482 protein-coding genes, 1 tRNA gene, 9 pseudogenes, 8 riboswitches and 3 other annotated features (2 of these 503 only partly in view) are annotated in these 454,720 nt (G+C 43.7%); of the genes and pseudogenes, 155 read left to right on the forward strand and 337 right to left on the reverse strand.

Annotated features, from left to right (window positions below):
* The 18 genes from QYF49_RS11040 to QYF49_RS11125 all read right to left on the reverse strand — a co-directional run.
* Positions 1-743 carry the 5' portion of a cell division protein FtsQ/DivIB gene (locus QYF49_RS11040; protein ID WP_290399645.1) on the reverse strand. 37 nt of this gene lie to the left of the window's left edge, so 743 of the gene's 780 nt are visible here — the first part of the coding sequence; its start codon is at positions 741-743; its stop codon lies beyond the left edge, outside the window.
* A gap of 163 nt (positions 744-906) precedes the next feature.
* Entirely contained in the window at positions 907-1,815 is a 909-nt protein-coding gene (gene murB / locus QYF49_RS11045; protein ID WP_290399646.1) for a UDP-N-acetylmuramate dehydrogenase, read from the reverse strand.
* Positions 1,816-1,848: 33 nt separating this feature from the next.
* Complete coding sequence (murG, locus tag QYF49_RS11050; RefSeq protein ID WP_290399647.1) at positions 1,849-2,940, reverse strand: undecaprenyldiphospho-muramoylpentapeptide beta-N-acetylglucosaminyltransferase; 1,092 nt, start codon at positions 2,938-2,940, stop codon at positions 1,849-1,851.
* 153 nt (positions 2,941-3,093) lie between these two features.
* Complete coding sequence (gene spoVE / locus QYF49_RS11055) at positions 3,094-4,194, reverse strand: stage V sporulation protein E (RefSeq protein WP_290399648.1); 1,101 nt, start codon at positions 4,192-4,194, stop codon at positions 3,094-3,096.
* Between the two features lie 55 nt (positions 4,195-4,249).
* Complete coding sequence (murD, locus tag QYF49_RS11060; RefSeq protein WP_290399649.1) at positions 4,250-5,602, reverse strand: UDP-N-acetylmuramoyl-L-alanine--D-glutamate ligase; 1,353 nt, start codon at positions 5,600-5,602, stop codon at positions 4,250-4,252.
* Position 5,603: 1 nt separating this feature from the next.
* On the reverse strand, positions 5,604-6,578 hold the full coding sequence (mraY, locus tag QYF49_RS11065; protein ID WP_290399650.1) for a phospho-N-acetylmuramoyl-pentapeptide-transferase: 975 nt from the start codon (positions 6,576-6,578) through the stop codon (positions 5,604-5,606).
* Entirely contained in the window at positions 6,575-7,957 is a 1,383-nt protein-coding gene (locus QYF49_RS11070) for a UDP-N-acetylmuramoyl-tripeptide--D-alanyl-D-alanine ligase (protein ID WP_290399651.1), read from the reverse strand. The genes mraY and QYF49_RS11070 overlap by 4 nt, the downstream gene beginning before the upstream one ends.
* Positions 7,958-7,959: 2 nt before the next feature.
* The gene (locus QYF49_RS11075; protein ID WP_290399652.1) at positions 7,960-9,426 is read right to left on the reverse strand and encodes a UDP-N-acetylmuramoyl-L-alanyl-D-glutamate--2,6-diaminopimelate ligase; all 1,467 of its coding nucleotides are present in this window, start codon (positions 9,424-9,426) and stop codon (positions 7,960-7,962) included.
* A gap of 87 nt (positions 9,427-9,513) precedes the next feature.
* Entirely contained in the window at positions 9,514-11,442 is a 1,929-nt protein-coding gene (locus QYF49_RS11080; RefSeq protein ID WP_290399653.1) for a stage V sporulation protein D, read from the reverse strand.
* Between the two features lie 86 nt (positions 11,443-11,528).
* Complete coding sequence (locus QYF49_RS11085) at positions 11,529-13,694, reverse strand: penicillin-binding protein (RefSeq protein WP_290399654.1); 2,166 nt, start codon at positions 13,692-13,694, stop codon at positions 11,529-11,531.
* A 16-nt stretch (positions 13,695-13,710) separates the two neighbouring features.
* The gene (ftsL, locus tag QYF49_RS11090) at positions 13,711-14,082 is read right to left on the reverse strand and encodes a cell division protein FtsL (RefSeq protein ID WP_290399655.1); all 372 of its coding nucleotides are present in this window, start codon (positions 14,080-14,082) and stop codon (positions 13,711-13,713) included.
* A gap of 14 nt (positions 14,083-14,096) precedes the next feature.
* Positions 14,097-15,029: a 16S rRNA (cytosine(1402)-N(4))-methyltransferase RsmH gene (gene rsmH / locus QYF49_RS11095; RefSeq protein WP_290399656.1), complete on the reverse strand. Its 933-nt coding sequence runs from the start codon at positions 15,027-15,029 to the stop codon at positions 14,097-14,099.
* Positions 15,030-15,070: 41 nt separating this feature from the next.
* Positions 15,071-15,502 carry a division/cell wall cluster transcriptional repressor MraZ gene (gene mraZ / locus QYF49_RS11100; RefSeq protein ID WP_290399657.1) on the reverse strand — a complete coding sequence of 144 codons (432 nt, stop codon included), beginning with the start codon at positions 15,500-15,502 and terminating at the stop codon, positions 15,071-15,073.
* 126 nt (positions 15,503-15,628) lie between these two features.
* Positions 15,629-17,257 carry a bacillithiol biosynthesis cysteine-adding enzyme BshC gene (gene bshC, locus QYF49_RS11105; protein WP_290399658.1) on the reverse strand — a complete coding sequence of 543 codons (1,629 nt, stop codon included), beginning with the start codon at positions 17,255-17,257 and terminating at the stop codon, positions 15,629-15,631.
* Between the two features lie 173 nt (positions 17,258-17,430).
* Positions 17,431-18,327 (reverse strand): 2-dehydropantoate 2-reductase, encoded by an 897-nt coding sequence (locus QYF49_RS11110; protein WP_290399659.1) that lies wholly within the window; start codon positions 18,325-18,327, stop codon positions 17,431-17,433.
* Between the two features lie 91 nt (positions 18,328-18,418).
* Positions 18,419-19,960 carry an acyl-CoA carboxylase subunit beta gene (locus tag QYF49_RS11115; RefSeq protein WP_290399660.1) on the reverse strand — a complete coding sequence of 514 codons (1,542 nt, stop codon included), beginning with the start codon at positions 19,958-19,960 and terminating at the stop codon, positions 18,419-18,421.
* A 58-nt stretch (positions 19,961-20,018) separates the two neighbouring features.
* Complete coding sequence (locus QYF49_RS11120) at positions 20,019-20,231, reverse strand: acetyl-CoA carboxylase biotin carboxyl carrier protein subunit (RefSeq protein ID WP_290399661.1); 213 nt, start codon at positions 20,229-20,231, stop codon at positions 20,019-20,021.
* A gap of 31 nt (positions 20,232-20,262) precedes the next feature.
* Positions 20,263-21,603 carry an acetyl-CoA carboxylase biotin carboxylase subunit gene (locus tag QYF49_RS11125; RefSeq protein ID WP_290399662.1) on the reverse strand — a complete coding sequence of 447 codons (1,341 nt, stop codon included), beginning with the start codon at positions 21,601-21,603 and terminating at the stop codon, positions 20,263-20,265.
* Positions 21,604-21,765: 162 nt separating this feature from the next.
* Here QYF49_RS11125 and QYF49_RS11130 point away from each other — a divergent pair, with 162 nt between their 5' ends.
* On the forward strand, positions 21,766-22,251 hold the full coding sequence (locus tag QYF49_RS11130; RefSeq protein WP_290399663.1) for an N-acetyltransferase: 486 nt from the start codon (positions 21,766-21,768) through the stop codon (positions 22,249-22,251).
* A gap of 37 nt (positions 22,252-22,288) precedes the next feature.
* On the opposite strand, the gene QYF49_RS11135 is transcribed toward QYF49_RS11130, so the two are convergent.
* The 4 genes from QYF49_RS11135 to QYF49_RS11150 all read right to left on the reverse strand — a co-directional run bounded on the left by QYF49_RS11135 (position 22,289) and on the right by QYF49_RS11150 (position 24,667).
* On the reverse strand, positions 22,289-22,900 hold the full coding sequence (locus QYF49_RS11135) for an RsfA family transcriptional regulator (protein ID WP_290399664.1): 612 nt from the start codon (positions 22,898-22,900) through the stop codon (positions 22,289-22,291).
* A gap of 145 nt (positions 22,901-23,045) precedes the next feature.
* Entirely contained in the window at positions 23,046-23,810 is a 765-nt protein-coding gene (locus QYF49_RS11140) for an enoyl-CoA hydratase/isomerase family protein (protein ID WP_290399665.1), read from the reverse strand.
* A gap of 101 nt (positions 23,811-23,911) precedes the next feature.
* Positions 23,912-24,085, reverse strand: a complete 174-nt coding sequence (gene rpmF / locus QYF49_RS11145; protein ID WP_007202619.1) for a 50S ribosomal protein L32 — start codon at positions 24,083-24,085, stop codon at positions 23,912-23,914.
* Between the two features lie 60 nt (positions 24,086-24,145).
* Entirely contained in the window at positions 24,146-24,667 is a 522-nt protein-coding gene (locus QYF49_RS11150) for a YceD family protein (RefSeq protein ID WP_290399666.1), read from the reverse strand.
* Positions 24,668-24,815: 148 nt separating this feature from the next.
* On the opposite strand from QYF49_RS11150, the gene QYF49_RS11155 reads away from it, so the two are divergent.
* Positions 24,816-26,057, forward strand: coding sequence for a nucleotidyltransferase (locus tag QYF49_RS11155; protein WP_290399667.1), 1,242 nt, complete (start codon positions 24,816-24,818; stop codon positions 26,055-26,057).
* A gap of 11 nt (positions 26,058-26,068) precedes the next feature.
* Here QYF49_RS11155 and QYF49_RS11160 read toward each other — a convergent pair whose 3' ends face one another.
* The gene (locus QYF49_RS11160; RefSeq protein ID WP_290399668.1) at positions 26,069-27,112 is read right to left on the reverse strand and encodes a SepM family pheromone-processing serine protease; all 1,044 of its coding nucleotides are present in this window, start codon (positions 27,110-27,112) and stop codon (positions 26,069-26,071) included.
* Entirely contained in the window at positions 27,069-27,896 is an 828-nt protein-coding gene (locus tag QYF49_RS11165; protein ID WP_290399669.1) for a patatin-like phospholipase family protein, read from the reverse strand. Before QYF49_RS11165 ends, QYF49_RS11160 begins: the two co-directional genes overlap by 44 nt.
* Positions 27,897-28,014: 118 nt before the next feature.
* On the opposite strand from QYF49_RS11165, the gene ylbJ reads away from it, so the two are divergent.
* Entirely contained in the window at positions 28,015-29,250 is a 1,236-nt protein-coding gene (gene ylbJ, locus QYF49_RS11170) for a sporulation integral membrane protein YlbJ (protein ID WP_290399670.1), read from the forward strand.
* Here the strand turns inward: ylbJ and coaD are convergent.
* Together coaD and rsmD are read right to left on the reverse strand one after the other, a co-directional pair.
* Entirely contained in the window at positions 29,247-29,735 is a 489-nt protein-coding gene (gene coaD / locus QYF49_RS11175) for a pantetheine-phosphate adenylyltransferase (protein WP_290399671.1), read from the reverse strand. The two genes, ylbJ and coaD, sit on opposite strands and share 4 nt — an antisense overlap.
* Positions 29,736-29,759: 24 nt before the next feature.
* Positions 29,760-30,317 carry a 16S rRNA (guanine(966)-N(2))-methyltransferase RsmD gene (rsmD, locus tag QYF49_RS11180; RefSeq protein ID WP_290399672.1) on the reverse strand — a complete coding sequence of 186 codons (558 nt, stop codon included), beginning with the start codon at positions 30,315-30,317 and terminating at the stop codon, positions 29,760-29,762.
* Between the two features lie 392 nt (positions 30,318-30,709).
* On the opposite strand from rsmD, the gene QYF49_RS11185 reads away from it, so the two are divergent.
* The gene (locus QYF49_RS11185; protein WP_290399673.1) at positions 30,710-31,087 is read left to right on the forward strand and encodes a DUF7147 family protein; all 378 of its coding nucleotides are present in this window, start codon (positions 30,710-30,712) and stop codon (positions 31,085-31,087) included.
* 67 nt (positions 31,088-31,154) lie between these two features.
* Here QYF49_RS11185 and QYF49_RS11190 read toward each other — a convergent pair whose 3' ends face one another.
* Positions 31,155-31,430, reverse strand: coding sequence for a YlbG family protein (locus QYF49_RS11190; protein ID WP_290399674.1), 276 nt, complete (start codon positions 31,428-31,430; stop codon positions 31,155-31,157).
* Between the two features lie 94 nt (positions 31,431-31,524).
* Here QYF49_RS11190 and QYF49_RS11195 point away from each other — a divergent pair, with 94 nt between their 5' ends.
* Positions 31,525-31,842, forward strand: coding sequence for a hypothetical protein (locus tag QYF49_RS11195; RefSeq protein WP_290399675.1), 318 nt, complete (start codon positions 31,525-31,527; stop codon positions 31,840-31,842).
* Positions 31,843-31,873: 31 nt separating this feature from the next.
* Here the strand turns inward: QYF49_RS11195 and QYF49_RS11200 are convergent, their stop codons facing one another.
* A complete protein-coding gene (locus QYF49_RS11200; RefSeq protein WP_290399676.1) occupies positions 31,874-32,314 on the reverse strand; it encodes a YlbF/YmcA family competence regulator in 441 nt (146 codons plus the stop codon).
* A gap of 162 nt (positions 32,315-32,476) precedes the next feature.
* Between QYF49_RS11200 and QYF49_RS11205 the strand changes: the two genes are divergently transcribed.
* Positions 32,477-33,247 (forward strand): ATP-grasp domain-containing protein, encoded by a 771-nt coding sequence (locus QYF49_RS11205; RefSeq protein ID WP_290399677.1) that lies wholly within the window; start codon positions 32,477-32,479, stop codon positions 33,245-33,247.
* Between the two features lie 47 nt (positions 33,248-33,294).
* On the opposite strand, the gene QYF49_RS11210 is transcribed toward QYF49_RS11205, so the two are convergent.
* The gene (locus QYF49_RS11210) at positions 33,295-33,540 is read right to left on the reverse strand and encodes a YlbE-like family protein (protein WP_290399678.1); all 246 of its coding nucleotides are present in this window, start codon (positions 33,538-33,540) and stop codon (positions 33,295-33,297) included.
* Between the two features lie 12 nt (positions 33,541-33,552).
* Complete coding sequence (ylbD, locus tag QYF49_RS11215) at positions 33,553-33,990, reverse strand: spore coat protein YlbD (protein ID WP_290399679.1); 438 nt, start codon at positions 33,988-33,990, stop codon at positions 33,553-33,555.
* 185 nt (positions 33,991-34,175) lie between these two features.
* Between ylbD and QYF49_RS11220 the strand changes: the two genes are divergently transcribed.
* Entirely contained in the window at positions 34,176-34,655 is a 480-nt protein-coding gene (locus QYF49_RS11220; protein WP_290399680.1) for a PaaI family thioesterase, read from the forward strand.
* 26 nt (positions 34,656-34,681) lie between these two features.
* Here the strand turns inward: QYF49_RS11220 and QYF49_RS11225 are convergent, their stop codons facing one another.
* Both QYF49_RS11225 and QYF49_RS11230 read right to left on the reverse strand, forming a co-directional pair.
* The gene (locus QYF49_RS11225) at positions 34,682-35,707 is read right to left on the reverse strand and encodes a CAP domain-containing protein (RefSeq protein WP_290399681.1); all 1,026 of its coding nucleotides are present in this window, start codon (positions 35,705-35,707) and stop codon (positions 34,682-34,684) included.
* Between the two features lie 118 nt (positions 35,708-35,825).
* Complete coding sequence (locus QYF49_RS11230) at positions 35,826-36,245, reverse strand: CBS domain-containing protein (protein ID WP_354005836.1); 420 nt, start codon at positions 36,243-36,245, stop codon at positions 35,826-35,828.
* A 176-nt stretch (positions 36,246-36,421) separates the two neighbouring features.
* Between QYF49_RS11230 and QYF49_RS11235 the strand changes: the two genes are divergently transcribed.
* Positions 36,422-36,769 carry a YugN family protein gene (locus tag QYF49_RS11235; protein WP_290399683.1) on the forward strand — a complete coding sequence of 116 codons (348 nt, stop codon included), beginning with the start codon at positions 36,422-36,424 and terminating at the stop codon, positions 36,767-36,769.
* A gap of 45 nt (positions 36,770-36,814) precedes the next feature.
* On the opposite strand, the gene QYF49_RS11240 is transcribed toward QYF49_RS11235, so the two are convergent.
* The 11 genes from QYF49_RS11240 to QYF49_RS11290 form a co-directional block, all read right to left on the reverse strand.
* Positions 36,815-37,531 (reverse strand): nucleotidyltransferase domain-containing protein, encoded by a 717-nt coding sequence (locus tag QYF49_RS11240; RefSeq protein WP_290399684.1) that lies wholly within the window; start codon positions 37,529-37,531, stop codon positions 36,815-36,817.
* 13 nt (positions 37,532-37,544) lie between these two features.
* Positions 37,545-38,732 carry a GNAT family N-acetyltransferase gene (locus tag QYF49_RS11245; RefSeq protein WP_290399685.1) on the reverse strand — a complete coding sequence of 396 codons (1,188 nt, stop codon included), beginning with the start codon at positions 38,730-38,732 and terminating at the stop codon, positions 37,545-37,547.
* Positions 38,733-38,836: 104 nt separating this feature from the next.
* Positions 38,837-39,688: a cytochrome c oxidase assembly protein gene (locus QYF49_RS11250; protein ID WP_290399686.1), complete on the reverse strand. Its 852-nt coding sequence runs from the start codon at positions 39,686-39,688 to the stop codon at positions 38,837-38,839.
* 79 nt (positions 39,689-39,767) lie between these two features.
* Complete coding sequence (locus QYF49_RS11255) at positions 39,768-40,109, reverse strand: cytochrome C oxidase subunit IV family protein (protein ID WP_290399687.1); 342 nt, start codon at positions 40,107-40,109, stop codon at positions 39,768-39,770.
* A 3-nt stretch (positions 40,110-40,112) separates the two neighbouring features.
* Positions 40,113-40,733, reverse strand: coding sequence for a cytochrome c oxidase subunit 3 (locus QYF49_RS11260; protein WP_290399688.1), 621 nt, complete (start codon positions 40,731-40,733; stop codon positions 40,113-40,115).
* On the reverse strand, positions 40,733-42,577 hold the full coding sequence (gene ctaD, locus QYF49_RS11265) for a cytochrome c oxidase subunit I (RefSeq protein ID WP_290399689.1): 1,845 nt from the start codon (positions 42,575-42,577) through the stop codon (positions 40,733-40,735). The genes QYF49_RS11260 and ctaD overlap by 1 nt, the downstream gene beginning before the upstream one ends.
* A gap of 35 nt (positions 42,578-42,612) precedes the next feature.
* A complete protein-coding gene (coxB, locus tag QYF49_RS11270) occupies positions 42,613-43,629 on the reverse strand; it encodes a cytochrome c oxidase subunit II (protein ID WP_290400424.1) in 1,017 nt (338 codons plus the stop codon).
* Between the two features lie 187 nt (positions 43,630-43,816).
* On the reverse strand, positions 43,817-44,752 hold the full coding sequence (gene cyoE / locus QYF49_RS11275; protein ID WP_425589563.1) for a heme o synthase: 936 nt from the start codon (positions 44,750-44,752) through the stop codon (positions 43,817-43,819).
* Positions 44,753-45,216: 464 nt separating this feature from the next.
* The gene (pyc, locus tag QYF49_RS11280; protein WP_290399690.1) at positions 45,217-48,663 is read right to left on the reverse strand and encodes a pyruvate carboxylase; all 3,447 of its coding nucleotides are present in this window, start codon (positions 48,661-48,663) and stop codon (positions 45,217-45,219) included.
* A 30-nt stretch (positions 48,664-48,693) separates the two neighbouring features.
* Positions 48,694-49,851 carry a putative lipid II flippase FtsW gene (gene ftsW, locus QYF49_RS11285; protein WP_290399691.1) on the reverse strand — a complete coding sequence of 386 codons (1,158 nt, stop codon included), beginning with the start codon at positions 49,849-49,851 and terminating at the stop codon, positions 48,694-48,696.
* A gap of 174 nt (positions 49,852-50,025) precedes the next feature.
* Positions 50,026-50,295 carry an Fpa/YlaN family protein gene (locus QYF49_RS11290; RefSeq protein ID WP_425589587.1) on the reverse strand — a complete coding sequence of 90 codons (270 nt, stop codon included), beginning with the start codon at positions 50,293-50,295 and terminating at the stop codon, positions 50,026-50,028.
* 157 nt (positions 50,296-50,452) lie between these two features.
* Here QYF49_RS11290 and QYF49_RS11295 point away from each other — a divergent pair, with 157 nt between their 5' ends.
* Complete coding sequence (locus QYF49_RS11295; protein WP_290399693.1) at positions 50,453-50,950, forward strand: molybdopterin-binding protein; 498 nt, start codon at positions 50,453-50,455, stop codon at positions 50,948-50,950.
* A gap of 39 nt (positions 50,951-50,989) precedes the next feature.
* Here the strand turns inward: QYF49_RS11295 and QYF49_RS11300 are convergent, their stop codons facing one another.
* On the reverse strand, positions 50,990-52,321 hold the full coding sequence (locus QYF49_RS11300; protein ID WP_290399694.1) for a PhoH family protein: 1,332 nt from the start codon (positions 52,319-52,321) through the stop codon (positions 50,990-50,992).
* A 218-nt stretch (positions 52,322-52,539) separates the two neighbouring features.
* Here QYF49_RS11300 and QYF49_RS11305 point away from each other — a divergent pair, with 218 nt between their 5' ends.
* Positions 52,540-53,133 (forward strand): YhcN/YlaJ family sporulation lipoprotein, encoded by a 594-nt coding sequence (locus QYF49_RS11305; protein ID WP_290399695.1) that lies wholly within the window; start codon positions 52,540-52,542, stop codon positions 53,131-53,133.
* A gap of 118 nt (positions 53,134-53,251) precedes the next feature.
* Positions 53,252-53,452: a YlaI family protein gene (locus QYF49_RS11310; RefSeq protein WP_290399696.1), complete on the forward strand. Its 201-nt coding sequence runs from the start codon at positions 53,252-53,254 to the stop codon at positions 53,450-53,452.
* Between the two features lie 209 nt (positions 53,453-53,661).
* Here the strand turns inward: QYF49_RS11310 and QYF49_RS11315 are convergent, their stop codons facing one another.
* From QYF49_RS11315 to typA, 3 genes are read right to left on the reverse strand one after another with little or no spacing between them, the layout of a single operon-like run.
* Positions 53,662-53,931, reverse strand: coding sequence for a hypothetical protein (locus QYF49_RS11315; RefSeq protein WP_290399697.1), 270 nt, complete (start codon positions 53,929-53,931; stop codon positions 53,662-53,664).
* A gap of 9 nt (positions 53,932-53,940) precedes the next feature.
* Positions 53,941-54,258 carry a YlaH-like family protein gene (locus QYF49_RS11320; protein WP_290400426.1) on the reverse strand — a complete coding sequence of 106 codons (318 nt, stop codon included), beginning with the start codon at positions 54,256-54,258 and terminating at the stop codon, positions 53,941-53,943.
* Positions 54,259-54,299: 41 nt separating this feature from the next.
* Complete coding sequence (gene typA, locus QYF49_RS11325; protein WP_425589564.1) at positions 54,300-56,138, reverse strand: translational GTPase TypA; 1,839 nt, start codon at positions 56,136-56,138, stop codon at positions 54,300-54,302.
* Positions 56,139-56,316: 178 nt separating this feature from the next.
* Here typA and QYF49_RS11330 point away from each other — a divergent pair, with 178 nt between their 5' ends.
* Positions 56,317-56,502 carry a DUF5325 family protein gene (locus QYF49_RS11330; protein WP_290399698.1) on the forward strand — a complete coding sequence of 62 codons (186 nt, stop codon included), beginning with the start codon at positions 56,317-56,319 and terminating at the stop codon, positions 56,500-56,502.
* Here the strand turns inward: QYF49_RS11330 and QYF49_RS11335 are convergent.
* From QYF49_RS11335 to QYF49_RS11345, 3 genes are all read right to left on the reverse strand, one after another.
* Complete coding sequence (locus tag QYF49_RS11335; protein WP_290399699.1) at positions 56,499-56,969, reverse strand: GNAT family N-acetyltransferase; 471 nt, start codon at positions 56,967-56,969, stop codon at positions 56,499-56,501. The genes QYF49_RS11330 and QYF49_RS11335 overlap by 4 nt on opposite strands.
* Complete coding sequence (locus tag QYF49_RS11340) at positions 56,959-57,774, reverse strand: inositol monophosphatase family protein (RefSeq protein ID WP_290399700.1); 816 nt, start codon at positions 57,772-57,774, stop codon at positions 56,959-56,961. The genes QYF49_RS11335 and QYF49_RS11340 overlap by 11 nt, the downstream gene beginning before the upstream one ends.
* 163 nt (positions 57,775-57,937) lie before the next feature.
* Positions 57,938-58,126: a hypothetical protein gene (locus tag QYF49_RS11345; protein WP_053354634.1), complete on the reverse strand. Its 189-nt coding sequence runs from the start codon at positions 58,124-58,126 to the stop codon at positions 57,938-57,940.
* 218 nt (positions 58,127-58,344) lie between these two features.
* On the opposite strand from QYF49_RS11345, the gene QYF49_RS11350 reads away from it, so the two are divergent.
* Positions 58,345-58,983 (forward strand): YktB family protein, encoded by a 639-nt coding sequence (locus QYF49_RS11350; RefSeq protein ID WP_290399701.1) that lies wholly within the window; start codon positions 58,345-58,347, stop codon positions 58,981-58,983.
* A gap of 98 nt (positions 58,984-59,081) precedes the next feature.
* Here QYF49_RS11350 and QYF49_RS11355 read toward each other — a convergent pair whose 3' ends face one another.
* On the reverse strand, positions 59,082-60,050 hold the full coding sequence (locus QYF49_RS11355; protein ID WP_290399702.1) for an NAD(P)H-dependent flavin oxidoreductase: 969 nt from the start codon (positions 60,048-60,050) through the stop codon (positions 59,082-59,084).
* Between the two features lie 130 nt (positions 60,051-60,180).
* Between QYF49_RS11355 and QYF49_RS11360 the strand changes: the two genes are divergently transcribed.
* Complete coding sequence (locus tag QYF49_RS11360) at positions 60,181-61,656, forward strand: aminotransferase class I/II-fold pyridoxal phosphate-dependent enzyme (protein WP_290399703.1); 1,476 nt, start codon at positions 60,181-60,183, stop codon at positions 61,654-61,656.
* A 136-nt stretch (positions 61,657-61,792) separates the two neighbouring features.
* Here the strand turns inward: QYF49_RS11360 and QYF49_RS11365 are convergent, their stop codons facing one another.
* Entirely contained in the window at positions 61,793-61,936 is a 144-nt protein-coding gene (locus tag QYF49_RS11365) for a GapA-binding peptide SR1P (RefSeq protein ID WP_425589565.1), read from the reverse strand.
* Positions 61,937-62,026: 90 nt separating this feature from the next.
* Positions 62,027-62,326 (reverse strand): DUF3055 domain-containing protein, encoded by a 300-nt coding sequence (locus QYF49_RS11370; protein ID WP_290399705.1) that lies wholly within the window; start codon positions 62,324-62,326, stop codon positions 62,027-62,029.
* 233 nt (positions 62,327-62,559) lie between these two features.
* Between QYF49_RS11370 and QYF49_RS11375 the strand changes: the two genes are divergently transcribed.
* Positions 62,560-62,982: a DUF1885 family protein gene (locus QYF49_RS11375; protein WP_290399706.1), complete on the forward strand. Its 423-nt coding sequence runs from the start codon at positions 62,560-62,562 to the stop codon at positions 62,980-62,982.
* A 29-nt stretch (positions 62,983-63,011) separates the two neighbouring features.
* Here the strand turns inward: QYF49_RS11375 and QYF49_RS11380 are convergent, their stop codons facing one another.
* From QYF49_RS11380 to pdhA, 5 genes are all read right to left on the reverse strand, one after another.
* On the reverse strand, positions 63,012-63,269 hold the full coding sequence (locus tag QYF49_RS11380; RefSeq protein ID WP_290399707.1) for a hypothetical protein: 258 nt from the start codon (positions 63,267-63,269) through the stop codon (positions 63,012-63,014).
* A gap of 94 nt (positions 63,270-63,363) precedes the next feature.
* Complete coding sequence (gene lpdA / locus QYF49_RS11385; protein ID WP_290399708.1) at positions 63,364-64,776, reverse strand: dihydrolipoyl dehydrogenase; 1,413 nt, start codon at positions 64,774-64,776, stop codon at positions 63,364-63,366.
* 5 nt (positions 64,777-64,781) lie between these two features.
* A complete protein-coding gene (locus QYF49_RS11390) occupies positions 64,782-66,083 on the reverse strand; it encodes a dihydrolipoamide acetyltransferase family protein (protein WP_290399709.1) in 1,302 nt (433 codons plus the stop codon).
* 98 nt (positions 66,084-66,181) lie between these two features.
* Positions 66,182-67,159 (reverse strand): alpha-ketoacid dehydrogenase subunit beta, encoded by a 978-nt coding sequence (locus tag QYF49_RS11395; protein ID WP_290399710.1) that lies wholly within the window; start codon positions 67,157-67,159, stop codon positions 66,182-66,184.
* A 1-nt stretch (position 67,160) separates the two neighbouring features.
* Entirely contained in the window at positions 67,161-68,240 is a 1,080-nt protein-coding gene (gene pdhA, locus QYF49_RS11400) for a pyruvate dehydrogenase (acetyl-transferring) E1 component subunit alpha (RefSeq protein ID WP_290399711.1), read from the reverse strand.
* 524 nt (positions 68,241-68,764) lie between these two features.
* On the opposite strand from pdhA, the gene def reads away from it, so the two are divergent.
* The 3 genes from def (at position 68,765) to rnjA (ending at position 71,559) form a co-directional block, all read left to right on the forward strand.
* A complete protein-coding gene (def, locus tag QYF49_RS11405; protein ID WP_290399712.1) occupies positions 68,765-69,316 on the forward strand; it encodes a peptide deformylase in 552 nt (183 codons plus the stop codon).
* Positions 69,317-69,675: 359 nt separating this feature from the next.
* Positions 69,676-69,885 carry a DNA-dependent RNA polymerase subunit epsilon gene (locus QYF49_RS11410; protein WP_290399713.1) on the forward strand — a complete coding sequence of 70 codons (210 nt, stop codon included), beginning with the start codon at positions 69,676-69,678 and terminating at the stop codon, positions 69,883-69,885.
* 3 nt (positions 69,886-69,888) lie between these two features.
* Positions 69,889-71,559 carry a ribonuclease J1 gene (gene rnjA, locus QYF49_RS11415; RefSeq protein WP_290399714.1) on the forward strand — a complete coding sequence of 557 codons (1,671 nt, stop codon included), beginning with the start codon at positions 69,889-69,891 and terminating at the stop codon, positions 71,557-71,559.
* Between the two features lie 57 nt (positions 71,560-71,616).
* Here rnjA and QYF49_RS11420 read toward each other — a convergent pair whose 3' ends face one another.
* Both QYF49_RS11420 and QYF49_RS11425 read right to left on the reverse strand, forming a co-directional pair.
* Entirely contained in the window at positions 71,617-72,279 is a 663-nt protein-coding gene (locus tag QYF49_RS11420) for a potassium channel family protein (protein ID WP_290399715.1), read from the reverse strand.
* Between the two features lie 150 nt (positions 72,280-72,429).
* Entirely contained in the window at positions 72,430-72,978 is a 549-nt protein-coding gene (locus QYF49_RS11425; protein ID WP_290399716.1) for a peroxiredoxin, read from the reverse strand.
* Between the two features lie 245 nt (positions 72,979-73,223).
* Here QYF49_RS11425 and QYF49_RS11430 point away from each other — a divergent pair, with 245 nt between their 5' ends.
* Positions 73,224-74,078 (forward strand): mechanosensitive ion channel family protein, encoded by an 855-nt coding sequence (locus QYF49_RS11430; protein WP_290399717.1) that lies wholly within the window; start codon positions 73,224-73,226, stop codon positions 74,076-74,078.
* 63 nt (positions 74,079-74,141) lie between these two features.
* Entirely contained in the window at positions 74,142-74,351 is a 210-nt protein-coding gene (locus tag QYF49_RS11435) for a ChaB family protein (RefSeq protein WP_290399718.1), read from the forward strand.
* Between the two features lie 80 nt (positions 74,352-74,431).
* Here QYF49_RS11435 and QYF49_RS11440 read toward each other — a convergent pair whose 3' ends face one another.
* The 5 genes from QYF49_RS11440 to ccpC all read right to left on the reverse strand — a co-directional run bounded on the left by QYF49_RS11440 (position 74,432) and on the right by ccpC (position 79,055).
* Positions 74,432-75,742: a hemolysin family protein gene (locus QYF49_RS11440; RefSeq protein WP_290399719.1), complete on the reverse strand. Its 1,311-nt coding sequence runs from the start codon at positions 75,740-75,742 to the stop codon at positions 74,432-74,434.
* 148 nt (positions 75,743-75,890) lie between these two features.
* On the reverse strand, positions 75,891-76,136 hold the full coding sequence (locus tag QYF49_RS11445; RefSeq protein WP_290399720.1) for a YkuS family protein: 246 nt from the start codon (positions 76,134-76,136) through the stop codon (positions 75,891-75,893).
* Positions 76,137-76,242: 106 nt separating this feature from the next.
* On the reverse strand, positions 76,243-77,373 hold the full coding sequence (locus QYF49_RS11450) for an N-acetyldiaminopimelate deacetylase (protein WP_290399721.1): 1,131 nt from the start codon (positions 77,371-77,373) through the stop codon (positions 76,243-76,245).
* Positions 77,374-77,398: 25 nt separating this feature from the next.
* The gene (gene dapD / locus QYF49_RS11455) at positions 77,399-78,115 is read right to left on the reverse strand and encodes a 2,3,4,5-tetrahydropyridine-2,6-dicarboxylate N-acetyltransferase (protein ID WP_290399722.1); all 717 of its coding nucleotides are present in this window, start codon (positions 78,113-78,115) and stop codon (positions 77,399-77,401) included.
* A 79-nt stretch (positions 78,116-78,194) separates the two neighbouring features.
* Positions 78,195-79,055: a transcriptional regulator CcpC gene (gene ccpC, locus QYF49_RS11460; RefSeq protein ID WP_290399723.1), complete on the reverse strand. Its 861-nt coding sequence runs from the start codon at positions 79,053-79,055 to the stop codon at positions 78,195-78,197.
* Between the two features lie 146 nt (positions 79,056-79,201).
* Between ccpC and QYF49_RS11465 the strand changes: the two genes are divergently transcribed.
* Positions 79,202-79,582: a VOC family protein gene (locus QYF49_RS11465; protein ID WP_290399724.1), complete on the forward strand. Its 381-nt coding sequence runs from the start codon at positions 79,202-79,204 to the stop codon at positions 79,580-79,582.
* Positions 79,583-79,594: 12 nt separating this feature from the next.
* On the opposite strand, the gene QYF49_RS11470 is transcribed toward QYF49_RS11465, so the two are convergent.
* From QYF49_RS11470 to QYF49_RS11560, 19 genes are all read right to left on the reverse strand, one after another.
* Entirely contained in the window at positions 79,595-81,118 is a 1,524-nt protein-coding gene (locus tag QYF49_RS11470) for an MDR family MFS transporter (protein WP_290399725.1), read from the reverse strand.
* Positions 81,111-82,004 (reverse strand): cation diffusion facilitator family transporter, encoded by an 894-nt coding sequence (locus tag QYF49_RS11475; RefSeq protein ID WP_290399726.1) that lies wholly within the window; start codon positions 82,002-82,004, stop codon positions 81,111-81,113. Before QYF49_RS11475 ends, QYF49_RS11470 begins: the two co-directional genes overlap by 8 nt.
* A 71-nt stretch (positions 82,005-82,075) precedes the next feature.
* The gene (locus tag QYF49_RS11480; protein ID WP_290399727.1) at positions 82,076-82,819 is read right to left on the reverse strand and encodes an SDR family NAD(P)-dependent oxidoreductase; all 744 of its coding nucleotides are present in this window, start codon (positions 82,817-82,819) and stop codon (positions 82,076-82,078) included.
* 1,048 nt (positions 82,820-83,867) lie between these two features.
* Positions 83,868-83,943: transfer RNA gene (locus QYF49_RS11485), tRNA-Val, on the reverse strand.
* Between the two features lie 176 nt (positions 83,944-84,119).
* Positions 84,120-84,458, reverse strand: a complete 339-nt coding sequence (locus tag QYF49_RS11490; protein WP_290399728.1) for a YolD-like family protein — start codon at positions 84,456-84,458, stop codon at positions 84,120-84,122.
* Between the two features lie 168 nt (positions 84,459-84,626).
* The gene (locus tag QYF49_RS11495) at positions 84,627-86,201 is read right to left on the reverse strand and encodes a hypothetical protein (RefSeq protein ID WP_290399729.1); all 1,575 of its coding nucleotides are present in this window, start codon (positions 86,199-86,201) and stop codon (positions 84,627-84,629) included.
* Positions 86,201-86,518: a hypothetical protein gene (locus QYF49_RS11500; protein WP_290399730.1), complete on the reverse strand. Its 318-nt coding sequence runs from the start codon at positions 86,516-86,518 to the stop codon at positions 86,201-86,203. The genes QYF49_RS11495 and QYF49_RS11500 overlap by 1 nt, the downstream gene beginning before the upstream one ends.
* A 114-nt stretch (positions 86,519-86,632) precedes the next feature.
* The gene (locus tag QYF49_RS11505; protein WP_290399731.1) at positions 86,633-86,845 is read right to left on the reverse strand and encodes a BhlA/UviB family holin-like peptide; all 213 of its coding nucleotides are present in this window, start codon (positions 86,843-86,845) and stop codon (positions 86,633-86,635) included.
* 16 nt (positions 86,846-86,861) lie between these two features.
* Entirely contained in the window at positions 86,862-87,209 is a 348-nt protein-coding gene (locus tag QYF49_RS11510; protein ID WP_290399732.1) for a hypothetical protein, read from the reverse strand.
* Positions 87,210-87,263: 54 nt separating this feature from the next.
* Positions 87,264-88,112: a hypothetical protein gene (locus QYF49_RS11515; RefSeq protein WP_290399733.1), complete on the reverse strand. Its 849-nt coding sequence runs from the start codon at positions 88,110-88,112 to the stop codon at positions 87,264-87,266.
* A gap of 25 nt (positions 88,113-88,137) precedes the next feature.
* Positions 88,138-88,389, reverse strand: coding sequence for a hypothetical protein (locus QYF49_RS11520; RefSeq protein ID WP_290399734.1), 252 nt, complete (start codon positions 88,387-88,389; stop codon positions 88,138-88,140).
* Between the two features lie 268 nt (positions 88,390-88,657).
* A complete protein-coding gene (locus tag QYF49_RS11525) occupies positions 88,658-89,236 on the reverse strand; it encodes an HNH endonuclease signature motif containing protein (protein WP_290399735.1) in 579 nt (192 codons plus the stop codon).
* Positions 89,237-89,258: 22 nt separating this feature from the next.
* On the reverse strand, positions 89,259-89,600 hold the full coding sequence (locus QYF49_RS11530) for a hypothetical protein (RefSeq protein WP_290399736.1): 342 nt from the start codon (positions 89,598-89,600) through the stop codon (positions 89,259-89,261).
* 55 nt (positions 89,601-89,655) lie between these two features.
* Positions 89,656-89,868: a helix-turn-helix domain-containing protein gene (locus QYF49_RS11535; RefSeq protein ID WP_290399737.1), complete on the reverse strand. Its 213-nt coding sequence runs from the start codon at positions 89,866-89,868 to the stop codon at positions 89,656-89,658.
* Positions 89,869-89,957: 89 nt separating this feature from the next.
* Entirely contained in the window at positions 89,958-90,479 is a 522-nt protein-coding gene (locus QYF49_RS11540) for a hypothetical protein (RefSeq protein ID WP_290399738.1), read from the reverse strand.
* Positions 90,480-90,584: 105 nt separating this feature from the next.
* Complete coding sequence (locus QYF49_RS11545) at positions 90,585-92,015, reverse strand: TOTE conflict system archaeo-eukaryotic primase domain-containing protein (protein ID WP_290399739.1); 1,431 nt, start codon at positions 92,013-92,015, stop codon at positions 90,585-90,587.
* Positions 92,016-92,020: 5 nt separating this feature from the next.
* Positions 92,021-92,197 (reverse strand): hypothetical protein, encoded by a 177-nt coding sequence (locus QYF49_RS11550; RefSeq protein WP_290399740.1) that lies wholly within the window; start codon positions 92,195-92,197, stop codon positions 92,021-92,023.
* Between the two features lie 942 nt (positions 92,198-93,139).
* Entirely contained in the window at positions 93,140-94,276 is a 1,137-nt protein-coding gene (locus QYF49_RS11555; RefSeq protein ID WP_290399741.1) for an AimR family lysis-lysogeny pheromone receptor, read from the reverse strand.
* Positions 94,277-94,455: 179 nt separating this feature from the next.
* The gene (locus tag QYF49_RS11560; protein WP_290399742.1) at positions 94,456-94,797 is read right to left on the reverse strand and encodes a hypothetical protein; all 342 of its coding nucleotides are present in this window, start codon (positions 94,795-94,797) and stop codon (positions 94,456-94,458) included.
* A 146-nt stretch (positions 94,798-94,943) separates the two neighbouring features.
* Between QYF49_RS11560 and QYF49_RS11565 the strand changes: the two genes are divergently transcribed.
* Positions 94,944-95,156: a helix-turn-helix transcriptional regulator gene (locus tag QYF49_RS11565; protein WP_290399743.1), complete on the forward strand. Its 213-nt coding sequence runs from the start codon at positions 94,944-94,946 to the stop codon at positions 95,154-95,156.
* Between the two features lie 27 nt (positions 95,157-95,183).
* On the opposite strand, the gene QYF49_RS11570 is transcribed toward QYF49_RS11565, so the two are convergent.
* From QYF49_RS11570 to QYF49_RS11580, 3 genes are all read right to left on the reverse strand, one after another.
* Complete coding sequence (locus tag QYF49_RS11570; RefSeq protein ID WP_290399744.1) at positions 95,184-95,582, reverse strand: hypothetical protein; 399 nt, start codon at positions 95,580-95,582, stop codon at positions 95,184-95,186.
* An 84-nt stretch (positions 95,583-95,666) separates the two neighbouring features.
* Positions 95,667-96,251, reverse strand: a complete 585-nt coding sequence (locus QYF49_RS11575; protein WP_290399745.1) for a replication-relaxation family protein — start codon at positions 96,249-96,251, stop codon at positions 95,667-95,669.
* On the reverse strand, positions 96,187-97,455 hold the full coding sequence (locus QYF49_RS11580; RefSeq protein WP_290399746.1) for an FtsK/SpoIIIE domain-containing protein: 1,269 nt from the start codon (positions 97,453-97,455) through the stop codon (positions 96,187-96,189). The genes QYF49_RS11575 and QYF49_RS11580 overlap by 65 nt, the downstream gene beginning before the upstream one ends.
* A 230-nt stretch (positions 97,456-97,685) precedes the next feature.
* Here QYF49_RS11580 and QYF49_RS11585 point away from each other — a divergent pair, with 230 nt between their 5' ends.
* On the forward strand, positions 97,686-97,883 hold the full coding sequence (locus tag QYF49_RS11585) for a helix-turn-helix transcriptional regulator (protein WP_290399747.1): 198 nt from the start codon (positions 97,686-97,688) through the stop codon (positions 97,881-97,883).
* Positions 97,884-97,903: 20 nt separating this feature from the next.
* On the opposite strand, the gene QYF49_RS11590 is transcribed toward QYF49_RS11585, so the two are convergent.
* From QYF49_RS11590 to QYF49_RS11615, 6 genes are all read right to left on the reverse strand, one after another.
* On the reverse strand, positions 97,904-98,431 hold the full coding sequence (locus tag QYF49_RS11590) for a hypothetical protein (RefSeq protein WP_290399748.1): 528 nt from the start codon (positions 98,429-98,431) through the stop codon (positions 97,904-97,906).
* 123 nt (positions 98,432-98,554) lie between these two features.
* Positions 98,555-99,112 (reverse strand): site-specific integrase, encoded by a 558-nt coding sequence (locus QYF49_RS11595; protein ID WP_290399749.1) that lies wholly within the window; start codon positions 99,110-99,112, stop codon positions 98,555-98,557.
* Between the two features lie 643 nt (positions 99,113-99,755).
* Positions 99,756-99,899, reverse strand: a complete 144-nt coding sequence (locus QYF49_RS11600) for a hypothetical protein (protein WP_290399750.1) — start codon at positions 99,897-99,899, stop codon at positions 99,756-99,758.
* An 87-nt stretch (positions 99,900-99,986) separates the two neighbouring features.
* Positions 99,987-101,042, reverse strand: coding sequence for a tyrosine-type recombinase/integrase (locus QYF49_RS11605; protein WP_290399751.1), 1,056 nt, complete (start codon positions 101,040-101,042; stop codon positions 99,987-99,989).
* Positions 101,043-101,376: 334 nt separating this feature from the next.
* Complete coding sequence (locus QYF49_RS11610; protein WP_290399752.1) at positions 101,377-102,096, reverse strand: DUF6143 family protein; 720 nt, start codon at positions 102,094-102,096, stop codon at positions 101,377-101,379.
* Positions 102,097-102,220: 124 nt separating this feature from the next.
* Positions 102,221-102,775 carry a phosphatidylglycerophosphatase A family protein gene (locus tag QYF49_RS11615; RefSeq protein WP_290399753.1) on the reverse strand — a complete coding sequence of 185 codons (555 nt, stop codon included), beginning with the start codon at positions 102,773-102,775 and terminating at the stop codon, positions 102,221-102,223.
* A 128-nt stretch (positions 102,776-102,903) separates the two neighbouring features.
* On the opposite strand from QYF49_RS11615, the gene QYF49_RS11620 reads away from it, so the two are divergent.
* The 4 genes from QYF49_RS11620 to QYF49_RS11635 all read left to right on the forward strand — a co-directional run bounded on the left by QYF49_RS11620 (position 102,904) and on the right by QYF49_RS11635 (position 105,419).
* Complete coding sequence (locus QYF49_RS11620) at positions 102,904-103,632, forward strand: alpha/beta hydrolase (protein WP_290399754.1); 729 nt, start codon at positions 102,904-102,906, stop codon at positions 103,630-103,632.
* 63 nt (positions 103,633-103,695) lie between these two features.
* A complete protein-coding gene (locus QYF49_RS11625) occupies positions 103,696-104,214 on the forward strand; it encodes a 2'-5' RNA ligase family protein (RefSeq protein ID WP_290399755.1) in 519 nt (172 codons plus the stop codon).
* A gap of 2 nt (positions 104,215-104,216) precedes the next feature.
* On the forward strand, positions 104,217-104,648 hold the full coding sequence (locus tag QYF49_RS11630) for a GNAT family N-acetyltransferase (protein WP_290399756.1): 432 nt from the start codon (positions 104,217-104,219) through the stop codon (positions 104,646-104,648).
* A 93-nt stretch (positions 104,649-104,741) separates the two neighbouring features.
* Positions 104,742-105,419, forward strand: a complete 678-nt coding sequence (locus QYF49_RS11635; protein WP_290399757.1) for a YetF domain-containing protein — start codon at positions 104,742-104,744, stop codon at positions 105,417-105,419.
* Between the two features lie 54 nt (positions 105,420-105,473).
* Here the strand turns inward: QYF49_RS11635 and QYF49_RS11640 are convergent, their stop codons facing one another.
* The 3 genes from QYF49_RS11640 to QYF49_RS11650 form a co-directional block, all read right to left on the reverse strand.
* On the reverse strand, positions 105,474-105,917 hold the full coding sequence (locus QYF49_RS11640) for a hypothetical protein (protein WP_290399758.1): 444 nt from the start codon (positions 105,915-105,917) through the stop codon (positions 105,474-105,476).
* A 64-nt stretch (positions 105,918-105,981) separates the two neighbouring features.
* Positions 105,982-106,875, reverse strand: a complete 894-nt coding sequence (locus tag QYF49_RS11645; protein ID WP_290399759.1) for a hypothetical protein — start codon at positions 106,873-106,875, stop codon at positions 105,982-105,984.
* 115 nt (positions 106,876-106,990) lie between these two features.
* Complete coding sequence (locus QYF49_RS11650; RefSeq protein WP_290399760.1) at positions 106,991-108,178, reverse strand: BMQ_0737 family morphogenetic spore coat protein; 1,188 nt, start codon at positions 108,176-108,178, stop codon at positions 106,991-106,993.
* Between the two features lie 119 nt (positions 108,179-108,297).
* Here QYF49_RS11650 and QYF49_RS11655 point away from each other — a divergent pair, with 119 nt between their 5' ends.
* The 10 genes from QYF49_RS11655 to QYF49_RS11700 all read left to right on the forward strand — a co-directional run bounded on the left by QYF49_RS11655 (position 108,298) and on the right by QYF49_RS11700 (position 114,375).
* Positions 108,298-109,173 (forward strand): hypothetical protein, encoded by an 876-nt coding sequence (locus tag QYF49_RS11655; RefSeq protein ID WP_290399761.1) that lies wholly within the window; start codon positions 108,298-108,300, stop codon positions 109,171-109,173.
* A gap of 33 nt (positions 109,174-109,206) precedes the next feature.
* Entirely contained in the window at positions 109,207-109,356 is a 150-nt protein-coding gene (locus QYF49_RS11660) for a hypothetical protein (protein ID WP_290399762.1), read from the forward strand.
* Positions 109,357-109,470: 114 nt separating this feature from the next.
* Positions 109,471-109,755 carry a hypothetical protein gene (locus QYF49_RS11665; protein ID WP_290399763.1) on the forward strand — a complete coding sequence of 95 codons (285 nt, stop codon included), beginning with the start codon at positions 109,471-109,473 and terminating at the stop codon, positions 109,753-109,755.
* Between the two features lie 115 nt (positions 109,756-109,870).
* On the forward strand, positions 109,871-110,101 hold the full coding sequence (locus QYF49_RS11670) for a hypothetical protein (protein WP_290399764.1): 231 nt from the start codon (positions 109,871-109,873) through the stop codon (positions 110,099-110,101).
* 115 nt (positions 110,102-110,216) lie between these two features.
* Positions 110,217-110,714, forward strand: coding sequence for a spore coat protein (locus QYF49_RS11675; RefSeq protein WP_290399765.1), 498 nt, complete (start codon positions 110,217-110,219; stop codon positions 110,712-110,714).
* A gap of 96 nt (positions 110,715-110,810) precedes the next feature.
* Positions 110,811-111,047: a hypothetical protein gene (locus QYF49_RS11680; RefSeq protein ID WP_290399766.1), complete on the forward strand. Its 237-nt coding sequence runs from the start codon at positions 110,811-110,813 to the stop codon at positions 111,045-111,047.
* Between the two features lie 29 nt (positions 111,048-111,076).
* Complete coding sequence (locus tag QYF49_RS11685) at positions 111,077-111,493, forward strand: hypothetical protein (RefSeq protein ID WP_290399767.1); 417 nt, start codon at positions 111,077-111,079, stop codon at positions 111,491-111,493.
* A 116-nt stretch (positions 111,494-111,609) separates the two neighbouring features.
* Entirely contained in the window at positions 111,610-112,524 is a 915-nt protein-coding gene (locus QYF49_RS11690) for an NAD-dependent epimerase/dehydratase family protein (protein WP_290399768.1), read from the forward strand.
* Positions 112,525-112,705: 181 nt separating this feature from the next.
* Positions 112,706-113,332, forward strand: a complete 627-nt coding sequence (locus tag QYF49_RS11695; protein ID WP_290399769.1) for a DUF1796 family putative cysteine peptidase — start codon at positions 112,706-112,708, stop codon at positions 113,330-113,332.
* Between the two features lie 89 nt (positions 113,333-113,421).
* On the forward strand, positions 113,422-114,375 hold the full coding sequence (locus QYF49_RS11700) for an NAD-dependent epimerase/dehydratase family protein (protein ID WP_290399770.1): 954 nt from the start codon (positions 113,422-113,424) through the stop codon (positions 114,373-114,375).
* Positions 114,376-114,390: 15 nt separating this feature from the next.
* Here QYF49_RS11700 and QYF49_RS11705 read toward each other — a convergent pair whose 3' ends face one another.
* Positions 114,391-115,101: a glycosyltransferase gene (locus tag QYF49_RS11705; protein ID WP_290399771.1), complete on the reverse strand. Its 711-nt coding sequence runs from the start codon at positions 115,099-115,101 to the stop codon at positions 114,391-114,393.
* A gap of 218 nt (positions 115,102-115,319) precedes the next feature.
* Here QYF49_RS11705 and QYF49_RS11710 point away from each other — a divergent pair, with 218 nt between their 5' ends.
* Positions 115,320-116,381, forward strand: coding sequence for a glycosyltransferase family 4 protein (locus QYF49_RS11710; RefSeq protein ID WP_290399772.1), 1,062 nt, complete (start codon positions 115,320-115,322; stop codon positions 116,379-116,381).
* A 68-nt stretch (positions 116,382-116,449) separates the two neighbouring features.
* Here the strand turns inward: QYF49_RS11710 and QYF49_RS11715 are convergent, their stop codons facing one another.
* From QYF49_RS11715 to QYF49_RS11730, 4 genes are all read right to left on the reverse strand, one after another.
* Positions 116,450-117,298 (reverse strand): dTDP-4-dehydrorhamnose reductase family protein, encoded by an 849-nt coding sequence (locus tag QYF49_RS11715; protein ID WP_290399773.1) that lies wholly within the window; start codon positions 117,296-117,298, stop codon positions 116,450-116,452.
* Complete coding sequence (locus tag QYF49_RS11720; RefSeq protein ID WP_290399774.1) at positions 117,299-118,285, reverse strand: polysaccharide biosynthesis protein; 987 nt, start codon at positions 118,283-118,285, stop codon at positions 117,299-117,301.
* Positions 118,278-119,369: a non-hydrolyzing UDP-N-acetylglucosamine 2-epimerase gene (gene wecB / locus QYF49_RS11725; protein ID WP_290399775.1), complete on the reverse strand. Its 1,092-nt coding sequence runs from the start codon at positions 119,367-119,369 to the stop codon at positions 118,278-118,280. Before wecB ends, QYF49_RS11720 begins: the two co-directional genes overlap by 8 nt.
* Before the next feature lie 202 nt (positions 119,370-119,571).
* The gene (locus QYF49_RS11730) at positions 119,572-120,258 is read right to left on the reverse strand and encodes a DUF1796 family putative cysteine peptidase (protein ID WP_290399776.1); all 687 of its coding nucleotides are present in this window, start codon (positions 120,256-120,258) and stop codon (positions 119,572-119,574) included.
* 175 nt (positions 120,259-120,433) lie between these two features.
* Here QYF49_RS11730 and QYF49_RS11735 point away from each other — a divergent pair, with 175 nt between their 5' ends.
* A complete protein-coding gene (locus tag QYF49_RS11735) occupies positions 120,434-121,663 on the forward strand; it encodes a glycosyltransferase family 4 protein (RefSeq protein WP_290399777.1) in 1,230 nt (409 codons plus the stop codon).
* Between the two features lie 121 nt (positions 121,664-121,784).
* The gene (locus tag QYF49_RS11740) at positions 121,785-122,039 is read left to right on the forward strand and encodes a hypothetical protein (protein WP_290399778.1); all 255 of its coding nucleotides are present in this window, start codon (positions 121,785-121,787) and stop codon (positions 122,037-122,039) included.
* Between the two features lie 16 nt (positions 122,040-122,055).
* Here the strand turns inward: QYF49_RS11740 and fabI are convergent, their stop codons facing one another.
* The 3 genes from fabI to QYF49_RS11755 all read right to left on the reverse strand — a co-directional run bounded on the left by fabI (position 122,056) and on the right by QYF49_RS11755 (position 125,057).
* Entirely contained in the window at positions 122,056-122,832 is a 777-nt protein-coding gene (fabI, locus tag QYF49_RS11745; RefSeq protein ID WP_290399779.1) for an enoyl-ACP reductase FabI, read from the reverse strand.
* A gap of 138 nt (positions 122,833-122,970) precedes the next feature.
* Positions 122,971-123,117 (reverse strand): hypothetical protein, encoded by a 147-nt coding sequence (locus QYF49_RS11750; RefSeq protein WP_290400467.1) that lies wholly within the window; start codon positions 123,115-123,117, stop codon positions 122,971-122,973.
* A 98-nt stretch (positions 123,118-123,215) separates the two neighbouring features.
* On the reverse strand, positions 123,216-125,057 hold the full coding sequence (locus tag QYF49_RS11755) for a monovalent cation:proton antiporter family protein (RefSeq protein WP_290399780.1): 1,842 nt from the start codon (positions 125,055-125,057) through the stop codon (positions 123,216-123,218).
* Between the two features lie 207 nt (positions 125,058-125,264).
* Here QYF49_RS11755 and rodA point away from each other — a divergent pair, with 207 nt between their 5' ends.
* Both rodA and prpE read left to right on the forward strand, forming a co-directional pair.
* Positions 125,265-126,422: a rod shape-determining protein RodA gene (rodA, locus tag QYF49_RS11760; protein WP_290399781.1), complete on the forward strand. Its 1,158-nt coding sequence runs from the start codon at positions 125,265-125,267 to the stop codon at positions 126,420-126,422.
* Between the two features lie 71 nt (positions 126,423-126,493).
* Entirely contained in the window at positions 126,494-127,231 is a 738-nt protein-coding gene (prpE, locus tag QYF49_RS11765) for a bis(5'-nucleosyl)-tetraphosphatase PrpE (RefSeq protein WP_290399782.1), read from the forward strand.
* Positions 127,232-127,262: 31 nt separating this feature from the next.
* Here the strand turns inward: prpE and QYF49_RS11770 are convergent, their stop codons facing one another.
* From QYF49_RS11770 to QYF49_RS11785, 4 genes are read right to left on the reverse strand one after another with little or no spacing between them, the layout of a single operon-like run.
* Positions 127,263-128,165, reverse strand: a complete 903-nt coding sequence (locus QYF49_RS11770) for an RluA family pseudouridine synthase (protein ID WP_290399783.1) — start codon at positions 128,163-128,165, stop codon at positions 127,263-127,265.
* A gap of 11 nt (positions 128,166-128,176) precedes the next feature.
* The gene (locus QYF49_RS11775; protein WP_290399784.1) at positions 128,177-128,971 is read right to left on the reverse strand and encodes an NAD kinase; all 795 of its coding nucleotides are present in this window, start codon (positions 128,969-128,971) and stop codon (positions 128,177-128,179) included.
* A gap of 26 nt (positions 128,972-128,997) precedes the next feature.
* Positions 128,998-129,639, reverse strand: a complete 642-nt coding sequence (gene yjbM, locus QYF49_RS11780) for a GTP diphosphokinase (protein WP_290399785.1) — start codon at positions 129,637-129,639, stop codon at positions 128,998-129,000.
* Positions 129,640-129,666: 27 nt separating this feature from the next.
* Positions 129,667-130,050, reverse strand: a complete 384-nt coding sequence (locus tag QYF49_RS11785) for a UPF0738 family protein (RefSeq protein ID WP_290399786.1) — start codon at positions 130,048-130,050, stop codon at positions 129,667-129,669.
* Between the two features lie 132 nt (positions 130,051-130,182).
* On the opposite strand from QYF49_RS11785, the gene QYF49_RS11790 reads away from it, so the two are divergent.
* From QYF49_RS11790 to QYF49_RS11805, 4 genes are all read left to right on the forward strand, one after another.
* A complete protein-coding gene (locus tag QYF49_RS11790; protein ID WP_290399787.1) occupies positions 130,183-130,764 on the forward strand; it encodes a CYTH domain-containing protein in 582 nt (193 codons plus the stop codon).
* 57 nt (positions 130,765-130,821) lie between these two features.
* Entirely contained in the window at positions 130,822-131,448 is a 627-nt protein-coding gene (locus QYF49_RS11795) for a lytic transglycosylase domain-containing protein (RefSeq protein ID WP_290399788.1), read from the forward strand.
* A 197-nt stretch (positions 131,449-131,645) separates the two neighbouring features.
* Complete coding sequence (locus tag QYF49_RS11800; RefSeq protein ID WP_425589566.1) at positions 131,646-132,056, forward strand: globin domain-containing protein; 411 nt, start codon at positions 131,646-131,648, stop codon at positions 132,054-132,056.
* The gene (locus QYF49_RS11805; protein ID WP_425589567.1) at positions 132,053-132,958 is read left to right on the forward strand and encodes a ClpXP adapter SpxH family protein; all 906 of its coding nucleotides are present in this window, start codon (positions 132,053-132,055) and stop codon (positions 132,956-132,958) included. The genes QYF49_RS11800 and QYF49_RS11805 overlap by 4 nt, the downstream gene beginning before the upstream one ends.
* A 305-nt stretch (positions 132,959-133,263) precedes the next feature.
* Here the strand turns inward: QYF49_RS11805 and pepF are convergent, their stop codons facing one another.
* From pepF to mecA, 3 genes are all read right to left on the reverse strand, one after another.
* Positions 133,264-135,081, reverse strand: coding sequence for an oligoendopeptidase F (gene pepF, locus QYF49_RS11810; RefSeq protein WP_290399789.1), 1,818 nt, complete (start codon positions 135,079-135,081; stop codon positions 133,264-133,266).
* A gap of 34 nt (positions 135,082-135,115) precedes the next feature.
* Complete coding sequence (locus QYF49_RS11815) at positions 135,116-136,339, reverse strand: competence protein CoiA (RefSeq protein WP_290399790.1); 1,224 nt, start codon at positions 136,337-136,339, stop codon at positions 135,116-135,118.
* Between the two features lie 99 nt (positions 136,340-136,438).
* Entirely contained in the window at positions 136,439-137,113 is a 675-nt protein-coding gene (gene mecA, locus QYF49_RS11820) for an adaptor protein MecA (protein WP_290399791.1), read from the reverse strand.
* 272 nt (positions 137,114-137,385) lie between these two features.
* Here mecA and QYF49_RS11825 point away from each other — a divergent pair, with 272 nt between their 5' ends.
* The gene (locus QYF49_RS11825; protein ID WP_290399792.1) at positions 137,386-138,057 is read left to right on the forward strand and encodes a TerC family protein; all 672 of its coding nucleotides are present in this window, start codon (positions 137,386-137,388) and stop codon (positions 138,055-138,057) included.
* Between the two features lie 42 nt (positions 138,058-138,099).
* On the opposite strand, the gene spxA is transcribed toward QYF49_RS11825, so the two are convergent.
* The 3 genes from spxA to QYF49_RS11840 form a co-directional block, all read right to left on the reverse strand.
* On the reverse strand, positions 138,100-138,495 hold the full coding sequence (spxA, locus tag QYF49_RS11830) for a transcriptional regulator SpxA (protein ID WP_290399793.1): 396 nt from the start codon (positions 138,493-138,495) through the stop codon (positions 138,100-138,102).
* Positions 138,496-138,737: 242 nt separating this feature from the next.
* Positions 138,738-138,866, reverse strand: a complete 129-nt coding sequence (locus tag QYF49_RS11835) for a hypothetical protein (RefSeq protein WP_290399794.1) — start codon at positions 138,864-138,866, stop codon at positions 138,738-138,740.
* Positions 138,867-138,890: 24 nt separating this feature from the next.
* Positions 138,891-139,454 carry a GNAT family N-acetyltransferase gene (locus tag QYF49_RS11840; protein ID WP_290399795.1) on the reverse strand — a complete coding sequence of 188 codons (564 nt, stop codon included), beginning with the start codon at positions 139,452-139,454 and terminating at the stop codon, positions 138,891-138,893.
* Positions 139,455-139,595: 141 nt separating this feature from the next.
* Here QYF49_RS11840 and QYF49_RS11845 point away from each other — a divergent pair, with 141 nt between their 5' ends.
* The 3 genes from QYF49_RS11845 to QYF49_RS11855 all read left to right on the forward strand — a co-directional run bounded on the left by QYF49_RS11845 (position 139,596) and on the right by QYF49_RS11855 (position 142,303).
* The gene (locus tag QYF49_RS11845) at positions 139,596-139,781 is read left to right on the forward strand and encodes a hypothetical protein (protein ID WP_290399796.1); all 186 of its coding nucleotides are present in this window, start codon (positions 139,596-139,598) and stop codon (positions 139,779-139,781) included.
* A 75-nt stretch (positions 139,782-139,856) separates the two neighbouring features.
* Entirely contained in the window at positions 139,857-141,611 is a 1,755-nt protein-coding gene (locus QYF49_RS11850; protein ID WP_290399797.1) for a UbiD family decarboxylase, read from the forward strand.
* Positions 141,612-141,766: 155 nt separating this feature from the next.
* Positions 141,767-142,303 (forward strand): HD domain-containing protein, encoded by a 537-nt coding sequence (locus QYF49_RS11855; protein WP_290399798.1) that lies wholly within the window; start codon positions 141,767-141,769, stop codon positions 142,301-142,303.
* Between the two features lie 34 nt (positions 142,304-142,337).
* Here QYF49_RS11855 and QYF49_RS11860 read toward each other — a convergent pair whose 3' ends face one another.
* From QYF49_RS11860 to QYF49_RS11885, 6 genes are all read right to left on the reverse strand, one after another.
* The gene (locus QYF49_RS11860; protein ID WP_290399799.1) at positions 142,338-143,189 is read right to left on the reverse strand and encodes a DegV family protein; all 852 of its coding nucleotides are present in this window, start codon (positions 143,187-143,189) and stop codon (positions 142,338-142,340) included.
* An 88-nt stretch (positions 143,190-143,277) separates the two neighbouring features.
* Entirely contained in the window at positions 143,278-144,279 is a 1,002-nt protein-coding gene (locus QYF49_RS11865; protein ID WP_290399800.1) for an ABC transporter ATP-binding protein, read from the reverse strand.
* Positions 144,279-145,298 (reverse strand): ABC transporter ATP-binding protein, encoded by a 1,020-nt coding sequence (locus QYF49_RS11870; RefSeq protein WP_290399801.1) that lies wholly within the window; start codon positions 145,296-145,298, stop codon positions 144,279-144,281. Before QYF49_RS11870 ends, QYF49_RS11865 begins: the two co-directional genes overlap by 1 nt.
* An 11-nt stretch (positions 145,299-145,309) precedes the next feature.
* The gene (opp3C, locus tag QYF49_RS11875; protein ID WP_290400430.1) at positions 145,310-146,323 is read right to left on the reverse strand and encodes an oligopeptide ABC transporter permease; all 1,014 of its coding nucleotides are present in this window, start codon (positions 146,321-146,323) and stop codon (positions 145,310-145,312) included.
* Positions 146,324-146,328: 5 nt separating this feature from the next.
* Positions 146,329-147,258: an oligopeptide ABC transporter permease gene (gene opp3b, locus QYF49_RS11880; RefSeq protein ID WP_290399802.1), complete on the reverse strand. Its 930-nt coding sequence runs from the start codon at positions 147,256-147,258 to the stop codon at positions 146,329-146,331.
* A 187-nt stretch (positions 147,259-147,445) separates the two neighbouring features.
* Positions 147,446-149,131 carry a peptide ABC transporter substrate-binding protein gene (locus QYF49_RS11885; RefSeq protein ID WP_290399803.1) on the reverse strand — a complete coding sequence of 562 codons (1,686 nt, stop codon included), beginning with the start codon at positions 149,129-149,131 and terminating at the stop codon, positions 147,446-147,448.
* A gap of 416 nt (positions 149,132-149,547) precedes the next feature.
* Between QYF49_RS11885 and QYF49_RS11890 the strand changes: the two genes are divergently transcribed.
* Positions 149,548-149,916: a DUF3899 domain-containing protein gene (locus QYF49_RS11890; protein WP_290399804.1), complete on the forward strand. Its 369-nt coding sequence runs from the start codon at positions 149,548-149,550 to the stop codon at positions 149,914-149,916.
* A 28-nt stretch (positions 149,917-149,944) separates the two neighbouring features.
* Positions 149,945-150,176 (forward strand) — a binding site (T-box leader).
* Between the two features lie 64 nt (positions 150,177-150,240).
* Positions 150,241-151,230, forward strand: coding sequence for a tryptophan--tRNA ligase (gene trpS / locus QYF49_RS11895; protein WP_290399805.1), 990 nt, complete (start codon positions 150,241-150,243; stop codon positions 151,228-151,230).
* Between the two features lie 254 nt (positions 151,231-151,484).
* Here trpS and QYF49_RS11900 read toward each other — a convergent pair whose 3' ends face one another.
* From QYF49_RS11900 to QYF49_RS11910, 3 genes are all read right to left on the reverse strand, one after another.
* A complete protein-coding gene (locus QYF49_RS11900) occupies positions 151,485-152,231 on the reverse strand; it encodes a YjbA family protein (RefSeq protein ID WP_290399806.1) in 747 nt (248 codons plus the stop codon).
* Positions 152,232-152,457: 226 nt separating this feature from the next.
* Positions 152,458-153,699: a beta-ketoacyl-ACP synthase II gene (gene fabF, locus QYF49_RS11905; protein WP_290400431.1), complete on the reverse strand. Its 1,242-nt coding sequence runs from the start codon at positions 153,697-153,699 to the stop codon at positions 152,458-152,460.
* Between the two features lie 32 nt (positions 153,700-153,731).
* A complete protein-coding gene (locus QYF49_RS11910; RefSeq protein ID WP_290399807.1) occupies positions 153,732-154,664 on the reverse strand; it encodes a beta-ketoacyl-ACP synthase III in 933 nt (310 codons plus the stop codon).
* A gap of 184 nt (positions 154,665-154,848) precedes the next feature.
* On the opposite strand from QYF49_RS11910, the gene QYF49_RS11915 reads away from it, so the two are divergent.
* A complete protein-coding gene (locus QYF49_RS11915) occupies positions 154,849-155,142 on the forward strand; it encodes a YppG family protein (RefSeq protein ID WP_290399808.1) in 294 nt (97 codons plus the stop codon).
* Positions 155,143-155,172: 30 nt separating this feature from the next.
* Here the strand turns inward: QYF49_RS11915 and QYF49_RS11920 are convergent, their stop codons facing one another.
* The 4 genes from QYF49_RS11920 to QYF49_RS11935 all read right to left on the reverse strand — a co-directional run bounded on the left by QYF49_RS11920 (position 155,173) and on the right by QYF49_RS11935 (position 158,183).
* A complete protein-coding gene (locus QYF49_RS11920) occupies positions 155,173-155,349 on the reverse strand; it encodes a ComZ family protein (protein WP_290399809.1) in 177 nt (58 codons plus the stop codon).
* Positions 155,346-156,332, reverse strand: coding sequence for a BMP family ABC transporter substrate-binding protein (locus tag QYF49_RS11925; RefSeq protein ID WP_290399810.1), 987 nt, complete (start codon positions 156,330-156,332; stop codon positions 155,346-155,348). Before QYF49_RS11925 ends, QYF49_RS11920 begins: the two co-directional genes overlap by 4 nt.
* A gap of 92 nt (positions 156,333-156,424) precedes the next feature.
* Entirely contained in the window at positions 156,425-157,327 is a 903-nt protein-coding gene (locus QYF49_RS11930; protein WP_290399811.1) for an NAD-dependent epimerase/dehydratase family protein, read from the reverse strand.
* Positions 157,328-157,442: 115 nt separating this feature from the next.
* Positions 157,443-158,183, reverse strand: a complete 741-nt coding sequence (locus QYF49_RS11935) for an alpha/beta hydrolase (RefSeq protein WP_290399812.1) — start codon at positions 158,181-158,183, stop codon at positions 157,443-157,445.
* Between the two features lie 171 nt (positions 158,184-158,354).
* Between QYF49_RS11935 and QYF49_RS11940 the strand changes: the two genes are divergently transcribed.
* Both QYF49_RS11940 and QYF49_RS11945 read left to right on the forward strand, forming a co-directional pair.
* Entirely contained in the window at positions 158,355-158,537 is a 183-nt protein-coding gene (locus QYF49_RS11940) for a YjzD family protein (RefSeq protein WP_290399813.1), read from the forward strand.
* A 78-nt stretch (positions 158,538-158,615) separates the two neighbouring features.
* Positions 158,616-159,788: a M20 family metallopeptidase gene (locus QYF49_RS11945; protein WP_290399814.1), complete on the forward strand. Its 1,173-nt coding sequence runs from the start codon at positions 158,616-158,618 to the stop codon at positions 159,786-159,788.
* Positions 159,789-159,859: 71 nt separating this feature from the next.
* On the opposite strand, the gene QYF49_RS11950 is transcribed toward QYF49_RS11945, so the two are convergent.
* From QYF49_RS11950 to QYF49_RS12020, 15 genes are all read right to left on the reverse strand, one after another.
* Positions 159,860-160,039: a YjzC family protein gene (locus QYF49_RS11950; protein WP_290399815.1), complete on the reverse strand. Its 180-nt coding sequence runs from the start codon at positions 160,037-160,039 to the stop codon at positions 159,860-159,862.
* Positions 160,040-160,125: 86 nt separating this feature from the next.
* On the reverse strand, positions 160,126-160,533 hold the full coding sequence (locus QYF49_RS11955) for a hypothetical protein (protein ID WP_290399816.1): 408 nt from the start codon (positions 160,531-160,533) through the stop codon (positions 160,126-160,128).
* A gap of 56 nt (positions 160,534-160,589) precedes the next feature.
* Positions 160,590-161,525, reverse strand: a complete 936-nt coding sequence (argF, locus tag QYF49_RS11960) for an ornithine carbamoyltransferase (RefSeq protein WP_425589588.1) — start codon at positions 161,523-161,525, stop codon at positions 160,590-160,592.
* Between the two features lie 5 nt (positions 161,526-161,530).
* Entirely contained in the window at positions 161,531-164,677 is a 3,147-nt protein-coding gene (gene carB, locus QYF49_RS11965) for a carbamoyl-phosphate synthase (glutamine-hydrolyzing) large subunit (protein ID WP_290399818.1), read from the reverse strand.
* Complete coding sequence (locus tag QYF49_RS11970; RefSeq protein ID WP_290399819.1) at positions 164,670-165,746, reverse strand: carbamoyl phosphate synthase small subunit; 1,077 nt, start codon at positions 165,744-165,746, stop codon at positions 164,670-164,672. The genes carB and QYF49_RS11970 overlap by 8 nt, the downstream gene beginning before the upstream one ends.
* Before the next feature lie 67 nt (positions 165,747-165,813).
* The gene (gene argD / locus QYF49_RS11975; protein ID WP_290399820.1) at positions 165,814-166,968 is read right to left on the reverse strand and encodes an acetylornithine transaminase; all 1,155 of its coding nucleotides are present in this window, start codon (positions 166,966-166,968) and stop codon (positions 165,814-165,816) included.
* Positions 166,965-167,714, reverse strand: a complete 750-nt coding sequence (gene argB / locus QYF49_RS11980) for an acetylglutamate kinase (RefSeq protein WP_290399821.1) — start codon at positions 167,712-167,714, stop codon at positions 166,965-166,967. Before argB ends, argD begins: the two co-directional genes overlap by 4 nt.
* A 12-nt stretch (positions 167,715-167,726) precedes the next feature.
* Entirely contained in the window at positions 167,727-168,956 is a 1,230-nt protein-coding gene (gene argJ, locus QYF49_RS11985) for a bifunctional glutamate N-acetyltransferase/amino-acid acetyltransferase ArgJ (protein ID WP_290399822.1), read from the reverse strand.
* Between the two features lie 16 nt (positions 168,957-168,972).
* Positions 168,973-170,010, reverse strand: coding sequence for an N-acetyl-gamma-glutamyl-phosphate reductase (argC, locus tag QYF49_RS11990; RefSeq protein ID WP_290399823.1), 1,038 nt, complete (start codon positions 170,008-170,010; stop codon positions 168,973-168,975).
* A gap of 268 nt (positions 170,011-170,278) precedes the next feature.
* Positions 170,279-170,515, reverse strand: coding sequence for a molybdopterin converting factor subunit 1 (moaD, locus tag QYF49_RS11995; protein ID WP_290399824.1), 237 nt, complete (start codon positions 170,513-170,515; stop codon positions 170,279-170,281).
* Positions 170,508-170,978 (reverse strand): molybdenum cofactor biosynthesis protein MoaE, encoded by a 471-nt coding sequence (locus tag QYF49_RS12000; protein WP_290399825.1) that lies wholly within the window; start codon positions 170,976-170,978, stop codon positions 170,508-170,510. The genes moaD and QYF49_RS12000 overlap by 8 nt, the downstream gene beginning before the upstream one ends.
* Complete coding sequence (gene mobB, locus QYF49_RS12005; protein ID WP_290399826.1) at positions 170,975-171,502, reverse strand: molybdopterin-guanine dinucleotide biosynthesis protein B; 528 nt, start codon at positions 171,500-171,502, stop codon at positions 170,975-170,977. The genes QYF49_RS12000 and mobB overlap by 4 nt, the downstream gene beginning before the upstream one ends.
* Positions 171,466-172,746 (reverse strand): molybdopterin molybdotransferase MoeA, encoded by a 1,281-nt coding sequence (locus QYF49_RS12010; RefSeq protein ID WP_354005822.1) that lies wholly within the window; start codon positions 172,744-172,746, stop codon positions 171,466-171,468. Before QYF49_RS12010 ends, mobB begins: the two co-directional genes overlap by 37 nt.
* A 33-nt stretch (positions 172,747-172,779) precedes the next feature.
* A complete protein-coding gene (locus QYF49_RS12015; RefSeq protein WP_290399828.1) occupies positions 172,780-173,544 on the reverse strand; it encodes an alpha/beta fold hydrolase in 765 nt (254 codons plus the stop codon).
* Between the two features lie 88 nt (positions 173,545-173,632).
* Positions 173,633-173,908: a hypothetical protein gene (locus tag QYF49_RS12020; RefSeq protein WP_290399829.1), complete on the reverse strand. Its 276-nt coding sequence runs from the start codon at positions 173,906-173,908 to the stop codon at positions 173,633-173,635.
* Between the two features lie 136 nt (positions 173,909-174,044).
* Here QYF49_RS12020 and QYF49_RS12025 point away from each other — a divergent pair, with 136 nt between their 5' ends.
* The 3 genes from QYF49_RS12025 (at position 174,045) to QYF49_RS12035 (ending at position 175,404) form a co-directional block, all read left to right on the forward strand.
* Positions 174,045-174,863: a Cof-type HAD-IIB family hydrolase gene (locus QYF49_RS12025; protein ID WP_290399830.1), complete on the forward strand. Its 819-nt coding sequence runs from the start codon at positions 174,045-174,047 to the stop codon at positions 174,861-174,863.
* 129 nt (positions 174,864-174,992) lie between these two features.
* On the forward strand, positions 174,993-175,136 hold the full coding sequence (locus tag QYF49_RS12030) for a hypothetical protein (protein WP_290399831.1): 144 nt from the start codon (positions 174,993-174,995) through the stop codon (positions 175,134-175,136).
* Between the two features lie 4 nt (positions 175,137-175,140).
* Positions 175,141-175,404: a DUF3813 domain-containing protein gene (locus QYF49_RS12035; protein WP_290399832.1), complete on the forward strand. Its 264-nt coding sequence runs from the start codon at positions 175,141-175,143 to the stop codon at positions 175,402-175,404.
* 39 nt (positions 175,405-175,443) lie between these two features.
* Here QYF49_RS12035 and QYF49_RS12040 read toward each other — a convergent pair whose 3' ends face one another.
* Positions 175,444-176,031 carry a GDSL-type esterase/lipase family protein gene (locus QYF49_RS12040; protein ID WP_290399833.1) on the reverse strand — a complete coding sequence of 196 codons (588 nt, stop codon included), beginning with the start codon at positions 176,029-176,031 and terminating at the stop codon, positions 175,444-175,446.
* A gap of 131 nt (positions 176,032-176,162) precedes the next feature.
* Between QYF49_RS12040 and QYF49_RS12045 the strand changes: the two genes are divergently transcribed.
* A complete protein-coding gene (locus tag QYF49_RS12045) occupies positions 176,163-176,615 on the forward strand; it encodes a GNAT family N-acetyltransferase (protein ID WP_290399834.1) in 453 nt (150 codons plus the stop codon).
* An 18-nt stretch (positions 176,616-176,633) separates the two neighbouring features.
* The gene (locus QYF49_RS12050) at positions 176,634-176,891 is read left to right on the forward strand and encodes a NifU N-terminal domain-containing protein (RefSeq protein ID WP_290399835.1); all 258 of its coding nucleotides are present in this window, start codon (positions 176,634-176,636) and stop codon (positions 176,889-176,891) included.
* A 43-nt stretch (positions 176,892-176,934) separates the two neighbouring features.
* On the opposite strand, the gene QYF49_RS12055 is transcribed toward QYF49_RS12050, so the two are convergent.
* Entirely contained in the window at positions 176,935-177,786 is an 852-nt protein-coding gene (locus QYF49_RS12055) for a YitT family protein (protein WP_290399836.1), read from the reverse strand.
* 161 nt (positions 177,787-177,947) lie between these two features.
* On the opposite strand from QYF49_RS12055, the gene QYF49_RS12060 reads away from it, so the two are divergent.
* On the forward strand, positions 177,948-178,814 hold the full coding sequence (locus QYF49_RS12060) for a DegV family protein (protein ID WP_290399837.1): 867 nt from the start codon (positions 177,948-177,950) through the stop codon (positions 178,812-178,814).
* A gap of 45 nt (positions 178,815-178,859) precedes the next feature.
* Positions 178,860-178,997, forward strand: a complete 138-nt coding sequence (locus tag QYF49_RS12065) for a DUF3941 domain-containing protein (protein ID WP_290399838.1) — start codon at positions 178,860-178,862, stop codon at positions 178,995-178,997.
* 36 nt (positions 178,998-179,033) lie between these two features.
* Here QYF49_RS12065 and hmpA read toward each other — a convergent pair whose 3' ends face one another.
* On the reverse strand, positions 179,034-180,263 hold the full coding sequence (gene hmpA / locus QYF49_RS12070) for an NO-inducible flavohemoprotein (protein WP_290399839.1): 1,230 nt from the start codon (positions 180,261-180,263) through the stop codon (positions 179,034-179,036).
* Positions 180,264-180,420: 157 nt separating this feature from the next.
* Positions 180,421-181,575 (reverse strand): histidine kinase N-terminal domain-containing protein, encoded by a 1,155-nt coding sequence (locus QYF49_RS12075; RefSeq protein ID WP_290399840.1) that lies wholly within the window; start codon positions 181,573-181,575, stop codon positions 180,421-180,423.
* Between the two features lie 160 nt (positions 181,576-181,735).
* Here QYF49_RS12075 and QYF49_RS12080 point away from each other — a divergent pair, with 160 nt between their 5' ends.
* From QYF49_RS12080 to ligD (QYF49_RS12095), 4 genes are all read left to right on the forward strand, one after another.
* Positions 181,736-182,605, forward strand: a complete 870-nt coding sequence (locus QYF49_RS12080; RefSeq protein ID WP_290399841.1) for an SDR family oxidoreductase — start codon at positions 181,736-181,738, stop codon at positions 182,603-182,605.
* 98 nt (positions 182,606-182,703) lie between these two features.
* On the forward strand, positions 182,704-183,531 hold the full coding sequence (gene ku, locus QYF49_RS12085) for a non-homologous end joining protein Ku (protein ID WP_290400432.1): 828 nt from the start codon (positions 182,704-182,706) through the stop codon (positions 183,529-183,531).
* Between the two features lie 6 nt (positions 183,532-183,537).
* Complete coding sequence (gene ligD / locus QYF49_RS12090) at positions 183,538-184,494, forward strand: non-homologous end-joining DNA ligase (protein WP_290399842.1); 957 nt, start codon at positions 183,538-183,540, stop codon at positions 184,492-184,494.
* Positions 184,464-185,381, forward strand: coding sequence for a non-homologous end-joining DNA ligase (ligD, locus tag QYF49_RS12095; RefSeq protein ID WP_290399843.1), 918 nt, complete (start codon positions 184,464-184,466; stop codon positions 185,379-185,381). The genes ligD (QYF49_RS12090) and ligD (QYF49_RS12095) overlap by 31 nt, the downstream gene beginning before the upstream one ends.
* Before the next feature lie 253 nt (positions 185,382-185,634).
* On the opposite strand, the gene QYF49_RS12100 is transcribed toward ligD (QYF49_RS12095), so the two are convergent.
* The 4 genes from QYF49_RS12100 to QYF49_RS12115 all read right to left on the reverse strand — a co-directional run bounded on the left by QYF49_RS12100 (position 185,635) and on the right by QYF49_RS12115 (position 190,486).
* Positions 185,635-186,678: a LacI family DNA-binding transcriptional regulator gene (locus tag QYF49_RS12100; RefSeq protein ID WP_290400433.1), complete on the reverse strand. Its 1,044-nt coding sequence runs from the start codon at positions 186,676-186,678 to the stop codon at positions 185,635-185,637.
* Between the two features lie 289 nt (positions 186,679-186,967).
* On the reverse strand, positions 186,968-187,804 hold the full coding sequence (locus QYF49_RS12105) for a sugar ABC transporter permease (RefSeq protein ID WP_290400434.1): 837 nt from the start codon (positions 187,802-187,804) through the stop codon (positions 186,968-186,970).
* Between the two features lie 5 nt (positions 187,805-187,809).
* Positions 187,810-189,090: a carbohydrate ABC transporter permease gene (locus QYF49_RS12110; RefSeq protein WP_290399844.1), complete on the reverse strand. Its 1,281-nt coding sequence runs from the start codon at positions 189,088-189,090 to the stop codon at positions 187,810-187,812.
* Between the two features lie 130 nt (positions 189,091-189,220).
* Positions 189,221-190,486: an extracellular solute-binding protein gene (locus QYF49_RS12115; RefSeq protein WP_290399845.1), complete on the reverse strand. Its 1,266-nt coding sequence runs from the start codon at positions 190,484-190,486 to the stop codon at positions 189,221-189,223.
* 339 nt (positions 190,487-190,825) lie between these two features.
* Here QYF49_RS12115 and QYF49_RS12120 point away from each other — a divergent pair, with 339 nt between their 5' ends.
* Entirely contained in the window at positions 190,826-192,577 is a 1,752-nt protein-coding gene (locus tag QYF49_RS12120) for a glycoside hydrolase family 13 protein (protein WP_290399846.1), read from the forward strand.
* 240 nt (positions 192,578-192,817) lie between these two features.
* On the opposite strand, the gene asnB is transcribed toward QYF49_RS12120, so the two are convergent.
* Positions 192,818-194,674 carry an asparagine synthase (glutamine-hydrolyzing) gene (gene asnB / locus QYF49_RS12125; protein WP_290399847.1) on the reverse strand — a complete coding sequence of 619 codons (1,857 nt, stop codon included), beginning with the start codon at positions 194,672-194,674 and terminating at the stop codon, positions 192,818-192,820.
* A 148-nt stretch (positions 194,675-194,822) separates the two neighbouring features.
* Between asnB and QYF49_RS12130 the strand changes: the two genes are divergently transcribed.
* Positions 194,823-195,962, forward strand: a complete 1,140-nt coding sequence (locus QYF49_RS12130; RefSeq protein WP_290399848.1) for an AI-2E family transporter — start codon at positions 194,823-194,825, stop codon at positions 195,960-195,962.
* Positions 195,963-196,066: 104 nt separating this feature from the next.
* Here QYF49_RS12130 and QYF49_RS12135 read toward each other — a convergent pair whose 3' ends face one another.
* From QYF49_RS12135 to QYF49_RS12155, 5 genes are all read right to left on the reverse strand, one after another.
* A complete protein-coding gene (locus QYF49_RS12135) occupies positions 196,067-196,603 on the reverse strand; it encodes a 1,2-dihydroxy-3-keto-5-methylthiopentene dioxygenase (protein WP_290399849.1) in 537 nt (178 codons plus the stop codon).
* A 28-nt stretch (positions 196,604-196,631) separates the two neighbouring features.
* On the reverse strand, positions 196,632-197,273 hold the full coding sequence (locus QYF49_RS12140; protein WP_290399850.1) for a methylthioribulose 1-phosphate dehydratase: 642 nt from the start codon (positions 197,271-197,273) through the stop codon (positions 196,632-196,634).
* Positions 197,270-197,932, reverse strand: a complete 663-nt coding sequence (locus tag QYF49_RS12145; RefSeq protein WP_290399851.1) for a 2-hydroxy-3-keto-5-methylthiopentenyl-1-phosphate phosphatase — start codon at positions 197,930-197,932, stop codon at positions 197,270-197,272. Before QYF49_RS12145 ends, QYF49_RS12140 begins: the two co-directional genes overlap by 4 nt.
* Complete coding sequence (gene mtnW, locus QYF49_RS12150; RefSeq protein WP_290399852.1) at positions 197,929-199,170, reverse strand: 2,3-diketo-5-methylthiopentyl-1-phosphate enolase; 1,242 nt, start codon at positions 199,168-199,170, stop codon at positions 197,929-197,931. The genes QYF49_RS12145 and mtnW overlap by 4 nt, the downstream gene beginning before the upstream one ends.
* 88 nt (positions 199,171-199,258) lie before the next feature.
* A riboswitch (SAM riboswitch) is annotated at positions 199,259-199,367 on the reverse strand.
* A gap of 84 nt (positions 199,368-199,451) precedes the next feature.
* Positions 199,452-200,624 carry a pyridoxal phosphate-dependent aminotransferase gene (locus QYF49_RS12155; protein WP_290399853.1) on the reverse strand — a complete coding sequence of 391 codons (1,173 nt, stop codon included), beginning with the start codon at positions 200,622-200,624 and terminating at the stop codon, positions 199,452-199,454.
* Positions 200,625-200,721: 97 nt separating this feature from the next.
* Here QYF49_RS12155 and QYF49_RS12160 point away from each other — a divergent pair, with 97 nt between their 5' ends.
* The 3 genes from QYF49_RS12160 to mtnA all read left to right on the forward strand — a co-directional run bounded on the left by QYF49_RS12160 (position 200,722) and on the right by mtnA (position 204,192).
* The gene (locus tag QYF49_RS12160; protein WP_290399854.1) at positions 200,722-201,507 is read left to right on the forward strand and encodes a carbon-nitrogen family hydrolase; all 786 of its coding nucleotides are present in this window, start codon (positions 200,722-200,724) and stop codon (positions 201,505-201,507) included.
* Positions 201,508-201,683: 176 nt separating this feature from the next.
* A riboswitch (SAM riboswitch) is annotated at positions 201,684-201,837 on the forward strand.
* An 82-nt stretch (positions 201,838-201,919) separates the two neighbouring features.
* Positions 201,920-203,131 carry an S-methyl-5-thioribose kinase gene (gene mtnK / locus QYF49_RS12165; RefSeq protein WP_290399855.1) on the forward strand — a complete coding sequence of 404 codons (1,212 nt, stop codon included), beginning with the start codon at positions 201,920-201,922 and terminating at the stop codon, positions 203,129-203,131.
* A gap of 5 nt (positions 203,132-203,136) precedes the next feature.
* Positions 203,137-204,192, forward strand: a complete 1,056-nt coding sequence (gene mtnA, locus QYF49_RS12170) for an S-methyl-5-thioribose-1-phosphate isomerase (RefSeq protein ID WP_290399856.1) — start codon at positions 203,137-203,139, stop codon at positions 204,190-204,192.
* A gap of 18 nt (positions 204,193-204,210) precedes the next feature.
* Here the strand turns inward: mtnA and QYF49_RS12175 are convergent, their stop codons facing one another.
* Positions 204,211-205,986 carry a GGDEF domain-containing phosphodiesterase gene (locus QYF49_RS12175; protein WP_290399857.1) on the reverse strand — a complete coding sequence of 592 codons (1,776 nt, stop codon included), beginning with the start codon at positions 205,984-205,986 and terminating at the stop codon, positions 204,211-204,213.
* 87 nt (positions 205,987-206,073) lie between these two features.
* The gene (locus QYF49_RS12180) at positions 206,074-206,436 is read right to left on the reverse strand and encodes a DUF1516 family protein (protein WP_290399858.1); all 363 of its coding nucleotides are present in this window, start codon (positions 206,434-206,436) and stop codon (positions 206,074-206,076) included.
* A 149-nt stretch (positions 206,437-206,585) separates the two neighbouring features.
* On the opposite strand from QYF49_RS12180, the gene QYF49_RS12185 reads away from it, so the two are divergent.
* Positions 206,586-207,779 carry an ornithine--oxo-acid transaminase gene (locus QYF49_RS12185; protein WP_425589568.1) on the forward strand — a complete coding sequence of 398 codons (1,194 nt, stop codon included), beginning with the start codon at positions 206,586-206,588 and terminating at the stop codon, positions 207,777-207,779.
* 256 nt (positions 207,780-208,035) lie between these two features.
* Here the strand turns inward: QYF49_RS12185 and QYF49_RS12190 are convergent, their stop codons facing one another.
* The 4 genes from QYF49_RS12190 to QYF49_RS12205 all read right to left on the reverse strand — a co-directional run bounded on the left by QYF49_RS12190 (position 208,036) and on the right by QYF49_RS12205 (position 211,565).
* A complete protein-coding gene (locus QYF49_RS12190; protein WP_290399860.1) occupies positions 208,036-208,824 on the reverse strand; it encodes an SDR family oxidoreductase in 789 nt (262 codons plus the stop codon).
* 35 nt (positions 208,825-208,859) lie between these two features.
* The gene (locus tag QYF49_RS12195) at positions 208,860-210,284 is read right to left on the reverse strand and encodes an NAD-dependent succinate-semialdehyde dehydrogenase (RefSeq protein WP_290399861.1); all 1,425 of its coding nucleotides are present in this window, start codon (positions 210,282-210,284) and stop codon (positions 208,860-208,862) included.
* 66 nt (positions 210,285-210,350) lie between these two features.
* Complete coding sequence (locus tag QYF49_RS12200; protein ID WP_290399862.1) at positions 210,351-211,247, reverse strand: fumarylacetoacetate hydrolase family protein; 897 nt, start codon at positions 211,245-211,247, stop codon at positions 210,351-210,353.
* A 24-nt stretch (positions 211,248-211,271) separates the two neighbouring features.
* Positions 211,272-211,565, reverse strand: a complete 294-nt coding sequence (locus QYF49_RS12205; protein WP_290399863.1) for a 4a-hydroxytetrahydrobiopterin dehydratase — start codon at positions 211,563-211,565, stop codon at positions 211,272-211,274.
* A gap of 149 nt (positions 211,566-211,714) precedes the next feature.
* Between QYF49_RS12205 and QYF49_RS12210 the strand changes: the two genes are divergently transcribed.
* Positions 211,715-213,490, forward strand: coding sequence for a B12-binding domain-containing radical SAM protein (locus QYF49_RS12210; protein WP_290399864.1), 1,776 nt, complete (start codon positions 211,715-211,717; stop codon positions 213,488-213,490).
* Positions 213,491-213,506: 16 nt separating this feature from the next.
* Here QYF49_RS12210 and QYF49_RS12215 read toward each other — a convergent pair whose 3' ends face one another.
* The 14 genes from QYF49_RS12215 to QYF49_RS12280 form a co-directional block, all read right to left on the reverse strand.
* Entirely contained in the window at positions 213,507-214,664 is a 1,158-nt protein-coding gene (locus tag QYF49_RS12215) for an efflux RND transporter periplasmic adaptor subunit (protein ID WP_290399865.1), read from the reverse strand.
* Positions 214,665-214,678: 14 nt separating this feature from the next.
* Entirely contained in the window at positions 214,679-215,353 is a 675-nt protein-coding gene (locus QYF49_RS12220; RefSeq protein WP_290399866.1) for a YIP1 family protein, read from the reverse strand.
* A gap of 170 nt (positions 215,354-215,523) precedes the next feature.
* Entirely contained in the window at positions 215,524-218,928 is a 3,405-nt protein-coding gene (locus QYF49_RS12225; protein WP_290399867.1) for an AAA family ATPase, read from the reverse strand.
* Positions 218,925-220,100 carry a metallophosphoesterase family protein gene (locus QYF49_RS12230; protein ID WP_290399868.1) on the reverse strand — a complete coding sequence of 392 codons (1,176 nt, stop codon included), beginning with the start codon at positions 220,098-220,100 and terminating at the stop codon, positions 218,925-218,927. The genes QYF49_RS12225 and QYF49_RS12230 overlap by 4 nt, the downstream gene beginning before the upstream one ends.
* 28 nt (positions 220,101-220,128) lie before the next feature.
* On the reverse strand, positions 220,129-223,884 hold the full coding sequence (gene addA, locus QYF49_RS12235) for a helicase-exonuclease AddAB subunit AddA (RefSeq protein ID WP_290399869.1): 3,756 nt from the start codon (positions 223,882-223,884) through the stop codon (positions 220,129-220,131).
* Complete coding sequence (gene addB / locus QYF49_RS12240; protein WP_290399870.1) at positions 223,877-227,377, reverse strand: helicase-exonuclease AddAB subunit AddB; 3,501 nt, start codon at positions 227,375-227,377, stop codon at positions 223,877-223,879. The genes addA and addB overlap by 8 nt, the downstream gene beginning before the upstream one ends.
* 127 nt (positions 227,378-227,504) lie before the next feature.
* A complete protein-coding gene (locus tag QYF49_RS12245; RefSeq protein ID WP_290399871.1) occupies positions 227,505-227,966 on the reverse strand; it encodes a GGDEF domain-containing protein in 462 nt (153 codons plus the stop codon).
* Positions 227,963-228,433 (reverse strand): hypothetical protein, encoded by a 471-nt coding sequence (locus QYF49_RS12250; RefSeq protein WP_290399872.1) that lies wholly within the window; start codon positions 228,431-228,433, stop codon positions 227,963-227,965. The genes QYF49_RS12245 and QYF49_RS12250 overlap by 4 nt, the downstream gene beginning before the upstream one ends.
* A 118-nt stretch (positions 228,434-228,551) precedes the next feature.
* A riboswitch (cyclic di-GMP riboswitch) is annotated at positions 228,552-228,639 on the reverse strand.
* A 75-nt stretch (positions 228,640-228,714) separates the two neighbouring features.
* The gene (locus QYF49_RS12255) at positions 228,715-229,353 is read right to left on the reverse strand and encodes a serine/threonine-protein kinase (RefSeq protein ID WP_290399873.1); all 639 of its coding nucleotides are present in this window, start codon (positions 229,351-229,353) and stop codon (positions 228,715-228,717) included.
* A 54-nt stretch (positions 229,354-229,407) separates the two neighbouring features.
* Positions 229,408-229,776 (reverse strand): YhjD family protein, encoded by a 369-nt coding sequence (locus QYF49_RS12260; protein ID WP_290399874.1) that lies wholly within the window; start codon positions 229,774-229,776, stop codon positions 229,408-229,410.
* A gap of 22 nt (positions 229,777-229,798) precedes the next feature.
* Positions 229,799-230,002: a WYL domain-containing protein gene (locus tag QYF49_RS12265; RefSeq protein WP_290399875.1), complete on the reverse strand. Its 204-nt coding sequence runs from the start codon at positions 230,000-230,002 to the stop codon at positions 229,799-229,801.
* Between the two features lie 112 nt (positions 230,003-230,114).
* Positions 230,115-230,948 (reverse strand): STAS domain-containing protein, encoded by an 834-nt coding sequence (locus tag QYF49_RS12270; protein WP_290399876.1) that lies wholly within the window; start codon positions 230,946-230,948, stop codon positions 230,115-230,117.
* A 79-nt stretch (positions 230,949-231,027) separates the two neighbouring features.
* Positions 231,028-232,638 (reverse strand): ribosomal protection-like ABC-F family protein, encoded by a 1,611-nt coding sequence (gene abc-f, locus QYF49_RS12275; protein ID WP_290399877.1) that lies wholly within the window; start codon positions 232,636-232,638, stop codon positions 231,028-231,030.
* A gap of 528 nt (positions 232,639-233,166) precedes the next feature.
* The gene (locus tag QYF49_RS12280) at positions 233,167-233,835 is read right to left on the reverse strand and encodes an N-acetylmuramoyl-L-alanine amidase (protein WP_290399878.1); all 669 of its coding nucleotides are present in this window, start codon (positions 233,833-233,835) and stop codon (positions 233,167-233,169) included.
* Positions 233,836-234,191: 356 nt separating this feature from the next.
* Here QYF49_RS12280 and QYF49_RS12285 point away from each other — a divergent pair, with 356 nt between their 5' ends.
* Complete coding sequence (locus QYF49_RS12285) at positions 234,192-234,611, forward strand: MarR family winged helix-turn-helix transcriptional regulator (protein WP_290399879.1); 420 nt, start codon at positions 234,192-234,194, stop codon at positions 234,609-234,611.
* Between the two features lie 83 nt (positions 234,612-234,694).
* Here the strand turns inward: QYF49_RS12285 and QYF49_RS12290 are convergent.
* Positions 234,695-234,789 (reverse strand): annotated as a pseudogene (locus QYF49_RS12290) (GNAT family N-acetyltransferase); the annotation flags it as partial.
* 196 nt (positions 234,790-234,985) lie between these two features.
* Positions 234,986-236,344, reverse strand: coding sequence for a magnesium transporter (gene mgtE / locus QYF49_RS12295; protein ID WP_290399880.1), 1,359 nt, complete (start codon positions 236,342-236,344; stop codon positions 234,986-234,988).
* A gap of 140 nt (positions 236,345-236,484) precedes the next feature.
* Positions 236,485-236,574: riboswitch (ZMP/ZTP riboswitch) on the forward strand.
* A gap of 52 nt (positions 236,575-236,626) precedes the next feature.
* Here mgtE and QYF49_RS12300 point away from each other — a divergent pair.
* Positions 236,627-237,475 (forward strand): bifunctional 5,10-methylenetetrahydrofolate dehydrogenase/5,10-methenyltetrahydrofolate cyclohydrolase, encoded by an 849-nt coding sequence (locus QYF49_RS12300; protein ID WP_290399881.1) that lies wholly within the window; start codon positions 236,627-236,629, stop codon positions 237,473-237,475.
* A 63-nt stretch (positions 237,476-237,538) separates the two neighbouring features.
* Here QYF49_RS12300 and map read toward each other — a convergent pair whose 3' ends face one another.
* The 9 genes from map to QYF49_RS12345 form a co-directional block, all read right to left on the reverse strand.
* On the reverse strand, positions 237,539-238,285 hold the full coding sequence (gene map, locus QYF49_RS12305; RefSeq protein WP_290399882.1) for a type I methionyl aminopeptidase: 747 nt from the start codon (positions 238,283-238,285) through the stop codon (positions 237,539-237,541).
* Positions 238,286-238,399: 114 nt separating this feature from the next.
* On the reverse strand, positions 238,400-239,002 hold the full coding sequence (locus QYF49_RS12310; RefSeq protein WP_290399883.1) for a TVP38/TMEM64 family protein: 603 nt from the start codon (positions 239,000-239,002) through the stop codon (positions 238,400-238,402).
* A gap of 237 nt (positions 239,003-239,239) precedes the next feature.
* Positions 239,240-239,695: a pyridoxamine 5'-phosphate oxidase family protein gene (locus QYF49_RS12315; RefSeq protein WP_290399884.1), complete on the reverse strand. Its 456-nt coding sequence runs from the start codon at positions 239,693-239,695 to the stop codon at positions 239,240-239,242.
* Positions 239,696-239,832: 137 nt separating this feature from the next.
* Positions 239,833-240,816 (reverse strand): 3,4-dihydroxyphenylacetate 2,3-dioxygenase, encoded by a 984-nt coding sequence (hpaD, locus tag QYF49_RS12320; RefSeq protein ID WP_290399885.1) that lies wholly within the window; start codon positions 240,814-240,816, stop codon positions 239,833-239,835.
* An 11-nt stretch (positions 240,817-240,827) separates the two neighbouring features.
* Entirely contained in the window at positions 240,828-242,303 is a 1,476-nt protein-coding gene (hpaB, locus tag QYF49_RS12325; protein ID WP_290399886.1) for a 4-hydroxyphenylacetate 3-monooxygenase, oxygenase component, read from the reverse strand.
* A gap of 44 nt (positions 242,304-242,347) precedes the next feature.
* Positions 242,348-243,862 carry a 5-carboxymethyl-2-hydroxymuconate semialdehyde dehydrogenase gene (gene hpaE / locus QYF49_RS12330; protein WP_290399887.1) on the reverse strand — a complete coding sequence of 505 codons (1,515 nt, stop codon included), beginning with the start codon at positions 243,860-243,862 and terminating at the stop codon, positions 242,348-242,350.
* A complete protein-coding gene (locus QYF49_RS12335; RefSeq protein ID WP_290399888.1) occupies positions 243,846-244,637 on the reverse strand; it encodes a fumarylacetoacetate hydrolase family protein in 792 nt (263 codons plus the stop codon). The genes hpaE and QYF49_RS12335 overlap by 17 nt, the downstream gene beginning before the upstream one ends.
* Complete coding sequence (hpaI, locus tag QYF49_RS12340; RefSeq protein ID WP_290399889.1) at positions 244,634-245,569, reverse strand: 2,4-dihydroxyhept-2-ene-1,7-dioic acid aldolase; 936 nt, start codon at positions 245,567-245,569, stop codon at positions 244,634-244,636. The genes QYF49_RS12335 and hpaI overlap by 4 nt, the downstream gene beginning before the upstream one ends.
* Positions 245,570-245,647: 78 nt before the next feature.
* A complete protein-coding gene (locus tag QYF49_RS12345) occupies positions 245,648-246,328 on the reverse strand; it encodes a GntR family transcriptional regulator (RefSeq protein ID WP_290400435.1) in 681 nt (226 codons plus the stop codon).
* Positions 246,329-246,494: 166 nt separating this feature from the next.
* Between QYF49_RS12345 and QYF49_RS12350 the strand changes: the two genes are divergently transcribed.
* On the forward strand, positions 246,495-246,800 hold the full coding sequence (locus QYF49_RS12350; RefSeq protein WP_290399890.1) for a late competence development ComFB family protein: 306 nt from the start codon (positions 246,495-246,497) through the stop codon (positions 246,798-246,800).
* 162 nt (positions 246,801-246,962) lie between these two features.
* Complete coding sequence (gene cspD / locus QYF49_RS12355) at positions 246,963-247,163, forward strand: cold-shock protein CspD (protein WP_290399891.1); 201 nt, start codon at positions 246,963-246,965, stop codon at positions 247,161-247,163.
* Positions 247,164-247,204: 41 nt separating this feature from the next.
* Here the strand turns inward: cspD and QYF49_RS12360 are convergent, their stop codons facing one another.
* The 8 genes from QYF49_RS12360 to QYF49_RS12395 all read right to left on the reverse strand — a co-directional run bounded on the left by QYF49_RS12360 (position 247,205) and on the right by QYF49_RS12395 (position 254,046).
* Positions 247,205-248,458, reverse strand: coding sequence for an ATP-binding protein (locus QYF49_RS12360; protein ID WP_290399892.1), 1,254 nt, complete (start codon positions 248,456-248,458; stop codon positions 247,205-247,207).
* An 83-nt stretch (positions 248,459-248,541) separates the two neighbouring features.
* Positions 248,542-248,709, reverse strand: a complete 168-nt coding sequence (locus QYF49_RS12365) for a hypothetical protein (protein ID WP_290399893.1) — start codon at positions 248,707-248,709, stop codon at positions 248,542-248,544.
* Positions 248,710-248,784: 75 nt separating this feature from the next.
* Positions 248,785-248,925, reverse strand: coding sequence for a hypothetical protein (locus QYF49_RS12370; RefSeq protein ID WP_290399894.1), 141 nt, complete (start codon positions 248,923-248,925; stop codon positions 248,785-248,787).
* A 137-nt stretch (positions 248,926-249,062) separates the two neighbouring features.
* On the reverse strand, positions 249,063-249,959 hold the full coding sequence (locus QYF49_RS12375; protein ID WP_290399895.1) for a hypothetical protein: 897 nt from the start codon (positions 249,957-249,959) through the stop codon (positions 249,063-249,065).
* Positions 249,960-250,120: 161 nt separating this feature from the next.
* The gene (locus tag QYF49_RS12380; protein WP_290399896.1) at positions 250,121-250,519 is read right to left on the reverse strand and encodes a transporter; all 399 of its coding nucleotides are present in this window, start codon (positions 250,517-250,519) and stop codon (positions 250,121-250,123) included.
* A gap of 134 nt (positions 250,520-250,653) precedes the next feature.
* Positions 250,654-251,772 carry a DUF2268 domain-containing putative Zn-dependent protease gene (locus tag QYF49_RS12385; protein ID WP_290399897.1) on the reverse strand — a complete coding sequence of 373 codons (1,119 nt, stop codon included), beginning with the start codon at positions 251,770-251,772 and terminating at the stop codon, positions 250,654-250,656.
* Positions 251,773-251,787: 15 nt separating this feature from the next.
* Entirely contained in the window at positions 251,788-253,050 is a 1,263-nt protein-coding gene (locus QYF49_RS12390; protein ID WP_290399898.1) for an MDR family MFS transporter, read from the reverse strand.
* A 372-nt stretch (positions 253,051-253,422) separates the two neighbouring features.
* Positions 253,423-254,046 (reverse strand): DsbA family oxidoreductase, encoded by a 624-nt coding sequence (locus QYF49_RS12395; protein ID WP_290399899.1) that lies wholly within the window; start codon positions 254,044-254,046, stop codon positions 253,423-253,425.
* Between the two features lie 204 nt (positions 254,047-254,250).
* Between QYF49_RS12395 and QYF49_RS12400 the strand changes: the two genes are divergently transcribed.
* Entirely contained in the window at positions 254,251-254,883 is a 633-nt protein-coding gene (locus tag QYF49_RS12400; RefSeq protein WP_290400436.1) for a deoxynucleoside kinase, read from the forward strand.
* Positions 254,884-254,951: 68 nt separating this feature from the next.
* Positions 254,952-255,179 (forward strand): hypothetical protein, encoded by a 228-nt coding sequence (locus QYF49_RS12405; RefSeq protein WP_290399900.1) that lies wholly within the window; start codon positions 254,952-254,954, stop codon positions 255,177-255,179.
* A gap of 44 nt (positions 255,180-255,223) precedes the next feature.
* Here QYF49_RS12405 and QYF49_RS12410 read toward each other — a convergent pair whose 3' ends face one another.
* From QYF49_RS12410 to QYF49_RS12430, 5 genes are all read right to left on the reverse strand, one after another.
* Positions 255,224-255,541 (reverse strand): hypothetical protein, encoded by a 318-nt coding sequence (locus tag QYF49_RS12410; protein ID WP_290399901.1) that lies wholly within the window; start codon positions 255,539-255,541, stop codon positions 255,224-255,226.
* Positions 255,542-255,671: 130 nt separating this feature from the next.
* On the reverse strand, positions 255,672-256,514 hold the full coding sequence (locus tag QYF49_RS12415) for a TIGR03943 family putative permease subunit (protein ID WP_290399902.1): 843 nt from the start codon (positions 256,512-256,514) through the stop codon (positions 255,672-255,674).
* Positions 256,515-256,526: 12 nt separating this feature from the next.
* Positions 256,527-257,411, reverse strand: a complete 885-nt coding sequence (locus QYF49_RS12420; protein ID WP_290399903.1) for a permease — start codon at positions 257,409-257,411, stop codon at positions 256,527-256,529.
* A 140-nt stretch (positions 257,412-257,551) separates the two neighbouring features.
* Positions 257,552-257,968 (reverse strand): DnaJ family domain-containing protein, encoded by a 417-nt coding sequence (locus QYF49_RS12425; protein ID WP_290399904.1) that lies wholly within the window; start codon positions 257,966-257,968, stop codon positions 257,552-257,554.
* Between the two features lie 306 nt (positions 257,969-258,274).
* On the reverse strand, positions 258,275-259,231 hold the full coding sequence (locus QYF49_RS12430; RefSeq protein ID WP_290399905.1) for an ABC transporter substrate-binding protein: 957 nt from the start codon (positions 259,229-259,231) through the stop codon (positions 258,275-258,277).
* Positions 259,232-259,391: 160 nt separating this feature from the next.
* Here QYF49_RS12430 and QYF49_RS12435 point away from each other — a divergent pair, with 160 nt between their 5' ends.
* From QYF49_RS12435 to QYF49_RS12455, 5 genes are all read left to right on the forward strand, one after another.
* Positions 259,392-260,399, forward strand: coding sequence for a FecCD family ABC transporter permease (locus QYF49_RS12435; RefSeq protein WP_290399906.1), 1,008 nt, complete (start codon positions 259,392-259,394; stop codon positions 260,397-260,399).
* Positions 260,396-261,442, forward strand: coding sequence for a FecCD family ABC transporter permease (locus QYF49_RS12440; RefSeq protein WP_290399907.1), 1,047 nt, complete (start codon positions 260,396-260,398; stop codon positions 261,440-261,442). The genes QYF49_RS12435 and QYF49_RS12440 overlap by 4 nt, the downstream gene beginning before the upstream one ends.
* Positions 261,443-261,449: 7 nt before the next feature.
* Positions 261,450-262,271 (forward strand): ABC transporter ATP-binding protein, encoded by an 822-nt coding sequence (locus QYF49_RS12445; protein ID WP_290400437.1) that lies wholly within the window; start codon positions 261,450-261,452, stop codon positions 262,269-262,271.
* Positions 262,219-263,013, forward strand: coding sequence for an IucA/IucC family C-terminal-domain containing protein (locus QYF49_RS12450; RefSeq protein ID WP_290399908.1), 795 nt, complete (start codon positions 262,219-262,221; stop codon positions 263,011-263,013). The genes QYF49_RS12445 and QYF49_RS12450 overlap by 53 nt, the downstream gene beginning before the upstream one ends.
* 82 nt (positions 263,014-263,095) lie before the next feature.
* Positions 263,096-263,392: a DUF948 domain-containing protein gene (locus QYF49_RS12455; RefSeq protein WP_290399909.1), complete on the forward strand. Its 297-nt coding sequence runs from the start codon at positions 263,096-263,098 to the stop codon at positions 263,390-263,392.
* Between the two features lie 42 nt (positions 263,393-263,434).
* On the opposite strand, the gene QYF49_RS12460 is transcribed toward QYF49_RS12455, so the two are convergent.
* The 10 genes from QYF49_RS12460 to QYF49_RS12505 all read right to left on the reverse strand — a co-directional run bounded on the left by QYF49_RS12460 (position 263,435) and on the right by QYF49_RS12505 (position 271,529).
* Positions 263,435-264,505 (reverse strand): NAD(P)H-dependent flavin oxidoreductase, encoded by a 1,071-nt coding sequence (locus QYF49_RS12460; RefSeq protein WP_290399910.1) that lies wholly within the window; start codon positions 264,503-264,505, stop codon positions 263,435-263,437.
* A gap of 77 nt (positions 264,506-264,582) precedes the next feature.
* Complete coding sequence (locus tag QYF49_RS12465; protein ID WP_290399911.1) at positions 264,583-264,765, reverse strand: hypothetical protein; 183 nt, start codon at positions 264,763-264,765, stop codon at positions 264,583-264,585.
* Positions 264,766-264,855: 90 nt separating this feature from the next.
* Positions 264,856-265,446: an undecaprenyl phosphate transporter UptA gene (gene uptA / locus QYF49_RS12470; RefSeq protein ID WP_290399912.1), complete on the reverse strand. Its 591-nt coding sequence runs from the start codon at positions 265,444-265,446 to the stop codon at positions 264,856-264,858.
* An 89-nt stretch (positions 265,447-265,535) separates the two neighbouring features.
* On the reverse strand, positions 265,536-265,892 hold the full coding sequence (crcB, locus tag QYF49_RS12475) for a fluoride efflux transporter CrcB (protein WP_290399913.1): 357 nt from the start codon (positions 265,890-265,892) through the stop codon (positions 265,536-265,538).
* Complete coding sequence (gene crcB, locus QYF49_RS12480; protein ID WP_290399914.1) at positions 265,889-266,278, reverse strand: fluoride efflux transporter CrcB; 390 nt, start codon at positions 266,276-266,278, stop codon at positions 265,889-265,891. Before crcB (QYF49_RS12480) ends, crcB (QYF49_RS12475) begins: the two co-directional genes overlap by 4 nt.
* A gap of 129 nt (positions 266,279-266,407) precedes the next feature.
* Positions 266,408-267,445: a ribonucleotide-diphosphate reductase subunit beta gene (locus tag QYF49_RS12485; protein WP_290399915.1), complete on the reverse strand. Its 1,038-nt coding sequence runs from the start codon at positions 267,443-267,445 to the stop codon at positions 266,408-266,410.
* A 20-nt stretch (positions 267,446-267,465) separates the two neighbouring features.
* Complete coding sequence (locus tag QYF49_RS12490) at positions 267,466-269,697, reverse strand: ribonucleoside-diphosphate reductase subunit alpha (RefSeq protein WP_290400438.1); 2,232 nt, start codon at positions 269,695-269,697, stop codon at positions 267,466-267,468.
* A 168-nt stretch (positions 269,698-269,865) separates the two neighbouring features.
* A riboswitch (cobalamin riboswitch) is annotated at positions 269,866-270,065 on the reverse strand.
* Between the two features lie 62 nt (positions 270,066-270,127).
* On the reverse strand, positions 270,128-270,538 hold the full coding sequence (locus QYF49_RS12495; protein WP_290399916.1) for a CBS domain-containing protein: 411 nt from the start codon (positions 270,536-270,538) through the stop codon (positions 270,128-270,130).
* A 156-nt stretch (positions 270,539-270,694) separates the two neighbouring features.
* Positions 270,695-270,871, reverse strand: coding sequence for a Fur-regulated basic protein FbpA (locus QYF49_RS12500; protein WP_290399917.1), 177 nt, complete (start codon positions 270,869-270,871; stop codon positions 270,695-270,697).
* Positions 270,872-271,016: 145 nt separating this feature from the next.
* Positions 271,017-271,529: a MogA/MoaB family molybdenum cofactor biosynthesis protein gene (locus tag QYF49_RS12505; RefSeq protein WP_290399918.1), complete on the reverse strand. Its 513-nt coding sequence runs from the start codon at positions 271,527-271,529 to the stop codon at positions 271,017-271,019.
* A gap of 149 nt (positions 271,530-271,678) precedes the next feature.
* On the opposite strand from QYF49_RS12505, the gene QYF49_RS12510 reads away from it, so the two are divergent.
* Positions 271,679-272,611, forward strand: a complete 933-nt coding sequence (locus tag QYF49_RS12510) for a metal ABC transporter solute-binding protein, Zn/Mn family (protein WP_290399919.1) — start codon at positions 271,679-271,681, stop codon at positions 272,609-272,611.
* Between the two features lie 55 nt (positions 272,612-272,666).
* Here the strand turns inward: QYF49_RS12510 and QYF49_RS12515 are convergent, their stop codons facing one another.
* Together QYF49_RS12515 and QYF49_RS12520 are read right to left on the reverse strand one after the other, a co-directional pair.
* Positions 272,667-273,197: a copper resistance CopC family protein gene (locus tag QYF49_RS12515; RefSeq protein WP_290399920.1), complete on the reverse strand. Its 531-nt coding sequence runs from the start codon at positions 273,195-273,197 to the stop codon at positions 272,667-272,669.
* Between the two features lie 131 nt (positions 273,198-273,328).
* Positions 273,329-273,421 (reverse strand): YjcZ family sporulation protein, encoded by a 93-nt coding sequence (locus QYF49_RS12520; protein WP_290399921.1) that lies wholly within the window; start codon positions 273,419-273,421, stop codon positions 273,329-273,331.
* A 220-nt stretch (positions 273,422-273,641) separates the two neighbouring features.
* Here QYF49_RS12520 and QYF49_RS12525 point away from each other — a divergent pair, with 220 nt between their 5' ends.
* Complete coding sequence (locus QYF49_RS12525) at positions 273,642-273,755, forward strand: YjcZ family sporulation protein (RefSeq protein ID WP_234293139.1); 114 nt, start codon at positions 273,642-273,644, stop codon at positions 273,753-273,755.
* Between the two features lie 122 nt (positions 273,756-273,877).
* Here the strand turns inward: QYF49_RS12525 and QYF49_RS12530 are convergent, their stop codons facing one another.
* The gene (locus tag QYF49_RS12530; protein ID WP_290399922.1) at positions 273,878-275,941 is read right to left on the reverse strand and encodes a peptidoglycan D,D-transpeptidase FtsI family protein; all 2,064 of its coding nucleotides are present in this window, start codon (positions 275,939-275,941) and stop codon (positions 273,878-273,880) included.
* Between the two features lie 270 nt (positions 275,942-276,211).
* On the opposite strand from QYF49_RS12530, the gene QYF49_RS12535 reads away from it, so the two are divergent.
* Genes QYF49_RS12535 through QYF49_RS12545 form a run of 3 tightly spaced genes read left to right on the forward strand, consistent with a single transcriptional unit; the run spans position 276,212 to position 278,753 of the window.
* Positions 276,212-276,991 carry an ABC transporter permease gene (locus QYF49_RS12535; protein ID WP_290399923.1) on the forward strand — a complete coding sequence of 260 codons (780 nt, stop codon included), beginning with the start codon at positions 276,212-276,214 and terminating at the stop codon, positions 276,989-276,991.
* Between the two features lie 2 nt (positions 276,992-276,993).
* The gene (locus QYF49_RS12540; RefSeq protein WP_290399924.1) at positions 276,994-277,776 is read left to right on the forward strand and encodes an ABC transporter permease; all 783 of its coding nucleotides are present in this window, start codon (positions 276,994-276,996) and stop codon (positions 277,774-277,776) included.
* A 14-nt stretch (positions 277,777-277,790) separates the two neighbouring features.
* Positions 277,791-278,753: an ABC transporter ATP-binding protein gene (locus QYF49_RS12545; RefSeq protein WP_290399925.1), complete on the forward strand. Its 963-nt coding sequence runs from the start codon at positions 277,791-277,793 to the stop codon at positions 278,751-278,753.
* A gap of 51 nt (positions 278,754-278,804) precedes the next feature.
* Here QYF49_RS12545 and QYF49_RS12550 read toward each other — a convergent pair whose 3' ends face one another.
* From QYF49_RS12550 to QYF49_RS12570, 5 genes are all read right to left on the reverse strand, one after another.
* Positions 278,805-279,671 (reverse strand): patatin-like phospholipase family protein, encoded by an 867-nt coding sequence (locus tag QYF49_RS12550; RefSeq protein ID WP_290399926.1) that lies wholly within the window; start codon positions 279,669-279,671, stop codon positions 278,805-278,807.
* An 81-nt stretch (positions 279,672-279,752) separates the two neighbouring features.
* Positions 279,753-280,844 (reverse strand): N-acetylmuramoyl-L-alanine amidase family protein, encoded by a 1,092-nt coding sequence (locus QYF49_RS12555; RefSeq protein WP_290399927.1) that lies wholly within the window; start codon positions 280,842-280,844, stop codon positions 279,753-279,755.
* A 175-nt stretch (positions 280,845-281,019) separates the two neighbouring features.
* Positions 281,020-281,799 carry a Cof-type HAD-IIB family hydrolase gene (locus QYF49_RS12560; RefSeq protein ID WP_290399928.1) on the reverse strand — a complete coding sequence of 260 codons (780 nt, stop codon included), beginning with the start codon at positions 281,797-281,799 and terminating at the stop codon, positions 281,020-281,022.
* Between the two features lie 140 nt (positions 281,800-281,939).
* On the reverse strand, positions 281,940-282,674 hold the full coding sequence (gene yidC / locus QYF49_RS12565; protein ID WP_290400439.1) for a membrane protein insertase YidC: 735 nt from the start codon (positions 282,672-282,674) through the stop codon (positions 281,940-281,942).
* The gene (locus QYF49_RS12570; RefSeq protein WP_290399929.1) at positions 282,625-283,053 is read right to left on the reverse strand and encodes a hypothetical protein; all 429 of its coding nucleotides are present in this window, start codon (positions 283,051-283,053) and stop codon (positions 282,625-282,627) included. Before QYF49_RS12570 ends, yidC begins: the two co-directional genes overlap by 50 nt.
* A 245-nt stretch (positions 283,054-283,298) precedes the next feature.
* Here QYF49_RS12570 and QYF49_RS12575 point away from each other — a divergent pair, with 245 nt between their 5' ends.
* On the forward strand, positions 283,299-283,505 hold the full coding sequence (locus QYF49_RS12575; RefSeq protein ID WP_290399930.1) for an alpha/beta-type small acid-soluble spore protein: 207 nt from the start codon (positions 283,299-283,301) through the stop codon (positions 283,503-283,505).
* Positions 283,506-283,661: 156 nt separating this feature from the next.
* Here the strand turns inward: QYF49_RS12575 and QYF49_RS12580 are convergent, their stop codons facing one another.
* Together QYF49_RS12580 and gnd are read right to left on the reverse strand one after the other, a co-directional pair.
* Complete coding sequence (locus QYF49_RS12580) at positions 283,662-284,183, reverse strand: acyl-CoA thioesterase (RefSeq protein WP_290399931.1); 522 nt, start codon at positions 284,181-284,183, stop codon at positions 283,662-283,664.
* A 78-nt stretch (positions 284,184-284,261) separates the two neighbouring features.
* Positions 284,262-285,158, reverse strand: coding sequence for a phosphogluconate dehydrogenase (NAD(+)-dependent, decarboxylating) (gene gnd, locus QYF49_RS12585; protein WP_290399932.1), 897 nt, complete (start codon positions 285,156-285,158; stop codon positions 284,262-284,264).
* A 132-nt stretch (positions 285,159-285,290) separates the two neighbouring features.
* Between gnd and sspL the strand changes: the two genes are divergently transcribed.
* From sspL to QYF49_RS12610, 5 genes are all read left to right on the forward strand, one after another.
* Positions 285,291-285,422, forward strand: coding sequence for a small, acid-soluble spore protein L (gene sspL, locus QYF49_RS12590; protein ID WP_290399933.1), 132 nt, complete (start codon positions 285,291-285,293; stop codon positions 285,420-285,422).
* 165 nt (positions 285,423-285,587) lie between these two features.
* A complete protein-coding gene (locus QYF49_RS12595; RefSeq protein WP_290399934.1) occupies positions 285,588-286,547 on the forward strand; it encodes a helix-turn-helix transcriptional regulator in 960 nt (319 codons plus the stop codon).
* A gap of 76 nt (positions 286,548-286,623) precedes the next feature.
* A complete protein-coding gene (locus QYF49_RS12600; protein ID WP_090232719.1) occupies positions 286,624-286,809 on the forward strand; it encodes a cold-shock protein in 186 nt (61 codons plus the stop codon).
* 120 nt (positions 286,810-286,929) lie between these two features.
* Positions 286,930-287,343 carry a YtxH domain-containing protein gene (locus tag QYF49_RS12605; protein WP_290399935.1) on the forward strand — a complete coding sequence of 138 codons (414 nt, stop codon included), beginning with the start codon at positions 286,930-286,932 and terminating at the stop codon, positions 287,341-287,343.
* Between the two features lie 144 nt (positions 287,344-287,487).
* Positions 287,488-288,891, forward strand: a complete 1,404-nt coding sequence (locus QYF49_RS12610) for a LysM peptidoglycan-binding domain-containing protein (protein WP_290399936.1) — start codon at positions 287,488-287,490, stop codon at positions 288,889-288,891.
* A gap of 83 nt (positions 288,892-288,974) precedes the next feature.
* On the opposite strand, the gene QYF49_RS12615 is transcribed toward QYF49_RS12610, so the two are convergent.
* The 4 genes from QYF49_RS12615 to QYF49_RS12630 are packed head-to-tail and all read right to left on the reverse strand — an operon-like array spanning position 288,975 to position 292,781.
* The gene (locus QYF49_RS12615; protein WP_290399937.1) at positions 288,975-289,943 is read right to left on the reverse strand and encodes a sugar phosphate isomerase/epimerase family protein; all 969 of its coding nucleotides are present in this window, start codon (positions 289,941-289,943) and stop codon (positions 288,975-288,977) included.
* The gene (locus QYF49_RS12620; protein WP_290399938.1) at positions 289,940-291,004 is read right to left on the reverse strand and encodes a Gfo/Idh/MocA family protein; all 1,065 of its coding nucleotides are present in this window, start codon (positions 291,002-291,004) and stop codon (positions 289,940-289,942) included. The genes QYF49_RS12615 and QYF49_RS12620 overlap by 4 nt, the downstream gene beginning before the upstream one ends.
* Entirely contained in the window at positions 291,001-292,038 is a 1,038-nt protein-coding gene (locus tag QYF49_RS12625) for a Gfo/Idh/MocA family protein (RefSeq protein ID WP_290399939.1), read from the reverse strand. Before QYF49_RS12625 ends, QYF49_RS12620 begins: the two co-directional genes overlap by 4 nt.
* A 17-nt stretch (positions 292,039-292,055) precedes the next feature.
* Positions 292,056-292,781 (reverse strand): ThuA domain-containing protein, encoded by a 726-nt coding sequence (locus tag QYF49_RS12630; protein ID WP_290399940.1) that lies wholly within the window; start codon positions 292,779-292,781, stop codon positions 292,056-292,058.
* 276 nt (positions 292,782-293,057) lie between these two features.
* Between QYF49_RS12630 and QYF49_RS12635 the strand changes: the two genes are divergently transcribed.
* The gene (locus tag QYF49_RS12635) at positions 293,058-293,285 is read left to right on the forward strand and encodes a hypothetical protein (protein ID WP_290399941.1); all 228 of its coding nucleotides are present in this window, start codon (positions 293,058-293,060) and stop codon (positions 293,283-293,285) included.
* A 76-nt stretch (positions 293,286-293,361) separates the two neighbouring features.
* Here QYF49_RS12635 and QYF49_RS12640 read toward each other — a convergent pair whose 3' ends face one another.
* The 8 genes from QYF49_RS12640 to thiD all read right to left on the reverse strand — a co-directional run bounded on the left by QYF49_RS12640 (position 293,362) and on the right by thiD (position 298,877).
* Positions 293,362-294,594, reverse strand: a complete 1,233-nt coding sequence (locus QYF49_RS12640; RefSeq protein ID WP_290399942.1) for an MFS transporter — start codon at positions 294,592-294,594, stop codon at positions 293,362-293,364.
* Positions 294,595-294,711: 117 nt separating this feature from the next.
* Positions 294,712-295,293, reverse strand: coding sequence for an ATP-dependent Clp endopeptidase proteolytic subunit ClpP (gene clpP / locus QYF49_RS12645; RefSeq protein WP_290399943.1), 582 nt, complete (start codon positions 295,291-295,293; stop codon positions 294,712-294,714).
* Positions 295,294-295,317: 24 nt separating this feature from the next.
* On the reverse strand, positions 295,318-295,569 hold the full coding sequence (locus QYF49_RS12650) for a hypothetical protein (RefSeq protein WP_290399944.1): 252 nt from the start codon (positions 295,567-295,569) through the stop codon (positions 295,318-295,320).
* Positions 295,566-296,168, reverse strand: coding sequence for an ArsR/SmtB family transcription factor (locus QYF49_RS12655; protein WP_290399945.1), 603 nt, complete (start codon positions 296,166-296,168; stop codon positions 295,566-295,568). Before QYF49_RS12655 ends, QYF49_RS12650 begins: the two co-directional genes overlap by 4 nt.
* Positions 296,169-296,283: 115 nt before the next feature.
* Positions 296,284-296,526, reverse strand: a complete 243-nt coding sequence (locus QYF49_RS12660; protein ID WP_290399946.1) for a hypothetical protein — start codon at positions 296,524-296,526, stop codon at positions 296,284-296,286.
* A 71-nt stretch (positions 296,527-296,597) separates the two neighbouring features.
* Positions 296,598-297,236: a thiamine phosphate synthase gene (thiE, locus tag QYF49_RS12665; RefSeq protein WP_290400440.1), complete on the reverse strand. Its 639-nt coding sequence runs from the start codon at positions 297,234-297,236 to the stop codon at positions 296,598-296,600.
* Between the two features lie 16 nt (positions 297,237-297,252).
* Positions 297,253-298,074, reverse strand: coding sequence for a hydroxyethylthiazole kinase (gene thiM / locus QYF49_RS12670; protein WP_290399947.1), 822 nt, complete (start codon positions 298,072-298,074; stop codon positions 297,253-297,255).
* Complete coding sequence (thiD, locus tag QYF49_RS12675) at positions 298,071-298,877, reverse strand: bifunctional hydroxymethylpyrimidine kinase/phosphomethylpyrimidine kinase (protein ID WP_290399948.1); 807 nt, start codon at positions 298,875-298,877, stop codon at positions 298,071-298,073. The genes thiM and thiD overlap by 4 nt, the downstream gene beginning before the upstream one ends.
* 137 nt (positions 298,878-299,014) lie before the next feature.
* A riboswitch (TPP riboswitch) is annotated at positions 299,015-299,118 on the reverse strand.
* 156 nt (positions 299,119-299,274) lie between these two features.
* Here thiD and QYF49_RS12680 point away from each other — a divergent pair.
* Together QYF49_RS12680 and QYF49_RS12685 are read left to right on the forward strand one after the other, a co-directional pair.
* A complete protein-coding gene (locus tag QYF49_RS12680; RefSeq protein ID WP_290399949.1) occupies positions 299,275-299,508 on the forward strand; it encodes a hypothetical protein in 234 nt (77 codons plus the stop codon).
* A gap of 132 nt (positions 299,509-299,640) precedes the next feature.
* Positions 299,641-299,871 carry an IDEAL domain-containing protein gene (locus tag QYF49_RS12685; RefSeq protein WP_290399950.1) on the forward strand — a complete coding sequence of 77 codons (231 nt, stop codon included), beginning with the start codon at positions 299,641-299,643 and terminating at the stop codon, positions 299,869-299,871.
* Between the two features lie 13 nt (positions 299,872-299,884).
* Here QYF49_RS12685 and QYF49_RS12690 read toward each other — a convergent pair whose 3' ends face one another.
* Complete coding sequence (locus tag QYF49_RS12690) at positions 299,885-300,748, reverse strand: DUF4349 domain-containing protein (protein WP_290399951.1); 864 nt, start codon at positions 300,746-300,748, stop codon at positions 299,885-299,887.
* 148 nt (positions 300,749-300,896) lie between these two features.
* On the opposite strand from QYF49_RS12690, the gene QYF49_RS12695 reads away from it, so the two are divergent.
* Positions 300,897-301,850, forward strand: a complete 954-nt coding sequence (locus QYF49_RS12695; protein ID WP_290399952.1) for a YecA family protein — start codon at positions 300,897-300,899, stop codon at positions 301,848-301,850.
* 253 nt (positions 301,851-302,103) lie between these two features.
* Here the strand turns inward: QYF49_RS12695 and QYF49_RS12700 are convergent, their stop codons facing one another.
* Positions 302,104-303,456, reverse strand: a complete 1,353-nt coding sequence (locus tag QYF49_RS12700) for an APC family permease (protein ID WP_290399953.1) — start codon at positions 303,454-303,456, stop codon at positions 302,104-302,106.
* A 152-nt stretch (positions 303,457-303,608) separates the two neighbouring features.
* Positions 303,609-304,643 (reverse strand): YkvI family membrane protein, encoded by a 1,035-nt coding sequence (locus QYF49_RS12705; RefSeq protein ID WP_290399954.1) that lies wholly within the window; start codon positions 304,641-304,643, stop codon positions 303,609-303,611.
* Between the two features lie 565 nt (positions 304,644-305,208).
* Here QYF49_RS12705 and QYF49_RS26010 point away from each other — a divergent pair.
* Both QYF49_RS26010 and QYF49_RS12710 read left to right on the forward strand, forming a co-directional pair.
* A pseudogene (locus QYF49_RS26010) lies at positions 305,209-305,361 on the forward strand (phospholipase D-like domain-containing protein); the annotation flags it as partial.
* Positions 305,362-305,451: 90 nt separating this feature from the next.
* A pseudogene (locus QYF49_RS12710) lies at positions 305,452-306,054 on the forward strand (phospholipase D-like domain-containing protein); the annotation flags it as partial.
* Positions 306,055-306,208: 154 nt separating this feature from the next.
* Here QYF49_RS12710 and QYF49_RS12715 read toward each other — a convergent pair.
* Complete coding sequence (locus tag QYF49_RS12715; RefSeq protein ID WP_290399956.1) at positions 306,209-306,508, reverse strand: hypothetical protein; 300 nt, start codon at positions 306,506-306,508, stop codon at positions 306,209-306,211.
* Positions 306,509-307,197: 689 nt separating this feature from the next.
* Positions 307,198-307,281 carry a putative holin-like toxin gene (locus QYF49_RS25755; protein ID WP_354005837.1) on the reverse strand — a complete coding sequence of 28 codons (84 nt, stop codon included), beginning with the start codon at positions 307,279-307,281 and terminating at the stop codon, positions 307,198-307,200.
* A gap of 234 nt (positions 307,282-307,515) precedes the next feature.
* Here QYF49_RS25755 and QYF49_RS12720 point away from each other — a divergent pair, with 234 nt between their 5' ends.
* Positions 307,516-307,773: a hypothetical protein gene (locus QYF49_RS12720; RefSeq protein ID WP_290399957.1), complete on the forward strand. Its 258-nt coding sequence runs from the start codon at positions 307,516-307,518 to the stop codon at positions 307,771-307,773.
* 179 nt (positions 307,774-307,952) lie between these two features.
* On the opposite strand, the gene QYF49_RS12725 is transcribed toward QYF49_RS12720, so the two are convergent.
* The 15 genes and pseudogenes from QYF49_RS12725 to QYF49_RS12790 form a co-directional block, all read right to left on the reverse strand.
* On the reverse strand, positions 307,953-309,677 hold the full coding sequence (locus QYF49_RS12725; protein WP_290399958.1) for a CocE/NonD family hydrolase: 1,725 nt from the start codon (positions 309,675-309,677) through the stop codon (positions 307,953-307,955).
* A gap of 542 nt (positions 309,678-310,219) precedes the next feature.
* A complete protein-coding gene (locus tag QYF49_RS12730) occupies positions 310,220-310,489 on the reverse strand; it encodes a hypothetical protein (RefSeq protein WP_354005824.1) in 270 nt (89 codons plus the stop codon).
* Positions 310,490-310,668: 179 nt separating this feature from the next.
* Positions 310,669-310,968: a HEPN domain-containing protein gene (locus QYF49_RS12735; protein WP_290399959.1), complete on the reverse strand. Its 300-nt coding sequence runs from the start codon at positions 310,966-310,968 to the stop codon at positions 310,669-310,671.
* 6 nt (positions 310,969-310,974) lie between these two features.
* Positions 310,975-311,646 (reverse strand): hypothetical protein, encoded by a 672-nt coding sequence (locus QYF49_RS12740; protein ID WP_290399960.1) that lies wholly within the window; start codon positions 311,644-311,646, stop codon positions 310,975-310,977.
* Positions 311,630-311,914: a DUF262 domain-containing protein gene (locus tag QYF49_RS25760; RefSeq protein WP_354005825.1), complete on the reverse strand. Its 285-nt coding sequence runs from the start codon at positions 311,912-311,914 to the stop codon at positions 311,630-311,632. Before QYF49_RS25760 ends, QYF49_RS12740 begins: the two co-directional genes overlap by 17 nt.
* 35 nt (positions 311,915-311,949) lie before the next feature.
* Positions 311,950-312,294 (reverse strand) — a sequence feature (23S ribosomal RNA rRNA prediction is too short).
* Positions 312,295-312,366: 72 nt separating this feature from the next.
* Positions 312,367-313,587 (reverse strand): annotated as a pseudogene (locus tag QYF49_RS12745) (6-phospho-beta-glucosidase); the annotation flags it as partial.
* Complete coding sequence (locus QYF49_RS12750) at positions 313,571-314,563, reverse strand: N-acetylglucosamine kinase (protein ID WP_290399961.1); 993 nt, start codon at positions 314,561-314,563, stop codon at positions 313,571-313,573. The pseudogene QYF49_RS12745 and the gene QYF49_RS12750, both read right to left, overlap by 17 nt.
* Positions 314,563-315,528: a carbohydrate ABC transporter permease gene (locus QYF49_RS12755; protein ID WP_290399962.1), complete on the reverse strand. Its 966-nt coding sequence runs from the start codon at positions 315,526-315,528 to the stop codon at positions 314,563-314,565. Before QYF49_RS12755 ends, QYF49_RS12750 begins: the two co-directional genes overlap by 1 nt.
* A 14-nt stretch (positions 315,529-315,542) precedes the next feature.
* Positions 315,543-316,466 (reverse strand): carbohydrate ABC transporter permease, encoded by a 924-nt coding sequence (locus QYF49_RS12760; RefSeq protein WP_290399963.1) that lies wholly within the window; start codon positions 316,464-316,466, stop codon positions 315,543-315,545.
* 53 nt (positions 316,467-316,519) lie between these two features.
* Complete coding sequence (locus tag QYF49_RS12765) at positions 316,520-317,845, reverse strand: extracellular solute-binding protein (RefSeq protein ID WP_290399964.1); 1,326 nt, start codon at positions 317,843-317,845, stop codon at positions 316,520-316,522.
* A 27-nt stretch (positions 317,846-317,872) separates the two neighbouring features.
* Positions 317,873-318,859 carry an SIS domain-containing protein gene (locus QYF49_RS12770; protein ID WP_290400442.1) on the reverse strand — a complete coding sequence of 329 codons (987 nt, stop codon included), beginning with the start codon at positions 318,857-318,859 and terminating at the stop codon, positions 317,873-317,875.
* Positions 318,860-318,882: 23 nt separating this feature from the next.
* Complete coding sequence (locus QYF49_RS12775) at positions 318,883-320,277, reverse strand: 6-phospho-beta-glucosidase (protein ID WP_290399965.1); 1,395 nt, start codon at positions 320,275-320,277, stop codon at positions 318,883-318,885.
* 17 nt (positions 320,278-320,294) lie between these two features.
* The gene (locus tag QYF49_RS12780; RefSeq protein WP_290399966.1) at positions 320,295-320,708 is read right to left on the reverse strand and encodes a carbohydrate kinase family protein; all 414 of its coding nucleotides are present in this window, start codon (positions 320,706-320,708) and stop codon (positions 320,295-320,297) included.
* Complete coding sequence (locus QYF49_RS12785) at positions 320,687-321,205, reverse strand: carbohydrate kinase family protein (RefSeq protein WP_290399967.1); 519 nt, start codon at positions 321,203-321,205, stop codon at positions 320,687-320,689. Before QYF49_RS12785 ends, QYF49_RS12780 begins: the two co-directional genes overlap by 22 nt.
* 132 nt (positions 321,206-321,337) lie before the next feature.
* Entirely contained in the window at positions 321,338-324,034 is a 2,697-nt protein-coding gene (locus QYF49_RS12790) for a sugar-binding protein (protein WP_290399968.1), read from the reverse strand.
* Positions 324,035-324,360: 326 nt separating this feature from the next.
* Here QYF49_RS12790 and QYF49_RS12795 point away from each other — a divergent pair, with 326 nt between their 5' ends.
* Complete coding sequence (locus QYF49_RS12795; protein ID WP_290399969.1) at positions 324,361-325,095, forward strand: GntR family transcriptional regulator; 735 nt, start codon at positions 324,361-324,363, stop codon at positions 325,093-325,095.
* A gap of 267 nt (positions 325,096-325,362) precedes the next feature.
* On the opposite strand, the gene QYF49_RS12800 is transcribed toward QYF49_RS12795, so the two are convergent.
* From QYF49_RS12800 to QYF49_RS12885, 19 genes and pseudogenes are all read right to left on the reverse strand, one after another.
* Positions 325,363-326,154, reverse strand: coding sequence for a 5-deoxy-glucuronate isomerase (locus QYF49_RS12800; protein ID WP_290399970.1), 792 nt, complete (start codon positions 326,152-326,154; stop codon positions 325,363-325,365).
* A gap of 12 nt (positions 326,155-326,166) precedes the next feature.
* On the reverse strand, positions 326,167-327,003 hold the full coding sequence (locus QYF49_RS12805; protein WP_290399971.1) for a class II fructose-bisphosphate aldolase: 837 nt from the start codon (positions 327,001-327,003) through the stop codon (positions 326,167-326,169).
* Between the two features lie 50 nt (positions 327,004-327,053).
* On the reverse strand, positions 327,054-327,950 hold the full coding sequence (gene iolE, locus QYF49_RS12810) for a myo-inosose-2 dehydratase (protein WP_290399972.1): 897 nt from the start codon (positions 327,948-327,950) through the stop codon (positions 327,054-327,056).
* Positions 327,951-327,981: 31 nt separating this feature from the next.
* Positions 327,982-329,901 (reverse strand): 3D-(3,5/4)-trihydroxycyclohexane-1,2-dione acylhydrolase (decyclizing), encoded by a 1,920-nt coding sequence (iolD, locus tag QYF49_RS12815; protein WP_290399973.1) that lies wholly within the window; start codon positions 329,899-329,901, stop codon positions 327,982-327,984.
* Between the two features lie 96 nt (positions 329,902-329,997).
* Positions 329,998-331,461: a CoA-acylating methylmalonate-semialdehyde dehydrogenase gene (locus tag QYF49_RS12820; protein ID WP_290399974.1), complete on the reverse strand. Its 1,464-nt coding sequence runs from the start codon at positions 331,459-331,461 to the stop codon at positions 329,998-330,000.
* A gap of 37 nt (positions 331,462-331,498) precedes the next feature.
* The gene (iolC, locus tag QYF49_RS12825) at positions 331,499-332,503 is read right to left on the reverse strand and encodes a 5-dehydro-2-deoxygluconokinase (RefSeq protein ID WP_290399975.1); all 1,005 of its coding nucleotides are present in this window, start codon (positions 332,501-332,503) and stop codon (positions 331,499-331,501) included.
* Between the two features lie 26 nt (positions 332,504-332,529).
* Entirely contained in the window at positions 332,530-333,552 is a 1,023-nt protein-coding gene (iolG, locus tag QYF49_RS12830; protein ID WP_290399976.1) for an inositol 2-dehydrogenase, read from the reverse strand.
* A gap of 158 nt (positions 333,553-333,710) precedes the next feature.
* Positions 333,711-334,718: a LacI family DNA-binding transcriptional regulator gene (locus tag QYF49_RS12835; RefSeq protein WP_290399977.1), complete on the reverse strand. Its 1,008-nt coding sequence runs from the start codon at positions 334,716-334,718 to the stop codon at positions 333,711-333,713.
* A 74-nt stretch (positions 334,719-334,792) separates the two neighbouring features.
* Positions 334,793-335,758, reverse strand: a complete 966-nt coding sequence (locus QYF49_RS12840; RefSeq protein ID WP_290399978.1) for a sugar ABC transporter substrate-binding protein — start codon at positions 335,756-335,758, stop codon at positions 334,793-334,795.
* Positions 335,759-335,799: 41 nt separating this feature from the next.
* Positions 335,800-336,795, reverse strand: a complete 996-nt coding sequence (locus QYF49_RS12845; protein WP_290399979.1) for an ABC transporter permease — start codon at positions 336,793-336,795, stop codon at positions 335,800-335,802.
* Between the two features lie 4 nt (positions 336,796-336,799).
* Entirely contained in the window at positions 336,800-338,308 is a 1,509-nt protein-coding gene (locus QYF49_RS12850; protein WP_290399980.1) for a sugar ABC transporter ATP-binding protein, read from the reverse strand.
* 67 nt (positions 338,309-338,375) lie between these two features.
* Positions 338,376-339,368, reverse strand: coding sequence for a Gfo/Idh/MocA family protein (locus QYF49_RS12855; RefSeq protein WP_290399981.1), 993 nt, complete (start codon positions 339,366-339,368; stop codon positions 338,376-338,378).
* On the reverse strand, positions 339,355-340,449 hold the full coding sequence (locus QYF49_RS12860; RefSeq protein WP_290399982.1) for a Gfo/Idh/MocA family oxidoreductase: 1,095 nt from the start codon (positions 340,447-340,449) through the stop codon (positions 339,355-339,357). The genes QYF49_RS12855 and QYF49_RS12860 overlap by 14 nt, the downstream gene beginning before the upstream one ends.
* Before the next feature lie 842 nt (positions 340,450-341,291).
* Positions 341,292-341,981, reverse strand: coding sequence for a Gfo/Idh/MocA family protein (locus tag QYF49_RS12865; protein WP_290399983.1), 690 nt, complete (start codon positions 341,979-341,981; stop codon positions 341,292-341,294).
* A pseudogene (locus QYF49_RS25765) lies at positions 341,981-342,160 on the reverse strand (Gfo/Idh/MocA family oxidoreductase); the annotation flags it as partial. The gene QYF49_RS12865 and the pseudogene QYF49_RS25765, both read right to left, overlap by 1 nt.
* An 887-nt stretch (positions 342,161-343,047) precedes the next feature.
* Positions 343,048-343,524: a thioesterase family protein gene (locus tag QYF49_RS12870; protein WP_290399984.1), complete on the reverse strand. Its 477-nt coding sequence runs from the start codon at positions 343,522-343,524 to the stop codon at positions 343,048-343,050.
* Positions 343,525-343,604: 80 nt separating this feature from the next.
* Positions 343,605-344,561 (reverse strand): 3-hydroxyacyl-CoA dehydrogenase NAD-binding domain-containing protein, encoded by a 957-nt coding sequence (locus QYF49_RS12875; RefSeq protein WP_290399985.1) that lies wholly within the window; start codon positions 344,559-344,561, stop codon positions 343,605-343,607.
* A 7-nt stretch (positions 344,562-344,568) separates the two neighbouring features.
* Positions 344,569-345,456, reverse strand: coding sequence for a beta-keto acid cleavage family enzyme (locus QYF49_RS12880; RefSeq protein ID WP_290399986.1), 888 nt, complete (start codon positions 345,454-345,456; stop codon positions 344,569-344,571).
* 77 nt (positions 345,457-345,533) lie between these two features.
* Positions 345,534-346,070 carry a GbsR/MarR family transcriptional regulator gene (locus QYF49_RS12885; RefSeq protein ID WP_290399987.1) on the reverse strand — a complete coding sequence of 179 codons (537 nt, stop codon included), beginning with the start codon at positions 346,068-346,070 and terminating at the stop codon, positions 345,534-345,536.
* 293 nt (positions 346,071-346,363) lie between these two features.
* Between QYF49_RS12885 and QYF49_RS12890 the strand changes: the two genes are divergently transcribed.
* The 7 genes from QYF49_RS12890 (at position 346,364) to QYF49_RS25770 (ending at position 350,760) form a co-directional block, all read left to right on the forward strand.
* Positions 346,364-347,521: a betaine/proline/choline family ABC transporter ATP-binding protein gene (locus tag QYF49_RS12890; RefSeq protein ID WP_290399988.1), complete on the forward strand. Its 1,158-nt coding sequence runs from the start codon at positions 346,364-346,366 to the stop codon at positions 347,519-347,521.
* On the forward strand, positions 347,497-348,150 hold the full coding sequence (locus tag QYF49_RS12895) for an ABC transporter permease (protein WP_290399989.1): 654 nt from the start codon (positions 347,497-347,499) through the stop codon (positions 348,148-348,150). The genes QYF49_RS12890 and QYF49_RS12895 overlap by 25 nt, the downstream gene beginning before the upstream one ends.
* A gap of 17 nt (positions 348,151-348,167) precedes the next feature.
* Positions 348,168-349,082: an osmoprotectant ABC transporter substrate-binding protein gene (locus QYF49_RS12900; RefSeq protein ID WP_290399990.1), complete on the forward strand. Its 915-nt coding sequence runs from the start codon at positions 348,168-348,170 to the stop codon at positions 349,080-349,082.
* 8 nt (positions 349,083-349,090) lie between these two features.
* Entirely contained in the window at positions 349,091-349,774 is a 684-nt protein-coding gene (locus QYF49_RS12905) for an ABC transporter permease (RefSeq protein WP_425589569.1), read from the forward strand.
* 302 nt (positions 349,775-350,076) lie between these two features.
* Positions 350,077-350,319, forward strand: a complete 243-nt coding sequence (locus QYF49_RS12910) for a hypothetical protein (protein ID WP_290399991.1) — start codon at positions 350,077-350,079, stop codon at positions 350,317-350,319.
* Positions 350,320-350,377: 58 nt separating this feature from the next.
* Complete coding sequence (locus QYF49_RS12915) at positions 350,378-350,584, forward strand: helix-turn-helix domain-containing protein (RefSeq protein ID WP_290400444.1); 207 nt, start codon at positions 350,378-350,380, stop codon at positions 350,582-350,584.
* Positions 350,585-350,586: 2 nt separating this feature from the next.
* Positions 350,587-350,760 carry an IS3 family transposase gene (locus QYF49_RS25770; protein ID WP_354005838.1) on the forward strand — a complete coding sequence of 58 codons (174 nt, stop codon included), beginning with the start codon at positions 350,587-350,589 and terminating at the stop codon, positions 350,758-350,760.
* 514 nt (positions 350,761-351,274) lie between these two features.
* Positions 351,275-351,405: riboswitch (SAM riboswitch) on the forward strand.
* Between the two features lie 54 nt (positions 351,406-351,459).
* On the opposite strand, the gene QYF49_RS12920 is transcribed toward QYF49_RS25770, so the two are convergent.
* A complete protein-coding gene (locus QYF49_RS12920; protein WP_290399992.1) occupies positions 351,460-351,732 on the reverse strand; it encodes a hypothetical protein in 273 nt (90 codons plus the stop codon).
* A gap of 241 nt (positions 351,733-351,973) precedes the next feature.
* Between QYF49_RS12920 and QYF49_RS12925 the strand changes: the two genes are divergently transcribed.
* Positions 351,974-352,381, forward strand: a complete 408-nt coding sequence (locus tag QYF49_RS12925) for a phage holin family protein (RefSeq protein ID WP_290399993.1) — start codon at positions 351,974-351,976, stop codon at positions 352,379-352,381.
* Positions 352,382-352,413: 32 nt separating this feature from the next.
* On the opposite strand, the gene flgM is transcribed toward QYF49_RS12925, so the two are convergent.
* The 3 genes from flgM to QYF49_RS12940 form a co-directional block, all read right to left on the reverse strand.
* A complete protein-coding gene (gene flgM, locus QYF49_RS12930) occupies positions 352,414-352,671 on the reverse strand; it encodes a flagellar biosynthesis anti-sigma factor FlgM (RefSeq protein WP_290399994.1) in 258 nt (85 codons plus the stop codon).
* Positions 352,672-352,688: 17 nt separating this feature from the next.
* A complete protein-coding gene (locus QYF49_RS12935) occupies positions 352,689-352,928 on the reverse strand; it encodes a hypothetical protein (protein ID WP_290399995.1) in 240 nt (79 codons plus the stop codon).
* Between the two features lie 196 nt (positions 352,929-353,124).
* Positions 353,125-353,469 carry a hypothetical protein gene (locus tag QYF49_RS12940; protein WP_290399996.1) on the reverse strand — a complete coding sequence of 115 codons (345 nt, stop codon included), beginning with the start codon at positions 353,467-353,469 and terminating at the stop codon, positions 353,125-353,127.
* A 148-nt stretch (positions 353,470-353,617) separates the two neighbouring features.
* Here QYF49_RS12940 and QYF49_RS12945 point away from each other — a divergent pair, with 148 nt between their 5' ends.
* Complete coding sequence (locus QYF49_RS12945; RefSeq protein WP_290399997.1) at positions 353,618-354,928, forward strand: purine/pyrimidine permease; 1,311 nt, start codon at positions 353,618-353,620, stop codon at positions 354,926-354,928.
* Positions 354,929-354,968: 40 nt separating this feature from the next.
* Here QYF49_RS12945 and QYF49_RS12950 read toward each other — a convergent pair whose 3' ends face one another.
* On the reverse strand, positions 354,969-355,208 hold the full coding sequence (locus QYF49_RS12950) for a hypothetical protein (protein ID WP_290399998.1): 240 nt from the start codon (positions 355,206-355,208) through the stop codon (positions 354,969-354,971).
* A 189-nt stretch (positions 355,209-355,397) separates the two neighbouring features.
* On the opposite strand from QYF49_RS12950, the gene QYF49_RS12955 reads away from it, so the two are divergent.
* The 6 genes from QYF49_RS12955 (at position 355,398) to trhA (ending at position 359,767) form a co-directional block, all read left to right on the forward strand.
* Positions 355,398-355,823: an organic hydroperoxide resistance protein gene (locus QYF49_RS12955; RefSeq protein ID WP_290399999.1), complete on the forward strand. Its 426-nt coding sequence runs from the start codon at positions 355,398-355,400 to the stop codon at positions 355,821-355,823.
* 210 nt (positions 355,824-356,033) lie between these two features.
* Positions 356,034-356,762, forward strand: coding sequence for an amino acid ABC transporter ATP-binding protein (locus tag QYF49_RS12960; RefSeq protein ID WP_290400000.1), 729 nt, complete (start codon positions 356,034-356,036; stop codon positions 356,760-356,762).
* A 5-nt stretch (positions 356,763-356,767) separates the two neighbouring features.
* Positions 356,768-357,580, forward strand: coding sequence for a glutamate ABC transporter substrate-binding protein (locus QYF49_RS12965; protein ID WP_290400001.1), 813 nt, complete (start codon positions 356,768-356,770; stop codon positions 357,578-357,580).
* Positions 357,581-357,640: 60 nt separating this feature from the next.
* Positions 357,641-358,294 (forward strand): amino acid ABC transporter permease, encoded by a 654-nt coding sequence (locus tag QYF49_RS12970; RefSeq protein ID WP_290400002.1) that lies wholly within the window; start codon positions 357,641-357,643, stop codon positions 358,292-358,294.
* A 14-nt stretch (positions 358,295-358,308) separates the two neighbouring features.
* Entirely contained in the window at positions 358,309-359,019 is a 711-nt protein-coding gene (locus QYF49_RS12975) for an amino acid ABC transporter permease (protein WP_290400003.1), read from the forward strand.
* Positions 359,020-359,122: 103 nt separating this feature from the next.
* Entirely contained in the window at positions 359,123-359,767 is a 645-nt protein-coding gene (trhA, locus tag QYF49_RS12980; RefSeq protein WP_425589589.1) for a PAQR family membrane homeostasis protein TrhA, read from the forward strand.
* 39 nt (positions 359,768-359,806) lie between these two features.
* On the opposite strand, the gene QYF49_RS12985 is transcribed toward trhA, so the two are convergent.
* Positions 359,807-360,259: a GNAT family N-acetyltransferase gene (locus QYF49_RS12985; protein WP_290400005.1), complete on the reverse strand. Its 453-nt coding sequence runs from the start codon at positions 360,257-360,259 to the stop codon at positions 359,807-359,809.
* A 340-nt stretch (positions 360,260-360,599) separates the two neighbouring features.
* Between QYF49_RS12985 and QYF49_RS12990 the strand changes: the two genes are divergently transcribed.
* From QYF49_RS12990 to QYF49_RS13005, 4 genes are all read left to right on the forward strand, one after another.
* Positions 360,600-361,358: a YdcF family protein gene (locus tag QYF49_RS12990; protein WP_290400006.1), complete on the forward strand. Its 759-nt coding sequence runs from the start codon at positions 360,600-360,602 to the stop codon at positions 361,356-361,358.
* A gap of 105 nt (positions 361,359-361,463) precedes the next feature.
* Positions 361,464-362,978 carry a spore germination protein gene (locus tag QYF49_RS12995; RefSeq protein ID WP_290400007.1) on the forward strand — a complete coding sequence of 505 codons (1,515 nt, stop codon included), beginning with the start codon at positions 361,464-361,466 and terminating at the stop codon, positions 362,976-362,978.
* 24 nt (positions 362,979-363,002) lie between these two features.
* Complete coding sequence (locus QYF49_RS13000) at positions 363,003-364,106, forward strand: GerAB/ArcD/ProY family transporter (protein WP_290400008.1); 1,104 nt, start codon at positions 363,003-363,005, stop codon at positions 364,104-364,106.
* Complete coding sequence (locus QYF49_RS13005; RefSeq protein ID WP_290400009.1) at positions 364,093-365,175, forward strand: Ger(x)C family spore germination protein; 1,083 nt, start codon at positions 364,093-364,095, stop codon at positions 365,173-365,175. The genes QYF49_RS13000 and QYF49_RS13005 overlap by 14 nt, the downstream gene beginning before the upstream one ends.
* Before the next feature lie 25 nt (positions 365,176-365,200).
* On the opposite strand, the gene QYF49_RS13010 is transcribed toward QYF49_RS13005, so the two are convergent.
* Both QYF49_RS13010 and QYF49_RS13015 read right to left on the reverse strand, forming a co-directional pair.
* The gene (locus tag QYF49_RS13010; RefSeq protein WP_290400010.1) at positions 365,201-365,881 is read right to left on the reverse strand and encodes a VOC family protein; all 681 of its coding nucleotides are present in this window, start codon (positions 365,879-365,881) and stop codon (positions 365,201-365,203) included.
* Between the two features lie 41 nt (positions 365,882-365,922).
* Complete coding sequence (locus QYF49_RS13015; protein WP_290400011.1) at positions 365,923-366,288, reverse strand: winged helix-turn-helix transcriptional regulator; 366 nt, start codon at positions 366,286-366,288, stop codon at positions 365,923-365,925.
* Positions 366,289-366,423: 135 nt separating this feature from the next.
* On the opposite strand from QYF49_RS13015, the gene QYF49_RS13020 reads away from it, so the two are divergent.
* Positions 366,424-366,720 (forward strand): hypothetical protein, encoded by a 297-nt coding sequence (locus QYF49_RS13020; protein WP_290400012.1) that lies wholly within the window; start codon positions 366,424-366,426, stop codon positions 366,718-366,720.
* A gap of 132 nt (positions 366,721-366,852) precedes the next feature.
* Complete coding sequence (locus tag QYF49_RS13025) at positions 366,853-367,875, forward strand: C40 family peptidase (protein WP_290400013.1); 1,023 nt, start codon at positions 366,853-366,855, stop codon at positions 367,873-367,875.
* Between the two features lie 87 nt (positions 367,876-367,962).
* Here QYF49_RS13025 and QYF49_RS13030 read toward each other — a convergent pair whose 3' ends face one another.
* The 15 genes from QYF49_RS13030 to QYF49_RS13100 form a co-directional block, all read right to left on the reverse strand.
* A complete protein-coding gene (locus tag QYF49_RS13030) occupies positions 367,963-369,300 on the reverse strand; it encodes a 5'-deoxyadenosine deaminase (protein ID WP_290400014.1) in 1,338 nt (445 codons plus the stop codon).
* Between the two features lie 23 nt (positions 369,301-369,323).
* Positions 369,324-369,426: riboswitch (purine riboswitch) on the reverse strand.
* The gene (locus QYF49_RS13035) at positions 369,424-370,047 is read right to left on the reverse strand and encodes a DUF1989 domain-containing protein (RefSeq protein ID WP_290400015.1); all 624 of its coding nucleotides are present in this window, start codon (positions 370,045-370,047) and stop codon (positions 369,424-369,426) included. It overlaps the preceding riboswitch by 3 nt.
* Positions 370,048-370,059: 12 nt before the next feature.
* Positions 370,060-370,743 (reverse strand): cyclase family protein, encoded by a 684-nt coding sequence (locus QYF49_RS13040; protein WP_290400016.1) that lies wholly within the window; start codon positions 370,741-370,743, stop codon positions 370,060-370,062.
* A gap of 12 nt (positions 370,744-370,755) precedes the next feature.
* Positions 370,756-372,564: an adenine deaminase gene (locus QYF49_RS13045; protein ID WP_290400017.1), complete on the reverse strand. Its 1,809-nt coding sequence runs from the start codon at positions 372,562-372,564 to the stop codon at positions 370,756-370,758.
* 4 nt (positions 372,565-372,568) lie between these two features.
* Entirely contained in the window at positions 372,569-372,847 is a 279-nt protein-coding gene (locus QYF49_RS13050) for a EutN/CcmL family microcompartment protein (protein ID WP_290400018.1), read from the reverse strand.
* A 12-nt stretch (positions 372,848-372,859) separates the two neighbouring features.
* Entirely contained in the window at positions 372,860-373,588 is a 729-nt protein-coding gene (locus QYF49_RS13055) for a hypothetical protein (RefSeq protein WP_290400019.1), read from the reverse strand.
* Between the two features lie 2 nt (positions 373,589-373,590).
* A complete protein-coding gene (locus QYF49_RS13060) occupies positions 373,591-373,869 on the reverse strand; it encodes a BMC domain-containing protein (RefSeq protein WP_090232655.1) in 279 nt (92 codons plus the stop codon).
* A 2-nt stretch (positions 373,870-373,871) separates the two neighbouring features.
* Positions 373,872-374,201 (reverse strand): BMC domain-containing protein, encoded by a 330-nt coding sequence (locus QYF49_RS13065; protein ID WP_290400020.1) that lies wholly within the window; start codon positions 374,199-374,201, stop codon positions 373,872-373,874.
* Entirely contained in the window at positions 374,198-375,136 is a 939-nt protein-coding gene (locus QYF49_RS13070) for a hypothetical protein (protein ID WP_290400021.1), read from the reverse strand. Before QYF49_RS13070 ends, QYF49_RS13065 begins: the two co-directional genes overlap by 4 nt.
* A gap of 15 nt (positions 375,137-375,151) precedes the next feature.
* Entirely contained in the window at positions 375,152-375,415 is a 264-nt protein-coding gene (locus QYF49_RS13075; protein ID WP_290400022.1) for a BMC domain-containing protein, read from the reverse strand.
* Positions 375,416-375,434: 19 nt separating this feature from the next.
* On the reverse strand, positions 375,435-376,775 hold the full coding sequence (locus QYF49_RS13080) for a UbiD family decarboxylase (RefSeq protein ID WP_290400023.1): 1,341 nt from the start codon (positions 376,773-376,775) through the stop codon (positions 375,435-375,437).
* A complete protein-coding gene (locus tag QYF49_RS13085; RefSeq protein ID WP_290400024.1) occupies positions 376,772-377,341 on the reverse strand; it encodes a UbiX family flavin prenyltransferase in 570 nt (189 codons plus the stop codon). The genes QYF49_RS13080 and QYF49_RS13085 overlap by 4 nt, the downstream gene beginning before the upstream one ends.
* 6 nt (positions 377,342-377,347) lie before the next feature.
* Positions 377,348-377,938 carry a cysteine hydrolase family protein gene (locus tag QYF49_RS13090; protein WP_290400025.1) on the reverse strand — a complete coding sequence of 197 codons (591 nt, stop codon included), beginning with the start codon at positions 377,936-377,938 and terminating at the stop codon, positions 377,348-377,350.
* Between the two features lie 15 nt (positions 377,939-377,953).
* Entirely contained in the window at positions 377,954-379,432 is a 1,479-nt protein-coding gene (locus QYF49_RS13095) for a dihydroorotase (protein WP_290400026.1), read from the reverse strand.
* Between the two features lie 85 nt (positions 379,433-379,517).
* Positions 379,518-380,846, reverse strand: a complete 1,329-nt coding sequence (locus QYF49_RS13100) for a nucleobase:cation symporter-2 family protein (RefSeq protein WP_290400027.1) — start codon at positions 380,844-380,846, stop codon at positions 379,518-379,520.
* 289 nt (positions 380,847-381,135) lie between these two features.
* Here QYF49_RS13100 and QYF49_RS13105 point away from each other — a divergent pair, with 289 nt between their 5' ends.
* From QYF49_RS13105 to ade, 8 genes are all read left to right on the forward strand, one after another.
* Positions 381,136-381,618: a (2Fe-2S)-binding protein gene (locus tag QYF49_RS13105; protein ID WP_290400028.1), complete on the forward strand. Its 483-nt coding sequence runs from the start codon at positions 381,136-381,138 to the stop codon at positions 381,616-381,618.
* Positions 381,608-382,213 (forward strand): nucleotidyltransferase family protein, encoded by a 606-nt coding sequence (locus QYF49_RS13110; RefSeq protein ID WP_290400029.1) that lies wholly within the window; start codon positions 381,608-381,610, stop codon positions 382,211-382,213. The genes QYF49_RS13105 and QYF49_RS13110 overlap by 11 nt, the downstream gene beginning before the upstream one ends.
* Positions 382,213-383,097, forward strand: coding sequence for an FAD binding domain-containing protein (locus QYF49_RS13115; RefSeq protein WP_290400030.1), 885 nt, complete (start codon positions 382,213-382,215; stop codon positions 383,095-383,097). The genes QYF49_RS13110 and QYF49_RS13115 overlap by 1 nt, the downstream gene beginning before the upstream one ends.
* Positions 383,087-385,399, forward strand: coding sequence for a xanthine dehydrogenase family protein molybdopterin-binding subunit (locus QYF49_RS13120; RefSeq protein WP_290400031.1), 2,313 nt, complete (start codon positions 383,087-383,089; stop codon positions 385,397-385,399). Before QYF49_RS13115 ends, QYF49_RS13120 begins: the two co-directional genes overlap by 11 nt.
* Positions 385,392-386,213, forward strand: coding sequence for an XdhC family protein (locus tag QYF49_RS13125; RefSeq protein WP_290400032.1), 822 nt, complete (start codon positions 385,392-385,394; stop codon positions 386,211-386,213). The genes QYF49_RS13120 and QYF49_RS13125 overlap by 8 nt, the downstream gene beginning before the upstream one ends.
* Positions 386,210-386,527: an XdhC family protein gene (locus QYF49_RS13130; protein ID WP_290400033.1), complete on the forward strand. Its 318-nt coding sequence runs from the start codon at positions 386,210-386,212 to the stop codon at positions 386,525-386,527. The genes QYF49_RS13125 and QYF49_RS13130 overlap by 4 nt, the downstream gene beginning before the upstream one ends.
* A 164-nt stretch (positions 386,528-386,691) precedes the next feature.
* The gene (locus tag QYF49_RS13135; protein ID WP_290400034.1) at positions 386,692-388,038 is read left to right on the forward strand and encodes an NCS2 family permease; all 1,347 of its coding nucleotides are present in this window, start codon (positions 386,692-386,694) and stop codon (positions 388,036-388,038) included.
* Positions 388,039-388,115: 77 nt separating this feature from the next.
* On the forward strand, positions 388,116-389,867 hold the full coding sequence (ade, locus tag QYF49_RS13140) for an adenine deaminase (protein WP_290400035.1): 1,752 nt from the start codon (positions 388,116-388,118) through the stop codon (positions 389,865-389,867).
* Positions 389,868-389,922: 55 nt separating this feature from the next.
* Here ade and QYF49_RS13145 read toward each other — a convergent pair whose 3' ends face one another.
* Positions 389,923-390,162: a hypothetical protein gene (locus tag QYF49_RS13145; protein WP_290400036.1), complete on the reverse strand. Its 240-nt coding sequence runs from the start codon at positions 390,160-390,162 to the stop codon at positions 389,923-389,925.
* A 148-nt stretch (positions 390,163-390,310) separates the two neighbouring features.
* On the opposite strand from QYF49_RS13145, the gene QYF49_RS13150 reads away from it, so the two are divergent.
* The 3 genes from QYF49_RS13150 (at position 390,311) to QYF49_RS13160 (ending at position 392,145) form a co-directional block, all read left to right on the forward strand.
* Positions 390,311-390,520: a hypothetical protein gene (locus QYF49_RS13150; protein WP_290400037.1), complete on the forward strand. Its 210-nt coding sequence runs from the start codon at positions 390,311-390,313 to the stop codon at positions 390,518-390,520.
* A 62-nt stretch (positions 390,521-390,582) separates the two neighbouring features.
* Positions 390,583-390,936, forward strand: a complete 354-nt coding sequence (locus tag QYF49_RS13155) for a DUF2512 family protein (RefSeq protein WP_290400038.1) — start codon at positions 390,583-390,585, stop codon at positions 390,934-390,936.
* 231 nt (positions 390,937-391,167) lie between these two features.
* Complete coding sequence (locus QYF49_RS13160) at positions 391,168-392,145, forward strand: aldo/keto reductase (protein ID WP_290400039.1); 978 nt, start codon at positions 391,168-391,170, stop codon at positions 392,143-392,145.
* A gap of 21 nt (positions 392,146-392,166) precedes the next feature.
* Here QYF49_RS13160 and QYF49_RS13165 read toward each other — a convergent pair whose 3' ends face one another.
* Positions 392,167-392,484, reverse strand: coding sequence for a LapA family protein (locus tag QYF49_RS13165; protein ID WP_290400040.1), 318 nt, complete (start codon positions 392,482-392,484; stop codon positions 392,167-392,169).
* A 216-nt stretch (positions 392,485-392,700) separates the two neighbouring features.
* Between QYF49_RS13165 and QYF49_RS13170 the strand changes: the two genes are divergently transcribed.
* Positions 392,701-392,898: a cold-shock protein gene (locus tag QYF49_RS13170; protein WP_090232622.1), complete on the forward strand. Its 198-nt coding sequence runs from the start codon at positions 392,701-392,703 to the stop codon at positions 392,896-392,898.
* A gap of 36 nt (positions 392,899-392,934) precedes the next feature.
* Here the strand turns inward: QYF49_RS13170 and QYF49_RS13175 are convergent, their stop codons facing one another.
* The 6 genes and pseudogenes from QYF49_RS13175 to QYF49_RS13200 form a co-directional block, all read right to left on the reverse strand.
* Positions 392,935-393,723: an alpha/beta fold hydrolase gene (locus tag QYF49_RS13175; protein WP_290400041.1), complete on the reverse strand. Its 789-nt coding sequence runs from the start codon at positions 393,721-393,723 to the stop codon at positions 392,935-392,937.
* A 224-nt stretch (positions 393,724-393,947) separates the two neighbouring features.
* The gene (gene coaA, locus QYF49_RS13180) at positions 393,948-394,910 is read right to left on the reverse strand and encodes a type I pantothenate kinase (protein ID WP_290400042.1); all 963 of its coding nucleotides are present in this window, start codon (positions 394,908-394,910) and stop codon (positions 393,948-393,950) included.
* Positions 394,911-395,135: 225 nt separating this feature from the next.
* The gene (locus QYF49_RS13185; protein WP_290400043.1) at positions 395,136-396,077 is read right to left on the reverse strand and encodes a magnesium transporter CorA family protein; all 942 of its coding nucleotides are present in this window, start codon (positions 396,075-396,077) and stop codon (positions 395,136-395,138) included.
* A gap of 124 nt (positions 396,078-396,201) precedes the next feature.
* Complete coding sequence (locus QYF49_RS13190) at positions 396,202-396,363, reverse strand: ATP-binding protein (RefSeq protein WP_425589570.1); 162 nt, start codon at positions 396,361-396,363, stop codon at positions 396,202-396,204.
* Entirely contained in the window at positions 396,306-397,517 is a 1,212-nt protein-coding gene (locus tag QYF49_RS13195; protein ID WP_290400044.1) for a sensor histidine kinase, read from the reverse strand. Before QYF49_RS13195 ends, QYF49_RS13190 begins: the two co-directional genes overlap by 58 nt.
* A 237-nt stretch (positions 397,518-397,754) precedes the next feature.
* A pseudogene (locus QYF49_RS13200) lies at positions 397,755-398,308 on the reverse strand (isochorismatase family protein).
* Positions 398,309-398,529: 221 nt separating this feature from the next.
* Between QYF49_RS13200 and QYF49_RS13205 the strand changes: the two are divergent.
* The gene (locus QYF49_RS13205; protein WP_290400045.1) at positions 398,530-399,999 is read left to right on the forward strand and encodes an Ig-like domain-containing protein; all 1,470 of its coding nucleotides are present in this window, start codon (positions 398,530-398,532) and stop codon (positions 399,997-399,999) included.
* 61 nt (positions 400,000-400,060) lie between these two features.
* On the opposite strand, the pseudogene QYF49_RS13210 reads toward QYF49_RS13205, so the two are convergent.
* Both QYF49_RS13210 and QYF49_RS13215 read right to left on the reverse strand, forming a co-directional pair.
* Positions 400,061-400,285, reverse strand: a pseudogene (locus QYF49_RS13210) (IS3 family transposase); the annotation flags it as partial.
* Positions 400,286-400,785: 500 nt separating this feature from the next.
* The gene (locus tag QYF49_RS13215; protein WP_425589571.1) at positions 400,786-401,757 is read right to left on the reverse strand and encodes a S8 family peptidase; all 972 of its coding nucleotides are present in this window, start codon (positions 401,755-401,757) and stop codon (positions 400,786-400,788) included.
* 812 nt (positions 401,758-402,569) lie between these two features.
* Here QYF49_RS13215 and QYF49_RS13225 point away from each other — a divergent pair.
* A complete protein-coding gene (locus QYF49_RS13225; RefSeq protein ID WP_290400046.1) occupies positions 402,570-403,838 on the forward strand; it encodes a DHH family phosphoesterase in 1,269 nt (422 codons plus the stop codon).
* A 146-nt stretch (positions 403,839-403,984) separates the two neighbouring features.
* Here QYF49_RS13225 and QYF49_RS13230 read toward each other — a convergent pair whose 3' ends face one another.
* Complete coding sequence (locus QYF49_RS13230) at positions 403,985-404,611, reverse strand: LysE family translocator (protein ID WP_290400047.1); 627 nt, start codon at positions 404,609-404,611, stop codon at positions 403,985-403,987.
* Between the two features lie 157 nt (positions 404,612-404,768).
* Between QYF49_RS13230 and QYF49_RS13235 the strand changes: the two genes are divergently transcribed.
* The 3 genes from QYF49_RS13235 (at position 404,769) to QYF49_RS13245 (ending at position 406,316) form a co-directional block, all read left to right on the forward strand.
* Entirely contained in the window at positions 404,769-405,032 is a 264-nt protein-coding gene (locus tag QYF49_RS13235; protein ID WP_290400048.1) for a hypothetical protein, read from the forward strand.
* Positions 405,033-405,070: 38 nt separating this feature from the next.
* The gene (locus QYF49_RS13240) at positions 405,071-406,102 is read left to right on the forward strand and encodes a glycosyltransferase family 2 protein (protein ID WP_290400049.1); all 1,032 of its coding nucleotides are present in this window, start codon (positions 405,071-405,073) and stop codon (positions 406,100-406,102) included.
* 61 nt (positions 406,103-406,163) lie between these two features.
* Positions 406,164-406,316: a hypothetical protein gene (locus tag QYF49_RS13245; RefSeq protein ID WP_290400050.1), complete on the forward strand. Its 153-nt coding sequence runs from the start codon at positions 406,164-406,166 to the stop codon at positions 406,314-406,316.
* A 40-nt stretch (positions 406,317-406,356) separates the two neighbouring features.
* Here QYF49_RS13245 and QYF49_RS13250 read toward each other — a convergent pair whose 3' ends face one another.
* The 14 genes from QYF49_RS13250 to rpiA all read right to left on the reverse strand — a co-directional run bounded on the left by QYF49_RS13250 (position 406,357) and on the right by rpiA (position 423,418).
* The gene (locus tag QYF49_RS13250) at positions 406,357-407,298 is read right to left on the reverse strand and encodes an ABC transporter permease (protein ID WP_290400051.1); all 942 of its coding nucleotides are present in this window, start codon (positions 407,296-407,298) and stop codon (positions 406,357-406,359) included.
* Entirely contained in the window at positions 407,291-408,217 is a 927-nt protein-coding gene (locus tag QYF49_RS13255) for an ABC transporter ATP-binding protein (protein WP_425589572.1), read from the reverse strand. Before QYF49_RS13255 ends, QYF49_RS13250 begins: the two co-directional genes overlap by 8 nt.
* A gap of 14 nt (positions 408,218-408,231) precedes the next feature.
* A complete protein-coding gene (locus QYF49_RS13260; RefSeq protein WP_290400053.1) occupies positions 408,232-408,924 on the reverse strand; it encodes an ABC transporter ATP-binding protein in 693 nt (230 codons plus the stop codon).
* Positions 408,917-409,303 carry a GntR family transcriptional regulator gene (locus QYF49_RS13265; RefSeq protein WP_290400054.1) on the reverse strand — a complete coding sequence of 129 codons (387 nt, stop codon included), beginning with the start codon at positions 409,301-409,303 and terminating at the stop codon, positions 408,917-408,919. The genes QYF49_RS13260 and QYF49_RS13265 overlap by 8 nt, the downstream gene beginning before the upstream one ends.
* Before the next feature lie 3 nt (positions 409,304-409,306).
* Positions 409,307-410,065, reverse strand: a complete 759-nt coding sequence (locus QYF49_RS13270; protein ID WP_290400055.1) for a hypothetical protein — start codon at positions 410,063-410,065, stop codon at positions 409,307-409,309.
* Positions 410,066-410,237: 172 nt separating this feature from the next.
* Positions 410,238-412,037, reverse strand: coding sequence for an IucA/IucC family protein (locus QYF49_RS13275; protein ID WP_290400056.1), 1,800 nt, complete (start codon positions 412,035-412,037; stop codon positions 410,238-410,240).
* Between the two features lie 25 nt (positions 412,038-412,062).
* A complete protein-coding gene (locus QYF49_RS13280) occupies positions 412,063-413,247 on the reverse strand; it encodes an MFS transporter (protein WP_290400057.1) in 1,185 nt (394 codons plus the stop codon).
* The gene (locus QYF49_RS13285) at positions 413,226-414,566 is read right to left on the reverse strand and encodes a lysine N(6)-hydroxylase/L-ornithine N(5)-oxygenase family protein (protein ID WP_290400058.1); all 1,341 of its coding nucleotides are present in this window, start codon (positions 414,564-414,566) and stop codon (positions 413,226-413,228) included. The genes QYF49_RS13280 and QYF49_RS13285 overlap by 22 nt, the downstream gene beginning before the upstream one ends.
* Positions 414,532-415,125, reverse strand: a complete 594-nt coding sequence (locus QYF49_RS13290) for a GNAT family N-acetyltransferase (protein WP_290400059.1) — start codon at positions 415,123-415,125, stop codon at positions 414,532-414,534. The genes QYF49_RS13285 and QYF49_RS13290 overlap by 35 nt, the downstream gene beginning before the upstream one ends.
* Positions 415,115-416,878 carry an IucA/IucC family protein gene (locus QYF49_RS13295; protein ID WP_290400060.1) on the reverse strand — a complete coding sequence of 588 codons (1,764 nt, stop codon included), beginning with the start codon at positions 416,876-416,878 and terminating at the stop codon, positions 415,115-415,117. The genes QYF49_RS13290 and QYF49_RS13295 overlap by 11 nt, the downstream gene beginning before the upstream one ends.
* Positions 416,841-418,373 (reverse strand): pyridoxal phosphate-dependent decarboxylase family protein, encoded by a 1,533-nt coding sequence (locus tag QYF49_RS13300; RefSeq protein ID WP_290400061.1) that lies wholly within the window; start codon positions 418,371-418,373, stop codon positions 416,841-416,843. Before QYF49_RS13300 ends, QYF49_RS13295 begins: the two co-directional genes overlap by 38 nt.
* A gap of 5 nt (positions 418,374-418,378) precedes the next feature.
* A complete protein-coding gene (locus tag QYF49_RS13305) occupies positions 418,379-419,731 on the reverse strand; it encodes an aspartate aminotransferase family protein (protein ID WP_290400062.1) in 1,353 nt (450 codons plus the stop codon).
* Positions 419,732-420,208: 477 nt separating this feature from the next.
* Entirely contained in the window at positions 420,209-422,128 is a 1,920-nt protein-coding gene (gene thrS, locus QYF49_RS13310; protein ID WP_290400063.1) for a threonine--tRNA ligase, read from the reverse strand.
* Between the two features lie 45 nt (positions 422,129-422,173).
* Positions 422,174-422,407 (reverse strand) — a binding site (T-box leader).
* 342 nt (positions 422,408-422,749) lie between these two features.
* Entirely contained in the window at positions 422,750-423,418 is a 669-nt protein-coding gene (gene rpiA / locus QYF49_RS13315) for a ribose-5-phosphate isomerase RpiA (RefSeq protein ID WP_290400064.1), read from the reverse strand.
* Between the two features lie 133 nt (positions 423,419-423,551).
* Here rpiA and QYF49_RS13320 point away from each other — a divergent pair, with 133 nt between their 5' ends.
* Positions 423,552-425,375 carry an APC family permease gene (locus tag QYF49_RS13320; protein WP_290400065.1) on the forward strand — a complete coding sequence of 608 codons (1,824 nt, stop codon included), beginning with the start codon at positions 423,552-423,554 and terminating at the stop codon, positions 425,373-425,375.
* Positions 425,376-425,419: 44 nt separating this feature from the next.
* On the opposite strand, the gene QYF49_RS13325 is transcribed toward QYF49_RS13320, so the two are convergent.
* Together QYF49_RS13325 and QYF49_RS13330 are read right to left on the reverse strand one after the other, a co-directional pair.
* On the reverse strand, positions 425,420-427,573 hold the full coding sequence (locus QYF49_RS13325; RefSeq protein WP_290400066.1) for a type IA DNA topoisomerase: 2,154 nt from the start codon (positions 427,571-427,573) through the stop codon (positions 425,420-425,422).
* Positions 427,574-427,652: 79 nt separating this feature from the next.
* Positions 427,653-428,192, reverse strand: a complete 540-nt coding sequence (locus QYF49_RS13330; RefSeq protein ID WP_290400067.1) for a DinB family protein — start codon at positions 428,190-428,192, stop codon at positions 427,653-427,655.
* A 164-nt stretch (positions 428,193-428,356) separates the two neighbouring features.
* Between QYF49_RS13330 and QYF49_RS13335 the strand changes: the two genes are divergently transcribed.
* Positions 428,357-428,905, forward strand: coding sequence for a GNAT family N-acetyltransferase (locus QYF49_RS13335; protein ID WP_290400068.1), 549 nt, complete (start codon positions 428,357-428,359; stop codon positions 428,903-428,905).
* A gap of 47 nt (positions 428,906-428,952) precedes the next feature.
* Here the strand turns inward: QYF49_RS13335 and QYF49_RS13340 are convergent, their stop codons facing one another.
* Positions 428,953-429,399: an OsmC family protein gene (locus QYF49_RS13340; protein ID WP_290400069.1), complete on the reverse strand. Its 447-nt coding sequence runs from the start codon at positions 429,397-429,399 to the stop codon at positions 428,953-428,955.
* A gap of 171 nt (positions 429,400-429,570) precedes the next feature.
* On the opposite strand from QYF49_RS13340, the gene QYF49_RS13345 reads away from it, so the two are divergent.
* Positions 429,571-430,731 carry a SpoIIE family protein phosphatase gene (locus QYF49_RS13345; RefSeq protein ID WP_290400070.1) on the forward strand — a complete coding sequence of 387 codons (1,161 nt, stop codon included), beginning with the start codon at positions 429,571-429,573 and terminating at the stop codon, positions 430,729-430,731.
* A 45-nt stretch (positions 430,732-430,776) separates the two neighbouring features.
* On the opposite strand, the gene QYF49_RS13350 is transcribed toward QYF49_RS13345, so the two are convergent.
* Positions 430,777-431,631: a CheR family methyltransferase gene (locus QYF49_RS13350; protein ID WP_290400071.1), complete on the reverse strand. Its 855-nt coding sequence runs from the start codon at positions 431,629-431,631 to the stop codon at positions 430,777-430,779.
* An 11-nt stretch (positions 431,632-431,642) separates the two neighbouring features.
* Positions 431,643-434,387: a CHASE3 domain-containing protein gene (locus QYF49_RS13355; protein WP_290400072.1), complete on the reverse strand. Its 2,745-nt coding sequence runs from the start codon at positions 434,385-434,387 to the stop codon at positions 431,643-431,645.
* Between the two features lie 207 nt (positions 434,388-434,594).
* Here QYF49_RS13355 and QYF49_RS13360 point away from each other — a divergent pair, with 207 nt between their 5' ends.
* Positions 434,595-434,963 carry an avidin-fold protein gene (locus tag QYF49_RS13360; RefSeq protein WP_290400073.1) on the forward strand — a complete coding sequence of 123 codons (369 nt, stop codon included), beginning with the start codon at positions 434,595-434,597 and terminating at the stop codon, positions 434,961-434,963.
* 104 nt (positions 434,964-435,067) lie between these two features.
* On the opposite strand, the gene QYF49_RS13365 is transcribed toward QYF49_RS13360, so the two are convergent.
* From QYF49_RS13365 to QYF49_RS13380, 4 genes are all read right to left on the reverse strand, one after another.
* On the reverse strand, positions 435,068-436,456 hold the full coding sequence (locus QYF49_RS13365) for an L-cystine transporter (RefSeq protein ID WP_290400074.1): 1,389 nt from the start codon (positions 436,454-436,456) through the stop codon (positions 435,068-435,070).
* 168 nt (positions 436,457-436,624) lie between these two features.
* The gene (locus tag QYF49_RS13370; RefSeq protein ID WP_290400075.1) at positions 436,625-437,065 is read right to left on the reverse strand and encodes a GNAT family N-acetyltransferase; all 441 of its coding nucleotides are present in this window, start codon (positions 437,063-437,065) and stop codon (positions 436,625-436,627) included.
* On the reverse strand, positions 437,058-438,002 hold the full coding sequence (locus tag QYF49_RS13375) for a nucleoside hydrolase (RefSeq protein WP_290400076.1): 945 nt from the start codon (positions 438,000-438,002) through the stop codon (positions 437,058-437,060). The genes QYF49_RS13370 and QYF49_RS13375 overlap by 8 nt, the downstream gene beginning before the upstream one ends.
* 38 nt (positions 438,003-438,040) lie before the next feature.
* Positions 438,041-438,235 carry a hypothetical protein gene (locus tag QYF49_RS13380; RefSeq protein WP_290400077.1) on the reverse strand — a complete coding sequence of 65 codons (195 nt, stop codon included), beginning with the start codon at positions 438,233-438,235 and terminating at the stop codon, positions 438,041-438,043.
* A gap of 212 nt (positions 438,236-438,447) precedes the next feature.
* Between QYF49_RS13380 and QYF49_RS13385 the strand changes: the two genes are divergently transcribed.
* The 3 genes from QYF49_RS13385 (at position 438,448) to QYF49_RS13395 (ending at position 441,748) form a co-directional block, all read left to right on the forward strand.
* Entirely contained in the window at positions 438,448-438,768 is a 321-nt protein-coding gene (locus QYF49_RS13385) for a hypothetical protein (RefSeq protein ID WP_290400078.1), read from the forward strand.
* A gap of 405 nt (positions 438,769-439,173) precedes the next feature.
* Positions 439,174-440,283: an AI-2E family transporter gene (locus QYF49_RS13390; RefSeq protein WP_290400079.1), complete on the forward strand. Its 1,110-nt coding sequence runs from the start codon at positions 439,174-439,176 to the stop codon at positions 440,281-440,283.
* 118 nt (positions 440,284-440,401) lie between these two features.
* Positions 440,402-441,748: an FAD-binding oxidoreductase gene (locus QYF49_RS13395; RefSeq protein ID WP_290400080.1), complete on the forward strand. Its 1,347-nt coding sequence runs from the start codon at positions 440,402-440,404 to the stop codon at positions 441,746-441,748.
* On the opposite strand, the gene QYF49_RS13400 is transcribed toward QYF49_RS13395, so the two are convergent.
* Positions 441,745-442,158, reverse strand: coding sequence for a VOC family protein (locus QYF49_RS13400; RefSeq protein WP_290400081.1), 414 nt, complete (start codon positions 442,156-442,158; stop codon positions 441,745-441,747). The genes QYF49_RS13395 and QYF49_RS13400 overlap by 4 nt on opposite strands.
* 132 nt (positions 442,159-442,290) lie before the next feature.
* On the opposite strand from QYF49_RS13400, the gene QYF49_RS13405 reads away from it, so the two are divergent.
* On the forward strand, positions 442,291-443,526 hold the full coding sequence (locus tag QYF49_RS13405) for an aminopeptidase (RefSeq protein ID WP_290400082.1): 1,236 nt from the start codon (positions 442,291-442,293) through the stop codon (positions 443,524-443,526).
* 39 nt (positions 443,527-443,565) lie between these two features.
* Here the strand turns inward: QYF49_RS13405 and QYF49_RS13410 are convergent, their stop codons facing one another.
* The 3 genes from QYF49_RS13410 to QYF49_RS13420 all read right to left on the reverse strand — a co-directional run bounded on the left by QYF49_RS13410 (position 443,566) and on the right by QYF49_RS13420 (position 444,795).
* A complete protein-coding gene (locus tag QYF49_RS13410) occupies positions 443,566-443,730 on the reverse strand; it encodes an ATP-binding protein (protein ID WP_290400447.1) in 165 nt (54 codons plus the stop codon).
* Positions 443,658-443,900, reverse strand: a complete 243-nt coding sequence (locus tag QYF49_RS13415) for an ATP-binding protein (RefSeq protein ID WP_290400083.1) — start codon at positions 443,898-443,900, stop codon at positions 443,658-443,660. The genes QYF49_RS13410 and QYF49_RS13415 overlap by 73 nt, the downstream gene beginning before the upstream one ends.
* A gap of 247 nt (positions 443,901-444,147) precedes the next feature.
* On the reverse strand, positions 444,148-444,795 hold the full coding sequence (locus tag QYF49_RS13420) for a C40 family peptidase (protein WP_290400084.1): 648 nt from the start codon (positions 444,793-444,795) through the stop codon (positions 444,148-444,150).
* Between the two features lie 195 nt (positions 444,796-444,990).
* On the opposite strand from QYF49_RS13420, the gene QYF49_RS13425 reads away from it, so the two are divergent.
* Positions 444,991-445,542, forward strand: coding sequence for a CcdC protein domain-containing protein (locus QYF49_RS13425; protein WP_290400085.1), 552 nt, complete (start codon positions 444,991-444,993; stop codon positions 445,540-445,542).
* Positions 445,543-445,574: 32 nt separating this feature from the next.
* Positions 445,575-445,760: a hypothetical protein gene (locus QYF49_RS13430; RefSeq protein ID WP_290400086.1), complete on the forward strand. Its 186-nt coding sequence runs from the start codon at positions 445,575-445,577 to the stop codon at positions 445,758-445,760.
* A gap of 179 nt (positions 445,761-445,939) precedes the next feature.
* Here the strand turns inward: QYF49_RS13430 and desB are convergent.
* Positions 445,940-446,956 (reverse strand): annotated as a pseudogene (gene desB / locus QYF49_RS13435) (Delta(10) desaturase DesB); the annotation flags it as partial.
* Between the two features lie 312 nt (positions 446,957-447,268).
* Here desB and QYF49_RS13440 point away from each other — a divergent pair.
* Complete coding sequence (locus QYF49_RS13440; RefSeq protein WP_290400087.1) at positions 447,269-449,728, forward strand: DUF6359 domain-containing protein; 2,460 nt, start codon at positions 447,269-447,271, stop codon at positions 449,726-449,728.
* 137 nt (positions 449,729-449,865) lie between these two features.
* The gene (locus tag QYF49_RS13445) at positions 449,866-450,222 is read left to right on the forward strand and encodes a hypothetical protein (RefSeq protein WP_290400088.1); all 357 of its coding nucleotides are present in this window, start codon (positions 449,866-449,868) and stop codon (positions 450,220-450,222) included.
* 311 nt (positions 450,223-450,533) lie between these two features.
* Here QYF49_RS13445 and QYF49_RS13450 read toward each other — a convergent pair whose 3' ends face one another.
* The 3 genes from QYF49_RS13450 to QYF49_RS13460 form a co-directional block, all read right to left on the reverse strand.
* Positions 450,534-450,983 carry a DUF1731 domain-containing protein gene (locus QYF49_RS13450; RefSeq protein ID WP_290400089.1) on the reverse strand — a complete coding sequence of 150 codons (450 nt, stop codon included), beginning with the start codon at positions 450,981-450,983 and terminating at the stop codon, positions 450,534-450,536.
* Positions 450,984-451,130: 147 nt separating this feature from the next.
* A complete protein-coding gene (locus tag QYF49_RS13455; RefSeq protein WP_290400090.1) occupies positions 451,131-451,442 on the reverse strand; it encodes an NAD-dependent epimerase/dehydratase family protein in 312 nt (103 codons plus the stop codon).
* 25 nt (positions 451,443-451,467) lie between these two features.
* The gene (locus QYF49_RS13460; protein WP_290400091.1) at positions 451,468-451,731 is read right to left on the reverse strand and encodes a zinc ribbon domain-containing protein; all 264 of its coding nucleotides are present in this window, start codon (positions 451,729-451,731) and stop codon (positions 451,468-451,470) included.
* A gap of 201 nt (positions 451,732-451,932) precedes the next feature.
* On the opposite strand from QYF49_RS13460, the gene QYF49_RS13465 reads away from it, so the two are divergent.
* Positions 451,933-452,922 carry an NAD(P)H-dependent flavin oxidoreductase gene (locus QYF49_RS13465; RefSeq protein ID WP_290400092.1) on the forward strand — a complete coding sequence of 330 codons (990 nt, stop codon included), beginning with the start codon at positions 451,933-451,935 and terminating at the stop codon, positions 452,920-452,922.
* Positions 452,923-453,002: 80 nt separating this feature from the next.
* A pseudogene (locus tag QYF49_RS25775) lies at positions 453,003-453,926 on the forward strand (NAD(P)-dependent oxidoreductase); the annotation flags it as partial.
* Positions 453,927-453,974: 48 nt separating this feature from the next.
* On the opposite strand, the gene QYF49_RS13480 reads toward QYF49_RS25775, so the two are convergent.
* Positions 453,975-454,720 carry the 3' portion of an aminotransferase gene (locus QYF49_RS13480; RefSeq protein ID WP_290400093.1) on the reverse strand. The gene runs 427 nt beyond the window's last position, so only the last 746 of its 1,173 coding nucleotides appear in the window; its start codon lies off the right edge, out of view; its stop codon occupies positions 453,975-453,977.

Below are 454,720 nucleotides of genomic sequence, written 5' to 3' on the forward strand. Positions count from 1 at the left end.
CCGAATTCATGGAAGTACGTACTGACATCCATATTAATTACCCCTTTTCGATGGGGGCCGAGCTGCTGGACGATGGATGGATATGACTCCATCTTTCTGGCAAAATGAGTGATCGATGACCTGACCTCATAGCCGTCTGTCATATACAGGATAATTCGGTTGGCGTCCTTGCTCTCTTGATCTAAATGGATCTCCGAAATACGGTGTACGATACCCTGTGTAAGCTTACCCAGTTCATTTGCCATGGGTTTTAATAGCTTTCGGTCTTTCCAATCCATGATGATCGGTGCGTTGACAGGCAAGGAATCTTTTTCTATCCCTTTCAGCAGCTTTCCGCTTTCGAGAACAGGATAATATTTTCCCTTGTCCTTTAAATAGCCGACTCTGTGATACTCCTTCACTTCGATTAAAAGATGATTGTAGAATTTTTTATGTACATCAACAGAGGAAATCTCCCCCATCCTGAGTATGTTCTTTTGAATGTCAACATCCGAAAGGTTCAAAAAAGAGGACTGAGCACTGATTTTTCCAGCTTCAATAATAGCCTGGTCGCTGATATTCTCGTTTCCGCTTACTGTGATCTTCTTGATGTGGCTGAAACCGGATTGAAAATAGACAAATATCAGGATCAGCAAAAAGAAAAGGGACAAGTAGATAATCATTCTTCTGTTCGTCTTTTGTTTGCGCTGTGTTTTTAATTTGGGAATACGGTCTTCAATCGTAACAACTTTATCCTTGTCCATTTCCTTTCCCCCGTAAATACAAATAACTGAATACCATCCTCCATATGTAAAGAGGAAGGAAAACAGCTTTGCAAAGCTGTTCTCCTTCTCCAAAAGGATTCATTCAGTCCCATTTATGTCTATTAAATTATAACATAAGTTCCAGTGAACGATGTGGCAATTTTTAGCTTTTCCTGCCGATTATCTCCACTTCAGTCTCGATATCGATATGGTGAAGCTCTTTGATTTTTTTCTGAATAAGGGAGATCAGCTCAAGCACATCCTTCGCCTTGGCATTCCCTGTGTTGACAATAAAGTTTGCGTGCATTTCGGAAATCTGAGCCCCGCCAACCATGGTTCCTTTTAAGCCTGATGATTCAATAAGCTGGCCGGCATAATTCGGAAGAGGATTTCGGAATACACTGCCGCAGCAAGGATAGTTCCAAGGCTGAGTGTTTCTGCGGTAATCCTTATTCTTTTTCAGTTCAGCCATAATCGTTTCCCTGTCGCCTTTTTTAAGGGCTAAAACGGCTTCTACACAAATTCCGCCCGTCTTTTGAAGGACAGAAGTGCGGTATGAGTACTCCATTTCTTCGTTCGTGAGCCATCTAAGATCACCATCCGGAAACAGTACCAATGCTTTTTTCAAGATTTTTGACATGTCCGAACCGTGAGCTCCGGCGTTCATGAACACCGCCCCGCCGAGGGATCCTGGAATACCAGCTGAAAATTCCAGACCCGAGTATCCTTCACGGGATAGGACGGTAGCCAGTTTCACAAGTGAGTACCCCCCGCCGACCGTAAACTCATCACCATTCCGTTCGAGAGCGTCAAGGCCGTCACCAATCTTTATCACGACTCCTTCAATTCCCTCATCGGATACAAGCAGATTGGATCCCCGTCCGATCGGGCGGAATGGGACACCCGCTTCTTTGATATAAGTCATTGCTTTCTTCAGAGATTCTGTGCTGTTCGGCTCAAAAAACAGATCAGCGGGACCTCCGATTTTTAACGTTGTATGGTTCTTCAGCGGTTCGTTTTCCAAAACTTTGCCTAAGTTTTCGTTCCGCAGTTGTTCTGCCAGTGTATTCAAAAAAATCCCCCCTATATCTTACATAAACCACTGTTATTTTTTATATACTTCCATTAGCTTTACGACGTTTGATGCAGCGTGAGGCATGCCCAGTTCCTTGGACGCTTTATGCATCCTTTCCCAGTTCTCGTGGTGGAGCAAAATACGGTCCACTTCTTCAAGAAGCTGCGCCCCGCTCATATCCTTTTCGAGTATAACGACCGCTGCTCCGTTCTGTTCAAGAGCTCGCGCGTTCTTTTCCTGATGATTATTCGTTACATACGGGCTCGGTATTAAAATACTAGGAATCCCCAGCGCCGTCAATTCCGCAATGGATGTGGCACCAGCCCTTGCAACAACAAGGTCAACACCCGCCAGGAGTTCAGGCATGTTATGGACAAAAGGAACGATGGTTACATTCGCTGGGCTTCCTGACTCGCTGACCGCCTTCAAAACGCTGTCATAATGCACGTCACCTGTGACATAGACGAACTGGTAGCTCTTCTTCTCTGCTTCTCCCAGTACATCAAGGAACGCTTCATTGATGGGTCGAGCTCCCCGGCTTCCACCTACGATCAAGACAGTCTTTTTCTTCGGATCAAGATGCAGGGACCGTCTTCCTTTTGCGCCATCTGTTCCAATCACTTCTGAAGCTCTTGGGTTTCCTGTAAAAACCACCTTATCCGTTGGAAAATAACTTGCGCTCTCTTCAAATGAAATCGCAATCTTCTTTACGTATTTGCTGAGAAACTTGTTGGTCAGGCCAGGAACACTGTTCTGCTCATGGATGAGTGAAGGAATGTTAAGGCTGCTTGCCGCATACACGACAGGGCCGCAAACATATCCTCCAGTCCCAACGACAACATCCGGCTTAAATTCCTTCATGATCTTCTTACAGCGGGATACACCTTTTAAAAACCGCATGACCGTCTTTGCGTTCTCCAGGGAAAGACTTCTTTTGAAACCCGTAATATGAATACTTTTGAAAGGGATGTTCTCCCTCGGTACAAGCTTGCTCTCAAGCCCTTTTTCTGTACCTATATATAAAATCTCCGCATCCGGATGAAGTTTCTTGATCTCATTTGCAAGCGCCAATGCAGGATAGATATGCCCCCCTGTACCGCCGCCGCTTAACACAACTCTCATAATGCACCTCCGCAAAACTAGATAAAATAAGACGAACCCTGTCATCACACTGACAGGGCATGTGAGAGACAAATAAGCTAAAGCCGCTTTGAGGACTCTGAGCTGCGGCTGTTTCACTTCTTTGTCGATAAAATTCAGCAAGTAAGACCGCACTTAATACTTGGCATAACGGCTGATGTTCAGCAGTACTCCGATCGATGCCAGCATGAGAGTCAGGGATGACCCGCCATAGCTGATCAGCGGAAGAGTAATGCCTGTGACAGGGATAAGACCCGTGACTACTCCGATGTTAATCATTACTTGAATAGCAACCATTCCAATAATGCCAATGGCCAGAAAGCTTCCGAACAAATCAGGCGCTCCGAGTGCAATTCTGACTCCTCTCCACAAAAGGATGCTGAAAAGAAGCAAGACGAGTGCACCGCCGATAAAACCCAGTTCTTCTGAAAGAATCGCAAAGATAAAGTCCGTCTGCGGTTCTGGAAGGTAACCGAATTTCTGACGGCTTTCGCCGAGCCCAAGCCCCATTAAGCCTCCAGGCCCAAGTGAATACAGTGACTGGATGATCTGAAACCCGCTGCCTAGTTCATCACTCCACGGGTCCAAAAAGGAAGTGATCCTTTTAATTCGGTAAGGAGCGGAAATAATGAGTCCAGCAAAGCCTGCAAGGCCTACAAATCCGAGTCCCACAAAGTGGGAGATTCTTGCACCCGCTACAAAGATCATAACGATGCTTGTGCCTACCATGACGGATCCTGTACCAAGATCCGGCTGCAGCATAATCATAGCGAATGCAATCATAACAAGCCCTAAAGTAGGGAGAAGGCCCTTCTTAAAAGACGTTATCTTTTTTTGGTGTTCTGCTAGATATTTAGCCAAAAATGTAATCATTGCAAGTTTCATAAATTCTGAAGGCTGTATGGAAAATGCTCCGACACCAATCCAGCTTCTTGCTCCGCCGCGAACCATCCCCACTCCCGGGACGAGCACGGCAACCAGCATGACGAAACAGATGATCAAGAGGATTTTTGCCCAAGTACGCCAGGTCATATAATTGACATTCATGATAAAAAACATAGCGGCCACTCCTACTCCAGCAAAAAGCAGCTGCCGCTTGGCGAAGAAGAACGGATCGTTGAACTTTACAAGTGCCCAATCCGCACTGGCGCTGTATACCATAATAATACCTATGGATAATAAAAGCATAGTCGTGCCAATTAATATAATATCCGGTGTTGTTCGTGTCGCAGGCAAAAGAAACACCTCAACTCTTCTGTATTTGCTCGTTCCAAACCAGCATGTACAAACTCTACTTAAGTTTATGCACAGAGTTGATAAAGATGTCCCCTCTTTGTTCAAAAGTTTTAAACTGATCCCAGCTCGCACACGCCGGGGATAAAAGGATAATATCGCCTTCAGAAGAATTCTGGTATGCGGCAGGAACGGCTTCCTCCACATTATCAACAAGTTTAATATCTTCTATTCCGGCATCGACTGCAGCACGTTGGAGCTTTGGCGCTGTCTGCCCGAACAATACAATGGATTTGACTTGCTTCAGCTGCGGAATCAAGTCATCAAACTCGTTTCCTCTGTCCAGTCCGCCTGCAAGAAGGATGATCTTTTGCCCAAATGCAGAAATGGCTTTTTGAGTAGCCAGTATGTTCGTAGCTTTTGAATCGTTATAAAATTTTCTGCCGTTGACCGTCGTTACATACTGCAGTCGGTGCTTGACACCGGTAAACGTCTTTAACGTTTCCTGGATCTGACTGTTAGTTGCTCCTGCAAGCTTTGAAGCGGCAACTGCGGCAAGGATGTTCTCAAGGTTGTGCTGCCCAGGAAGAACAATATCCTTCAAAGAGATGATTTTCTCTTCTTTGAAATAAAGGCATCCATCTTTTATGTAAGCTCCATCAAGGCATACTTCTGTAACAGAAAATGGAACCTTTACCGCTTTAGTTTTATGAGCTAATTCAGTGACTCTCTCATCATCCGCGTTATAAACTGCGAAGTCCTTTTCGGTCTGGTTCGCAAAAATCCTTCCCTTTGCTGCAGCATATTCTTCCAACGAACCATGATAATCAAGATGAGCTTCGAAAATATTAAGAAGTACGGCGATTCTTGGTGCATATGTCACTGTTCCCATCAATTGAAAACTTGATAATTCGGCAACGATGACATCAGATTCATTTGAACGGGCTGCAACTTCAGACAGCACCGTGCCGATGTTGCCTGCAACAACAGGTTGTCGGCCGCTGTTTTTAAGCATATGTCCGACAAGGGTAGTCGTCGTCGTTTTTCCGTTGGATCCCGTTATGGCGATCATTTCGGCTCTGGATACCAATCCTGCTATCTCAACCTCAGTAATGACAGGGATCCCGCGTCTAACCGCCTCATTGACAATCGGATTGGAATACGGGATTCCAGGATTCTTGACAACATAATCTGTTTGACGGTCAAGCAATGATAAAGGATGATCCCCGCAGACTACTTCATAGCCGTCTTTAACCAGTACTTTTGCCTGCTCATTCTCTTCGAGGGGCGTCCGGTCGTTTACAACAACGTTCGCACCGTAAGACTTAAGCAGCTTGGCAGCAGCGAATCCGCTTTTAGCCAAGCCCAGTACCAATACATTTTTTCCTTGAAAAGTTTTCAATTCGTTCATTTTATACCCACACCTCTAAATAGATTCCAAGGGCGGCGAATAACAGGCCGACACCCCAGAAAGTTACAACGATTCTCCATTCCGACCAGCCGCTGAGTTCATAGTGGTGATGAAGTGGACTCATCTTAAATATTCGTTTTCCCCGCGTTTTAAATGACGCAACCTGCAGCATAACAGACAACGTTTCAATAACAAATACTCCCCCGATAATAACGAGCAGAAGTTCTAGTTTTAAAATGATGGCAATGGCACTGATCGCTCCTCCAAGAGCAAGTGACCCGGTATCACCCATGAAAACTTTTGCCGGATGCGCGTTGAACACTAAAAAGCCAAGAACACCTCCAACAACAGCAACAGAGAATAGTGCCGTTTCATAGTGGTGAAGATTAGAGGCAAGTACGGCAAACGCTCCAAATGCAATAGCAGCCGTACCGGCAAGAAGACCATCGAGGCCGTCTGTCAGGTTTACGGCATTAGAAGCTCCGATCAGCATAACAACAACAAGAACCGGATAAAACCAGCCCACGTCAAAAGAAAATTCTGTTCCCGGAACACTGATCTCGGTGGAAAAGCCTGTTTTAAGAAGTCCGATGTAGAAAATGGCGGCAATGACCAGCTGACCTACGAGCTTTTGGCGGGAAGTGAGCCCTAGATTCCTCTTTTTTGCCACTTTGATAAAATCATCGAGAAAACCAACAATTCCGTAGCCGACCGTGACAAGAAGAAGCATGTAAGTCTCTGTCTTCATCCCAAAGAATTTAAGTGTCATAATATAGGTGGCCAGAGCCAGCGCGACAATGATAATGATGCCGCCCATTGTAGGTGTTCCCGATTTTTTCTGGTGTGATTTTGGCCCCTCTTCCCGAATGCTTTGCCCGAACTTCAATCTGCGTAAGAATGGTATAAAAAATGGCGAGCTTAAAACAGCAATAAGAAAAGAAGCAAGAAGTGTAAATAGTAAAACTTGTTCAATCATTTCCCTGCCCCCTGAACATCGTCAATAAATGGTTTAATGATAGTTTCCAGCGCAAGCCCTCTTGATGCTTTAAACAGAACAACAGCCTCTTGTGAAAGCAAGGAGCGGACCGCTTCAGAAGCCTCTTCTTTCTTCGTAAAAATAGCTACGTTAATACTTGGTTCACCCTTTTTCAACACTTCTTCGCCGATCCATTTTCCCTTTTCCCCTATGGCAATGACATCCGTGATAGTGTCATCAATGTGTTTTGCCACGCCGCGGTGCATTTCTTCTTCCGACGGCCCTAATTCATACATGTCACCAAGTACAACAACTTTTCTTTTATAATTGTTTAATGCTTTTACAGCTTCGATGGCGGCAGCCATGCTGGTCGGACTTGCGTTATAAGCATCATTGATCAGAAGCGCTCCATTCAAACCGCGGTATTTTTCAAGCCGCATGTTTGTCAGCATCAGGTTTTTCAAGCCCTCATTGATCATACTGTCCTCAATATTCAAATAATGGCCGACTGCGATAGCATATGCTGCATTTTTCACATTATGTGTTCCGAGCAGGGGAAGAGAGTACACCATATTCTCCCCTTCGAGTTCAAATGTAAATCCATCCTCATCGCCTTCTTGATTCACGATCTTGACGGTGCAGTCTTCTCCATAGCCGCACTTTAATACATTGTGAGAGGAGAGATGCTGAAGCAGGGGTTCATCACCATCAACAATGAGCAGACCGCTTTCTTTTAATCCGTCTTTAATCTCAAGCTTGGCTTTTGCGATTCCTTCTCTGCTTCCGAGATATTCGATATGGGATTCTCCAATATTCGTGACAATCGCCAAATCCGGCTCCGATAATTTGCTCAGCAATGAAATCTCGCCAAAATTGCTCATTCCCATCTCAAGAATAATCACTTCTGTATCATTCTCCATGGAAAGGATGGTCAGCGGCAGGCCGATATGATTGTTGTAGTTCCCTTGTGTCTTGTGAGTTTTAAAAGTCGTCGAGATCACAGCCTCAAGCAGATCCTTTGTTGTCGTCTTTCCATTTGAGCCTGTCACACCTATAACGACAGGCTTAACTTTCTTTAAATACAGCTTAGCCATCTTTTGAAGAGCTTCCACCGTATCATCTACGAAAAGAAGAGGAAACGAGCTCTCAAGCTCTTCAGGAACAGGTGTACCTTTTTTCCAAAGGGAAGCTACGGCACCTTGTTCAATCGCCTGCATGACAAAATTATGTCCGTCAAACTTCTCTCCGGAAATCGGTATATACAGTGACTGCGGAGAAGGCTGCCTTGAATCCTTGGTCACCCCCTGAATCACTGTATTTTCAATGTTTCCAGTTGTCGATATGCATATGCCTGTTAATTCTTTTAATTCCAATCTCATTGCTATTTCGCTCCAATCGCTTCCGCAGCTACTTTCCGGTCATCAAAATCCAGAACGTTTTTTCCGATAATCTGGTAGGTTTCATGCCCTTTTCCGGCAATCAGAATAATATCGTTGTCTTCCGCAATCTCTATCGCATGGACGATCGCATCTTTACGGCCCGGTTTAATGATGTATTCATAGTCCTGCACGCCAGCTTTCATATCCTCGAGGATGGCAAGCGGATCTTCCGTCCTCGGATTATCTGAGGTAAAGATGGCTACATCTGAATTTTCGGCAGCAATCTTAGCCATCAAAGGCCGTTTTGTTTTATCACGGTCGCCTCCGCATCCTACGACAGAAATAACCTTTCCAACGGCAAATTCTTTTACTGTTGTCAGCGCGTTTTCAAGGCTGTCAGGAGTGTGGGCATAATCCACGATTACCGTGAAGCTCTGGCCGGCGTCCACGGTTTCAAAACGTCCCGGTACACCCTTCACATTTTCCATTGTTTTAATAATCGAGTCAATCGGGATTCCGGATAAAAGGGTAGCTGAAATTGCGGCAAGGACGTTATACACCGAAAATTTGCCTACAAGTTTTAAGGAAACCGGCCTCTCTTCAAGCGGTGTTACAAGCGTAAAGGAGGTTCCTTTTCCAGTCACCTTAATATCCTTCGCCATAATATCACTTTTTTGTTCAATGCCATACGTTAAGATTTGAGCGGCTGTCATTTTTTCGAACTCTTTTGAAGCTTCGTCATCTCTGTTCAGGACAGCGATCTTCTCTTTGTTCCCGGCGTATGTATTACCGAGCTGAGCAAACAAAAGCCCCTTAGCTCTTAAATACGTCTCCATATCCTTGTGATAGTCTAGATGATCCTGGGTAAAATTCGTGAACACAGCAATATCATAATCACAGCCCCGGACTCTGCCCATATCCAGAGCATGGGACGATACTTCCATGACTGCACTCTCCACGCCCTGGTCAATCATCTCTTTAAACGCTTTTTGCAGGAAAAGGGATTCTGGAGTCGTGTTGGTAACTTTATGGCTTACCCCGTTTATCTTCATATCGATCGTGCCGATCATTCCCGTTCTTTTCCCAGCATCTGAGAAAACCTGTTCGATCAGATGCGATGTAGTCGTTTTGCCATTCGTTCCGGTTACTCCGATCAAATGAAGTTTATTTGTCGGATAACCATAAAATACGTTGGCCAGTACGGCCATTGCCCTTTTTGTATCGTTCACTATAATCACTGGCACGGAGTCCATGCCGGGAAGATGCTTTTCAGCCAATACCGCAGCAGCTCCGTTACGGACAGCCTGCTCGGCATAGTCATGTCCGTCTACCGTATACCCTTTGATGCAGACAAACAGACTCCCCGGCCGTGCTGCTCTGGAGTCCATATCAATCGAAGTAATTTCAACGTTCGTTTCATGCTCTGTTTTATAGTTTAATAAATGATTCACTAGTGTCTTAAGTTCCACTTTATCAAGACCTTTCTAAAAGAGTTCACATCAGAAAAAGAAGCCAAGGCTGTCGCCTGGCTATTAGCATTCAAATCTATTTTAATCCTACCTACCCGGTTTGTCACCCAAAAACAGGCGAATTACCGATCCAGGTTTGAGTTTCACTCCGGGTTCAGGCGCTTGTTTGACCACATAATTACCCTTGCCGGAGCTTTGAATTTTCAAATCATACATCAATCCCTTAACCTCTTTTGTCGACTTGCCGACAAGATTTGGCACTTTAATAAGTTCTTGATCCTGCCATGTTTTTTTCTTTTCGATCTGGTTCTTCCTCTTTTCTACCCCCATCGCCCGCAACGAGTCATCTACAATCTTACCGACCATCGGTGCAGCAACCACTCCGCCGAACTGTATGGTATCCTTCGGATTGTCGACCGCAACATATACGACGATCTGCGGATCGTCTGCAGGAGCCATGCCAATAAAGGAAACAATATGATTGTTTTTTAGATATTTTCCGTCCTTTGCTTTCTGCGCAGTCCCTGTCTTCCCGCCTAGACGATAGCCGTCCACAAATGCAGGGCGTCCCGTACCCTCAGCGACCACAGTCTCAAGCGCATGCCGGACTTCTTTCGACGTTTTTTCTGAGATGACCCGCCGCTTCAATTTCGGCGTCTGCCTGCTCACCGTCTTTCCAGTCGCCGGATCGACCAGCTCTTTGGCGATATATGGCTCATAAAGATAGCCGCCGTTGATTGCAGCTGAAACCGCAGCCACCTGTTGGATCGGGGTTACGGATACGCCTTGGCCGAATGCAGTCGTTGCAAGCTCCAGCGGCCCGACATTCTTTAGATTGAATAAAATCCCTGTCCCTTCTCCCTGAAGATCAATACCGGTCTTCTGTCCAAAACCAAACTTATGGATATAGGAGAACAGCTTTTCTTTGCCCAGCCGCTGGCCAAGAATAACAAACCCGGGGTTGCACGAATTTTGAACGCCTTCCAAAAAAGATTGGCTGCCGTGCCCTCCCCTTTTCCAGCAGCGCAATTTCCTGCCGCCGACTTCAATTGAGCCCGGATCGTGAAAATGATCGTTATTAAGATCTACTTTATTTTCTTCCAGCGCCGCGGCCAACGTAATGATTTTAAAGGTGGATCCAGGCTCATAGTTCGCCCAGACCGGAAGATTGCGGTTATACACTTCAGGAGCGACACGGCGATATTCTTCGGGATTAAAGTCAGGACGGCTTGACATGCCAAGGATTTCACCGGTGTTAGGGTTCATAGCAATGGCAACAGCCCCGTCCGGATTATACTTCGCTTGAGCGATGTCCAGTTCGCGCTCAATGATCGTCTGTACCTTGGAATCGATTGTCAGTTTAAGGTTATAGCCATCTTTAGGCCTCTCATAATCGTCCGATAATGAAGGCATTCTTCTTCCCCTGGCATCTGAGAAAAATGAAACGTGCCCCTTCGTTCCTTTTAGTTCCTTGTCATAATAGGCTTCTAACCCCATTAAACCTTGGTTATCGATGCCTGCAAACCCTAAAACATGAGAAAGATAGCTTCCAAACGGATAGTGCCTCTTGCTGTCCTCTGCGATAAAAATTCCCGGCAGGTTAAGTTCGCGGACTTTATTCGCTTTTTCATTGCTGATCTTCCTTCCGCCCTGATCGAGGCGGATGATGGAAGACTTTTTGGTGATTTTTTTATATACGTCTAGCTGTGATATATCGAGCACAGCTGCTAATTTTTCTGACGTTTGTACAGGATCATTGATCTGCCTTGGTATGACAAAGACTGTCGGCGCACTGACATTCGTTGCCAGCGGCACATTGTTTCGATCGAGAATCTCACCCCGCTGCGGTTCGAAAGGAATATTCCGGCTCCATGAATCAAGCGCTTTGCCAGTCAGCCAGTCCCCAATCACAAACTGAACATACCCGAGTCTGACACCAATAATAAAAAAGAACAGCAGACCAAAGGTAAGAACAAAAATTAACCGCCTACGCACTGTCACATTTGAAACACGCACATGATTACCTCCTCCACATGGCTCGTTTCAAATATATGCTTGTACATAGGCGATTAGAACGGAGGACCGTTCGCCCTCCCGCTTGTCTATTCCGTTCCGCCTCCGCTTTCATCGCTAAGATTTACCGAAGGCATTTCAGGTTTATCGAACTCCACAGTGAGGTAATCTTTATCTTTGATTACCGATCCCTTCTTCAAGCTCTGCTTGGATGCAAAGCCTGAACCTTTTACAGATGCATCAATGTCCATGATCTTTGAAAACTTCAGAACATCGGTTAATGACCAGCCGGTTAGATCCGGCATTTGAACATCTCCCTCGGTACGAAGGATGACCCTCTCTCCAGGAAGGAGTCCTGAATGGGCAGATGGCTGCTGGGAAATCACCTGGCTTCCGCTGCCAAGCGTCAGTACTTTCATACCTTTCTGCTTTAGTTGTTTCTCAGCGTCTGCAGCTTCCTTACCACTGTAGTCATCAATTTTGACGGAACTGTCTGATATTTTTCGTTTCGTTACTTTTTCATCCTCAGGTTCAATGTTTAAATATTGAAGGCTGTTTTTCATGACGGTCGTAAAAATGTCTGAAACCGGATAAGAACCAAGCTCATTATTTTTCAAATGAGGGCGGTCCACTGCAATGTAAACAAGAAGCTTTGGATCGTCCTTAGGAGCCATGCCCATGAAAGAAAAAAGGTTCTTGCCCCATCCGTGGGCATATCTTCCGTTCTCTTTATCTACGACTTGCGCTGTACCAGTTTTACCTGCAATGGAATACCCTTTAATTTGATAAGGCTTTCCTGTCCCCTTGGTCACCACGGTTTCCAAAATATCTCGAACCTCTTTTGATGTTTTTTCTGATATAGGTGTGCCAACTACCTCTGGTTTGTGCTGCATCACCACTTTCTTGCTGGAAGGATCGACGACTTTGTCAATCACGTACGGCTTCATCATTTTACCGCCGTTCGCGATCGCTGTAGCCGCCTGAATCTGCTGAATCGGAGTAACGGTTGTACCCTGGCCGAAGGCAGTGGTCAGTTTTTCAATTTCATAGTTATAAAGGATCCTTCCGGCTTTTTCATTTGGCAGATCGATCCCCGTAGGGCGGTCCAAGCCAAACTTCTTCAAATAGTTTAACAGCCGGTCGTAGCCCAGTTTTTCTCTTGCCAGTTTGGAAAACAGTACGTTCGAAGAGTTTTGTACCCCTTCATTAAACGTAATCGTTCCCCATCCTACTCTATTGTGATCGCTGATCGGGCGGTTGTGGGGAATCTTATATTGGCCAGATTGATACGTTTCATTGCCGTTATAGACACCTTCCTGAATGGCTGCAGCCAGCGTGAAAATTTTCATGGTTGAACCCGGCTCATAAGGATCCGAGATGGCAAGATTCGTAAAGTCCTTAATGTTGCGTTTGTTAGGGTTGAATGCCGGACGGTTGCTCATGGCCAGAATTTTTCCGGTTTTCGGATCGGCTACGATTCCGATTATTTTTTCTGGCTTGTATTTTTTGTTCGCCTTATCCATCGACTGCTCGAGCACCATCTGAATCTTTTCATCAAGGGTTAAGTATACATTTGAACCGTTTTTCGGTTTCTTGATCCGTTCTCTTGGATCGGGAAGCTTGACGCCTTTTGTATCACTCTTGAATGACAGGCTTCCATTCGTCTCTTTTAAGTATTTATCCAGCGTCTTTTCAAGGCCCAAAGCCCCGGATATCTCATTCTGCCCCTGTTCGTTCGTATAGCCGATGACATAAGGTGCAAAGGTCTGGTTCGGGTAATATCGTTTGGTTTCCGGACGGAATTCAATACCTTCAATCTTCAACTTTTCGATTTTTTCTTTCTCGCTGTGGCTGATTTTCCTCCCGCCTGGCACTTGAACTTCAAACAATTTCTTTTTGCTTAAAGCTTCTTCAATGGTTGACTCATCCGCATCGAGGACACCCGCAAGCTTAGCAGCAGCTCCTGCAGGGTCTTTAATGTGCGCCGGATACTTCTTGTCAAGCGTGGCCGTTACTGTATAGGACGGAATATCTTCGGCGATCGCCTCGCCACGCCGGTCAAAGATCGTTCCGCGGTTGGCATCTAGCGTTTTGTGCCGCGTCCACTTTTCCTCTGCGTACGCTTTTAAATCGACGTTCTCAATATGCTTCGTATACGCAATGTAAAAAAACCTTCCTATCAACACAAAAAAGAGCAGGCTGAAAAATAACATGATAACCCCTGCTCCCCAATTAAATTTAAACTTATTCTCCATCGTTTAACACTCCGCCTTAATTTTCAAGCACTTTTACGTTTTTATCGTTGAGCGTCATCCCTAGCTTATCTTTTGCAATCTTAAGAATACGATTTGGGTCACTTAGTTCTTTGACTTGCTGTTTGTAATCATCTACTACTTTTGTTTCATAATCAATGGAGCTTTGAACCGATTCAATGCTGGAGTTGACCTTATAGATTGAGGCGTAGTTTGACACCATGAAAATAGCGCCTGCAATAAGCAGAAGGGATGCAAAAACCCAAAGGAACTTTTCTCCTTTTGTAATTCGTGAGGTTCTGACTCTCGGCTGCACTTGCGGCTGCTGAACATGTTTTCGTTTTGTTTCTTGTTGATATTGTCTCTGTGTTTGATACGCTAAATTACTCAACCCATAACTCTCCTTTATTTTTGTTTTTCTGCTACACGCAGTTTGGCCGACCGTGATCGTCTATTGGTATCTATTTCCTCTTCACGTGGCAGTATCGGCTTTCTCGTGATGTTTTTTAATACCGGAAGAAACTCCTCGGGTATAATCGGTAAACCTGGTGGCAAGGAAGGTCCTGTGCTGTATTTTTTAATAATGGTTTTGCAGGCTCTGTCCTCCAGTGAGTGGAACGTAATGACACTTATCCTTCCTCCGATGGAGAGCAGTTCTATCGAATCCTCTAAAGCTTCTTCAAACGCATTCAATTCATCATTCACCGCAATTCGGATCGCCTGAAACGTTCTTTTTGCTGGATGTCCGCCAGCTCTCCTGGCTGGTGCAGGGATCGCATCCTTAATCAGGTCTACCAGTTGTCCGGTTGTTTCAATGGTTCTCTCTTTTCGGGATGCTTCAATTTTTCTTGCGATCTGCTTGGCAAACTTTTCTTCGCCATACTGAAAAATGATTTTCACGAGCTTTTCATAGGGCCACTCATTAACAACCTCATGGGCAGACAGTGAAGCTGTCCGATCCATCCTCATATCTAGCGGCGCATCGTGCTGATAGCTGAATCCTCGTTCTGCTTCATCCAGCTGCGGCGAGGAGACACCCAGGTCAAATAGAATTCCATCCACTTTCTCGATCCCACGTTTGTAAAGTTCGTCTTGAATGTTGCGGAAATTGCTTTTAATAATGGTGAAAGTTCCTTCATATTCCTTTAGGGCAGCTTTTGCATGTTCAATGGCAGTGTCATCTTGGTCAAAAGCATACAAGTGGCCTGTTGTCAGTTTTGAGAGTATGAGTCCGCTGTGGCCTGCTCCTCCAAGTGTACAGTCAACATAAATTCCATCCGGTTTCACGTTTAAGGCATTAACAGCTTCTTCTTTAAGTACGGTAATATGGTCAAACATGTTGTATTCCTTCCTGTGTCAAGAGTTAGAGAGTCATTTGGCTACAAATCAAAATCCATGAGGCTCTCGGCAATTTCACCAAAAGATTCCTCCGATGCTGCAAAATATTCTTCCCAGATTGATTTGCTCCAAATCTCAATTCTATTCGATACACCTATCACTACGCAATCTTTTTCGAGTTTGGCGTACTCTCTAAGCTGGGGTGCAACGTTTACTCTCCCCTGTTTGTCCAATTGGCATTCTGCTGCACCGGAAAAGAAGAAGCGGGTGAAAGCTCTTGCATCTTTTTTTGTGAAGGGCAAACTCTTCAATTTATCCTCGATCACTTTCCACTCTTCAAGCGGATAGCCGAAGACACATTGATCCATCCCACGAGTGAGAATGAAGGTCGAACCAAGGTTTTCACGAAATTTAGCAGGGATAATCATACGTCCTTTTTCATCGATGTTATGCTGATATTCACCCATGAACATAGGACATCCCCCACTTTCTACCCTAACTCTACCACAATGCCCCACTTTTCACCACTACCAAATTATTCGCTGACAAAAAAAAGAATCCTGCTGTAGGAGCAGGATTTTTTTATCTTTTTATTCGCTTTATCGCAGATACACAACCTTATGTTTGCCGTTGAAATCAAGGGGGTGGGATGCCAGCTGTTTTATCCAGTCTTTACCGTACCGATTAATGTAAGAATAAGTATTCCAAACTCGTTCTTGGAGCACGCCATCTGGAGCAAGATCACACTGGAGATGATCGAACAGAGAAAGAGGTTCTACAAATTCCCTTTTCATCGCACGATCCATTTTATTATGAAGATAGTCCAATTCACTCTTAATCCGATTGAGGTTTACTTCCGAAAGCCTCTCCAAGGACGGATCGATGGAGAGCGCCAATTTTTTCAGTTCAGAGTGTGCCTCTTCGATCTTTGCCACCGTTTCAGAATAAACCTCTTTCGTGTTATAAGGCTTGTGGCTCTCAAACCAAGCCAGTTTACTTGCTTCGGTTCCTTCTTGAAGAACATCCTCCACCTTCAACCCGGTTTCCTTAAGCTGTTTTTCATTCTTTTCCGTTACGATCGTCATGGACAGCCTTGGCACAAGAGGGGTCATTTTAAAGCCAAAAAGATGAAAGACCTCTTTAAGCGCGGACCAGTAGGCAATCTCGCCAGATCCAGCGATAAACGCCAAGGTAGGAAACAAACTCTCCTGCATAACGGGTCTTGTAACAACATTATTGCTGAATAGCTCCGGCTTTTCTTTCGCATAGGTTAAAAGCTGTTCAGAAGTGAACGAAACTTCGTCATTTTTTGTCTCGTAGTTGCCGCTTTCATCTCTGAACAATAAAAGTCTTTCCCCATTATGATAAATAAACAGGTGAGCATTGTTTTTCTGCAGCTCTACAGGAGCAGGAAAACCTTGGCGGGTTAATTGATGAACGCCTTCTGTAAAAGCGTTATCCACCTCAGAATTTCTAGCAATCATCCTTTCCAGTGTGGTTGACTGAAGCCGCTTGAACTGTGGTTCCCCCGAATCGACTAAAATCAGTCCATAATCTCCAAATAGATCGGTGATTAACTGAGCAAATGAATGAACCGCTGTTTTGGAAGAGGTAAAGACCTCTTTCACTTTAGAAAGGATTTCCTTCGTAAATTCGGTCTCACCAAATTCCCTAAATACAGACTCAGCCCACTCTGCCGCCTTACCACTATTCCATTCCATCAATGTCGCAGAGGTCTTTAATGGGCTAATCGGTGGGAGAGACCGTTTTTCAGGCCGTCCGTTCCGTTTAATGTTCACATGGTTAATCTCATCATAATCATGATCTTCACCGGCAATCCAGAAGACAGGAACGACTGGAATACCAAGCTGCTGTTCCTGTATACAGGCAAATTGTATAATGCTGATGCATTTGTGGATGGTCAGCAGCGGGCCTGTAAGCAATCCCGCCTGTTGCCCTCCAATGACTGCAGCACTTATAGGGTTTCTAAGCTTATCAATGTTCGTTAAAGTTTCTTTTGAACAGGAAAATTGAAAATTATAATCAGAAAGATAATTCGCCAATTTATCGCGCTCATATTCTCTCCTCCCAATATCTAAAACACGCTGCTCCATCATATCAGCATTGAACCCATTGTAATCATAGAGGTTTTTCACTGAAGGATCAGCAGCTGAATATGATGCGGCTATTTGGTTTTTATCTTGAAGAGGGAATTCATCGATCCTCATATAAGTACGTCCTTTCTCTATGTATACAACTGCTTATAGAGTATAGCAAAGTACAGGTTCATCACCAAAACGAAATGCTCGGAGAAGCGTTCTGAAGCCTTGCTTGCACAATAAGCCCTCTCAATGTAACTTATGCAGAAAAAGAAGCAACATTCAATGCAAGCAATTCCTCTTTACTTTTTTCTTTCTAGAGCTTTAATTCCGAAATAGACAAACCTTGTGTAAGGAACATCCATCCCCTTGCCTTCAGCAAGCTTCAAAAGATAACCACTGATGGCCTCTATCTCCGTTTGTCTTCCTTCTTCTACATCGATCAACATGGAAGAACGGTTCTCAGCTGTGCTTCGGCAAACCCTGAGAACATGTTCCCATGCATCTGTCGTTTCGTTTATTCCTAAAATGCTGCAGGTTTCTTTAAAAAGAAGCTTTGCCAGCTCGGTCAAGAAGCTGTTCTGTTCGATGTCACCATTTTGAACACGAAACAAAGAGGTCAATGGGTTAATGACACTGTTTACGACAAGCTTTTCCTTCATAATAAATTCAAGTCGGTCTTTTCCTTCGATCCTGAAGCTTCCTGTAATCATTCTTCCCCAAAAAGCTTTGTCAATGCCGCCCCGAAAGGAGGCAATCTTAATTTTCCCCTTGCCCGTGTGCCTTACTTCATGATGGTTTTCCTTTTGTGCACCATGTTCAACAATTCCAACGAGAATATTGTTTTGCGGAAGTGAACGCAGCGTGTCTACATGACCCATGCCATTTTGAATAAAAAGGAGCGTACTGTCTCTAAAAATTGGGCTGGACTGTAAAACCGAGCAGACTTCGGGCAGCCGGTGCTGTTTTACACAAATGATCGCATAATGCGGGACTTCACGGTAAGCATCCACCCTTGCAGCAGAAACCCGATGGATTTTACTATAGTCCGGCGCAGCTTGGTACTTTATACCATGTGCGTTAATGGCGTCTGCCTGTTCTGCAGTTCTCGTGCAAACAGTAACATCCTGGCCTTCCTCCGAAAAAAATGCGGCTAGGAGCAGACCGATAGAGCCTCCTCCAACGATGGCGATTTTCATTAACTTCTCCTATCTTTCGTCGAGATTATTTCTTTCATGGTATCATATTTGATCATTAAAAAACCTCCGCCAATGACAGCGGAGGTACCTGCTATACCGGATAGACCGGATGTTTTCTTTCACTGAACACCATTTCTTTTGATTCAAAGAAGACGAGCCGGTGAAAGAGCGTCTCTCTTAAAGCTGAAGGCTCAACGATGTCATCAATGATCAGTTCAGATGCCAATTTGTATACGTCAATATGTTCTTTGTATTCCTGTTGTTTTTGCTGGACATAAAGGACACGTTCTTTCGGATCTTCAATTTCATTAATCTTGTTTGAATATACTGCATTCACAGCGGCTTCTGGGCCCATTACAGCAATCTGCGCGGTTGGAAGTGCGATGCAGCAGTCTGGTTCGAACGCGGGGCCTGCCATTGCATAAAGCCCGGCTCCGTAGGCTTTTCGGACAATAACAGAGAGTTTAGGTACAGTAACATCACTCATCGCTGCAATCAGCTTGGCACCGTGACGGATAATACCTGCCCGTTCTACTTTTGTGCCGATCATAAAGCCAGGAACATCCGCCAAAAAGATGACCGGGATGTTAAACGCATCACAAAGTGTGATAAATTTAGCGGCCTTATCCGCAGAATCCACAAACAGCACACCGCCTTTGACTTTCGGCTGGTTGGCGATCAGACCGACTGGACGGCCTTTAATCCTCGCAAAGCCGGTAACGATCTCTGCAGCAAACAGTTTTTTCATTTCAAAAAAACTGTCCTCATCAACAATCCGGCTGATGAATTCATACATATCAAAAGGGACGTTCTGATTCTTCGGAACAATCTCTCCGGGATCTCTGCCTGAAACAGGCGGTTTCTCTTGTGTTATCGCGGGTTTATGTTTGTAATTAGACGGAAAGTAGGAAAGATATTTTCTCGCATAGGTGATCGCTTCATTTTCATCTGCTGCTAAAATATCACCGCAGCCGCTGACTGAACAGTGCATCCTCGCGCCGCCCATTTCTTCAAGTGTCACCTTCTCGCCGATAACTTTTTCCGCCATCCTTGGTGAACCCAAATACATGGACGCATTCTGGTCCACCATGATTACAACATCACAAAATGCAGGAATATAAGCTCCCCCTGCAGCGGAAGGGCCAAAAAGAAGACAGACTTGGGGAATCATGCCGGACATTTTCACTTGGTTATAAAATATTCTTCCTGCTCCTCTTCGATTTGGGAACATGTCAATCTGGTCAGTTATCCTTGCGCCTGCAGAATCAACGAGATAGAACATCGGAACTTTCAGCCGCTGTGCCATCTCCTGAATCCGAATGATTTTTTCGACGGTGCGCGCACCCCATGAACCTGCTTTTACCGTCGAATCGTTCGCCATCGCACATACGGTCTGGCCGTTAACCTTTCCAGTTGCCGTGATAACTCCATCAGCAGGAAGGTCCCCTGCTTGGCTGTTCGCGAACAGGCCATCTTCCCCTTGGAATTCACCTTCATCAAACAGCAGCGAGAGACGGTCTCTGGCAAACATCTTATTCTGAGCGGCGTTTTTGGCATGATACTTTTCTGCTCCGCCTGCTTTAATCTTGCTGACAAGTACGTCATAGGACGATTCTGTCTTCGTTGAATCCATCGTTATCCCTCCATATCCATTAAAGAAATGAGCGCTCGTTCAGTTTATCTTCGTCATATTAGGAAAGTGTAACGAGAACGTCTCCCTCGTTTACAAAATCTCCAACTGCCACTTTAATTTCTTCGACCTTTCCTGCCGACTCGGCTTCAACCGGGATTTCCATCTTCATTGATTCAAGAATGACCACACTTTGTCCTGCTGATACCTGTTCTCCTTCTGATACAGCAATATTCCACACTGTGCCTGCCATTGATGCTATAACTTGTTTCATTTCACATACACTCCTAGGCTTTAGTTTTTTGTTAGACGACTTTTGGGTTCTCGCTCAAGAAACCGGTTGTATAAACTCCGCTTTGAAAATCAGGGTCCTCAAGAATCTTCCTGAACAATGGGGCATTTGTTTTTATGCCGCTCACCTTAAATGCCCTGAAGAACTGAGCAGCTTTCTTCAAGCACTGTTCCCTGTTGGAATCGCTTACAATAATTTTAGCAATCATCGGATCATAGAAAGGTGAAACGGTGTTGTTCGCTTCATAACCAGCATCAATTCGAATTCCTTCCGCTTCAGGGAATACTAATTCTTCAATTTTTCCTGGCGATGGAAGAAATTTCACTGGATCCTCGGCATATAAGCGGAACTCCATGCTGTGGCCGTTCTGCTGCACTTCATTCTGCAGGAGAGGGAGCGATCGGCCTTCGGCTACATCAATCTGCCATCTAACAAGATCCAAACCCGTGGTCATTTCTGTTACCGGATGCTCGACCTGCAGACGTGTATTCATTTCTAGAAAATAAAAATTCCCTTCACCATCCACGATAAACTCGACGGTTCCCGCATTCGTATAAGAGACAGACCGGGCTGCTTTAACGGCAGCTTCCCCCATTTCTTCCCGCAGTTTTTCAGTTAAATAAGGAGATGGAGATTCTTCGATGACTTTTTGATGACGCCTCTGAATCGAACAATCTCTTTCAAACAAATGAATGATGTTCCCTTGGCTGTCACCAAATATTTGAATTTCAATATGGCGTGCAGGGCTGATAAATTTCTCGATGAACATACGGTCGCTGCCGAAGTACATCTTTGCCCTCTGCTGGCTGGAGAGGAACTGTTTTCGAAGGGTTTCTTCATCATCGCAGCGGACCATGCCGATTCCTCCGCCTCCTGCACTAGCTTTCAGCATAACGGGATAACCGATGTTACCGGCGATAACTGCCGCTTGTTCCACGTCTGCAATCGGATCTGTTGTTCCTGGGACAACAGGAACTCCTGCTTTCTCCATGGTTCTTCTCGCCTCAACTTTGTCTCCCATCGCCTCGACTACGTCTGGTGAAGGACCAATAAAGGTAATGCCCATTTCTTCTATTTTTTTAGCAAACTCCCCATTTTCGGAGAGGAATCCATAGCCCGGATGAATCGCATCGACCTTTTCAGACAGTGCAATCTCAATAATTTTGTCCTGGTTTAAATAAGATTTAATCACTGGCGGCTCTCCCAGATGATAAGCACGGCTGGCCTGCTGAACATAGGGAAGATCCTTATCTGCATCCGAATAAACCACAATCGATTCAATTCCCATTTCAGAACACGTTTTAACGATTCTCCCTGCAATTTCTCCGCGGTTAGCGATCAATAACTTCTTCATTTATATCCTCCCTTCGATGACTCTTGACTTATTCGACAAAAACTAGCATTCTCCTTTTGCAAGCGGCTACAAAACGAATATTTCTTTTTTAAAGAATTTTTTGCATAATTAGTATATACTAAAGGAAAAGATAATCAACAGTCATTTGAGGGGGAACAAAGAATGAGCACCATTGACACGTATACAGTTAAACGCTTAGTCATCAACTATAAAACATTAGAAGAATTTAAGCAGTTCAAAGAATACGGGATTCAAGAGCTGTCCATGCTTGAGGACCTTCAAGATAACATTATTGAAAATGATAGTGAGTCTCCTTTTTACGGAATCTATTTCGGAGACAAACTAGTGGCCAGAATGAGCTTATATCGGATTGAGGCAGCCTACGACCGTTATTTCAGCCCTCCGCAGGACTACTTCGAATTGTGGAAGCTTGAAGTACTCCCGCAGTTCCAAAGGAAAGGCTACGGTAAAGCACTGGTACGATTTGCACAATCTTTCAACCTTCCCATTAAAACCAACGGAAGACAACAGTCGAGCGGTTTCTGGGAAAAAATGGACTTTGAAGCCGCTACGTATAATAAAGAAAGGGACCGCGGGGAAAATCCATATGTGTACTATCCAAAGGGTGTAACAGAACAAACGCAATAAGCAATAATAAAAAAGATGGCGATAAGCGCCATCTTTTTTATTTTTCCAGTTTTTGTAGACCATCTACTTTGAATGTGAGATGATTGCCCCCATCCTCGTCGGTCGCCACCATTTTTCTCGCACGGTCCATGATTTCGATCAGTGCCTTATAGTCTTCACAAACGAGCTGATATTCATGATTAAGCTTTTGCAGATGCGACTGAAATTGTGCATTTTGCAGCTTCAGTTCCTCTACCTGAGTTCTGAGTTTAGCCAGTTCTTGGTCTGAACGCCGCTCTTCGGTAGATTTAAAATTCTTCAAGAAGACAATGACATCATCAAGAGATAACGACTTTTCTTTCGCAACGACATATTCATCTCTTTTACCAGCATGCATTACATTGTCTTCCCTGCTTTCCTCATAGCCGCTATTCTTACCTTTACTCCGTTCTTTCCGCTGTCTCTTGGCTATGGCAATCGCTGATTCGTATTTTTTTCTGATCAAAGAATTCCATCTGAACCCGCATGCGGCAGACGTCCTTGACAGTTTTTCACCCACTTCTTCAAAGGCTGCGAGCTGAGTGCTCCCTTCTCTGATATGGCGAAGTACAACATCCGCAAGCAATACATCTTCCTCCTGGTTCCAAGCATCCTGGCGAACAACAGTCAACCTAATCCCTCCATCGTTTATGTCGTTTTTACATAGTTATGCAATTAATAGAAAAGATAGACTTTTGTTCTATTAATAAGAGGTCTCCATCGTACGATTTCCATTTCGCCAGGATACTATACCAAGTATGAAAGGAATGGGAAAATCAATTGGTATTATTGAAAAAAGCAGCCACTGCATGGTGGTGATTTTCTGATTCCCAGAGTTTTGCGCATGTTTTTATTTCTTCATCCACCCGCTTGTTTATTTCATGAAGGGGAAGACTCCTGAGATATACCTGCTTATATGCCTTCAATACATTGACTGAATGTTCTGTGTAGCGTCTTAAATATTTAGTGCATTCCGTTTGAATATCTCCATCTTTGATCAGATACTGTAAGAATCCTTTGTCGGCCGCCTGTTTTGCCGTTAGCTTTCCGGCGCTCCAAAGCATATCCAACGCATCCAGCTTTCGGACACGCTCCATGAGGTAAGTGCCTCCGCCCCAGCCGGTAGTAATCCCGAGAGTACCCTGCAAAAAACCTACTTTTACATTTGCAGAAGCGATTCTGATATCGCAGGCAGCTGCGATTTCACACCCTCCACCCACAGCCGTTCCGTTGATCAATGCCGCAGTCGGCTTAGGAAATAAAAACAGATGCCTTAGCACTTCTCCCATCTTTGACAGCATGGTATGCGCTTGCCTTTCTGTTTTGAGCCCTGAAAACGCCCGCAGGTCGCCTCCTGCACAAAAAGCCTGTTTTCCAGCGCCCCGGATGACAAGTATTTTCACTTTTTCATTTTTACTGGCCTCTGTTATGTAATGATCCAATTGATCCATGACGTGAAAGTCTACAGCATTTCTGACTTCAGGACGGTTGATGGTGATCCATCCGGTTTCGTTTTCGATTGAATACGTTACTTTTTCCATCTTATTCCCCCTTTATGTCACCCATATAGTTCGGTTTTAATATGGGAAATCCCTTTATTGTCCAAAAAAAAACAGGAAGCGGATGTGCTTCCTGTTTCTTTTTATTTGCTGATTACTTCTTTTCCTTTGTATGAACCGCATTCACGGCATACACGGTGAGAAAGTTTGTATTCTCCACATTGTGGACATTTTACCATACCAGGCATTTCAAGCTTGTAATGAGTACGGCGCTTTGCTTGGCGGGTTTGGGAAGTTCTGCGAAAAGGTACTGCCATGTTATCCACCTCCTTAAAATGGGGTATTGGCATTGTCTGAATCTGCATCAGATTTCCAATTTACGATTTGTCTTTGTCAAAAAACTTGGCAAGATCCGCAAGTCTAGGATCAATCTTGTTCTTGCGTTCTTCCTCTGTAACGACCTGCCATCCTTCTCCTTCAGGCGGAGCCTTTTTATCCTTGGCATCAGGCGAGGCTACCACTTTGATCGGCTTTTCAAGCAGAATATGCTCTTGTATATAAGGCATCAGATCGAGGAAATGCCCTCCAACCGTATGAAGGTTCTCTTCTTCAACCGGTACCTTATATGAGGGATCCAGAAGAAAGATTTCGGTTGTCTTTATCGAAAATGGAAAATGGACATCGGCCAGCGTATTCGAGCAAGGAAGAACCATTTCTCCCTCAATTTTCAGGTAGAATGTGGCCTTTTGCTGTGTTACATCGGCATGTCCGCTAACATGAACAGGCGGTATATCGCGAATTTCTTTATCAAGCGATTTAATTTCACTTGCATCAACATACTCATCAAATTCAAGCGGTTTTCGATAAAAGTTTTTTAATTCCTGTAGTGACCATTTCATCTATTTTCACCTCAAGGCAACAGTAATAATTATATCGGCCATAAAGAGAAATGTCAACATAATATCTTTACAGCATGTTCTTTAAAGAAACAGTAAATAGCGTTAAACTAGAAGTAACAAGAAGGCGATTCAAAAAGGAGGTTAATCCGTGAAGGCCTGCGGAATTATTGTTGAATATAATCCTTTCCATAATGGACATTCTTATCATTTGCAACAATCAAAAAAACAAACAGAAAGTGACATAATTGTTGCCGTCATGAGCGGAAACTTCCTACAGCGTGGTGAACCCGCCATCCTTTCGAAGTGGGACCGGACAAGAACAGCCCTTATGGGAGGCGCTGACCTGGTTATTGAACTTCCTTACCTGTTCGCCGTCTCACCTGCCCCCGTTTTTGCCCAATCCAGTGTCATTTTGTTAAATGAAATGGGTGTTGACGCTGTCTGTTTTGGCAGTGAATCAGGAAACATGGATACATTCTACCACACCATTTCTGAACTGGAGAAGCAGAAGACACTGTATGATGATTCTTTTCGTTCATACATTAAACAAGGTCATTCCTATCCGAAGGCGTCTTCCCTTGCTGCTGGGGCACTTTCATTAGGTGATCAGGCATTGGATCTGTCCAAGCCTAACAACATTTTAGGCATTGAATATGTGAAATCCATTCTGAGCCATCAATTTCCAATCAGGCCAGAGACGATCAAACGGATTGGCGCTGCGTACCACGATGATCAGATCACTGCACATAAAATCGCAAGTGCTACCGCCATCCGAAAAACATTATTGGAATCTGAAAAAATAGACATCACAATGATTGATGAAGCGGTTCCTGGCTACACGCGGGATATACTAATAAAACATTTGAAGGAATCTGGCACTTTTACCACTTGGGAAAACCTGTACCCGTTGCTAAGATATAAATTGCTCTCATCAACACCAGAGCAGTTGAGAGAGCTGTATGAAACAGAAGAAGGCTTGGAGCATCGTCTCCGTTCAGTCATCACCGGGGCCAATCATTTTCATGAGTTTATGTCCGCATTAAAAACAAAGCGCTATACATGGACGAGGCTTCAGAGGATGTGCCTTCATATTTTGCACAATGTGAACAAAAGAGCAGCCGCAGAATGGATCAGCCAAAAGCCTCCCTACATTCGTATCCTCGGGATGAGCGATGAAGGACAGCAATACTTGAAAACACGCAAGAATGAAGTGAACGTTCCGATTGTCTCGACCGTTTCCCAGCACAATCACCCGATGCTTGAACTCGAACAGCGTGTTTCATCGATCTATTATGCAGGATATCCGCAATCCGTTCTAACAAAAAAAATAAAGGAAGAGTACAGTACCCCTCCTTTACGTTATGACAGGAGCAGAGGCCTCTTTCAATAGGCCTCTGCTTTTTATTTTAATTTCTTCAGATAATTGAGGGCGTCATCCATTTTTTTAACGGGTACAATTTTCATATCCGTATTAATATCCTTCGCTGCTTTTTTAGCATCCTTATAATTATTGGCGCTGACTGGCGCAAAGAAAATTTCAGCGCCAGCTTTATCCGCTGCCACAATTTTCTGCTGTATGCCCCCGATCGGGCCAACTTCTTCATTAATATTTATTGTCCCTGTTCCTGCAATCCTATGGCCTTTGGTCATGTCTCCTTTTGTCAGCTGGTTCAATATTTCTAAAGAAAACATTAAACCTGCTGAGGGGCCGCCGATTTCACTTGTTTTGATGTTAATGGGCGGATCCACTTTGATCTCTACATCTGTTACAGGGTATGTAATACCGATACCGGACTTCTTTTCATTATTCTGGCTGAGCTTCTTAGGGAATTTGGCGAGGGCTACAGTCTTTGTGAACGATTTTTTCCCTCTGAGCACTTTTAATTGTACTTTGTCTCCCGCTTTTTTCCCGCCAAGGGTTTCCAAGAGTTCTTCTGTTGTTTTAACCGGTTTTCCATCCAACTCTGTAATTTCATCTCCGACTTTTAGTTTACCTTCCGCAGGCATTCCTGAAATAATTCCAGTGACATATACTCCTTTGCTGATGATCTTTACACTTTTCCCTGCTTTACGATAAGCAACAACAGTTGCAGCATGCTGGGAATCCTGCATCATTTGAAGCTGACGCTGGTTGTACTCTTCATCGGTTTCATCATCAGAACGCACTTCTTTTGCCGGAAGGAGTTCCCGGTAATCGCTTACTTTTGCATATAAATATTGCGGAATATTGGCTTTTCCAATTCGTACTGTGGTCAGCATGAAACTTCCTTTTTCTTTGTCTCCATCTTTCACGTGAATAATGGGTGCAAGTTCATTGGCGCTTCCTGGCGAAGTCACATAGTAGGGCAGTGGATAAAGTGCGATGACAAGTGCCAGCACGATAACCCCGAGAAGTGACAGCTTACTGATCCGGTTCGATCTCCGGGGATTTTGATAGTCTTTCATGATTGTTCTCCTTCCAAGTTTCAATTTTCCTTTTAATCATCCCAATTTTACTCTTTCCTGCTTCTTCACCAATCGAGATGATTTCATTTACATTTTTAAAAGCAGTCGAGCTGTATTGTTCAACCATTGGCCTGATCATAATATCAGCAGAAATTTCATGATATCGGACAATTTCTCTTTGCATGATATCAATGCTCTGGACAATAACGTCCAGAATGGAAGCCATCTCCGGCTGTGCTTTAAAATGGGAGATATCAACAGCGATCACAATATCCGCCCCCATTTCCCTTACAACAGCTGCCGGCACTCTTTCAATCACTCCTCCATCAACAAGCAGTCTGCCGTCTATTTTTTCTGGGACAAAAATGCCCGGAATGGAAATACTTGCACGAACCGCCTCTGCAATCGGACCGTTTCTGAAAACAACCTTTTCACCTTTGATCAAATCTGTGGCGACAATTGAAAGCGGGATGATCGTGTCTTCTATCTTTTTATTTTGTGTGAGCAGACGGACAAGTTCCTTAATTTTTTTCCCAGAAACAAATCCCATTTTGGGAACCGTATAATCCATATAATACTTTCTTTTAAACAAAGTTGCCATTTTTATAAGATTCTCATTGTTATGCCCCATTCCGACCATAGCTCCGACCAGGGCACCCATACTGCTTCCAGCGATCATATCAATCGGTATATCCGCTTCGCGAAGGGCTTTGATCACCCCTATGTGAGCAAACCCCCTAGCTCCTCCTGACCCAAGTGCCAAACCGATGATCGGCCTCTGCATCAAAGACTCCTCCTAACCTATTGTCCTTTTTAAGATATGGTCTAATTTACTTGTCTATACGTATAAATATATAGATGGACAAGGGACCGCTGATCGGTCTCTCTTGATGAAACGGGGGATGAAAGTGAAGTGGAATTTTTACAAGTCGATCGTACTTTCTTTAGGTGCAGTCACACTCGCTGCTGCGGTCATGATCTTTCCAAAAGCGGCTTTTGAAGCTTCACTTGATGGTTTGAAGATGTGGTGGGAGGTAGTATTCCCTTCTCTTTTACCCTTTTTTATCCTTTCTGAGATCTTGATCGGGTTTGGTGTCGTGCATTTTTTCGGAGTCCTTTTTGAACCGTTAATGCGACCTTTGTTTAAGGTGCCCGGTTCAGGCGGATTTGTCTGGGCTATGGGGCTATCCTCCGGTTTCCCGGCAGGAGCCAAACTAACCGCAAGGCTGTGGCAGCAAAAAGAAATTACAACTATTGAAGCAGAAAGACTCGTCTCTTTTACGAACTGTTCCAACCCGCTTTTTATCTTTGGTGCAGTGGCTGTCGGTTTTTTTAATCATCCGACTCTTGGCATCATCCTCGCTTTAAGCCACTATGCCGGAAATATTCTTGTTGGTCTCACGATGAGATTTCATGGAAAGAAAACGAAGAAAGGCAATGAATTGAAAGGTTTGGTCCCGAGATACGAACCATTGAGTGCGCTGCAAAAAATGCATCAAGCCAGGCTGGCTGATGGCCGGCCGATCGGGAAGCTGCTGGGTGATGCTGTTCAATCATCCACGAGTACATTGTTGATGATCGGAGGATTTATCATTTTGTTTTCTGTCATCAATAAAGTTCTGAACCTATTGGCGATTACACCGATTCTTGCACATTTTCTTGATAAAGGTTTATCGATACTTTCCATTTCGAGTTCTTTAAGTTATCCCCTCATTACCGGAATGTTTGAGATCACTATGGGAAGCAAGCTCGCAAGCGAAAGCTCCAGCATCCTTTTACAGCAAGGTGTCATCGTCAGTTTCATTCTGGCGTTCAGCGGGTTTTCTGTTCAGGCACAAGTGGCCAGTATTCTGGCGGAAACGGATATACGATTCAAGCCGTTCTTTTTTGCGAGACTTTTGCACGGACTGTATGCTTCTGTATTGGCCCTGCTGTTCTTCCCTTTGTTTCTTTCCAGCAGTTCGAAATCATCGGTTTCAGTCTGGGCGCAGAACCAGTTAACTCTGTTTCCTTGGGAGAAATTTTGGCATATCTTAATCAAATACGGTTCCTGTCTTACCCTTGCTACTCTTATTCTTTCTGTTTTACTATGGGGACTTAAGCATTCTCTTAACAAAAAACACCCCCGTTTCCATTAACGGGGGTTTCTGAATTTCTGTATTAATGCATCCTGTACGCCAGGCGGAACGAGTCCTTCTACGGAAGCATGGTATTTGGCAGCCTCTTTCACGATACTGGAACTTAAGAAGGAATACTGATTATTTGTCATCATAAAAAACGTCTCAATATCTTCATCCAGCTTTTTGTTTATTGAGGCAATCTGCATTTCATATTCAAAATCCGATACGGCCCGAAGTCCGCGAAGAATGACATTCGCGCCTGCACTTTTAACATAGTCGATCAGCAGACCGCTGAAAGAATCGACACGAACATTCGGAATGTCCTTTGTCACTTCCTGAAGCAGGCTCATTCGTTCTTCTACAGAAAACAGCGGGCTCTTATTTTGATTATTGGCCACAACAACGATCACCTCGTCAAAAATCTTTGCCCCCCGGTTAATAATATCCAAATGTCCAAGTGTGACAGGGTCAAAACTTCCAGAACAAACGGCTATATTCGCCATGCTGGCCTCCTCTTGTGTGTATATTTATTCGTCTCTCTTCAAGTACAAAGAGAGCTTCGTGCTCCCATACGTCTCTTCTCTGACTCTTTCTAAACTTCCGATCGAGGAAGGAAGAATTACCCCTGGATCATGTTCTGCAACGACCTGAACCCCATCACCTAACAATCCATATTCATCCAGCTTTTCCACGTCGTCAGCAATCCGCTGCTTTGCGTAAGGAGGATCAAGAAGAACGAGATCAAATTGAAACTCCCTTTTTTTTAATGCTTTTAATGCCCGATGGGATTCAATTCTATATACTTCAGTCTTCTCTTCATAACCGCATGCTTTAATATTGTTTTTTATCGTCTCTGCGGCTTTAGGATCACGGTCTACAAAGATCATTTTATCCATTCCCCGGCTTAGGGCCTCAATCCCGAGCCCGCCGCTTCCTCCATACAGATCCAGTCCGGCCCCGCCTGCAAAATAAGGACCGATAATATTAAAAAGCGATTCTTTAATTTTATCTGTTGTTGGACGTGTCGATTGTCCAGGAACAGCCTTTAAAGGTCTGCCCTTGCATTCTCCTGAAATAACTCTCATTTTTTCCACACCTAACATGAAGTAATAAAATGGTCTCGCAACGGTCTATGCCGTCATTTCTTCATTATCCTATCACATTTATTTTAGAATAAACAGAAACTGACAGTAATTTTGTCCGTTGAAAGTATAGAAAATCCGGCTGGGGCCATACTAAAGATAACAACATCCCTAACTGATGTTGTTGCCAACCGCGGAGAAGACTTACTTCCCCATAAGTTCTTCCTCCGGTTTCTCCTCTCCCATCGCCTTAAAGATAGTAAAATTGTTTTTACTTATCCTTGGGCAACCCGCAGAAGTTCTGCGGGTTTTTTTTATGGAACAGGGCTGGCTTTCACTTTTCAGCCTGAGCCTTGTGTGCTAAAGTCAAAGATAGAAAGGGGGCATCGAATCGTATGATTCAGCGTTTTATAGAGCTTGGAGAAGGCTACTCGGATATTTATGAACTCATGGAAATTGCTGAAACAAACAAAAGAAGAGTCAGTCAGCTGCTCTGTCTGAGAACAGAGATTCATGGCAATCCAAAAGCTTCATTCATTGTCGTTCTGGATCCTGCAAACGAAGGGAATTTTCAGCCGCTCTACATATGCCGTGAAGGAATTCCTGCCGATTCAAAACGTTTTAAGCTTTTTGAAGAGCTCTCCCGAAAACTTGAAAAAGAGATCATCATGTTTGACGTGAAACCTTCTGGCGACTTTGGAGAGAAAGAGCTGTATTACCACTATCTGACCGGTATTTTGCGCTTAAACTATCTTATTCCGCCATTGTCATAAGTAAAGCGCATTGCTGAATCTGAGCATAAAAAAAGATGACCCAATCCTGTTTTCGGGTCATCCTACTTCATAATCCCATCTTATAATCATATTCCTTTGCTTTATCCGGAATCTTGCTCTCATATTCTGTTTTAATTTCATGTTTAAAGGATCGTTTCACTTCTTTTACGAAATGAAGAGATTCAAGTTTACTCGCAACATCTTCTATTTTAGAACCATCGCAATAAATTACCGCATATTTCATCCGTTTAGAAATGTAATGCACATTTCCATATCTTCTCAGCTGCTTAGAAAATTTCAATGAATGCAAATAAACCGCAAGCCCCATTCGGTTTCCAATCATAAAATACTCCTTTACCACCATCATTTTTTTTAGTCTAGCACGATTATGATCAGTCTGCAATTTCATCCCATTTAATAAAGGGAGGGATTTCCTTATGGATCTGGATCACATCTGGAACAGTTTCCTCGAGGCCATACGGCAGACGCCCTTTGTCCACTCGGCCGAAAAGAAACTGATCACCGGTTTGCCCTTCCTCTATATTAGAACGGATGGCACGGCGGATCGAACAAAAATTGAGGAAGAGCTGAAGAACCGCTCGATGCAGGCCATGAAGGGCAGTAGGCTAAATGCAGAATTATCCTATGTCCGGACAGATTCTGATTTATATGTATTCCGATTTCGTTTTCTTGTTCCTCAAATGAAGATGTTTTGCTGCGGCAACCTTTGTGAGGATTGTATCCGCTATCATTAATATAGGAAAAATAGAGCTCCGTGAAGAGCTCTTAACTGCAGCTGCATCCTCCGCCGCTTCCGCATCCTCCGCTGCAGCTTTTCGAATCAAAAAATGGATTGCCCGTAGGTACTTTGATATGCTCCGAAACGCTGCCGGCGATCAGAGAACTGCATTCGTTCAACAGACTTTCCAGTTCCTTCTCGGCTTTTTTGAAACCAGCGATGGTCTCATTAAAATCAAGTTCCCTTTTTAAAACCCTTACCTTTGTTGATACGGTCTTATAATCAGGATGATATTTTCCAAAACGCTGCACTTCTTCATACAATTCTTTTGCTTTATTGAATTCCATGATAAGTTTCTGTGCGTTTGCGTCTTGTTCAAGATTATATTTAAACACTCGGTATTGTATGGCAGCTTCAGATTCAGCTATCATTTTTCCGAGAGAATAGGATTCATCCAGCAATTCAATATCCAGCACTGATCCCAACATCCCTCTCACTCCCTGCAATGATTACTTATTCTTTTTCGTTTCATCCTATTATAGCTGAATTTTTTACGAGATAAAAGAAAATCAGCCAAATAACGTTGACTCCATTCGTTGAAAAAAAGTATAATACTCTCGTTTGAAAGACTTGGAGAGCGAGGATCCCAAATGAAACTTGTGACGTTTAATCCTTTTAGAACGATTGGAATACCTAATATACAATATGTGAAGCCCGATAACATGTTTAAAGAACTCGATAAGATTAAAGCAGCCGACATTCTTCTTTTCCCCGAAAATTGGCAGGTAAATTCACTGGTCTATGGTATGAAGAAAAAAATATTTCCTAGCATTGAAAGCATTCAGCTCGGGTACAGCAAAATGGAAATGACACGCGCGCTGTGGACGGTTTGTCCAGAAAACCTTCCCTACACCGAAATCCTCGGAAATTCCAGAGAGAACAAGCGGAAAGTGCTGGAATCGTTTCCATTACCCTTTGTTGCCAAAGAAATCCGGAATTCGATGGGAAAAGGTGTGTTTCTCGTTCATAACGAGCAGGAATTTGATGAGTACGCACAAGCAAACGATGTTTTCTATGTACAGGAATATCTACCGATCGACCGTGACCTTCGAGTATGTGTGGTTGGCGATGAGATTATCGGCAGTTATTGGCGTATAGGCAGCAACGGCTTTCATAATAATGTAAGCCAAGGCGGAACCATTTCATTTGATGACATTCCTCGAGAAGCATTAGAGCTTGTCCTTCGTGTGTCTAAAGAACTAAATATTAATCATGCCGGCTTTGATATCGTTGCGGCGAACGGCCGTTTTTATATCCTGGAATTCAATGTTCTGTTTGGCAACCAGGCGTTTAACCACATCGATGTATCTCCAGAGAAAAAAATCCATGATTACCTTTTATCTTCCGGAAAGAACCGGTAGATTGGATTATTCTTTTTATACGATGAATAGAGAAGCCTATAGCAGGCCTATAGGTCTTCCCCTTTTCCCATCATACTCAGAAAATCAATCATTAAGCCTACCGTTTTCACTTGGTTGTGAAACTTATCGATCCGCTGGCCAAATGTTCTTCCAAAGAACACATTCGCTTCATTTTCCATAACTTCCAGCAAGAGAGGATTCCTCGAAAGATCGCGATACCATCGAGGCTGTTCCCGAATAAAAAATTTGAGATCCGGCCTTGTATTTAAATAATCGATAATTTCTCTTCTCATCCGGCACACCCCTTAGTCTTTAAAGATAGAAAAATAACTTTCACCTGGTTTGGTCGGCGGACCCTGAACGGGCTTGCTGCCCTGAAATTGCTTTAGCAGCTGATGAATGCCTTCGATTGCCCCGCTGAACTGGGCAATGTGCTGCTGAAGCTCACTGACATTGATGTCCCGAAACATGGAGAAAACATCGCCGACTGTAATCTCTTTTTTTGGCGGTTGGTCAGCTGGTGCCTGTTTCTGCTTTCTTTCTTTCAGCCCCCTGAAATGATCGCTCTTTACCGCCTCCTCATCTTGAACCGACTTGAACGGATCCCAGCTTTCATGTTCTTCTCCGAGGAAATACCAGTCTTCATAAACATCCCTCCACGAACGTTTATTTGAACGGACTTCACTTATCAGCTTAGGATGTTTCTGAACAAATATTCGGAATGCCTCAACGTCTTTTTTCATCTTCTCACCCCCGGCTGTCCTTCAACGACTAGAATTCACCTACTACATGATACAGTTCCGCCTATAAAAAGGTGCGCCTATTTTTGCAGTGCTGATGGTTAAACATCATTGTTATCCTTTGCTCTTTATGTCAAAATTGAAGAGCAGCCGGGTGTTGCAACTAGACAGAGAGAGAGGAAATAAAGATGGGACTTTACGATGAATTGGCTTCCTTCCTAGCAGAAGCCTCAGATGAAGAAATTCATCTACTTTCAGGGATAATGAAAAGCCTAAAAAATAAAAGGGAAAATACACGTTCCTCTTACATATCGAGCCTGATGGATATGCATTTGAACATCATTGACGAACATAACCTGGAAATTACCATACCGATTACTCCATTATTAAGCAATACTTTAGGAATGGTGCATGGCGGGCTCACGGCAACTCTGTTGGATACCGCTATGGGTACAGCAGCAAGCCTGACTCTTCCTGAAGGTTCAGCTGCTGTTACTTTGGAAATGAAAGTAAACTATACTTCACCAGGGACAGGAAAATTTCTTCGGTGCAAAGCGGAAGTACTCAGCCGCGGTAAAAAGGTTATTGTTATGGAAGCTAAAGTATACGGAGACCAAAATCAATTAGTTGCCGTCTCGACCGGAACATTTTTTATCATTAAAAAATAAGGGAGAATCCTCTCCCTTATCCCTCATCAAGGCGTAATAAAATTCTGAGTAAAATTGCTCCTATAAACTCCTACACCCAGCCGGCTATATTCCTTATTTAAGAGCGCTTCCCGGTGACCTTGGCTATTCAGCCATCCTTCGACGGCAGCCGGGCCATCTGTATACTTTGCCGCGATGTTCTCACCAGCTTGTGTATACTTCACTTTTCCCGCATCCAGGCGGTCAGCCAAATCACCGGAAGCTGGGGACGTATGAGAAAAATAGTGGAGATCTTCCATTTCCTTGCTGTGAAGAAACGCTACGTTCGCTGCCCTGCTATCCCATTCCAAAGGTTCCAAACCATGTTGTAGGCGAATAACGTTCGTAATATCCAAAATCTGCTGTTCTTGGCCTTTTTCTATTTTTCTTTGCTTTTCCCTTGAAAATGATGGCTGCTTTTTCAAGCTTCCTCTATATACGACAGAATAAGGCCTTTGTATCAGCAACGTTTCTTTATCCAGATACCTGATACTCGAAAGCTCCTGTGTAAATTTATCAAAATACAGCTGGGCGTATATACCATGAAAAGGAATCAGCGGCCGGGTATTCATTTCTTCCTCCGAAAGTTCAAAACGGAAGAAATCATGACTCTTTTTAACGGTTACCTCACTTTTTACGGGAACGCGCTTAAGAATGGAAGTTACAGGCTGGCCAATCTTAAACGGCTTATTCGGCACTCCATCCCCTGCTGCAAAAATGGTAACAACTTTACTGTCTTTCACGCCAGCCTGCAAATACTGGTTTTCTGAACTGGAATAAACATACCAGTCATAACCATAGGACGATGGGTCGATCCGGTCAGGCGGCCCGAGCCGTTTGGTCAGATAGCTTTCGCCTTTGCCCACCAAATTAGCCACAGTCGACTTTTCAATTTTCAACGGGTGAATACTCTCCTGGGGAATCTTATGCCGCTCTTGTCTTCCAGGGTCGTTATACGTATTTTGATCACAGCTGTCCAAAAAGAAAAAAGTAATGAGAATTCCTAAAAAAGTTAGAATTGCAGTTTTCTTCAAAAGTGGTTCTCCCTTCAAAACATACCTGTCATAACTGTATCTCACAAATGTGGAATTTGTCTATAAATTAAAAAAGCACCTTAATTAGGCGCTTTTTTACATAACCTTTTCTTCTGATTTACTGAAGCTGATCTCTATGTTCCGATATTTCACTTAATGCGATACCTGCTTTTGAGTCTGTTTCTTTGTGGACTGCGATGTCACCAAGCGAAACAATTCCAACTAATGTGCTGTTCTCCACAATCGGCAAGCGGCGTATCTGATCCTTGGACATAAGTTTGGAAGCTTCTTCGATGGTCATGTCGGGGCTGCCTGTCACGAGTTCACTGCTCATAACATCTGTCACTCTCGTTGATCCTTGTTTTTTTTCAGCCACCGCCCTGATTACGATATCTCTGTCCGTGATCACCCCGAGAAGTTTCTTTCCTTCACATACTGGAATGACTCCCACATCATCCTGTTTCATTTTCACTGCAATATCATAGATAGTCTCCTGAGGTGAACAAGCATCCACGTTTGTTGTCATAATGTCTCTCATTGTTTTCAAAAGTAATCCCTCCAAACAGATTTTTTATCAGGAATAGTGTTCACTTTAGCAGACATTCTATACAACCTTCATTAAAGGGGAAATATTATGACAACGATTGCATCTTGAACGCTTTCATACTATCATAGATAGGTAAAGGTTTACATGAACAGTGGGAGGTTAAGGAAATGTTATTTGAAGAAAGCGGCCTGAAGGGGCAAGTTGTCCAATTTTCAATTCTTGAACATATCATGCATAACCACGGAATTATCCGGGCAGGACAATGGGATTATGAAAGAATTACATACGATTATAAGTTCGAAGATATGACAAATGGTGATGTATACTACTTGCGTTTCCCATGCCGTGTGACAGAGGGCGAAGTTGAAACCCCTCACGCAAAGATCGAACTCTCTGATCCTTACCTTGGGAAACATTATTATCCTCATGGGGTAGAATATGATGAAGAGTTTCCTAAAAATATTACGGACCATTGCAAAAGACTGATCAATCAAGTGATTGAAGAAATTAAATAGAGCCTGCATGAACAAAAACCCTTTCCTCTTGGAAAGGGTTTCCTTTTATTCATGTTTTCCGAGTGAATATCCTTCAAAAAGCCGTCCGCCATATGGCTCGAGAACATGATCCGCAAAACGTACCACATTCTCTTTATCCCTGTTTTTATAGTAGGAATCGAACACCTGAACGAATTGCAGCGCAAACTCTTCGTCAAATTCCTTTAAAGCCCTTACCATCCATTTCCCTTCTCCAATCCAGCACCCATTCACACGAAGCACGAATTCATGAATCATTTCGGCCAATTTTGAAACGATGAAAAGATCCTCGAATGGATTGTTGGATCCATCAAGATCATCGAGGAGATTTGAGATTCCATAACGGGCAGCATCTACTTCTTTGGATTTCCAAGGTAATGGGCCTCTTTTTAACAGAGCTAAAGATTCGTTTTTAATCGCAGATGCCTGTCCATTGTCTTTCAATATAATACCTTCAGCACACATCTGAGGAAGTGAAGGCCTCGCCCTTTCTCTGTTTTCCTTAAAGAAGACCTTATAGGATTGAAAGCTGTGAACGAAAGCTTCGATTGGCCATCCGTACTCAACATATGATTTTCTATACGAATGGTCTGCCAAAGCATCAAAAATAACAATATCCAGATCTGAGCTTTCTGTACCCTCTCCTCTGACGATGCTCCCTGCTAGAAAAGCAACCTCACCCGAAGGAAAATAATGATCAACAAATTTTTTGGCGGCTTCAATGGCATTTTGTTTTTTTGGCATCCTATCCTTCTCCTTAAAAAAAGTCATAAATAAAAGGTGTATGCTCTGGGAGCAGTGACTCAAACAATGTAATATCTTCTTCTTTTCCGTAAATCCTTCCATGAAGCAATAGATCTTTCGGTTTTTTATAATTAAAGAGAATGGCAGACAACTCCCTTATTCCAAGGGTAATTCCCCGTTCAGGTGTCACTTGGCATGACTTTTCACCCGCTTTGGCAGGAAAGAAATTTATGTTTGGCCGGCTGCCTTCTGCTGTAATGGCATAGGTTCCTGCATTCCATTCCGCAAAGGCATCTTCCACGTGAAGGAATAAGGTCCCGCCTTCAATCTGATTGAACGGATAATCCTTTAAAGCCTCAAGGACGTTTACAATTCTCCCCATAAAATAACTATGCTGCTCCTGATGTATTTTTGGATCTTCTAAATAATAGCCCAGTTCATCATCGGGAGGAGCAATGATAGTGGCCTCCTCCATCATCGAATCATGATTCCTGATAAAGTTCCAAAGCCCTTCCCAGCTTTCTCGGTCCAGTGCAACAAACTCGTCGATCTCCATCACTTTGTCTTTTATGGAATAAAGGATGTAACCTTTCCCTTCATTGTTTTTTCCTCGGTATAGCGCAATTTTCAAGTCACGAAGAACATTATTGTTCCACCAGGCTTCATTCCGCTTCAACGAGCCGTTATAGCGTTCTGAGAAACGTTCGTATATCGGGTATAGGATGTGCCCATCATTGGAAGTGAGCCGTTCCACGCTCCCACAAACCTCGTGGAAGGGCGGGAATTGAGTTTTATGTATTTTGTATTTCTTGTAATCACACGTTAGTTCCCATCCAAAGCTCCTGTAAAATTTCACCGAAAACGGATGAAGCATAGATAGATAGGTTCCTGAGCTATTCATTGCCTCCAAAGAATGTCTGAGCAGTTCCCTGACCAGTCCCTTTCTTCGGTTTTCCGGCCAAGTCGCCACTCCCGCCAAGCCGCCCATTTTCACGGATTTTCCTCCGAAGTAAGCCTCGAAAGGCAGCAAGTGCAGTTTAGCCAATAGCTTTCCATTTTCGTCAAAAGTACCGTAAACTGTAGCAGGATCGAGATTGTTAAGTCTCTTTTCGATTTCTTCTTTTGATAATGTGTACCTGAATGCATATTGAGAAAGCTCAAGAGATTGCATCAGTTCTTTCTTTTCAAGATTTCTTATCACTGGTTTTCCTCCTTATTCTCTCTAGTTAAACATTCGACATGATCGGTTTCAACACTTTTTTTTCCACAAAAAAAGTTAACCGGCTTGCGGTTAACTTCATGGCTTTATGAATTATTTGCTGCACTCATCTTGATCAGTGCCAAGTCTTCCTTGTCCTTCGCCCGTTCTCTTTTCACCCATTTATAAAAAATGTGTCCAAGAACAAAGCCGTAGACCACCTCTTGAAGAATTTTCATCACAATTCCACCCGTCATTTGGTCTTCCATCGGAGGCAGGAAAGAATACAGCTCTGGAACATGTGCGTAGGTGGCATAGAGCAAATCATTGGCAAACATGATCAGAGCACAGGCCGGTGTAAGTAATACACCGCTTGCAAATACATATCCCACTTTCTGCAGGTCAGATAATGTATTCAACTCTTCAATTGGACATAAAACAGGCCACCACATGGTAAAAGCAGTAAGGAGCAAAATCGTATGGCTTATTAAAGCGAGTAACCCGTTTGCCATAACTGCATCAAAGATTACAGGCATATGGTAAATGGAAAAAAGGGTTATAAATAACAAGATCGCGATGAGCGGCTTGGTTAAAAAACTAATGGTATTCATTAGCTTATTTTGCCGGCTGAACCACTTTCTGTAAAAACCATGCGGCATTCCAAGAATCATCAGCGGAGGAACCGCTAAATAGCTCACTGCCATTTCAACCATATGAACGCTGAATAAATAATGATGGCCGATCACATTCAAAGGACTGCCCTTAGCGACATATAAAAAAACAAGGCCTGCAGTAAAAAAGAATTTTTGAAGTTTTGTCGTTTGAAAATTGGAGGTTCTGCTGCCATAAAATTTATAATATAAAATTCCAACCATTAATATTAACATAAAAATATCCGGCCGATAAAGGCTGTAAAAACTAAAATCACTGATTTTTTCATGTGCCATCGTATGACCCATTATATAAACTCCTTTCCATGGAAAGCAGGGATATTCAAAATTTATGGAAAATGGCTGCACTAAGCAGCCATTTTCCTATTTAAGACGTCCAGATCATGCCTGCGATACCAACCACTGTGATGGCAGCAACAAGAATTCCAGCAGCCATTCCCCAAAGCGGGAAGTCATGGCCCTTATGACTTAAATGCATCCAGATATACAATTGAAAGAACACTTGAACAACTGCAAGTACCAGGATAAATAGTACTGCAAAAGAATCAGCTACTTTATCACTCCAAATGGCGTAAAATGCAATCAGAGTTAAAAGGATCATCATGATGAATGAAACATTATGGTGTTTTCTCTCTTCTTTAAACGCCAATTTACGCTGCAGTGCCTCGCTGCGGTGAACATTGGTTTCAGGGTTGCTGTGATTAGCCATTTCTTAACCCACCTTCCCCATAAGATACACAACAGTGAAAATGAATACCCAAACGACATCTACAAAGTGCCAATAGAGGGCAAATAAATAATACTTAGGCGCGTTTACAAGTGTAATTCCGCGGTTCCAGTTGCGCACGAGCAGTGTAATGATCCAAAGGCAGCCGAATGCTACGTGGCCTCCATGGAATCCTACCAATGTATAGAAGGCAGAACCAAAAGCACTGCTTGTAAAAGTATGCCCTTCATGAACATATTCCATAAATTCATACACTTCAAGGCCAAGGAACCCAAGCCCTAGTAACAAGGTTACAAGGAACCACCCCTGAAGATTTCGGACACGGTTTTGTTTCAATGCGAGTACAGCATACACGCTCGTTAAAGAACTCGTTAACAGGAGCATAGTTGCCAAAAATACAGTAGGAAGCTTAAACAGCTCCTCAGTCGTCGGTCCGTCCATGTTCATGTGGCGAAGACCTAAATAGGTACCGAACAATGTTGCAAATAAAACGGTTTCTCCTCCAAGAAAGAGCCAAAAGCCTAAAAATTTATTTTTGCCTTCAAGGGTGGCTTTTTCGGGATGTTCTGGAAAGTTAGCATCATTTAATCGTTCATCCGCGTGCATTATTCTTTAACCCCCTTTAAATCAGCTTCAACTTCTTCTTTGTGAATATGGAAGCCATGGTCGTCAATGATTGAACGTAAGAACATGCAAATAAACGTGGCGACTATTCCCATGATTGTTACCGTCATATGATTATAAATTAATCCTAACGCTGCGATAAAAAGCCCGATTGACATAAAGAGCGGGAGGATGGATGGATTAGGCATGTGGATATCCCCCACTGGTTCTGCAGGCGTCATGCCTTTATTCCCAGCTGTTTTTTCAATCCAATAGGCATCAAGTCCCCGAACCAATGGTGTTTGTGCAAAGTTATATTCAGGTGTAGGATACGGAATGGCCCATTCCAATGTTCTTCCATTCCAAGGATCGGAAGAAGGTGCATATTTTTTTGAAGCTGAGATGATAATGTTGATAAATAATACAATCGTACCGATTGCCATCAAGAAGGCACCGATTGAACTGATAAAGTTCAATTGATCCAGCTGCTGCCCAGAAAGGTATGTAAATACACGGCGCGGCATACCCATGAGGCCCAAGAAATGCTGAGGGAAGAATGTAAGATGGAAGCCGATAAAAAACGTCCAGAAATGAATTTTCCCAAGAGTTTCATTCAAAACCCTGTTAAACATTCTAGGATACCAATAGTACAGGCCTGCAAATAGTCCAAGTATTACCCCACCCACAATTACATAATGGAAATGGGCAACAACAAAATAGCTGTCATGGAATTGGTAGTCTGCTGAAGGTATGGCAAGCATAACTCCTGTTACCCCACCCATTACGAATGTCGGGATAAATCCAACCGCCCAAAGCATGGCTGTTGAGAATACGATTCTTCCGCCCCACATCGTAAAAAGCCAGTTAAAGATCTTAACACCTGTAGGAACAGCGATAGCCATAGTTGCTACGGCAAAAATCGAGTTAGCTACAGGACCAAGGCCTACCGTAAACATATGGTGGACCCAAACCATGAATCCTAAGAAACCAATCAAAACGGTCGCGAACACCATGGCACTGTATCCGAAAAGACGTTTTCTTGAGAATGTAGCAACTACCTCACTGATCGCACCAAATGAAGGCAAGATCAGGATATAAACTTCCGGGTGTCCGAAGATCCAGAAGATATGCTCCCAAATCAAGATATTCCCGCCATTGTCCGGGTTAAAAAAGTTTGCATCAAAGACCCTGTCAAAAGATAACATAAATAAACCAATCGTTAATGGAGGGAATGCGAATAGAATCAAACCTGATGTAACGAATGCGGTCCAGGTAAACAAAGGCATACGCATGAATGTCATACCAGGTGCACGCATGTTGATGATCGTTACAAGGAAGTTAATCCCCCCTATAAGGGTTCCTATACCCGATATCTGAATTCCGAGTACATAAAAGTCCACTCCTGGTCCTCCGGACGTTGTTGACAGAGGCGCATAAGCCGTCCAACCAGCATCAGGAGCTCCCCCTAAGAGCCAGCTTAAATTCAGTAGTACTCCACCGAAGAAAAACAGCCAGAACCCCAACGCATTAACAAATGGAAAGGCAACGTCCCTTGCACCGATCTGCAATGGGACTACAGCATTCATAAAAGCAAAAATCAACGGCATGGCTGCAAAGAAAATCATGGTAGTGCCGTGCATTGTCAGCAATTGGTTAAACGTCTCGGCAGCGACAAAGTCATTTTCCGGTTTTATCAACTGAATACGCATTAACATCGCTTCGATTCCTCCAATAATGAAGAAGAAACCGCCAGCTATAAGGTATAGAATACCGATTTTTTTATGGTCAACAGTAGTGAGCCAGTCCATCAGCCCGCTTCTCTTTGTGTGACTTGCGTGAGTAGACACCTTTTTACCTCCTTTTTACAAACAGCTCCTAATGTCTATTGAAGTTTTAGACTAAGAAGATAGTCAGCTACTGCGTCAACTTCTTCATCGTTAAGGGGCACGTTCGGCATGTTATTGCCTGGCTTTACTTTTTGAGGATTTTTAATCCATTTTTCAACGTTCTCTTTGTTGTGCTCAAGTACACCGGCAACACGCTGTTTATCACCGAAACCAGTAAGGTTAGGACCGGTGTTTCCGCCGTCTTTGCCTACCGCGTGGCAAGATAAACAGTTCTTTTTAAATATTTTTTGTCCTTCAGCAGCATTTCCTGTAGCATTGCCGCTTGCCTTCTTGAATGAATCTACCCAGGCTTCATATTTTTCTTTGGAAACGACTTTTACTTTGAAATCCATGAGGGCATGAGAAGCACCGCATAATTCAGCACATTTCCCTTTATACACCTGTTCTTTCTTTCCTGTTTCGATCCACATGTAGTTCTTGCTGCCATCACCTGGGTTGGTGTCCGTTTTACCGGCAAGGGATGGAATCCAGAAAGAGTGGATAACATCAGCTGATGACAGCTCGACGTGTACTTTTGTGTTCACTGGAAGCACGAGTTCCTGTGATGTAATAATCTCTTCTTTCGGATACTCAAATTCCCACCAGTACTGATGGCCGGTAACTTTTAAAGATAGCTCTCCCTTTTTAGGTTTATCTTTCGCAGACACATCGAAAGTCTGCATAACCGTTGGAACCGCCAGAATAATCAGTAAAAGGATTGGAATCGCAGTCCAAAGAATTTCGAGCAGATGGTTTCCCTCCACTTGTTCAGGAATCGTGTCATCGCCCTTGCGCTTTCGAAATTTCACTAAAACAAATACATAAATGATAAAAACGACCAACAATACAAAAATCATAATTGCCAGGCTCAGCACCATTAAAGAGTATTGTTTGGTGGCTACTTCACCTTGCGGCAGAAGCGCAGACAGAGTTGGATCACCACAACCCATCAGCAGAAGCGCCAGCATTGCAAACAAAGGGATTACCCGCCCTTTACGCAGCAAATTTCTCATCACTTCATAAAACCCCACTTTCTCGTTGTAGTTCAGCTACTAAAATCTATTACCTGCTTGTTATAAACGGCCAGGGCCCGTTTACATTAAGCAGCAAATAGCAAATCAATGTAAGCCCTTTTATATAAAAGGTCTTAAATATATTCATCCAGCCGAAACCAAGGGTTGGTCCTGACTGAAATCGATATTAGATGTTTACGAGAATCATAGCGACAAATAAGATGGTCAAGTAATTAAGAGAATAGACAAACATCTGTCTTGCCCATTTGATGTCATCATTCGTCCAGATGCCCGATAAACCAAGGATTAGCCAGCCGATTCCCAAAACAGCGGCTATAGTGGTAAATACCTTTCCAAATGGGTACAAATACAAGGAAACCGGGATGAGAGCAGCTACATACCAGATCATCTGGCGCTTTGTCATTTTAAATCCTGAAACGACTGGAAGCATCGGAATTCCTGCTTTCCTGTACTCTTCACATCTCTTCATGGCTAGTGCCAAAAAATGCGGAGGCTGCCATAGAAACATAATGAGAAAAAGTATCCAAGCCATCAAATCGAGGTTTGCATCGACTGCGGCCCATCCGATCAGCGGCGGCATTGCTCCAGAAATCCCCCCCACAACTGTATTGATAGAATGAGATCTTTTTAGCCACATCGTGTAGACCACCACATACACAAATAAACCAATAAGGCCAAAAACAGCGGCTGTTAGCGTTGTCATTGCAAGGAGAATGACACCAATGGCAGATAAAATAATCCCCATCCACAATGCTTGATGGGCCTCAATCTTTCCAGTTACCGTAGGTCTGTCCATTGTACGATCCATCAAACCGTCAATATCGCGGTCTATGTAATTGTTTAAACAGCAGCCTCCCGCGATCACCAAGGCCGAGCCAACAACAGCAAGAACCAGCACGTTCAGCTCATCTGCAAAAAGAAGTCCGTTAAACTTTATGGCAAGAAAAACACCTGCAAATACAGTGATAAGATTTGAAATAACGATTCCCATCTTGGCAATTGTGAGGAAATCTTTCCACGTACCTGTCGGACTAGCTTCCGGTAAAGAATCAGCCTTGATCACGTTGTCAGCATCATCAAATGTCGTTTGAGTTTTGCTCACCGTATACACCTCCTTTACAGGCAAGTTTCCTTCCATTTCTGGTTTTTGAGAAACTATCCAGGTAAAATGCCATATTTTATTCTAAATAGTAATGAATCGGAAATCAATATGTAAAACGCCTTTCTTTTCTCACATATTTGCGAAATTTATCACAAAATGTTGTGATACGGCAGACATGTTTCTAAAACATTATAAAACAATTTAAAAGGTTTGTATACTTCGACTCGGATAGACAGATTCCTATATTATTCCTATGTTTTGGCAAACTTTAGTATAAGGCTGAAATTTAACAAATTTGTGAATTTTCTTTGAACTGATAGATCCTCCATAAAAAAAGCATTTCTCACAAAAGAGAAATGCCTTTTAAAGAAGCTATTCTGCTGTTTTAATATCAAGGGATTTATTCAAGTATCTTACTTAGCCAATTCAATCAATAAATCCCCAATAGATTTATGGGTGCAATCCTACTTTGCTAACTCGATCAATAAATCCCCTGGTGCTATTGCTTCGCTGTTGGATGCGTGGATTTCTTTAACAATTCCATCGTATGGTGCCTGCACGGTGGTTTCCATTTTCATCGCCTCTGTGATCATCAAGTGGTCACCTTTGTTAACTTTTTCGCCCTTTTCTACCAATACCTTGACGACAGTTCCAGGCATGCTTGCGCCAATATGGCCCGGATCGGACGGATCTACTTTTCTTTTTACGGCGACTGCCGATTTGATGCTTTCATCTTTAACGACAACTTCCCTTGGCTGTCCATTGAGCTCAAAATAAACGACCCTCGTACCGTCTTTTTGCGGTTCTCCGATAGATACCAATTTTACGATAAGGGTTTTACCTTGTTCAATTTCAACCTCAATTTCCTCACCCAGCCTCATGCCATAGAAGAAAGTCGGGGTATCAAGTACTGAAAGATCGCCAAACTGATCATACATTCTCTCCCTATCCAACAAAACCTTCGGATAAAGTGCATAGGATATCGCATCAAAACTGGTCACTTGCCTGTTCAGCTTATGGAACAGTGTCTCTTTAATGTCTATAAAGTCAGCTGCCTCCAGCAATTCACCAGGACGCTGAGTGATATACTCTCTTCCTTTCAGGATCAGCTGCTGAAGTTCTTTAGGAAAGCCCTGATACGGCTGGCCGATATAACCCTGGAAAAACTCAACGACGGAATCAGGGAAATCCAGCTTTTCTCCTTTTTCATACACATCATCTTCTGTTAGATCGTTCTGAACCATAAACAATGCCATATCTCCGACTACTTTTGAGGATGGAGTCACCTTTACAACATCACCGAACATATCGTTGACGCGGCGGTACATTCTTTTCACATCATCCCATTTTTCTTCAAGTCCAACCGCTTTTGCCTGTTGCTTAAGATTGCTGAACTGTCCGCCAGGCATCTCATGCTCATATACTTCTGGATCAGGTGCGTTCATTCCGCTTTCAAATCCTTGGTAATACTTTCGCACATCCTCCCAGTACGAGCTCAGCTCCTGTAATTTGCCGATATTGGCATCAGGCTGGCGCTCATTTCCTGCAAGGGCGTAGTAGAGCGAGTTCGCTGAAGGCTGGGAAGTCCCCCCTGCCATTGAGCTCACAGCAACGTCTACGATGTCCACTCCTGCATCTATCGCTTTTGAATAAGTGAATATTCCGTTCCCGCTTGTATCATGGGTATGCAGGTGTACAGGAAGGCTGACATTTTCTTTTAACCGTGAAACAAGCTCATAGGCAGCCTGGGGCTTCAGCAGACCCGCCATATCCTTGATAGCAAGGATATGCGCACCAGCGGCTTCTAATTCTTTTGCCATTTTAATATAATACTCTGCATTATACTTCGTCCTCGAAGAATCAAGAATATCGCCTGTATAGCATAGAGCTGCCTCAGCTATTTTTCCGTTCTTCCTGACTGAATCGATCGCAACTGTCATTCCCTCAACCCAGTTCAAACTATCAAAAATACGGAATACATCAATTCCGGCTTCTGAAGATTTTTCTACAAATTCTTCAATGACATTATCAGGATAATTTTTGTAGCCTACTGCATTGGAAGCCCGCAGCAGCATTTGGAATAAAATATTTGGAACTTTTTCACGAAGCTTGAGGAGACGATGCCAAGGGTCTTCGTTCAGGAAACGATACGCTACATCGAAGGTAGCTCCTCCCCACATCTCAAGGGAAAACATAGAAGGCCATAGTTTTGCTGTTGGTTCTGCCGCATGAAGCAGGTCGTTCGTCCTCACCCGGGTAGCCAGCAGTGATTGATGCCCGTCCCTAAAGGTCGTATCGGTCAAAAGAACCTTCTTCTGTTCTTTAATCCAATTCACAAGGCCGTCTGCACCATGCTGTTCAAGGATCTGTTTCGTTCCGTCTGCAGGCTTTTCAATTGTCTTCACATTTGGGAGACGCGGTTTGAGAAACGCAGGTTTTTTGATTTTTTCCATGCCCGGAAAACCGTTTACAGTTGTGGACCCGATATACGTTAGCATTTTCGTTCCCCGGTCTTTCCTCTTAGGGAAAATGAACAGCTCATTTGATGTGTCAATGAAAGACGTATCATAGTTCCCCGTAAGAAACGACTTGTGCTTTACAACATTCTCAAGGAATTCAATATTCGTTTTTATACCGCGGATACGGAACTCTTTAAGGTTCCTGAGCATCTTAGCAGCCGCTTGATCAAAGGTCAGAGCCCATGTTGAAAGCTTAACAAGCAAAGAATCATAGTGCGGTGTTATGACTGCGCCCTGAAAGCCGTTCCCAGCATCTAAACGGACGCCAAACCCCCCGCCCGAACGATAAACATTAATCTTTCCTGTATCAGGCATGAAATTGTTGGCTGGATCTTCTGTAGTTACCCGGCACTGGATCGCATATCCGTGACAGGAGATATCCTCTTGATGAGGAATGGCAATCACATCACCATGAAGCTGGTTCCCCTGCGCAATCAGGATCTGTGTCTGGACGATATCAACGCCGGTAACCATTTCGGTTATCGTATGTTCTACTTGTACACGCGGATTTACTTCAATAAAATAGTATCTGCCGTCATCCGTAACGAGGAACTCTACCGTTCCAGCGTTTAAATAGTTGATATGTGTCATCAATTGAACAGCCGATTCGCATATTTCCTGCCTTAATTCCTTGCTGAGTGAAACACTTGGCGCCACTTCGACCACTTTTTGGTGCCTTCTCTGTACAGAGCAGTCCCTCTCGAACAAATGGACGATGTTAGCATCTGAGTCAGCAAGAATTTGAACTTCGATATGCTTTGGCTTTTCTACAAATTTTTCGACATATACTTGATCCTCACCAAACGCAGCTTTCGCTTCTGATTTGGCTCTTTCGTAACCTTCCGCCAGTGAATTCTCACTTCTAATGATCCGCATTCCTCTTCCGCCGCCGCCTAGAGAGGCCTTGATGATGATGGGATAACCATGTTCCCCGGCAAATGCCCTTACTTCATCAAGGCTGTTCACCGGCCCGTCTGAGCCTGGAATAACGGGAAGCCCTGCACTAACAGCAACTTCTCTTGCTTTCACTTTATCACCGAACATAATAAGGTGCTCCTGCTTCGGTCCGATAAATGTAATATTTTCTTCAGCGCAGCGCTTTGCAAAATGGATGTTCTCCGATAAGAACCCATAGCCGGGGTGAATAGCGTCGATCCCGTTCCTTTTTGCAATGGCGATAATACCTTCAATGTCCAAATAAGCATCAATCGGTTTTTTACCTTCTCCAACCAAATAGGCTTCATCTGCTTTGTATCGATGATAGGAACCTGAATCTTCCTTGGAGTAAATCGCTACCGTACGGATTCCCAGCTCAGTACATGCGCGAAAAATGCGGATGGCAATTTCTCCGCGGTTTGCAACTAAAATTTTTCTGATTTGCTGTTGTGACATCGGTATCTCTCCCTCTAATTATTCCTGGAATTACACCGCGTGAAGTTTCCCTTTTGCAGGTGCAGATTCCGGCTTCTGATGCTTTCTTTTATAATTAACATGACAGGAAATATTGACTAAAATCCCCATGGAAATTAACAACAAGACTAGAGATGAACCACCATACGATATAAAAGGCAAAGGGACACCTGTAATGGGCAGCAGACCGATGGCAGCCCCCAGATTAACGCAGGATTGGATTCCAACCATCCCTGATATTCCAAAAGCAAGCAGGCTTCCATAAGTATCCCTGCTCCTTAGGCCGGTAATGAATCCTTTAATTACGACAAAGCCGATCAACCCGATAATCAGCGCGACTCCCCAAAAGCCAAGCTCTTCTGCTATGACAGCTATGATGAAGTCCGTATGGGGCTCTGGAAGAAAACCATACTTCTGAATACTCTGGCCAAGCCCGTTACCGGAAACGCCTCCAGAACCAATGGCCAAATATGAATTGACGAGCTGGAAACCGTCACCTTGAGGATCTTTGAAAGGTTCATAAGCTGCCGTAAAGCGTGATTTCTGCTCTTTCGTTAAAACCTGTGAACCAAGTCCAATAATCAGAAGTGCTGATGTAATCAGGATCAGTTTATGGCCTGGCTTCATTCCTGAACTTAGAATAATGATGCCCGTAGTCGCAGCAATAATCAGCCCGGTGCCTAAATCCGGCTGTTTCATGATTAAAATAAACATGACAGCAAATACGCTCAAAGGCGGAGCACTTGCCGCAAAGTTTTCGAGCTTGTCCTGTTTTTTTGAAAAGATCGCTGCAAGGTAAATCGCAAGTCCAAGTTTTACAAATTCTGCCGGCTGGAAACCGACAGGTCCTATGTATATCCAGCTCTGTGCGTTGTTTGTTGTTTTTCCGATAAACAAAACCGCGATGAGCAGCATGATGGATCCGAAAACAATGGGTACGATGAGTTTTTTATAGAGCTGATAGGGAATAATCATCGCAATCAAGAAACATACGAGGCCTGCACCTAAAAAAATAAACTGCCGAATAAAGAAGTAATTGCTGGAATAGCCAAAACGGTTAATTGAGACAATGATGCTTGCGCTGTAAACCATGACAAGACCTATCCCGCACAGTGCCAAAATTGCAATTACTAGTGAATAATCGTAGTGCCGAAACATTTTCTTTAACATTATCTTACATCCTTTATGTAGTCTTTTCCCTAACAGTAGTTCGTATATAAAACTTCCTTTCCCTCTGTATGATAAAGTTAAAAATATTTTAACACAACTTTGTAAAATGCTCCTGAAATTGAACGGATCATATAAAAAAACTCAAACCATTCCAATAACGGTTTGAGTTATCTATTATTTCCGCATTGAAGCTTCATGCAAAGCGGAGAGCTGACGTTCAAGTGATTCCAGCAAGCCCTTGCCATCTGCCTCATCAACGAGGTTGAGCCTTACTGCAAAATCAATCTCCCGTGAGAGTCCGAACATTTGTGTATCAAGCACTTCCTCATAGAGGGGACATTGCGGCATCGTCAGGTTTTCCATCTGCACCTCAATTAATTTCAGTATTTTTGCAGCATCCGCCTGTAGCAGTTCAAATGCCTTTTCTCGATGTCCTGTTGCCATCTCAGGTGACAAAATAATCCCTCCGTTCTACTTGGCTTTCTACTCTTTAATATATCGTTTGACAGCTAAAAAATCAACATATTACAGTATGAACTCTATTCATGATAGAATAGACATGGAAAAAATTTAACTTTACATCAAATAGGAGCATGGTAAAATGGATTTTATTTTAGAACTAAAAGGAAAAGTTAGGTATAATCTTTCAATGGATCCCGGCGTATTTATCTTCGATGACAGGAAATTTGATCTTACGACATACTTTGATGACAAGGAATCCTTAGAAAGTGAAGAAGAGAAATATTTAAAAGCAGTTTCTTCCCACTGGGACAAAGAGATTATTGAAGGATCCGCTCCTCCAGAGAAAAAACCATCATCCAGGAAGTCACTAAAGGAGACCATTGCTACGGGCACTTTTGGCATCGGCTTCGGACATTTTATCAAGAATGCTGAACCCGATGCATCTGCCTCCCATATTGAAATCCATACAGAGAACGGCGTGGAAGAGATCACTCTCGAAGACGGGCTGAAGGCTGTGTTAGGTTTTTCATTAAACGGAAAACCCTTAAAGGAAGACGGGCCCGTTCATTTCTATTTCGGTGATGGAAGAAATAAAGAAATTCCTATTAAAAACATCAGAAGCTTTATTATAAAATAAACCTGCCGCGGCAGGTTTATTTCTTTGGTTATCCATCTTCTAAAGCAAGTCGGCAGCCAGCTGAGCGAGGCTTGAGCGCTCTCCTTTTTCAAGCTTTACATGACCGCTGATGCTCTGATCCTTAAATTTTTCAACCACATAAGTCAGGCCGTTCGTAAATTCATCGAGGTAAGGGTGATCGATCTGTTTAGGATCGCCTAAAAGGATCACCTTGCTCCCTTCTCCTACCCTTGTTAAAATCGTTTTCACTTCATGTTTCGTAAGGTTTTGAGCTTCATCTATAATGATGAACTGATCGGGCAAACTTCGCCCCCTGATATACGTGAGCGCCTCTACATGGATTGAGCCGATGCCTGCAAGGATTTTTTCCAATTCCCCTTGTTTTTTAGCATTAAACAAATATTCAAGATTGTCATAGATCGGCTGCATCCACGGTTTTAGCTTTTCGTCCTTTTCACCAGGAAGATATCCGATGTCTTTCCCAACAGGTACAATTGGCCGTGCAATAAAGAGTTTAATGTACTTTTTCAAATCCTCGGTCTGCAAAAGCCCTGCTGCAAGGGTTAAGAGGGTTTTGCCCGTCCCCGCTTTGCCGATCAGTGTGACGAGATGGACATCCTTGCGCAAAAGCAGCTCTATCGCCATTTTTTGCTGAACATTCCTGGGTTTTATTCCCCAGATGGAATCCCCTTCAAATAACAGAGGTTTTAGTTTCTTTCCGTTATCTTCTACCCTGGCAAGCGCTGAGACCGAACTTCTATACATGTCTTTCATAATGACAAATTGATGAGGATAGAAGGAGTGGTTAGCGATCTCCAAAACAGGAAGCTCCTGTTTTTCATAAAATTTATCCAGCAGCTCACTGTTCACGTATATTTCCTTATAGCCTAAATACGTTTGCTCATCTCGATCCACCACACGGTCACTGAGAAAATCTTCGGCTTGAATACCAAGTGCATCCGCTTTGACCCTCACGAGCACATCTTTGCTTACCAGAATCACTTGTTTGCTGTTCTCTTTTCCTTTTTCCTCGTTTAATAAATTTAATGACACAGCCAATATTCTGTTATCATTGGTTGGTTCAGCAAAGGTCTCCTGAAGCCTTTTAAAAGAGCGGTGATTAAGTTCAACCCTCAATATTCCCCCATTTTCAAGCGGGACGTTTTCATGGAGCTTTCCTTTTACCCTAAGTTTATCGATCAGCCTTGATACTTCCCGTGCATTTCTTCCGATTTCGTCCATGTACCTTTTTTTTGAATCCACTTCCTCGAGCACGATTGCTGGAATGACGACCTCATGATTACCAAATGAGAAAATTGAATAGGGATCCTGTAAAAGAACATTCGTATCAAGGACATATATTTTATTCAAACGTACACAGCCTCCTGACTATTGATTTTCTATGTTTTGGCAGTGTTAATGAATGATGAACGCATGCAGACCGGCCTCACTGATAGATCATAAGCCGGGACGGACTATAGTTAAATGTATGAACTTTTGAATAAAGATAGACGAAAACACAGAAAATAACGGAAAAGAACACGACTGAAAGGATGAAATAATTGAAAACGCTAAGGATGTTGGCCATCATGAGTTCACTCTTGCTGCTTTTTGCTTGCAACTACAATAACAATAAAAGCGCCGAACAGACAGATAATCATGCTCCTCGATTAACAAAGGTAAATCAAACCGCCAATAATAACGGACAAAGAGAAGCACGAAGAAACTCTCAGCAGGTTTCTCGGCATCTTGTCGGAATCGCAACAGGTATACCTGGCGTAGAAGATGCCACCGCAGTAGCGCTCGGAAGGTACGCCGTTGTGGGAATTGACGTGGACTCCAAGCTGGACGCCTCGAGGACGGGGACGATTAAATATTCTGTAGCAGAAGCTTTAAAAAAGGATCCGTATGGGGCTAACGCTTTAGTTACTGCAGATCCTGACACTGTGCAGCGACTAAGGGGAATGGCAAGTGAAATCAGACGAGGCCATCCGATCGGAGGAATACTCAATGAGCTTGCAGCGATTGTTGGAAGATTAATGCCGCAGGTTCCAAACCGAACGAATTCTGTTAAACCCGCTCCTACAGAAACCAATAACAGCCAGATTTCTGATCAAGAAAACAAAAGGCTCAATAATCAACAGCAAAAACAAGCAAAAACGACCAAGAATCAGCAGCAATAAGTTATAAACCCCGCTCTTGCCGAGCGGGGTTTTTGCATGTAAATAGTTATTTATTAGTGTTTACCTCTTCTTCTTTGATATAATGACTTTAACACCAAAAAGACAGAGGTGATTATCTATGCGAGTAAAGTGTGTGCTATGTGACACCATCCAATCCATTGAAGATCGATCCTCACTGGCTAAACGGCTGAGAAACAGGCCTATCCACACGTACATGTGTGACCGATGCCAGGAGAGGATTACTGATAAAACGAATAAGAGAATCGCAACCGGAAACTTTATGCTATACAGGACTCCTGCTAAAGAGAATGAATGGTAAGCTGATGCTGCCGGTTCTAGGGCCGGCATGCTATATGGCTTTGCCTGATGACCTCACGATTTGTCGCAGGAATATTGGGCTTCACGCTTTCCATTCCCCCGAGTTTTCCCCCCTGACTGATATTACTCGTTTTTTATTCTCCTATCCTTTAAGCTAAAAAAAGAGCCATGAACACGGTATGTTCATGACTCGAAATCAAAAGAAATAATCTAATTGTACTTCGGCTCTGCTTCTATCGATTCCCAAAGAGCGTCAATATAGTCGCAGGGGAATTTTTTATGATGCTGAGAATCCCCGATCTTGTAATCCACTTCATAACTGCCATCGATCATGCATACCGCTATGTGTTCTACCCCGTGGTCCTCCCGAAGGATTTCATCGAAAAAACGAAGGGTATCTGCGGCAGCCTGGTCATCTGTTCTTTGTTCTGCCACCTTTTTAATACTTAGCCAATTGTAAAGCGCATCCTGAAAAGTCATAGAAACTCCTTATAGGTGTTCGGCTTTATTTTTTTTGCTCTGGTGCAGCCTGATTTTATAAATAATCAAAACGGCTGCGGCACATAAGAGGCCCTCGGCAACCGGCAGGCCGATTCCGAAAAAGGTAAGCGGAAAACAGCCCAATATTAAAAGAATATAGATGACTGCAGATTTAAGCAGAGGGAGCTTTTTAGCAAATCCAAGCTGATAGACAAGAATGGTCAATATTGTAATGACTAGATACAAAAGAAAAAAACCTGCTACAGGATGTTCGTTTATTCCTAATAGAAGCGCGATGGGTGAAGAATCTTCACCCGTCGCAGACATTACTTTTTTATCATCCACCGCTCACACCACCAGACGCAATCTTAGTTTTGCTTGGCCAATTTGTTTTTCTTAGTCGCACGTTCACGCTCACTTTTATCAAGGATTTTTTTGCGAAGACGTATGCTCTCCGGCGTAACTTCACAATACTCATCCTCGTTCAAATATTCAAGTGATTCTTCAAGAGACATAACACGAGGCTTTTTCATGCTGACCGTTTGATCTTTGTTAGCAGACCGCATGTTTGTCATCTGTTTTACTTTGGTGATATTAACTGTAATATCATTTTCACGCGTATGTTCACCAACGATCATTCCTTCATAAACTTCAGTACCCGGCTCCACAAATATGGTTCCTCGGTCCTCAACGTTAATGATCCCGTATTGGCTCGCTTTGCCGTGTTCCATGGAGACGAGAACTCCTTGACGGCGTCCTCCCACTTGGCCCTGATGCATCGGCTGATAACTGTCAAACGTATGGTTCAAGATACCGTATCCTCTTGTCTGGGTTAAGAATTCAGTCGAATAACCAATTAATCCGCGGGCTGGGACCATGAACTCAAGTCTTACTTGACCTGAGCCGTTGTTAATCATGTTGAGCATTTCACCTTTTCGTGCCCCAAGCGATTCCATTACAGCGCCCGTATATTCTTCCGGCACATCAATCTGAACACGCTCTACAGGCTCCGAACGAACTCCGTCAACCATACGTACGATAACTTCAGGTTTTGATACTTGAAGCTCATAGCCTTCCCTTCTCATGTTTTCGATAAGAATGGATAGATGAAGCTCTCCGCGACCGGAAACAATCCAAGCATCCGGAGATTCAGTGTTATCTACACGGAGAGAAACATCCGTCTCTAATTGGGAGCGAAGGCGCTCTTCGATTTTTCTGGAAGTCACATATTTACCTTCACGGCCGGCAAATGGTGAATTATTAACAAGGAACGTCATTTTCAATGTTGGCTCGTCGATTCTAAGTACTGGCAATGCTTCTTCCTGGTCCTCCGGACACACGGTTTCACCAACATTGATCTCTTCCATTCCTGATACAGCTACTAGATCACCGGATTTAGCTTCTTGGATTTCCACTCTTTTAAGTCCGAGGAAACCAAAGATTTTCGTTACGCGGAATTTTTTTACAGTACCGTCCAATTTCATGAGTGAAACTGCTTGGCCTACCTGCATCGTACCTCGGAAAACACGGCCGATTCCGATACGGCCCAAGTAATCATTATAATCTAACAGAGAAACCTGGAATTGAAGCGGTTCACCACTGTTATCAACCGGTGAAGGAATATTTTCAATGATTGAATCAAATAAAGCTTTCATGTTTTCATCTTGCTGATGAGGATCCGTGCTCGCGGTACCTTTGAGTGCAGAAGCATACACGACTGGGAATTCAAGCTGATCTTCATTGGCACCAAGCTCGATAAACAAATCAATGACTTCATCGACTACTTCTTCAGGACGTGCAAAATCACGGTCAATTTTATTTACGACTACGATTGGAGTCAATTTTTGTTCAAGCGCTTTTTTCAGAACGAAACGAGTTTGCGGCATACATCCTTCGTAAGCGTCTACGACTAAAAGGACACCATCGACCATTTTCATGATCCGCTCAACTTCACCGCCAAAATCGGCATGACCTGGTGTGTCCATGATGTTAATGCGAGTACCTTCATAATTGATCGCTGTATTTTTTGCCAGGATCGTAATACCGCGTTCCTTTTCCAGATCGTTGGAATCCATTGCACGTTCATTGACATGTTCGTTCGAACGGAAAGTCCCTGATTGGTGAAGCATTTGGTCCACGAGTGTTGTTTTCCCATGGTCAACGTGCGCGATAATCGCGATGTTTTTTATGTCTTTTCTCAAATTCAAAATAATCTCTCCTTAAAAAATCCTATCTTTTTTCTTTATTAAATACCCAGAACCATCCTGGATCTTTATTTCTCTATTGGAATTCAACTTTACTATTATACCACAAAGAACAACAATCTTTTTCTTTTTTAAAAAATTAGTTACACTATAGTTATCGTTTGTATGATTGGAGGACCTTATGAAATTTGAAAATATTATCTTTTTGATCATTGCTGTGTTAACAACGTTCAGTATTGCTTTAATCGGAGTCGCTATCGGCCAGCATAGCTGGCTGATTGCCATCACTGCGATTATTGCCGTGTTTTTCTTAATGGGGCTTGGTTTTTCACTGAAAAAAAGATTCAGGGAAAGAAATCAGGCTTAGTCTGAGAGGACTTTAACAAATTTTATATATTCTTTTCCCTTTTCATCAGATTCTAGTCCCGCCTGCTCAAATCCAAGTTGATTCAAGAATCGGAGCCAGGCTTCATTTCCAGAAGGACAAGCGGAAAACAATACAGGACTTTGCTTTTTGACAATGGACGAAATTTCCTCAATGATCTTTCGTGCATATCCTTGTTTTCTTTTTACGGGATGAATGACGATGCTGCCAAGCCACGGTTTTTGATTGGATGGAGCAGTGTATACGAGATACGCTGCTCCAATTTTTTGCTCTTCGTCACTCCAGATCAGCCATTCCCCGCCTGTCTCATCGTAACGGTGCAAATAGTCTTTCCACTGTTCATCTATTTCATTTCCTTTTAAACCTTCCTCTTTCATCCAAACAGGTGAGTGCCTGGCCATCTCAATAAAAAAACTCAAATCCTCATCCTTGAATTTCCTATTCTCCATCTTTTGGCGTTCCTGCTTGAATCGTATCCAGAATTTCTTGATGTAAACCGGGTTTTGCTGCAAAAATACTTGTTTTGCTTAACACATTCACATTAACGCCATCTATCGTTGAAATCGTTCCGCCTGCTTCCTGAATAAGAATATACCCCGCTGCAAAGTCCCATGGTGATAGCCTCATCGTCATGTAGGCATCGAGTCTTCCACAGGCAACATAGGCCAATTCAATGGCGGCTGTTCCATAAGACCTGGTTCCACGAGATTTTCTTACAAGAGGAAGGAGCCGCTGGTGATCAATCTTACGGTTGGGTGTGATCCACGTGGCGTTTAAACCGATGACCGCTTTATCCAAGGTCACATTACTTAGCCGAGGAAGTTTTTCTTCATTTAAATGAAGTCCGTGTCCCTCAATGCAATGGAACAACTCGTTTCGTACAACATCGTAAATAAACGCTGCTTTTCCTTGCCCGTTATGAAAAATCGCTACCGAAATGGCAAAGTTGGCTTGCTGATGAACAAAGTTTGTTGTTCCATCAATGGGATCAATGATCCAAACGGTCCCTTCAAGGTCACTCACCTCATCGCCGTAGCCTTCCTCACCCAGAACTTTATGGTCCGGGAATTCCTTTTTTATTTTATCGATAAAGAACTTTTCAATGGCTTTATCCATATCCGTCACTAAATCGGCATAATGAGATTTATATGTAATGTTCAGCTCATTGGAGAATGAAAGCTTAATCACTTCTCCTGCTTCATACACCCAGTTCTTTGCGGTTCCGTATATGTCCTCGAGTTTTGTATTGTCCACTACCATCAGCTCCCAGCGTCGTTCATTGTTTTATTATATGTTACCACTAGTCGTGCTTAACATAACCATACCACGCTCTTTTGTATGGATGAATAATTTATTCCCCAAAAAAAACGACCCTGCTATAGATCAGGTTCGTTTTTTTACCCTGTGTCTGTTGTTATCATGCTTCCAGTCTCACTAGTTCCTGGCGCAGTTTTTCCAGCTTGCGCTTGGATTCATTGATCTGCTTCGTATTTTTATTTTGCAATGCTTCGAATAATGTTGCCAGTTCATAGTCGATTTCAAGCTTCAATACAGGTATTCTGCGTTCCGCGTCCGTTCTTTTTAATGTTTGAATGACTTGTTTCATACCTTACACATCCTTTCTACCTTTTATAAGAATACTAAATATTCTGATTTTGGATATTGTCTTCTATCATATGATTGACTTTCACTTAATGCAACCTTGATCTCTTTTTTAAAAAAAATTATATAAAAGTAACATATATTGCGGATTTTCTTTTTCAGCAACCGTTGTGGTAAACTACTAACCACGGTGAACAAAAAGTTCTATCAGGAGGAAATGCAATGAGCTTTTCAGGATTTAAAAAAAATGATTTTTCAGTGTTTGCTATTGAGGGCCTTGAACCTCGAATGGAAAAACTAATCGAGCGGGTTCGCCCTAAGCTTGAAGATTTAGGCGGGCATTTTGCGTCAGAACTTTCTGCATTAACCGGAGAGGAAATGTTTTATCATGTGGCAAAACATGCCCGAAGAACAGTTAATCCGCCAAAAGATACTTGGGTAGCATTCTCGAGCAGTAAGAGAGGATACAAAAAACTTCCGCATTTTCAGATCGGTCTGTTTGAAACCCACGTATTTATCTGGTTTGCTGTGATATATGAGTCTCCCGTAAAAAAAGAGTATGCCGCTGCTCTCCAAAAAGAATTAAAAACAATCAATGCCTCCATTCCAGATTACTTCGTCTGGTCTCAGGACCATATGAAACCTGAAGCGGTGCAGCACAGTGAGATGAAGAACGGAAATCTTTCAGGATTAGTGCGTTCTTTGGCAGAAGTAAAAAAAGCTGAACTGCTATGCGGGATTCACATACCTAAGGATGAGGCTATTCAGATGGACGGAAAGGCTTTTATTCAAAAAGCCGATTCTGTTTTCCGAACATTGATGCCCCTTTACGAGTTAAAGAAACAGGTTTATTCCGAGTAGCGAATGGAGTGGCAGGAAGGGGAGAAGAAATTCCTCCTCTTCTTACCCTTAGTATATTGTTGAGAATAAAAAGTGTTTGGGTGGAACGTTCAATAATTTTATTTGATGAGCGCTCCCCATTTCTCTTTAATTTGCTCGGCTTCAGAAAGGATCCTGAGAAAAAGCTCTTCAACCGAAGGTACATCCTGAATTCTGCCCATGATTTGTCCAGCCCATCCAAAACCTTCGTCTGATTCCCCTTCATAGATATATTTCATATTGCGTTTTCCGCTTATAAGATCTTTCATATCCTCATAACCTTTAGCTCTTTTCTCTTCTTCTAGTATAAATTCAGTCCAGCTGTTGCTGATCGCTCGTCCCGGTGCACCAAGCTTGCGTTTGATGACCACCGTCCCTGCTTCAGTTCCTTTAACGAGTGCTTCCTTATATAATGGATGCGCATGCTCACATTCCCTTGTGGCGATGAATCTGGTGCCCATTTCTACCCCTTCGGCACCAAGTGCCAACGCGGCCATCAGACCTCTTCCGTCACCGATTCCGCCAGAAGCGATAACAGGGATGGAAACAGCATCAGCCACTTGGGGTATAAGCACCATCGTACCGACATCGTCTTTTCCAATATGCCCTCCGCCTTCCTGGCCAACAACCAAGACAGCATCCGCTCCCAGCTGCTCAGCTTTTACCGCCTGTCGCGTGGAGGCGACTAGAACAAGTTTCTTTACTTCCACTCCCTGTAAAATATCGAATATGCCTGAAGGGTTGCCTCCCGTCATGCTGATTACTGGAACTTTCTCTTCAACAGCAGCTCCCACCATATGGTGAAAAGGCCTTCCATGCTGCCCGATTGCAAAATTAACCCCGAAAGGGCTGGCCGTCATTTTTTTTGTTTTTCTAATCTCCTCTTTTAATGCTTGTGGTGAATCGAGAGACATGGCCGTAATTTGTCCTAGCCCGCCAGCGTTTGAAACGGCCGCCGCAAGTCCAGAATAAGCAAGATAGGCCAGCCCTCCCTGAATGATGGGATAACGAATTCCCAATAACTCTGTTACTTTTGTTTGTATTTCCATATTGCGTCCCCAGCCTTTCTTTTTTTTTATTCTTTGCATACAAAACCGTTAGAATCTGATATACTTCTTTTGTTTTACTATGTATTTTCATGAGGTAAAGATTATTTTTATTATAGATGAGGTGTCAAAATTGTCACAACACGAAACTCCTTTATTTACCGGATTAAAAGAACACGCAAAACGAAATCCCTATCAGTTTCATATCCCTGGCCATAAAAAAGGCTATGGTATGGACCCTGAGTTCAGGGAATTTATGGGTGAGAACGCCCTGTCCATAGATTTGATCAACATCGCTCCACTTGATGACCTCCACCATCCGAAAGGCATGATTAAAAAGGCTCAGGACTTGGCAGCACAGGCATTTGGTGCTGACCATACCTTCTTTTCTGTTCAAGGAACAAGCGGAGCAATCATGACGATGATCATGTCAGTCGTTTCTCCCGGTGATAAAATCATTGTTCCGCGCAACGTTCATAAGTCGATCATGACAGCCATCGTATTCTCTGGAGCGACACCCGTGTTTATTCACCCAGAGATTGACAGGGAGCTTGGTATTTCACATGGCATCACTCCTCAAAGCGTTAAGAGGGCTTTGGAACAGAATCCCGACGCTAAAGGGGTACTCGTCATTAACCCCACATATTACGGGATTTCAGCGAACCTAAGCGAGATTGTTGAAATCGCCCATAGCTATGATGTACCTGTCCTGGTCGACGAAGCCCACGGTGTACTAATTCACTTTCATGACAAAATGCCCCTCTCTGCCATGCAAGCTGGAGCAGATATGGCTGCGACGTCAGTTCACAAGCTGGGCGGATCACTTACCGGCAGCTCTATCCTTAACATTAAAGAAGGCCTTGTTTCAGCCAAAAGGGTGCAAACGATCCTGAGTATGCTCACGACCACTTCAACGTCCTATATTTTGCTTGCCTCACTTGATACTGCTAGAAAGCGTCTGGCTACTGAGGGATACAGCATCATTGAAAAAACGATTAAACTGGCAAATGCAGCACGGGAAAAAATCAATAAAATTCCACGCCTTTATTGTGTCGGAGAGGAAATTCTGGGCAAAGAAGCGACTTACGACATCGATCCGACCAAACTGCTTATTTCTGTGAAAGAGCTTGGCATAACGGGTTACGACGCTGAGGTATGGCTTCGAGAGGAACATAATATAGAAGTGGAACTATCCGACCTTTATAACATCCTTTGCTTGATCACAACAGCAGATCATGAGAAGAATATCATGGTTTTAGTTCATGCGCTCGAAGAAATGTCACGCCATTTTGACAATGCAGGCGAAAAAGCAGCACAGGCAATGCCTGTCCACGTCCCCGATATTCCTGTACTTGCATTATCACCACGTGATGCTTTTTACGCAGATACAGAGAGTGTGCCTTTCGAAGAATCTGCAGGCAGGATCATTGCTGAATTTATTATGGTATATCCGCCAGGTATTCCTATATTTATTCCGGGTGAGATCATTACTCAAGATAATCTTGACTATATAAAAGAAACCATCGAAGCAGGCCTTCCAGTACAAGGTCCTGAAGATCCCGAATTAGGAATGCTAAAAGTGATAAAAGAGCACATTGCCATACGATAGTGCATTTTTAAAATGGCCAGGACATTTGATGTCCTGGCCTTTTTTTTATGTTATGATTATGTCAGCCTGTTGATCCACTTCAAGATTTGTTTTAAAAAGAAAATACCTTGGATTCATCCAAGGTATTTTGTCTAACCTATTTTTGTTCAACATTATGATTCGAACAGTTTGGACATTTATCTGCGTAAAGCTTTGTTACCTTTTCATCCTCAAAATGTTCAATCGTGCTATCACATGTTTGGCAAATGATTTCTCCCATCTCAAAACATCTCCTTTTCATGTAAGCGCTTTTATTCTTATCTCTATAATATTATGTCACATTGATATTGTCAACCACCATTAGCATAACACATTAAAATATTTATGATGATTATTCGTATTGCTCATATGCAGGTATTGATGGTACGGATTCTTCAAAGAAAAGAGAAAGATCTTTTGCTTCATCCAGTGAGTGGATATTAAACACCTTCTGCAAGTACTCATAATTCTGAAGATCATTGGCATCAAGAAGAGATGACCGTCCAGTCTGCATACAAACAACTAATGGTTTACCAAAGAACATGTTCGTATGAATGATGCCAAAGTCATAACGGACATGTTCCGTTGTAAAGCCCACAAACCGAACATTAACGTTCTCATGTTCATCGTAAAGTTTTTCGAATACTTCCACAGAAACCCCTCCTTGAGTATGATTTTGAAGCGGGCCGCTATGTTTGCAGTATATAACAACTATATTCCCTGAAATGTGTTTTATAACACTCTTAATTTGTATCTTTTTCCCTTCCTGTTTCTTAATTAAACCTTTTTAAGCCGTATTGTCAAAATTTTTAAAATAATGTTAAATTAGATAATAAGAATAGACAAGCTCGCCATTGGCTAAATCAGGGAAAGCGGGGTCTTAAATTGCAGCAGCATGCTTATATCAAACTCGTACCGTCATCAAAGCAACAATCCATCACGACTGATGAAGTAAAGCAACTTTTTTATTATTACAAGGATATAACTTCCAAGACAGGCACACAGCTAGGATGGGAATATGAACAATCGGCATTTCCATATTCCCTGGAAGAAAAAAGGGAAGGCAAGGAACGATGGTTTTATCTGAAGGGGACTGACAAACAGAAATATAAGTACATAATGGTAGGATTAGATTCAGAGGTAACAGAAGGAACAAACACCTCCTACATTCAAGTGACTTTACCAGAAGGGTTTACACATGGAGATAAAGGAAAAGCCAATGAATTCTGTAAGTTCATGGCGAAGCAGCTTGACGGCGAATTGCATTTATTTAACGGCAGAGTGATGTATTACTATAAACGAAAGTAAACATCCTAATAAGAGGGCCTTTGTACGGATCATAATGGATTAAACGTTCCAAACAGCAGCATTGTCCACTTGGCCAGCAAAAATAAAGCGGTGGACAAAATGGTGCTTTTTAGTGCCATTGTCCTTTTTTGGCACAAGGTATGGGACAGCAGATAGGAAAGATATAAAAACATAAGAAACAATACAACCTCAAAGAACACTCGGTCATGTCTGGATAATTGAATCACGGTAAAATATCCGGTCCAAAGAACACAATGCACTGGAATAATGAACAGAAACCATTTCATCTTAATACCCCTCCTATCCTACATTATGCTGTAGTTGAACCGGTCAAAACTAAAAAAGCCTTCCCTGTATATCGGGAAGGCTTTTCATATACGATTACTTAACGATGTGGATTGGAGATCCAAGAGCTACCTCAGCAGCCTCCATGGAGATTTCTCCGAAAGTTGGATGGGCATGGATAGTCATAGCAATATCTTCTGCTGTCATTCCAGCTTCGATGGCCAATCCAAGCTCAGCGATCATATCTGATGCATTACCGCCTGCAATTTGCGCTCCAAGAAGCAATCCGTCTTCTTTTCTCGTAATTAGCTTCATGAATCCGTCGGTTTCATTCATGGAAAGAGCACGGCCGTTAGCCGCGAATGGGAACTTGGACGCTTTCACGTCAAATCCAGCTTCTTTTGCACTCTTCTCATCATAACCGACAGTTGCTAGTTCAGGATCGGTAAATACAACCGCTGGAATAGCAAGATAGTCAATTTCAGAAGGATGTCCGCTGATCGCTTCAGCAGCAATTTTTCCTTCGTATGATGCTTTATGGGCAAGAGCTGGCCCTTCTACGATATCACCAATCGCATAAATGCCTTTTACACTGGTTTGAGCTTGCTTATCGATCTTAATCAATCCGCGTTCAGTCATTTCGATTCCAACTTGCTCAAGACCAAGTTCCTCTGTGTTTGGACGGCGTCCAACCGTTACCAATACATAATCCGCTTCAAATGTTTTTGTTTCACCTTTAATTTCAGCCGTAACAGTAACTCCGTCTTTCGTTTCTTCAACGCCTTTAGCAAGAGCTTCTGTAAAGATTTCTACATTGCCTTTTTTCTTCAAGCGTTTTGAAACGACTTGGCTCATCTGCTTTTCGAACCCTGGAAGAATCTGTTTGCTTCCTTCAAGCACAGTAATCTCTGTACCAAAGTTAGCAAAAGCTGTTCCAAGCTCCATACCGATGTAGCCTCCGCCGATAACCACCATTTTCTTCGGTACTTCTTGCAGAGCAAGAGCACCAGTTGAAGAAATCACACGGTCACTCCATTTGAATCCGGGAATTTCAATCGGACGGGAACCAGTTGCAATGATACAGTTTTTGAACGTGTAGGTTTGAGATGATTTCTCATCCATGATACGAACGGTGTTTTCGTTGACAAAATAAGCTTCACCACGAATAATTTCAGCTTTATTGCCTTTAAGCAATCCTTGAACACCAGTAGTCAATTTCTTGACGATACCAGATTTCCATTCCTGAACCTTAGAAAAATCTACAGTAACATTGTCTGCTTTAATCCCCATGTCATCAGAATGCTTCGCGTGTTCAACACGATGGCCGGCATTGATCAATGCTTTAGAAGGAATACATCCTACGTTTAAGCAAACACCGCCCATTTCGCCTCTTTCTGCTACAGCTACCTTTTGGCCAAGCTGAGCTGCACGGATGGCTGCCACATATCCCCCTGGGCCAGATCCTATAACAAGTGTGTCTAATTCAATCGGAAAATCACCTACAACCATTTTCTCTACGCCTCCATTACTAAAAGTTGTGGATCATTCAACAAACGTTTAATATGATTCATTGCGTTTTGAGCAGTTACACCATCAATTAAACGGTGGTCAAAGCTTAATGATAACGCAAGAACTGGTGCTACGACAACTTCTCCGTTTTTCACCACTGCTTTTTCTGCAATACGGCCAATTCCAAGAATGGCAACTTCAGGGTGGTTGATGACCGGAGTAAACCATTGTCCCCCAGCAGAACCGATGTTGGAGATGGTTACAGAACCGCCCTTCATTTCATCTGCAGAAAGCTTTCCGTCACGGGCTTTGACAGCCAGTTCGTTGATTTCAGCAGAAATTTTGAAGATGGATTTGCGGTCAGCATCTTTAACAACAGGAACCATAAGCCCGTTATCTGTATCCGCAGCAATTCCGATATTGTAATAGTTTTTCCAAACGATTTCTTCGTTCGCATCATCGATGGACGCATTGATTGCAGGGAATTCACGCGCAGCAGAAACCAAGGCTTTCACTACATATGGAAGGTAAGTAAGCTTGATTCCTTTATCAGCTGCAGCTTGCTTGAATTTCTTGCGGTGTGCAACAAGCTCAGTCACATCGATTTCATCCATCAAAGTGACGTGCGGAGCTGTATGCTTGGAATTAACCATTGCTTTAGCAATGACTTTGCGGACACCTTTAAGCTTTTCACGGGTCTCATTTTGGCCTGCAGGAATAGCTTTAGGAGCTTCTTTTGCTGCAGGTCCTTCAGCAGCTGTTTCTTTCGGAGCATCCTGAGCTTGAGTATCCGCATCACCGCTTAAGTACTTGTCGATATCTTCCTTCATTACGCGTCCGTTGTCACCTGATCCTGAAACCTTACGGATTTCAACACCTTTTTCACGAGCATATTTGCGTACGGAAGGCATGGCGATCACTCGCTTGCTTTCATCAACTGGCTCGTCCGAAGCTGCCTCATTTTTTGGTGCCTCTTGTTTAGGAGCTTCTTCTGCAGCTGGTTTCTTCTCTTCTTCAGCTTTTGGCTGTTCAGGAGTGTCATCACCATGTGCAGATGGTGGCGGCTCACTTTCAGATTCAATCGTAACGAGAACATCTCCAACAACAGAAACTGTTCCCTCTTCAACTTTTACTTCCAGAATTTTACCGTCAACCGGCGACGGAATTTCTACTACTGCTTTATCATTCTGAACTTCCAGCAGGATATCGTCTTCTTTTACTTCATCTCCCGCTTTAACAAACCATTTTACAATTTCGCCTTCGTGGATACCTTCACCGATATCGGGAAGCCTAAATTCAAATGCCACTAACAACGCCTCCTATAGTAAAAATTAATCATATTTCAAGGGATAAAATGCTGAAAAAGAAATCGGCAAGATTTCTTTTTCAGTCCTGTTGTTCAGCATTAGAAGTTATAAACTGTCTTTGCCTTCTCAACAATATCTTTATAATCAGGAAGCCAAACATCTTCAGCAGCTGCAAAAGGGAATACCGTATCCGGAGCAGTGACACGAAGCACTGGTGCTTCCAGGCTTAGGATCGCACGGTCGTTGATTTCAGCAACAACGTTGGCACCAACACCTGCTTGCTTTTGAGCTTCTTGTACCACGATCGCGCGTCCCGTTTTCTCAACAGATGCAATGATCGTATCGATATCAAGCGGGCTCACTGTACGAAGGTCGACAACCTCAGCAGAGATCCCTTCTTTTTCAAGTTCTTCTGCTGCTTTAAGAGAAGAGTGAACCATCGCTCCGTAAGTAATGATGGAAACATCTTTTCCTTCACGTTTCACGTCCGCTTTACCGATTTCAATTGTATATTCTTCTTCTGGCACTTCGCCGCGGAAAGAACGGTATAGTTTCATATGTTCCAAGTAGACAACTGGGTCGTTATCACGGATCGCAGAAATTAAAAGCCCTTTTGCATCATAAGGGGTTGAAGGAATAACAACTTTTATTCCAGGTGCTTGAGCAACAAGCCCTTCAAGGTTGTCTGCATGCAGTTCAGGGGTTTTAACTCCTCCCCCAAATGGAGAACGGATTGTAATTGGAGAGCTGTATACTCCACCAGAACGATAACGCATACGTGCAGCCTGAGCGACAACAGAGTCCATTACCTCAAAGATAAATCCAAAGAACTGAATTTCCATTACCGGGCGGAATCCAGTAAGTCCTAAACCGATAGCAAGACCGCCGATACCGGACTCAGCAAGCGGAGTATCAAATACTCGTTCTTCACCGAACTCAGATTGAAGACCTTCGGTTGCACGGAACACCCCGCCGTTTTGACCAACGTCTTCACCGAACACAACGACATTTTCATTATTTTTCAATTCAGTGCGCATCGCATCTGTAATTGCTTGAATCATGGTCATTTGAGCCATATTATTTCGACTCCTTTGCTTTGTATTCTTCAAGTTGCTCTTTCAGATTGTGCGGAAGCTCTTCAAACATGAATCCGATAAGATCTGTAACCTTTTGTTTCGGTGCAGCATCCGCTTTTTTGATAGCAGCTTTAATGTCTTCTTTCGCTTGATCCATAACTTTGTTTTCCTGCTCTTCAGACCAGAGGCCTTTATCTTCCAAGAACTTGCGGAAACGCACAAGCGGATCTTTCTTCGTCCATTCGTTATCAAGATCTTCCGTACGATAACGAGTAGGATCGTCACCGGCCATCGTATGTGGGCCGTAACGGTATGTCAATGTTTCGATAAGCGTTGGCCCATCTCCATTCAAGGCACGCTCACGCGCTTGTTTAACTGCAGAATAAACCGCTAATACGTCCATTCCATCAACTTGGATGCCTTCGATACCAGCTGCAACTGCTTTTTGAGCAATCGTTTTAGCAGCAGATTGCTTTTCTACAGGAACTGAGATCGCGAAACGGTTGTTTTGTACGACAAAGATAGTTTGTGCATTGTACGCTCCGGCAAAGTTAAGACCTTCATAGAAATCACCTTGTGAAGCACCGCCGTCACCTGTATAAGTGATCGCAACATTCTTCTTGCCTTTTTTCTTCAATCCTACCCCAACACCTGCAGCCTGAATAATCTGTGCGCCAATGATGATCTGAGGCATAAGAACGTTTACTCCTTCAGGAATCTGTCCGCCTTGGAAATGTCCGCGGGAGTATAGGAATGCTTGGTACAGCGGCAATCCGTGGAATACGATTTGAGGAATATCACGATATCCTGGAAGAATCCAGTCCTCTTTATCCAGCGCAAATTGGGAACCTAGCATTGAAGCCTCTTGCCCCGCAACCGGCGCATAGAATCCTAAACGCCCTTGACGGTTCAGAGAAATCGCTCGTTGGTCCCAGATACGCGTATAAACCATACGTGTCATTAATTCCTGTAACTCTTCATCTGAAAGTTTAGGCATAGCAGATTTATTAACTACTTTCCCGTCTTCTGATAAGATCTGAAAGGTTTCAAATTGTTTTTCAACCTGTTCAATCAAACTCATTAACCTTCACCTCTTCCTTCCTTACACCAATGTTATCCGCCATGTATGTAGTCGGCGCTTCTATTAGATTGCCCAATATTTTCCGTATACATGACAAAGTTTTATAAAAAGCCTTTAGGGTTCCGGTGCCACAAATCATTATTGCTGTTTCCCTATCTGGAAGGGGGTAAACATGAACTTGTGCACCACGCCTTTTTATAAGGGCTTTCACAAACTGTATTACTATATTATTGAAAATAGAGTAATACAATTTTCTTGATCACAAGAATTAGTTTACACCAGCGTTTAAACACCGTCAATTGATTACCACCAATATATTTTTCATGATTTCAGTTACAGGGAAGACACTCCCCTTACAGCCGATTCCCCACTGTATTACTACTCCGGTGCAACTGTATCAAAACAGTGTTTTTTATAAAAACAGCGTTAAGTCCGCGATTGAACGCCTCTTTTTTATGGTAGAATACAGGAAAAGCCCTTATCATATGAATAAAGAAGATACTTTGAAAATTGGGGGAAACCATATGCTAACTATGAAGGACATTGTCCGGGAAGGCCATCCTATTCTTCGCGAAAAGGCACAAGACGTTGAACTTCCTCCTCAGCAAGAGGATATTGAAACAGCGAAAAAGATGCTCGAATTTCTAAAGAACAGTCAAGATCCTGAAATTGCCCAAAAATATAAACTCCGCCCTGGCATCGGCCTCGCATGTCCACAAATCGGGATCTCTAAACGAATCATTGCGGTTCATACAACTGACGAACAAGGTGAGCTATTCAGCTACGCCCTTTTCAACCCAAAAATCGTCAGCCACTCGGTTAAGGTAACATACCTCGAAGGCGGTGAGGGCTGCTTATCTGTGGACAGAGACGTTCCTGGCCTTGTTCCGCGCTACGCCAAAACGACAGTAAAAGGAACAACCATAGATGGTGAACAGATCGAATTGAAGTTAAAAGGAATGCCTGCTATTGTCTTTCAGCATGAGATTGATCACTTAGACGGCATTATGTTCTATGACCGAATCAACAAGGAGAATCCGTTCTCTCCTCCAACTGCCGTTATACTCAACAGATAGAAACAAATTCAAGAGAGCTCCAGCCAATGATGCTGGAGCTCTTTCTTTGTTCCATTCCACTATTTACCTCGCAAGAGAAAACCGGCCAGCGGCATACTATTACAAACTACGAACTAAAGGATGGTCGGGCTAAGATGAAACGAAAACGAAGATTTATGAACAAGCTAAAAAAACTAATCAATGAATATCCGTATTTAAAAAGAGCAAAAAAACCTTTTTGCTTGCAATAAAAAGGCTTTTACCGGCTTAGCATTGTCTGACTAATCATGATAAGATGAAAAAAACATGAAAATCATACCTATTTCATTTATAATAAAACGAAGATATTGATAATACTAGCACGGTAAGGAGACGAAAACATGATTTTTAAAGTTTATTTTCAGGAAAACAAAAACGAGGTACCAATCCGCGAAAACACTCAATCGATTTATTTGGAAGCAAATTCAGTCGAGGAAGTCAGAAAAAAATTGTCTGACACCAATTATAATATTGAATTTGTTCAAGAAATCACAGGAAAATTTCTAGAGTATGAGAAGCAGTCAAACTCTTTTGAAGTGGAGAAAAGATAGTATATGAAATTTGTAAAAAACCATCAAACTGCAGTGTTTGCTCTGGGCGGTTTGGGAGAAATCGGAAAGAACACATACGGAGTCCAATTCCAGGATGAAATTATCCTGATCGATGCCGGTATTAAATTTCCTGAGGACGAACTGCTCGGAATTGACTATGTCATTCCAGACTATACTTATTTGGTCAAGAATGAAGATAAAATCAAAGGTTTGTTCATTACCCATGGACATGAAGACCATATCGGCGGCATTCCGTACTTGCTCAGACAAGTAAACGTTCCGATCTACGGCGGAAAGCTTGCCATCGCCCTGATCAAAAACAAATTAGAAGAACACGGTCTATTGCGCACAGCAAAACTGCACGAGATTACTGAAGACCAAGTGATCAAATTCAGAAAAACATCTGTATCTTTCTTCCGAACAACCCACAGTATTCCTGAATCTTTCGGAATTGTCGTCAAGACACCGCCTGGCAATATCGTACATACTGGAGATTTCAAATTTGATTTTACTCCGGTAGGAGAGCCTGCCGATTTAACGAAGATGGCCGAAATCGGAAAGGAAGGGGTTCTGTGTCTTCTATCCGACAGTACGAATGCCGAAGTTCCAGGGTTTACCCTTTCGGAACGCCGGGTCGGAGACAGCATCAATGATATATTCCGCAAGGTGAACGGCCGGGTGATTTTCGCTACATTTGCTTCGAACATCTATCGCCTGCAGCAGGTAGTAGAAGCTTCTGTTCAAAATAACCGAAAGATCGCTGTTTTCGGAAGAAGCATGGACTCTGCGATAACGATTGGACAAGAACTTGGTTTTATAAAGGCACCGAAAGGCACCTTTATCGAGTCTTCACAAATTAACAGACTTCCTGATCATCAGGTAACCATCCTGTGCACAGGCAGCCAGGGTGAGCCTATGGCTGCATTGTCAAGGATTGCAAACGGTACTCACCGCCAGATCCAGATCATTCCTGGCGATACAGTGGTCTTCTCATCATCTCCCATCCCGGGAAATGCATTGAGCGTCAATAAAACCATCAACCAGCTATTCCGTGCAGGAGCAGAAGTCATTCATGGTTCTTTGAATGATATCCATACATCAGGGCACGGCGGTCAGCAGGAACAAAAACTTATGCTGAGGTTGATGAAACCAAAATACTTCCTCCCTATTCACGGGGAATACAGGATGTTGAAGATGCACATCAATCTCGCTACTTCCTGCGATGTTCTGCCTGAGAATTGTTTTACGATGGACAACGGCGAAGTACTTGCCTTGTCAAGCAACGAGGCATCAGTTGCAGGCAAGATCCCTTCAGGTTCTGTCTATGTTGACGGAAGCGGAATCGGTGATATCGGAAATATTGTTCTCAGGGACAGAAAGATCCTGTCTGAGGAAGGACTCGTTGTTGTAGTCGTCAGCCTCAACATGAAAGAATTCAAAATCGAAGCCGGCCCTGACATTATCTCTCGCGGTTTTGTCTATATGAGGGAGTCAGGAGACTTAATCAATGACGCACAACACCTTCTCAGCCAGCACTTGAACGGTCTAATGGAAGAAAAGCGAACCAAACAGTGGTCTGAAATCAAGAACGAGATCACCGATGTTCTATCTCCTTTCCTTTATGAAAAAACAAAAAGACGTCCGATGATTCTGCCAATTATCATGGAAATCTAGAATAAGAAAAAGCATGAAAGGATAATCTTTCATGCTTTTTTATGTATGCTTTATCCCTTATACCATTAGATCCTTCTCTAGCCTGCTGATATCCTTCTCGCCGCCAATAACGATCAATATATCTCCTTTCTCCACTTCCTGATCCGCATGAGGAGAAACAACAACTTCATTGCCGCGTTTTATCGCCACCACGTTACAGCCGTATTTCGCCCGGATGTTCATTTCCTGAAGAGACTTTCCACTCATCTTGTCACCTGCTGCCATCTCTGCAATGCTGTATTCATCAGACAACTCCAAGTAATCCAGTACGTTTTTTGAAACGACCTGGTGAGCAATCCTGACTCCCATGTCCCGTTCAGGATGAATGATTCGGTCTGCTCCAATCTTCACCAGTACACGTTCATGGTAATCATTCTGTGCTTTCACAGTGATTTTGGATATACCCATGTCTTTTAAAATTAAGGTTGTCAGAATGCTGGCTTGCAGGTTTTCTCCAATGGCGACGATGACATGTTCAAAGTTACGAATACCCAGGCTTTTAAGTACCCCCTCATCTGTTGAATCCGCAATGACAGCCTGAGTGGCAATGGATGAATATTCATTCACCCGCTCTTCATCCATATCAATGCCGAGCACTTCCATCCCCTGCTCGCTTAACGCTCGGCAGACGCTTCCTCCAAATCGGCCAAGGCCGATTACTGCATATTGGCGTTTCACCATCAATTCCCCCACCTATATATGTAATGCCTATATATTAGCACAGATTTCTGAATTGGATAAAGAAGACCAAGCCTCTCTCAACAAAGAAGTAATAATTGAGAAAATAAAAAGGACGGCCAAGGTGATCCTGGCCGTCCTCATTTTTGATTATTAAACGTTAAGTGTTTCTTGTCCCGGCTTCCAGTTTGCAGGGCAAAGTCCGCCAGTCTGCAACGCTTGAAGAACACGCAATGTCTCATCAACATCGCGTCCGATGTTGTTGTGGTTTACAACAGCATACATTAATTCACCTTCAGGAGAAATAATGAAAAGACCGCGCAATGCAACACCTTCTTCTTCGATGAGAACACCATAGTCACGCGCTACCACGTGGTTAGTGTCTGCAGCCAATGCATACTTCAGTTCACCAAGACCATTTGAATCGCGTGGAGTATTGATCCATGCTTTATGTGTGTGGATCGTATCAGTTGAAACACCGATCACTTCTGCATCTAAATCTTCAAACTCATCAAAACGATCGCTTAAAGATGTAATTTCAGTAGGACATACGAATGTGAAGTCCATTGGGTAGAAGAAAAGCACAGTCCATTTGTCATTTTTCATGTTTTCTTCAAGACTTACTTTCCCGAATTCCTTGTTAGGTAATACCGCATCCATTTCAAACCGTGGAGCTTGTTTTGCTACCATGCGTTCTGCCATACTAAATCCCTCCAACTAATTGTGTTATTGCTTCGTTGCTATTATAAAACAACCTCACTTTTTAGTCAATATTAAATGATAATTAATTTAAATAAGGAGTTTTATTCACAATTCAACATTTACTTTCCCCCATATCATAACAAGTTAATCAAAAGAAGTGAAATAATTGGATTACACCGTTTAGTCGGTTATACTGTAATCCATAATAAAATAGGATACAAGACTTAAAGGAGGACCATGTTTTAATGCCCGATTACAAAAAATTTACAGAAATCGACTGGGGTGCACTCGCCGTAACGACAGGACTTTTAATAGTAAAGCTATTAGCCATCTTCATTGTTTATATCGTTGTACGCAATATCGGCAAAAAAATCATCAGCACCGCCTTTGGACGAATGTCCAACAGGAAAGGCATGTCAAATTTTCGCGCGAAAACGCTCGAAACACTGGTGATCAGCGTATATACATATGCGGTAATTTTCATGGCTTTTGTAGCCGTTTTCGGTCTGGTTAATATTGATATCCGCGGGTTGCTTGCAGGTGCCGGAATCGTAGGCCTCGCCATCGGTTTTGGAGCTCAGGGGCTTGTGAACGATGTCGTTACCGGATTTTTCATTCTGCTCGAAAAACAAATTGATGTCGGTGATTATATTACCACCGGAACATTTAATGGAATTGTGGAGGATGTGGAGCTTCGTACCACTAAAGTTCGGGGATTTGATGGAACGCTTCATTATATTCCAAACCGTTTGATCACAAGTGTCAGCAACCACTCCCGAGGAAACATGAGGGCGCTGGTGGATTTTAAGATCCCTTCGACTCCCCAGGTAGAAGAAGCTTTGCAGATCATTAAAGAAGAGAGCAGAGTGCTCCGGCAGGAAGAGCCTGCGATTCTTGAAGGACCAAACGTCCTTCCTGTAGTCGAAGCTGAAACAGGCTTGACGGTGCTCCGCATTCTTGCCAGAACCGAAAATCTCAAACAATGGAGCATGGAACAAAAGATTAAAGAACGGCTGCAGGAACGCTTTAAACAGGCTGGAATCATTCTTCCCTCACCTGAAGACAGCAACAACGAAGGCTCCCCCGAGCCAGGTGCGTAATGATTAAACCGTCCGTTCATCGGGTATCCCTATAAATAGAATGACACATAGGGAGGTAATACCATGCCATACGATTCCATTAAAGAACTGCCTGATCAAGTAAGGGACAACCTGCCCCATCACGCACAGGAGATCTTTAAAGAGGCCTTCAATTCCGCTTCCGAAGAATATAAAGAAGAAGAAACGGCCTTCAAAGTAGCCTGGAGTGCTGTGAAAAAGAAATATGAAAAAAACAGCAGCGATAAATGGGTAAAAAAAGATAAAGCTGACTGATCCGCTGTTTGCGGAAAGTCAGCTTTTATTCATAACAGAGAGCCGTCCACATATCTAGATAAAAGGCAGCTGCCTCGGGGTTATGATTCTGTTCGTGTTTCCTCCTCCGGTATTTTCACAACTTTTAATTTTTTGATCTGATGGCCGTCTGTTTCAATCACCTTAAATAAATAACCTTCATGCTCAATCTCTTCATCCAGCTGAACGCCAGCTGGCTGGCTTAAAATCCAACCCCCGATCGTATCCAGATCCGTATCATCCAGATCCAGATGGAACATTTCATTTACTTCAGAGATAAGTACTTTCCCCTCAAGTATGGTTGTGTTTTCATTGACTTTTTTAATCCTGGGCTCTTCATCCTCGTCAAATTCATCCCTAATTTCTCCGACGATCTCTTCAATAATATCTTCGACGGTCACGATTCCTGACGTACCTCCGTATTCGTCCATCAAGACAGCCATGTGGACTCTTTCCTTCTGCATCTTTACAAGGAGCTGCTGAATGGGAAACGACTCATGGACAGAAATGATCGGTCTTATGTATTTTTCTAATTCCTCTTCTTCATTTGTTACATGTTCATTAAAAAATTCTTTAATGTTGACGAGGCCAATGATATGGTCTTTGTCATCCACCGCCACCGGGTATCTTGTGAACTTCTCTTCTCTCATGACATTCAGGTTCTCAATAAAACTGTTTTCTTTGTATAAGCAAACGATTTCTGTCCTTGGAACCATGATCTCCTTTGCCAGCCGGTCATCAAACTCAAAGATCCTGTTTACATAACGATATTCTGATTGATTGATCTCTCCGCCCTCAAAGCTTTCAGAGAGCAGATGGCGCAGCTCTTCTTCATTATGCGCCATTTCGTGCTCTTCAGTTCTCTTTAATCCCAAAATTCTTGTCAGTACTGCTGCAGACCGGTTCAGCACAAAAATAAACGGAAACATTATGTAGCTGAAAGCAATTAAAGGCCTTGCTACTGCTAAGCTGATTTCTTCAGCTTTCCTGATGGCAAATGACTTCGGTGCCAGTTCCCCTAGCACCACCTCAAAATACGTAATGGCTGTAAAAGCGATGATAAAGGAAAGGGTATGCAACACTTGCGGCGGCAGATTCACATGATGAAAAAGCGGCTTCAGAAGCGTTTCCACAGTCGGTTCTCCAAGGCCACCGAGAGCAAGCGACGTAATGGTGATTCCAAGCTGTGTAGAGGAAAGATAACCATCGATGTTTGATAGAATTTTCTTGACAGCGTTTGCGTTTCTATTGCCCTGCTCTGCCAAAAAATCGATTCTGGTCGCACGTACTTTTACGATGGCAAATTCAGAAGCTACAAAAAAAGCGGTGATTAGAATGAGGACGACAATCAGTGCTATATTCATTAGTGCCATATGAGAGTCCTTAACCAATACTGATCAAGGACCTTCACCTCCTGCCAAAAGAATTAGAGTAGGGATAATAAAGGTTACCCTCTCTACCCCGCAGATAAACGCACTTACAACGAAGGAACAGCCTATCAATGGCTGTTCCCCATGCGTTTTATTGCTGAAGTTTGCTTTCTACCGCCTGGCAAACATCATCTGCGCTCATACCATCCGCATTAATAACAGAACCTTGTACCACTGCATTCTGCATTCCCATAACGTTTTGATCCTGCCCTGAGATGACGCAGCAATCACATGCATTCGCATCATTTTCCTGGCGAAGTGCAACTACGTCATATCCTTTAGCTTTTAAAGCATCGGAAACATTAGTTAAGGATTCCTCCACACCAATTCTAGCCATCGTTTCCACCTCCTTAGCATTTTTTAATCTCTCCAACGGAATACTGATTTATCCCATATTTACACAAATTAAAAAAGCGGCCAAAGGCCGCTTTGGTTAGTTCACATTATTGGGACGTTGCTTTCCATTCAATATAAGCTGACAGCGTACGAAGAGCAACTGGAATTGCCTCTTCTTTCGGTTCAATACGTGAGTGATGAAGTCCGAAATCACAATCCACACCGAGCCAGAACATAAACCCGGGTATTTCTTTTAAGAAATATCCAAAGTCTTCTCCTGTCATGGCTTCCCGGCAATGATAAAAATCAGCGGGTTTTTCCGTTTTCAAAAAAGAAATAAATTCATCGGTCAATTCTTCATCGTTAAACACTTGGTAATAGTTCGCACCATAATCAATGGCTGCTTCGCATTCAAATGAAGATTCGATCCCTTTGACAAGCGCTTCGATCCGTGACTTTACCTTAACCATTGACGCTGATGAAAGAGTACGGATCGTTCCCTCCAGCCGGGCAGTTTCAGCAATGATATTCTGCTTTGTTCCGCCCGTTATTTTCCCGACGGTAAGGACGGCTGAATCCAGCGGATCAATGTTTCTTGATACGATAGACTGAAGCTGTGTGACTAGATGGCTTGCTGCAATAACCATATCATTTGAAAGATGTGGATAGGCAGCATGTCCGCCTTTCCCTTTCAGATCAATAAATAACTCAGATGTGTTTGCGAAAAGCAGGCCCTTTTTAACCGCCACCGTTCCAACAGGGTATTCCGGAGCAATGTGAAGAGCTAGCATCATATCCGGCTTGACAGCTTGAAACTCTTTGCACTGCATGAGAGGAAGCGCTCCGCCTGGCCCCTCTTCTGCTGGCTGAAAAATAAACAGCAGATGATCATCCACTGGATGCTTCACGAAATAATCAAGTAGCCCTATCGCGATGGACATATGAAAATCATGTCCACAAGCGTGCATGTATCCATTGTGAACAGATGCGAAATCGCAGCTTGTTTCCTCGAAAATCGGCAGGCCGTCCATATCTGTCCGGTAACCGATTGTTTTCCTTGGATTAAGGCCGGCAACTCTCACGAGGACACCTGTTTTCCACGTTTGGATGTTCAGTCTTTCCTGCGGAAGGCCACTAATAAAGTCCAATATAAACTGCTGTGTTTTAAATTCCTCGAAACCGGGTTCGGGAATCTGATGCAGCTGCCTTCTAATGTTTATGAAACGCTCTGTATCCATCTTCTTCATTCCTGTTCAGCAGAGTTTAATCGTTCAGCTGGCGAAGTTCTTGTTTGATTTCTGTTTTTGATTTTGTTTTTTCATCGATCTCTTTAATAACACGGGCTGGTGTCCCTGCAACAACAGTATAAGGAGGCACATCTTCAATCACGATGGCACCCGCTGCAACAACAGCTCCTTTACCAACGGTCACTCCTTCAAGTACAACGGCATTCGCGCCAATAACAACATCATCCTCAACGACAACAGGTTTTGCAGAAGGCGGCTCAATGACTCCGGCCAATACTGAACCTGCTCCGATATGGCAGTTTTTGCCGACTGTTGCACGTCCGCCAAGGACAACGTTCATGTCGATCATGGTGCCGTCACCAATCACCGCACCGATATTGATGGAAGCCCCCATCATGATTATCGCATTGTTGCCGATTTCCACTTGATCACGAATAATTGCGCCCGGCTCGATGCGCGCGTTCACTTGCTTCATATCTAAAAGCGGGATCGCTGAATTGCGGCGATCATTTTCCACCACAAAATCTTCGATGTTCTTTTCATTCGTTTTCAAAGCTTCTCCAATTTCTTTCCATTCACCAAAAAGCACGCCCGTACTTCCGTTAATGAAAGACTTCGTGTTCTCACCAAATTGGAGCCCTTCCAGATTCCCTTTAACATATACTTTTACCGGTGTAGATTTCTTGCTGTTCTGTATAAATGAAATAATTTCATTTGCATCCATCATTTTCATGTGTTTGCTCCTCCTTAAATACGTTCTGTCTTGTATTAAACCATTAAATTAAACTACATTCAAACCAAAAATGCTCGAGTCAGGCTTTGTTGACCAATTTCATGAAAGCCTCGACTTGTTTGAGCTCGAGTGTGGCTCCATGACAGATCAACCAAGTATCACGCTTCATCAATTCTCCGTTTTTGTTATGAAGCGGAACTTTATGGAACTCGTCCGCTTCACGCAAAGAAATGGAAGGAAGTATCGCATACCCTATCCCGTGAAGAGCCATCTGCTTACATGTTTCAATCTGATCCACAATTATGGTTTTCTTTGGCGGAATGCTGAAATGGTCCTGCCACCACTCCTGGATATCCTGATAATAGGTGGAATGGCTTTTGAATTGAATAAAAGGCTTGTCCGTGGTCTGCAGCTCATCAATGGAGGAGATATCTGTATCCGTTAAATAAAGGCTGTCTGAAAACAGATGAATCTTCTCACCCCGCCATTCGGGGTTTCCCCGTACGATGCCAATGTGGATTTGATCTTCATACAGATGCTTGATAATTTCGCTGCTCCAGCCTGTAATCAGCGAAATATTGACTTGAGGATATAAGCTCACATATTGCTTCAAAGCGTTGGGAAGCCAGTATTGTCCAATGATAGATGCGACGGCCAGCCTTAACGTACCGAAGACCTCTTTTGTCAATGATTGGAGTTCCTCTCTCACCCGCTCTTCTTCCTTCAACGTATCATTCACGTGTGCGATGATTTTCTCTCCAGCCGCAGTAATTGCCAAACCCTTTTGTGACCGTAAAAAAATTTTTGTTCCCCAGCTGTTTTCAATCGTTTGAAGACGCTGGCTCAAAGCAGGCTGTGAAACATACAACCGTTCAGATGCCTTTCTCATATTCAATTCCTGGGCAAGAACTTGAAGAATTTTAAATTCGGAAAGCTGCATGCAAACCCCTCCTTTACAACCAATAACACGCTAAAAAGCAATAAGAAAAACTTATGAGTCTATCCTATTATATTCTATTTTCAATTATTTGACGAAATATTTATGATAATGGTAAATCATTCCTTAAACAGAAAGGATACAATGTTATGAAATTAACGATAAAAGGGATTCATCATGTTCAGGTGTGCATTCCTCCTGGGGGAGAGAATACGGCAAGAGATTTTTATACCCATGTGCTCGGTTTAGCAGAAATAGAAAAACCAGAGGGTTTGAAGAAAAACGGCGGGCTGTGGTATCAGACAGGAAACCAGGAACTTCATATCGGCGTGGACCGTTCGGATTCATATAAAGGAAAAAGCCACCCCGCGTTTGAGGTGGCTCAGCTGGAGCGTGTTAAACAGCATTTGCAAGCAAACGGAATTACAGTAAATGAAGAAAAGGAAATCCCGGGAATTTCACGGTTTTCCTTCCGTGATCCGTTCGGGAACCGCATTGAGCTCCTCGAAATCTTATCAAAAATTCAATAAAAAAACAGGGATCTATCGATCACCTGTTTTTTTGTGCGGAGGTTTTGGGAGAAGCGCAGAGAAAAGAAAACTCAATACAGACAGCACCAGAACACCTTTATAAACATCTGACAATGAAAAAGAGAGGCCGTGCTGCATAAGTTCGATAGCAGTGCTGCTCAGTCTGCTTCGCTTTTCTTCATCCAGAAGTATATTTGCCGCATCGAGTGAAACCTTTTTGTCTCCGTGATTTTCGAAGTATGTACTGAGTCTGGTATTTAAGATACCGCCAAGTACAGCAGCGCCTAAGGCACTTCCCACAATTCTCATGAACATGTTCGATGCTGTAGCAATACCTCTCGTTCTCCAATCCACATTATTCTGTATGGCCACTATATAGGTGGTATTCGTAAGCCCCATCCCGCAGCCAATCAAAAATGAGCCGGCTCCTGCCCATACCGGACCTTTGGAAGGGTCCATAAGAACGAAGAAAATGGAACCGGCAATTAAAGCAATTCCTCCTGCTGATGCAACCGGACGGAATCCTACCTTAAGCAGAAGCTTGCCGCCAATGGTTGAAAAGATCGGCCAGCCGATGGACATTGCCGTAAGTGCGAACCCTGCAACCACCGGGGGCTGTTCCAGCACCCCTTGGATATAAGCGGGCAGGAAGCTCGATATGCCGATAAGAATCGCTCCATTCGTTAAGGATGCCGCGTTCGAGAGAGAAATAAGTTTGTTCCTCCACAAGAAGACCGGCATCAGCGGTTCCGGGAACTTGGATTCATGGACAACAAACCAAAAGAGAACGCTCGCTGATAATATGGCCAACAGATATGTCTCCCACGAATTCCAAGGCCAAGCGGTTCCACCTTGTATGAGAAGCACCATTAGCGCGCTGACACCGACTAAAACGAAGAGTGATCCAAGATAATCGATATGCACCTGTTTTTTCTCCAAGTTTTCATGAAGATATTTCCCGACTCCGATCATGGATAGAATCCCCAGGGGGATGTTCATCCAGAAAACAAGTGACCAATGAGAATAAGTGACAAAAAATCCTCCGAGCAAGGGACCGAGTATGGCAGAGATCCCCCATACACTAGCAAGATACCCCTGTATTTTTGCCCGTTCCTCCATTGAATACATGTCACCAACAATGGTAGTTGCGATAGGCTGTACAGCACCTGCTCCAAGACCCTGAATGAGTCTGTAAATGATAAGCTGTTTCATGGACACTGCAAATCCGCAAAGTAAAGAACCGATTAGAAAAAGAATGATTCCAATAATGAACACCGGTTTCCGTCCATAAAGATCGGACAGTTTTCCATAAATAAGAATGGTAACGGACTGCATGAGGAGATAAGCTGAAAACACCCAGCTATATAATGCGAATCCCCCAAGATCTCCTACGATTCCAGGCATCGCAGTTGATACGATTGTACCTTCGATCGCTGCCATAAACATGGCAATGACTACTGACGCAAGCACCAGCGGTCTTTTTGTCTGCTGTTCTTCTCTCTTGGCAGATACCATCTGCCTGAAACTTTCATTCATTTTTCTCTACCTCATTTCTTATCTCATGCGGCTCTACATGAACCGAAATGCTTTCTACTTTATACTCCTGCTTGAGCAATTTTTCTATATTCTCCGTAATCATGTGGCTTTCAACGACATTCAATGAGGGGTCTACATCGATCGTTACATCGATAATGGCCAGACTTCCATGCTTTCTTGCTTTTAAGCTCGTTACTTGTTTTACGCCCTTGACCTGAAGGATTACCTTCTCCATCTCTTTGCCTTCTTCAAAATCAAATCCATCAGAAAGATTATGAGAAGTTTCGTAGAAGATATCCCACCCTGTTTTGATGATCATCATTGCTACCAGCACCGCTGCAAGGGGATCAAGCCACACGATGCCGAATTGAGCTCCGAAGATGCCCACTGCTGCCCCGATACTGACGAATGCATCAGACCGGTTGTCAAGGGCTGCCGCCTTTAAGCCTTGGCTGTCTGTTACTTTAGCAAGTTTAATGTTGTAGCGGTAGACCGCAAGCATTAAAGCCGCTGAAATGACTGCAGTGAAGCCAGCTATCGTTGAAGGTGGCCTCATCTTAAATTCCACAATGCTCTTTATTGCAGAAATAAAAACTTCAAGTCCGATAACCACCATTATAAAGGAAGCAATCATGGATGCAATCGTCTCAGCTCGAAGGTGGCCGTAAGGGTGATCACGATCTGCCGGTTTTTTGGAAATCTTTAATCCGATAAGGACGGCGACTGATGCCAGAATATCAGTCGTGTTATTTAAACCGTCAGCAACCAAAGCTTCTGAAGAATAAATCCATCCTACGCCAAGCTTCAGCAGTGACAAGACGATGTATGCAAGTAAACTGAGATATACACCCTTCTCAACTCCGCTCTGTATCTTTTCCTCCGGCATAGCCCCTCACACCCTCTTATGATTCATTCACCTGAAAAAGGCTACGTTTAGCATTCCTAATTCGTTCTATTTTAATGATGATAGATCATCTTTCGTGTCATACCGCCATCGATCACCAAGTTCTCCCCATTAACAAAGTTGTTTTCAGGTGCCGTTAAATATAAACAGGCTCTTGAGATATCTGATGGTTTTCCTACCCTCTTGGACCAATGCTGCTCATGGTCAATCTCCCTTAAACCATCATAATCCTTCGTTTCGATCCAGCCTGGGCTGATGGCGTTAACCGTGATTCCATGCTCACTGAAGGATGCGGCCATAGCATGTGTGAGTGCAGCAATACCCCCTTTTGTTGCGGCATATGCCTCACTATGAGGTTCAGACATGGAAGCCCTGGTCGATGCAATATTGACGATGGAGCCTCCTCCGTTTTCTTTCATCTGTTTACCAGCTTCCCTTGAACATAAAAATACGCTCCGGAGATTGGTATGTATGACATCCTCCCACTCTTCCAGTTCCAAATCGAACGGGGATTTCCATATCCCTTTTCCGGCATTGTTGATGAGAATGTCAACCGGCCCGAAATCACGCTTTGTTTGTTTCATTAGAGAGGAAATATCTTCAGGCTCGCGGACATCCGTTTGAATAAAGACCGCTTGCCCTCCACCGGATTGTATATTAGTTAAAGTTTCTTTCGCTTCCTTTTCCTTGTGATCTGCGATCACCACTTTCGCTCCAGCGCCTGCAAAATCTATGGCAATCTGTCTGCCAATCCCCTGACCCGCTCCAGTAACAACAACTACTTTATTCTTGAACAAATGCATCATTCTCTCCTATTCTTCTTTTCGGCTTACTACCACTTTTCCGATCGTCTTTCCTGACTCTACTTTCGAGTGGGCATCTCTCATCGTTTTTGCATCAATGGGTTGAAGGATTTCAGTTAATGTTGTTTTAATATTCCCTCATCGAACATTTTGGCCATCTCTGTCCCTACCGCCTTCATTTTTTCACTCAAAACTATCATCCTTTCTATCTGTTTATGTTTCCCTCAACCATACAGAAAAAAAAGGCGAGACACCATTAAAGAGGACTGAAAAAGCCTGCCGTTCGAGAAGTCTCGACTATTCTTTGTGTGGGTAGTTGTATTTGTCCAAATTTTGCTGCCCGTCCAAACCAACCAAGAACGAAACGCATAAACTATGACAAGTACAAGTTCCAATTTTTTAAAAGGTGGTTGAAGAATGAAATTCCCCTCAAAACATTCACAATCCTGTAAACGATTTAAACACCTTAAATCGGGAAACAAAGTGATTGTTCGTTTACATGATACATCGGTTGAAATTACTTTTAGACATTATGACTCTTCTAAGGGTCTTGTTACGGGAAAGATTGCTGATGGGAGCATGGTAAAATTTAAATGCTGTGACGTAAACTCGGTAACCTCTATCAATAAGACTCCGACTCAGAATTGGTTCATCGAAGGGCGATCCTGAATCTATTGTGGTCATTCCTGATCCAGCCCTGGATTGGTTATTGATACAAAAATAAAAAAGCCACTTAAAAAGTAACGGTTTCCGTTTTGAGGTGGTTTTTATCCCAGTTAATCGTAAAATGACAGAGAATATCACAAAAGGACAGCTGAAATTTGCTGTCCTTTTGACATTCAATTTAGTAACTCCTCAAGCTGTCCGCGGTTAACCCATGGAACTTCTTCTCAGCAATGAACTCTTTTTCCATCCTCTCAATTGAAGCCAACAAAAAAACCTCCTTAATGTTCTCTTTTCGGATTAAACCGTACAGAGTTCACTAAGAAGGTTATACAAGCTCACAGGTGGAGCCCTGTGCACTTTTAGCTCTAAATATGTATGGTGACCCGAGAGGGGTTCGAACCCCCGACCTCTACCCTGTCAAGGTAGCGCTCTCCCAGCTGAGCTATCGGATCAATTTTCGGTATGTCAACGTTAGTCCTTTCGATATGTAAAAACGGCGGTATATCAACGTTCCGTCAGCGTTAGTCCATTCGAGATATCAAACGTTCCTAATCGGTACAAGAAAGATAATACCACACAGGACCGCTACCCTGCAAGAGAAAAGAGCGAGAAACTGTCGAAAATTTTTTTACGGTTTATCGGATATTGTCACACCTGTTATGTCCGAAAATTTAATCCTGGCGATTTCTCCGTTCTTGGTTACGATTCTTACGTGCTTATTATGTACGTCCAGATAATGTATGTGCCCGGTCAAGACTTCGATAACTCCCGATCGGTAATACGCAATCTCGACCGCCATACTGAACTCCATTGCCTCGCAGATAGTATCGTTAATCTCCTCGAGTTGTTGCTCGTCCAGTGTCGGTTTTTCTATGCGGGTGTTGTCCCAGTCGTATCCTCTCAACGCATCAACATGCTGTGGTATGAACATACCCTGCCATTTCATTTTTCCACGGTCACGGATCAAAGTAACCACTCCTTTTAATCCATAATATAACCGAACGTACGTTCTTGTAAACAGGTAAATAAAAACAACCGCCACCCTAACGAAAGAGTGACGGCGAAAAAGGGGTAAGTGGTTATTTAATACTTTCGCGTTAAGTTACCGTAAACCTGCAATTGTCGAACGATTTTATTAACCGACGGCTGCTCCGTTCCAACCTGCGTTTTCTAATTCGTCAGCAAAGGCATCCATTAGTTTCTTTACGGTATGTTTATCTGTTGGCCCGGCGGTAATTGAGATGTTCTGAATAACGACGCCACCGCCGCCTGGCCCTTTTCGGTTTGAGTATGCCTTATTTTCTTCCGGTGTAAGAACGCGTTCGCCCTTATGAAGGGTAGCGCTGTAACCATTGTAGGGAACATTTGACAAGCCTCCGGCATGCGACTTACCTTTACCGCCGAATAAACTGTGTAGTCCTTCTTTAACGCCCCAGTTAACGGCATTTCGTCCGATGTTTTGAGGTAGCATATTCCTGATTAACGATGCCGCTGGCTTGATAACTTTAATCGTTGCTTCTATCGGATGGCTCGTAAGGTAGTTCTTCGCACCGCTGAAGATAGCCTTACCGATGTCTGAACCGATTCTTACCGCAGCACTAGCGATAACTGGAGAAGCCGCTTCCAACTGCCTAGCCGCTGACTCGATGATCTTCCTCGACATACTCGCAATCTTACCAGCACCTTCACGGTTAAACCACGCCATAAACGTGCTCCAGATGTCCTCGATTACGAACTTGATTTTGGTTTTAATGTCCGGTAACTTATAGAACTTTGGATTATTTATGAAGTGGGTATTAATGTAGTTTTCCGCCCACGCGATAGCCGATTCCAAACCTTTAAAGCCCGCAGCGATGCCGGCGCTAAGTTTCTGACCGAAAAGCTCGAAGGCTTTCGAGTTTGCCATTCGCGTTAGTTGATCGATTACCGGTTTAGCTGCCTCGAGTCCCGCTTTACCGAAGCTGGCTAGTTTTAACTTTACGGTGTCAATCAGCTTTTGCCACTTAATGAGTCCGGTTTCGTTTACCTTATTGAGGAATGACTGATTGTATCCCATCGTCGCAAGGACTTTATCTAATGCCTGGAGTTTACCTTGTAGCGTACCGGCGCTTTTAACGCTGGCTAACATCTTCTTCGGTAAGTTAAAACGCTCAGATAGCGATACCAGGTCGCCGGACAACGCCTCACGAATAGAAAAAGCCGCACCCTCCATTCCTTCGAGCGGATTTGATGCCGCTAATCTTTCGGTAATCTTTACCGCATATTCAAGTTGTTTTACCGATTTAGTTAACGGTACATACGCTTTACCTGCCCCGAAAAAGTCTTCTTGAGAAAACATCGAATCTGCGCCGGCTTTATTCAAGAATTTAAAGAACTTTTCGGCCGCTTTCGTATTCTTCTGGAATAACGCAGAAACTTGAACTTGCGCCAATTCCAATTTCGCAGCCTCTCCGACCGTTGCGTTAAATAATTTTGCTGCTCCTTGGGCTGCAGCGAATCCACCCGCTACGGCCGCCAATGGTCCAGCTACCGCCTTTGAAGCCGACGCAATCTTACTGAACGCTGAAGTACCTCTAGATTGCATTTTACTCATTGAGCTTGTTGTGCGCTGAGTCATTTTATTCATGGTTTCGGTTTGCCTTTGGATCTGCCGCATTGGACGGCTAAATTGGTCATTGAGTCTAATAACTGCCTTGAGGTCAAATGCCATTATACCTCTCTCCCTTCTTCTTTTATTCGTGTTGCCACGCGTTCGATCGTTTCCATAATCGCGAGCATTATCTTAACTTGCTTTCTTACCGGTTTTTGCAACTCACCGTAGTATTTCTTGAGCGCAAAATACTCCGACATTTCACGGTATAAGTCGTTCATCTTTACGCCTAACAATCGATAGTCCGGGTCATCACTACGCTTGAATTCGTTTTTCAATCGGATATAACCGTCCATTTCGGATTTAGTCGCTTGGTGCCCGGCAAAGATACGGTCAAATAGCGCCATGTAATCGCTAAATTTATCGAGTTTATTCATTTCGTTTCACCTCCTCCCAAGTAAAAACGACTCCAACGTTGTGTTTAAACGCTGGAATCGCTATAATAAGTATGGGCGTTATACGGTGGCTTCCGGCTATCTCGTATGCGCCTTTTACTTTAAACGGTGTTTAATGTCCTTTAGGTCCATAATGATATCGTCATATTTCTCAGTCATGCGCTCGAGTAACGATTGATACTTCGTTTCGCGCTCCAAACTCTTCGCCTCACGTTCATCATTCCGCTTTTCATTTCGCAAGAATAACCATACGAATAAAATCGCGAATGGTCCTTGTGTCAAAAAATACTTCAACAATTCAGTTTCCATTTTTACTACCACCTTTTTAGAATTCGCTTATGCTTTGTTTTAGATTTTGTATATCGTCACTTAGTAATTGCGCATAAACACGCATTTCCTCAATTTGCTCGCTTAACGGCGTCATATAATCGCCGCCATACGCAAATATCAACTTCTTCATTACAGGATCCACCTTAAACCCGGTACACTCCGCAAAATCTTGCGCGTACTTACCTGCCGGTAATTCCATGACGTCGAATGTACTTCGGTCACGCTTCGTTAGAACTTTAAACGTGGCGATATCTTGCTCGACCGTAGTTTCAACGTGAAATACCGGGGCTTCCTCGCGTTTTAATAACACGTCACCGGTGGTTTTGTCGTAGTAAATTTTCATCTCTTTCACCTCTTTTCCTTAAAATAAAAGAACGGCCCGGAGGCCGCCCTATATTTAACGTCTGCTATGTTGTCTAAATGCTTCTTCTAAACTCATTTCAACTACTTTTGGTGCTTGCTCTTCCGTCTCTTCGAAGTCCGAATCGGTATCAACGAAGTCAGCCGGCTTGTGTTCCGCGTTTTCTTGCTGCGCAAACCAGGCTTCCGGAGAATTAAGATGATCGGCGTATTCCTTTCCGACTAATCCAGTAACCGCGTCTGCAGCAATGAACCCACCGAATAAGGTCGGAGATGCTTGCGCTTGCTCTACGTACCTAAGAACCTCGCGAGCTTCTGCAACTTCCGGAGTAGAATGGTCACTTTCGAGTTTCTCGAATAACTGCGCTAACTCCATTTGATATTTCGCTTTCTCCGGACCAGCTGCGCTTAATATATTGCCAGCGACGTCCGCAAACGATTCCCTGATTTGATTCGCGAAGTATGGCTCTTGAATACCGGCCATAAACTCAGTTAGTTTTTGTTTTGCGGTCTCAGCTCTAGGCGTCAACATTAACTCGACTTTCAATTGATTAAACGACTTATTGAACCGATTAACCATTTCGTCATCTGGTTTCTTTAGTCCCGCGTGAATTGTTGCGTCCGCAGATACACGAGCCTTTTCCAGTTTTGTTAAGTACTTTTGTTTCATTGTATTAGCTTGTTGTAAAATACGAATACCGTATTCTTTTTTCAACTCATCCATTTTCGCTTTCTTACCTGTCGGCGATAAATTAGGATCACGTTCAATACTGCTCAATTCTGGTTTAATCAGACTTTGAAACTCCCTGATAACCTGAGATGATGCTCCTTGTACTTCCCTTGCTTCTTCATAAAATTTCCTCGCTGATTTTTTGATTTTCGCCATTATAAATCTCTCCCTTTTTTGTTGTTTATAGTAATTCCTTGTAAATTTCACCCTCGGTTGACTCTATTTCTTGTACATGGTCATAACCAAGCTCTCGCGCTGCCTCCAACGCTAACTCTAGGCTCGCATCTCTTACAAAGCCGCGACTGCGCTTTGGGTACTCTTTTTCGATTTCCTTTTTTACTTCACCAGTTTCGCAGTCAACTATTTTAATAACGGCAAGATAAACCATACACCTTGCTACTTTTACTTTTTGCGTAATTACGCATTTTCTCATTGACCAGCCTCCCGCAATTTCTTCATAACTCTATCTGTCCAGTTAAAAAGGTCTTTCCGTGGATTACCGTTTTTCTTTTTCCTCTCCAGTCTCCGTTGTTGCCTCTGACTCATATTCGATTGACGTACTTTGCCTGAGCTGTTCCGTGCCACTAGCGCACTCCCCTTCGATTCTTCTTATCGCGCGACCAAATCGCTTATTTGATAATTTCTTTCGGATGTTCACAGGATCACCGGCAGTTACTTGTCGCCTAGTTTTTCGAGGCATTTTACGCACCGACCTTACGAGCCGCTTTTCTTTGGGCTTTGCGCTCTCTGACCATCTTTTCTCCGGCTTGATGATGCTTCAACATGTCGAGCATGTCTTCCGCAGTGTGTCCGTTTCTCGCAGCGAAGTCCTTTAAAAACTCTTGAAATAGGTCCTCGGTAAAGTGTTTAGAGCGCTCGTAAAACGAAAGTACATCGTGATTATGTTTTGAGTAATTACACTTTCCGCAGCTAGCAACGATATTAGCTCGGCTGTTCGGATAACCTAACGTTGGACTTAAAACGTGTTCAATGTGGAATGTCTCGCTATCCTTCCGGTGCCTTCCGCAGTAGGTACATTCTTTTGCTGTTGCTACCTCGCTATACTGCTCGAAGGTTAGTGTATCTGTAGCGCCTAGAGTCTTCATTTTGTTGCGGATGTGATAAAAACGCTGTTTGAATTGAAAGCCACTTTCCTTGCGCTGTGTCTTACGGCAATCTGCGCAAACTCCCATCCGGCCATCCTTACAAGAACTGCTTTTATGAAACTCCTTTAAACTCTTTACCTTTTCGCATTTTATGCATCTTTTCTCAGTTTTCATCTGTCTCAGTCTCCCTTACTTTTTAGTCGATTAAATTAACGCTTTCACAGTGGACTTTATTAACTTCCATTCGATTTTTTAATGCCATTACCAGGCTTGTATTTTTGTTAAAACCGCCTTTTAATTCACTTGCGATCGGCCTTACATTGGTACATAAGTCGAAGGTTAAAAACCCGTGTCGAGGTAATAAGCCTACAATGAACATGATCGATTTATACCCGCAATAGACTGCATGGCTATTTGTGTAAGTTAGGTCCTTTGTGTAAATCATTTGGTCATAGTCATCGTATATTTCCATACGTACTTCATAAGTTCCAACGTCATCCACCGCTTTTAAATATTGGCGTACTTCTGCGATGTTCACTCATCTACCCCCAAATCTGTGCTTGACATTTTTGCTATTTACATTTAGTATATAATTAGGTTATTCTGCGCATTGTTTCGTAAAATGCGAAAAAATCGTCATTCATATCAAACCTGGATATGATTTTCGCTTTTAATTTAGGGTTAACTCTTAAATCGCCAATTTCAACACGGCCAATATAAGAAACTGATACGCCTAAAAATTCAGCGAAGTCCGCTTGAGTCTTATTCAAGTAAAGTCGGATGGCTTTTACCATTTCTTTATCCATACTAATCCTCCTTATTATTATTAGGTTCTCAAAAAAATACCTTAAAGAGGCTTGTTTGCCCCTTCTCACCTATACCTTTTTGTCGCCACTTAAAGTTGATCGCGTTTATCACCATGGTACTCTACAGTTTTTTTCGAAATTTTCCGATTCCCCTCTCCATATATAGTGTTTTTAGCCTCGATATAATCCATTAAAGCAACTCCTGATGGCCTTTCGTGCTTCCAACCGATTTTAATCATCGAATATTCATTAATCCAAAACGGATATTCTAACCACCAAATATAATCGTCCATTAATGTATGTTTCTTTTCTTTAGGAGTCGGGTTTAATAGTTCTTTATTTGCACGTTGTTCTCGGCGCTGCATTGTTTTTAGATTTCGCTTGCATTCGTCAGAACAAGTCTTTTTTGTGTTTCTCAAACTGTTATCACGCCAGAAATAACCGCAATAATCACAGCTTTTAACACGGTTGTCATCAACATCATGCAGTTCACCACCTAATAACTGCGTAATAACTACAGCCGCCTCACTTCTGGACATACCTTCCGTAAATGTCTTTGCGTATTCAACAGCTCCGGAGCCTGGCTCTTTATAAGTCGTTTTGGTTGTCATAGTTCTATCCCCTTTTGGTTGTTTTGGTTGTTTAAGAGTGTACGTTTTCGGTCACAATAACTAATATATTTATCTGAATAGGTGTAAAGATGGTTAAAGACTGGCCTAGTTGGCCCATCGATTGTCATATTCCCGGCGTTTTACATAACGTTTAATCTCTTTTACTTCGCATAACTCCCTAGCTACGTCTATAATCGATTGCTCATTGGTCGCCTCGACACTCGGCTCGCCGTCTTGGATTTCGTCAAGTAGTAACCGGTACTTATTCGGCTTGTGTCGGACTTGCCCCGTTTCGAGTGACCGCGCTTTATCGAGCTCACCTTTGCGCCGGTACTCCACATAACCTTTCTTTACGAGCGTTTTAATTGCGTTATTAACAGTGTCGCGCGAGTTAGTACCGATCATTTTCATCGCGGTGCTGCCCGTAAGATAAAACGTCGGTCCATAACGTTTACTGGTAACAAGCATCGCGTAAAGCATTTGTTTCTGCTTAAACGTTCCGCATTGTAAAACGGCCAGTATTTCCGATTTATATATCGTGACCGTTTTTTCTGCGTTGCCCACCGTGAAGTCATTAGCAATCACGTAATCTACGAGCCTATTCGTTTCTTTTAACCAGTGCTCCGGCGTACTTCCTTTGCTGAAATATTCGAGAGGTGTGGCGTGCAGGATTTCCATGATCGCATCGACCGCTTCGTCCCGTTCAAATCCTTGCGAATTGTAGAAACAAGCGAGCGTAAACGTTGTATTGTGCCGCGTGTTGCTTTCGGTTAGTCGGCCGGCCTCAATAATTCGGCGTGCTTTTTGAAGTGCTGCAGATTGGTCGATTACATTAACGTTGATATTAGTTTCTCGCGCGATTATCTCGAACTCTTCCGCTTGTTTGTCGGTAAGGTCGAAGTCGTTATCGGTGATGACTCCGGAATCCATCGGCTTGATATCGAGAATGTAATCGAATGTTTCTATAGGTTCTAACGTTTGGTTATCGCAAAACCAACATCGATTACCGGTCTTTTGATGAACACCAAGCGGTAATTTTACGCCTTGTGTCCAGCTAGGTCGGAACTCGATTTGACCGTTTGGTATCGACCCTACTTCCGCAATTACCAAGTCATAAAAGCTCCGGATTTCATTTACTGCGATAGGTTTGCCGAAGAACAGATCGACGTGATATCCTTTGTTTCCGCTAGCGCTTACGTGAATGTCTTTACGCGGAATAGAGAACGACTCCACTAACGTGTTAATCAGTTTTAACGTGGCCCATCGCGCTGCCGGTCGTGATTGGTAATCGACGTCAAACGTTATGAATTTATTAAAGTAACCACCGTTGAAAATTCCGTATGTCAGTGAGCCGTCTAAATGCGTCTTGAGCATACTGTCGTTCAATACGATAAATCGGTTGGTACGGTCTTTTTCTAATGTTACGTACTTAACTGGATCCGGAAATTGCACAAGGTACTTTTTTCGCGTCTGAATGTACAACTCGTTAAACTTCGCGTAGATTTTTCGGTTGTTTGTTATTGGATGTTTTGTCAATCGAGTCACGCCTCTCTTTTAAATTTGGCTAATTCGCTTTCGAGTTCGGGTGTATTTCGGAAAACAAATACTAACTTGCCTGGATACCGTTTACTTGGCTCGATATCGACAAGCTGATAATTTTTTGAAACCAACGCCTTTGCAACTCTCATACTTAGAACACACTTGAATTTTTCACTCATACTAAATCCTCCATTTTGTATTTTTGGTTGTTGACAGACCATCAGTTTTGCATTAAGATGTTAATATAAGCTAAGAATGTAAAGGTCAATAATGGTCAAGCTGTACTAGTCCTTTCTCAGACCGTTTCTAAGCCGTCTAGACGCCTCATTTTCGCGTTTAAGGGGTTTTAGGCTACCTAGGTATTAAAAAGGCATCTAAAACGCTCCTGTGACTAAAATACGCGGTCAAAAAATAGCTTAAAACCGATTTGGGTTCAAAACTAAGTAGAAGACAGACATTGTGAATTTAATCACAAAATCTCAATAGTCCTCTCACTAATAGCATTTCAAAAAGTTTGTGAATTGGTAAAAATTAGGATAAAAAATGACTATAGTCCCGTCGTTTGTGTCTAATTTGTGAACGTAGTTTACCATAATCATAAAAAGATACTTCCAAAGACCTATAAAAACTTTCGGTTTTGGGGGTGTCAAACTTTTAGTAAGTAACTTACTTCACAAACTTCTGTACTGTAAATTTTATAACAGTTTCCTTGAATCTGACTGATACAGATTCTTTTTTTATTACCTTTAATACTAACCGTAAACCCGACAATCAATTTCAAGGCCCCTAGAAGGCCCGTAGCGCGTTTTTTAAGGCCGTTTGCAGCCGCCACCACTCGATCAGCGCGTCTGATCGTTTTAACCCCCTCACTAATAAATACGAGATGAATTTTGAAGTCGCGCAGCCTTTCACTTAATACATTGCATTTAGAGCTCTTTTCGCGCAGTTTTATGAAAAAAAGCATAAAAAAAGAACCGCCCACCTACGCGGTCCCTAAAGGTGTACGGCACTACGGAACCGTTTTTGCGTTAAGTTCCGATAGGTGGTTTGTTTCCGTCTGAAATCGCCATGTTTGTCACCCCCTTGCCGGCGAGTTTAACGTCATCGCAAGGACGCGCAGTTTACGAGCATCTTAGTTTAGTAACCGCTGACAACGCGCTCTGACGTTCTCCAAGCGCTTCTAACCGCTGCTTAGGTAGCTGTGAAAAATATACGTCACCTTGTTCCAAGTACTCACCCATTGCGGTCCAAAGTACGTCAACGTCATCGCTGGCTAGTCCGATCAGGTACGTACAGAACGGTGAAGGATCCACGGTAGCGAGTAATTGTTTCGTCGTCTCTAAGTCGCCTTTAAGCGCTGCTACGTGCGCAATTTCTTCCACGCTGACCGGTTTAATGTCGTGACCGAGCGTCACTTTGGCGAACTCGATGTTTTCTACGGCATAAGCGAGTAAGTGTTCGCCGGCCCCGGCTTCGATCAACATATCGCGGTAAGTCTCTAGATGCTCGATACACTTCGCTCCGTCCTCGAACAAAAAGCTCATACCTAACACGTAATGGGCGTTTGATGCGAGTTTCGTAGCGTATGGGAATTGCGTAACCACTGTCGCGTAATAACGGGCTTTCCTGACGTTATTTTGCTGTAGAAAACCGTGGCTAAACATTTCCGATAATCGCACCATGAAGCAATCGCGGAAAAACTGGTCGCTTAACGCGTGGACTTGTTTCTCTAACGTCTTTGCGACATCAAACATCAAAGTATAACGGCCTTCATAGAACGCTGAATATGCTTCGAGGATCCGAACGAGCACGAGCAAATTTTCGTCTCTAAACTTCCTATTGCGTACAGCTTCTGCGATGTCTCTGCCTTTTAACTCACCGGTCATTATGGAATAAACAATTTCATAAATCTGACCGTATTTGCAGTTTAGATTGTTCTCGTGATTCTTTTGTTTATGGAGCATGTACCGCATTAACCGAAGATCGTAGGAAATTGACGCATATTCTAACGCCTGGCGCTGTTGTAGGGGTGTAATAAATTCATCTCGCCATTCCCATATTTTTTCTCGGTAATTATTCGGGAAAAGGTATTTCGTAAGTTTGACTGCTCTAAAGAAAGCAATTTCAGAATGACCTAGAAGAAACTTAGATAACAAACCGTGGTCGTTACTCATGTGGTTTGATAAATTGACCAACTTTAAATTTTGAACAATTATCTCGTTTTGCAGTTGTGACCGCATATCCTTAGCTTTTTTCATTCTCCATACATCCCCTTTAGTTAGATTTGTATGGCCGCGAATATCCCAGAACCGAAACACAACGGTTGCCTAAGCCGCTCCACCTCGGGCCATGTCCGCAATTAGCCGGGTACCGATGCACCTTTGCCGCTGATGCACCGGTCATTCACCGGACGCCTTTTAAATTGCGTTTGCAGGTCTTAGTTGCGTCCTGGCATTAAATCGAAGTTCACCGTTTCCCTTACGTTCTGCGCGATTTGGTTAATGAGTTGCCAGCCGGTAAAGCCGTTTAGTTTCACGTGTAATTTCTTAACGGTTGCAGCCGTTAAGTCTTCGTCGTAGTCTTCCGCGAGTACCAATCCGGAGTTTTCAGCTACTGCTACGCCTTCGAACCATTCGATGATCGGTGTAAGAAAAACCATTCCGTGTGACTGATAAACCGCTTGGTGATAACCTACCGCGAATCCTTCGATTGTTTCGTCGTAAAGCTTAACCGTTACCTTTTCGACCGTTACCGGTGCGCTTAAAATTTGCCATGCCATTTTTTGACCCCTCCGTTTTCTTTGTTTTAATTAGCTTGACCTCATAATACAATATTCAGTATTGAATAGTCAATAGTATTTTCTAAAAAAATATTTATTATTCGGTATAGGATAGTGTATAATGAAATTACGGGAGGTGTGACAAAATGAAGTACGAGGTTAAGCCTAAATTATTGTCCATCCTTAAAGAACGAAAATTAACTCAGTTACAGTTAAGTGAGAAAGCCGGAATCCCACAAGGTTCCATATCCAGGTTCGATAAAAGCTCGCAGCATACAGATACTCACCTCTTTGCGATTGCAGACGCGTTAGACTTAAAGATAGAAGATTTGTTTGAAGTGAAAAAGAACGAAAAATAAAACGCCCCGTTTAAAGGGCGTCTTTTTTTATATACCGACTGCTAAAGTACCTAAGCTCTTTAAAACCTTTAAGAATATCGGCGACATCTGAATTAGACAGTAAATCAATGCCGTCTTGCCTACGCCCTCCCACACGTCCGCGTTATCCTTGAAGAACCCCATAAATATCTTCCATACGATAATCGCGCCAGCTACCGGAAAGGATATCGCAATCATTAAATCGATGATCGGGTCGAATAGATGCGCCATAGCACCAATCACTTCACCCATCGCTTTATCAGTTACGCCGACTGGTATCGCTTGTGCCGTAGTCGTTACCGCGGTACACGGTTCCGCAGCGAATGATTTAATCGGTGAGCCTATGATGTTTAATGCGGTTCCTGTTGCTCCGATGAGTGCCGCCTTTTCTAACCAACCTTGTTTCACCGCTTTATTACTCTTCACCTTATAATCACCGGACATAAAATGACTGATTGAGCCTACAGTTTGCGTTCTCATGATGTTAACCCCCTATTTGATTTCGTTAAATGTGTAAACCCTTCCGACTAACCCTTCACATAATTGCGTTAACTTGTGCCTTCTGGTTTCTAATTCCGTCACCCAAATAATGTTGAAAGGATCCCCAGTCATTTGTTTTAGCTTCTTATATTTATCGATTTTTAACGCATTCTTCGCCATTGGTTGACTAACATCAACTTCCACAAAACACGGAACGCCTTTATAATCGAATTTCGCATCGCAGACTAACGCCATATCACCGACCTTTACTTTAATTTCGTTTTCCCACGTTGTCGGCCGTTTCATATGAATAAAGAATTGATTCCGCAGTAAAAAGTGTTGAATGTTCGGGGTCTTTTTCCGGATAACTGTCGCCTGCACCCGTTCGCGTCCGTTCTTATTCAGACAATAAACCTTTTCGAGTCCGTGCCTAAAGGACGTTAGATACTGGCTGAGTCCGTTTAATACCCGATTCGCGTTACGAGTGCCTTTCAAGTTGTGTAAGGTTTGAAGCTGTGACCGCGAAAGGTAATCAAGCTTTTTCAGTGATAAGAGGATGTTTTCGGTCCGCTGTTGGTGTAGTACATGATTGTTCATGCGGTACTCCTTTCGGTCGAATATGCACTTTAATCCGCTGTTCCACTTCTTTATTCGTAATGTATATCGTTTGTACAACCGTTTGTTTAACCCGTTTATAAATCGCTCTGCCCGGAATTTCCGGTAAGTCTTCCGCACCCTTCTCGTCTAACGTAGCTTTGGACGCCGCAGTCGTTTCGAGAATGAAGCAGATTCGAGCACCGATATTTTGACGTACTTGAGACGGCAGAGTTTCATTCGTCGGGTACTGCGTCGCGTAAACTAACCGATCACCTGCGCCCCTACCACGCCTAGCGATGTCCGTAACGATGTCCATACACGTAGCATCACTCGATATATCCGCCGCTTCATCGATAATAACGAAGTGTCGTTTCTTTATGCCTGCCTCTTTTACATCCTCGAAACCTTGCCTCTCGACGATATCCTCGTACCTGCCGTTCATTTCTTCTTGCGCTTGCTTTAACGCCTCTTTCGCTTCCTCCGGGTTTTTAGCGTACCGAGTGACCTGTTTTAAATCCTTGAACCGCTGGAACGCTGCGCCACCTTTTAAATCGATTAAGGTAAAAGTTACGTTGTCCGGTTGTTGTTCGATTAAAGAAGTAATTAGGAATTTTAAAAACTGCGACTTACCGAATCCAGTAGCACCCGCGACAATGATATGAGGTCGATCCTCGAAGTCATGATAAACGAAGGATTGCCGGCTTTTGCCTACAAGGATTTTCCATGTGTTCGGTTTGAGCCGATCGGCATCGAATTTAACTTCATTAGGCATAGGTGCGTTATAGACCTTAATTTTGAGCATACCGTCAAAGTCTAATTCGATTTCTTTTCTAGCCGCCTTTTTATTTAGTATCTTTTTAATCTGCTTTATAATGGGTTTATTGAGCTTTACTTGTTTAAAATCCTTTAACTTTACACCGCTTTTTTGCCTTACGTTTATACCGTCCTCTAATATCGTGCTGTCTACTTTTTTGCGGTCAAACCCTAACGGAAGTTGATAAACATATTCCATTCCATCCGTAATTTTGTTCTTACGGCGCAATCTGATTGTCTTAATTTCTCCTTTTTCTTTTCCAACCCAACCAGCATTCGCGAAAATCCTTTGAATTTTTGAAGCATCATTTGTCGGCGATCCGTGTGATTTTAGAAAAGAATAACTCGCGACGTATCCCATTATCATCGTTGATCCGATAGTGAGAAGCATGACACCACCTCCCGCGATATATTTAGAGAATATAGTTTACAATGTCCCGAACATTCCAGAAGCGCGATTAACTGTTTCTATTATTGATTTCGGAATGTTCTACTTTAAATTCTGTGTTGGTATTCGATAAAGTATATTCCTTCTTAGGCTTGCTCGTTGCTTATCCTTTCAAAAAAACTTAAAAAAGGACATGACAAATTTTTGTTGAATTTTGTACATGGGTGATATTTATGGACATAGAATGTAAACTGGAAGATTTAATAAAAGAAAGAGGTTTGAAGAAGGGTTATATATCGGAAAAGGCAGGTATAAGCAGAGCAACATTGACCTTAATTTTAAAAGGTACATCTTTACCTACGCTTCCAGTCGCTTTTAAAATCGCGGAAGTAATGGGGTTGAGTGTAGAGGAAATATGGCAAAAAAAATAAAGCCTCTCGCAATGAGAGGCCTATTTTAATTTAATTTTTGCAGTAGTTTCTTGGGTCTTCATAGTCTTTTTATCAGTTTGGTCCCAGGTTAAAAAGATTTGCTTGATGCTTTTAAGGTCTTTCTCGCTCAATTTAACGACTAGATCGCCGTCCATCGTTTTGCCCGGTTGTATCTCGCCTTCAAAATCGTCCTGGAACAACGTATCCGGTATGTTATATCCGTTTGCGATAACAGTTGCACGCCCGAGTTCAGTCGTAAAACTGCGGTCTTTTGTCGTATTTTTCACGGTGATCCATATCGTCGCCTGACCGCGGCCGTCGTCCGCTTTTTCGAGATAAACGCTATTAACCTTCGTTTTCAGCCCGTTAAATGAACCGGACCACTCTGCGCCTCGATACTTAATTACTCCGTCCTCAATTACCGTTCCTTTAGTCGCTGCAGATACGTCGTGGCCGGCGTTATGAAACTCGCGATAATACATATACGCCCATAGCCCTATTACGATCACTAGCGCACCCATAACCACAAAACCTACCTCTTTTTTCATTAACGATTCCCCCTCGACGGTATATACGTATCTATTATCGGTTAAGTTCCCGTTTTATTCCATATTTTTTGCCCTAACGCAACTTAACGCAGATAGACGTAAAAACACACGAAATAAGCCGCCCTACAATGAGAGCGACTTGTAAACTTTCGATATATCATCCGCCTGGATTCCGATGTACCTTAACGTAATTTTTTGCGATGAATGACCGAAGACTTCCATAAGTAAAGATAAATCAACGCCTTTACCGGAATTATAGGCGTGGTAGCCGAATGTCTTGCGCAAAGAATGCGTACCTAGCTTTCCGATCTTTTCGGTTAAGCCAGCGCGTTCGACAGCTGCGTTAATGATATTCCAGGCTTGCTGGCGTGAGATTGGTTTATTTACGCCCTCACGCGAAGCGAATACGTAGTCTTCAGGTGATCCTTCTAACGTTTTGACCTCGCGAATAACGGAATCTGAAAAGTCAATACGACGCTGTTTACCGGTCTTTGATTCGATAATGGTTAAGTACCGTTTACCGCGTAAATCCTTTACTTTAAGCGTTAGCAAATCGGAAATACGTAGACCGAAGTTTATCCCGAGAATAAATAGCAGCCGATCCCGACCGTGCAAAGCCTTTTTAATACGTTCGATGTGCTTCTTATCGCGAATAGGTTGAACCGTGAACTCTCCGGCCATTTCGATCACTCCAATTTGACGTTTTGTTTTGTTACGTCAAACTTACCATATATAGGTAATCGCAGTCAACACCCGTGAGTTAAAAAAATTGTGCGCTAATTCAAAACAGCAGTTTGGCGATTTCGAACGGCGTGGCTTGGGGGGATTTATTTTCGAATTTTTCGCGATGTATATCGCATTCATTTTTTGTATAACGAATTTAACCTTTTGATAAAACGTCAAACTCGTAAGAACTGGCGAACCCATACGTACCAACGGATACACCCCGTCTATACCCCCACCGTATTTACCTACCCGGATATACACCGGATAAATGGCGCAGTATCAACGATCACCGTCTGTCAAGCGTTGCATAATATCCTGCATATATAACCGGTGATACACCCGTATCGGTACGTAACTACCCCTCGGTTTGACAGGCGTCCCCGGCCAGCGCCGAGTTGCTGTTGATTTGCGTACGTACTTAATGTGCGTAACGTAACGTAATGTACCGTACAGATACCGCAATCCCTACAGCCTCAACGGTTACAGCGTTTAGTACCTGGTCCTAATTCGATGTTACACCGCTTACCTATCGTAAGTGAAAATATATCGTAGGGCTGCGCATATCATCGGACTCACACTTTAATTACCTTCGTTCTTTCTACGCTTCTTTATTAGTTCGATCATCTCCGGTTTTAATATAGCCGCAATCTTCCGCATCTGTTCCGAAGTCGGCACGAGTTTCTGCGGTTTCTTTTCGATGGTAACCACCTCCATAATACGAGGTTAGCCACCGATCGCCCAATATACCCCTATATTACCCGTTATTCTTCACGTTATAGATACGTATAGAGGTATATATTAGTTATTGTGACCGAAAACGTACACTTTTTTATCTGAGTATCTTGCGCTCTTTATTTAGTTTACCGATAACATCGTTTAATACTGAATACTGATTCTGTTGTTCTGCGAGTGATTTATTCGATAGGTGTGTGTACCGGATAACCTGGCGCAAATCAGAGTGACCCATTAATAGTTGTAAGTGTCGTACTGAACCGCCATTCTCTAAAAACAAAGTAGCCGCAGTATGTCGTATTAAATGCGGATGCACTCGTTTCTTTATGCCGGCTTGCTTAGCGTATATACGTAGCTGCTTCCGGAAATGATTCGCTTGTAGCCTTTCCCCGTAGTTTGCGAGAAAAAGATACTCAGAATCGAAGTCCTCGTTTTCTTTTATTAGCTCACGTAATAAACGGATCGTTCTCGGCTGTACCGGAATAGATCGCGCTTTCCTACTTTTCGCGATACTGGCTCTTACCGTAATGATATTACTTTCGAAGTCTATGTCGGTTTCTCTTAGCGACAATGCTTCGTTAATACGAAAGAACCCGTCAATCAGTACGTTAATCAAGCAATAGTCCCTGAAGTCGTCGTAATTGCGCTGGTTTGGCGCGTTAAGCAGTCTGCGTAGTTCTTCCACGGTTAATACTGTAATATCGCTCTCGTGCTCTCTCACGTCCTTTACAGACGCCATAGGATCCGTTTGAATGGCGCCCTCTTCTTTTAGATACCGGAAGAATGGCCGCAATGTTTTAACGCGAGTATTAACAGTTGTAGGCGATAACCCTACTGTTTTCTCACCGTCTTTTTTAAATCGGTGTCCATCGAATCTAACCTTTTCGTTAAGCATCCATACGATATAATCGCGAATTACACTAGCAGTTACTAATCGAATATCATGATCGAGCTTTCTTAACTGCAGATACTCCATAAAGTATGTGTGATTGCCGCGGTACTTTTCTATAGTGCGTTCTGCACGTCCCTCGGCTATTTTAATATGAAGAAACTGTTCAAACAGTGCGCTAATCGAAGCTGCTTTACTCGTTTCTGAACGATTTACTTTGACTCGTTTACCTTTGCGTTTACTCTCTTTTTCACTTTCAGACATAATAAAAAACGCCTCCACATCGGTTATTTACCGCGTTAGAGACGATTGAAATTCGTATGTATGGACCGCTACTCTGCGTAAGATAGCACCGCTACCCTGCGCCTATGTCATCGATAGTCCAACGTTGATATCACCGGGTTTATCCTCGAAAAATAGCGAAAAAACCCGTAGCGCCTGTCAAGGTAGCGCTCTCCCAGCTGAGCTATCGGATCAATGCGATTATGTATCGGACAAATAGAAGTATACCTCATTTTTCACTTAGTTGGCAACTGCTTTTTTTAAAATTAATAAAAAAAGAAAAACAGACCCTAAAAAGGGCCTAATTTTATAACCATCACTTTTCTTCCCATTCAAACGCTACAGTTGATTTCAAGCTGCTGTCATCGCAAGTAGAAGTGAGGAAAACCATTACATTTGTTCTTGCTGCGATGACCCATAATCCATCCAGGTCGACGGTAATACTTTTGTATGGAGGAATGATTCTCGATGCTGCTACAACTCCGTTGACCGGGGAGTTAGGAAGCGAACCAAACTGAATCTGCCCTTTTGGCCGGGCAGGTGGAGTTTTCGACAAGTCTGCAGGAGTAACATTCCCTGACATTCTTCCATTGAAAGGCAGCGTGGGCTTAAAATAGATTTGGGCGTTTACCGGGCTGCAGGTCATATTAGAGATGGTGATTCGCTGTAACGCCAGATCTACACCTGAACCTTCAGGGTTCACGAGGGCAGCCCACACGTTCTCTCCTGGGGGACACGGGCAGACGGAAAGCGTCTCTGAAATCCCTAGAAAATTATTGGCTTTTGTCTCCTCTGCCGGACTTACTGCGGTTGGCTGTTCTTCTTTAGGGTATTTCATTTTGGGGCTGATCGGGATATTTACATTCATATTAGGACTTACCGGATAATTCATATTGGGGCTGACGGGATAATTCATGTTTGGGTTCACGTTGGGGTTTGGATAGTCGATATTGGGATTCATGTTCGGATTCCCATAGCTGCCTTGCCCATAGCCGTAACCCGCCCCTTGACCATACGGGTACATTCTATTTTGCATATGCATTTTCCCTTCTATAAAGTTTACACATTACTACCATATGTAGATAAGCTATACTTGGTCCTTCCTTAAAGCAAAAATGGGTGATGGGAAAAAGCTGCCCCGTTGCTGGGACAGCTCCTTTTTATCCTATCTTTTCTTCTTGATCGTGCTGTTCTATTTCCTGCTTAGACAGACGCTCCTCCTGATCCCTGAGGCGGTGAGCCAGCCTGCTCGAAGCGTTCGCGGCTATGCTGGCAACAAGGTCGTCAAGAAAGGTATGGATGCCTTCTGAGGTTTTGGTATCCAGCTTGCGAATGATGCCTAATTTATACTTGTCGAGGTGCCCGAACGTCGTGACGGCGATGCTCCCATAGCCAAAGACCGCACCAAGGGCAATGGTTTCATCCACGCCAAATAGACCTTCATCCATCTCTACAATAGATTGCAGGGGCTCAGACAGCATCTTCTTCTCTGCCAGTTTATCTAACTCAATTCCAACAAGAAGTGCGTGCTGGATCTCTCGCTTCGTAATGACAGCGTCCACACTTTCAATACATTCTGTCATCGTTAGTTGAGGAGAAAACGGAGACTGCATTTCAAACACAATTTCAGCGATTTCCGGAATAGTTACTCCCCGCTCTGCGAGCAAGGAACGCGCTGCAGACTCCACATCCCGGCTGTGCACTCGTTTTGCCATTAGGCTCACCCCTGTATTTTCCTTGAATTTTTCTCGAATAATTCTTAAATCTTGATAACATTATACCACTGTATGGTAGAATAAAACGGATACAATGAAAGCGCTGTTTTTATGATAGGAGAATCTTTATGTCCACTTTTCAAGGCACCGTATATGAAGAAACCATACATAGCAAAGAACTGAAAGAGGATCTCACTTTATTGGTCTACTTGCCTCCGGCGTTCACGACCCTAAAAAAGTATCCTGTATTAATCGCACAGGACGGGCCTGATTATTTTCAGCTGGGACGTCTTGCATCGTTAGCGGATGAAATGATCCAGAAAACTGAAATAGAAGAAATGGTCATCATAGGTATATCCCACAAGCGCGGAGAAGACAGATATCATAAATATCATCCAAGAGGAGAAAAGCATCACGCTTATATTCGTTTTATGTCTCTGGAACTGCCTTCCTATGTTCACGAAAAGTTTAATACGTTCCTATTAGGTTCGGGTATGTGCCTGCTGGGAGATTCGCTGGGAGGTTATGTATCCCTCACATGCGGCATCTCATTTCCACGCACGTTCAGCAAGATCATTGTTCAGTCTCCGTTCGTAAGTAAACAGTTCCTGGAGGATATCCGTTCCTTTACTGCGTACGAATTGCTCACGGTCTATCATTCTGTTGGCAATGCAGAAAACAGCTTTACATCGGTTGATGGCACCACAAAAGATTTTTTAACTCCAAACCGAGAGTTGTCAGACTGGCTGCTGAACAAAGGATTTGATTATCGTTATGAAGAATTTGAAGGAAATCATCTATGGTCTGACTGGCAAGCAAACCTTAGAGCTGCTTTAGAATTTATATACGGCAAATAATTCGATTTGTTAAGTTGTTAGAATTTTTGATATACTAAGTAAAAAATAAGGGAGGAAATTTCAATGAAATACGGTATTGCTATTTTCCCATCCGAAGAACTCAAAGATAAAATAAATTCATATCGAAAACGCTATGATCCTCACTATTCTATTATCGCACCGCATATTACACTTAAAGATCCGTTTGAAGCCAGCGATGCTGAAATTGATGAAATCATTGAATACATTGAAAGAGTCGCAAAGAATATTCCTCCAATTCCTATTCACATTACTCGTGCCAGCTCTTTTCATCCTGTCAATAATGTCATTTATTTGAAAGTCGATAATAACGATGAACTTAGCTCCCTGCATGAACAGCTTTATAAAGGACCACTTGAACATGAACATCCTTATAATTTTGTTCCCCATCTGACACTGGCTCAAAAGCTCTCTGATGTGGAGCATGCTGATGTACTGGAGCGGTTAAAGATGGTTGAAATGGAATACAAAGAAACTGTATCGGAATTTCATCTCTTAAAGATGGACGAAGAAGCTGAACGCTGGAAAGTATTCAGGACCTTCACACTCGGAAAGGACGTTTAAGTTTGGAAGTTAAAGTATCTTCAACGAATGATCCCTCCTATAAGGATGCTTTATTCGTTCGAAAACAGGTTTTTGTAAAAGAACAGAATGTTTCAGAACAGGAAGAGATTGACGCGCACGAAGATAGGTCGGCCCATTTTGTCCTTTACGATCATGGTAAACCAATTGGCGCAGGGCGTTTGCGGCCCATTGAAAGCGGCGGAAAAATTGAAAGAGTCTGTATTCTGGCCAGCCATCGCAAACAAGGGCTGGGTGAACTGCTGATGAACAAAATGGAAGAAGAAGCAAAACAGTCCAAGTATCCGTCCGTTACATTATATGCTCAGGTCCATGCAGAGGATTTCTATAAAAAATTAGGGTATACCACAACTTCAACGGAACCATTTCTGGATGCTGGCATTTGGCATGTAGCCATGCAAAAAGCATTGAACTGATCTTGAATCAGTTTGATGCTTTTTTATGTCTTCCGGATTAATTTAGCCAAACAGGTGTACACTAACTTTAATTACGCACCTGTGGGGGCTGTCATGAATCTAGGTACAATTACAATTGAAATGGTCATTGGATTCTTTGCTCTTTTCTTTCTGACAAAGATCTTAGGAAAGACCCAATTATCCCAGCTTACTCCGTTTGACTTTATTTCTGCCCTTATTCTTGGAGAACTTGTCGGTAATGCGATGTATGACCCCGATGTCCACATTTGGATGATTCTTTTTGCAATCAGCGTTTGGGGAGTCCTCATGTATTCCTTAGAAATGCTTACACAAAAATCGATGAAGTTTCGTACCATACTCGAAGGTTCCCCCTCTATCGTGGTCCGAAAGGGCATCATCGACCGAAAACAGCTCAAAAAGAACAAACTTGATATTAATCAGCTGCAAAGTTTGATCCGCCAGAAAGGCTACTTCAGCTTAAGAGATATTGAATATGCCATCCTGGAAACGAACGGCTCCATCTCCGTTCTTCCTAAATCCGATATAGTGCCGGCTACTCGCAATGACTTGCATTTGCCTGATAAAGAAGTGACTCTTCCTGTCACTTTGATTTTGGATGGCCGAATTTTAAATGAAAATTTAAAAACGGCAGGACTGAATGATGACTGGCTAAGGTCACAGCTGCTAAAAAGGAAAATCAATTCTGCAGAAGAGGTTCTATACGCAGAATGGAAAAAGGGAGAAGAACTGTTAGTAATGAAAGAAAACTAACCTTTATGAAAGAATCAAAAAAGAACACGATTGTGTTCTTTTTTGATGGCCGGCTTAAATCCAGGAAAATCTGCAGCAGCAATGTTTGCGCTTTTTATGTTTCTTTTTGTTACAGGAAACATGGCTGGAAGATGATTCTTTCATATGGAAACTAGATTCATGCTGAACATGTTCATATGAAAAAGGTGAAGACGAAGACTCTTTTTCACAGAAACAGGAAGATTCTTTTTTCATCGAAGACTCTTCGTTCTTGCAGCTGTAAGATACCTTTTTTACATAAGATTCTTCTTTCTTGCAGCTGGAAGATTCATGTTTTACATAAACCACTTCTTTCTTGCAGCTGGAAGATTCTTTTTTCATTGGAGAATAAACATGACAAGGCGTCCATGGATCTTCATGATGCTTTTTCTGCTCCTTGATTACGACGATCTCATCCGCCTCTAAAATCAGTTTATCAACCTTGATAACCTTTTTCTTTTTATTTTTACTGTAGGACATATTTTAACCTCCTCTATAATTCACATAGTATGCAAAATTACAGAGAAGGGACAGGGCGTTATCATCAAAAATTAATAGCGATATGATTGGCTGCTTTTACTTTATACTGCTGTTTGTTAAAGAACACGAAAGCCTCGACTGTAAGATTGCCGATGACTTCTTTTTTAAAGGGTATCTGGTAATCCTGGATCACCGCTTTCTCTCCAGGTTCAATGGACATTTCTCGCAGCGGGCAGATCCAGACTTCCCCCCGCTCTTTTGCTTCCTGCGACCAGTCATTATCCACAAACATCCATTGAAAATTAGCAAGATTGTCATTGCTTACTTCATGATTTTCACTGGAATAGATTTTTCCCTTTATTACATTCGCTTCAACGGGGTTAAAACGAAGGCAAACCGATGGATTCAACAATGAGATCAAGCCTGTATTTTCAATAATAAACGATCCCTTAATCAAACCGGATTGGTTGTCATTCATGATAACAGAGTAGTCAAACAAGCAAAGGCACTCATAATCCCTTTTAACAAAAATGCTCTCCTCTTCCTCATCCTCGGCTTTTTTCATAAAAGGATCCGGTCTTCCCAGCAATGAAAGCTTTTTTTCGAGTGCTTTTATTTTTTGCTGGCTGAGATCCAGTTTAATCTCCTTCTCATTCATCTCCTTTTGGACCGAACTCAGCAGTTCTTCATAATCGGCTACCCTTTGGTCGTAATCAACGCGCCTCGCTTGTTCGAGTTCCATCTTTAATGCGGCTGCCTCTTCTTTGAGCCGTGTCCGTTCAGCTTCAAGTGCCTGTAATTCTGTTTCCCGAGAAGAATCTGCTGCATCCTTCTCAAGTTTTTCAATCTTCTCTTCAGCAAAAACTAACTTTTTTTCTAATTCCAATGACTTTTCTTGATAAAATTGGGCCCGAGCAATAAGACGGTCATAGCTTAACCGTTCTTTTTGAGAATGCATATAAATCCCCCTCCTAAATAGGCTCCCACATTATCTTATGTATTCTAGGTGTTTACGTTCACCTTTTCATAAAAAAAGAGCGAGTCAGCGCTCGCTCTTTTCCTTCACGATTCGTTTATGGCCGATTAACCTTTAAATCTCCGAAAGAGATACAGTCCTCAACTTCAAGACTTCCCTCATCTGCTGATACGATCCCTGATTCGAATTTAATTACACCTTTGTTGTTAATGAGCTGAAGCTGGAACTGTGTTCCAGAATTGTTGTTGACCGCTGCAAAGTTGAAATCAAGTTCATCGCCTTCATTCGTAGTACCAACACCAGAAACAGTAAGTTTCAAGCCATTCCCATGGCAAGCTTCACAATTCAGCGTATCCTGATCAAAACTTTCAGCAGTGAACGTAAAGTCATTTACACCGCCGTTTGCGTCGTTGAAGCTGAATTTGAGTGAACTGTCCGTCAGGCTGCAATTCGGGCAAATATCTGCAAGCACTGCCAGCCTTCCTTCAACCGTTGCATTCGCACCGGTCTGGCCGCTTGCTTCACCTGTCACACTGCAGTCACAGTTAGGACGAGGGAAAATATCCGGACATTGTGCAGGGAATTCAACGTCTGGACATTGTTGATCCATTTCCTCATCTGCACTCAGATCATTGTTACGAGGTGAACAGAACTTAGCAAGGACCTCCAGCTTTACTTCAGCCTCGATCTGGATATCAACGCAGAATGTCACGGTGATATTAAAGGAACTCGGAGCAGGCGAATTCAGAAGAACTGTACCTGTTGGAATTCTGCACAGGATCTTAGTTATTTTGCAGAAAAGATCGGTTCCATCAGGGAAACAGAGGACAAACGGCTCCAGTATGGATGCATCTGTTGACAGGTGGGTGACCACTTTGCCGCGGCGGTCTACAACAGCTATTTTAATTTCAGATGTAAACAATAGCTCCACGAGTTGGGCATCTACAAAGCTGCCATTTACTGCGACCGTTACATCTCTCTTTTCTCCCACTTGTTCACAAAGGAATTCTTCACATTCTGCAAAGTGTCTGGATGATGTCGATTCCATGTCGCTCAGCGGGAAAGCCGGTGGAGTAACCGGTGTTTGACATGTGATGCGAAGCGGCCGGCGAGCCGGATCCTGCAGTGCCTCTTCTATCCTCCTTAGTTGCTCTGGATTAAAGGTGACTTGTTTGGTTACAGAAAACGTATCAGTGACCCAGTCATACACTTTCTGAACCCTTATGCATTCTTCCTGAAGGCTGTTAGCTGCTTTAGGAATGGATTTCTTATGATTCATACCCATTATTGTTTCCCATCCTTTCTCCATCATGTTCTGAAGATTCCATACATACTATGGATATACAGTAGGTTATGACACAAGTATGAATGCCTATTTTTCCGGCACTCAAGGGGGTAGACAACATGATTCTTTATCACAAAAAACAATCGATGGGACATATAGATCGAGAAACATTCAGAACCATTCAGCCATTATTAGCTTATTGGGGTTTAGCTTGGAACGAGAACGAAAATTTGATAGATCAAGCTCTAAAAGGGCAATCTTTTTCAATTGCAGGCCTTGCTGATGAAGAATTTCATGAAGTGAAAAAATTCCTTGCTCATACCGGTGCAGAATTAAACAGCACGAAGGGGTTAAAACAAATAAGTCACATCAAAGTTTCTTTTATCGATGACCAGCCCGTTCCAATCGTTGTACAGACAGAAGGCAAAGACTTATTGTTTATCACTCCTCGAACGGAGCCAGGTCTTCCGGTACAAGCAGCGATTCATAGGAACATTGTATGTAAAAGAAGAAATAAATCCTATTTCTTCTCGTTCCGATCAAAAGAAAAGAAAAATGCTCCGGAATGGATCAGTTACCTTTTAATACAAATCGCTTTATCGGATCAGTTTGCCCCCCTGACGTCCGTCTCGTTATCGGACTATAAATTGGGCATAAAAAAAATACTGCTGCCGATCAATCCCTATTTTGCAAGTATTCAATCAACGGACACCATACACGAGGTAAAACAAGAAACGATGTGGCCAGCATTTCCGCCTGAATCTCTAATTAATAGTAAACATAGTAAACAACCGAAAAAAACGGAATCCCAGCAGACTGTAAAAACATACGAAAAACATAGTCCAATAACGGACAATACACCTATAAACCCGTTTAGAACCAATAAATTGCCAACAGAGACAATCAATCCTTTTAAAGAAAAGAACAAAAAATACACCTCAGTGATTAACCCTTTTCAGCAAACGACCTATACCATACCAGAAGAAAAGGAATAAGATAGGAACAACTTTATAGAAGGAGAGATTGGAATGGACAAATCAGAATTGATTAAATTATATAGAGATAAGCAGCGGGAAAAATCCAAAAAACAAAAAGATTCTACCTTATTCACTTCAAAAAAGAAGAATAAAGGCTGCAGTACATGCGGAAAAGTCACTTGGAAACCAAAAAAAGATTAAAGCGATACGTAAGCTGTTGCCAGCAGGCAGCAGCTTTTATTATTTGCGGTTACTTTGAACGCAACGTGACAAAACGGCATATATTACATTGAACTTCGCAAAGGAGGGGCTTGTTTGAATCCATTAAATCCTGAAACTAAAAATCAGTTAATACAATCTTTAACCGATTCAGTTAATAAGAACAACTTCTATAAAATTTTAGTAGAAACAGAGAAAATTTTCACGAACAAAGTAATCTCGATATCTTTCGTAGTTTCCGCAAACAATAAAGCAGAGGCAAAAAGACTTGCCAAACGAAAATTAAAATCTTTCAATCAGTTTGGCGATCTACTGAGGCTCCATTCTATAGTAGAAACCGACGTTTGGGAAGAACAATCCATTAAACTATCAAAATCATGAACAAACAACCATTTTTTCCGAAATAGGCTGTTTTTTAGGACAAAACCTTAGCCATTTTTGACGGGACGCATAGTATAAAGTACTGCTTGGTAAGCGATAAAAAGGAGGTAAAAATATGAGCGAAGAAGTCAAACATTCAGCTGCACTACCCGATTTAAAAGATTTGATCAAGGGTCTAGATATGAATCAATCGCCAAAAGAAGTAAGTGGAGCAGTTTTGGCCCATGTGATCAATCAATCATCAAAATTAAAGGATGCTCAAAAGGAACAACTGATGAAGTTGCTGTCTGGACTGGAAGCGCCAAAAACGATGAAAGGCTCCAAGTTTAAAAACAAGGGTAAATAAGAATTAAGAATACGAAAATAAATTTTAGTTTACAAGACATTTATCTATACCAAGCTATCGATTATTGCATCTAATGCAGTAAAAGAAAAAACAAGTTTAATAGGGGGAAAAAAGAATGGGTTTATTTGATAATAATTGTGAAATGACAGCGGGAGCTCAGCATCATGATAGAAAATGTCATCCTTGCTGCAATGGCAATACAAGTCCAACTAGTTTTAATGCACTAGCTGGCACTGGCGGTCTTCATTTCGACCTCGCTCAAGCTGACGTTGCGAAACAGGTTACTGAAAGATGTATCACAATCAAGGATTCCTGTGATGTGTTTGTTGAAGTCGAGTCTGAACAAACTTCGATTGTCGTTCAAACGATGGTAAACGCGATCACTGTTGTAATTACGGCCACTCTATCAAACCTTGATCTGAATGATGATCTGCTTCAGGCAGATTTCCTGCAACTGTTCGAGCAAAAACAAGTAACACGCGACAAAATTTGCATTGAGAATTCAAGAGGCGTTCGAGTAGAAGCAGAAACTGAACAAGCGGCGATCGCTGTCCAAACGATGACCAATGTATTGACAGTAGTTCTTACGTTAATTGCTTCCAACGCATCCTAATTATAAAATACACCTGAATGAAAGTTCAGGTGTTTTTTCTAATCCATTTGTTGTCCTGATGCATATATTAAATAAAAGAAGGGAGGTTTCTTCATTTTGAATAATGAAAAAAATAATCAAAATAACCCTTCGTTCGAAGAAACAAAATTGCTTGTCCAAAGTCTTTTTATAAAACACGGAATCACGAAAGAGAAGCTCCAAGCCGTGACCGAAGAACAGAAACAGCAACTAAAAGATACGATTGACCAATTAAACAGCATGGCTGAGACATTAAAAAATCCAGCAAAAGCAAATAAAACAAAGGCTCGACGCAGAAAAAGATTTGAAAGATAAGCATGAGTAAACTTGTGGAGGTGAAAGAAATGACACATGTAGATTACAGTATTGAACATCATTTAAACGCTAATCATGATTGGAAGGCTCTTAACAACAATTCACCCCACCCCCTTCATCTTTCTGCAGAAGATTCAAATGTATTCATCACGCTTAGAGAGTCTTCGAATGTGCGTATATTAGCCACTAGCTTATCCGACATTAAATCATTCGAGACTGCCATTAAATCCACGTTTCTTTTTGTGATCGATCACATCATCACTGACACTGAAAATAAAGAAGAATTCATTCAGGATTTAATGACATTTACTGATTTGCAGCCAAAGAAAAAAATAAATATAGAAATTGAAAATTGCCGCAACATCATTGTCGATGCAACGGATAAGGAATTTTTCGCGGCTGCAGACCTAGCCTTGAACATTCTTTCAAATTTGATCAATGTTTAATCAAGTACAGCAGCTTTTAGATCCCCTTATGGTCCTTGGTAACCAGAGGGGATTGTTTTTATTTCCGGAACAGAACCATCCTAACTTTACAATACAGACTAAGAGGAGATGAATGGATGAAGGCCATAGTGACAGGAGGAGCCGGTTTTATTGGATCACATTTGGTTGTTGAACTGATCGAAAAAGGCCATGAGGTTCATATTTTGGATAACCTGGTATCTGGCCACTTAAAAAATGTGCATCCCTCCGCTGTCGTTCACATTGAAGATATACAGAGTAATGAGGCTAAACAAGTCATTATCAAAGAACAGCCTGATGTTGTCTTCCATTTAGCCGCACAAGCGGATGTCGGTAAGTCCATTCTTGAACCAAGGATGGATGCGAGTGTTAATATTAATGGCACCATCAACATACTAGAAGCTTGTCATGAAGCTTCAGTTAAAAAAATAATTTTCGCCTCTACATCTGCTGTTTATGGGGATGTAAAGGCCAAATTAGCTCCAGAGAACATTGCCACAGTACCGATCTCTTACTACGGTTTATCGAAATTAAGTGCGGAAGGTTATATCCGTTTATTTTATCAGCTGTATGCACTGCCTTTTACCATACTTCGCTATGGAAACGTCTATGGGCCAAGGCAATTACCTAAAGGTGAAGGTGGGGTAATCGCCATTTTTCTAGATCGAATCAAAAAAGGGCAAGCATTAACCATCTTTGGCGATGGTCAGCAAACAAGGGATTTTATCCATGTAAAGGACGTTGTACGTGCAAATATGGCGGCCATAGACCGCGGTGATCAGGAAATCTTTAATGTCAGTACTTCAAGTAGAACCTCCCTTACCCAATTGATTGATCATCTGCAAAGTATCCATGGCTATCCTATTACAACCGTAAATATTAGCAGTAAACATGGGGACATCAAACATAGCTGCCTCGATCATAAAAAAGCGGTTCAGCTGCTTGGCTGGAAACCGTATTTTGATATATATCAAGGCTTGCAGGATACCTATTCCTATAGTTTTCGTCCATGATGATAGATGTACTTTTGTTCATCGCAGCTGCGGTGAACTGTTTTTTGTACTTTTTCTATGAAAATAGCTTTTTTGCCCTACCATTTTTTCATTTTTCGCATTTAATAATATATGCATATGGGGGACATCCCTCCTCTACCTTTCCCCTGCTGCTCATCAACTTTTTTAAGGAGATGTTCCAATGAATCTAGAAGGAATCAAGGGAGAATATGATGCTGTTTTCAGCTTAGGAGATCTTTGTCTAACCTCTATTGAGCTGCAAAAAAATAACCTGAGACCGTTTTCAGGGGTGCTCGATTGGTCAGCATCACCCTCTTTAAAAGATGTTACACGGTTATTAAAAAACCGTTTTGCTCAGTTTATGGATCTCGAACATTTGAAAATTATAGGCTATGCAGGCGATCATTTTATCTGTGTATTGGATGAAACCTACAGCATAGTCTCTAACCACGATTTTGAAAGAAGTAAAAATTCACTCTTTGAATTAACGACATATAAACAAGTCAAGGAAAAATACGACCGGCGCATTAAAAGATTCTTAGAAGCAGCTGCTTTTTGTAAACGCATACTGTTTGTTCGCACAGAAGGGACATATGAAGAAGTAATCGAGCTCGAATCCGTCTTATCACAACTGGTTACAAACGACTTCAACATCCTTCTGATTAACCATACCGATGCCAATGGAATAATCGAAAGGCACTGGCCGATTGAAAGAGTTTGCGCCGTTGATTTTCCTGATACTGACAAATGGTATGGAAATGAAGATTACTGGAAAACCGCATTGGCCGGAATAAAAATAACGGTTTGACCTTCATGCCGGTATTAAATTTGTTTTAATGGGACAAGAGCATGGTGAATATTAAATACAGATTGGATGGATGAAAATGGATCAATGGAATGATGAATGGATTGATTGGAGTGGATCGGACGGATGGATGGAACGGAGGAAAAGATATGAAGAAACGGCCAAAGCTGTTAATTACAGGGGCAAACGGTTTTACTGGCCGACATGCCTGTAATCAACTGGGTATCGACTACGACATTACAGCTGTTTCCAGAAATTACAGGACTACAGAAAGTACAAAGGTAGATATACGATACTTCGATCTGACGAATAAGATGGATGTTCATCGGTTAGTAAACGAAGTCCAGCCTGATTTTCTATTACACTTAGCTGGACAAAATCATGCAGCTGAATCCTGGAATAATCCGATTGCTACCTTAGAAGCTAATCTGATGTCGACTGTCTATTTACTCGATGCGATCCGCGAAAGTCATCCCGTATGCAAGGTTGTGATAATTGGTTCGGCCCTGCAATATGACCCCAATAAAAATTCCTCGCTCACTCATCCTTATGGTTTAAGCAAGACCCTGCAAGTACAGACTGCCCAAGCATGGGCTGTTTTATATAAATTGAATGTGGTAGTTGCCAAACCTTCTAATTTGATAGGGCCCGGGGGTTCCACTGGTGTTTGCTCGATTTTTGCAAAAAAAATTATTGAAATGGAAAGGGATAAGACTGAGAAAGTGTTGAAGGTGAATAACTTGCATGCACGGCGTGATTTTTTAGATGTAAGAGATGCCGTTCACGCATACAACACGCTTTTAAGACATGGAAAATCAGGTGAAATATACGACATTACTTCAGGCAAGAGCCATTCCCTTCATGACATTATAAAGAAATATAAAACTTTAGCTCTTGTTGATTTTGAAGTAGAATCGTTGTTTCAACCTGAAGATCCTCCGGTTGACGAAGTGCAGCCCTATAAACTCCGCCAGCTAGGCTGGAGCACTTTATATCCCCTTGACTCATCCCTAAGGGATACCCTTGATTATTATCGGAACACATAGCAGATCTCCATGTGTTTACAATGATTTAATATATTCTTTCAGAAGTGGCCGATATTGACTTTCAATTAGGGCCATTTCTTCCAGCATCTTCCTTTGGTACTTTTTTGTGCCGGACTCCTCATGTATTCTAAATTTCGTTAGTACTTCGTCTAAATATTCTATTCTTATTCCATTCACAAGCAGGCGAAACCACATCTCATAGTCATGTGTATAACGCAGAAGAGGGTTGAAGCAACCCATCTTATCGAAGATCTCCTTTTTAATGACGACCGTGCACCCGTTGATTTCATTATAAGTTAAGTAAGATTCGTAAATCTCTTTTAAGTTTGTGAACCGCTGGCAATTCCAGGGGACAATCACGTTATTATCTTCATCAATGCAATCATAGTTTGTAAAACTAAGATCTAGTTTATGGCTCAGCATAAAGTTGATTTGCTTGGAGATTTTTTCCGGAAGAAAATAATCATCTGAACTCAGCCATGCGACGTATTCCCCACTCGCTTCACATATGCCACGATTTAATGCTGTAGCCGTGCCTTTATTCTTTTTTTTGATATACACAATGTTCTCGTGAAAAGAGTCAATCTTTTCCCTGAACTTTGTTGATCCATCGTCCACAACGATTATCTCTATATTCGGATAGGTTTGATTTAAGGCACTTTGAATCGCCTGATCAACGTAGGCGCAGTTATAGAACGGGATAATGATGGAGACAGTAGGATCCATTGATTAACCTCCTGGATAAGGATGTTTTCCGATCACTACATGATATGTAATATGTCTTGAAATGAATGGGTATGGACTTAAAATAGGCTTGAACTGTAAATAGGCGGCTGGCTAATCGGCCTTGGTTTCAAATATCCTTTGCCCTTTGAAACGGTTCTTCATATAAATATTACGGAGACATTATCTCGATATTGATCATCCATGTTTAGGAGGAAAATATGAATATATTATTTGTTTTTTATGTACCGAGCGGAGGAGTTGAAACACTAAATCGCCAAAGATGTTTGGCTCTTAAAAAAGTGAACATTAATTGTCACTTCCTTTATTACCGAAAAGAAAGAGAATTGGTAAATAACCATTATGCACCGGCATTTATTACAGACGATGACAAGGAAATAAAGAAAATACTAAGTGCCGGAAATTATAGGGCGATCATTATTACTTCAGATTACAAAGCACTTCGAAGATTTAGAGAATTAGGGTACAAAGGCAAGCTGTTTTTAGAAATACAGGGCTATGGGCCAAAGGATGTAGCAAGAGCGGAGCTCTTGAAGGCTGTACCGTTTGTCACTACTTATGGAAATGGTCTTTTAAATCCCAAGACTCCTCATATAGAGAAATTATTTGATGAGTTCTACCCCTCATTTCCAAAGTTTAGCTTTAATAATTGCTTTGACACCATTCGGTTTCGTTATCAACCGTTACCAGTTAACAGTCATCCAATCATCGGCTGGATCGGCCGAATTGAGGACAATAAAAATTGGAGGGAATTCTTGCAGATTGGTCATGAGCTGATGAGACATAAGCCAACTATCCAATTATATATGTTTGAAGATCCTACACTGTCTACACCCACGGAACGAGAAGAATTTCAACAGTTAATAAAACGGCTGAACCTGCAAAGCAACCTTACTTTACATGCGAATATCCCGAATGATCAAATGGCTGACTATTTTTCTATTATAGGTGATTCAGGCGGTTTTCTTTGTTCCACCTCAAAAGTAGAGGGAGCTCCCTACTCTGTTCTGGAAGCCATGACCTGCAAATGTCCCATATTAACGACAGATTCTGACGGAGTGAGAAGCTCTATTATTCATAATCAAACAGGTAAATATTACACTCTTGGTAATATTGCAGAAGCAGTCCGGGAAGCGAAAGAGCTCATGACTGACCTTATATTGAGAGAAAATATTCGTTCAACCGCCTTAACTCACGTAAGAACACACTTTAGTCCTGAACAATATAGCCGTCATTTTATCGATATGCTCGAAGCTGATTAAATTGGCTGTCCAATTTTAGGAAGATGATATGGAGCTATTCTTTTTATTCCAATTCACTTGATAACAACCTAACGAATGTTCTTTTTGTGACTTTTACTTATCATCCAGTCTTTTAGTGCCTGTAACATCTCTTCATAACTTGGAATGACATAAATAAAATCAGTCCTTGTGCTTTTAATTGTACGATCGAGTTCAATGGTACGGTCCGGAATGATCTTTACATCTCTCTTTTCAAAAATATCCTGTATTAATTTCAACAGTTCATATTTTGAAATTTTTGTTTCCTTTCCCAAATGATACAATCCGGTAACATTATTCCTGATCATTGTTTCAATGGATCTGGCTAATTCAAGTGTCGTTACCCCATTCCATAAGACTTTTTCATACCCTTTGATTTCATTGACTTGTTTCATAAACCATAAAAAAAGACCAATGCCCTCCTCTTTTAATTCCGGACCTATGATTGAAGTACGGATGGTCAGATGCTTCCCACTTACAATTTCACCCATATGTTTTGTTTGGGCATAAACAGAGGTGCCATCCGGGATATCGTATTCGGTGTAGTTACCATCCATGCCGGAAAAAACACAGTCTGTACTAATTTGGATTAATTTCCCTCCATGCCGCTCGCTTAAGCGAGCCAATTGATGAGGCAGCAAACTGTTTACCATTAACGCCAATAATGGATTGTTTTCCGCATGATGATTTAAAATCCCGACACAGTTGATGATAATATCTGGTTTAATAGATTCGATGATGGATTCTACACTTTTAAAGTCGGTTACATCTAAATACTTGCTATTTCCGTCATTTAAAACCCTTGACGTATAATGCACCTCATACTCAGGGTTCTGTTTGAGATAAGATGTGATGATGTGCCCTGCCATTCCTGTTCCACCAAGGATCAATAATTTCATCTAAATGAAACCGCCTTTCATGAGCATCTGTTTTATTTCCTCTTTGCTGATTATACCGGCAGATGAATTATAGCTTTCCAAATTGATCAGTTTATAGTGAGAATAGTGCTCTTTTAATCCGGGGATGTTGATTGTGGGAAGAATAACGAAATACTCATCATCATACGTAACAGTAGTTTTGCTCTCATATGCAGAAAGAAGCAGTTCATGAATTTTTTCTCCCGGCCGAATGCCAAGTATTTCAATCTGTACATTCTTTTCATCTGAAGCTTCTATCAATACGTAAGCCAGATCTATAATTTTACATGCAGGCATTTTCATGACAAAGATTTCCCCGCCAATGCTTTCGAAGGTTGCTTTAAATACTAATTTAATAGCGTCCTGAACGGTTAAAAAAAATCGAGTCATATTTAAATCAGTAATTCCGATCTTTTGCTTCTCCTGAATTTGCTTCTTAAACACATGAATCACACTGCCGTTCGTCCCCATGACATTGCCCCCGCGTATACAAACAAATTTTGTATTCGTCTTTAAAGTGTTGGCATGAATGATCAGTTTCTCTCCCATGGCCTTTGATAATCCATAGAAATTGGATGGGTCCGAGGCCTTATCAGTCGAGATATAGACCACTTTATGGACATTGCAGATCATTGCTGCCTCGATCACATTATGAGTTCCAAGGACGTTAGTTTTTAATGCTTCCAACGGCTGATCTTCACACACCGGAACATGTTTTAAAGCGGCCAGGTGAAAAATATAATGAACACCCCTGCTTGCTTCAATCAATGAATTTTTCTCTTTAATATCTCCAATGATAAAAGTCAATTTAGGGTGATGATCAAACTCTTGTTTCATCAAAAATTGATTGGACTCATTTCTTGAAAATATCCGAATTTCTTTCGGGTTGTATGTTAACAGCTGCCTAACCAGTTCATGTCCCCATGAACCAGTCCCCCCTGTTATCAATATGACTTGGTTTTTAAACAACTCTGATTCCTCCCAATACGATTTTAATGACTTTATTTGATACGTTTTTATCGTCGTACCCCTCAGGAAACTCCCAAATTTTAGGCTCGTTTAACATCACATGCACGCAATGTAATATTTGATCCGCTTGAATCCCTGACAGCATGTTGCTTCCGCACTCGATCGTTTCTGGTCTCTCCGTTGTCTTCCGAATGGTAACAGCGGGAACATGAAATAAACAACATTCTTCTTGAACCGTACCGCTATCTGTCAAAACACAGCATGAATTTTTTTCAAGCTTGACAAAATCAAAGAATCCAAACGGCTCATAGAACTCCACCAATGGATGAACTTCAAGCGATGACCGGCTCTCTATCCGCGCCTGAGTACGGGGATGCAAACTGCATATCACTCTTTTTTTATAGATTTCCGCCACCATATTAATGCCTTTCATGATTTCCAGTAAACGATAGTCATGGTCGACATTTTCTGCACGATGGATCGTGAGCAGGAAATACTCATTTTTTGTAAGAGTCAGCTTGTTCAAGATATTGCTTTCTTCCACTTCAGTATTGAAATGCTCTAACACTTCCAATATTGGATTGCCTGTTACAATGATCCTGTTTTTTGGAAAACCCTCTTTGATTAAATTTTCTTTACTTTGGGGTGTATAAGGTAAATTTAAACTTGAGATCGCATCGATCACCCGGCGATTTTTTTCCTCTGGTACTTCAAGATCAAAGCAGCGGTTTCCAGCCTCCATATGAATTGCGGGAATTCCCATCCTTTCAGCCAGGATGGCACTGAGTCCACTATTTGTATCCCCCAGTATCAATACCTTATCGGGTCTTTCACTTAAAAAAATGGTTTCTAATTCTCTGTACATTGTCGATAATTGCTGACCTAGTGACTGCTGGTGCTGCACCAGTACATAATCGGGTTTCCGAATACCTAATTGCTGAAAAAATATATCGCTTAATGACGATTTGAAATTTTGTCCTGTATGGACTAAGATATGTTGTTCTGCATACTGATCTAATTTTTTTATAATAAGACTTAAGCGTATAATCTCAGGGCGTGTTCCCAAAATAGTCATTACTTTCAAAGTTTACACCTCTTATTTAAACAAGGATTCCCTTGTTCACTAGCTTTCTTTATTTATAGATTATGCTTTACTCTTTTCGTTGATATAGGTGACTCTATCAAATCGAACGTTAAACGAAAAAATCAGTGGCATGGAAGAAAGAAGGTGTGGTTTATTCCACACCTGTTTGCAAACGAAAAATCTCCTATTTTTATCTGCATAATTACTTCCAATGATCGGTAAGTGTGAGTCCATTCAAAACGTGATCCCAAATTTGATCATCATTAGGATTATTGAGTGGAACTTGAACGAAACAAATGCCATCTGATTCGCAATTCAGTTCATTAACAACCTGTAAGCCATCTACCGGCTGGAGGATAAGTATATTAAACTTCCCTTTTACTATTTCTGACAGCACGGTTTGCAATTGGGCCGCCTCATCATATGTGTCTGCTCCCCATCTAACGAATAAAACAGATTGGCTGTTTGTAATTTTTTCAAGAAACCTTTGTATACGACCGTTCAGTTTTTCTTTGTAAGAAGGGTACTGTGTCTGCCAATCTTCATCTGGAATGATGGGAAAATCATGAACGGAAATAATGTTATAGAGGGTATCGTTTATAAAATGCGCATTCACTGGTTCATTGCCGCCTTCTTCAGGAAAAACAGCGGTTCCATCATCCAGAAAATGAGCATACCCATCCGTCCTAATCATATTTTCCAGCTCCATATAGTCCGCGAATTTATTCTTCAATAAGCGAGAGACATCAGAAAGAGAGTTGGATATGACCCAATCAAGCGGAAATGAAAACTTTCTTAAATCATGCCGCCTTAAATGAAGGGCAGGACCACACCAGCTGCCTAACCCTACCATCAAATCATAGGATCCTTTAACTTCCTGTAAATTCAATTTTCATTCACCCCTTTTCTATACATAGAATGCAAGATTCGATGAAATTGCTTGGACAAATGTATAAAAAAAATAAATTATCCTCCCTCACAAAGACATCTGTCTACACCATGGATGTACTGCGAAAATAATATAATTGAATCGATAGTGCTTAATTCTAAAGGGAGATGTGTTTATGAAAATCCTGCTTGCTACGTTTTGGAGTGTTCCACATGTAGGTGGAGTATGGAATTACATGGAGCAATTAAAAAAGAAGCTCGAATCATTGGGGCATCAAGTGGATTTACTCGGATATGGCGAGGAACATGAATATATTTATATTGTTAATAAAAACCAGAAGGTATACAGGGATCAGTTGCTTCATCTAGTGGATGAAAGAATAAATGAACACCGCTCTCCTGCTTTTCTTGAAGATCCAGTCGTCAAATACTATGAGATTAAAAGGTTTGTTTATGAGTTTGGTCTTTCACATTTTGATTTGGAAACTTATGATCTCATCCATACACAAGATGTTCTTTCAACTGCATGCATTCGCCGCGTCAACCCGAAAAGGCCAGTTTTAGTAGCTACGCTTCATGGGTGCGTAGCCCATGAGTTAAAGGATTACGTAAACAACGTTATGGTCACCCCTACCGCTAGCCTGGCATGTGAATACTTTGACAATCTTGAACATGACGGCGCTACCTCTGCTGAAATTACGATCGTGGCAAATCAATGGTTAAAAAATATTTTAAAGAGTGAGTTTAATGTGCCTGATAATCAAATTCATGTCCGCCACTATGGATACGACATAGAGGCATTTTTGAAACGAATGAAGAAGAAATCATCCATCCCATCACTGGATCATAAGAAAGTCATTCTTTATACAGGGAGACTTGTAAAGCTGAAAGGGCTTCATCATCTCATCTCTGCCCTCGGCCTTCTAAAAAGCATACGAAACGACTGGGTATGCTGGATTGTTGGGGAAGGTGAAAAGGAAGAAGAGTTACAAGCCCAAAGCAGGGAATTAGGGCTGGAAGACACCGTTATCTTCTGTGGTAAACGGGATGATATCCCGCAGTTGCTGGCTAAATCGGATATTTTTGTCCTGCCGAGTCTCTTAGATAACCAGCCTTTATCCGTAATCGAAGCACAAATTGTCGGAAAACCTGTCATTGTTAGTGATGCAGGGGGACTGCCTGAGATCGTCGAGCATGGGGTTACAGGATTAGTAACACGTGCAGGTGATGAAACGGAGCTCTGTAACCAATTGAATTTGTTGCTAGAAAACGAAGAGTACAGGAATAAGTTAGGAATAAATGCTAAAAAGTGGGGGGTGGCTCACTGGTCTTTTGATAAAGGGGTAAGCAATGTACTAGATGTATATCAAGAAGCGATATCGAAACGAAGGATGAAGGAGAACTGATGCTTTAAACGCTGTTTCCGTTCGATTGAAAAATATGCGAAATTAAATATAGAAAACCAATATACTTGTCCAACACCATTCTTTTATTTATTAATAAGCTATTGTAACTCTATGAAAAGGGGTGAATTCATGTTTAGTAGCCATAATTTCCATAGATGCAGTTGCAATAGTTGTAAATCGTGCAGTTCCTGCAGTTCTTGCGGTTCTTGCAGTTCTTGCAGTTCTTGCAGTTCTTGCAGTTCCTGCCACTCTTGTAAACCATGTCACAAATGTTCATCGTGTTCCTGTAAGTCCTGCCGAAAAAAACATTGCAGCTGCCAAAAACCGGAAAGCTTATTCGATTAATATAAAAAAAATCACCTCGATCAAAAGGTGATTTTTTCATAGAATTTTTAGTTGCCTAAAATGCTGTATCCACTGTCCACATGAATTGTTTCTCCCGTAATTCCACGTGAAAGATCGCTCATCAGGAACAAAGCTGTATCGCCAACCTCTTCAGGAGTTGTAGTACGCCGAAGCGGTGATTTTTCTTCAATTTGCTTCAGGATGCTGTTAAAATCACCGATCCCCTTAGCTGCAAGAGTCCTGATCGGACCAGCAGATATCGCGTTCACTCGGATGCCGTCTTTCCCGAGGTCGCTTGCAAGGTATTTCACGCTCGCATCTAGAGAAGCTTTCGCAACTCCCATTACGTTGTAGTTTTGAAGCACGCGCTCACCGCCAAGATAAGTCAATGTAACGATGCTTCCTCCTTCGATCATAAGGCCCCGTGCTTCTTTCGCCACAGCAGTAAGCGAGTAAGAAGAAATGTTATGAGCGAGCAAAAAGCCATCACGCGTTGTATTCAAGTATTCACCCTTCAATTCATCCGTATTCGCAAAAGCGATACAGTGAGCCAACCCGTGAATGACACCGACTTCCCCTTTGATCTTTTCAAATGTGGATTTAATTTCATCATCGTTCGTAATATCACATGGAAGTACGAGAGAGTCTGAACGCTCCAATGTTTCCGCTAGTTCCCTCACATTTTTTTCCAGACGTTCACCTGCATAGGTAAAGATGAGACGAGCACCGGCTTTTGAAAGCGACTGTGCAATTCCCCATGCGATGCTTCGTTTGTTAGCTACTCCCATAATGACATATGTACGATTTTCAAGTGATAGATTCATTTTGTATTTCCTCCTTAATTAATATGGCAGGATGTATCATCATACGGACCGCCTTAGCAATTGTTATTAGTACCTAGTCCTAAGATTAGTATAACAGATTTTAAAGGAAAGGAAATACCGGATCAGGCGTAAGCATTTTTACCCTTTGCTGGTTTCAATATTTCTTTCCTCATAGCCGCAGTCAGGACAGTTGAAAATCACGTTTTGATTGGATTGTGCCGTCAATACTGCATCTAATTGTGTTTCTTTGCGGCATTCCGGGCATCTAACCATTGGCATAGTCATCTTATTTCACTCCTTTACTCCTAGTATGAACCTTTTTATCTACAAACAGACGCCCAAAAGAGGCACTTTCATAGAGCCAATTTTGAGCGATCTTTAACTTACCTTAATACTCTTTTTAATTCCTCGATGTGTTCCTTGCTGCCGGTAACAATCAGCTTGTCGCCGATTAAGATTTCTGTATCGCCATGAGGAACGATGGAATCCTTGCCGCGGAATATCCTGACGATAATCGCATCTCCGAAATGAGGAAAATTCCGTAGAGCGGTCTTATGGTAATTTCCATTTTTAACAACCAATTCGTAAAGAGAGTGATCATTTCGAGATAGAAAGCTGACTACGGACGGATTTTCTATCATCATCTTCAATAGCACTTGTGAACTGAAGAAAGCAGAATATACTTCAATGTTTTGATTTAAAAGCTCTTCCCTTTTTACAGGATCCTCGATTCGAGTGATCACCCGTTTTATCCCATGACTTCTAGCATCTTGTGCAATCGACTCATTCACACCATCTTCACCGGTAGCGACGACAAGAATATCCGTATCAAAGGCCCCGCTCGCCTTTAAGATGGGCACCGAATAATCGTCTAATTCAATAATGTCAAAGGACTCCAGCTGTTTTGGATCCTTTTCTAGCTGTTTGGTATGATAAACTTTCTTTTCAAAACGGCCGCTTTCGAGTTCTTTCAAGACGGGAAGCGTAAACTGGTTCGCTCCAATAATGGCCAGATGCTCTTCCGTCTTTTCTGTTTTCTTTCTTGGCAGGAGTTTTTTAAAGAATACCGGTGTAATGATACAGCTGATGACGGCAGTTAAAATTAAAGCCGAAGAGGTTCGTGCATCAATCACCTTAATGCGCTCCCCAATTTTGGCCGCCGCGATAACAAGAGACAGGGTGGACGTCAGCAAAAATCCTGAAGCGATCACCGTCTTCCAGTCGTACCACTTTCTTAGGACTAATATCGGAATGAACTTAGACACTAAAAGGCCCAAAAGAAGCAACGGTATTAAGATGAGCACCTTCGGATCTTTTACAACCGAAACCAAATCCAATTCTACACCGATCATCACAAAAAAGATCGGAATCAGAAAACCGTAGCCAAACGAGTCCAGCTTATGGACCATATGCTGGTTCGGTGATAGAAGCGATACGAGAACTCCCGCCAGAAACGCTCCTAAAATGTTTTCAGCACCTACTGATTCAGATACACCGACGAGAACGATGATTAATGTAAAGACCGCTCTCGTGTCGATTTGCACGGTTCCCTTTGATAATGTTTCCAAAAAGGTATGATGGCGCATGTACTTTCCAATAAAATACAGGATGATACCTGCCCCGAATAGTATGAGGAGCAGCCACATTTGCCCGCTGTCCCCGGATTGCAGGGAAACAAACACTGCCAGCAGAATCATCGTTACGAGATCAGCGATAACAGCGATTATGAGAATGATTTGGCCGATTGCCGTTCTCGATAGATCCTCTTCTTTTAAAGTCGGTACAACAACACCGAGTGATATTGTTGATATAATCAGCGTCATAAAAAAGGCATTGTCTGTAAAGCCGGTCCATACAAAAACCATTGACAAAGCAAAAGATACAACGAAAATAAGAGCAAAAATAACCGATGAAACACCTAGCCGGTTTGGTTCTGTTTTGCCATTCGGCAGTTGTTTCTTATCGCTACTCGCTGCAAAGACCGAAAAGTCAATTTCAAGCCCGCTTAAAAACATTAAAAAGATAAAGCCGAGCACAGAAAGAATATCCAGCCATGTTCCTGCATGAACAATATCAAATCCACTTTTTCCGATGATGATGCCGGCAATGATCTCTGCTACCACAACGGGTAAAAACCTGATCTTAAATTTGTTGAGCAGAATTGGGATAAAAAATGCTGTTAAAATGACGATGACGAGTGATGAAATAGAAGCATGGCCTCCCATAGTTACCTCCTTTTTTTCAGTAAATACTTATTTACCCAAGATGTATTCGATAAAAACTCCTTATATATCATTATGCACCACATAATTTCGTCCACTATAAAAAAGAAGTAAAGCAATTGTCAAATTAATGTCCACCTTTTCAGTATGCAAACCTCTCATTTTTCGGTAAGATAGAACATGTTATCCGAGATAAGGAGTATGAATGAGATGGAAAATAACAGGCAGACCCCGCTGCAGCAAATTGATTATAATTTAATATTTTTACTGTTTCTTATGATATGCATCAGCTGTATGGCTATATACAGTGCACAGGAAATCGCACAGTATGATTCCAATTTCGTTATCAAACAGCTCATGTGGTATGTGATTGGTGCTTTTGCCATTGTAGGTGTAATGGTCCTGGACTTTGACCAGTTTAGAAAACTATCATGGTATCTGTACGGTTTCGGCATCCTGCTCTTAATCGGGATTGTAATAGCTCCTGAATCACTCGTTCCGAACATTAACGGTGCAAGAGCTTGGTTTCGCTTCGGCCCCTTTGCTCTCCAGCCCTCTGAGCTGATGAAGGTAGCTTTGATTATCACAATCAGCAATACCATCGCCACCCATAACGAAAAATACATCGTGAGAACGCTGCATGAAGATTTGTTGCTGATCGGAAAGATTGCGCTGATAGTGGCGCCTCCGATGCTGCTGATCCTGATGCAGCCCGATCTTGGTACAAGCCTGGTCTTCATCGCCCTTACATTAAGTCTGATGCTTGTATCCGGCATCCGCTGGCGGATCATTTCTGTGATTATATTAATTGGAGTCCTGTTTATCACCTTGCTGGTTTGGATCTACTTTACATTCCCGCAATTTTTCCTGGATCACATTCTGGATGAATATCAGCTTGAACGTTTTTACGCATGGCTAGATCCATACGGCCACAAAGACGAAGGGTACCACATCCGAAATGCCTTAATGGCCATCGGTTCAGGTCAGCTCTTCGGTAAAGGGTTCACCCATGGTTCTGTGTATCTGCCTGAAGCACAGACAGATTTTATCTTTTCCATCGTTGGAGAAGAATGGGGCTTTATCGGTACGAGTGTGCTGATCTCTCTATTCTTCCTAATGATCTATCGAATGATCAATACAGCGCTAGAAAGCAACGAAGCATTTGGTAGTTACTTATGTGCCGGTGTTATCGGGATGATCACGTTTCAGGTTTTCCAAAATATTGGTATGAACATCCAGGTCATGCCGATCACAGGTATCCCGCTCCCGTTTATCAGTTACGGAGGAAGTTCAGTTCTTGCCCAAATGATTGCCTTTGGTTTAGTCCTTAATGTCCGTTCGAGAACAAGAAAATATATGTTTGAGTAAAACACCTGTGATGCAGGTGTTTTTCTTTTCTTTCCTGGTTATAGTAAGTACAGATAATCGAGGTGAAGAGCATGAACTATGATATCATCGGCGACATCCATGGCTGCTGGGATGAATATTATGAACTCACCCAAAAGCTGGGATACGCCTGGAAAAATGATCGGCCAGTACATGAAGACAATCGGAAACTTGTGTTTGTCGGTGATCTCACCGACAGAGGACCCCGTTCAATCAAAGTTATGGAACATGTTTATCAGCTATGTAAAGACAATCAAGGTTTGTATGTTCCCGGAAACCATTGCAATAAGCTGTACCGGTATTTCTTGGGGCGCAACGTTAAGATTATGCATGGCCTCGAAACAACAGTTGCAGAGTTGAAGGAACTCCCAGCAGATGAATTTAATAGCGTTAAAAAAAATTTTATGGAGCTCTATGAAAGCTCGCCCCTGTACCTTTTACTCGACCATGGCCAGCTCGTGGTTGCCCATGCAGGGATCAGGGAAGATCTAATTGGCAAGAGCGGAAAGAAAGTCGAAAGCTTTGTCCTTTATGGCGATATTACGGGGAAAACGAATCCGGATGGAACACCAGTCAGAAAAGATTGGTCCAGCCAATATCACGGACAGGCTTATATCGTGTACGGCCACACTCCTGTTTTAGAACCGAGGGAAATCAACGGGACCATCAACATTGATACAGGCTGTGTATTTGGCAATCGCCTGACCGCCCTTAGGTACCCTGAAAGACAAACAGTGTCTGTTCCTTCTTCTATGAGGTTTGTAGAGGAAAAATTCAGGAGTTTTACATAGGTAAAAAAAAAAGCCCATCAAAAGGGCTTTTTTATTGTTCTCTCATATTTCCGAAAAGCTGCTGCAAATCTTGCGGAAGCGGGGCATCTACGTTCATCAGCTTCTCTTCGAAGGGATGAAAAAAAGATACTTTCCAACTGTGAAGTGCCTGACGGGCGATCTGATCGACCGGTCCGCCATAGAGATCATCCCCCAGCAGAGGATGGCCGATATGTGACATGTGGACTCGGATCTGATGGGTTCTTCCCGTTTCGAGCTGAAGAGAAACGAGGGTATTTCCCTCAATCTCTTTAACCACCGAATAATGGGTCACTGATTTTTGTCCCTGTTCCGTAACCATTCTTTCCACCAAACTATCTTCATTCCTGCCGATAGGGGCGTCCACTGTCCCGCTGAGTCTCTTAAAAAGACCTTTCACTCCGGCCAGGTAGGTTCGATTGATCGCCTTTACCTTCTGCTGCTGAGAAAAAAGGGAATGTGCAAAACGATGTTTCGCGATCATGAGAAGGCCTGATGTATCTTTATCCAAACGATTCACAGCATGAAAGGTGCTGTGAACTCCCTCCTGTTCATAATAAGAAAGAACTCCCTGGGCCAGAGAGCCTTTTGTTTGATAACGCGAAGGAATGGTTGGAAGTCCTGCTGGTTTGTTCACGATGAGAAGATGCTCATCCTCATAAAGAATATCAAGGGGCATGGGGACGGGGTCCATATGGGAACTGACTTCCTCGGGTGGAAACCGGACTTCAACCTCGTCCCCGGTGCGCACATGTTTTCTGACAGTAGAAGGCTCTCCATTTACGAGAAGCTCCCCGCCTGTAAACTTAATATCAGCGAGTGCACTTTTTGAAATCTTTTTATGGACCCGCAAAAACTCACGAAGCAGACCAGCTTCGTCTTCTTTAACGGTCCATGTTATGTTAAATGCAGTCATAATTTCTCCTGTTAATCAGTAACGAACGCTTCCTTCACCCTTTTCCAGAATGGGAAAGGGCGGAATCGGGCAAACCGGATCTTTTCCTCCGCTACCCTGCACTGTATCGATTTCACTTTCTTTTGCAGCAGAAACAAATGGTCGATCGTGATGTGAAAATCTACATCGTTCACAGGCTTCAGCATGCATGTATGATGCTGAGGAAGCACCAGGGGAGAACCGATGGTACGGAATACCCTGTTATTGATGGATGCCATCTCTGAGAGCTGAATGGAAGGGAGAGATGGGTGAATGATCGCCCCTCCAAGTGCTTTGTTATAGGCCGTACTTCCTGAAGGAGTTGAAATACAGAGGCCGTCCCCCCGGAACGTTTCAAACAGGTCGCCTTTGATCTCCACATCCATGACGAGAGAACCTTCCCCGCTTTTTACTGTACATTCATTTAGAGCAAGATAGCTTTTTTCATCGACATCATCCAAATAGCGGACGGTCACTTCAAGAAGCGGATATTCTACAATCTGGTATGGAGTCTTTGCAATATGAATCACTAGCTTTTCCACTTCGTCAGGTACCCAATCGGCGAAAAAGCCCAGATGGCCGGTATGAATCCCTACAAATGCCGTCTGATCGATCCGATGGACATAATGGTGGAATGCATGCAGCAAGGTGCCATCACCGCCAACGGTAATGACAATATCCGGTTCTGTTTCATTGTATTGCAGCTCGAATTCCTGCAGATAGGTTTTTATTTTTTGTTTCAGCGTGTTTGATTTTTGGTCGCCTTTTGAAATAATGGCAAATTTCACGTATGGATCACCTGCTTCTGAAGAAATTATGTAGAAGGATTGGAGCCTTTTCCAGCATCTGTTCTTTCAGAGAACACGATTTGAGCCTCCTGAACTTCTCCTCTAATCTCAGCCATCTCTTCGTCCAGGCGGCTTGCGGCTTCTGCTGCCCGCTGAAGACGGAGCTGGATGTCTTTCGGGATTCGTCCATGATATTTATAATTTAAAGAATGCTCAATGGTCGCCCAGAAATTCATCGCCAATGTACGGATCTGAACTTCAGCCAGTAAAGGCTTCTCACCTTCTAAGGTCTGTACGGGATAACGGATGACCAGATGATAGGATCTGTAACCGCTGGGCTTTTTGTTAGTAATATAATCCCGCTCCTCAACAATTTCGAAGTCTTTGCGGTTTCTAAGCATATCGATGACTTTCTTAATATCATCCGTAAACTGGCACATGATGCGCAATCCGGCAATATCCTGAATCTCTTCTTCTATTTTTTCAAACGGAATATTCTTTTGCGAGGCTTTGTTCAAAATAGAGTTAATAGGCTTTACCCTTCCTGTGACAAATTCAATCGGTGATTGCTTCGTGGTCTTCTGAAATTGTTCCCGGATTCCTCTGAATTTTACTTTTAATTCATCTACTGCTTGTTTGTAGGGGGCGAGAAGGGTCTCCCAATCCATTGCCTCATCCACCTTCCTCTAAATACTTTACTTGCTGTTCACTGTAAATGATCGATCTACAGCTTTAAGCATATCGTCACCATAATTGCTGTTGTCTTTAATATTTTCGAGCAGATAAGACAGTTCAGCATGCAGGGAAGACAGCTCGAAAAAAGTGTCCTCCTCAGCCTTTTTTAAAACAACGGGAAGTTCATTCACCAACGCTTCATTTAATTGACCCCAAAGCGGCTCAGGCAGACCGATATAAACGAGGTCGTCCTCTGTCTCCATAACATAGATAAATGAAAGCTGATCTGAATCAACAAGCATCCTGCTGCCGTCTTTCCATTCAGAAAAGCCTTGTCCCTCCTCTATGCTGAGCGTAAGTTGTTCTCCTGTAACTGCTTGACTTACGTTGTGTCTGATTGCCATGCTGTACCTCCTAAAACAATTATTCTACTCTTTAGTTTAACATAATTATTGAGTCAGTTTGTCATTTGAGAATCAAATAAGGCTGTGTCATAATGGGTTTCTAGCAATACATACGAAGAAGGAGTGCTTGATATGCAGCAAGAAATTGAAATAGAGTTTAAAAATATGCTGACACCTGATGAATTCTTTCGGTTATCCAATGAGCTTTCACTAAGAGAACAATCATTTGCCACCCAGACCAACTATTACTTCGACACCCCTGATTTTTTACTTAAACAGCACCTCAGTGCACTCCGAATCCGCGAAAAACAAGGTTACTTTGTTTTAACGTTAAAACAGCCGCATCCGGAAGGACTGCTGGAAACCCATCAAAACCTCAGCGAAACAGAGTACAAGGCATTCATGAATGGAGAAAAATTTGTGGAAGGGCAAATCTATTCCATACTTTCTGGCCTAGGTATCGAACCACAAAACGTCCATTACCTTGGGGCACTGACAACGAAACGGGCGGAAACAGAAACGGCTGGCGGGATTCTTGTCCTTGATGAAAATCAATACCTTTCCATTACCGATTATGAACTTGAATACGAAGCAAAGGAACGAAAACAGGGAGAAGCAGATTTCCACCGTTTTTTACAGGAGAAAGGAATACCCGAAAGAAAAACACTTAATAAAATCCAGCGGTTCTTTGAAGCAAAAAGCAGCGAACTTTAATTGTTTAATTCTTCCTCATTTGATATGATTATACATATAGATTGAGGAGAGAACAAAATGAAAATAGATACAATGAAATGGCTGATGGAAATCCAAGCCCTTCAACAGCTTAATGTTAATGGAACAGCATCCACTCCTGGATCATCACCCTTCGCTATGATCCTGCAGCAATTAAGTAAAGCGGCTGGGTTTGATCAGCCTGCTGCAGTTCACGTCATGCCGGCGATCAGCACACCAGCAATGCCGGCTGTTCCAAACACCCCGTCATTAGAGCACCATCATTCCATCTCATCCGCTCCGAAAGATATCGATTCTATCATCGAGAGAATGAGCTCTAAATATGGCGTAAATGCTGGCCTCATCCGGTCAGTCATTCAGCAGGAATCCGGTTTTAATCCTTTGAGTAAAAGCCCTGCTGGTGCTATGGGATTAATGCAGCTAATGCCTGCAACGGCAAAATCACTAGGCGTACAGAACCCTTATAATCCCGAAGATAATATTGAAGGCGGAGTTAAATACATAGAACAGCTGCTTGAACGTTACGATGGGGATGAAAAACTCGCACTGGCTGCTTATAATGCCGGTCCGGGCAATGTGGCCAAATATGGAGGGATCCCGCCTTTTGAAGAAACTCAAAACTATGTGAATAAAGTGATGGAATCTTACCAGACAATGAATGCTTGACCGCCCTTTCGATTGGGGCGGTTTTTTCATGGGCTCCTTCGGCAATCCTATTGTTTGCTAATCCTGCTATACCCTTGCTACAATAGGGTTATCAAGTCCGGCACCATTTAACCCTGAGGATTTTTTATGTGATCATCGGTCACCCAAATCCCAGTTCTGCAACCGATTTTGTGAAAAATGTTGAAGGAGTTTTCACCATGAATGAAATGGATATGACCCCATATGAACATCTGGGCGGAGAAGAGGTTCTTACAAAAATGGTGACAAATTTTTACCACCATGTTAAACAGAACGAAGTCCTGGCCCCCCTTTTTCCTGATGATCTATCTGAAACTGCCCGTAAGCAGATTCAATTTCTTACTCAGTTTCTTGGCGGTCCATCATTATATACGATGGAACATGGGCATCCTATGCTTAGAGCACGGCACATGCCATTTCCAATCACAGAACGCCATGCAAAAGCTTGGCTTGAATGTATGGGGAAAGCAATGGATTCTGTTTCCCTTGAAGGACCTCTGAGGGATTTTATCACCAGCCGTCTAACCATGACCGCTTATCATATGGTAAATACGTCCGATGATAGCCATGGAAAGGAGAATAACTCTTGACACCTTTTGAAGCCGAATATCCTTATGAAGCGAAGCACAAGGGTAATCTAAGTGCTTCCAGCTGTCATAAGCCCTTGGAATTATACTCTGTCATTGACCCATTATGCCCGGAATGCTGGGCATTGGAACCTATTTTAAAGAAGCTTCAGGTTGAGTATGGACAATATTTCACATTAAGGCACATCATTGGCGGGAGATTGGAATCCCTAAATTCTTTTAGACGGAAAGGCCAGCAGTCCGCTGAACGCATCGCAGACCGTTGGGATAAAATCGCAAATCGGACGGGTATGAGCTGTGACGGTGATCTTTGGTTTGAAGATCCGATCCTGGCTCCCTACCTTGTATTCCTGGCCATAAAAGCAGCTGAACTGCAAGGAAAGCAATCAGGAAACAAGTTTTTGCGCAAACTGAGAGAGCAATTGTTTTTGCAAAAGCAGAATATCTCTAAAGAGGAAGCACTTTTTGAGATCGCAAAAAACGCTGGGTTGGACGCTTATGAATTCATTAAGGATATGCATTCACAATCAGCGATAAAAGCCCTCCAGTGTGATAGGAAATTTGCAAATGAGATGGAAATTGACGAGATTCCTACCCTCGTCATATTTAATGATAAAGCTGAAGAAGACGGGATAAAAATTGCCGGGAGCTACCAATATTCAATTTATGTAGAAATCATTGGTGAGATGCTCGGGTTTCATCCAGAACCCAAGTCCCCTCCACCGCTTGAGGAGTTTATGAGAATTTATCGGTTTGTGGCTACGAAAGAACTTTCCGTCGTGTACAACATGGCACCGAGCGAAATTGAAAAAGCCATGAAGAAACTTATTCTTAAACAAGTGGTTGAACGTGTTCCGGTTAAACACGGTACATTCTGGAGATACAATACATCACAAACGGGCTGACGAACCTTTCCCTAAGGTTCGTCTTTTTATTGAATAGCTCTGGACTTCCTTGAATACAATGGAGACAAGGAGGGACTCCATGTTTTTATTCTTTTTTACACTGTCTTTGTTGTTTATTGCCGGCTGTTTTTATTTTTTTCTTCTGTCACTGTTAAAAATGATCTCTCTCGCACTGTCCGTTCCTCTGCTTTTTCTTTCCATCTTTCTTTTTTTATTGTGTCTCAACTACCGAAATAAATTGAAAAGACCTTTCCACAATTAAAAGAGCTCTTTACCGGGTCTGCCGATAAAGAGCTCTTTTCATTTTATTTTTCAAATAATAAACTTTCCATCTCATCCAATATTTCTTCAAAGACTTTTAGCGCATCCTCAACTGGCTTAGAGGTCGTCATATCAACACCCGCTTTTTTCAGTACTTCGATCGGATAATCAGAACTTCCTGCTTTCAGGAATTCGATGTAACGGGAAACCGCACTCTCTCCTTCTTCCAAGATCTGTTTAGAAAGGGAAGCGGCCGCACTGAAGCCTGTTGCGTATTGATACACATAGAAATTATAATAGAAATGTGGAATTCTTGACCATTCCAGGCCGATCTCTTTGTCGATGACCACATTTTCACCAAAATATTTAACGTTTAGGTCGTAATAAATCTTGGTGAGAAGTTCTGGTGTTAACGGCTCCCCGTTCGCTGCTTTTACATGGATTGCCTGTTCGAATTCGGCAAACATGGTCTGACGGAATACCGTTCCCCTGAAGCCTTCCAAGTGATGGTTCAACAGATACAGCTTTTCCTGCTTGTCCTTAGTTTTGTTCAGCATATAATGATTCAATAATGCTTCATTGCACGTGGACGCTACTTCAGCTACAAAGATGGAATAATCAGCGTAAGGATAAGGCTGATATTCTCTCGTATAATAGCTGTGAACCGAGTGCCCGATCTCATGTGTCAATGTGAAAAGGTTATTCACATTATCCTGCCAGTTCAGCAAGATATAGGGCATCGTGCCATAAGCACCAGACGAATAGGCTCCGCTTCGTTTCCCTGCATTTTCATGCACATCAATCCAGCGTTTTTCGAAACCTTCTTTTACAATATTCACATATTCTTCGCCCATCGGTTCCAAGCTTTCAAGCACAAGTTTTTTCGCTTCCCCGTATGGTACTTCCATCTTCACATCCTGCACAAGCGGTGTATATAGATCGTACATATGAAGCTCATCCACATTTAAAGCACGCTTTCGAATGTCCACATAACGGTGCAGCAGATGAAGATGATCATTTACAGTTTTGACCAGATTTTCATATACTTCTTCGGAGATATTATTGCTGTGTAGAGCAGCTTCCCGGGCAGACTCAAATTTTCTTGTTCTGGCAAAGAAATTATCTTTTTTCACAGTGCCTGCCAATGTGCTTGCAAACGTGTTTTTAAATGTATCATACGTTCCATATACCGCTTTGAACGCATCTTCCCTCACACGCCTGTCACTGCTTTCTAAGAAGCGTATATACCTGCCGTGTGTAACTTCAATTTCCTCCCCGTTCTCATCTTTAATGTCAGGAAATTTAAGGTCCGCATTGTTCAGCATTCCGAATGTTGTGCTGGCACTTGCTGTTACTTCACTGACATCAGCAAGGAGAGCTTCTTCCTCTTTAGAAAGCACATGCGGCCGCTGGCGATTGATCTCATCCAGGGCATGCTGATATAAATGCAGATCTTTATATTCTTTTACGTACCCTTGAATGACCTCTTCCGGCAAAGACAAAATTTCAGGAACCGCAAACGATAGTGAACTGCTAACCTGTGTTGCGAGATTGGATGCACGGTCATTCAATCCTTGATAATATGAATTCGTTGTGTCTTGATCGTACCTCATATGGGCGTATGTATAGAGCTTCCCAAGCTTTTTTGTGAGCTCGTCCTGTTTTTGAAAAAAATGATACAGCGTTTCTGCTGATTCACCAAGTTTTCCTTGAAACTTCTTCAACTCAGGCAATAATCCTTTTATTTCATTAAATTCTTCTTCCCACTTGTCGTTCGTTTCGTAAATGGCTTCAAGATCCCATGTATCCTGCTGTGGTAATTCTTCCCGTTTCGGAAGAGATTTTGATTTTGTTTGAGCCATGCAGCGGCACCTCCTGCTTAAATTTTGTGCATACCTACATTTTACCAGAAAACAGAATATTCACACCATGTTTTAGCCCTGCCTCCATCAAAATAAAATCATTGGCGATTGCTTTGTCCATGGTATTTGGAAATACGGGATCCTTCAGCTTAACAAAATCTTTTTTTCCAACTCGCTTCATCACTCCATAAAAACAAAGGAGTTCAAGATATTGCATGATAGCAAATGAATAATGCACACCATGAATGAGCGGCAACTGCCTTGGTGTTATGAGCTTTTTTGAGACCAGCCATTTAAAATGGTTAAAAACAGCCGAAAACGTAACAAGTTCTCCAATTGGAACAGGTACAACCGAGGAAAGGAGTACGTAGGACTGCCAGACAAAGGAAGGTTCATGCAGGGTATAAGCATAGGGAACCGGCATCCCTGCTTCAGATGGGAAATAAGCGATAGCGGAACGATGTTTGAGGAAGAGGATTTTTAAACGGTGATATGTCAGATGGTCTTGTTTGAAGGCATGGAGCCTCCACTGTTTTTTCCTATGCAGCCAGGATTTAGCCTGAAATAATGCACCGTTCTTATTTGGGGGAAGATGGTGGAAACCTGTTTTAAAAGAATAGTCGCTCAGAGGAATAGAATGAAGCTTTCCATACACACGTGTGGATGTAACGGGAACAATGGAAGAAAGATTGTAAACTTTGGCTTCATCAGGACAAAAATATAAAAGAGAGGGCAATGGATGACGTGACGAGTCGGTCCGTGCGGCCAGCCAATCAAACGAATGGATTTGAAACGTGGAGGCGTTAAGTCTTTTCAGCCTTTTTTTACTTAAGATCCAGACAGGTGCCAGCCCGCAGTTGATGTAGCCTTTACAGCGATCAATAAAAACCGGAGCCGGAATAGTGGAACATTGAAATTCGATGGCACCGCCGGGCGGGATGAATAAATCGGGGCGCTGGGAGATTTCCGGGAAAAAGGGTTCCAGAAGTGTTTCTGGAAATTCTTTAATGGCCTGTTCGTACAGAAGCTTTTTGCCAAGAAGGTGGTAAATCGATTCTCCGCTCGATAGGATACAGTTCGATAAACCGGGGAGGTGGGAAAAATGCCAGATCTTCAAATTGCCTGCCTTTATTCGAACTTTTTCTTTGCAGTGAGGACAATAAAAACCGCTTTCATTTTGTATAGACTTCAGTTCTTCTCTCGTATACCCCGCAAGAAGGTTGATTCTTTTACCCGTTATCAAATGGGCAACAAGCATAGCATCACCTCTTTTTTTCTTATTTTATGGTAAATAAATTCTTTTTACAAGGCGTCTCAAATAAAAAACACCGATTCCAAGTTTGAAATCGGTGCATTCTTACAATGTAAAGTGAGCTGAAATGTCTTCCAGCGCCCGCTCAGCAATAATCTCTTTCCCGTACTCTTGAATTCGATGAATGGATGCATCTGAATCTGAGCCATACTCAAGCAGTTGAGACAATAAGTCATCCTGCTCACGGTCCGTTGTTTCAGGATTGAACGTAACATACAAGTAATATTTATTATCAAAGTGGTAAAGGGAATTCGCGAATAATGAACTGTCAATATTGTGTGACAGCATGATCATATCTTCAAAATCACTGAAAAGTAACAGAAAGGACAAGTAGTCTTCGTCTGCAAGCTCGATATCTTCTATTTCCTCTTGATCATCCGCAGTAAACTGCTGATCAAGCAAATTCTCAATGTTCTTATCAACAGGAAGATCGATCTTTTCATCTCCAAGAGGAAGCTCAAGCTTGGTGCCGTCTTTTGACATTTGAGCTCTTGTTACGATAATCTCTAGCCCTTTATCCAAGGCTTGCACCTGAATCCACAATGGGCCTTCTAAAGGAAATTGTTCCTGCTGATGCGCTTCATCCATCATTTCCCAGAACAGTTCTTCCCCCCGCTCACGATTAGACCAGATTTCTTCACGGTCAAAACCCCTGTCTTCAATATCTCTATACGTTATAAAAAATTTAATTGTAAATTCATTTACTCTTTCTATTTCCATTTCGTTCTCTCCCTTCTAACCGTATTGTAACCTATGAAGGGATAATTTCCCCTGGGTATGATGTATTGTCACTTTTTCCTAAAAAAAGAAAATTCAATCCATAGCTGGCTCATTCTTGTACTTCTATTCTATGACAAAACATCAAAGTTGGAAATAAAAATGCTGACCATTTTCGGCCCTTTTTTTAAGAATAAATGGTCTTTATTTGAAAGAAGTTTTGTACATTTTAACATACATCGTTTTGTTTAGCACTTGAAAGGGGTTTTTCTTTCGTGGATACAGATTTTGTCCTGGCCCTCATGCAGATCATCGCCATCGACGTTCTTCTTGGTGGAGATAACGCAATCGTTATTGCTCTCGCGAGCCGCAACTTGCCTGAACATCAGAGGAATAAAGCGATTTTTATTGGAACTGGCCTCGCCATCTTCATCAGGATCATCTTAACCATCCTGGTTGTCTATTTGCTGAAGATCCCTTTTCTTTATGTGGCTGGAGGAGCGCTTTTGACCTATATCGCCTTTCAGCTGATTGTACATGAGGAAAACGATAACAATATTAAACCAGGGATGACCTTATTTTCTGCGATCCGCACCATTGTTGTCGCCGACATCGCAATGGGCCTTGATAATGTACTGGCTGTTGCCGGTGCTTCAAAAGGATCGGTCCATCTTGTGATTATGGGACTCATTATATCCGTTCCGATTATTATATGGGGCAGCAAGGCGATCCTTCTTCTTATGGAGCATTTCCCGCTTCTTATCTATTTTGGTGCTGGCATTTTGGCCTACACCGCTGGCGAAATGCTCACATCAGAAAAAGAGCTTCAGCCCTTCTTTCACAAAAATCCGAACTTAGAGGCTGGTCTGACCACCCTTGTTGTGACGGGAGTTATATTGGCCGGTCTTTTGTCCAATTACATCCATTCACGTAAACCAAAACGGTAAGATAAAAAAAGCTTCTACAGAACTTAATCTGTAGAAGCTTTTTTAATTAACCATACGCTGTGCTTCGAGCAATTGATACGTACGGACTTTTCTAGGTAAAAACCTTCTGATTTCATCTTCATTGTAGCCTACCTGGAGTCGTTTTTCATCCATGATAATCGGCCGTCTTAAAAGTCCAGGATTGTCAGCAATAAGCTGATAAAGATCCTGAAGAGGCATGGTCTCTACATTCAGGTTTAATTCCTGAAATGTTTTTGAACGGGTAGAAATGATTTCATCCGTCCCATCCTCCGTCATTCGAAGGATTTGTTTAACTTCCTCTATACTCAAAGGCTCTGAAAAAATATTTCTTTCTTGGTATGGAATGTCGTTATCTTTTAACCACGCTTTTGCCTTACGACAAGATGTACAACTCGGCGAAGTAAATAAAGTAACCATATGGATCTTCTCCTTCCCCATCCTACTGATTTAACCCCTACTTTATAATAGTTATTAAATCATATTTTTTATTATACTACATTTTCTTTAAACAAAAAAGGTCTTCACAAAAATATAATAAAACTTGTACAACACAACTTCATAACGTGTGCTCTCATTTATATAGACGTTTTACCCAGAAAAAAGTTTCATAAAACATAAAAAGAAATAGGATGAAAAAAACTTTTCATCCTATACTTGCTTTATGCAATGGATTTGACTTGAGATGCAGGTCCTTTTTTAGGAACCGTAGATAAGCCTTTTAAATTCTTTTTGAGCATCTCTTTCAATAATTCGCGCTTGCTTTGTTTTTTCTTATCTTTGGCTTTCATGCAGATACCTCCTTGCCATAGAAATTACTCGGTTATGGCGTCTTTATCGTGCTGAAAGGTGAGCACATCGGCTACATCCTGATAAGCTCTGCCGTACAATTCTTTATCTTTGTACGTATGTATTTCATTATACGTCTTTTTCATGTTTTCATAAATACTTTCTTCACTTTCTCCCTTTGGCGCCCAATACAGAATCTCCATCACGTTCACTTTATCCGTAGCCAGTGATCTCCTTTGGTAACCGATTTTAGAGGCATGCTTAAACCCTTCACGCCGATAGAACCGCTGCCGTTTTTCAGTATCCGAGTCTTCATAATCAACCGGTTCCACTTCCAAGATGATCGGTTTTCCTTTTTCCTTCAGTTTTTGAAGCAGTTTCTTCCCTAACCCCTGACCGCGGGATTCTTTTGAAACAAACAAATAATCAATAAAAATAAAATCATCAAGCTCCACATACATCAAAACATGGTGTGGACCTTCATCTTTATGATAAATGTCTCCTTTATCTTCTAAAAGGAGTTCCATATGTTCCTGTGATTTCATTTCCTCAACGGGAAAGTACTGATTTAATTTATCATACCAATTCATAGAGTCATGCCAGCTCCTAACTGTAGTTATTTAGTTATAGAGTAAGTAAAAGAAATCGTTTTAGTTTTCCCTCTTTCCAAAGGGATAAACATCTTATACAATAGAGAGAGGAAATGTATGCCTTTTCACCGGAGGGATAAGATGGTGCAGTTTTTCCGTGATTTACTGCTGCTCGCTATTTTCATCATTGGGCTGACTGCTTTTATGGGAATCCTATCCCATTGGTTCTCGCTTAAAGTGTTCGGCGGCAAATCAGTATTTAAATTCGTAGAACGCTCAAAATCTTTTCAGTCCAATTGGAAAAACGTACAACGAAGACACCAGTAAACAACTTCTGGCTTTACGAGAAGTTGTTTTTTTGTGAAGATAAAAAAAGAACATACATACTTGAGGTGGAGATTCATGCATATTAATTTGCGATCATTTATTGAACAGTTACGAAAAGAAAATGAAATCACTGAGATAAACGCCGAGGTCGACCCTTACCTCGAGATCCCGGAAATTCATCGAAGAATTATTGATGAACAGGGGCCTGCCCTTCTCTTTACAAATGTGAAAGGAAGCGACATACCCGTTGTGACCAATCTGTTTGGTACGATCCGCCGGGTTGAACTTGCCTTTGGCCCCAGACCAGAAGCTCTGGTCAAACAGCTGGTCGATTCCATCGATGACCTCCTCCCTCCATCTCCTGGGAAGTTGTGGGGCAAAAAAGGGATGATTAAAGACGTCCTTAAGATCGGAACAAGAAACATCAAACCTTCAAAAGCTCCGATCATGGAATCGTTCACGTCTGATGTAAACATGAAGAAGCTCCCTGCCCTGACCGGCTGGCACCTGGACAGCAACCCGTTTGTGACGCTTCCGCTCGTCTACACCGAGCATCCAGATAAACACGAGCATAATCTTGGTATGTATCGCATTGAGATCAAAGAAGAGAAAAAAACGGGTATTCACTGGCAAATACACAAGGGAGGCGGCTTCCACCATTATGCCGCCGAACAAAAGAATGAAAACCTTCCTGTGACATTATTCCTTGGCGGACCGCCTGCTCTAGTGATCAGCGCCATTGCGCCTCTTCCTGAAGCAGTGCCTGAGCTTATGTTTTCTTCCATGCTCATGGGAGACAAGCTGAACCTTACACAAGCACCGGGTCATCCCCACCCGCTGATCGCGGAAGCCGAGTTTGCGTTTGGAGGATTTGTCCCGCCACACATCCGAGAACCTGAGGGCCCGTTTGGCGACCATTACGGATATTATTCATGGGCACACGATTTCCCTGTTTTCAACGTGAATCGCATGTGGAAACGCAAAGACGCCATCTATCCCGCAACGGTGGTAGGAAAACCAAAACAGGAAGACTATTTTATCGGTGAATACCTTCAGCGACTCATGAGCCCGCTCTTTCCAGTAGTCATGAACGGGGTGAAACAGCTGTGGACTTATGCAGAGACCGGTTTCCACGCGCTTGCAGGAGCTGTAGTACGTGAATCGTATTATAAGGAAGGCCTCGCACACGCTTTTAGAATTATGGGTGAGGGACAGCTTACGTTAACCAAGTTCCTCATGGTAACTAACAAAGAAGTTGATCTTCAGGACTTCTCTCAGCTTCTTGAAGCCGTGTTGGAAAGATTCCTTCCTGAACGTGATCTGTTGATCCTTCACGATACATCGATGGATACGCTTGATTATACCGGCCGGAAATTCAATACAGGCAGCAAAGCCATCATGACAGGTCTTGGAGAGCCAGTACGAGAATTGAAACGTTTGTATGAAGGCGGAACGATTCCAGGCATTAATGACGTTCAGGCGTATTGCGGAGGCTGTTTATGTGTATCTGGCCCGGCATTTGTCGAGGATCCAGAGTTTGGTGAAAGACTCCTTCGAACAGGAGAAGAGCAGCTTAACAACTGGCAGCTCGTATTTTTAGTGGACGATGCCTCAATCGCTGCAACTCAGTCACAATTCTTATGGACAACGTTTACCCGTTTCGATCCCGCTTATGACCTCTACGCCAAACATGAAGTAGTACGCAACAAGATTAAATACAGCGGACCTATCATCATAGATGCGAGGATGAAACCTTTTTATCCCGAAACAGTGGAAACCAGGGAAGATATTGCCCAATTGGTTTCCAGACGGTGGAACGACTATTTTTAAATAAAAAAAGGCTCAAGTGAGCCTTTTTTTTGTTAGATTTTAAAACTATTTCATTGATTAAGACGTGAAACGGTGGTATAGTATTTAACAATATACATTTTTAGCATTTTCTCCTAGCCGATGGCTGGAGACTGTTGCAGAAAGGAGAGAATCAAATGAGAAACGTAAGACTGACCGATCTTTTCCTTCATCCATCTGCTCAAAAGTATTTGGAACGTTCTGGACTTGTTCATGCGATTTCAACTGCATACCAAGCGTTTTCACTCGCTAATGAGCATGGCGTCAACCCCGACCTGGCTACAAAAGCAGCACTTCTTCATGACATCGGCCATTACACCTGGTATACAAACGGCCAGTGGGATTACTCCCTCTATAAGGAAAATGACATTCATGCGATTAAAGGTGCTGAAAGAGCACATAAACTACTCATTGAGCTTGGAGAAGATCCTAAAAAAGCAAAAGAGATCGCTCTTGCCATTCTCCTTCATACGGATTCGTATTTACCCGAAGGGCATCTTCAGCTATTACCCCTTCAGCGTGTAGTCGCACTTGCGGATGAAGCGGATGAAGAGCCTGGCGGATTGCACCATTATCGTAAGCTTGACCATAGAACGGCCTTAAACCGAATTAAAAAACTGGACCGATTGGTGGATGCTCATTATGAGACAAAAAATCTAAAACACTCCGTATAGATGATATCCATACGGAGTGTTTTCGTATATACTGTTAATGGAAGATAAAACCAATGGCATTTTCGCTGGCGTACGTCCCAATCGTACTTCCAAAACGGGTAAAAGAAATTGATTTAAACGCATGAAACGAAAACAGATCACCAAACTCCTTGATGACGTCCTCTTTGGACGGAAGACTATGAATGATAAAAAGCTCCTTTTCAGGATGCTTTTGCTTCCAATCATGAAGAAGCTCCATCAGCTTATTTAATCCTTTTTTCTTCCCTCTGTACTTTCCAACCGTTCCAACAATCCCATTTTGAACGGAAAGAAGAGGTTTTATATTCAGAAATTCAGCAACGGCTCCCTGGACCGCAGAAATCCTGCCGCCCTTTTTAACATTCTCCAATGTTTCAAGTAATACATAACCCAGTATCGATTGTTTTTTCTCATTGATGCTCGCCACTATTTCGACAGCATTCTTGCCTTCCTGCACAAGCTTCTCTGCTTCCTTCAGCAAAACGTGAATTCCTGCAGAAGCCGTTCCTGTATCAATAATATGAACTTTATTCTGAACCGTTTCATCCAGCATCCCTTTCGCAATTCCAGCGCTTTGAACAGTACCGCTCAGATTCGATGAAAGCCCTAGATAAATCAGCTCGTTTCCTTTGTCAAGCTCGGAAAGAAAAACATCATAAAAAGCCTGAGGAGATGGCTGGCTTGTTTTTGGAAGACTTTCTTCTTTTGCCATCCGCTCATAAAATTCATCCATGCTAATATCAACACCATCTAAATAATGGTCATCTTTGAACGTAATATTAAGCGGAATGATGACAAAAGGAACGGATAATGTATGATGCTCTACGCAGTAGTCGCTTGCACTATCCAGAATTAAAGTGATACTCATTCCATTACCTCGTTTCAAATAATCCTTATAACCCCTTTTAAACATAACATAAAACGACCCCCTGATATACAGGAGATCGCGTTATTACCTACTGTTTGTTCTCATTGTTCAAATCATTGTCATAAAGATGGCATGCAACCCAGTGGCCTTCTCTAGCTTCCTGCCACTTTGGAACGGCGCTGGCACAAACATCCATGGCATGCGGGCAGCGCGTTCGGAAACGGCAGCCGCTTGGAGGGCTGATCGGGCTGGGAATATCCCCCTCAAGGATAATACGTTCCCGGCTGCGCTCTACTTCAGGATCCGGAACTGGAATCGCGGACAGAAGCGCTTGCGTATAAGGGTGAAGAGGCTCTTCGTAAAGCTCGTCACTTTCAGCAAGCTCGACAATGTTTCCAAGGTACATCACGCCTACACGGTCGGAAATATGCTTTACCATGGAAAGATCATGGGCAATAAATAAATAAGTCAGCCCGCGTTCTTTTTGAAGTTTCATCATTAGGTTAACCACCTGTGCCTGGATGGATACGTCCAAGGCTGAAATCGGTTCGTCAGCAATGATGAAATCAGGGTCTACAGCAAGTGCACGGGCGATACCAATACGCTGGCGCTGTCCGCCTGAGAATTCATGAGGATAGCGGCTGGCATGAGCACGGTTAAGACCCACGGTTTCTAGAAGCTCATATACTCGCTCCATACGCTCCTTATCGTTCTTCGCGAGGCCGTGAATATCTATTCCCTCGGCAATAATATCTTTGATCGTCATCCTTGGATTTAAGGACGCATAGGGATCCTGGAATATCATTTGCATTTTGCGGTTAAACGATTTCAGTTCTTTTTTGGATTTCTTTCCGTGAACATCAACACCCTCGTAGGAAACGTTGCCCGCTGTAGCTTCGTATAGGCGGATAATCGTTCTTCCAGTCGTTGATTTCCCGCAGCCAGATTCTCCAACAAGCCCGAGTGTTTCACCTTTATATATATCAAAGCTAACATCGTCTACTGCTTTCAGCACAGCATTCTTGCCAACATTAAAGTGCTTTTTCAGGTTCTTTACTTCTAATAGCTTTTCTCTTTCTACAACTGCCATTAACGGGCACCTCCTACTAATGCAGCTTCAGGCGGTTCTACTTTAGGCGCTCGCTCATCCAGCAGCCAGCAAGCCGCTTTATGCGTTGAGGTAACGTCTGAGGCATCAGGCATATGGTCCACACAAACCTGCATAGCATAAGGGCAGCGAGCTGCAAATGGGCAGCCCTTCGGCGGGTTAAGCAAGTTTGGAGGCGTACCAGGGATCGCCAGCAATTCTTTATCGTTCGTGTTTAATTTCGGCATGGAAGAAAGCAATCCCCATGTATATGGATGTTTAGGATTGTAAAACACTTCATCCGTTGTTCCTGTTTCAACAATCGTACCACCATACATCACCGCTACCCTTTGAGAAAGGTTGGCTACGACACCAAGGTCATGGGTGATAAGTATAATCGCGGTTCCAGTTTTTTGCTGAAGATCTCTCATCAAATCAAGAATCTGAGCTTGAATTGTAACGTCAAGTGCGGTAGTGGGCTCATCCGCGATCAATACTTTAGGGTTACACGCAAGTGCGATCGCGATAACAACACGCTGTCTCATCCCACCAGAGAATTGGTGAGGATATTCTCCGATTCGAATTTCTGGATTTGGAATACCTACTAGCTTTAATAGATTGATCGCTCTTTCTTTCGCTTCGTTCTTAGATAGGTTCTGATGTTTACGAAGACCTTCCATGATTTGCTTTCCAACAGTCATCGTAGGATTTAGGGAAGTCATGGGATCTTGGAAAATCATAGAGATTTCAGAACCGCGGATTTTTTCCATCTCACGGTTAGAAAGCTTAGTAAGATCTCTTCCTTCAAAAAGGATTTCTCCTTCTTTAATTTCACTCGTTTTTTCAGGCAGCAATCGCATAATAGTTTTTGAAGTAACCGACTTGCCAGAGCCGGACTCTCCTACAATCGCAAGAGATTCGCCTTTTTCAAGGTGCAGGCTTACCCCGCGGACGGCTTTAACTTCTCCAGCAAACGTATGAAAGGAGACATTGACATTATTAAGTTCAAGTATATTTTTCATCTTTTCTCCCCCTATTTACGCATCTTAGGATCTAGTGCATCACGCAGTCCGTCACCCAATAGGTTGAAGCTGATCATGATCAATGAAATGATTACAGCCGGATATAATACTAGGTGAGGATAGATTTGCAGTGATTTAAACCCTTCGTTTACCAATGATCCTAGAGAAGCTGTCGGCGGAGCAATCCCTAATCCGATAAAGCTCAGAAATGCTTCAAAGAAAATGGCATTCGGAATGGTAAACATGGATGTAATGATAATTGAACCCAAAATATTGGGGAACATGTGCTTTGTCAAAATTCTTGAGCTATTTGCACCTAATGTTTGCGATGCCATTACAAACTCCTGGTTTTTCAGCTTTAATATTTGACCGCGGACAATACGAGCCATCGTGGTCCAGCCTGTTATAACAAGTGAAATAGTAATAGATAGAATACCTGGTTCCAATATTAAAATAAACAGGATAATAACAATCAAGTTCGGGATTCCGATTACAATTTCAATAATCCTTTGCATGATATTATCTGTCCGTCCGCCCCTGTAACCAGAAATCGCTCCATATGCAACACCGATAACCATATCAATTGCTGCAGCTAAAAATGCGATATATAAAGAGATTTGAGTTCCTTTCCAAACCCTTACAAATTGATCTCTTCCCAATGCATCAGTTCCAAACCAGTAATAGTTATCTTTCTGGTTCTTCATTTCATATTGATTTACGCCTCGGATATCTACTCCGTCAATGCCTAAAAAACCGACTTTTTCTAGAACCGGAATACGCGGCGGCAAATTCGCACGGCTCACATCCTGATCATCAAAACCATACTGGCTCAAAACAGGACCAAGAAAAGCGAACAACAGGATCACGGCGATGATTATTAAACCAGCAACCGATCCTTTGTTCTCAAATAGACGTCTTCTGGCATCCTGCCAGAAAGAAGTGCTTTCCTCTGTAATTTTTTCAGAAGCTTCCATAGAGATGACCGCAGGCTGGAACAAGTCATTGTTTAGTTGTTTTTCTCGCATGCTCATTACCCCTTGCCTCCTGCAACCCTTATTCTCGGGTCAATAATTCCGTACAAAATGTCAACAATTAAAATAACAACGATAAAACATACACTGTAAAAAATGGTGGTAGCCATGATAACCGGATAGTCATTCAGTGTGATGGATCCCACAAACTGATACCCCAGTCCTGGGACTGCAAAGATTTTTTCAATGATCAGTGTCCCGGTAATCAGGTTGATCGCCAGCGGCCCCAAAATGGTAACAACCGGGATCAGCGCATTTCTTACCGAATGTTTATAGATAACGACTAATTTTGATAAACCCTTGGATTTAGCAGTTGTAATATAATCTTGTCCCAACACTTCTAGCATTTCCGTTCTCATGAACCTGGCAACAGTTGCTATAACAAAAACAGATAACGAAAGTGCTGGCAGAACATGATATTTCGGACCATCCCAAAGGGCTACCGGCAGCCAATCCAGCTTAACTCCCACGTAATATTGCAATAGACCGGCAAATACAAAGGAAGGAATCGATATTCCGAGTACTGCAAATAAAGATGACACATAATCGGCTGCAGTATTATGTCTTAAGGCAGCGACGATACCTAAAATCAGACCAATAATGGTTCCAAATATTGTAGCTTCAATACCTAAAACAGCAGAAGGACCTATACGTTCAGCAATCATTGTGGACACCGGGCGATTATCATATTGGAATGAAACACCCATGTCACCTTTAAGAAGATTCCCCATATAGTTAAAGTACTGCACAGGCACAGGATCATTAAGCCCGTACTTTTCATTCAAAATAAATTTTTGTGCATCCGTCAGCTTTTCTTCGTTGTTAAACGGAGAACCCGGCAGCAGTTTCATTAAGAAAAATGTAAATGAAGTAATGATAAATAGTGTGATCAGCATGTATAGCATACGTTTGAGTACGAAACGAACCACTATTGCACCTCCTAAAAATAAACCCCAACAAAATGCCTATATCTCTATAATATTCAAGTTGACAATATCCTACAATAGTTTTATTTGAATTTTCGACAAATTTCAACTTGTGGGACTTTTGCAGTTAAAAGGAGAGTATATGGCTTACTGACATATACTCTCCGCGTATAGCTATTTAACCAAATTTTTACTGAACATCCCAGTTTTTGTAGCTGTAATCTCCACCAAATGAGTGGTTGTGGATGTTTTTGATGTTAGATTTTGTGATGAACGCCAATCCGCGTTGGTACATTGGGCTGATCGCTGCATCTTCTTCGATCAAGATTTTTTCAGCCTCTTGCATCATATCCCATCGCTTTTGAAGATCAGTTTCAGCTGATGCTTTTTTGATTAGCTCATCATACTTCTTGTTAGAGTAGTTCATTTCGTTGTGAGATCCGCCAGTAATGAACATGTCTACGAAAGTCATTGGATCTGGATAGTCAGGACCCCAGCCAGCATAAGAAATGTCATAATCTAATTTTTCTTCAAGTTTAAGTTTTTGCTTAAACGGCTGTGGCTTAATTTTCAGAGATAGACCAGGAAGGTTCTTCTCAAGTTGGTTTTTGATGAATTGAGCATCCTTTTGTGCAGTATCGCTGTCATAGTTAAGCAGTGTAAGATCAACTTTTTTCGTTCCAAGCTCTTTTAAGCCTTTTTCCCAGTATTCTTTTGCTTTTGCAGCATCGCCTTTGTTAAGATCTCCGTTTTTCTCACGGAAGTCAGCTCCGTCTGGACCGTTAACAAATTTAGAAGGTACTAAGAAGAATGCTGGTACTGAACCGTTGTTCAAAAGAACATCAGTAAGCTGTTTTTTATCCCAGCCCATGTCTATAGCATGACGGATGTTTTCATTAGCCAAAGCTTTGTTCTTTTGGTTCATGCGAAGGAAGAAAACTGTTGATTCAGGAACTGTGCTGAAGATGTCTTTCTTGTCTTTGTATTGGTCAACGTACTCTGCAGAAATGGAAGTGCGGTCTGCCTTTCCAGTTTCAAACAGGTTGATGCGTGTAGCTTCTTCTTTAACTACGTTAGTGTTGATTGTGTCAACTTTTACGTTCTTCTTGTCCCAATACTTTTCATTCTTTTTCATTACCCAGCCTTTTTCATGCTCCCATTTAGTAAGGGTGTAAGGCCCGTTGTAAAGTGCTTTGTCTGCTTCAAGAGCAAACTCTTTACCTTGCTCTTTAACGAATTTTTCGTTTTGCGGATAGAAAGTAGGGAATGAAAGAACCGCTTTCAAGTATGGTTTTGCACTGGTATCACCAGAGAATTTAACTTCTAGAGTATGATCGTCGATCGCTTTAACACCTAGCTGATCTGTTTTGTTGTACATTTTGTCTTCAGGGTTAAGGATTTTATCAGCATTCAAGATGCCTGCTACTTGGTAGATGAAAGAGTATTGAGTAGCTGTTTCTTTCGCTACTGCTTTTCTCCAAGCAAATACATAGTCATTTGCCGTTACCTTTTCACCATTGCTCCAGACTGCGTCATCACGCAGTTTGAATACCCATGTTTTCCCGCCGTCTTTTTCTTCAGGCTCACCAGTAATTCCTGCTGGTACAGGCTGATCTTTATCATCTAATGTGTAAAGACCTTCGTAAACGTTGTTTGCAACGTTTAAAGATACAGAGTCGTCCGCCATGATATTATCAAGGTACGGGATCTCAGAAGTTTCCAAAAGGTTAAGAACCTTTTCTTTTGAACCTTCACCATCAGTTGTGCCGCTGGCTTTCTCTTTTCCATCTGAATCGTTCTTTCCGCTGCACGCAGAAAGGAAGACGCTCAATACGAGCACGATCGCCAGAAGTAACGACCACTTTGTCTTCTTCATAGATTGACCTCCCCTTTTTCTGTTTACCTAATTAGTGGACCAAAGCTTCGTGAATTATCAGACATTTTGCCCACAACCGTATTATACAAGTTTTCTAACTATTATGCATATACTTTTTTTTACGACTTTTACAAAAAGCCCATAATAATTACGTTTTATTAACAAAAAATAGGTATAAAGTCCCTACTTCGTCCGTCGTTTTCTTTCTGTTTTTAAGACATTAATTTCCAAAAAAAATAGAAGTTTATCCTCCTTTATTACCCCACACCGGTTGCTGTTTTCCGGAAAAATTGCAACTAAAAGCAAACCAAATGCCTAAAAGGCACATTTGTCACTGGGTATAAAGTATTACTTCTCTTCCAGGTTTTCATGGTAATATGTATAAAACAACTTGTATTAAAGATAGGAGAAATTTGATGTCACGTTTGCCTTCGACCTGGTTATTGACCGCGGGATCTATATTGCTCGCCCTTGCCATAGAGTTTGTATCTGAGAAGAAAGTTCATTTCATTCATTTAATCAATAATCTATTCATGGTTTCACTGGCACTAATTATCATCGGGCTTGCATTGTTTGTTGTTAAAGGAGGATTTTTCGATCTCTTTTCCAGGGCCTTTAGAAAAGTACTAAAAAGTTTTTCTAAATCAGCAGAATATGCTGACAGCCAAGAAGCGCACTCCAACTTCGAACTTTCGGAGCGAATATCCGGCGATCTTGTGTTTCCGCTTCTCGCATCCGGTTTTTTCATATTCCTGCTGAGTAGTCTTGTTGCAATTCTTGCGTAACTTTTATATACTGTTTTTAATTAAATGATTTACGGCGATGAAAAAGAAAAGTACATGTTCTTGAAGCTTTCAGAGAGCCTGGATTTGGTGGAACCAGGCAGTGGATGAACATGGAATGGGCTTTTGAGCTCCTGTCTGAACTTTTCAGTAGGAACAGGCGTGTTTGTCCGCACGATAGAATGGGCACCGTATGATCGTACGGGTCTGAGTGATTCTTTATGAATAATTAAGGGTGGCACCGCGGTCCATTCGTCCCTTTTAACGGGATGAATGGGCCTTTTTGTATTGATTTTCAAAGTAAAATGTAAAGGAGCAGGATGTTTTATGGCAACGATATTTTCAGGCATACAGCCGAGCGGAACGATCACACTCGGCAACTATTTAGGAGCACTACAGCACTTTGTCGACTATCAGGAGGATAACTACTGCTATTTCTGTGTGGTCAACCAGCATGCGATTACCGTCCCTCAGGATCCGGTGCAGCTGAAAAAGAACAGCAGAGGCCTTGCCGCATTGTATCTCGCAGTAGGTATTGATCCAGAGAAGTCTACCCTTTTCATCCAGTCGGATGTTCCGGCCCACGCGAGAATGGGATGGATCTTGCAGTGTATCTCCTATATCGGCGAACTCGAGCGAATGACCCAATTCAAAGACAAATCCAAAGGAAAAGATGCTGTTTCTGCAGGATTGTTGACGTATCCGCCGCTTATGGCTGCAGATATCCTGCTTTATGGCACTGAGCTTGTTCCAGTAGGAGACGATCAGAAACAGCATATTGAACTGACAAGAGATCTTGCCGAACGGTTTAATAAGAAATACCGTGAAATCTTCACGATCCCAGAGCCTCGAATCCCTAAGGTGGGAGCAAGAATCATGTCCCTTGTTGACCCGGTAAAAAAAATGAGCAAGTCCGATCCAAACATCAATGCCTTCATTTCAATACTGGATGATGAAGCCGTGATCACGAAAAAGATCAAACGTGCAACAACCGATTCTGAGGGAGTTGTGAAATTTGATAAAGAGAATAAGCCGGGGATCTCAAACCTCCTAACCATCTACTCTCTTTGCTCGGGAGAATCCATTTCCGAGTTAGAGAGCAAATATGAAGGTAAAGGTTATGGAGAATTTAAAGAAGGCACAGCCAAAGCGATTGTCGAACGATTAAAACCCATTCAAGACCGTTACTACAGTCTCATTGAATCTGATGAACTGGACCAGATCCTTGATCAGGGTGCTGAAAAAGCGAACAGGGCAGCCAACAAAATGCTCAATAAAGCTGAACGCGCGATGGGCTTGGCAAGAAAGCGTGTGTAGTTTGGGATTTCATTGTAAAACCTCCACCTGCGAGTGGAGGTTTTTTGTATTGGGTGAACTTTGGAGGGGAAAATCGGACTTAATTGAGCCTTACACTTAAAAATTGAGCGAAATCCCATGTGAATTAAGCGTAACCCCAGATTATTGATCCTAACTGAAAATTCTCACAGCTCCCCTATGCCTGGATTCCCCTCCTACCATGCAAACTAAAGGAGACTCTCTTGATGACGAGAGTCTCCTTTTGCTGCTCATTTTTAGTTTACATGTGTTCCGTTCTCAAGCTCCCATATTTTCTCGAAATAAGGCTGCCCTTTTACTAACCGTTCACAAATCGCGTAATGCTGATCGCTCCAGCCGTCTTTAATTTCAGAATAGAGAGCTTCCCACGCCTCTTCAAATTCCATCCTCTGGATTGCCATGTAGTTCTCCGGCATCCACTCCGTATACCAATACCTGACTTCCGCTACATTTTTCGTTGTATGCAGCTGGTCCAGTACCATAAACAAGAGCTGCTTTAACTGCCTTTCTTTTCGTGTGAGCCCTCGCATGATGATGGGTTCGGGTGAGAGGATATGATGCTCTTTTTCTCTGATTTCCGGTTTGAATGTATAAGTGGCGGTCTCCATTTGTTCGGCCATTTCATAAACGAGCTGCTCCTGTCTAGGAATCAAACGGCTTTTACGGATCGGAATGCGGTAGCCCATCGTGTCGATCACCATGGTTTTCTTCTCATCCGTAATAATAAAACAATGATCAAGCTGCACTCTCTGGTTGTTTTTTCTTACGTATGCTTTTTGGTGGACTTCATCTAAAAGAGAATCCGGAAGATCGCTAAGTTCATTTTCAATATAATGAAAGAGTGACGAGTCGATTTTTACGATAGGAACTTGATCCAGAAGTTCAATGAAATCATCCTTCCTCCACTCATGGAACTCACAAACGTTATAGCCGTTTTCTTCACCTTCAAACCAATTCACCCAAACATCTCGTAAATATAACATCTGCAACCCCTCGCTTAACCGTTTTGTTAAAAACAGTATAGTCATAGGTTGTCCAATTTATTCTTTGGGCTGGGAATAATTATCCCTTCATCAAGGACAAAAACCCTGGTTAATAAATCAACCAGGGGTTTTTTACTATACACAGAACTGGTGGCTTTAAACCAGCCATCATTTTGTACTTTCAACAAAAATGATGGTTGATAAAAACAACCATCATTTTGTACTATTACTCACTATATTTTTTAAAGATCAGGGTTGCGTTGTGCCCGCCGAATCCTAAAGAGTTGCTGAGAACGGCGTTAACTTCTGCTTTTCTCGCTTCGTTAGGAACGTAGTCGAGGTCACACTCTGGATCTGGAGTTTCATAGTTAATCGTAGGTGGAATAATTCCTTCATTAATGGCTTTTACTGAGAAGATGGCTTCAATGCCACCAGCAGCTCCCAAAAGATGTCCCGTCATTGATTTTGTAGAGCTGACTGCCACTTTGTAGGCATGCTCGCCAAATACTTCTTTAATCGCCATCGTTTCAAACTTATCGTTATAGTCTGTGCTTGTTCCATGTGCATTGATGTAGTCGATGTCTTCTTTTGAGAGGCCGCTGTCCTCTACCGCCTGTGCCATCGCTCTCACACCGCCTTCTCCGCCTGGAGCTGGTGCGGTGATATGATGAGCATCCCCAGTGCCCGCGTAGCCTACGATTTCTGCATAAATTTTTGCTCCGCGTTTTTGTGCGAACTCCAGATCTTCAAGAATAAGTATACCCGCACCCTCTCCGATGACAAAACCGCTGCGGTTCGCATCAAAAGGGCGGCTTGCCGTTGCAGGATCGTCATTGTAGGAAAGTGCCCCGGCCTGGCAGAAACCTGCAAGTGCCATATCTGTGATCGGTGCTTCTGTACCCCCGCAGATCATGGCATCTGCATCTCCGCGCTGGATGACTTTAAATGCGTCGCCAATGGAGTTTGCACCTGATGCACAAGCGGTAACCGTACAAGAGTTCATTCCTTTTGCCCCAAGGATGATGGAAACCTGGCCGGCAGCCATGTCGGGAATCATCATCGGCACAAAGAACGGACTGACCCTTCTGTAGCCTTTTTTCTCAAATACACGGAACTGTTCTTCATGCGTATCCATTCCGCCAATCCCTGAACCAATCCACACTCCAACCCGAGGAGCGATCTCATCGGTAATGTCAAGATGTGCATCAGCTACTGCCATTTTGGAAGCGGCTACCGCGAACTGGGTGAAACGGTCCATCTTCCTTGCATCTTTGCGGTCCATAAATTCCTGAGGATCGAATTCAGTCGCTTCTGCTGCTACTTTTACCGGAAACTTCTCAGCGTCCCTTCGAGTTAATGGGCCTACTCCGGATTCACCTGCAATAATACGGTTCCAAGTTTCTTCAACACTATTTCCAAGGGGAGAAATGGCTCCCATTCCTGTAATTACTACGCGTCTTTTCATTATCAATCAACTCTCCTTTGAAGAATAGTTAGCTATTACCTGCCCCAGCGAAGCGCGACAGCACCCCATGTAAGGCCGCCTCCAAATCCAACGAGGACTAACAGATCATCATCTTTTATCTTACCATCTTTCAACGCATCAGAAATAGCCATTGGGATGGAAGCAGATGAAGTATTTCCATATTTGTTGACGGTAACCGCCATCTTCTCTTTTGGAAGCTCCAGACGCTGCCTTGACGCTTCCATGATCCGTATGTTGGCTTGATGCGGAATAAGGTAATCCACATCATCTTTGGTTAAGCCAGCCTTTTCAACCACGTTCATTGATGACTCACCCATTTGGCGGACAGCAAATTTAAAGACTTCCCGGCCATTCATAAAGAGATATTCATCCTGATAAAGGTGTTTTGCTCCTCTTCCGTCAGAACCGAGTTCAAAGGAAAGGATTCCTCTGCCTTCTGATACTTTGGACATGACAGCAGCTCCTGCTCCGTCACCGAAAAGCACGGCAGTGTTCCTGTCGCTCCAGTCTGTGATTTTGGACAGTTTTTCAGCACCTACGACAAGCACATTTTTATACGTGCCCGATTCGATGAATTGTTTGGCGATGACCATTCCATACATGAATCCGGAGCATGCTGCACTAATATCCATCGCAACAGCGTTTACAGCACCAAGGCGTTCCTGGATCAGACAGGCAACAGAAGGAAACGGATTATCCGGTGTAACCGTCGCAACGACAATCAAATCGATGTCTTCCGCATTCAATTCGGCATCCTTCAATGCCTCTCTTGCCGCATGTTCAGACATGTGAGATGTATTAACATCGTCAGCTGCTATCCTGCGCTCTTCTATTCCTGTTCGTGTGCGAATCCATTCATCACTGGTATCTACCATTTTTTCCAAATCAAAATTTGTTAACACTTTTTCAGGGACATAAGCACCTAAGCCTATTATTCCAGCATTCATGTCATTACCCCTTTGGTTTATTTTTATATGATTTCTTAGTATCAATTTTTAAGACCTGGTACCAATGTAAGGTATTTTTTGTTTTTTGTCCAGTCCCCGAGATTCCCGGGACAAGATACCAACCGAATGTTGAGGCATATCCTAGAGAGAGATGTAATCAGTCTGAAAAACAGGAGTGGTACATGTGAATGATCCTCGCTATGGGCATCCTTCACCTAGGCGGTCCAGGCCGCCGATGATGCATGCTAGAAGCCCTTTTCCTCCTCCGCGGCAAACAAGGGAACAGCCTCCTAGTGAACCGCCGCCATTTATACCGATGGCTTACCGCCAGCCCTTTCAGCGCCCCAATCCTTTGTTAAGTGCATTCCGGACGAACGACGGGGCCTTTGATTATAACAAGCTGATGGCTGTTATCGACCAGACCGTTAAAGTGGCACAGCAAGTATCTCCGCTTTTGAACGCCTTTAAGAAAAAGTAAAGGAGCCAACCAGTTGGCTCCTTTTCTGTATTATTGATCTTGTTTACCCAATTCATAAGCGTCATTCATCACTTTGAGGAGAAGATTCAGCATCGGCTGGATGTCTTCCATGGAAAGCTCCATCCCTTTTTTCTCCAAAAGCTCTTTTCCTTCCGGCAGGTGCTTCATCGCAATCTGCATAAATTTCATGTTGAGTTCCTGATTCATTGTTCATCCTCCAGTACATGTTCCTTCATGATTTTTCCATCGGGGAGTTTTCCGGTTTTTTTGTACTCATTAATGTCCTGTTTTAATTTTTTTTCAAAAGATGCAGGCACTAGCGGGCTGAATCTGCCCAAAGAAATGGCTTTTTCTTTAAAACCGTATTGCAGGTTACCGGATTTCAGACGGCCTTCATTAAATTGATCAGCGATATATCCATATACATATTCTACATTTTGAACCGTACTTGTCAGCACAGTGGCACGGCCAAGATCGGATTGATCAGAAACATAACCAACGGCGTACAGCGCATTGTTTTTTACTTCCTCTATAACAGGGATGGTAAATCCGTCTCCTGCAGGATAAAAAACATCTGCACCGGCAGCCTTCATCTTCCGGAAGGAACTGATTGCCTTTTGCTCATCCCTCCAGCTGTGAATCACATGCTTATCCACTTTGATCCTCGGCTTTTGATATTTCGCCCCTTCGATAAAACCGTTGATTTCAGGCTGCCAATCCTGGGCTGCAATCACACCGAGATGATCGGTACGGCTCATTTTGGCTGCCGCCATTCCAGCGAAAAAACCCATTCCATATGAGTTAAAATGAATGCTAGTTACGTTTTCTCCGTGGACTTTGCCGTTGAAGCTGACAAAGTGCATCTTGGGATAATCACCGCTGATCTGGTCAAAGATATCCGCATAAATTTGACCGTGCCCAAACACGAGATTAACCTTTTTCTTTTGAAACCCTTTTACTGCTTTAAGCACCTGGCTTTTTGTTTCTATTTTCTCTTTATAAAAAACTTCATTCCCATATGTATCCTGAATCTTTAAAAGGCCTTTGTATCCTTTGTCACCCCAGCCCTGGTCATTGATCGTATCCTGAATCAGGAGCCCTGTGTTATGAAGATTCTGTGAAGATTTTTCTTGGCATCCTGTGAGACCTAACAGTATACAAGCCGCCAGGAGCAAAACTTTTATCTGCATTTCAAACGTTCACTCCCATTTCCTCGCTTGCCGGATATCCCCTTTAATAGTATAAAGAATAAATAAAAAAAGGGAAAACAAATTTTCCCTTTTTATGTCTTGAACCTATTTTTCAGCCTTTGTTTGCTGTGCTGGATCTGTTTTTCCAATCCCTCTTCTATTTTTACACCTGAGCGGAAGCCAAGTTCTTTAGCCGCCTTCTCTCCAAGCACTACCATGTTTCTCTTTTCATGCGGGATTTCATCATCTCTTACCGATAAAAGCTTTAATCCTTTTCGCCATTCCCCGCTTGTTCCGCTTCCGATATTATAGATGACATTTCTGCTCTCATGTTCTGCAGCCAGACATAAAGCTTGAACTGCATCTTCGACGTATATGGCATCCTCTGTTACGGAATCTTTTTTTAATGTCCTGATTTTGCGCGCCCCTTCATCCGCATTAATGATCTGCTGGAATGTCATTTCCTCAGGCTGCCATGGGCCATATACTGTTGGGAATCTGAGGATCACATATGGGAACTGCTTTTTAGCAGCTGCCATCCGAATATAATTTTCTTCTGTAAGCTTTATCAAGCCATACATCGTTTGAGGATTCGCAGCAGAGTTCTCTGTCACTTCGCCAGTTTTTTTTCCATACACATCATATGAGGAGGAAAAGACGAATTTCTTTTTCCCGCCCTCTATGGCTTGGGCCAGGAGTCTCAAGTAATGAACGTGCTCCTTTACTTTAGCCTCAATATCTTTCCATTGTTCATTAGGCTGAATTCCACAGGCCAGGTGAAAGATTACATCCACTCTGTGCATTAACTTTGATAAATCTACTTGTTCAATTCTTTCATTGATCAATTCAAAATTTGCATTTCTTCCTATATAGTCTAACTTTTCGGTTGTTGGAGACCCATCGATCCCGATGACTTCTATTTCATCCTCTAAAAGCCTGGTGCATAAGTGAGAGCCGATAAAGCCTGCTGCTCCTGTAACGAGTGCTCGCTTCATGAACAATCCTCCGTTCTTTTTCCTTCTCTATATCGTATTTTTCATCTTACGGAGTATGCATCTTAAGAAAAGCGGAAGCGCCATGCTATGAATGAAAAAAACCTGCAACCTAACGTTACAGGATCGACTCGAAGCGGCTGAAAAATTTAGGGATAGCAGTATACCGTTCAGCACTTTTTCCCGGCATCTGTATGGTAAGCGTTACGTAGAACCCTTTTTCAAGACATGAATTTTCAAACGGCCTTCCGTGCACTTTTAATGGGTACACCGAACCGGTTGCATCATGAAAGATGTTGATCGGCACATTTCGTTTTAACGTGAAACGGGACATCTCCTTCTCCAACAGTCCATCGATCTGTTCAATTTCAACTCGGTAAGCCTGGCTGATTTCTTTACGGATTCGTTTTAAGAACAATTTGTTCTGCTTCTCTTGCTGAAAATGCCCTTTTAAATCCAGGCAAGGATTAATAAATATGGCTGAGCGGATATACCCGTCCATATCATTGATAAAGTCAATGGCCGTTAATGCGCCCATCCCTTCAGCAAGAATATGAATTTTAGGATTTAGAACCTCATACTTCAACACATAGCGATAGACTCTTCTGGCAAGATTTACGGCCTCAGGATTTCCCCAATTGCGGCCGTATAAATGAGAATAAAAAACAGTGTAGCCCATTTTCATCAGTGTTTGGATGAGCGTGAAGCGTTCACTGTTCTGTTTCCATAAACTTGTATGATTATCAACAAAATGATTGCAGTCTCCGAATATCATGACAGCAAAACCGTTTGGCTGTTCAGGAAGATGTATTGTATTCCATTGTCCATCTAGGCTGAATGATCTCTCTTCGATACTCACTTTTCTCCCCTCATCCAAAGTTTTCTTACTTATTCTATGTCCGTTCTGTGAAAGAGGAGAAGGGATATGCCTATTCTTGCAGGATTTCCTAAAACATTTAAAGACAAAACATTAATTATTTGTTACTATATCATGAGAAGAACTCGTTTACACAAAGCTGAGGTGAACTAAATGCGCTATTTCTGGACATTAATCTGGTCATTACTTTTAAGCAACATGGCATTTTACGTACTGGCTTCCATGCAGGGCGGAGCATTCGACTTCGCAAAAGCTTCAACCTTCGGCGTGGTCTTTGCCGTATTTATTTTGATTATCGGTGCAGTGCTTCCTAATGAAGCTGAAACTGCAGAATAACCAAAATAGCAGCCCATCACATCAGTGAAGGGCTTTTTTTCATACATATATAATAGGAACTTTACAGGAGGTTATTGAATGAAAGAATCCATTACAGCTTTTCTGGATAGCAATTATACTCTTTTTAAAGATGTCGCCCGATACATTTGGGAGCATCCGGAGCTCGGCTATAATGAGCATCAGTCATCTTATAAACTCATCGAGACATTAACATCTTTCGGTTTTGTGGTCGAGCAGAACATTGATGGAATGGAAACGGCATTTATTGCGGTGTATGACAGTGGAAGACCCGGACCTTCCATCAGCTTCTTAGCAGAATATGATGCCCTGCCCGAGATTGGCCATGCGTGCGGCCATAATTTGATCGGAGCAATGAGTACGGCTGCCGGGATCGCGCTGAGCCGGGTGGTCACCGCAACCGGAGGCAAAGTGCTTGTTTACGGTACCCCTGCAGAAGAGAGTGGCGGAGCTAAGGTTGCCTTGGCTGATAAGGGTTATTTCAGCCGAACAGACGCTGCACTCATGTGCCATCCATACAAATCTTATGAGAGAAGTGGATCCAGCATGGCAATGGAAGCTTTGCAATTTGATTTTAAGGGAAAGTCGGCTCACGCTGCAGCATCTCCTCATGAGGGGATCAACGCTTTAGATGCGGTGATTTCATTGTTTAACAATGTGAATGCACTAAGACAGCAAGTGACCCCTGATGTCCGGATCCATGGGGTGATCACTCAGGGCGGAACTGTTCCGAATGTGATACCCGATCGGACACAGGCTAAATTTTATGTTCGTGCATCTACGGTTGAACAGTTGCCAGACCTTGTAAGCAGAGTGAAGGCTTGTGCTGCTGGAGCGGCATTGGGAACAGGCTGTGAATGGGACTTCTCTCATTATGAGCTCGGATACGCTAATCTTCTGACAAACGCAGCCATGTCTGATGCATTCACTAACAATCTTGTATCACTGGGCATCCCGCTTGAGGACATTGAAACAGGAAATGATCATGGCTCGCTTGATTTAGGAAATGTGAGCCAGATTGTACCGTCCATCCATCCCTACATTAAGATTACGGATGGCCTTCACAATCTCCATACGAAGGAATTCTGTGCTGCGGCAAATTCAGAGCAGGGCTATGAAGGCATGCTGATCGGCGCAAAATCACTGGCTTTAACCGGCTTTGATCTTTTGACAGATCCAGAACTTCTAAAGGCGGTCAAAGAAGAATTCGAAAACCGCGAAAAAAGGACCTGATATTCGGGTCCTTTTTTCTTTTACGCGGCAGTTGGTTAACTATCGCACCAATCCGGCAGATTTTCCGTTAATCAAGGTTTTCGTTTATACGTCCATACACGGTTATGATTTGAATTTTCCGGAAAAGGATCCCCCGTACTAAGCCTGACCTCTTTCGGATCGTTAACCATGCTTCCGGTTTCCCCGATTTCTACGTAGATGCCGTTGTTAGGAGCTTTTTGCCCATGTTTAAATTGATGATTCTGACCCAATGCTTCCACACTCCTTTTTACATTTTCGTTGTTTACTATTCCCAAAAACAGACAAAAAAACCAACCAATCCTGGCTGGTTCGGAAATTATAAATATGGAACAGGCGCGACGTTAGCCAAGTTGGATACCGGAATGATGAACCGTTCAATTTCATAGCTTCTCACTGGCTGGGAGAACCCGTAATAGGGATAGTCGTATTCGGTCGCGCTGTTCTCTCTTTCACTGTGCTGCCCCTCATCGATAATAGGGGAAGCAAAATAAATATTCTGTCCATCCATGAATTCGATAAATCCATCATATCCACTGCCATCGAGCATGGTTACCGATACAAGACGCTGAATGTGTTTCCGGCACAGCTTCTGTATCTTTTTGATCATTTGAGGATTCGGCGGGAAGCCTTGCTGCTGATAGCCCTGTTGCGGCTGCTGAAAGCCCTGTTGTGGCTGCTGGTAGCCTTGCTGCTGAGCGTAATAGGGATTCTGGTTATTAAACATGGGGCACCTCCTTACTAACACATGTTATTCACCCAGCCCCAATGTGTTCATCTCCCTTACAATACGGAAGCAAGCAGTGCTTTTTGAACATGAAGCCTGTTTTCTGCTTCGTCAAAGACAACGGAATGGGTTCCATCGATAATCTCGCCTGTCACTTCTTCTCCGCGGTGTGCAGGCAGACAATGCATGAAAATATAATCTGATTTAGCGACTGATAAGGTTTTGCTGTTGACTTGATATTCTTTGAAGGCCTTGAGACGCTCGTTCGCTTCATCTTCCCAGCCCATGCTCGCCCATACATCGGTATACACGATATCCGCATTTTGTATGCCTTTTTCTAAGTCTGTGGTCACAAGTATCTTCGCACCTGAGGCTTTCGCAATTTCCTGAGCTTTGCTTACAATCTCCGCTTTTGGCTCATAGTTCTCAGGAGTGACTATTGTACAGTCCAGTCCTACTTTTGCCGAACCGATCATCAAGGAGTGGGCTATGTTGTTCCCGTCCCCAATATACGCTAATTTTTTTCCTGCAAACGATGATTTATATTCAAGAATGGTCATAAGATCAGCAAGCACCTGGCATGGGTGATAATCATCAGTCAATCCGTTGATTACAGGAATATCCGCATGAAGAGCAAGTTCTTCTACAATCTCATGGTTAAAGGTTCGGATCATGATCGCATCAAGATATCGCGAAAGTACTTTAGCGGTGTCAGCGATCGATTCTCCTCTCCCCATTTGAATGTCACGTGAACTCAGATGAAGAGCATGCCCGCCCAATTGAAGCATGCCGACCTCAAATGAAACTCTTGTTCTGGTCGATGATTTTTCAAAGATCATCCCCAGTGTTTTTCCTGCAAGCAGCTGTTTTGGCTGGTTTTCTTTCTTCAGCTGAAGGGCGTACTTAAGGATTTGGTTGATTTCATCCGCCTTCCAGTCTGCAAGCGTTAACAGGTCCTTCCCTTTCAGTGACGTTTCTGCAATCGATGCCATCGGATTCATGATTTAACTCCCTTTCTTTCTTGACGATTTTCTTTGATATGGACAGGGTTGTCGCTATATGAAAGCAATCCATGCTGATAAAATGCGCACGTTTCCCATTGTGTAAAGATATAATTGCCTCCCAGACTTGCCTCCATTAACCTGCTCTTTGAAATCTTATCCCTGCCGGTTGAAAAGTAGATTCCGGTCTGACTCCATTGATTCCATTCAGAAAAAGACAGCTGTGATGGAAAATAAATGCTGACGCCTTTCTCTTTCCAAAGTTCGAGAAGTTGTGTTTCTTCTATAGTAAGAAGCTCTTCCTTTACGTCTGCAAACAGGCTGGCTGGCAAAGAACCATCCCCTGTCCGGGCAGCAGGGTTGCAGCCGGCAAAAACCTTTTGAACCGCCTCTCCTACAGTGCTGCCGATTCCAAGCACTTCACCAGTGGAACGCATGATTGGAGCAGTTTTTGGCGAAAGGCCCGGGAGCTTTATATTTGAGAACACCGGTGTCTTCACGGCAAAATATTGGCTTTCGTTCAGCCCAGCTTGTATGCCAAGCTCTGCCAGCGTCTTGCTGAGCATAACTTGAACCGCCGACTGAATGATGTTCACACCGGTGATTTTATTAAAAATAGGTGCGGTCCTTGATGCGCGCGGGTTGATCTCCAGGACATAGACGTCGTTTCCATCGATGACGAACTGGATATTGAAGATCCCTTTGAACGGCATTGAGCGGGCAATCGTATGAGTGCAAGAGACGATAAGATCGATCGTTTTCTTTTGCAGACTAACTGGAGGTGTAACAGCTGTGCTGTCTCCAGAATGGATGCCTGCCGGCTCAATATGTTCAAATACTCCAGGAATAAATACTTCGTCTCCATCAGTTAAGACATCGACTTCTGCTTCTTTTCCTGAAATGTAACGATCGACTAAAACAGGAAACTCGATATTCTGCGTGTTCAAATAGTTCTTCAGTTCCTGCTCGCCATGAACAATCAACATTCCTTCTCCACCGATTACATAGGAAGGACGCAGCAGTACAGGATATCCGATCTTTTGCGCGAACGTCAACACCTCTTGATGATCATATGCGGTTTCACCTGGCACATGAGGGATGCTGCATTTTTTCAAAAAGTGATAAAACCTCTCCCTGTTCTCCATCTCATCGATCAGGTCGGCTTTTGAACCAAGGACTTGGATGCCCGCATCCTCCAGCTGATTTGCTACGTTAATGGCTGTCTGTCCGCCAAACTGCAATATTGCTTTTTCTGCTCCTTCAAACTCAAGTACGTTCATAATGTCCTCGAAAGAGAGAGGTTCAAAATAAAGCGTATCCGCCACTTCAAAATCAGTGCTTACGGTCTCCGGATTATTATTGATCAGTATGGTCTCATAGCCTTCCTTCTGCAGTGCCAGCACCCCATGAACACAGCAGTAGTCGAACTCTACCCCTTGGCCGATCCGTATCGGTCCCGATCCGATGATGGCAATCTTTTCTTTGTTTCCCGGGAGTTTGTCGTTTTTCCCTTTCCAGCTTGAGTAGTAATAGGCCGTATTTGCAGTGAACTCTGCCGCGCATGTGTCCACCATTTTATAAGACGGCACAATTCCTGATTGGATCCTTTTTTGTCTTACTTCATTTTCAGTCATGCCCCAGGCCGCAGCGATCGTCAGGTCAGAGAACCCCGCAGCCTTCCATACAGAAAGCTCGGTTAATTCTAGGGATTCCATTGAACTGTTCTTGATCTGCTGGTCAAGGTCCGCTAATTTTTTAAATGATGCAAGAAAAAAGGAATTTATCTTCGTGGCTTCATGGATCTCTTTAACTGAAACACCCCGGCTGAGCAGTTCCATGATCGCAAAGAAGCGGCGGTCATCGGCTTCGATCAAGAGCTGCTTCAGTTCATCGCTGTGCCAATCCTTCAGTTCCTTCAAAAAAATACTTTCTGTATCCAGTTCCAGCGAACGTACAGCCTTTTGCAGGGCTGATTCAAGATTTCTTTCGATGGCCATCACTTCTCCGGTAGCCTTCATTTGCGTACCGAGTTTTCTTTCAGCTTCCGGGAATTTATCAAACGGCCAGCGCGGCATTTTTACGGTAATATAATCCAAAGCCGGTTCGAAGCTTGCAAACGTTGAACCGGTCACCGGGTTCTTAAGCTCATGAAGCAGATAGCCAATGCTTAACTTGGCGGCTATTTTTGCGATAGGATATCCTGTTGCTTTTGAAGCCAGTGCAGAAGAACGGCTCAGCCGCGGATTCACCTCTATCAGATAATAGGTTTTGCTGTCCGGATCGAGTGCAAATTGAATATTGCATCCGCCGATGATCCCGAGGGACCTGATGATTTTTATCGCTGACGAACGAAGCATGTGGTACTCATGGTCTGTCATCGTCTGGCTGGGTGCTACAACCATTGAATCACCGGTATGAATGCCTACCGGATCGATGTTTTCCATGTTGCAAATCGTAATGCACGTATCATTTCTGTCGCGTACCACTTCATATTCGATCTCTTTAAATCCGGCAATGCTTTTCTCGATCAGACACTGCCCGATCGGACTTGCTGAAAGACCTTTTTTGACGATCACACTCAGCTCATGCTCTGAATTTGCGGTCCCCCCGCCATACCCACCGAGTGTATAAGCTGGTCGGATTATGACTGGAAATCCTATTTTTTCTGAAAACGCTGCAGCCTCTTCAACGGTGGTTACAATCTCACTGTCGGGTACAGGTTCATTCAGCTCGTGCATCAGTGTACGGAATTGTTCACGGTCTTCTGCTTTTTTAATGGACTCCAAATTTGTTCCGAGCAGCTTTACTTCATGTTCTTCTAGGATTCCTTGTTCCTGCAGCTCCATGGCTAAATTCAACCCGGTCTGCCCCCCGACTGAAGCCAGCAGCCCATCAGGTTTCTCCTTTTTAATGATGCTTGCCAAGGACCTGACAGTCAGAGGTTCAAAATAAACCTTATCGGCATATGTTTCATCTGTCATGATGGTTGCCGGATTATTATTCACCAGAATGACGTGGATCCCTTCCTCCTTCAGTGCTGCGCAGGCTTGTGTTCCTGCATAATCGAATTCAGCTGCCTGCCCGATGACGATTGGTCCTGAACCGATCACAAGGACACTATGAATCTCTTGATGCTTAGGCATAAATCTTTTCGCTCCTCTTTTCTTGAATCAAGTCAATAAAATGGTTGAACAAATAGGCATGATCCTCCGGGCCGGGATTGGCTTCCGGATGAAATTGAGTCGTCATGACGGGATAAGTTTCATGAAACATCCCTTCCACACTGCCGTCGTTGATATTTTTATAGAGCACTTGAAAGCCGGTCTGAAGTAAACTGCTCTCTTCAACGACATAGCCGTGATTCTGTGAGCTCATCGCCACTTTGTTCGATTTCACATTAATAACAGGATGATTGGCTCCCCGATGGCCAAATTTTAATTTTTTTGTGTTTCCCCCAAATGCCAATGCCAAAAGCTGATGCCCGAGACAAATGCCAAATGAAGGGTAGAGTTCGGCCAGCCTTTTGTACAGCGGCATATAGGGTGCGAGTTCTTTCGGGTTTCCGGGTCCGTTTGAAAATAGAAGGCCATCCGGTTTTAATTTATGGAGAATTTCTTCTTTCGTATCAAAAGGAACGATGGTCACTTTGCATCCGAGCGAAACTAAAGCATCCAGGATAGACTTCTTATAACCGAAATCCAGCAGCACGATATGGGTCTTTCCTTTTCCATGAACCTCCGGTGTTTTCACTGCCACTTCTTTGACAAGCCTTCCCTGCACTCCTTTTCCTTCTTTAACCTGAATGTTCTGTACACTGCTGGTTAATACGCCTTTCATATCCCCCTCGGAACGGATCAATTTAATCAGAGAACGTGTATCCGCTCCGCTCAAATGAGGTATGCTATGCTTCTTAAGCAGTGCCGAAAAGGACTCCTCCCTTTGGAAATGGTGGCCTTCCTCATCTGTTGAGCAAGTGACCACTCCTGCCGGCTGCGGAACGATAGATTCAAAGTCTTCTTTATTAATCCCATAATTCCCGATCAGTGGATAAGCAAATACGACGATCTGCCCATGATAGGAAGGATCGCTAAGCACCTCCTGGTATCCTGTCATCCCGGTAAAAAAAACAACTTCACCGCTCGTAGGCTGCGGCTTTCCATGCCAGTCCCCTTCAAAGCTTTCTCCATTCGACAGCTGCAGGTATCCTTTCATCCTTCTACTCCTTTGTATATTAATTTATAATTACGGATTTTTATACATTTCATTATAAAAAAAATACTTATACTAGAATACTTTGTTTTTTTACAGCTCTGCTGATTTTTTTTACACCCTCTGCTACTTCTTCCTTACTCATGTTTAACGGCGGAAGAAGACGGAGAACATATTCTCCTGCCGGCAGTGCCAGCAGTCCATCATTCTGGAGTTCCTGAATGAGCGGAGCGATCTTATAACGGCACTCAATCCCAGCCATTAACCCTAACCCTCTAATTTCTAAAATATCCTCGTAGGGATGAAGCTCCTTCTTCAACTCTTCCCTTAACAATTGACCTTTTTCAATGACCTCATCCAAGAATGAGGGTGAGAACACCTCTTTAAGAACGGCCTTTGCTGCAGCCATAGCCAGAGGATTGCCTCCGAAGGTTGTTCCATGGCTTCCTGGTCCAAACGCTTCGCTTACCTCTTCTGTTCCAATGACCGCACCTACTGGAAAACCATTGCCCAGCCCTTTGGCGGCTGTAACGATATCCGGTTCTAATCCATAATGCTGAAAGGCGAACGGTTTACCGGTTCGGCCGATTCCTGTCTGCACTTCATCAATGATCAAGAGTATGCTGTTTTTCTTGCAAAGCTGCTGAACCTTTTGTAAAAAAGCTTCACTTCCGGGAATGACCCCGCCTTCTCCTTGAACCACCTCAAGCATAACCGCGGCGGTCTGTGGATCAGCATGTTTGGCCAATGCGTTACTATCATTAAATGGTATACTATGGAAATCTTCGAGCATCGGGCCGAATCCTTTTTTTATTTTTTCCTGCCCTGTTGCCGCCATCGCTCCATACGTTCTTCCGTGGAAGGACTGTTCAAACGTTATGATCTTTGATTTACCCGTAAACTTTCTTGCCAGTTTAATCGCTGCTTCATTCGCTTCCGCTCCGCTATTGCAGAAAAACACCTTCTTAAGGTGAGTCGGTCCCACCAAAAGACTTGCTGTTTCCTCTTGCAGAGCAGATTGAAACAGGTTGGAGGTATGCCAGACTTTATTCAATTGTTTTTCTACCGCAGCTGTTACCGCCGGGTGAACATGGCCCAGATTGCAAACACCGATTCCACTCGTAAAATCAAGGTAAGACTTACCTGCGTCATCGACTACTTTGCTTCCGCTGCCACTATCAATCTGCAGGCTCCATCGGCTGTAGTTTGGAAATAATGTACTCAAGATAGTACCTCCTCTTTAACAATCAACGTACCCTTCATCTCTTTTCCGACAATCTGGATTTCTTTAATTTTTGATTTAAGGCAGTTTATCGCGGCATGTACCTTCGGGATCATGCCACCTGTAATAATACCTCCGTCAATCAGTTCATTGATCGAATCAATCGTTGCTTTTTGTACGGTCTTTCCTTCTGCCATGATTCCATCGACATCGGTGACAAATATCAACGACTCAGCTTCCATCGCTGATGCCACTTCAAAAGCTACAGTATCTGCATTTAAGTTTAAAATCTCTCCGGAAAGATTCCGGGAAACCGAGGCAATCACAGGAACGAATCCGGCTTTGATCAGTTGAGTTAACGTTCCTCTGTTGACCTTAAGAATTTTGCCTACATGGCCCCATTCTTCCTTTTTAAGATAATCACATTCCAGCAGCGCCCCATCATTTCCGTTTATGCCAATCGCTTTAAGCCCCAGCTGATTAAGCTGATACACAAACCAGGGATTCAACTGGCCGGCAAGTACCATTTCCGCTGTTTCGGCCGCACGTACGGAAGTCCGCCTCACTCCATTAATGAATTCAGTAGGAATGGAGAGAACATTCATGTACTTCGTAATAGCGGGACCGCCGCCATGAACGAGTATGATGTGTTTACCATCTTTCTGCATATCTCTTAATCTTTCAAAAAATGAAGGTTCAAGCGCTTGTAAAACACTTCCGCCGCACTTAATAATTACCGTTTGTTCCATCCGGTCTCCTCCTCAAGTCGTATAGCTGGAATTGATTTGTACATAGTCATAGGTCAGATCGCATCCCCATGCTTTTCCTTTACCGTTTCCTTTATGAAGATTAACCGTTATGGAAATTTCGCTTCCCGTCAGATAATCAGAGATTTCGTCATGGTTAAAGTCCTCGATTTTGCTTTGTCTTAAAACCGGAAAATTACCGATGGAAAGATCAATGGAATCCGGACATATTTCAACACCTGCATATCCAAGAACAGCGACTATCCTGCCCCAGTTTGGATCACACCCAAAGATGGCCGATTTGACAAGAGGTGAGCCAACGATCGATTTTGCTGCAGCTCTGGCCTCGTCGCCGGTTGCTGCGCCCTCCACTGTCACCTCGATCAGCTTTGTGGCTCCTTCTCCATCCCTGGCGATGGACTTCGCAAGTTCGGTACAGGTTAATGTCAGTGCCTGAAGAAACGTTCCCCAGTCAGGATGTTCAGGACTCAGCTCTTCATGCCCTGCCAATCCGTTTGCAAGAATGAGTACCATGTCATTGGTCGACGTCTCCCCATCCACGGTGATGCAGTTAAAACTTTGATCCGTCACTTTTTTCAAGGCAAGATGCAGGTGTTCGGATGATATGTTAGCATCCGTTGTTAAAAATGACAGCATGGTCGCCATGTTTGGGTGAATCATTCCTGATCCTTTCGCTGTACCTGCCAGAATAACTTCTGATTCACCGATATTAAAAGAATAACAGGCATTTTTTGTCTTCGTATCCGTCGTTAAAATGGATTGGCTGAACTCCATCGCACGGTCGACTTGGGCTGCGGGGGTTAATTGCTGGATACCCTGTAATATTTTTTCGATCGGCATTGTCTCACCGATAATTCCTGTCGATGCCACACCGACATGATGGTCCAGCAGCCCAAACCGTTCACTTACTTCGCGGCACATGGCATACGCATGCATCCTGCCTTGTTCTCCTGTAAATGCATTGGCATTCCCAGAATTAACAATTACCGCTTGCAGCAATCCTTCTGTTTCAATGCTTTCTTTCGTGACCTCCAGTGGAGCTGCTTTTATTTTGCTTGTTGTATACACCGCAGCGGCTGAAGCGGGCTTCTCACTCAAAATTATGCCCAAATCTTTTTTCTTAAATTTAATGCCGCAGTTTATACCTGCAGCGGTAAAACCTTTGGGCAACGTAATGTTTGATCCTGTTATTTTTTTTAGTTGAGATGAAATGATAGAAGCCACATCGGCTCTCCTTTCTTTATGGAAAAACCGGACTTGCCGGCAAACCGGCAGTCTCTGGAAATCCATTCATCAGATTAAAGTTATGTACAGCCTGGCCGGCTGCACCCTTCATGAGATTATCAATCACCGAAACAGCCGTTATGCGCTGTGTACGAGGGTCAAAGGACCAGCCTATGTCACAATAGTTGCTCCCCATCACGTGTTTTGTTGAAGGAAGACCATGAGCAGGAGAAAGCCTGATAAATTCATGCTGTTCCGCATACTCTGTATACGTCTCTTCAATCTCCATCGCACTGACGCCGTCCTTTACTTTCGCATACATCGTACTCATGATTCCCCTTGTCATCGGTACCAAGTGTGTACTGAATGTAATCGGCTTGTTCGTTTCTGAATACTGGTGGAGCATCTGTTCGATCTCCGGAATATGCTGATGCTTATTCACTTTATAGATTTGAAGATTATCATTGGCAAAAGGAAAATGTGATGAAACGGAAGGAACTGCTCCTGCTCCTGATACCCCAGATTTGGCATCTATTATAATCGTGCTGACATCAAGTAATCTCTTGTTAACGAGCGGCAATAGACCGAGCAAAGCGGCCGTCGGGTAGCATCCAGGGTTGGCGATCATCTGAGCGTGAGCAATTTGATCGGTATTCCATTCTGATAGTCCGTAAACGGCTCGATCCACCCATTTTGCATCTGGCGGCTCTTTTTGGTACCACTGTTTATAAGTCTCGCTTTCTTTTAAGCGGTAGTCACCAGCAAGGTCGATCACCTTCATCCCCTGCTCAAGAATGGGCGGAAGCAAACTTGCAGATACTCCCGTAGGTGCTGAAGAAAACAAAAAGTCAACTTGCTTTGGAATATTGTACGGATCAATGTCTTCCAGCTTTCCTTCCTCAATCCCGTTCAGATGAGGATAGATTCTATCAATCGAGTCGCCCTTTTTACTTGACGAGTACAACGTAAGCTTCTTTATACGGGGATGATTTTTCAGCAAGCGCACTAATTCAAGCCCTCCGAAGCCTGTTGCTCCTACTATACCGACATTCAATACTTCCACCTCGTTATCCTTAATGTATGTTTCATTATATGTATGTATAAAGATAAATTCAACTGTATATTTATAAATTTTAAATTTTTTCTGAGTTGAATGGACAATTTGATAGGTTTAATATAAAGAAAAGGAGTGGAAAGCATGAAGGAATTCGTAGGAGAATGCAGTAAATGCAAAAAGCCCGTCTATTGTTTAGAGGGCTTCTTAAATGGCATTCATGTGAATCAATCCGTATTATTATGTTTTACTTGTGCAAAAGAGCAGATTACCCCCCGCTTACCGGAGGAATAAAAGCGACCGTATCACCAGATGTCACTTCTGTATCATCATCAGCGAATTCTTCGTTGACCGCTGAGAGGCAGCCTTGAAACATCTGGGGAAAATCATACTTCTTTTGCAATGCGTTTTTTATTTCAGAAATGAGGAGCCGGTCTTCATCCAATTCAAGTTCGTTCGTGCCTGCTCGCTCCTGCATTCCCGCAAACAACAACACTTTAATCATTCTTATCTTCCTCGCTTTCGGGATGGCCTTTTGAATAGGACACTTTTTCCAGCTGATCTCCCACCCACATCTCTCCATTATCCCAATGCTCTTTTTTCCAGATTGGGACAATTTCTTTTATGCGTTCGATCGCGTAGCGGCAGGCGTCAAATGATTCTACGCGGTGAGGTGTTGAAACCGCAATGACAACCGCAACCTCCGAAATATCAAGGCTGCCGATCCGGTGGGTAATCGCTGTATTTGATCCTGGCCATCGGGCAGATATCTCATCACCTATTTTCGCAAGCTGTTTTTCCGCCATGGGAACATAGGCTTCATACTTCAGGTAGGTTGTTCTTTTACCCAAAGTCATTTCTCTCACCGTACCAATAAACGTATTAATGGCACCTGCGTCGGCTCTGATGACTTTATCGATTATGTCCTGTACCAAAATCGGTTCAGTGACGATTTCAAATGATTTCATGTATTCATCCCCTTTAACAAATCCACCAGAAATTCGATGTACCGATCCTTTTCTCCAATCCTGAAAAAAGGAAGATCGGCTGATATAAGCTCTTTCGAAACAGGCGGCCAGGCAATGACCGCAAGGACCTTCTCGCTGTCTTCAATCAGCTTTACGTCTTCATCATCTTTCAGAATGACGATGCGGGGCAGCTGATGTTCTTTAAATCCCTCAATGAGAAGAAGATCAAGATTTAAGGGGTCGTAAAAAGCCAGTAACTGGGTGAAGGTTACCTTCATATTCAGGCAAAGCTGAAAAGCATTTCCTCCTTCTATTCCAGAAACAACAGCTCCTGCTGTTCGGTGGGCCGAAGTATCCGTTTCTTCATCTCGGAATTCTACCCGGCCGCCATGTCCATGATGCTTAAGCGTTCCGGTCCTGGTTCCACCCTTTGCTGCCGCCTCCAACAGATTGGTAATCAACGTGGTCTTACCGCTGTTTTTGTACCCTATGACTTGGACTTTACTGCCAGATCCCATGGCCATACACTGCCTTCCCCATCTAATAGGAGTGTGGTCACTTCTGAACCGATTTCCCAGCCTCTGGTACCGCCGGGCAGAACGATGAGTGCATTGGCGTCTGCTAATGAGGTTACCGAACCCGACTTATCCAAACCAACTGGAACCGCAGCTGGTACGGAGCCTTCCCACTCCACCCGGCTCCGGACAAACCTTGTAAATGGATTGGGCTTTAGAAAATCTTCCTGCAGTTCTGTTTTTAAAACGCCGAGATGAACCTTATCAGCATTCAGCGCTTTTAAAAGAAACGGCCGCACGAACAGCTCACAGCCAACAAAGCAGGCTGATGGGTTTCCGGAGAGGCCAAATAAAAGCTTCCCTTCATAAACAGCTGCGGAAGTCACGCTCCCAGGCCTCATCGCAATCTTATTAAAAAGCAATTCAGCTTCCATTTTTTTATAAATCGCCGGCAGATGATCAAAATCTCCTACTGAAACCCCCCCAGTAGTAATCAACACATCACATTGTTGTAAGGCGGCGATGATACCATTATACGTTTGCTCCAGATCATCCGGCATCTTCCCGAGCAAACGGGGTTCACCCCCGGCTTTTTTTATCTGGGAAGCAATCATGTACGCGTTGCTGTTTCTGATCTTTCCGGGAACAAGCTCCTGCCCCACATCGAGCAGTTCGGTACCAGTCGCCAAGATGCCGACCACCGGCTTCTTCATGACCTGCACTCTTTCATAGCCGAAAGTAGCCAGAAGAGCTACAGCACCCGGATGAATTTTTGACCCTTTTTTCAAAATGGGAGTACCCTGTTTCGTGTCTTCTCCTTGTTTTGAAATATTATGACCGGGGGAAAAAACTCTTCCTATTTCAATTTTCCCGCTGCCGATCTCCTTTACAAGTTCAAGCATGATGACCGCATCCGCACCTTTGGGGATTGCAGCCCCCGTCATTAACCTGACGGCCTCACCTTCTTGAACCGTTTTTTCAGAAACATGTCCAGCTCCAATGGAATCGATAACTTTTAACAGGACAGGTGCCTGCTTCGATGCACACTGTGTATCCTCAGCTCTAACGGCAAAACCGTCATAAGGAGAACGGTCAAAGGGAGGCACATCATGAGTGGCTATAATGTCCTCGGCTAAATAACGGTTGTCACATTCTTCTAGAGGAACCGTTTCTGTCGGCAATGTAATGGTTTGTTCAAGGATTCTGCTTGCCGCTTCCCAGACAGGAATGATTTCTCGTTTTTCAATTGGCACGATGCTCACCTCTTTCATTTATTTTTCCATCATTTATAAATATTTAGCAAACCATTTTACAGTTTCAAGGTAGGCTGTTCTTGATACTTTATGGCCTGAAGTTTCATCTGCGATATATTGAATCTTCTCAGGATTTTTATAAACAGCCTTTGCTTTTCGATAAAAATCATAACTTTGGCTGAACGGCACCACTTCATCAATCTTGCTGTGCCATAATAAAAGAGGGCGGTTATCAAGCTTCTCCATGCAGGATGTTAAATCAAAAGGCTTGATGATGGAGATCACCTTTGCCAGCGCTTCCTCTGAAAAAGGAAAAGATACTTCCTGCTGTTTTATTTTTTCGATCTGCCAATAGGCGAAATTTTCATAACTCGGCGTTCCCATAAGTGTTACAGCAGCCTTAACATAAGGATATTGAGACAATGAACCGAAGGTAATTATCGCTCCCATTGAAGTGCCCGAAAGCCCTACCCGCTGCTCGTCAATCAAGCCTTCGCGGTCAAGAGACTGAACCAGTGTATGTACGTCCGTTATTCCTTGAACAACAATATCCCAGAAGGAGTACATCCTTTTATCTCCGGAAACGTCCGTTATTCGTTCACCATGATGGAGCATATCGGGAAGAACGACTCGATAGCCTTTTTCTGCTAGGGCATAGGCAAAATGAAGGTTGTGCTCCTTCGCACTTGTAAACCCATGGATGAATATCATTAGTGGAAGCTTCTCATTCTCTTTCCCTGCTTCAAAGGCATGCAGCACCGGAATATTTTCGATTGTTCGTGTTTCTATGGTTACCATATCCTTCTCCTTTGCTTACCGTTTTCTCTATCATAACAAGTTAATTGAAATTTGCCGATAAAAAAACCCGTTTGCACGGGTCTTTGCCTTACTGTTTCTTTTCGTTGTAGTAATCAACGGGATACATGCTTCCTTCCGAAACCATTTCATTGTCTCTAATATCGAACGGATCGGGATGACCCGCTTTATTGACTGGAAGTTTTCCTTGTTTATCATCTTTTGTAAGGAATGGAAGGACTTTATCTTTCATCTCATTAACCATCATTTTAGCCATGACCCGGTTTGAACCTTTTCGTAAGAGGTAGGATGTTACCCCAGCAGCGGACAATGCAAATCCGGATAGCAGCAAATATTTTTTCTTCATGGAAACTCCTCCTTCTTATCATGGATATGTAGTAGGATTACCCTCGACCACGAAAGGTAAAACTTCCTTATATTGGACAGTGATTAAGGAAAGCATTACACTAAACTTGAGAACCGTAGAAAAGGCAGGAATCTGAATGAAGAAACCATATTTAATCGCGCTAGATCTTGACGGCACCTTATTGAATGATAAAAAAACGATTTCCAACCGAACCAAAAAAGCCGTTCTTCAAGCTAAAGAGGATGGCCACATTGTCTGCATTTCAACCGGACGTCCATACCGGGCGAGCACGATGTATTATGACGAGCTTGGGTTAAAGACACCGATCGTAAACTTTAACGGCGCGTTTGTCCATCACCCTCACGATAAAAAATTTGGTGTATATCATAGTCCTTTGGAACTTTCCACCGCTAAAAAAGTCATTCAAACTGCTGAAGATTTTCTAGTTAAAAATATTATGGCTGAAGTATTGGATGATGTGTATTTGCATAAAGATGATGAAGTCATCGTTAATACATTTATGATGGGTGAAAATCCTGCTCAGACTGGAGATCTTCAATACATGCTCCAAAAGGATCCTACCTCCATCCTGATTCACCCCCAGGACCATCATGTGGCTGAATTACGGGATCAGCTGAAACAGGAACACGCGGAAGTGATTGACCAGCGAGTTTGGGCTGCTCCATGGAGCATCATTGAAATCATCCGTGCTGGTTTAAACAAGGCCGTCGGATTAAAAAAAATCGCTGAATACTACAATATTCCTCAAGAAAGGGTCATTGCGTTCGGAGATGAAGACAATGACCTTGAAATGATTGAGTACGCAGGGCATGGCATCGCAATGGGCAACGCGATATCTGAACTGAAAAACATCGCAAACTGCGTTACAGCAACGAACGAAGAAGAGGGCATCGCTCTTTATTTAGAAAATGTATTGTCATTAAAATACAGTTGATTCCAAAAGCCCGGCAAAAGGAGAACCTTCTGCCGGGCTTTTTTATAAATTTTGGAAGAGTGGCCATTCTACATAAAACTCGTGCTTGTGTAAAAAACTAAAGTAAACCCCGTTAGGAGGCGAACATATATGAGCAAGCACAGCAAATCAAAAAGAGCCATACAGCAGGGCGCCGATGAAGCAAGGAATAATGACGTTCAGCAGCAGCTGAATGAAGATATTCAAGAAACGAAACAAGAGGTTCAAAAAGAAATTACGCTGGGAGGAAATTAAGGCTATGGGTAACAATATTTTTCAAAGAGCAAAAGAAGCGGTTTCCAATCTTGTTGGAAAAAATGAAGAAGGGCAGCACACTCAGCAGCAGCGCCAGGATGAACAAATCAGCCAGCAAAAAAATGATTTCAGCAACGACGACATTTCTGTAGCGGAAAACATTATCTCATCTGCCATGGCGGACTCATCTGACGCAGAGCGCCAGCAGCTTGCTGAGCTTCAACAAGAGCTTGACCAGACAAAAAACAGCACCAAAGATCAACTGTAAAAGGCCGAGAGTTTTCTCTCAGCCTTTTTTTGTACTTTTTTACTGCTGTAAAATGGGTTTTGTAGAACATGCTTTTGTAAGCTTTTCCATTTTTTGGATGACGAGATCCGCCAACAGCTTATACCCCTTTTTATTGAAATGCAGGCCATCTTCGTTCAGCATCTGGCAATAATCCTTGCCGATCATCTCTGCCCACAAATCAACAAAATGAGTATTGTACTTTTTTGCCAGTTCTCTTACCGCTTTCGCATAGTGTTTTAAGCCCTCATTTGACCTCGCGTGCTGAAACCGCTCATTGACGGGAGATGGAGAAACAAGGATCACCTTTGATGGGCCCAGCTTTTCTATCATATATTCGAGATTATTCTTATATTCTTCGACTTCGATCAAGCGGTGGCTGCTCGCATCATTCGCACCAAAAAGGATGGTCACCAGATCAGGGTTATGCCGCAGCACATCTTCCTGGAAACGGGTTAATGCGACCCTTGTCGTTTCAGCAGGAACCCCGGCATTTATAACATTCCATTTCTGCAGGGATAAACGAACGCGCGACGTCAGTCTAAGTGAACCATCATCGCTTTTTTCCTTGGATGTAATACTGTCACCGAAGCAGACCAATGTTTTCATGAACTCCCCCCTTGCCACTTTTGTCGTTCCATTAACATAATTATTCGATCGTAAATTTGATTTACTCACAGTCGCAACGTGAATATTTTGTTATAATGTAGCTACAATACCTATTTGCATGGAGGATTTCAATGTTTGTCTATGAAGTACCGGCTGACGCCACCGACGATTTAAAGAAAAAAATAGCCGATTTGGTCTCTCAGCAGCGAACGCGGTCAGAAGATGATGGCAGTTATCAAAAAGTGTTAAGCGGCATTTCTTTGGCCATCCGGAAAGATTCGAACTCGGGTGTCATTATTGCTGAGGAGGCAGGAGAAGTTCATGGAATAGCTTTTTACAACCTTGGAATCAGCTTGCCGCTCGGCGGGCCCTACCTTTGGCTGAATGAACTTTTTGTCAGGGAAAATTCGCGAAACAAAGGGATCGCCAGAAAAATTTTGCTTCATCTGATCCATTGGGCAGAACGCGAAGGCATTAAGTCCATCGAACTTGAAACCGGGATCAACAATTCAGTCACAAAACATTTGTATAATTCCCTTGATTTTCATGATATCGTTTCACAGAGGTATCAATTTAATTTCTAATTACAGGAGATGATAAGAATGGATGTAGAATTCGGAATACAACCAACTCCCAACCCAAACTCTTTGAAGTTTTCAGCGAGCCAGCCCTTTTTGGAAGTCAGATTATCCGCACGGGCAGGAGAGGCAACTGATTCAGACCTGGCAAATTCGCTTCTTGCCATTGAAGGTGTCGAATCGATTTTCGGTTTTCAGGATTTCATTACCGTAAATAAATTCCCTGAAAGTGATTGGGACGAACTTGTGCCACATATTCAAAAAGTATTAGAAACGCTCTAATCAAAAAACGTACCTGCAATGATTCAGCAGGTACGTTTTTTCATTAATCATCTTTACGGAACAAGCCGAATACCCCAGTAGTGTTTACAATATTGGTAAAGGCACTCGGGTCGACCTCTTTAATGATGTTTTCCAGATCATATAGTTCATAGCGGGTGACTACAATGACCAGCATCTCTTTGTTTTCATTTGAAAAAGCTCCTTTTGCCGGTACGATCGTGATCCCGCGGACTAGCCTGGAATGGATGGCCTCTTTCAATTCGTTTCCTTTTTTCGTAACTATCATTGCTGTCAGCTTTTCATGGCGTGTATGGATGGCATCGATGACACGTGTACTCACATATAACGCTACAAGTGTATAAAGTGCTTTTTCCCATCCGAAAAGCAATCCGGCCGCCAGGATGATACTCCCGTTTAAGATCAAGAAATAGGTTCCAATCGGGCGATTATGCTTGCGGGATAAAATCATAGCTACAATATCGAGACCCCCTGTTGAGGCACCATATTTCAGCGTAAAGCCCACTCCGATCGCCGCAATAACTCCGCCGAACACCGCATTTAGCAGGATATCCTTTGAGATCTCAACAATAGGGATAATTTCGAGGAAAAATGTCATCATAAAAACGCAAAAAAAGCTGTAGATCGTAAAGGATTTTCCTACTTTCAGCCAGCCTAAAACAGCAACCGGGACATTTAGTGCGAACAACAGCATCCCTGTTGAAATTGGGATTGGTGAATGGACGAGCAGATTCGATACGAGCTGCGCTACACCAGTAAACCCGCTCGCATAGACCTTGGCTGGTATTAAGAATAAATTTAGGGCAACGGCGTTCAATGCTGCACCAAAAATAATCACAACAATTTTCTTGATTTCCTGCATGGGTGTGTAATTCATTATTCAATTTCCTTTCGATTCATAGCTTCCCAACTATACTTTTTTATCAGAATTAACTTCGGGAGTCAATAGGTGCAAGTTCTTAAACTCAAACATTCTATTGCCTTTGCCATTGCTCAAGTATACACTTAGAGTATCTTACATAAATGAAGGTGATTGATATGGGAGTCCAGATCATAACAGACAGCGGCTGCGATTTGCCGCAGCACATCATAGACGAGTTTGAGATTAATATGCTTCCTTTAGTGGTAACCATTCATGACCGTGAAGAATATGACCGGAAAACCATACAGCCTCTTCAGCTGTATAACGAGATGCGCGAAGGAGCGGCTCCGAAAACATCCCAGGTTCCTCCTCTTCTTGTCAGGGAAGCCTTTCAAAAATGCGCACAGTCTGGTACCCCTTGCGTATACATCACTCTTTCCTCAGGTTTAAGCGGGACGTTTCAGACAGCTGAGCTGATCCGCCAGGAGGTGCTTGAGGAATTTCCTCATGCCAGCATTGCTGTTGTAGACAGCAAATGTGCTTCACTGGGCTTTGGACTTGTCGTCTATCAAGCAGCGAAGCTTGCGAAAGAAGGAAAGAGTCTAGAACAAGTGATCAAAGCTGCGGAATATTACCTCAGCCATTCTGAGCATATTTTTACTGTAGATGACCTGGAATATTTACTGCGGGGCGGACGGGTAAGCCGAACAGCAGCTGTCATGGGAAGCCTGCTGAAAATTAAGCCGGTTCTTCATATGAAGGAAGGCAAACTCTATCCTATCGAAAAGATTCGGGGAAAAAAGAAAGTGTTTGGCCGGATGATTGAGTTGATGAAGGAACGCGGCACTTCCTTTGAAAATCAGATTATCGGGATCAGCCATGCGGATGATCAAGAAGCCGCTAATACACTTAAAGAAATGATCAGGGCAGAAACAGGATGTGAGCAGATTATGATTTCGATGATCGGGTGTGCCATAGGCTCACATGCAGGTCCGGGAACGATTGCCATGTTCTTTTTAACAAAGCCGTATTCCGATGCATAACTTTCATCCCGCACGCCCATGTTAAATCATGAGGAGGCGAGATGCGTGACTCATAAGTACACGAAAGATGATAATAAAAAGAAACACGATCACCAAGCGGATCGACAGCTTAAGAACCAGGCAGAACACGAGAATAAAATGGCTGGTAAACATTCTTATTCAAAAGAGGCCGATCATCTTTAAGAACATAAAAAAGCATCCTATGCGGATGCTTTTTTATTATAACTGTACAGTTTCCGGTTCTGTAAGTTCCGCTGCAGGACCAAAGAATTCAAAATGAATATGGCTGTTGGAGACTCCTAATTCCCCAAGGTACTTGTATATAGCCTTCATAAAAGGCACCGGCCCGCAAAAATAATAATCAGCTTTAATATCCAGATTGAGCTCCTTAAGCCACTCCAGGTCAATATACCCCTCTTTATGGAATACAGCTTGTTCTTTGTCTGCATCAGATGGCTTTTCATACACCACATAACTGTGAATATGGTCCAATTCAGCCGCTTTTTTCACATGTTCTCTAAACGCGTGATGTGAGCTGTCGATGGCCGCATGAATAAACGTTATTTCCCTTTCATGGGGAGCTTGATACAGCGTATTTAGCATACTGATCATCGGGGTTAAACCAACCCCTCCGCTCAGCAGCACAACCGGGTTCTCTCTTTTTGTATCAAGATAAAACTCCCCTGCTGGAACACTGACTGGGAGAATGTCCCCTTGTTTGATATGATCATGGAGATATGTCGAAACTTTCCCTGGATGTGCTCCCTCCCCCTCTTTCTTAACACTGATCCGGTAATATGGTTTGCCAGATGCATCTGATAAGCTGTATTGGCGGATGTGACTGTATTCTTCCCCCATGATGTTAAACTTGATACTGATGTATTGTCCCGGTTTAAAATCAGCGATTGGTTTTTGATCTGCTGGCACCAGGTAATAAGACGTAATGACAGAGCTCTCTGCCTCGACACGATCCACGATAAAGTCCCGGAACCCTTCCCAGCCTCCTTGCTGCTGTTCCGATTCAGCATACATTTCACTCTCTATCCCGATAAATGCATCAGCAATCACACCATATGCTTTACCCCATGCCTCTATAATCTCTGGGGTGGCTGCATCCCCAAGCACCTCCTTGATCGCGATAAGAAGATGCTCCCCTACGATCGGATAATGCTCAGGCTGAACACCTAAGCTTCTGTGCTTCTGGGCAATCTGCTTCACTGCCGGTATGATCGCTTCCAGCTGGTCAATATTGGCTGCTGCAGCATAGACGGCGTTGGCCAGTGCTGTCTGCTGACGGCCCTTCTTTTGATTCGCATGATTAAAAATATTTAAAAGTTCAGGGTGTTTGGTGAACAAATTTTTATAAAAACAGGAAGTAATCTCCGTTCCGTGAGTTTTAAGAACGGGTACGGTTGATTTAATCACTTTAATTGTCTCTTGGTCCAGCATGACAAAGTCCCCTTTGCTTTAGTATCGATTACACGCTAATTATAAAAAAGCGGAACGCTCCTCATTGTGATTACAATCACTTTTCTCATGTCTTATTTGTGAAAAATAAAAAGACGCTCCTGCCAAAACAGCGTTCATTCTGCAAAAAAAAAACACCTTATAAAGATGTTCTTTCAACGGCCTCAGGAATATTTATCGTAAAAGTGGTATAGGAAGCATTTGAATCCACAAGGATTTGGCCGTTATGCTTTTCAACAATTTGTTTGCATACGGATAAACCCAAACCTGTCCCGAGTTCTTTCGTTGTGATGAAGGGTTCGAATATATTTTCAAGGAGATGGGCCGGAATTTGTGAACCATTGTTCGATATTTTTAATTTAACCATGCCAGAAGACCTGTATGCTTTAACTTTAATCACCCGTTCTTCCGGAAGATCACAAAGTTCTTCTACCGCATTGTTCAATATATTCAAGATCACTTGCTTCAGCTGATTTTTATCCCCTTCAACCTTCAGATCTGAAGAGATTTCTACCATTAAGTTGATTTTCGCTTCCAAAAAACGAGGATACATAAAGTCGATCATTTCATGCATGCAGGCAGTAAGATCAAAGACGGCAATGAGGTCATCGAGCCCTTTCATTTTTGAAAGCAACAGAAATTGGCTGATCTTGTCCTGCAAATTTTCCATTTCATCATTGATGATAGAGATATAATGATCAGTTTTATCATTAGGAACGAGCTCAGATTCCAATAGATAGATGAATCCCTTGATCGCAGTTAATGGATTTCTAAATTCATGGGCAAAGCTTGCCGCGATCTGCCCAAGTATCGTAAGCCTGTCACTATGCATCTCCTGAATAAACTGGTTTTTGTTCTCGATGATCACATCATTCAGCGACGAAAATTCTTTAATCGCATAGTAGAGAAGATGGTCAAAAAACTGATTGATCATGAGGATGATCCACTTCTGTTCTTCAGGGCGAAAAAGCGGATTGAGTGCTTTTTCGTTTACGATTTGCCTTCCAATGTTAATGTTGTATACAAACTCGCTGATATCTGTCTTCGCTTCAATCCGTTCAAGTGCAATTTTTTTTGTAAGGCTTTTAATAAGAGCAATATCCGGATTTTCGATATATTGATACAACAAATCAAGTGTGCTGCTCCCGTTTTTTGCGACCTCTTTATAAAACGGGTCTTCCTTCTTTATTAAGGCGTGGTCCAGCCATTCTTTCACGATCCCCGCATGCTGTGATCGAAGATGATCAATCACCTGATTCATCTGTTTGCTGGACAACGTTTCAACATCAACCATGAAACCACTGCCTCTCTCTTTGTCATGTTTCTTTCATTATGCAACACTTTGAAAAGATGAACAATATTTGTCTACCCTTTTTTTATAAAGGTTTGAGCAGTTAAATGTTGTGGAAGAATAAAATCGTATTCAACCCAATGACAAAGGAGTGGATGAAAATATGAGCGACCAGCAAGGAAGAAAAATTGACCCGCCCGCACAGCACCAGGATCGCCAGCCGGGAACTGAAACAGAAATGAGTCCGGCCCCTCAATCACAGACGAAAGCCTACAAAGGGAGCGGAAAGCTGAAAGGAAAAGCTGCCCTGGTGACTGGGGGCGACAGCGGGATCGGAAAAGCAGCCGCTATCGCCTATGCAAAAGAAGGGGCAGATGTGGCAATCATCTATCTCGACGAACAAAAAGACGCGGAAGAAACAAAGTCTTTAATCGAACAAGAAGGGGTACGCTGCCTGCTATACTCCGGTGATATCGGAGACGAAAACTTCTGTAAAGATGCAGTGGAGAAAACAGTGGCTGAGTTTGGAAGGCTTGACATTCTCGTAAACAATGCTGGTGAACAGCATCCGCAGAACAGCATCGAAGATATTACGGCTGAACAGCTGGAAAGAACGTTCCGCACGAACATCTTTTCCATGTTTCATCTGACAAAAGCGGCGATAAAACATTTTAAAGCCGGAAGCTCGATCATTAATACAGCTTCCATTACTGCTTATAAAGGCCATCCCAAGCTGATCGACTACTCCTCGACAAAAGGAGCGATCGTATCGTTTACACGGGCATTGTCCAATTCAATTGTTGAAAAAGGAATCCGGGTGAATGCTATAGCCCCAGGTCCAATATGGACGCCGTTGATCCCGTCAACCTTTACGGCAGACGAAGTGGATGTTTTCGGAAAGGACTCACCTATGAAACGCCCGGGGCAGCCGGACGAATTGGCACCTGCCTATGTGTATTTGGCAAGTGATGACTCTTCTTATGTTTCAGGGCAAACCATTCACATTAACGGTGGGACAGTGGTAAACGGATAGTTTTGAAAAGCCGATCTGCATCGGCTTTTTTTATTTGGATAAAAGAGCAGGCAATTGTCACACACTAAGAAAAGAACGCTAGGAAAGGGTGTATGACATTGCATACCATGTGGAAGGGCAGCATTAGCTTTGGACTCGTAAATATTCCAATTAAACTGTTTGCTGCAACCGAAGACAAAGATATTAAAATGAGATATCTTCATAAAAAATGCCATAATCCGATAAAATATGAAAAATCCTGTCCGGTTTGTGACGAGCATGTGGAACAGGAAGACATCGTTAAAGGGTATGAATACGAGCCCGGAAAATTTGTGCTCGTAGAAAAAGAAGACCTCGACAAAATCGCCGGATTGAAAAATAAAGCGATTGAAATCATTGATTTCGTTTCTTTGGAAGAGATCGATCCGATTTACTTTAACCGTTCCTATTTCATCGGACCGGGAGAAAACGGAGGAAAGCCATTCACTTTATTGAAAGAGGCCATGAAAGAAAGCGGAAAGATCGGACTAGCCAAAATTACCATCCGCTCTAAAGAGAGCTTAGCTGCTGTAAGAGTTTATGATAAAGGGCTTGTTATGGAAACGATCTATTATCCCGATGAAGTCCGGAATGTTGATCACGTTCCTGGACTGGATGAAGATATACAAGTGAATGACAAAGAACTTGAAATGGCTAAACAATTAATCGAACAACTTTCTACTGCGTTCGAACCTGAAAAATATAAAGATGAATACAGGGAAGCGCTTCTGAACATCATACAAAGCAAGATTTCTGGCGAGGAGATTAAAGTATCTGAAGAACGTCCACGGACCAATGTGGTCGACTTGATGGAAGCATTACAGGCGAGTATCGACCAGTCGAAGACAGGAGAAACAAAACCTAAAACAACGGCCAAAAAGGCCAAACCAAAGAAAAAGAAAGCCTAACAGAAAATGCAACTGCCGTTCAAACCAATGCTCGCTTCCTTAGCAAGTGATCTGCCTGACGGGCACGATTGGATTTTTGAAATAAAATACGACGGTTATCGCTGCATTGCTTTATGGTCTGAATCTGGCGTTCAGCTGTTCAGCAGAAACGGTCATTCATTCAATCATTCTTTTCCTGAGGTTGTTAATGCGTTCATGGTGAAGACCGAGCAGATGAAGCCTTTTTTACCGCTCGTTTTAGATGGTGAACTATGTATATTGGAGTCCCCCTATAAAGCATCATTTGAAGCCTTGCAGAAAAGAGGAAGACTTAAAGAGGGTCAGAGAATTAAAAAGGCCGCGGTCGACCGCCCTTCCACTTACCTTGTTTTTGATGTATTGAGTGAAAGAGGAGTCCAGATCACCGAAGTTCCCTTGAAGGAGCGGAAGAAAAAACTCAAAGAGATTTTTAAAACACTTGCCACAGCAGAAAATAAGGCGGGCAAACCGTTGGCTTGTATTGATTTTCATTCCAACGGCAGTGAGTACTGGGAGCTTGCACAAAAACAGCACAGCGAGGGCTTGATTGCGAAAAGGTGCAAAAGCAAATATATACCTGGAGTACGTACAGACCAATGGGTAAAAATAAAAAATCCGAAGAGCGGAGTATTTTTTATTACTGCCTACGATAAAAATAATGGCTATTTTCATGTCGGTGCACTACGTGATGGCAAGACGGTTTCAGCCGGACTTTTTTCACACGGGCTGACTCCGGAAGAACGCAGTGTGCTAATTGAGATAATTAAAAAGAATAAAACAGGGGAAGACCGTAACTTTATCATCGTTACACCTTCCATTTGTGTGGAACTGCAGTATTTAGAGCTGTATAAGGATCAGTTGAGACATCCCCGTTTTGTTGCTTTTCGTCTGGATGTCAGGTGGGAGGATTGCACATGGGAAAAAGCAGTCAGCAGCAAGAACTGAACATCAACGGTGTAAAAGTTGCCGTTACTTCTCCTGATAAGCCGCTATGGCCAAAGAAGGGATTAAAGAAGATCCACTATCTCGAATATTTAACACGTGTTGCCCCCTACCTGCTGCCCTTTTTAAGAAACCGTGCACTTACGGTGATCCGCTATCCGCACGGCGTGGACGATGAGCGCTTTTATCAGAAAAATTGCCCCGATTATGCACCTGACTTTATTGAGACCGTTCGGGAGGACCAGATTGACTATATTGTCTGCAACACCCTTCCATCCCTCCTATGGCTTGGAAATCAGCTGGCGTTCGAGCTTCATATCCCCTTTCGTAAGAATGGCACCTCAAGACCATCCGAAATCGTGATGGACCTTGATCCTCCATCCAGGGATGAGTTTGTGCTTTCAGTGGAAGCTGCTCTTCTTATAAAAGAAGTCTGTGACAAACTAAAGCTGAAGGCATTTGTGAAAACGAGCGGGAACAAAGGGCTTCAAGTGTATGTTCCATTGCCAGAAAATGAATATACCTTTGATGATACGAGAAGGTTTACCCAGTTTCTCGCTCAATTCCTTATCACAAAAGAACCCGGGTGGTTTACGATCGAGCGTCTGAAAAAGAACCGTGGAAACAAATGCTATATCGATTTCATTCAGCATGCAGAAGGCAAAACAATCATCGCTCCCTATTCTGTTCGGGGGAACGAAGAGGCACTTGTCGCTACGCCGCTTTGGTGGGATGAATTAGAAAGAGACCTTCGTCCCGAAGCCTTTCCGTTAGATACCATCCAGCAGCGGCTTGAAAAAACAGGCGATCCTTTTGCTGAATTCGAAGAGACAAAGTCCGTGCAGCGCTTCGATCCCGTTCTTGATTGGCTGAAAGAGCAAAAACTGTGAATCATAAAAAGCTCCGGCATCAGCCAGAGCTTTCATTATTTGCTTATTTAGTATGGAATACCCGGACCTCGAACGGTTGAAGTTCACTGTTATCCAGTCCTTTTCCATCGAACTCATACTTCGGAACAAGGAGTTTTTGCAAACGTTTGTCCTGCCGCCGATTCCATGGTATACGATTACATAACTAATAAGCAACTGGTATTTAAAGAAACAGCCTGGTTTATAAACTCTAAACCGGCTGTTTCGCTTTCCCTTATATGGTTTTCTCCTTTGGAGCGGAGAGTGCCATACAAGATTGCCTTTCGACAAGCTTGTATGGTACTGCTATCCTTCTAGGTGTGAGATCCGGCTTTGCAATAAGATCCATAAGACAATCCGCAGCCTCATATCCCAGTTGAAAAATATTGATGTCCACCGAAGTTAATGCAGGTGTTGAGAAGTCTGCGAGCATCACATTGTTAAAGCTCAGCACGGATATATCATAGGGAACAGAGATGTTCATTTCGCTTAATGTACTGAGAACCCCGAACGCCATCAAATCATCCATGACGAGGAGAGCAGTCGGCGGTTCCTCCAATGCCATCAGTTTTCTGATGGCTTCCTGGCCGCCTTCTTTTAAGAATTCTTCATGGATAATGTATTCGTCACGATAAGGGATGTGGTGGATTCTCAACGATTTTTCATAGCCAAGAAGACGGTCGATGGTTACGACCAAATGTGAGCTTCCCCCAACAAATCCTATCTTATCGTGCCCGAGGGAGATTAAATAGTCTGTCATCTCTCTTGCTGCTTTGAAATTATCATTATCAATGTGTGTAATGGCGTCTTCATTCTTAAACGGCTTACCGATCACAGTAAATGGAAACTTCTTTTCAATGAGATAGTTCATTACCTTGTCATCTACACTGGAATACAAGAGGATGATCCCGTCTACTCTTCCGCCCTGAACCATGCGAACGACACCATCATGAATTTCATCTTCTGTCTGGCCCGTGGACATGAACAGTGCGTATTCCTTTTCATGCACGATCGTACTGATTCCGCGGATCACTTCAGGGAAAAATGGATTTTGAAAGGCCTTGTCAGCAGAGCCTGGCATTACGAGACCAATGGCTTGTGTGGAGCGGTTCGCCAGACTTCTTGCATTGAAATTAGGATGATACCCTAGATGCTCCATCGCTTCTCTTACTCTATGCTTCGTTTTTTCAGAAATTCTTGGATTGTTGGCTATGACCCGGGAAACGGTGGATGGAGCTACATTTGCCAGTTTTGCTACATCTTTAATCGTAACGGTCATCATCATCCTCCTCTCTTGTTTTATCATGCTGCAGCATTCATTCAATAGCTGCAGTATGATTGCGTTTTCACCGCTGCTTTCGTCGCTAAGCTCTATTTTAATCAAATCTTTTGAAAAAGAACAGCTGAGATTGATTTCTGCGAATGGATTCCTTACATATGCATAACGATCGCCAAAGTCATCGCCAGATGCTCCCAAAAGCCCGCCTCTTCATTCCAGTATAGGTGGATTCATCCATTAATAAACCACATCCATTGTCAAGATCTATATGGCACCTGGTATATTCATGTTAGCCTTTGGTACCTCCTGCCGTCAGCCCAGAAACGAAGAAACGCTGCAACGAAAGGAACAAGAGTCCGATCGGTATCGCGATTAAAACCGATCCAGCTGCAAATAGCGTAAAGGAATTGCCAAACTCATCGGATACCATATTGAATAGACCAACAGCCAATGTCTTTTTCTCATCTGACTGAAGCAAGATGGATGCCAGGATAAAATCTGCAAATGGCGAGATGAAGCTGAATAAAGCAACTACAGCCAGGATTGGCTTCGCGAGAGGAAGAATGATCTGCCAAAAGATACGGAAATGTCCCGCGCCATCGATGCGTGCAGATTCATCCAGTTCTCTTGGGATCGTGTCAAAGTAACCTTTTGCCAGCCAGGTGTTCATGGGGATTAATCCGCCAACATATACCAGAACAAGACCGAAATGCGTGTCAAGCAGCCCCACTAGGTTCACCAGAATATAGATTGCAAGAATCGCTACGAACTGAGGAATCATTTGTAATACAAGAAATAGGAGCAAACCATTTTTGCGTCCGAAGAAACGGTAGCGGGAAAATGCATAGGCTGTCAGCCCGATAAAAATAACGGAAAGAATCATGGTGCTGATACAAATCTTCAATGTGTTCCAATACCAGGTTAAATATTGTGTTTTTGTAAACAGGTCTTTATAATGCAGCAATGTTGCATTCTGAGGGATAATGGTGGAACTCGTTAAGCTGTCCCCGGGATTCATTGATGAACCAATCACCCAGAGGATCGGATAGATCACGATAGTAATTGCAGCCAGAAGGACCAGATAAGACAGGGTGAGACGTATTATTTTTTCTTGCTTTATGCTCATCTGCATCACATTCCTTCCTCTTTAAATGCTTTGGTCCGCTTAAAGTTAATCAGCGCAACAGTAACGATAACTACAGAAAGCAGAACGGTAACAGCTGCGGCTTTGCTGTACTGTGCAGAGGTCATGGTCAGATTGTAAATCCATGAAATTAGAATATCTGTTCCTCCCGCACTTTGTCCGGCAACGGCAGGGCCACCCTCGTTAAAGAGATAAATAACGTTAAAATTGTTAAAGTTGAACGTATACTGTGTAATGATAATCGGTGCGGTAGCAGCCAAAATCATCGGAAGTGTAATCGATTTGAACTTATCCCAAACCGTCGCGCCATCGACGGTCGCTGCCTCATACAATTCCTCAGGAATAGATTGGAGCACTCCTGTTGTCATCGCCATGATGAACGGGAAGCCAAGCCAAGTCTGGATGAAGATGATTGCAACTTTCGTCCATTGCGGATCGGTGAGCCACGGTATGGGATCGATTCCAAAGGCTGCCAGAATATCGTTGTTAATTGCTCCGAACGAGTCGTTAAACATTCCACTGAACACAAGTATGGAAACAAAAGCCGGCACTGCCCAAGGAAGAATTAACAGTGTCCGAATGATTCCTTTGAATTTAAGGTCCTTCTGATTAATAATAACCGCAAGAAAAATTCCTGCTGCTACCTGCAGCGTAGTCGCTGTAAATGTCCAGATAATCGTCCAGGCGAATACAGAAACAAATGTATTTCTCCAGATATCCATCGTAAACATTTCGGTGAAGTTTTGAATTCCTACCCAGTCTACAAGCCTGGCAGGCGGTGAATGGTACAAATCATAGTTTGTAAACGAAAGGAACACCATGAACAGAATAGGAAACACAACCACAAAGATCAGGATAAAAAATCCAGGTCCTGCTAAAAGATAGGGGAATCCCTTATCGATCACATTTTGATATTGTTCTTTAATGCTTGTGACCGCAAAGCCCTGATCTCTCTTCTTGCCATTTTGAAACGCATCGTAAATGTTAAACACATAAAAAACGATGCCGAAGCCGATCACGATAAATGCGATGACCCCTTGTACGAGAAGGATGATGGAATGGTCTCGCGGAAGTTCGGTCCCGAGGGTAAAGAATCCCCACAGCCCCATGTTCAGCAGATTGCCAAAAACGATGAAATAGGACGCTGCAAGGATAAGGAATATAGCCCCTTTGATTCTTTGTTTATTGTATAGCTGGCCGATCCCAGGAATGATAGAGAGCAAGGCCGCGGTTTTTCGATGATTGGATTGATATGCTAACGCCTCCATGCTGTAGGCTGTCCCCTTTCTCATACACGTGCTATAGATGCATCTTCCAATGTCTGATTTTCAGATATTAGAAGATGCACCTATAGTGAAAGCAGTACCCGGAAGTTACCGGGTACCGCCTTCCTCTATATTATTTATCGGTGTGTTTTGCCTTAATGTTCTGCTCGATCGTTTTGGATGCGTCTTCCAATGCTTTCTTGGAATCTTGTTTGCCTGTGGCAGCAAGCTGCAGCGCGTTCCCTGCAGGCACCCAAACTTCGGCCATTTCAGGTACGTTTGGCATTGGAACACCTCGTTCTGATTGAAGGGCAACTGCTTTTGCTGCTTCGTTGTCAGCAATGATCGGATCTTTCATTAGAGCTTTGATCGGAGGGATCTCCTGAGTTTTTTCGTAGCGGATTTTCGCGTTCTCCTCGTTTGTGATCCACTCTACGAATTTTTGAGCCCATTTTTTGTGCTCAGAATACGCACTTACGTTCCAGCCTTTAACACCGATGAATGTTTTAACATACTCACCGTTAGGAAGCTTCGGCATTGGTGCAACACCAATATCGATCCCTGCATCTTTATAGCCTTGGAAAGACCAAGGTCCGTTCATTACAGAAGCGACTTTCTTTTCATTGAATAGACCATCGATGGTTTGACCTGCTTTTTTGCCGATGATACCTTTAGGGAATAATCCTTCTTTGTACCATTTAGAAATGTAATCCGCACCTTCAAGAGAGCCATTGTTTGTTAAACCAAGATTTTTCGTATCCAGTGTTCCATTATTGTCTTTAAAGACATAGCCGCCGAAACCGCTCAGGATGCCGTGAGCGAAATAGAAATCTGTCCAGTTCGCCAAGAAACCGTATGGTGCTCCGCCTTTTCCGCCTTTAGAGAACGTATAGACATCATCGAAGGTGGCAGGCGCTTGTTTCATGTATTTTTTATTGTAGATGAAAACCGGTGTTTCTGTGGATTTAGGAAGACCATAGAGCTTTCCTTTAAATGTTAAAGCTGAGATTGAAGAATCCGTATATTGGCTGGTAATATCATCCGAGACATTTAGAGGTGCAATCAGACCTTCAGTAGCCAAAGGCCCTACACGGTCATGAGGGGTAGTGATAACGTCCGCCCCTTTGTGTGTCGGTCCGTCAAGACGAAGTTTATCCTGCTGATCCAGCATCGGCATTTCTTTGAATTGAATTTTAATTCCGTATTTTTTTTCAAAGCTTTTCGCAGCTGGTTCAAGGCCGACACTTTTATCTGTATCTTCCCAGACTACTAATTTATCCGGTTTTCCCTCTGCCTTTCCTTGATTGTTGCTGCCTCCGCTTGTGTCCTTTGGACCACAGGCAGAAAGAACACCAAAAGCAAGCACTGGCGTTAACATATAGGCCATCAACTTTTTCATTTTTGTTCCCCCTATTTGGTTTAAGATCTTGAACAACCGTTTGCACAACTCACTCAAAAAAAATCAGGCCGTCGCCTAAAGTACGTTGTGAAAACGCTTGCATCAATACTTTAATTTCATTATACCTGCCTTTTTATTTTTGACAACACTTTTTATTCGCTATTATAAAACGCTTTCAGCAAGTTATTCGTTGACATCAATTGCAAAATATACTAAATTAATGGTGAAATCATCGCATCGGGGCAATGCTACCTCAGGTACAACCTCCAAAAAGAGTTTGTGCCTTTTTTGTATGCGGAGCGCGCAACCGATTGCAGTTATTAAGTCAGGAGTGATGATATGCAGAAAGAAGTCCTGTATCACAGACCAAAGAATAACTTTGCCTATGCTTATGACGAAAAAACACTTCACATTCGTCTGCGGACGAAAAAAGATGATGTGCAGTCGGTAGAGCTCATCTATGGCGATCCATATGATTGGAAAGATGGAACCTGGCAGATAAAAAAAAGTAAGATGATCAAATCCGGTTCCGATCAATGGTTTGATTATTACATGGCTGAAGTGACTCCTGAGTATAGAAGGCTTCGCTATGGATTTGTACTGATGAACGATAATGAAAAACTTGTCTTTACGGAAAAAGGTTTTTATGAAGAAGCTCCAACTGACGATACAGCGTACTACTTCTGCTTTCCCTTTCTGAACAAATCAGATGTGTTCACGGCACCCGATTGGGTAAGAAATACGGTCTGGTATCAAATCTTCCCTGAACGATTTGCGAATGGCGACCTTGCCAATGACCCTGAAGGAGCACTCCCATGGGGTTCTGCTGAACCTACACCTGGAAACTTTTTCGGCGGGGACTTCGAGGGTGTTATTCAGCATTTGGACCACCTTTCGAACCTCGGAATTACCGGCATCTATTTCACCCCTATTTTCAAAGCGAAATCGAATCATAAGTATGACACGATTGATTATTTTGAAATCGATCCTCAGTTTGGAACAAAAGAAACGTTCCGCCGATTGGTTGATGCTTGCCATGAAAAAGGCATAAAAGTCATGCTGGACGCCGTGTTTAATCATAGCGGCTTCTATTTTGGCCCCTTTCAGGATGTTCTGATAAACCAAGAAAACTCACCATATAAAAATTGGTTCCACCTTCATGGATTTCCAGTAGTTACAGAGCCGAAACCGAATTATGACACGTTCGCCTTTGAAAAGAGCATGCCGAAGCTGAATACGGAAAATCCTGAGGTGAAAGATTATTTATTGAAAGTAGCCCGCTATTGGGTGGAAGAATTTAATATTGACGGCTGGCGCCTGGATGTTGCCAACGAAGTGGATCATCAGTTCTGGCGTGAGTTCCGCAGGACGGTGAAGAGTGTAAAACCTGAAGTGTATATCCTCGGAGAAATCTGGCATGATTCCATGCCCTGGCTGCAAGGAGATCAGTTTGATGCAGTAATGAACTATCCTTTTACTTCAGCCGCCCTGGATTTTTTTGCAAAAGAGAAAATCACGGCAATCGATTTTGCTGACAGGATGACGAACGTTCTGCAGTCCTATCCGGACAACGTCAATAAAGTTTCTTTTAATCTTCTCGGTTCTCATGACACACCAAGGGTATTGACCGTTGCCAAGCAAAATAAGGAAAGAGTCCGTCAATTGTACGCACTCATGCTCTCCTTCCCTGGAACTCCCTGCATCTATTATGGAGATGAAGTTGGCATGACAGGCGAGATGGATCCCGGCTGCCGAAAGTGCATGGAGTGGGATGAGGAAAAACAGGACCGCTCCTTATTTGAAGATATTCACAAATTGATCAGGTTAAGATCTGATCATCCTGCTTTTGGAAATGATGGATCGCTCTCTTTTATAAAAACAAGCAATACACCTGGAATGCTTGCTTTTAAAAAGACATCTTCGGATGAAACCCTTTTATTTGCTTTTAATACAGAGAGCCAATCCATAATACTTGAAAAAGCACTTTTTGAAGGATTCCCAAATACGATTAACCTTTGGACAGGTGAAATCATCTCCCCGGAACTCGCAGTTGTGAAATCCAATGATTTTATCATTTTAAAATTACGTTAATAATCACTCGATCTGTAAAGTGCCTCATGGACTTTTGCTCCTGGCATGAGTTCATGATGGCTCTTTAAGTTTTAAGCTTATAGATAGGACTTTACATCACCGCGACATTAGCTTTCCATTTGATCAGGTTATAGGGTTAGTTCCAATCGATGTCAGTCTCATCCACCCAGTTTCAAGTTGAGTTTTCAACCGTTTTTATGAGTTAAAAGAAACCGCGGAACACGTTCCGCGGTTTGTTTATTAATCCACAATATTGATCTTATAGTCTTTCAGCCACGTATCGATCTGTGAGAGATGTGCCATGAGCTGCGGGCCGGTCATAAGCTGCCCGAACCAAGGAACTTTAAATGCTTCGCCGTTTGTATCAATAATCTCCTGAACTTTATTTTTCTTCATCAGTTCCAGAATAGGTGAACTCTTCTTATCGACGATCGACTGAAGCCATTCTTTCACACTTTGTGTATAGTTCGGGTTATGTGTTTTCGGATAAGGACTTTTCTTTCGGTAAAGAACTTCATGCGGGAGAATTCCCGTCAACGCTTTTCTCAGGAGCCCCTTTTCCCGGCCTTCGAGCATTTTCATCTCCCATGGTATATTCCAGGCATATTCAACGATTCGATGGTCAGCAAACGGCACCCTGACTTCCAGGCTCGCCCCCATGCTCATCCGGTCCTTACGATCGAGCAATGTCGTCATAAACCAGATCATGTTTAAGTAAAAAATCTCACGCCGCTTTGCTTCCATTCCTGATTCTCCATCAAGTCTTGGCATTTCAGCAAGCGATTCATGGTAACGTTGTTTTACATAGGATGATAGATTAAGTTTGTTCTTCCAATGATCATGCAATAGATCTTCCCGTTCCTCTGTTGAACTCATCCATGGGAAAAGAGGGCGGTTCATGACTTCAGGTTTATGAAACCATGGATAACCGCCAAAGATTTCATCTGCACATTCACCTGAAAGGGCTACAGTAGACTGCTCTTTAATCAGCCGGCAGAACCATATTAATGAAGAGTCTACATCTGCCATCCCCGGGAGGTCTCTTACTGTGACGGCTTCCCTTAGGTGATTAACGAGCAGCTCTGTATCGATCACACAGCTGTGATGGACCGAGCCAGTCGCCTCCACCATTTTTTGTATATAAGGACCGTCGGCATTCGGCTGAAAGTCACTCGCTTGAAAATATTTATCGTTATCTACATAATCAATACTAAATGTATGGAGCGGTCCTCTCTTCTCTGTTTTAAAGTGTTCAGCCGCGATTGCTGAGATTACGCTTGAATCCAGTCCTCCCGATAAAAAAGTACAAACCGGCACATCAGCCACGAGCTGCCGCTGAACGGCATCGACAACAAGCCCTCTTACATTGGCTACTGTTTCGTCAAGCGTATGAGAATGGCATTCACTTTTAACGTTCCAATACCGCCACAGTGTTTTGCCGTTCCTATCAAACGTTAACGCATGGCCCGGCCTAAGTTCACTGATACCTTTAAACACGCCATGGCCTGGTGTTCTGGATGGCCCCAGCCCCAAAACCTCTTGAAGCCCTTCTCTCTCCAGTTCCGCTTTTATTTCCGGATGGGCCAGTATTGCCTTTAATTCTGAGCCGAACAGAAGACGCCCTCCCGCTATAGAGTAAAAGAGGGGTTTAACTCCAAGCCGGTCCCGTGCTAAAAACACCTTTTCCTTTTTCGAATCCCAGATTGCAAAAGCAAAGATTCCATTAAAGTGATCGATGCAGCTCTCGCCCCATTCCAAGTAGGAAACAAGCAGCACTTCTGTGTCTGAATGTCCTTCAAAGCGGTATCCTTTTTTCAGCAGTTCTTTTCTTAAGTCCTCCGTGTTGTATAGCTCCCCGTTATAACATAAAGTACATGCCGCGTTCCCGGCACCTCTTGTCATCGGCTGTGCGCCGCCCTCAAGATCCACGACTGCCAGCCTTGCGTGGCCGAAGCCGGCATGTGTCCGGCTCCATACGTTTAAAGCATCCGGACCGCGCTTCGATAAGGTTGCTGCCATTTTAATTAGTGTTTTATTCTCTTGTGAAACGTCGTGCTCCCAGTCTACCCACCCTGTTATCCCGCACACAGTCATCATCCTTTCCTTTACGGATGCTGTTTCATCCTTCCATAAGTGCCCAATACTTACTTTATGCAGGTAAGTAATAATGGTTCACGGTATAGGATAGGGAACAATGCACAATTGAAAAGCTAGCAAGCTAGCATGTATAATGAGATATATTCTAATGATCGCAGGTGAAGATATGCCTCAATCCAAAGCTTTTCGTTTCGGTTATGCTATTCTGCTTGTCTTTTTAATCATTTTGGCAGGAACAAAAATAAGTTTTGTGTTCCGTCCCTTTGTCGTGCTTGTTCAAACTTTGTTTTTCCCTTTTTTGCTTGCCGGTGTTCTCTATTATCTGTTCAGGCCGATCGTTACTTTTCTTCATGCAAGAAAAGTACCGAAAACATTGTCCATACTGCTGATTTATTTAGCAGCCATCGGACTGTTCGTTCTCTTGTTTTACTCCATCGGCCCTGTTCTTCAGCATCAGGTTAACAGCCTGATCAAGAATACACCGTTTCTTATGGATGCGATCCGTACAAAAGTGGCTGAACTGCAAAACAATGAATGGATCAGCCGTTTTCAGGAAAACAGCCAGTTCAGTATGAATGACCTCTCTGATAAGATTACGAAATACCTTTCAAAAAGTGCAGCTACAATCGGCACGAGCGTCACCAATTTTATTAGTGTAATCACAAGTATTATTATGGTTTTCGTTACGGTCCCTTTTATCTTGTACTACATGCTGAAGGAGGGAGAAAAAGCTCCTCGTATGGTGCTCCGTCTCCTGCAGCCGGCACAGAGAAAAAACGGCATTAAAATCCTTGCTGATATGGATATGGCATTAAGTTCATATATTCAAGGGCAGATTCTTGTCAGTGTATGTGTAGGAATTCTTCTCTATATCGGCTATCTGATCATAGGGATTGACTATTCCCTTCTGCTTACTGTGATTGCGATGTTTACGAATGTAATCCCTTTTCTCGGCCCGATCATTGGTGTAATCCCCGCATTGATTGTTGCCGTGATTGATTCTCCATTTATGATTGTAAAAGTATTGATCGTTATGGTGATCGCTCAGCAGATCGAAGGCAACATCATTTCCCCTCAGGTGATGGGAAAGAAGCTGGATATTCACCCGCTTACCATCATATCGATCCTTCTCGTTGCAGGAAGCCTTGGTGGATTGCTTGGATTGATACTCGCTGTTCCCGTTTATGCCGTGCTCAAGGTCATCGTCCTTCACACCTACAGCCTCATTAAGCTGCGCACAGAGCAATCGGGCGAACAGCAGCCAGAAGAAGATAAGATTATTTCATAAACAAATGACGTGCTGGTTCAGCACGTCATTTGTTTTGTTTTGCGGTTCTCCTGTATTTAAAAAAATTGCAGCATGGGAACATCCCTTGCTGCAGTTTGCTACCATTATTTAACTTGAGCTTCCTGTTTCTCGTAGATCGGCACCCAGCCTTCTTTTGATTTAAAGATGCGTACGGCTACAACTTTGCGATCATTCATGAGCGTAAAGTAATGGCGATAATTTTCGGGAACAGAGATAAGATCCCCCGGCTCAAGCTCTACGTCAAAAAATCTGCCCTCCGGCCCTTCAATGGCAAAGATCCCATGCCCGCTTACAATGAACCGTACTTCGTCATCCGAGTGGTGGTGTTCAGCCAAAAAGTTTTTCAAAAGTTCATCAAGATTGGGTGTCTCCGGTGACAGCGCAATGATGTCTTCGGTGACGTATCCTCTTCTTTCTGATAGATCATCAATCTCTTTTCTGAAGACCTGGATAATTTCATCTTTCTCTTCATCACTTAGAGAGTAGTTTTCTTTCAGGTGAGAAGGAAGTTTTTCAATGTCCCACTTTTCGTAAATGACTCCCTGGCTTTCAAGGTATTGGCTGACCTTCTCAAGCTCTTCATATCTTTCATTGTTGTCATGAAAACGTAATTGTGCCATTTGGAATCCCCCTATGCTTTATCAATTTTTATATAAGTGATGGTTGTCCATCGTGAAGCTTCTGCAGCGATTTCAATTTAATATGATAGGAAAATAGAAACTCTAATGCTTCCAGGTGTTTTTTCGCTTCAAATCCCGACCTTCCCCACACGGTGATGCCGTGGTTCCTGATAAGGACCGCTCTTGTATCAGGACCGATCACTGTTCCAAAGCATTCCGCCAAAGTTTTAAGATCGGCATAGTTCTCAATAATGGGAACCGTAATTGCACCGTCTTCTTCCCAAATGTTAAAGGCTTTTATCAGTTCCTGCCCCCTGAAGGTAATTTGACCTTCGTCTCCATACAGTTCTGAAATCACATTATTGTCTACTGTATGAACATGAAGACAGCAGCCCGCATCGGTCAGCTGGTAAACTTTTGCATGAAGACCGGTTTCTGCGGAGGCACGGAGATGCGTTGGATCAACCGCTATCCCTTCTGCATCTACCAAAAGAAAATCCTCATTCGTTCTTCTGCGTTTATCCTTGCCGCTTGCGGTAACTAAAAAATTCAACGGATCATCGCTCACTTTTATGGACAAGTTTCCACTTGTTCCAGGAAACCAGTCCCTAAGCGCCAATTCATCCTTAACATCAGCCAGTTCTGTCCACAGTGCTTCAAGCGTACTCAAATTGTCACTTCCTTTTTCTCGAGAAACTCAATGATTTCATAAAAAGTAGAGAAGGGAATAAAAGGAATATGGTGTTCTTTACATTTCTCGATCAAATAATCCCTCGCAAACACTTTGTCCGCAATCTTGGCAGCTTGAAGATCTGTGATTGAATCCCCAACTACAATTTTTTCGTAGGAAGAGGAATCAAAGCCTCTCAGTATAGTAGGCTTACAGCAGCCGCAATCATTATTGCAGCCTGAATCACACGAGTGCGGCCAAAGGATCTGTATTTTCTCCCCTTGAAAACTGCTTCCGTTGCAATAAATCTGCTCTTTGTTAATGATTCCGTTGAGCATAGGGTATACGAAAAAATCAATGCCACCGCTGACAATATATAAGGGAATGTTATTTTCCTTCGTATAAGCAACAAAGTCTTTAAATCCTTCACGCAGTTTTGCTGTAGAGAGAACATAGTCCGCGATCTCATTTTTCTTATTCGAAGGAATAAGGGAAAAGAGTTTACCCACTCCTTCGCGAATGGAGATCTCCTGATTGAGAATTTGATCCTTTGTATATTCCCAGCCCCTAGGAGCAAAATTTTTCATAATATCGATGATGTTATCTTTTTCTGTGATGGTACCATCAAAATCACAAAATATTATTTTCCTCTTGCTCATGCTTTTACCAGCCCGCCCCATAGGTCCAGCGCCTGCTTTAACGGTTTGCTTTCCTGGCTGATCTGCTCAAGCGATTTGTTCAGAAGCAACCCATCGATGGCATCACGGAAAGCTCTTCCGCCTTCCACTGCTCCGCCAGGATGCCCGTGCACCCCGCCTCCAGCGTTAATGATGCATTCCACTCCAAAATCCTGCAATAAAAGAGGTGTTAAACCCGGATGAATTCCAGCTGAAGGGACAGGAAATGCGCCTTTCAGGTGAGGTTCTTTCTCTGTCAGCTCACCTGCAATGCCGATTGCATCTTCTTTGCGAAGAGCAACACTACCGTACGGTGAAGGGAACAAGACAAGATCCGCACCCGCTAGTCGGAGCAGTTTGCCGAGAAGCAGCCGGTTGGAGATCCCATAAAATTCTGATGGAGTAATCGCCCCGGATACAGCAGGATGAGCCATGATCGGAAGGCTGATGTCAGGATCTTCAGCCAGGCTTTGCAAAACATCAAGCCCGTAGGCGAATACGTTAAAGAGCAATGCACTTGCCCCAAGCTCCACCGCTTTTTTCGCCTTATCTTTCAGGTCATACGTTCGGCCAGTCAGATTTACGGCATAAAGTGTTTTATGTCCTGTCACTTGTTCTGTCTCCATTAATACCGCTTTAGCTGCTTTAATTCTTTCTTCAAAAGGGGTCAAGGGATTATCAAAAAGAATTTCATCATCCTTGACAAGATCTACTCCACCCAGTGCCTGTTCTCTTAACTGGTTCTTAAAATATTGGAGATCTCTCCCGATGACCCCCTTGAAAATACTCATAAGAAGAGGTCTTTCAAATACACCAAGCTGATTACGGACCCCTTCAATTCCAAAAGCCGGTCCGGGAAAAGCTGAAGCGAGCTGCCCGGAAAAATCCAGGTCGATCAGCTTTACTTCTCCATCCAGTGACAGTTTTCCAAAAACGGTAGTCAATATTGCGGGCAAGTCTGGTGTGAAGTTAGCCGCAGGATAGGCAATTTTAAGAAGCGCCTGTTTTCTGGGAGCGCCAAAATATTGATTGACCCTTTCATCCTCGGGCAATTCCGTAATTTCCACTACGTGTCCTTTATGGTTTCGCAGCTGCTCCTTTTGCAATTCTGGCAGATCCGTCCAAGAACCTACGGTTAATCCCAGTGCAATGCCTTCCGCTTTTTTCTCAAAGTTGCCTTTTGGATCATGAACCAGATAGGTTGCTGTTATTGTCGCCATGCTGAAATCCCTCCGAAAGCATAGATTTATTCCAATAAAAAACCTCTTCCCGAGGGAAGAGGCATAATATACACAAAAATACCGCTTCCTCTCATCTGCCAGCTGACGCTGCAAGAATTAGCACCGTTTTTATCCTAAAGGATAAGCCGGTTGCCGGGTTTCATCGGGCCAGTCCCTCCACCTGCTCTTGATAAGAGAAAATACAATTGTTTGAAAGTTAGAATTACTTGTGATTATGACAGGTAACAAAAAATCTGTCAATCTCTTAAAAAAGGAATCTCTCAAAATAATTTAAGCTTTGCGATCCTGTCCACAGCTTCTTTTAACCTGTTCTCATCCGTTAAGAGCCCTGCACGCACATAGCCATCGCCTTCTTTTCCAAAGCCGATTCCTGGTGCAACAACGACATGCGCATGCTCGAGAAGATAATCTGCAAAACTTTCAGATGTAAATCCTGAAGGTACAGGCAGCCAACAAAAGAAAGATCCTTTAGGGGCAGTCACATCCCAGCCAATCTTCTTCAATCCTGAAATAAACACATCGCGCCGATTCTCGTACATATCGACCAGGTGCTCAACGCAATCCTGCGGCCCTAGGAGTGCTTTTGCTGCAGCGTCCTGTACAGCCGGAAAAAGGCTGACATAGAAGTGATCCTGAAGGAGATTAATGCTTTCAATCACACTTTCGTTCCCGATGGCAAAACCAACTCTCCAGCCAGCCATGTTATAAGTCTTGCTCATCGTATAAATTTCAATCCCCTGTTCTTTTGCCCCAGGAACCTGAAGAAAACTCACCGGTCTATCACCGTCAAATCCAATCGCTCCATAGGCAAAGTCATGGACAACAAGGATATCATTCTGTTGTGCAAATGCCAATGTTTCTTCAAAGAAAGGAATGGTTGCCACCCCGGCCGTTGGGTTATTAGGATAGTTCAAGAACATAAGCTTTGCCCGTTCTGCATCCTCTTTAGACACTTCAGAGTAATCCGGCAGGAAATCATTTTCTGCTCTTAGAGGCATCATGCACATCTCTGCTTCCGCCATGGCAAGTCCAGACCAGTAATCGGGGTAGCCAGGATCTGGAACAAGGGCCAAGTCACCTTTATTTAAAATGCATTGGGAGATTTCCACCAAGCCTGCCTTCCCCCCGAATAAGACAGCTACTTCTTTTAAAGGATCAAGGCCAACGCCAAACTCTCTCTTGTAATATTGAGCAACCGCTTCTTTTAAAAAATCATAACCTCTAAAGGGAGAATACTTATGATATTGCGTATTAAGGGCAGCCTCTTGCAAAGCAGCCACGATATGCGGAGGCGTTGGCTGGTCGGGGTTCCCCTGGCCAAGGTTGATGATATCATGCCCCTGAGCAGCTACAGCGCTTACCTTCCCAACCAGCTTTGCAAAAAATTGTTCAGGCAGACGAGTTAAAGCCTCTGCTTGCTGGAATTGTTTCACAGTTACACATCCTGTCTTTCGTAATTTTCTTGAAATTCTAATGAATTATGTTATACGCTTATTAAAAATCTGTCAAAACTTTTTAATGGAGGATCTTATGAAACTTACTGTTGCAGCGATACAAATGGATATTGAGCTTGGCAATCCCAAGGAAAATATAAAGAGGGCATCGAAAAGGATCGAGCAAGCGGCAGAGAACAAACCGGATGTCATTGTTCTGCCTGAACTGTGGACTACGGGCTACGATCTCGAAAGGCTGGATGTGATCGGAGATGCAAACGGCGAGGAGATCAAACGGATAATGAGCTCCCTTGCCCGTCAATACAAAGTAAATATTGTTGCAGGTTCCGTTGCTAAGAAAACGGATAAAGGAATCTTTAACACCTTGTACGCCTTTAATCGAAAAGGAGAAATGACCGGCGAATACAGTAAACTCCATCTGATCCGTCTCATGCAGGAAGAAAAGTTTATTTCTCCGGGGTCAAGTAAAGGAAATTTCATGCTCGAAAACGTTCCTGCAGCCGGCGTCATCTGCTATGATATCCGATTTCCCGAATGGATCCGTGCCCATATTCTAGATGGCGCCTCCATCTTGTTTGTTCCCGCCGAATGGCCATCCCAGAGGCTGACTCACTGGCGCAACCTGCTCATAACGAGAGCCATTGAGAATCAATGCTATGTTGTGGGCTGCAACCGTGTGGGCAGTGATAAGAACAACACGTTCGCCGGTCACACGATGGTCATTGACCCTTGGGGGGAAATTGTGGCAGAGGCAGGAGGAGAGGAAGAGACCATTCTTTATGCTGAGATCAGCACTGATCTTGTTGAAGAAGTAAGAACAAGAATTCCTGTGTTTGAAGACAGGCGTCCGGAATTTTATTAAAATTAGAAGCTATGTAAAAGCATATTATTTGATTTTCTTTCATATCGTGCATCACATACTGATGCATGAAAGGGATCCTCACAAAAAAAATTTGACAGCCAATGGATAAGATTGTATCATTGCCATTGTAAATTATTATTGCATTCTGTCTTTTCTAACAACTTTATATTTATTGTCTCTTATCAAGAGCAGGTGGAGGGAATTTGGCCCGATGAAACCCAGCAACCGACCGTAATACCATTGTGAAATGGGGCGTCTACTACTAGAAGCCTGGAGAGTATGGCACGGTGCTAATTCCAGCAAAACGATTATTGTTTTGCAAGATAAGAGGCGTGGAATCTATATATCCAGGCCTCTTTTCTTCCAGAAAAGAGGCCTTTTTTTAATACAAAAAATTCCGGAGGTAAAATAGATGGCCACAACGCTCAAACAAGCATACCAGCCGCTGAATGAACAAACCGTGGTGGAGCTTGCAAAAAAACTAGAATTGTTTACAGATTATCAACACATCGAAGTCCATGAGATCGGTGACGGGAACCTTAATCTGGTTTTCCGCCTCATTGATTCAGTTACCGGTAAATCCATTATCGTAAAACAGGCTCTTCCCTATGCGAAGGTTGTTGGTGAAAGCTGGCCGCTTACCCTTGACAGGGCGCGCATTGAGAGCCATTCTCTTAAGAAATCAGCAGAATTTGCTCCTGAGCATGTTCCAGAGGTTTATTATACAGACCATCATCTGGCGCTCACTGTCATGGAAGACTTATCGTCTCACGTCATTCTGCGAAAAGGCCTGATCGAAGGGATTCAATATCCTCATCTTGCTCACCACATCGGCACGTTTATTGCCAAAAGCTTGTTTTATACGAGTGATCTTTATCTGCATCCTTACGAGAAAAAAGAGCTTGTCCAAACGTTTATAAACCCTGAACTTTGCAAGATTACGGAAGACCTTGTGTTTACCGATCCGTTTTATGACATCGACACCAACGATTTTCCCTCGGAGCTGCAGGATGCCGTTTCCGAGCTATGGACTGATACCGAGTTGAAAAAAAGAGCAGCGGCACTTAAATATAAATTTTTGACAAGGGCTGAAGCACTTCTCCATGGGGATCTGCATACCGGAAGTATATTCGTTACGGAAACAACTACAAAAATCATCGATCCCGAATTTGCTTATTACGGGCCTCAAGGATTTGATATCGCCCACTTTTTTGCCAATATTGCATTGAATTATGCCGCCCACTCCTTCCATATCTCTGATCCGCTAAAAAGGTCCGACTATCAGGGCTATTTGCTTGGTGTGATTAAAGATACGTGGGAAACCTTCTCTGACCAATACCGGGAGCTTTGGAAAAAAGAAGGTGTGGAAGCCGCTACAAAACTCCCGGGATTTGAGGAAGAGATTCTCAGCGGCCTTTTTACAGATATGATCGGTTTTGCCGGTTGTGAAGTGATCCGCCGCACGATTGGACTCGCCCATGTCGAGGATCTTGAATCCATTGGAGACTTCAATGGCCAGATCGAGTTAAAAAAACGTGTGCTGAAGCTTGGAAGCGATTGGATAAAGAAAGCTGAAAGCATAAAAAATATCGATGAATTTATTACCTACATCAGGAGTGTTTAACCATTATGAGTACAACAGAAACATGGATTTCTTCATTACGATATAAAGGGGATCATCTTCTGCTGCTTGATCAGCAGCAGCTTCCCCATCATACTGTCTACATTAATGTTACGACCATTGAACAAGTGTGGGAATGCATAAAAAAATTGCAAGTGAGAGGGGCACCTGCCATCGGAATCGCCGCAGCTTTTGGGATTGTATTGTGGGCGAAGGCTAACCAATCCCTGCCTTATGACGAGTTCAAGTCCGAGCTGCTTCAGCAAAAAAATTACCTTGCCGGATCGAGGCCCACTGCGGTTAATTTGTTCTGGGCACTCGACCGGGTGACAGGCGTTGCCATACAAGCAGGAGACACTGAGGAGGCTGTTCAGCTTATCGAGCAAGAAGCTCTCCTCATTCAACAGGAAGATGAGGAAATATGCCGTAAAATCGGAGTGTATGCCCTCACTCTGCTAAAGAACGGAGACCGCCTGATGACCCATTGCAACGCAGGCGGCATCGCTACTGCCCGTTATGGTACGGCGCTTGCTCCCATGTACTTGGCAAAGGAAAAAGGCTGGAACTTATCCGTGTTTGCCAACGAGACAAGGCCGGTATTTCAAGGAGCAAGACTGACGGCCTGGGAGCTCCAGCAAGCGGGAATTGACGTTACACTCATTACCGATAATATGGCGGCCCATACATTAAAAACCAAGAATATTGCTGCGGTTATCGTCGGATGTGACAGGATTGCTGCAAATGGAGATACCGCAAATAAGATCGGTACATTCGGGCTTGCCTTGCAGGCAAAGGCATTAGGCATCCCCTTTTATGTGGCCTCGCCTCTTTCAACGATTGATTTGAACACACCTGCTGGAGAAGATATACCAATCGAGGAACGGCCTGCAGAAGAGGTGACTCACTTTCAAGGAACGCCCATCGCACCTGAAGGCATAAAGGTATTCAATCCCTCTTTTGATGTAACACCGCACGAGTATATTACCGCGATCATCACAGAGGAGGGAATCGCCTCAGGCAACTATAAGGAGCAGCTAAAAGAATTTTTTAATACGAAGAAATAAAGCTCGCGACCCTTTTGGTCACGAGCTTTTTGTATGATACGTATGAAATAAATTTTCAACTTCAGCAGCACAGACCGGTTTTCCGATAAAAAATCCCTGTACATGGTCACAGCCGTAATCCTTAAGCACGAGAAGCTGCTGTTTCGTTTCTACGCCTTCAGCCAAAGCCGTTACGGACAGCCCTTTGCACATCGTGATGATCGCCCGGACAATGGCAGCATCTGTTGAATTGTGATCAGATTTTGAAAGGTTGCGGATGAAGGATTGATCAATCTTAAGAATATCAATCGGAAAATCCTTTAAATAGCTCAATGAACTATATCCTGTTCCAAAATCATCGATGGATATTTTGATGCCAAGCTCCTTTAATTCCCTCATGATGTTAATCCCATACTGTACATTCTCCACCATCATGCTTTCTGTCAGCTCCAAGTGCAAGAACCTTGGATCAATCTTTGAGCGCTGGAGTGCTTCTTTCACTTCGTATACAAAATCCAGCTTTTGAAATTGGCGGCCTGAAACATTTACAGAGATGGAGAGTTCACTGTTGATCGTTTCATGCCATTTTTTCAGCTGCCGGCATGCTTCATTCAGTACCCATCTCCCTATGTGTCCGATCAGTCCGGTCTCTTCAGCAAGAGGGATGAAAAGCCCAGGCGAGACAATACCAAGACGCGGGTGATTCCAGCGGACAAGCGCTTCCAGGGCAATGACTTTTCCATCATCCAGGCTGATCTGCGGCTGAAAATACAATGACAGTTCGTCTTTGGAAATGGCATGCCGAAGAAAGCTCTCCATCGTGAGCCTCTCCACTTTAAATTCGTTCATCTCGCCTTTAAAGAACTCCCATTCTCCCCTTCCCTTTTCTTTTGCCCGGTGAAGAGCGATCCCCGCATTCTTGATTAAAACATCTGATGTTAATCCGTCATCCGGATAGATGCTTATACCCATTGAGGCTGTCAAAACAAATTCCTGGCCATGATAGCTCAGCGGCACTGCCAGTGCTTCAGAAAGTTTCCTGCTGATCCTTCCTGCTTCCTCTGCACCGGAAAGGCCATTGATAACGAGCATGAATTCATCTCCCGCATAGCGCGAAAGCATGCTTTGACGCCCAATTCGTTTTTTCATCTGTTTTGCCGCGTACTTAAGAAACTGGTCCCCTGCTTGATGACCAAGGCTCTCATTCACCATCTTAAACTGGTCAAGATCAATAAAAATAACAGCGGTCTTCTCCCCCGCCTCCACGGTTTTCCTAAGGCACTTATCCAGATGCTGCTCAAAAAGATTTCGGTTTGGCAGTCCGGTCAGTAGATCATGAAAAGCAAGATGAGCGATTTTTTCTTCTGCTTCCTTTTGTTTTGTAACATTCTTACCGATTCCATAGACTCCGACTACCTCTCCGTTAACAATGATCGGCAGGTTGGTGATGCAGAATTCAAGGGTGTACCCTTTTTTATGGAAAAGCTTGGCTGTAAAACTCTGTGGCCGTTCATGTATCGATTGATTGAAGCAGTTGATCACGCTTAACTGATCCGCCTCTAAAACATAAGTGATCGCCGATGTTTTCAATACTTCCTGCTGTCTGTATCCAAGCAGTCTTGTCAGCGAGGCGTTCACACTCGTAATCACTCCGGCAAGATCCATGGAATAGATCAAATCAGGATTATGATCAAACAGAGATTTATAGCGCTGTTCCGATTCTTGAAGACTAGCATTCAGCTTCATCATTTCATTGGTCGATGCTTTCACTAAATGGGACAGTGCCATTATTTCTTCGTTATCGTTCTTCATCATGAGCACCTCGATTTATTCAAATGCCAAATTACAGTTCTCTGTATTCTTTATCGGCCTTATTTGCTCATTTGTTTACACCAATCGACGTCATAAGCTCATCGGCAATACAGAATATCCATAATAGAACACAAGGGCCAATGCAAGTATGAAAGTGATCCAGCGGGTCTTCTTCGGTTCATTGCGTTTTATACTATTCAGCATGACCTCCATAAGACCGATAACAGCCAGACCAAGCACTCCTTTAACGATAAGCGGCCCCAGGTTCACTGCACCTGCTTTAATCCATAAATAAATTAGTGAAACACCCGTAAAAAAGGTCACAATGTAGAGCAAACGCAGAATCATATGAAGAATTTTAGATATTTTTTTATTTTTTCTCGTGTATAGACTATAAGTCACGAAGAACAAAACTAGCGCAATACTCCACGAAAAGACATGAAAATGCAACATATTTATTTCCTCCTATGTATAATCCTCCACTTTACTATACCACGAACGTTTTCAGCCCGGGAAACACAAGAATTTATAGTAGGAAGAAAGCCTTTTCATTGCTATAATGTTAAGGGATTCACCATTAACTACAGATTGGAGTGAGAGATATGATTAAAACAGAAAACATCATCTCCAAAACAGAACAATTCGGGGCGAACAACTATCACCCACTTCCAATAGTCATTTCCAAGGGCGAAGGTGTTTGGGTTTATGACCCGGAAGGAAACAAATATATGGATATGCTAAGCGCATACTCTGCAGTAAACCAGGGGCATAGACATCCTAAAATTATTCAGGCGTTAAAAGATCAGGCGGACCGTATCACATTGACATCCCGTGCGTTCCATAATGATCAGCTTGGAAACTTTTACGAGAAAGTAACAGAACTCACAGGAAAGAACATGGTTCTTCCGATGAACACAGGGGCTGAGGCGGTTGAAACTGCGATTAAAACGGTCCGCCGCTGGGCCTATGACGTAAAAGGTGTTCCTGCCAATCAGGCTGAAGTTATCGCCTGTGAAGGAAACTTCCATGGCCGCACGATGACAGCTGTATCCATGTCTTCTGATGAAGAATACAAACGCGGATTCGGACCGATGCTTCCCGGCATAAAGCTGATTCCGTATGGTGATTTGGAAGCACTTAAGCAAGCGATCACACCGAATACGGCAGCCTTCATCATGGAGCCGATCCAAGGTGAAGCAGGAATCGTCATTCCGCCGGAAGGTTTCTTGAAACAAGCACGCGAGCTATGTAAAGAAAACAACGTCCTCTTTGTAGCAGATGAGATTCAATCTGGACTAGGCCGTTCAGGCAAGCTGTTTGCGTGTGACTGGGAAGATGTTGTTCCTGATATGTACATTCTTGGCAAAGCATTAGGCGGCGGTGTTATGCCGATTTCCTGTGTAGCCGCGGATAAAGATATTCTTGGCGTATTTAACCCCGGAAGCCACGGCTCAACCTTTGGCGGCAACCCGCTTGCCTCTGCTGTTTCTGTAGCATCTCTTGAGGTTATTGATGAGGAAAATCTCGTTGAGCGTTCCTTCCAGCTGGGAGAACTTTTTTTAAGAGAGTTGAAATCCATCGATAACCCGATCATTACAGAGGTTCGCGGACGCGGCCTGTTCATCGGGGTTGAACTTAGCGAAGCAGCCCGCCCATATTGCGAAAAGCTGAAAGAGGAAGGCCTTCTTTGCAAGGAAACACACGAGAACGTGATCCGTTTCGCTCCTCCGCTTATTATTTCTCAAGAGGATTTGAACTGGGCAATCGAGCGTATTAAAAAAGTATTATCAGTTTAATAGAGGGAAAAAGCTTAAACAGGCTGGAAGTTTGCAGCCTGTTTTTTATGTTGGTGATCCTGATTGATACCGGGGAAATAATAAGGTGTGAAAAAGACAGAACATGGAGTTAGATTCAATTATTCGAAGATAGGTTCAATTATCGCTAGTTTGGTTCAATTCGGTGGACTTTTGGTTCATTCCCATTAAAAAAGACCTCAAAAAAAAGCTTCAGTACCGCTTAATCCGCAATACTGAAGCTGAATCTATCATCATTTTATAATGCTTTCACCATACCTCCGTCGATCAGGAATGATTGGCCGGTAATATACGTGTTGGCATCTGACCCTAAATAGACGATGGTTTTCGCAAACTCCTCTGGTGTACCATATCGGCCGAGCGGAATGCTCTTTTCCATCTGAGCCTTCACCTGTTCCGGGCTCACTGAATGAGTATCTGCAGCTTTACTGTCGAGCTCTGCCACCCGGTCGGTCCCGATGCGTCCAGGCCCGATCGTGTTGATTAAGATACCGTCCTTGCCCAGCTCCTGAGATAAGCTTTTGGATAAGCCATTAATGGCCGTCCTGAATGTATTCGACAGGATCAGTCCATCGATCGGCTGTTTAAATGAGGATGAAGCGATGTTAACGATTCTGCCGCCTCCATTCTCCCTCATGTATGGAAGCACTTCACGGACCGTTCGGACCAAACTCATAAGAGTGAGGTTGAACGCAAACTCCCACTCTCCATCACCGAACGAATCAAAAGTTCCGGCTGGCGGTCCACCCGCGTTGTTTATGAGGACATCAATTCTCCCGAATGCGGCTGCGGCCGCTTTTACGAGCTGTGTAATTTCCTCCTTTTGAGTAATATCACAGACAGCATATTCTACCCGGCTTCCAGTCTTACTTCGGATCTCATCAGCAGTTGCCTTCAAAGCTTGTTCATCACGGCTGGTGATCATGACATTCGCTCCCTCTTCAGCAAACTTCATGGCGGTTGCTTTTCCAAGCCCTTTGCTTGAAGCGAGAATGAGCACTGCTTTACCTTTCAAACCTAAATCCATCGTCTAGTTCCCCCTAGCTTTCTGTTATTTATCGATTAAATGACGATACTTACATACTTCGTTTCCAGATACGCTTCCATACCTTCGGTGCCGCCCTCTCTGCCTATTCCGCTTTCCTTGAATCCTCCAAACGGCGCCTGAGCAGCAGAAGGAACTCCATCGTTCCAGCCGATGATACCGTAGTCAAGGCCCTCAATCAACCGCGTGCCGCGTGACAGGCTTTCTGTGTAAACATAGGCAGCAAGCCCAAAGGGACTCTTGTTAGCGAGCTCGATTCCTTCTTCATCTGTACTGATCTTCTGCACAGGAAGGACAGGGCCGAAGGTTTCTTCGTTCATGATGAGCATATCATGGTTAACATCTTTTAGGATGGTAGGTTCATAGAAACAGGCATTGCCTTCGTCTTTTCCTTTTCCCCCAAGTACGCAATCCGCTCCCTTTTCCACCGCGTTATCCACATGCTGCTTGATTTTTTCATAGCCGTCCCGGTTGATGATCGGCCCGATGTCAGTCCCTTCATCCATCCCGTTTCCGACTTTCAGTTTACGAGTCTCTTCAACAAGCAATTTTGTAAACTCTTCATATTTATTCTCGTGAACATAGACGCGGTTAATGCAAATGCAAGTCTGGCCGGCGTTCCTAAATTTTGAAGCAATGATGCCTCTCACTGCTTTATCAAGATCCGCATCGTCCAAAACGATCGATGGTGCATGCCCGCCGAGCTCCATGGAAACATTTTTGACAGTCTTTGCACTTTGCTCAATCAGCATTTTTCCGACTTCCGTCGATCCTGTAAACGTCACCTTTTTTACCTTGTCACTGTCCATGATCTCTTCTGCGATGACTGAGGACGGGCCAGTTAGCAAATTCACAACGCCTTTTGGAAACCCGGCTTCTTCGCAAAGCTCCACCAGTTTAATAGCCGTAAGCGGCGTTTCTTTCGGTGGTTTTACAATAAATGTGCAGCCTGCAGCCAAAGCTGGGCCGAGCTTTCGGGTAATCATGGCCGCCGGGAAGTTCCAAGGTGTAATGGCCGCGACCACACCGACCGGCTGTTTGATCACCTGCATACGTTTATTCTCGTGAGACGCAGGTATGGACCGGCCGTACACCCGCTTGCCTTCCTCGGAATACCATCGAATGAAGGAAGCTGCATATTGAACCTCGCCGAGCGACTCCTTCAATGGTTTACCCATTTCTTTCGTCATGATTTCTGCTATCTCATCCTTCTGTTCCATCATCAGATCATAAAGTCTGTCCAAATAGGAAGAACGATCGTAGGCAGTCAACCGGGACCACGGCCCAAAGGCTTCATGGGCGGCTTCAATCGCAGCACGAGTTTCCTCCTTGCCGGCCGAAGCCACTGTTCCAACCAGCTCTCCGTTTGCAGGATTCAGCACCTCAATTTTTTTCAGTTCAGTGCCGCTCCATTCTCCATTAATATACAGTACTTTTTCCATCGTTCTTGCCTCCTCAAATCAATGAATTTCATTCTACCCTGCTTTTCTTAAGCATATTAAAACGTATCAGAATACTTTATTGCTGAGGGTTCCGATGCCTTCTACCGTGATTTCAATTTGATCTCCACTGTTCAAAAGGCGAGGCGGTTTAAAACCCTTTCCGACTCCAGCCGGTGTTCCGGTAGCGATGATGTCACCAGGTTCGAGCGTGGTTCCGGCAGAAAGCGTCTTAATGATTTCGGGGATAGTGAAGATAAAATCTTTTGTATGGCCATCCTGTCTCACTTCTCCGTTTACTTTCGTGACAAGCTTCAGTTCATGCGGATTACCAAGGTATTCCTTCGGTACGATGCATGGGCCCATTGGGCACGATCCATCCAGGCTTTTACCGATTAGAAATTGCTTGTGCCGTTTTTGCAAATCCCGGGCGGTTACATCATTGATGATCGTATAGCCGAACACATACTCCATCGCTTCTTCTGCAGGAATGCCGATTCCTTTCTTACCGATAATAACAGCCAGCTCTCCTTCATAATCCAGCTCGTCTGTCACTCCTTCATGCCTCGGAATCTCTGCTTCATGGCCGATAACAGAAGTTGGAGCCTTTGAGAACATCATGACATGCTCGGGAATATCCGCTTCACTGCCCATTTCAATGGCGTGGTCCTTATAATTTTTCCCTACACAAAAGATATTTTTAGCCGGCCGCGGTATCGGAGCGAGCCACTCCAGATCAGGGTCATCAAGACCGTATGTAAATAGCAGGTTTTCTTGAAATGCCTCTGATAATTGCTGGATTTGATCCAAAAAAGCATCGGCGGACTGTATGCCTTCGAGCATCGTTTCAGGGAAGGCCGCCTCTTGTTCTTTCGCAGCTTTACTGAGGTTAAAGACAACGTTTTGGTCTTCAATCAATCTGCCTAAAAACATTTCTCTCTGGTAGCGGGCTGTGACTAATTTCATCGTGTTCACCTTCCATTTCATTCTTTAGAGTTTGCTGAATGCTTCATCAAAAAGGACGGCCATCTTCAGGTCTGTCTGAGATAACCCGCTCAAGCTCCAGGTTGTAAGCTTAATCGTAACAAGCTTGTAATTGACCGTAATGTAAGGATGATGCTGAAAACTTTCTGAAAGCTGACCCACTTCACTGACAAATTCAATCCCGTTCAAGAAATTCTCGAACCGGTATTTTTTAACCAGCCATTTCCCGTTCGTCAGCTTCCAATCCGGATGCCTATCGATAAATCGTTCAATTACTTCCTCTGCAAGCACTTCATTCATCCGTTTTCCGCCTTTCCGCCTCTTATTAAAACTATAACTGAGCCATTGATGAAACGTCAAAATATTCGGTTAACATGCCTGTTTTATTTACCCCTTTTTTTATGATAAAATGACATGTTGAATAAAAATAACAGATATGAGGGATTGCTGTGAACATTGTAGTGAGCACACTCAATGCAAAATATATTCATACCTGCCTTGCACTAAGGTATTTAAAAGCCTATAGCGAACCGGATTTTCACGTGGAAATGGCTGAATATACAATAAAAGATCCCGCGATTAACATCGTGAGTGACCTCTATATGAAAAAGCCGGACGTACTCGGCTTCAGCTGCTACATCTGGAATATTGAAGAAACGATTAAAGTCATTGAAATGATCAAAAAGATCAGCCCGGAGACAGCGATTGTTCTTGGTGGCCCTGAGGTGTCGTATGACGTGGCCCATTGGCTGGAACGGATTCCTGATGCTGATTTTATCATCGTGAATGAAGGCGAGATCTCATTTAAGCATTTCCTTTCCGAACACTCCGGTGATAAGCGCTATGAAAAAGTAGCGGGCTTGGCTTGGAGAAAAGAAGGAAAGCCAACGATTAACCCGCCGCGAGAAAAATTAGACCTCAAAACGGTTGCTAGCCCCTACCGTTTTGAAGAAGATCTGGATCAGCTCTCAAAGCGTGTGACCTATTTTGAGACAAGCAGGGGCTGTCCATATTCCTGTGCGTTCTGTCTCTCTTCCATTGAAGTGGGTGTCCGGTATTTTGATATCGAAAAAGTTAAGGAAGACCTGATCTTCCTTATGGATCACGGAGCAAAAACAATTAAGTTCGTCGACCGCACCTTTAACATCAAACGAGACTATGCGCTGGAAATGTTTCAGTTCCTGATAGAAAACAGACGACCAGGCGTAGTGTTCCAGTTTGAGATCACGGCAGACATCATGCGGCCGGAGGTCATTGCGTATTTGAATGAACACGCTCCGTCAGGGCTTTTCCGATTTGAAATCGGAGTCCAATCTACCAATGATCACGTTAATGAACTCGTGCAAAGAAGACAGAACTTCGAAAAGCTGACAAGGACGGTCATGACTGTGAAAGAAGGCGGAAAGATCGCACAGCACCTTGACCTTATCGCCGGTCTTCCAGAGGAAGACTATACATCCTTCCGTAAAACGTTTAACGATGTTTTCGCGTTTGGAGTGGAAGAAGTGCAGCTCGGGTTCTTGAAGATGCTTCGCGGAACTGGCTTGCGCCTGACGGCGGACCGCCATGATTATGTCTATATGAACCATTCGCCGTATGAGATTCTGGGTAACAACGTGCTTTCTTTCGACGAAATCATCAAAATCAAACGTGTAGAAGATGTTTTGGAGAAATACTGGAATGACCACCGAATGGACGAGACGCTACACTTTCTCATCCATCATGTGTTTGAATCACCGTTTGATTTTTTCCAAGAGTACGGAGATTATTGGGAAGGCAAGGGCTGGTCGCGGATCGGGCACCAGCTGGAGGATTTATTTGCCAGGCTAAAAGAGTTCTTGCGGCATCGCGGAACCGCTCATGAAGAAGTGGTCGAGAGCTTGATGAAATACGATTATTTCTCTCGCAAAAAACACCGTCCGCACCGATCCTGGTGGAAAGAAACACTCTCCAAAGCAGAAACAGACCAGTATAACCGGTGGATTAAAAATCATCCTGAAGAAGTTTCAGACACGTTTAAAGAATACGGTTTGAGCGAGAAGGACCTTGTAAAGCATACCGTTCTTGACCTCGTATCATTTGATCTTCAGCATTACCTGCAGACACGTGAGATCATAGAAAAGCCCGTTCTCTCTTTGATCTATTACCATCCGAAGACCCATGAAACAGAACATTACACCATTCCGCTCGAGCGAATTATACTTGAAGAACAGCCTTCTGTTTAGATAAAAAAGGATGCCCTTACTGAGGGGCATCCTTTTTACTGTCTTTAACCGTTTTGTTTTTATGTTTATTCGCTTTAGGAACATTGACTTCCGTATTCTCAGTTAAATATGGGGTTGGATCTGAGACAACCATATCTTCTGTAGTGATGCCTCCTTTAACCTCTATCCACTTCCCATAGGTCAAGCCCGTGCGGACAGCACGCTTCTTTAAGTACCCTTCTTGTACGGTGTAAACAAACGGTTTTTCTTTGCTTTTCAAAAGTGATGAAATGGGGATAACCACCGCTTTTTCTTTTAAAACCGGTGTCATCTTCAATTTCAGATGCTGTCCGGTCTTAAAGTTGTTCTGCTGGTCCACTTTAACGATAACGGGAAATTTCGTACCTTCTTTGCCTTTCACTGCTTCTTGAAATTGTGACACTGTTCCACGCCACTGTTTGTCTTCCATAACAGGTGAAAGGATGACCGCCTTTTCACCGGCCTCCACCAACAAGGAAACTGTCTCTGACATATTTCCTTTGATCTGGACATCATCCTTGGATACAATCTCTACGACCGGTGTATTGCCTGCAGATGCGCCTTGATTCACGTTCTTCACTACACCCTGGGTATTGCTCTTGATCGATAGGTTCTCTTTTTCTTCTCTCAGCTTGGTAAGCTGCTCATCTATGGATGAGTTCCTTGCCGCGGCCAGGTCGCTTTCCATTTTTGCTTTGGACTGCTCTTTTTCAAGCTGATTTTTTTTGCCCTCTTCTTTTTTATCTGTACCAAGGGCAGCAGACTGTGTTTGAAGCTTTGTTTGCAAATCCTTATAATATGTTTCTTTGACTGTATTTTCTTCTTTTTCCTGTTCCAGGCTGCGGATTTCTTTCTCAAGCTTCGGGTTTTCATACGTATAAAGGACGGTTCCAGGAGTAACTTCATCTCCTGCCTTGACTTCAATCTCTTTCACGTAGCCTAGCGTATCCTGGATATAAAATTTTTCATTTTCTGCCGGTTCAACGATCCCTTGTGTTATGACGGTCCGCTTAATATCCATCACCCTTGCCGGCTCAAGGTGAACATTCTGGACTCGGGCAAATGCGCTCTTGTCTTTGAAGAAAATCCAGCCATTCACCGCCAATAAAAAGGCGGAGAACAGTCCAATACCTAAATAAATGATTTTTTTATTCACGGTGAGGGCCCCCATTATAAAGTAAGCTGGCCATATTGCAATGCATAGGTCAATGAGGACAACAGAATGAACCCTATGTATAAAAGCGATACAGCAGCGATGATATAGGCTTTCGATTTATAGCTCGCCTGTTTTAAGCCGGCGTATGTCAGGTAGAACGCCCAAATGGTAAACACAGAGATAAATCCACTTAGGGAGATGATAAACGCGTTATTGGTCGCATAGTTGGCGATGACACCTAAACTTAACGGGCTGAGCACTGCATTTGTGTTCAGCATTCCCTGAAACGGAAGCTTCAGGAATGTTGACATCAAAAAAACACAATAAACGATGGATTGGAGTACAAATAGTTTCTTAAAACCAACCTCCCTGAAAAAGGGAAGAAAAACGATCGACATGCAAGAGATGATAATAGCAGGCGTTATGAAGCCGATCAAACCTCCCGCGGCCATCAATAAATATTTGCTTGCCTGCAGTTTGTTATCTGTCAGTTTAACATCTTTTACCATCGGTATATCCAGCAGATGATCTGCTGAAAGAAAATAACTGAACGCAGTCAAAAATGCACTGACGATACAAATCATTAAAAACCGCAGAAAAAATCCTTCCGCTTTGTTAAACCGGCGGAAATAACCAAATTGCTCCCTGGGCTGAACCAGACTTTTTAAAATATGCACTTCACCCGGCAACTTATGGTCCCCCTCCATTACTTTCTTTTTTCTCCATCATATCACAATTTTTTTATCTCGTTTGTCTTGTTTTGGAAATATCGTATGATTCTTTTTACACGGCCAAAAATACAAAGTCGATCATGGGATCATAACGAAAAAACGCGTTCCAAAATCGGAACGCATTCCTTTTACGAATTTTCAATAGCGGTGCGGCTTCCTTTACCCTCTGCGCTGGCAGGGGCCACGATCAGTTTCTTCGTTAATCTTGCTTTCAGTTCAGGCACATGAGAAATGATGCCCACAGATAAAGCGTTTGTATGAAGCTTTTCCAAAGCCGTGACCACCGTATCCAGCAGCTCCTGATCAAGCGTGCCGAATCCTTCATCCAAAAAGAAGAATTCCAGTGGAAACTTTCCTCTGAGCTGGATCTGGGTGGACAGGGAAAGTGCCAATGCAAGAGAAGTCAGGAAAGTTTCTCCGCCGGAAAGCGTTGAAACTGGCCGTTTAACACCACCGTTCGCATCATCCCGAATGACAAATCCATTAGACGAGTCAACTTCGATGGCATATCTGCCGCGAGTCAGTGTGCCTAGACGGTTTGACGCATCGCGGCTTACTTGAACGAGCTGCTCCTCCGCAACATACTCAACAAAGCTGTTGCCTCTGAAGACGGCCTGCAGTTTAGCGAGCGTTTTGAGCTGATCCTCTACTTCTCTTTTTTCTTTTTCAAGCTCATTGTACCGGACATGCCGCGTTTCCAGTGTCTTATGATGCTGTCCAGCTTCTCCCATCCTTTGTATGGCGGCCTGGAGCTTTTCCTTGCCAAGCTGTAATGCAGCAGTGATCTCTTCCCATTGCTCCTTCGTTAACGATTGTCCATTTAACGAAGCCGTCATCTTCTGCTTTTCAGATTCCGTTCGCTTGGATTGATCATAATACTCTTCGATCTCTGACTTCCAAGTTTTCTGATCAAGTTCTGATGCCAGGCATTTTCTAAGGTGATCCAGCGATTCAAAGGGTGAAGACTTTCTTTTCTCTTCCCACGCACTGAACATTTCTGCTTTTCTTTGCTCGCTTTTTTCTTTGGCATCCAAACAGGAACGCCATTCTTTATCTTTTGTATGGTAATGGTCCAAAGCCTTTTTTCTTTGTGCTTCAAGCTGTGTCAATTGTTCCGAAAGGCTGCTCAGTTTTCGCTCCGTCTGCTGAAGAAATTCTTCCGCATCGCGGCCACCGGTAATCCGTTCTGCCTTTTCACGTAAAAGCAAATGCTCCTGAAGCAGGCTGTTATGCTCTATTTCAAGCTTTGTTATGCTGCGGTCGATCTCATTATTCTGGTTACGGCAGCTTTCGATGATTTTTTCTTTTCCCTCGATGAACGGTACCGCTTTTAGAAGACCTTCTTCAATCTTTTCCCGTTGGGCATCCAGCGACCGAACCCGTTCTTTCTCTTCTTTAACCTGTTCGAAAGGAAGGCCTGGAAAGCGTTCCTGCCAATTGGATTGCTGCTGATTCATCACGGATACCAGCTCTTGAAGTCTATTCCTGCGTTCCTCTTCTTCCTTCCTTAAATTATCCAGCTGCGCATTTACCGTGTAATGAGCGGAAGTAAATTCATGGTATTCAGAACGAATCTTTCTTGTTTCTTCTTCAATCTGAAGGATGTCCTGGCGTAATCCCTTAACACTCACCTCTGCATCATGCAGCTGCTGATCCAGTTCTGGGAGGGTATGAAGTGATATTTGCTTTTCTGATGGAGAAGAGATCAGGCCGGCAGCAGCCTCCGTTTTCTCTGGCAGATATTGATGGAGGTCCTCGGACATCCGTTCCATACTGCTCTTCATCAATAAAATATCATTTTTTAGTTCCCGCGAATTTTTCTGTACAATTTTTATCAGCTGAATTTGAGCCGCGGCCTCCTCGTCCGGTTTAAAATGCAGCATCGGATGGGGGTGGTCCTCAGATCCGCAAACCATGCAGGGCTGGCCGTCAATTAACTGTTCAGAAAGCTGGGCCGCCAGAACTTTTACCTGGTCATGCTCTCTTTGGGATACGAGCCGTTCCTCCATTTCCTCCGCCGTCTGAGTGACCATTTCCTGAACATGCTCAAGGTCAGACAGCTCATTATATAGCGCCAGAATACGGTCTGCTGTTTGCTGAATCTTGTTTTCAAGCTGTTTTTTCTTTGTTATCAGCCGCTCTGATTCGGTTTCACTCGTATTTAGAAGCTTTGCGGTTTTATCATGGGCTGCCTTCGCTTCCTTGAGCTGCTTGGCGGTATGTTCCATTTCAAAGGCATACTCTGCAGCACGGTTAATCCTTTCTCTGCTTGCTGAGGATAAACTTTTTTCTTTTAACTGCTTTTGCAGTTCATTTTGCCGGTTAATGGCTTTATGCAGCAGATCTTCTGCCGCTTTTTGCCGGCTCTCAACCGATCGCTGCTGCTCTTTGTATTCAGATAGAATTCGCTCTCTTTCCTGTGCACTCTTCTTTTTCAGCGCCGCTTCTTTTACCATTTCAAGGACTGTCAGCAGTTGTTCCTTTCTTGCGATCAGAAGCGGTTCTTGATTTTCTTTTACTTTTTTGGTTTCTTCATACTTTTGATCGATTTCATCCGAGCGCGTTTTTGCTTGTGACGTCTCAGCTCGCAGATCTACTTCTCTTTTTTTGTAGTACGCCGATTCCTGTTCTGCCTTTTCGGCTGCGTCACCATAGGGCAACAGCAGATCTGCGATCCTTGCGTTCTCCAGAGTATGTTCAATGGTATGGATCCTGGCCGCATTAGCTTTAAGACGGGCTTCTTCCTCTTCCAAAGCTTTCAGCTGCTCCTGTGCGCTCCAGATCTTTCTGTTTGTTTCGTAGATTTGTTCCTGTGCCTCTGCCTCTCTCCTCTTTACCAATACATCCTGCTGAGCTTGCTTCCAGGCCGTCTCAGCATCCTTGAGTGCTTCCTTGGAGGCATCGCCAAGACCAGCCTGCTCTGCAGACAGATGATCCAAGACCCCTTTTGCTTCTTCAACACGTTTTTTTAATTTTTGGTTTAAACGGTCTCCATACTTTTCAAGCTGGAACAGCCGCTGTAGCATCTGTCTTCGTTCTGCTCCCTTTAACGACAAAAACTCGGCAAATTTCCCCTGTGGCAGAACAACTGCACGCGTGAAATCTTCAATGGTCAGCCCCAGAAGCTGCTGCACCTGATGTGTTACGTCACGTTCTTTGTCCGCATGGACAACCCAGCCGTCGGCCGCTTTTTCCAGCAGGCGGCACGTGCTCGTCCGAATCGTGTGTTCACCTGTCCGTTTATAGTTCCGTTCAATTTTATAGCGGGAAGGAGCGGAACCTCCTCCAAGTTCAAATGTAAATGAAACAGAGAGAGTGTCCTCCGCATGGTTCAGTATCCCCTGTGTTCCGCCGGCTGCTCGTTCCACTTTTCCATACAGAGCCAGAGTAATGGCATCCAGAATGCTTGATTTACCGCTGCCGGTGGGTCCAAAAATTCCAAAGACCCCTCCGCCGCAAAGCGCATCAAAATCGATGCTCTGTTTTTCGCGAAAGCTTTGCAAACCTGCGACCTGCAATAATATCGGTCTCATTCTGCAGCACTCCTTTCCTCTTCTTCATCGGAAATCAGCTCAAGAAAAAGGGACAATACCTTTTCATCCGGTGTCCCTCCCCCTGTCTGGCGTTCGTAAAACTTGCTGAACAGCTCGTCGATCGGCAGCTTCTTTTGAACAGCCGTTTCCTGTGAAGGGCTGTTTTCAAAAAGGGGTTTGATATGAATGATGCCTTTATGGGCTTTTCGGATGTTTTGTATGTCCTCCATCGCAATGCTGTCCTTTACGGAGATGGAAAGATCCACCCAGGCATTTCTGTTTAGCCCTTCATCCAGCCATCGGTATACCTCCGCGACTCCATTTGCCTGATAAACGACCAATGGCCTTCCGCATGACAGCGGAATCTCTTTGATCTCGGGAGCTTGATCCGGTTCAACATCAATTATGGTCACGGATTTTGATTGGCCTGCTTCGGAAAAACTGTAGCTCAGCGGTGATCCGGAATAGCGTGCGGCCGTTTTGGCTCTCCTTACGTTCTGGGGCCGGTGGAGATGCCCCAGAGCAACGTATTGGGCCGCTTCAGGCAATGTTTCAGCCGCGACTGTATAAGCTCCGCCTATATGTACCGGCCGCTCTGAGTCACTCTCGTTGCTGCCTGCAACGTATAAGTGGCTCATCGCGATATTGACACACCCAGGTAAAAAACACCCAGACATCTTTTTAAAATATTTACCTACCCAGCTGTCGTACTCATTTCTTAACTGCAGTTCCTCGCCTGTCTCAGAAAGCATTTCCTTTAATCTTGATTCAGACGGATAAGGCAGAGCGCAGACGTTCAATTTCTCCTGTGTGCGCCCAATGCCATATGAATACATTTCCGTGCCAGGCAGTCCGACAAGCGTAATGCCGAGATTCCTTGCAAGTGGAGACGAAGCGGAAAGCCGGTCTGGATGATCATGATTTCCTGCAATTGCGATGACATGCCGTCTGCCTTTGTCACTCAGCCTGGCCATCGTATCATAAAACATCTGTTCCGCCGCTGCCGGAGGGTTGACAGTGTCAAACACATCTCCCGCCATGATCACTGCGTCTACTTTTTCTTGCTCTGCGATGCTGACCAGCTCATCAAGAAACTGCTGCTGCTCTTCCAGTCTGCTCCGTCCTTCCAATGTTCTTCCCAAATGCCAATCCGCGGTGTGAAGCAGCCTCATTCTGTTCCCTCCCTTTCAATCTGCCAGTCTATTTCACTTTCAACAAGTGACCGCCGTCAAAGAAATACAAATAACTCTCTTTCACGGGCTTCTTCAAGATCCGCTCTATCGCTTTTCCGTAAAGCTCCAGCTGGACACGGTACCGTTCAAGCAGTATTTTCTCTGCGCCTTCAAAGCCGCCGGCAAAGCGGCTGCCTATAGTGTCTGACTTGTAATCTATTAAAATAAAACCATCTTCCTCAGCAATCATACAATCAATAACACCCTGTACAAGAATGGATTCCTTTGCTGAGCCTTGCCATCTTATTGCCGCTTCCTCCACGGGAAGCGCCATGCTGAACGGCATCTCTCGAATAATGTTTGGCGCAAGGCTCACCCTTTTTCCAATTTCCGTTTCAAAAAACTGGGAAATGGCTCCGATGTCGATGTGCTCGGCCTGTTCCTCCGTCAAAAGCTCTTTGTTCACCATTTTTGCCAGCAGTTCTTTAATTTGTTCCGGTTCAGCCGGCAAAGACAGGTCCATATGCTGCATCACTGCATGCATGGCCGTTCCCCGTTCGGCTGCACTGAGCGACCTTTCCTGCATAAAGCGTGGTCTGCTCGCATTCGCTGACGAAAACCCTCTCTTCAGCGGGCGATCGCTGTATTCATCAAGGAACTGGTATTGTTTCTTTATTTCTGTGACCGACTGCTTCGATAAGGTCGATGTCGCCGGCTTGTAGCCATATTCCCAGTTTAATCGCCGTTCTGCTTCTCCTTTTTCCTCAGAAGCGAGATCAACAGGTTTGTATTCCTTAATGGCCGAAAGAATTTCTTCCTGAATGATTTTTCTGCTTTCATGTTCTTGTTCATAATCGGCAGCATCAAAAAGCTCGATCCTCCATTTTGCCGGGTCGATAAATGTCTCGCCTCTTCCGTGCTCTGCCGTCTGCAAAAGGTTCCTCAGATCTTCGCTGTCTTTGTGCCTGATGACCGCGCGGCCAATCCAGTCCAAATAGCTTTTTGCCTGTGAGCGGTCATAGTCCGGGAGGATCCATTCCACGCTTTCCAGTGCTTCTCCCCACTGATTCACCGACTTCTCCAAATCATTGAGTGTCCCCAGCAGATAGAGCTTCTCCTTCGCCCGGGTTAAGGCGACGTACAGTACCCTCATCTCTTCTGCCAGCAGCTCCATTTTCTTTCTGCGCTGTATGGCGAGCTGCGGAAGCGTTGGATAGGCTACCCTGAATCTCGGATTGATGTAGCGAGTGCCAAGCCCGAGTTCTTTATGAAGAAGAACGTTCTCCTTCAGATCCATCGTATTAAACTGTTTATTTAACCCCGCTGTGAAAACAACCGGAAATTCAAGGCCTTTACTCTTATGGATCGTCATGACCCGCACGACATCTTCCTGTTCTCCAAGTGCACGCGCAGCACCCAAATCCTTTCCGCGGTCCTGCATTCTCTCGATAAATCGAAGAAATCTGAATAGCCCGCGGAATGATGTCTTCTCGTATTGTCGCGCGCGGTCATATAAAGCACGAAGGTTAGCCTGCCGCTGTTTGCCTCCGGGCAGGCCCCCGACAAAATCAAAATAGCCCGTTTCACGGTAGATTCTCCAAATTAAATCTGCCAGTGAACCTTGTCTCGCGGTTTCCCTCCACTGTCCAAGAAGCTTCGTAAAGTGTCGAAGCCGGCTGATGATGTTTTTGTCTTCTCCGCTCGCGATATATTCTGTCACTGCACCATAATAAGTGCTCTTTTTATCTGCCAGCCGGACAGCCGCCATTTCATCTCCAGTGAACCCTACAATGGGAGATCGCAGAACAGAAGCGATCGGGATATCCTGCAGCGGATTATCAACGACTTTCAACAGGGAGAGCATAATGTTCACTTCGACTGCCTCAAAATAGCCGGTAGAAAGCTCTGCATAGGATGGGATGCCCTGGCGCTTGAACTCTTCAAGGATGATGGGAGCCCAGCTGCTTGTGGCGCGGAGCAAAATGACGATATCTTTATATTTTACCGGTCTCATGTTTCCTGTTGTCTTATCCAGAACGTGATATGGAGTATTGGACTCTGTCCCGATCAGCTGCTTGATCTTCTCTGCCATTACCCTCGCTTCAAGGAGCACCGTTTCACTGTCTGATTTTTCGCTTTCACCGCTCGACTCGCCGTCTTCGTCAAGAACAGGCGAACTCTTATTGATGAGCAAAAGCTCTGCTGGTGCAGCCGCTTCAGGATAATAGCCTGCTCCAAAGGAAAGCTCAGCTTCCTTGCTGTAGGCGATCTCGCCGACAGATTCATTCATGATCTGCTTGAAGATATAGTTTGCGGCATCAAGCACTTCCGAACGGCTTCTGAAGTTTTTGGCCAGATCGATACGCAATCCTGTCCCTCCATCACCCTTCTTCGAAAATGTTTTGTATTTCGATAAGAATAGCCCTGGTTCAGCCAGCCGAAAACGGTAGATGCTCTGTTTGACATCGCCAACCATAAACAGATTTCCCTCTTCTTCATTTCCTTTGCTCACGAGCCGCACAATCGATTCCTGCACGAGGTTCGTGTCCTGATACTCATCGACGAGAACCTCAACAAATCGGTTTCTGTACTCGAGAGCAGCAGAAGAAGGCACAGGGTTCTGAACTGTGGAAGATGGCGCGCTTAATATCTCCAGGCAGAAGTGTTCAAGATCCCCAAAATCAAGCAATCCTTTTTCCTGCTTTTCTTTTAAAAAACGGCGGCCAAATTCCTGAACCAGCTCCGCCAAATATTGTACGACCGGAGCCATCTCCTGCAAATGGCTCACATACGATTCCGGCGGTCTGCTGAACAAGTCTTCTTTTATTTGAGTGACTTTCTTTTTTACCTGGTCCCGCATCTTCTTAACTTTTTCCTTGAGAACAGGATCTACCTCTTTTCCGCGCACCTGCTTCATCGTTCCAAAAGATCCGGACTGAAACTCGTCATAAAGTTCCTGCCAGGAGCGGACAGCAGCGGCTTCAAGGTGCTTCACGAAAATCAGATCGTTCTCAATCGTCTCACCGTAGGGTGCTGGTCCTTCTGGAGACCTCGCTGTCTCGAGCGCTCGTTCAAGCACAGTACTTAAACCGTTCAGCTGCATCGCAACATCTTGTAGCAGCTCTTTCGTCCACGGCAGGTCATCGATTGCCTGTAAACCGGTGTCGTACTGAGCCGCCATCTGCTGAAGCCACTGGGCGGGATTTGGATGGCTCCGTGAAAAATCATAAAGTTTCAGTATAAGCCGCTGCAGTTCAATATCATTGCGGTCCGAGCTGTAGGCATCAACCACCTCGAAAAACGCATGGCCCTCTCCCTTGCTGTACTCTTCTTCAAACAGTTCTTCCAATACTTCCTGCCGGATTAGTTCGGCTTCGGTATCATCAGCGATCCGAAAGCCCGGGTCCAGATCAATCTGATAATAGTACTTTCTCAGTACTTCAATGCAAAAAGAGTGAAGCGTGGAAATGGATGCTTTATTCAGCAGACCGAGCTGTCTTCGGAGATGAAGAGAAGCAGGATGCAGGGATAGCTCCTTTTCAATCGCATCTCCGATCCTTTTTCGCATCTCAGCCGCAGCAGCGTTTGTAAATGTAACGATGAGCAAACGGTCGACATCAGCGATTTCTTGCCTGATCATCGTAATAATCCGCTCAACAAGCACCGCTGTTTTTCCTGACCCTGCAGCAGCGGCGACTAAAATGTCCTGTCCCCTGACTTGAATGGCTTGCCACTGGTCATCAGTCCAGATGCTCTCTGCTGGCTTTTCTGCAATTTTAATCATCGCCTCGTCCTCCTTCCTCGTTCATTTTTGATAATATGCTATCATCACTCTCGGCTTTTAACAGCCTGTATTGGTTTTCTTCCAGTGACTGATCAAACTGGCACACCGGACGATAGGAGCAGAATGTACATGGCACTTTACTTTTCATCCGATAAGGGGATATATCTATGACCCCTTCCGTAATATCTGTGCCGACATCCTTGATCACCTTTCGAACATAATTCGTCATGGTGGCAAACTGTTCCTCGGTTGCTACGGATGAATGCGTCGGATGAAAACCTTTTGAAGTCATGGAAACCGGTATGATATCCGATTTCTTTTCAAAGACTGTATCCATTAATTGAACAGTCTCTATATCTGCCAGGACTAAACCTTTCATCTTGAACTTCTTGTAGAGTTCCTGCTGTACTTCTTCAACTGTGAGCAATTTTTTGTTTGAAATTATTGGGTTGTGGATGTGGAAATACAGTACACCTGCCGGATGGGCGTCCCTGCCGAGCCATTTCTTCGAGTGGCTGATCACAACATCCAGATACGTAAGCATTTGCAAAGCGATTCCATAATAAACCTCTGAAAGATTTAGGCCTGTCGAGCTGGATTTATAATCGATGACCCTTAACATCAAGCCGCTTGATCCTTCAGCGGCATCCACGCGGTCAATTCTGCCGATAATCTCCATCGTTGTGCCGTTCGGGAGCTTGTATTTAAGCGGCGGGAGAGGCTGCTGTTTGCCAAACCCGAGTTCAAGCCCGATTGTATTAAAGCCGCTCGCCCGCGCATGTTCGCTTAACATATGAGAAGCTCTGCCGACAATATCCTTCAATTTGCTCTTTATATATAAATGGCGTTTCGTACTGAGCAAAATCCGGCTCTGAAGTTTTAACGCCAGGCTTTCGACCATGTCACCCGCAATACGGTAACAATCCTTCATGGAAAGATCGCGCCAGCTCATATGGTTTGAACCTAGAAAATCATCCATGTTCTTAAGGGCGGCATGAAAGAGCTGGCCGATATCCGGTGCTTCCAATCGGTACATTTTTCTTTCCTGAAGCTTCAGTCCATAAGAAAGAAACTGTGAAAAAGGGCAAGACTGGTGCAATTCCATCCTTGACACACTGGCTGTAATCTCATTTCCGTATAGCTCTTGCGTCACAGCCGGTGTAAGCTTGTTTTCTTGATTATAATAAAACAAACTTCCCAGCACGGTTTTTCCAAGCCATCTCCACCGATCCTGAAACGTTGTCCAGTTGTAGACATCCCACCAGACCCGTGAAATGGGATAACCTTTTTTCCATTCACGGAGCTGGGTATTCAGATAGGAAATGGCTTTTTGCGGATGCTGGATGTAAGCCAGACCGTTGCCTTGTTCCGGATCGCCTTGAATCAGCTCTTCTTTCAGCCCAGGGAATAGTGATTTCACCCTGCCGATTACCATGGAAGGAAGCAGATTTTTCCCCTCCTCATCAGCCAGCGGATAAGAAATATACAGCTTATCTGTCGCATTTGCCAGTGAATGGTAGATAAGGAATTGCTCATCTAACAGCTGCCTCCTTGAACCAGGAGCAAGAGAAAGGCCGTTCTTTTCAAGCACATCTCTGTCATCTTCTGAAAGAATTCCTTCCTCTTTCGGCTTGGCTGGCAAAATCCCATCATTAACACCCAAAATGAAGTGGCATTTTACTCCGGAATACCTTGAACGGTCCATCGTACCGGCCAGCACCTGATCGAGGGCTGGCGGTACAAGGGCAAACTTCATGCTTTCTAAGCCTGTTTCGAGCATTTTTACCCATAGATCCAGTTTGATGCTTTCTCCGCCCGTAATCTCTACCATTTCATCTAAAAGCTCTATGACCGCATCCCACACCTGATCATGTTCACGTGCGATCCTGAGCTTTCCTTCCTGCTGTGCTCTCTGGCTGAGACGTTCCAGCTTCATCGGGATATGCAGTCGCTCAAGATAAAGAAACAGCACCTCACAGAAGCCGCGTACATTTTCCGCCTTTTTCAAGTCACGAGAAAGCTTGTCCAGTGGAGACACAATCATATGCCTGACTTCGTTCAGACGCTCCTGCTTTTCTTTTTCCTCATCCGTCTGAACGAATTCATGCTCCTCCAGTGCTTGAAAGCGCTGCACCTTCCAAGGCTTCTTCTCTGTCCAGCGATGTCCTTGAATGCCGTATGCAAGCACATAGTTTTCAAGCTCATCCATTTCATGGCGAAGTTCTGTCCATGAGAAATCACTGTCCACCGGATATAACAGATCGGTTTTAACAGCGCGGAAAATGGATTCGTAGCGCCAGTTGCTCGTCACAGTTTCCAGTGACGACCGGATCAATTCAACAAGCGGGTGGTGGAGCATCGGCTTTTTTTGATCCAAGAAAACGGGAATTTCATATTCTTCAAAGACCGTTTCAATCAGATCCTGGTAATCGTTCATATTTCGAATGGAAAGGGCGATTTCTCTGTATCTGTAGTTTTCATCACGGACGAGCCGGATAATTTCCCGTGCTGCTGCCTCAATCTCTGTTCTCCGATTGACGGCAGACTGAATCGCTATTCCGGCTGGCTGTTCAAATTCCATGGCTGGCCTGCGGTCATATTGGCTTTCTAAATGACCGAGTGACGGTGTACTGCTGAATCTTGGCGTTTTCTCAAGAATGACCGGCTCTTCCTCAAACACCCCTTCTTCCTTTGCAATTTTCCGAATGGAAGAGAGTGTTTTTTTAGGGGTATAGAAAAGATCCAGCTCATGGGGGGCTCCAGCACCGCCGTCGGAATCAGCAGTAAGCGCAACCGTTACTTTTTCGGCATGCTTTAGCATCATCCGCAGAACCTCGAGCTCTTGCGGTGTAAAATGATGAAAACCGTCTATGTAGAATTCAGCCTCTTTTATATACTCTGAATAAGGGATTTTTTCAGCAAGCAGCCTTAAATAATCCTCTGTATCCACGTACTTATGAACCAATGCTTTTTCCAATTCACCATAAATTAAAGCGAGATCTGTAAGCTTGTCCTTTAGTACGCTGCCCTTTGTCTCACTGCTAAATTGCAGAAGCGTCCGAGCGTTCCACTCGAGCTGCTCTGCATCCACGCAGTAGCGCTTGAACTCTGTAATCATATTTTCCATAAGATCATAGAACCCGTTCTGGTCTGACGCCTTTTTGAATACCTTCAGTTCCTGTTTTTTGTTCTCTATAATTTTCCTGAGCATCATATTCATTCCGACACTCGTAATATGAAGCCTGGTCATCCCTCCGACATCACCAAGGACTTTCCATGCCAGACGGGAAAAACTGAACACCTGGGCACGCATCATTCCTTCGAGACCAGGTGTCTTCGCCAACTCATATTCGGATTGAAACGTCATCTGATCAGGCACCAGATAAATAATGGGTTTTCCTTGCGGCTGTGTAAAAAGAGACTCTCTGATCTCGCTTAAACTGCGGTCGCTCTTTCCGCTTCCTGCTCTTCCAAGAATAAAGCGCAAACTCATATCCTCACCTCTGTCAACCTAATAAACTTAACTCTATTATCTCATAAAATAGTATGTAAAAGAATGATTACGACTGCAGAAAAGCCTGCCTTTAACTGGAACAAGGCAGGCATCGAACGGCTGTTGATCACCGCTTAATGTGTCTTTTATTCGTATACATTCTTTCATCCGCCAGACGCAGGTAATACTCAATGTTATCTACGGCGTCTTCATGCAGGCTTATCGTCCCATATGCCAGCGAAACACTGTCATTCCATGAACGCAAATAGCGGTCAAATCGGCCGGCGAGCTGAAAGGCTGTTTGCTCTGTATGGCCGGGAAGTAAAAATACGAACTCATCTCCCCCGAACCGGAAGCCAAGATTCATTTTCAGCTTTTCAGCAAAGAACGCGAACTGCTGCAGCAATTCATCTCCCTTATGATGGCCAGACCGATCATTGATCTCTTTAAAGTTGTTGATGTCCATCATGATCAGCGACAAGGGATACCTGTCCCTTGTCGCCTTCTGAACTTCCGTTTCAAGACAATGATAAAAATAGCGCCTGTTGTATAAGTTCGTCAAAGGGTCTCGAATGCTCAGCTCTTTCAATCGGCCGCTTGCTTTAAAAAATAACCGCTTAAGACACCGATCATTAAAGAATTGGCAGCATGTCCCCATCTCTCCAGAAAAAAAAGCTTATTCTCTGCTGTCTCTTCTTTAATCAGGTTCTGAACAGCACGGTTCCCCTCCTGCCGCAGACTTTTTGCGAGAAGAGGCAGCAGCTGATGGGGAATTGCCTTTTGCCCTGCAAAATCATGCCCCTGCTTAAAACCGCGATCTTCCATTTGCTGCATACAGGAGTTGAACTCTTCATGCTGTATAAAAATACCGTTTATCAAGGCAGTTAACATTCTTTTCAAATGCAGCCGATAGTGTGAACCCGTATAGGCCAGGAAGGCAACAAACATTTCGTTCTTTTCCAAGTAAAGAAGGTGCCGGTTGATGATGCTGGGGATGGATGCAATATGTACGTTGTACAGACGGTTTTTGAGGTCGGCAATGTCCGTTTCTGCCATAGGTTGGATCCCTCTATTCAATAGGATTTAAGAAGTGACCGGCGTTTAATTCACGATGAATTTTGCCCGTACATATCAAAAAAAGCCATCTCCTCCTGAGGGAAATCGCTCTTTTCCCTTTGGCAACCCGGCCGCCATGGTTTTTTACAAACGTTAGGCCCGCAGCTTTGCGTCCCACCTTTTCAGATGGTTTGCTCTGAGACAAAGGTCTCTTCCATTCATTTTATAGTAATTATATACTATATTCCTATTATTACCAACCATAAAATGAAGCTATTGGCCTATTTTTTCATTTTCCATCTCTTATACCACCGATATCCGATTCGTATTCCATTCAGCACCGGATAAGGTACCCTAAGAGGAAACCTATAAAAGAACGGCAGGTAGATTTTATAATAAGCTTTTCTTAAATCACTCCACTTGTAGCATTCCTCGTTCTTGCAAAAATCAGAAACATCAACAATGATGCCTCTGCCCTCGGAAATCATCACATTTTTGCCATGAACATCCCGTGGAAAAAGTCCTCGTTTTTGGGCATAGCGCAACGCTTCATCCACGTCGCGAATCACTTTTTCGGGAATTTTCACCCCTTTATGCAGGCAATCATAGAGGGTGATTCCTTTGATGCGCTTTAAAATCAAATGGCGTTCTCCATATCCGTAACACTGCGAATATCCCTGGTGTTCCCCAAGCTGCCGGTACACAGAGATCTCTTCGAGGAGTTCTTCATGATTTCTGCCATAGATCTTAACGACCAGGTCAGGATATTCAGGATGAACGAAAACGGCCGCATAATTACCGCATCCGAGGAGTTTCCAAGGCTCGGGTGCGTACAGCACTTCTACCGGATCACCTGGATTTCTGCTGATTATTCTTGCTTCCTGTGTTAACTCTTCTGCTAGCTCCGTATACTTATTCATGATCCACCTTGCCCGGTTCCAAAGTCTATCGCACAAAGCGATGAAACAGCTCTATTATTTGTGCTCTATCAGCGTATCAAAAAGAAAATGTTTCATCAGCAATTCTGCCTTATTCCGCAGATGGACATTCGGGAACCTCATGACTTCCTGGTATCCCCGGATAAAAATCTGATATTCTGTGATGTCATCCACTGGCTTTCCATCCGTCACTTTAATTTTACGCTTCATCATTTCTTTTTTTATGTCTCTTAATTCATAACTGATAGCGTTCATCACATTCTCAATGAGAGTAACATACGGCTGCTTTAATTTGAAAGGGGCAACAGCAATCACTTTTAAATCCCGGTTAAAGATGGTAAGCAGCATAGGATACATAATATATTTGTCTACTAGTATACGATCAGTTTCATCGCCGTATAACATGGTTGGCCCTCCCGATCGCCGTTCAGGCCGTTTTTCCGGCGACCGACAAAATATTAGACAGCTTAAACATGCGGATTTGTTTGCGTAGGCAGCAATAAGCGATTAACGTATCTCCGTCACAGGAAATCGGAAAAACGTAACGCTGAGTAAGCTGTCCGGCGCCAGACTGATAGATCATCGTAAAGGGAGAACGTTCAGACACACAACGCGCCAGCAATCGATTCATTTTAGCCACCGCCTTACCATTTTTTATTCATAGTATATGCGAACAAACGTTCCTTATGCAACTAGAAAAATATGCCTATCCTTAATAAGGATAGGCATAAAATCGAATAATATTACACGTTTTGCAATAATCCCCTTTGTTCAAGCGCCTGATGGAGGCTTCCTGCGATGGAAAATCCCTCAAAGCAGATTCCCAGCGCAACAACGGTCTGAGCTAGTTCAGGCCTCATGCCTGTCAACGTTACCTCTACACCAAGAAGCTTTAACGATGTGATCACTTGAAACAGATTTTGGGCAACCATCGTATCAATGATCGGAACGCCTGATAAATCAATAAAAAGGTGCTCAATCTGCAATTCCATACATTTGTTAAGAGCGATCTCCATGATTAATTTAGAGCGGTGAGTATCAATGGGGCCAACCAGCGGCAAGACCCCGACGGTCTGCGTAAGGCGGACAACAGGAACTGATAGTTCTTCAAGAGCCTCCCGGGCCAGATCGAGAAGATGATTATTATAGTCCACATAAGCCACGCTGAAAGAATATACCACCTTATCCAATAATGGATCAACAATGCCTACAGCCCTCATGACTGTCTGGTTATCATATTCATTTTTTTCCACTTCTTTACCGACGAAGTCCCAGATCAATTTTCGGTACAGCCGTTGTGAATCAAGAGCGGCATCAAGGGACAAGTTGATCTCCACCGCAGCTTGCCCGCTTTTTTTTCCCCATTCCAAAAATCTTTTTTCTGATTGTTCGAGGTTTGAGTATAAAGCTTCACCAATGAATTGAAACAGTTCGATGCGCCAGTCGATTAAAAGCTGTTTTTGCCGTTCATTCGGCGGATTGATTCCATTCTTAATCCGATTCTGTGTTACGGCGTCAGCAAGTTCTTCTTTATGCTGAATAATGCGGTCTCCCAGAGCCCTTAAGTCCTTGTCCATCGTCTCCTCCTCAATCCCTCATATCGTTTTTATGCTCCTATCATCATACACTATAGCAGGCTCATAATAAACGATTTCATCACCTTTGGCGCCTTGCCTCATCATACGTTCCCAAGTACTCTTGGATCTCGCCTTCCTGAATCCAGGCCACACGGTTGAAGAGCTTATTTAAAAAGTACCGGTCATGCGAAACAGCTACCACCGTTCCATTATATTCTTCGAGGGCATCCTCCAGGACTTCACGAGAATCAATATCCAGATGGTTGGTCGGCTCATCAAGCAGCAGCAGGTTCACATCCTGGTGGACGAGCTGGGCAAAGCGAAGCCGGGTATTCTCTCCTCCGCTTAGATCCTTTACCTTCTTGAACACAGACTGTCCATAAAACAAAAACTTGGCTAGCAAATGCCGAGCAGTTCCTTCATCCACTGGAACTGCCTCACGAAAAGCCGAAAGTACTGTCTCATCCGGATGACTTTTCAGTCCGTTCTGGGAAAGAAATCCGGGTTTGACGGACCTTCCAATCTCGATAAGACCTGTAACCTCCTGCTCCCCTAAGATTGCTTTTAACAGGGTAGACTTTCCTGTTCCATTATTGCCTACGATCGCTACCTTTTCACCAAACCGGATGAAAAGATCCACTTGTTTCAGTATCTCCCTTCCAGGATAGCTTACTGCAACATCCAGCAAAGTTAGGACTTCTTTTCCGCTTCGATCCTTCATCTGAAAACTGATTTCGGTTTTTCTGCGGTTCAGTACCGGGCGTTTGATTTTTTGCATCCTTTCAATCGCCCGTTCCATGCTGCGCGCCCGTCTGTGAAGATCGCCATTGTCACCCCTGATCGCCCAGTCACGGAGCCGTTTAATCGCCTCCTCCATTTTTTTAATTCTTTTTTGCTGTTCCTGATACTGAGCAAATTCAGCAAGGAGGCGTTTTTCTTTTTCAGCTGCAAATACACTGTAATTTCCGTGATAAAGGGTCACTTCCCCGTCTTCGAGATCATAAATTTTGTTCACGGTGCGATCCAGGAAGTAGCGGTCATGAGAGATGATCATCACTGCACCCTTATACTTCAGCAAATAGTCTTCAAGCCATTCCATCGTGCTTAAATCAAGATGGTTGGTCGGTTCGTCAAGCAAAAGCAGATCCGGCTCCTGCAGGAGAAGACAGCCGAGCCCTGCCTTTGTCTTTTCGCCTCCGCTGATGGAAGAAAACGGCATATCCCTTACCGCTTCAAGGCCGAGGCCTTTTACGATTCCATTAATCTTGGATTCAATCGAGTAACCGCCTAGTTCTTCATAGGTCTCCTGCAGTCCGTATAGTTGATTCAGCCATTTTTCCAGCTGCTTTTCATTTGGGGCATCACTCATTTTTGCAGTCAGAGCAAGAATTCTTTCTTGAATTTCATGAAGTTCAGAAAAGGACTGCATAAACACTTCATAAACCGAAGCATCGTCCGATCGGACCGGCACCTGCTCCAAATAGCCGGCTGCCGAACCTTTTTTAAGATGAACATTTCCTTCGTCCGGCTGCTCGATGCCCGCCAGCAGTTTAAATAACGTACTTTTTCCGGTACCGTTGCGCCCGATCAGGCCAATTCTGTCTGTGTGGTGGATTTCAAGCGATATGTTATTAAAAACAGTGTGTCCTCCGAAGCTTTTGGTGAGGCCGTTAGCGGAACAAATGATCATAGGTAAACACTCCTCAAATTTGGTTTACCCATTCATCAGAAAAGCGAAAGCGCCCTGCTTAAGTCCGACAAGTGCTGGAGCTTTTGTCCCTCAACACGCTTTTTGTGCCGAGGGGCAAGAGTGAAGCGATCCGGGACGAAATCACAGTTATATTCGTCCTGGGAGGACCTAAGATGAAATAATATTTCATCATTTATGCTGAAAACCGAAGTTCGTTTTCAGCCCTGGGCGCTGCAGCTAGACACTGCAGCCAGCAAAAAAACCATGCGCAAGTATACCTGCCCATGGTTTGATCCGTTGATGAGGAATGGGTATGGAAAACTTATTGATGCACTAATGTTGTATGAAATTGGACAGACTTCTCCCGTTGACAGCTATTACATGTGTAATAGAGCGCACTTCAACCGTTAGCCAATCCACCATACAACGTACACCATTCAGCATTCCTGCCCCTCCTTTCATCCAATAGTATATTTGTTCCAATTATACCATTTTAAAAATTCATTCTGCAATAGGCTCCACATCATTTTATGAAGACACATCTACGTGTATTATTGCGGCAAATCCTGCTTTCTTGGCTTTTCGCACCAGCTTTTCAGCATTTTCTTTTTGCTCAAAGCAGCCGATTTGGACCCGGTAAAACCTGTCGCATTTGTTTTCGTTAACCACTGGTTCACCCTTGCCTTCCCTTTTGATGATCGCCATTCGATCTTTAATATCTCCCAGAAAATCTTCAAAACTCTTACCGATCCTTTGTAAAGCATTTACTGGGTCTCTCCGTCTGCCTGGATCCAGCTGAAAATGCCCTTTCACATGGAGCATCGGATTCCATTCATAGCTTTCACACAGCCATGCAAAAAACCATACATATCGCTTGTATGCTTCCTCTCCGGAAATCTTTCCTCCATAGCATAGCTCAACCCCTATCGCCCAGTCATTCGCATCCGATACCTGCTTCCTGACGTGCCAGGCTTTTTCATGCAGCGGGATGATCATCAGGACTTCCTGGTCATCAATAAATACATGGGCAGAAGCATCTAATTCTCTGCTGTTAAAATACTTAAAATTTTGAAGAGCTGAGGAACCTTCATTGCCAGTATCATGTGCTACCGCATACCGCGGAATTCTGTTGCTGCCAGGCCTTTGTTTCCACTTTTTATCGATCAGCATAGAAGTGATATTATACCGTTGTGGCATGAGCCCATCCCCTCATTTCTGTTTACCTATATATAGACAGAAAAATAAAAAAAGAGCTGTCTGTATCGACAGCTCTTCTCCCTTTAATGGGTGGCGAACACCCACACCCAGTAGACGATTCCTGCAAGAAAACCAATTCCAAGCAGCAAAAACCATAATGTACTGTTTTTCATCTTCCAACCTCATTCTGATGTCATTGTCCACTTTGAGGGTACCATACCATCAACAAGAAAAGAAGTTCCAAAACAGGAAATTTTGTGTTAATAACAGATAAATGTTTGAGTAAATCGCCGCTACAGTATACTATATTTAATAGAAGCGCCAATATTGAACTAAACGTAGAATAGGTGAATGATATGAGTGATAATCGCACGGAGTCAATTATAAATCTTGAAAAAAGCTTCCAAACTGCCTTTCGGACTTTCAGGAAAGACATTAATGACCTTTTTTCTGATGATGTCCCCGCCAACGAATTTGCAGTGCTGAATCTATTAAAAGATAAAGATTTTCTTACTGCGTCTGAACTGGCCGCAGAAATGAAGGTATCATCCAGCCACATTACCGGTGTAACAGACCGTCTAATAAAAAAAGATATGATTACGAGAGAACGTTCGGTTACTGACCGGCGGATCGTGTACGTAAAGATAACAGAAAAAGGCCACTCGGTTGCAGAAAAACTGGCTTCCATCCGCCACGAGTATTTCAAAGAAAAATTCTCCGCGCTCTCTGATGAAGAAGTAGAAAGAATGATAGACTACTTAAACCGAATGGTGTAATAATAAAAGCCAAATGGCGAGAACTCCTGATCGAAGAGGGGCTCTTGCCATTTTTCCGGCGAAAACTTTCGGTCTGCAGGCGTATACATGCTCCACATCCCAATATCTTTAAAGCCTAATCGCTTATAGATTGAACCGCATCTGGATTATTATAGAACAGGCATAATGTCTTACCTTCCGCCAGCATTTCTTCGCATAATGCAGCTGTACACTTGCTTGCCAGTCCTTGCTTGTGGTATTCCTATAAGATTCAAGTGCCTGGATGAGTCTTCTCCTCACTGTTTCCCCAGTCTGAAATTCTCGGATTGTTTTTTTCAGCGGAATCAACATATTACATAAGAAAACCCGCCATTTCAACGATGGCGGGCTTCATTTCACTCGAGATGCGAGAGAAAGATTGATGCGGTTCCGAAATAGACAAGCAATGAAAAAATGTCGTTAAGCGTTGTGATCAAGGGTCCTGAAGCAACAGCAGGATCCACGTTAAAGCGATATAAAAGAAGCGGGATCAGTGTTCCTGCAAGTGTCCCAATGATGAGCGTCAAAAATAGCGAGCTGCCGACGACGAGCCCCAGGATGGCATTTCCCTGCCAGAAATAAGCAACCAGTGCGATCAAGATTCCGCAGGTCGTGCCAATGATTAATCCTACACCGAATTCTCGGAAAATAAGGCGCCAGATCACTTTTTTATCAATATCATTAGAAACAAGCCCCCGCACCACGACCGCCAGTGATTGCGTTCCAGTATTACCCGTCATTCCAGCGATCATCGGCATGAAAAAAGCGAGCGAAACGACCTTTGACAGCGTACCTTCAAAAGCTGAAATGATACTGCCGGAGATGATACCGATAAACAGAAGGAGAATGAGCCACGGAAGCCGGCGGTAGGAAGCTACAAAAGCACTCGTGCTAAAGTCGATGGACTTTCCTGAAGCAGATAATTTTTCAATGTCCTCATTTGCTTCCTCGATTAAAACATCAAGTACATCATCTACCGTTACAATTCCAAGTAAAACGTCATTATCGTCCACAACAGGAACAGCAATAAAATCATACTTTTCAATGGTGCGTGCCACTTCCTCCTGGTCCATGTCAGCTTCAACTGAGATGACCCGGGTGAACATGATGTCCTCAATCCGATCGTTGATGTCAGCCAGCAGCAGATCCCGATAGGAGACGACACCGGCTAGCTGCTTTTCTTCATTAATCACATACAAATAATAAATATTTTCAGCAAAACCGGCGAACGTTTTCAGTTTATCGACCGCATCCCGCACCGTAAACATCTGCGGAATCCATACGAACCTGTTGGTCATGATTCCGCCGGCCGTGTCGGCAGGATATTGCATGAGAGATTGGACCGTACGGGATTCATCCGCCCTCATGGATGCAAGAAAATCCTGAATCTCTTCAAACGAAAAGTTGCTCAGCAGGTCGGCGAGGTCATCGTTTTCCATCTCATTCATGATATGAGAGGACCGCTCGATTCCCAATTTGTGAAGTATCTCAATCTGATAATGGCTGTCAAGTTGCTGGAGAAGAGAAGCCAGCTGCCTTGTCGTCAGGAAGGTAAGAAATTTATGCCGGTGTTTTTCAGGCAGCGTTCTATAGACTTCTGCAATGTCATAGGGATGGAGCTCATCCATTAATTCCTGAAACTGTTTCTTCCGAAGTTCTTTCAAACTTTTTATAACATACAGCAGAATTTGATTTTCCGTCATTTCCTTGAACACGAATGTCACCCCCTTGATATCGTTCCTATTATATAAGAATCTCCAAGAAACTGCGAATGCAACATAGTATTTTAAAAATCGTGCACCGGTGTATTGAATCCGGACGAGCACATGAGGTATAATCAAATCAACATAAGAAATTAAAGGGCAGCAACTGACGAGAACGTGTGGAATTGACCACAAGGAAGCTGCAGTTTTAACCTAAAAAGCCGTTCGTCTGGGCAGAGGTAAGGGATCAATGTATCATTCCTTGCCTTTTTTCTATTCTCAGGAGGTAATTGGATGGAAAACAAGCTAATACTTGATGGCAGCCGTGTCGCTGCGGAAATTAAAGAGCAGCTTAAAAAAAGAGTGGATTCAATCATCAGCAAAGGGATCACACCTTGTTTGGCGACTGTTTTAGTCGGGGATGATCCTTCTTCCGCTACCTATGTGAAGATGAAAGGCAACGCGTGTGAAAAGCTTGGAATCATATCCAAGAGAATTCACCTTTCTGCGGACATCACTACAGAAGATTTACTCAACACCATTCACGAATTAAATCAAGACGAAAACGTTCACGGCATCCTGCTTCAGCATCCGGTGCCTTCTCACATTGATGAAAGAGCCGCCTTTGAAGCGATCGACATTGAAAAAGATGTAGATGGCGTAACAAGCTGGGGATTCGGCCAGACTTCATTCGGATTTGGGAGCTATCCATCCTGTACACCTGCAGCCATCATGGCCATCATGGATTTTTATGACATTGCAATTGAGGGCAAGCACGCTGTTGTTGTTGGCAGGAGCCCAATTCTTGGCAAACCGGTGTCCATGCTTCTCCTTAACCGAAACGCGACTGTAACCACTTGCCATTCCTATACCCAAAAATTAGGTGAGATTGTAAAGCAGGCTGATATTGTCGTCGCAGCGGTCGGAAAACCTAAGTTCATTCAGGGGGACTGGATTAAACAAGGGGCCGTAGTCATGGATGCCGGCTATAACCCTGGAAACATCGGTGATGCTGACTATGAAGCATGTGAGAAAAATGCCGGGGCGATAACCCCCGTTCCCAAAGGTGTCGGCCCTGTTACTATCGCCATGCTGCTAAAGCATACGGTGGATGCTGCCGAGAAAAAATTGGAGAATAAGTAGCATAAAAAAAACGGATCCGCTGATGTTCGCGAATCCGTTTTTTGTGGTTATCGTTAATTGCTATTATTGAGCGGTCAGAACGAGAGGACCTTCTTTCGTGATGGCAATCGTATGCTCATACTGCGTAGAGAGCGATCCATCAAACGTTCGGGCGGTCCAGCCGTCATTATCGATCTTCACATAGCGTTTGCCTGTGTTCAGCATAGGCTCGATCGTCAGGACCATCCCTTCTTTTAAGAGAGGCCCTGTTCCTTTTGTTCCAGCGTGGGGTACCTGAGGATCCTCATGCATTACGCGTCCGATCCCATGTCCGATAAACTCGCGTACGACGGAAAGCCCTTCGCCTTCTGCATATTTCTGGATCGCATGAGAAATGTCTCCGATCCGATTGCCGATCACAGCTTTTTCAATGCCGATGTAAAGCGATTTTTCGGTAACTTCCAAGAGATGACGCGCTTTCTCGGATACTTCGCCTACTGTATAGGACCATGCGGAATCGGCGAGCCAGCCGTTCAATTTAACGACCATATCAATGGTCACGATGTCTCCTGACTTCAGTTTCTTCTTGTTCGGAAACCCGTGGCAGATGACGTCGTTTACAGAGGCGCATGTAGCGAACGGGTAGCCCTGATATCCTTTTTGTTCTGGTGTAGCTCCGTGCTCTTTAAGGTATCGTTCCACAAATGCATCGATATCAAGCGTAGAAATTCCCGGACTGATGAGTTTCTTGATCTCTTTGTGGCAGTTCGCCAATAATTGTCCGGCTTTGTGCATTTTTTCAATATTGCTTTTTGACTTGTAAATAATCATGATTATCCTTTCCCATCCTGCAAATAAGTAAGTGTAAACTTACTATATTCTTTGTTTATGTATTGGTTCCCAACAAGGGTTAAAAACAGCGGAAGGCGCAAATCAGTGGTTGATTTACGCCTGGTGGCTTTGTTTCATTCTCGATTCAACAAGTTTTCCGCCCAGCCAGAGGACAAAAATGCCAAATACCGCTAACCCTAGCTTTAACGGATTTTTTATGACATCCAAAAAATCGTATCCAATGAAGGAGATGATGGCGATCATCACGAGCTTGCCCAGAGTTACGGACAAAACAAATGTTTTTTGATTGATCCGTGACAATCCGGCAATCACATTGATTAAAGCAGAAGGTGTAAATGGAAAACAGTAGATGAGGAAGAGTGTCCCGAAACCATGGCGTTCCATCCAACCCAGCAGCCTTTCGATCTTACGGTGCCTTGTAATAAAATGAAGAAATCTTTGCTGCCCCAGTTTCCGAACGAAATAAAAAACGATGAGCGAACCGATCACAGCACCAAGCCAGGAAAAAAGAGCTCCCAGCCAAAATCCGTAGGCAGCAGCATTTCCTGCCACTATAATGAACAGGGGCAAAACGGGTATTATGGCCTCAAGCAGCGGGAGAAGCACGCCGGGCAAGAAGCCCAAGTCCCGGTACTGCTCTAAAAAATGCAGAATGTTTTCCTGCGAAAGATACGATTTCCACTCACTCCAATTCATAGCCCGGTCTCCCTTCTCTATTGGTATCATCGTTTCCATTTCAACCTTAATTTAATCCCATCATGAGCCTCTAAATATCGCCAAGATTAGACAGACTTTTCAACCAGTTTACCATATTCACTCAATTAGTCCTAGTAAACAGCCAACAAAAAAAACCATCCATTCTGAAGTGCCGCCAATCGTTAGATACATTTAACCATTGGTAGTGCATTTCATTCCGGATAGTTTTTCCGACTCTTATTTCATTAGAGCTTCGTATACTTGCAGATCTAGCTCTTTTGCCTTATCTGCATTCGTGGTTTTCTCGTATTCAGGCTCTTGCACAATCTTAGCTCCCCAGAACATACTCTCGAAGACGTGGTCGACCACTACCTCGATCTTGGCAAGCTTTAGCGGGACCCCCTCCATTCTGTCTTCAAGAATAACCGCCTTTCCATTGATGGAATAGACGCTCCCCAGGCCAAAGACGGTTAGAACGACCTGGGGATTTCCCTTAATGTTAGCGACAATTCGGGAATTATTTGTTACAGTAAATCTGATTCTTTTTTCGTCGACACCTTTGACCCAAGAGATCGCAGTCACTCCCGGCGCATTCGTTTCTGCATCCACCGTGCCGAGCAGCACCAGTTTTTCCCCTTGTAAATATTCAAAAAGTTCCATTGAAAGCTGAACAGGTATTTCCGGTTTGGCCATTTGAAAGTGCTCCCTTCTTTATCCATTCAGATGTACGATTCTATCATCTCATAATCCCGCTGGATTAGGAACGAATACAAGTATTAAAAAAACTGCCATAAGAAAACTTCTCTTATGACAGCTCCTCCTCCTCTGCGTCATGTCACAAAATCTGGTTTCTGCTGGGCCAAAACCGCTTTTGACTGTTGAACAGGGCTGCCAGTTTCCTGCTGTATAAATGCTGCTGCTTCTTCGAACCAGCTATCAGGGGCTTTATGCCCCCAGAACGTCTGGCGGCGCGGGTCGTTAATATCCCATTTTACCGGATCAAAATCCGGATCACACGTCAAATAATCTCCGTTATAGAGCTCGAGGCGGTTTCCGTCAGGATCGCGGATATAGAGGAAAAAGGCGTTGGATAAGCCGTGCCGCCCAGGCCCTCTCTCGATACAGTCCGCATATCCCATGCTTGCCAGCACATCACAGGAATGAATAAGGCTCATCGGATCAGAAAGCCAGAAGCCCACATGGTGAAGGCGGGGGCCCTCTCCGTTCATAAACGCAACATCATGAACAGACGGCTTACGGTGAAGCCAGGCAGCCCATGTTCTGTCATCATCAGTAGCTGTATATTCGGAACAACGGAAACCGAGTTTATGTGTATAAAAAGCGACGGACTTCTCTACATCAGGAACCATGCAGTTAACATGGTCGATTCGTTGGATGCGTGCTCCCTTATACAGGTCATACTTCTGCAGGCAGCGTTCCACCGTTTCCATTTTCGAAAAGAATTCGAGCGGCATGCCCGAAGGATCGGTCGCCTTCAATATTCGGCCGAGAGCCTTTTGGGTTCCCGCCTCCTCCCACTGTGTATAGAGGTTCTCCCTTTTGAAAAGCCTTTCAATTTTCTCCAAATCATCTTCATGCCATACTTTATACCCGATGGCGTGAACACCCGGCTGATCCGCTTTCTTTAATACAAGACAATGATGACAATGTTCTTCCAGGCCCCGCAAATAGATATGCTCTCCATCATTTTCCGTCTCGATAAATCCAAGCGCATTGATATAAAAATCCCGTGATGCATTCAGATCGGTTACATTCATGACCACTCGGGCCACTCGAATGATATTAAAGTCCATAAAGCACCTCCTTAAATCCGCGCATAGTTATGGTCAGGGGTCTTCAAACGGTTCAAGAATTCCTGTACCATTTGCTTGTACGGTTCCTTGTTGAAGCCATCATAATAAATATTGGACATGCGCGCAGGATCTCCAAAAAAATAATATTCGTACAGCGCCTGCCTGCCGCCAAAGGAACTCATGCACACATCCCAGGCGAGCCTGAAAAGCTGAACCCTTTCGTAACCATTGATGTTCGCAGCCTGTGTATAGCGGTGGACGAGCTCCCCGATGTCTTCAGCTTCAAAGTCAGCCTCAGTTGGTATGCCCATCAGGCCGGATGCCCCCAAGATCCTTACAATCTCGACCATACGCTGATACATTTTTGGAAACCAGTTTCGAGCCGCATTAAGCGGTGCAAAATCAGGCGTCATGTTTCCATAGGCATCAAGGGCCGCATATTGTTCGGCTCGGAACAGATGAGATTTCATCGTTTCAAGAATGAGCATGACCTCGGATGCTTTCTCCTTTACGTGCGGGAATACATCAATACCAATGGCATCCATGATGCTTAAGATGATGCCGAGAACAAATTCCGTTTTTACGGTATTCTTTGCGACGACTTGGTGGGCCATATGTACGATCGCGTTTGTTTCCACATACGTACGGTTGCAAATATCGGAGCTGCCCCCAACGAACACACGGTCCCATGGCACAAGCACGTTATCGAAGACGACGATTGCATCGCTCTCTTCAAACCGCGAACTTAACGGATGGTCCCACTGGTTCCTTCCTTGGTCAAAGGACTCCCGGCAGAGAAACTTTAAGCCCTCGGTATTGTTAGGAATAGCAAAAGCCATGGCGTACGGATCATCCTCTGTCGCCGCCTTGTTTAATGTGGAGGGGAACACGACAATCTCGTCCGTTACACCGCCAAGCGTTGCTAAAAGCCGTGCTCCTTTTATGACAATGCCCTCTTTATTCTTTTCTACGATTCTTGCAGAAAGATAAGGATCCTTTTGCTCAGACTGTTTTTTCGAACGGTTGGTCTGCGGATGGATGAGCGTGTGCGTAAGGCTGACATCTTTCTCACGGCAATAGTGATAATAGTTTCTCGCGTTCTCTGCAAACATCGGGTCTCCCTGTGCAAAGAAAGAGTCTGCCGTGCCAAACGCCATGATACTTGTATTCAAGTAATCTGGCGTGCGTCCCATCATGCCTCCCGTGTACCGAGCCCATTCAGTAAACATTTCACGGCGCGCGATTAGATCGTCCTTTGTTTTCGGGGCGATGAACGATAGACCGACCTTATCTCCAGTTGTATCTGAGGTGTAGAGCATCTTTTCTGCTTTTTCATGCTGGAGATCAAAAAGATTGGCAATGGATCGCACCACATTCCTTAAGGCTGGATGCTCTGTTACATCAGTTACTCGTTTTCCATGGATCCAAACATTGTTGTTAGCCCTTTTCAAACCGTTTATATATTGCTCTCCCGTGCGTGCAGGCAATGTCATTCCCTCCCAACATATAATAGCTTGCTGTTGTTCTAGCTTCAGGCGTTTGTGTTTGCAGATGCAGCTTTGTTCTTTTTGCCAAACTGCTGAATATGATGATCACCCACCGCCACATGAACCACTTTCATTTCTGTGTAGAATTCAAACGCATAATGGCCGCCTTCTCTGCCGATTCCAGACGATTTAGATCCGCCAAACGGTATGCGCAGATCGCGTACGTTCTGTGAATTCACCCAAAGCATCCCAGCGTCTATGGCACCTGCAACCCGATGTCCTTTTTTCATATCATTTGTCCAGACATAGCCGGCTAGCCCATATTTAACATCGTTGGCCATCTCAATGACTTCTTCTTCTGTCTGGAAGGTCATAACCGTTAAGACCGGTCCAAATATCTCTTCCTGAGCCACCGTCATGCCGTTCTTCACATTCAACAGTAGAGTCGGCGGTATAAAGTTGCCTTTCGAAAGATGCTTCGGCACTTCAGCAGCATAAACCTCACCGCCTTCATCTTCAGCGATCTTTATATACCTTTTCACATTTTCATAATGATCCTTATGGATCAGCGGACCGACTTCTGTATCAACATGGGAAGGATCACCTACAATAATGTTTTGAACTCTTTCTTTTAATGCGCGGATGAAGGATTCGCTGATGGACTTCTGAACGAACAGTCTGGAATTGGCTGTGCACCTTTCTCCATTAAAAGAGAAAATTCCCCATACACATGCATCCAGGGCACGGTCAACATCACAGTCTTCAAACACGATGATGGGCGACTTGCCCCCAAGTTCCATGGAAAACCGTTTAAGGGAATCGGCTCCATTACGCATGATTTCCGAACCCGTTTTCGTCTCACCCGTAAACGAAATCAACTGAACATCTGGATGGGCGACTAAGGCTGCACCTGCGGTTTCCCCAAATCCGTGTACGATATTGAATACACCCTCCGGCAGACCGGCTTCATGAATAATTTCTCCGAGCTTATGGGCGGTCAGCGGCGACCATTCAGCGGGCTTGAGCACAACCGTATTCCCGGTTGCAAGAGCCGGCGCAACTTTCCATGTTTCGAGCATGAAAGGGGCATTCCAAGGAGTTATTAACCCGGCGACTCCCACCGGTTTCTGAATCGTGTAGTTGATGAATTCATCGTCTACATGGTAGGCTTCACCAACCATTCTGTTCTTTACCATTTCGGCATAAAAACGGAAGTTGTCTGCTGCTCTTCCAACCATTTTTTTCGTCTGAGAGATCGGAAGACCGGTATCCAAAGACTCCAGCTTCGCCACCTGCTCAATATCGCGGTCGATGAGATCCGCAATTTTATGAATGTGTTTAAGCCTTTCGCTGAGTTTCATTCTTCCCCACGGTCCTGTTTTAAAGGCGGTCTTTGCTGACTTAACGGCAGTATCAATTTCCGCTTCCGTTCCTTCGGCGACCGCATTAATCGTTTCATTCGTAAATGGATTGAGATTGGCAAACGTCTCACCTGATATCGAAGGAACAAACTCACCATTTATATAATGGAGAACGGTTTTTTCATAGCTGCTGCTCATGCTGCATCCCTCCTGCTGCCGTACCCGCAGAGCGGCCATCAAGAATTTTATTCTCAAGAGTTCCGATATAATCAATTTCAAGTCTTAACGTATCACCCGGATGAACGTGAGAAATCCCTTTAGGTGTCCCCGTCCAAATGATGTCGTTCACTTCCAGTGTCATGAACGAAGAAATGAACTCAATGAGCTCAGAAATGCTGTAGATCAAATTCTTTGTATTGCCTTGCTGCCTCAGTTCACCGTTAACGTACGTTCTAAGCTCTAAGTTATTTGGATCAGGAATATCTGCAGCATCCACAACATAAGGTCCAAGCGGTCCAAAGGTGTCATGCCCTTTTGCACGGACGGGCGGACGGTACATGTTGTTGACAAAATCACGGACCGTTACATCATTCGCAATGGTGTAACCGCTTACAAATTCCATCGCATCCTTCGCTTTAATATTTCTTCCTTCTCTTCCGATCACCACAGCAAGTTCATTTTCATAATGCATATAAGTAGCTCCATCCGGATAATAAACGGGTGCTTTATGGCCGACTAGCGAACTGTTCGGCTTGATGAAGAGTACAGGTTCAGCCGGTTTATCCAATCCTAGCTCCTCCGCATGATCCGCGTAGTTTAATGCCAGACCGATCATCTTATTCGGTTTAAGCGGCGGAAGCCAAGCCTCTGCTTCGCTCGTTAAGATCGTCCGTCCACAGCTCAGAAGAAGCCGATCATCCTTTAACGTCGCCGTCCGCTCTCTGCCTTCAAACAGGATACGTGCGTGCTTCATTGCAACTCACTCCCCACTTTATTCAATAATCCATAACGGTTTAATACAGTACGAATCTCGTTTTGAATGCCATCAGATGGCAGATCCATCGGAAGTCTCAGCCTCGGCTTAATTTTGCCCATCATTCCGAGTGCCGCCTTTAATGGTGCAGGATTTGTATCCCTGAACAAAACATCGTTCAACGGCATTAGTTCATAATGAAGCTGCATCGCTTCCTCAACGTTTCCTGCTTCCCACGCATTGTACACCTCCGCTACCTTCCCTGGGAGGACATTGGCCGTTGCACTGATATAGCCTTTCCCTCCGATTGCAAGCATCGGATAGCAGAGCAGCTCAATGCCGGAGAACAGCAGAAAATCCCTTCCACAGTTAAGGAGAACACGATTGACATGTTCGAAGTCTTTGTTCGACTCTTTCACCCCGATGATGTTCGGACAGTCCTCTTTTAGCCTCGCGAGCGTTTTCACTTCAAGATTCACAGCTGTTCTACCAGGAATATTGTAGATGATCAAAGGGATATCAACAGACTCTGCAACCGCTTTGAAATGTTGATATAACGCGTGCTGAGAAGGCTTATTGTAATAAGGTACAATAACCATGGCTGCATCTGCTCCCATTTCCTGGGCTCTTTTCGTCAGATGCAAGGTTTCCAGATGATTGGTCGAGCCTGTTCCAGGTACGACAGGCACTCTGCCTGCTGCAGAACGGATCGCCGTGTCCATCACCTGTTCTCTTTCCTGAAGTGTCAATGAACTCGGTTCTCCAGTCGTGCCTGTAACTGAAATTCCGTGGCTTCCGCTTTCAATATGCCAATTGATCAAGCTACGAAGGGTTTCCAAATCAAGGCTGTCATCCGCTTGGAAAGGCGTAATGATAGGCGCAACAGATCCCTTTAGCCTGCTTTTTATCTCATCAAAATTGTTAGTGGACAAAATCATCATCTCTCCTTTAATCGTAATGCTGAAGCAGTACCATCGTAAAGCTGAAGCAGTAAAGCTTTTCCCTCCTCATCATGTATAATTTCGAAATGCTTCCTGACTTTTCTTTTCTTCCAAGAATGACTGTACGGTGTTTAATTTGTGAGCGCGGACATAGGCTTCAATTTCTTGGAAAGCATGACGGTTAAGAAGCATTTCAATGATCTTTTCATGTTCTTCGATGGATTTTTTTGCTCGTGCCGGCTTGGTGGCGGAGCCCATCTTCCTTACTCGGTCGAGTCTGTTCCAGGTGGATTTGATGTTTTCTGCTAAGAAGTGATTATCGCAGTATTGGTAGGTTAAGCTGTGGAATTCCCTGTTGCAGTTCCCGAACATAAGAAAATCGAATTCATCCAATGCCTCTTTCATCCGGTTGTTGATCGCAATGAGGTCGTTAATTTTGTGGCGGGGGAAATGCTGTGCTGAAATGGCAGTCGCGTGACCTTCTAATACAGCCAGAACAGACAGTGTTTCCAGATACTCTTTCTCATTAAAGGGGGTGACAATAGCACCGCTGTAGGGTTTAAAATGAATAAGCCCGTCAGCTTCCAGATTGCGTATGGCTTCACGAACCGGGATGGCGCTTGTGTGCAGTTCTCTTGCCAGCTGATCAATAACAATCCTGTACCCTGGTGGATATCGCCCATCTAGAATACGTGATTTAATGACCTTGTAGGCATACTGCTGCTTGCTGATTCTGTTGTTATTTTCCATAAGTTTATGATAGTTGAAAATCATATATGATTTCAACAGAACTTTCTGAAAATCATATATTATTCCTAAATATAGGCCGAAGGAACCATCCTTCACCTAAATAATTTACAGGCGTAGTAAAAATAAGCTATTCTAGTTCTATCTTATTAAAGGGGAAAATATTGCCATGAAAGTCAGAAATGCAATGGAAATTCTTGTAGAAGAGGCGTTAAATTATTATTGGAAACAGCTCGAACTCCCTTGTAAATGTGATTTATGCAAGACGGATGTCTATGCTATTACACTCAATCACCTTCCTCCACGCTATGTTTCCAATGAAAATGGCTATGCTTATGTAAAAGCTCAAAACTTTAACGATCAATCAAGAATTAACATACTCAATGAAATCGTGAAAGCTACCGGAAAAGTAGCTGTACAGCCTTCCCACCATCTTTCCCGCCCTGTCTCAGAGGACGGCCCTTCAGAGGAGTAAAGGTTTTTAATTTTTCTGACAAAACGACTTGCTTACGAAACTTTTCTATGATATAGTAGTTCCAACCATTTAGACTTTGATTACATATTTTGTGTTGTAGTGATGTTTGAAAGGTTCTATGGTAATAAAGGCACAACGTGCAAAGTTTTAGGAGGCATAGTAATGCAAACAGGTAAAGTAAAATGGTTTAACGCAGAAAAAGGTTTTGGTTTTATCGAAGTTGAAGGTGCTGATGATGTTTTCGTACACTTCTCAGCGATTCAATCCGAAGGCTTCAAGACACTAGAAGAAGGCCAGGAAGTTGAATTTGAAATCGTAGAAGGTGCTCGCGGACCGCAGGCGTCCAACGTAGTAAAAAGATAACCAACATAAATTTTAAGGACCGGCCATTCGGCCGATCCTTTTTATTTTGGAAAAATAATTTTAAAATGGGTACCTTTCCCAATTTCGCTTGTGGCCTCAATCCTTCCGTTCATTTCGGCCGCCATTCGATAGCTCGCCATAAGCCCTAACCCGGTCCCGCTTGATTTCGTTGTGAAAAATGGATTCCCCAGTTTCTTCAGCTGTTCTCTCGCCATTCCGATCCCTGTGTCTGATATATGTATAATTGCTTCTTTTTCTTCCATAAAAGCAGAAAGGGTAACCGTTCCTCCCTCAGGTGTTGCCTCAATACCATTCTTAATGATGTTCATTAAGATTTGTTTTACCTTTACTGGATCTCCTACCACATGGACATTATCTGCCGGTTTTTGAACAAGATCTACACCTTTCAGCAGGGCAAATGGAAACATGACGCTTTTTAGCGAGGATAATAACTCAGAAACATTGAGCCGTTCAATCCGCGAAGAGTTGGTTTTAACGAGAGACAAATAATCGGAGATGATCATCTGAGCCCTGTCAATTTCTTCAATCATCATGTTTAAGAAAATCTTTTTATCTTCAGGTATGTATTTTTCCTTTTGAAAAATCTGCATAAAGCCCCGCGCTACAGCCATAGGATTTCGGACTTCATGGGTAACAGAAGCAGCGAGCTGCCCTACTGAATTCAGCATTTCTGATTGCTGAAGCTGAAAGTGGAGTGCATGCCGGATATTTTCAATTAAGGTTATAACCACGACCAGCACGGCAGTTTGGAGTAAAGGGTAACCTATGTAAATCGCAGCCTTTTTCAGGTCCCAGCTGATCACATCAGTGAATGCCAGATAAAGGAATAGAAAAAGAAGCTTCGAAAGGGTAATTCCCATTGACAAACCTGTTATTTTCTTCAACTTTTTTTTGAGAGGCAGCAAGTGATACGATTGAAACTGGCTGATCGTTACAATCCCTGCGACAACTGTAAAGAGAATGGCAGTAATCATGCCATCGCCTCCCAGGAGCAAACGGTACCCTATTAATAGAACGGCGGTCAGGCATCCGGGGGCGATCCCCCCATAGAGAAAGCTGATGATTAACGGTATGTATCGAAGATCGAAAAAAACACCTGCCGAAAAATCAACAGGGAAGGTCATACAGACAACAATTACTGCGGCATTGCTTATATGGAACATTACAGTGGCTCCCGGATGTTTAGCCGCAGTATTTTTTTCAAACAGTACAAACTGGAGTGATATTAACGGAATGAGGACAACCACTAAATTTATGATCATATGCTCTATCATTCATGTATAACCTCCTCTCCGGTAATATATAGATTCTTCAGCATTCCCTGTTTCCCTTCTCTTTTTTGACAAAGTTTGCAATCTCAATCGGAATGTTTCCTTCCTTGCCTGTAAGTCAGAAACATCAAAAGAATACTGCTCGCAAAAGATAGGATGTAGAAATAATTGCTGGCATGAGGTACGAAATAATAGACAGTAAAACAGACGATGGCCAAAAGAGCCAGGAAGAATTGAAACATCCATTGACCCATATGGATCTCCCCTCTCAATGTTTCTTACAACCTATTCTTATGACTCTGTGGTTGTGTCTGTCTAAGGATGACGAATTAAAACGTTTTTCTCTGTTTATACTGAACGATTTTATCCAGGATCTCGTTCTTATCACCCTCATTAAAAACGCCTAACCGGTGAAGAAACCGGGTATAGTGTTCAACTTTTTTTAAGGAAAGCTTGCTGCTCCAATTCATGTTTTCCCTCCTTTTTCCTTAAGGAAACTTTTTTAAAGATAATAAACAATATATGCACCATCCAAAAATAGGACACCTTTTCTGAAAACTTGTACTTAAAAAAGAGCATGATCCCATGCTCTTTTCTTCATACTATCTTACTTTTTAAACGCCAGAGAGCCCAGCATTGACCAAAACGACGGCTGTATTCCTTCAATAGGTTCACGCACAGGGAGATGGACGGTATATTTTACTAAATGTCCGTCTTCCTCCTGGACGATGATATATTTAATGAGTTCATCGGAATCTGCTCTTAGAACAAATTTTGACCGAGCAAACGAATCGCTAACGTCAGCTCCCTTTACTTCTTCTGGTTCTCCGACAGCTTCTAACTCTTTTACCCCTATGGATTTAACATCTGTCAAGCTCGCATCATCAGTCAGAGGCTCGATTCTCACAAAATATTCTTCATCCATCTGAGAGTATAAGAGATCTCTGCCCGGCTCCTCTGCCGTAAAATCAAAGTCATCAAGTTTGTATAAGTAGTAGCCTTGATCACTTTCAGCCAATTTGCCCGCTCGTTGATCTTCTTCCCCTTCAACATTCACAGTAAGCATTTTTGTTTTTGGCAAAGCGCTTGAATCCGGCTGAGGCTTTGACTGGGCAGGCTGTTCCTTAGGTTCCATCATCAGCTTGATCGTCTCTGCTGTGTATTGTTTATTATTTAATTGAAAAGAAACTGAAACGGTGGAGCCTGTTTTAATTGTTTTAATCGCTTCCTTGGCTGCATCAGCAAGCAGCAGCTGAAGCGTTCCGTTTGAATTGGTATGCAGCTCGATCGTATGTTCATTCAGCTGCTTTGTATAGATTCCTTCATCGGTGATCGTTTGAACCTTTGCTTCAGCCGGCTGGCCCGAGTCCTCTTGTTCTTTTGCCACTTTATGTGTAACAGACGGGGCCGCATCATTTTTTTCGGTTGTACCGGCACTGCAGCCCGCTGCTCCCAAGAGGAGACTCCCTGCACACAGCCCTGCTATCCAAATTTTATTTGTCAATTTTATCACCTCATAGAGTTAGACGTGCTGGACTAATATTCGTTACAACGCCTTAGTCTCATCCGCTATTTTCCAGTTTTTTTTTATATCGGTCGTTATGTAGATTGTGTTTAATTTATTTCAAAAGAAAAGAAAGCCGAAAAAGAGCGGCTTTCTCTAAGTCACGTACAGACAAAGCTTGCAATGCGGTTGGTGTCCATGCCAAAGTAGTGCCATCTGATACCGTTCCACCGAAAACCTGCAATTGACTGGAATCCCGCAAACGTAAGCCATGCCCAGAATCCTTGACCGTTGTTCAGCCAGATGAAAACATACCTGTACAAACAAGGCCTGATTGCACCCGGATCAACAGCAAAAGTTCCCGGCTGTCCGGAGAGCATTGCAGGAGATGCCTGGGGTGTTGTAGAGGGCGGAGGCCCTGGCGGATACATTCCCGCTTGCTGCTGGCCGCCAGGGAAATCTGGTAACTGCTGGCCTCCCTGACCTCCCGGAAAGGACGGAAACTGCTGGCTGCTCTGTCCCCCAGGGAAAGAAGGAAACTGAAATTGCCTTTCGTTCAAATTCTCAACTCCCTTTCTGTATTACTCTACCATCCTATGCACCATTGTCCTGTGTGTATAGGCATCGGGCTATCGACAAGGAAGTTTGTTCTCCCAAATCCATGCATGATACCGAATTTTACAAGTCGCATTTATTACCGGTTTAAGAATTCCTTCTTGATGTTTAACCGATAGATGTCGTTTTCATCCTTTAAAAATCTTGCTTGAAAAAAGGCTAATGTATTTCCTGTCTGCTTCTCAAAAACACGGGAAAAAGGCTCCAGGTCTTCTTTGGTTAAAAGCTTTGTAACAGCTGGTCTTCCGTAATCATGAAGAAGCTGATCGATGGCGAAGTAACTCTGCTCATAAGGGCGATAGGGTGAATTTATTCTGGTTGCTTTTTCCCAACCGTTGACGGAACTCAATTGTTCAAAGGGAACCAGTTCGAACGGGCTGAATATCTGGGCCCGGCCAATGCTCTTATAGCTGATATATTCAGCTAACCCCTCTTCAAACCACCTCGGAACATCGCGGTTATCTTTTCCTTTTTCCGTTAGATACGAAATAATAAGATGGTGGGCATACTCGTGCGCGAACAGCTTTTTTATACTTTCTGTATGTTCTCCCGATTCGGACGGTACGAGGAGATGAATGGTCATCTCTTTGGGGACATACATTCCACTTAACGATTCATAATGGTTGGGGGGCAAATTTTGCTTCATGATCAATGGGTTATGATAAAGGATCACTCTGACTTTTGGGACATGATGAAAGGGCAGAACTTTCCGTGCTGCATTGTCTACCGCCTGCCTTTGATTCATAACTTCCTTTGCATAGATGGAATCTTTATCCGGGTAATATATCTCCACATTCTTTTCATCCATGTGCCGGGTCATGGATAGATATCTCATTCTCCGCTGCAGAGATTCATAGTTGGAAATGAGCGCTTCCTGGTAATATTCCTTTTTAATTTGGGCATTGATCGTTGTTCCTTGCAAAAAGGAGTAGAAGGAATAATTCACCAGAGAAAGAAGGGAACAGGCCAGACCTGCTCCAAGGGCCAAACCCATCTGCGATGCTGCTTTACGTTTGTCCCGTAAACCGCCGGTCAGCCCCAGGAATCCGTGCATAAACCAAATAAAACAAACAGCCAGAACGAATACGGCTAATAGAATCCCCGCTGTTGCATGCAGCCACAGATAAAGGACGAACAACCCTGCAATCATTAGTGCTATTCGGCATAAAAAGGAGAGTAGTGCTTTGATAATGTCCATTTTATTTGCCTCCTATCACTTCGATTCAATGGTTCCCTGCCTTCTGGCAAAAGTTGAAGTGCGCTGACTTTCCAGTTTGTTCTTCTCCTTCACTTTTTGCCCCAGCTGAAAGAACGGCAAGGCGAGGAGGGAGAGGAGGGTCAAACACCCAAATACATAAAAACCATGGTCAAAACCAAATGTTTTCAGCAAAAGCCCCCCGATCCATGGCCCCGCACTGAAGCCGATGGAGCGGAAAGACATGGATCCAAAGTATGTTCCCCTCATATGATCGGGTGCCAAGTCGTCCAGCAACACATCACTGATAACAAACACAATGATTTCCCCGAGCGTCAATACAACCATGGAGAGAACAAGGAATAGCCAGTTTGCCGATAACCCAAAACCTAGCAAGGCCAGACTGAAAGCGGCACTTCCAATCCGCAGGGCAAACATCGGATCAAACCTTTTTACATAATTTGTCACCGGGTACTGCAGGATAAGGACCGTCACTGCATTTGTAACAATTAGATATGAAAATAACTTCACCCCGTCATGGAAGTGTGGAGAGCTGCCCATATATTGGGCTAGCGTGGAGTCCATCTGAGATTGAGCCATCAGTACGGCGATATTTCCAAGAAGAAAATACAGCAGCACTTTATCCCTGCTGATGACACTTACGGCTTCCTTGACGGTCAGCTTATTCTCTTGCTGGGGCTGCAGTCTTGCTTTGTATTTTCTCATCAGCAGCAGTACAATCACAGCGTATAGAAAATAAACAGCGGAAGTAATAAAAAAGGCCGACATCGAGGATGAACTTCCTAAATATGTACCTGCCACGGGCCCGATTGCGGCACCTGCATTAATGGAGAAATACCGGGCATTAAACACACCGAGCCGGTTTTCTTTTGTGGTCACATCTGCCAATAATGCCCGTGAGATGGGTTCAAACCATGACCGGCACAGCCCGTTAATGCAATTCAGTGCAAAGAAGCTCCAAACTGCGTCAGCCAGGGCAAACCCTGCGAAAACACCGCCCCAAGAGAAGATCGCAATAATCATGACCGGGAACCTGCCGATCCGATCAGATAAATAACCGCCGATGAAACCGCCAAAGGTGCCTGTGAGTGCACTTACCCCGATGATCAAACCTACAGTCTGAGGATCGATCCCTTTTTCCTTGTATAAAAAAATCGCCAAAAAAGGCATCGTCATAAAAAAAGCGGCTCGCGAGAAAAAAGTACCCATTATAATGGTGGTCACAATGGGATGCCATTGTTGATAAAATGATTTGCGCATCTTCCCTACCCCGAATCTTTTTTATTTAATTTAACATGACTAAAAGAAACTTTACCTATCTTTTTTATTTTATGTGAAACTTTTTCAGACTTGATTCGTCTAATAAAGTGTAACCCCCCTTTTTTAGAATAGTAGAGTAAAAAAAGCCTCTGACCAAGGCTTTTTTTATTTTCTGTCTATTTTATCGGCGATGATCGCCTGAAACTCTATTTTTCGTGAAGTTTCATATTCATATCAAAAAAATCACACATTCCCTCAATTCTATTTCAGGTTTGATATATTGTACTCATCCCTATCAACCCCCTTTTTCATCGTAGAATGAAAAAAGAGCCTCACAGGCCATACCTGTGAGGCTCTTTTTTGGTCAATTCTCTAATGGCATTCGTCACCTTCGCAGAATTGCATTTTTTGATCACGGATTGTGCATCGAATCGCTTTCTCGATCGCCGCCTGAGGATAGAGCCCTTTCAAAACACGCTCCCCGATCACAATCGTAGGCGCTCCTGTAATTTGATCCGCTCTCGCCTCCTGAAGTTCCCGTTCTAGCTTTTCTTTATATCCCTTAGAAGAAAGCGCCTGAAGAAATCCGGTCCGATCCATTCCAGTTTGTGCAGCTATCTGCACTAATACTTCCTTATTGCCAATATCCTTGCCTTGTTTAAAAAAAGCGGAAAAAACGAGCTGAGAATACAATTTATCTTTGGCTCGTTCTTTTGCATATATAAACCCTATATGAGCTAAGCTTGTATTAGGTAATGACGGGAGGTCCGGAACCATTATTTCTTTTCCCAGCTCTCTGGCATGAGGAAAGACAGCAGCTTCCCAGTCCCTGCTCCATTCTCTGACTGTTTTATGGTGAGAAGGGTCTGGGTGTACTTCAAACGGCTTCCATTCCACACTAACATCCTTGTATTCGGCTGCTCTCTCGATTGCTGTTTCTGCCAAGTAGCAATAAGGGCAAGTATAATCAGAGTACACTTTTAGTTTGATGGTCATGATACACACCTTCCTTGATGTTAATCGATAAGGAAAACATACTCTTCCTATTATAATAGCAAAGCAGCCGCCAGAAATGTACTATTCAGCTTTCAGCAAAAGTGATATATTTAGAAGGTGTTTGCTTTTATAGCGCCATATATAGACGACTAACTCTACATAAAAAGAAATGGATACATACAGGGGGCTTATTTAGTGATTTTAATGGCTGGAATGATAGGAACTGGCAAAACAACATTCGCTGAGCTGATCAGTGAATCTCTCGGAAGCCGGGTATATTACGAGAGTGTGGGCGATAACCCCATTTTGCCTGACTATTATGTAAATCCAAAACGGTGGGCTTTCCCGCTTCAGATTTACTTTTTGAATACACGCTTTAAAACGATACGGCAGGCAATCTCTGATCAGAACCATGTTCTTGACCGCAGCCTTTATGAAGATTTAATCTTTGCGGAACTGAATTATGAAGCCGGGAATATGACCAAACTGGAATTTGAAACGTATGTCGACCTATTGGAAACGTTAATGAATGAAACCAGTGCTTCCCCAAAGCAGCGGCCTGACCTCCTGATTTATTTAGACAGTGATTTGGATACTGCATTAAGCAGGATTAAGTACCGCGGCCGTGATTATGAACAGATAGAAAACCATCCTGAACTGCTGGAATATTACCAAACCCTCCATGGCAAGTACAAACAGTGGATAAAAAATTATACTAAAACACCCGTCCTCATCATCGAAAGCAAAAAATATGATGTCCACAACAAAGTGGATGCGGAGAAAGTTCTGGCTCTAGTAAAAGAAAAACTACTCTCGCTCGAGCCTGTAACTGTTTAACCCTGTATAATCAGCTCCTCCTTTTAAAAAACTAGAAACAATCCCAAAAAGCAAGGAGCTGAACTTTCATGTTATTATGGATTCTCATGGTTTCTGGCCTCATCCTATGCACCGTCGGATTGATCTGGACATGGAAAGTACTGCAATCGAAACGGACAAAAAATGCAGCTGATGGTAATGTGAATGCTGCGATTGCTAGACATACAGTCGTCCTTAACCCAGTGCTCTGGCTGCTGGTCTTCTTTTCAATCGCTGTCATCATCATCATTTACGCCGCATACTTCATGTATTTATGATAAGAAAAGCCGCTCAGCAGCTTGTTTGAACTGGGCAGCTTTTTTTATTGGCGTTCGTCCAGAATCCCCATCGATTCAATATGTTCCTTCGTCAAAGGCTGTCCATGATCATGAATGAACTGATAAATATCCTTTAATGTTTGATCGTAGCGGTCGTTATCAGAGTCATTATGATAGGGAACGTATGGAACATGTGTCCTTAAAAAGGTATCGGTGGCTGCTTCGTCACACTCTCTGAACAGTTTGGTGAGCCGGCTGACTTCCTCGGCTGTCGCCCTTATTTCGAACTGAAAACCGGATGCGGTCTTATCACTATGTACCTCACCTGTTTCAACGTTTACATAATACGGCTGCTTGTCCATATTGAACACTCCTTCCCTTTTCCTATAGCTTGTTTCATAACGAAAAAAACATTCATAAAGAAAAGGGCAATCGATCCTGTTTTCGTCCTAATTAAAAACACGAACCTTTTCAGGTCCGTGTCTCTTGTGATCAATTATTGCCCCGATACACATATTGTTCTTTCGGCGCATTTGTTTTTGACCATGAATCGACTTTTACATAAGGAATATTTGTCTTAAACGGCTGATAATAAATTTCCGAAATCTTGCCTTTTACCGTAATCCATTCATCATTTTTCAATTTAACACCATTGGGCATCTCCACCATCATACCAAAGACACCGGAATCCGCTACACAATGAATAATTCCGAAACGGAAAACGAACAGCTGGTTTTTTTTCGTATCAGGATCATTATACACAAACCCTTTAAATGAGATGTTCTTGTCGTCGAAATCACCCGGATAATTATATATGGTCTCCATGCCCTTCAGATAATTTGTATCGTTTAAGGCAAGCGTATCGTAATTGGAATATTTCTTTTTTTCTTTTCGCATCAATTTATCATAGGCATCCTTGCCATAATAAACGCTTGTATCCGGACGCAAAAATTGATTTTGGGCATACGGATCACCTTTCGATTCCTGATTTACAGGAAAGTGAAAACCTTTCGCTTTTACAATGTTAGAATCCATCGTCGCAACAGGAAGAAAGATACCTGTAATCACAGGAAACGCAAAGATGGAATATACGAAAAGCTTTTTATACCATGTATCTTCCACGGAATGGCTGTGGTCACAGCAATCACAGCTGTCGGTTTTCCCATCGTTCTTCACAGCATTGCGAAACTGCACAATGGTCAGGAGCGCCAGGGCAAACATGACACTGAATGACAGGTACGAGTATTTCATATTAATGTACTTGCTTATGTTACCTGATGCATGAAGCTGCATGATTAAAAATGTAAAACCCATTAAAAGATATCCTCTAATCATAGTGCCACCTCCTTAGAACAGCAAAGAATATAGAAACACGACGACAGACAGAGACGTAACGATAATGAGTACGAGTTTTGTTTTAAACGTCCCGAGCATCATCAGAAGATTCTTCATATCGAGCATCGGACCAAACACAAGAAAGGCAACGATCGAACCGGTGGAGAACGTACTTCTGAAGGAAGATGCAATAAATGCGTCTGCCTCTGAACAAAGTGATAGAACAAAAGCCAGCCCCATCATGACTAGAGATGATGAAGCTTGTCCCTGACCAATGGCCAATAATGTGGATGTTTTCACATAAGTCTGTACAGCCGCTGCGATCAATGAACCAACCACTAAATATTTCCCCATGGAAAAAAACTCTTCTACAGCATGATTCAAAGTTTCTCCAATCTTTTGTTTGACGGTAAGCTTTTTAAGGGAATGATGGTGTCCTGCGGTGATTTTCAGGCCGTCCCCTTTATAAAAGAAAGCCAGAATCAAACCAACCACGACGGATACAGCCAGCGCACCCCCGGCACGGTATAACGGCATCGTCCAGTTGCTGCCAAACGCAACATACGTTGAAAAAAGGACCACCGGATTGATGATCGGGCCTGTCAGCATAAAAGCGATACCCGCATAGATGGGCACCCCTTTGGAAACCAATCTCCTTACGATCGGCACGATGCCGCATTCACACGCTGGGAAAAGAGCCCCCAGGAATGAGGCGAACAATACAGCAAGAATTGGATTTTTGGGCATGACCCTTGCCACCAGTTCTTCCGAAACGAAGATCTGTATCATTCCCGCCATAAAAACACCGAGAACCACAAAGGGCAGCGCCTCTATCAAAATGGAAATAAATATTGTATTCATCTGCAAAAACGATTGCGGCAGTGATAAAAAGAGCATAGCTTGCCTCCTGGTGTTTTCCTTCTGCAGTAACTATAAGGCAAAATGCTTCAACCGTCTATTGATAACCTTTTATAAAAATATTCAAAAAAAAACTGCCGGTTAACTCATGACCGGCAGTTGCTGCGATTTGGTTTTCCTCACTGTAAATACTCTTTCACAGTAACTTTGCGTTTTTGCACAGAAGGCGGGCAGGATAGATTGAAAGCTGTCACCTTTTTATTAATTTCATCAACTGTTCTTTTGATGTTATATTCAACGGTATACGTTTTAACTTCTTCCTTCAACTGCTCGATCTCTTTTCCAAGCTTCACCCAGTTGGGCAGTATGTTGTTTTCCTTCAAAATTTTGTTCAGCTGTTTATCCGGATTGTACGTAAGATCGCTGTCATCAAGAACTAACGGCTTGCCTTTTCCCTTAAGATCATCAAAGACCCCTTCTTTTTCGGCGCGTTTCACAATCGCAGTTAGATGGTCTTCGTAATACCAGCCCGTGTCTTCATCCTTCATGAGAATCTCTTTCTTCTGAAGCTCCTTGTCCAGCTCGTTTTCTTTCATACTATAATACCTCCCTGCCGTTTTAGGATGTATCTATATCTTCATGATACGCTAAAGATCATCCTTACTTCAGGAAAATTGTTACATTTCATTGACAAGCGAAAGGCTAGTTCAACATAAGCAGGTGTGATTGATGGAGCTGATGCGTTGTCCAGCATGTAACGTGCTGTGTTTGGCAGGTAAACTGCTAAAACTCGCCTGTAAACCCGGATAAGCGGATCGTAAACTCGGAAAAACGGACCCGCACGTAAACAAAATGAGTAAATGAAAACCCGTGATCGAAATCAATCACGGGTTTAAAAAGTTCTATTTCTTTACTAGATATTTTTCGATGTCATCGAGCAATAAATTAGCTGCTTTAACGCCGCCGGCTGTATTCCAGATCGCATCGGACACCTTGTGGACGTGGCCATTTTTTACAGCGCTCAGGTTCTTCCAAAGCGGATCGTTTGTCCATTCTTTTTCTTGCTTTGTTGCTCCGCCATCTCCAACTTCATACGTGAAGTAGAAAAGCTCATCGCCATCCATTTGCGGGATTTGTTCTTTTGTCACTTCAGCTACAAAATCATCTTTGCTTTCTACTTTAGGGCGATTAAAGCCTAATTGATCAAGAACTACCCCAGAGAATGAATTTGTCAGATAGATGCGGGAAATTCCTGGCATAAAGCGGACGACAGAAATCTCTTTGTTCAAGTTATTGCCCGCTTTTTCCTTGATCTCCTTCACACGCTGATCATAATCACTGATCACTTTGTTTCCTTGTTCTTCTTTATTTAACGCTTTGGAGTATAACTTGAAGTTGCTTTTCCAGTTGCCTCGAAGATCTTCAGAGAATACGGTCGGAGCAATCTTGTTTAATTGATCATAAATTTTTTCCTGTCTCATCTTATTACCGATGATAAGATCCGGCTTTAAAGAAGCGATCTTCTCAAGATTTACCTGGCTTTCATCACCAACGACTTCGACACCTTTCATCTCACCTTTGATATGATCGTACCAAGGGTTTCCAAGCCAGGATTTCACTGCTCCTACAGGTTTAACCCCCATTGCGAGTACTGCTTCGGTTCCTTCATTCGTTAATACAACAACACGCTTAGCACTTTTTACTTTGGTCGTTCCCATGGCATGCTTGACGCTGTATCCTTTGGAATCATCTCCGGCTTTTTCCTTTTCTCCTGTTCCGCCGCACGCAGCCAAGAGCATGACAGATACAATCGTAAGTATAATTCCCAGCTTCGAATATGTAGACTTTAATGTCTTCATTTCTTTCTCCCCTTCAAATGATAATGGTTTTCATTTACAATCAGCATCATACCTGATAATAAAAGAATTTGTCAATACTAATTGATAATGATTTTCAAAGTCATTGACATGGGACACTGCCTTTACTAAACTGGAATTAATTCAAATAATTGAGGTAATTATGAACGGGATCATTCAAACAAACAAATACAAAACAGTATTTCTTTTTTCCGGGTCGATACTGCTTGCCGTTTTTATGGCATTGAGTGTGGTGCTTGGGTATACAGACACGAGCTGGAAAACAGCGCTCGAGGCGTTTACCCATTTTAATGGATCAAACGAACATTTGATCATTCAAAATGCTCGTCTGCCTCGTGCCCTCATCGGTGCAGTGGTAGGCGTGTCATTGGCGCTTGCCGGAGTATTGCTTCAAGCCATCACCCGGAACCCGATCGCTTCAACCGATATTTTCGGGCTAAATGCGGGTGCGGGATTCTTTATTGTTTTAGCCGTTTCCTTTTTCAATATTACTTCTCTGCAGCAATTCACCTGGCTCGCTTTTACAGGAGCTGCGGTATCCGCTATTGCCGTGTATTTATTGGGATCAGCGGGACGCAACGGTTTAACCCCTATAAAAATGACGCTTGCCGGTGCAGTTATCGCTGCAATGTTTGCTTCTCTCACTCAGGGAATGCTAGTTGCCAATGAAAAAGCCCTTGAGGAAGTGCTGTTCTGGCTTGCAGGATCCATACAGGGGAGAAAGCTGGAATGGCTTTATCCTGTACTGCCCTATCTTCTTATCGCATGGGCAGGTTCCATGCTCATATTCAGACAGCTGAATATTTTCCTGCTCGGAGAAGACGTGGCCAAAAGCCTCGGGCAGCGTACAATCGTATTTAAAATTCTGGCTGGTGTGCTTATTGTATTTCTGGCTGGGGGTTCTGTAGCAGTTGCCGGTCCTATCGGTTTTATCGGTATTGTTGTTCCGCATATCGCCCGTTATCTCGTCGGCAACGACCATCGCTGGGTGATTCCGTATTCGGCTCTTCTTGGCGGAATACTGTTGATTGCAGCTGACATCAGTGCCAGATACATCATTTTGCCCGAAGAAGTGCCAGTTGGTGTAATGACCGCACTAATCGGCACACCATTTTTTATTCATATTGTACGAAAAGGACAATTCAAATGAGCAAGTATGTAACCGTTAGATCCAAGAGTCATTCCATGTTACTTGATAAAAAAGCGTTGATCATATCCATCGTTCTTTTTCTTTTTATGGCGGGGATCATGTCGGTCAGCATAGGAATCGGTGAGCTGTACATTTCCCCTCTTGAAGTGCTTAAATCTTTAACGGGAACCGGATCCGGTATGAACGATGTCGTCATCCAGCAGTTCAGACTTCCCAGAATTTTAATCGCCGTTATGGCTGGAGCGTCCCTCTCTCTTGCAGGGGCGATATTGCAAGGAGTGATCCGAAACCCTCTTGCATCTCCGGATATGCTCGGTATATCAACAGGAGCAGGTTTTGCAGCTGTTACCTTCATCACGATGTTTAGCAATCAAAGCAACAACTTGAAAGTAAGCATTGGTTATTTACCCGTTGCGGCTGTTCTGGGCGCGTTCGGGATGGCCGCTCTCATCTATATCCTTGCCTGGAAGCGCGGGATAGCTCCAGTCCGGCTGATTTTAATCGGTGTCGGCCTAATGACCGCTACACAGGCACTCACTACCCTCATGATCATCCTGGGCCCGATTTATGCGGCTTCACAGGCGACGATCTGGCTGACCGGAACCGTTTATGCTGCCAACTGGCAGGATGTAAACAGCCTTTTGCCATGGTTTCTCATCCTTGTTCCTGTTCTGCTCTTTTTTAGCCGAACGCTGAATATCCAGGAATTGGGCGACGAAGTAGCAACCAGTCTAGGGCATTCGGTCCACAAGGGACGGTTTGTGCTGCTTCTCATCAGTACAGCACTTGCAGGTTCTGCTGTAGCTTTTACAGGAGCGATCGGTTTTGTTGGACTAATTGGTCCACATATTGCCAGAAGGCTGGTCGGTTCGTCCTTCGGTGCAATGCTTCCTGTTTCGGGTTTTTTGGGTGCGATTCTGGTCCTGCTCGCTGATTTGGCCGGCCGTACACTGTTTTCACCGTTGGAAGTGCCAGCGGGCGTGTTCACGGCTGCCATTGGAGCACCCTATTTTATCTATTTGCTTTTTAAAAACCATGGTTAGGAGCGATATCATGTCCATTCGAACAGAATCACTGACATTGTCATATGGAAAGAATCCTGTGATTAATGATTTAAAAATAGCGATACCTAAAGGAGAAATCACCGTATTGATCGGCAGTAACGGCTGCGGGAAATCTACTCTTCTCCGGTCGATGGCCCGACTCCTCTCTCCTGAGGAGGGGTCCATCCTATTGAATGGCAAAGACATCGCCAAGCGTTCAACAAAGCAAGTAGCCAAAGAGCTCGCCATACTTCCACAGGGGCCTGTTGCACCCGAAGGATTAACCGTCCTCCAGCTCGTCAAGCAAGGCAGATTTCCTTATCAGTCCTGGCTTAAACAGTGGTCTGCACAGGACGAGGAAGCTGTTTATCATGCACTTGAAGCGACCAATATGCTCCAATTTGCAGAGAGAAGTGTTGATTCGCTATCCGGAGGACAAAGACAGCGCGCCTGGATAGCGATGACGCTTGCACAGGGTACAGAAACCATCCTTCTTGATGAACCGACTACGTATTTGGATATGACCCACCAGATTGAAATTCTTGATCTGCTTTTTGATTTAAACCAAAAAGAGCAGCGCACGATTGTAATGGTTCTTCATGATCTAAATTTAGCCTGCCGCTATGCCCATCATCTTGTAGCGATTCAGAATAGCACCGTCTTTGCACAAGGCCGTCCGGAAGACATTATGGATGAACAGCTTGTTTCTGACGTTTTCAGACTGCCGTGTAAAATCGTCAATGATCCTTTATTGGGCACCCCGATGTGCATTCCATATGGAAAGGGGCGAACAGCTGGCCATGGTACCCGCTCAGCTCAATATGCGTGATGTGATTGGCTGGTCCGAGTCGGAAAAGCTCTATTTTGAAAACAAATGCCGCTTTCAATTTCACTTTTCAAAGGAAAAAGCCGCATTTGCAGCGAAAAGATTACTGAATCGTGAGAATATGCTTTCCTTTATTGAAGAAGCAGCCAAAAAAATAGGATCTCGGGAAGATAGAGTCACTGCCTCTTTGTTTTTTAAACGGTATGTCTTTTGCTGCCTGACTTCCTCGCTTTACGCGCTTTCCTTGAGGAACAAGCAGTTTGACATGAGGCTCCAAAACGTGATCATTATCGATGAACAGGACAAGCACAGCTGGCTTCCCTCCTTCTCCCTCCAAAACCTGGAAGGTATCTCCATGGCCGGCGACCGGGAAAGATGGCGTTCCTCCGTGATCGAAATGATCTTTGCCCAAAACATCACCATCCTGCTCGATCATCTGGCCCTTTATACGAAAGCTTCAAAAGCTATGCTTTGGGAGAACGCACTCATCTATATAGCATGGCTTTATGATGCATGGCGATCAGAGGAACATCCCGCTCATATAAAAAAGCGGCTGGAAGAAGATTACCGGTTCATCGTACAGGAAGCGGAAGGTTTTCATTTCGGAACCTCCTCCAATCCTTTTTTGAATTCATCCAGAAAATACGAGGAAAAGGAAATGCCAAAAAGGCAGACGTGCTGTCTATACTACAGAACAGATGGAGGTACATGCTGCAAGACATGCCCTCTGAAAGAAGCCGACTGATCCATTGAATATCAGGCGGCTTTTGTTTGTATCATAATAATATTGGGTATCACTTTATTAAAGAGAACAAAGGAGGATGAACATGGCCTTAATTTATATCAGTATCGGTGTTGTCGCTGCTGCCTTAGTTTTCCTTGCGGTCTATGCCGTTAAGCTGATGAAGTCGAGCCGGCAGACGATGGAAAACTTAAACCGTACAACACAGCTCATGCAGGCAGAAATGAATGATGTAACGAACCAGACCGCTCTTCTGAATGAAAAAACGGAATATCTAAAATATGATTTGTATAACAAAAAGCAAAACGTTACAAGTGTTGGAGAAGCTGTTAAAGAATTGAAGAGTACGACAACAGAACTCCTCCGAACGTTTAAAAAGTAAACAGCCGCAAGCCCTGACCTGAGGGCTGCGGCTGCATTGCTGTTAAAAAGGGGGCATCCGGCTTATAACCTGGTTGTAGTCCTTCACCAGGTTTTCCATGATTTCATGGGCCGACAGTCTTGTTGCCATAGGAGCACCTTGCCCTGCCCATAATGACATCCACTCACTTTTGCCTTGGATTGCCGCCTGTTTTCGGATATCCGAAGTCAGCGCATTCTGAATGGGATAGGGTGGGAGATTTTCTTCTCCTGCCATCTGCTCCATAAAATCATTATTGATGCCTCGGGCCATTTTTCCTGAGAACGCCTTCGTCAGTTTCAGATCCGTTTCTTTCGCCTGAAAGATCGCATCTTTATGCAGAGGATGAGCGCCGCTTTCAGCTGAAGCTAAAAAGGCCGTACCCAGCTGTACTCCGCTCGCTCCAAGTGCCATAGCTGCAGCAATTCCCCGCCCGTCCATAATTCCTCCAGCTGCTATGACAGGTACAGAAACCGCGTCTGTGAGCAAGGGAACGAGAGTCATCGATCCAATCAAAGCGTCTTCTGCTTCACCGATAAACGTACCCCGGTGGCCTCCAGCTTCACTGCCCTGAGCTGAAATAACGTCAACTCCCTCGGCTTCCAGCTGCCGGGCCTCTTCCACTGATGTTGCAGTCGCCATGATCGTTATTCCTTGCTCTTTCAGTTGGCCGACAAGTTCGGTCGAAGGTGAGTTAAAAGTAAAACTCACAATGGATACTTGAGCATCCAGAACCGTTTGAAGCTGGTCTTGAAAGATAGACTGATAGCCAGACTCCGCCGATGCCTGTTCCATGCCAAGCGAAGAGCGGAACGGTGCCAGCCGCTTGCGCATTTTCTCCGTCCGCACGCTATCCTCCATGAACACTTCAGGAAGGAACAAGTTAACGGCGCAGGGCTTATTCGTTAATTCCTTCATGGTATGGATGGCTGCCTCCAGATCGGCAGGGGTCATATAACCCGCTCCAAGAGTTCCTAATCCTCCGGCATTCGAAACGGCTGCAGCAAGCTCAGGAGTCGCTGGCCCGCCGGCCATTCCTGCTTGAACAATTGGATATTGAATGCCGAACAGTGATGTGATGGATTGCTTCATCATAGCACCTCTCCTCTGTTTGGTTTCAGTCATGCACTCCAGTTTGAGTGTAACAAAAAACACGCTGGCTGTCCGCGTGTTTACGAATGGATATGGTCAAACTGACGATATACGTGTTTAAGGACCTGATGTATGTTTTGGTTGCTATATCCGCATTCCCTCATTGCGCGGACAACATATCCAGCGATCTCTTCTTTTTGCGCATTTCCTCTTATTTTCAGCAGCAATTCATTGATTTTTTTATTCCTCTGCCATTCCTCCATGCCTTCACCTGCCTGCTCTTTTTCCGCTAGTGTATGAAACGGGGAAAAGAAAAAGACCCCTTTAAGAAGCCTTTTCAATCGATGGGAAAACTACTTTTTACCTTTTTTTACTTTACATAAAACGATGATGAACAACAGTACGATCGCAACGATCATAATCCCTCTTGTATAAGGAGCCGCAATGGTTTTAATATCTTCCCAATTGCTGCCGAGTGTGGTTCCCAGGTAGATAAACAAAATGGACCATGGAATAATCGCAATCAATGTGTAAAGTGTAAATGTGGTGAATCTCATCTTCGCAATACCCGCTGGAATAGAAATAGCATGGCGGACGACAGGGATAAACCGGGCAAAAAAGATGACCCCATTCCCGTATTTTTGAAACCACTTTTCTGATAGATCAATCTGTTTTTGGCTGATGAGAATATACTTCCCGTATCTTTCCAGGAACGGCCGACCTCCGTAATAGCCCATCCAGTATAAAAAGAGCTGAGCAATGGTCCCGCCAATCGTGCCGGCAATCACAGAGCCAGCAAAGGTTAAATGACCCTGTGAGATCATATAGCCTGCGTAAGATAAAATAAGTTCACTCGGAATGACCTCAATCATAAGACCGAGTGCAATACCGAGATGTCCTAGCCCCACTATCCATTCCAAAAGTGATAATATCATTTCTTTCAATTCCAATACCTACTCTCTATATAATTTATCGCCCGTCACCCTTGTCCATCGTTCAGATTCAGCCACGCTTTACGTTCTGCCGGCTAAAGTCACTTGAAGTTTATCATAAAACCAAGGAATGCTGCCAAAAGGCCTCCGGTATAACTGATCGCCAGATAGGCAATGAGATGTTTCCACTGTCTTTTTCGATAAAAATGAACGTTTTCCAGTTTAAAAGTAGAAAACGTGGTAAACGCCCCCATAAATCCTATGCCAAAAAACAGTCTGATAGAATCATCTGCATGGGCTCTCGTGAGCCAGCCAAGAAGGAAGGATCCTGTTAAGTTTACAAACAATGTGGCGATCGGAAACGTGGACTCTGTTATTTTTTTTACCATTTGTCCGATGCCAAACCTGAAAACCGCTCCAAAGAAGCCGCCCGCTGCTACTAACATCGCCTGCATCATGCTCGCCGGCCCTCCCCTCTTTTTCTTGGCCGCCGTGCCAGAACAAAGCCAAGCCATGACATGAACAGACCTCCTATTAAACTTAAAAGAATATAAAATACGGCAATTGCTGTATGGCCTGTTTCAAGCAGTTTGATATTTTCTACACTGAATGTAGAAAACGTAGTAAACGATCCGATGAATCCCGTCCCCGCCACTGCCATTAGATAAGGATGAACTTTAGCATTTTTTTCAATCCAAAACGCGAGGCAGCCGAGAGCGAATGAGCCTGCCATGTTGATCACGAAGGTATCCAGCGGATAACTTCCTTCCCAAAAAAGTCCAATGCCGTATCTTAAAAGGGCTCCAGCCACTCCTGCCAGCCCTACCAGTATGTAAAGAAGCATATGCGCTTGTCCTCTCCATTCCTGAATCTAAACAAAACAGACTCCTGCCGCTAAGGCGGCAGGAGCTCTGTTTTCATCTCCGATATTATCTTATCATGTTTATTTCAGTTAACACAATTTGCGTTTAAGTTATAGATCGTCAAAGCCGTTGGCATCTGAAACTTTTGTATATTGCCGGGGCTTCTGCTCAAAGAAGTCGCTCTTTCCATGGTCAACATCTTCATACGCCTTAATCCACTTCATAGGGTTCTCTCTGAAGCCTTCAAAAGGGCGTTCGATTCCAAGTTCATTTACTCGCTTGTTCGCCATGAATTTAATGTAGGCTTCTAAATCATCCATCCGCAGTCCCGGAAAACGATCTCCGATAATGTATCGACCCCATTGTATCTCCAGTTCTGCTGCCTTTTTGAAGGTTTCCTGAACGAACCGGGCCGTCTCAAGAGAATTTAATTCTGGTACTTCATTAAGCAATTCCTTGAAAATGTTGGAGAACAGCCTGACGTGAAGCTGTTCATCACGGTTAATATAATTGATCATGGTGCTGGAGGCGACCATTTTTTGGTTTCGGGCAAGATTATAGAAGAACGCAAAGCCTGAGTAAAAATTTAAGCCTTCCAGGACGATATCATAAACGATCGATTCCATAAAAGTTTTTGGAGTCGGGTATTCTGTAAACTTCAAGTAGCCATTCGCTATAAAATCGTTCCGTTCCCTCAACACAGGGTCATGCTTCCAGTATTCAAAGATTTCATCTTGTTTTTGCTTGTTGACCAGGCTTGATAGCACGTACGAATAGGATTGGTTATGCACGACCTCCTGAAAGGATAGAACCGTCATGAGAGCGGAAAGGCTGGAATCCGTTAGATAGGCTGAAACCCTCGAAGAGTAATCCGTTTGAATGCTGTCCAGGAAAGCCAGCAGACCTATGATCTTATTAAATGTATCCTTTTCCTCACTTGATAGATTCGGGTATTGTTTCACATCGCCTGACATATTGATCTCAAATGGGGTCCAAAAATTGGCGAGCATGTTTTTATAAAGCGGATAGGCCCAGCCGTAACGCACGTCGTCCCAGTTTAATACATTGGAGCTCTGTCCGTTAATCAAGCCGGTAGATGCATTCGGTGCTTTCACATCATATAGTTTTCGTTCTGTCAATGTATTCATTTCTTCATCTAGTCCCTTTCTTAGCTGGAACAGCTCTCGCAGTCTTCCAATTCTGCAATGGATGTTGACCTCGTATAGTAGGTGGTTTTCAAGCCTGACTTCCATGCCGTCATATGAAGATCGAGAAGTTCTTTCGCTTTAATCGTATTTTTGACATAAAAGTTAAACGAAATCGACTGGTCAACATGTTTTTGTCTAGCAGCGTTCTGTCTGATGCTCCAGTGCTGATCCAGCTCATATGCGGATTTATAGTACCAGTTTGTCTGAGGAGTAAGATCAGGAGCGGTTACCGGAATTCTAAAATCCTTTTTCTCTTCAGAGTATTCTTTTTTAAAAATCGGATCGACGGATGCTGTTGAGTTTGCGATCAGGCTCGTTGTTGCATTAGGTGCAACCGCCATAAGCCAGGCGTTCCTCAGACCGTTCTGCTGAACCTGTTGTTTTAATACTTTCCACTCGTCCGTTATATAGTTCCTGTCTTCAAAATAAACGCCGGTTTCCCATTCAGAACCTTTAAAAGCGGGATAAGCTCCTTTTTCCTTGGCCAGTTCATGGCTTGCACGGATGCTTAAATAGCTGATCTTTTCGTAGAGGCGGTCATTGTAGGATACGGCCTCCTCTGACTCCCATCGGATTCCCTCCACTGCCAAAAGGTGATGCAGCCCAAAAGTACCCAAGCCGATTGCACGGTATTTCTTGTTTGTAAGGACGGCTTGTTTCACTTCAATCCGTTCCTGGTTCATATCAACGACGTTATCCAGCATGCGGACCTGAATAGGAATCAATCGCTCAAGCACCTCATCTTTAACGGCTTTGGCCAATGAAATGGAGCTTAAATTGCATGTGACATAATCTCCAGGGCTTTTTGTGATCACAATTTTTCCGTCCTGTGTGAATTCCTCTTCCACCGTAGTCGCCGATCCGTTCTGGGCGATCTCGGTGCAGAGGTTGCTGCAGTATACCATGCCGGCATGCTTATTCGGGTTAGCCCGGTTGACCGTGTCTCTGTAAAACATATACGGTACTCCCGTTTCGAGCTGGCTTTTCATGATTCTTTTAAAGATCTCAATGGCCGGCACCACGTCATAGCCGGAGCCTTTCTCCCCGAAGAGCCCGCGGTCTGCCGCAGCTGCACACTCGTCGTATTTTGCGCGGAAGCTGCCTTTACCCGGCTCTTCATCATAGAAATCATCAAGCTCATACCCCATCACTTTTTTTACCGTATACGGATCAAAAAGATACCAGTCTTCTCTCGATTCCGCCTTCTCCATAAATAAATCCGGTATGCAGAGTCCGAGGAACAAATCATGAACCCTCTGCCGTTCATCACCATTATTCAGCTTGGCATCAAGAAAAGAAAAAAGGTCCTTGCCGAACACATTATAATAAATAGCGATAGCTCCCTTGCGCTGTCCAAGCTGATCGACACTCACTGCTGTCTGATTCAGCAGCTTCGCCCATGGAATGATGCCCGATGAGTTTCCTTTAAATCCACGGATTTCTGATCCAAGGCTTCTGATTTTTCCAAGGTAAACAGAAATCCCCCCTCCTCCCTTTGAGAGAGTTGCTGCATCTGTTGTAGAATCATAGATCCCCCGCAGGCTGTCATCCATCGTATCGATGAAGCAGCTGGACAGCTGGCCATAACTTTTACCTGCATTAGCAAGGGTGGGGGTTGCAACGGTCATGTACAAGTTTGACATTGCCCAATACGCTTCCTTAACCAGATACAATCGGCGTTCTGATGGTTCACCGGACATCAAAGACATCGCGATGATCATAAAACGTTCCTGCGGCAGTTCATACACTCCGCCTTCATGAGATTTGGCAAGATAACGGTCACCCAGCGTACGAAGGCCGATATAGGTAAAAAGTTCGTCCCTTTGGGGCATGATCTCCGCTTCAAGCTCATCGATTTCTTCCGGTGAATAGCTGCTTAAAAGGTTCTCTTCATAGATTCCTTTATCTGTGAGTGTAAGAATCAGCCCTTGCAACGAGCCATATCCCCTTGTCCCATCGGTATTTCTGTTCTTGACCGCTTCAGAGTAAAGTTTTCTCAGGTGAATTCTTGCTGCGACAAAAGTCCAATCAGGTTCCTGTATGGAGATTCGTTCCAGGGCATGCAAAATGGCCATATTCATAGCTTCTGCTTGAGCTCCGCCTTTTTCAGCATAATAGCCCACTTGTTCGATATACTCTTCCTTTTTATTAAGCTGTGGAAAGTCAAAAAGAATGTCTTCCAGCCATTTCATAATAAGATGATCCGTTCCGCCTGCAATAACCACAGTCACATCTCCTCCTTTAAACATCTGCAAATTAAAAAGGCCCATCCAGTGGATGAGCCTAAAAACGACACGAGTTATTAGAAACAAAAATAGCCATTACAGTGCCGTTTCTGCTTCTCAATCCCCGAAGAATCAAAACCGTGAAACAAAAAGGCAGGTCTACTGGCTAATGCTTCCTCCTAGTCTGAGCCTTCCCGTATAACAGCCACATTCTTGTGCGCGTCGTTACACAGTGGTTTCTCATTTCGTCCACATAACAGTTGCGGGGACAGCTCCGGCTTGAGTACCGGATTCCCTTTTAAGTCTCGCAAGACACCTTTCGTTTCAAAATACTATATTTAGTTTAATACATTTACTTTCACACTAAATATAGTATTTGTCAACACCTTTGTTTCATTTATTTGTTGTTCCAAATCGTATTTGCACAGTACTTTATGATGTCCCGCCTGCGGATAATCCCTATAAAATGCCCGTCATCATCCGTCACAGGAATAAAGTTTTGATCGGTTGCCAATGTAATTAAATCTTCCATATTTGAGTTGATCGATACTGAAATGTTATTCACACGCTGTGGAACATCCTTCAGTTTCGTTTTTACCACATCATGAAAACCGAGATCAAACGCCTCTTTCAGTTTCCATAACAGATCCCCCTCTGTCAGTGTACCTACGTACTGACCATCCTCAGATACAAGGGGAACAGAAGTGTATTTGTGATAAGAAAGCTTCTCCAATGCCTGCCTGATGGTCGACTCAGGATTTAAATATTTAACCTCTTCCTTAGGCAATAGATAAAAAGCTATGTTCATGCTGTGATCTCCTTTAACCATAAATTGCAGCCGTTCTTTTCTACTATAGCAAAAATTAAAATAAATGAGCAGTATAAACTATCACACAAAAAAAGCCCTAAGACGGACGCAATGCTCTATTGGTTATTCCCTCACGAACGTTTATTTAAACTTTTTTCACTGATTACCCGTAAAGCTTTGCTTAAAAAGCCAGCTTTTATATTCTTCTTCCAGCTCAGTTAATGGCCGATTGGAAAGCTCCGCTTCAATCTCTTTGCTTATCCCGTTTTTTTTCAGCATCTGGATAAGGAATTTCTTTCGATCTTCAATGGCTTTCCGCAATATTCCGCCCATCGTTCCCTCCCATTAAAGCGTTTTCATAATAAAGTATACGCTGCAGCTGCCAAATAGTTTCAGCTTTCATTAAGCTTTACTGAAATTTATTGGATAGCGGACACTTTTATTACAGCTTGAGAGAAGAACTGTATTCTGTCGTTCTTTATAAATCTTTATTGATTTCCCGAATGACATGGGCGAGCTCGGGCAGGATCAGTTTCTTCATGGCAAGTGCAGCCGCCCCGGAAGATCCAGGCATGGCAAAAACAGCTGTGGAACCAACGACTCCTGCTGCTGCTCTGCTTAAAATAGCAGCAGATCCAATATCCTCTGTATAACTCAGCATTCGAAACAGTTCACCAAATCCCGTGATCTCTTTTGTAAACATTGGTTTCAGCGTTTCAATGGTCACATCCCTGGCTGCAATACCTGTTCCTCCATTGATTAAAATCGCCTGAATTTCAGTTGTTTGACAACCGTTCAAGACAGCCGATTGAATCTCTTCCTGCTCGTCTTTTACAATGACGTACTCCGCGACCGCATGGCCATTTGACAATAGCTGATCTTTGATCAGGCTGCCACTGCGATCGGTTTCTACTGATCTTGTATCACTTACTGTAATAATCTTGCAGGAGACAGATAAAGGGGCTTCTTTTTTATGCTCTTCAACACTCATATGCTTCTCCTTTCAAAACTTAGTAATGGATGTATTATCCTTTATTCATAATAAGAAGTCTATTGTTTTGATCAAAGGAATAAATCGGAATAAATACGCTTTGCAAAACGTAACGTTTCCGTTATAATTAGACCGGAAGGAGCAATCAAATGAACAAAAAATATGTCTATGCCGCCCTGGCGTTTATGATCATCGGATCCTTGATCCTATCGGGCTGCGCGAAAGGCACAAAACATAAATTAAACAGCCCTCATAAGCTTACCATAACAACAACGCTTTATCCCCTCGAATACTTTACGGAAAGAATCGGAGGCAAGCATGTTTCTGTATCCAACGTGGTACCCCCGGGAACTGACGCCCATTCTTTTGAACCTTCTACGAAGGACATGATCAAAATATCTGATAGCGATGCTTTTATCTATAATGGAACAGGCATTGAAGGTTTTGCAGATAAAGTGAATGAAACAGTTAAAAAAGAAGGCGTAAAAACCGTTAAAGCTGCAGAAGGCCTTACGCTCGAAAAAACAGAGCACCATGATGAGGTACATGACGAACACGGGGATAAAGATCCTCACATCTGGCTCGATCCGGTGTACTCCATTCAAATGGCAAAAAATATTGAAAAGGCATTGATCGATCTGAATCCAAAAGCGAAATCAGATTTTCAAAAGAATTACCGGTCATTAAGGAAGGATCTAAAAAGGCTGGATGAATCCTTCCATCTAACGGTCAACGAAAGTCCTAATAAGGAGATCATTGTGTCCCATGCTGCCTATGGTTACTGGGAGCATCGTTATGGATTGAAACAGATACCTGTTTCCGGCCTCTCCACTTCCCAGGAACCGTCTCAAAAGCAGCTGCGAGCCTTAATCAAACACGCCAAGGCAAAGCATATCCGCTATGTGCTCCTTGAGAACAGCGCGAGCGATAAAGTGGCCAGAGTGGTTGAAAAAGAAACCGGAGCAAAAACGCTAAAATTAAGAAATCTGGAAACGCTCAGTCCTAAAGATGCTGAAGCGGACGAGGATTATTTATCACTCATGCAAAAAAATGTTCAAGTCATAAAACAAGCCCTGCAATAAAAAAGCAGGAACATGAGTCATTCATTGATTCACATTCCTGCCTTTTTAGGTTAGCTTATTGTTTTCTTTTCTTAATAAACAGCACGGCTCCAATGATCACAATGAGGAGCACGGCAATAAACAGCGGTGCTGCAGCTTGGTTTGACTTCGTTTCAGCCTTTCCTGCTTTTTCTTCTTCCTTTTGAGATTTTTCATCCTTTGCTTTTTCTCTTTTTGGCTCTTCCGCCTTCTTTTCCTGCGGCTTTTGAACATCAAAGGAATAATCCTTTTGAATAATATGTCCATCAGCACCGATAATCTTATAGTTTACTTGATACCTTCCGTTTTCAAAGGGAGATGATGCAGACCCGGTCATGACACTATTGTTCACGTCCACTTTTACATCTATTGGTTTACCATCCCGTGTGACTTTCATCGTGCTTAAATTTTCAATTTTTGATTCAAAGGTCAGTGTAATCTTGCTTATGTTTTCTTTGACTACTGCGCCTTCTGCGGGATTAGAAGATTCCAGTCCAGTATGAGCGGACGCGATCGACGCAGAACAAAGAAAAAAAACTCCGGTTAGAATCAATATGTACTTCTTCATGCGACAGTTACATCTCCTTTATTTTCCTCGTTGCTATATATACTGTAATGGAAAACATTAAAAAAGACCACCCAGATGATGAGAAATCCGGGGGCCTTTTCTGTTAACTTTTTTTCATGCCTGATCAGGGCTTAGCAAAATGCACAAGCACAGCCTATGATAATTAACAAAATGAACAGTACCACAATAAGGGCGAATCCACTTCCACCGTGTCCAAATGACATTTTGTTACCTCCTCTTTCGAGATGTTTAACGTTCTACACCCATAACATATGAAGCGGCCAGGCTGTGCGAACCGGTACAAGAGTCTATTTTTTAAAAACTTTCTGTTCTGCAGGGGATGTAAAGACCATCTGAAAATACGCCTATTTTCCAAGCTTATCCGCATTTGTCCCATACAAAAAAAGCAAAGCGCCATATAGTGTTAGGGAGATGTTGGAGTTTATGACAAAGGAGGTAACACATATGGGATTCGCAGCAGGCGGAAGTGGTTTCGCTTTGATCGTGGTACTGTTCGTGCTTTTGATTATCATCGGATGTGCTTGTGCATTCTGCTAATGCACTGAACAAGGAAAAGATGCAGATCTTTTCCTTGTCATTATGAACTACGATTAACGCAAATTGTTTTCCAGTAACCAAAACCCATAATTAAAGCACTGAGCGCCGCTCAGTGCTTCTTTTTATTGCTTCGCTTGTTCTTCCGTCTCGGTCTTCTTCTTCAACGCCCAATACGTCTCCAGAGCCCGCTGTCCGATGTGCTTGTTGACCGCTTGCGTTCCGCTGTACGGTGAAGCATCCGGTACGATAATCGCAAAAGCGATCTCCGGATTGTCATATGGTGCGTATCCAACTAATGTCAAATTATCTTTATCGGCAATGAAGTTTCCATTTTTATCATATTTTTTAACCTGGGCCGTACCTGTTTTCCCCGCAGCATTATGGTATTTCGAACTGTTAAAATATTGTGCGGCGGTTCCTCCCGGAGAGTGGTAAACTTCCCAGAATCCCTGCTGGACCCGATGAATATAACTTTTATCCATATCTATCTCATTAAGAATACTCGGTTCAAACCGCTCGACCAGTTTACCTTCAATATGATTTTCCGTTTGCGGTTCGCGAATTTCTTTTACAAGCCTGGGCTGCACCCTGTATCCTCCGTTTGCGATGGTGGATACATATTGCACCATCTGAATGGGAGTATACGTGTCAAACTGGCCAATCCCCATATCGATCATATTCCCTACTTGGTTGGTGTAGCCCCCATTATAGCCTGTGGATTCATTTGGGAAATCAATGCCGGTCTTTACACCCAATCCAAATTGGCTAAAATAATATCTCATCACATCAAAACCAAGGTAACGATTGTCTCCGTAGAAGGTTTTCGTATTGTAGCTGAACTTGCCTAATCTCATCACAATATTGTACATATATACGTTGGACGATTTTTTTAAAGCGGTCAAATCATTGATGCTTCCCATATTGGCATGTGATTTCTTTGTCAAACTTCCAAATTTAAGGGGTGCGTCGTAAATATATTCACCCATATGGATCACGCCTTTATGCAGACCGGTAAGAACAGTAGCTCCCTTGACCGCCGATCCCATCTCATACGCATCAAACAGTGCTCCGTATGAGTCATTGACAAATTCGCCGTCACTGTTCATCTTTTTGCCGGCGATCGTATAGATTTCCCCGGTCTTCGGATTCATCATAACAATATAGGCGGATCTCATGAGCTCATTGCCGCGGTCAGCGCGTCCTTTTCTAATCTCTTCTTCAAGAATTTTCTCCATCTTGTGCTGAAGCTCCATATCGATCGTGAGGACAAGATCTTTTCCGCGTTTACCCGGAATGACTTTCGGTTCTCCCAGTGTTTTTCCCGTTTTTGGGTTTGTGAGGTAAATGCTCTTCTCTTTCGTACCGCGAAGCGTTTCCTGATACTGCGCTTCTAGCCCGCTGATCCCGACCTGGTCGGTTCGGTCATAATTTAGGGCCGCAAGATACTCCTGCTGTTCTTTCGGCATCTGCTTTACCCGCCCAAAAATGGTTTTAAGTGAGTCGCCGAAAGGATAGGTGCGGTCGGCATCCGGCATGATATCAACGCCTGGGAGCTGATCCAGGTTTTCAGAAATGATGGATATCTCGCGGTCAGTCAAATTTTTCTTTACCGGTGAAGCGGAATACGCATAACCGGCATCCATCTCACGCTTGATCGCCAGAATCTGCCTATCGATCTTAGTCAGGGTATCCAGATCCTTTTTTGTGATCCGGTCGACAAGCAGCTTGTACTCTTTCTCATTGTTGAGCTTTTTGGCTTCAGCTGGTGTCAGCCGCTCTTTCATAAGCTTCTCCACACCTGTTTTTACGATGAAAAAGTCCTTCTTATCACGTTCAGTGACCTTTTTTTCGTCAACTTTAATATGCTGTGACAGCCACTTGGCGATCCTATACGTATCTACTGCTTTGGTGCTGCTCGTCTTCGTGTACGTGAGCGTAAAATAAGGTTTGTTGTCCACTACGACTCGCTGGTAGCGGTCAAGAATCTTGCCGCGGGGAGCTTCTTTCTTCGCTTCTTCTTTTTTTATGGCTTCGGACTCCTGCCTTTTTTCTTCCCCGTTCACGATCTGAAGAACACCGAGACGGAGTATAAGAATAGAAAAAAGAAGAAATACGGCAACAAATAGTATATTCAAGCGAAAAGGAAGGTGGTTCTTTTTCTTTTTATTTTTCTTTTGAGTTTCCATAACCCGTTCCTCCCAATAGATTATTACAATTATATTACAAAACCTTCCCTACTAGATTACTAAAGTTTGATAAAGATTCCAAGTTTTTCATAAGAATTTTTTTCAAAAAAAGCGGGATATTTATCCAGCCCTTACGCGTGAATAATGACTGAAAATTTTACGATAAAGCTCGGCTGCGAATAAGGTGGCTTATTCACATATTGCCTCTATTCTCATTATTTGCTATATTAAAAATCCTGTGCCAAAAATACTTTGAAAAGGAGGAATGAAATGGTTTATTGGCTTCTGTTTAGGAAAAGTTTTTCTCGAAATATGCAATACCGCCTTTCCCACCTCATTAATAATGCCGCTTCTGCCATCTTCGGCTTTGTTTACATCGCGATATGGTCGGCTGTATTGACAGGAAAAGAACAAAATAGTCCTTTCAGTATCATGGACATGACCTTTTATATGGGGGCGAGCCAATGCATCTTGTGGATGACCGTGTTTTTAACGGCCGGCCTCGGCATTCAGCTAGGTGTAAGAAACGGCTCCATCTCGCTGGAATTGGCAAGACCAACGAACTATTTTTTCTACATAACGAGCCAGGAGGCTGGACGAATCGGATACAATGCCCTCTTCAGAAGTCTTCCTATCGGTTTGATTTTCACCATAACCGTCGGATTCTACATCCCTGCCCACCTTCCCACCTATGGATATACCCTTCTTTCTGTACTGCTGGCTGTCGGCATTTCACTGAACATCTTTTACCTGATCGGAATTTCGTCCTGCTGGACAACTGAGATATCATGGGCTCACTTTATTAACTTGACCTTAATGTTCTCTCTGGGCGGCCAAATGGTCCCTTTGACTTTTTTGCCTGGCCCGCTGTCCTTAGTGGCTGAATGGCTGCCATTTGCCGGTGTCGTTTATTATCCGGTCATGATTTTTCTCGAAAAAGCGAGCTTGTCGGTTCTCCTGATCCAGGCAGGCTGGTTTCTTGTACTGCTGCTGCTGAACCAATGGATCACTTTCCTTGCCCGGCAAAAGATTGAAATTCAGGGAGGATGAATATGAAATTATACATAAAGCTTGTCAGCGCAAGTATACGGTCAAGAATGCAATACAAAATGAATTTTATTTTTTCCATGGTTTCGTATGGTGTCATCATGATGATTGACTTTGTTCTTCTTGCCGCTATTTTGAACCGTTTTGGGCAGATAAAAGGCTGGAATATTTATGAGGTAGGCATTCTTTACGCGATCTCATCCATCTCACTTTCTCTGTACCGAACGCTGGCGCCTGAACTGCACGAGTTTGAAAAATATATAATAGAAGGGGAATTTGACAGCCTGCTGATACGCCCGGTCTCCCCACTTGTTTTGCTTCTTTCAAAGAATCTCGATCTTAGCCGGATCGGAGGGATCCTGCAGGGCATTCTTATTCTTTGCCTTTCACTGTATGGCTTGTCTCAGGAGCAGGAGCTGATATATATAGCAGCTTACCTTCCTGTTATCCTTGTATGCGGATGTGCGATTTCCTATTCGCTTGCGCTTTTTACTGCAACCCTTGCTTTTTGGACACAGCGGATTAAAGATTTCCAGACCTTTACGCTCTATGCACCTTTTAATGCAGCCAATTATCCTATGAACATCTATCCGGGCTGGCTGAAGATGATCTTTTTCACGGTCATACCAGTAGCGTTTATCAACTACGTGCCCATGCTGTATCTTCTACAAAAAGGAGGCAGTCTGTATTTTCTTCTGCTTCCGATCTTTGTAGCTGCCCTGTTCTTTTATGTCTCATTGAAATTTTGGAATTATGGCATCCAGTTCTATCATAGTACGGGAACCTGAGGAGGGATTGAACGATGATTGAAGCGCACCAGCTGCGAAAATGCTTTAAGATCTATAAATCGAAAAAAGGAACGCTTGGTTCCATGCTCTCTCTGTTTTCGGGAGAATACGAGGAAAAAAACGCTGTTGATTCCATCTCTTTTAAAATAAATGAAGGTGAGTTTGTTGGTTATATCGGACCGAATGGAGCGGGCAAGTCAACCACGATCAAAATGCTCTCAGGGATCCTGCACCCGACTTCGGGAAAAGTCACCGTTCTTGGGATCGACCCTCAAAAGCACCGAAAAAAACTTGCCCAACGCATCGGTATCGTATTTGGGCAGCGAACACAGCTTTGGTGGGACCTCCCGGTTAAAGATTCGTTCGAGATACTGAAACATATGTACAAAATAGAAGACAGGGCTTACCAAAAGTTTCTGAAACACTATGATGATCTTCTTGATATTGGTCAATTTCTGCATACCCCGGTCAGAAAATTGTCACTTGGCCAAAGGATGAGGGCGGATCTTGCAGCAGCAATGATTCATAATCCGCCTGTCTTATTTCTTGATGAGCCGACCATCGGCCTCGATATTGTAGCAAAACATAAAATCCGTGATTTTTTACAGGAAATGAACAAGGCAGAGAAGAAAACCGTCATTCTCACCACACACGACATGGATGACATTGAACAATTATGCAGCCGCGTCATCGTCATTAACCAAGGCCGAAAGATACTGGACGGGACGCTGGAGAAGCTTCGTACTCATATCGGCCTTCCGAGTATTCTTACCGTCACGTATGAATACTTGCCTAAACCCAATGAGTTGGAAGGTATTGAAAGGGCGGAATGCACCGGCAGGAAATGTACGATCGTGTATGACCGTTCAAAAATTTCTTCTCCTGTTCTATTGCGGGAGATATCGAAGTGGGGAACGCCGCTGGATATTCAGATGACGGAACCAGATATTGAAGAGGTCATACAGAATATTTACTGATAACTAACAAAGGCGGATGGGAGACTCCTGCCTCTCATCCGCCTTTATCTATCAATGTGTCTTTTCCAGTAACAGCCACTCTTCCAGCTGCTCATAAAGGTTCATAGCGTCTTCAATGCCACGGTCATAAAGGGCATGGAGCTTAACAGGATCGCGCTCAGCTCTGCCTACCTCCAGCTTCTGCTTCGGACGTATGACGAATACCTCATTGTTGATCTCAAGTTCTTCAATGTAATCAAGAGTTTCATTATAATGCTTGTAGCGGTTGATCAAAACATCAGACATTCCCGGCTGAGACTGGTACAGCTTTCTCGCCAGCCATTCCATCTTCGTTTTGCTTTTTCTATAGCCTTTATTCTGTGTTAAAACAATGACGTTTCTCTTGTTTCCATCTGCTATTGCCTTTTTGACAGGAATGGGATCCGCCACCCCGCCGTCCAGCAGTTTCATTCCTTTATATTCGATAACCGGCGCCATAAAAGGAAGCGATGCCGAAGCTCTAAGAACAGTAAGAATATGTTCCTGATGATCGGCTTTTTCAAAATAGACCGGCAAACCGGTCTCGCTGTCTGTGGTACCGATCACAAAACGCTCTTTAGCATTTTCAAAGGCTTCAAAATCAAAAGGGACATGTTTGTTTGGAATTTCATCAAATATCAAATCCATTCCGAAGAGCCCTTTGCGCTTCAACAATAAGTTTTTATAAGAAATGTACTCGGGATGACGTACAAAATCGATGTTAACAATTCGGTTTCTTCCTCTTTGCCTGGATAGATAGGAAGTCGCATTGCAGGCTCCTGCAGAAACGCCAATGACATAAGGAAAATACAAATCCTTGTCCATAAAATAATCAAGCACTCCTGCGGTGTATACTCCCCGCATTCCCCCGCCTTCTAGTACAAGACCCGTTCCTATCATGTGAGCTACCTCTTTTCTCTATAATAGTTCACTATATGTAATATTCTATGAAAAAGCCAATAAAGTGCCCGGCACTTCTGGCTAGTTAGAATCGAAATAAACCTTAAGTCCATCTGCCAATCCATTCGCGGCATTCTCTTGAAAGATGTCTGTTTCTGCCTGGAACTCGTCATGTTGATTCGATAAAAACCCTAATTCAACAAGGACTGCTGGCCGCTGATTTTCCCTGATGACATAGTAATCTCCAAATTGAACTCCTCGGTCTTCAAGATTCGTTCTATGATCTAAAATGGAATCTTGAATGGATTGAGCAAGTTCTTTATCAAATGGCTTATTGTAAAAAGTGGACAGCCCTCTGGCATGAGGCTTTAGTGAAGAATTATAGTGGATACTGATAAACGCATCTGCAAATACAGATTCACTTTGGAACACACGGTTCGCCAGCGAAAAATATTGATCACTCATCCGGGTCATCACAACAATGGCACCTGCGGCTCGAAGTTTTTCAGCGGCTAGGAGTGCGGTACGAAGGGTCAGCACAGATTCCAGGGACGAGTGATTGGCTCCCTTCGCTCCCGTGTCACCCCCGCCGTGTCCTGGATCTAACACGATCCGCTTTCCTTTTATACCATTTTTGACCGCTTCATTCCCGTTCCATGTACGGTTCGGCAGAACATCCGAAATTCCTGCTTCCTTTGGTTTCAAATACTGTGCAGATACCCAGCCTTCTGCACCATTTTTTGTTCTGACATACCACCAGTCACTCTTCGTTTTCAAAACGTTTACTTTTTCACGCTCCTCAATGGTTCCGAGAACAGCGGAATGAAGATCTGGAGTTTTTCTTATTCTAACATCACCGCCTGTTACGGTTGCAAATGATGCTTGTTTATTATCAGGTGCGCTTTCTCTTTTGGACAAATACACGGCAGATACCCAGCCCGTTTTTCCATGAAAATCAATCTGTGCCCATCCATTTCTTTCGGAGAGGATCGACAGCCTCTCTCCTTTTCGTACCGTTCCGATAGCAGGAGCAGACATTGAATCCATACTCCTGACGTTCAAATGATCGGCGGCCACCTCTGCTTCTGTGGTTCCGAATGCAAATGATTGAGACAAATTCACCGTTTGGCTGATAGCCAACAGCATGACAGTACCTATCATGAATTTTTTCAACTCATTCTCAGCCCCATTCATTCTTCTTAAAATGATATGGAGAACAATTCTACAAGGAATAAAATGAAACCTGCCCGCTGTCAGGAAGTATCAAAAGTTCCCAAAGAGTGCGTCATTTCTATTTTTGATGACAAGAAAACGGACAAGCTTTAAAAAAGCTGTGTCCGCCTCGAACCTATATTAACCCTGCGTACTTCAATCCGTGCCATATCCCATCCTCACCGACAGGTTTTGTAATATAGTGAGCTGCCTTTTTGGCTTCAGGCCTCCCGTTGCCCATGGCAATTCCCATGCCTGAAGATTGAAGCATCTCGATGTCATTTAAAGCATCTCCGAACGAAAAGGTATCTTTTCTGTGAATCGTCGTGCGTTTAAGAAGTTCTTCGATTCCCTTTGCTTTTGATCCGCCGAACGGCATTACGTCAATCGCATGCTGATGCCAGCGGATAAAATCAAAGGTTCCTCTGTAATCATTTCTATACGGCTGCTCAAATTCTTCATCACAAAAAAGAAGAGCCTGAAAGACATCATTGTTATGATAGTATCTATCATCGAAAGAAGGATACTCCGAAAGCAGATGTTTCGTACTTTCATATACCACCTCAGCGTATTCTTTATTGGTGGTTGCTTTGGCGTGATCCAGGAATACAAGTGGATGCTCTGCTTGAACAGCGATCTTCTCGAGGTCCTTCAGCCTTTCAACATCCAATGCTGCTTTATAGATCACTTCCCCCTCGAAGACGACATACGATCCATTAAAGCTAATAAACGAGTCCATTTCCAGTTCCTTTAATAGGTGTTCAAACATAAAAGGGGCCCGGCCTGTTGCGATTCCCGTATGAATACCTTTCTTCCGAAGCTGATGCAGGGCTTCCTTTGTTGAATCCGGAATTTTCCCTGTGCTTTCATCGATCAGTGTTCCGTCTATATCAAAAAACACCATCTTTTCTCTCATGCGATCACTCCTGTCTACTATCTTCTATCTATATCTACTACCTATGATGAATTTCTGCCATTAAGTTGTCAACCAGCTAGAACCAAAACGCTTCAAACTGAAAAGAGAAGAACCCTCCATGGTTGGAGAGTTCCAAAGACTTAAGAATTTGAATTAGCCGTCGTTTGGATGTCTTTACGCCTGCGGTTGATCACAAGGCTTTGAATCGTCATGAAGATATTTCCGACAATCCAATACATTGGCAGGACAGCTGATAGCCTCCACGCAGAGAAAACAATGATTAATGGCATGATATAACCCATCATCTGAATTTGCGGATTAACTTGCTCAAGCTGCCGGTTAATGATTTTGTACTGAATAAACGTAGTCACTGCTGCAATGATCGGCAGAATGTGTGTGTGATCTGGAGTACCCAGATTGAACCATAAAAAATTGTGTGCTGAAATTTCTTTTGTCCGTATGATCGCATAATAAAACGCCAGCAAAATCGGCATTTGAATCAGCAGGGGCAAACAACCCATAGACACAGGGTTTACACCATGCTTTTGGTAAAGAGCCATAACTTCCTGCTGCATTTTTGTTTGAGTTTCTCTGTCTTTACTTTGATATTTCTCACGAATTCTTTTCATTTCAGGCTGAAGTTCTTTCATCTTTTGCTGATTTTTCGTTTGAGAAACGGTGAATGGCAACAATAGACACCGAATGATGATCGTCAAAAAGATGATAGCCAGTCCATAATTTCCGTTAAAGAAAGTGGCTACAAACTGAATGACTTCTGAAAATGGATAAACGAAGTAGTGGCTCCATACTCCGTGGCTTTGTGCATTAACTGGCGCTCTGCTGCACCCTGCCAGTACCCATATCCCTACTATCATTGTAAAAAGCTGTAATCCGCGTGCGAGTCCTGACCGTTGTTTCTTTTGTTTCATTCCTTTTCCTCCTTGTTGGTTTTGCCTCTGATTGCAGTAACAAGAAGGAATGGCTGTCATTATCATCCGGTGCTTCCTTTAGGTATTTCCTGTGTGTGACATGGTTTCTCATAAAACAAAAGTTTTGGACCAAACTAGGATTCAGTCGAATCTTCAGTGTTTTGTTCTGGTCAGTGATTTTAGGCTGGCTGCTTTTCTTTATCGTTTCAGGGCATTGCATCATAATATGTCTGCTGATGCCAAGAAGAGCCAGTGTTAACCCCAGTGAGATCAACATCACATCCATCTCACATAACAGTTCAAATATCGGTTCGATCGGACTCACCCCCTTTTGTTAACAGTATACTCCCTTATGTGCTAAAAAGATAGTGAACATCAAGTGTGATCGAAGCAAACGGCCACAACAGAAATAAACGCCGTGTGGGAGGTCAGCACGGCGTCTAATCAAATATAGGGGGATAAGATACTATACGGAAAAACAAAAGAAAACGTGACCCTTAAAATATATTTCTTTTTCATGCATATTTTCAAAGTCGCGAACCAAACTAGTAATACAAGGAGGTGATAAATATGGCACGCAACAACAACTCTAACGAACTATTGGTGAACGGAGCTCAACAAGCCCTTGACCAAATGAAGTATGAAATCGCATCTGAATTTGGTGTACAACTTGGTGCAGATACTTCTGCTCGCGCGAATGGATCAGTTGGTGGTGAAATCACTAAACGACTTGTACAAATGGCTGAACAACAACTTGGTGGCGGATTCCGTCCTTAATATTAACTCTCCTAATCGGGAAAAGGGTTGGACAAGGGTCCACTCTTTTTTGCATGCAAAAAGCCAGGGTTCTCGTATCCCTGGCTGGAAAAAGGTAACTTTATTATAACATGACGAAAGCAGTTTGATAAAGAAAAGACTTTCATAAAACTAATTTTAAAATTCCCATGGCTTTTGCGTACCGAATTCTTCAGCAAGTTTCTTGCTGCTTTCTTTTCTTTTTCTTCGGTTAACAGCCCTTTCCTCTGCTCCCTGGTGAAGCCATTTTTCCTCCTCCGACTCCGGAACGGCTTTTGGCACAGGTGTTGGTTTGCCGTCTTCTCCAAGTGCTACAAAGGTTAAAAACGAAACTGCACAAACCTTCCTCTCGCCTGTAAACAAATTTTCAGACGTTATTTTTACGAATACCTCCATCGATGTTTTGTGCGTCCACGTTACATATGATTCCAGGCACACTGAATTTCCCACTCTGATCGGATGCAAGAAATCAACTGAGTCGGTTGATGCTGTTACCACATTGCAGCGTGCATGCCGAATTGCTGAGATGGCAGCTACATCGTCGATATAGGCCATCAGTTTACCGCCGAACAACGTCCCATGATTGTTGGTGTCTGGCGGAAGAACGACACTTGATTTTACCGTTCGGGACTCCCGGACAAATTTTTCTTTTGGATTCATGCTTTCTTATCACACTCCTATTAAGTATCATTATATGAAAAAAACCTCTGCAATAAAGCAAAGGTTTAGTAAAAGACATTATTTCTTCACAACAGCATGTCCTCCGAACTCATTACGGAGAGCCGCTACCACTTTCCCATGGAAGGTATCATCCTCAAGTGATCTGAACCTCATGAATTGCGAAAGCGCAATGACAGGAGCTGTGGCCTGGTAATCAAGCGCCGCCTCTATCGTCCATATTCCTTCCCCTGAAGAGTTCATGACACCGCGAATATCTTCAAGCTTTGGCTGTTTGGAAAACGCATTCTCCATAAGTTCCATCAGCCAAGAACGGATGACTGAGCCATTATTCCATACTTTAGCTACAGCTTCATAGTCATACTCAAAATCACTTTTATCCAAAATCTCAAATCCTTCAGCGATCGCCTGCATCATCCCGTATTCGATTCCATTGTGTACCATCTTTAAGAAGTGTCCGCTTCCTGCTTTTCCCGTTTTCATAAACCCGTTTTCTATTGAAATCTTTTCATAGAGCGGCGCCACATAATCTACAGCATCTTCATCCCCGCCGACCATGACACATACTCCATGGCGTGCACCTTCCGTTCCTCCGCTCGTACCGCAATCCACTAGATGAATTCCTTTTTCCTTCAAATCTTCATAACGCCTGAGAGTATCTTTGTACTTTGAATTCCCTGCATCGATAATGATGTCTCCCTGGTCCAGATAAGGCACCAGCTCACTGATCACATTGTCGACAGCCGGCCCTGCAGGAACCAATAGGATGATCGCCCTGCGGCCCGTAAAACCCTTGGCAAGCTCTTCAAGTGTTTGTACCCCGAGTGCGCCTTTTGAAGAAATCTGATCTACTGTTTCTTTATTCATATCAAAAGCGATCACCTTAAAATCGTGATCAAGCATGTTCTGGGCAATGTTAAACCCCATTTTCCCCAGACCTACCAGACCAATTTCCATATGAATCACATCCTCTGCATTCTTTTGCTATACCTACCCAAGTAGTTATTCCACAAATATTGCCGATTTAACCTGAATTCGGCGAATGAATCTTCCCAAGCTGGCAACGATAAAAAAGGGAGGTGATCCAAAATGACAAAGAAAAGCAGTGGAAAGGGCCGCGCAGCCAGCAGCGTGAACCCACAAGGAAAAAGTGATACTGAATTTGCATCGGACCCAAGAACCAAACTAGAGAATACCGCAAAGAAGAGCAATACAAAGTAATGGGTTGTGTTGTAAAAAATGCACAGCGTACCGCTTGCGCTCGTGCATTTTTTTAACGAAACAGCCCGCTTTCAAAAAGTAATCCTCAATTTTATGTAAAATGTCTTCAACCTTGAACGATATATAAAATAGAACTACTATTTTATTATGATTGAGGATACATCAATGGCGAAGGTAAAACGGCATGAACAATTATTAATGTCCATCAACAAGAAAAAGCGCTTTACACTCAAAGAACTCGCAGAGGAGTTCAAAGTTTCAACCCGCACCATACAAAGAGATCTTCTTTCCCTTATTGATATGGGACTGCCGATCATTTCTGAGTTCGGCCCCCACGGGGGATATAAATTGGAAAACGAACGAATCTTGCCGCCCATAGGTTTTACGGAGTCTGAAGCCCTTGCATTCCTATATGCCTTTCAGCCCTACAAAAAGAGCGCATCCTTTCCTTTCAGAAGGGAAGCGGTCTCTGGGCATGGTAAATTTATTAAATATCTTCCGGAGGATGCTGTCAAAAAGTTTGAAGAAATTCAAAATAGATTGCTCATCCACTTTCCATTCTGTGCGGATCCCGTACCCTTCCTTCCGATTTTTCTGGAGGCATCTTTAAGGAAGTGCCTGGTCACTGCACACTATGAGATGGAGGGGAACACCAGGTTTGGCAGACTGCAGCCCATCGGAATCTATTGTGATAGCGGCGGCTGGTATTGTCCGTGTTATAGTCACACAGAAAACGACTTTCATGTGATCGATTTATATGAAGTAAAACAAGCGGCAATCCAAATGGAACATCAAGATTTAATGGATTTCTCAAATGTGACGATTTCAAACTGGGCAGATCTCCTGCCGTCTGACAACAAGATCCAATTACATATTAAATTAAACAGTGAAGGCATCAAAAAGGCTTTGAGACATCCCTTTCTCTCCCCTTATGTGTTACAAGAAACCGATGCCAGCGGAATCGTTTCAATGTATATACTTACAAGTGATATTCACAGATTTGCGGAATTGATGTGGACCTTCGGAAACGATGCCAAGGTCGTACATCCAGCAGAAATCACAGACATATTACGAAAAAAGACCGAGCTTATGAGTAGAAACTATGAAAGGATTCCAACCTTTTAAAGTTTGAAAGTCTTTTTACTCATAAAAGTTCCCAAAAAGGAGTATAATGTAAGTATTACACTTAAGGGGGATACCCATGGCCTTTTTTTCCAAAAACCCGATCGAACCAGTTCCTGACGTAGAAACGAAAGTATGGGCATGTGAAAATGAGGAGTGCACATGCTGGATGAGAGCAGATTACTCGCTGCAGGAAACACCAGACTGCCCGATTTGCAAATCAAAAATGACTCAAGAAATCCGCATGCTCCCCGAGCTAAAATAAAGGTGAAACAGGATCATATTTAAGTCCCTTGGACTCATAATATGATCCTTTTTTCTAGCTATTCCTTATGTTTACCAATAAGTCATGCTGGGTATAGAACTTGAAAAGGAGGAATTCGACATGAACAATCAAACAGCGAATACACTTGACACCAAAGACAAAGCTAAATTTACTAAAGGTGTTCTTGTTGGGGGCCTGGTTGGAGCCGCAACCGCTCTGTTACTGACTCCAAAATCCGGAAAGGAAATGCGCCGGAATTTATCCAATCAAACATTAAATCTAAAGGAAAAGACGCTTCAAATGAAAGACGAAGCAAAATTGCAAACTCGTCTGGGAACGATGGCTGGCAAAGAAAAAGCTTCTAACATGATGGGAAGCGTGAAAGATAAAACCAGTCAGGTGGCTTCTCAAGCGAAGGAAAAAATGAATGCCATGAGAAACAAAAATGAGGATTCACCTTCTTCAGCAAAAGTGCAAAACGATCCAGGACTTCCCCCTTCTCCTGAAGCAACGAAACAGACACTCGGAGAATAATGGATATCAAAACCCGGCGCTTTTCGCAGCCGGGTTTTTCCATGCGTTTTTTTGTCTCCCCTCTATCACTCCACTTTTTAACTGTGATAATGTTAGGACTCTTCTAATACATTAAGTAGAGACAAATTATGGGGGGGTGTAGATATGCACATCCATGTGGTTCAGCGGGGTGACAGCCTATGGGGCATTGCCCATCACTATGGTGTAGAGCTTCAAGTCATCATGAGCGAAAACGACGTTCGAGATCCCAACTCATTGGTTATCGGTCAGGCACTTGTGATTTCTCCACCCTTTCTCCGGTATCGCGTTCAGCAAGGGGATACCTTGTACTTAATTGCCGGCCGATGGGATACTTCGGTTCAAGCCATTGTAGACCGAAACAATCTTGAAAAGTCGTCCTATCTTTACATCGGCCAAGAGCTCATCATACCCGTACATGTCGTCCATCCTGGAGATAGTCTATATATGATTTCCATAAAATACGGTGCAACCATCAACGGAATAGCTGAAGAGAATAATCTATCTTCGGGTTACAAGATTTATCCTGGTCAAAAGTTGACTATTCCTTTCGAGCGGCCCATAAAAGAAATCAATGCCTACATCAGCAGCTACACCCCCGCCATCCAAAGGGAAATTCATTCAAAAGGCCATTACCTGACGTATCTTACTCCATTCAGCTACACCATCAATAAGGACGGGACACTTAACCCTCCAAAGGACGAGGCTGTTCTGCCTGCAGCAAAAGCAGAAAGCATCTCCCCTTTAATGGTTGTGACCAATTTTCAGAACGGGACATTCAGTACTGAGCTAATAAGCGCTGTTCTATCAAATACCAATATACAGACGAAATTGCTTAACACCATCCTGACAACCTTAAGGTCAAAAGGATATAAAGGCGTTAATTTTGATTTCGAATACATCAGCCCCAGCGAGAAAGAAGCATACAATCAGTTTCTGCGCCGTACTGTCTCGTTATTTAAACCACTCGGGTTTATCACTTCTACAGCCTTGGCTCCAAAGCTCAGCGCTGAGCAAAAAGGAATTCTTTATGAGGCACATGATTATCGGGCACATGGTGAAATTGTAGATTTTGTGATTGTGATGACTTATGAATGGGGATGGAGCGGCGGCAAACCGATGGCGGTTGCACCATTAAGTGAAGTAAAAAAAGTCCTGGAATATGCATTGACAGAAATCCCGGCAAACAAGCTGGTCATGGGTGTTCCACTGTACGGCTATGATTGGAAGCTTCCGTTTGTTCAAGGAACAAATGCCCAGACCGTCTCCCCTCAGGAAGCCGTGGACCGCGCGCGCCGTTACGGAGCATCGATTCAATATGACGAGAAGGCTCAATCTCCTTTTTACTATTATTACGATGAGAATAGAACACAGCATGTAGTCTGGTTTGAAGATGCGCGAAGCGTCCAGGCAAAATACACCGCAGCCAAACGTTATCATTTAAGAGGCATCAGCTATTGGCTCCTTGGGCCAGCATTCCCTCAAAACTGGTACGTCCTGCAAAATGAAATAAAGCCGAAAAAATACTAGGAGTCTTTCATCACATATAGGAAGCTGAGATGTTTCATAAAAAAACAGCGAGGCGTTTTAGCGCCGCGCTGTTTTTTGCATTTCTACACCCACCACATGTCTGCAGGTGTTTCTTCAATAATCACATCATTCAAATTTTTTACGGCACGTGCGAACCCTTCATTGATCGACATGAGGGGATCCTCATGTTCAATACTGACGACATAATCATAGCCATACGTTCGAAGGGCACTAATCATATCTGACCATTCCTGAACACTGTGGCCGCATCCTACTGAACGGAAACTCCATGCCCGAGATTTCACTTCGCCATAAGGCTGCATGTCTGTAAGACCGTATAAGTTCACATTGTCCTGATCGATATAAGTGTCTTTCGCATGAAAATGGTGGATCGCATTTTCTTTGCCTAGTATTTTAATAGCTGCTACTGGATCGATTCCCTGCCACCATAAATGGCTGGGATCAAGATTGGCACCGATGGCGTCGCATGTTTCTTCACGAAGCTTTAACAACGTGTAAGGGGTATGAACGAGAAATCCGCCATGGAGTTCCAACCCGATTTTCACATTCTTTTCCTTGGCATACTGTCCCCACTCCCGCCAGTAAGGAATCAATTTTTCTTCCCACTGCCACTTTAAGATGTCCCCATATTCGTTCGGCCAAGGGGTGACCGGCCAGTTTGGGTATTTTGCTCCCTCATGATCCCCAGGCACGCCTGAAAAGCAATTGACGACAGGCACACCGAGCAAGCTGGCCAAATCAACGGTTTTTACGTACGTGTCATGTGACTGGCGAGCAAACTCTTGATCCGGAGAGAGTGGATTGCCATGACAGCTTAGCGCGCTGATCGTTAGATCCCGAGATTCCACGTGATGGAGAAAATTCTTTCGTTTCTCTTCACTATCCAAAAGTTCATCCAGGTTGCAATGTGCGTTTCCCGGGTAATTGCCAGTCCCGATCTCTACCGCTTTCACACCGGCTCTCTTTACATGATCGAGCATTTGTTCAAATGGCATCTCTGAAAATAATACTGTAAAAACTCCTAATTTCATTGAGTCTCCACTTCCTTTCTATGATTAACTTTAACGCTGCTCCCCGTAAGGCTGCTCTCATAGATTGCTTCGATCAGCATGGAGACCATTCTCGCCTCCTCAGGCTTGACCACTTGCTCAGCAAGGCCAAGACAACTGTCCACAAAATTTTCCGCCTGTGGGTTTCCAGGATTTTCATCCCCGGGTATAAAAGATGCATCGGAATTAAGAAGCATACCGTGTTTGGCTTGATTTAAATGAAAAGGAAAAACATCCAGCCCGCCTTTTTCACCAGATATGCTGACATTTTCCACATCATCCTTGATATTCGCAGACCAAGAAGTTTCCAATAATAGAGAGGCTCCGTTTTCAAAACGGATATAGCCTGTTACGTGGTCGTCCACATCAAACGATTCATGGTCAAATTCACCCCATAAGTTTACCTGATCAGGCATCCGGCTTAACAGGTTATACTGAGACCCCATGACTTCTACCGGAACAGGATTGCCCATGAGCCATAAAGACAAATCCAGCAGATGGCAGCCATAATCGATTAAACTCCCCCCTCCCTGCAGCTCTTTGTTAGTAAAGACGCCCCAGCCTGGAACTTTTCTTCTTCTTAGCCCTTGGGTTCTGATCACAAGTGGTTCACCGATCTCTCCTTCGATCATCACCTTTTTGGCAGCTTGTGCATTTTTCATAAAACGATAATGGTAAGCGATGGAAAGGATTTTACCTGATTCTTTTGAAGCCTGAATCATCCTGTCGCATTCCTCAGTTGAAAGCGCCATCGGTTTTTCACATAAAACGTGGACACCGGCCTTTAGTGCGGCTACCGCAATTTCTGCATGAAACTTGTTAGGCGTGGATATGATCACCGCATCAATATGAGGAAGCATCTCATGATAGTTCTCGTAAACTGACGGAATATCATACTTCTCTGCCATTTGTTGTGCGCGATGAACATTTATATCGCTTACTCCCGTAATCACTGCTTTTTCAGCTAAATTTTGAATGGCTGGAATATGCCTTCCTTCAGCGATTCCTCCGACACCAATCAAGCCTACTTTAAGCAAATTCATGCCAGCACCTCGTTTTTCAGACTTACCGTCTTTTTCGTTTCGCTTGCTTTTAATGCACCGATAATAACTGCGAGAGACCGTTTTCCTTCTTCTCCGGAAACAGCAGGTTCGGTATCCTTAAGGATGCACTCTGCAAATCTCGAAATGACACGCGAATCATTTTGACCGCCGGAATCATTGGTTTGAATCTGACCGAGAGAATAATTGACTGTAGAGCCGTCTTTGTATTGAGCGATCAATGAATATTCCGGGCTCTCCTCCAGACGCAGAATGCCTTTCTCACCATAGATAATGGTAGAGTTGTCCTCCTTCGACACATAGGACCAGCTCGCCGCCAGTGTTCCGATCACGCCGCTTGCTGTTTTTAAAATACAGACCGCTGTATCATCCACCGTGGCGTTTTTCTTTGAAGACGTTTCCACAAAAGCTGCTACTTCATCGATTTCTTCTCCTAGAATGAAACGGAGTAAATCTGTTTTATGAACACCAAGGTCTCCCATAGCTCCGATGAATGCTTTTTCTTTTTTGAAAAACCAGCTGTCCGTTCCATCTGCACTCCAGGTTTCAGGTCCGGGATGCCCGAATGCAGTTCTAAAGCTGTAGATTCTGCCTAAATCCCCAGCTGCAATCAGTTCTTTCGCTTTCTCATGAGACCGGACAAAGCGCTGATTATGAGCAATCATTAATTTTTTCCCGTTCTTCTCACTGGCCAGAATCATTTGTTCGGCTTCCTCCAGGGAAGTTGCCATTGGCTTCTCACATAAAACATGTTTACCGCTGTTCAATGCAGCAATGGAAATGGGGGCATGAAGGAAATTCGGTGTACAAACACTGACGGCTTCAACCTCAGGGTCATTAAGGAGATCTTCATATGAATAATACGCTTTTGCGCCGTATTCTTTGGCAATATGATCTGCTCTCTCATGATTAATGTCACAAACTGCCGCAATGATTGTTTGTGTATTATTTTTGTACTCTGGTAAATGTCTGTGCTGAGCGATGCTTCCACATCCAATGACTCCTACTTTAATCATCCTGTCTTCCACTCCTCTTATTTTTGATTGGCAGCAATAGCTTCAAGCGGTTTAGCGTTTCCATATACCGGTTTATCGCTTCCTGCCGGTTTTGCCCATTCAACGGCATTTAATATAACCTTTTGTACATCAGCATTATGATAGGTGGGGTACGTTTCGTGCCCGGGGCGGAAGTAAAAGATTTTTCCTTTTCCGCGTTTGTAGGTGCACCCGCTCCGGAAAACTTCTCCTCCTTCAAACCAGCTGACGAATACGAGTTCATCTGGAGCCGGGATGTCAAAATGCTCTCCATACATTTCTTCTTGCGGGAGTTCAATGTATTCTCCGATTCCTGATACAATCGGATGGGATGGATCAACGACCCAAAGCCGCTCCTTTTCATCCGCTTCACGCCATTTTAAGTCACATGAAGTACCCATCAATTTTTTAAAGATCTTTGAGAAGTGCCCAGAGTGAAGGACGATGAGTCCCATACCATCCAGAACCCGCTGATAGACACGTTCTACTATTTCTTCTTTTACTTCGCCGTGGGCAAGGTGTCCCCACCAGACAAGAACATCAGTCTCATCAAGAACCTGCTGGTTTAATCCATGTTCTGGCTGATCAAGTGTTGCCGTTTCAGCGTCCACTCCTGCATTTGATAAAAATTGCTGGATAGCGCCATGAATTCCTTCCGGATATACTGCACGCACAGCAGGATTATTTTTTTCATGACGGTTTTCATTCCAGATGGTTACCTTCATTCCGTTCCACTCCTTTTATTTATGTATAAATAACTTCTTCAAGTTAGTAGGTAAACGTTTACGTATCTGACGAGGTAGAACCTTTTTACTTTTCAGAATGTAAACGTTTACCTTTATTTTACGGCACATTATCCGTTTGTCAATTGTTAATATACAGCATGTTTAAATTTTATGTTCTTGGAAATGTTCCTTTCTCCCTTTTTCCATGCAGGTTTCAAAATTATGAGAAAGGCTATAGTACTGTACAGACTCATTTTCAAAGGAGAGAATCACACAATGGATAGCCAAAAAAAGCAAAAGGAATTGCTGGATCGAAACGACAAAGATAATGCGTTTAAACGGAGCCGGGAAAACCAATTGGAACGGGATCAGCTCGTCATGCCCGCGGATGATCTTCCATTAGAGGATATAAAAGATGAAAAAAATGAGGAAAGACACAAAGACGATACGAAAAACACTTCGTCATCAGAGAGAAAACTGAATCCCCCCGAAGGTGAACGCTAATTACGATTTAAAAAAAGCCGGCTCTGGCAGATTACTGCGCGAGCCGGCTTTTTAATGTTAATGCTGGTTGGTGTTATCATAACTCAGCTTCCTGCTCCCATGCTTTTACGGTCTGGTCGCCCGGCAGCAGAAACGTAAGTACACCGGCGATCGGAAAGAAACTGATCATCACCATAATAAACCGGACACTGAAAGCATCTGCCAGGTTGCCGAGAATAACGGAACCTAGTGCTCCCATCCCGAAAGCAAGCCCGACGATGAGACCGGAAACCATGCCGATTCTTCCGGGAAGCAGTTCCTGGGCATAGACAACAGTCACTGAAAAACTTGTCATCAAAATAAACCCAAGGAGAAAAAATAGGGGATAGATCCAAAATAAACCAACGTTCGGCAGAACAAGGGCTAGGGGAGCAGAACCCAGCATCGACCAGAAGATCATGTTCCTCTTCCCAAGCCGGTCAGCAAGAGGACCTCCAAAAAATGTTCCAAGAACCCCGGCTGCCAGAAAAACAAAAATATAATACTGTGCATGGCGGATAGAAAGGCCATAATCGTCGATCAGATAAAACTGATAGAAGTTAGAAATTCCCGAGAAGTACCAGGATCGTGCAAAAACAAGAAATACAAGCAGACAAACAGCAAAGGCAATTTGTTTCTTCCGCTTTGGATTTGCGGCTTTCTTCGCCGACTGTTTCGTAACCCTGGGAAAATTTACGAGACGGGCCCGGTACCATCCAGATACAAAAACCAAGACGATGATGGCCATGGCTGCAGCCGATGTAAACCATATGGCTCCAAACTGGCCGAAAGGAACAAAGACAAGGGCTGTCATGACGGGGGCTAAGGAATTCCCTGTGTTGCCCCCCACCTGATAGATGGATTGGGCGAGACCCCTCCGCTTTCCAGCAGCCATATAGGCAACACGTGAACCTTCCGGATGGAAGACGGCTGACCCAAGTCCAATCAGGGTAACCGATAGCAATATGTACGTAAAGTTACTGGAAAAGGCAATGCCAATCATTCCAATCAAGCTAGAAGCCATCCCTAACGGCAGCAAAAACGGTGATGTCGTCCTGTCCGTGTACCATCCAACAACAGGCTGCATAACAGAGGAAGTAAGGTTCAGTGCAAATGCGATCCACCCCAGCTGAGTAAAAGACAGATTCATAGACTTCTCCAGAATAGGAAAAATAGCCGGAATAACCGCCTGCATTGCATCGTTTAACAAATGCACGAAGCTGATTGCAAAAAGCACCTTGTAAATCGTTGCTGACGTGGGGACTTCTTTTTGTATAGAAACAGCACCCATGAAAAATCCTTCTTTCTCTAATTGGTTTATAATGTTAAAGATTATCATTCTTTTACGGATTTTTACAGACAAAAAAGAAGAAAGAGCGCCAGCGCTCTTTCTTTTGAGGAAAACGGTTTATAACTTTTCGATGATATTGTTGATAATTCCGTATTCCTTCGCTTGTTCAGCTGTCATGAAGTAATCACGGTCAGTGTCTTTTTCCACCCGCTCAAGGGGCTGTCCTGAACGGTCTGAAATGATCTTATTCAGAATTTCCCTCGTTTGAATAATCCGTTTGGCATGTATGATCATGTCTGCCGCCTGACCTTGTGTTCCTCCAAGCGGCTGATGGATCATGACCTCTGCGTTCGGCAAGGCAAACCGCTTGCCCTCTGCCCCCCCAACCAGAAGAATGGCACCCATGGAAGCAGCCATACCGATGCAGATGGTGGAAACAGCAGGCTTGATAAACTGCATGGTGTCATAGATGGCCAATCCAGCGGTAACCGATCCTCCTGGAGAATTAATATAGATGGAAATATCTTTATCCGGATCTTCAGCAGCGAGAAACAGCAGCTGAGCTACAACCGAATTGGCTACATTATCATCAATAGCACTTCCAATAATGATAATACGGTCTTTCAAAAGCCTGGAATAAATGTCGTAGGAACGCTCCCCGCGGTTGGTTGTTTCTACTACCATTGGGACTAAATTCATTTTTATATTCCTCCTATTGAATGATTATGCAGCTTGGCAGATCGGGGTGGAAGCCGCGCCAGCTGATGCTATTTTTCCAAATCCGGACGTAATATAAATCACTTTTGCCGGTTTTTTTTCTTCATTTTCAATCGAGATTTCAGTCTTAAGTTCTTCTTGCCCGGAATCTTCCCTTTCAGCCCGCTTCTCCTTTAAAGAAATAACCTTTTCCTCTCGGCCAGCCGGCTTACTGCTCTTTTCCCAGGCGATGGAAGGGTGCTTTTTTACTTCATTCATCCTTCAATTCCTCCCTCAGGTTTTGGATAAACAGCGATAGACACTTGAAAGTCTTCGCCTTGCTCTTTCTTTCCGGATTGATATTTACCAACAAGCTGTTGAAGCAGTGAGAAATATTCATTGATGAACTGGTTGCGCTCCTCTTCATTCGATAAGGAAACCGTCGATTGCAGAACGGCGCTCGGAATTTGCTGATCCTCTGCTCGCTCCATAAGCTGAAGCGCATCTTTCTTCATCGTTTCCGTTAGGGATAGAACATGGGCCAACGCATGCTGATCTTTTAATTTTTGTGAAGCTTCCGGTGATAGCCCTAGTGAATCAGAAAAAATTAATGTTTTAGCAACCGCTTGATACAATACTTCTACCAAATTTCTCACATTCCTCGTTCCTGCCCTGAAAACAAGGCCTACTTTCTCGAGAGCTTTAAGATGGTAATTAATCTTCTGCGGAGTCTCATTAAGCTGTTTTGCTATTTCTGTGGCTGAAGCCGGTTCTTTTAGAGCACTCAGCAGCTCGGAACGAATGGGATGAAGCAATGCGGCAGCCTGCTCAGGCAGCGTTACAAGATAAGTCTCTTCGATGGATGCCTTCTTTTTCACTGGTTCACCTCACTTAAAAATTTTATTTTACGTAAAATTATCTTATTACGATAGGCTTATCTTTGTCAAACTTTTCAAATGTTAAACAAAAAAATAACAGAAGCTCATGCTTCTGTTATTTCATCAGAGGTATAGCGGCCAGTACGATAAAGATGACCACCATAACTGTATTGAAAAAAAACTCTGCTTTAAATTTAAAATAATATCGTTCGATGGCCCGAAACAAGAATACCGCCGCTAGGATTCCGAACAACAAGGCAGGGCTGTTAATGTACATGCCATTCCAAAGAGCAAGCAAAAAACCCACGGACAGCAGGACCATTTCAGAATAGACCCATGTCTTATTTCTTTTTTTCATTGTGGCACCTCTTTCCTTCGTACTCTTGTATTGTACGAAGAAATTCTTTATTCGGTGCCCATCCTTTTTTCCTATACGAGTCTTTCTTTGTATGCCTCCTCCACCTGCTGCAGCAATCCTCTTGCCGCTCTCTCGGGATCCTCATGATGGCTGATGGCAGTTATGACAGAAACTCCGTCTGCCCCGGCTTCAACAACGTCAAATGCATTTTCTTCTTTAATGCCGCCAATACCCACAATTGGAGCTGTAATTCCTTTTGCCCTCAATTCTTTCACTACTGAAAAACCCATGACATCACGGGTATCCAGCTTTGTACTTGTAGCGTAAATAGGGCCGACTCCCAAATAATCAGCCCCGATCTGTACGGCCGTTTGTGCTTCTTCTGCATTATGAACAGAAACTCCAAGAATTTTATCAGGAATCCGTCTGCGTATCTCTCTGATGTCTCCATCCTCCTGCCCTACATGCAGTCCATCCGCGTTCAGACTGATCATGAGGTCAAGATCATCATTCACAATAAAAGGAACGTGGTTTTTCCGGCAAATTTTTTGCAACTGAAGGGCCAATGCCTTTTTGTCTGCAGAAGAAAGACAACCTTCTCCTTTCTCCCTGTATTGAAACAGCGTGACTCCACCCTTTAGCGCTTTCTCCAAAACAAGCTCAGGAGCCTCTTTGCAATTCAAGCTTCCCATAATAAAATAAACCTTCATCCGTTGTTTTAGATTATCATTTTCCACCCTGTATACCTCCTAAACTCCACCTTCCCGCTGTCTTTAAATCTTCAGGTTTCAATCGAAACAGTTCATCCAGCAATGCCGTTTGAAAAGAACCTGGGCCTGCTGATACAGCTTGTGCACGTTCGGCACAGATTCCGAGCATCGACAAGGCACCTGCGGCTCTCTGACAGGCCGAGAGGCTCGTTTCCAATGATTTGGCCAAAAATAAACCGATAAGAGAAGTTGAAAAACAGCCTGTTCCAGTGACATAAGATAGAATTTCATGTCCCCCGGTAATGGTTATGCGTTCCTTGCCATCACTCACCGCATCTCTTTCCCCTGTAATGGCAATGACCGAGCCGAACTTGGCGGCCGCGTGCAGTGCAAGCTCTTCATGGTTTCCTGACAAATCGCCGTCAACTCCTTTTCCGCCCCACTCTCCTTTCATCAAGAATGCGATTTCTGCAGCGTTCCCGCTAATAACATCAGGAGAAACCTGTTCAACCAGCTCTTGGACCGCATCTTTCCTTAGCCTGCTCAATCCTGCCCCAACGGGATCCAATATGACAGGAACACCCAGTTGCTTCGCCTTTTTTCCTGCGATCACCATCGCTTTCACCAGGCTCGGGTCGATTGTTCCAATGTTCAAAACCAATGCGTCAGCAGCCATGACAGCTTCTTCCGCTTCTTCATAGTGATGAGCCATCATCGGGCTGCCGCCAGATGCAAGGATACCGTTCGCTAAAAAGTTCATCGTCACCTGGTTCGTGATGTGATGAACCAACGGTTTTTGGTTTCTGATCTCCTGTAAAAGGTGACGTAATTCGTTCATGCTTGATTCCTCCTGTATGCCCAATGGTTAGTCGGTCCATGGCCGCTTCCAATATGGAGCGGATGACTGATCGCTTCCTGAATAAACGTTTTTGCTGTATGAACCGCATGTAAAGGCGTCTTGCCCAGTGCCAGTTCAGCGGCTATTGCGGCGGCAAACGTGCACCCTGTTCCGTGCGTCTGGGGGGTGTCAACTCTTCTCCCTTGCAGCTCATGCATATGCTCGCCATCGTAGAACAAATCAACGGGTGCTTTATCAAGAGTGAGATGGCCGCCTTTAATCACGATCATACGCGCTCCTAATTCATGCAATAGTTTGGCCGCATCCTCTCTGCCTTTCCTGGAGCAGATGCTTTTACCAGTTAATCGCTCCGCTTCAGGAATATTCGGAGTCAGGATCGTGGCCAGTGGAATTAGATGTTTTTTCAATGCTTCTACTGCATCCTCCTGGAGAAGATCTGCTCCTCCTTTTGCAATCATTACGGGATCTACAACGACGTTTTTCCAGCCATGCTTCCGTAGATGCGCTGCAACTGCTTCTATAATTTCCGCACTGAAAAGCATACCTGTTTTGAGTGCCTCGGGACGCAGGTCGTCTTCAATACTTTTTAACTGTTTCATGACCATTTCAACAGGCACAGGATGGATCCCTTGAACACCTAATGTATTTTGAGCGGTAATGGCTGTAATCACAGACATGCCATAAGCTCCCAATTCCTGAAAAGTCTTTAAATCTGCCTGGATGCCGGCTCCGCCTCCTGAATCTGAACCTGCTATCGTCAAAGCTTTTGGTGTATTCAGCATAAGTCAAGAACTCCTTTCACCACTTATGAAGCTTGATTTCAGCCTAGTCCACATGCATGCAGCTGGACCAGGACCCCTTTGAGCGGTAAAAAGCCGCCTTCCAGAAGAGAAGGCGGCTTAAACGAAGTGTATGCTCATTTTGGTTTAAGCCACTTCCCTCCGCCGGTTTTAACCGGATCAGGTTCAAAGGGTCAAAGATATCTTTTCTCAGCTTTAAATCAAAGCTCCCCTAGTGGTTTACGATGTATGATGTTACTTCTATCCTATATGACAGCGGCTGAAGCGTCAAACGGAGGATAGGATTTGTCGAAAAGTTGGGCTGCTGTGTTTAAAAACAAATCGATACGGGCATTATTTATATAACACCCGATAGAAAACCTGGAGGGAGAGAACGCCAATGAATATAAGAGAAAAACTAGAGCAATTAAAACAGAACCCTGAAGATGTTTACAGCCATTCACAATCCGAAGGCCGTTTCTCAAAAAATTACACGAACCCTGTTGAAGTCAAATATATCCCTACAGAAGATGTTTTCCAATTAAGAGTATTTGATATGGAAGGCGGTGAACAGCTGGACAGCAAAAAATTCCATTCCGTTGATGAAGTTATGGATGATTTAAACTTTGAATAGTGGATAAATCTAAATTTTCAGAATTAAATAGTTGCTATTATCTGTATTGATAAGTATACTAGTAAAAACCCATAAACGCATCAGCTTTCAATCCAACAAGCTTTTGCAAAAAAATTCAAGGAGGAATAGAGCATGAAAGACAACACATCGTATAATAAAGACATGAACGATCTTGTGAAATATAAGCTTCAGAAGAAAAATGACCCGTTCGCTTTTAATATGGTTGCTCAGATGATCCTTGATGAGTCGCTGCACGCCCATCAGATGAAACGTTATAAACAGCAAATAGATGAAGCCCTGGAAAAACGGGATGAAAAACTCTTTATGAAATTAACCGACGAATACATTAAATTTCTAGGATAAGAAACCAGACCTTTTATGGTTTGGTTTCTTTTTTTGCACGCTTTTTTCTTTTTGAGTAAACCCATACCCCTGCTATTGCCGCTAAGAGAATGATAACCGGTGATAATCCGATAAGAGCAATAATGAGATAAGAAACCGCATGAAGCATCCCATTCCATGTCTCTTTCAATAAAGCCTTGGCTTTGGCCCACGTATTCAGCTGTTTATTGTATGTGCCTTCATTCTTCACCTCAAAATGAACCGTTACCGTTGAAAGTTCGCTTTGATTGTTTAAAAAGTTCATTCTGCCCTGAATCTTTTCGATTTGTTCCTGCACACCAGCAAGTTCCTTTGAAATGTGAAGGAGGTCCTCTGTTTTTTCTGCATTTTTCATAAAGTTTTCCAAACGGGCTCGGACGAGCCGCTTTGCTTTCAGCTGTGCTTCCAGGTCTGTATATTCCTCTGTAACGTCTCGACCGTTGATCACCTCTTCAGGACTGCCCGTGCTTAATGCCCCGGCTTTACGTGTAAACGCAAAAAAACGATCCTGTGGAATCCTTACTTTTAAATAACCTCCGCTATGCCCTCCTTCTTCTGATAAGGTTTCACTTTCAACGATGTAGCCGCCCATCTTGTTTGCTAGCTGTTCCACATCGCTCCGGGCCTTCTTAAAGTTTTGAACCGTTATCGTAACCTGACTCGTGTAGATCATCTTTTGCTTTTGGGTATCAGACTTTTTAGTTTCTGACCTATCCTTTTTCATGGCGATGGAAGAGCTTCCTCCTTCAGATGCCTTCTCTGAAGTGCTTTCTCCCATACTGCTGCAGGAAGCCAAAAAAAGAACGAGTAACAGGCAGAAAGCGCTGAATTTCCTATTTCTCTTTTTTATCATCATCATATCCCCCTTTTAACAATAGACGACTAAACCGGCCTGACAGTTTCAATAAATGGAAAACTCATGTCAAAGAGTTGCAATATCACGCAAATATGCTAGTATTTACAAAGTGATTTATTTACAACAAGAGCAGTTAAGTACGGAGGATACCATGAATAAAGTAGGAAGAAACGAACCGTGTCCATGCGGCAGCGGCAAAAAATATAAGAATTGCTGTCTGCGCTCGGTCACAACCGTTCAGATGAACAAAATCGTTGAAATTAGCAGTCATCAGGAAGGTGCAGCCAAGTTTGCCTTTGATCATTTTCACGAAGAAATGGGAAGCCGAACACGTAAATACATAGAACAATACCAGATTGGCAGAGATCAAGAACAAACGTACGCCAATTTGATCGTTTGCTGGTTGATGTTCCAATCTGATATGAAGGACGGCAAATCGCCGATGGAGCTTTATCTTCAAGACCAATTAAAGAAAGAGCAGCCGCAAATTATGGATGTCCTAAAGAGCTGGGAGAAAAGCTCCCCATCTGTTTATAAAATAGATTCTAAAATAAACCGAAATACCTTTTTGTTAAAGGATGTAATGGACGGTAAGGAATACACTGTTGAATTTAATAGCGAAATTCTTCCGCAAGAAGAAATGGCTCTTGTCGGTTTCCTCATCTATACAGGAGAACATTATGAATTTTACATTGATTTTGCCCTGATCCCTCAAGGTGAATGGAATGGCCGCTTACAAGGGATGTTTCCCCAAAAAACAGCTTTGAACACTAACTTCCCTCATGCTTTACAAGCACTTTTGTCAAAACAGGAACAGACTGGGGACAACAGTATTTCTCGACAGGATGATCCAATACTCGCTCACATTAAAGAGAATGCAAAAGAAGAGATAGTCAATGAGGCAGAAAAAATCTGGACATCATGGAACAGTGAACAAAAGCTTGTGATTCGAAAAGAGGAACCATATGCGGCTGCTATTCATTACAGAGTGTGCAAGGATGTCCTGAACATACCTGCTACTCAGTCAGAAATCGCAAGCAAGTATGGGATATCAGCATCCAGTCTTTCATCTAAATACCGCCAGCTTAAAAACCTGGCAGACTAAAAAGAATCTGCTCTTATGCAGGTTCTTTCTATGTGCCCGAATTTGATGATCGGTAAGCTGTGCTGCAAACTTCTATATTTTCATAAGCTTCGGATTCTGAACCTGCAATCGGCCCCCGCTCTAAACGATTCCTGATCATCGGCATCCGTTCACCTCCACTCTTTTACTTCTTATTTTTTGTTGATGCGATCCTTTTTATTCGATAAACCAAAAGCTCTGCTGAAAAAATCAGCAGAGCAGAAGGATGAAGCAATTATTTGGCTTGTTTGTGCAAGGATTCTTCAGTTCCATCCTTGCCTTTACTTCTATTTAAATACCAATACAAAGGTAATCCAATCAGGGTAGCACCTATAGCTGTAAGACTGTCTCTCGGATTATCAATAATCGTTGCGATGACGATGTAGCCAGCCCCTATGATCGCAAACGCTGGAACGAGTGGATACAGAGGAACACTGTACGACCGCTCCTTCTTTTTGTTTCGCTTTCTCAAAAGGAAGACAGCAAAAAAGGCAAAAATGTAAAAGATATATATAGCGAATATCGCCATGGCTGACAGATAATCCGGATTAGACAACAGCATCAGGATAACAGCGAACACGACTTGCAGTCCTGTAGCAGGAATCGGTGTTCCAAACTTCTCGGAAACGGAGGCTAGAAAATGGGATGCCGGCAGCTGTTTCCGTTGAGCCATGGCGTAAGTTACCCGCGGAAATGTTAGGATCTTACCATTCAAACACCCGAAGATAGAAACCGCAATCCCAATGGCAATAAGCTTCCCTCCGACCTGACCGAATAATAGAGTCGCCGCTTTACCTGCTGAGTTCTCGCCAAGGCTTACAATCGTACTTGCCGGCAAAACATGAAGCATCGCGATATTTACAAGCAGATATGCTGCGGTAACAATCAGGATGCCCCCGATGATGGCTTTCGGGAGGATCTTGGCAGGATTTTTCATTTCACCAGCTACAAATCCGACCATGAGCCATCCGTCATACGCCCATAATGTCGCAAGTATAGCGGCTCCCATACTAATCTCACCACCAGTCAACCCGCTGCCTGCAGAAAGAACCTGTTCATTTCCTTTCCAAATCCCAAACACAATAATTAATACAATGGGAAGGAGTTTACCGGCCGTGGCGACATTCTGTACAATTCCTCCATACTTCGTGCCGAAACTGTTAATGACCGCTAAAAAAACGACCGTTATGATTCCGATCCAGGGGCCCGCCTTTTCATTCCATTCGAACAGATTTGCGATTAAAGAACCGAAATACAGCCCAAGGCCCCCAATAATCGCTGGTCCGTAAATCACAGTCTGAACCCAGCCGCTTAAATACCCCCATACTTTTCCGTATACTTCTTCCATATAGACGTAGAGTCCGCCTGTTTTCGGTATTTGAGTGGCCACTTCAGCTATTGTCAGGCCGCCTGCCAAGGTGATCAGCCCGCCCAGCAGCCACGCAAGCAATGCCATACTGGAGCCGCCCGCATACTCAATTACTTTTCCAGGCTTCATAAAAATACCTGATCCGATCACTGTTCCGATTACAATAGACATCGCCACTGAAAGCCCGATGTCTTTTTTGAGACTTGCTTCTGTGTTCACTCTGCTGTCCACTCCCAAACTATTTTTGTCTACTCTAGAAGGACTTCTTGTAAAAACCTTATCATAGCCGGGATGATCTGTCACTACGATCAAAAATAGTAATAGTATTCAAAAAAATACAAATATATTATTAAGGACTTTCCCATGTTTCTTCAGATACCCTTTTTAAAAGCGGTAATTCCCAAATACAACAGCCCGATCAGTCCAAAGAGCGGATAGAGATAGTGCAATAGTGAAGAGTATCCAAAAAGGCTGATTAAATATCCCCCTCCCATCAAAAGGCACAGTATAACGTTGGAGGAAAGCTTGATGTATTGTTTTGCCGGTTCCAGCAGGCCGAATAAATTGCCGATCAAGGTCGTGAAAATTTCGCCATAGACTACGATCAAAAAAAGAAAATGAACAATTGCACCAAGCTTGCTGATGATCTCTGCGACCGGTATTTCATGATGTATGGACTGCGGCACTAAATAAAGAGCAAAATGGCTGTTAAGCAAGATAAAAGTTAATCCCAGGCCTCCAATAAATCCGCCCCATTTAATAACTGTGTCATCCTCTGCTTCACGGCTTAACGGCACGAGAACAGCCTGGGACAGGGTTAAGTTAAACGCGGCATAAGTAAAAGGGCTGAAGAGCCATTTCCAATGCCGGGTAAAATCTTCCGTTCGGATAAGGGGAGCTTCTATAGGTGAAAAAAACATAGATACCGAAATGATGATCGAAAACAGAATCATGACAGGAACGATAACCGAATTCGTCCATAAAATACCGTCCATTCCTTTTTGCATCACTATGAAGCACAGGATGACCGTTAGGATGATCCCTGCATGAAATGGCAGATGAAGCTGTTCTGAGAATAAAGCCCCCGTCCCTGACAGCATGACCGATGTGACCCCAAACAGCATGATAAACATGATAAGATTGATTCCAGTGGCAATCCGGTCCCCAAACAAATACCGGTTTAACGCTTCATAAGTGTCTGCGCCGATTGTTCGTGCAAGCAGCATGATTTTCGTACCCAGATAAATAAACAGGAAACCGCTGATTAAGATCCCCAAAAAACCGGCAGAACCATGAACGGTAAAAAACTCCACAATCTCTCTGCCCGTCGCAAAACCCGCTCCTACAACCGTGCCGATATAAGTGGCAGCAATTTGAATAATCTGTTTACGCCGTATACCCATCATACCCTCCAACTCCGCTCGTCCTTTCTGTTTAAATGTATGCCTGGACGAGGATTTTAGAAGGGCACTGTGGTAGAGCGGAACGCATTCCTTTTAAACATTAAACCCTTTAAGAGGAGATCGGACAACAATAATAAACGTGTCCAGTAAATGTTTCAATTGCATCCCATCGGGAATACGATATCTCCACCAGATTAACGAACTCATTGCTGCGCATATGGTTTCGGTAATCTCCTCAAGTTGCTGTCCATCAATCACCGGTCTTTCAATTTTGGTATTAGCCCAATCGTATGCTCTTAAAGCACAATATGCTGCGGTATAAACCATACCTTGCCATTATTTCATTTTTCCACGGTCTCATATCAAAGAAACCACTCCCTTAATTCCATAATATTACCGAACAAACGTTCTTTAAAACTGGAAAATAAAGAGAGAACCGACCTTATCTGTCGATTCTCCGTATGAAAACCTATCCTTATCCAACTTCCCCTCTATAAAACTAGGTTTTCTTGGAAGTTATTTTCGGCAAATTGAGCATCATACGCGTAATTAATCACTTTAAGCCACAAATCAGGGATATGAGTATACAGGTTTAAAGCCAGAAGTGGTATTCTGGCGTGACACTCATTTGCGAATCACAGGTGAAGCGCCTGTCGATTTGCAGACTATTTTCGACACCCACTGGAACATCGCGGAGCCGGAAAGGATCGAGTGGAAGACAACACAAGATCAAGAAAAGCACCAAAACATTCCAAAATCGCAGATACCGGGCAAGACAGGTGTTTCCGCAGGGTCGGCACAATGGCGTACTGAAATGGGCACGTTAAAGGGCATAGACACTTTCTCAAGGATGGAACCATTGCAGAAAGCGTACATTCAAACGTTAGAAGGCAATCCTGGCATTCCAACGCCGGTCGTCCGGGAGGCCTACTTTATTCTGGTGACACAAGCTACCAAAACCATTGATATCACCACACCTTACTTTGTGCCCGATGAAGATATTATCCTTGCTATAAAGACAGCTGTGGCCCGTGGTGTCCGAGTAAGACTACTGGTTCCTCGCCACGTAGATCAAAAAATCGTGGGTCTTGCAAGCCCCACCTTTTACGGAGAGCTGTTGGAATCCGGGGTTCAAATCTACCTGTACGACAAAGGGTTGTTACACGCGAAGGTCATGATTGTCGATGAGGAGATTGCTGAAGTTGGCGCTGCAAATTACGATATGAGAAGCTTTCGGCTTAATTACGAGGTGTGTGAAGTCGTTTACAGTATCGATGTAGCACGGGATCTCACAGAGCAATTCGAGCTTGATCTTAGTGATTCGTTGCAGTTGACCATGGAGGATTTACAACAGCGCTCTCTTTCACAACGGATAATTCAGCAGGGAGCTCGCCTGCTTTCTCCATTGTTATAAGTAAAATGTAAAAGAAAAAGCAGGGGACCCATTTAATTTACTTTACCCGGTATGTAAGAAAACATGATGCTGCCTTCTCATACGGTTCCCATAGATATTTGAGGATGATCAATAATCTGTCTGTCCATGTTGACCTCTTTTCCCACGGGTTTTATTAAATCCATCCATGCCACGGACATCCACAATTAACGGGGTAGCAACCATAGTTTGCAGGATAACCATAATAATATCCTTTATAATGTCCGGGTGGATGGTGACCAGGGTTAGACCCTGTACTATGATGAGACTGCGTCCCGGAATCAACAAGTTGCTGAATCAGTTGTAATTGCTGTGTTGTAAGTACGTTTCCTGTTGATGGCGCCGTACCCCAATACGGAAATTCCCGTGGAAGGATCATCCCCAGCCCCTGTTGTGGGTTATCAACGTAGTTTGTTATCAAATTATGATTATTCATTGTGTCCTCCTTCAAGGTTTCGCTAATCCTCATCAGTGTATGTGATTTTTGACAAATTGCATTAGGTAAAGCACCAGTTTTGTTAAAGCACTTCATAGAAACAGGGAGTGTTTTTTAATTTGACGAATTCTATATGGTGTTAAATAGATTTTTTCGCAGGGGGAACTGTATGTATCTCATAAAAAGCCACTATTGATTAAGAAGACTTAACTTTATCAGTAGGTCTCATTGTGCAGCCTTAATTATTTTCCAATATCATTCTAACCATCGCTTTTTCAATGCTAAATTTAATAAACAAAAAGATCTGAAAAATTCACACTGGATTGTATTCAATATCAGTGCTCACATTCCTTACTCAGGTCTAAAAATATCTAAATCTTCGTACTGGTGCATCTCCATAATAGAAATACGCTCCCCAAGTCGAGTTACCATTTCGAATGGTCAAAAGACACCAAGGCTCCTTTTTATAAAATTGAAGAACAATAAATAGAGCCCAATCCTAGCTAATTCCTTTACTTGTAAAAGATAAAAACAAATTATATAATTAGATTAGAGAAGGCATAATATAAAAAGAACCCTGATGCGGGAACATCAGAGTTCTACAGCTTCCCGCAAGAAGTGCGGCGGCTCGAATCGAACATGAGAAGAAAAAGTAATCACCCATTAATTCGTCTGGCCAGACAGGGTGGTTACTTTTTTGTGTTTGAGATGATTATTACGATTAAGGTTGCGAATGCTATCATGAGTGTTAAAGCTTCGTAAGTAGTCATCATCGGTTACACCCCCCTTCTTTCGGGGATGCCACCGCCAGCCTTAAAATCAACTTGAAGACCCCATTTTGGCAGGGTTTTAATTACTTTTACATATCCAGCATTACTGACTTTATTATAGTCTCTATTATTAACAATAAAGAATAATACATGATCCTCTGTAACTATAATTTCATTTTTGGATTGTCAACACTAAACTATACAGTTTTTTTAAGGTAAGTGAAAAAAGAGTCGGGATTGCCAGCTAATTATAAATCAATTTCAATGAAAGACAATTCATCCAAATACAAGCTTGCTTTAAAAACAATGAAGGAAAATTATACAGATGAATTAGAAAATATCTACTTCAACAATGGCAAAAAAGTTTCTTTTGACGACTTTAAGCTTTCAAAAAACTACAAGGTACATTCAAATAGGTTGTCTGATGATGAATCAGGACTTGCCCTTAGCGCACTTTCAACTGATGAAAAAGCACTGCTTAATAAATGTTTATAGATTTTAGTAATTATCGATGGCGTAGAAGACAGCATTGAAGCAGGTTTAAGTTTTGATCTAGTTAAATAAATCGGAAGAAGCTGGAATAATTTATTCCAGCTTCTTTTTGGCAATGGTGTATAAACTTTTTGAGGCAGAGTTAAATTGATTACTGTAAAATCTTGAGTCTCCTCTCGACGCTATTGTTTGGACATGTAAGAGGCACCGATCACCGGAAGATCTAAGCTGGAGGGATGAAGGTCATCCTGATAAATTTTGACCGATGCTGGGACCGGGTTCAAGCCAGGACCTTGAGGACCGGTCTGTTCCGGAAGGGCCTTTGTTCCACCCGCAATGCTTAATCGTAACCGATGACCGGCCTCGAAGACATACGACGTTGGCAAAATTTTTATATTATACTTTTCAACTTTGCCAGGTGTAAGCGGTGTCGAGATCGTGCGCGATTTTGCGCGTGAAGCATTAAGGTAGCCGGCTGAAACTTGAGTTGACATACCATTTAGGGCTACATCTGTCACCTGCACAACAAAATCGGAATCGACCGCGTTTGCCTCAGCCCAGAAGGTAAGAGACAATGTCCCCGTTACCTCTATTGGGACAGGCAGGAATCCGGTTGTCCATGTCACGGTTTGCTCTTCATATGGTTTCTGATCAATCTTTAATCGACCTGCTGATGTACTGAGCATCGTTGGAAGAAAAGGGCCGGAAGACGGTGAATAACTGTATGATGTACTGAGTTTCTGCCGATTCGTTCTTTTGATGCTCAGTGAGCCATCGTTCAAGCTATTGATCGTTCCGCTTTTTTCCTTGCTAAGATACAGCCGAGCCATTTTCGTATCAGGGATCGGCCATGCTTTCTCGTATCGATATTGATTCGGCCCTTGCACGTAGATCAGCACACCATCCTCACGATCGATACCATTGTCGATTCCTTTCAAGTAATGGTCGAACCAGAGCACCTGGTAATCAAGGAAATTATACGGAAGAAGCCCCTGTACCGAACCATGTGCACCCGGGCCCATGATGAGTTTTGCCTTACCGCCGGCAGCGCTAAAATCCTTGAAAGCTTGCACGTTTCCAGGCGAGATATAGTCGTTCCATCCGCCCGATATGAGTGCAGCTATGCCGCGATCAGCAATGGCTTCAAGATCTTCCTTTAACGTGGACCGCTCGCGCCACCAATCGTCAAAGTTCCGGTGCTCAATCGCAGAGGAGTATTCCGGCACACCGCGGGCAATTCGCCCGGGTCCAGGCTGCATTCCGCCCGGGTACCATAAATAATTGTAACAATCTCCGCAAGCAACAATCGGACTGATTGCCTTCAAGCTCGGCGGGAGTTCCTTCGCGATCAGCCACTGGTTAATCCCTCTCAGCGACGAACCAATCGTACCGACGTTTCCATCACACCATGACTGGTTCGCCATCCACTCCACCAGATCGTATCCGTCTTCTCCGTACTTGTTGTAAAGATTGCCTGTCCCTTCAGAAGGAGCCGTACCACGCATACTAACATGGAGAGACGCATATCCTCGCTCAGCCAAGTCACGCGGTACCGCATTTTCTGCCGCATAAGGGCTGCCATGACCATAACCGTTTGGATACAGGACACAAGCACTGGGACCGTCAGGCAGATCCGGTACAAAAAGCCTGCCCTTTAAACGAACTCCGTCACGCATGGTGATCGTAACGTCCTCCGTTACAGTGACAGGATAACGCTCAGTTGAAGTTGGCGGCGTTTCTGCTGCTATCACCCAGTTCCGATTTTCCGTGCCTATTCCCTTGGAGTTGTTTATCGATTCCACCCTTGTTGCATGAACCGAATCCCTAGAAAGAACTGATCCCGTTAAAACGGAAAGAAAGAATGCCAAGGCTAAGAGTAGAGATACATATCTTTTTCTACCCATCATAAACTCCTCCTTTTTCATTTGAAAACCTCGTACCCCGTTCACATATACTTAGTTAAAATCACCTCTTTTCGTAGAATAAGGATGAATTACACTTTCATACTATATTTACATAAAATTAACAATTAATTTATTTTATAATAAAAGCGCTTACAAATTTAAGCGACAGAATGCTCATTTTGGCCAAACAGGTATTTTCGTAAACACTCTTTTAATAGAGGCTCGCTCAACGCTCAATCAGAAACCACGGCGCTACCACAATGAGCAATCAGCCAATGAATTGCTGGAGACCGAACGTCAGAATTTATATCCTGCCCCACCACCATTCGATGCGGCACGTGTGGATTATCTAATTACAATTTTAAAAATGACTGCCTACCAAAAAAATAAACCTTGAGAGGCGTTTGCCCATCAAGGTCACATTATTCTACTTCTAGCCTAACGGAAGATATAAGTCAAATGACAGAAACCTAGATGTATTGTTGCATCCATACAGTATACATTGCCTAACAGTCTTACTGTACTCAAAGGTCTCTTCCATTTAATTAAGATGCACTACTACTATCATCACTAGCAGCTTCTCTCTGTGCTTCAAATATTTCCTTTTGCGCCTCAAATTGCTGATTTAGACAAAATAGCTTGCCCTCAAGATGTTCACATAATGCTTTTGAGAACCTGCTTAGACATACAGCATAGTCATCAACTTGTTGTTGGGTAATATTAGGAGTAACATCTTGATGTGAGATGAGATTTCTTAGATTTGTCATATTATTTATTATTGCTTTTAGGTCTATGGGTTGTGGCTCATCAAGCATAGATTCTTCTTTGTCAGTAAATAAAATAATAGTTTCAAAAATATTATCAATTTCTATATTATTAAATAACTTTTCTATTTCCTTTGAGCCATGTTTTCCATAATTAAATTTATTTGGGATAACTAAATTAGGAAAGGTCTCTTCATCTGTCCAAAGTAAGGCAAGTTCTTTAAAAACCTCTACCTTTTTTTATCTTTTTTATCTAGAATAGCTTGTAACTTTGAAACTGTGTGTTTAATCTTCAAGTGTTCAGAAATCATAAGAGTTGTTAAGTTCATTGAATTTATTTCTTCAACATATTCCTCAACTACATCCTCCACAAAGACCTCAAACTTAGCTGTTAGAAGTACTAATGCACTCTTATTTAATGCAGCATACTGTTCTGGTATACTCTGACATTTACTAGCAAATGCAGTCAACAACCCTACTTCTACTAAAGCATTGTTAAAGTTATTAAAACTTTCAAGCTGATATGTCATGGGAGTCTACACCATCATTACCTTATTTAATTCTTCTATCCACTCATTTAATCTGTATTCAATAACTTTTGTATCAGAAGTTGCCTGTGTAATAGCAATGTTGAATTTAGGTTCTTCAAGTTTACGCTTGTACATATCAAATATCTCAACTTTTTTTGCCTTTATTTCCTCAAAGGTATAATGTTCAAAGCTAATCATAATGACATCCATTATTGCTTTATTTAATTTGGAATCAAAACCTTCTTCATCACTTAGTTTTCTAAAAGCTTTATCTCCAAAAACTTCATATACAGATGAAATAACATTATCAAATTTCTGTTTCAATTGAGCTATTTGCTTTAGTGGTAAATCTTGATTAGTTGCAAAGAATGCATTTAAAAATGGTTTTGTAGCACCTTTATAATTTTTTAGCTTTCCGGTTTTAGTATCATAATTATGGGAGAAAGCAAAATATCTTAATATCATTTCACAATCAACCATTCTTTTATGTGGATACTTTAAGCCCAAAATAGCTAAAAACTTTGGATTCTTAGCCATTTCTTTAAGCGCATCATTTAAATTGCCTCTGTATAAGCAGTTTCTTAATTCTTGCTCATTTAGTCTTACTGAACCAGAATTGAGCCTCATAAAAATGTCATATTTAATTTCTGGATGAGAGTCATTAAATATTAAAATCACCCTTAAATTCCCATTGTTTAATACTCTTTTTGCTTTGGGGTTTAATTCTGAATCTCATTCCATTCAATTCACTTAATACTTGTAGCCCACTTAACCTAAAGTTATTATCAAAAAATCTTCTTAGTGCTGTTAGTCTCTGTAAGCCATCTACAATATTCCATCTATTATCTTCTTCCTCTGATGCATATATAACAGGTATAGGAATGTTTAATAAAATTGACTCAATTAACAAAGAGTACAAAACCCATTGTACATAGGCTTCCCACAAATAAATCGGATTGGTTCATTCCCCTCTAAGCAGCTTTTATCCGTTGAGCGATGGCCCTTCCATGCGGAACCACCGGATCACTAAGCCCGACTTTCGTCCCTGCTCGACTTGTAGGTCTCGCAGTCAAGCTCCCTTGTGCCTTTACACTCTGCGAATGATTTCCAACCATTCTGAGGGAACCTTTGGGCGCCTCCGTTACGATTTAGGAGGCGACCGCCCCAGTCAAACTGCCCACCTGACACTGTCTCCGAACCGGATCACGGTTCAAGGTTAGAATTTCAATACAGTCAGGGTAGTATCCCACCGACGCCTCCATCGAAGCTGGCGCTCCGACTTCTCAGGCTCCTACCTATTTTGCTTTCTGAGAAAAAGCGCGGTAAGTAGTCTTTGTTCTCATCTAGAATGTCTCTGAGGATCTTTTCTGCAATCGAAGCACTCTTAACCAATGGATGGGTAGTCAGAGCCATTAGCGCTGAAGAGAAATCTCCGTGAACAGCAGCTTCAACGGCCAACTCTTCATAAGCTTTTACCACCTGAAGCAACCCGCGTATCCTTGCATCAATCTCCGTTGAAAGCTGAATCGGATGGGCTCCTTGTTGATCAATCACACAATTTACTTCAATGGAGGCCGTAGCAGGAAGACAGGCTACAATTCCATTGTTCTGAACATTGACCGTTTGAATATCCTTTTTATTATTGTAAATGGAAGACATGATATTTATTGCAGCCTCTGAGTAGTACGCACCGCCTCTTTGTGCTAGTTCAGGTGGCTTGATGGAAAGGTTAGGGTCTTTATACCGTTCAAATAGTGTCGCTTCGACCTGTTTTACCTCATCCGCTCTCGTTCCCCTTTCCTCCAGTTGGTTCATTTGCTGCTGGAGAATCTCGTCTTTTTTATAATAGTAACGATGATAACCACAAGGAAAGGATCCTAAAGACAGTAGAAAATCACTGTTCCATTCTAGATCGGGGATGTTCTTCATTGTAAAGCCTTGCTTAACTGTTATATCCTCGAGAAAAGATTGCGTCACATCTTGGTTTTTCACCACAATTTTTGTGGTCCAATTCAAATGATTAATACCCACCATCTCAATTTCTACTTCACTTGCATCCACATCAAAAAATGCAGCCAGCTGCTTTCTTGTGTTAATGGGGAGGTTACAAAGCCCAATGGTTTTCACCTTTGCGTATTTATTGACCGCTTCTGTAACCATTCCCGCGGGATTCGTGAAATTGATAAGAAACGCTTCAGGTGAAAATTTTTCGATATCTTTACAGATATCAAGAATAACCGGTATGGTCCGGAGGGCTTTAGCAAATCCGCCTGCACCTGTGGTTTCTTGGCCAATACACTGATATCTCAGAGGAATTCTCTCATCTCTCGATCTTGCTTCTAACATCCCCACTCGAAGTTGAGTGATTACAAAGTCGGCATTGGTTATGGCTTCCTCCCGATTGAGCGTTAACGTAAGGTTGATGGGCACACCGGCCTTTTGAATCATTCTCTTCGCAAGGTTTCCTACGATTTCAAGTTTTTCCTGCCCCTCTTTAATGTCCACTAAATAAAGATCTTGAACAGGAAACTCCTCATACCGCTCAATACAGCCTTCAATCAATTCGGGCGTATATGATGATCCCCCTCCAATCACTGCCACTTTAAGCCCGTTCTTCATAATATCTCCACCCTTTCTCCATTTGGCTTATAACGTCAAGTGTAGTCGGTAACTCTAATTGATCGCGTGCGAGTAAGACAGCTCCAAATACCGGTTGCATTTCAGGAATGATGAGCTCGATGGTATAACCCTCATTCTCGATGGTCTTTTTAATCGAATCAAATACAGCAGGGTTTTTCCCCTTTTGCAGTACACTGCCCGTCAAAATAATGGGAATGGGTGCGGGTAAGCTGCCCAGTCTTTTGATGACGGAGCTTGCTGCCCGGCCTAACTCCTGTCCCATCTGTTTTAAAATCCTTATCGAGAGCTGATCTCCATCCATAGCGGCTTCATGAAGGACAATGGCCAAGTCGCCGGTCACTTTGGTCAATCCATCATCTAAGAACTGATTCCACATCTCTTCCATACTGTTAAACCCAAAATAGTGGGGAATACGCTGAGTTAGAATAGAAGGAATTTCACGGAGTTCCCAGGACCTGATGGCTGATCGAAAAGCTTCGACTGCCAGCGCGTTTCCCCCTACCGCTCCATCTCCATAGAGATAACCGAATCCCCCGGTTTGGACCACCATCCCTTCTTGGTTTCGGCCAGCTGCGTTGGTGCCGCTCCCACACACCAAAACTACCCCTGTATTTGAAGAACTCCCTAGACGTAAGCCTTCCATCGTGTCACACACCAGGTTCCATTTGGGAAACGGCAAGGTTGCGAGTGCTGTTTCAAGCAATCTGATATCTTTTTCACGGTCTGCACCCGCTAAGCCATACTGTACAAAAGAGATGCCGTTATAAGTGATGTCAGCTTCCTTCATCGCATGTGAAATCGCTTCTCGTATGTTCGTTAACGCTTGAGTAATTCCATTGACTTGATAATTGGAACAACCAGAATGACCCTTCCCTAGGATTTTTCCGTTCTGATCCACGATGACGGCCTGTGTTTTGCTTCCCCCTCCATCGACACCCATCACAATCGTTTTCATTATTCTTTTACACCCCCACCCGCGAGGCCTCCAACAATGTACTTATAAAGGAATACCGAGACCAAAACCGGAGGCAGAGAGGCAATGAATCCACCAGCTGTCATTAGTCCCCAATTAATGCTGTGTTTACCAATGAATTCACGAATGGCGATCGGCAGCGTCTTCGAGTCAAAAGATTGTGTAAAGGCACTGGCAAACATGAACTCATCCCACGCTAACAGCAAGGTGAATATTGCGGTCGCTGCAATTCCTGGCATGGCTAGAGGAACAATAATTCTAAATAAGGTGCCCATTCGCGAGCACCCATCAATGATGGCTGCCTCCTCCAGTGCTTTCGGGATGGTTTGGAAGTAACCCGTCATGATCCAAATGGCAAACGGAAGAGAGAAAGTGGTATAAGAAATTATTAACGACCAAACGGTATCCAGTAGCGGCGGCGTCTGGAACACTACAAAGCTAGTAAAAGGAATGGTGATAGATATCCCATTTCTCATCATGACATAGAGCGGAGCGATTATGGAGATGGATGGTAAGAGCTGCATAGCCAGCACCGTAAACAAAGCGGAGTTACGAAACGGAAACTTGACCTTGGAGAAGGCATAAGATGCAAAGATAGCCAAAAACAAGGTGAAGATGGTCGTGCCCAATGAAACGATCACACTGTTTTTCATCGCTGCGATAAACTCACCCGCGCCATTGCCCGTAAAAAGTTTGTAATAGTTTTCTAACGTTGGAGAGTGAGGGATTAAATGTCCGCTAAGAAGCTCTTCGGTTTTACTGATGGAAGACGTAAACAGATAAACAAAGGGCGCCAATGTGAAAATAGCCAGTAAGATCAAACCACTCCACAAGTAAAAGGGAGGAATGAGATCCGTGCTCTTTGTCTTAAACAATTTTGACTTTAATTTGACGGCAGGCTTCACTTCGTTCCGGATTGTACTCTGCTCAATCGTTGGTTCGAACATGCTTATCCCTCCTTTTAAACCTCATGAGAATTCTTCTTTAACAATCGAATATATAAGACAATAAATACTAAAATGATGGCGGTAGAGACCCAAGCCATCGCGGAAGCTTCTCCCAGGTAAAAGTAACGAAAAGCCTTGTTGAACGTCAGGTATGAAATGGATGTGGTAGGATCACCCGTGAAAACAGTTAGGATATCATACACACGAAAAGCAGCAATCGTACGAAGGACGACGGCAATCATCAGGATGGGAAACAACTGAGGAATGGTTACATACCAAAGCTTTTTCCAAAACCCTGCTCCATCCATCATCGCTGCTTCATAAAGAGACGATGGAATCGCCTGTAGGCCCGCCAATAATAATAGCGTCATAAAAGGAGTCATTTTCCACACATCCGCTACTACAACGGAATTGATAATATTATGAGCATCTGCCAGCCAGAGTGGGTTCTCACTCGCGCTAAGCACATGTATTTTTTTCAGAATGATGGTAAACGATCCATTTCCCGGCTGAAAAATCCATTTCCACAGCAGGCCGTTTACCAATGTCAGCATCGCCCAAGGAATGATGATGATCATCCGAAAAAATACCCTTCCCCGGAACATTTGATTTAACAATAATGCACTGAATAAGCCCAGTACTAATTCGGCCACCGTTGAAATCACTGTAAAGTAGCCGGTAAAATACGTCGCGGTCCAAAAATCATGATTCTTAAATAATGCGATAAAATTACCGAAACCCACAAATACCACATCAGATCCATCCAGCATGTGGTACTTGTACATACTCCAGACCAGCGATTGGTAAATGGGGAACAAAAAGGTCTTAAAGAGTATATAGAAGGTGGGCAACAGTAAGACAACAGCAAAAAGTAAATCTTTTCTCTGTTTTCTGCCCATGAATCTCGGATTCACTATCTTTCCAATCGATCTTCCCATCGCGAGCCTCCTGAGAAAGAAGAAGCGGTTAGACGATAACCGCTTCCCGTTTTTTATTTTGCCTCTTCAATCGCTTTCTCAATACTTTTTGCAGCGGTGTTCAACGCATCTTCCGGTGATTTTTTGCCTAAGAGCGCTTCATGGATTTCAGCGGATAAAATGTCAGCCCACTCCACGTAACCCGGAGCGTTGGGACGATTTTGTCCATATTGAAATTGCTTCATGATCTTATCTACGGTCTTGGTTTTGTCAGCTGCTTTAAGGTCAGGGTCATCGTATAACCCTTCTAAGGTCGGATACATACCATCTTCCTCAAACATTGGGAGTTGGAAGTTCTTTGTGCTCATCCATTTTAAGAATTGGAGTGCTGCTTGTTTATGCTTACTATCTTTCATTAAGGATATGCCTTCGGATCCTGTTACTGCGGCTGATTCTACGTCTCCGTTTCCTGGCATTAGCCCTACATCCGTTTTATTAATCACTTTGGATTTGGATGGATCATTCAAATCCGGATACATTCCTTCCCAGTTCGTCATCATGGCAATTTTTCCAGTGGCAAAGGCGTTTTTGACATCATCCTCACTCCACTGCATACTCGCTGGGTCCACGGTTTTATCCTTTTGAGTCAGGTCGACCATAAATTGAAGCGCTTTCAATCCTCCGCCTTTATTAAAAACCGGAGTTCCGTTCTCATCAAAGAACTTGCCGCCAAAGCCATACACTAAGCTGACGAAGTCACAGTTCAATCCCTCAGCTTGTTTCCAAGACCATGCGGAACCATATACCCCGTTCTTCGTAAGTTTTTTAGACATCTCCCTGAACTCTTCCCATGTTTTTGGAGGCGCATTGTACCCGGCTTTCGCAAGAAGTTCTTTGTTCCAATAGAAGTGTTTGGTGCTTGAGAAAAACGGCACAGCGACCAGGTGATCCTTGTACATGACAGAACTTAAAGACGATTGAGTGTATTTCTTTTGAACATCTTTAGGTACAGAATCGGCTAGATCATACGCTATGTTCCCTTCCATGAACTGACCTGCCCAAATGGTATCCATTTCAGCCAAATCGATATCTGCAGAATTGGAAAGTACCGCAGTCGTAATTTTGTTATAGAGTGAATTATAATCCACCGCAATCTCTTTCACTTTGATTCCCGTGTCTTTTGTAAATTCTTTTAGTATCTTTCCTCGAGGGCCGTTTTCACCGTCTGTGTTGACCCACAATAAAGTGATCTCTTCCCCTTTCAGGTCTTTCTTGTTATTCCAGCTCAGCTTTTCATCTTTCGCTTCACCTTTCTCTCCACTCGTTGGTGGTGCTGCATTACATCCGGTCAGCAAGATAAAAACCAAGAATATTAGAAACAGAACTTTGCCTCTTTTCAATATAGACCCTCCCTTTATGTTTAATCCTTACTCTTTCGTGGTTACTTTGGACAAAAGTGTGGCTTGTCCGAGAAACAAGCCTTTCTTCTGACTCAAGGCGGCGGTGGCCATCTGGGCCGCATAGCAATAAATCAAAGGGCTAACCCATTCATCAATGGACTTCAGCTGAATGGACAATACCATAGGATGAGTCAATACCTGATCTGAAACGTAAACCACCTTGCCTCCGAGTTCTGCCATTTCCATTGCAAAATTATGATTTTGTGAGGTTGTCGTTCCTTTTGGATTAAATAGAATGCACTGAAATGAATCTGCCAGCAACTCAAACGGTCCGTGGCGGAACTGTCCAAGGGATAAAGATTCTGTATGCATTCTAGCAGCTTCCTTTAACAAAAGAGCTCCAAGATCAGAGGTAATGACACTCGGACCGCGCCCCAGCAAAAACAGTGGCTGGTCAAAAGACAGAAAGCTTTCTATCTGATTCTTAATCTCTTGTTCATTAATGGCGGCCTCCAATCCAGAGACTGCTTGGACTAACGCGTCTTCTAAGGGTTCATTCGCCCATTGAGAGCACAATTGAAGCAATAGTCCTGCTGTTGAGGTAAAGGTTTTTGTCGCAGCAATGGCTTCCTCCTTTCCTGCTAAGGTATAAAAAACTTGTGATGCCTTTGAGGTAAGGGTACTTTGTGGTGTGTTCGTAATCGCAGTATATTCTTTAAGTTGAGCGGCTAATTGGCAAGCTTCAAAGGATTCTCCGCTTTGTGAAACAATGATTGTTTGATAGTGTTGCAACATCGGCAGTTGATAATGAAGGAGCTCAGAGGTGTCCAGGGCTAGTGCTGGATAACCTTTAGCATTTAAATAAAGGGCGGCCAACTGACCGGCTGCTAATGAGCTGCCCATGCCCGTAAAAAGCAAAGGGCGATTGAGATCCAAGGACAAATGATTGCCCCTGTTGGATTCGAGGGTATCTTTTAAAGCTTGAGGCTGTTCAGCTACCTCTTTCATAAACACATTCAATGATTTCTCCTCCTGCCTTAAACCGTTATATTTTTGCCCCTAAATTGAGGGAGGTGTTCTTTATGGGCTTCAAGGTAGTCATCCATCATCGCCTTGGCTGACGTGAACGATGGAACGAGAGGATGAGCGGTTAAAGCATTCACACCCGCTTGATAATCTCCGTTTACAGCAGCTTCAACGGCTAACCGTTCATACGTTTTCACCGGATGGATCAAAGAAAGAGCAAAATCCGGCACTTCACCAATATTTAGTGGAAAGTATCCATTTTTATTCACGAGACAGGGCACCTCCACCACATCCTCTTTATGAAGCTGAGCAATGGTACCATTGTTTGGAACGTTTAACGTTAAGACTTGCTGTTTGTTGTTCGCAATACTGCGGATTATGTTTAAGGCCAGACCTTCATATCCTTCTTCTTCAAACGATAGTTCAACGGTTTCTTCTTCCTCGTGAACATCATGCACTTGTCCGGTCGTTTCCCTAGACATGTAGGTGCTGCCCCGTGCATCAAGCGTTTGTTTATAGTCGTCCCATGCTTCCTCCATTCGTCCCTGTTGAACGAGTTCTGAAACTCTTTGAAGAAGTGGGCGATTTAACTGTACGATTTGCTGTCCTCTCGTCTGATCGGATTGCAAAATGTTATTTACTGCTTGATCTGAATAGTAGAAGTAATACAGATATTCGTTGGGAAGCATCCCCATGTTTCGAATTAATTCGGGTTCGAAAAAGCGGAAAGTATGTGAAATGCGAGAGAGGTGTTCATAATTATCAAGGATTTCCGGGAGACGATCTACTCCCTTGTCATAAACAGAAGGTACCCATCCGAGATGGTTCAATCCAAAGTAAGTGACTTGCAGGTCGGTATGCGGCACCTTTAAAAACTTACATAATGAGTTTTTAATTCCAGCGTGAGCATCGCAAATTCCAATCACTTTTTTGTGAGCGCCATATGTAGTAAGTGCCTGTGTCATCAGCCCTGCAGGGTTGGTAAAGTTCAGCAGCCAGGCATCTGGTGCTTCCTCACTGATAATCTTGGAGTATTCCAGCATGACCGGGATCGTTCGTAATCCCATAGCAAACCCGCCGGGACCGGTAGTTTCCTGTCCTAACACTCCGTATTTAAGGGCAATTTGTTCATCCATAACCCTACCTTCTTCTTGCCCCACACGGATGGCAGAAAAGATGAAATCTGCGCCTCGTACGGCTTTACGGATATCCGTTGTAAACGCTAGTTTAAAAGCACCCTGATGTTTCTCTACCAAAAAACGAGAAATGTTCCCCATGATTGAAAGTCGTTCTTCATCTACATCAAAGAGAGTGACTTCCTTGAATGCAAGATCTTTATGGTTAAACAATCCTTCGATCAATAACGGGGTTCGCATCCCCGCACCGCCTAAAATAGTCAGTTTCATGATTCATTCCTCCTGTTTTATTTTATGGGCTCAAAAAATTCCTGTTGTACTTGTTGCCAGGTTGGGCTGCTGGTGGTTCCTCCTAAACTTTGCACTGAACAGCTTCCACAGTAATTCCCCAGTTTAACTGAATCCTCTAAAGGCCATTCCTTTAGAATTCCAGTTAGCAGACCGGCAGAGAAAACATCACCTGCCCCAGTTGTATCAACAGCACTGCATGGATATCCCTGGATCTTTTTCGTGGTGTTACGATGTCTTATCATTGCGCCGTCTCCCCCCAACTTAATGACTACAGGGGCAGCGTATTTGCTTAATTTCTCAATGGCTTCATGGGGATCCCATATACCGGTTATCATTTCTGCCTCTTTTTGATTGGGGGTAAAAATATCCGCCATTTTAATTGATTCGTCTAATTGGGGTTCGTAAGCCATTCCTCATCCCAACCGACATCTAAAGAGATATACATGCCTTTTTTCTTTGCTGCTTCAATGACAGCTCTATTTTCCTTGCCCGCCCACGTATGTAATACTTTCGCATCTGTCTTTTGAATCACCGTACACGCATACTCTGCTAGGTTTAATTTTTCCACGTTATCCTGATAGGAAAGAAACGACCGGTCTCCTCCATAATTGATGGCTACCGACAAACAACGCAGTGGTTCATCGACTTCTAACATGAGAGAAGTCGATACTCCCTCAGCCTCTAAGCTTTCTTTCATAAAATGGCTTAAAAAATCATTACCGATAGGGGAGATCACAGCTACTTTCATTCCTAACCTTGATAATGCAACCGCAGTGTTGTAAGCCGCTCCGCATGTGAATTCAAACGACCCGCAGTATACTTCCTCTCCTGGTTTGGGGAGTTTTGGAATGGATGAAAAAATGATATCGGTTGAAATGATTCCTTGAACCAGAACATCATAAGTCATGAAATATCCCCCTTCCTTTTATTTGTCTTATTGTTACTACAAATCTATTTCATTTCTCAATCGTTGTCAATTTAATTTTCTAAATTTTTTGAATAAAAACAAAAGCGGCATGAAAATCGCCGCTCTTGTTCACTATTTCAGGAAGGGTTGAGCTAAACTTAAAACCCTGTAGTCTTTTGTTTCGTAAGACGCTAGCAATACATAGCGTTTCGTTGGTTCTGATAGATTAAAAGTAATGGCCTTTGTCTCATTATTGGCAAAACGAAGACCGGTCTTTTGCTCAACCACTTTCTGCTTTACCGGATCCCATACAAAGAAGTTAGCACATCCCTTCACTGATGCCTTACCTTTAAAGGTAACTTTCCCATCTTTCTTCAATGGTTTACCCACTATTTTCAAACTATCTTTAGGGGCTGGGATACCGCTTGCCAGCGGAACATGGTTATGTGCGGATTGCAAAATGGACTGTGGCGACAAAAGGCTTTTAGCTACATCTTGAGGTATTTGCGGTTCTTGAGTTCGGTCAGGTATAGACTTATCCGGAGTAAACCCTTCCATGATTCCATGCCCCCAGCGGTATGGGTCACCCTGAACTCCTCCCCACGTCGACCATCCTAGTCGTGTTTGACCGGTTTTATCCTGAGTATCTGAATCGTAAATGAACACATTCGTGCTCATATGCTCGGGGTCAATAGGTGCCGGCAAAGCTGTATATGGTACTTTCACCTCAAGGGTATAGCCATTGTAATGACTAGGATCAATTTTTGAAGCCACTTTCATCCCAGGAGCGGTTTCACTCACTGGTCCTTGGAAGTTATCAGCATCTCGATAGGCTGCCGGACCTCCTTCTTTTGTAATCGGGAAGACTCCTACTTTAAACGTACTTGATGTATTTTCGGAGTTTCCTTTAGGATCGATTGCGATTTCAACAGAGTCTGTTCGCCAGTGCCGTTTCGCATCTTCTTTTGGCAGAACGGTTCCTAATACATCATCCTGAACATTCACTAATACATTCAATCCTTCACTGTCCCATGACAGTTTGGCATTTCCTGAAGCGTCTTTCGATGAATCCAATGGCTGACCTTCCCAAATCCGGCTTAGATCGATATCACCGTCTGGGTACTCTCCTGCTTCTTCTGTTCCATCAATTTTAGGTGCTTGTTTCGCTTGATTAATTTTTGTCACGGGAACTAAATTAATCGCTGCTTTCGTGGAAGTAACCACACCATCCGTTTTCGTTTGAACCGTAAACGGATAGTCCCCCCCATCATTGGAAGTTGGCAGCATTGGATTGTTATTTGTAATTTTGAAATGAACCGTTCTAGTTTCCCCGCTTTTGAAGGTGTAAGGCATAACCGATTCCTCAGCTTTAAATCCAGCAGGCAGTGTCAAGGCCACCTCACCAGTTTTTTCAGTCTTACTATGATTGGTCACATTGATTCCAATCTCTTTTGTTTCCCCAGTTCCCATTGAGAAAACAGGCGTAATTAAGTTCTCTAACTGCTGAACTTGATGTTCTTTTGTCCAATCTTTAAATTGTTGTACATGAGGCAGTGGCTTTAGATTTCCTTCCACGATTGGTACCGCTTTCAAAACCTTTCTCACTGCTCCCTCTTTTTTACCGGCCTTAAGATCAAGCTTTATCTCATAGCGTTTTAGATCTGGATTGTGCGGAACATTGACCTCAAACGTAAACGGTTTGGTTTCTCCTATTTTTATCAGCTTTACCTGTTGAGCTTTCGTGGCTTTCCAACCATCTGGGACACCGAGATTTAACGAAGCATTTTTAATCAAAGAGTTGGAATTATTTTTTATTGTTGCTTTCACTTTGATGGATTGATCCGAGGTTACTTCATAAGTTGAAGACATGGATAACTGTACGCCCAGTGGAAGTCCATTTGCTTTTTTAAACAAGGCTCCCTCCAATAAATCATTTGATTGTGGCTTACCTGAAGTTGTCGGCACCCTACTGTCAAACTCAGTAAAATAATCACAGCTTAACTCGTTAGGATCTGAGGGGGCATCTTGAAATGTCGCCCAACCTTGGGACTTATACATTCTTTGCGCTTCTCGTTCAACCTGTGCCCAGCTTTTATCATACTTCTCAGATTCTCTGCCGCTCCAGACTCCATACACTTTGTCCGTTGATTCATCAGGAACAAAACTCGACTCGCATTTCTCTCCATTCATCCCTTTTCCACTCGCTCCGCGATAAACAATCTTCTTTGCCTCCCATGGCTTTAACCCTTCTATATTGAGTTGCTCGGGAAACATTTTGGGATCGGCTGCGGCATAAAAGGCTTCGACGGCCATCCGGGCGGCATATTGATGATGTCCATGGTTCCCCGGTGTTGGCGAGGGATTCATGGTAAAGAGGACTTCCGGCTTAGTCATGCGGATGGTCCTTACTACTTTTTCCAGAGTGGAATCATGTTCCCATACCTTTTCAGTCAACGGAGCACTCACATTATAGTAAAAATCCACTTTATCGAGATTAAAAACATTCTCAATTCCTGCAAGATCCACTGCCTTTCGTTCTTCCTTTTCACGCAGCAAACCGAGCGAACTGCCTTCTTCAGGGCCTACTGCATTTCCACCACCTTCGCCACGCGTTATGGTCATCACACCCATCTTATATCCATAATCTTCGATCCACTGTCCATAGGTAGACAGTCCTCCTGCCTCGTCATCGGGATGAGCACCAATAAACAGCATGTCCAGATCCAAAGGATTCTCTTTTTTCGCTGCATGACTTGTGGTAGCAGGCAGCAGACCGCAAACTAATAAAACCGAACTAACTACACTTAACACTTTCGACTTTGTACGCATTCTTCTTCTCCTCTCCAATATTTGGTCATCCAAACTAAGCAAAGAGACGGATATTACGTATTTTTTTCACCTTCTTTCTTTTTTTGTTATGATCTTATATGTAGAATTCAACATGATGTTATAACAAATTAAATTGTAACCGTAGAGCCTTTTTTCGTCAATTTAATATTTAGAAATTTTAGTTTATTTGTTCGAGTTTCTTACTTGGACGCGAAATTAGACCGTCTAATAAATTTTTTAACTATTAAATAAATTTGTAAATGGCAATAAATTTGTTGTAACATATGTATACATCTATTTTGTATGAGACTAATCGGAGTGAGAATATGATAAATAAAAACCCGGGCACCGCCTTATATTATTTGATCAAAGAAAAGCTTTTAGAGCTAATTAAAAATGAAACCTATCAGGTAGGAAGCCAATTACCTACAGAATCCGAATTATGTCAGATGTTCGAGGTCAGCCGCACAACCATCCGGCTGGCTTTGCAACAATTGGAAATTGACGGTAAAATTCATCGTGTTCAAGGAAAAGGAACCTTTGTTTCCAAGCCTAAAATCAATGAGGCTCTCTCCCAAAACATAAAAAGCTTTTCCGAGCAAATGAAAGACGCCGGTCTAGTGTCTTACTCAAAAGTCCTTAGCTTAGATGTCATCCCGGCCTATTTTTCTTTAGCTCAAGCTCTTGAAATTAAAGAAGATGATCCAGTGATTAAGTTGGTACGTTTGCGATATGGAGGAACAGAACCGCTTCAGCATTCCACATCGTTTATCCCTTGGAAGGTTGCTCCAAGTTTGATCCAGGAGGATTGTTCAGGTTCTTTATTCCAATTGTTGAGAACCAAATTCGAGGTGGATATATACAGATCTGTGGAATCAATTGAACCTATCATAACCAACCAAACAATGAGTGAATTGTTGAACATTCCAGCAGGATCTCCTTCGTTTTTATTGGAGTCGGTCACATATACAACTAAAGATTTACCAATCGAACTTTCCTCTAGTGTCGTTCGTGGAGATCGTTCGAAATTTGTAATGGAGAGGTACTATATGAACAAGTAAGATGCACTTTTCACAAAAAAGAAGCTCATTACTACTGAGCTTCTTAGTTTTCATATTTTCATTAAATAATGGAGTGTACTCTCTTTTTGTTCCAATGTAGAACTTTTTTAAAATGGAGGTAAGGGTTACTCTCTAGAAGCAACTTCTTTATGTGAATACCACTTTGAACCTTAGCAAGCTCAGGTTCTACTGCTTGAACCGCACTCTGTGCTATATCCGATAGCTTTTCCACAAGAGAACAAGCAAAGCTGTTATTATCAGATCACATTAGTTACTTTCTGGCCAGATTTTCGCCCCTGGTTCAAGAAGCCATTTATGTTCTTCCTCCATAATGCGATCCGTCCAAGGATTTTGGTCTAAGTGGCGGATCATCCAGCAAAAATACATGGCATATCCGGGTGCCGTTGCCTGAGGATGATCAAGCTCCCCGGGTATGGTGATATAGCTGTTATGCTCCACACGGTAAGCTTCAGGACCGACCATGGCACAGCCGAACCCTTGGGGTTTGTTAAACCGGTAATAATAAACTTCCGGCTGATCATGATGATGGGGAGGATAGCTGGACCAGCGGCCGGGATAGGAAATGACTTCCCCGATGACTAGATTGGAATATGGAGCATTCGTGTAGTCGAAAATGGTACGGATCACGCGCTCAGCAGTACCGTTCCAGACTCCTTCCCCTGCCACTGTGCTTTGGCAATCCTCAGGTGTATACAGCCTGGGTTCAAATTCTTTCTCATTATCTGTTTTTTGCAGGAGCACTTCACTGGCGGATTGTGCCGTAATCTTCACTTCCACGCCTTTTGGGACATGCAGGCACCATGGGTCTTCTTCAAAAAGGCATTCCCGCTCAATCAACCGGGATTCTCCATTCCATTCCAGCACGACTTTCCCTTCAAGAAGAAGAACGGCTGCCTCTTTTTCTTCGTCCAAAAGAACCTGTTCACTTCCTTCAGATAAAGTGTAGATCCCAATATCCTGAAGCATATCCGTATGCTTTGTTTTCATGTCGGTAATCGTAGTATAGCCTTCCTTTAATTCTCCAAGTTTCTCATACATGCTGTTACCCTCCTATAATCGCCCGTCACTTTTGAACATGCGCATATGGCGTTTCACATTTTCTGCCGCGGCCGCAGTTACCTGTTCATGGTAAGAAAAGTAATCCGTAAAGGGCGCATTCTTATTCACCGTACTAACCACTTGGTTAAACGTTGCGGTAGCCACATTAATTTTGCGGATGCCAAGCCCGATGCTTTTTCTGAAACCATCCTCGGAAATTCCCGAACCACCATGAAGTACAAGCGGAACATCTACCTCATTATGGATTTCTTCAAGACGGTCAAAGCGCAGCCGAGGTTCCCCATTGTACACTCCGTGTGCATTGCCAATCGCTACGGCTAAAGCATCAATCTCTGTTGCAGCCGTGAATGCTTGAGCCTCTTTTACACCGGTCAGCAGGACTTCGAGATCTACTGAACCATCTTCACTTCCGCCGACCTGTCCCAGTTCCGCCTCAATCGTTGCCCCGTATTCCCTGGCAAGTGCAGCCATTTTTTTGGTTTGAGCGATGTTTTCGTTCAGGGAATAATGAGAACCATCGTACATTACAGAGGAAAAACCGGTTTCAAGCGCCTCATGGATTTTTTCTTCCGACAGTCCATGATCAAAATGAACGGCTACCGGAACCGCTGCTTCTTTTGCCGCCGCCACCATTGCTGGCCCGATTAAGTGCAGCGGAGAGTGCTTCAACCTCACTTCTGCAATCTGCAAAATCAGCGGAGACCGGAGTTCTTCAGCGGCAGAGACCGCACCCATAATCATTTCCATGCTGGCCACACTAAATGCCCCTACCCCGTATCGATGTTCCTCCGCATGAGCCAATATTTCTTTCATTTTTACTAATGGCATAATAACCTCCTTGGCTGACCATTCTTCCTCGACTTTTTTATGCGGTCCTCTTACAGACCGCTTTGCTCTTTTATATACCGCCGTGCTTTGACTGCATATTCAAAAGGATTGGCCATGGAAGGGTCTTGTTCTGCCTCTACGACAAACCAGCCATTATAGCCTGCTTTATCGAGCTCTTCAAACACTGGCTTGAAGTCGATTACTCCATCTCCCGGTACGGTAAACACACCATTCTTTACAGCCTGAAGAAAGCTCATCTTTTGTTCCCGCACAGCATATGCAGTTTCCATGCGCACATCCTTTAAGTGAACATGATGAATTCGGTCCATGTGCTTCTTCAAAACATGGATAGGATCCTCGCCCGAAAACACCAGATGCCCTGTATCGTATAAAAGCGACACTTTTCCAGGATCCGTTTCGGCCATCAGGCGATCGATTTCGTCTGTCGTTTGAACGCCTGTACCCATGTGGTGATGGTAAACAATTTTCATGCCTTTTTCTGCCGCAATATCCCCAAGCCTGTGCAGTCCGGCCACCAATAACTCCCATTCGCTTTCTGTAAAGACCGGCTTTTGTTCAAACAACGGTGTTTCCATCTGCCCTTGTATGCTGTTCCCCTGTTCTGAAACAACGATGACTTTTGCACCCATTTCATGCAAAAAGTCTCGATGTCCCTTGAAGGCGGCGATGTTTTCTTCCAGCGGTCTGGATGTCAGGAACGCGCTGAACCAGGCGCTCGCAATTTCCAGCCCACGCAGGTGGAGCGCTTTTTTCAATACCTCAGGATCTCGCGGATACTTATTGCCCACTTCGCTTCCCGTAAATCCGGAAAGGGCCATTTCACTGATGCATTGCTCAAAGGTAATTTCTCCGCCAAGCTCCGGCAAATCATCATTGGTCCAGCCGATGGGTGCGATCCCTAGCTTTACTCGATTGTTCTCAAACATGATTCCTGCTCCCTTATTTATGTTTTGTTATTTAATACGAGCGTGCTCTGGACAAATTTTCTTCTTTGTTATGAAAGGCAGATTTTATGCTTTCCTTATCCGATACCTCAGCTACCCCTACATGCCACCAAGAATCATAGCCGTGTGTCATCGTTTTCGGAAGCACCTTAATGTCAATCAGCGTACTTGTGTTTTGCTCTTTCGAATCAAGGATGGCGGCTTCCAGCTCTTGTGCCGTTCGTACTGTATAGGTTTTAAGGCCATAGCCCTCTGCCACTTTTGCATAATCCACTCCCATTACAGGGCCATCGAGTTTACCTGTTTCTGGATTACGCCGGCGGAATTCCGTTCCAAAGCTCCCCATCCCATTTTCCATTTGCAGATTATTGATGCAGCCAAACCCGGAATTATCAAACAACAGAAGATTTATTTTTTTACCTTCCTGCAGGCTGGTCACAAGTTCACTATGAAGCATTAAAAAGCTGCCATCGCCAACCATCGCATAAACTTCTTTTTCCGGCTCCGCCATCTTTGCGCCTAAAGCTCCTGCGATCTCGTAACCCATGCAGGAATAGCCGTATTCCATGTTGTAGGTGTTCCGGCTTTTCGCTTTCCACATCCGCTGCAGATCTCCGGGGAGGCTTCCCGCTGCGCCGACAATAATCGCTTGAGAATCAATGAGCTCATTCACTTTTCCAATCACACTCGTTTGAGTTAAAGCCGAATCAAACAGCTCCCTGTATTCCGAAAGCTGATCATCGAGCTGTCCAGCAACCTCTGGTGTAAAACCTTCAGTCCAGGTTATTTCATGAAGGCGGTTCAGCTCTTTTTCCCAGCCTTCTTTTGCCTGGGCAATTTCGTTCTTATAGCCTGAGCTGTAATCCCCCAGTGCTTCATCAATAGCGGTCAGCCCTGCCTGGGCATCGCTGACGACTTGAGCCGCGTCCAGTTTTGAAGCATGAAATTCGGAAATATTGATGGTAAGTATTTCTGCTTCTGAGAAAAGTTGCTTGGATGCTGTTGTAAAATCCGTAAATCGGGTTCCCACGCCAATGATCAGATCGGCTTCTTTAGCCAGCGTGTTTGCCGCCGAATTTCCGGTTACACCGACTCCCCCCATGTTTAATGGGTGATCGCTTTCGATCCCGCTTTTGCCAGCCTGGGTTTCACCAAATGGGATGTTAAACTTCTCTGCAAACTGCCGGAAGGTTTCTGCTGCTTCTGAATAACGGACTCCTCCTCCAAAAATTAAAAACGGCTTCTTTTTGGATTGAATGAGCGCCGCAGCTTCATGAACACTTTCAACCGACGGCTGGCGGCGGCTGATGCGGTGAATGCGCTTGGCAAAAAAGCTTTCGGGAAAATCCCATGCTTCACTCTGTACATCCTGCGGAAGCGCAATGGTGACCGCCCCTGAATCTGCCGCATTCGTAAGCACCCTCATGGCATTCAGCATGGCGGACATCAGCTGCTCCGGACGGCTGACCCTGTCCCAATATTTGCTTACTGCACGGAAAGCATCATTGGTGGAAATAGACAAATCATGGGTTTGTTCAATCTGCTGCAGAACCGGATCCGGCTGGCGTGTCGCAAACACATCACCAGGCAGCAAAAGAACAGGGATATTATTTGCTGTGGCAGTGGCAGCAGCGGTTACCATGTTGGCTGCCCCCGGTCCGACAGATGAAGTGGCCGCCATGATCTGTTTGCGGTGCTTCTGCTTGGCATACGCCATTGCCGCATGGACCATTCCTTGTTCATTGCGCCCCTGATATACTTCCAATTCACCCGGATTCTCTTCCAGCGCCTGTCCAAGACCGAGTACATTTCCATGTCCAAAAATCGTAAAAATCCCTTTTACAAACCGCTGCTGCACGCCATCGAAATCAATGTATTGCTCATTTAAAAATTTTATGAGGGCCTGTGCTGTAGTTAAACGGATGGTGTTCACTGAAAAGTCCCCTTTCCATTATGGTTTATCGTATATGTACAAAAGGGAAGCGGCATGGACCGCTCCGTCCCTCCACTTCCCAATTGGTCATTTGCATTACTTCAAGTATCGAGCGGTGACCATTTTCTTCCTTGTATAAAATTCAACACCATCTGTGCCATTGGCGTGCAGGTCTCCATAGAAAGAGTCTTTGTAGCCGGAGAACGGGAAGAAAGCCATCGGAGCCGGAACACCAATGTTGATTCCAAGCATGCCAGCATCAATGGTTTCACGGAACTGCCGCACCGCTGATGCGCTGTCAGTGAATAAGCATGCACCGTTGGCAAAAGGAGAAGCGTTAGTAAATTCAACGGCATCCGCTAAGTCTTTCACACGCACAATGGAAAGGACGGGAGCGAAAATTTCGTCCTGCCAGATCTGCATATCCTGTGTTACACCTTCAAAGATAGTTGGTCCGACAAAATATCCTTTTCCGTTTACTGCTTCGTCGTTGCGGCCATCCCGTACTAAAACAGCTCCTTCTTCAACTCCCTTTTCGATGTATCCGATTGTACGCTGTTTATGGTTTTCCCTGATAACCGGGCCAAGGAAGACGCCTTCGTCAAGGCCATTGCCAATTCTGATCGCATCAGCCTCTTCTTTAAGCTTTGCAATTAATGCGTCGGCAACAGCATCTTCCACAACGACTACTGAAGCAGCCATGCACCGCTCACCGGCAGAACCAAAGGCAGCTCCCGTAATTTGTTGTGCTGCATTATTCAGATTGGCATCAGCAAGAACAATCGCATGGTTTTTCGCGCCGGAAAGGGCCTGGACCCGCTTTAAGTTGGCGGATGCTGTTTTGTATACGTATTCTGCAACCGGCTGTGAACCCACGAAGGAAATCGCTTTGACCAGCTTGTGCTCCAAGAGGCCGTTAACGACGTCATGAGCTCCGTTCACTATATTTAACACACCATTTGGAAGGCCTGCTTCCACAAACAGTTCAACTAATCGCTGTGCAAGAAGAGGTGTCCGTTCGGATGGCTTCAGCACAAATGTATTTCCGCACGCGATGGCCAGAGGGAACATCCAGCATGGTACCATCATTGGGAAGTTAAATGGTGTAATACCGCCTACAACACCAATCGGATAGCGGTACATTCCGGACTCCAGGCCAGCCGCAATATCCGGCAGCTGTTTTCCCATCATTAAAGTCGGAATGCCTGCTGCAAACTCCACACATTCAATTCCACGGAGAACTTCGCCGTGTGCTTCAACAAAGCTTTTACCATTTTCAATGGTTACGAGTCTTGCAAGCTCGTCCCAATGTTCCACCAGTAGCTGCTGGTACTTGAAAAGGATGCGCGCTCTTTTCGGGACAGCAACCTGGGACCAGCTTTCAAATGCTTCCTGTGCCGCCCTGACCGCTTTGTCCACTTCTTCCTTTGTAGAGATCGGAACAATAGCAAGCTCCTCTCCAGTTGCAGGATTGTATACTGCCTCCGTTTTATCTGAAGCCGATTCTACCCATTCTCCGCCAATAAAGTTTTTCAATGTTTTTACAGTAGTCGTTGCCATTTTAGAAAACTCCTTTACTTTTATAATTTTTTATAAATTACTGAACGGTCTCATATCGTGCCGTTTCAATATAATTCATCAGCTCTTCAGTCGTGGGCATGGCATCGGAACAGCTATGCCTGGAAATCACAATGGAGGCAGAAGCGCTGCCCATTTTCATAGCTTCAGAGACATCTTTTCCATTCATTAATCCATAGATAAAGGCGGATGCATAAGAGTCGCCTGCACCAAATGTTTTAAGCACGGTGGTCGGGAATATACCGCTTCGGTGTGACTCTCCATCCTTGGTATAGGCGATGGACCCTGCGCCCCCATGTTTGATGACAACCAGTTTGGCACGGCGGGAGAACCATCTGGCGGCTGTATCCTCATCATAGGATTCCGACGTGCTCAGCAGCTTTTCCATCATGTCAAACTCTTCACGCGTCCCCATAATCACATCGCATTTTTCAGCGGCAAGGTTGTAATAAACGGCGGTTTCCGCTTCATCTGTCCACGTGTAGGGGCGGTAATCCAGATCAAAAAATACAGTTACATCATGCTTGACGGCATATTCCAATGCGAGGAACACCGCTTCCCGTGACGGGCTCTTTGCAAGAGCCGTTCCGGAGACCAGCAAGGCTTTTGACTGTTTGATATAATCCTCATCTACATCATAGGGATGGAGATTCAAATCAGCGGCGTTATCACGGTACATGAGAATACTGCAATCATCAGGACTTTTAATTTCCGTAAATGCAAGTCCTGTAACCGCACCCTTTTGGTCAACCGATACACCGCTCGTATCAATTTTGTTCTTCTTTAAATAATCGGTAATGAACCGTCCCATCTGATCATTGGAAACTTTCCCGATAAAACCTGCCTTCTGGCCCAGCCGTGACGATCCAATGGCAATATTCGCAGGAGAGCCGCCGACATACTTGGTGAAGGTGAGAGTTTCTTCCATCGGACGGTTAATCTCATTGGCATTTAAATCAATGCATAGCCGGCCTATCGCTATAACATCAAGCGGCCGATCTTGTTTAAAGCTAAGAGGATTCATATGGCTTGGCTCCTTTCTGATTTTTATTAAATAGCGGCTTGTCGGCTCACTTGGTCCAGTAATACCGGCGCTCCGGTTTCTAGGGATTGCTTAGCTGCTTTGGCAATCCGCTGTGCTTGAAGGCCGTCAAATCCGCTGCAAACGACCGGCTTATCATAAAGAATGGCTTCAGCAAACTCGCTTACTTCATCAATGTAGGCTTGTGTATAGCGTTCCAGGAAAAAATGCAGCGGTTTGTCTTTTGAAACGGATTCAGCGGTGGATACCTCCACGTTTGTCGGCCGGTTGTTCTCGGCTTGCGCGGCACCTTTGCTTCCAAACACCTCCAGGCGCTGATCATATCCATATACCGCTTGGCGGCTGTTGTCGATCACTCCCAGTGCTCCATTTGCAAACTTTAGCGATACAATGGCGGTATCGATGTCACCGGCTTCGCCTATGGACGGATCCACCAAAACAGCTCCATAGGCCGAAACTTCTACAACTTCGCTGCCCATGATATACCGGGCCATATCAAAATCGTGGATCATCATATCCATAAACAGTCCGCCTGATGTTTTTATGTAGTCCACTCCCGGCGGCTGGGGATCACGCGATGTAATACGCAAAACATGAGGCGCACCCACTGCTCCGTCCTGGACAAGCGAGCGTATTTTCCTGAAATTTGGATCAAACCGGCGGTTGAATCCGACTTGAAGTTTTACCTTTGCCTTCTCCGCTGCACTAAGGGCGGCTTCCGTTTCTTTAAGGGAAAAGCTTACTGGTTTTTCACAGAAAATATGTTTTCCTGCGGCAGCCGCTTCCATGATCATTCCGGCATGTGTATTGGTCGGAGAACAAATAAAGACTGCATCGATCTCGTGATCATTCAAAATTTGGCGGTAATCTGAGGTTAATACTTTAATTTGTTTGTCCTTCGCCCATAATTCAAGGTGGTCCACTACTATATCTGACACACTCTTCACCTGAATTTCAGGAACCAGCCTTAAGTTATCCACATGCAATTTGCCAATTCTTCCTGCACCAATTACTCCTACATTCAAACTCATGTTTCTCCTCCTCCTTAAGCAGTTTCCATTTTTGAGTTAAGCGCTTACCTTAAACTTTAATTACACCTGGTAATTTATACCACAATAAAAAAGTTATTATTTTAGTTAAGCGCTTAACTTAAAGCCTAATAAAAGTGCCGATTAATGTACCGGCCTTTTTATACATCCCTTACGTCAATAACCGATTCACGCTCAATTAATCTCGGTGTCAATAAAATTCGATGTCCTTGCAAATCCGGCTGTTCTATAGATTTCAGCAGCTGCTGAATGGAATAACGGGCCAGATCCGAAATGGGCTGGGCGATCGTAGTCAACCCAGGGTCTGCAATTTCGGCATGAACGGTATTATCAAAACCGATCACAGAAATATCATATGGAATGGAAACATTCGCTTTGCGCGCTTCATTCATGAATACGGCTGCGATTAGATCGGTTGAAGCAAAAACGGCAGTGGGCTTTTCCTCCATCTGAAGAATTTTGCTGGCCGCTTGTTTTGCATTCTCAATTTTTGATACCGCATCAATCACGGACGAGCCTTCCAATTCGATCCCCTGATCATGAAGTGCCTGTTTAAATCCTTTTAGCCGAAGCAGGCCGCTTGCTCTATTCAGCTCTGTAATGACTGCCATTCTGCGATGCCCTTTAGCCAGCAAGTAGCTTCCTGCAAGGTATCCGCCTCTCATGTCATCCGTGCTTACCACCTGGGCAGACAAAGCCATATGGTCAATCGAAAACATGACATGAGGGACCTTACGGTTCTGCAGCCTTTGAAATGCACTTAAGTCTTTAGGCTCGGTGGCAATAATAATGCCGTCCACCTGTTTTTTTAACAGCAGTTCGAGATATTCTTGTTCCCGTTCCATTTGGTAATCTGTACTGCATAAAATAATTGAATAGCCAATTTCGCGTGCATTATTTTCAAGCGCTCGGGCTACCTCAGCAAAAAATGGATTGGCAATATCAGGGACAAGCACACCAATCGTATATGTTCTTTTTCCGGTAAGCGCAGCAGCCAGACTGCTGGGCTGATATTCAAGCTGCCGCATGATATCAAACACTTTTTTCTTCGTCTTGCTACTGATATGCCCGGTATTATTTACTACTTTGGAAACCGTAGCTATTGATACACCCGCCTTTTCGGCTACATCATAAATGGTAGGCTTCATGTTGGTTTTAACTCCTCAAAACTTTCCTTTTCACTATTCTATCATGCCAGAAAAACACGGGTTAGTTTCGGTTTTTATTTTGAAATCTTCTTCAAGAATTCCAGTTTTTCTTCTGCATTGTCTTTTGTAATTATATCAATCCCGCTGTCGATGCGGTTCTTAACTTTTTTCCCTTTAATGGCTTTCAAGGCATTCTCAACCCCTTTGTAGCCCATGTTATACGGGCTTTGGGCAATTGTTCCTGCAAGGCCGCCGTCTAAAATGGATTTTACCGCTTCCTCTGTTCCGTCCGTCCCAATGATTTTTACATCCAGATTCTTGGCTTTTACAGCGCGAAGCGCACCAAGGGCCATATCGTCATTTGCGGAGAACACACCTTTAACATCCTCATTTTTTTCCAGGATATTCTCCATTACAGACATTGCCTTTGTTTTATCGCTGTCAGCAGGCTGTTTGGATACCACTTCCATTCCTGCTTTTTTAAGAGCTTCCTCTGCCCCTTTAATCCGTTCGTCCGTGGCCGGGTTTCCAAGAGCGCCCTGGATCAGCACGACTTTATCCCCTTTTTTGAGCATGGAAGCCAGCAATTTACCGCCTTCTTGTCCCGCGGTAAAGTTTTCTGTTCCGATAAATGTTGTCTTCCCTTTAAAATCTGCATTTGAATCAATCAGTAGAACCGGCACTTTGGATTTAACGGCATTTTCCAGGGACGGCGCAACCGTTTCAGGCTGTGACGGTGCAACAACAATGGCTCCCGGAGACTGGCTTAACTGGTCTTCAATCATGTTCACCTGCTGCATGACTTCCGATTCCGCGTTGGGACCTACTACATTAACATTGACACCATGCTTTTTACCTGCAGCTTTCGCCCCCGCCTCGACATATTTCCAATAAGGGCTGGATAACGTTTTCAAAACAACGGAAACATTTTCATCTCCTCCCCCTGAACCGTTTGCTTTATCGCCGCTGCAGCCAGCAGTCAGTGCCATGCAAGAAACAGCTACTGCTGCACCAAACAGTTTAAACTTTTTACTTATCATGATTGAATTCCCCCATTTTTTGATTTTCAAAGTCTTCCATCCTACTTCTTTTTGTTTTTGCGCTGGCGAAGAACGTCTACATAAACAGCCGCGATAATAACCGCACCAATTATTGTCATCTGGAAATCGGCGGATACGTTCAGCAAGTTAAGCCCGTTTCTCAGCACGGCGATAATGAGAGCACCAATTAATGTACCCCATACAGTACCTACGCCCCCCAGGAAGCTAGCTCCACCGATAATGACGGCAGCTATGGCATCAAGTTCGTAGGAAAGTCCTGCAAGCGGGAAGGCAGAGTTAACACGGCCAACCATGACGAGGCCTGCAAGCCCTGCCATCAAACCACTGATCGTATAAACAATAATCAGTACCCGATCCACATTGATCCCAGAAAGGCGGGCCGCTTCAGGATTTCCACCAATCGCATAGATATAGCGCCCGGTTTGTGTTCTTGTTAAAAAAATATGGAAGATGACATACACTGCAATGACGAGTATAAAACTCACAGGGATAGGACCAACAAATTCTCTTCCCATAAATTGAATCATGTACGGAAAGCCAGCAATCGGTGCAGCCGCTGTAATGATCAGCGCGATCCCGCGGGCAATGTTCATCGTTCCCAAAGTTGAAATGAACGGATGCGGAAGACGAAGTTTGGTTAATAATATTCCGTTAAACCAGCCGAACCCCGAACCCACGCCAAGACAGACGAGAATCCCGATAAAAGGATTGCTGCCCATGTTCACTGTGGTAACACCCATGAGCATCACTGAGATAGCCAGTACTGAACCAACAGACAAGTCGATCCCTGCGGTTAAAATCGGAAGCAGCATTCCGATGGCCAGCAGCGAATTGATCGAGGACTGGCGTGCAATGTTCATCACATTGTTTACCGTCAGGAACCTGTCAGACAATACTGTTAAGACGACTACCAATAAGACGAGGCCAATCAGCGGCGCGAACTTGCTTAGTATATTTTTGATCGTTAGGTTCTTTTTTACTGTACCATTTTCCTTTTGAACAACGATTTCACTCATATTTTCACCCTCCTGTAGCCGCTTTCATAATTTTCTCCTGAGAGGCATCTTCAATTTTAAAATTAGCGGTAAATTTCCCCTCACTCATGACAAGCACACGGTCGCACATTCCGAGAATCTCTGGCAGCTCTGACGAAATCATAATGACAATCGCTCCGTTTTCAACAAGGCGGTTCATTAAGCGGTATACCTCCACCTTTGCCCCTACGTCAATTCCTCTTGTCGGTTCATCAAAGATGAAAACTTTTGCTTGGGTGCACAGCCATTTGGCAATGACGATCTTCTGCTGGTTCCCGCCGCTTAAGTTGCGGGCATTCAATTCCAGGTTATTCGGCCGAACCTTCAGTTCATTAATATAATTTTCCGATTCCTCACGTATGGCATTCAAATCAATCAATCTGGATTTACCAGTAAATTTCTTCATGTTTGCCATAACGATATTGAAGTCCAGCTTTTGATCAAGAAGAAGCCCTTCCCCTTTCCTGTCCTCTGTGATAAAAGCAATCCCGGAATTAATGGCATCCCTTGGAGACTTGATCTTTACTTCTTTCCCATCAATAAAGATCTTGCCATTCTTGCTTGAATCCGCTCCGAAAATGGCTCTTGCAAGCTCCGTACGCCCGGCGCCAACCAGGCCTGAAATACCTATGATCTCGCCATACCGGACAGAAAATTCGACAGGTTCCTGAGTCCCTTCCACCTCAAGGCCCTCGACCCTGAACCCTTCTTTGCCAAGTGTAAAGTTTTGTTTGGGGAATTTTTCATCCAAAGAACGTCCAACCATCAATTCTATCCAGTAATCCGTTTCTGTTGTTCTCACTTGTAATGTATCAATCTTGAAGCCATCTCTTAGAATGGTAATCCGATCGCCCAGCCTTCTGATCTCTTCCAACCGGTGGGAAATGAAAACAATAGCAATCCCTTTCGCCTTCAGAGACTCCACACATTTATACAGCTGGTCTACTTCCTGGGCACTGAGGCTGGAAGTAGGCTCGTCCATAATAATCAGTTTGGCATCCAAAGCAAGCGCTTTGGCTACTTCAACGAGCTGCTGCTGGCCGATCCCCAGTCTCGAAACCTGCATATCTGCAATATTAGGGTTTTGGCCGAGCATCTTTAAGCAACGCTTCGCTTCCTCATGCATGGCGTTGTGATCAAGCAAAGATCGTTTTCCACTGCGCTTTAATTCCCTGCCAAGAAAAATATTTTCATAAACTTTGAGCTGGGGAATGAGGTTCAGCTCCTGATAGATGGTCGCAATCCCTATATTCATGGCATCAACGGGAGTATTAAGGTCTACCATTCTACCTTCCCAGTAAATCTCCCCTGCATCTTTCTGATAGGCTCCAGTTAATATTTTAATAAGTGTAGATTTTCCGGCCCCATTTTCACCGAGCAGAACATGGACTTCCCCCGCTTTTACATCAAAATCAATCCCTTTGAGCACATGGTTTTGATCGAAACTCTTTTTAATTCCCCTGATCTCGAGAAGACTTTTTGTTTCAACGTCCATATCCAAGCCCCTTTCTTTTTAAACGTCCACCAAACGAAGGAAAGCGCTTACCTTTAATGCCTAAAAATTACCCAACGTTCACCAATATCGAATTATTCTCCAGTGATTCATAGCTTTTTTCCAGATAGCGAGCCATGTCCACTGAATGAGCCGCATTATAGGCCGGCTGTTTATTCTTGAGGATGCATTCATGAAAATGCTCGACTTGGTTTAAATATTGGTCATCCGAATGTCTTTCCAGCAATATTACATGATAATTGCTGTCCCTTACCGTTACCTTCCCAAACCCATCACTGGATTCATCCGGACGGAAGGAGGAATCCACTGTTATGGAGCCCTTAGAACCGATAATTTCATAACGGTTAATGAATGGCATCTCCATTGATGCAAAGATCTCAGCTGTCCGCCCATTTTCATCAGCCATTACACAGGTGGACGTAATATCAACTCCATACTTTGAAGGAATTCGTGCCGTCATGGAGAGGTTTGCCGGTCTAAAGCCAACGATCTGGGTTACCGCATGAATTCCATAACAACCTACATCCCGCATCGCCCCTCCACCAAGTTCCCTGGATAGGCGGATGTCCTCATCGTTATCAAGCATCCAGGAAAAATGGGCTTTTACATGGCGCCATTCACCGATTACTTCTGATTCAAGAAGCTCTTTTACTCTTTCATGCTGTTTATGAAACTGATACATGAAAGCTTCCATAAAGACAACATCATTTTTATCGGCCGCCTCTTTAATGGCAACCATCTCAGCCTCTGTCAATGCCGCTGGTTTCTCCAGAAGAACATGCTTTCCATGATTCATCGCCTTCACTGCCCATTCTGCATGGAGAGCATTAGGTAGCGGTATATATACAGCATCTATGTATGGAACCTTTAAGAGTGCATCATACCTTTCGTAGATTTCAGGGACTTGAAAACGTTCTGCTTTCCCTTTGTTTTTGGAAGCAACTGCAGTCACAAATCCATGGCCTGAACGTCTGAGGGCTGGAACAAGCTGATCATAAGCAATATTGGCTCCACTCAGAATTCCCCATTTAATCTGCGTCATAAATAGTTGATTCTCCTCTCATCAGCGAACCAAAGGCAGGGGCTGTAACAGGATACTGGACTGTTTTAAGCTCCCCCGTTTCAAAGGCTTCTTTGCATGCGTAGCCCAAACAAGTAGAAAGAACGCCATCTTCAACAGTAACTTCAGGCTGCCTGTTTTCCAGAATGCAGGATATAAACTCTTCCGCTTCACTTAAATAGGCCTGTTCAAAACGTTCAAGGAAGCCGTCTGAACATTCATTTACCGCTCCGCTTTCGTCAAAGACCGTAACCCTGTTCTTTTCAGGAACCGTCCCGATTCTCAAACTGCCTTTTGTACCGATAATTTCAGTTTCAATATGGTAACCATGCGCACAATTCCGGCTGGCAACAAAAATGCCCATTTTATTATTTTCAAATTTAACGAGAGCTGCTCCCGTTTCTGCATCATTCAGCTCTTCAAATTCTGTATAGGCATAATTCCCACCGATCGCCCACACCTGCCGGGCCTCCGCATTCAGAAACCAACGTGCCAGATCCAAATCATGAACGGCCATGTCCAGGAATAAACCGCCGCTGTAATTCTTTTTGGCAAACTTCATAAATCCGTCCATCGCCTTTGCGGGATCAAGCCCATAACAGCGGATTAAAACAGGCTCGCCAATCTTGCCTTCCTCTATCTTCTTTTTCGCATAAGCATAGGAATGGTCGTATCTCCTCATAAAACCGAGCATAAACACCTTTTCTTTATTTCTGTTTACCGCTTTCTGAACCCGAATCGCTTCCTCCAAGTATAAACCAAGTGGTTTTTCACTGAACACGTGAAAACCGGCGTGTAATGCTTTTTCAATTTGCTCACAGTGAAAACCGGACGGAGTTGCAATGAAAATGGCATCCAGTTCTTTATTAGCCAGCATCTCATCGTAATCTGTGTAAGCATATGGAACATTCCACTCTTTTTTCACCTGTTCCACGGCTTCAGAGTCTATGCTGCAAACAGCGGCCAACTCACAAAAAGGAATCCGGAATGCCAAGTTTTCCGCATGCTGCCTGCCCAGCCTGCCCAGTCCGACAATCCCCACTTTAACTATTGTTTTATGCAAGAGCTTCACCTCACTTCAAATAATTAAGCGCTTTCCTAAAATAAAAAAGTATCTATTCCTAAACGGACAATAAAACTATGCAATTAAAAACTATTTTTGCACTAGTTGTAGGAAGTAAGATAGGAAAGCGCTTTCTTTTTTACTTATTATACTTTTCTGACTATTTATGAGTCAATATAAATTTTTGAATTCAGAATGAAATACCTTTGTGCATTCGTTCAGGGTGTGTTGTTTTTTTGTGTTGGTATCCGCGGATTACTACGACAATCAGTGAAGCGAAGGAAATCATGAGTGTTAATTATCGTAACATTATCAAACAGCGACAGTCCCTCTTATTAGGGGATTGCCAATGCCCATCGTGCAAATGTAGTTGATAACTAATTTCGGAAGTGAGTATGGATGCAAAAATAAGCAAAAACAACGCTAAGCCGATTTTTTAGTAACGTTAAGAAAGTTAGCCATATTTTTAGGAATTTTCACATGTGTAATCGGGTGTTTTCGCTATATTGTCCACTGGTCAGTATAATCAAAAAAGAGAAAGAATTTGAGAATGGAATTTTTATTCCCTTTTATCGTATCCATTTTATTTGGACTATGGCCATGGATAGGAAAGATTCCCGGAGAATTTAATATCCTAACAGAACATCAGCGCCCTAGTTCCCTCTTGGAAGAGGCACATAGAACCCTAACAGAAAATCTAGTAACGCGGTCTATATTCACGAGACGCGTCCTTTTAACAAAGTTATAAATAAACCGTTTTTCCTGTTTTAGCTTATTCATAAATCGCTAAAATGATCTCTAATGGTTTTTTGGCTTCTTCTCCATTTACCAGAGGTTCCCGGTCATTTTCTATAGCATCTATCATATCTTGTATTTTGTTTTTGATGACCTAAATAATCAATTGAAGCCGAGGAATTGCCTAGGCTCGATGCAGTTTCTAGTCTAGCTTTATCGCTTTCGCACGGAGCATTAACCTCAAACATTTTTAGCTGATCGTTATCTATGGTTGCTGAACCATATTCCCCATGTATTTCAAGCCTAGCGCTTAATCCCGGGAATGCGCTGGTTGTCCCTACTATAGTGCCTAAAGCGCCAGATTTAAAGCGAATCGCAGCGGTTGCCACATCTTCAACTTCTATACGCTCATGGGTTAAAGTAGCAACATTGGCTGAAACCGATTCGACATCCCCCATGATGTATTGCAATAAGTCTATAGCATGTATTCCTTGGTTCATCAGGCAGCCGCCGCCATCAAAGCGCCAAGTTCCCCGCCAATCTCCACTATCGTAGTATTCCTGACTTCTAAACCATTTTATTGAGGCATCTCCCAGGACTAGTTTACCTAATCGATTGTTTTCCACTGCATTTTTTAAGAATACAGTAGAGTCATCGAATCTACGCTGTGACATGACAGCTAACTTTACCTTGTTTTGCTTTGCCGCCTTAATCATTTCATTGGCTTTTTCTAATGTTATATCCATCGGCTTTTCAACGATTACATGCTTCCCATGTTTACACGCTCCAATGGCCATTAAGCATGCATTTCACTCGGTGTACAGATATTAATAACGTTAATATCTTCGGATTGTAGTAACTCTAAATAATTGGTATACCAGGACAGACCGTATTTTTCAGCAAACTCTCTTGATTTTTGTTCGACTACATCACAACAGGCGACGATGTGCCCACCACTTTCTTTGATTGCCTCTGCGTGGGGTTTCGTTGAATTAGGAACTTACAAGTAAAAAGTGATAAAAGAAACACCGGTACGGGCAGATGGTACGGGTGTTGTTGTGTAAATTTACGTTATTTCAAAATACTTTCCGGATACATCCCCTCTTATTAAAATGTTATGATAATTGAAAAAGTTGATTGTAATTAGGAAGGGTTTTAACCTAAAAAAGTCGATTCCTTAACTTACTGGAAGTCGACTTTTTTATATACTTGTCAAACTAGATCTGGCTTAGTTTAATTACGATTTACCACAAACTCTAACTTTTACAGTTCAGTCCCATGGCCGTATTCATCACTATCAAATATTTTTACGTCTGCACCTATTTTAATAAGATCGACTAAGTCTTTTAAAATTCCATCTCATCAATCTCATTTGCATCCGTTTCAGCAAACAAATCTTTATTTTCAATTTTATTTTTTTCTATCTGTGATTCCTAAACCAGCGGACTTTCTTATAGGTACTATATATTTACTAACCGGACCATTAAGATGTATCTTAATTGCCATTTTACTCATCTATAAAGTCCTTCCCTTTCTAAATAATTTGGATAACAGGTTTATGTGCACTTCTTTCATACAACCTCCGCCTAAAAGATTAGTCTATAGTTCTCTTAAACTCTGACTGAAATTTAATCTAACTTCCTTTCCAAAGTAAAAACAAAAACCTTGAAAAGCATATGCCATTCAAGGTCAAATTTCAACTACTCTTTTTTATTTCTTCGAACCATAAATCAAAGACTTTCTGAATAGATCAAATCATATTTACACTGTGCTTTCAGACTGTTTTGCTTTACATGTATAATGCAATTTTATTTCAGTTGGCATATCTCTTTCCATCTTAAAGAATTTGGGTCAGACCTTTTTTCATTTCTTCCTTATTCCAATTTTCCGTCCTGCTTCAGCTGGTTTTGACAGACCCTGATGCAATTTTCCAAAACTTTCAATCCTTGATTGCACTAAGGTCGGGAAAGGAGCCGCACGGCCTTGACTCATATCCATTCCCATAAGTAGTTGTTCGCTTGTTGCCAGGCGGTTGCCTTGTCGATTTTCCATAGTAAAAAATACGTGCATTCTTTTCAAATCATAATCAAGCAATTGGATGTTAACGTGTAAATCCTGGCCTTCCTGTGCTTCCTTTAAATAAATCAGATGTGTTTCTAAGGTATAAATCGAAAATTGGTGTTTCTCACGGAATTCCGTATCGATACCGAGATCTTCCATGAATTGGTCGACCGCCATACTAAAAACCAGAGCATAAGCTGAATCGTTCATATGCCCGTTATAATCGATCCAATCGTTGCGAACTGTATCTCTTAAAATTGGATTATTAAGTGGACCCACGTATTTCCCCCCTTTCTTACTGTTAATAGATTATCACACAACTATCAGGAACTTATTAAAGGACTTACAGCATATGTTTTTTATAGTTTCCCGTTCAAGTTGGCGGCTGGCCAATACTTCTCAAGCAATTTCTGCAGCTCAATCAGAAAATCATCTCTGCGCAGTTCCAATTCAGAAATGGTATGTTCTTTTGTTTGCTGTTCACACCCTGAGATGACTTTGTTTTTCAGTTCCTCAGTAAGTTCAGGAGCCACAAGCTTAGTCCACGGAAGTTTCAACGCAGGTCCAAATTGTTCCAGCATATGTTTCATACCTTGTTCACCACCGGCCAGATGCAAGGTTAAGAATGGGCCCATTAGCGCCCAGCGTAGCCCGGGACCATATACGATGGCAGCATCGACTTCTTCTGTTGTGGCCACCCCATCATTTACGAGGTGCAAAGCCTCCCTCCAGATCGCTTCCATCAAGCGATCGGCCACATGACCCTCAATTTCATTTGAGATCACAAGAGGTTTCATATTGATAGAATGATAGAACTGCGCTGCACTTTCGATGACTTCAAAGATAGTATCTTTCCCGCCAACAAGCTCTACAAGTGGAATTAAGTATACGGGATTAAACGGATGGGCCACAATTACCCGTTCAGGACGTTCGCAATCCGCCTGAAGTTTACTCGGCAAAAGTCCGGATGTACTGGAGGCAATGATAGCTTCGGGTTTGGCATACCGATCAATTTCTGCTAGTAAGCTTCGCTTGATTTCCTCCCTTTCTGGAGCATTTTCCTGAATGAGATCTGCATCAGCCACAGCGCGTTTTAGATTGGGCTCAAACTTAAGCTTGTCTCTTGATGCTCCTTCAGCGATTCCTGCTTTTCCAAGAGTAAGCCAAGCTTTATCGATAGCTGCTTCCATACGGGACTGAGCGTTGGGTGCCGGATCCGTGGCGACCACATCGTAACCCTGTGATAAAAAACGGGCAATCCATCCGATACCGATCACTCCTGTACCGACCACCGTTACTTGCTTAATTGTGTTCATCACTACACTACCTTTCTTGGGGATTTCTTAATCCTAGATGTTTTCGTGCTTCTGCTGGTGTCATTGGTTTAGCCCCAAGCCCATCCATAATCGTAACGGCTCTTTCTACTAACTGTGCATTGGTTGCCAGCACTCCCTTATCCAAGTAAAGGTTGTCTTCCAGTCCGACCCGCACATTACCGCCGAGCAGCATCGATTGGGTGGCCATCGGCATTTGCATACGCCCGATGCCGAATGCGGACCAATGGGCATTTGAAGGCAGTTTATCCCGCATATAAAGCATAGTTTCAGCATCTGCCTCTGCGCCCCAAGGGATTCCGAGGCAAAATTGGAACATCGGATCTCCATCTATCAACCCTTCGTTAATCAGCTGCTTCGCAAAACGAAGGTGTCCGGTATCAAAGCATTCTAATTCAGGTTTTACTCCGCTTTGCTGAATCAACCGCGCCTGCTCACGCAGCCAAGTCGTGGTGCTGATATAAAGCTGATCTCCAAAATTCACGCTTCCACAATCGAGTGTGCAAATTTCCGGAAGTAATTCTGCTACTGGTTCATGACGTTCCTCTGGCGTTTGGATATCAGTGCCAGTGCCGCCAGCTGTCGGGTCTTCTTTACTCGGGAACCAGTCTCCTCCCCCACCTGCCGTTATGTTCAAGATCACATCCGTTTCAGATTCTCGAACCCGCTGTACCACTTCTCGGAATAAAGCCGGATCATGACTGATACCGCCCGTCTTAGGGTCACGGACATGGATATGGGCGATGGTAGCTCCAACCTTGGCCGCTTCAATGGCGGATTCCGCGATTTCCTTTGGGGTGACGGGGACATGGGAGCTTTTCTTGGTCGTTTCTCCTGCTCCGGTTACTGCACACGTTAAGATGACATTTCGATTCATACTGATTCCTCCTTAAAAGAGTAAATAAAAAAGAAAATGGGACAATTTCCATTTTCCTTTTTTAAAATAGCTTCACTTTACGGTTTAGGTACATGCATGAAGATTTCGCCGCTTTCAAAGAAATCCACCAATCGGGATAACCATTGGTAATAATCCAGCCATTCCTTCGTTTCTTTCAGCAGGTCATTGACCTTTAGTTCCATTTCTTCAGAAAGGGTGTCACTCTCTAAAATGTTCTTTAATTCGGCGGATAGCTTCTTCTCAAACATCTTGTTCTTATTGATTGCTTTTTGCCAGTTTGATGTGAACAAGGAGATAAATGTTTGGTAGTAGTCTTGCTCCACATTATATAAATCCTTGCGGATCCCCTTTTCGAATACCTTTTCGGCGATATTAAGATCCACCATCTCTCTGACGACTTGACTCATCCGGGTTTTGCTCATACCGGTAGCTTCTGATAATTCATCAAGAGTCATAGCCTTTCGGTTCATATAAATAATGCCTAATACCCTTCCAACTGTTGTTGATACACCATAGGTGTGCATATTATCCGCGATTTTTTCAACCAGTTGATCTTCAACATGTTTAATTTTTACAAATGGTTGTTCAACCAAATGAATCACCCTTCCAGTAACCAGCTTCAAGAGCCAATGTACCACATTCTGAAAAAATCCGAAAATGAGCAATTGGGGAGAAACACAGTCGATAAGCCAGCAATTTTAAGAATATACCTTATAAACTTTATACAATAATTATTTTACGTAAATATCGTCCAATTTATACAGTATATAAACTTTTTATTTTACAAACTTTACTTTATGCTAAAAGAGGTGAAAAAATGACGTAGGTTGACAAACTTCTATATCCGATAGATATAGAAAGGGGAAAATGTGGAGGTGTTTTACATTTGCTGAAATTTGAACATGTTTCAAAAGTGTATAAAGGAGGAAAACGAGCGGTCAGTGATTTGTCGCTTGAGTTTGAAAAAGGAGAATTCATTTGTTTTATCGGGCCCAGCGGATGTGGGAAAACAACGACTATGAAAATGATCAACCGCTTGATCGAGCCGTCAGAAGGAAGCATTTATATTAATGGAGTGGATGTGTTAAAAAAGGATCCTGTCCAATTAAGAAGAGAAATAGGTTATGTGATCCAGCAGATCGGTCTGTTTCCGCATATGACGATTTATGAAAATATTTCGCTTGTTCTTAAATTACTGAAATGGCCTGAAGAAAAGCGACGAGCTCGTGCAAAAGAACTGCTAACACTTGTGGATATGACCGCCGATTACCTAGGAAAGTATCCGCATGAATTAAGCGGCGGACAGCAGCAGCGTGTTGGAGTTTTACGCGCTTTGGCCGCAGATCAACCGTTGATATTAATGGATGAACCGTTTGGTGCTCTTGACCCCATCACAAGAGATTCATTACAGGAAGAGTTCAAAAAACTTCAAAAAAAACTGAATAAGACTATCGTGTTCGTTACACATGATATGGATGAAGCACTTAAATTAGGAGATCGAATTGTCATTATGAGGGATGGCCAGTTGGTTCAATGCGATACGCCGGACGATATTCTGCGCAATCCTGCTGATGAATTCGTGGAAGAATTCATTGGAAAAGACCGATTAGTACAAGCAAGACCCAACATCCAAACAGTCGAACAAATTATGAACCCTCACCCGGTAACCATTACAGGTGATCGGTCATTATCGGAGGCCATCCAATTAATGAAACAGCATCGAGTAGACTCCTTACTTGTTGTTGATGAACAAAACCTCCTGAAAGGTTATATTGACGTTGAAATCATTGACCAAAAAAGGAAAAAAGCAAGTTTAGTAAAGGATGTCCTGGAATCCGAGTTTACAGTTGAAAAAGATACGCTTGTACGGGATACCATTCGCAAAATCCTTAAAAAAGGGATGAAATATGTGCCTGTCGTTGATCATGACCAACATCTTGTCGGGATTGTAACAAGAGCAAGCCTTGTGGACATTGTTTATGATTCCATCTGGGGCGAAGAACAACAGGGGGAGATGACATGGCTACAGTCTTACAATTTTTAAGTACGTATGGTAATGAATTGCTTTTGAAAACATGGGAACACTTATTAATTTCAATTATTGCGTCCCTGCTGGGAATTCTCGTTGCCGTTCCGCTCGGAATAGCGTTAACGCGGTTTCCAAAAGGAGCCGGAACAGTGATGGGAACCTTGGGGATCATACAAACGTTCCCGAGCTTTGCGATTTTAGCCTTTTTTATTCCTATCGTCGGTGTGGGTAAAATCCCAGCCATTATAGCTCTCTTTTTTTATTCCGTCCTCCCTATCTTGAGAAACACCTATATCGGTGTGACGGGTGTCAAACGCAGTTTGCTTGAGGCAGGGCGCGGGATGGGGATGACGGGATGGGAGCGGATCCGATACGTTGAAGTGCCGTTGGCCATCCCAGTCATCATGGCCGGCATTCGGTTATCCACTGTCTATTTAATCGGCTGGGCTACACTTGCTGCTTATATTGGAGCAGGCGGACTCGGCGATTATATTTTTAGTGGACTGAATTTATTTCAAGCTAAATTTATCATTGCAGGCGCGGTACCGGTCACAATCCTCGCCCTGTTAACGGATCTTCTTTTAGGCAGAATTGAAACATGGGTTACCCCTAAAGGAATGAGAAAAATGAAAGAAGCTGCTTAAGAGAGGGAGGCAAACACATGTTTAACTCAAAACGTTTTTTAATTGTACTGACCGTTTCAATGATGGTGTTTATGAGTGGCTGCTCTCTCCCGGGGTTAAGCGGACCTTCGAGAAATACCATAGTAATAGGAACTTTAGGAACTTCCGAATCCCAAATCATGGGCAATATGGTTCGACTTATGATTGAGCATTATACAAATTTGAAGGTCAATACGGTGAATAACCTGGGATCTTCAACCGTTCAGCACCAAGCCATGATGAACGGTGATGTAGATATTACGGCTACCCGATATACGGGGACCGACCTGGCTGGCGCTTTAGGAATGAAGCCAGTGAAAGAACCGAAGAAAGCGCTGGAGATCGTGCAACGGGAATTTCAGGAAAGATACAATCAAACCTGGTTTGACTCGTATGGTTTTGCCAATTCCTATGCGTTTACCGTTACAAAAGAACTGGCGAATAAAGAACATTTAAGAACGGTTTCAGATTTAGAAAAGCACGCTCCGGATTTAAAATTAGGTGTGGATAATGCATGGTTAAAACAAAAAGGCGACGGCTATGAAGGTTTTTCCCAAAAATATGGATTCGAGTTCGGAAAGACATTCCCCATGCAGATTGGATTGGTATATCAGGCGGCAGCCAATGGGAAAATGGATGTCGTTTTGGCGTATACCACCGATGGCCGTATCCAATCCTTTGATTTAAAAGTGCTACAAGACGATAAACATTTTTTCCCGCCATATGATACCTCTCTCGTAGCACGGAATGAAGTGTTAGAAGAACACCCCGAGCTTAAAGGGAAGCTGCAAAAGCTGTCAGGAAAAATTGATACAGAAACCATGCAGTCGCTGAATTATGAAGCAGATGGAAAAAAGAAAGAACCCTCCATTGTCGCAAAGAATTTTCTGGAAAAACACAACTATTTTGAATAGGAGGTGGCATGTTGGAGACAATCAATGAAATTTTTTACTATTATTCGCAAAATGCAAGTTATGTTTGGGAACAATTTTACCGGCATTTCCTCATGTCCGCATATGGCGTATTGTTTGCGGCCATTGTAGCGATTCCTCTTGGTATATTAATTGCACGTTATCATCGACTAAGCACTTGGGTGATGTCCCTTGCAAACATCATTCAAACGATTCCTGCTTTAGCGATGCTTGCCGTACTTATGCTCGTCATGGGCCTTGGTACTAATACAGTTGTCTTCGCATTGTTTCTGTATTCCTTATTGCCGATTATAAAGAACACTTACACAGGCATCCGCAATGTGGATCAAGCCTTACTTGAATCTGGGAAAGCGATGGGTATGACAAAATTTCAGGTGCTGCGAATGGTCGAGCTTCCTCTAGCGATCTCCGTTATTATGGCAGGTTTGCGTACCGCATTAGTCATTACCATCGGAATTGCCACAATCGGCACTTTTATCGGTGCCGGAGGACTAGGAGATATCATCTTACGCGGGACAAATGCTACGGACGGGACAGCTATTATTCTTGCTGGAGCCATACCAACAGCGTTGATGGCCGTAATATCGGATATTTCGATGGGCTTGCTGGAGAGAAAATTTTCACCAAGTAAAAAGAATAAAAAAATCGCTTTTCAGCAACAGACTGCTGCATAAATATCCTCTTAAACCATCCATCCGGGTATTGATCCTGGGTGGATTTTTAACGATGCTGGCTCTAATGTACACAGGGTTTCTCCTTATATTTACCCTATTTATCTTTTAAATTAATACGAAGTGTTGTACCAACCAAGTACTGTTCCATTGTTGATATTTCCATAAGATTTCTCACACGTTCATTCTTGCAGCCTAAACAAAAAAACCTCTACTAAGCATGAGCTAACCTAATTAAGTGAGACAATATAAAACACCTTCGAACTGGTACAATGAAAAAACAAGTACTATTATCGGAGGTGTTTTTGCATGGGCAAAAACAGATCTTCAAGCGAGCCCAAATGGGCTGTGGTCAAAGACAAACTCAGCGGTCAGTTCACGAAAGATACGGAATAAAAAATAATACTCAGATTAAAACATGGATGAAATGGTACCGTGAAAATGAACTTCACAGGTTTGATCAACCGATGGGAAACAGTATTCATATGGGCATGGACCGGAATCCGCAAGTGAAGAAGAGAAAAAAGAACGACAACATTACCACTTGAAAATGGAGAACGAAATCTTAAAAAAGTACTTAGAAATGGTAGAGGAGTTGAAAAAAGAATAGTTCTTCAATTGGTGGAAAGGTTTCGGAAAAAGTATACCGTGACAGCGATTTTATCTGCTTTAGGTATACCACGTTCCAGTTATTATCGGTGGCTGGCAAGGGGAATTTCAAGTATTCTTACACCAGAGGAAGAGACGATTATATCCAGTTATGCAAGAAGACCAGATACCGTTATGGACACCGGAAAATTAGAAATCGCCTAAGGATCATTTATAACATCCAATTGAACCGCAATACGGTTCAAAGGATAATGCAGAAACACAATTTACAGTGCCGGGTGAAAGCAAAACGCAGATGGAAATCACAAGGGGAATCTGTGATTGTGGCCCCCAATCTCCTGGACCGTCGGTTTACAGCTTCCGCACCTAACCAGAAATGAACCATTTAGACAATTATCTAATATGAGAAGAGATTTTGAGCGAATTTTTGCTGAATCCCCTTTTGATTTAGGAGCTGAAGGCGGGCATTTTGGAAACATACGAGCACTACAAGCTTAGGGGATGTCCAACCACAGCGCAAGCTCAGATTGTGTGAGACAGGTCACGCTTTGACAGGAGGTGCCAGGCTGATAGAGTTGTTCATGTCAGCAGGGGAAAGCCCCTGAAGACACCAACTGAAAGAGGTTGAGATGGGTAAGAAAGACAGCAAGCCGAACCCGAACGACGTCGGCAGCAAACATGAAGATCACGGTCCGGTTCGGATAAATCCATGGATTTATCCGACATGTCTCGATTTATCCCCCGACTTCGTCGAGCCCTCTTCTGTTCCTTCCTGCCGTTCTTCCTGACAACCATGACTTTACCTAAAGGGCGTGCTCCTACAAGTAGCCAACAGCGTGAGCTACGCACTGCCTATCCCCTTGTAAGGTTAAACCTAACTTTATACGGAGAACATCCTTATCGTGAGTCGGGGGAGGAAATTGGTCCTAAGATCCTGCAGCAACCTGTTATTTTCAAGAAAAACGTTTTTCTTGTGAATAGTAAGGTGCTAATTCCAACAGACATTAGTGTCTGGAAGCTTAACAAAAAGCCAAACATAAAAAAGGACACAGCATGGTGTCCTTTTTGGTTGCAATTTCTTATTTCTTTTTTCGCTTTGGCAGTTTATCGAGGAGCCATCCTTTTCCGATTTCACAAAACCTTATCGGCATCTCCATAGAAATGAGTATCCTATCTTTTCCTATTATATTTAACATGCCGGTTTCTTCGTTCACTTGGCTAACTTCTGCACTTTCTGTCCCAGACACCGGCACGATCATCTTTTCATTGTTTAATCCTTTAATTTTAAAAACCTTTCCATCAAAAGAAACTTTGTGGCAATGCGGAGGGAGACCAAGAGTAATTTTGTTCACATTAAAAACCTCCTATAAAGATTTTCTCCATTGTAACAGAAATTGTGCCAGTACGTTTCCTATTTTTAAAATTTTTTAAAGATTTAATTTATATGCCATGCTTTTGTTTATGATCCTGCTATTTCTGCAAAAAACAGTTATTTTCTGCCGATGGCCCTCTTTTATGAACCAAATCCTTTTCTTCAACATATTCTATTAATAAATACTAGATTTCCTACTCTTAAAATATGAGGTGTTTTCAATGAGTAGAGTGCAATTATTCTTTAACAGCGGATCTGCGCTTGCCGGTGCTTCTGCTGGTTATTTCTTTGGCCCCATGTCACCTTTGCTAAAAGCGCTGGTTGTTCTTGCAATCATTGATTATATTTCAGGCATATGTGCATCTGCATACGAAGGAAAATTGTCAAGTTCTGTCGGGTTCAGAGGCATCATGAAGAAAGTCCTTATATTTTGTATTGTAGCGGTAGCGCATTCCCTTGATTCCATTTTCGGCGGAGGATATATTCGTGACGCCACCATCTTTTTTTATTTATCCAATGAGCTGTTTTCCATCATTGAAAATGCTGGCCGAACCAATATTCCAATACCTGAATTTATCCGAAAAGGATTTCTTGTTTTAAAGCGAAAATCTGGAAAAGATGAGGAATAAAAAAACCAGATTGGCTGCAGCTAATCTGGTTTTTATCGTTGATAGTGAGAAGCGATCTTACGGGCAATTGCATCCGCATCGACCGTGTACTCCCCAGCTTGGATTTTTTGTTTGAGTTCTTCTATTTTAGCACTTCGTTCAGAAGTAAATTTATCATTCATGAATAAATCCTGAGCTTGCTCGGAAATTTCGACCTTATCTTTGAGTTCGTTCTTTTTCTCAGGCTGCTGTTTATGAACCGGTGTTGATTTATATACCTGTTCCACTTTTTGTACGCGGTTAATTTCCACGATAACATCTCCTTTGTCTAGAAGCTGACATTTCCGACGCATACCCAATCATCTTCAATTTCAGAAGGTTCTAGATAACGCATATACAGTTTTTGGCCACTTTTATCATATTTCACTTCAAACTCTTTTTCGTTTTGCCGAGATTCACAAAAAAAGTGGATAAATTCCTGGGTAAACAGATAGGGAGTAAAGTTTTTGAAGTCCTCTAAATGATTTTCTACCCATTGTTGAATATCTTCCTGTTTAATCGTTTTCATATTACTCTTCCCTTGCCCCATTGTTTGTTGTTATGGTTGATGAATGTATGTATGAATCCCCCATGAAAAACTTTCATAAACACTTAAAAAGATATTTTACTAAAAGTCTTCGAAGGCTATTCTCATTTTAAGGGGTCACCCCCTAAAAAATAAGAAATAATTTCATAAAAAGACGTTCATCTCCAAGGATGAACATCTATCTTAATTCATTCAGCTTTGGTAAGACGCCCATTTCCTCAACTTCCGCTTTCGTTTTATCGGTGCCCAGTATAAAAATCTGGCGGTAAATTTCGAACATGATCTCATTATCTTCTTTCCGGTCAATGTGAGCATATTCTTCATTAAAATGGACTCTTGAAGAAAACAGATGTTTTCCTTCTTTCTTATTATGTTCGTGCAGATCACGGAATAAACTGCGGAGCCGTTCGATCTCGGCCTCATTCGCGGTAATTTCAAAAAGGTGCATGCTTTCGTCTGCCGGCAGAGTACTAATTTCACCTTTTGGATTCACATAAAAGGTTAACCTGGTCTCATCCATCACTTTTCATGCCTCCTAAGGAACTCTTTCGTATTCCTTTCCCTTGTAACCCGTAAGTCTAAACCTTAGAAAAAAAGTCTGTCCGAAATTGGGCAACCCGGTCTATAATAGATTCCGTGCTTAAAGTTTTTAGACAGAAGGTGTTAATAATATGAAAGTTTTCTTTTCATCCTTTCAGTGGATGGTTTTTATACTCGCCGGAAGTATTGTAGCCCCGATTTCCATAGGTACTGCCTTTCATCTGCCTCCGGCCGAAATCGCAGAACTCCTTCAACGGACATTCTTTATTATTGGACTTTCTGGTTTTCTGCAAGCCTTATTTGGCCACCGGCTACCGATTACAGAAGGGCCGGCAGGGTTATGGTGGGGTGTTTTCATGGTATACGCGGGCCTCGTATCTGCAGGCTCTTTAAACGGGCAGGATGTCCTTCATCAGCTGGAAATGGGAATGTTGATATGCGGGTTTCTTTTTATCTTCCTCGGTTTTATGAAGTGGATTGGTCCTTTAAAAAAACTTTTTACTCCGCTTGTCACAGGAACTTATTTAATATTGCTCGTCGCCCAGCTCAGCGGCTCTTTTATTAAAGGAATCCTTGGCATTGGATATTTTTCAGGAAACGTGAACGGCAAAGTCGCCCTTTCCGCTATCGCCATTTTAATTTTGTCCATGGTGCTTGGAAAAGCAAAAAGCCAGTTTTTACGAAGCTATTCCGTTTTATTCAGCCTGATTGCAGGATGGGGTCTTTTTTCTTTATTAGGATTGATCAAGGACTCAGGCTTTCACGGCAAAACCGTCGCTCTGCCTGAAGTTTTCGCCTGGGGCGTTCCGCAATACAGCGGGGGGATCGTTGTGACATCCATCATCATTGGATTTCTGCTTCTCGCCAATATGGTTGCTAGCGTTAACGTTGTAGAGAATGTATATAAAATGGAAAAACAGCATCACACCGACATCGACTATAATCAAACAACAGGTTTAATGGGTTTAAACACGCTGATCGCTGGATTGTTTTCAGCCGTTGCCTGTGTCCCGATCTCCGGTACAGCAGGGTTCATCCTGACGACCAAAATGTTTCAGCGCCTTCCCTACATCATTGGAAGTCTCCTTATCCTGGCGATCAGCCTGTTCCCAAAGCTTACGTTTTTCTTTGCAAGCATTCCTGCACCTGTTGGCTATGCGACGATTTTCGTTCCGTTCTCAAGTATGATCGGCCTTGCCTTAAAAGAGTATCGGTCACTGAAATTCAATGAAAACACACTTTTTGTCATCGCCACATCGCTTATGGTCGGCCTGGGGTGCTCATTCATCCCGCCAGCCGCTTTAAAGGGGCTGCCGAATATCCTAACGACACTGCTTAACAATGGCTTGATTCTCGGAATGCTGACATGCATGCTGCTCGAACAGCTAAACAAACGCCAGACAACGATTTTAGAAAACATGAAAAAGCAATCCGTCTCTTAACCGGATTGCTTTTCATATATCCCAATTCTGCCTGCGCAAATTAGATTTTATTTCTTTCTACAAACAGGATGGCGTCCTCCAGTTCATCAAACACCCGTGAACCAACAATCTCTTTTTCTTCATCATAAAACGTGGCTTGAAAAAAGCCGTTTTCCCCTTGAGGTACAAAACGGATGCGGACCAAATCATCCTTTACACCCGGTAAATCAGATTTCTGCATAAATTCAAACTCTCTTTCCGGATTACCGATAAGAGCCATGACCTGCTCTTTCACTTCCATGCCATTCCCTCCAGCTATCTATTTAGAATAATAATTTCCTAAATCAATCATTGTTAAACTTTTGTGGTGCCAGGCACCAAATAATGGCACCAAATAATAAAAGGTTTAAAAAGACGGAAAAAAGATAATGTTTAGTTGTGAAGCGATTTTGGGACAGATCTTGTCACCTTATAAGAGGAGTGATGTACAATGGATCAAGGTTTATACACAGCAAAGGCAACCGCACAGGGCGGAAGAGAAGGCAGGGTATTAAGCGATGACAGAAAACTTGATTTAAAGCTTAGCATGCCAAAAGAGCTCCAAGGGGCAGGGGGCGATGGAACCAATCCTGAGCAGTTGTTTGCCTGCGGTTATGCGGCCTGTTACCAAAGCGCGCTGCAGCTTGTTGCCCGCAAGCAAAAGGTTGATGTTTCCGACAGCAAAGTCACGGCGAATGTGACAATCGGCAAAGATTCTGAAAACGGCGGTTTTAAGCTTGCAGTCGTGCTGGAAGTTGCCATCCCTGGCCAGGATCAGGAAAATGTTCAAAAGCTTGCCGATGAAGCGCACCAAGTATGCCCGTATTCCAAAGCGACACGCGGCAACATTGATGTAGAGATCAAAGCTGTTCAATAGATATACGCTTTGCCGGTTCCTCATCCTTTAGAGGAACCGTTTTTTTATGAAAAAATAATTAAAAAAAAGCAGTTTTTCAAAGGAATTTTGTTACAGATAGTCGAATATTAGCTGTTCAGTCAGAAAATTTCTAATACATAATCATTTTCGGTAAAACTTCAGGCTGTTTTAAACTTCCTGAGTTTTAATACATAAAAAAGGGGGATTGGTTTGATATCTTTTCGACATGTTAATAAGCACTTCGGTGATTTTCAGGTTCTGAATGATATAAACCTGGAGATCAAGGAAGGAGAAGTTGTTGTTGTTGTCGGTCCATCGGGTTCTGGAAAAAGTACATTGCTCCGATGCATCAACCGGCTAGAAACCATCACGGACGGGGAACTTACCGTCAACAAGCACGCAGTCAACAGCAAGGAAACTAACATCAATGACCTACGCAAAAATATTGGGATGGTATTTCAGCATTTTAATCTATATCCTCATATGACTGTCCTTGAAAACATCACACTCGCACCAATAAAAGCATTAGGGATCTCGCCTTCTGAAGCCAAACAAACAGCCATGTTTTATCTTGAAAAAGTTGGGATACCCGACAAAGCTGATTCCTACCCCTCTCAGCTCTCAGGAGGACAGCAGCAGCGTGTAGCGATAGCCAGAGGCCTCGCATTAAAACCAAATATCATGCTGTTCGATGAGCCGACGTCTGCCCTTGATCCCGAGATGATCGGCGAGGTTCTCGATGTCATGAAAACTCTCGCAAGAGACGGGATGACCATGGTGGTCGTCACTCATGAGATGGGATTCGCTCGTGAAGTCGCGAACCGTGTAGTCTTTATGGATCACGGAAGAATTCTGGAGGACAGTGAACCTTCAGCATTTTTCTCCAATCCAAGGGAAGACCGTGCAAAATTATTTTTAAGCAGAGTTCTAAACCATTAAAGGAGATGAGACATTTGAAATTTAAAAAAAGCTGGTTGATAACCATCATTTTAGTACTCGTAGTCAGCATGCTCTCAGCATGTGGAAGCGATAAAACAGGCGGAGAATCCCAGGATACTCTTTCCGCCATTAAAAAACGGGGGAAACTGGTAGTCGGTGTAAAGTATGATACTAATCTCTTCGGTTACAAAGACCCTTCCAGCGGAAAAGTAGAGGGATTTGATATTGATATCGCAAAAGCCCTTGCCAAAAAGATCTTTGGCGATGAAAAGAAGCTTGAACTGAAAGAAGTGACTTCAAAGACACGTGTCCAGATGCTGAAAAATGGAGATATTGATGCAATCATCGCAACGATGACGATAACCCCTGAACGAAAAAAGGAAGTAAATTTCACAGATGTTTACTTTGAAGCCGGTCAATCCCTTCTCGTTAAAAAAGGCAGCAAAATCCAAGGGATTGATGATGTAAAAAAAGGAACGAAGGTTTTGGCCGTAAAGGGCTCCACTTCTGTTCAAAACATCAAGGATAAAGCTCCAGGTGCTGAAGTTCTTGAATTCGAAAACTATGCAGAAGCATTCACGGCTCTAAAAGCAGGAAAAGGTGATGTATTAACAACCGACAATTCGATACTGTACGGTATGGCTGATCAAGATTCAAACTTTGAATTGGTAGGAGAGCCGTTCACCGATGAACCATATGGCATTGCTATAAATAAGGGTGATGACAAGTTTACGAAGTACGTGAACAAGTTCCTTAAAGAGATTAAGGACAGCGGTGAATATGACAAAATCAAGAGCAAATGGATAAAAGAACAATAAATAATAGTTGGCGATAGATGGGCAGTTGCCCATCTATCCTTCTTGTGAAGGAGGGATATCATGCTTGATTTCTCTATACTGCTCAATAATTTTGACACCTATTTAGAAGGCTTCGGCAACACATTGAAAGCTAGCCTCCTGGCTTTGGTCTTTAGCTTTATTATCGGTGTGATAGCGGCTGTTCTGCGGATTTCCCCTGTAAAGATCCTACAGATGATAGGAACGGCATTTGTTGAATTTGTCCGGAACATACCTCTCATTCTGATTTTATTTATTTTTTATTATGGTTTGCCAAGTTTGGGAATGAAGCTTAGCGGGTTTCAAGCAGGGACGATTGCTCTTTCCATCTATACGGCTGCTTTTATTGCGGAAGCGATCCGTGCGGGGATTTTATCCGTAGACAAAGGCCAAATGGAAGCTGGCCGTTCGTCAGGATTGACCTATATCCAAACGATGCGCTACATCATATTGCCCCAAGCCATTAAAATCGTTATTCCTCCGCTTGGAAATCAGTTTATAAATCTGGTGAAAAACTCTTCCATCCTTGGCGTTGTTGCTGGCCTGGATTTAATGTACTTTGGGGATTCGATCTCATCGGCAACCTATGTTGTGTTTGACGTCTATATTTTTGTTGCCCTGTTCTATCTTGTATTGACAATACCACTTAGCTTATTCGTCGGTTATCTGGAACGGCGTCTTGCTGTGAGCGGATAAGGAGGAGACCCGCAATGGATTTTATTGGTGCTTATTCCACAGGGAATCTGCTCTTTTTGCTGAAAGGGCTCATGACTACCCTTTTGGTTGCGTTCATCGCTATTGTTTTCAGCTTTATTGTTGGAAGTATCCTCGGGATTCTCCGGTATGCAAAGATCCCGATAATTTCGAAAATTGTCGCTGTCTGTGTCGAGACGATCAGAAACCTGCCATTGCTGCTGATCATCTTTTTCACTTTTTTCGCTTTGCCGGAAGTCGGTATTAAATTGAGCGCTATGATGGCAGCGATCATTGCTCTTATCATCTTTGAATCTGCCATGCTCTCTGAAATCGTACGGAGCGGTTTAAATTCTATTGAAAAAGGACAGATCGAAGCGGCCAGATCCTCCGGGCTCACATATGTTCAGACGATGCAGCACATTATTTTGCCACAGGCACTAAGAAGAATGGTTCCACCCATCGTCAGCCAGTTTATCTCGCTTTTAAAGGATACCTCTCTTGCAGTTGTGATCTCTTTGCCTGAGCTGCTGCATAATGCACAGATAGTAAATGGAAAGAATGTAAACTATGTCATTCCCACGTTTATACTGATTGCTGTGCTTTACTTCCTCGTTAACTATTCGTTATCATTACTGGCCAGAAAACTTGAAACGAAAGAACGCAGAAACAGAAAATCTACAGGCAAACTTGTTGCCCAGCATCAAGCGACCGATCAATCCATGTAAATAAACAAGAAAAAAGAGTTCAAACACACTGAGCTCTTTTTTCTATGTTAAAATGGGTGAAACAAAACTTCAGTAATCGTCCAGGATAATGAAAAGGGGTGAAATCATGAATGCCTTCACTTATACAAAACGAGAAGAAATCATAAATGCCATCACCCATGGCATCGGTGTGATATTCAGCCTTGTCGCCTTAACACTTCTTATCGTTTTTGCAAGCTCCCATGGGACTCCGCTGCACATTATATGCTTTGCTGTATTTGGCGGCTCCATGCTGCTTCTGTATACTTCTTCAACCCTCGTGCACAGCTTTCCGGAGGGAAAAGTGAAAGATATCTTTGAGATTATGGACCACTCTGCCATCTACCTGTTTATCGCTGGATCCTATACGCCGATTCTCTTGATTGTTGTAAAGGGAGCCCTTGGCTGGGCCTTGTTTGGAACGGTTTGGGGAATTGCGCTGGCGGGTGTAGCGTTTAAAATTTTTTTCACAAAACGCTTCGTCATTCTCTCAACAGTCGGCTATGTTCTCATGGGATGGATGATCATTTTTGCTTTTAACCGGGTAGTGCTTACTCTCCCTCAGCAGGGGCTTGCCTGGCTGATCGGAGGCGGAATCTTGTACACGGTCGGTGCCATCTTCTATGTATGGCGTAAATTCCCTTTCAACCATGCAATCTGGCACCTCTTTGTACTTGCGGGAAGCACCTCTCATTTTATACTTATGTTTTATATTCTCAAGCTTTCATAGTTAGAGACGCTGATACTTATTCAGCGTCTCCTTTTAGTTTCAGCGGATTCCGGACTCCTTCATCATTTCTTTTTTCATATATTTTTCCGGTTCAACCGTCCGGAACCCGTATTGGCTGTAGAGTCCATGAGCATCGTTGGTCGCTAGAAGCATGCCTCTTACTTCCTGAAGCTCTTTGAAGTTGGTGATCGTTTCCATCAGCCATTTGGAAAGCCCTTTGCCCCGTCGTTCCCTAAGAATAAACACATCGCAAACATACGCTGTCGTAACATAGTCCGTAATAATCCTCGCAAATCCAACCTGTGCCAAGCTTTCCCCTTTCTTCTCATAGACTCCAAAACATAGAGAATGATCCACCGCTTTTTGAACCCTTTCCCGTGTAATGCCTTGTGCCCAATACGATTCGCCTGTCAAAAATTCATGTATGAGGCCAATGTTAAGTTTTTCCTTTTCCATCGAGATGACATACGATCCTTTCTCCCATTCTTCCATAAATGAACCTCCCTTTTTATTCACGGTGCCAGGCACCTGATTTTAACAAAAATATACTTTTTTACCATAGGAAACAGTGATATGCTAGAAGTAATGACTTAACCCCTTTGGAAAAAAAGGTGTGGACTTTTTTCGTCATTTTCAAAAGATGCTGCTAGTAAATTATCTCATACGATCTTATCACAGTGATAGGAGTTGAAAATTATTCGCTCCTCATCTCAACGCTTGAAAAAGGGATCATCTCAGCAATTTTGGGTGTGTCCTTTTGGCCTTAGTCCCTCTGGTGAACAAACAAAGGATTATCTGTGCCATCAACTTTTACATAAAATCAGGAGTGAATATGCGTTTATTATTTTTCTTCATCAGTATCGCAGGGATGTTCTATTCTATTTTTGTCATAGCGATCACCAGGATAGACACTGGCGCTCTCGCTATCCTGTTTGTTTCTTTTTTGTTTATGACTATAGCTATTGTTTATCATCCTCTAAGAATACGGTGGAAAAAAAACAAAACGTTCAGGGTATCCACCCTGTCAGCAGTATCCATTGCTCTTATCATTGCCCTATGTCTTGAAGGTCTCATCCTTTCCTCGATTAAAGATGACCATCCAGCTGATATCGATTATGTGCTTGTTTTAGGTGCTGGCATTAAGGATGGAAAACCATCGAGAGTGCTGAAAGAGCGGCTGGATAAAGCCTCCGAATACCTTCATGAACATCCGCATGCAAAGGTAGCTGTAAGCGGAGGACTAACTGACGGCGAAAGAGAGACAGAAGCAGAGGCCATGGGCAAATACTTAAAAAACAAAGGCGTTCCTTCAGGTTCGATTGTTTATGAGCACAAAGCCACGAGTACTTATGAAAATATAAAGTTCTCACAAGAGCTTATGAAAAAATATCTTTCTCCAGAGAAAGAACAGCGTGTGTTAATCATCTCCAGCGATTTTCACCTGCACCGGGCGAAATGCCTGGCAGAAGACATAGGTCTGAAAGCGTTCGGCCAGGGTTCATCTGTCCCGCTTTCTGTGACACCTCAAGTTCATGTCCGAGAAATTCTCGCACTCGCCAAATACTATGTAATGGATAAGAATTACTTTTAAAAGCACCTTTTCCGGGTGCTTTTTCTATTGCAGATTTGAATAGTTATACCATCAATTGGAATCATAAACAAAGAGATACATGAATCGATTCAAATGGAGGCAGCTATGTTCAGACTACGGCAGAAGAAACAACAAAAAACAGCGGGTCAGTCTTCTGAACAAAGCGGAAACCAGCTGACCATTCGTGAACTGATGGAGAAATGCAAAGCTTCCAAGGACTTTGTTTCCTTTACAAAAAGCGGTCGGCATCCGTTTACCATTTCCTATTACAAGAGCATGGTGAACCCCGACCTTGTTCATCGGGATCTAATCCCTCATTTGACCAAAAATGCATCAATGTCACTTAAAGAGCTGGCTGGAGAAATTCCAATCGAAAACATTGAGCATACGAAAGACATACAGAAAATTAAAGAGAGCTTGTTAATCGGTTCTGTAATGATACAGCCTGATGCGAAAAAGGCTGACTGCCTGCTGGTTCCAGCGGCCACAGCAGAAAAACGGCAGATTTCAGTTCCTGAAACCGAATTCAGTGTTATAGGTCCGAAGGAAGCATTTGTCGAAGCGATCGAAGTTAACGTTAACATGATACGCAAAAGGCTCCCGATTCCGGAGCTTCATGTGAAAGAAGTCAAGATCGGAAAATTATCAAAAACGAGGGTTACGGTCCTTTATATAGACGGAATTGCCAATCAAGAAAATGTTAACACCCTATTACAGAGAATATCAGACATTGAATATGACCACATCTTAGACAGCACTTATGTACTTCAGATGATTTCTGACAACCAGAATTCACCCTTTCCCCAATTGATTAATACAGAGCGCCCTGACCGTGTAGCAGCTGTATTGGCAGAGGGAAAAGTGGCCGTTCTCGTTGATGGATCGCCAAGTGCATTGACAGGGCCGACGACCCTTGTAGAGTTTTTCTCCGCTTTTGAGGACTATTTCCTATCCTGGCATGTTGCTTCCGTGTTTAGGATGATCCGCCTGTTCTCGGTGTTGTTTTCTGTGTTATCCACCCCTCTTTACGTTGCCGTTCTTACGTTTCACTACGAAATGATACCGACAGACCTGCTTGGGACATTGATCGCCTCCAGGTCCAATATCCCCTTTCCGCCGATTGTTGAAGCGATCATTTTAGAATTATCCATCGAACTGCTTCGCGAAGCAGGAGCGCGTCTCCCTTCAAAAGTCGGGCAGACGATCGGTATTGTCGGAGGTATCGTTATCGGAACTGCAGCCGTACAAGCGGGTCTGACAAGCAACGTCCTTTTGATCATCGTTGCCTTAGCTGCACTCGCCTCCTTTACGACGCCGGTTTATCAGATGAGCAACACCATCCGTCTGATCCGCTTCCCGTTTTTGATTTTTGCTCAATTCTGGGGATTGCTTGGTGTTTCTATCTGTACCGCTTTTATATTAGCTCATACGCTCCGGCTTACGTCGCTCGGCCGTCCTTACATGGCTCCGTTGTTCCCTTTAAGAATGACCGACCTGAAAGATGCGCTGTTCCGTCTTCCTTTTAGCCGCCAGGGATTGCGCCCCATGCAGATGAGGCCGGCCGATCCGTCAAGAATGAATTTCCAGAGGGCGATACAAAAGAACGATATTGAAGAATAACTCAACAGAACGAAGGTGAAGAACATGAACATCCATCCTCAAGAGAATAAACAGGTTTCGCCGTATTTTACCTTTTACCTCATCTCGACCATGCAGATCGGTGTCGGGATCCTGGGATTTCAGCGGTATATCGCCAAATCGGCAGGACATGATGCATGGATGGCCGTTATCATCGGCGGCATACTGGTCCATCTCCTCGTCTGGATGATCTATATGATGTTAAAGAGGAGTGACGGCGATATCATAGCCATTCACAATGATGTGTTCGGTGAATGGATTGGAGGCCTAATCAGCTCGGCCATCATGATCTATACTGTATTCTTGGCGCTCACTGTGCTGAGAACGTATATAGAGGTCATTCAAGTTTGGATGTTCCCCCATATCAGCATATGGGGGATCTCACTGATTTTATCTTTGCTTGTCTATTATTTTGTCAGCGGCGGATTCCGGATTGTAACTGCCATCGCCTTTTTCAGCATGGTGATCGGCACCCCGCTGATCCTGTTAAAGTATTTCGCCATCAAGGATTCACACATCTATAACATTCTTCCTTTATTTGATCACTCGATGATCGATTATTTTGCAGGAACGAAGTCAATGACCCTTAATTACCTGGGATTTGAAATGCTGTTATTCTATTACCCATTTATTAAAAATGGAGAAAAATCACACAAGTGGGCACAATGGGGTGTATTTTTCACCATTATTATCTATGGAATAACAGCAGTAGTATCTTTTGCTTACTACAGCCAAGGACAGTTAAAGCATACCATTTGGGCGACACTGACCCTCTGGAAAATAGTTGAGTTTCCTTTTGTTGAACGCTTTGAATATATAGGGATATCCGTCTGGCTGTTCGTTATCCTGCCAAATATCTGTATCGCCATCTGGTGTGCCACAAGGGCCAGCAGGAGGCTCTTTGCCATAAAACAAAAGCACTCTCTCATTATCGTTGTTATTCTTGTTTATATAGGAACATTATTTTTTCAAGACCGCCAGCAAATCGATGAGCTTAACAACAGGGTGTCCCAAGTAGGGTATTATTTTATTTATTTTTATATCCCTCTCCTGTTTTTGCTTCATATGCTGGTTTACAAAGTGAGGAAAAGAAAAAATGCGGAAAATTAAGACTGCCTTTATCAGTTTCCTTTTGCTTGCTGCAGGGTGTACCCCACAAAAACAAGTGCTCGAAGATATTCAGCTCGTTGGAGCAGTCGGCTATGATTATGTGGATGGGAAGAAGATTGAAGCTACTGTGGCAGTACCGGTTTCAACAGGAGGAAGTCAGCAGGCAACCCTGTCAAGCACAACCTTTTCTGCCAAATCACATACAAGCAAAAACATCCGCCAGGTCCTTCAGTCCGAATCGCCGCGGCCCTTTGCAACAGGCCGGGTTTCTACGATCATGTTCGATGAGGAGCTCGCAGAACACGGGATTACTAAAATCATTGATTCCATCCAGCGGGACCCTTCGGTCGGAAGAAACATCTATCTTGCCGTGGTGAAAGGAAAAACTAAGGACCTTTTAAATAAGCAGTACCCGGTTGGTGACATTGCTCCGGTTTATTTGAAAAGGCTGATCGAACAAAATACGGAGCTTACCCTGCCCCGCTACAACCTTCATCACTTTAACTACAGTTATTACGGGAAAGGCAGCGATCCTTTTATGGCTTATATTGATCAGAAGGAGGGGCATATCCGGATCGCAGGTTTAGCCCTGTTTGATCATTCCAAATATGTGGGCCACATCACTTTTTCCGATACCTTTATTTTCAAGCTCATGTATGAAAATTTCCGGCAGGGAACCCATGAATTCAAGTTAGGGAAAGAAAACCACCTCACCGTCGAAAACTTAAATTCCAGAGTGAATTATGATATTACGCATAGCAAAACAAACCCAAAAATCAACATAAAAATCCATATCAAAGGTAAGGTTAACGATGCGGCCGCTACCCCTCTTTACGAGAAGAAAAAGATAGATATGATTGAAAGGACCATTAAAAAACAAACCGAGCACCAGGCAGAGGCCATGGTTGACCGGTTTCAAAAAAAGGGAATTGATCCCCTCGGTTTAGGTGACATTACCAGGAGCCGTTACAGACACTTTAATTTTAATGAATGGAAAAAAGCATACCCCGATGTCCCGGTTGATGTTAATGTAGACATCCGTGTAACCCAAGCCGGGATTGTTGAATAAGGAAAAGCGTCAGCAGAACAGGCTTTTAGCCGCTTGCTGACGCTTTTTTGCTGCTGAATTTGTATGGATATCCATCAAGCTGGCTTGCAGCCGCCGGAGAATCCAAAACAATCTCCATGGGAAAGATTTTTGCCGCCTTATTTGAACCGAGCCAATTGCGGCTATCGTCTGAAACAATCAGCAGCCCGTCTTCGTTTCCAAGGGGAGCAAAAGTTTCGTTTTCTCCGTGATAAGTCCCCGTATTGAGTGCTGCTCTCAACTGTCCTGCAGCTTCCCGGACATCTTTTACCGGCATGCCGATCTCGCTGATCGCCAAAATATCCCTGCTCGTAAAAGGATGATCAATGAAATGGTCAATCGTATGTCTTGCAATCAGTTCAACGACATTGCCCGCTGGATCATAAAAATAACAGGCATGGGCATCCCAGTTTTTGAAATAAATTTCATTGCTTCCTTCAACAGTGTTTAACGGTACATAGGAGCTGATCCAGTTTTTTGATTCCGAAAAAGCATTGTTCGGTACCGTAAAAGCAAAATGATAGTAGCTTTTCTCGTTTCCTGACCGAAAACTAAGCAATGTTGATCCCACGGCGACTCCAAATGACTGGTCATCATTTTTTACCAGTGGCAGACCGAGAACCTGATGATAAAAGTTCCGCTGTTCCTTCAGACAATGTGTAAACAGTTTGATCTCTAAGAATTTCATGTTACTTCCTCCCTGTATCCGCAGAGTTAGAAGCTGCTATTCTAGGATAAACCCGCCTCACTCACTTCTTTATTATAATTTTCTCCTACTTTTTTCTGGTGGGCCCTGCCCCACTTTTCCATCATTCTTAGCGTTTCCTCGAGTTCTTTACCGTATGAAGTTAGAGAGTAAACGACCTTTGGAGGCACTTGGGGATAGACGGTTCTTGCGATCAAACCGTCCTCCTCCAGTTCCCGAAGCTGCTGGGTCAGCACTTTCGGTGTGACAGATGAAAGCTGATCTTTTAATTCACCAAAGCGAAAATCTCTCTCCTGAAGAAGGCATAAGATCACGCCTTTCCATTTACCGCATACCACATCCAGCGTTACTTCAATAGGATGAAAATATTTTCTTTTTCTTTCCTTCATTAACCTCAGTCCCCCTGCTCCAAAAGCGTCATTTAGTATCCAAAAAGTAACTATCTATCATAAAAGTACATACTTTTTTCGATTCCGCCGCCCCAGTATACTTAGTATAGAATAGTTTACACGAAAGGAAAATGTATGAAAAAAGAAAAAGAACAGGTGAAGATTGAACTCATTCGCAAAGGTGGACAAACGAGTATTCATTTCCGCGATTTGCCTTCTGTTCTTCAACTGCTCGAAACAGCAGCTGAGGAAGGGATCGCAAAAAAAGTGGAGCACTTTCATGACATTCTGGCTTTTCGTTCTTCACACGCACCGGTGGGAGAAACCATCCTCAGCCTTAATAAAGTAACGAACGAAATACTATTTTTTGCTCCATATCCATTTAAAATCATGGCTGACAGTTTAAATATCGCGATTTCTTATGAACATTAATGGTGCGAGTCGCGACCTTTTTCCTATTTCCTCCAGGAACCACAATGACTTTTGAACGAAATTCAGAGAACGTAAAGGAATCAAAACGCCTTAAACGGAACCTTTTACTATCAAACTAAAGGAGGAGCAAGAATGAAGTACATAAAAAAATGGACAGGAACCGTTTTAACCGCAGGTATCGTATTTTCCTTATTGGCAGGAACAGCAGACGCTGCAAAACCTGCCCAATCTCAGGACATTTCACCAGCAAGAGCCTATGTCGATGTAGCCGCTGCAACACTCTGGACAAAGCCGAATGAAACAAGGCCTTTAGATGCACCTTCGTTAAGCAATCCCGTTGATCTCAGAAAATGGACGACAAGCATGACGTACCAAGATAAGCTTTGGCTGGTAGGTCCTCTTGAAACCCAAGCCTTATACGGCAATAAAGTAACCATTACGGATGAGCAGGGCGACTGGGTAAAGGTAGCAGTAGATGGACAGCCGACGCCCAGGCTTGAGGCAGGATACCCTGGATGGATGCCAAAATCACAGCTCGTTTACAACAAGAAGTACGCCAAGGAAGAAAATAAACCTTTTGCATTAATCAAAAGCCCTACGGCATGGCTGTATAAAGAGAAATCGTTAAAACATCAGACCCTTGAGCTAAGTTACAACACAAGGCTGCCGGTCCACAAGATCAGCGGTTCGTCTGTCAGTGTACTTACCCCGGAAGGTAAGACACGGTATATTAACCGTAAGGATGTTCAAGTCTATCTATCAGAAAAATCCATTCCTGTACCCACTGGGGAAGATCTCGTAAATGAAGGGAAAAAGTTCTTAGGACTCCCTTATTTGTGGGCAGGAACGTCCGGATTTGGGTTTGACTGTTCCGGATTCACACATACTCTCTATAAAGCTGCCGGTATTACGATCCCGAGGGATTCCGGACCACAATCCAAGAGTGGTGTCCCTGTAGCCAAAGAAGATTTGAAAAAGGGGGATCTCCTCTTCTTCGCCTATAATTCTGGAAAAGGCAGCGTTCACCACGTGGGGATGTATGCAGGGGACGGCATGATGATCCATTCACCAAACTCCAGCACAACAGTCAGGATTGATAAAATCGAAGGCATATATGCACAGGAATATGCCGGGGCAAGACGATATCTTCCATAAAAGACAGCACACGGTTAACGATACCGTGTGCGTTTTCTTTGTATCTTAACCTTTTTAGTATGATCCAATGTGAATTCCGGACGGAGATTATTGATTCAGTCTCTCGATCCTTTTCATCAGGCGGCTTATACATTTATTGGATTCATATAGGACGGTCTTTTTATCAATGTTTCTCAGAAGTCGGTGCTCCATCACGATTTCACCGTCAATTATGGTCGTTTCCACGTCAGCTCGCGTAGCCGAATAGACGATGCGGGAGATTGTATCCACCCCATAAGATGGATACATGTGAAAGCCATTGAGGTTCAGAATGGCAAGGTCCGCTTTTTTTCCAGCCTCCAGGCTCCCAATTTCTTGATCCATGCCAACTGCACGGGCCCCTCCAATGGTGGCCATCCGGAACACCGTTTTGGCATTCATGGCAGTCGGCCCGTGGACAGGCTTTTGGATGAGCGCAGCCAGCCTCATTTCGTTCAGCATGTCCAAGTTATTATTACATGGAGCTCCATCTGCCCCTAGACTTAAATCAATGCCTTGCTGCAGCATTTCCGGTACATCGGCAATTCCTGAGGAAAGTTTCAGATTAGACCCAGGACAATGGCTGACTTTTACCTTGCGTTTTTTTATGATGCTTTTTTCTTCATCATCCAGCCACACACAATGAGCCAGAATGAGCTTCTCATTGGCAAGACCTAAATGATCCAGATAAACAACGTTTCGCATTCCGGTTTCCTGCTCCACCAAGGCAATTTCTCCCCGGTTTTCGGCCGCATGTGTATGAACGCATACACCGTGCCGGTCAGAAAGCTTCCGCACTTCGGTCAGCAGCTCCTCCGTACATGAAACAACAAAACGGGGGCAAAAAGCGTATTGAATCCGCCCGTTCTGTTTCCCATGCCACTTTTCAAGCAGGTCGGCGCTTTCCTGAAGAGACACTGATGTTCTCTCTCTCAGTCCATACGGCACTTCTTCCCCTTTGTCCATCATCACTTTCCCGGAAAGGGCACGGATGCCGCTTTTTGCAATGGCCTGAAAGGCAAAATCGGCATGGCTGACCGTCTCCATATCGACGATCGTTGTTGTCCCGCTCTGAAGCAGTTCCCCAATTCCAAGAAGCGCTGAATAATAGAGTGATTCCTCATCATGTGAGGCTTCGAGCGGCCATATTTTTTGTTTCAGCCAATCCATTAATTCAAGGTCATCGGCTTGTCCTCTGAACAAGGTTTGACATAGATGTATATGGGTCTGAATAAACCCTGGGATGATCGTCTTGTTTGTGGCATCTATTGTTTTATCCGCTTGATAATCGAGCGATTGGCCAATATCAATAATGCGGTTGTTTTCGATGTAAAGATCTCCTCGAATGATTTCATCTTTTTCGTTCATCGTCACAATTTCAGCATTCTTTATTAGAATGGACGGCATCGTTATCCTCCTTTTCTTCTTGCAGAAAAGAAGATCGATTTCATAGCGTGGAGAATTTAAGGTCCTCCGGTAGACACTTTCGATCCGTATTACCGAAACTATATGAAATCTTTCTTTTTCTAATCATCGCTCTTTCGTTAACACTTGAAGCATTAAAGACGTAACCGAAAAACCGTTAACCGGGGCCATGTCCTGTGAACAGGTGGAACAGGCGGTGACCACATCCTCCAATGCCTTCAACCTGATAAAATCCCCTGGCTTCGACAGAGGCTCAGCAATGACATAATCTCCTTTATCATCCAACACATTGTTCATGAACCAGTTGATCGGATCCGGTACAGGAAGGTGGCCAAGCGAATATGTTCCTAACGCTTTAATCAAATTATCATGGCAGTTTGGATGATCTTCAAGCTGGAAGTCTACTTTATAGCGATAATAGTCACATGCCGGAAAAAAGAAATCGTGCTTGCCTACCGTGTCCTGCAAAAGCTGCATGAGCGGCCTGCGGCGGTTGCTGTACAGAAAATCTCCTTCTTTCAGACGGATGCTGCTTAAGCTCGCCCTCATATGGACCGGTGAGACATGCTCACTTGGATCCTGGAGAGAAAAACAGACAAAGTCACCGACCTGCTTTCCTTCCATGTCGATGATCACGAGCTCCTCACCAGCTTTTACGAGTGTGCTTCTTGCTTCATATGGAGGTATAACCACCTCTTCTTTGATTCGGTATTTGTGGTCAATAGGCATTTTTTTCCCCCTTTATTCTATAAAAACAGCAACCGCCCGAACCGGCGACCCCGTTCCTTTCCGTATCCTCAGAGGCAGTCCAAAATATAGAAAACGCATGCCCGCAACCTGGTCAAGATTGCAAAGATTTTCAGTGTTGGTGATGCCGTATTCCTTACAGATCAAATGGCCCGAGTAATTCGTGTCGAGCGGATGATCGATGGCCGGGGCATCAATTCCGATGTTAACTACCCCTTTTTCAGCAAGCCAGCGTGCTCCGCTGTAATCGAGGCCTGTATAGCGAGTCAGCCATTCCTCCGTTCCGTATGAACGGTTGTAATGGCCGGTATACAACAAGCAAATATCCCCTTTTTGCAAAATTTGGCCCGAAGCATTCAATGCGTTATCCAACTCTCTGGGGGTAATGTACTCTTCCGGCTTAACTTGAGACAAGTCCAGGCATACGGCAGGGCCATAAAAGAAATCCAATGGCATCTCGTCGATATACTTTCCATCAGGATCGTATTCGTACGTTGCATCACTGTGGGTAGGGCCGTGTTCATTGATCAATAAATTGTTGGTAGCGAAAGGAAAGCCGATCTTCCGAATGCTTTCTTCATGAGAAATGTTGGGAAAAATCATCGTTTTTTGATGAAGCGGAAAAACCGGCATACCCTGATAGATTTCTTGAGACAAATCTACAAGTTTCACACCCATAGACACCCCTCCTTACAGTACTGTAGGAATGACCTGGAATCGATCGACATCAATGAGACCCATGTCTGTAATCTTCCACTCCGGGCTCGTAACGAGCGAGAGGAATGAAAGATGCATAAACGGAACATGGATTCCACAGCCAAGTTCTTCTTTAGTAAGCCGGTGGAGCTCTGCAATCTTTTCACTGACCTCCATGCCGGTCATCTCATCCGTCATCAAGCCGCCGATATTGAGAGCCATGTCCCCTACTACTCTTCCTTCATTGATTAATGCGAGGCCTCCGTTCATGGCTATAACTCTGTTGACCGCGGTCACCATGTCTTCATAGTTCGTGCCGCAGACGATAATATTATGTGTATCATGGGCCACGCTTTCTGCTATAGCCCCTCTTTTCAGTTTAAAGCCATGTAGAAACGTTTTCCCGATCCTGCCGCTTCTGCCATGACGTTCGACGACTGCGAGGGGCAGGACGTCCTGCTGAATACACGGCTGGACGATGCCGTCCTTGACCTTCAGTTCGAACTCCCTTGCACCTGTAAGATTTTGGTCAGGTATCACTTCGATGGCCCTGACATTTGCTCTTGACGACTGCGACGGAAGCACCAAATCGTTTGTTTTAAGCGGTTTTCTTTTTACCGAGCGCTTCACACTGTCAGGATACGTGTAGGCAGGGATTTCCACTGTCAGCCTTTGCTGTTCTGCTGCCTTTTTCCCGCTCAGATACACTTTTTCAACCGTCATGTTGATAAGGTCACTGATTACCGCAATATCTGCACGCTTTCCTGGTGTCAGCACCCCAATATCCTTGAACCCAAAATGAGTAGCCGGATTGATCGTCACCATCTGAATCGCTTCCACCGGATCAATTCCCTGTGCGATTGTTCGTTTGACGATCTCGTTCATATGGCCGGTTTTCATCAAGTCCTCCGGAACCATATCATCGGAAACAAGGATAGCTCGCCTTGAATCCATTCCTTCTTCTTTAATTGCCCGTATGCACTCTGCCATGTTCCGCTGGGAAGAACCTTCCCGCATAAACACACTCACGCCAAAACGGAGCTTCTCCACCATTTCTTCCTTCGTTGTCGTCTCATGGCACGAGATATGAGTTCCCCCACTGATGATGTGGGCAGCGAGTTCTTCACCAAACAGAGCCGGAGCATTTCCCTCCACTGTCTTACCGATGCTTTTTGCGTAGGATACCGAGGCAATCAGGTCATCGATCAATTCAGGCGCGTTCTCGAACACAGGCCTGACATTGCTGAACCCCTGTATTTCACCGATGCCTTGAACATGTGGATCGTTCAATAGTGTCTTCATTTCGGCTGATGTCACATCCTGGCCTGCCGTCTCCAACCCAGGAGCATCGGGAGTCAGACATGGTACGGTAAACAACACGGTGTTTGGAAGAGTCTTTGCCTCACGCACCATCTCCCGCATACCTTGAACACCGAGAACATTCCCGATCTCATGGGGATCGGCGACCAGTGTTGTCGTTCCTGTTGGAATGGAAAGCTTGGAGAATTCCGTGACAGTAAGCATCGCACTTTCAAAATGCATGTGAGAATCAATAAATCCAGGGGTGATATAGCATCCGGACACGTTCTCGACCTCTGTGGCAGGACCAATCAATTTTTCACAGTCCCCGACCATCAGGATGTACTCCCCTTTCATCGCCACATCGGCCTGATAGATCTCACGGGTTATGACATTAATAAACTGTCCGCCTTTCAGGACGATATCTGCGAATTGATTGGCATCAAGCAGCACATCAATGAGTTTTCGCCACTGGATGGCTTCTTTAATACCCTTTGTATCCATGATCTCAACCTCCCGACCTTTCCCAGTCTAGGCTATCTATAATTCCGACGATGGCTGCATCAATGGGAGCATCCTTGTCGGCTGCAGCGCGAGAAGCCATACTCCCGGTCACATACAAGACTTTTTCGCCAACTCCTGCACCCACCGTATCGACAGCGATGATCGGTAAATACTTCAGCGTATCATTGGTGCCGATCGGCTGGGTAATGAGCAGCTTCGATCCGATCAGCTTTTCATCTTTTCTGGTCGCTGTGACCCGCCCAACCACTAAACCCATTTGCATGGCGTCCGCTCCTTACTGCCTGCAGATTTTTATACCGTATTGTTTTGCTGCATCCGCCGCCAGCGGAGTGATGATGGTTTGATCACCCGCCATAAGAAATTTCCTCTGTGTTTTTGCGGCAGCCAATATATCCGCTTCCGTTATGACAGACTGCGGTTGCCTTCCGCCATTCATCCAGGAGCCAATACCTTCTCTCTCTCTCAGCAAGGTAACACCCAGCTTCTTTAACTCAAACAGTGATTGTTGAAGCTCTGTTTTTAAGTATCCCGGACCTTTATGCAGTTTCTTACTTTTGAACACTTCATGGTAAGGATCGCTGCCGCATGACAGAGCAGCCACTTTTTTACCGCTTAATAAAGCTTGCAGTATGATACGTACAAAATCCCGCTGGTCATTAAAACGCAAGATATCGGCTGCAAGAGAAAAGGAAAGTACAGGTATAAGGATGCCATCCGCCATTTCCAGCCTTTCCTCTGTCAGACTTGAACTCGGATACCAGGCATCATGATTGATATCCACGGCGAGACGATCTTTCGAGTAATGGCGGAACAGCGTTTTCTCAGTGAATACTTCCAGTCTTATTTTGCTCGTGCCTGCTTCACGAAGAAGTTCAAGGCCTTCTTCCATTCCAGCAAAATGATAGGTTAGCAGGGAAAGCACATAGGGGGCTTCTTCTCCAGGCGGGCAAAGCATCTTCAGTAAAATATTCTTGACGAGTGCGCTCTGCCTTGGGTCATGCACCTTTACTCTCCTTTAGAAAGAAGGGCTCTTTCGATTTCACTATGAGGGCGCGGAATGACATGTACAGAGACGAGTTCTCCCACCCGGCTCGCCGCACTGGCACCCGCATCAGTGGCAGCCTTTACTGCTCCTACATCTCCTCTAACCATAACTGTTACAAGGCCAAACCCTACTTTTTCATAGCCGCAGATCTCAACGTTCGCTGCTTTTACCATGGCATCTGCTGCTTCGATCGCCCCGACAAGGCCTTTGGTTTCAATCAAGCCTAGAGCTTCTCCCATTTTCATTCCTCCTGGTCTCTTTGGTTTGCTGACGCTAAGGTAAAGGCTGACAGAAGTCTTTCAGCCACATTGGAATGGGTTCTTGGTATAACATGTGATGATATAACGGTACCTACCCTTTCCGCCTCTTTTTTGCCCGCCTCCACAGCAGAAGCTACAGCGGCTACATCTCCGCTCAAATGCAAAGTAACACCAAGAGCGCCCTGGACCCCGATCACCTTCTCGATAGCCGCTATCTTTACATCGGCCGCTTTCACAGCCGCGTCTGCTGCTGAAACGGCTGCGCAATACCCTACTGTTTCAATCATGCCTAATGCATACAATGGTTTCACCGTCCTTCCTCGTTTCTCGAATCCAGCATCCGATAAACATCTGGCAGGAAGCTGGAAAGAAGCTGCTGCGGCCCATAAAGTAAAAAGTAGCCTTCTTCTATTTTGGACCGGATATTCAAGCTTGATAGTTTGGCAGAGATGGGAAGAAGGAGAGCAATAGCCTCGTAACGCGGCATTCCTTCTACGATTGCAAGCGATTCTCTTGTACATGAGACGTCAAGCTGTTTAATGAGCCAAGTTCCCGGCTGTTCGATATAAAATCGTTTGATTTTTTTTTCCGACTGATGGTCCAACGTTTGAAACAGGGTTCGAATGGCTGTTTCAAGTGCCGTGCTTTCGTTAAGATAAAGTTCGAGAAGAAATGGATTCCTGCCGTTTTTATCCCATTGGATGTAATATTTTACATCTGGATACTGTGACAGCCATTCCTGGATAAGCACAAGCTGACCCGGTGAACAAGCAACGGAAGAAAAGACGGCTACCGCTTTTGCCGGGATCGGCCGATGGAACCACTCTATCATTTGTGGCTCCAGGTTCGTATAGAGCCAGACAGAGATGCCGTTTTTTGTTTTGCCTAGAGATTTTGCTGATGGTCCAGTATGAAGCGGATCCGCCACTTGATTTTTTTCTGTTAGATTACGGGATGGAATCCCTTGGGAAAGAGAAAGGACCTGAAGCCTCGATACGAGCTCATTTGACTGATCCTTGCTAAACGGTCTTTGCCATTGTTTTTCTCTTCCAGCAGGAGGAACAGCAGTGCCCCCCAAACGTTTTTCCTTTTTCAGTCTTTGATAGTTGGGGCGGTATAGCTCGGGCACATTCTGTTTATAAGAGGTATCCTCCATCACTTCATTCGGCTCTTGTTTCCCTTTAACGGACGAGGGAGTATTGGATTTTAAAACCTCCTGTACGATGGCTCGCATGAATTCTGACATGGGGCCTCACCTCCGCTAAAGAATTTTGGTTAACTCTGGATGAGGCCGGGGAATTACATTTGAAGAGATCAGTTCTCCTCCCGTCTGGATGTGGGCCTGCCTCCCCACTTCGATGGCAGACGACACAGCAGCTACATCGCCTTCAATTATAACGGTGACAAGGCCAGATCCTACTTTTTTGAAGGCTGTCATTTGTATGTTTGCAGCTTTTGCCATGGCATCAAGCGCTTCAATCGCAGCGGTCAGCCCTCTTGTTTCAATCATGCCGATTGCATTCACTCACGGTCCCCCCCTTGGTTTATATATAATCTTTAAGATCAATCGGCCCGAACGGTACAGAAGTGCGTTTGAACGATTCCTTATGAGCGAGCGGAACCGTAGCGTCAATTCCCATTTTAGCTGTGACTCCCCGAACATTGTGAGACGACTCGAGTGGAGATCCTTTTGCACCCGGTACAATAAAAATATCCTGATCGGCCTGGACTCTTACCGCCATCGCCCATTCCACATCCTCGGGGTCAAAGATATCGACATCTTCATCGACTACAATCACGTGCTTTAAGTCTTTATCACTCGCAAAAGCTGCAAGCGCTGCTTGCTTTCCGTCTCCATCTGATCTCTTCTCAATCTGAATGACCGCATGGAACCTTGCTACCCCGCCCATCGTAATATGAACTCGTTTGACGTTCGGTACGGTCTGTCTTACCGTACTGAGCAATGTAGCCTCCCGGACAAGCGCCATCGGCAGCCGCTCTTCATAGCTGGAGGGAAAGATAGTCTGACAGATCGCATGGTTGCGATAGGTTACTGCTGAAAACTCAATGACTGGCTGCGGAGCTCTTGCTCCATAAAACCCTGCAAGCTCTCCGAACGGCCCTTCCATTTCCCGTTCATGGGGAATGATCCTGCCCTCCATGACGATTTCCGCTTCTGCCAAAACTTCAAGATCCACCGTTTTGCATCGCACCACTTCAAACGGCTTGCCGATCAACGCACCGGCAACATCGAGTTTGTCAGCATGATACAGATGGGTGCTGATCTGAGAGCTGAGCACCACCGCCGGCACCACGCCAAACATGACAGCGACCTCCAGCGGTTCATCACGCTCTTCAAACGTATAAAACTGATGCAGAAGTTCAGGTGAAGTAATGAGTACGTTTGTCCTGTTTCCGCCCAAAAATTGCATCCTTCTGATGGAGGTATATCTTTTTCTTCCACTTGGATCCTTTACGACGAGAATACCCGAAACGTAATAGGCGCCCGAATCCTCTCCATGATAGGTCGGAATCGGAAAGAGCGAAGCCAAATCCATCGGCCCAAGCACCACATTTTCCTGAACGGGTCCTTTTTCGATCAGGCGGGTTGGGATGGGAGAGACAATTGAACCAATAATCTTTGGGACGAATTCATCCGGTGTGATGCCGATGCTGGCTGCGAGCAGATCCCTGTCTCCGCCGATCCCTCCTGCCATTGGAGATGAATAGCCCTTCACTTTTTCAAAATAGAACGGCTGGCTTCCCTGCCTGGAATTAAGGACCGCGCCGAGTTCAAACAAAGGATCCACTTCTTTTTTAATCCGGATGAGTTTCCCCTCCCCTTCCCATTGATCGAGAAGGGAGCGCAGTGAAGAAGGGTTCACGCTTTCTCCCCCCATCTCCTGAGAAGTTCATGATCGATGCCCAACATGTCCAGAATCCGGCCGGACATAAAATTAATCAGCTCCCATATCTCTTTCGGTTTATGGTAGAACCCCGGTGATGCCGGCATGATGCAGGCGCCCGCTTCGGCAAGCCTTGTCATATTCTGAAGATGGATCAGATGAAACGGAGCTTCCCTTGGAACGACGATGAGCTGCCTCTTTTCTTTCAGCATGACAGAGGCGCAGCGGCTCAGGAGTGTGTCCCCGACTCCATTCGCCATCGCTCCCAGCGTGTTCATGGAGCATGGAACAACGACCATCCCATCATTTAAAAAGGATCCGCTCGCCACAGAGGCAAAAAGGTTCTTGTTGCTGTGTACTTCGGCATATTGCTTCACGGTTTCCATCCTGACGCCGCACTCAAACTGCAAGACCTTCTCTCCCATTTCGGTTACGATTAGATGGGTTTCCATCCCGAGCTGGTGGAGGGCACGGACGAGCGAGTATCCGTATAGTGACCCGCTCGCCCCCGTTATTCCTACAACGATCCGTTTGTTTCGTCCCATGGCAGATTAGACGACCTGGCTGTTTTGGGAGAACTTTTTCTTGGCAGCCGCCATGTATTCTTTGGTCGTCATGATATCGCCGAATAGTTCGATATCACGGAGACCGGATTCATGCATGGAATCATCTTTTGAAGCTGTGGAGTCGGACAAACAAATGACATTGTAGCCATGATACAATGCATCAGAGCCTGTGCTTCTTACACAAACATTGGTCCAGACACCGGTAAGGACAACCGTATCAATCTCTTCTTCACGGCAGAACAGGTCAAAATCAGTATAGCTGAACGCACTATGCCGCCTTTTTTGAACGATATAATCTCCCTTGCTCTCATCAGGCTGCAATTCAGGGATAAACTGAGATCCCCATGTCCCTTTGACGGCATGAACCGGCCGTACCCTGAAATCACGGTCGTTCTTACGGTGCGCTTCTTGCACAAAAACGACCTGGATATTTTCTTCATGGCAAAAGTCGACTAGTTCTTTAATGGCCGGTACAATTTTTTCGCCGTTTTTGCATCGGAGGGCCGCTTTTTCTCCGATAAAGTCATTGAGCATATCAATAACAACGACTACATGCTTCTTGCCTCTCAGTTCCATATACGGTCTCCTCTCTTACTTGCTTTTTTCTAGTTCTTGCCGGCCTGACTTTGGAGCTTCTGCTCTGGAAGTTTCATACTTTTCATACTTTAACGTCCGATCAAGGCGCTGGATGCTCTGCCGTTTAACGTACTCTCCATAACCAGCTTCACCTACAATCCCGCCATCTTCATAGTGATAGACCATGTTGCCCCGTACAATCGTCTGCACCGGACGCCCTTTGAGCTTGATGCCATGAAGCGGGTTATACTTCGCCATCGATTCGGTCTGTTTCTCATCGATTTCCCACTCGCAATCAAGATCGATGACTGTGAAGTCCGCATCACTGCCGATCTCCATCGCTCCTTTTTTCGGATAGATGCCATAATGGATCGCTGCGTTCTTACTTGTTACTTCAACAAAGCGTGACAAGGATAACCGTCCTTTGTTCAAACCTTCACTGACGAGAATCGGCACCATCGTTTCCACTCCTGGAATGCCCGGGAAGCTGTTCCAGATCGTTGAATCCGCTGCAGCTTTTTCAGTTGCAATCTCATAAGGCGCGTGATCAGTACCGACAAAATCAATCGTTCCATCAGCCAGTGCCTGCCAATGTGCCTGATTGTCATCTTTGCCACGCAGCGGCGGAGCGATCTTGGCAAATGTTCCTCTCTCACTCATGGAGTCCTGCGCGTTCAGCATCAGATAGTGCGGACATGTTTCGGCTGTTACCTTTACGCCGCGTTTCTTAGCTTCACGGACGAGCTTGACCCCTTCCTTCGTACTCATGTGAACGACGTGGACCCGTGCATCGGTCGCTTCTGCATAGCTGATGATCAGCTCGATCGCCACTTTTTCAGCAAGAGCCATCCTTGCCTCTGCCCATGCCGGACCGTCTTCCCGCCCCTCCTTCTTCAACTTCTCCGTATAAAAGGTGCAGATGTCATAGTTTTCTGCATGAACACCAATCGGCATGCCGGTTTTCGCAACCTTTTGAAAGATCTCAAGCATCTCTCCATCGGATACCTTTGGGAACGTCGGCACTGACGGCGTCATGTAAACCTTAAACGCCACAACTCCTTCGTCGATCTGCGGATAGATGTTATCGATCCAGCCGTTCCTCGCGTCTTCCCCGGTCATGCCGCCCCAGAAGCAATAATCGATGTATGCCTGTCCCCGAATGGGAGCGATTTTTTTCTGGAAGCTTTCACCGTCCCGAACGGAGGGTTTGGAACAGCAAGGCATATCGATGATCGTCGTAAGCCCGCCCGCCGCGGCAGATCTTGAACCCGTCGCAAACGTCTCACGGTGAGTGAAGCCTGGATCCATGAAATGCGTGTGCGGATCAATGCATCCAGGGACGACGAGCTTTCCTTCCATGTCGAGTACCTTGTCCGCTTTTAGAAAATGAATGTCATTGCAAAATCCTGTGATTTTCCCTTCGTTCACGAGAATATTGGTAATTACCGTACGGTCTCCTTGTGGAATCATTGCATTCTTTAAAATCAAGTCCATTTCTGTCGCTCCTTTTTTACGTATTCAGGACAGAACCAGAGAAAAGGGGGCATTGTTGACATGCCCCTGATCGTGAGCAGCCAAACTATTGAGCCTCTGCAGAAGCATCCGTTTTCAGCTGTTCCATCCTTTCCTGCTCATTTATATTCATAGACCTAAAATTAAATACTAGATTTAGCAAAATTGCCGTTAAACTTCCAATCACAATCCCGTTTTCGACGAGAAGCCTGACACTGTCCGGGAGCTGGCTGAACACCATGGGAACCACTGCTGTCCCAAGCCCTATCCCTACAGAACAGGCGACGATCAGCAGGTTCTCATTGCTTGAAAAATCAGCCTGAGAAAGCATCTTTACGCCAGAAGCGATCACCATCCCGAACATCGGAACCATCGCACCGCCAAGGACAGCCGTTGGAATGATCGTCGTCAGCGCTGCGATCTTTGGAAGCAGTCCGAGAATGAGCAGTAACCCTCCCGCCGCAATAACAACGTTTCTCGTTTTTACTTTCGTTAAAGCAACAAGCCCAACATTTTGAGAGAACGACGTATAAGGAAACGAGTTGAAGATGCCCCCGATCATGACCGCCAGCCCTTCGGCACGAAGACCTTTTTTAATATCCTCTGGCTTTAGGTCTCTTTCACAGATGTCACTTAACGCAAGAAAGACACCGGTTGATTCAATCATGCTGACGATTGCAACAATGGTCATCGTCAGGATCGCTGAGAAGTGAAATTCAGGCACACCAAAATAGAACGGCTGCACAAGGTGGAACCAGGAGGCATCCTTTACGGGTGCAGCATCTACGAGACCCATGAAAGAAGCCAGAAACGTTCCCGCAATCAGTGATATAAGAACAGAGATTGCGCGTACATATCCTTTGGAAAACCGGTTGATCAGAATGATGAGCACAAAAGTAAAACTCGCCAAAGATAAATTTTCAAGGCTTCCGAAACCTTTCGAACCGAGGCCTCCAGCTGCATTATTCATCGCTACCGGTATGAGCGATACACCAATAATGAGGACCACGGAACCGGTAACAATCGGCGGGAAAAATTTCAGGATCTTTCCTACAAATTGGGATAGCACCATAACAACGAGCCCTGAAGCAATAATCGCTCCATAAATGGCGGTAATTCCCTCCAGCTTTCCAATGGCGATCATAGGAGCGACGGCCGTAAACGTACAGCCCAGGATAATGGGGAGCCGTATCCCGAAGTGCCTGCCTCCGAGAACCTGCAGCAAGGTAGCGATCCCGCAAGTAAACAGATCAATAGAGATGAGATAAGCAAGCTGCTGCGCGTTCATTCCGATCGCTGGCCCTACGATGAGCGGTACAATGACCGCTCCTGCATACATGGCAAGAACATGCTGAAAACCAAGTACTCCAACTTTCCATTTTTGAAGTGCTGCCATTTTGATGACCTCCTTGATGTAGTTTTGAAGCCAGTCGTTGTTAGTGTCATCACCCCCTTTAAAAAGATGGAATTTTTTTGATGCGGCATGTAAAGGGCTTGAAGTGGACAGTAAACGCATCAAAGGGCATGTAATCGCCTTGGTAAACTCTCAAAAATTGGATGCAACTATGAAAATAGGAATGTTTTTTTGAAACTCTACTATATTTGTACAAACTGACTTTTAATCAACTACCATCCATTAAGTAAACAAGCCAAATTGTCCATTCATTATATGGGGAGGGTGAACATTGAAGACCATTGATTTTTGCGTAAACGGAAAGAATGTGTCAGTCATTTGCAGTCCGGCAAAGACTTTGCTTGATGTGCTGAGGGAAGACGCCGGATTAACAGGAAGCAAAGAATGTTGCGGAAAAGGAGAATGCGGCTCCTGTACTGTTCTGCTCAATGATGTGCCAGTTTGTTCATGCTTGGTGCTGGCAGGACAGGTTGAAGGAGAACGAGTGGTCACAGTGGAAGGAATTGGAACGAAACAGGCGATGGATCCTGTGCAGCAGGCATTTGTGGATGAAGGAGCAACCCAGTGCGGGTATTGCACACCTGGTCTGATTGTAGCTTCACGGGCGTATTTAACTTCCATCGGCCATGTTCCGGGCCTCGATGAAATCAAACGGGCGCTTGGCGGAAATCTATGCCGGTGTACCGGCTATACTAAAATTCTGCAAGCCGTCCAGACGGCCGCTGCCCGACAGCTTTCATCCCGTGAGCTCTAGCACGCCTTCCCTATCAGCCATCGTGCTTGGCGCAGGCCGTTCATCAAGAATGAGGACATTGAAAGCACTGCTTCCATGGAAAGGTACCTCACTCATCCGCTTTCAAACCGAAACACTGTTAAACGCCGGAATATCAGACATTGTGGTTGTTCTAGGATTCAGGGCAGCAGATTTATCAAACGAGCTCAGCTCCTACACTATAAAAACAGTGATGAACAAAGACTATCATTCTGGGAAATGCTCGTCCATCAAAGCTGGATTGGCAGCCATAACTCAACCTTCTTCAGGTGTCATCATATGTGCGGTCGACCAGCCGTTATCATTGAATGTCGTTAGAAACTTGTACAAGCTCCACACGAAACACCCTGCCGCGATTATCCTTCCCTCCTTTAAAGGAAAACGCGGACATCCCCTGCTTATCCCGAAGTCTCTTTATGATGATCTGCAGGACATTAAGGAGCAGACACAGGGACTGAGGCACTTGGTCAACACCCGCCGGAAAGAAATCGTAACTGTCGAATTGGATGAACCAAGTATTCTTTTAAATCTAAATGAACAAGCCGATTACCAGGAGGCCTGTTGGGAGGATTCGTAATGTTTGTTTCAGAGATTGATATGCTGTCGCCTCGTTCTCTAAAGGAATGTCTTTTTATCCTGGAGAACGAAAAATCAAGCCTCCGCCTCTTAGCCGGGGGAACAGACGCCGTCGTGAGGATGAAAGAAGGAAAATGGCGGCCTGACTACTGGGTAAACCTTAAACATGTGGACGAGCTTCGTTTCATAACCATACAAAAAGATGAAATTCAGATCGGACCTCTCACCACTCATTCTGAAATCATAAACTCCCCTCTTCTACAGGCTCATGCCGACGTACTCGTACAAGCCTGCCAGGAAATTGGAGCCACCCAGATGCAGAACATGGGGACCATTGGAGGCAATATCGCCACAGCCTCTCCTGCAGGTGATACGATTCCTGCTTTATATGCACTTGGAGCGGTGATCGAACTCACCTCATTATCCGGTAAACGAATGATAAACGTGGAGGACTTCTTTATCGGACCCGGAAAAACCGCAGCCCAGCCCAATGAGATCATCTCCAAGATAGCATTTAACGTCCGCGGTAAAAATGACATCGGTATCTTTCAAAAGCTTGGTCCACGGAAAGCGCAGTCGATCTCCATCGTGAATGCAGCTGTTACTCTTTCCATGAAACAAGGCACGAAAGAGTGCACAGGGGGCCGTATCGCTTTCGGTTCAGTAGGCCCTACGGTTATCCGGGCAAAGAAATGCGAGGCGATGCTGACATTGGGCCCGCTTACAGACGAAATGATCGCCAATATTGGCAGGGTCGCCTGGAAAGAAGTCATGCCAATCTCTGATATCCGGGCCTCAGCGTCATACCGAAGGGATATGGCTAGCGCACTTCTTGAACGCGGACTTTACCGTTTATTGAAAAGGTGGGCAGAACATGAAGAATAGCCATTTTAAGTACGTGGGTAAAAGGATTCCCAGGATTGACGGGCCTGAAAAAGTGACGGGCGAACTGAAATACATGACAGACTACCAATTTGAAAACATGGTATGGGGTAAAGTGCTGCGCTCCTCATTTCCCTATGCAAGAATCAAGCATATCGACACCTCCAGGGCAGAAGCTCTGGCGGGAGTCCTTGCTGTTCTGACCCATAAAGACATTCCAGGCTTTAATGGCTTTGGGATTGTCGTGCCTGACCAGCCCGTGCTGGCAAGTGACGTGGTGCGCTGTACAGGTGATGCCATTGCGCTCGTTGCAGCAGAAACTCAGGAAATTGCAGAACACGCTCTCTCGCTCATCCATGTCGATTACGAACCGCTCACTCCTATTACTGATGCCGAGTTTGCAATGACAGACCGAGCCCCTTTTCTTCATGAGAGCGGAAACATCCACAGTCATGTCACCATCAAAAATGGAGACACAGAGAAGGCATTTTCTGAAGCGGATATTATTCTTGAAAACACCTTCTATTCCCCTCGCCAGATGCATGCTTTTATTGAAACAGAAGGTGGCTGGGGTGTGCTTGAGCCGGACGGGATGCTCACCATCCGCTGTCCGGGGCAATACGCATACCGCGACCGCCTTCAGATCGCCCGCGCACTCGCTTTAAACCCGGCAAGGATTCGGGTGATTTCAAATCCAATAGGTGGCGCTTTTGGAGGAAAAGATGAGATTACCGTACAAATTTATTTGGCGCTCCTCGCCCTCCATACTGATGGGCGTCCGGTTAAAATCCATCTCAGCCGGGAAGAGTCGGTCATTGCAGGAATCAAACGCCATCCCTTTAAAGTACAGATGAAAACAGCAGCAAGGAAAGACGGTACAATCATCGCCAACCAGGTCCGAGCTGTAGCTGACACGGGAGCATATGCTTCATTAGGAGGCGCCGTCATCGCTCTTGCGATTGAACATTGCTGCGGGCCTTACAAGATTCCAAACGTTGACTTAGAAGGATTTTGCGTTTATACGAACAATGGCATCTCAGGAGCCTTCAGAGGCTTCGGTGTCAATCAGGTTTGTGCAGCGATAGAAACCCATATGGATATGCTGGCTGAGAAGCTGAACCTTGATCCTATTGAACTCCGGAAAAAGAATGTGTACCAAAAAGGCGATACATCGAGCATCGGCCATGTACTGAAAACAAGCGTCGGCACACTCCAAACGCTGGAAACTGCAGAAAAATGCGAGTTATGGAAGAACCGCGCTCTCCATAAAAAGGACATAAGCGAGCCTTGGAAAAAACGAGGAATCGGTCTCGCCACCTCTTTTCACGCGGTCGGCATGGGAATTGGACTTCCTGACTATGGTGCAGCCACCCTAGAATTGATGCAGGATGGAACATTTAAAGTGGGAGTCGGCTGTGAGGACATCGGCGGGGGCAACGGCACTGTTTATGCGCAAATAGCCGCAGAACTGCTGAATTGCAGCATCTCCAGTATTTCTGTCGTTCAAGGGGATACCTCTGAAACGATTGACAGTGGTACTGTTACAGCTTCTCGTTCTACCTACACCGGAGGCAAAGCGATTGCCGCTGCTGTTCCTAATATGATTCGTCTTCTGACCGAGGCGGCAGCAGAGATTCATGGAGTCATGCCGGAGAATGTGCTCATGGGGGACGATGAGCTTTATGCATTGAAAGAAGATGGAGAAAAAACCGTCACCTATAAGGATATCTTTCATTACCTCTATGAAAAACACCGCCCCACTAAAGTGGAAGGCCACTTCATGCTTCCAAAAGAGCAAGAAGAATTCAAAGGTTCCGGCGGAGCACCTCACCATCTGTATGGCTATTTAACACACATTGTCCTTGTGGAAGTAGATACCATGACAGGAGAAACTGACGTACTGCGGGTCGTATCCATTCCCGATGCCGGAAAAGTTCTTAATCCGCAGGGCCTTGAGGGGCAGGCAGAAGGTGGAGCTGTCATGGGGATCGGTTATACGTTATACGAGGATGTTCTTATGGAAGCCGGATACCACAAGACGACAAATTTCACTAATTATATCCTCCCTACGATAAGGGAAACTCCAATCATTGAAACGTTCCCAGTTGACAGTGCTGAGGAGACCGGTCCTTTCGGAGCGAAAGGAATTGGTGAGGTAGTCATGATTCCCATAATCGCAGCGATCACGAACGCCATATACGATGCAGCCGGAATTCGCATTAAACATCTTCCTGCTACTCCGGAACGAATTTTTGCTGCATTGAAAGAGCAGGAAGCCTCCACTCCGGTGAACTTAAATGAATAAACAAGAACTCTATCAAGAACTTTCAGCAGCGATTACAAAAAGAAAACATGTTTCTCTTGTAACGATCACAAGGGCAGCCCGAAAAGAAATGATTGGCAAACGAATGCTGCTCTTTTCACAGGAAGAGATCTACCCAGAAACCGGGATAGACAGAACGCTTGTTTTAAAGCTCGCTGAACTCTGCTTTCCTTTTTTCCGCGAACAGATCACCAGGTCGGCTGTCCTGTACGGAAAGGATGACCCGATCACGGTCTTTCATGAAGTCTTTGCCCCTCCTCCCCATTTAATTATCGCCGGGGCGGGACATGTGGCAGAACCCGTTGCGCATATGGCAAAAATGCTGCGATTTTATACTACTGTAGTAGATGACCGCCCTGAATTTGCCCGTCAAGGGCGGTTTCCTTCTTCAGATGACGTTCGCTGTCAGTCCTTTCATTCTTATTTCCAGTCCGTCCCTCTCAATGAGTTCACCTACGTTCTACTAGTGACCAGAGGGCACCAATTCGATGTCCTCAGCCTTCAGCAGCTTCTCTCCCGGAACGAGAAACCCGCATATATTGGAATGATTGGAAGCAGACGCAGAATTGCTGGGGTTTTTGAACAGCTTCGAACAGATTTTCCTGATGAATCCTTTTCCCATCTTTATACACCTGTCGGACTTGATATCGGAGCCGAAACTCCTGAAGAGATTGCTGTCAGTATTTTTGCTGAGATCCTTGCCGTAAAGAACCGAAAATCCGGTGCTCCTCTCAGCTCGACAATCCGTGAACTGGCGAAAACCGGTTTCCATGAGAGGCGAAAAAGAAAACGATGAAGGAAATCGAATTTATTCAAACACTGCAAAATATTTTTTTTACTGGGGAGCATGCGGCTTTAGCTACTATCGTCCGTACAAGAGGATCGACGCCCAGGAAGGCCGGCTCCAAAATGATCATCTATCCATCAGGAAGGATTATTGGCACGGTCGGAGGAGGCTGTGGAGAGGGTGAAGTCATCGAGAAAGCCTTGAAAGTCATCAACACCGGACAGCCTGTTACTCATGAGGTAGATCTAACGACCGGACTTCTTTATGAGGACGGCGGGATCTGCGGAGGGATCATGGACGTTTTTATTGAACCTTTACTTTAACAGAACAGGAGAATATTCCTGTTTTTTTGTTCATAGGATGTACCAATTAACCTGTCTCACCCTATGTGCAGCGGTTCTATTCTCATCTTTGGAATAAACGTTCCCTTTTTTCCGGTTAATTGAAAGGGTCTAAGGATCCTCAAATAAGAAAAGGGGTGTTTTCCATGTCATCGGCAGGAAAAAGCGCAACAGTCAAAAGTTCCTTGGACAGATTTTTCAAATTAACCCAAAGAAAAACGAACACAAAGACTGAAATTCTCGCAGGCATTACGACCTTTCTGACCATGAGCTACATCATTTTTGTCAATCCCTCCATTCTCGCCGACGCCGGAATTCCAAAGGAAGCCGCTCTTGCCGCAACCATTTACGGCAGTGTCTTCTGTACACTGTTAATGGCTTTATGGGCAAACTTTCCGGTAGCAGTGGCACCAGGCATGGGGTTGAATGCATTCTTCACGTATACCGTAGTGCTTGGTGCCGGATTAAGCTGGCAAACCGCGCTCGGTGCCGTGTTTATTTCCGGTGTGGCATTTTTCCTGTTGACGGTCACCGGGGTTCGGCAAAAGATTGTTGACGGTGTTCCACCGCTATTAAAGTCTTCGATCAGTGTAGGAATCGGATTGTTCATTGCCTTCATCGGCCTGAAAAACTCCGGCATCGTCGTTTCCAATAAAGATACCTTTGTGAGCTTAGGGAAGATTACCGAGACCGGCCCGCTTCTCGCCCTGTTCGGTCTTCTTGTTGCCTCCTACCTAATGGCCAAGAAAAAGAAAGGTGCTTTGCTGATCAGTATTTTACTAACCACAGTGGCCGCTATGATTACAGGCTTTATTGACTATCCGCAAACTTTAAAAGATGTTGCTTCCTTCTCCCTGCCAAGCCTTTCAGAAACTTTCCTTGCGATGGATCTAAAAGGAGCGTTCGCTTATGGCATCTTATCCATTTTATTCTCTTTTACCATTGTTGAGCTGTTCGATAACCTTGCCACATTAATCGGCCTTTCAAGAAAAGCCGGTCTTGCGGATGAAAACGGAAAAATTGAAAATCTTGACCGCGCCCTGCAGGCTGATGCCGTCGGTACGATGGCAAGTGCAGCGATGGGCGGTACGGTAATGAATGCGTATGTTGAGAACGCGACAGGCATTTCTGAGGGTGGGCGCACAGGTCTCACAGCATTAACGGCGGGAGTTCTTTTCTTTTTGACGCTTTTCTTTGCACCACTCATCGCTTTTGTTCCGTCGGTTGCTACAGCGCCGATCTTGATACTTGTCGGAGCCTTAATGCTCAGCGAGATCAAAGCGATCGGTTTTGAAGATTATACCGATGTCATTCCTGCTTTTCTTACCATCATACTCATGCCTCTCACCTTCAGTATCGCGCAAGGCTTGGCTTTTGGCTTTATTTCCTACACGATCTTAAAGCTCATGACTGGCAAGCATAAGGACCTTCACTGGATGATGTACTTGATCAGTATCGCGTTTATAATCAACTTTATATGGGGAAGCCATTAAAGACAAAACCTTTGGGCCGGGATAGCATTAACCCGGCCCATTTCCAAAATCGATTCCGAAAGGGGCTAACATTTTATATGGATATCAATCATCAAGCTCTTTCTCATATCCTTGCCTCCTCTTCTAAGCGTGTTCCAGCTGATCTTGTCATTAAAAACGGGAAAATCATTGATGTATTCAACCTTGCGATCATGGAAGCCGATGTGGCGATCACAGATGGAAAAATCGTTGGCATCGGCCATTATGAAGGAAATAATCAAATCGATGCAGATGGTGCATACATATGCCCAGGGCTCATCGATGGCCATGTACATATCGAATCATCCATGGTTACTCCGCAGGAATTCGCCAGGGTTGTCGTCCCTCATGGGGTAACTACAGTCATTGCCGATCCTCATGAAATTGCCAATGTGAGCGGAAAAGAAGGCATTGATTATATGATAAAAACTTCCGAGCAGCTGCCCCTTGATGTATATATCGCTCTTCCTTCCTGCGTGCCGGCTACACCGTTTGAACATGCCGGAGCGGAACTTAAAGCTCCAGATCTTGAACCATATTACTCTTCTCCCCGGGTGATCGGATTAGGAGAAGTCATGAACTACCCCGCTGTTTTTCAAGGCGACAGCGACATGTTGAAAAAATTGGCAGGCGCCTCCAATTGCTCCCGGCACATCGACGGACATGCTTCTGGTGTGTCTGCAGAAGGCATCAACGTGTATATGGCGGCCGGAATTCGAACGGACCATGAATGTGTGACACCACAGGAAGTAAAAGAACGGCTGATGCGGGGAATGTATGTGATGCTCAGGGAGGGTTCTGCAGCAAGAGATCTTACTCTTCTGCTGGACGCCGTGGAGGAGAAGAACGCCCGAAGATGTCTGTTTGTCACCGATGACAAACATTTGGATGATTTAATCGAGAACGGCAGCATTGACCATAACATCAGACTGACGATTGAAAAGGGATTTGATCCTTTGCTTGCTATTCAGATGGCCACTCTAAATGCCGCTGAATGCTTTGGTTTAAAACAAAAAGGAGCGATTGCACCGGGATATGATGCAGACCTGGTTCTTTTGACGGATCTCACCAGCTTTAAAATTCAACAGGTGTACAAAAAAGGCATGCTGGCCGCTGCACAAGGCGTAATGCTCCCTTTTCAGAACGAGCCCTCAGCTCCACCGCCCGTTATCACGAACAGTGTTCATCTGCTTCGGGTGTCTGAAGAATCATTGTCGATTCCAATGAAAAGCGGGATGGCCAACGTCATTAAAATTATTCCAAACAGTATCGTAACAAAACATGTGACAGAGGAAGTGAGTATTTTGGACAGCTGTTTCAACCCTGATCTCAATAGAGACCTGCTCAAACTGGTTGTCGCAGAACGCCATCACCTGACTGGAAATATCGGCTGCGGAATTCTAAAAGGCCTTGGTATAACTTCTGGAGCCATCGTCTCTACGGTCGCTCACGATTCCCATAATATTGTCGCTGCAGGCACTAATGATCGTGATCTCTTAAAAGCAATTGAAGTGATTGCCGAAATGAGAGGCGGCTTGGCTGTTATTGAAAAAGGTGAAGTACTCGCATCTCTGCCTCTGCCTATTGCCGGTCTTATGTCCGATAAAAATCATAAAGAAGTCTATCAGAAGCTGCAGGAAATTCATTCAGCATTGAAAACCATTGGGTTTACACATGACTTTAACCCGTTTTTGACCTTATCTTTTTTGGCACTTCCCGTCATACCCGAGTTAAAGCTTACAGATATGGGATTGTTTGATGTTATATCCTTTCAGCACATTTCTGCAGAGTATAAAAAACCGCCCTTTTAAGTGAAAAAAGATTCCCAGGAAACATCATGCCTGGAAATCTGTTTCTCAGCTTCTATTACTCGTATTCATCCTCCTGATGGGATGAATGCAGAGAATTGATAAGATCATAATAATCATCCGGTTTTTCAAATTGATCAGGTGCCCAGTTTTGTTTAATCCAAGACGCGACTTCGGGTGCACTTTGAAAAATCTGTCCCGTAGTGTCACTGTCTCGAACGGTATAAATATTGTTATCTACATCGATCGTTACATCGCAAGGAAAGGCTCCATCCTTTTTGTACAAAGAGTACTCCATGGCAACTACCTCCTCCTGAAATAGAATAATTAAGTTATACCCTTTTTCCTTTCTTTTTATGTTGATTTATTGGACGCCTCTCTTCATTCGAATAGAGAATACCTTCTCCGAGCACCCTAATGAGGTCATAGATGAAGGAGGCTTAATCATGGAAAAGAAACAGCAAAAAACAACGGAAACCCTTACAAACGCACCGGAACAAAAAGAGTTTACCATTGCATCAGGGCTGAACCCAAAACATCCCTTGGGGTCAGATGCCTACAGTCCGGGAGATTCGGTGGAAGAACATAAACAGATAGAAAGCACTAACCTTTATCTCAATGAAGGAGAGGTCAGCCAGCAGAACAATAATTTATAGTTATTTCAGGCATAATTTCTTTTCAAACGCAGAAAATAATGAAGTGAAAAGGAGGTTATTTGATGCAAAGTCTATTGCTTAAGATTATCAGCATCCCGTTGATTCTTCTTTTGTGTACGTTTTGGTTTGAGAGTGTTACGTTTAACAAACCGCTTCCCTTCCTCATTATTACCATCACTCTTGCGCCGATCGCCGTTCTAATGGAGTATGTGTTTCTTCCGCGTTTATCTTTTTGGTCCGTGATCGCAGCGGACTTCATCGTCTCCTATATTGTGGTCTATACAATTAGTTCCATAATGTCCGGTGCCTATGTGACGCTATGGGGAACGTTTTTAATCTCACTTGCTTTTACATTGGTCGAGCTGCTTATCCACAGACAGATCGTTGCCGATCATATGAGGCATTCTTATAATTGAAAAATGTTTGAAAAGTGCCTTATGCCACGATGGATAGGTTTCTTTTTCTGCCGAGATTTACCTAAAACCGCTCTTCAGGTCAATCCAATTTTAAATATGACTGTAAAAAGACTGCCGGCTGATGCAGTCTTTTTTTAAATCGGCAGGTTCAAATAAGTTGCAGTCCCGTCCAGTCTTGCCTACAATAACGTTGATTAGGTCACTATTATTCTAAAAGGAAGAGGTAATACGATGCGTACGATGCCTTTAGAGAAACGAGAGATCACTTCAAGCCGTCTGGCATTAGGGTGTATGGGTTTTGGCGGCAATTGGGACCGAAGCCCCATTTCTGACGAGGAAATCTTGAAAACTGAAAAAGCCATTGATGCCGCACTTTCTTCGGGCATCACCATGTTCGACCACGCGGATATATACACGCTTGGAAAAGCAGAAGAAGCGTTTGGCCGAGTATTAACAGGAAACCCAAGCTTACGTGATCAGATGGTCATTCAAAGTAAATGCGGAATCCGCTTTGCTGATGACACCGGACCCGGCCGTTATGATTTTTCTAAGGAACACATACTGCGTTCGGTGGATGGTATTTTGCAAAGGCTTACCGTTGACCATTTAGACATCCTGCTTCTTCACCGCCCTGATCCGCTCATGGAGCCTGAAGAAGTAGCAGAAGCGTTTCAGCAATTAAAAACATCCGGTAAAGTCCTCCACTTTGGGGTATCCAATATGAACAAAGCGCAAATACAGTTTCTTGAGGCCTATTCTGATGAGCGTTTAGTTGTAAACCAGTTAGAGATGAGTCTGAACAAGCTCGATTTTGTTGATCAAGGGGTGCATGTTAATCAACAAGAAGGAACATCCGTCAACTTTGCTGATGGACTAATGGAGTATTGCATGATGGAAAACATACAAATTCAAGCATGGTCTCCTCTTGCGCAAGGTATCTTTTCAGGCAATAAATCATTAGAGTTGTCCGATGCAGAAACAAAGACAAAAGAGCTAGTGGAAAAAATGGCTGCAGATAAAAGAACCACAAGGGAAGCGATTGTTCTTGGATGGCTCATGCGCCATCCAGCAAAAATCCAGCCCGTCATCGGTACGTCGAATGTTCAGCGTATCATAGACGCAGGGGATGCTGTCCGACAGTCAGAAATAATGACACGTGAGGAATGGTATGCCCTGTACGCAGCGTCCAGAGGCAATAAACTTCCTTAACATAAAAAGCCAGCCCCGGGATCAACCTGGGGCCTGGCTACTTTCTCCTTCCATTTTCCGGTCCTCATCCAACACAACTTCTCTTCTCATCGTTTCATGTTTTTTCAAATTTTGTTCCAGACGTTTCACCTTATTTCTAAGCTGAACTACCTTCAGGATTCCAAAGAATCCCACAGCCAATCCGCCAACCGCTGCCGAACCTAAAATAATCAGGACAAGCGGCCATTTTACGGTTCCAAAAATATAATTAAATTCTACATCATTGCCATTAACTACAGCGAAAACGGCGATCAGCAGGGCAAAGAGCAGTCCGAAAATCAAATACCCTTGTGCTTTCATATCTCAGCCTCCTTAGCACTCCTATTCCCCAATTCCTGATAATCTAAATAAAAAAATGAAGAAATCCTTTCTTGATAAAATGGTTAATTCATGTTACAGTAGTAATAGTTATTTTTGTTCGGTACATGACTTCTTCGCAGCGGTTTGCGTCTTGAATGATATTTGAGCAGGAATAGTAATAAATCGTGGTTTTGATCCACACAGGAGGAACATCATATGTTACAAGGTAAAGTTAAATGGTTTAACGCAGAAAAAGGTTTCGGCTTCATCGAAGTTGAAGGCCAAGACGATGTATTCGTACACTTCTCTGCTATTCAAGGCGAAGGTTTCAAATCTCTTGAAGAAGGTCAAGATGTAACTTTTGAAATCACTGAAGGTGCTCGCGGACCTCAAGCTGCAAACGTTCAAAAGTAAGCAGATAGAAAGACTCCTGAAGTCAGGAGTCTTTTTTTATTGTGTTTTTTTCATAAAAGTTTGTATCGCCCGTATGAGTTCACATGGAGATTCGTACATTCCCATATGGCCCGAATCTGTAAGCACGGATTGTGTAATCCATTCCCCCGAGACAGAAAATGTCTTTTCCGCCTGGATCACCTGATCTCGTTCGCCTGCTATAAGAAGCACTGGCATTTTGGAGGATTGGAGAACATCATTGCGGTTCGGACGGTTCTTCATCGCTACCAGTGCGCAAATTGCCCCTTCATCCAGAGTCCCATAGCCAATCTCTCTTGCTCTCTCAATCTTTTCCTTTTGGGCGGATGCGGGTGCAAACAACTTGGGAACGAGCTGATCGATTACCTCTTTCAATCTGCCATCCTTTATTTTTTCAATCGTCTGATCCCTGCCGTTCCTTCCAGCTTCATCATCCGGGAAAGCAGTTGAATGAATGAGCCCAAAAGCTTTCAGCCGGTTACTTTGATGGTCAGCAAAGGCAAGTGTAATATAACCCCCAAGGGAATGCCCGAACATTGTGACTTTTTCCAGCCCCAAATGTTGAAGCAAATCTTTAATATCTTCAGAAAGATCCTCCACTGCGCAAGCAGATTCCCTGACGGATGATTTTCCATGACCCCTCAGATCAGGAGCAATTACCCGATAATCCTTAGCGAGTTCAGGGATAACCTCCTCCCAATACTCATGGCTTCCGCAGAAACCGTGAAGGAGCACGATCGGTTCTCCTTTGCCTTCATCCATATACGACATTCTCACAGTTCCAAGGTCTGCAGTTTTTAATTTCAAGGCTGCTCCACTCCTTCTGCACTTTTATATTGATCAACTTGCCGTTTCAAATCCTCCAGCTCATCCAATAATTTTACCATCATATTATCCGTGCGTCTAAGTTCCAGCCAAATCTGGCCTACTACTCCATACCCTCTTATGTTTCATGTCATGTGTCCTTTGTGATGAATTAAAGGTATTTCAGCCAAAAAAGACCCTAAATGGGTCTTCTGGGAATTACGTTCTCACATCTTTCGCATCTTTATGCCGGAAACTGAATGGTTTTTTCCTTTTTCCAAGATCAAATGCGCTCTATACTTGGTAGGAAGAATATTCTCACGCAGGTTTAGGCCGTTGATGGTATTCCAAATATTCAAAGCGAACTGGATCGCTTCATCATCCTTTAAGTCAGCGTACCGGTGGAAATACGAGATCGGACTTTGGAACGCTGTATTCCTTAAAATCTTAAAACGCTCAACGTACCATTTTTTTATCTCTTCTTCGTCTGCATCGACATACAGGGAAAAATCGAAGAAATCTGAGACAAAGATCTGAGGGGTTTGTTTATTCCTTTTTTGTTTCGGAACCTGTAGTACGTTTATTCCTTCAACAATAACGATGTCCGGCGCAGAAATGGTTTGTACCTTGTCAGCCAAAATGTCATATTCCAGGTGAGAATAGATCGGCGCCTCAACAACAGGCTTGCCGGATTTCAAATCGGAAAGAAAATGTATCAATCCTTTCAGATCATAGCTTTCCGGGAAGCCCTTCCGGCCCATAAGACCCTTTTGCTCAAGGACAGCATTCGGGAACAAAAAGCCATCTGTCGTTACAAGCTCGACTTTCGGTGTATTCGGCCAACGTGAAAGAAGAGCCTGAATGATTCGAGATGTCGTGCTTTTCCCTACAGCGACGCTTCCTGCAATGCCTATAATGAACGGCGGTTTTTTCATTTGCTTTCTTAAAAAAGCATTAGACTGCTGATGCAGCTGCTGTGAGGCTGTCACATGGAGGTTCAGCAGGCGGCAAAGCGGCAAGTAGATGGAAGACACCTCATCAAGAGAAACATTTTCATTGATTCCCTGAAGCTCCGATATTTCCCATTCCGTCAACGGCTGTATATCGGCCGAATACAGGCTCGCCCACTCGCTTCTTGAAAAAGAAAGATAGGGCGACAGCGACTCATTCTCTAACATCATCTGGCTCATTGCTGGCATCTCCTTTTTGGATCACTATGCTTAATATTCTATATAAACGGTCATAGGATACTCATACATTTAAAAGTTGGATCTATCGCTTTACAATGTTAACACAATTTTAAAGATAAGATAACCTGATTGTAAACCCAAACGGCTTAAATAAGAAAGCGGTTTCCCCCAAAAAGATAAAAAGGATCCCCAATCAGTAGGAAATCCTTTTTATCCATCATCCCTTTACTTACGGAAGAAACGTTTTTTCCAAAAAATAAAAGATACGAGGCCAGAGAGTGTAAATGCCAAGCAAAGACTGACGAAAAATGCATGGGGATACTTTTGAAACGGCAAAGGAATGTTCATGCCGTAGAAACTCGCCACCATGGTAGGGAGAGCGAGTATAATCGTAATGGATGTCAGAAAACGCATCTCGACGTTCAAGTTGTTGGATATAACAGAAGAAAAAGCATCCATCAAACTTTTTAAGATATTTCGATAAATCAAGCTCATTTCGATGGCCTGTTTATTTTCAATGATAACGTCCTCTAACAGGTCCTTATCCTCTTCATACATCTTCAAATAGCTGACCTTCAATAATTTTTCAAGAACGGCATCGTTCGACTTAAGCGAGGTCGCAAAATAGACAAGGGACTTTTCAAGTCTGAGCAGCTCAAATAGATCATCATTCTTCAATGATTCTCTCAGTTCATTTTCGATCTGTTCGGTTTTCCGATTGATCTGACGCAGATACCGCAAGTAATAGGTCGCGATCATCTGCAGCAGCTGAAAGACAAAGCGTGTTTTCTTGTACGTATAAAAATTCTTCACTTTATGTTTCGCAAACAACTCAAGAATGGGGTTCTCCCTAAGGCATACCGTAATAAAATGCGTATCCGTTGAAATCATCGCAAGCGGAAACGTATCGTACTGTATTCCATTTTCATCCGATTCAAGGATCGGAAGGTCGACGATAACACTCACGGTGTTTCCTTCTTTCTCCACCCTTGAACGTTCCTCTTCATCCAGAGCATCTCGTAAAAAATCCGGATCGATTCCGATCTTTTCAACGACCCAGTTGATTTCTTCATTGGTAGGCGCAATCAAGTTAATCCAGCAGCCTTTTTGAATATCGTCCATCTCTGATAATTGATTGGCAGTGTCAGTGTAATAAACATTCAGCATATGATCTACCTCTTACATTCAGTCTATTCCTATAATAAAACAAATCCATTTAAAAAAGTAAACAAAAGATTTATATTTTTTGTTATAAAAGCAAAAGAGCCTTTACATGTAAAGACTCTTCTTTCTACGCTAGATCCAATTGTATGCTTACTTTGAAAAGATCACCGTCAGCTTCAACCTCCATATTTCCCTCGTGAAGGTCAATAATCGATTTGGCGATGGCCAGCCCTAGGCCGGAGCCTTCCGAATGCCGGGATGTATCTCCTCGTTTGAAGCGTTCAAACAATTCTTCAGTGTTGCCGCCCAGCTCGTATTTCGAGACGTTTTTGAAAGAGAGATGAGCTTTTCCGTGCTTTTTTCCACCGCGATATAAACCCGCGTACCTTCAAGAGAATATTTAAGGATGTTTCCGATCAGGTTGTCAAACACTCGCCACATTTTCTGTCCATCCACATGCACATCGATGGGCTGTTCCTTGGCGGACATTCTCACTTGCAGCGTCGATTGTTCGATCGCTTCATCATGCTCAGCCAAAGCCTGCTGCAGCAGCTGAACGATATCTACAGTCGTTTTCACGAGTTCAATATTTCCACTTGCCATCTTTGAAGCTTCAAAAAGATCATCGATCAGAACTTTTAAACGTTTTGACTTTTTATCAATGATTTGTACGTAAGCTTCCCTAGACGCCTCATCCAGACCATGGGTCTTTAGAAGCTCGGTATACGTGATGATGGAAGTAAGAGGAGTCCTGAGATCGTGGCTGACATTCGTGATCAGTTCTGTCTTCAGCCGCTCGCTCTTTGCCTCTGATCGTTGAAGAGACTTTACGCCGTGTTTCAGCGTATTAATGTTCCTGGCCAAACCTGCAAGAACAGAACGTCCTTTCGCCTTCAAATCCGGCTCCATGTTCCCTGCAGCAAGCTCAGTTGAATGATGCACAATCCGGTTGAAATACGATATTTTTTTCAGGGAGAAGATCAGTACTGGCATGGTCACAGCAATAAACATCACAACATATAAAACAGCCAGCTGATTATGATATAAGATAATTCCTACACCAAAACCGGAAGCGAAAATTACAATAAGCAATACGAAATACTGAAAAGCGAGGCTGCGGAAATGGAAGACCTTCTCTAAATCATTCCAGAAACGGTGGATCAAAGCTGTTTTCCAATATTCTTTCGTCCAGGCTCTGCCTTTCCACTCGGTTAAAATCCATATTAGTTGAATGATGTTCAGCCCTATCATTAAGCTCGTGAACCCGATGGTGATGACCGTATCATCAATGTTGCCGGCAAAGGGCCCATAAACATTGTAATCCGCCGCAACCCCTAGTGAGATCAGGAGTATGATAATGGAAAAAAGCAAGAAAGCTAATTTTACATCGACAGGTATTGTTTTGAAATAAGCTCGATATGAGGAGTCCGTTATGGAATTCACTAGACGCTGTTTTTTTGCCAGCCAAAAGCTGCTCCGTGTCTTTTTTCATGCTCTTCATTTGTTACACAAAACTGCTGGCTGCTCGCCAGCAATCCCACCCACATTCTAGGAAATGAATTGAGGGTCTCTTTCAAGCATCTGGCCGCGAGGATAATCTGAAACTATAATCAAAATATTGTGTTAAGAGAGCTAATTCAAAAGAGACCTTTTACAAGGTCTCTTTTGCTGCCGATTTGCTTATCGGTAAGTGTCATGTATGGGGTGAAACAAATCTTCTTCAGCACTTCTGACGATAGAAAAGTGATCGACATTGTAATGACCGTGAAGAATTTCATTATGATGGGCAATGATCTGTTCTGCGTTCAGCGTTTTTGAATCCGTCGTCGAATGCCCCTCTTTGACAAGCGTCACATCAAATCCTTGTACGGTTGCCATCCTTACGGCCGTATCAATGCAATGCTCTGTTTTGCAGCCCATGATCACGAGATGTATTACTTCATGGGTTTTCAAGTGTTCCAGCCTGTGCTATAAAAGGCATTGGTAGCTTTCTTGTCAAAAAATGGACAATTCTCAGGCATTGTGATGTCCTTATGAACTTGAAACCCCTTTCCTTCACCAGAAGCAACATCCTGATCCCTGATAAACAGAATGGGAACCTCTAGCTCTCTTGCTTTTCCAATCACAAAATTGATGGTTTGTATCAGCTTTTCTTTTTGATAAACCGCTTCATTTCCTTCACTTCCGTCCATCAAATCCTGCTGTGCATCAATTACGAGCAAGGCTTGTTTCACGCAATCATCTCCTCGATTCTTTACTAATCCTGATCTTCCCATTGTAAAAGTTGATTTTGGTATGCCATAATAACCGCCTCCTTTCTTGATGTCTGTCTGACTAATTCTATACTTGGCCTCAGCATCCTGTTCCAGCTTCCAAAACCTTCAATTATTTTACACTATTAACCTTGAAAATTATGGTAGAATATAAAGAGATTAATAGAGACGGAGGACTAGAAATGAAATCACTGCTATTGAAGGCGGGTTTGGCAGGCTGCCTGGCCATTGGTTTATGGCCTGCGAATGATGCACACGCCGAAGCCGCATCTGGCTTACAGACGAAATGCAGTTCATTAGGCACTCTAAAAAGAGGAGTAAATCCCGGCTTTCAGCATATGAACTGTCTGTTGACAAACGCCGCTTTAGAAGCCGGCATCCCGCCAGAGATTGTGAAGGCTGTCGCCTCAAAAGAAAGCAGCGGATGGAAGCAATATGACAAATATGGCAACCCGATTGTCTCTCACGACAACGGGATCGGGGTTATGCAGATTACCGTTCCGAGAGATTCTGACCCTATAGAACTTGAAAAGCTAAAGTTTGATATTCCATATAACATAAAGGCAGGTGTTGCTCTTCTTTCTTCCAAATATAATAATTTGAAATTACCTGCTGTACTGCCGAAAGACAAAAACGTGCTGGAGTCCTGGTACTTTGCCGTCATGGCATATAATGGGATCAAGCCTAAGAACAGCCCGCTGTTCCAAAGTACAGGCAAACCGAATACGGAAGCCTATCAGGAAAGAGTACTGTCTTTATTGAACGATGATAGTTTCTTAGGGCATACAGCTCTTGGTAAACCAACATTCTCAACAAAAGATTTTCAATATGATCCATCGATAGCAGAAAACATTGTTTTTCTTAAAAAATCATACAGTATGACGAAACGGCTCCATGCCTCAAGATATCTATTAAAGAAAAATGATAAAGTGGTAACGAGCTGGGACGAACCTCCGTTAACTCAAGTTAATCTGAGAAAAGGTCCCTCTTCAACTACAGCAACGGTGAAACAGCTCACTAAGAACACACCTTTGCTCATTTCTGATCAATTTCAATTTGACACGTATCTAGACAGCGCTAATCAATTTGTATGGTATCCGGTTACTACAATTGATAAAAAATTTAAAGGGTATATCTCTTCCGCATACATCACCAAAGCCATGGCCAAACTAACGGTCAATCCGGTGGACGATAATGATACAAGCATTTCAGGAAAAGCACCAAAAAGCACATGGGTAACCATTAAAGCCGGAAGCAAAACACTGGCTGCCAAGCTTGCGCACACCACCGGCACTTTCAAGATCTCCATACCGAAACAGAAAGCCAACACCAACCTATCCGTGACCTACAAGGACAGCCTAAATACAGTCAGTCCTTCAGTTTCCGTTACAGTCGTTGATCACACAGCGCCTGCGGCACCTCAGGTTTCAACCATCGCGTCAAAAACCACGACTGTAACAGGATCTGCTGAAGCATACTCTACGGTTCTAGTAAAAAAAGGTAAGACTCTGCTTGGCAAGAACACCACTGATAAGTACGGAAAATTTAAAGTAAAGATGAAACCTCAGAAAGCGGGTACGATCCTTTCCGTTACAGCGACCGACAGAGCAAAGAATACGAGCAAAGCTGCCACCTATAGAGTAAGAAAATAGAAATAAAAAAGCTGATCCATCAGATAAAGTGTACCCTATGTAAAGGACATTTTAAAAAAGGCTAGGAACCTTTAAAGAGATGATCTCTGTATTCAACAGGGGTCATTTTTTTTAAGTTCCATTGATGCCTAAAATAATTGTAGTACTTCATATAGTTCTTTACTTTACGCTTAAGTTCATCCAGTGTAGTACACGACTTAATGAATGTTTCATCTTTGAAGTGCCCAAAAAAAGATTCTTGAGGAGCGTTATCCCCACAGTTTCCTCGCCTTGACATGGATTGGTAGGAACAAACCCGTTTCATTCCAATGATATCAACATTGAATCCGAATTCTCCAAATATCTCTCTTGGTAGCCTTTCATTATCATTTTCGCGATGAAAATACGTTTGAACTCATCCGTATAGGTAATACCTTTCGAACTCACTGATTTAACGTAAGGATTTTTTGATAGTAGATTGATCTCTTTCTCTGCAAATAACTTTTTACTCATAATTAAATCTTCCCCAGTTCTGATTTTTCTTCATTATATAGAAAAGCACCCTATAGGCAGACTTTTTTTAGTGTCTACACTATAGGGTACACATTACAGATGGGATCAGCTTTTTCTATCATTATGCTCTTTTTCGTTCGGATGAATCCTTTTTTCGCTAAGCGGATGTTTTTTTGCTTCTGCGGTTGCGTTCGTCCACCATTCTTATAGTAAGCATGGCAAAACTGATCATTAAGGACAATACCTTATACACCGCCATCAACAACATCCTCCCTTATAATATGGGATTGTTATTTACTTTTGGACAGCCATGTCCTTATTTGATCCATGTCTAGGAGCATTTCCTTTCTCAGGGTTTAAGAAAAGCAATCCATTGCCCTCCCCTTTTTTCGTAAGCCCGATGGTCTCGGTATTTTTACAAAGCTGGGCATATATCTCAGGTTCCGTGAGCTCCCTGCCAAATTCTGCTTCCTCTTTTTGGACCAGTACGGCAACTGCTCCTGAAACGTGCGGTGTGGCCATAGAGGTTCCAGAAAGTTTGGCGTACTTATTACCAGGATACGTTGATAATACGTTCACTCCTGGGGCGACGAGATCGATCTCATCATTGGTATTTGAAAATTCCGCCAGGCGTTTTTGTTCATCCACCGCACCGACCTCGACAACTTCTTTATAGTAGCCTGGATAGGCCTGTTCATCAGAATTTTCATCGGAGTCTCCTTCATTGCCTGCTGCACAAACGACCATCACGTTTTTATCCACTGCATTCTTGATGGCTTCGTGCATTTCCGGCACATCATCCGGTCCTCCCAGAGACATAGAGATGACCCGGACTTTTTCGCCCTTATCGCCTCTCCACTCTACCGCATAATTGATCGCGTCAATGATTCCCTTGTAGCTTCCGCTGCCGTCCTTGTCAAGCACTCGCAGAATCAGGAGCTTTACTTCTGGTCCAACACCCGTAACCCCCAGTTGATTCACAGACGCTGCAATTGTACCTGCTACATGTGTCCCATGAAAGTGTCCATCGGAATAATCCTCAGGATCACCATCAACAAAATTTCGTCCCCCAATGACCCGGTCTTTTAGATCGGGATGATTTACATCGCATCCTGTATCAAGAACGGCTACAACCACATCAGTTCCCTTATATCCTTGCTCCCAGGCTGCTGGAGCATTGATCATTTGAATACCATACGGAATTTCTTCACCAACAGTCTGCAGAACCTCTTCTAGCTTAAAAGGAATTAAACGAACTTCACTCATACGTCCTTCCTCCTTTATATAGGTGATGGTGCAACGATAAAGATGAAATACCATGGAAAAAGTGACAGGGGACAGTTGAGCTGACAAAAAGCCATGTCTTTAAAAGAAACTGGATTAACCGTTACAGGCTGCCTCCTCTTTTGACATAAAACTGCTGCGGGGTATGGGAATAGGTGTTTGCATCATTTTAGCATCCTGTTTGTCCAAAAACAACCTTTTTCAGAAAAATGAGAATTTTGTTCTATTCTATATTAAGATTAGCTGAGGTTTAAAGCATGTTTGATTGATTTTCTCCCTTTTTACTGGGTCATTCGATTCAGAGCCAAAAATAAGAAGGAGCTATTCGCTCTCCGCCTCTTTTTTCTGTTTGAGTTTATGCTGTTTCCAGCTTGTATAAGAAAACGTGCAGGTAAGTATAAAAAACGATCGAAGCGCTTAGTATCATGAAATCCCACATGCTCCCGTTACAGCTGCTGCGGACTCGAAAATTCCGCCCGTTGTTTTTTCTCCTTAACCGGCAGGCGGGGATAATGAAGCTCTGCAAGCACAAACACTTCTTCTGTGAGTTCTTCCATCACTTTCAAGCTATGTTAGAGGATTCCCCGTTAAAATGTCAGCAAACCGTTCATGCAGATTTTCGGAACGATCATCACTCGGCGCTTTATTCCATAAAATATGCAGTTCAATATCTGAATGCCTGTCCTCCCATCCCCTCGAAACGGAGCCGGCGAGAAATATCCTTTTTTCGGTTGAAAGAAAGTGCGCGTGCCTATACTATGGAATATGGAATTGAGAAAGGAGGCGTTAGTGGAATGAAACTTTTTTCACATAATGACCTTGATGGTAAATCATGCGGCATTGTTGCCATGCTGGCACTTGGAGAAGAGAATGTAGAGACCTTCTACTGTTCGCATGACAATATTAATCGCCGTGTTTCTGACTTCCTGCTTGATGCTGAGCAGGAACATAAAGCGGTATACATAACGGATATTGCAGTAAATGATGAACTCGCCGAAAAACTTCAGTCACGGTACGAAAGCGGACGGGAAGTACAGCTCATCGATCATCATGTCACTGCAGACCACTTTAACCAATATGACTGGGGCCTTGTTCAAACAAAACAAGAGGACGGCAGACTGACTTCTGCGACCTCTCTCCTTTATGAGCACTTTATTAAGAATGGCCTGCTCAAGGACTCTGGAGCGTTAAAAGAATTTGTAGAGCTCGTCAGACAGTATGACACGTGGGAATGGTTTGAGAATGAAAACGAAAATGCCAAGCGCTTGAACGACTTGTTCTTTTTGCTTCCTCCGGGCGAGTTTGAGAAAAATATGCTGGAGCGATTGAAAACAGAAGATCATTTTCATTTTTCTGAAACAGAAGAAACCATTCTTCAGCTCGAGGAAGACAGCCGAAAAGCGTATATCAAGAAAAAGCAGAGACAAATGGTTGAAACTTGGGATGAGGTTTACAATACGGGAGGGGAACCCTACCGAATCGGAATCGTCCATGCGGAAAGCCACCATTCTGAGCTCGGGAACGAACTGAACCGGGAAAATCCCCATCTTGATCTGATCGTCATCTTAAATATTGGCGGGAAACGAGCCGGTTTCCGAACCATCTATGAACATGTGGACGTATCTAAATATGCCGCCCAGTTTGGAGGCGGCGGACACCCTAAAGCTTCCGGATGCACCCTCACTCCAGAAGGATTCCAGCGCTTTGTCCTGCCTGCCTTTGAAATACCGCCGAGAAGGCGCGATGCACAAGACAACGAATGGAACGTCAGGGAAAGCGTGTATGGTACGCTATTCATTAATTACAACAGAGAAATTACTAACCTTTTTCAGGCAAGCGACCAAAAATGGAAACTGATTCATAACAGCGTCCTAGTCCCGAGGTCGTTTGAGGATTTTCAGTCAGCTGAAAACTATTTGAAGCGCCAGTACAATTCATGGCTCATGCCAGATGAAAAGTATTTGGAATATGTAAGCTCAAGCCTCAGTATTCCACTGGAAAAAGTCATGTCAGATTACAGGGAAATTATGGACCAGCATCGTTCCTTCTTTATTAAGGGATAAAAAACTGCGCACAGACTCAAGATCTGTGCGCTTCTTTATTGCAAATACAAAATAAACAAAATATAAATATGCCATCCCATCAGAAGCAGATAGACAAAAAATGCGATATATACTAAAACTATAATTTTATTTCGCAGCGGCAAACCCTATTTCCATAAAAATTTAAAGGCTTGATATCCAAAATAAAAGCCGAAACCGATGAGTGAAAGACCAGAGACGCGTGAAATCAATTTAAGCAGGGAATCTGCAAGAAAACGCCTGAAGCTGCTGGCTACGAGAGCCATCGTAAAGTCCCACAGCAATATTCCGCTGAAGATCGCCGCGCTGATCAAAAAAAGCTTCTCACTATGGTACTTAGCGGCTGTCTCAGCCAGGACTGAGCCATAGATCCCAAGCCAGAAAAGGATGGTCAGCGGGTTAGTCAGTGACATGAAAAAACCAGAAAGAAAACATCTCCATGTTTTTTCGCTTCCTTGTTTTTTTGAAAGAACCATTACACCAGCACTTTGAAAGCTTTCAATTCCTGTATAAATTAAAACAAAACAGCCAAAAAGCCAAAGAAATGATTTGATGACCGGAGCATCCAAAAATTGCACAAGCCCCAAATAGACGAGTGCCATGTAGATGGCATCGGCTGTCGTGGCTCCAAGGCCCACCATCCAGGCATGCCAGAAACCGTTTCGGATCCCCTTATCCATCTGTGCAGCATTAATCGGTCCAATCGGTGCCGCCAACGACAGCCCTAAAAGCATGTATTTTAGTAATATCCCCACCGCAAACCTCCGCCTGTTTTTGTTCTGTTTGTACAAGTCTATTCCGCTCTCCGTACCTGTACCACTTTTTTTGTGATGGGATTTAAGCCTTAAGTGTATAACAAAATTCTCCAAAACACATGTTAAGGATAAGAAAAACAACAGGAGGAGTCGGCATATGGATCACCAGAACCAATACACCCACGCCTTGGAAAGCGTAGAAAACGCAAGAAAAGCGATTGAAGAATCACAAGGAAACAACAACCCCGAAGAATTTCAGCAGGCAAAGCAGCTGCTTGAATATGCCCATGAAGTGGTCCATCAATCGAGGCACACTGAGGGGCTGTCAGAAGAGCAATCAAAAAATCTTTTTCATGCACATGAACACCTCCGCCATCTGCAAGAAACAACGAACGCAATTGAAAGCACCCAATACGAGTAATATCGGGAGAAAAGGAATAAGGAGGTCTTGCACTTTAAATGAACAATAATCGATTGCCCGTCTTGACGATCGTAGTCCCTTGCTACAACGAAGAAGAAGTATTAATGATTACTGCACGGGAACTCACATCCATCCTAAAAGAACTCATTTCGGAAACCCTGATCTCTCCTGAAAGCAGCATGCTCTTTGTTGATGACGGAAGCAAGGACAGAACATGGGAGCTTATTACTGCTTTACATAAAACAAACCGGCATGCCAACGGGATCAAGCTGTCAAAGAACGCCGGACATCAGAACGCCCTCCTCGCCGGAATGGATACGGCAAAATCCTACTCTGACTGCATTATCACCATTGATGCTGATCTTCAGGACGACGTACAGGCGATCCGGCAATTCATCTTCAAATATCGTGAAGGCCACGATGTGGTTTATGGCATAAGGAGTGAAAGGAAAAGTGATACCGCCTTCAAACGGCATACTGCCCAATGGTTTTACAAAGGGATGGAAAAGATGGGTGTTGACCTTGTGTATAACCACGCTGACTACAGGCTTCTGAGCAAAAGGGCTTTGGAAGAACTCAGCCGATATCGGGAACGAAATTTCTTTATAAGAGGAGTCATCCCCCTCCTGGGTTTCCGCTCTGCAGAAGTTTATTATGACCGTAAAGAAAGAGCAGCCGGAGAATCCAAATATCCGCTGCGCAAAATGCTCGCCTTTGCGTTTGACGGCATCACATCATTCAGCATTAAACCAATCCGTTTACTGACTGTTTCAGGCTTTTTCTTCTTAGTGTTCAGTGCACTCGCTGGAATTTTTGCTGTAATTCAGAAGTTTAACGGATACACTGTCCCTGGCTGGACGTCCATCATGCTTTCCATCTGGTTCATCGGAGGCCTTCAGCTGATGGGAATTGGACTCGTCGGCGAGTACGTCGGGAAAGTATTTAAAGAGGTCAAGCAGCGCCCTCGATATGGAATTGACAGCGGCCTTATCAGAAATTCCTCACAGCCGAAAAAAACTTCCGCAGCACCGCTTCGAACCCGTCTGCGGTCGAGCCGAAAGCTTTCCTAGACTTGCTCACTACGTGTACGGTCCGCAACTCACGGGAATAGATAAAGAGGGAGGTTGATCAATGATGGACGAAAAGAATAAAGCAGAGAAGAAGGGGCTCGAAGGTCATCAGAATACCGCTGAAGCTACTGATGGATTAAATCAAGTTCTTGAATTAATAAATGCCAAAGGAAACACAAGAAGATTAAATGACGCGGTAAAAGATAAACGATAAATAAAGCTGGCGCCCAAGTCGGGCGCCAGCTTTTAGCCGATTAAGCAGCTACATCGCGTTTCTTGAATACAATCCAGGTAAGCGCAATAAACACTAAAAAGTATACGGCTAGTACAGTCAAAGAAAAATTTAAAGTCATCCCTTTAATGAAAGGCGTTCCATCAAAATATTGCTTTAAATTGACATTAGCAAACAGTATATACTTCACCCAATCATACGATGAAAAGAACTGGACGATGAGTGTGCCTGAAAGCGATAAGAAGATAGAAAAACCAATGGCGAGCGAACTGTTGCGGAATACGGTGGACATCATGAAGGCAAAGGTAGCCATCATGAGCAGCATGATGCTGGCAAACCCATATTCCTTCCACATATGCCAGATCAGGTTCTCCTCTACGACCTTTCCGTCCGTGTAACTAAGAAAGGAACGAGGGCTTCCTTCGAACCCGAAAAGCACTCCGCCAAGAAGCCACGAGATAACAAAAGTGATGACGATCATCAACAGAGCATAAAGCAGCGTTGAGATGTACTTGGAAGCGAGGATGGTCGTTCGGCTGACCGGCCGAATCAGAAGAAGTTTGATCGTCCCCCATGAAAACTCACTGGCTACCATACCTCCCGCAATAATAATAGTGAAGATTAAAATAAACTGAATGGCATCGGGGCTGTCACTTACAAATTTCCATTGATTTTTATTCTCCTGCGGTTTGATACCTTGAGAAATACGGTACTCATTGATGGCGATCAGCCGTTCATAATGCTCCTTCATCATCGGCTCTTTTTTCATCGTCTTTTCCATTGATGCATTTTCCGCCTTAAGCTCCTGCTTCCAATTGTCTTTTACCGGAGCTGATTTTTCTGTTTTCGTAATAATGCCGTTCAAGCCTATAAATCCGATGAGCAAAGCAAGCATGATCAGGTTAGCGATGCGCCTGTAGATTTTCATATTTTCGTTGCGGATCAATCCTATAAAGTTAGACAACTTCTTTTCCTCCCGTCACTTCTAAAAATTTATCTTCCAGCGTTTTCGTTTCTGATGAAATCCCGTAAACTTTAATTCCTTCAACGACAAGTGTGGCCGTCACCTCTGGAATCAAATCTCTCTCCATCTCTGCTTCGATATAGCCGTTGCCGAGTGTCATGCGTTCATCCTTCACATGATGGCTGACCGCATGACGTGCCGCAGCCACTTCATCCACGAGAAAACGCACTTTTCTTGTGCTGCCGCTTTCGACAAACTCTTTCGTGCTCTGAACGCCGATCAGCTTGCCGTGCTGGATAATAGCGATACGGTCGCACATGATCTCCATCTCGGATAATAGATGGCTTGATACGATAACCGCAATACCTTCTTTTTCTGCAAGCTCACGAAGATAGTGGCGGATTTCCCGAATCCCCGCAGGATCAAGCCCGTTCGTTGGCTCATCGAGGATCAGCACGGACGGTGAATGAAGCAAAGCCTGCGCAAGACCCAGTCTTTGCCGCATTCCGAGCGAATACGTTTTTACCTTTTCATGTATCCGATCGGTTAACCCGACCAGCTCGACCATTTCAGCTATTCGTGACTTGCTCACTCCTTTAACCATTCGGCTGTAATGTATCAGGTTTTGATATCCGGTCAGAAATTTATACATCTCCGGGTTCTCAACAATAGCGCCGACATTGGAAACTGCCTGCTTATATTCCGTTTGTATATTTTTTCCGTTTATTAAAATCTTTCCTCCGCTGAGTTTCATTAATCCAACCATCATCCGGATCGTAGTCGTCTTTCCAGCCCCGTTCGGCCCGAGGAAGCCAAATACTTCCCCTCCGTAAATATTAAAAGATAGTCCGTGAATGATTTCCTTCCTCCCGATCTTCTTCCTCACATCTTGCAGTTCTACCAATGGTTTTCTGCTCACTTTTTTCTCCTCCATTATTCGTATTCTTTCTTCATCCATTCCACGATGGACAAATTCTGATGGATGCGGATTTCCTCTACTTCTTCCATTTGGAGTACTTTTCCATCCTTAATTAAAATGACCAAATCAAGAATAGGTTCAATCTCTTTAATTTCATGTGTTGTAATGATGATCGTTTGTGTTTGAAAGTCTACAAATGACAGCAAGCCTTTCACAATAGAATCCCTTACCATCGGATCCAGTCCGGAGAAGGGTTCATCCATTAAAATGACCGGTACCTCTCTTGACAGGTTTACAGCGATCTTTAACCGCCCTCGGTTACCCTTTGAGAGGTCCTTCACTTTTTTGCTGCGGTCCAGCTTCATGTAATCCAGGATTTCCTCCGCTTTGCTGCGGTTAAAATCCCGGTACAGGGAGGCATAGTAGCCAATCGTTTCTCCTACGGTATAAAAGGAATAATAAACATCAAGTTCAGACAAATAAGAAACTTTAGCGCTGCTGACTTTTCGGGTAATATCCTCGCCTTCAATGGTTACGCTCCCTTTTGAAGGCCGGATCAGACCTGAGATCAGCTTCAGTGTCGTTGATTTACCGCTTCCGTTCTCCCCTACTACTCCAATGATCTTTCCCTTCGGCAATGATAGCGTAAAATCATCCAGCGCCAAATGGTTTCTGTATTTCTTTGTTACATTTTTAAATTCAATCACGCTGTTCACCTCTTTCTTCAGTTGAGATGAACTCTTTTAAGCCGGAAATCATCTCTTCCGCTGAGAATCCCATTTCTTTCATATCAGCAAAGAAGGACGAGATCTGCTCTTTTTTTAAATTTTGGCGAAGCTCGTTTAATACTGACTGATTTTCCGTCACAAACGTTCCTTGACCCCTTTTTGATTCCACACTACCCATCCTTTCTAATTCACTGTAGGTTCTCTGAACCGTATTCGGATTCACTCCCGACTGGATCGCCATCTCCCTGACTGACGGCAGCTTCTGCCCAACTGCCAGCTCTTTGCGTAAAATTTGGCGGTTGATCCGGTCAGCGAGCTGCATGTAAATCGGTTTGGATGCATTAAAATCGTCTGCCATGTACTACACCTCAACTTTTCGTTCAATTAACCAGCTGGCTGCAAGGAATAGGATGAGTGCCAGAAGCAAATGGTAAAAATAATAACCTACATAAACATGCTTAAAGATTCCATATACGAAGTCGTTATATTTAAGGTTGACTTTACCCCAGATGAATAGAGCATCAAATAATTTGGTGTCTTCCCACTTTGCAAGGATCCATGGGCCAAAGAAAAAGACACCCAGCCCGATTACCCATCCGCTTATTTTACCGAGCGTTTTGGTGGTTACGAGATAAATCGCCCACAAAAACGTTATACCTATTCCGATGTAGAAGGAAATAAGCAGGATATGAATAACGAGAAAGGTACCGATGTAAATGACATCCGGCCATGTCATATCCGGATTGAGCTCAAAAACGTCCATGACCATCGTTCCTGCGATAAGTGTAACAACGCTCGTTATGAATAGCGAAAGGGCAAGCGCCGCGAACCCGTTTACCAGCTTTGCCAACAGCAGTTTACTGACGGACAGCGGGGACTGCAGCCATAAATGCATTGTTTTATGTTCGAGAAAATAACTCACACATAGATACCCGGCCATATAGACTACATGGATCATCACCGCAACCGAACAAAAGGCAAAGAACGTTTCAGGTTTTCCCATCCTCCATGCGGTATAGACTCCAAGCCCCAAATATAAGAACAGAGCGATTAAAGCACCTAGCGCTCCGCCTTTTCCGAGCCTGTATTCTTTCTTTAATTGTCCTAACCAAGGATTCATTAAGCAGACCTCCATTTCACATTGTTCCAATGAACTAGTGTACTAGTGATATAATACACTGGTATTCAAGAAAATGTCAAACCCAGTTTTTCGAACCGTCCAATAGGATCCGCCAAACAAAAAAACCGGCTGATCTTCCGTGAAAGATCGCCGGTTCTCACTGTACGCCTATTTATTTCGCTTCCTGCCTTGCAAAAAGGCTTAATGCATTGTTCACCTTGCCGAATTCCGAGGCATGAGGGCGGTCTTCACCATCACCATAACCGTAATCGACCATCCGATTTCGATTAAGACAAAGCTTCGTCATTTGCGGCTTAAAGAAATCAAACCGCTCAAAACGCCCGTTAAGCGCTGGAAACTGATCCTGATAGGCATAGATTTCTTCAGCGAGCAGCTTCCAGAATTCCCGCTCCACCATTAAGTTATTCTTTACAAGCTGTTCGGATAAATACCGCAAGTGGCAAATGAATAGCCCTGTAAAGATAAACTGTGTCAAACCTTCAGGAGGCTCACTTCGCAATACAGCCTTCAGGTCATCTTCAAGCCCTGCAAGCTCTGCAAAAGGCTGGTCACTGATATTGACGTCATCAACAAAATCCTTAATTGCCAGCCGGTGAGGCTGATTATCCTTCAGCACCAGAATCGTGTTCTGGCCGTGCGGTGAAAAGACCGTACCATATTGATAAAGATAATGGAGAAGCGGCGGGAGGATCGTTTGGAACAGCTTTTTGATCCATGTTTCTGATGAAAGGCCGGACTTTTCCATCAAACTCTGGACATATGGTTTTCCCTCCCGATCGCTGTGTGTGAGAGCAGCGAGTGTGATCGCTTTTTCACCTTCCTTCAAATACGTATAGATACTCTCTCTCCAGATGACACCGAGCATTTCCAAATACTGATAAGGTGCCCCTCTCAGCTGCCGGAAGGAAGTCTGGTCCACATTCAAGCTGGCGATCTCCCCCGGAAGGATCACACCACATGTATCTTTTAAGAAAGAATCGTTCTCTGCGATGCCTTTAATGAACTCCGTAATTTTCGGCGCGATCAAGGTTCTTTCTGCTGGCAGACCTCTGTATACGAGTGTGTTCAGGATGCTCATCGGCAGCTTCACATGATGTTTGTGCTTATGTGCCGCATTCACAAACGTCCGAATGGACTGCTGAGGAAGATAGACGTCAGGTCCTTCGCCAAGCGGAATGATACGATCAATGGCAAGATCCTCCGGGAACTGTTGGATGATGATGTTCTTCCATTGCCATTCATGGACGGGCATATAGAAATATTCTTCTTTAGAAACTCCTTTTTCCCGAAGCACATTGTCAAAAACATGGCGTGTATGCTCATCAAGTTCAGATTCAATGAGAGTTTCATAACTCAGCCCATCCACCGACTGAAACGAAGCCCGATGCTTTTTGACAGCCAGCCAGGAGAGTGTGGTGACCTGCTGATTTTCAGGAGCGAACTTCAAGTAATCGTCGTACCCAAAACCGATGCGGCCCTTGTTGTACGTAATCCAGGGATGTCCTGTCATCTCCCCCTCCAACTCCGCATAGTCCATAGCTGCAAGCTCGTCCGATGTCTTTGTTTTCCTGCTGATCAGATTGACATCTGCCAGCAGAGTTGCATTGAGTTCCTTAATCAAATGCCCTGCTGTTTCTGAGGACATTCCAATCAGTTGCTGGATATCGAGAATGAACTGCACCGCACTTTCCGCTGGTTCCCAGCTTCCATCACTGTAGCGTTCAATCGTCGCCTCACGGACCGAGTAGCTGTCAAACAATCTTGCTTCCGCTTCGAACCGGTAGTGCACTTCACCGTTAACCGTTAAAATATAACGAGCGCCCTCCACCATTTGTGGAATGAGCATATCTTCATACATGTATTCCGAGATCATTTTTGCCAACAGTTTTTGATTGGCTTGAAACCAGTTATCTTTATTCAATTGTTTGCCAAGTTCTTCTTTAAATAGCATAAACTCTCCTCCTATATTGAAATCTCTACGCTGCTTTTGCTTTCGTTAAGGACGAATTTCTTCGCAGCGCAACAAAGGCTGCCGGCAAATGAACAGCTAAAACGACTCCCGCCGCCCAAAACGGTACAGATGAAGCTCCATTCTCAGTGAATGCCGGCACACTGACGGGTGCCAGCAGCAAGCCCAGGTTCTGAAAGGAACACATCCATCCATATTGATGTCCTGCCTCTTTCCCTTTCTGAAAGAGGCTCATATCCAGGCTTGCCAGGCAGATCGCCAAGAAAAAGCCAAACAAGCAGCGGCCGGCCGTGAACAGAACGAACGTTGAACTTCCTCCCTGCAGGAGGATTGAGATCAATACCATAGCTCCCGATATCATGTAAACGTTCCGCAAGTTTTCAGATTTCAGCTTTTTCATGACAGGCAGGGCAGCCAAAGTCATAAAGCTGGGCAATAAGAACAAGAACGAGCTCTCCACATAGGAGCTTCCATATTCCGCTTCGGTATAGACGGTAAACAAAGGCCTGATTAAAGTAACCGCAAAATGCAATGTAAAAACCGTTATACCGAGTTTCATCAAGAAATAAAGGTCCCTGCTTTTCCTTGCTGCACTTGCTGAAGCCGGGATAGGAGTCTTATGTATTCTTGATTCTGTTTTCGTCTTGGATAAAACAGCCATGCAAATAAGAGCCTGCAGCAGATCCAGCCCGCCAATCCACCAGAAGACCGAAAGAGGGTCTTTAAGCTGAATCAGCCAGGAGCTGGCCAGAGCAGCACCCGCTGCAGCACATTGTGCAAGAGCGTGGTAATTGGCGGTCACCTTCTTCTGATCCATAGCGGATTCAAGTAAGAGGGGATACAAAAGCAGATAGCTGCTCTTGAAGAGAAGCAAGATTAAAGACCATACCGCAAATTGTGTTTCGGTGACTGCCAAGGCCATCATGCCGCATGACAGGCCTGTACCTGCTTGTCCGATCAGCAGCAATCTTTTTCTGTCCACTTTTTTCGAGAGCCATCCCCATACCGGTGACGCTGCAACCACCGACAGCCGGCATAGGAAAAGATAGTTTCCTGTAAACTGAAGATCTGAAACTCCGAATACTTTTTGAAAAAACTGCGGGTAGAACGGCGAAAACAAAACTTCAGTAAAGACGAAAAGAAACACACAAATATATAGAGCAATCCGAGCTATCGGGTGAGAGGAACCCATCGCTCTTCACCTTGAAAACATTGAAAAACGTTCTTTTTCGATAACGGGTAGAGTGTCTCCCTGGCCATCGTATTCAGGATGACCGCGTTTCGGTGGGCACCCAGACCAAGATCCGGCGCACCGACTCCGTGTGTATGCATCTCACCGTTTTGAACGAATATCTCGTTTGCCGTCATCAGATGTGTTTTTAAACGATAATCCCTCTCGATTTGAAACCGCCCTTGTTCATCCCAGTCGATGTATTCCTCAAGGCTCGCTAAAAAAGACGGGACTGCCGGCTTATAGCCTGTAGCAAAAATTATAACTTCTGATTCCAGCTCGAAGGTTTCTTCTGTCATCCAATGCCGGCAATGCAAAGATGGAGTAGAGCCTGTCTGCTGCAAGCCAGTTACTTCTGTCATGGATTGCAAGAAGAAATCCGGAGTCTTGTTTCCTGCCGATTTTTCATACATCAGATCATAGATGTCCCCTATGGTCTCTGCGCTGATGCCTTTATACAATAGATCCTGCTGAGTCAGCAGCGTGTCCTTTTTCTCCTGAGGCAAGTGATAAAAAAAGTCGATATAATCAGGAGAAAAATATTCGAGGCCAAGCTTCGAATATTCCATAGGAAAGAAGCCTTTGGACCGTGTCAGCCAATTCAGCCGGCAAGTGTTGCTGTCCACTTCCCGGGCAAGATCAAGAAAAATCTCTGCCGCACTTTGTCCGGATCCGATGACCGTCAGAGAACGCGCGTTAAGGCATTCCTCTTTTTTCTTCAAATACTCGGCGGAATGAAAGAGTCTTTTCCCTTCATGCTGTTTCACAAAGGCCGGCAGCTGAGGTTTTGTGCCGATTCCCAGGACCAGATGCCTGGCAAGATACGTCTCCACTTCACCGCTTTTTTCGTTCCGAACGTAAACTTCATAAAGAAAACCTTCTTCAGAGCCAAAGGGAAGCACGTCTTCTACCTTCATGCTGAACTTGCACGACTCCAATTGCTCCGCCGCCCACCGGCAGTAATGGTTGTACTCGTTTCTTGGAATATGGAATTTCTCAAAAAAATAAAAGTGATACAGCCGCTCATGCTGCTGAAGATAGGAAAGAAAGCTGTACTTGTTCTTGGGATTTGCCATAGTAACGAGATCTGCCAGAAAAGGGACCTGCAAGGTCGTCCCTTCAATCAGCATTCCTTCATGCCACTGAAATTCGCTTTTTTGCTCAAAGAATAAGCAATCCAGCCCTGTCCCTTCTGCAAGTGCGGCCATCCCCAGGTTAAAGGGGCCGATGCCGATGCCGACTGCATCATATATGGGTCTGGAGCCGATGTTTGTCTTCATATTTCCACCTCCTATGGAACGCATCCCGGTCACAGAACATTAACAGCCCAGTTTTATCAGGCAGCTTGACCGGTTCAATTGGCACAAACCCGCATTTCTCAAACACGTGTATCATCTTTTTATTGCGGATGTCCGGTTCGGCGATGACTTTTTCAGTAAATGGCTTTTGAAACTGGAAACGTACCATCGCCTTGAGCATCGGCAGTGAATACCCTTTTCCCAAACAGTCTGTTTCACCGATCAAAAGATGCACACCCTGGTCATTCGGTTCCGCTTCATACGCCTCTTCCATCACATCACCCCTGACCCAATAGCTTTCCCAATAGCTTACTGGCCGGCCGTTAACGTAACCGATATACAGCTTTTGATGCTCATCATGAAGAGCTGTCAGGAGATGCTGAAAATAGGTCTCTTTCGGTCCGTTCAGCTTCCAATACGGAATGACATGCTCTTCATTCATCCATCGATAAAGAAGCTCGGCATCTTTGTCGAAATCAACCTGACGGAAGGAAATCTTGTTCTTTAGCTCATCATCAAAGATCTCAAAACTAAACACCATGAAGCATCCCTTCCTTTTGAAAAATAGGATTCGGCACGTTTACATAAACCGATTGATCCTCAAGCGATCCGATCAGCTCATCTTTGTCGTATAGCCTCGTCAAAAGGTTGGCCTTGCACGGGAGCTCTTGTTCATGGAGCAGACTTTTGAGCAGTGTGCCTGAGTGTTCTGCTGATTCTGCATGCGTTTTGAGGGAGATCCTCAACTGTTCCAAAAGCTTTTCTTCATCTGCCAAGCCGGCCGTACCAAATCCGTTGATCAATCCAAACAGATGATTAAAGAAGAGATAATACCTGAGCCGTTCATCCGCTACCGCATCCGAACATACGGTCTCGCTTTTTTCACTAAGATCCGGAAGAAGTTCCCTAAGCATATGGGCCTTCGATTCAGCATAGTAGTACCCTTGGTTATCCCTATAGTAGAATTTTGCAGGAAATCCATTCTCAAGCTGGATGATGGAGTTCTGCTGATGCGCCTCCAAAGCCAGTCCATAATGTTCATAAAGCCAGAGCATGGGCTCTAGAGCAAGTGACAAATAGCGCTGGAACCATTCCTCGCTGACCTCTTCCATGCTTCGGTTTTCTTTTTCCGATATCGCTTTAATAATTGTATAGAGTCTGCTTTCTCCACCGTAGGGATGGTCCTGGCAGAGCCCTGCGATCAGGCTGGCATCCTTCTCATTATCGCAGAACGGATTCTCGCGGATGACTACTTCAAATCCGGTTTCTTCTTCTCCCGTGTTGACGTTGAGGTAGGCAGGATCTTTAATGATTTGAAACGCCGGAAACCTTTTATTCAGTTCTTCTCCGAGCCCTGTTTTCAAGAGACGTGAGATCTCTACCCCTCTCTCAAGCTCTTTTGGCTTATTTGCTCTCAAGGAATTCGTAATTTTTACAGGTACGGAGAACTTGAACATATATCGAGATACTTTGTTGTACACCGTCCGTAAAGATGAAGTAGGTGAATATGAGCTGCCTGCTGCACCGATATCTAGGATATCCCCTCGCTTCATAAACTGCTGGACAGCGGGCTGTTTCACAAGTTCTCTTGCCTGCAGCGGATGGGCAGGTATAAGGCAGAAAGCTTCATCCATGCAATGCTCCATCACAAATTCATGAGGAACGGAAGGGTCATCCAGTACCATCGTTCTAACAATCTCTTCAGCTGATTGGCCTGCTGAAGAATCTTGAAGAACAAGGGAACGATGAACTTTAAAAAAGTGAAGCGGGAACTCCCCTTTTAATTCAGGGGTGTAAATGCGCTCTTCCAAGGATGACATTCCTTGTTTGCTTTTGGGCGTTGGGTGCATAAGATGGCCGAGAAGAAGAGATTGTTCTGCCTCAATAAACGTAAAATCCTTCTCTGTCAGTTTTCCTGCATCTTTTATCCGTTTTTCAATATAATCCTTCATGCTTCGGCAGCTCATGATGACCCGAAGGACGAGCTCATCTTCTGCATCATCTCTTCCTTGCTGAAGAAGCAGTTCTTTTGAAATCAGAGTGGCCAGGCTTAAATAATCTGCGGTAATGGGCTTGCCTCCGCCCTTCGTCCGAAACATGATCGGAAAAGTAAACAAATGTCTGCCCGTTGGAGACCAATACTTGACCGGAATGATGAGCTCTATATTTTGATGATGCAATGTAAGGATTAATTGCCCATTAGCCGGTTTCCCTTCCGCATTTCTTGTCTCCCGTAAAAAACAGTTAAGAAAGCTTTTAATAGTAGCTTGCTCTGCTTGTATCTTGCTGTTCATTCAGTTGCCCTCCGTTTCTAAGTATCCAATTTCCCAACTCTGAAATCTTTAGAAGCATTGCGTTAATATCTGCGATCGTTGTTCTTGGATTGAGCAGGGTAAACTTCAGATAAGTGTGCCCGCGATGATTCGTTTTGGCGAGCACAGCCTGTCCGCTATACAGCATCGCTCTATGAATCTCTCGATTAAGTTTGCAGTGGTCCATTGCTTCAGGGGGCTCATAACGAAAAACGATCGCATTCATTTCCGGATTCGGATTGATTACATTAAAACCGCCCAACTGCTGCATTTGCTTGGATGTCTGAGCTGCCAGCTCAATGGTATGGTCGATCATTCGCCCAAAAGGCTCTAAACCAACCGACCGCAATGACATAAACAGCTTCAATGCGTCAAATCGTCTGGTCGTTTGAACAGATTTATTTACCAGATGCAGCAAGCCTTCCTGTTCGTCCTCTTCAGGATTCAAATAATCTGCATGGTAGTTTAAGTATTTGAAGTTTCTCTTTTCTTTCAGGAAAAACGCTCCGCAGCTGATCGGCTGATAGAATAGCTTATGGAAATCCACTGTAATAGAATCGGCCTTCTCGATTCCCTGCAGTTTATGAAACTCATTCCTGCTCAGGATCAGTGCTCCTCCATAAGCCGCATCAACGTGGAACCAAAGGCCATTTTCCTGTGCAGATTCAGCCATTTTACCGAGAGGATCGATGCTTCCAAAATCTGTTGTCCCGCATGTTCCAACAAGAGCAAACGGAAGCAGATTCTCAGATTTCAAGGTTCTTAGTTTTTTTCTGAAGTCTGGAAGAGACAACCGGTGAAAGCTGTCCGTCTCTACTTGAATGACCGCATCCTCTCCCAGCCCGAGCTGTGAAGCCGATTTTTTCACCGTGAAATGGGCCGCTTTTGAGCAAAGGATCCTCAGTCGGCTGGCGTCCGGCGGAAGTCCCTTTTTCTGAACGTTCCAATTCCATTGTTTGTCGCAAAATTCGTCTCTTGCCAAAAGCAGACCCATATAGTTGGACTGTGTCCCTCCGCTTGTAAACGTGCCATCCGAACGATTTTCCAGCCCAAGTCTGCGGCAAAGCCATTGAATCATCTCTTCCTCTAAATAGGTCGCTGCAGAGCTCTGATCCCATGAGTCCATCGATTGATTGGAAGCACTGATGACCATTTCTGCTGCGAGTGCAGGTAGGAGCGGCGGACAGTGGAGATGAGCAATGCATGTTTTGTGATTGACATGAATGCTGTGTAAAAGCAGCTTTTCCACATCTTTCAATACGTATTGCAGGTCCTCTCCTTCCAATGAGGCCAGCTTCATCCCCCGGATCATCGCTTCAATGGAAGCCGGACTTTCTCCGCAATAGGGCTCCTTCATCTCGCGCATCGTGTCAGCTATCATTTTTTTTGCAGCATCCACCGTCTGGATATACGCTTGCCGGCCACTGATTCCTTCGTGCAGAAATAGATGGTCAAATGTGTTGATCACCGTTGCCATGCTGCCTACTTCCTTCCTGCAGCAGCTTCGATCGCCTGACTGAAGATTTCCGCTACTTCCAGCACTTGCTCATATGTAATGATCAACGGAGGCAAGAATCGAACTACACTGCCATGGCGCCCGCCGACCTCAAGGATCAATCCACGGTTAAAGCATTCCCTTTGAATGGCACTGGCCAATGATGGATGAGCGGGATAGCTGCCGCTGTTTGCTTTCTTTCCTTCTGGATCGACAATTTCAGCTCCAATCATGAGACCTCTGCCTCTGATTTCCCCGATTTCAGGAAACTTCTGTTGAATATCGGCAAGCTTTGAAACGAGCAGAGCGCCCATTTTTTCAGCATGTTCCGAGAGGTTATTCTCCTTGATGTACCGTAAAGAAGCCATTCCTGCTGCCATTGCCATCTGATTGCCCCTGAATGTTCCGATATGTGCACCAGGAGACCACTGATCAAGTTCTTTGTCATACACCACCACTGAAAGGGGAAGGCTTCCTCCAATGGCTTTGGAGAGAACCAATACATCTGGAGTAATGCCTGCGTGTTCAAAGGCAAATAGTTTCCCTGTTCTTCCGATTCCAGTCTGGACCTCATCAATGATCAGAGGAATGCCTCTTTCTTCGGTAATTCTTCTCATTTCCTTTAGCCACTCGATCGGTGCTGGAATGCTTCCTCCTTCACCTTGAACGACCTCGAGGATCATCGCTGCAGGCGGAAGAACACCGCTTTCCGGATCATCCAGCAGGTTTTCGATGTACTGGGAACTGATGCGCTGACTTTCCTCTCCCCCTACACCAAATGGGCATCGATAGGTGTACGGATATGGCATAAAGTGAACATCCGGCATTAACCCGTTCACCCTCTCCTTTGGCCCAAGATTTCCGCTCAATGCCATCGTGCCGTGCGTGGATCCATGGTATCCTCCCTGGAAAGAAAGGATGCTCTGTCTGCCCGTTGCTGTTTTGCATAATTTGATTGCTGCTTCAATCGCATCACCACCCGTAGGTCCGCAAAACTGGATTTTCGCTCTCTTCGCAAAATGAGCTGGCAAACTATCAAACAGTTCCGTTACGAAATCTTCTTTTATCGGCGTGGTCAGGTCAAGGGTGTGCAATGGCCGCCTATCCCGGATGACCTGTTCAATCGCCTCGATCACGGCCGGGTGATTATGTCCGAGTGCTAATGTACCTGCTCCGGCAAGACAGTCATAATAGGTTTTGCCATTCACGTCTTTTACAAAAATGCCTTCCGCTTCCTCAATGGCGATCGGAATTCTGCGGGGATACGACCTGGCATTCGACTCCCGATGTTCCTGTTGTTTAAGAAAAATATCATTTTTGGACAGTTGCTTCGTTGCCATCTATAAAAACTCCCTTTCCTAATTGATAATGATTTTCATTATTGTTTACAGGTCTAACTCTAAATGAAAACTGTTCTCATCGTCAATCATACTTGAGAACCATTCTCAGTTGGTTCTCAAGTACAGCTGTCCATAGAAAATCTATGCTTTAAAGACTAGTAAACGCTGGCATGCCAGTATTTTTATAGTGAATATCTCTTTTTATATAGGACGTCTATGAAAATTAATCGCCTGGACTTAAGTGATTCTTTTGGCCTATTTCAAATGATTATGTCGAATCTTGTTGTATGATGTCGTGCATCAATGTTTTGTACATAAATCAGTAGTTTTTGAACATAAATCCGTTTTTTTGAACCTACATCCGAAGTTTTGAACAATAAGACTGTAAATTTGAACATAAAGATTTCGGTGAATGTTCTCAAATAAAAAAGAGGGCCTTTCTCATCGAATACGATAAGGATTCCCTCTCTAACTTTGTTATTTTCTGTTTTCAATTTCGTCATGCAGCTGATCGATCAGCTCTTCTAATGCCATTAAACCGGAAGATTCCATACCAAATTTCCTTACATTGACTCCCTGCTGTTTTACTTCTTCATCTCCTACCACGAAGATGTAGGGAGATTTCTGCATCTGCGCTTCTCTGATTTTATAGCCCAGCTTTTCTTCCCTCAGATCCGCTTCCACTCTTATTCCCCCAGACTTCAGTCTCTGTACCACTTCTTCTGCATAGGATTGGTGATGGATTAATGACACAGGGATTACTTTCACCTGAACGGGTGACAGCCATAATGGAAAGGCCCCGGCATAATGCTCAATCAGAATTCCTAAAAAACGGTCAATCGAACCAAGAACTGCCCGGTGGATAACGACTGGACGCTGTTTTTCATTCTTTTCATCCACATAGTGCAGATCAAACTTTTCAGGCATCTGAAAATCAAGCTGTACTGTCGCACACTGATGGCTTCGGTTAATGGCATCCCTGATATGGAAATCGATTTTTGGGCCGTAGAATGCACCGTCACCCTCATTAATTCGATAATTTAGCCCGGCTTTCTTCAGCACATTTTCAAGGGCATTCTCTGCCTTTACCCATAGGTGCTCCTCTCCCATCGAATCTTCCGGACGAGTGGATAGCTCTACCTCGAATTGAAACCCGAATGTGCGGTACACTGCACCGATAACTTCAAGTACAGCCTCTAATTCACTTTCAATCTGATCTGGGGCTGCAAAGATATGGGCGTCGTCCTGGCAGAATGTTCTTACACGCAGCAGCCCGTTCAGCGCTCCGCTGTATTCATGCCGGTGTACCTGGCCGAACTCGGCCAGCCTTAAAGGAAGGTCACGATACGATCGGCGTTTGTTTTTATAGATGAGCATGTGCCCCGGACAGTTCATCGGCTTTAGAGCAAAACCAGCCTGGTCCACCTGTGAGAAATACATATTTTCCTTGTAATGATCCCAATGTCCAGACTGCTCCCACAGCCTCTGGTTCATCATAAGTGGTGTTCTTACTTCTTCGAACGAATGGCTCAGCTGAAACTCTCTTAAAAATCGTTCCAGTTCATTTCTCATCACCTGGCCTTTTGGAAGAAAGAACGGCATTCCTGGAGCCTCTTCAGAAAACATAAACAGCTCAAGCTCTTTTCCTAGCTTGCGATGGTTCCGCTTTGCTGCTTCTTCCAAAAAGTGAAGATGTTCTTCAAGTTCTTTCTGTGAGGAAAAAGCTACACCATAGATTCGCTGCAGCATTTGGTTCTCTGAATCACCCCGCCAATAGGCTCCTGAAACAGACGTTAATTTAAATGCTCGGACCAAGCCTGTTGATGGCAGATGCGGCCCTCTGCACAGGTCCATAAACTCCCCCTGTCTATAAAATGAAACCTCTTCCTCCTTTGGAATATCATTAAGCAATTCCAGCTTTAGATGGTCTCCTCTTTCGCGCCAATATCGCTCTGCCTCCTTCCTTGAAACCTCAAGCCGCTCAATCTTATGATTTTCCTGAACAATTTTATTCATTTCCGCTTCAATGGATGGCAGATCTTCCAGTGTGATCGAAACCGGCACATCCATGTCATAATAAAAGCCATTTTCGATCACAGGGCCCATGCCCGATTTTACATTTTCGTACAGACGATGAACCGCCTGCGCCAGGACGTGAGCTGCGCTATGTCTCATGATACGGATTCCCTCATCGGAATCAAGAGTAATAATTTCAACCTCTGCATCCTTTTGTATAGAAAAACTAAGGTCGTAAAGTCCGCCATCCATTCTTCCGGCTGCTGCTTTCCTTTTTAGACCCGGGCTGATGGAAGCTGCAATTTCTCCCATTGTTACTGCGTGTGGAAATTCCTTTAGGGAGCCATCTGGGAATTGAATGTTGATTTGATGTTCTTTCATTTTAAATCCTCCTTTTTGGATAACAAAAAGCACACCCATCCCTGATCAAGGGACGAGTGTGCTTTTACCCGTGGTTCCACCCTGGTTCCCGCCACAATTTTCAGTGGACGGCTCCATTTCGCTGTAACGCAGCGCATGCGGAATAGACTACTAAAGATGCGCTTCATCCATTCAGCTCCCAGGCGGTAAATCACTCTCCTGCGTCAGGAAGTTCTCAGCATTCCTTCCCTCTCTGTAAGACCGGTCCCGAGTCATTCATGTCCTGTTCACAGCTTTTATCTTTAGAGGGAAAGGAAAAGAAAAAACGCACCCATCCCCGGCAATAGGGACGAGTGCGTTTTACCCGTGGTTCCACCCAGATTCCCATCAAAAGGTTTCTGCAACGAATTGATGGCTCCAGCGCTTTAACGCAGCGGCTGCGGTATTGGCTACTCTGGTTCACCAATACAGCTCATGGATGGTAAGTGAATCTCCTGCGTTGGGAAGTTCTCAGCACCCTTCCTCTCTGTGCAACCGGCCAGACCACTCATGTTCCTTTCAAAGCTTTTGATCACATTCAGTTTTATTAAAATAGAATATACAGGATTATCCACTCTGATGCAACGGTTTTTCAAAATTTTTTTATTTTCGGTGCACAACTGTCGGACCTTCCGGCTCTCCCACAATCAGCAGGTCGGCCATATTCAAAAACAATCCGTGTTCAATGACACCTGTCAGCCCATCAAGCCATGAGGCTGTTTTTTGGGGATCTTCCATGCGTGGCACTTTCAGATCAATGATAGTATGGCCGCTGTCTGTTATAAAAAGTGCCTCACCTTTTTTACGGAAGGCAGGTTGAAGGCCTTCCTTTTCGAAGATACGAAAAAGATATCGAGACCCGAACGGCAGGACTTCAACCGGCAGAGGAAATCTGCCGAGTGAATCGACCCGTTTAGCCGAATCAACGATCCATATGACCTTGGAAGACATGCTTGCTACTACCTTCTCATAAAGAAGGGCTCCGCCTCCCCCCTTTATTCCGTTCAACTCACCATCTACTTCATCCGCTCCATCGATGGTCAGGTCGATTCCGTCGATATCGTTGATTGAACATAGGGGAATATTGAGCGACTTTGCCAGATTTGTTGTCGCTTTCGAAGTGGAAACCCCATGAATATTCAGTCCTCCTTGTACCCTTTTCCCCAGCTCTTGAAGCATATAATAGACTGTGGACCCTGTTCCCAGGCCGAGTATCATACCGTCCTCTATAAATTCAGCTGCTTTTTCGCCTGCCATCTGTTTTTCGTTCATTACCGATTTCTCCTTTATTGCGTTGGGTATTTTCTTTCATGCTCCCCTTTTTGTTATCTTCTTACCCTAAATGGGACTAGAAACTGACCAAATTGGGAAATTTAACGATTAATCCTAAATTGGCGGTGAATGTATGTTAACTTCTTTAAAACGATTTCTAATCGGACGCCCTCTAAAATCTGCCGAGGCTGGGGAACACAAATTAAATAAACTGAAAGCGCTCGCTATCCTTTCATCTGATGCACTCTCCTCGGTTGCTTACGGAACCGAGCAAATCCTTCTAGTGCTTGTGACGGTAGGGGCAACAGCTTTCTGGTACTCTCTGCCGATCGCTGTAGGCGTCCTTATTTTATTGCTTGCACTAATATTGTCCTACAGACAGATCATTTTTTCCTATCCGCATGGCGGGGGAGCCTATGTGGTCTCCAAAGAAAACCTGGGTGTCAATTACGGTCTTGTAGCAGGAGGATCTTTGCTCGTCGATTATATTTTAACCGTGGCAGTAAGTATTTCAGCAGGAACAGACGCCATTACTTCCGCTTTTCCTGCCCTTCACACCCATAACGTCAGCATTGCGGTCGTCCTTGTGATCCTGATCACCATTTTAAATTTAAGAGGGCTAACAGAGTCAGCGTCCATTCTTGCTTATCCGGTGTATCTCTTTGTTGTCGCTCTCCTGATCATGATCGGCGTGGGCCTCTACCATATTGCCACCGGTCATGTCCCTGCATCAGCCCACACACCAGTCGGTACTCCTGTTGCTGGGCTGACCCTGTTCCTGCTGCTTAGGGCTTTTGCTTCTGGATGCTCAGCCTTGACAGGGGTTGAAGCGATTTCAAATGCCATACCCAACTTTAAGGAACCCCGCCCGAATAATGCAGCAAAAACCTTGATCATGATGGGTTTACTGCTTGCTGTTTTATTTACCGGGGTGACATTTCTTGCCTACTGGTATGGCATTGCACCAAAAGGGGAGGAAACCGTGGTTTCACAGATTGCTGCTGAAACGTTCGGACGCAATTACATTTATTATTTTATCCAGGGAACAACCGCTTTAATTCTTGTACTTGCAGCGAACACGGGCTATTCTGCGTTCCCTCTGCTCGCTTATAACCTGGCGGCCGATAAATTTATGCCGAGAATGTACACGATGAGAGGTGACCGCCTGGGCTATTCCAATGGCATCATTACACTGGGAATCGGATCCATCATCCTCATCGTAGCGTTCAAAGGGAAGACAGAGAACCTAATACCATTGTATGCCGTTGGGGTATTCATACCTTTCACCCTGTCACAGTCCGGTATGATCTTAAAATGGCTTCGAGAAAAACCAAAAGGCTGGATTTCAAAGCTGACGGCCAATTTAATCGGCGCCCTCATCACCCTGACAGTCCTGATGATCTTTTTTGTAACGAAATTTATTCAAGTCTGGTCCATTTTGATTTTCCTGCCATTGATCATCATAATGTTCCATCGAATCCATCGCCATTACATGGACGTGAGTGACCAGCTTCGTCTGGAGTCAGAACAACGCCCTGTCCCCATCGAAGGCAACGCTATTATCGTTCCGGTTGCCGGGATGACTCGCGTGGTTGAGAACTCACTGAATTACGCCAGAACCCTCTCTGACCAAGTCATTGCCGTCCATGTAGCCTTTGACCGCCGGTCGGAAAAACGTTTTGAAGAAGAATGGGTGAAGTGGCAGCCGGACATCCGTCTGGTCACATTGCACTCACAATACCGAAGCATAGTACAACCGCTCACTAAATTTATAGACACCGCTCAGCACAAAGCTAGAGAATCAAATTACTGGGTCACAGTACTGATTCCGCAATTCATAACCAAAAAAAACTGGCATAACATTCTTCACAACCAGTCAAGCCTGCTCATCAGGGCTTACCTTCTGTATAAAAGAAACGTCGTAGTAACCACCGTTCCCTATCGATTTAAGAAATAACAAAAGGATGATCGGCAGCAAGCCGGTCATCCTTTTTTGGCGAGTTACATCTTGAACTCGATCTTCCCCGTTTCTCTATTAAGGGTAAGAGCAGCGGCAAACGGTTTTCCCTGCTTGCTTTTAAAGCCTTTCAGCTTTGCCGTCTCTCCTTTTTCAAGCAGACGTTTTACCTGTGCTGCAGAGAGCTTTTTCCTGGCAATCTTGCCGGAGATGGAAAACTTGCATCCGTCTTTATAACCGCTGCAGCCATAGAAGTCATTCCTCTTAATATATAGGATCTCTTTCCCGCAGGCCGGGCATTTCCCAAGAGGGTCCGCCGCTGCTTTAGATAATGGAACATTCTCGACCTTCCAGCTTGCTGCCCCTGCAATGGCGTCATTGATCACTTTTTCCGTCATTTTTCGCGTCAGCTCCATAAATTGCTTCGCATCTGCTTTTCCCTTTCCGATCTCACGGAGCCGCTGTTCCCATACCGCCGTTGTTTCCGCGGACGTCAGAATGGATTCATCACCGATTGCTGCAATCAGCGCCTTTGCTTTTTCTGTTGCAAACACCTGGTTTTTCTGTACCTTGATGTAATCGAGTTCCTCAATTTTTTTAATAATGCTGCTCCGCGTAGCCTCCGTCCCCAGACCTTGTACTTGATCGAGCACCTTGCTCAGCTCTTCATCCTCGATCGTTTTTCCGGCTGTTTTCATAAGAGTGACAAGGCTTCCAAGTGTATAGCGTTTAGGCGGCTGTGTTTTTCCTTCACGAACCGTGATGCTCTCAACTCTTCCCTGGTCAGATTCAGCTACATCCGGGAGAAGCGTGTTGTCATCATCCTCTTTTTTATCTTCTTTTTTCTTGTTTTCAAAAAGAACCTTGCGCCATCCTTCTTGTATAACAAGTTTCCCCTTTGACACAAACTCGTCCCGATCATTGACTTGTGTAACGATCGTTGTCGTGTCCATGATCGCCTTGTCATAATGTGCGGCAATTACGCTTCTCACAATCAAATCGTAAATGTTTCGCTCGTCTCTGTTCAGCTTTGCGGGATTCACTACGTTTTCCGTTGGGATGATGGCATAGTGGTCCGATACTTTCGCTGGATTAACAAAGCGTGCATTCCCAATGATGGATCGCTTCGGTGATGGAAGCAGATGTTTATACTCTTCAAGGCCACCCAGCTTGTCCAATATGCCCGGCATCATTTTTGCCTCTTCTTCAGTAATATATGGACTGTCCGACCGTGGGTAGCTGACAATCTTTTTCAGGTAAAGATCACTCGTAATGTTCAGTGTTCTTTCCGGCGAGTATTTGTACACTTGGTTTGCTTTAGCCTGTAGAGCTGAAAGGTTGAACAGCATCGGTGGTTGGTATTCCTTTCTCTCCTTTTTAATAACCGTTACCGTGCAAGACTTGCTTTCTGTCCTCAGCTTTATGGCTTCGGCCTCTTCTCTCGTTTTGAGGCGGCTGCTGTCTTTGTCATGCCATTTGCCGCTATACTTCTTGCCGTTAACATCAAATGAACCGATCACATCAAAAAATGGTTCTGGTTTAAACTTCTCGATCTCATCCTCGCGCTTTACGACCAGCGCTACTGTCGGTGTCATCACTCTTCCCGTTGGAAACGTCTCTCTGATTCCTTTTTTCTGCATCAAGAGCGTGTAAGCCCTTGTGGTGTTCAGACCGACAAGCCAATCCGCACACGCTCTTGAGTATGCTTCAAAAAAGACCGGAAGTGTTTCCTTGCCATCTTTCAGGTTGTTAAATCCATCCTTGACGGCCTTTTTCGTTAACGAGGAAATCCATAATCGTTTGACCGGCTTCCTGCAGTTCATATTGAGGAGGAGCGATTTGTAGATGAGCTCCCCTTCACGCCCCGCATCGGTAGCACCTATGATCTCGGTGACTCCCGGATCAAATGCGAGCTTTTTTATAATTTGAAATTGATCCCATTTTGAGGAAGAGACTTTATATTTGAAACGGTCAGGCATCATCGGGAGAGTTTCAAGTTTCCATTTTTCCCATTTCGGTTTATAGTCCTTTGGCGGCACGAGTTCCAGCAGATGCCCAACACACCACGTTAAATATGCCCCTTTAGGAAAGATTTCCTGAGGCGGAATCTCATAGTAGCCCTTTTGTTTTTTAACCTTAGAAAAAGGCCCTGCAAGTGCTTGGGCCTGGGATGGTTTTTCAGCAATAATAAGTTTCATGGTTCACTCCTTGAAGCAGGGATTCGAACATTTGTACTCCTTTTCATTATACCATTCCCTTCAAGGAATAGATATGGTCTTATACGTTCGTTTCCCCGCTTCGTGCAAAAAGCTTCTGTTCTTCATACAGGTAAAAAATGTAATCGGTAGATGCGCCTGCCTCTCCCATCTGTCTGAGCATCGCCGTCAGGTTCCCTCTATGATAGGTTCCATGGTTAACAACATGCAAAATAAAATCCTGCAGAGGCGCTTTTGCTTCTCCAAATTTCGGATGAGAAATCGTGACCATCTGAAGAGGATCCTCTATCCCGTTTAAATAGCGTTTATAATCACTGGATATTTCCATAAATAACTTTTCAATCTCAATTAACGTTACACCTTCCAGCTTTTCATTCCATTCATTGAGCGAATGAATCGTTTCCTCGTACGTTCGTCCGGTAATTGTCCAAAGCCAGATCAGATCGGTTTTCAGCATATGGACCAATGTATCCATCAAGCTAGGAAATACACTTTTAATTTCTTGCTTTACCTTTTCTTCTGGAAGCATTTTCAAATGCTCAAACCATTTCTTATTCGCCCAGAGATGATAATCCATCCATTTCAATGCTTGATTTTCCATATATCGAGTCTCCTTTTTTTGTTGGTTTATGTTTATAGTAGACCTTCGATAAAGTGCGGGGATCTTCCTGCATGGATTGACCATTCATCTTACAAAACAAGGAAAATCTGTTATGGAGGAAGAATAACCTTAATGCACGTCACTTAACATTGGAGGAAAGCTGTATGACGGAAAAACAAACCTATCAGAGAATCCGATTACGCGAATTAAGAAAAACCGACTGGCAGGATGTCCATTCCTATGCTTCCCAGGAGATCACATGCCGTTTTCAGCCTTGGGGGCCAAATACTGAGGAAGAAACGCTTGAATTCATAAGCCAGGTCATCAAAGATACGAAACTCAATCCCCGAACCCGCTTTGCTTTTGCTGTCATTGAAGAAAAAGATGAGTTATTAATTGGGGTAGCGGAGCTGAACATCAGGGATTTCACCAACAAAATCGGAGAGATCGGCTATGTTATTCACCCCGCTTACTGGGGCCGGGGCTATGCCACAGAGGCAGGAAGGCATCTGCTCCATTTAGGCTATACCGTTCTCAATCTGCACCGGATCTATGCTACATGCCACCCTGACAATGAAGGATCTGTACAGGTACTCCAAAAATTAGGAATGACAAAAGAGGGAGTGCTCAGAGAAGATCTTAAAATGCAAAACGGTTGGAGAAACTCTCTGCTCTTCAGCATTTTAGAACACGAATGGACAGACAATCAATAACAACGCGCAAAAAAACCAGAATGCATTCCTTTGCATTCTGGTTTTGGTTATGCTTTTGTGACGCTCGCTTCCAATTCCACCATAACATTTCCTTGTATGGCCCTTGTGATCATGCAGGAGGTTTCCGCTTTTTCGGCCAGCTTTTTAGCAAGCTGTTTGTCCGCCTCTGTCGCATCGCTTTTTAAGGCTATAACAGGGCGATGGATAATTTTCTTGTAGGTAATCACACCTTTTGTAACGTCTACGATGCCTTCGGATTCCATTGTAAGGTTTTCTTTCTGCAGCTTGCTTCTCTCCATCATGGCAGCCAGCGTAATAATATAACAGGTAGCCGCTGCTCCTAGCAGCAGCTCATCAGGGTTTGTCCCCACTCCCGGTCCATCCATTTCAGGAGGGATCGAGATCTTCGTTTTCAGGTTTCCTGTTTCCATTTCACCTACATCATTTCGCAAACCCGGCCAGCTTGCTTTCAAATGAAAAGAATGCAGTGCCATATGATCAGCTCCTCTCGAATTCTCTTTTTTATTGTAACCATTCTTGGCTGGTCCCTCACTTATTATGCACAGGTGGGTATTATAGTCATTAAATTATACCTTCCCAGCCCGTTTTCAGTATAATGATAGAATAGTATATTTCACATACCCAGTTGAAGGAGAAAAGAATACATGTCTATTCTTATGGTAGATGATAATTCCGTAAATCTATTTGTTATTGAAAAAATATTAAAAGGTGCCGGTTATGAGAGTACGGTCTCCCTTTCATCCGCCAGCGAATTGTTCGATTACCTTGAAATGGGGAATCCGCAGCCGAAAAAAAGTGATGTTGACTTGATTCTTTTGGACATCATGATGCCTGAAATCGATGGAATTGAAGCTTGCAGACGTATTCAAAAGGTTGAGCGGCTAAAAGATATTCCGATCATTTTCATCACCGCCCTTGAGGATACGAACAAACTTGCCGAAGCACTTGATGTAGGCGGGATGGACTATATTACAAAACCGATAAATAAAGTTGAACTGCTTGCCCGTATACGTGTAGCGCTGCGGTTGAAATATGAAAAAGACTGGCATATGGAGCAAGAAAAAAAAATCAGGGATGAGCTCGACCTTGCCATGCAGGTTCAGCGAAGCCTTTTAAATCCCCCTCTTCAGCAAGAAAATATCCAGATTAATGTCTCACATCTTCCCTCCTTTAAACTTGCCGGGGACATGTACTACTGGCACCGCTTTAACGATCACCGGTATGGTGTTATTCTGCTTGATATGATGGGCCACGGGCTTTCCTCATCCCTTGTTTGCATGTACATATCTTCTGTCATGAGAGATGCCATCAAGATACTCGAAGATCCTGAACGGGTAATAAAAGAACTCAACCGGTATATGGCCCTCTTATACAATCAGAAAAACTTTTACAATTATTACTTTACCTGCATTTATTTGATCATTGATACCCAAAGGAAAACCGTTGAATATGTGAATGCGGGTCATCCACCTGGCTTCGTGCTGGTAGATGGGGAAGAACAATGCTTATTGGAACGCGGCAGCTGTGCCGTAGGTTTTTTTGATCAAATGGAAGTTAAAAAATCTACGATTCATTTTGAAAAAGATATTCAGCTTCTTCTTTTTACTGACGGTGTCATTGAAGCGAACGAGGACGAGAACATCCTGCTCGATAAACTGCAGTTCATCGCTTCGCAAAAATGGAATCAAACCATCACATCGCCGATCCATTTGGTCATCCCTGAAGAGGAACTTGGAAATCAGCAGGACGACATGTGTATTCTTATGATCCAGGCAGAAGGAACCAAAGTGCCCTCTGCCATATAATTGGATATAAAGCTAAAAGACGGGCGAAAGGATCGCCCGTCTTTTTTATCGTTTTCTATAAATTTTATCAGCAGCAGCAAATTCGTTATAGTAAGGGGTCTTTTCGGAAAAACGAAGAGATTCTTTATTACCGAGGCCAAGGAATCCTCTCGGACAAAGGCTCTCGTAAAACAATCCCTGAACCTGATTTTGTAGTTCTGCCGTAAAGTAAATCAGCACGTTCCTGCAAATGATGACATGGAACTCATTGAAGGAAGAATCGGTGACCAGATTATGCTGAGCAAAACTAATATTCCGTAAAAGCGAAGGATGAAAATAGGCAAAATGCTCATCCGCGCTATAATATTCCGAAAACGCCTCTTTGCCGCCAGCCTGAATATAGTTCCTTGTGTAAGTCTGCATCTTCATTAAAGAAAAAGTTCCTTGTTTGGCCTTCTCCAATACTTTTTCGTTCATGTCAGTAGCATAGATTGTGGTTTTTTCTGATAATCCTTCTTCCTCAAGCAAGATGGCCATCGAATAGACTTCTTCCCCTGTCGCACAGCCTGCATGCCATACCCGGATCTCCGGAAGCTTCCTAAGCTCGGGAACGACATGTTGGCGGAAAGCTTTAAAGAATTCTGGATCCCGAAACATCTCGGTCACGTTGATCGAAAAGTCATTGAGCATTTTTTCAAGAAAACCTTTCTCATGAACCACTTTCTCATGAAGCCTTGTTATCGTTGGAATGCGTTCCAGCCGCATTCTATTCTGAATCCGGCGGATAATCGAGGCCCTCATGTATTTTCTGAAATCAAAACCGGATAGCCGAAAGATGGCTTCCAATAAAAGGTCTGCTTCCAGATTTTCCACATATCCAATTTCAAGTTCGTCATCCGTTACAATCATTTGATTATTCATATTATTCTTCCTTACTTGTTCGTAATCCAAACCCTCATCACCGAAAACAGCTGCTCAATTTTTAAAGGTTTACTGATATAATCGGTTGCCCCTGCCTCGAGACACTTTTCTCTGTCGCTTTTCATTGCTTTTGCAGTGAGTGCGATAATCGGAATTCTGGAGTTCTCCTCGTTCTCTCGGATTCTCCTCATCGTTTCATACCCATCCATAACCGGCATCATGATGTCCATCAGGATCATATCGATGTTTTGTTCCTTCTGCAGCAGTTCAAGACATTCATTGCCGTTCGAAGCTGTGATGACATTCATTTTTTCATTTTCCAGTGCTGTTTTTAAAGCAAAGATGTTACGATAGTCGTCATCTACAATCAGTACGGTTTTTCCTTGAAAGGAACTGATATCGGCTCTAGCCTGTTCATGGACCGGCAGGTTATTGCCGCCAGGCTCCTCCATCATTTGATTTTCGTCCTTAATATAGGGTGATAGGGCTGCTGCAGCCTCACTTACTGCTTCATCCATCTCCTGGACAGGGACAATACCGTTCGGAAGGCTTGGAATATATAAAGTAAATGTGCTTCCTTCTCCTTCTTCACTCTCCAGTTCCAGTCGTCCGCCCAGCAATTTAACAAATTCAAGAGAAATGGACAGCCCTAGCCCTGTACCGCCATACTTGCGGACGGTCGCTCCATCCCCTTGCTGGAAGGCCTCAAAAATGAGATCATGTTTATTTTTGGGGATCCCTATTCCCGTATCTTTAACAGTGATTTTAAGCCAGTGATCCGCTCCGTCAACAAGCGGAACACCAGATTCCTTTTCAATATGCAGAACAACCTTTCCTTCTTCTGTGAATTTGAAGGCGTTGGAAAGAAGATTTTTGATGATCTGCTGGAATCTCTTCTCATCCGTATAGAAGATATCCGGGACATCACGTTCTTTAATGATCTCAAATTTAAGTTTCTTCTGATCAGCGATGTGTCCAAAGTTGCGCTCAAGCTGTGATGGAAGCTCGCTCATGTTCATCTCGCTGAAATGCATTTCAAGCTTACCGGCTTCCACCTTGGATAGATCAAGAATATCATTAATCAGGTTTAGAAGGTCCTGTCCCGAGGAGTGAATCACGTTTGCAAACTCCTCGTCTTCAGAAGAAAGCCCCTTGGAAGAATTCTCAGCAAGCATCTCCGAAAGGATGAGGATGCTGTTCAGAGGCGTTCTCAGCTCATGTGACATGTTTGCAAGGAATTCTGATTTGTAACGGGAACTCAAGGTCAGCTGCTTGGCTTTTTCTTCAAGCTGGATTTTTGCGTTCTGAAGTTCTGCTGATCGATCTTCTGCTTCTAAGGTGCGCTGTTCAAGCTGTTCATTAATCATTCGAAGTTCTTCTGACTGCATCTGAAGCTCTTCCGATTGTGTTTGAAGCTCTTCCGATTGCGCTTGAAGTTCTTCCGTCATCGCCTGGGATTCTTTCAGAAGGCGAACAATTTCCATTCGTCCAAGAACACTGTCGATGGTGAGGCCAAATGTTTTGGTTACGTTTTCTATCAATTCAATATGCTGTTCGGTGAATGCTTCAAGTGAAGCCAGTTCTAGAACGGCAATCACTTCCTGCTCGTTAGAAACCGGAGCAATCAGCAAGCTTCTCGGCCGTACCTCTCCTAGCCCCGTTCCGATGACTTGATAATTTTCTGGCAGTTTTTCCACTACGAGAATACGTTTTTCAAATACACATTGCCCCACAAGGCCTTCCCCCGGCTTGAACGTCTCGCGTCCTGCTTCTCCCATAGGTTCTGAAAATGATCCTTTTTTTGAGAAAACCGATTTCTCCCCGTTTCCTTCCCGGACATAGAGAGCGCCCATGGAAGCTCCAGTTAAATGGGCAACACCAGTAACAAATTTCTCTCCCAGCACTTTAATGGTCGAAGTCCCCTGATATCGTTCGACCACCTGGTTTGTGCTGGACTGCAGCCATTCTCTCCGCTCTATTTTATTTAGAAGTTCGTTCGTTGCTTCTGCAAGCTCCCATATTTCATCTCTCGTTTTCACGTGAATGCGCTGGGAAAGGTCACCGTCTGAAGACATCGCTGTCAACGAACGCACGACTGCTTTAATCGTATTCAAAATTGAGCCAGAAACAAAGAATGCAATGAAAGCCGACACTGCTACGACGATCACCAACAGAGAATAAAGCCCCGTTTTCAAAAACTTGTTCTGTTCGTCAAGCTTGTCCGCCCTTTCTTTTGTAAGGCCTTTTTCAGTCGTCCGGAACGTGTCAAACTGGCTCCGGATCTGTTCGACGCTCTTGCTGCCAGCGTCTTCTTTAAGGAAGGATACAACTTCTTTATCTTTGTTTTCCCTCTTCAATTGAATGGACGGTTCTCCTGTATATTGAATCCAGTTCTGAATAGAAGTTTTAATATCTGCTAGTCTTTTTTGCTGTGTTGGTTTATCGGATATCAGTTCACTTAACCGGTTATAATGGCTTTCCCAGTTATCTGCAGCACGGTCATACGGTTTAAGATAACTCTCATCCCCAGTAAGGATAAAGCCACGCTGGCCGTTTTCCATGTCGAGGACCTGCTTTTCAATTTCGTTTGTCAGTGAATGCACTTCAATGTCATGGTTAATAATAAAATTCCGCTCTTTTTGCATCGAGGCAATCTGATTATTGACTGATAATATTGAAACGACCAGACAAAGAATAATCACTAGATACCCCGCAAATATTTTAGCGCGGATTCCGAATCTGTTTCTTCCTATCATTCTATCATCCTGCCCTTTCATTTTTCATAGTTATCCCTCATCTATTATAAACAACTGCACCCCGTAAGGACAGCTAAAGTATTTCCTCCTTCTTAAAGATTTTGACATCTGTTTTTACTTTTTTATAAAAAAACGGAATTTTCTGTTTTCAAAATCATATTCTTTTGCTATCATTGTCTTTAAAACTTTAAAGGGAGGACGCGTTGAATGGTCAACTATAATGGTCGGCGTTTTGTATCCGTGAAAAGTTCAGAGAATGGTGCGGCTTCAAAAACGTATTTTACGTATAAGCAGGACGATGACATCTTAAGTGCTACATATTCAGGAGGAGATGTGATAAAGGGAAATATGATCGGCATTGTTAAAAGTGACGGCAGCATTGATTTTACTTACAGCCATATCAATCAGAAACATGAAATTAAAACCGGTAAATGCACCTCCACCCCTAAAACCCTTCCAGACGGCAGGATTCAGCTCTTTGAAAAATGGAATGGATTTGACTCACAAAGCAGTGAGGATTCCATCGTGGAGGAAGTTTCAGATCTGGTATATACACCCCAAATTATATTTAATTAGAAAACGAGACAGCCATATGCAAAAAAAGCAGACAGGGGTGAGCATTCTTACTCCCGTCTGCTTTTTCTGCTGTTCTCTTCAAACCTCCAATCGGCCTTAAAGCTTTAAACCTCTGCTTTAAGTTCTTTAATCGGTGCGTTGTACAACTCCGTATCGAGCTCTTTTCTCGCCTTACTCGTCAGGATTCCAGCGGTCATTGAGCCGCTCACATTCAGTGCAGTTCTTCCCATATCAATCAGCGGTTCAACAGAGATGAGCAGACCCGCCAATGCGACAGGAAGGTTCATGGAAGAAAGAACGAGGAGTGCTGCAAAAGTTGCGCCGCCTCCTACGCCGGCAATTCCAAATGAACTGATTACGACGATAACAATCAGGCTTATTATGAAAGAGGGTGTCAGCGGATCAATACCCGCCGAGGGCGCAATCATTACGGCGAGCATGGCCGGGTAGATACCTGCGCAACCATTCTGCCCGATCGTAAGACCGAACGAACCTGCAAAGTTGGCGATTCCTTCAGGCACACCAAGGCTCTTTTGTGTGCTGATATTAAGTGGAAGTGCACCTGCACTCGTTCTTGAAGTAAAGGCAAACGAAAGAACAGGAATGGACTTGCGGATATACGTGAGAGGACTTAATCCCGAGAATGAAATAAACAGCAAGTGAATGATAAACATGAGCGCAAGGGCGACATAGGAGGCGATTACAAATTTTCCAAGTTTAGCGATGGCATCCAAATCACTTAGAGCTACCGTCTTGGTCATCAGTGCCAGAACTCCATAAGGTGTTAATCGGAGAATCAATGTCACAACTCGCATGACAACAGCATGAACGGCTTCCACGATATTTTCAAATAAAGCTGCCTGTTCTGCTTGTTTTCGTTTGACCCCTAGATAGGCAATCCCTACGAAGGCAGCAAATATCACGATTGCGATGGTGGAAGTCGGCCTGGCTCCTGTAAAATCAAGGAACGGATTGGCAGGAAGGAGGTCAAGCACCTGCTGAGGCAATGTCTTGTCTTTGATTCCTTCAAACGTCGTCTGAAGCTCTGTTGCACGTGCGAGCTCAGGAGCGCCTTTCGTGATCTGGACCGCATCGAGATGAAATGACAATGCTGCTGCAATGCCGATCGCAGCAGCGATGGCTGTGGTTCCGAGCAAAATGCCTATGACCGAGCCGCTGATTTTTCCGACGTTGTTCGTGAGCTTCAATTTAGTAAACGCCGACAGGATGGAAACAAAAACGAGCGGCATGACGGCCATCTGAAGGAACTTTACATACCCGCCTCCGATGATGGAATACCAGTCGGCGGAGCTGGCCAACACCTTGGAAGAAGGTTCATAAATAAAATGAAGGATAAGACCAAACACGATACCCGCAGCTAAAGCCGCAAAAACACGTTTTGAAAAGGATACGTGCCTTCGCTGAAGGCAATACAACCCGCCAGCAAGCAGCAATAGCACTGCAATGTTCACAATGATTAAAAAGACAGTCATCTTTCTTCCCTCCTTTAGAATTCCCTCTGGTTTTCAAAAAAATAAAAAAGGCTCACTTCTTTTGGAATAAAGAGTGGGCCTTCAGCATGTCTGATCAGCAGAGGTATAGTGATGTATTCACTTGATACACTATATTCTGGCTTGTTTTATCCTATTCTTAAAATTCTTTTACGTTAACATTTTAAACATCACGATATGGGGACCGATCCGCGGGAGGTCAAAAACATCACCGCATTCACGCAGACCGAGCTTCTTATAATAACCGGCAACACCCTCTCTTGCATTGCACCACCAGGAATCAGCATTCTGCTTTCTCAGCCTGTCTTCGGCTCGCAACAGAAGACTGCTTCCCGCCTTTTCTTTCCTGTAATCTTCAAGGGTGGCCATTCCGCGCAGGCGGTACTGCACACTGCCTGTAATATCCGGATGACTCTCTCGATAAAAAGAGGCGATTGAAATAAGTTTATCCCCCTGATATGCCCCAAGATGGAACGTCCCCTGATCATTGTCACCCGGAAACTGGCATTCATCCAGCGTTTGATTGGGACGAAGCACTTTATGTCTAATCTCATACGTTTGTTCAGCGGAGATCTCTTTAATGTCAAGCATGATGACTCCCCTTTTTTTCGGCAGGAAGGATGCGATTGAGGAAGTGTGCCCTGAATCGCTCTGCATCGACTTCAAGACCTACAGAGATTCCTTTATCTGCTGCCACACCTATACTCTGCCCCAGGTTCTCCGGTTCTTTTGAAATTCGGACGCCCATTGATGTTGTTTTAATAAAAGAGGGATCGACTGCGACCCCAACAGCTAATGGATCATGAAGAGCACATCCGCCGAGCCCCGGATTCTTGCTTTCATAAAAATCCATATAAAAGCTGCACATTTCAGCAAAGATTTCACCCGTTTTCAATCCGCAGCTTCCCCAATCTGCCAAAGTCCGTCTCTGTAAAAGAGTCTTCATCGTCACATCAAGACCGACAAGTGTAATCGGAAGCCCTGATTGAAGCACAAAATCCGCCCCTTCTGCGTCCGCATAAAAATTCGCTTCTGCAGCAGGTGTAACATTTCCCGGGACGGTGACTGCGCCGCCCATGATAATGACTTCCTTCACCAAATCTATAATGAAAGGCTCTTTTTCCAGAGCAAGAGCCAGGTTGGTCTGAGTACCTACCGTAATAAGAGTGATCTCATGAGGATATTTTTTCACCATCGAAATGATAAAATCACTGGCATGCAGCCCTGATGATAAGAGTTCAGGCGGCGGCAGCTGAATGTTCCCCAAACCATCCTGCCCATGCACATCGTACGCTCTGTGACGGGTGCTTTCTCTGCGAAACGGCCGTTCTGCACCTCGATAAACAGGAATATCTGCTCTATTTAATAATTGAAGAACCTGGAGTGTATTCCTTGTTGCTTCCTCAGCAGATACATTCCCAAAACCCGTTGTAATACCGAGGATGTTTAATTCCGGAGAATGGATCGCATAAGCGATCGCCAACGCATCATCAATTCCCGTATCTACATCAAGAATGACAGATTTCATGTTTTTCCCTCTCTTCATTTTTTCATCTTCTGTTACGATTAACGATTCCCGATATAAATGCCTAAACCGATGATACAACAGATAATTAAAACAACGTAAATGGCCGTCAGCCTGCTGAGATTATTTTTCGTTGAGGACCCGTATTTTTCATCCTTTTGAAGACCAATAGCAACGGTAAGCCCTGTTACGATCAAACCTGCAATAACGGCTGTCACAATATATCCCAAAGTCATCCCTCTTTCCATACTCCTATTCATAACTAATGGTAATTGACGGAGAGGAAATTGCCAAGTAACCGGAGGCTATAGTTCACAAAAAGTTACAATAAAAGCAAAAACCGTCTCCATTATTTGTAAAAATAGTAAAAAGTTCTTATGCAATTTTTTCTTTTCTCCTTTAGGATACAGATGGGTATGAAAGAATATTGACTAATGGGGGACGCTGTATGGCGCATGAAACTCTTCCTGATTGGCTCTGGCTGCTATTTTACTCATTTATAGGGCTGACTTTATTGGCAACCATCATAAATCTTCTGAAAAAAGTACATATAAAAGCTACTATTATTAATCTTGCATTTGTTATCGCAACTCCTGTAGTCAGTTTTATGTTTGCCCTGGGCCGTCCTAAAGGCAACACGGAATGGAATCATCTGATCACTGGCATTGTGAGCGGTTCTCCATGGGCCGCCATTATTCTAATTGGCTACTCATTTATGCTGTATTGGTGGTTTAGATTTTCATTCCTCTTCGTCCGTTTTAACTCCTAAATAGCAGGAAGGCACCTAAGCCTTCCTGCATTTTTTGTTTCGTAGAAAAGGAGATATGTTCGGCGGCCTGATATTGTCGTTTTAAGACCTGCCAATATAGGGAACAATAAGGTATTAAGGAGGCGGTGAGATTGGCATTTGATTATGATTTAGATTTCAGACAATCGATTTTTGCAAGCAACCAGATCGATACCGCGCCACGCGAGGGGAATGTGCGTTCTTTTAGTAGAAAGGAATAATAGTGAGATTTTGCGTCACTGGCGTGTAAAACTGCGGAAATCGGAAACGAGCCATCCAATAAAGAAATACGGTGCCAACGGCTAGGCCAGAGAAGATGAGAATATTTAAAACTAAAAAAATCATACTAGCTTTCATACTGCAAACAATCCAATCTGAGGTGATGTTATGCCAAACTCAAAAGCTTTTCGCATAGGCTATGCGATTGTCATTATATTACTCATTGTTTTACTTTCATCCAAGGTGGATTTTATCTTTCGCCCCGTGGAAATCATTTTTACGACCTTATTCTTCCCGTTCTTGATCGGCGGCGTTATTTTTTATTTATTACGGCCGATCGTCTATTATTTAGATCGCCGAAAAATACCGAAAGTGCTGTCGATCCTGATCATCTATCTGCTTTTCATCGGGCTTGGGACGTTACTTGTCTTTCTCTTAGGGCCTCAGCTGCAGAGTCAGTTTAAAAGCTTGATCAACAATGCACCGCAAATTATTGACTCACTTAACGATAAAGTGAATAGCCTGAAGCAGAATGAATGGTTCTCGCGTTTTCAGCAAAACGATTATATAACCATCGACAGCCTTACCTCAAAGGCAAGTGATTATGCCAAGGGTTTCGCAAGCAATATCGGAACGAAAATCGGCAGCCTGATCGGAGTCATTACAAGTGTTGCTACTGTTATAGTTACGGTTCCGTTTATCGTATTTTATTTGCTGAAGGACAGCGAAGGATTTGGCAACAGAGTAGAAAACTTCCTTCCCTATTTAAAAGCAGCGGAAGCGAAGCGCATTTTAAAAGATATGGACGAAGCGCTGAGCTCCTATATTCAGGGTCAAGCGACCGCAGCCTTTTTAGTGGGTGTGATGATGTATATCGGATACAGTATTATCGGTCTCGATTATTCTTTAATTCTTGCCATCGTCGCTATGATTACCAATATCATTCCATTTCTTGGTGCATTTATTGCCTTTATACCCGCTTTTATCATCGGCTTGATCATGTCACCGCTCATGGCCTTAAAAGTAGCCATTGTGGTCATCGTGGTCCAGCAAATTGACGGTAATGTGACTTCTCCGCTGATTATGGGCAGAAAGCTGGATGTTCATCCATTAACGGTTATCCTGATTCTTCTTGTCGCCGGCAATATGGGCGGTTTCCTAGGGATGATCCTGGCTGTTCCGTTTTACGCCCTGCTTAAGGTCATCGTCAGCCATACGTACCGTTTATATCAATTGAACAAAGAAAAAGACCGAAATGGTATTCAGGTCATTGACTGACTCTAACAGTAAGCCGGAGCCCGGCTTGCTGTTTTTATGTCCAATCCTTTTGACTCCTGTTCGCATAAACTATGACAAGCTACGCTGTACAATTATTCTTTGAACAGGAGAAATGTCTTTGAAAAAAGCAAAACTTACAGGTCGGATTGTTACCCCAAATAACACGGCCTATGACAGTGCGAGAGAAAATTTAAATTTGAGCATCCAGAAGTATCCTTGCATCATTGTCTTTTGCCAGAACCGGGAAGATGTAAAGAATGCTCTGCGATGGGCCAGAGAAAAACAAGTCCCCTTTCGGGTAAGAAGCGGCAGGCACAGCTACGAAAACTTTTCCCTGGTCAATAGGGGGCTCATTATTGATGTGAGTGAGATGAAAGGGATTCACTACCGCCAAGACAAGCAAACAGCTATGATTCAAGCCGGTGCTGAACTTGGCTTGGTGTATGGGCAGCTTTGGGAAGATCGGGTGACCCTTCCAGCAGGCACCGTATACAATGTAGGATTAAGCGGACTTGCTCTCGGAGGAGGAATAGGCATGCTTACTCGACAATTTGGCTTAACCTGTGACAGCTTAGAAGAAGTAGAGATTGTCGTTCCTTCGGGCAAGTGCGGCGCAAAAATCATCTATGCCAACAGGGTTGAAAACAGTGAACTGTTCTGGGCATGCCGCGGAGGAGGCGGGGGAAATTTCGGCATCGTTACCGCTTTCACTTTCAGAGTGCACCCGATTAAAAACGTCTCTATTTTTTCAATAACATGGGGGTGGGACGATTTCAAAGAAGCATATGATACATGGCAGCACTGGGCCCCTTTTACAGATAAGCGGCTTACCTCACAGATCGAACTCTCGGCAAAACAAAAAGGCATCATTACCGCATCCGGCCAATTCATTGGTACACCTAAAAAATTGGTAAAGCTCATCGAACCCCTTCTCCAAACAGGATCCCCGACAGATAGGCAGCTTGAGCGTGTTCCATTTATTGAAGCTGTGAGCTTTTTTAATTCCCCTCAAGGAAACCGTCCCCTTCCCTTTAAACGTTCCGGCTCTTTTGTGTACAAGCCCCTGCCGACTGAAGCCATAAAAACGATGAAACACTATTTGGAGAAGGCACCGAACAATAACACAACGATTTGGCAGCAGGCGCTTGGCGGAGCTGTGGACAACTATGAACCAGATGAAACTGCCTATTACCATCGGCACGCCATTATCGCCCAAGAATATAACACCTCCTGGGATCGCCGTGATGAAGAGCAAGAAAACCGTTGCTGGGTGAAGCACGTTCGAAAAGCTCTTTCTCCTTATACAAAGGGAGATTACGTGAACTGGCCGGACCGAAACATTAAAAATTGGGAGCATGCCTACTATGGAAAGAACTACGAACGCTTAAGAGAAGTAAAAACCCATTATGACCCCTTTAACGTTTTTTGTTTTTCCCAGAGTATCCGGCCTTTCAAAACGCATTAATCATTGCTTTTTATATAATCACATAACTCGATGATTGTACCCTGCGTGTGCACCGGATTAATGTAAATCAGCCTCCTTCCATAAGGATTGATCCGATAGGTGTCTTTTAAAAAAGTGATTCCACGATCCTCATATTCTCTTATCGTTTCTTCAAGGTTGTCCACCTCATAAGCAAGATGGTGGACACCTTTTCCTTTTTGGCGGATGAACCGTTCTATCGGGGAAGTTTTACCCGTGGGTTCTAAAAGTTCTATTATTTGATTGTCCATTTCAATAACGGCGATATGTGTTTCTACTCCTGGTTTCTCGCTTGTATACTGTCGGACCAGCTTTCCACCAAGAATAGATGTGTATAAATCGATCGCTTCATTTATTCTTCGCACCGCAATTCCGGTATGATCCAATTTCATGTTTGGACACTCCTTCCTAGTGAACTAGTATACCTAAGAAAGACGCCTCGATACAAAATATTATAAACTGTATGGTTCATAATACCACCTTATTCCTCACCTGTAGTAAAATCAAAGTATAGGAGGGATACGATGAAAACGTTTGAAGAAAAGTTGGATCAATACGCGGAACTGGTTGTTAAAGTGGGTCTGAATCTTCAAGAAGGGCAGCGGTTGCTTATTAATTCTAATATTGAAGCCGCTCCATTCACCCGCAAAGTAACGGAACATGCGTATAAGAACGGATGCAAGCGTGTCTTTGTCGAATGGACAGACACAGAAACGAGCCGAATACACTTAAACGGGGCTTCCGAAGAGGTGTTAAAGGATAATATTCCTCAATGGCAGCTCGGCATGTATGACAGCTTGCTCGAGAACAATGATTGCATGCTGATGGTTACCGGCAATGATCCAAATGCCTTTCAGGGAGTTCCGTCCGAGCGATTATTGCTTGTGCAAAAGAACGCAGGTGAACGGCTTGAAAAATTCACAAATGCAAGACTTGCAGGTGATGTTCCGTGGCTGATCGCTGGAGCTCCTACTGCTGGCTGGGCAAAGAGTGTTTTTCCGGATAAAGATGAAAACGATGCCATTGCAGCCCTTTGGGAAGCGATTTTCCAAACGGTTCGTGTTGATCAGCCAGACCCGGTGACAGCATGGAGAGAACATGGGGAAACGCTGCTGAGTAAGGTTAATTATTTGAATGAGCAGAAATTTAAAACACTGCACTATAAATCAGAAGGCACTGATCTCAGCATTGATCTCCATCCTGAACATGTATGGATCGGCGGGGGGCATCATTCAACCTTCAACACGTTTTACATACCAAATATGCCCACAGAAGAAGTATTTACCGCTCCGCTTAAAGAAGGAGTTAACGGAACCGTAGCAAGCAAGAAGCCGTTATCTGCCATGGGCAACATCATCGAGAACTTCAGCTTAACCTTTGAAAAAGGAAAAGTGGTGGATGTTAAGGCAGAAAAAGGCGAGGATACGCTCAAACAACTCCTCAACATCGATGAAGGAATGAAGTATCTTGGTGAAGTTGCTCTTGTTCCGTTTGACTCCCCTATTTCTAACTCAGGAATTGTGTTCAACAACACCTTATTTGATGAAAATGCATCCTGCCACCTCGCATTGGGCAACACGATCACTATGAATATCCCTGGAGCAGATCAGTTAAGCAAAGAAGAACTTGAAGCCAAAGGAGTCAATCACAGCCATGGGCACACCGACTTTATGATTGGTTCTGCTGATCTTGAAATTGAAGCTGAATACCAGGATGGAAAACGTATCCCTTTGTTCACCAAAGGGAATTGGGCGATATAATCGACAAATACAACAACGAAGGGCAGCTGCCCTTCGTTGTTATTTTGGAAACGTAACGATGAACGCCGTCCCTTTTCCCAGTTCACTCTCAACCCTGACCTTGCCGTTATGCTTTTCAAGGATCCATTGGGCTATAGATAGACCAAGTCCAAGCCCTTCTTCATCAGATCTTGCTTTATCACTCTGATAGAATCGGTCAAAGATTCGCTCTCTTTCACTTTCTGCGATTCCAGGTCCGTTATCCTCACCATCAGTTCGATTGATACGGCCGCTTCTTTTGCTGCTAACAGGATTTGATTTCCCTGGCCCGTATGTTTCATGGCATTATCCAGCAGTATAACGATCAGCTGATGAATTCGCTCTCTGTCTGCCAAAAAGGCGTGATCGGACCGGATGAGTTAAGCGAGATATTTTTTCGTTGGTATCATCACCGCTTCAATCCATGGATCCGCCATTGGAAGCCGGCACACCTGCTACTTTAAAGGATGTGGCATCTACTGCACAAATCTGCCAACAGGATTTCACTGATGTTCAGCTCCAGGAGCAGCGATAAAAAAATGGTGCCAGGCACCACGATTACACACTTGTGTAATTGCGGTGCCTGGCACCGATCACAAAATATTATCTATACCGCTTTGCGCCTTCGTATTTAGGAGCCCAGTAAGAGCTGTCCAATTCTGCTGTTGTTACTCCCTTTGAAAATGAAGCATGCATGAATTTTCCATCCCCTACATAAACTCCGGCATGAGAAAGATTTCCGTCCCCTTCGATATCAAAGAAGACAATATCTCCAACATGAGGAGAATCTACCGAGGTTCCTTCTGTATGAATTTCTTTCACGGTACGTGGAAGATCTATATTTGCTGCTTTATCGAAGATGTAGTTTAAATACCCGCTGCAATCAAATCCATCGGGCGTTTCTCCGCCCCACTCGTAGGGTGTTCCGCGGTATTTTTCTGCTTCATCCACAATCGCCTGCTTGCTGAATACACCAAGAGCTTTATACACAGAATTTCCTGCGACTCCATCAACTTGGATTCCCTTATCTTTCTGAAGCTTCTTTACTGCTGACTCTGTGTATGGTCCATAGTAGTTCGTAGTTTCATGATATGTAAAATAACCTTTCTTTTTCAACAAAGCCTGGAGGTCCTGAACGTCTGAATCATGGGTTTCTGGTTTAAGCGTGTTGTCTCCAAGTGCTGCATGGCCTGCTACTGGATTCACGGCAAGTACACCTGCTACAATAATTCCCGAAACTAATTTTTTCAAAATAACATCCTCCTGTTTAATGAATTCCTAGCCAATTCTAACAATACATTATGACATGAGGATTACAACGAGATAACAATTCATTTTCAACTAACAACAATACCCTATTTTATTATTTCAAAAACATATACAAAAAAAGTGGGTAATTGTCTTTAAAAATAGAGTAATATACTTCAAGTCAATGAGACTTAAAGAATGTCAGATGAGGAGTGTTTGCATGCACATTCAACAAATGGCCGTTCCTTTATTGGTAATGTCATTTATTTATCGGCGAACGAAAAGAACCATTGGTTTTCAGCCTTACAAGCCAAAAAGGCTGTTATTCAGGATGATATCTTTGCTGTAATCATGATCGCCTTTCTGGCAAACGCGGCACTGCATCCTGCAACTCTCCTTTACGCGGTGCCAGGCACCCTGATCGGAGTTGTCTTTGTCGTGTATGCCGCCAGATACAGCACCTTTCAATGGCGGGAATCGCAATTGTTCTACCGGACCCACAAGTGGATTGAGGTGATCATCCTGATTCTTTTTTTGGCGCGTTTTTTGTACCGTTCCGTATTTCTCGCCTCTGCTGCTGGTGCCGAGTCATTGCAAGATGTGCAATATGGCCAGCATTTTATAAGAGATCCGCTCACTGTTTTTGTATTCTTCATATTGGGAGCATATTACATTGGATTTAATGCGTTTGTTTTAAGAAAAGGGAAAGGGCTGAAACAAGAAGAGGCTGCCGTTCAATCTACTTTCTAGGCCGGACAAACCAGCTGTAGCGGTGATGAATTATGAAAAAGAATAGCTTGCTGGCGGTTATCCCCTTCCTTTTTGTTCTAGTCATTTACTCCGTTTACTCATTGACCTCCGAAAAAAAGCGGATCCCGCAGGATCCTGAAGAAAACGTGGTGATATTGAATGAAGAAAAAATTTCTTCTTTTAAGGATGGAGAGATTATTGGCATCCCTTTCCCGTAACTAGAGGCTTTACATTGACCAGTGTCAAGAAGCATTGTGGAGAGCCAGAAAAGGTGACGGAGAGAAATCAGCACCTCAAAATGGTTATCACAAAAGACCTTGGCTGCCGCAGCAGCCAAGGTCTTTTTTTGGATTCATACCGTTTTTTTCATCACTTCAGGATCAGGCTGTTTTGCCCCATCCAGGCCGTTGCCCAGTGTGCCGAACGTATTCTTCTTATGAGGATCAATCAATTCATTATCTTTATAATAGATTCTAGGTGTATTCCAAAGAGCTTTCATCGCATTGCTCATTTTCATTTCGTGATAACGCTCGGGCCACATCTTTTTAATATGCTGCTTAATAATTGGATAATATTTCGGGCTCATACTAGGAAATAAATGATGCTCAGTATGATACGAAAAATTGAAATGCAGCACATCCACCCATTTAGGAACCGTAACAGTCAAACTGTTAGCGAGCGGATCATTCACAGGGGTCAGCGGGTTCAGCCTGTGGTTGGTAGAAATATAGCTCATCACAATAAAATTGGCGATCAATAGCGGAAATAAGAAGGCAAACAACCACTTAACCGGCCCCATCCAAAACATAATCCCTATCCATGTCGCCCATGGCAAAACCGTCTGCAGCAAAACAGCCGGACGGTTTTTGGGGTTAAAGTCCTTGATGTACTCGATGAACATCTTTAAACCATGCATTGAAAATTGGACACTTAACGACAGAAAGCTAAAAAACGCTCGAACTCCAAACGGTAAACGATAGATCGTACGAAGAAGCGAATTTTGTATCCATTTTTCATGATTCGGCCAGGCATCTGGATCCTTTTCATCATGCTGTGTATGGACATGATGGTTCATATTATGCCATTTTCTCCACAATCTTGGCCCTGTACTCAGCGGCCAAAAGGCTACAGCCCCCAAAAAATTTCGAAGCCATGCCGTTTTCACCACTGTACCATGGAGAATTTCATGGCCAAGAAAACCCATGGCTGCATAACTCGCACCGAGCACTCCTGCTATTACGATATTGATAATGATGTGCAGATCAAAAAGCCCAATGGCTAACAATCCAGCCACTACCACGAGCAGATAGGCAAATCCTCCCCAAAGTCGGGCAGGTACAGGTTTAAAAAAATCTTTCGAAAGATGCGGAGTAATACGCGAAGCGTACCATCCAAAAGAATGAAGGTCTTTAATGGGAATTCCCCTTTCTTAACTTCAAGTTCCTATTAGCATAAAGGAGACAGCCGGGTTATACAAGATGTTCTTTAGTACAAATACTGAATTTTCCGTGATAAATCCATCTCTTCCCATCGCCCTGCAGAGTTATGGCCAAGTCTAAACTTATTAGGTAAATATTACTAATACAAATTCTAAACCAAGGTATAATTCCTCATTTTTCCGTATAAGACATTTATAACCTTTTTTACATGATATATTTACAATAATCGCCCTCTTTTTCAATGGGGTGTAAAGTGCTTTTAAAATATGAAGCAAAGGGTGAACTTCATGAAGACAAAAAGCCTGAATAAGGTGTTTAGCCTTTCCATGGTACTGCTCTTCATCGCCAGCATGCTTTCTCCAATAGTTTCCAGTAAAGCTATTGCTGCCGATGTGGTCACAGTAGCCGATGCCATTTCCCATAATACCGGATCCGATAAAACCGTTGAAGGATACATTGTAGGTACGGTAAAAGGAGGAAGCGGAGCATCGATTTCTTATCAGCATTCTTCTCCTTTCTCGCAAGACACAAATCTTGCAATCGCGGATTCTCCTTCTGAAACCGACAAAGCAAAAATCCTCCCTGTACAGCTGCCGGCCGGTGCGGTGAGAGATGGATTAAATCTTAAAGCACACCCGGAAAACCTGGGCAAAAAAGTGCAGATTACGGGTGATTTAATGGCCTACTTCTCTGTTCCGGGCCATAAGAACGCCAAAAGCTTCTCTTTTCAAGGAAATACGCCATCAGAACCTCAAGCTGAGCCAGTTACTGCTTCACCTGATTCAGGTTTAGTGAAAAGCGGAACAAAAGCAGCATTATCCACAGCTACCGAAAATGCTGCGATTTATTACACACTGGACGGAAGCAATCCGACTTCCAGCAGCAGCCGATACAGTGAACCACTTACCATAAATAAGGATACAACGGTAAAAGCGATCGCGATCAAAGAAGGGCTTAAAAATAGCGAGGTCTCTACTTTTAAATATACGGTTGCATTAACTGGACTTCGAATCCACGACATTCAAGGGGCTTCCCACCAGTCGCCATTTGCGAATCAATCGGCTGCAGATGTAGAGGGTGTTGTTACTCACATAGTTGATGCCAACAACTTCTATATGCAGGACACTGTCCCCGACCTTGATGAGAAAACTTCTGAAGGCATCCTGGTTTATAAAAAGAACCATGGCTTAAAAAGCGGGGATCTTGTAAAAACGACGGGCCAGGTAAAAGAGTGGGTGCTTGACGGATATGCGGAGAAATTGAAAACCGACCTTGCCGTGACGGAAATAAACGCTGAAAACGGGGGCTCTGTTTCTATCATGCAAAATGGTCATGCCCTTCCAGACCCTGTGGTCCTTGGAGATCACGGGAGGCATATCCCGACACACATCATCGATAATGACAATTTTGGACGTTTTGACCCTAAAGAAGACGGAATCGATTTCTATGAGAGTGTGGAAGGCATGCGAGTCGAAGTGGAAAAACCGAAAATCGTTGCTCCACAAAACTACGGGGAACTCGCAGTCGTGACCAAAAACAAAGGAAATACACCGTTTAATACATCAGGAGCGATTAATATTTCAGAAACAGACTACAACCCTGAACGAATCTTCGTGGACATTAACGACAGCAGCTTTGTTGCTAAGTCCGGCGATTACTTCAAAGGCAATATTACCGGAGTCATGAGCTACAGCTTCAGCAACTTTAAAGTACTGACGGACAAAGACCAGCTCCCTGCCCTTGTGGAAGGTAAAACAAAGCCTGAAACCACAAAATTGCATGGAAAGCATAAGAAATTAACGATCGCGAGCTTTAACGTAGAGAACTTCTCTGCCAATGAAGGTGGAAAAGACGGGACGAGCGATGAAAAAGCAGGACGGGTCGCCGGCTCCATCGTTCATAATCTGAATGCCCCAGACATTGTAGGTTTAATCGAAATGCAAGATGGAGACGGGCCAGTAGATGACGGCAGAACCGATGCAAAGGAAAGCGCAGAGCGTCTCATCGATGAAATTAAAGCAAAAGGCGGTCCTGCTTATCAATACACCGACATTGCTCCAATCGATGGCAAGGACGGAGGAATTCCCGGCGGAAATATCCGGGTTGCCTTTATTTATAATCCTGAGCGTGTATCCCTTGCCCCAGGAACGAAAGGGACACCGACTGAGGCTGTTCAATACAAGAATGGCAAGCTTTCACTCAACCCAGGGCGTATCGATCCGGCCAATCCTGCTTTTGAGAACAGCCGTAAGCCACTGGCTGCACAATTTATGTTTAATGGAGAAAAAGTAACCGTGATCGCCAATCATTTTAATTCAAAAGGCGGAGACCAGCCGCTGTTCGGCAAAAATCAGCCTCCTGTATTGAACAGTGAGCTCCAGCGTTTGCAGATTTCAGGCATCGTCAACAACTTCGTAAAAAGCATTAAAGCCGATCATCCGAAAGCGAATGTCGTACTGCTTGGCGATTTTAATGACTTTCAATTTACACCTGCTCTGGAAAAACTAAAAGGAAAAGAACTTTCCGATATGATTCAGGAAGTTCCATACAAGGAACGCTACACTTATTCATACCAAGGCAATGCCCAAGTGCTTGACCACATCCTCGTGACCAACAACCTGAAAAAGGACACGAATGTAGACATCGTCCACATCAACTCACAGTTCATGGAACAGCATGGCCGTGCGAGTGATCATGATCCTGTGGTTGTCCAAGTGAAGTTAAAAGAGGCTTGTGGCTGGGATTGACAAGAAAGCAAGCTAAACGATAAAAACAGGTGCCGTATACATTACGAGCATCTGTTTTTTATACTTAAAAAATATTTTTTATACGAACGATATTTCTACTTTAAACGTCAAACTTATAAAAGGAGGTTTTTCAAACTATGAGCAAATATATTGAGTATTTGAACGATAAACTCATTATCCATTTTACAGGCATGACGGCTGCGGCATCGTTGAAAAAAGAAATTAAGGTTCCCCTCTCAGCCATCCAAAGTGTAAAAATAGATGAATTTAAGATCAATCCGCTAGCCTTTCGTGTGGGGACGTCCGGTATCGGCAAAAACGTAAAGCACGGCCGTTTCCTATATGACAATGAATGGGTGTTTCTTTCCTATTCAAACCACAAAAATGTTCTGATCTTAGATCTAGAAGGCTTTGAGTTCAAGAAAATCGTACTGGAAATAGAAGCACCTGAGGAAGCAAAAGCGAAGATTGAAGGATTACTTTCCCGGATTTAATCCATTCCATCAAAAAAAGCAACCCAAGTTTTAATTCGGGTCGCTTTTTTATATCCAGCCTTTATCTTCAGCGTTGCCTCAATCCGATTTTCACTTGAAGCTTGAAGTATCGCTCCTGACTTCTCTCTTTCCGTTTTTTTCCCTCGGGTCCCTATTAAAAAGCTGCACTACACCGCTTTCCGTTTCCATCAATCCAAGCATCATGCAAATGGTTGTCGTTTCCCTGCGCCGTTCGGACCAAGGATGGCAACGATTTAATAATAACTCTTCAAAGAGTGTCTTATACCCGGAGAAGATTTTTAGCGGGTTTTTTATACGAGGTCCCGCAGCGCTTCTTCCAGATCGGTATATGTAAATTGAAAACCATTTTCCTGCAGCCTTCTCGGCACGCAATTCCGGCCGGTTAATGCAAGGCTTGGTTCGGTTCGCATAACCGTATAAGCGCCCAACCAGACAAAAGGTGACGGTGCTGGAGGAGCCCAGCCTTTTCCCATGGCTTTCCTCAACGTTTTCATGAACGCCTTGTTCGTGACCGGATGGGGGCCGGTTGCATTATAGATTCCTGAATAACGATCCGATTCCATCGCTTCTAAAAACATGGCGTTCAAATCATCCACATGCAGCCAGCTGATATATTGCTTTCCCGAACCCACGGTACCGCCCAGGTTTAAAGACACAAGCTTCTGAAGCGGTTCGAGTGCCCCCCCGTTTTTTCCTAAGGCAAATCCAATCCTCAGCAGTACCTGCCTTGTTCCATCCATCGGTTCTTTAAAGAATTCAGCTTCCCACTGCTCACAGACTCCAACTGAGAATCCTGCTCCATACGGCGAGTCTTCATCACATAAGAGTGCTGTGTCGCCAAAGATGGCAAGTGATCCTGCTTGAATAAGAACTTGGGGAGGAGAGCCTCACTGCTTAACCGCTTCCCGAAGCACCTTTACCGAATCCAAACGAGACGAAACGATTTCTTGCCTGTTTTTCTTCGTATAAATGCAATTCACGCTTTTCCCGGTGAAATTGATCACCGCGTAGGATCCATCCATTTCTGCAGACCATTCCCCAATCTGCTGGCCGTCCCATTGAACATAACGAAGCCCATTTTCAGACCGGGTTGGTTTTCTAGATAAAATAATTACCTTATAGCTCTTTTTCAGTAAAAACCGAGCTAAAGATTCACCCAGAAACCCTGAGCCTCCTGCCAAAATCACTTTTTTGGACATCCTATCATCCCCTTCCGGAATGGATTCAGTTTGATTTCCATCTTTCCAATTGATGAAGCTTTCTTGTAAAGAACTTTGCCATAAAACGAGGGGCACCAAACTCCACAATCTTCCCCTGTACCCTCTGTTTCATCTCTTCGGCAGTAAGATCAGGGTTTACAAAACTTCCATTCTCGTAACAATGACTGCAATACATTCTGCTTTTTTCACCGTTTCGTTCTGTCCCTCCTCCTTTTTCATCTCTTGTGAAAGGCATTCCACAGCTTTGGCAATGTTTAAATGTTCTCATTTTATGGCCATTCCTTTTTCGGTTAGTATTTATTCCCATTCTATCATAGAATGGATTCCTGGAAATTTTGTAACCGTTTACTCTTGACCGATCACGAGGGGTAAAGTACTTTAAATATATAAGAAATCGCCAGTTTTGCTTTGTGAAAATGAATGAGACTTCATTCATTTATTTCAGCTAATGAAAGAGAGGGGAATATCAATGTCCGCGAAATTACCGGAACATTTCGTCAATCAGCTTGAACTGCCAGTCATTTCTGCCCCCATGTTTCTCGTTTCAAGCCCGGAACTCGTTATTGAAGGGTGCAAATCAGGCATCATCGGTTCTTTTCCGCTGCTCAATGCGCGAACGAATGAGATACTGGATGAATGGATGCTCCGCATCACAGAAGAATTAAAGCAAGCAAAAGCCCAGGATCCAGAACGCAAGATTGCTCCATGGGCTGTAAACATCATCGTACATAAAACAAATAAGAGGTATAAGCAGGATTTACAGCTTATCCGGAAACATAAGCCTCCTGTTGTCATTACCTCTCTCGGTCATCCGGGTGAAGTGGTTGAGATCGTTCACGAATACGGAGGTCTGGTATTCTCGGATGTCATCCATCTGGTTCATGCGAAAAAAGCTGCCAAAACCGGTGTTGACGGGCTGATTCTGGTCTGCAACGGAGCCGGCGGACATGCGGGTACCATCAATCCCATCGCCTTTATCGGTGCGGTAAAAGAGTTTTGGGATGGAATCACCATCCTTGCCGGATGTATTAATAACGGGCAGGATATTCTGGCCGCCGAGGCACTCGGAGCCGATCTCGCATACATGGGTACCCGCTTTATTGCCGCCTCTGAAAGCTTTGCCAGCAATGAATATAAAGAAATGCTGATCGAAGCCTCCTTCGAGGATCTTATTTATACGGATGCGTTCAGCGGTGTAAACGCCAACTATCTCGTTTCGAGTATCCGTAATGCCGGACTCGATCCTGACCGGCTGAAGAAAAAAGAAGCCGTAGATGTGTCCCACCTGGATTCCTCTGATGCCAGGGCATGGAAAGATATTTGGTCGGCCGGACAAGGAGTCAACAGGGTTAAGGAAGTGGCCCCTGTTCAGCAGATCATCGATAGCCTTAAGCGCGAGTATGATCAGACTCTGCAATTTTTAGTGAAGAAAACAGAAAATATTGTTTCTAGCCAATAAGCTTGTCGAATAGATAGACAAAGAGAGCCTTCCAGTACAAAGGAAGGCTTTTTTTATAAAAGACGAAACGATTCAAAGCATCGGAGTGGAGATTGCCCGAGATGGCGTTTAGAATTGAGGAAACAAGGAGGGATCATATGATTGGATTTATCGGATTGGGCATCATGGGCAGCCGTATGGCTGGCAACCTGCTGGCGAAAGGCCATGAGCTTACTGTGTATAATCGGACGAAGCAAAAAGCTGAGGATGTACTGGCCAGGGGCGCTCAATGGGGAGAAACACCGAAAGAAACGGCCAAGCATTCCGATGTTCTTATTACAATGCTCACCAACCCTCAAGCGGTGGAAAGCATGGCCCTGGGTGAAGATGGCTTTTTAAAGCATCTCCCCAAAGGATCCATCTGGGTAGATTGCAGCACGGTGAATCCCACGTTCTCGAGGCATATGGCAGAAGAAGCGAGCATGCATGACATCCGATTTCTGGATGCACCGGTTGCCGGCTCGTTAATTCCTGCTGAACGCGGAGAGCTCGTGTTTCATGTAGGCGGTAACGAGGAAGCTCTCGTTGAGGTCCGTCCGTATTTAGAAGCCATGGGGAAAGCCATTCACCATCAGGGCGGGCACGGCAGCGGGACGTCCATGAAGCTTGTTGTCAACTTGATGCTCGCACAGTCGATGGCTGTATTTGCAGAAGCCGTTAGCTTTGGAGAGGCTCTTGGACTCGAGAAAGAAGCCATACTGGAAACACTGATCGGCGGCCCCACCACAGGTGCTTTTCTAGCCGGCAAAAAGAAGAAGCTCCTAACGAATGAGTACACCGTGGAATTTCCATTGGAGCACATACAAAAGGACCTAAACCTGGTGACTGGTGAAGCGTATCAAAACCACAGTTCCCTTCCGATCGCCAACCTGACAAAAGAAATTTACAGCCTGGCAAACCAGTACGGCCTGGGAAAAGAAGACTTTTCCGCGATCTATGAATTTTTGCGCCCCCCTCAAAAATAGTCACAAAAAAGCTGGACATGGATATTGCTTCCACTGTCCAGCTCCTTTTTATAACGTCTTTAGAAACCGGTCGATTCGGCGCATCGCTTCCTCCAGTTTTTGTATGGAGGTTGCATACGAGCATCTCACATGGCCTTCTCCGCTCTCTCCAAACACACTTCCCGGCACGACAGCGACTTTCTCTTGCATTAAGAGCTGTTCGGCAAATTCTTCAGAACTTAAGCCTGTTTTTTCAATGGATGGAAAGACGTAGAAAGCACCCCCGGGGATATGGCAGGAAAGGCCCATTTCCTCCAGGGCGTGAGTTACGAGACTGCGGCGCTGACGGTAGCTTTCCTTCATTTTGATCACGTCCTTCTGTCCGTTCACCAAGGCTTCCAGCGCAGCATGCTGGGCCATCGTCGGCGCACACATCATCGTGTACTGATGAATTTTCAGCATGGCCTGGAGGATCTCTTTTGGACCGCAGGCAAAGCCAAGCCTCCACCCTGTCATCGCAAATGCTTTCGAAAAACCGGAAATCAGGATCGTACGGTCGCGCATACTCTCTATCGAAGAAAAACTTGTATACGGCTCATCATACGTCAACTCGGCATAAATCTCATCGGAAATAACCAGCAGATCATACTTTTCAACCACTTCAGCAATTTTAACTAAGTCGTTCTTGGACAGAACGGTGCCTGTCGGATTGTTCGGGCTGCACAAAAGAATCGCTTTTGTCCGTTCGGTGACCGCCGACTCAATGTGTTCAGGCTGCAGCTTGAACTCATCCTGGCTGTACGTATGAACCGGAA

Origin of the sequence: Fictibacillus terranigra (assembly GCF_030412265.1) — a bacterium.
GTDB lineage: Bacteria > Bacillota > Bacilli > Bacillales > Fictibacillaceae > Fictibacillus_C > Fictibacillus_C terrinigri.

What these genes read in the sequence shown, in the direction of transcription:
- murG (WP_290399647.1), bottom strand. Translation starts at nt 2,940, where the DNA reads ATGAGAGTTGTGTTAAGCGGCGGCGGTACAGGGGGGCATATCTATCCT.
- murD (WP_290399649.1), bottom strand. Translation starts at nt 5,602, where the DNA reads ATGAACGAATTGAAAACTTTTCAAGGAAAAAATGTATTGGTACTGGGC.
- mraY (WP_290399650.1), bottom strand. Translation starts at nt 6,578, where the DNA reads ATGATTGAACAAGTTTTACTATTTACACTTCTTGCTTCTTTTCTTATT.
- QYF49_RS11070 (WP_290399651.1), bottom strand. Translation starts at nt 7,957, where the DNA reads ATGAGATTGGAATTAAAAGAATTAACAGGCATATGCATATCGACAACT.
- QYF49_RS11085 (WP_290399654.1), bottom strand. Translation starts at nt 13,694, where the DNA reads ATGGAGAATAAGTTTAAATTTAATTGGGGAGCAGGGGTTATCATGTTA.
- rsmH (WP_290399656.1), bottom strand. Translation starts at nt 15,029, where the DNA reads ATGTTTGACCATATTACCGTACTTAAAGAAGAAGCTGTTAATGCCTTA.
- mraZ (WP_290399657.1), bottom strand. Translation starts at nt 15,502, where the DNA reads ATGTTCATGGGTGAATATCAGCATAACATCGATGAAAAAGGACGTATG.
- bshC (WP_290399658.1), bottom strand. Translation starts at nt 17,257, where the DNA reads ATGAGGATCGATGAATTCCCTCTTCAAGATAAAAACCAAATAGCCGCA.
- QYF49_RS11110 (WP_290399659.1), bottom strand. Translation starts at nt 18,327, where the DNA reads ATGAAAATCGCCATCGTTGGAGGAGGCTCTATCGGTCTGCTCCTAGCC.
- QYF49_RS11115 (WP_290399660.1), bottom strand. Translation starts at nt 19,960, where the DNA reads ATGGATTCAACGAAGACAGAATCGTCCTATGACGTACTTGTCAGCAAG.
- QYF49_RS11120 (WP_290399661.1), bottom strand. Translation starts at nt 20,231, where the DNA reads ATGAAACAAGTTATAGCATCAATGGCAGGCACAGTGTGGAATATTGCT.
- QYF49_RS11125 (WP_290399662.1), bottom strand. Translation starts at nt 21,603, where the DNA reads ATGAAGAAGTTATTGATCGCTAACCGCGGAGAAATTGCAGGGAGAATC.
- QYF49_RS11130 (WP_290399663.1), top strand. Translation starts at nt 21,766, where the DNA reads ATGAGCACCATTGACACGTATACAGTTAAACGCTTAGTCATCAACTAT.
- QYF49_RS11140 (WP_290399665.1), bottom strand. Translation starts at nt 23,810, where the DNA reads ATGGAAAAAGTAACGTATTCAATCGAAAACGAAACCGGATGGATCACC.
- rpmF (WP_007202619.1), bottom strand. Translation starts at nt 24,085, where the DNA reads ATGGCAGTACCTTTTCGCAGAACTTCCCAAACCCGCCAAGCAAAGCGC.
- QYF49_RS11150 (WP_290399666.1), bottom strand. Translation starts at nt 24,667, where the DNA reads ATGAAATGGTCACTACAGGAATTAAAAAACTTTTATCGAAAACCGCTT.
- QYF49_RS11160 (WP_290399668.1), bottom strand. Translation starts at nt 27,112, where the DNA reads ATGAAAGACTATCAAAATCCCCGGAGATCGAACCGGATCAGTAAGCTG.
- QYF49_RS11165 (WP_290399669.1), bottom strand. Translation starts at nt 27,896, where the DNA reads ATGCAGAGGCCGATCATCGGTTTGGCACTTGGGTCAGGAGGAGCTAGG.
- ylbJ (WP_290399670.1), top strand. Translation starts at nt 28,015, where the DNA reads ATGAAAGTGAAGTGGAATTTTTACAAGTCGATCGTACTTTCTTTAGGT.
- coaD (WP_290399671.1), bottom strand. Translation starts at nt 29,735, where the DNA reads ATGGCGAATATAGCCGTTTGTTCTGGAAGTTTTGACCCTGTCACACTT.
- rsmD (WP_290399672.1), bottom strand. Translation starts at nt 30,317, where the DNA reads ATGAGAGTTATTTCAGGAGAATGCAAGGGCAGACCTTTAAAGGCTGTT.
- QYF49_RS11185 (WP_290399673.1), top strand. Translation starts at nt 30,710, where the DNA reads ATGATTCAGCGTTTTATAGAGCTTGGAGAAGGCTACTCGGATATTTAT.
- QYF49_RS11190 (WP_290399674.1), bottom strand. Translation starts at nt 31,430, where the DNA reads ATGATTGGAAACCGAATGGGGCTTGCGGTTTATTTGCATTCATTGAAA.
- QYF49_RS11195 (WP_290399675.1), top strand. Translation starts at nt 31,525, where the DNA reads ATGGATCTGGATCACATCTGGAACAGTTTCCTCGAGGCCATACGGCAG.
- QYF49_RS11200 (WP_290399676.1), bottom strand. Translation starts at nt 32,314, where the DNA reads ATGTTGGGATCAGTGCTGGATATTGAATTGCTGGATGAATCCTATTCT.
- QYF49_RS11205 (WP_290399677.1), top strand. Translation starts at nt 32,477, where the DNA reads ATGAAACTTGTGACGTTTAATCCTTTTAGAACGATTGGAATACCTAAT.
- QYF49_RS11210 (WP_290399678.1), bottom strand. Translation starts at nt 33,540, where the DNA reads ATGAGAAGAGAAATTATCGATTATTTAAATACAAGGCCGGATCTCAAA.
- ylbD (WP_290399679.1), bottom strand. Translation starts at nt 33,990, where the DNA reads ATGAAAAAAGACGTTGAGGCATTCCGAATATTTGTTCAGAAACATCCT.
- QYF49_RS11220 (WP_290399680.1), top strand. Translation starts at nt 34,176, where the DNA reads ATGGGACTTTACGATGAATTGGCTTCCTTCCTAGCAGAAGCCTCAGAT.
- QYF49_RS11230 (WP_354005836.1), bottom strand. Translation starts at nt 36,245, where the DNA reads ATGAGAGACATTATGACAACAAACGTGGATGCTTGTTCACCTCAGGAG.
- QYF49_RS11235 (WP_290399683.1), top strand. Translation starts at nt 36,422, where the DNA reads ATGTTATTTGAAGAAAGCGGCCTGAAGGGGCAAGTTGTCCAATTTTCA.
- QYF49_RS11240 (WP_290399684.1), bottom strand. Translation starts at nt 37,531, where the DNA reads ATGCCAAAAAAACAAAATGCCATTGAAGCCGCCAAAAAATTTGTTGAT.
- QYF49_RS11250 (WP_290399686.1), bottom strand. Translation starts at nt 39,688, where the DNA reads ATGGGTCATACGATGGCACATGAAAAAATCAGTGATTTTAGTTTTTAC.
- QYF49_RS11255 (WP_290399687.1), bottom strand. Translation starts at nt 40,109, where the DNA reads ATGGCTAATCACAGCAACCCTGAAACCAATGTTCACCGCAGCGAGGCA.
- QYF49_RS11260 (WP_290399688.1), bottom strand. Translation starts at nt 40,733, where the DNA reads ATGCACGCGGATGAACGATTAAATGATGCTAACTTTCCAGAACATCCC.
- coxB (WP_290400424.1), bottom strand. Translation starts at nt 43,629, where the DNA reads ATGAGAAATTTGCTGCGTAAAGGGCGGGTAATCCCTTTGTTTGCAATG.
- pyc (WP_290399690.1), bottom strand. Translation starts at nt 48,663, where the DNA reads ATGTCACAACAGCAAATCAGAAAAATTTTAGTTGCAAACCGCGGAGAA.
- ftsW (WP_290399691.1), bottom strand. Translation starts at nt 49,851, where the DNA reads ATGTTAAAGAAAATGTTTCGGCACTACGATTATTCACTAGTAATTGCA.
- QYF49_RS11290 (WP_425589587.1), bottom strand. Translation starts at nt 50,295, where the DNA reads ATGGCAACAGGACATCGAGAAAAGGCATTTGAACTGCTACAGGCGGAT.
- QYF49_RS11295 (WP_290399693.1), top strand. Translation starts at nt 50,453, where the DNA reads ATGGATTTTATTTTAGAACTAAAAGGAAAAGTTAGGTATAATCTTTCA.
- QYF49_RS11305 (WP_290399695.1), top strand. Translation starts at nt 52,540, where the DNA reads ATGAGTTCACTCTTGCTGCTTTTTGCTTGCAACTACAATAACAATAAA.
- QYF49_RS11310 (WP_290399696.1), top strand. Translation starts at nt 53,252, where the DNA reads ATGCGAGTAAAGTGTGTGCTATGTGACACCATCCAATCCATTGAAGAT.
- QYF49_RS11315 (WP_290399697.1), bottom strand. Translation starts at nt 53,931, where the DNA reads ATGACTTTTCAGGATGCGCTTTACAATTGGCTAAGTATTAAAAAGGTG.
- QYF49_RS11320 (WP_290400426.1), bottom strand. Translation starts at nt 54,258, where the DNA reads ATGTCTGCGACGGGTGAAGATTCTTCACCCATCGCGCTTCTATTAGGA.
- QYF49_RS11330 (WP_290399698.1), top strand. Translation starts at nt 56,317, where the DNA reads ATGAAATTTGAAAATATTATCTTTTTGATCATTGCTGTGTTAACAACG.
- QYF49_RS11335 (WP_290399699.1), bottom strand. Translation starts at nt 56,969, where the DNA reads ATGGAGAATAGGAAATTCAAGGATGAGGATTTGAGTTTTTTTATTGAG.
- QYF49_RS11345 (WP_053354634.1), bottom strand. Translation starts at nt 58,126, where the DNA reads ATGAAACAAGTCATTCAAACATTAAAAAGAACGGACGCGGAACGCAGA.
- QYF49_RS11350 (WP_290399701.1), top strand. Translation starts at nt 58,345, where the DNA reads ATGAGCTTTTCAGGATTTAAAAAAAATGATTTTTCAGTGTTTGCTATT.
- QYF49_RS11355 (WP_290399702.1), bottom strand. Translation starts at nt 60,050, where the DNA reads ATGGAAATACAAACAAAAGTAACAGAGTTATTGGGAATTCGTTATCCC.
- QYF49_RS11365 (WP_425589565.1), bottom strand. Translation starts at nt 61,936, where the DNA reads ATGAAAAGGAGATGTTTTGAGATGGGAGAAATCATTTGCCAAACATGT.
- QYF49_RS11380 (WP_290399707.1), bottom strand. Translation starts at nt 63,269, where the DNA reads ATGAAATGGTTTCTGTTCATTATTCCAGTGCATTGTGTTCTTTGGACC.
- lpdA (WP_290399708.1), bottom strand. Translation starts at nt 64,776, where the DNA reads ATGGTTGTAGGTGATTTTCCGATTGAATTAGACACACTTGTTATAGGA.
- QYF49_RS11395 (WP_290399710.1), bottom strand. Translation starts at nt 67,159, where the DNA reads ATGGCTCAAATGACCATGATTCAAGCAATTACAGATGCGATGCGCACT.
- pdhA (WP_290399711.1), bottom strand. Translation starts at nt 68,240, where the DNA reads ATGAGTTTGATTGAACAGGTTGAAAAACAATTTGAAACCTTTCAGATC.
- def (WP_290399712.1), top strand. Translation starts at nt 68,765, where the DNA reads ATGCTAACTATGAAGGACATTGTCCGGGAAGGCCATCCTATTCTTCGC.
- QYF49_RS11410 (WP_290399713.1), top strand. Translation starts at nt 69,676, where the DNA reads ATGATTTTTAAAGTTTATTTTCAGGAAAACAAAAACGAGGTACCAATC.
- rnjA (WP_290399714.1), top strand. Translation starts at nt 69,889, where the DNA reads ATGAAATTTGTAAAAAACCATCAAACTGCAGTGTTTGCTCTGGGCGGT.
- QYF49_RS11420 (WP_290399715.1), bottom strand. Translation starts at nt 72,279, where the DNA reads ATGGTGAAACGCCAATATGCAGTAATCGGCCTTGGCCGATTTGGAGGA.
- QYF49_RS11425 (WP_290399716.1), bottom strand. Translation starts at nt 72,978, where the DNA reads ATGGCAGAACGCATGGTAGCAAAACAAGCTCCACGGTTTGAAATGGAT.
- QYF49_RS11430 (WP_290399717.1), top strand. Translation starts at nt 73,224, where the DNA reads ATGCCCGATTACAAAAAATTTACAGAAATCGACTGGGGTGCACTCGCC.
- QYF49_RS11435 (WP_290399718.1), top strand. Translation starts at nt 74,142, where the DNA reads ATGCCATACGATTCCATTAAAGAACTGCCTGATCAAGTAAGGGACAAC.
- QYF49_RS11440 (WP_290399719.1), bottom strand. Translation starts at nt 75,742, where the DNA reads ATGGCACTAATGAATATAGCACTGATTGTCGTCCTCATTCTAATCACC.
- QYF49_RS11445 (WP_290399720.1), bottom strand. Translation starts at nt 76,136, where the DNA reads ATGGCTAGAATTGGTGTGGAGGAATCCTTAACTAATGTTTCCGATGCT.
- QYF49_RS11450 (WP_290399721.1), bottom strand. Translation starts at nt 77,373, where the DNA reads ATGGATACAGAGCGTTTCATAAACATTAGAAGGCAGCTGCATCAGATT.
- dapD (WP_290399722.1), bottom strand. Translation starts at nt 78,115, where the DNA reads ATGAAAATGATGGATGCAAATGAAATTATTTCATTTATACAGAACAGC.
- ccpC (WP_290399723.1), bottom strand. Translation starts at nt 79,055, where the DNA reads ATGCAGCTTTCCGAATTTAAAATTCTTCAAGTTCTTGCCCAGGAATTG.
- QYF49_RS11465 (WP_290399724.1), top strand. Translation starts at nt 79,202, where the DNA reads ATGAAATTAACGATAAAAGGGATTCATCATGTTCAGGTGTGCATTCCT.
- QYF49_RS11470 (WP_290399725.1), bottom strand. Translation starts at nt 81,118, where the DNA reads ATGAATGAAAGTTTCAGGCAGATGGTATCTGCCAAGAGAGAAGAACAG.
- QYF49_RS11475 (WP_290399726.1), bottom strand. Translation starts at nt 82,004, where the DNA reads ATGCCGGAGGAAAAGATACAGAGCGGAGTTGAGAAGGGTGTATATCTC.
- QYF49_RS11495 (WP_290399729.1), bottom strand. Translation starts at nt 86,201, where the DNA reads ATGGCATTTGACCTCAAGGCAGTTATTAGACTCAATGACCAATTTAGC.
- QYF49_RS11500 (WP_290399730.1), bottom strand. Translation starts at nt 86,518, where the DNA reads ATGAATAAACTCGATAAATTTAGCGATTACATGGCGCTATTTGACCGT.
- QYF49_RS11505 (WP_290399731.1), bottom strand. Translation starts at nt 86,845, where the DNA reads ATGGAAACTGAATTGTTGAAGTATTTTTTGACACAAGGACCATTCGCG.
- QYF49_RS11510 (WP_290399732.1), bottom strand. Translation starts at nt 87,209, where the DNA reads ATGAAAATTTACTACGACAAAACCACCGGTGACGTGTTATTAAAACGC.
- QYF49_RS11515 (WP_290399733.1), bottom strand. Translation starts at nt 88,112, where the DNA reads ATGGCGAAAATCAAAAAATCAGCGAGGAAATTTTATGAAGAAGCAAGG.
- QYF49_RS11520 (WP_290399734.1), bottom strand. Translation starts at nt 88,389, where the DNA reads ATGAGAAAATGCGTAATTACGCAAAAAGTAAAAGTAGCAAGGTGTATG.
- QYF49_RS11525 (WP_290399735.1), bottom strand. Translation starts at nt 89,236, where the DNA reads ATGAAAACTGAGAAAAGATGCATAAAATGCGAAAAGGTAAAGAGTTTA.
- QYF49_RS11535 (WP_290399737.1), bottom strand. Translation starts at nt 89,868, where the DNA reads ATGGATAAAGAAATGGTAAAAGCCATCCGACTTTACTTGAATAAGACT.
- QYF49_RS11540 (WP_290399738.1), bottom strand. Translation starts at nt 90,479, where the DNA reads ATGACAACCAAAACGACTTATAAAGAGCCAGGCTCCGGAGCTGTTGAA.
- QYF49_RS11550 (WP_290399740.1), bottom strand. Translation starts at nt 92,197, where the DNA reads ATGAGTGAAAAATTCAAGTGTGTTCTAAGTATGAGAGTTGCAAAGGCG.
- QYF49_RS11555 (WP_290399741.1), bottom strand. Translation starts at nt 94,276, where the DNA reads ATGAAAAAAGCTAAGGATATGCGGTCACAACTGCAAAACGAGATAATT.
- QYF49_RS11560 (WP_290399742.1), bottom strand. Translation starts at nt 94,797, where the DNA reads ATGGCATGGCAAATTTTAAGCGCACCGGTAACGGTCGAAAAGGTAACG.
- QYF49_RS11565 (WP_290399743.1), top strand. Translation starts at nt 94,944, where the DNA reads ATGAAGTACGAGGTTAAGCCTAAATTATTGTCCATCCTTAAAGAACGA.
- QYF49_RS11575 (WP_290399745.1), bottom strand. Translation starts at nt 96,251, where the DNA reads ATGAACAATCATGTACTACACCAACAGCGGACCGAAAACATCCTCTTA.
- QYF49_RS11580 (WP_290399746.1), bottom strand. Translation starts at nt 97,455, where the DNA reads ATGCTTCTCACTATCGGATCAACGATGATAATGGGATACGTCGCGAGT.
- QYF49_RS11585 (WP_290399747.1), top strand. Translation starts at nt 97,686, where the DNA reads ATGGACATAGAATGTAAACTGGAAGATTTAATAAAAGAAAGAGGTTTG.
- QYF49_RS11590 (WP_290399748.1), bottom strand. Translation starts at nt 98,431, where the DNA reads ATGAAAAAAGAGGTAGGTTTTGTGGTTATGGGTGCGCTAGTGATCGTA.
- QYF49_RS11595 (WP_290399749.1), bottom strand. Translation starts at nt 99,112, where the DNA reads ATGGCCGGAGAGTTCACGGTTCAACCTATTCGCGATAAGAAGCACATC.
- QYF49_RS11605 (WP_290399751.1), bottom strand. Translation starts at nt 101,042, where the DNA reads ATGTCTGAAAGTGAAAAAGAGAGTAAACGCAAAGGTAAACGAGTCAAA.
- QYF49_RS11610 (WP_290399752.1), bottom strand. Translation starts at nt 102,096, where the DNA reads ATGCAAAATAGAATGTACCCGTATGGTCAAGGGGCGGGTTACGGCTAT.
- QYF49_RS11615 (WP_290399753.1), bottom strand. Translation starts at nt 102,775, where the DNA reads ATGGCAAAACGAGTGCACAGCCGGGATGTGGAGTCTGCAGCGCGTTCC.
- QYF49_RS11620 (WP_290399754.1), top strand. Translation starts at nt 102,904, where the DNA reads ATGTCCACTTTTCAAGGCACCGTATATGAAGAAACCATACATAGCAAA.
- QYF49_RS11625 (WP_290399755.1), top strand. Translation starts at nt 103,696, where the DNA reads ATGAAATACGGTATTGCTATTTTCCCATCCGAAGAACTCAAAGATAAA.
- QYF49_RS11635 (WP_290399757.1), top strand. Translation starts at nt 104,742, where the DNA reads ATGAATCTAGGTACAATTACAATTGAAATGGTCATTGGATTCTTTGCT.
- QYF49_RS11640 (WP_290399758.1), bottom strand. Translation starts at nt 105,917, where the DNA reads ATGTCCTACAGTAAAAATAAAAAGAAAAAGGTTATCAAGGTTGATAAA.
- QYF49_RS11645 (WP_290399759.1), bottom strand. Translation starts at nt 106,875, where the DNA reads ATGCATTCTCAAAAAGAACGGTTAAGCTATGACCGTCTTATTGCTCGG.
- QYF49_RS11650 (WP_290399760.1), bottom strand. Translation starts at nt 108,178, where the DNA reads ATGGGTATGAATCATAAGAAATCCATTCCTAAAGCAGCTAACAGCCTT.
- QYF49_RS11655 (WP_290399761.1), top strand. Translation starts at nt 108,298, where the DNA reads ATGATTCTTTATCACAAAAAACAATCGATGGGACATATAGATCGAGAA.
- QYF49_RS11660 (WP_290399762.1), top strand. Translation starts at nt 109,207, where the DNA reads ATGGACAAATCAGAATTGATTAAATTATATAGAGATAAGCAGCGGGAA.
- QYF49_RS11670 (WP_290399764.1), top strand. Translation starts at nt 109,871, where the DNA reads ATGAGCGAAGAAGTCAAACATTCAGCTGCACTACCCGATTTAAAAGAT.
- QYF49_RS11675 (WP_290399765.1), top strand. Translation starts at nt 110,217, where the DNA reads ATGGGTTTATTTGATAATAATTGTGAAATGACAGCGGGAGCTCAGCAT.
- QYF49_RS11685 (WP_290399767.1), top strand. Translation starts at nt 111,077, where the DNA reads ATGACACATGTAGATTACAGTATTGAACATCATTTAAACGCTAATCAT.
- QYF49_RS11690 (WP_290399768.1), top strand. Translation starts at nt 111,610, where the DNA reads ATGAAGGCCATAGTGACAGGAGGAGCCGGTTTTATTGGATCACATTTG.
- QYF49_RS11695 (WP_290399769.1), top strand. Translation starts at nt 112,706, where the DNA reads ATGAATCTAGAAGGAATCAAGGGAGAATATGATGCTGTTTTCAGCTTA.
- QYF49_RS11700 (WP_290399770.1), top strand. Translation starts at nt 113,422, where the DNA reads ATGATGAATGGATTGATTGGAGTGGATCGGACGGATGGATGGAACGGA.
- QYF49_RS11705 (WP_290399771.1), bottom strand. Translation starts at nt 115,101, where the DNA reads ATGGATCCTACTGTCTCCATCATTATCCCGTTCTATAACTGCGCCTAC.
- QYF49_RS11710 (WP_290399772.1), top strand. Translation starts at nt 115,320, where the DNA reads ATGAATATATTATTTGTTTTTTATGTACCGAGCGGAGGAGTTGAAACA.
- QYF49_RS11715 (WP_290399773.1), bottom strand. Translation starts at nt 117,298, where the DNA reads ATGAAATTATTGATCCTTGGTGGAACAGGAATGGCAGGGCACATCATC.
- QYF49_RS11735 (WP_290399777.1), top strand. Translation starts at nt 120,434, where the DNA reads ATGAAAATCCTGCTTGCTACGTTTTGGAGTGTTCCACATGTAGGTGGA.
- fabI (WP_290399779.1), bottom strand. Translation starts at nt 122,832, where the DNA reads ATGAATCTATCACTTGAAAATCGTACATATGTCATTATGGGAGTAGCT.
- QYF49_RS11750 (WP_290400467.1), bottom strand. Translation starts at nt 123,117, where the DNA reads ATGACTATGCCAATGGTTAGATGCCCGGAATGCCGCAAAGAAACACAA.
- QYF49_RS11755 (WP_290399780.1), bottom strand. Translation starts at nt 125,057, where the DNA reads ATGGGAGGCCATGCTTCTATTTCATCACTCGTCATCGTCATTTTAACA.
- rodA (WP_290399781.1), top strand. Translation starts at nt 125,265, where the DNA reads ATGGAAAATAACAGGCAGACCCCGCTGCAGCAAATTGATTATAATTTA.
- prpE (WP_290399782.1), top strand. Translation starts at nt 126,494, where the DNA reads ATGAACTATGATATCATCGGCGACATCCATGGCTGCTGGGATGAATAT.
- QYF49_RS11770 (WP_290399783.1), bottom strand. Translation starts at nt 128,165, where the DNA reads ATGACTGCATTTAACATAACATGGACCGTTAAAGAAGACGAAGCTGGT.
- yjbM (WP_290399785.1), bottom strand. Translation starts at nt 129,639, where the DNA reads ATGGATTGGGAGACCCTTCTCGCCCCCTACAAACAAGCAGTAGATGAA.
- QYF49_RS11785 (WP_290399786.1), bottom strand. Translation starts at nt 130,050, where the DNA reads ATGGCAATCAGACACAACGTAAGTCAAGCAGTTACAGGAGAACAACTT.
- QYF49_RS11790 (WP_290399787.1), top strand. Translation starts at nt 130,183, where the DNA reads ATGCAGCAAGAAATTGAAATAGAGTTTAAAAATATGCTGACACCTGAT.
- QYF49_RS11795 (WP_290399788.1), top strand. Translation starts at nt 130,822, where the DNA reads ATGAAAATAGATACAATGAAATGGCTGATGGAAATCCAAGCCCTTCAA.
- QYF49_RS11800 (WP_425589566.1), top strand. Translation starts at nt 131,646, where the DNA reads ATGAATGAAATGGATATGACCCCATATGAACATCTGGGCGGAGAAGAG.
- pepF (WP_290399789.1), bottom strand. Translation starts at nt 135,081, where the DNA reads ATGGCTCAAACAAAATCAAAATCTCTTCCGAAACGGGAAGAATTACCA.
- QYF49_RS11815 (WP_290399790.1), bottom strand. Translation starts at nt 136,339, where the DNA reads ATGCTTGTTGCCCATTTGATAACGGGTAAAAGAATCAACCTTCTTGCG.
- mecA (WP_290399791.1), bottom strand. Translation starts at nt 137,113, where the DNA reads ATGGAAATAGAAAGAGTAAATGAATTTACAATTAAATTTTTTATAACG.
- spxA (WP_290399793.1), bottom strand. Translation starts at nt 138,495, where the DNA reads ATGGTTACTTTATTTACTTCGCCGAGTTGTACATCTTGTCGTAAGGCA.
- QYF49_RS11835 (WP_290399794.1), bottom strand. Translation starts at nt 138,866, where the DNA reads ATGAAAGCCAAAGATAAGAAAAAACAAAGCAAGCGCGAATTATTGAAA.
- QYF49_RS11840 (WP_290399795.1), bottom strand. Translation starts at nt 139,454, where the DNA reads ATGAATTGGTATGATAAATTAAATCAGTACTTTCCCGTTGAGGAAATG.
- QYF49_RS11845 (WP_290399796.1), top strand. Translation starts at nt 139,596, where the DNA reads ATGGTGCAGTTTTTCCGTGATTTACTGCTGCTCGCTATTTTCATCATT.
- QYF49_RS11850 (WP_290399797.1), top strand. Translation starts at nt 139,857, where the DNA reads ATGCATATTAATTTGCGATCATTTATTGAACAGTTACGAAAAGAAAAT.
- QYF49_RS11855 (WP_290399798.1), top strand. Translation starts at nt 141,767, where the DNA reads ATGAGAAACGTAAGACTGACCGATCTTTTCCTTCATCCATCTGCTCAA.
- QYF49_RS11860 (WP_290399799.1), bottom strand. Translation starts at nt 143,189, where the DNA reads ATGAGTATCACTTTAATTCTGGATAGTGCAAGCGACTACTGCGTAGAG.
- QYF49_RS11865 (WP_290399800.1), bottom strand. Translation starts at nt 144,279, where the DNA reads ATGGCAGTTGTAGAAAGAGAAAAGCTATTAGAAGTAAAGAACCTGAAA.
- QYF49_RS11870 (WP_290399801.1), bottom strand. Translation starts at nt 145,298, where the DNA reads ATGAAAAATATACTTGAACTTAATAATGTCAATGTCTCCTTTCATACG.
- opp3C (WP_290400430.1), bottom strand. Translation starts at nt 146,323, where the DNA reads ATGCGAGAAAAACAACTAAACAATGACTTGTTCCAGCCTGCGGTCATC.
- QYF49_RS11885 (WP_290399803.1), bottom strand. Translation starts at nt 149,131, where the DNA reads ATGAAGAAGACAAAGTGGTCGTTACTTCTGGCGATCGTGCTCGTATTG.
- QYF49_RS11890 (WP_290399804.1), top strand. Translation starts at nt 149,548, where the DNA reads ATGTCACGTTTGCCTTCGACCTGGTTATTGACCGCGGGATCTATATTG.
- trpS (WP_290399805.1), top strand. Translation starts at nt 150,241, where the DNA reads ATGGCAACGATATTTTCAGGCATACAGCCGAGCGGAACGATCACACTC.
- QYF49_RS11900 (WP_290399806.1), bottom strand. Translation starts at nt 152,231, where the DNA reads ATGTTATATTTACGAGATGTTTGGGTGAATTGGTTTGAAGGTGAAGAA.
- QYF49_RS11910 (WP_290399807.1), bottom strand. Translation starts at nt 154,664, where the DNA reads ATGAATGCTGGAATAATAGGCTTAGGTGCTTATGTCCCTGAAAAAGTG.
- QYF49_RS11920 (WP_290399809.1), bottom strand. Translation starts at nt 155,349, where the DNA reads ATGAATCAGGAACTCAACATGAAATTTATGCAGATTGCGATGAAGCAC.
- QYF49_RS11925 (WP_290399810.1), bottom strand. Translation starts at nt 156,332, where the DNA reads ATGCAGATAAAAGTTTTGCTCCTGGCGGCTTGTATACTGTTAGGTCTC.
- QYF49_RS11930 (WP_290399811.1), bottom strand. Translation starts at nt 157,327, where the DNA reads ATGAAGCGAGCACTCGTTACAGGAGCAGCAGGCTTTATCGGCTCTCAC.
- QYF49_RS11940 (WP_290399813.1), top strand. Translation starts at nt 158,355, where the DNA reads ATGCGCTATTTCTGGACATTAATCTGGTCATTACTTTTAAGCAACATG.
- QYF49_RS11945 (WP_290399814.1), top strand. Translation starts at nt 158,616, where the DNA reads ATGAAAGAATCCATTACAGCTTTTCTGGATAGCAATTATACTCTTTTT.
- QYF49_RS11955 (WP_290399816.1), bottom strand. Translation starts at nt 160,533, where the DNA reads ATGTTTAATAACCAGAATCCCTATTACGCTCAGCAGCAAGGCTACCAG.
- argF (WP_425589588.1), bottom strand. Translation starts at nt 161,525, where the DNA reads ATGGCATCGATTGCAGAAACGTCACTGAAAGGGAAGGACCTGTTAACG.
- carB (WP_290399818.1), bottom strand. Translation starts at nt 164,677, where the DNA reads ATGCCTAAGCATCAAGAGATTCATAGTGTCCTTGTGATCGGTTCAGGA.
- QYF49_RS11970 (WP_290399819.1), bottom strand. Translation starts at nt 165,746, where the DNA reads ATGAAAGGATACCTGCAGCTGTCGAATGGAGAAAGCTTTGAAGGGGAC.
- argB (WP_290399821.1), bottom strand. Translation starts at nt 167,714, where the DNA reads ATGGAACAAACGGTAATTATTAAGTGCGGCGGAAGTGTTTTACAAGCG.
- moaD (WP_290399824.1), bottom strand. Translation starts at nt 170,515, where the DNA reads ATGATTAAAGTGTTGTTGTTTGCGGGAATGCAGGAGCGAGCAGGCACG.
- QYF49_RS12000 (WP_290399825.1), bottom strand. Translation starts at nt 170,978, where the DNA reads ATGAAATCATTTGAAATCGTCACTGAACCGATTTTGGTACAGGACATA.
- mobB (WP_290399826.1), bottom strand. Translation starts at nt 171,502, where the DNA reads ATGGCCATGGGATCTGGCAGTAAAGTCCAAGTCATAGGGTACAAAAAC.
- QYF49_RS12015 (WP_290399828.1), bottom strand. Translation starts at nt 173,544, where the DNA reads ATGGTAACCATAGAAACACGAACAATCGAAAATATTCCGGTGCTGCAT.
- QYF49_RS12020 (WP_290399829.1), bottom strand. Translation starts at nt 173,908, where the DNA reads ATGAAGAAAAAATATTTGCTGCTATCCGGATTTGCATTGTCCGCTGCT.
- QYF49_RS12025 (WP_290399830.1), top strand. Translation starts at nt 174,045, where the DNA reads ATGAAGAAACCATATTTAATCGCGCTAGATCTTGACGGCACCTTATTG.
- QYF49_RS12030 (WP_290399831.1), top strand. Translation starts at nt 174,993, where the DNA reads ATGAGCAAGCACAGCAAATCAAAAAGAGCCATACAGCAGGGCGCCGAT.
- QYF49_RS12035 (WP_290399832.1), top strand. Translation starts at nt 175,141, where the DNA reads ATGGGTAACAATATTTTTCAAAGAGCAAAAGAAGCGGTTTCCAATCTT.
- QYF49_RS12040 (WP_290399833.1), bottom strand. Translation starts at nt 176,031, where the DNA reads ATGAAAACATTGGTCTGCTTCGGTGACAGTATTACATCCAAGGAAAAA.
- QYF49_RS12045 (WP_290399834.1), top strand. Translation starts at nt 176,163, where the DNA reads ATGTTTGTCTATGAAGTACCGGCTGACGCCACCGACGATTTAAAGAAA.
- QYF49_RS12050 (WP_290399835.1), top strand. Translation starts at nt 176,634, where the DNA reads ATGGATGTAGAATTCGGAATACAACCAACTCCCAACCCAAACTCTTTG.
- QYF49_RS12055 (WP_290399836.1), bottom strand. Translation starts at nt 177,786, where the DNA reads ATGAATTACACACCCATGCAGGAAATCAAGAAAATTGTTGTGATTATT.
- QYF49_RS12060 (WP_290399837.1), top strand. Translation starts at nt 177,948, where the DNA reads ATGGGAGTCCAGATCATAACAGACAGCGGCTGCGATTTGCCGCAGCAC.
- hmpA (WP_290399839.1), bottom strand. Translation starts at nt 180,263, where the DNA reads ATGCTGGACCAAGAGACAATTAAAGTGATTAAATCAACCGTACCCGTT.
- QYF49_RS12075 (WP_290399840.1), bottom strand. Translation starts at nt 181,575, where the DNA reads ATGGTTGATGTTGAAACGTTGTCCAGCAAACAGATGAATCAGGTGATT.
- QYF49_RS12080 (WP_290399841.1), top strand. Translation starts at nt 181,736, where the DNA reads ATGAGCGACCAGCAAGGAAGAAAAATTGACCCGCCCGCACAGCACCAG.
- ligD (WP_290399842.1), top strand. Translation starts at nt 183,538, where the DNA reads ATGCAACTGCCGTTCAAACCAATGCTCGCTTCCTTAGCAAGTGATCTG.
- ligD (WP_290399843.1), top strand. Translation starts at nt 184,464, where the DNA reads ATGGGAAAAAGCAGTCAGCAGCAAGAACTGAACATCAACGGTGTAAAA.
- QYF49_RS12100 (WP_290400433.1), bottom strand. Translation starts at nt 186,678, where the DNA reads ATGACCGTTACGATTAAAGATGTAGCAAAACTGGCAAATGTAGCTCCA.
- QYF49_RS12105 (WP_290400434.1), bottom strand. Translation starts at nt 187,804, where the DNA reads ATGAGCATAAAGCAAGAAAAAATAATACGTCTCACCCTGTCTTATCTG.
- QYF49_RS12110 (WP_290399844.1), bottom strand. Translation starts at nt 189,090, where the DNA reads ATGGAGGCGTTAGCATATCAATCCAATCATCGAAAAACCGCGGCCTTG.
- QYF49_RS12115 (WP_290399845.1), bottom strand. Translation starts at nt 190,486, where the DNA reads ATGAAAAAGTTGATGGCCTATATGTTAACGCCAGTGCTTGCTTTTGGT.
- QYF49_RS12120 (WP_290399846.1), top strand. Translation starts at nt 190,826, where the DNA reads ATGCAGAAAGAAGTCCTGTATCACAGACCAAAGAATAACTTTGCCTAT.
- asnB (WP_290399847.1), bottom strand. Translation starts at nt 194,674, where the DNA reads ATGATGACTGTGTGCGGGATAACAGGGTGGGTAGACTGGGAGCACGAC.
- QYF49_RS12130 (WP_290399848.1), top strand. Translation starts at nt 194,823, where the DNA reads ATGATCGCAGGTGAAGATATGCCTCAATCCAAAGCTTTTCGTTTCGGT.
- QYF49_RS12135 (WP_290399849.1), bottom strand. Translation starts at nt 196,603, where the DNA reads ATGGCACAATTACGTTTTCATGACAACAATGAAAGATATGAAGAGCTT.
- QYF49_RS12145 (WP_290399851.1), bottom strand. Translation starts at nt 197,932, where the DNA reads ATGAGCAAGAGGAAAATAATATTTTGTGATTTTGATGGTACCATCACA.
- mtnW (WP_290399852.1), bottom strand. Translation starts at nt 199,170, where the DNA reads ATGGCGACAATAACAGCAACCTATCTGGTTCATGATCCAAAAGGCAAC.
- QYF49_RS12160 (WP_290399854.1), top strand. Translation starts at nt 200,722, where the DNA reads ATGAAACTTACTGTTGCAGCGATACAAATGGATATTGAGCTTGGCAAT.
- mtnK (WP_290399855.1), top strand. Translation starts at nt 201,920, where the DNA reads ATGGCCACAACGCTCAAACAAGCATACCAGCCGCTGAATGAACAAACC.
- mtnA (WP_290399856.1), top strand. Translation starts at nt 203,137, where the DNA reads ATGAGTACAACAGAAACATGGATTTCTTCATTACGATATAAAGGGGAT.
- QYF49_RS12175 (WP_290399857.1), bottom strand. Translation starts at nt 205,986, where the DNA reads ATGATGAAGAACGATAACGAAGAAATAATGGCACTGTCCCATTTAGTG.
- QYF49_RS12180 (WP_290399858.1), bottom strand. Translation starts at nt 206,436, where the DNA reads ATGTTGCATTTTCATGTCTTTTCGTGGAGTATTGCGCTAGTTTTGTTC.
- QYF49_RS12185 (WP_425589568.1), top strand. Translation starts at nt 206,586, where the DNA reads ATGATTAAAACAGAAAACATCATCTCCAAAACAGAACAATTCGGGGCG.
- QYF49_RS12190 (WP_290399860.1), bottom strand. Translation starts at nt 208,824, where the DNA reads ATGGATTTAGGTTTGAAAGGTAAAGCAGTGCTCATTCTCGCTTCAAGC.
- QYF49_RS12195 (WP_290399861.1), bottom strand. Translation starts at nt 210,284, where the DNA reads ATGGAAAAAGTACTGTATATTAATGGAGAATGGAGCGGCACTGAACTG.
- QYF49_RS12200 (WP_290399862.1), bottom strand. Translation starts at nt 211,247, where the DNA reads ATGAAATTAGTCACAGCCCGCTACCAGAGAGAAATGTTTTTAGGCAGA.
- QYF49_RS12205 (WP_290399863.1), bottom strand. Translation starts at nt 211,565, where the DNA reads ATGAATGAAGTGCTTGCAGAGGAAGTAATTGAACGATTTATCGATAGG.
- QYF49_RS12225 (WP_290399867.1), bottom strand. Translation starts at nt 218,928, where the DNA reads ATGAGACCGATATTATTGCAGGTCGCAGGTTTGCAAAGCTTTCGCGAA.
- QYF49_RS12230 (WP_290399868.1), bottom strand. Translation starts at nt 220,100, where the DNA reads ATGAGGCTGCTTCACACCGCGGATTGGCATTTGGGAAGAACATTGGAA.
- addA (WP_290399869.1), bottom strand. Translation starts at nt 223,884, where the DNA reads ATGATTAAAATTGCAGAAAAGCCAGCAGAGAGCATCTGGACTGATGAC.
- addB (WP_290399870.1), bottom strand. Translation starts at nt 227,377, where the DNA reads ATGAGTTTGCGCTTTATTCTTGGAAGAGCAGGAAGCGGAAAGAGCGAC.
- QYF49_RS12250 (WP_290399872.1), bottom strand. Translation starts at nt 228,433, where the DNA reads ATGGCAGAAACGGACATTGCCGACCTCAAAAACCGTCTGTACAACGTA.
- QYF49_RS12255 (WP_290399873.1), bottom strand. Translation starts at nt 229,353, where the DNA reads ATGAATAAGTATACGGAGCTAGCAGAAGAGTTAACACAGGAAGCAAGA.
- QYF49_RS12260 (WP_290399874.1), bottom strand. Translation starts at nt 229,776, where the DNA reads ATGTTATACGGCGATGAAACTGATCGTATACTAGTAGACAAATATATT.
- QYF49_RS12265 (WP_290399875.1), bottom strand. Translation starts at nt 230,002, where the DNA reads ATGAATCGATTGCTGGCGCGTTGTGTGTCTGAACGTTCTCCCTTTACG.
- QYF49_RS12270 (WP_290399876.1), bottom strand. Translation starts at nt 230,948, where the DNA reads ATGGACAAGGACTTAAGGGCTCTGGGAGACCGCATTATTCAGCATAAA.
- abc-f (WP_290399877.1), bottom strand. Translation starts at nt 232,638, where the DNA reads ATGATCATTTGTTCCGCTAACGGCCTCACCAAAAGCTTCGGAGGACAC.
- QYF49_RS12280 (WP_290399878.1), bottom strand. Translation starts at nt 233,835, where the DNA reads ATGCCACAACGGTATAATATCACTTCTATGCTGATCGATAAAAAGTGG.
- QYF49_RS12285 (WP_290399879.1), top strand. Translation starts at nt 234,192, where the DNA reads ATGAGTGATAATCGCACGGAGTCAATTATAAATCTTGAAAAAAGCTTC.
- QYF49_RS12300 (WP_290399881.1), top strand. Translation starts at nt 236,627, where the DNA reads ATGGAAAACAAGCTAATACTTGATGGCAGCCGTGTCGCTGCGGAAATT.
- map (WP_290399882.1), bottom strand. Translation starts at nt 238,285, where the DNA reads ATGATTATTTACAAGTCAAAAAGCAATATTGAAAAAATGCACAAAGCC.
- QYF49_RS12310 (WP_290399883.1), bottom strand. Translation starts at nt 239,002, where the DNA reads ATGAATTGGAGTGAGTGGAAATCGTATCTTTCGCAGGAAAACATTCTG.
- QYF49_RS12315 (WP_290399884.1), bottom strand. Translation starts at nt 239,695, where the DNA reads ATGGCCAAACCGGAAATACCTGTTCAGCTTTCAATGGAACTTTTTGAA.
- hpaD (WP_290399885.1), bottom strand. Translation starts at nt 240,816, where the DNA reads ATGGACTTTAATATCATTCGAGTGGCCCGAGTGGTCATGAATGTAACC.
- hpaE (WP_290399887.1), bottom strand. Translation starts at nt 243,862, where the DNA reads ATGAGCAGCAGCTATGAAAAAACCGTTCTCCATTATATAAATGGTGAG.
- QYF49_RS12335 (WP_290399888.1), bottom strand. Translation starts at nt 244,637, where the DNA reads ATGAAGCACGCACGTATCCTGTTTGAAGGCAGAGAGCGGACGGCGACG.
- QYF49_RS12345 (WP_290400435.1), bottom strand. Translation starts at nt 246,328, where the DNA reads ATGGAAAATAACAACAGAATCAGCAAGCAGCAGTATGCCTACAAGGTC.
- QYF49_RS12350 (WP_290399890.1), top strand. Translation starts at nt 246,495, where the DNA reads ATGAAAGTCAGAAATGCAATGGAAATTCTTGTAGAAGAGGCGTTAAAT.
- cspD (WP_290399891.1), top strand. Translation starts at nt 246,963, where the DNA reads ATGCAAACAGGTAAAGTAAAATGGTTTAACGCAGAAAAAGGTTTTGGT.
- QYF49_RS12360 (WP_290399892.1), bottom strand. Translation starts at nt 248,458, where the DNA reads ATGATAGAGCATATGATCATAAATTTAGTGGTTGTCCTCATTCCGTTA.
- QYF49_RS12365 (WP_290399893.1), bottom strand. Translation starts at nt 248,709, where the DNA reads ATGGGTCAATGGATGTTTCAATTCTTCCTGGCTCTTTTGGCCATCGTC.
- QYF49_RS12370 (WP_290399894.1), bottom strand. Translation starts at nt 248,925, where the DNA reads ATGAATTGGAGCAGCAAGCTTTCCTTAAAAAAAGTTGAACACTATACC.
- QYF49_RS12385 (WP_290399897.1), bottom strand. Translation starts at nt 251,772, where the DNA reads ATGGACATTATCAAAGCACTACTCTCCTTTTTATGCCGAATAGCACTA.
- QYF49_RS12390 (WP_290399898.1), bottom strand. Translation starts at nt 253,050, where the DNA reads ATGCGCAAATCATTTTATCAACAATGGCATCCCATTGTGACCACCATT.
- QYF49_RS12395 (WP_290399899.1), bottom strand. Translation starts at nt 254,046, where the DNA reads ATGACCATCAAACTAAAAGTGTACTCTGATTATACTTGCCCTTATTGC.
- QYF49_RS12400 (WP_290400436.1), top strand. Translation starts at nt 254,251, where the DNA reads ATGGCTGGAATGATAGGAACTGGCAAAACAACATTCGCTGAGCTGATC.
- QYF49_RS12405 (WP_290399900.1), top strand. Translation starts at nt 254,952, where the DNA reads ATGTTATTATGGATTCTCATGGTTTCTGGCCTCATCCTATGCACCGTC.
- QYF49_RS12410 (WP_290399901.1), bottom strand. Translation starts at nt 255,541, where the DNA reads ATGGACAAGCAGCCGTATTATGTAAACGTTGAAACAGGTGAGGTACAT.
- QYF49_RS12415 (WP_290399902.1), bottom strand. Translation starts at nt 256,514, where the DNA reads ATGATTAGAGGATATCTTTTAATGGGTTTTACATTTTTAATCATGCAG.
- QYF49_RS12420 (WP_290399903.1), bottom strand. Translation starts at nt 257,411, where the DNA reads ATGCTCTTTTTATCACTGCCGCAATCGTTTTTGCAGATGAATACAATA.
- QYF49_RS12425 (WP_290399904.1), bottom strand. Translation starts at nt 257,968, where the DNA reads ATGAAAGAAAACGAGCTGGACAAGGAGCTTCAGAAGAAAGAGATTCTC.
- QYF49_RS12430 (WP_290399905.1), bottom strand. Translation starts at nt 259,231, where the DNA reads ATGAAGACATTAAAGTCTACATATTCGAAGCTGGGAATTATACTTACG.
- QYF49_RS12435 (WP_290399906.1), top strand. Translation starts at nt 259,392, where the DNA reads ATGAACGGGATCATTCAAACAAACAAATACAAAACAGTATTTCTTTTT.
- QYF49_RS12440 (WP_290399907.1), top strand. Translation starts at nt 260,396, where the DNA reads ATGAGCAAGTATGTAACCGTTAGATCCAAGAGTCATTCCATGTTACTT.
- QYF49_RS12450 (WP_290399908.1), top strand. Translation starts at nt 262,219, where the DNA reads ATGGAAAGGGGCGAACAGCTGGCCATGGTACCCGCTCAGCTCAATATG.
- QYF49_RS12455 (WP_290399909.1), top strand. Translation starts at nt 263,096, where the DNA reads ATGGCCTTAATTTATATCAGTATCGGTGTTGTCGCTGCTGCCTTAGTT.
- QYF49_RS12460 (WP_290399910.1), bottom strand. Translation starts at nt 264,505, where the DNA reads ATGATGAAGCAATCCATCACATCACTGTTCGGCATTCAATATCCAATT.
- QYF49_RS12465 (WP_290399911.1), bottom strand. Translation starts at nt 264,765, where the DNA reads ATGGAGGAATGGCAGAGGAATAAAAAAATCAATGAATTGCTGCTGAAA.
- crcB (WP_290399913.1), bottom strand. Translation starts at nt 265,892, where the DNA reads ATGATGCAGGCGATGTTAGTAGCAGCGGGCGGCTTCTTTGGAGCGGTT.
- crcB (WP_290399914.1), bottom strand. Translation starts at nt 266,278, where the DNA reads ATGCTTCTTTACATACTGGTAGGGCTGGCAGGAGTGGCTGGAGCCCTT.
- QYF49_RS12485 (WP_290399915.1), bottom strand. Translation starts at nt 267,445, where the DNA reads ATGAATACATTGACAGAACGAAAACTATATGATGTGAAAGCACCGAAT.
- QYF49_RS12490 (WP_290400438.1), bottom strand. Translation starts at nt 269,697, where the DNA reads ATGAAATGGCTGGAAGACATTCTTTTTGACTTTCCACAGCTTAATAAA.
- QYF49_RS12495 (WP_290399916.1), bottom strand. Translation starts at nt 270,538, where the DNA reads ATGAACATAGCTTTTTATCTATTGCCTAAGGAAGAGGTTAAATATTTA.
- QYF49_RS12500 (WP_290399917.1), bottom strand. Translation starts at nt 270,871, where the DNA reads ATGGGCGGAATATTGCGGAAAGCCATTGAAGATCGAAAGAAATTCCTT.
- QYF49_RS12505 (WP_290399918.1), bottom strand. Translation starts at nt 271,529, where the DNA reads ATGAGTGTTGAAGAGCATAAAAAAGAAGCCCCTTTATCTGTCTCCTGC.
- QYF49_RS12510 (WP_290399919.1), top strand. Translation starts at nt 271,679, where the DNA reads ATGAACAAAAAATATGTCTATGCCGCCCTGGCGTTTATGATCATCGGA.
- QYF49_RS12515 (WP_290399920.1), bottom strand. Translation starts at nt 273,197, where the DNA reads ATGAAGAAGTACATATTGATTCTAACCGGAGTTTTTTTTCTTTGTTCT.
- QYF49_RS12520 (WP_290399921.1), bottom strand. Translation starts at nt 273,421, where the DNA reads ATGTCATTTGGACACGGTGGAAGTGGATTCGCCCTTATTGTGGTACTG.
- QYF49_RS12525 (WP_234293139.1), top strand. Translation starts at nt 273,642, where the DNA reads ATGACAAAGGAGGTAACACATATGGGATTCGCAGCAGGCGGAAGTGGT.
- QYF49_RS12530 (WP_290399922.1), bottom strand. Translation starts at nt 275,941, where the DNA reads ATGGAAACTCAAAAGAAAAATAAAAAGAAAAAGAACCACCTTCCTTTT.
- QYF49_RS12535 (WP_290399923.1), top strand. Translation starts at nt 276,212, where the DNA reads ATGGTTTATTGGCTTCTGTTTAGGAAAAGTTTTTCTCGAAATATGCAA.
- QYF49_RS12540 (WP_290399924.1), top strand. Translation starts at nt 276,994, where the DNA reads ATGAAATTATACATAAAGCTTGTCAGCGCAAGTATACGGTCAAGAATG.
- QYF49_RS12545 (WP_290399925.1), top strand. Translation starts at nt 277,791, where the DNA reads ATGATTGAAGCGCACCAGCTGCGAAAATGCTTTAAGATCTATAAATCG.
- QYF49_RS12550 (WP_290399926.1), bottom strand. Translation starts at nt 279,671, where the DNA reads ATGATAGGAACGGGTCTTGTACTAGAAGGCGGGGGAATGCGGGGAGTA.
- QYF49_RS12560 (WP_290399928.1), bottom strand. Translation starts at nt 281,799, where the DNA reads ATGAGAGAAAAGATGGTGTTTTTTGATATAGACGGAACACTGATCGAT.
- yidC (WP_290400439.1), bottom strand. Translation starts at nt 282,674, where the DNA reads ATGATAGTAGGGATATGGGTACTGGCAGGGTGCAGCAGAGCGCCAGTT.
- QYF49_RS12575 (WP_290399930.1), top strand. Translation starts at nt 283,299, where the DNA reads ATGGCACGCAACAACAACTCTAACGAACTATTGGTGAACGGAGCTCAA.
- QYF49_RS12580 (WP_290399931.1), bottom strand. Translation starts at nt 284,183, where the DNA reads ATGAATCCAAAAGAAAAATTTGTCCGGGAGTCCCGAACGGTAAAATCA.
- gnd (WP_290399932.1), bottom strand. Translation starts at nt 285,158, where the DNA reads ATGGAAATTGGTCTGGTAGGTCTGGGGAAAATGGGGTTTAACATTGCC.
- sspL (WP_290399933.1), top strand. Translation starts at nt 285,291, where the DNA reads ATGACAAAGAAAAGCAGTGGAAAGGGCCGCGCAGCCAGCAGCGTGAAC.
- QYF49_RS12595 (WP_290399934.1), top strand. Translation starts at nt 285,588, where the DNA reads ATGGCGAAGGTAAAACGGCATGAACAATTATTAATGTCCATCAACAAG.
- QYF49_RS12600 (WP_090232719.1), top strand. Translation starts at nt 286,624, where the DNA reads ATGGCCTTTTTTTCCAAAAACCCGATCGAACCAGTTCCTGACGTAGAA.
- QYF49_RS12605 (WP_290399935.1), top strand. Translation starts at nt 286,930, where the DNA reads ATGAACAATCAAACAGCGAATACACTTGACACCAAAGACAAAGCTAAA.
- QYF49_RS12610 (WP_290399936.1), top strand. Translation starts at nt 287,488, where the DNA reads ATGCACATCCATGTGGTTCAGCGGGGTGACAGCCTATGGGGCATTGCC.
- QYF49_RS12615 (WP_290399937.1), bottom strand. Translation starts at nt 289,943, where the DNA reads ATGAAATTAGGAGTTTTTACAGTATTATTTTCAGAGATGCCATTTGAA.
- QYF49_RS12620 (WP_290399938.1), bottom strand. Translation starts at nt 291,004, where the DNA reads ATGAATTTGCTTAAAGTAGGCTTGATTGGTGTCGGAGGAATCGCTGAA.
- QYF49_RS12625 (WP_290399939.1), bottom strand. Translation starts at nt 292,038, where the DNA reads ATGATTAAAGTAGGAGTCATTGGATGTGGAAGCATCGCTCAGCACAGA.
- QYF49_RS12630 (WP_290399940.1), bottom strand. Translation starts at nt 292,781, where the DNA reads ATGAAGGTAACCATCTGGAATGAAAACCGTCATGAAAAAAATAATCCT.
- QYF49_RS12635 (WP_290399941.1), top strand. Translation starts at nt 293,058, where the DNA reads ATGGATAGCCAAAAAAAGCAAAAGGAATTGCTGGATCGAAACGACAAA.
- QYF49_RS12640 (WP_290399942.1), bottom strand. Translation starts at nt 294,594, where the DNA reads ATGGGTGCTGTTTCTATACAAAAAGAAGTCCCCACGTCAGCAACGATT.
- clpP (WP_290399943.1), bottom strand. Translation starts at nt 295,293, where the DNA reads ATGAATTTAGTCCCAATGGTAGTAGAAACAACCAACCGCGGGGAGCGT.
- QYF49_RS12650 (WP_290399944.1), bottom strand. Translation starts at nt 295,569, where the DNA reads ATGAATGAAGTAAAAAAGCACCCTTCCATCGCCTGGGAAAAGAGCAGT.
- QYF49_RS12660 (WP_290399946.1), bottom strand. Translation starts at nt 296,526, where the DNA reads ATGAAAAAAAGAAATAAGACATGGGTCTATTCTGAAATGGTCCTGCTG.
- thiE (WP_290400440.1), bottom strand. Translation starts at nt 297,236, where the DNA reads ATGAAGGTTTATTTTATTATGGGAAGCTTGAATTGCAAAGAGGCTCCT.
- thiM (WP_290399947.1), bottom strand. Translation starts at nt 298,074, where the DNA reads ATGAACGAATTACGTCACCTTTTACAGGAGATCAGAAACCAAAAACCG.
- thiD (WP_290399948.1), bottom strand. Translation starts at nt 298,877, where the DNA reads ATGCTGAATACACCAAAAGCTTTGACGATAGCAGGTTCAGATTCAGGA.
- QYF49_RS12680 (WP_290399949.1), top strand. Translation starts at nt 299,275, where the DNA reads ATGAATATAAGAGAAAAACTAGAGCAATTAAAACAGAACCCTGAAGAT.
- QYF49_RS12685 (WP_290399950.1), top strand. Translation starts at nt 299,641, where the DNA reads ATGAAAGACAACACATCGTATAATAAAGACATGAACGATCTTGTGAAA.
- QYF49_RS12690 (WP_290399951.1), bottom strand. Translation starts at nt 300,748, where the DNA reads ATGATGATGATAAAAAAGAGAAATAGGAAATTCAGCGCTTTCTGCCTG.
- QYF49_RS12695 (WP_290399952.1), top strand. Translation starts at nt 300,897, where the DNA reads ATGAATAAAGTAGGAAGAAACGAACCGTGTCCATGCGGCAGCGGCAAA.
- QYF49_RS12705 (WP_290399954.1), bottom strand. Translation starts at nt 304,643, where the DNA reads ATGATGGGTATACGGCGTAAACAGATTATTCAAATTGCTGCCACTTAT.
- QYF49_RS12715 (WP_290399956.1), bottom strand. Translation starts at nt 306,508, where the DNA reads ATGAATAATCATAATTTGATAACAAACTACGTTGATAACCCACAACAG.
- QYF49_RS25755 (WP_354005837.1), bottom strand. Translation starts at nt 307,281, where the DNA reads ATGATGACTACTTACGAAGCTTTAACACTCATGATAGCATTCGCAACC.
- QYF49_RS12725 (WP_290399958.1), bottom strand. Translation starts at nt 309,677, where the DNA reads ATGATGGGTAGAAAAAGATATGTATCTCTACTCTTAGCCTTGGCATTC.
- QYF49_RS12730 (WP_354005824.1), bottom strand. Translation starts at nt 310,489, where the DNA reads ATGCTTGATGAGCCACAACCCATAGACCTAAAAGCAATAATAAATAAT.
- QYF49_RS12735 (WP_290399959.1), bottom strand. Translation starts at nt 310,968, where the DNA reads ATGACATATCAGCTTGAAAGTTTTAATAACTTTAACAATGCTTTAGTA.
- QYF49_RS12750 (WP_290399961.1), bottom strand. Translation starts at nt 314,563, where the DNA reads ATGAAAACGATTGTGATGGGTGTCGATGGAGGGGGAAGCAAAACACAG.
- QYF49_RS12755 (WP_290399962.1), bottom strand. Translation starts at nt 315,528, where the DNA reads ATGTTCGAACCAACGATTGAGCAGAGTACAATCCGGAACGAAGTGAAG.
- QYF49_RS12760 (WP_290399963.1), bottom strand. Translation starts at nt 316,466, where the DNA reads ATGGGAAGATCGATTGGAAAGATAGTGAATCCGAGATTCATGGGCAGA.
- QYF49_RS12775 (WP_290399965.1), bottom strand. Translation starts at nt 320,277, where the DNA reads ATGAAACTGACTATTTTAGGCGGTGCGGGGATGCGAACCCCGTTATTG.
- QYF49_RS12780 (WP_290399966.1), bottom strand. Translation starts at nt 320,708, where the DNA reads ATGGCTTACGAACCCCAATTAGACGAATCAATTAAAATGGCGGATATT.
- QYF49_RS12785 (WP_290399967.1), bottom strand. Translation starts at nt 321,205, where the DNA reads ATGACTTATGATGTTCTGGTTCAAGGAATCATTTCAACCGATATCATT.
- QYF49_RS12790 (WP_290399968.1), bottom strand. Translation starts at nt 324,034, where the DNA reads ATGCGTACAAAGTCGAAAGTGTTAAGTGTAGTTAGTTCGGTTTTATTA.
- QYF49_RS12795 (WP_290399969.1), top strand. Translation starts at nt 324,361, where the DNA reads ATGATAAATAAAAACCCGGGCACCGCCTTATATTATTTGATCAAAGAA.
- QYF49_RS12800 (WP_290399970.1), bottom strand. Translation starts at nt 326,154, where the DNA reads ATGTATGAGAAACTTGGAGAATTAAAGGAAGGCTATACTACGATTACC.
- QYF49_RS12805 (WP_290399971.1), bottom strand. Translation starts at nt 327,003, where the DNA reads ATGCCATTAGTAAAAATGAAAGAAATATTGGCTCATGCGGAGGAACAT.
- iolE (WP_290399972.1), bottom strand. Translation starts at nt 327,950, where the DNA reads ATGTTTGAGAACAATCGAGTAAAGCTAGGGATCGCACCCATCGGCTGG.
- QYF49_RS12820 (WP_290399974.1), bottom strand. Translation starts at nt 331,461, where the DNA reads ATGGCAACGACTACTGTAAAAACATTGAAAAACTTTATTGGCGGAGAA.
- iolC (WP_290399975.1), bottom strand. Translation starts at nt 332,503, where the DNA reads ATGAATCCTCTTAGCTTTAAACAAGATCGGCCGCTTGATGTTATAGCG.
- iolG (WP_290399976.1), bottom strand. Translation starts at nt 333,552, where the DNA reads ATGAGTTTGAATGTAGGAGTAATTGGTGCAGGAAGAATTGGCAAATTG.
- QYF49_RS12835 (WP_290399977.1), bottom strand. Translation starts at nt 334,718, where the DNA reads ATGAAGCCTACCATTTATGATGTAGCCGAAAAGGCGGGTGTATCAATA.
- QYF49_RS12840 (WP_290399978.1), bottom strand. Translation starts at nt 335,758, where the DNA reads ATGATAAGTAAAAAGTTTAAACTGTTTGGTGCAGCAGTAGCTGTTTCT.
- QYF49_RS12845 (WP_290399979.1), bottom strand. Translation starts at nt 336,795, where the DNA reads ATGAGTGAAATCGTTGTTCAAAAGGAAAATGGTACAGTAAAAAAGAAC.
- QYF49_RS12850 (WP_290399980.1), bottom strand. Translation starts at nt 338,308, where the DNA reads ATGGACGTTGAAACAAAAAGTCTTCTCGAGATCAGGGGAATTAAAAAG.
- QYF49_RS12855 (WP_290399981.1), bottom strand. Translation starts at nt 339,368, where the DNA reads ATGACGCAGATTAAATGGGGAATTCTGAGTGGAGCCAATATTGCTTAT.
- QYF49_RS12865 (WP_290399983.1), bottom strand. Translation starts at nt 341,981, where the DNA reads ATGGCCATTGGAGCGTGTAAACATGGGAAGCATGTAATCGTTGAAAAG.
- QYF49_RS12875 (WP_290399985.1), bottom strand. Translation starts at nt 344,561, where the DNA reads ATGAACACAATTAAGCAAGTAACGGTGGTCGGTACAGGAGTGATCGGT.
- QYF49_RS12880 (WP_290399986.1), bottom strand. Translation starts at nt 345,456, where the DNA reads ATGAATCGAAATGTCATCTTAACGTGTGCAGTAACCGGAGCAGGAGAA.
- QYF49_RS12895 (WP_290399989.1), top strand. Translation starts at nt 347,497, where the DNA reads ATGGCTACAGTCTTACAATTTTTAAGTACGTATGGTAATGAATTGCTT.
- QYF49_RS12900 (WP_290399990.1), top strand. Translation starts at nt 348,168, where the DNA reads ATGTTTAACTCAAAACGTTTTTTAATTGTACTGACCGTTTCAATGATG.
- QYF49_RS12905 (WP_425589569.1), top strand. Translation starts at nt 349,091, where the DNA reads ATGTTGGAGACAATCAATGAAATTTTTTACTATTATTCGCAAAATGCA.
- QYF49_RS12925 (WP_290399993.1), top strand. Translation starts at nt 351,974, where the DNA reads ATGAGTAGAGTGCAATTATTCTTTAACAGCGGATCTGCGCTTGCCGGT.
- QYF49_RS12935 (WP_290399995.1), bottom strand. Translation starts at nt 352,928, where the DNA reads ATGAAAACGATTAAACAGGAAGATATTCAACAATGGGTAGAAAATCAT.
- QYF49_RS12945 (WP_290399997.1), top strand. Translation starts at nt 353,618, where the DNA reads ATGAAAGTTTTCTTTTCATCCTTTCAGTGGATGGTTTTTATACTCGCC.
- QYF49_RS12950 (WP_290399998.1), bottom strand. Translation starts at nt 355,208, where the DNA reads ATGGAAGTGAAAGAGCAGGTCATGGCTCTTATCGGTAATCCGGAAAGA.
- QYF49_RS12955 (WP_290399999.1), top strand. Translation starts at nt 355,398, where the DNA reads ATGGATCAAGGTTTATACACAGCAAAGGCAACCGCACAGGGCGGAAGA.
- QYF49_RS12965 (WP_290400001.1), top strand. Translation starts at nt 356,768, where the DNA reads ATGAGACATTTGAAATTTAAAAAAAGCTGGTTGATAACCATCATTTTA.
- QYF49_RS12970 (WP_290400002.1), top strand. Translation starts at nt 357,641, where the DNA reads ATGCTTGATTTCTCTATACTGCTCAATAATTTTGACACCTATTTAGAA.
- QYF49_RS12975 (WP_290400003.1), top strand. Translation starts at nt 358,309, where the DNA reads ATGGATTTTATTGGTGCTTATTCCACAGGGAATCTGCTCTTTTTGCTG.
- QYF49_RS12985 (WP_290400005.1), bottom strand. Translation starts at nt 360,259, where the DNA reads ATGGAAGAATGGGAGAAAGGATCGTATGTCATCTCGATGGAAAAGGAA.
- QYF49_RS12990 (WP_290400006.1), top strand. Translation starts at nt 360,600, where the DNA reads ATGCGTTTATTATTTTTCTTCATCAGTATCGCAGGGATGTTCTATTCT.
- QYF49_RS12995 (WP_290400007.1), top strand. Translation starts at nt 361,464, where the DNA reads ATGTTCAGACTACGGCAGAAGAAACAACAAAAAACAGCGGGTCAGTCT.
- QYF49_RS13000 (WP_290400008.1), top strand. Translation starts at nt 363,003, where the DNA reads ATGAACATCCATCCTCAAGAGAATAAACAGGTTTCGCCGTATTTTACC.
- QYF49_RS13005 (WP_290400009.1), top strand. Translation starts at nt 364,093, where the DNA reads ATGCGGAAAATTAAGACTGCCTTTATCAGTTTCCTTTTGCTTGCTGCA.
- QYF49_RS13010 (WP_290400010.1), bottom strand. Translation starts at nt 365,881, where the DNA reads ATGAAATTCTTAGAGATCAAACTGTTTACACATTGTCTGAAGGAACAG.
- QYF49_RS13015 (WP_290400011.1), bottom strand. Translation starts at nt 366,288, where the DNA reads ATGAAGGAAAGAAAAAGAAAATATTTTCATCCTATTGAAGTAACGCTG.
- QYF49_RS13020 (WP_290400012.1), top strand. Translation starts at nt 366,424, where the DNA reads ATGAAAAAAGAAAAAGAACAGGTGAAGATTGAACTCATTCGCAAAGGT.
- QYF49_RS13025 (WP_290400013.1), top strand. Translation starts at nt 366,853, where the DNA reads ATGAAGTACATAAAAAAATGGACAGGAACCGTTTTAACCGCAGGTATC.
- QYF49_RS13030 (WP_290400014.1), bottom strand. Translation starts at nt 369,300, where the DNA reads ATGCCGTCCATTCTAATAAAGAATGCTGAAATTGTGACGATGAACGAA.
- QYF49_RS13035 (WP_290400015.1), bottom strand. Translation starts at nt 370,047, where the DNA reads ATGCCTATTGACCACAAATACCGAATCAAAGAAGAGGTGGTTATACCT.
- QYF49_RS13040 (WP_290400016.1), bottom strand. Translation starts at nt 370,743, where the DNA reads ATGGGTGTGAAACTTGTAGATTTGTCTCAAGAAATCTATCAGGGTATG.
- QYF49_RS13045 (WP_290400017.1), bottom strand. Translation starts at nt 372,564, where the DNA reads ATGGATACAAAGGGTATTAAAGAAGCCATCCAGTGGCGAAAACTCATT.
- QYF49_RS13050 (WP_290400018.1), bottom strand. Translation starts at nt 372,847, where the DNA reads ATGCAAATGGGTTTAGTGGTTGGGCGGGTCACAGCGACCAGAAAAGAT.
- QYF49_RS13060 (WP_090232655.1), bottom strand. Translation starts at nt 373,869, where the DNA reads ATGGGAGAAGCTCTAGGCTTGATTGAAACCAAAGGCCTTGTCGGGGCG.
- QYF49_RS13070 (WP_290400021.1), bottom strand. Translation starts at nt 375,136, where the DNA reads ATGTCAGAATTCATGCGAGCCATCGTACAGGAGGTTTTAAAATCCAAT.
- QYF49_RS13085 (WP_290400024.1), bottom strand. Translation starts at nt 377,341, where the DNA reads ATGGGACGAAACAAACGGATCGTTGTAGGAATAACGGGGGCGAGCGGG.
- QYF49_RS13090 (WP_290400025.1), bottom strand. Translation starts at nt 377,938, where the DNA reads ATGGAACTGAGAGGCAAGAAGCATGTAGTCGTTGTTATTGATATGCTC.
- QYF49_RS13095 (WP_290400026.1), bottom strand. Translation starts at nt 379,432, where the DNA reads ATGGACTTGATTTTAAAGAATGCAATGATTCCACAAGGAGACCGTACG.
- QYF49_RS13100 (WP_290400027.1), bottom strand. Translation starts at nt 380,846, where the DNA reads ATGGCAGCACTTCAAAAATGGAAAGTTGGAGTACTTGGTTTTCAGCAT.
- QYF49_RS13115 (WP_290400030.1), top strand. Translation starts at nt 382,213, where the DNA reads ATGTTTGTTTCAGAGATTGATATGCTGTCGCCTCGTTCTCTAAAGGAA.
- QYF49_RS13120 (WP_290400031.1), top strand. Translation starts at nt 383,087, where the DNA reads ATGAAGAATAGCCATTTTAAGTACGTGGGTAAAAGGATTCCCAGGATT.
- QYF49_RS13125 (WP_290400032.1), top strand. Translation starts at nt 385,392, where the DNA reads ATGAATAAACAAGAACTCTATCAAGAACTTTCAGCAGCGATTACAAAA.
- QYF49_RS13130 (WP_290400033.1), top strand. Translation starts at nt 386,210, where the DNA reads ATGAAGGAAATCGAATTTATTCAAACACTGCAAAATATTTTTTTTACT.
- QYF49_RS13135 (WP_290400034.1), top strand. Translation starts at nt 386,692, where the DNA reads ATGTCATCGGCAGGAAAAAGCGCAACAGTCAAAAGTTCCTTGGACAGA.
- ade (WP_290400035.1), top strand. Translation starts at nt 388,116, where the DNA reads ATGGATATCAATCATCAAGCTCTTTCTCATATCCTTGCCTCCTCTTCT.
- QYF49_RS13145 (WP_290400036.1), bottom strand. Translation starts at nt 390,162, where the DNA reads ATGGAGTACTCTTTGTACAAAAAGGATGGAGCCTTTCCTTGCGATGTA.
- QYF49_RS13150 (WP_290400037.1), top strand. Translation starts at nt 390,311, where the DNA reads ATGGAAAAGAAACAGCAAAAAACAACGGAAACCCTTACAAACGCACCG.
- QYF49_RS13155 (WP_290400038.1), top strand. Translation starts at nt 390,583, where the DNA reads ATGCAAAGTCTATTGCTTAAGATTATCAGCATCCCGTTGATTCTTCTT.
- QYF49_RS13160 (WP_290400039.1), top strand. Translation starts at nt 391,168, where the DNA reads ATGCGTACGATGCCTTTAGAGAAACGAGAGATCACTTCAAGCCGTCTG.
- QYF49_RS13165 (WP_290400040.1), bottom strand. Translation starts at nt 392,484, where the DNA reads ATGAAAGCACAAGGGTATTTGATTTTCGGACTGCTCTTTGCCCTGCTG.
- QYF49_RS13170 (WP_090232622.1), top strand. Translation starts at nt 392,701, where the DNA reads ATGTTACAAGGTAAAGTTAAATGGTTTAACGCAGAAAAAGGTTTCGGC.
- coaA (WP_290400042.1), bottom strand. Translation starts at nt 394,910, where the DNA reads ATGAGCCAGATGATGTTAGAGAATGAGTCGCTGTCGCCCTATCTTTCT.
- QYF49_RS13185 (WP_290400043.1), bottom strand. Translation starts at nt 396,077, where the DNA reads ATGCTGAATGTTTATTACACTGACACTGCCAATCAATTATCAGAGATG.
- QYF49_RS13205 (WP_290400045.1), top strand. Translation starts at nt 398,530, where the DNA reads ATGAAATCACTGCTATTGAAGGCGGGTTTGGCAGGCTGCCTGGCCATT.
- QYF49_RS13215 (WP_425589571.1), bottom strand. Translation starts at nt 401,757, where the DNA reads ATGAGTGAAGTTCGTTTAATTCCTTTTAAGCTAGAAGAGGTTCTGCAG.
- QYF49_RS13225 (WP_290400046.1), top strand. Translation starts at nt 402,570, where the DNA reads ATGAAACTTTTTTCACATAATGACCTTGATGGTAAATCATGCGGCATT.
- QYF49_RS13235 (WP_290400048.1), top strand. Translation starts at nt 404,769, where the DNA reads ATGGATCACCAGAACCAATACACCCACGCCTTGGAAAGCGTAGAAAAC.
- QYF49_RS13240 (WP_290400049.1), top strand. Translation starts at nt 405,071, where the DNA reads ATGAACAATAATCGATTGCCCGTCTTGACGATCGTAGTCCCTTGCTAC.
- QYF49_RS13245 (WP_290400050.1), top strand. Translation starts at nt 406,164, where the DNA reads ATGATGGACGAAAAGAATAAAGCAGAGAAGAAGGGGCTCGAAGGTCAT.
- QYF49_RS13265 (WP_290400054.1), bottom strand. Translation starts at nt 409,303, where the DNA reads ATGGCAGACGATTTTAATGCATCCAAACCGATTTACATGCAGCTCGCT.
- QYF49_RS13270 (WP_290400055.1), bottom strand. Translation starts at nt 410,065, where the DNA reads ATGAATCCTTGGTTAGGACAATTAAAGAAAGAATACAGGCTCGGAAAA.
- QYF49_RS13275 (WP_290400056.1), bottom strand. Translation starts at nt 412,037, where the DNA reads ATGCTATTTAAAGAAGAACTTGGCAAACAATTGAATAAAGATAACTGG.
- QYF49_RS13280 (WP_290400057.1), bottom strand. Translation starts at nt 413,247, where the DNA reads ATGGGTTCCTCTCACCCGATAGCTCGGATTGCTCTATATATTTGTGTG.
- QYF49_RS13285 (WP_290400058.1), bottom strand. Translation starts at nt 414,566, where the DNA reads ATGAAGACAAACATCGGCTCCAGACCCATATATGATGCAGTCGGCATC.
- QYF49_RS13290 (WP_290400059.1), bottom strand. Translation starts at nt 415,125, where the DNA reads ATGGTGTTTAGTTTTGAGATCTTTGATGATGAGCTAAAGAACAAGATT.
- QYF49_RS13295 (WP_290400060.1), bottom strand. Translation starts at nt 416,878, where the DNA reads ATGAACAGCAAGATACAAGCAGAGCAAGCTACTATTAAAAGCTTTCTT.
- QYF49_RS13300 (WP_290400061.1), bottom strand. Translation starts at nt 418,373, where the DNA reads ATGGCAACGGTGATCAACACATTTGACCATCTATTTCTGCACGAAGGA.
- QYF49_RS13305 (WP_290400062.1), bottom strand. Translation starts at nt 419,731, where the DNA reads ATGGCAACGAAGCAACTGTCCAAAAATGATATTTTTCTTAAACAACAG.
- thrS (WP_290400063.1), bottom strand. Translation starts at nt 422,128, where the DNA reads ATGAAAGAACATCAAATCAACATTCAATTCCCAGATGGCTCCCTAAAG.
- rpiA (WP_290400064.1), bottom strand. Translation starts at nt 423,418, where the DNA reads ATGAACGAAAAACAGATGGCAGGCGAAAAAGCAGCTGAATTTATAGAG.
- QYF49_RS13320 (WP_290400065.1), top strand. Translation starts at nt 423,552, where the DNA reads ATGTTAACTTCTTTAAAACGATTTCTAATCGGACGCCCTCTAAAATCT.
- QYF49_RS13325 (WP_290400066.1), bottom strand. Translation starts at nt 427,573, where the DNA reads ATGAAACTTATTATTGCTGAAAAACCATCCCAGGCCCAAGCACTTGCA.
- QYF49_RS13330 (WP_290400067.1), bottom strand. Translation starts at nt 428,192, where the DNA reads ATGGAAAATCAAGCATTGAAATGGATGGATTATCATCTCTGGGCGAAT.
- QYF49_RS13335 (WP_290400068.1), top strand. Translation starts at nt 428,357, where the DNA reads ATGACGGAAAAACAAACCTATCAGAGAATCCGATTACGCGAATTAAGA.
- QYF49_RS13340 (WP_290400069.1), bottom strand. Translation starts at nt 429,399, where the DNA reads ATGGCACTGCATTCTTTTCATTTGAAAGCAAGCTGGCCGGGTTTGCGA.
- QYF49_RS13345 (WP_290400070.1), top strand. Translation starts at nt 429,571, where the DNA reads ATGTCTATTCTTATGGTAGATGATAATTCCGTAAATCTATTTGTTATT.
- QYF49_RS13350 (WP_290400071.1), bottom strand. Translation starts at nt 431,631, where the DNA reads ATGAATAATCAAATGATTGTAACGGATGACGAACTTGAAATTGGATAT.
- QYF49_RS13355 (WP_290400072.1), bottom strand. Translation starts at nt 434,387, where the DNA reads ATGATAGGAAGAAACAGATTCGGAATCCGCGCTAAAATATTTGCGGGG.
- QYF49_RS13360 (WP_290400073.1), top strand. Translation starts at nt 434,595, where the DNA reads ATGGTCAACTATAATGGTCGGCGTTTTGTATCCGTGAAAAGTTCAGAG.
- QYF49_RS13365 (WP_290400074.1), bottom strand. Translation starts at nt 436,456, where the DNA reads ATGACTGTCTTTTTAATCATTGTGAACATTGCAGTGCTATTGCTGCTT.
- QYF49_RS13370 (WP_290400075.1), bottom strand. Translation starts at nt 437,065, where the DNA reads ATGCTTGACATTAAAGAGATCTCCGCTGAACAAACGTATGAGATTAGA.
- QYF49_RS13375 (WP_290400076.1), bottom strand. Translation starts at nt 438,002, where the DNA reads ATGAAATCTGTCATTCTTGATGTAGATACGGGAATTGATGATGCGTTG.
- QYF49_RS13380 (WP_290400077.1), bottom strand. Translation starts at nt 438,235, where the DNA reads ATGACTTTGGGATATATTGTGACAGCCGTTATTGCAGGTTTGATCGTA.
- QYF49_RS13385 (WP_290400078.1), top strand. Translation starts at nt 438,448, where the DNA reads ATGGCGCATGAAACTCTTCCTGATTGGCTCTGGCTGCTATTTTACTCA.
- QYF49_RS13390 (WP_290400079.1), top strand. Translation starts at nt 439,174, where the DNA reads ATGCCAAACTCAAAAGCTTTTCGCATAGGCTATGCGATTGTCATTATA.
- QYF49_RS13400 (WP_290400081.1), bottom strand. Translation starts at nt 442,158, where the DNA reads ATGAAATTGGATCATACCGGAATTGCGGTGCGAAGAATAAATGAAGCG.
- QYF49_RS13405 (WP_290400082.1), top strand. Translation starts at nt 442,291, where the DNA reads ATGAAAACGTTTGAAGAAAAGTTGGATCAATACGCGGAACTGGTTGTT.
- QYF49_RS13425 (WP_290400085.1), top strand. Translation starts at nt 444,991, where the DNA reads ATGTCAGATGAGGAGTGTTTGCATGCACATTCAACAAATGGCCGTTCC.
- QYF49_RS13430 (WP_290400086.1), top strand. Translation starts at nt 445,575, where the DNA reads ATGAAAAAGAATAGCTTGCTGGCGGTTATCCCCTTCCTTTTTGTTCTA.
- QYF49_RS13440 (WP_290400087.1), top strand. Translation starts at nt 447,269, where the DNA reads ATGAAGACAAAAAGCCTGAATAAGGTGTTTAGCCTTTCCATGGTACTG.
- QYF49_RS13445 (WP_290400088.1), top strand. Translation starts at nt 449,866, where the DNA reads ATGAGCAAATATATTGAGTATTTGAACGATAAACTCATTATCCATTTT.
- QYF49_RS13450 (WP_290400089.1), bottom strand. Translation starts at nt 450,983, where the DNA reads ATGGATGGAACAAGGCAGGTACTGCTGAGGATTGGATTTGCCTTAGGA.
- QYF49_RS13455 (WP_290400090.1), bottom strand. Translation starts at nt 451,442, where the DNA reads ATGTCCAAAAAAGTGATTTTGGCAGGAGGCTCAGGGTTTCTGGGTGAA.
- QYF49_RS13460 (WP_290400091.1), bottom strand. Translation starts at nt 451,731, where the DNA reads ATGAGAACATTTAAACATTGCCAAAGCTGTGGAATGCCTTTCACAAGA.
- QYF49_RS13465 (WP_290400092.1), top strand. Translation starts at nt 451,933, where the DNA reads ATGTCCGCGAAATTACCGGAACATTTCGTCAATCAGCTTGAACTGCCA.